This window comes from Christensenella sp. KGMB01412 (genome assembly GCF_055522415.1).
Map to the genome: position 1 here is coordinate 1 of NZ_JBVFVW010000003.1, position 438,977 is coordinate 438,977.

Sequence of the window (438,977 nt, forward strand, 5' to 3'; positions counted from 1 at the left end):
AACCGGATAGTAAGAAACAGCAGAGTAAGAGCACAAAGAATCGTACGCAACAAAGCGTACGATTCTTTTCTGTTAAAAATGCTGATAAAGGAATGAAAAATGAAAAAGATTGCCAGTATATGTATGGCTGTAATGGTTTGTACCGCAATACTCATGGGATGTGCGCAGCAAGAGCAGCCGCAGACCGGGCCGTCGGCAAGCATCACGCCTGCTGAAAGCGTTGCCATGGCTGAAAGCACGCCGCCTGCGGAAACCGTGCAGCCCACGCCGGCTCCTACGCCAAGCCCCGCACCGACGGTTAATTACCTCGTTTGGACAGGGGAGCAGTGGAACAATGCGCCGCAGGAGGAAAAACGCGCTGCGGCAGCGGCGGTGCTTGCGGAGATCAGCGGTAAAGACGGCGTAGATAGTACGGAAAACGAAGGAATCGACAGTATGATTGCGTCAATCGACACGTACATGCAGACAAAGCCTGAAGACACGCTGCAGCAAATTGCAGATCAGTCTAAGGAAAAAATAGAAAACCAGGCGGAATAAACAAAAACCGGCCTGCGGGATAGGAAAAGCCATTTGGGCTGCCGCATCCTGCCTGCCGGTTTTTCGTTTTGTATTGTGTTACCCAAGCGCTACGTCCAAAATCATCATGACGATAAAGCCTACCATCACGCCCGCGGTGCCGGAATGCGAGTGTTCGCCCAGATGTGCCTCGGGAATCAGTTCCTCTACCACTACGTAAATCATTGCGCCCGCTGCGAAAGAGAGCAGCCACGGCATCATTCCGGTAATAGAGCCGATGAGCAGCACGCCGATCACTGCGGCAATCGGTTCCACCGCGCCGGACAGCGCACCCCATAAAAACGCTTTACCGTTAGAAAGGCCTTCCTTTTTGAGCGGAAGGGAGATTGCCGCGCCTTCCGGTATGTTTTGCAGCGCCATGCCGATTGCAAGGGCAATCGCAGATGCTAGCGTAACCGCGTCGCCGCCCGTGTCTGCGGCAACGGCGAACGCGAGGCCAACCGCAAGCCCTTCAGGGATGTTGTGCAGCGTTACGGCAAAAACAAGCATTGTGCTTTTACCAAGATGAGCGCGAATCCCTTCCGGTTTATCGCTGCCAATATGCTGGTGGGGCAACAGGTGATCGAGCGCAAATAAAAACAGGCCGCCGAGCGCAAACCCGCCCGCAGCAGGAATCCAGCCAATAACGCCCTGCTCTTCTGCCATTTCGATGCCCGGAATAAGCAATGACCATACGGATGCCGCAATCATAATGCCTGCCGCAAAGCCAAGGAATACCCGTTGTATTTTTGGATTGATCTCCCCGCGGAAAAAGAAAACCACCGCAGAGCCAATTACGGTTGCTGCAAAAGTGACGCCTGTGCCTGCAAGTGCAAGCAACATAGGGTTCAATTCCGTCATGCCACAAATTCCCCCTTGAAATAATATTACCTTTCATAGATAAGCAAAAACAGTATAAGCAAAACAATTTTCATTAAAATTTGGGATGGGGCTGCTTTCCGGCAGATGCCCATGTGCCTATTGTGGATTTGAAATAGCTGTTACAGGCATTGCCTTTGCGTGGTCGCGGCGTACAATCAAAAAATTCAACATGGTACGCCGCTCTGCTTACGGGCGCGAGGCAATGAGTAACAGGGAAAAGCGCCCTCCAGAAACCACCTGCAGGCAATGTCCGGAAACAGCCTTGGCAAGCATGGTTAAGATTTAGGCGCGCGCTGTACGAACCAATAATGCAAGGATTTTTCGTACGCTCGCCGGCAGGTGTGCAAAATGCCGCAACGAGGAGCTTGAGAAGCCGTTTCTCGTTGTGATTTATTTGTTTTAACAGGCGGATGCAGAGCGCTGTATATGGTTTTGGTTTTCAAACTGTACGGCGCGCCTCCGAAGGACGGCGTTTTGTATGCCTGCCCTCGATTTATTGAATGACGTTATTTTTCGATTGGAAGGTCGAGCGCGGTATTGACGATGTTGCGGGACTTTTTGTCTGCGCTTCTGAAAGCAGAAATCAAGTCCTTGTATGGCAGAAGCGCCATTGCCTGACGGGTTTTTTCTGAAACATCGTCCACGCCGCGAATAAGGTAATCACAAGTCACCCCAAAATAGTCGGCAATTTTAACAATAGCTTCAATACTGATTCCTGATGTAGGCTGCTTTTTCCACTTGCTAAAAGTACTTTCAGATAATTCTAAATTTTTGGCTACCTCGTAAGCAGTAATCTTATTTTCTTCTAGCAAAAGTAATATTCTCTCGGATATTTCCATTGATACTGCTCCTAATAAAATACTTTCGTGCAAGAAAGTAAAATAATTGTTGACTACTTGATAAATATAAAGTATACTATGCTTAATGAAAAGCAACCGCCAGACTTTTGGGTAGGGTATGGGTATGGCGGAACGCTTTCGCACAGGCAGACGGATTGAGGACTGTCACATCTATCATCCGTCTGCTTGTATTCTCTTACTCTAACATACTACTTCTATTTTTTCAATATTCCAATACCGGTGGGAGCAAAGTGCTATGTTTAGAAAACATTGCGAAAATTGTGAAGATAACAAAAATAAAAAATACTGTTTCCTGTGCTCTGTCATCCATAACGCGCACGACAGGGTGCGTCCGCTTTTGGAGTCCTACCACTTAAATGAATTTGATATCATGGTCAGCAGCTTTGAGCAGCTTTTAAAACTCCAAAAAGAAACAGCCTACAGGAAAGGATATGTATCCGCACACCTTGAGCAAATAGGATGTTTCATGGACCTCAATAAAAAGCTCGCCGGTAAAGAGCGTCAATAACCGGAAGATAAACGCCACACAAAAAAAGAGCGGTTCACATGGAGCCGCTCTTTTCTGTTTATGCGCCGTAGCGCATGGTGTGAAAATTGAATACCTTTGAAATATACGCGGGTATCTCAAGTTCGTTCAGTATGTTGATAAACCGCTCGCATACATCCGTATCCGTATGGCGCTGTGCGACGTTAATCACAAGCTCGTCATTGTACGACACCACAGCCAGCGTGAACGGATTGAGCGCGGTAGGCAGGCAGGGATAAATTTCTTCAATATATGGTTCCATAGAGGGCGGAAAGGAAATTTTGCCTAAATTTGTGATGATATAGGTCGTCTGGCCGGAGGTCTGCTCGATTGACTCGGCCATAATCCTGCACTTTTCCTCAACGCTCAGGTCGGAATCAAGTAACTCGAGAATTTCGACAGCGTTTTTCTTTGCGTCGTAGGCCAGCTCATGCGCCTGCGTCTGGAAATCAAGCAGGCCCTTTTCGATATTCAAAATGGCCTCAAATGAAAGCCCGCTCATCTTTTTGTCGTAAGGAATCCCCGCACAGGAAATAAAGTTGCGCGTTGTTTTGCTGGGGTAATAGGGCCGCATATTTACAGGGATCGCCGCAATGATGGGCGTTTCGTATTCGCCGTCAGCGCAATGCTTTTCATAAATCGCCGCTGAAAACAGCGGACAGATGAATGTGACGGGGCTTGCCTTGTATTCCTTTACAATGCCGCGCAGCTTCTGGAAGGGAAGGCGTATCTGTACCACAGTATCCTCAGGATCTCCTGAGGTGGAAACGTCCGGCACACGGTAAGCGGGAAACCTTGGATATGCGTCTCGTCCATTTTCCGGCAACTTGTTTAAAACCGCATCCTCGGCCTCTTCCTCTTCAAAGGACGTGCTTTCATCGCGGATGCTTCCGTCGTTTTCAACGGGCAATCCTGTTTCCTTCATATAATAATATAGTATGCTTTTCAAAAATACGATAAAACCAAGACCGTCGGCGAGCGCATGGAACCAGTCGGCATGGACGGTGTTTCCTTCGTAGGAAATGCAGAACAGGTAAGCGTTGGTATCCTCCGTACCCATGCGGCGCACAACGCTTCCGTTGCCTTCAAATACGGGCGCAGGCAGGTCGATCGGAATGAAAAAGTAATTGCTCTTATCCTGTGCAACGCCAACCGCCATCTGGGGATAGCGCTCCAACGCGTGATCCGCTGCCCTTTGCAGCGCACTGCCGTCCACCGGCCCGGATAACCTTACTGTAAAACGTGGCACGCAGCCGCATGAAAGATGGCTTCCATATAAATATGACTTTCCATTGGCATCGAGCGTGAGCGCCGGATTATTTTGTTTCGACATGAATATCTCCTTATTGTTTTATCAAAAATATTTCGAGACTTACCACTATTTTAACATTGCATTTTACGGGAAACAACGAAAATGCGTGAAATGACAGGATTTTAATGTAAAAAAGACGCCGGGCACACATCCTTTGGATGTATCGTCCGGCGATCTGTACAAGGTTGGAAGGGAAGGGTTACTTTTCGTGGCATTCGTGCGCATGTTCATGCCTGCAGCACACCGAGTCGTCTGAGACGAGCGAACCGTCAAGGAAAGCCTGCGCCGCATCCTTTGCAACGCCCTGTGCTCCCGTTACGATCTCAATGCCCTTTGCATCAAATTTTTCGCGCGCGCCCGCGCCCATACCACCGGAAATGATGACGTTTACTCCGCGGTCTGCCAAAAATTCGATCAGGTTGTGGTCGTGCCCCGGGCTTACTACATTTTCGCTGCTGGTGATTGACTTGCCCTCCGTGGTAAAGATGTTAAAATTTGAGCAATGCCCAAAATGTCCGGATACGTTTTTTTCTTCACTGGCTACTGCAATTTTCATGGTGTTTCTCCTTTATATATAATAGTATGTTTTTTCGGCCTGTAAAAAGGCCTGCCTTTTCGTTGGGGCGGTTATGCGCCATGACGCGGGCAGCCGCTGTGACGCGGACAACCGCGCGCTCCGCACGGGCGTTCCGTTTCGCTGCACAGCTTGTAATCCCCGCCTTCAATACGGAGCGCGCGTCCCTCAACCAGGAAGGCTGCGAGCTTTTTGCGCGCGCCGTCATAAATCCTCTGGACCGTAGGACGGGCCACAGACATCCGCTGCGCGCATTCCTCCTGTGTCAGGTTCTCAAAATCGATCAGGCGCACCGTTTCAAATTCCTCCACAGTCATCACAAGCGGCTCCGCGCCGGAAGGGGAAACGTCGCCGATGGGGGAGAAGCGGTTTTGAACGGGCATACTGCATACGCGTCTGCATTTTCTTGGTCTTGCCATAACTGTCCCTCGTTTTATGAGCATATGCTCTTTATGAAACCAGTATAGCACATTATGAACATATGTCAATAATAAAGCGAAAAATACCATTTACCATATCTTGTGCCGTAATATTTCATAAAACCACTATTTTTCCCGTTTTTGAAAAAAGCGGAAAAAAGTTGAAAAAAAGCCTTGAAATCGCGGGTTTGGTGTTGTATAATTTAGTACGTTGCGCTATATGCGTATTTTTTGGGATGAAGCGAGAGGTTACCGGAAGCCACCGGATAGTTCCCGCCGACAATCGCCCGGACGTTGATCCGGACGCTCCAAAAGAGGACAGGAATGCGAAAGGAACACGCGCCCTGTCCAAAAAAAGCGAAACGACACACACGGCTATGTGTGTCAGCGAACGCGGCTCAGGCCGTGAATCAGAAGGAGGAGTAAACAAATGGCAAGCCAAAGAATTAGAATCAAGCTCAAAGCTTACGACCACAACCTGATCGATCAGAGCGCTCAGAGAATTGTGGATACGGCAAAACGTACAGGCGCTAAGATTTCAGGCCCTGTGCCGCTTCCCACGCAGAAGGAGATCATCACGATCCTGCGTGCGACGCACAAATATAAGGATTCCAGAGAACAATTTGAGATCAAAACACATAAACGCTTGATCGACATACTCGAAGCAAACGCTAAGACAACAGACGCGCTCATGCGCCTCGATCTGCCTGCTGGCGTGGACATCGAAATCAAACTGTAAAACAAGCGATAAGACGGAGGAAAAGATATGAAAGCTATACTGGGTGAAAAAATCGGTATGACTCAGATCTTCACAGAAGACGGCAGAGTCGTTCCCGTAACAGTAGTAAAAGCCGGCCCTTGCGTTATCGTTCAGAAGAAAACGGTAGAGTCAGACGGTTACAATGCAGTGCAGGTGGGATTTGGAGACATCAAAGAGAAAAACGTCAACAAACCCTTAAAAGGTCATTTTGGCAAAGTAAAGGCAACGCCTACACGTTACCTGCGCGAGTTCCGCGGCGACGACGCGGAAGGCCTCGAAGCGGGAGCGGAAATCAAGGCGGATATCTTTGAAGCAGGAGAGAAGATCGACGTTTCCGGTATTTCAAAGGGAAAAGGCTTCCTCGGGGTAATCGCCCGCTGGGGCCAGCACAGAGGACCTATGAGCCACGGTTCCAGATACCACAGACGCCCCGGTTCCATGGGCGCGTGCGCATCCCCGGGTAAAGTTATGAAGGGCAAACGCCTTCCCGGACGCGGCGGCTTCGATAAGGTAACAATCCAGAACCTGGAAGTCGTAAAGGTAGATATGGACAAAAACCTGATATTAATCAAGGGCGCGGTTCCCGGTGCCAAGGGCGGCCTTGTAACAATCAAAAAAAGCGTTAAGTCGCTTTAAGACCGCTTTGAAAAGGAGGAAGTAATTATGCCAAATGTATCAGTATATAAGACCGACGGCAAAGAGGCTGGCACGATCCAGCTCAAAGACGAAGTCTTCGGCGTAGAGATAAATAAAGCAGTGATGCACGACGCAGTGGTTGCACACCTGGCCAACAGGAGACAGGGCACACAGTCTGCGCTCACACGCAGCGAAGTGCGCGGCGGCGGCATCAAGCCTTTCAGGCAGAAGGGCACAGGCCGGGCGCGCCAGGGTACGATTCGCGCACCCCAAATGGCGGGCGGCGGCGTTGTATTCGCTCCCAAGCCGAGGGATTATTCCACGAAGCTCAACAAGAAAGTACGCGCGCTTGCAATCTGCTCCGCGCTGTCACAGAAAGTTGCAGATAAGGATATCATCGTGATGGAAGACCTCAAAATGAAGGCGCCCAAAACGAAGGAAATGGTAACGATCCTGAAAAGCCTGAAGGCTGGAAAAGCGCTGATCGTCACAAACGGCAAGGATGAAGACGTTGTACGCGCTGCTGCAAACCTTCAGGGCGTAAAAACAACGATGGCTTCCACGCTGAGCGTGTACGACATCCTGAATTTTGACAAGTTCATCGTAACAAAGGACGCGATCCAGGCAATCGAGGAGGTGTACGCATAATGAAAGATATCCATGATATTATCATTAAACCCATTCTTTCAGAGAAAAGCTACGACCTTATCCCCAAGAAAACCTACACGTTTTTAGTGGAAAAAGGAGCGAACAAAACGCAGATCAAGGCTGCGGTAGAAGAAATCTTTGAGGTGAAGGTAAAAGCGGTTACCACTTCACGCAAGGAAGGCAAGCTGAAAAGACAGGGACGCACGGAGGGCAGAAGGCCCGAAACAAAAAAAGCTTATGTGACGCTCACCGAAGAATCCAAGACAATCGAATTCTTCGAAAGCATGGCACAGTAAGCGCGGCAGGGAGGTTACTTATTTATGGCTATTAAGAAATACAACCCGACTTCTCCGGGCAGAAGATTCATGTCGGTTTCGGCTTTTGAGGAAATTACATCAACGACTCCGGAAAAATCACTGCTCGTTTCGCTCAAGAAATCAGGCGGGAGAAATGTGCACGGCAGGATCACGGTAAGACACGTGGGCGGCGGTGCCAAGAGAAAATACAGGATCATCGATTTCAAACGCGACAAAGACGGCGTGCCGGCTAAGGTTGCAACCATCGAATACGATCCAAACAGAAGCGCAAACATCGCGCTGCTCCATTACGTTGACGGAGAGAAGAGATACATCATCGCTCCTGTCGGCCTCAAAGTGGGAGACACGATTGTTTCCGGCGCAGAGGCGGACATCAAGCCCGGCAACGCATTGCCGCTCTCGGCAATCCCGGTCGGCACGATGATCCACAATGTGGAAGTAAAACCCGGCAAAGGCGCGCAGCTCGTAAGAAGCGCAGGCAATGCCGCACAGCTGATGGCAAAAGAGGGCAGATACGCTCAGGTGAGACTCCCCTCCGGCGAAGTCAGAATGATCCTCATCGGCGCGAAAGCGACGATCGGCCAGGTTGGCAATGTGGATCAGGAAAACATCAACATCGGTAAAGCAGGCAGAAAGCGCCATATGGGTGTTCGTCCCACAGTTCGCGGTAGCGTTATGAACCCGAACGACCATCCGCACGGCGGTGGTGAAGGTAAATCACCTGTCGGACGTCCGGGCCCTGTGACACCTTGGGGTAAACCGGCTCTCGGGTATAAGACTCGCAAGAAGAAAAACCCGTCAGACAAGTTTATCGTAAGACGCAGAAACGCTAAATAATTGAAGGAGTGAATTTGCAGATATGAGTAGGTCAGTAAAAAAGGGACCATTTATAAATGAAAAGCTTCTGGCGCGCGTTCAGGAGATGAATGAAAAGAACGAAAAGAAAGTGCTGAAAACATGGTCGCGTCCCTCCACGATCTTCCCGGATATGGTAGGACACACAATCGGCGTTCATGACGGCAGAAAATTCGTTCCGGTCTATGTTACAGAAGACATGGTCGGACATAAACTCGGCGAGTTCGCACCCACACGTTCGTTCCGTGGGCACGCGGGCGAAAAATCGTCCAGATAACCAAGAAGGAGGTAACAATTCATGGCTACGAGACAAAGAGAAAAAGCCGCGAAACGGCAAGAAGAAAAAGACAGAAGACCAAAAGCCGTTGCGAAATATGTTCGCATTTCCTCCCGAAAGGTGAAGGCGGTTATTGACCTCATCAGAGGTATGCAGGTGGCAGACGCAAAGGCGGTTTTGATGAATACGCCAAACGGCGCAACAGAGCCTGTCGGCAAGGTTCTGAATTCCGCGATCGCCAATGCGGAGAACAACATGAACCTCTCGGCAGATACGCTGTTCGTCGCGGAAGTTTTCGCAGACCAGGGTCCTACGCTCAAGCGGTTCAGACCCCGTGCTCAGGGCAGGGCGTCGCGCATCCGTAAGAGAACGAGCCACATCACAATAATCTTGGATCAGGTCAAATAAGGAGGTATACGATGGGTCAGAAAGTACATCCCCATGGTTTTCGGGTTGGTATTATTAAAGACTGGGATGCCAGATGGACAGCAAAAAAGTCTAAATTTGCCGATTACATCGTGGAAGACGATAAAATCAGAAAATTTTTAAAGAAAAAACTGTATGCCGCGGGTATCTCGAAAATCGAGATCGAGCGTGCAGCTCAGAAAATTTCGGTCAATATCTTTACGGGTAAGCCCGGTATCGTTATTGGCAAGGGCGGCACAGGCGTTGAGATTTTGAAGAAAGACCTTGTGAAGCTCACAGGCACAAACGTTGCCGTCAATATTATCGAGGTAAAAAGAGTGGACGTTGACGCGCAGCTCGTTGCAGAAAACGTTGCGCAGCAGCTCGAAAAGCGTATTTCTTTCCGCCGTGCGATGAAACAGTCCATCGGCAGGACGATGAAGGCGGGCGCAAAGGGAATTAAGATCATGTGCTCCGGACGCCTGGGCGGTGCTGAAATCGCCAGGGTTGAGCAGTATCATGAAGGTTCCATTCCGCTGCAGACCATCAGGGCGGACATCGACTACGGTTTTGCGGAAGCAAACACTACCTACGGCAAGATTGGCGTAAAGGTGTGGATTTATAAAGGCGAGATTTTAGGGAATCCTTTAAAGGATAGAGCAAAACCTTCGACAGTGGAAGGAGGTAGAAAAAATGTTAATGCCAAAAAGGGTTAAGCGCAGAAGACAGTTCAGGGGACGTATGAAGGGCAAGGCATTGCGCGGAAATACGATCAACTATGGTGATTACGGCCTTGTGGCTATGGAGCCGGGCTGGATTAAGAGCAACCAGATTGAGGCGGCGCGTGTCGCCATGACAAGATATATCAAGAGGGGCGGACAGGTTTGGATCAAAATCTTCCCTCATAAGCCGGTCACGGAAAAGCCCGCTGAAACACGTATGGGCAGCGGTAAAGGTTCTCCGGAGTACTGGGTGGCAGTTGTAAAGCCGGGCAGGGTTATGTTCGAGCTGGCGGGCGTTTCGGAAGAGACGGCGCGTGCGGCACTCACCCGTGCGGCGCATAAGCTTCCAATCAAGTGCAAGTTTGCTATCAAGCAGCTAAATAACGAGGCAGGTGGTGAGCAGGATGAAAGCTAACGAAATGCGTGAAATGACAAAAGATGAGCTGATCGCAAAATTAAGCGATCTGAAAACTGAGTTTTTTAACCTGCGGTTCCAGCTCGCAACTGGCCAGCTGAACAATCCTTCCAGCATCCAGTTTGTGAAGAAGGACATCGCCAGGGTGAAGACGGTTTTAAAGGAAATGGAGCTAAACAGCCAGAAAGTGGCGGAGTAAGTTAAGGAGGACGTCTTCAGATGAGTGAAGAAGCAAGAGGTTACCGCAAAGAGAGAATCGGCACGGTAGTGAGCGATAAAATGGACAAGACGATTGTCGTTGCAATAAAGAGCAGGAAAACGCATCCCTTGTACGGTAAAACCATCAATTATACAAATAAGCTTAAGGCGCATGACGAGAACAACGAAGCAGGCGTGGGCGATACGGTTAAGCTGATGGAAACAAGACCGCTTTCAAAAGACAAGAGATGGCGACTGGTTCAGATTGTAGAAAAAGCGAAATAAAGACGAATGATGCGTCCCCTCGGCGAGGAGGCGCGCAAAGGAGGAGTCAGGATGATACAGCCAGAGACACGCCTAAAGGTTGCAGACAATTCAGGCGCTAAAATAATCCAGTGCATCCGCGTGATGGGCGGCAGTGTTAAAAAGACAGCCAACATCGGCGATGTGATTATTGCATCTGTGAAAACTGCGACGCCCGGCGGCGTAGTTAAGAAAAAAGACGTGGTGAAAGCCGTTGTCGTACGCTCCGTTTCAGGAGTGAGAAGGCAGGACGGTTCTCATATCAGATTTGATGAAAATGCAGCGGTCATTATCGACGCGAACAAACAGCCCAAGGGTACGCGTATTTTCGGGCCTGTTGCAAGGGAGCTCAGGGACAGGGATTATATGAAAATCGTGTCGCTTGCTCCGGAAGTTCTTTAAGGAGGTCACGGGAGATATGGCAATGAAAATCAAAAAAGGCGATACCGCAGTTGTGATTTCCGGAAAAGAAAAAGGAAAGCAGGCTAAGGTTTTGAAGGTTGAGCCCAAGGCGGGTAAGGTTGTCCTCGAGGGCACGAATATGCTGACAAAGCATAAAAAACCGAAAAATCAGACGACGCCCGGCGGGATCATCAAGCAGGAAGGTGCGTTTGACGCATCCAATGTAATGGTAGTATGCCCAAAGTGCTCAAAGGCAACGAGAGTAGGGCATGAAGTTAAAGATGGCGAAAAGATCCGCGTATGCAAAAAATGCGGCGCATCGCTGTGAGTGAAGGGAGGTAATTATCTGATATGCCAAGATTAAAAGATACATACAAGGCGGAACTCGTTCCGGCCATGATGCAGAAGTTTGAATACAAAAACGTTAATCAGGTACCCAAGCTCGAAAAAGTTGTAATCAATATGGGGCTTGGTGAAGCAAAAGATAACCCGAAGGCCCTTGACTCCGCAGTGGAGGATTTAACGGTTATCGCAGGCCAAAAGCCGGTGGTTACATATGCAAAGAAATCCGTCGCGAACTTTAAGCTGCGCGAGGGAATGAAGATTGGCGCTAAGGTAACACTGCGCGGCGACAGGATGTATGAGTTTATTGATAAGCTCATCAGCATTGCAATCCCGCGTGTGCGTGACTTCAGAGGACTTTCCGCAAAATCCTTTGACGGCAGGGGCAATTTTGCTATGGGTTTCAAGGAGCAGCTTGTGTTCCCTGAAATCGAGTACGATAAGGTAGACGCGATCCGCGGTATGGATATCATCGTTGTAACGACGGCGGAAACCGATGAAGAAGCAAGAGAGCTCTTAACCCAGATGGGTATGCCATTTGCGCACTAAGGGAGGAAAAAGGTTATCATGGCTAAAAAAAGTATGATTTTAAAGCAGCAGAGAGGCTCGAAATTCTCTACACGTAATTACACGAGATGCCGTATTTGCGGCAGGCCTCACTCCGTGCTGAGAAAATACGGCATTTGCCGCGTTTGCTTCAGGGAGCTTGCATACCGCGGTCAGATTCCGGGTGTGAAAAAAGCGAGCTGGTAATGTAATAATTGCTCTTGCGGGCGCTGCGAATTGCGGCGGCGGCAGGGCGGGCTGCGGAAAGCAGGGAAACCTGAACCCCGTTAGCCTTAACCACGAGGACAAAACAAGGAGGAAACAATATGCCGGTAACAGATTCTGTCGCAGATATGCTGACACGCATTCGTAACGGTCTTACTGCAAAACACGATGTTGTAGAAGTACCTGCGTCCAATATGAAAAAGGCAATTGGTCAGATATTGCTCCAGGAGGGCTATATCAAAGGCTGCGAATTTATAGATGACGGCGTACAGGGTACGCTGAGAATTAAACTCAAGTACGGACCGGGCGGCGAAAAAGTCATCTCGGGCCTGAAGAAAATTTCCAAGCCGGGCCTTCGGGTGTATGCGCGGCACGACAAGCTGCCCCGTGTTTTAAACGGTCTTGGAATCGCTATTATCTCTACGTCAAAGGGCATCATCACAGACGCGCAGGCGCGCCGTGAAGCGGTTGGCGGAGAAGTAATCGCCTATATTTGGTAGTTGGAGGTTAAGAAAATGTCGAGAATAGGAAAATTGCCTATCGATTTACCCTCCGGCGTGACCGTGACCACTGCGGGAAACGAAGTGACTGTCAAGGGTAAAAATGGCGAATTGAAAGCAAAATTCAGTGATAAGATCACGATCAAGCAGGAAGGCGAGCAGATCGTGCTGACGCGCGATTCCGATCAAAAGGAAAGCAAAGCGCTGCACGGACTTACGCGTGCGCTTCTTGCGAACATGGTAAAGGGCGTTTCCGAAGGCTTCCAGAAAAATCTGGAGATCGTCGGAGTCGGCTACAGGGTACAGCTTCAGGGCAAAAAACTTGTGTTTGGCCTTGGGTACTCTCATCCGGTAGAAGTGGAAGCTCCGGAAGGCATCACGTTTGAGGTACCAAACCCCAACAGCGTAATCATCAAAGGAATTGATAAACAGGCAGTTGGCCAATGCGCAGCGAATATTCGCTCGCTTCGTCCGCCGGAACCCTATAAGGGCAAGGGCATTAAGTACGAAGGCGAATATATCCGCCGCAAAGTTGGTAAAACGGGTATGTAATGGAGGCGTAAGAGCAGTATGATTAATAAAAAAGACAGAAATGAAATTAGAAAAAAGCGCCATCAGAGAATTCGCAACAAGATTTCCGGAACGGCAAGCCGTCCGCGGATGAATGTTTACAGAAGCCTGAACAATATTTATGTTCAGTTTATCGACGATGTCGCTGGCAATACGCTTTGCAGCGCTTCCTCTATGGATTCTGAAATCAAGGAGAAGTGCCAGCAGGCGACAAAGACCGACGCCGCAAAAATGGTGGGAGAGCTTGCAGGACGCCGTGCTTCGGCAGCGGGGATCAGCGAAGTTGTTTTTGACCGCGGAGGTTATCTCTATACAGGCAGAGTAGCTCAGGTTGCGCAGGGCGCAAGGGCTGCCGGCCTCAAGTTTTGATAGGAGGTACGGACATTGCAGAAAGATAGAGCGATTGATGCAGGTACTCTTGACTTAAAAGAAAAATTAGTGGCGATCAACCGTGTTGCAAAGACGGTTAAGGGTGGTCGTAATATGCGCTTTTCCGCTTTGGTCGTTGTTGGTGACGAAAACGGCCATGTGGGAGTTGGCATGGGAAAAGCGACGGAAATTCCGGAAGCAATCAGGAAAGCTGTTCAGGCTGCAAAGCATGACATGGTTACTGTTTCGCTTAAGGGAACGTCGATTCCTCATGAGGTAATCGGAAAATTCGGACGTGGAAGAGTTCTGCTCCTCCCCGCTGCCGAAGGTACCGGCGTTATTGCGGGCGGTCCCGCGCGTGCGGTGCTGGAGCTTGCCGGTATCAAAGATATCAGGACAAAATCACAGGGCTCAAACAATCCGATCAACTGTGTAAAAGCGACGCTTGAAGGTCTCAGAGAGCTGAGAAGCGCGGAGCAGGTTGCACGCCTGCGCGGCATCAGCGTAGACCAGCTGCAATAAGGAGGCTTATTATGAACTTAAAGATCAAACTTGTAAAAAGCCCCATTGGCTATGCGCAAAACCAGAAGGACACGGTAAAAGCCCTCGGTTTGCGTAAGATCGGTCAGGAAGTTGTGCGGCCGGACAACGCGCCCATCAGGGGTATGGTGTTCAAGGTTAAGCATCTTGTATCGGTTGAAGAGACAAAATAAGGAGGAAGCCTATGAAACTACATGAACTTGGCCCTGTGGAGGGTGCGAAAAAGTCACCCAAAAGAGTAGGCAGAGGATGTGGATCAGGGATTGGTAAAACTTCCGCAAGAGGTCAGAAAGGCCAGAAATCCCGTAGTGGCGGCGGTGTCCGTCCGGGATTCGAAGGTGGTCAGATGCCGCTTGCAAGGCGTTTGCCGAAGAGAGGATTCACAAATATATTTGCAAAAGAGTATGCGACCGTTAATGTCTCCGACTTGGAAAAACTGGATGACGGTGCGATTGTGGACGTAAATACGCTTCTTGAAAACGGTATGATCAAAAAAGCGTGTGACGGACTCAAGGTGCTTGGAAACGGCGAACTGAAAAAGAAGCTGACCGTAAAGGCTGTAAAGTTCACCAAAACGGCTGAGCAGAAAATTACGGCTGCAGGCGGCAGTATCGAGGTGTTATAATGTTTAAAACCATTGCAAACGCCTGGAAGATGCCGGATATCAGAAAAAAGATTCTGTTCACGCTTCTGATGCTGCTCATCTATCGCATCGGTGTGTTCATTCCGGTTCCTGGCGTAAATGTAGATTTCATTGCAACCCAGGTAGAAAGCTATGACGTGCTTGGATTCCTGAACTTGTTTTCAGGCGGTGCGCTTGGTAATATGACGATTTTTGCGCTTGGTATCGTTCCGTATATCAACGCATCCATCATCATGAATCTTCTGACGGTTGCAATTCCAAGACTGGAACGTCTCGCCAAGGAAGGCGACGATGGAAGGAAAAAGATTGCTGCAATTACAAGATACCTCGGCGTTATCCTTGGTCTTGTTCAGGCGATTGGTATTCTCCTTGGCCTTGGCACACAAGCAGTTGAAGCGAATGCAACTTGGTTTACGTATGTGACAATCATCGCCTGCCTCACAGCGGGTACGGCGCTCATCATGTGGATCGGCGAGCGGATCACAGAGCATGGTATTGGAAACGGTATCTCCCTGCTGATCTTTATCAGCATTATCTCCCGCGTACCGAATATGCTGCAAAATATTGGCGGCGCAGTGGTATCCGGGGAGACGAGCTTCTGGTCGGTGGTGATCGTTGCGGGCCTTGCGTTTGTCATTATCCTTGGTATCACGTTTGTGGACCTTGGGGAACGCAGGATTCCGGTGCAGTACGCAAAGCGTGTTGTCGGCAGGAAGATGTACGGCGGACAGTCCACCCACATCCCGATGAAGGTCAACCAAAGCGGCGTTATGCCTTTGATTTTCGCGGTAACGATCCTGATGCTTCCGGGCATGATCGGTCAGTTCTGGCCGGAAAGCGGATTCTATCAGTGGTATCAGCTGTACGCAGGACCGGGAACGATCGTTTATGGTGTGATTTACGCACTGCTGATTCTGTTCTTCTCGTATTTCTATTCACAGATTGCGTTCAATCCTGTGGATGTGAGTAAGAACCTGCAGCAAAACGGCGGATTTATTCCGGGTATCAGGCCGGGCAAGCCCACGTCTGATTACCTGGCAAAGATACTTTCCAGAATTACTCTGTTTGGCGCAATTTTCCTTGCGGTTGTTGCGGCGGTTCCGTCACTGTTTACATTTACGACGGGCGTTACCAGTATCTTCGGTGCAACCAGTTTGCTGATCATGGTAAATGTTGCGCTTGAGACAACCAAACAGCTGGAATCGCAGATGATGATGAGGCACTACAAAGGCTTCCTGAACTAGGGAGCAGCGTCCGAACCTTGGGTTCGGCCAACGTTGCCCCGGCAAGGGATGTCCGTGATGCCTGACGCTCTGAATGCGGAGCATTCAGCAAGCGGAAGGTATGCAGAGCGCGCGAGCCGCAGGCGAAGCGGAAACGGGAACATCCTACTGCCTGCATCTCATTTGCTCTATGCAAATACGACATAATGCTCTCAAAAGAGCAGAGAGGGAATTACCATGAACGTGATTTTCTTGGGCCCTCCCGGATCGGGAAAAGGCACAATGGCTGAAATAGTCGGCAAAGAAATGAAGCTCGCCCACATCTCCACCGGCGATATGCTGCGTGCTGAGATGAAAGCGGGAAGCGAGCTTGGAACGCTGGCAAAGTCCTATATCGATAAAGGCGCTCTGGTGCCGGATCAGGTGATCATTGATATGATGGGCCAGCGTATGAAGCAGGATGATGCAAAGGAAGGCGTGCTGCTGGATGGATTTCCAAGAACGGTCGCTCAGGCGGAAGCGCTTGACCAAATCGCTTCGATTGATGCGGTTGTAAACCTTGAGGTTGACGTTCAGGTAATCGTAAACCGTGTGCTTGCACGAAGGGTATGCCCGGACTGCGGCGCGGTATACAGCACAAAAAGCCACGCATCTGAAAAGTGCGATAAATGCAATGGCACGCTCATAACGCGTGCAGACGATAACGAAGAGACGGTTCGTGAGCGTTTCAGAGTTTATGAGGGGCAGACAGCGCCGCTCATTGATTTTTACGCAAAACGCGGAAAAGTCAGCAACGTAGACGGGACAATGCCCATCGACGAAGAAGCGGCTTATATCTGTGAGATACTGAAAAAAATATGATCAATATCAAATCGCCGCAGGAGATCGCGCTGATGCGCGAGTCCGGGCGGCTGTTATACAACTGTATGCAGGAACTGCTTGCGCAGGTTCGCCCGGGCGTATCGACCGGACAGCTTGACAGGATCGTAGCGCAGTATCTGGAGGATGCGGGAGCAATTCCCTCCTTCAAAGGATACCAGGGCTTCCCGGGGAACATCTGTACCTCGGTCAACGATGGCGTGGTGCACGGCATCCCGTCGGACAAGGAGATTCTGAAGGACGGCGATATCCTCAGTGTCGATATGGGCGCAATACTCTCCGGCTGGCAGTCGGATATGGCGCGCACCGTGGCGGTGGGAGATATTACGCCGACCGAGCAAAAGCTGATCGACGTAACGCGCGAAAGCTTCTTTGCAGGAGCAAAGCAGGCGCGCGAAGGAAACCGCCTCAAAGACATCAGCAGGGCGGTTGAAGAAGTAATTCTTGCAAACGATATGGGAATTGTAAGGGAGCTTGTGGGCCATGGGATCGGGCGTGAAATGCACGAATCGCCGGAAATCCCGAATTATACGTTCCGCGGGCCGAATCCACGGCTTGAGGTGGGCATGGTGCTCGCCATAGAGCCAATGGTGACTTTGGGATCGGACCGGATCAAGTGGACGGATGACGGATGGCTGGTGAAGACCGCGGACGGCAGTATGGCCGCCCACTATGAAAACACCGTAGCGATCACAGAAAACGGGCCTGAAATCCTTACAGCGCCGTAAATAAGAAAAGCGTGGGATATATATGTCAAATAACAACCCCGTGGAAATAGGCAGAGTCGTGCTCAGCAGATCAGGCAGGGACAAAGGACGTGCGTTCCTGATCGTGGGAGTGATAGACAGCCCGTATGTGCTCATTGCCGACGGCGGCCTGAGACGGCTTGCAAAGCCAAAGAAAAAGAAGCTTAAGCACCTGGATTTACAGCCAATGGTTCTTGAAAACATTCAGGAAAAGCTCACACAAGGGAAAAAGGTGTTCGACGCGGAGCTGAGAAGCGCGCTTAAGAACGCAATGGAATCACAGAAGGAGGAGTGAATTTGTCTAAAAGCGACGTAATCGAAGTGGAAGGAACCGTAACAGATACCTATCCAAACGCTTCATTTGAAGTAGAGCTTGAAAACGGACACAAAGTACTGGCGCATATCTCCGGGAAACTGCGTATGCACTATATCCGCATATTGCCCGGCGACAAAGTGACAGTGGAACTCTCACCCTACGACCTCACAAGAGGCAGGATCACATGGCGTGGAAAGGCGTAAGCCAAAAGGCCGTGTGCGTTATATAATTGCAAGAAAAAGAGGAGGCTTTTAAGATGAAAGTAAGACCATCGGTAAAACCCATTTGCGAAAAATGCAAAATCATCAAGAGAAAAGGGAAAGTAATGGTAATCTGCCCGAACGTAAAGCATAAGCAGAAACAGGGCTAAGGAAAATAACGTTTATACGAGCGGCTGATTTGCAACGCGAAAAGTGTGTGCGAATATTACGTATAAGCTTTATATAACACAGATAATGTGGTATAATTAACCAGTTATCATCATTTTTGGAAAAACAAAAAAGTAGCAGCGGCGAACCCGCTTATAATTCACGGAGGTGTTTAAAAAAGTATGGCACGTATTGCTGGCGTAGACTTGCCCAGAGACAAACGCGTAGAGATTGGCCTCACATACATTTATGGGATCGGCCTGAGAACCTCTCAGCGGATTTTATCTGAGACAAATGTAAATCCTGACATCAGAGTGAAAGACCTCGATGAGAACGATCTTTCCAAAATCAGGGAATATATCGACAAAAACATTAAAGTAGAAGGCGACCTGAGAAGAGAAGTATCTCTTAACATCAAGCGCCTGATGGAAATCGGTTGCTATCGCGGCATCCGTCATAGAAAAGGCCTGCCTGTTCGCGGTCAGAGCACGAAGCAGAATGCTCGTACCCGCAAGGGACCGAAGAGAACAGTTGCCGGTAAGAAAAAGTAAGGAGGAATTCGTAAATGGCTGCACCTAAGAAAAAAGTGTCCAGAAGACGCAGAGAAAAGAAGAACATTGAAAAAGGCCAGGCGCATATTCGTTCTTCCTTTAACAATACGATTGTTACAATGACAGATATGCAGGGAAATGCTCTTTCGCAGGCGAGCTCCGGGGCAATGGGCTTCCGTGGTTCCAAAAAGAGCACACCTTTTGCTGCACAGGTTGCTTCCGAAACGGCTGCAAGGGCCGCAATGGAGCATGGTCTTAAGTTTGTAGAAGTTTTTGTAAAAGGCCCGGGCAGCGGCAGGGAAGCCGCGATCCGCGCACTGCAGACAGCAGGACTTGAAGTAACGCTGATCAAAGACGTGACGCCCATTCCGCACAACGGATGCCGTCCGCCAAAACGCAGAAGGGTATAAGGAGGTAACGAATTATGGCTAGATATACAGGACCGGTTTGCCGCCTATGCCGCAGGGAAGGAGCAAAGCTCTTCCTGAAGGGAGATAAATGCTACTCCCAGAAGTGCGCTTACACACTGCGCCCCAACGCTCCGGGACAGCATGGAGCAGGAAGACATGGAAAGATGTCTGAATATGGTACGCAGCTTCGTGAAAAACAGAAGGTAAAACGCGCATACGGTATTTTGGAAAGCCAGTTTAGAAAATATTTTGATATTGCTGCAAAAATGAAGGGTAAAGCGGGCGAGAACCTGCTGCAATTACTGGAACGCCGTCTTGATAACGTGTGCTTCCGCCTTGGCATCGGCGACAGCCGTGCACAGGCGCGCCAGCTCGTTATGCACGGTCATATCCTGGTAAATGGGCACAAGGTTGATATTCCGTCCTACTTGGTGGAAGCCGGGGATGTGATTACGGTAGCTCAGAAATCCGCTTCGCAGGAGTACTTCAAAACGCTCAAGGAAGAGGGCGGTAAAGGTCTTCCGAAATGGTTGGAATTTGACGTCGCTACGCTTACCGGCAAGGTAGTTGCCCTGCCTGAAAGAGACGACATCGACCTCACGATCGAGGAGCATCTCATCGTCGAGTTGTATTCCAAATAATGAGATCCCGGTATACACCTTGTGTATCCCAGACTGCTTATTACGCAGTATCAGGTTACCTGCACGCGTTATGGGCGCGTGCGCGTAGCTCATTCTTAAGGGAGGTTACAATATGCTTGAGATAGAAAGACCAAACATAGAATGCGTCAGCATGAGTGAAGACAAGAAGTATGCCAAGTTTGTCATGGAGCCGCTCGAAAGAGGCTTTGGAACGACGCTCGGCAATTCTTTGAGACGTATCCTTATGTCTAGTCTGCCCGGCGTTGCAGTAACAAGCGTAAAGATAGACGGCGTATTGCACGAATTCTCCACCATTGAGGGCGTACATGAAGATGTAACGAATATCGTGCTGAATTTAAAGGGCCTGTGTGCGAAAATGTATACGGATGAGCCCAAGAAGCTGATTATCAATGCAAAAGGCCCCAAGGATGTCACTGCCGCAGATATCGAAACGGATTCCGAAGTGGAAATTATCAATCCAGACCTCCACATCGCGACGATCGATAAGTCGGCAAATCTCTATATGGAGATTATGCTGGAAAAAGGCAGAGGCTATGTCCTTGCGGATAAGAATAAAGACGCGAATACGCCGATCGGCGAGGTTCCGATGGATTCGCTGTTCACTCCTGTAACAAAGGTAAATTTTGCAGTAGAGAATACGCGTGTCGGACAGATCACCGATTTTGACAAATTGACACTTGAAGTCTGGACAAACGGCAGCATCAATGCCGATGAAGCAACTTCTTTGGCTGCGAAAATCATGAGCGAATATTTATCGCAGTTCATCAACCTGACAGATCACGTAAGCGACGTGGAAATCATGGTGGAAAAAGAAGAAGACAAAAAAGAAAAAATACTGGAAATCACGATCGAGGAACTGGATCTTTCGGTACGCTCCTACAACTGCTTGAAGCGTGCGGGGATCAACACAGTGGAAGAGCTTATTATGCGCGACGAAGAGGAAATGATGAAAGTGCGTAACCTGGGCAAAAAATCACTGGAAGAAGTTCAGCAGAAGCTGGAGGCCCTGGGGCTTTCGCTGCGCAAGGAAGACTGATTTTCTGTAACAAAATGTACGGAGGTATAAAAACGCTATGAGAAAATTAGGCAGACCTTCCGACCAGAGAAAAGCGATGCTTCGCGGCCTTGTGACTTCGCTGCTTTGGAACGGCAAGATAGAAACGACAATGATGCGTGCGAAAGAAACGCAGAGAATTGCGGAAAAGCTGATTACAAAAGCAATCAGGCAATATGACAATACGGTAGAGGTAGAAAAGACGATCGACGGCACGAAAACAAAGGTTGTCAACGACTCGCCGGAAAAGCTGGCTGTACGCCGTGCGATTATTTCATATTTGTATAACGTTCCTGAGAAAAAGCAGGAAAAGGAAAGCAAATACGATTACAGGAAACGTACAGGTGACGTAAATATGCCGGTTGTGGAGAAATTGTTCCGCGATATCGCTCCCAAGTACGCACAGCGTGCAAAGGACAAAGGGCAGGGCGGCGGTTATTCACGCATCATCAAAAAGGGACCGAGACGCGGAGACGCGGCGGAGGTTGTCATTTTGGAGTTGGTGTAATAACGCACACCGCAAAGTAAGAATTTGGGAGGGGGAACTTAAAGAGGTGTCTTAAGTTCCTTCTTTTGGTTTCCCGGGAGTACAAAAGGATTGGTAGTATGTCGAACATCATCGATGCGAAAAACTTAAAATATTCCTACCCCGTTATGGAAGGCGAAAAGCCAAAAGATGCGCTCAGGGGCGTTTCGGTCACTGTGGAAAAGGGCCAGTTTGTGGCGGTGCTTGGGCATAACGGAAGCGGGAAATCAACGTTTGCAAAACATATCAATGTGCTTTTGAAGGCGCAGGAAGGCACGCTTTTTGTAGTGGGGCTCGACGCGTCCGATGAGAAAAATGTGTGGGACATCCGCAGGAATGCGGGTATGGTGTTCCAGAATCCGGATAACCAGATTGTTTCCACCATTGTGGAGGAGGACGTCGCATTTGGCCCGGAGAACCTCGGCGTGCCGCAGGAAGAAATCCAGGAACGCGTACAGGAGGCGCTCGGGGCGGTTGGCATGACAGGCTTTGAAAAACGTGCGCCACATATGCTTTCCGGCGGACAGAAGCAGCGGGTTGCGATTGCAGGCGTACTTGCAATGCACCCGGACATCGTCGTGTTTGACGAACCTACGGCGATGCTCGATCCACAGGGACGCAAAGAAGTCATGGATACGATCAAGTATCTCAACAAAGAAGAGGGAAAGACGATCATCCTGATCACACATTATATGGAAGAGGCCTCGGAAGCAGACAAGGTATTTGTAATGACCGACGGCATTATTACTGACGAGGGTATACCGCGCGAGGTGTTTTCACACCAGGAAAAACTCGATGAGGCGGGCCTGATGCCGCCGCTGGCAACACAGGTGTATCAGGATCTGAAAAAGAATGGGATTGACCTTGGCGTATGCCCGGTCACGCTGCATGAATTGGTGGATGAATTATGCCGCTTGTAATCAAAGATTTAAACTATTATTATATGACAGGAACGCCCTTTGAGGTCCATGCGCTGAAGGGTATCAACCTGCGTGTGGAAGATGGGGAGTTTGTGGGGATAATCGGACACACAGGCTGCGGAAAGTCCACGCTTACCCAGCAGATTGCCGGGCTGTTGAAACCGACGAGCGGGACAGTCGAGATCAATGGTGAGGATATCAATGCCTCCGGCTATGACCGCAAAAAGCTGCGCCGGACGGTAGGAGTGGTATTCCAGTATCCGGAATACCAGCTTTTCGAAGAAAACGTCGGCAAAGACGTTGCGTTTGGGCCGACAAAGGTAGGCATGAGCGAGGATGAAGTAAACCAGTCGGTAGACGATGCGTTGCGCCTTGTTGGCTTTGAGCCGGAGCAAATCAAAGAGTCGTCTCCCTTCGATCTCTCCGGGGGACAAAAGCGCAAGGTTGCAATCGCTGGCGTATTGGCCATGAAACCGGGCATACTGATCCTCGATGAGCCGATTGCAGGGCTTGATCCTGTGGGGCGTGAGCAGTTTATGGAGCTGATCAAAAGGCTCAACAACGAGGGAACCACGATTCTGATGATATCGCATAATATGGACGGACTGTGCGATTACGCTTCGCGTATCATCGCTATGGAGCATGGCGAGATTTATGCGGACGGCACGCCAAAGGAGGTCTTCTCAGACCTTGATAGGCTCCGTGAAATAGGGTTGGGGGCAAGCGAGGCGCGTACGGCGGCGTACCTGCTAAAACAGCGCGGCTGGAATGCGCCGGATGACATTATCAAAAAAGACGAATTGGTTTCGTATATCATGAACCATTATAAAGAGGGCGGCAAATGCTGAAAAACATTACATTGGGCCAGTACTTTCCGGGCGATACGGTCGTCCACAGACTGGACCCGCGCACAAAAATTTTAATTGCCATTCTATTCCTGGTAGCCGTATTTGTGGTACGTACCTACTATGGATTTCTGGCGCTGGCGATCCTGTTTGGAATCATCATTGCACTTTCCAGGGTTGGCGTCCGAACGATCCTGCGAAGCATCAAACCGCTATTATTTATTATTATATTTACGTTTTTACTCAATATTTTCTTTTACACAGGCGAAACAATTCTTTGGGAATGGGGAATCCTGCATATTTCCGTGCAGGGGATCGAGAAAGCCATCTTTATTGCAATCAGGCTGCTGCTGCTTATTATCGCAACCAGCCTTTTAACGCTTACAACGTCGCCAATGCAGCTGACAGACGGGATGGAGAGCCTGCTGAAGCCACTGAAAAAGATTAAATTCCCAGTCCATGAAATGGCGATGATGATGAGCATCGCCATGCGCTTTATCCCTACGCTCGTAGAGGAAACAGACCGTATTATGAAAGCGCAGACAGCGCGTGGAGCTGAGTTTGACAGCGGTAATCTCCTGAAAAAAGCCAAAAACATGATCCCGCTTCTTGTGCCGCTTTTTGTGGGAGCATTCAAGCGTGCGGATGAGCTTGCGCTTGCCATGGAAAGCCGTTGTTACCGCGGCGATATTGGCAGGACAAAAATGAAAACCCTCAGGCTTGGACGTATCGACCTGTGGTCGCTCGTTATCTGCACGGCGTCGTGCGTATTGATGATGGTTTTTTTATAGGAGAGAAAAGCTTGAGAGTCGTTCTGCACATTGAATATGACGGGACAAATTACTGCGGCTGGCAGATACAAAAGAACGGCGTCAGCATTCAGCAGAAAATAGAGGAGGCGCTGGAAAAAACGCTTGGAACCCAAACAGCCGTCCACGCTTCAGGAAGGACGGACGCGGGCGTACATGCGCTTTGCCAGGTCGCGCATTTCGATGCGGAGACGGATATTCCCGCAGATAAGTTTTCTTATGTGTTAAATGTGCTGCTGCCGGAAGATATCCGCATCAAAAGGTCTTTTGAGGCGGATGGGGATTTTCATGCGCGTTTTTGCGCCAAGGGCAAGCATTACCGTTATATCATCCATAATGTCAGGCAGAAGAGCGCCTTAAGCAGGCTTTATTGCATGAATGTGCCGGTGCCGCTCGAGCTCCGGAGCATGCAGAAGGCTGCAAAATATATCGAAGGCACGCATGATTTTTCGGCCTTCTGCGCGGCGGGTACGGACATCAAGGGAACGGTGCGTACTGTGGAGCGTGTGCAGGTGGAAAAGCATGGCGAGTATATCCATATCGATGTTTATGGAAGCGGATTTTTGTATAATATGGTGCGGATCATTGCAGGGACGCTTATTGCCGTTGGCAAGGGAAAGATGGAACCACAGCAGGTAGGGGCGGCAATCGAACGAAAGGACAGGACGCTCGCGGGAGCGACAGCGCAGGCACAGGGACTGTTTTTGGTAGAAGTTTTTTATTGAGCGCTATGTTGGGGAAAGAAAATGGAAGTTACAGTTCGTAAATACAGGCGGCAGGACCTGACAGAAATGACAGAAATATGGAATCGTGTGGTTGAGGCAGCAAACGCATTCCCCCAGATGGAGCCCATGGGCGAAGCGGAAGCGGAGCAGTTTTTTGCCGCACAGTCTTACACCGGTGTGGCGGAGCGTTTTGGAGAGATCGTGGGGCTGTATATCCTCCATCCCAATAACGTCGGACGCTGCGGGCACATCGCCAATGCTTCCTACGCTGTAAAGGATGGCTGCCGCGGCCTGCACATCGGTGAACAGCTGGTCAGGGACTGTCTGCTTCAAGGCAGAGAACTGGGCTTTCGAATCCTGCAGTTCAATGCTGTGGTCGCATCCAATACGGCTGCAATCAGGCTGTATAAAAAGCTTGGCTTCGATGTGATCGGCACAGTAAAAGGCGGCTTTCTGATGAAGGACGGAAGCTATGAGGATATCGTTCTGTTTTATATTGAGCTGTAATATAAAACAGGACCTTATTCAAGGCCCTTTACGTATTCGACCAACGGCTGAATATTGCCGATATCAGTGAAATCATTTTTTTCATAAAAATGCGCAAGCAGCCCGTTTTCCCAATCGGCCTTTTCGGTAGCTTTGCGCTTTTCAAGCATTTTTTTCAGCATATTCATGAGCAATTTATCCCTGGCAGTCATGGAATCATAATCAAGCGCGCCGCGCAGGTAAAAAAGAGGGATGTTTTGCATGGTTGTTGTCAGGTTATGCTTTTTGACTTCGTTTACCACTTCGTCCGACGCGGGAGAAGAACCGACGGCAAACAAAACCAGGTTTTTTCCGGTGAAGCCCGGAAAATGCTTTTTTATCTTTGGGAAACCGGCGATACCGCCTGCGTAAAGGCCGCCGCCATAAATGATTACATCATATTGCAGAAGGCTTTTTAAAGACGCTTCCTTCTGGGTACAAAGCGTTGCACCCAGCTCCCGGGCGATCCATTCCGCATATTTTTTCGTACTGCCGTATTTCGAGCGATATACAACGACGATTTGTTTCATTTGTTTTCTCCTTGCATTTGCAGTAAATTTTCATAAAGTGAAGCCAATCCGTCCTGCAATTTTTTTAGTTCGGTACTCGAAAAGCCTTCAAACAGGGTTTTCAGGAAGATTTCGTTTTTTGCGTGATGTAGCTTTTCATATTCCTGCGCTTTTTCCAGAGGCACGATGCGCAGGACGCGGCGGTCGGACGTATCCTTCCTGATATCGATAAAGCCTTTTTCCTCCAGGCGCAACGCGAGCTGTTTTACATTTTGATGTGAATTACCCATTTGCGCTGCGAGCTGGCCTACAGTCGGCGGCTCTTTGAAGAACGTTGTCAATACAGCAAGAAAAAACCATTGCTTTACTGTCAGCTCATCCAGAAAATCATTCCCGATTGCCTCAAGCTTAGTGGAAAGTAAAAACAGGCTGCCAAAAACTGCATGCCTGCTGTCTATGGTGGAAGGGATTGTCATTGCGGCGGTTCTCCAATCTCCAAGTAGGTAATGTATTACCTTTATAAGGTAGTATATTACCTGAATATGTTTTTGTCAACGGCAGGGAAAATAAATGCCTGCATGGGAAGAAATTCATGAAAAAGCTTGACATTATGCGGAATTTTGCGTAAAATATTTCATGCGCCTATATGCACAATTAGCCCTGTGCTGGCGCAAAGCAATGTTTTTTGTTTTGAAAATTGGGACCTTTCAAAAGAGGAAGCAATGCGCCAATTACATTACAATACCATGGGAGGAAAGCCTAATGAACACATATATGGCGAAACCCGGTGAAGTTGAGCAAAAGTGGTATGTTGTCGATGCTGAGGGACAGGTATTCGGCAGACTTGCAAGTAAGGTTGCAGACATTCTCCACGGCAAAAACAAACCGGAATATACCCCGCACGTTGATACAGGCGATTTTGTAATCGTGATCAATGCGGAAAAGCTCGTATTAACGGGTAAGAAGCTGGACCAGAAAATTTATTACAAGCACTCAGGATATGTGGGTGGCTTGAAAGAAACAAAGTACAGGGACCTGATGCAGGAAAAGCCTGAATTTGCTTTCTATGAAGCTGTAAGAAGAATGCTTCCTAAAAACAAGCTGGGTAGCAAAATGCTCAAGAAGTTGCGCGTATACAGAGGCGCAGAGCACGATCACGCGGCCCAGAAGCCCGAAGCAATAGAGCTATAAAAGGGAGGGAAGTAGTAAATGGCAAAGAAAGAACAGTTCCTGGGAACAGGCAGAAGAAAAAAATCGATTGCCAGAGTCCGCATCATGCCGGGCAAAGGCGAGATTACGATCAACAAAAGAGATATCGAAGAATTTTTTGGATATGAGACTCTGAAGATGCTGGTTCGTTCACCGTTTGTCGTAACAGGCACAATGGGCAAATACGACGTATTTGTATCGGTGAAGGGCGGCGGCTATACCGGTCAGGCCGGTGCTGTCCGTCACGGCATTGCTAGGGCGCTGATCAAAGCGGAGCCGGAACTTCGCGGCGCGCTTAAGTCGGCAGGGTTCCTGACGCGCGATCCGAGAATGAAGGAGAGAAAGAAATACGGCCTGAAGGCTGCAAGAAGAGCTCCACAGTTCTCCAAGCGTTAATCAGGCGAACAAACATTATTGTATCAAAAAACCCGCCGTCCAGTTGGACGGCGGGTTTTTTGTAAGGAAATACGCCGGGATAAGACTACGATATCCATAGCTCAGGCGGAAAAGATGATGCCGGCTTGCCTGCGCATCTGTGCGGTTACTTCAGATACTGCAATGCACAATTCGCGGATATAGGTATATTCATGGTACGTTTCCTCCGGCTTTTCAATATATCGTATCAGGTCGCGGATTTCATTTGCCATAAGCGTAAGTCTTGGAACATCGTCCGCAATCCGCTCTGTCGTCCCATTGTTATAATGAATCGTAATATCCGTAAAATTGGAAACGAGGCCGAAGGTCATGGTGCCCAGAGTTCCCATGATTTCAGAGCCAAGATAGCTTTGGCCGGCTTTGCTGCTTGTAAGCGTTACGAGTTTGTCCGGATAACGGTAGATGCTGCAGAAGCTGATATCCGCGCCGCTGTCCAGGAGCTGCGCCTGGGTAAAAAGTTCATCCGGCCGCCCGAAAAGGCCGAGTGCAGTATAAATGATATAAACTCCCAGATTCATCATGCAACCTGATGCAAATTTTGGGTTGAAAACATTTGGATTTTCTCCTTCCAGATACTTCTGGTATTTTGCTGAATACTGGGAATAATCCAGCCGCGCACTCAGGATGGGGCCTATTTTTTTTAAGGACGTTTTAACAGTATGAAATTGCGGCTGATGTAACATAATGATCGCTTCCAAAAAAATAACGTGATTTTTGTCCGCGATATGATAAAGCTCGCGCGCCTCATCAGGGTAAACAACTGCCGGCTTTTCGCATATGACATGCTTGCCGTTTTCAAGAAAAAGCCTGCATTGTTTATAATGCAGCGAATTCGGGCTCGCGATGTAGACGAGGTCGATGTCGCTCGTTGCAAGCCTTTCAAGGTCGTCATAAGCGACGGCGCAGTTGTTTTTCGCGGCGAATTTGCGCGCGCGTAAAATATCGCGCGAATATACGCCCGCAAGTTCAAAGTTATTCATCGTATTTGCGCTGTCGATGAAGGCCTGTGTGATCCATCCGGTTCCTATGGTTCCATATTTCATATTGATACCTCCTTTTCCACTACAAAAGATTATATAACAAGAGTAAACGTTTAACAATGCTATATAAAAGAAAAATAAGACATTTTACATGGAATTTTAAAGAATAAATAAATGAATTGACAATCAATGGAGATGATTATATAATGAGAACAAAAGAAACAAGCTCATTTAAAAAACAAAAAAACAAATTTTCAGGTGAAAAGTATGAAATATAGGATTGGAATCGATATTGGCGGCACAAAAATCGCCTACGGAATTTTTGATAACAATAGAGTAATCGTTTACCGTAATCAAACAAAAACAAACGCACTCGCGACGCCAAAGGAATTTGAAGAACAAATTGTCGGGGACGTGATCCATATTTTGGACGGTCAACGGCTTAAAATAAGCGATCTCAGTGGAATCGCAATGGGATTTCCATCGTATGTAAACTTTGACAAAGGCGAAGTGGTATTTACCAGCAATATGCCAAACTTGCATCATTTTCGGGCAAGGAAAGCGTTTGAAAAGCGTTTCCCGGGAGTCAGGATCGTTGTGGATAACGATACCAATATCGCGGCTATCGCAGAACACAAATACGGTGCGGGACGCGGCTACGACCATATGCTGTATACAGCGGTCAGCACGGGAATCGGCAGCGGTTTTATACTGAATGGAAAGATCTACAGGGGCGCTTATGGGGGCGCGGGCGAATCAGGGCATATGCTGATCACACTGGATGCGGGAGTGATGTGCGGTTGTGAAAACAGGGGTTGCTTTATGAGTAACGCCTCTGGATCGATGATCGTGAAGCACGCAAAGGACGCGATTTTAAACGGACGGGAATCGGTACTTCCCGGCATGGTGGACGGGGACCTCGATCAGTTGACTGCTGTTCATATCAATGAAGCGTTTGCCATGGGCGACGCGCTGGCAACAGAAATGATAGATCAAATCGGATACTATATGGGAGTGTATACCTACAATTTTTTTATCGGGCTCAACCTGAACTGCTATGTTTACGGAGGAGGCATGATGAATATTGGCCAGCCGCTCATTGAACGGATACACCGTACCTTTGAACGGTATAACCACCAGAAGGACCAGAAAGTATTTTTGAAGATAGCGGAACTGAAACAGGACGTTGGAATTATTGGAGCGGCAGAGCTCCTGTACTGATCGGTTGCTTGATACGATAAATGGAGGTGCAGAATGGAATATTTTGGAAAACCAAACGGAAGAATCACACGGATGCGCGAGGATATCATGGATACACAGCCAACCGTATGCGCAGAGCGAGCGGTGCTTACGACACAGGCTTACCAGGCAAACAAGGAAAAAAGGCCGGTCCTGAAACGTGCGCTTGCGCTCGACCATGTGCTCAGGAATATGACGATCTATATTGAGAAGGAGGGGCTTATTGTCGGGAATCAGGCAAGTGCGAATCGGGCGGCGCCGATCTTCCCGGAATACGCAATGGACTGGGTCGTGGAAGAACTGGACCTATGGGAAAAACGGAACGGGGACCGGTTCACTATTACGGAAGCAAACAAGAAAAAAATACGGGAGATCGCTCCTTTTTGGGAAGGAATTACAGTAAAAGATAAAGGGCTTGCCCTGATGCCCCCGCTCGCAAGGAAATATTATGACATTGGTATTATCAAGGTGGAGGGAAACCTCACTGCGGGGGACGCGCATCTGGCGGTGGATTATGAAAAGCTCCTGCGGTGCGGGCTGCAGGGAATCCGGGAAGAGGCGCTTGCCGCGAAGAAAAAAGTGGACATGAGCGATTTTTCCCAAATGAAAAAAGAATATTTTTATGAAGCGGTCATTATCACGATCGATGCGTGCATTGCCTTTGCAAACAGGTATGCGCAGCTTGCCGAAGAAATGGCGGGACAGGAACGGGATACGGTGCGCAAACAGGAATTGCTGGAAATTGCGGAGGTCTGCAGGCGGGTGCCGCAATATCCTGCGCGGACATTCCGCGAAGCAGTACAGTCCCTGTGGTTCGCGCACTTGATCCTGCAGATCGAGTCGAGCGGGCATTCCCTTTCTTTCGGCAGGTTTGACCAGTTCATGTATCCTTATTTTCAACGGGAAATGGAAGAAGGAACGTTGACGGAGGAGGGAGCGCTGGAGCTGCTGGAAAATCTTTGGCTGAAAACTTTTACGATCAATAAGATCAGGAGCGACGCGCATACCAAGTTTTCGGCAGGAAGCCCGCTTTACCAGAATGTGTGTATCGGCGGACAGACGCAGGATGGAAAGGACGCGGTTAACCAGTTATCTTTCCTTGTTTTAAAGAGCGTCGCGCAGCTACACCTGACGCAGCCCAATTTATCCGTCAGGTATCACAAAGGGATATCCGACAAATTCATGTACGATTGTGTGCAGATGATCAAAATGGGTTTTGGCATGCCCTCTTTCAATAATGATGAAATCATTATCGATTCGTATATCAAACGGGGCGTGGCAAAAGAGGACGCATATAATTACTGCTCGATCGGCTGTATCGAGGTATCCATTCCCGGAAAATTCGGGTACCGGACGTCTGGGATGAACTTTATGAACTTCCCTAAAATATTGATGATCACCCTTAACAATGGCGTGGATGTCACTACGGGGGAAAAGGTGTATGACGGCGGCGGATATTTCCCGGACATGAAAAGCTTTGACGAGGTCTGGGAGGCATGGAGAAAAGCGGTAAAGTATTATACCAGGTATAGCGTGATCCTTGATAACTGTGCAGATCTTGCGCTGGAAGAAGAGGTGCCGGACCTGCTTTGCTCTTCGCTGGTACAGGATTGCATCAAAAGGGGACTGACGCTCAAAGAGGGCGGCGCGGTTTACGATTTCATCGGGCCGTTGCAGGTTGGGATCGCAAATATTGGCGATTCGCTGGCGGCAATCAAAAAACTGGTATTTGAAGAGAAAAAGATAACGCCTCAGGAGCTTTGGATGGCCCTGCTCAGCGATTTTGCCGGGGAAGAAGGAGAACGGATCCGGAAGATGCTCCTTTATGACGCGCCAAAATTTGGAAATGACGACGATTATGTTGACCAGCTGACGGCGGATGCTTATGAGGTATATATTGACGAGATAGCAAAGTATAAAAATACCCGCTATGGAAGGGGGCCGATCGGCGGCGGATACTACGCGGGGACGTCTTCCATTTCCGCCAATGTTCCGCAAGGCAAAATCGTGTGCGCTACGCCGGATGGAAGGAAAGCGGGGGAACCCCTTGCGGAAGGATGCTCTCCTACGCATTCGACGGATGTAAACGGCCCGACGGCGGTGTTTAAATCCATCTCCAAGCTTCCGACGATTAAGCTTACGGGCGGAGTACTGCTGAATCAAAAGTTAAATCCGAAATCCCTGGAAGAGGAGCGCGATATCAAAAAGCTGATCCTGATGCTCCGCACCTTTTTTGATACGCTGAAAGGATTCCATGTACAATATAATGTCGTATCGAAGGATACCCTGCTCGATGCGCAGGAGCATCCGGAGAAACACAGGGACCTTATTGTACGCGTGGCCGGGTACAGCGCGTTTTTCAACGTGCTCTCAAGGGAGACGCAGGATGATATTATTGAAAGAACGGAGCATACGCTTTAGGTGGAACAGGAAAAAAAGGGGCTGGTTTACAATATTCAACGATACAGCATTCATGACGGCCCCGGAATCAGGACTACCGTTTTCCTGAAGGGATGCCCGCTGCGCTGCAAATGGTGCGCAAATCCAGAGTCGCAGGAGCGGGCGGTGGAGCTTGCATACGATGGGACTAAATGTATTTTGTGCGGCAGGTGTATTGCGGCCTGCGGAAGCGGCGCGTTATCAATAGGAACTGAGAAGGTGCGGATCGACCGGCAATTATGCACGCGGTGTATGGACTGCGTGCAGGTATGCCCTGCGCACGCGCTGTTCGTGGAGGGCCGGGAATATACGGTGGAAGAAGTGATGCGGGAAGTCCGCAAGGATAAGCCGTTTTACGACAAATCAGGCGGAGGCGTGACGCTATCGGGCGGGGAACCACTGATGCAGCGGGAGTTTGTAATGGCCCTGCTCGGGGAACTCAAAAAGGAAGGAATCCACGTTGTGGTGGAAACCTCTGGGTATAGCGCGTTTTTCAGGGAAGCGCTGCCGTATATCGACCTGCTGTATTTTGATGTAAAGCATCCCGACCCTCAAAAGCATCTCACCATGACAGGGAAGGATAACATCCTGATTTTGGAGAACCTGCAGTATGCGCTCCGGCAGGGGAAGGATGTGGTAGCGCGCATCCCTGTGATCCCCGGGCTTAACGATACAAAAGAGGATTGGGCTGCATATGGAAGGCTTTTCCGGGAGCTTGGCGTCAAAAAGGCGCACTTGCTGCCTTTCCACCAGTTCGGTTTGGGAAAATACCGGGATATGGGCAGGGAATATGCGTATGAAGGGTATCCTTCCATGGATAAAAACGAGCTTTGGGAGATGAAAAAATTTTTTGACGACATGGGCCTCAGTACGCAGCTGGGGGGGTGAAAACGCCTTGTGTCGTTGACAAAGGAAGTAAAAAAAATTAAAATGTCATTATGGCTGAAAATTCAGAAAGCGGGAAAAAAATGGGCGAGAATGGCGAGAAAATCTCCATAAAAAAGCTGTCCGAAATCACAGGTTATTCTGTTGCGACCGTTTCACGCGTCATCAACAATGTGGGACGATACTCCAAGGAAACCGAAAATAAGATCAAGCGGGCGATCCGGCAGTATAATTATGTGCCGAATATGATTGCCAAGGGGCTGCGTACAAACCAGATACCGACGATCGGTATTATCGTGCCGGATATTACCAACGAGTTTTTTTCGCGTATTACGCTGGCGGCGCAGACAGCATTGTTTAAGCAGTCTTATTCCGCTTTTATCTGTAATACAAATGAAAAAAAGGCGTTGGAGGAGCGGCATTTGGAACTGATGCGTGCAAACCACATCAGCGGGGTCATTTTTGTCTGCTCTGAGCACGTGTACGAAGGTGATTTATACAGGCAGATTCCGAGGGTTTATGTGGACAGGATGCCGGCGGCGCTCGAGGAAGACACAAGCGACCAGTTTTACCTGATACAGTCGGATAACTATGAAGGCGGCAGGATGGCAATCAGGGAGCTTGTGAACAGCGGATGTAAACGGATCATCTCTATTTTCGAGAAGCGGGAAATTTCGCCTAAAAAAGAGCGCCTGCGCGGGGTAAAAGACGAGCTTTCCGCTCATGGAATGCAGAGCGATGAAAACATTTACTATGCTCAAAACCTTACGTTCAAGGACTCTTACGATATCGTTAACCAGATACTCGACGAGGGGAAAAGCTTTGACGGGATTTTTTGTTATACTGATATCAGTGCGCTTGGTGCGATACGGGCGCTTTCCAACAGGGGGATCAGCGCGCCGCGCGGCGTAAGGGTAGTCGGATTTGACGATGTAACGGCCGCCGGGCATAATACCCCTTCCATTACCACGATCCACCAGCCTATGGAAGAAATGGGCGAAATGGCGGCAAATGTGATGCTGCGCCTTTTGCAGGCAGACGATAAGGTGGAGAAACGTTACAGGCTTCCCGTAAAGCTTGTTCGCAGGGAAACTACGAAATGTTAAAATAAAATTGTTGACAAGCAAAATGAAAAGTAGTATATTTATAGCATCGATGAGTAATCGTTTACCTAATAAATTTAAAGTTTAATCATTTCAATCATCAATAAGCAATACCAAAAGTAAACAGGCCAGTTTCAAAATGTAAAAAACAGTTGAATTTTACAGAAAAAAAACAGAAACCAATAAATTTAAAAAAAAATAATGTGACAGTTCAAAAATAGTGAAACAATTTTTAAAAATGAGTAATCGTTTACCTAACGCATCGATATATAGTTAGGAGGGAGAAAGTTTTGATGATAGGAATTGGAAGCGACCATACGGCCTTGGAATTAAAAGGAATCATAAAGGAACATTTGGAAAAGTGTGGATTTTTGGTGAAGGATTATGGGACGCATACCCCCGAACGTACTGATTATCCAATCTACGCAGAAAAGGTTGCCCTGGCAGTAAAAAACGGGGAATGTGAACGTGGGATCTTGATCTGCGGTTCCGGCGTCGGGATGGGAATCGCGGCAAACAAAATAAGAGGAATACGTTGCGTTATATGCAGCGAAGCATATTCCGCGAGGATGAGCAGGAAGCACAATGATACCAATATGCTGGCGTTGGGCGCGCGCGTGGTAGGGCCTGACGCGGCAAAAATGATTGTGGATGAATGGCTCGGTACGGAATATGAAGGAGGTCGGCACCAGCGGCGGGTGGATATGATCTGTTCGTTGGAGCAGGAAATATGAATTTGGTTTTCCCAAGGGAAAAAATATATTAGTTATTAGGAGGAAACAAATGAAAAAAGTAAAAACGATGGTTGCATTGACGGTGGTGATCATACTGTGCGCTACGATGCTTATGGCTTGTGGGCAGCCGGCGCAGCAGGAGACAAACACGGAACCAACGCAGACGATTGAAGCATCAGCTGGCGCAAGTGAATCTGCGGCGCAGGGCACAGGAACGGCGGACGGCAACGCAGAGGACGTCAGTCTCTATTTTATACTGAAAACCTTTTCGAATCCCTTCCATGTAGCGATTGCGGATGCGATTAAGGCGGAAGCGGAAGCGCAGGGCGTAACCGTTTTTGTTGACGCGATGAATTCTGAGGATGAAGCCACGCCGCAGCTTGATAAGCTGATGACGGCTGTTAACAGCGATTACGACGGCGTAGGCGTAGGACCGATTTCCGCGACGAACCTGGTGGAAGGGATTGCGGCAGCATCGGAAAAGGGAATCCCGGTTGTAGACCTTGACGAGCCGATCGACGAAGCAGGCCTTGAAGCGTCTGGCGGTTATCTGGCGGCTTTTATTACAACGGATAATAAGGATGTAGGGAAGAAAGGCGCACAATACATCATTGACCAAATCGGCGCGGACGGTGGAAAGGTTGCGATTATTGAAGGAAAAGCAGGTTCGGCAGCTGGTGAAGACCGCAAAGCGGGAGCGACGGAGGCATTTGAATCGGCGGAAGGAATCGAGCTTGTGGACAGCCAGCCGGCGGATTGGGACAGGAACAGGGCGCTTGACGTCGCGACCAATATCCTCAGCCAGAATCCGGACCTGAAAGGCTTCTACTGCTGTAACGATACCATGGCGCTTGGCGTACAGGAAGCGGTTGAAAATTCCGGCCTGGAAGGAAAATGTATCGTAGTCGGCACGGACGGCCTGGATGAGGCGTACGATTCGATCAGGGCGGGCAAAATGGCCGCCACGGTAGCGCAGGACCCGGCGATGATCGGAAAGACGGCTTTTGAAAAATTGCTGCAGTCAGTCAGGGACGGAAATGCGGGAACAAAAGGACAGGCTCCGGAACCGACCTATATTGATTCCATTTTATACACGAAAGACAATCTGAAATAAAGTAACCGGAGAATGATGCGCCCCCTTTTACAGGACTCTGGAAGGGGGCCAATTCTCAGGACAGACGGGAGGCAAAAATGGAAAAACTGGTAGAAATGGAACATATTACCAAGAAATTTCCGGGAGTCGTCGCCCTGGACAATATGAGCCTTGATCTTTATCCGGGCGAGGTACACGTCCTGATGGGGGAAAACGGCGCGGGCAAATCGACGCTGATGAAAATACTCAGCGGGATCTATACGCCCACAAGCGGACAGATTAGGTTGCATGGCAAAACATACCAGCATCTTACGCCCGGAATTTCACAGGAAAGCGGGATCAGCATCATTTATCAGGAGCTGAGCGTGATCGATGAATTGTCTATCGCGGAAAACCTGTTTGTAGGCAGGCTGCCGCAGCGCAGGCTTCTGGGGTTGCCGGTGGTCGATTTTAAGTATATCAACAAAAAAGCAAAAGAAATGATGGAGCTCGTTGGGCTTAGGCGCTCTCCGGGAACGATGGTGGAAGATCTGCCGATTTCTGAGAAACAGCTGGTAGAGATCGCAAAAGCGCTGGTACTCAACACAAAAATACTGATTATGGACGAACCGACCTCATCGCTGACGATCGACGAAACACAAAACTTGTTCAAGATCATACGTTCCCTTCAGGAGAAGGGAGTCGGAATTATTTACATTTCACATAAAATTGATGAAGTAAAACAAATCGGTAACCGAATCACGGTTCTCAAAGACGGAAAATATGTGGGAACGAAGAATGTTGCGGATATCACCAGCAAAGAAGAAATCGTTACGATGATGGTGGGGCGCGAACTCAAGGACAAGTATTTAAGCGGACAAAAAAAGACGGACGCGCACGGACAGGTCATCTTCCAGGCGGAACACATCTCGCGGCAGGATAAAAAAGTAAACGATGTGAGTTTTCATCTGCGCAAATATGAAATACTTGGATTTGCGGGGCTGGTGGGATCTGGCCGCACGGAGCTTATGAATGTGCTGTTTGGCGTTGAAAAAAAGGAAACGGGAGACGTTTCCCTCAATGGGAAAAAGCTTGAGATCAGGCGCACGTACGACGCGGTGAAGGAAGGAATTGCGTATCTAACCGAAAACAGGCGTGAAACGGGATTTTTTGATAATTTTGAAATATGGAAAAACATTGCGATGGAGCAGTCGCTCAAAAGTTCGAAATGGGGCGGGATTTATGGCCTTTCGAATGCAAGGCGGGAGCAGGAGGAGGCGCGCGCGGCGGCGGAAAAGCTCAATGTAAAGTGCACGTCGGTCTATCAGAATATTACCGAGCTGTCTGGCGGCAACCAGCAAAAGGTTATCGTTGCAAAGTGGCTTGCGGCGAATGCGGAGTTGTTGATTTTTGACGAACCGACCCGCGGGATCGACGTAGGGGCAAAGAGCGAAATTTACAAGATCATGCGCCAGCTTGCCGACGAAGGAAAAGGAGTACTTATGGTGTCTTCCGAGCTTCCTGAGCTTTTGGCTGTGTGCGACAGGATCCTCGTTTTTAACGAGGGGGAGATCAAGGCGGAATTCAGCAGCGAAGAGGCGACCGAAGAAAAAATAATACTTGCTGCTACCTAAGGAGGAGATTACAATGAATAGTTTCAGTCGAAAAGCGGAGAGCCTTACGGCAAAAAAGGATTTTGCATATTATTGGGCGCGCTTTGGGACGTTGATCATATTTTTTATGCTTATGGTGGTAATTGCCATCATCGCGCCAAAGGGAAGCAACTTCCTGTCGCCGGCGAACCTGATCAACATTGTCTATCAAAGCACGGATAAAATACTAATTGGCCTGGGCGTGTTTTTTGCGATATTGATCGCGGGGATCGATCTTTCGATCGGTTCGGTAATGGCATTGTGCGGGATATGGATGGGCCTTATGATGAAGGCAGGTATGCCGGTGTGGTCGGCGATCCTGATTGGCGCGGTGCTCGGCGGAGCGTTGCTTGGCGCGATCAATGGAAGCCTTGTAAACCTTACGGGCGTACATCCGTTTATTATTACGCTTGGCACACAATGGATTTTCCGTGGGATTATTATGGTTATATCCGGCGCGCGGTCTGTGTCCGGGTTCCCGGAAAGCTTTAAAGAGGTAGTAAATTACCGCGTGGGAGGGCAGATTCCCATGGCAATTTTTATTGCTATAGGAGTAGCCGCGATCCTGTGGTTTATTGCGGCGCATACGAAGATGGGCAGGAACATCTATGCCTTTGGCGGAAATAAAGAGGCGGCATGGTATTCGGGGATCAATATCAAGTTGCACACGCTGATCGTGTTTATGATTTCCGGCATCTGCGCGGGGCTCGCGGGCCTGATTATAACGGCGAAGACGGGAGCGGCAGAACCGCTTGCGGGCAGCGGATACGAAACTTTTGCCATTGCTGCGGCTGTAATCGGCGGCACAAGCTTTTTCGGCGGGAAAGGAAATGTCTGGAGCGTCGTGGTTGGCGGCTTGATTATAGGCCTGATTAACAACGGCCTGAATATGATGCGCGTGGATTCGTTCTACCAGCAGGTGGTAATGGGAATCCTGATCATTGCAGCCGTAACGCTTGATACCCTGTTGCTCAGAAAGAGGAAATAAACATGAAAGTAAAAATCTCTCCTTCATTGATGTGTATGGATATGATGAATGTGCAGGAGCAAATGAAGGTTTTAAACCGGGCGGATTACCTGCACATCGATATTCTGGACTGGCATTACGTGAAGAACCTATGTCTGGCTCCCTGCTTTATGGAGCAGTTGAAAGAGATCACGGATGTCCCGATGGACGCGCACCTGATGGTGGATAATACGGACGTAGACCTCGTGGATCTCTGCATTGATTCGGGCGCGGGGATAGTCACGCTCGCCCCGGACGTCGTGGAACGCAAGGCGTTTCGCCTGATCGACCATATCAAATCAAAGGGCGCGCGGGCGGGCGCTTATATCAATCCGGGTATGGCGCTCGAAGTGGTATTCCCTTACATCCATTTGTTGGACGTGATTACGTTTATGACAGTAGACCCCGGCTTTGCAGGGCAGAGGTTTATAGGGGAATCACTTGAAAAAATGAGGCAGACAAAACGCCTGAAGCAGGAAAAAAGCTATGCTTATGAAATTCAGGTGGACGGATCGTGCAATAAAACGACATACAAAAAAATGTATGACGCGGGCGCCGAGATATTCGTAGTGGGTTCGTCCGGACTGTTTGGAAACGACCCTGATCTTGTAAAAGCATGGGAGATTATGGAACGCGATATTGCGGAAGCGATCGGATAGCGTATGGAAGAGGAAAGATGGATTGTCGGGATCGACATCGGCGGGACAAATTTCAGGATAGGCTGCGTTTCTACAAGCGGAAGAGTGGCAAACGTAAAAATTACGCCAAGCAGCTTTTTGACAAGGGGTGAATGCGTCCAGAAAACGCTTGCCGGGTACATCACGAAGTATAGAAAGGAAACCGGCGTTACGCCGGTGTGCATATCGGTTGGAATCCCGGGTTCGGTCAGCAAGGACAGGCGCAGTACAATTTCTGTACCAAACCTGCAGGATGCGAAAGGGACCCATTTGCTGGACGGCCTGAACCTTGCGGACGATTTGGAAAAGCTGACGGGAACACGGGTGATCCTGAATAAGGATGTGGATAACCTTTTGGCGTTTGACATCCTGATGAACGGGCTCGTAGATGAGGAAATCGTGATCGGTTGCTATATTGGCACCGGCTTTGGCGGGGCGATCCGCATTATGGGCCGATATCTCTCAGGAAAAAACGGCGCCGCAAATGAGATCGGACATATCCCATTCTATAAGAAAGACCTTATTTGCGGTTGCGGAAAAAGAGGTTGTGCGGAGTGCTATGCTTCGGGAACCGCGCTTGAAAGGATACAGGAAAAATACTACCCGGAAACCTTTATTGGCGATATTTTTGTAGAGCATGGGACACAGCAGCGACTCATAGAATTTGTAGAGGCGTGCGCGCTTCCCATTGCCACGGAAATAAATATTTTTGACCCGGCCTGCGTGGTCATTGGTGGCGGCGTTGTGGATATGCCGGGGTTTCCAAAAGATATGCTGAAGCAGTTTATATGGGACAACACCAGGAAGCCGCTTCCGGCAGGGAATCTGAAATTGATTTTTTCCAATCAGGACAAGGACATGGGCGTTATCGGCGCGGCGTTGCTGGCGGCAGAAGGGTTGAAGCTCGATCGCGAGAAAATGACGCGCGGCCTGTTGGAGCATTTTGGCAAACACTGATCCTTGTAGGAGGATAGGAGGTGACCTTATGAAAATAGGCGCGTATTTTGCATATTGGGAACAGGAATGGGATGTAGCATTCCTGCCTTATGTGGAGAAATATAAAAGGTTGGGATTGGATGTGCTCGAAATTTCCGGCGGGGGACTCATGAATATGGAAGACGACGGGATTACCGCGCTCAGGGAAAAGGCGGAAGAAAACGATATCGTCATTACCTGCGGGATCGGCCTTCCGCAGGAATTCAGTACTTCTTCACCGGATAAAAGGGTACGCACAGCTGGAATGGATTATATGAAGCGGTTATTTGACGCGATGGGAAAACTGGGCGCAAAATTAATCGGAGGAACGGTTCATTCCTATTGGCCGGCGGACTATTCAAAACCTGTGGAAAAGCGGAAGGAGTGGGAAATATCCATCCGAAGCGTGAAGGAACTCGCAGACTATGCTGTGCAATACGGTATTGTAATCGCCGTGGAAGCTTTGAACCGCTTTGAACAATATCTGGTAAACGATACAAACGAGGCGGTACGGTACGTGGAAGAGGTAAATAGGCACAACGTAAAGCTTTTGCTGGATACGTTCCATATGAATATCGAGGAAGATAATCTTCCGGACGCGATCAGGAAGGCGGGAAAGCATTTGGCGCATTTCCATGCTGGTGAAGCGAACCGGAAGGTGCCGGGGAAGGGCAGTATGCCGTGGAAGGAAATTGGCCGCGCGTTACATGATATCGGCTACCAGGGCTATATCGTTATGGAACCTTTTGTGATGCCGGGAGGCACGGTCGGCTCGGATATTAAGCTGTGGAGGGATCTTTCCGGCCACGCCGATAACGATAAGCTGGACCGGGATATTAAGGCGGCGGCCGTTTTTCTAAAAAATGTGTTAAAATCGGATTTGGGGAAGTAAAAGCCCTGGAAGGATGCAGGATATGAAAATATTATTTGTTGGGGAATCATGGACCGTCCAAGAAACGCATATCAAAGGCTTTGACAGCGTTGACCTGGGAAGGCTGGAGCAAACCACTGCCGGGCTGGTACTGGACGCGCTTGACGAAGCTGGAATTGAAGTGGAATATATGCCCAGCCACATTGCGCAGTACAGTTTTCCGGAAACGGCAGAACAGTTAGGCGAATATGATGCGATCGCCCTGAGCGACATTGGAAGCAACACCCTGATGCTCGATCCGGTTATGCAGCTTCAGGGAAAACGGAAAGGAAACCGTCTGCTGGCCTGCAAAGAATACGTAATGAATGGCGGAGGACTCGTTATGATAGGCGGTTACCTGAGCTTTGCGGGAATCGGGAACAAAGCCCGCTATGCGATGACGCCGTTGGCGGAAGTATTACCGGTGGAAATACTTCATTATGACGACAGAATGGAACACCCGGAGGGAGTAAGGCCGGAAATTACCTTGCCCGGCCATCCGGTGCTGGAAGGGATAGACGATAAAAAATGGCCTTATTTTTTGGGGTATAATAAGGTAAGGGCAAAAGAAACTGCGGATGAAATTGCGACGATCAACGGGGATACGTTTATGGCGGCAATGGAATTTGGAAAAGGCAGGAGCTTTGCATTTGCGTCAGACTGTACGTTCCATTGGGGGTCGGAGGAGTTTTTAAGCTGGCCTTACTACAGGAAATTATTTGGGAATATCTTTTTATGGCTGGATAAAGAATAGTGAAAATAAAACTGATTTGAGAGACAACAAGACACACATGATATAACAAAAACACCTTGCCCCGGGGCAAGGTGTTTTTTTAGCGCAATTTTTTATTCACCAATAATCTGAACGTCCACGGTTCTCTTACGGGCGCGTACCTGATCCCAGTCAATGAAATAGACATAACCGAAATCGCCCAAATCAAGCTCGCCGTCGCAGGCGACGATGGTTTCTGAACGTCCAAAGAATACGGAACGAAGATGCGCCTCCGTATTGAGGCTCGTCCATTCGCCTTCCTCTGTTCCAAGGCTCATTGCAAATTCAATGTGCTTGGGGCCCGGGTGCATATATTGTCCTTCATAGCGGCAGGTAGGGATCAGTTTTTCCATAATGTTGCACAAATCCTGCTGCAGGAATTCATGGCCAAAATAGGTTTTGTCGTGCGAGCATTCCTGCGTCATGACAGAACAGGTTGTGTGGTGGGAATAGACAACGCAAATCCCGTTTTGAATGCCGGAGTTTTCGAATATCTTTTTCACCTCGGCCGTAATGTCGTGGAATGTGGGGTTCAGGCCGTTCGATTGTACGTCGATTGTTTCGCGATAAGTTTTCATTTTGTTACTCTCCTTTGTTCTTGTTATTTGTGGGCTGCGCGTCGCGCAGCTGAATATCTGGCTGTTTTCAGAATGCTTTGTGCCGCGCATCCCATGCGTCGCGCAGGGCATGGATCATTTCATCCACCATACCGATTGGATCATCCGCCTTCACAATGCCGCTTGTGCAGCCGGTGGCCTCTGCCCCTGCGTAAATTACATCATATACATCCTGCGGCGTACTGATGCCTGCGCCCTGCAGGACGTGGATATCAGGGTTAACGTCTTTGATTGCTTTCGTGGTAGAAAGGACGTAGTCCAGTCCGCTTGTCTTGCCTGTGCCAATCAGCTCCGTCGGCTCTGCGACAATGATATTTGGCGCAAAATGAGCGATAGCGCTTGCGTCTTCAAGGGAATCGGCGCATACGATAGTGGCAAGCCCAATCTCATCGGCACGTTTGATGGTCTGGTTCAACACAGAAAGGCCAAGGGGATGTTCCGCATGGTTTAACATAACGCCTTTTGCACCGGCTGCTTTTACAGCCTCCGGAAGTACGGAGCCAAGGCCGCGTCCAACACATAGCGCATCCATATGCTGGGCAAAAACCAGCAGTCTTTTGGTTTCATTCGAAAGCAAAGGAATATCGGTGTATTGCGGTGTGAATATGATTTGGACGTCATATTTTTCGGAGGCTCGCTCGGCTGCGAGCGCAAGCTCCAAAACATCCCTGCCATATAGATACGCTTTCGGGCCAATTTCAAAAAACGGCGGTTTAATAGAGAAATCCTTATACATACTGAGACCTCCATTTTGTTTTAGTGAGATAATTTACAAAAGTGTATTCAATGCATCGAATGTTTTCCTGTATAGTTGCAGCATAACATACACTTTCGAAAACGTCAATAAAAATATTTCGAAAAACTTATGATTGATTTTATAAAAACAATATATTAAACTAAAAAAGAAAGAAAAACAAAAGGAGTAAAATTGGAATGAAGGACAAAAGTTTGGAATTTGCACTGAAATCTGTAGAGATCGAAGCCGCAGAAGTGGCGCGTGTTGCTGAAATCGTAAGAATGGCGGAGTTTGGGCAGGCGGTGGATATCCTCAGCAAGGCAAATAAAATCGTAACGTCGGGCAGCGGCGGCACGGGAGTTGCTGCGAAGAAGTTCGCGCATTCGCTTTCGTGTATCGAGCGCAACGGCGTGTTCCTCTCGCCCGCGGAAGGGATGCACGGCGGCATGGGAGTGGTGCAGGAGGGAGACGCAATGGTAGTGGTCTCCAAGGGAGGAAAAACGGCGGAGCTGCTGCCGCTGATCGACGTATGCAAAAAGAAGGGGGCAAAGCTCATTGGAGTGACGCAAAACCCGGATTCGCCGCTTGCAAAGCAGGCGGATGTATTTTTGAAGATGGACGTGCATCACGAAAGCGACCGTTACGACATTATGGCAACGTCGAGCGTAATCGCGCTGGTGGCACTGTTCGACGCGCTGCAGGTGGCGATCATGGAGGAGACGGACTACAAACTGGAACAGTTTGCGCTTATCCATCCGGGCGGCGCCGTGGGCCAGATGCTGAATGCGTAAAAAACACAAGGAAAAAGGGCTCTGGAAATAATTCCAAAGCCCTTTTCATTCGAATGAAGTCCGTTTCTATTGGTGCGCGCGGTTTTATATTACACAGTCACCACGTTCACGCCCTTTTTGACAATTTTCTCCAGATGAGCGGGCAGCGCATTCGTATCTGTGATCAGGTAATCGATGCTGTCAATGTCCGCAACCTGGGAAAAGGCCTCCTGGCCTATTTTTGAGAAATCCGTAACGGCAATCGAATACTTGGAGCGTTCGATCATCAGCCTGCTTACTTCCGTCTCTTCAAAATCGCGGATAGAGATTCCGGCCGTTGCGCTTACGCCGTCTATGGAAAGGATGGCGACGTCAGCCTTATATTTCCGCAACGCGACGAGCGTGTCGTCCCCGTAGGTGAAGGAATGCGGAAACTTGATATTACCGCCAAGCAATATAATTTGGTTGTAGGGCGAGTCGCTCATTTCAGTCGCGATATTGACGGAGTTTGTAACTACCTTTAGGTGCTTTTTTGACTTTAACTCACGTGCGATAAAAAAAGAAGTGGTGCCGGAGCTGAGCATTACGGTATCCCGGTCGTGTATCATATCAGCGGCAGCCGCAGCAATACGGTGCTTTTCTTCGGCATGCTTTGTTTTCCGTTCGTAAAAATTCATGCTGTAATAGGTACGCATAGAAGGAATCGCGCCTCCGTGCACACGCTCCAGCGCATTTTCCCTTTCAAGGTCCGCAAGGTCATTGCGGATCGTTACTTCCGAAATCGAAAATATCTGGCTTAATTCGCTGACCTTCACCTTGCCTTCCTCATTCAGGATATCCAATATTTTTTTTCGCCGCTTGTCGGCATTCAAGTTGCTGAAATCAGACATCATTGTCTACTCCTTCACCATTTTATTATGGAAAAATAAACTTCTACTTAAAATATAGCATAGAATGAACAAGAATGCCACGGAATAGAATGAAAGCAGAGCGAAAACAGATCGCTTTGATATAGAAAGCCATTATATCTTTTTTCGAAACTCTGAAGGGGAACAGCCCGTATATTTTTTGAAAATAAGACTGAAGTAGTAAGGATCGTTGATTCCGACCTTCTCGCTGATCTCAAAAATTTTCAGGCTCGGATCCTTCAGCAAATTTTGCGCCTCTGAAACCCGCACCTTATTGACAAATTCAGAAAAAGAAATTCCTTCATTCTTTTTAAAGAGCTGGCCAAGGTAGTTTCGGCTTACGCCCAGCCGCTCTGCTACGCCCGCAATGGATATATTGTCGGAATATTCGGCAAATGCTATTCTTTTTGCCTGTTCGAGCAATTTTTTTCCCGAGCCGGACGACGTGTTTTTGGTATACTCAAGCACCTGGTCAATCATATGGAATATCTGGACGCGGCATTCCTCCTTATCGGTTACCTTTAAATCATAATTGAGCATTTCCTCATAATCGTTGATGTATTTGTTGTTGACTTCGACATTAATTTCTCCAAATACGCTGATACAGGCGAAAGCAACGCCCATGATGAGCGCCTGCAGGCTTTCCGGTTTACAGCTTTGAGGATCGTCCCCCACCGCAAGAAGCTGTTCTTCGAGAAGCGCATGGACGCGCTTTTTGTTGCCAAGCTTTAAATTCACGTGCAGGTCGATGATCTGGTTCAAATTCAGGTTTGCGCTGGCATACCTGCGCACATCGGATATCTTTTTCATGGACGGCTGGCTGCCACGGTCAAACGAGCTGTAGCGCAAGGCAAAGCATGCCTCCAGATAGGAAGTCCGCAGTTCTGTGATGCAGTCTGCTTCCATTCCGATCCCTGATATCAGAAGCAGGTCGTGTTCCGTCCTGCAATACGAAGTCAGTTTGCCAAGAAGCTCGGTTGCAATGCTGTCGGGGGCAAAAAACGCGAACGCCATCTTTTTGTCCTGGACAGGGAAAGCAAAGTAATCCGCCTGCCCGGGGAAAAGAAAGGCCAGCGCGTCCTTTACCTTTTGGACGGGCATATGCTTTAAAAGCTCTTCACGGGAAAGGCGCGCTGAAAGATTTGTCGTTGGAGATATTTTGGATATGGTAAGCACTGCCGCCTGGAATATACGCCCGTCAAAGGGGAGGGAAAGCTCTTTGCATTTGGTACGAATCTCCTGGGTACTGAGCCGCCCGGAAAAAACGTCCTGAAAAAATACGCTCAGGATATCGGGCAGGTGCAGGTCCAGCGTGCGCTGCATATTCGAGATCGTCTCGATGTTTTTTTTGTGCCGGGAGGCCTTTGTAAAAAGATCGGAGGCTATTTCCGGTATCTGCGCCGGGGCGAGCGGTTTCAGGATAAATTCCGCAACGCCGTACTTTATCGTTTCCTGAGCGAATGAAAAATCGTCGTATCCGGATAAAACAATTTTGACAGACTGCGAAAAATTTCCATTGGGATTCTCATCCTGCAAGGCCTTCAAAAACTCCATGCCATTCATTTTAGGCATCATCAGGTCAATAATCATGGCCGAAAAGGAATGCTCCCGGCACAGCTCCAGGGCTTCAAGTCCATTTTTTGCGCACAGGATCGAATCAAACAGGCCAAGCTCTCCAATGCTTTCCGCCAAACCATTGCGAATAATCGTTTCATCGTCAATAACCAGTAAACTAATCATCATTAATTCCCCCTCACGATTGGTATCCTGATCCTGATGACGGTCCAGGATTCCTCGATTTCATAATGAAGGCCATATTCATCACCGTACGCGCATTTAATACGGTCGTTTACATTCACGATGCCCAGGCCAAGCCGCGCATCCTGTACGGAAGGATGCGAGAGGCGGTGATTGATTTCCTTCATTTTTTCCGGTGCCAGATTGCCGCCGTTGTCAGACACCTCCAGCAAAATATGGTCGCCCATAAGCCGTCCGCGGATTGCGATGACGCCGTTGTCGTTTCCGCGCACGCCATGGTAAATCGCATTTTCCACAAGCGGCTGCAGTATCATTTTGATTACAAGGCAGTCGTTAATTTGCTCTTCGACGTCAAACTGATAGACAAAGTCGCCCTCATAGCGTATCATCTGAATATCGAGGTAATATTTGATATGCTCCATTTCCTTTGAAATAGGGATCACTTCATTTCCGCGGCTGGTGCTGATTCGGAACATCTGCGAAAGCGCATGTGTCATAACGGCGGCTTTTTCGTTTTGCCCGCGGTCAATCAGCCAGATGATTGTGGATAGGGTATTATACAAAAAGTGCGGCTTGATCTGTGCCTCAAATGCCTTTAGCTCCAGCTCGCGCTGCTTTTTCCTGCCCTGGTCAAGCAAATAGTTCTGATGGTTGAGCTCTTCCGCCATATTGTTATAGCAACGCATGATGTAACCCATTTCATCATAATATTTGGGAGTAAGCGTCTGTATTTTACCCAGCTTTGCTTTTTGCATCAGCTGCGCGAGCTTTTGGATTGGGTTCACAAAGGAGTTTGACAAAATGATTGCCAGCAGGAAGACAATAAAAATAATGGTGAGCACAAGCATAAAGGTGAGGCTGATAATGCCGCTGTTTGTCTGCGTCGCTTCAGAGACAGGTAAAATACTCAGATAGCGTCCATAATTGGAATTTGTATCCGGGTTGGAATTAACGAGATATTTGATTCCTGAAAAATCTATGATCCTGCCGGAAACAGGACTATCTGCGGGAATCGAAGAAATCAGCGAGCCAAGGGCAAGCGTGGAGCCCGGCTGCGTGCTGGAAAAGACGGAATTATCCTGATCGATCAGTACAATCGTTCCAATCGCAGAGGAATCATTTTCATTGACCAAACGCTTTACCGATTTTTCATTGACGCCTGAGAAAACATAGCCGGTCACTTTTTGGTTTGTATTGTCAAATACCTTCTGTGCAAAGGTCTTGTAGCGCGCTTGGCCAATGTGTATGACAGGGCCGTAATAGGTCAGCGCCGGGCTTTGTTCAAATTCAGAAAAAGAGGGGCTGGCGGCGATATCGGATATCGCAGAATCGATGCCCTCCGTACGGGAAAAATGCAGGCCGTTCTTTCCATAAAGGTATAAAAAATTTGTATATGGATTCGACGTGCCTGTAATGAGAAGCTTTTGTATCTGCGGATAGGAATGCGAGTCTGCCGGAACGCTGCGTTCCATGAAGCTTACGATATTTTCATCCCGCGCAATTTCAATCGACTGGTAGATCAGGTCGTCGTAAATCTGGCTCCGCACTATGCTGTGTATGTTTTTAAGCAGGTTTTGCGATTCTGCGCTCTTTGCCTTCAAAACGCTGTCCTGCGAGAGGGAATAGGAATAGATACCGATAATTGTGATGGGAATTACGGAAACGCAGATCATCATAATAAACAGCTTTTTTTTAAGGCTAAGATTGCCAAAAAAGTGAACAGCTGCTTTTTTGCCCCTTTTTAACCAATGCTTCATTGATTCACCATAAATAAAGATAAAACTGTAAAATACACTGTTGCGGTCCGGTAAGGCCGGTACAAAAATAGTAATAGTGCCATAAAAAGCTGCGTTGGTACAAATATTGATAAATTAATAATAACAATAACTGTCGGTTTTGTAAATAAAATATTATGAAATATTATATAATTGATTTTGTTTTAGCTTCGTTTAATGAAAAATCGTTGTTTTTTAATATTAATATTACATTATTCAATTCTAATCCTTTTTCATGCCCACTATAATAAAAGTAACAATTCAAAGGTGCGGAAAAGAGGTGAGAACTGTTTGGCAAAAGAAGTAATGACCAGAAGGAGTGCGGACAACGAATATTTCCACAAGGATTTTCATATCTCCTGCGACCTTGGAATATCCTATGTAGGCGAACATTATGGCGACGACGGTGTGCGGGAATATATCAGGAACTATACGGCAAACTACCTTGCGCCCCTTTCAAATCAAATCCGCGAGGAAGGCTTCCAGGCGCTGGAGCAGTATTTAAAACAACTGTACGAAACAGAAAAAGCGCCCGGGGTGCTGAAAATACGGCGCAGCGACGATGAAATCGAAGTTACGATCACTGCCTGCCCCGCCATTGCCTTTATGAGAGAAAGCGGGCATACCCCATCAAAATGGTATATCGATACGACGACGGTGTTGTATGAAACGATTGCACAGAACGCAGGCGTCCAATTTGAGCTGATCCAATATGACGAGCAAAGCGGCGCTGCACAATTCAGGATGTTTTCAGAAACAAAATAATCCATATCGCGAAAATGCGGTAACAGATTCTTAATAAAAATGAATAAAGAGCCAGTGGGCTAAACGGAAAGGAAGTGATTTCCTGTGATTTCATGTACGCAATTTATCCCTGCCTACAGCGAGCTGTTCCGCTTTCTTGAAGAGCGGGAAGGATATGCAGGCGTTCAAAAATACTGGGAATATGTATCAGACAATTATGTGGAGCCGCGGCTTGGCAAGGCGATCCAAAAGAACGGTTTAAGAGGATGCTTTGAATATTGGGCCCATTCGCTCAATGAAGAATCCGCTGATTTTACAATGACGCTGGATGAGGACGAAGGCGTTTTTCAGATCGATATGCACGACTGCCCGTCCAAGGGCAGGCTCAATCAGATCAGCCATATAACGCCGTACGAAAATTATTGCAGGCACTGCGATATCCTGTATCGCCGGGTAGTGGAACGCTACGGCTTTCGATACGAATTTCAATGCCCTGAAGGCAGCGAAACGCATTGCGTTCTGAGGGTGCTACAGCGATATAACTGAATGCGGGTTATGCAAAACTTACGATAATCGTTTGCATATGTAATTGATACCAAGGGCTTGTAACCAGCCTTTTGACAAATTGCTATCAAAACAAAAGACCAATAAACACATTAAGGACGGGAGAGAAGAAGGATGAATAAAACAGTAGGAACGATGGAGGCGGGCCTGGGTTCCCGGGTACTGGGTAAGATCAAAGGATTTTTCAGGGAGTATGCTATTATCTATGCGGTGTTGGCGCTGATTGTCATTTTGTCATTTGCATCGCCGAATTTCTTTCAGGTTTCAAATTTTGTAAATGTGCTGAGACAGATTTCGATGATCGCAATTTTGGCGGTTGGAATTTTCTTCGTTATGGTTGGCGCGGGAATCGACATCTCAATCGGCGCTATCGTAGGATTGACTGGCGTACTGTTTGCGATGTTTATGGTAAATTACGGCATACCGCCGGTTCTGGCGTTTGTTTTTACAGCGCTTGTAGGCCTTGGGATTGGAATCGTCAACGGCCTGATGGTGGCAAAGCTGAGTATCCCTGCAATGATCGCGACGCTGGCGACTCAATCCGTGTGCCGCGGCATGACCTACGTTATCACAGGGGCCTATCCGATTTCCGGATTGCCGGAGGAGGTCTCCTTCCTTGGCAGGGGCTATGTCGGCGGACTTGAATGGCTTCCCTGGCCTGTATTTATTATGGTAATCGTAGCCATTTTGGCTCATATCGTATCAGAGCGCACGAAGTTTGGACGGTCGATTTATGCAATCGGCGGAAATCCGGAGGCGGCGCACCTTTCCGGAATCAAGCACAAAAAAGTAGAGATTACTACCTATGTTATCTGCGGCGGGCTTGCAGCGTTAGCCGGTATGATCCTGACATCCAGGATGGATTCCGGCCAGCCAAACGGCGGCCTTACCTGGGAATTCGAGGCGATCACCGCAGCGGTTATCGGCGGCGTATCGATCACCGGCGGACGGGGAAAGGTTTTGGGAGCGTTATTGGGGGCGATTTTGGTAGGCCTGCTCACAAACGGCATGACATTGCTTAACGTAAACTCATACTATCAGCAGGTAGTAAAGGGCGTCGTAATGGTTGTGGCAATCGCCTTTGACGTATATTCCGTCAAAAGAAAGCAGAAGAGATAAGGAGGTCGCACCATGAACGAAAATGATTATGTATTGCGCGTGCAGAACATATCAAAGGCATTTCCGGGCGTAAAGGCACTGGACGACGTAAGCTTTGATATCAGACGCGGAAGCTTTCATGCTCTGGTCGGTGAAAACGGCGCGGGAAAGTCGACGCTGATCAAAATACTCTCAGGGGTTTATATCGCCGATTCCGGCTCTGTCACCTTCAATGGGAAACCGATGGAGGTCAAAAGCCCGCTGGAGGCGCAGCAGCTTGGCATCAGTGTTGTGCATCAGGAGCTAAAGCTCGTTGAATCGCTCACTGTAAAAGAAAATATTTTCCTCGGGCGGCCGATTATGGGAAAGTTTGGCGTGAGCATGCAAAAAATGCGCGAAGAGGCCCGAAAGTTCCTCGATCGGCTCAAAATGCCGCTCGATCCGGATGAGTTGGTGTCCAACCTTTCCGTGGCGCAGAAGCAAATCGTCGAAATCTGTAAAGCGCTGTCGTTCAACTCAGACCTGATCATTATGGACGAACCGTCGGCGACGTTGACTGAAAAGGAATTGGAGCTGTTGTTCGATATCCTGAGGGATCTCAAAAAAGCGGGCATCACCATCATCTATATTTCCCATCGCCTGGAAGAAATATTTGAACTGGCGGACGAAGTATCCGTAATCCGCGATGGCAAACATATCAAAACCATGCCGGTTGAAGGCGTGACGCGCGAAGAGCTGATACGGCTGATGGTGGGCCGGACGCTGGGAATGGAATATCCCAAGAAAAAGGTAAATATCGGCGAAACCATCATGAAGGTGGAACACCTCTCCAGCAAGGACGTACTGCACGATATCAATTTTGAATTGCGCAGCGGTGAGATATTAGGCTTTGCAGGACTTGTAGGCGCAGGCCGTACAGAGGTGGCGAGGGCGCTGTTCGGAGCGGATAAAAACGCAACAGGCAATGTGACGGTCAAAGGGAAAGCATACCACATTAAAAATGTACCCAATGCCATTGAACACAAAATAGGCCTTGTACCGGAGGATCGTAAGCTTCAGGGGCTGATCCTCGAGATGAAAATCAGGGAAAACGTATCGATGGCAAATATGGACGCCATCACACGTTCACGGATGCTCTCGTTCCATAAGGAAGAAAAGCTGGCATGGGATTATGTGGATAAGCTTCATATCGCAACGCCGGACGTAGTCCGCAAGGTGGCGGATTTATCAGGCGGGAACCAGCAAAAGGTGGTCATTGCAAAATGGCTCAACGCAGACAGCGACATCCTGATCATCGACGAACCGACACGGGGAATCGACGTTGGCGCGAAGGCTGAAATTTATAACCTGATTTGCGATATGGCGGCGCAGGGCAAAGCGATCATCATGATATCGTCGGATATGCCGGAGCTTCTTGGCGTGTGCGACAGAATCATCGTGATGCACGACGGACGTATTACAGGGGAACTTAACATCGAAGAAGCCACACAGGAAAGAATACTGGAATACGCGATTCAATAAAGATCAATTTTGGGGAAGCATTCCCAAACAAATACAAGGAGGAAGAAAAATGAGAATGAAAAAACAAATTGCGGTAATCCTTGGGATTTTACTGCTGGCAACCTGCCTTCTGGCGGGATGCTCGTCCCAGGAAGCGCCCGCGCCGTCTGCGGATGGCACGGAGGAGGCAAAGACAAGCGAAAGTGCCGCGGCAGTGCAAAGCGCGGATGGTGAGAAGAGCGGAAAGCCGGTTCTGGGCGTATCGCTGTTCTATCGCAGGGATGAATACTACAAGGACCTTGACGCTTCATTCGTAAAAGAAGCGGCGGATGCGGGCCTTGACATTATCATCCAGGATGCAGACAGCGACGCTTCCAAGCAGACGCAGCAGCTTGAGGACTTTGTACAGCAGGGTGTGGACGCAATCGCGCTCGCTCCATGCGATCCGGCAGGGCTGGTGCCGGCCATCGAAGCGGCTGTGGACGCAGGTATCCCGGTTGTTGTGTTCGATAACCAGGCAGAGACGGATAAGGTTTCAACGTCGGTAAACTTCGATTACGAAGAAGACGGCGGCATGGTGGGCGATTGGACGGCAAACTACATCAATGAAAAGCTGGACGGCAAAGCCAAGGTAGCTGTCATCGATTTTCCGCAGTCCCCCATCGTATGCGGCGGACGCGTGAACGGCTTTGTCAATAAAGTAAAAGAGCTGCCCGGCGTAGAAATCGTTTCCCAGCAGGACGGCAAGGCGAGCAGGTCGGATTCCATGAACGTAATGGAAAACATCCTGACCTCAAACCCTGACGTACAGATCGTATTTGGCGTAAACTTTGACACCTGCGCGGGCGCAAAAGCGGCTATCGAAGCGGCAGGACGCGACGATATCATCGTGGTTGGCTCTGCGTACGGCGAAGAGGAATTCCAAGCGCTTGCGAATGACGACGCGATACTCAAGGCATTTTCAACAAGCTCGCCGCAGCAGCAGGCAAAAGACACGGTAGCAGCGGTTGTAAAAATACTGAACGGCGAATCCGTTGAAAAGGACACGCTTTCGCACTCTCAGCTTTTGGATGCACAAACCATCAAGGACTATGACTGGGAGTCGATTATTGCAGCAAGGGAAAGCTAACCGCTTATACTCTTTGGAAACCGGGAAAGGAACGGATTGTCCGTTCCTCCGGGTTCCAGCAAAGAATCCTGATTGGGGCAGGTACCATGAAAAATACGATGGGAAAAATCGGAATCGTCAATTTATGCCATAAGGATTATCTGGACGAAACGGTTGAAATTTTATTTCAAAATGCGGTGGATACCGTAAGGCAAACGGGCGTGGAGCTTGTCCTTGCGCCGGAGTATGTCTGGGATTTTAAAGACGGGATCAAAGCGGGAGTCGCCCTTTGCGGGCAGGATCTTGACGGAGTGATCCTGTTTCTGGGTTCGTGGATCGAATGCAGCGCCGCGATGGCGGTTTTGCGGGAGGTAGAGCATCTGCCGCTGCTTTTGTGGGGCGTGCCCATGTTTGAAGCAAAGGGGCAGATGTGCAGCACAGGCTCGTATGTGTCGTTTGCGATGTTTAAAGGTTCTATGACAAGGGCCGGATATGTATCTGAGGACGTTTTGGGGCTTCCGGAAGACAGTCAGGCGCAGGAAAAAATAACTGATTTTTGTTGCGCGGCGCGGGCAAAAAAATTACTGAAAAGACAAAAAATAGGGCTGATTGGTTACAGCTCTATGAATATATATCCCGGTACCTTCGACCACCTCTTCCTGAGGACAAAAATTGGCCCTGAGGTAGAGCAGATGGACGCGTATACCGTCATTGGCAGGGCACAGGACTATGGCAGGGAAGCGCTTTTGAATGGCGCGGCGAAGATAGGTAAAGCGGGGGAAATTTGCACCGGTGTAAGTGAGAAGGCGCTTTTGAAAACAGCGGGAATCTATCTTGCGCTCAGGGAGCTTTGTTATGAGCGGCAATGGGATGCGTTCAATATCAAATGCCAATACGAATTTTCAAAGGAATACCGGGCGGTTCCATGCGTGCCGGTTGGAATGCTTGCGGATGAAGGCGTCGTTGCGTCCTGCGAGGGAGATATGCTGTGCACGGTTTCCATGATGATGCTTTCGCTGCTGTCCGGGCAGGTGGTAACATATGGGGACGCCATCAACCATACAGGAAATGTGCTGAAAATTTCCTCCTGTGGAATGCTGCCTTTTTCCATGGGCTTTGGGCAGCGTCATATCAGGAAATTTATGCCGCACGACGGCTTTCATGGAATCCAGGCAAGCTTTGTAATGAGGCCGGAAAAAGTTACGTTGCTGCGGCTCGTGGAAGACTGCGGCAGTTACCATCTGTTGTATGGAACCGGAATGGGGCAGTTAACGCAGCTTCGACAGGGATATATGCCGGCCCTCGATATCCTTCTTGACGGAAGTATGGAAAACCTGATCCGGCATTATGCCGGGCAGCATTTCGCGGTGTGCTATGGAGATTATGCAGGCAAGCTGGAAACACTCGCGGCCATGATGGGAATTGGCACGGTCAAAATATGATAAGAAGAAAGAGGAAAAAAGATGGAAAAAAATTTTTTGTTTGAACCGGCGGCGTTTGTACCGTTTCGCGACAGGGAAGTATTGGAGCGGGTACGCAACCTGACAAGGGAAGAAATCACGCAGCATTCCAACCCGGATTTTAAAATCAAAATCGTTCCGGACGCTACGAGCATTTGGGTAGGGGATATGGTAATGCGTATGAAGGAATCCGACGAGCAGGATAAAAAATGCGTCATGATTGTTCCGAATCCGTGTCCCGCAGTCTATATCCAGGTTGCGGAGCTTGTGAACCGCTTCAGGATCGATTGCCGCAACGTACATTTGTTCGCCATGGACGAGTGGGCGGATCAGGATGGCAATATTGCGCCGCTCTCTTACCAGGCGGGTTTTGGGCATTCCATGATGAAGTATTTCGTGGGAAATATCGACGAAGAGCTGCGTATGCCCGCTCAAAACGTACATTACCACAGTAACGAAACCATCAAGGATTATACGAAAATCCTTGAGGATGTCGGCGAAGGCGGAGCGGATGTTTGTTACAGCGGGCCCGGATGGGCGGGGCATATTGCCTTTGTCGATCCTGACGTGCCTGAGCTTGCGGCAGATTCGCTGGAAGAATATCTGGATTATGGCGCGCGCGTTGTGACGCTGCATCCCCTCACGGTAGCACAGAATTCGCTCCACGGGTGCTTTGGATGGTCCGGAGACCTTGCAAATGTTCCGCCGAGGGCTGCGACAATCGGGCCACGCGATGTCAAAAATGCGAGAAACCGTCTTGAAATCCATTCGCTTACCACGATGGGAACCTTTTCTTCCTGGCAGCGAATGGTTTCGCGGCTGATACTCCACGGGCCTGTTACGCCAAAGGTGCCGAGCTCTATTCTGCAATTATGGCCGACGACCGTTTATGTCAGCGAACAGATTGCCGCGCCGATTGTGTGCGACGAATTGGGCGGCTACTGATCAGGAGATGCAAATGCAGGAATATAAAGCGATTGTAAACGCAAAGGTCGTTACCGAACAGGAAATCATAAACGACGGGTTTATTTTGTACGGAGATGGAAAAATTGTCGAAGCGGGGAAAAACTGCGGGAGGCTTCCGCAGGGCAATACGGAAATCATCGATGCGCGCGGGTGCTATGTTGGCCCGGGATTCGTAGATATCCACTGCCATGCAGGCGGGGAACACTGGTGCCATGAAGAGCCGGAAAAAATGGCGCTCCATCACCTTCACGGCGGTACGACCTCGCTTGTATGCACGCTGTACCACAATATTGGGATTGACGGTATTCTGTCCGGAGGCAAAAAGATCAAACGGGCGATGCTGGAAGGCCGTCCGGGAAATATCGCCGGAATCCACATAGAAGGCCCCTACCTTTCAAAGAAATACGGCGCAACGGCAAGCAATGCGCGAACACCTGAAACAAAGGAACACGAGCTGTACCTGAAAGAGTTTGGCGACGCGATCCGCCAGTGGACGGTGTCGCCCGAGGTGGAGGGAATCGAGCCGTTTGTCAAATCGGCGCTCGATGCGGGTATTGTGATATCGCTTGGACATTCAGAAGCGTCGCCGGAGCGGGTTTATGAAATGGCAGAAATGGGCGCGGGAATCTGCACCCATATTACGAATGCGACGGGCTGCGCTATCTCGCCCACAAGGTATGGCGGAACGCTCGAGGTATCCTTTGATCATGCGGCAATGCTGTGCGACAGCCTGCTTTGTGAAATGATCAACGACGAAAAGGGCGTGCATATGCGGCCGGATATGACAAGGCTTGTACTCAAAACGATTGGCATAAGCCGTGCAGTGGGCGTTACGGACGCTTGCGCGGGCAGGGATGACGGCGAGCAGGTGAACATCGTGGACGGTGAGATTTTTGGATCAAAGCTCAAAATGAATCAGGTCGCTAAAAATTTCAGGAACAATACCGGCCTTGGCGTATCTGATATTTTCCGCGTTTGTTCTTCAAACCCTGCGCGCGCGATAAAACTTACGCAGGTGGGAAGCATTTCGCCGGGCAAGGATGCGGATTTTGTTTTTCTGGATGAAAATCTGGAGCTTTTGAAGGTGATTCTCAAAGGAAAAGAGGTGCCATATGATTGATCATAAAGAATGCAGGCTGGGAGTTTGCCCGATTGGTAAATTTGCATTCTCGCATGAAGACGCAAAGGTACAAAAAAATGCGGTTATGGATAAGCTGCGCGAACTGGGCGTGGATTATGTAGATATTGAGGAAGCCGTGCCGGATGGACTCGTACGCTCCAAAGACCAGGCTGCGGCAGTCGTGGCGTATTTAAAGGAAAAACAGGTTGACGCGCTTTTTATGCCGCACTGTAATTTTGGAACGGAGGATGCGACAGGGATTACCGCAAGGGAGCTGGATGTGCCGGTGCTTTTGTGGGCGCCGCGGGACGGGGCTCCGCTTGCGGATGGTTCGCGCCTGCGGGATTCGTTATGCGGGAGCTTTGCGGCAAGCAAGGTTTTGCATACAATGGGCGTGAAATTCGACTATATCGAAAATTGCCGTGTGGAAGACGGGGCGTTCCGGCGTGGAATGGAATTGTTTTTGGGCGCGGTGCGCGTGGTAAAGGCTGTAAAAACAGCACGGATCGGGCAGATTGGGATCCGGATTCCGTTTTTCTGGTGTACGGTCATTGACGAAGCAAGGCTGCTAAACCAGCTTGGCGTACAGGTATATCCGTTTGATATGGTGGAATTTATCGAACGTTACCGCACACGGCTTAAAAAAGACGGGAAGAAATACGAGGAAGAGCTGCGGGAAATACGCAAATGGCTTGATCCGGGAAATATTGCGGAGCAGGGAATGCTTACAAGCCTCGCCATGAAGGACGAGCTTTTTGAGATGGCGGAGCAAAATGGGATTGACGCTTATGCAATCCAGAATTTTGATTCGCTTACGGTAGATATGGGCGAGGGCTCCGGCCTTGGCGGCGCGCTTGCGGAGGAGCGTATCCCGGTTGCGGCCGAAACAGATATTCATGGGGCATTGAGCTCAATTATCATCGAAGCCGCGGCGAATGGCAGGGAACCGTCGTTTTTTCCGGAGTTCACAATCCGTCATCCACAAAACGATAATGCCGTTTTGATGTGGCATGCGTCGGCGCCGCCGTCCCTGCGCGATCCGCAAAAGGGAAAGGTAAGCATCAGGGAGCCATGGATTTTAAAATCGCTTCCGGCTACAAGCCTTCAATTTCCGCTTAAAAACGGGGAATTAACGGTATGCCGCTTTGACGGGAATAACGGCGAATACCGGATCGGCACGGGAGAAGGCAAGGCAATCGACGGGCCGCAGACGCGGGAGGTATACACCTGGTATGAGGTGGACGACTGGCCCAAATGGGAACGCAGGCTGATCGAAGGGCCTTACGTACACCACGTATCGTGCCTGTATGGGAATTATTCCGATATCCTCGAAAAGGCGTGCAGGTTTTTGCCGGGCGTTGTATGCGAAAGGTTTGACAGGTAATAAAATGGCATGGATAGCGATTGATCTTGGAACAACAGGGTGCAGGAGCCTGATATTTGACGAACGGCTTCAAATCGTTGGGGAATCGTACTATGAGTATCCGCTCATCACACTCTCAGACCTCGCCATCGAGCAGGACGCAAATCTGTGGTGGGAGCTTACAAAGAAAACGATTCTCGAGGCGCTGCGGCGTTCAGGGATTCCAGCGGAAACGATAAAAGGGATTGGCATCAGCACGCAGGGTATTTCCGTTGTGCCGGTGGATCAAAACGGAAATGCGCTCCGCAATGCGTTTAGCTGGCTGGACCGGCGTGCGCAGGAGGAAGCGGAAAAAATCGAGGCGGATTTTGGCGCGGAAGGGATTTTTGACCTTGCGGGCAAGCCTGCGGCGGCGGCCTATACGCTCCCCAAGCTTATGTGGATGAAAAAGCACGAGAGAAAGCTTTACGACAGTACCTACCGCTTTTTACTTCCGCACGATTACCTGGTGATGAAGCTGACCGGCGAATTTTTGACCGACCATACGATGGCGGGCGGAACGCTCCTGTATGATATCAAAAAACAGGGCTGGTCGGACGAAATCCTCGAAAAGGAAGGGATAGACAGGTCAAAGCTTCCGAATATCCGCTGGAGCGGCGAGGGTGCGGGCACGCTTCGAAGCGAGGTCGCACGGGAGCTGGGGCTTGCGGAATCGGTGGTTGTGGCAATCGGCGGACAGGATCAGAAATGCGCCGCGTTTGGGGCCGGGATTGCCGGCGATGTGATCACATTGTCGCTTGGTACGGCAGGAGCCATCGAAAAAATTTACGATTATCCCTTTGTTGATCCGGCGCGGAAAACGCCTTCATTTTCTTTCCTTTCGCCTCGAATGTGGATTGCGGAAGGCGTAGTCGATACGGCGGCGGGCGCAATGCGCTGGCTCAAGGACACCCTGTTTCCGGATTGCGGTTACGGGCAGATGAGCGCTTTAGCGCAGCAGGCACTTTGCAGCCCGTTGTTTTTCCATCCGCATTTGTGCGGGGACAGCTCAGTGGGAAATAAGAAAAATGCCTGCGGGAATTATTATAATATCAGCCTGCATACAAAGCGCGGTGAGTTTGTCAGCGCGCTGATGGAAGGGGTTGCATTCGAAATAAAACGAATCGTTTCGCAGATGGAGACGCAGGAAAAACCAACGGCAGAGATCAGGATTTTCGGCGGCGGGGCCAAGAGTGATGTTTGGTGCCATATCATTGCGGATATTACGAAAAAAACGGTGCGAAAGGTTTCTACAGAAGAAGCGGCAAGCGCGGGCGCGGCAATGCTCGCAGGGATCGCGCAGGGTAGCTACGGCAGGGATTCGGCCGGGGAACTCGTCGGCGTCTCGCACGCCTTTGAACCGGAGGAGATTCTTATGAGGCGCTACGAAAAAAAATATGACGATTATATGGAGCTTTACGACAGGCTGTGGGAGTAAGCCGCAAACCGAAAAACAGTTTTTTATCATATAACTAAAATTACAGGAGGAAAAAAGATGTCGTTTTACTTTGGAGAAAAAACATGGGAAGAAATTGATGAATACCGCAAAAAAAATGCGCTTGTGATCCTTCCGGTGGGTACGACCGAGGAACATGGAAGCCACCTGCCCGTAGAAACGGATGCGATCATCGCAACGGAATTTGGAAGGGTGCTTGGCGAGGTTTGCGAAGAAAAAGGAATACCCGCGCTTGTGATGCGTACAATTTATTATGGATTTTCCATGGGGATCGTACGCAAATGGCCGGGATGTCCGAATGTGGATCCGGACACCTTTACAGATTATATTTACAATATCGTAAAATCGACGGTGGAAATGGGATTCAAAAAAATTGTATTGCTCGATTGCCACGGAAACCACGATTGCCTGCTACGTACGGTAATGCGGAAAATTGCGGACGAATATAATATTTTTATTATGGTGCTCAACCCGTTTGCGCTTGCAGGCAAAAAGTACAACGAAATCAAAAAGGATCCGGCCGGGGACATTCACGGCGGGGAATATGAGACGTCCTGTGTGCTGCACGTGCGTCCCGAGCTCGTAAAGACTGATAAATACACCAACGTAGACGCGATTCGCTGCAACAGCAAGCTTCGCGGCCCGGTATCCACATGGGGGCTGCAGGAAACGAAAACCGGGCTGTTCGGCGATCCGACCTATTCCGAGGCGGAAACCGGGAAGGCCATTTTTGACGCATTGCGCGAGGAAGGCTATTCTTATCTTGAAGCCTTTTATCAGCATCAGGAACAAAGCGAATAATCTCTGAAAACATGTGGCAAATATATCAAACGCAAGAAAAAACCCGCCGGAAGTTCTTCCGGCGGGTTTGGTTTTTTCCGCGTCAGTGATGGCTTCAGCAAATGACAGATTTTACCAAAAATATCCATGGAACATAAAATAATGAAAAACCTCTTGACTTGGAGCGGACTCCAGGGTGTAGAGTAACTGTAGGAAAAGCAATCGATCAAAAAATAATGGAGACAATATGGATGGTATATCAGATGCACTTGTCGACAGGGGAATTGGTTGAGGTTGGTCTGTTTGGAAGAAGGCCTCGTTAAATTGATGATAACAGGAAAGGAAAAATTGAAATGTCAAAAAAAAGTCTGGTTGTTTATTATACCCACTCCGGAAACACGAAAAAAATCGCAGAGCTGATCGCAGAAAAAACGGGAAGCACATTACTTGCGATAGAGCCTGAAAAGGCTTATCCAACGGCCTATCAAGCGGTGGTAGAGCAGGCAAAACAGGAAATACGGGCAGGCTACAGGCCCGCGTTAAGCAGCACGATTGATGTGGGGGATTACGACATGGTATTTGTGGGCTCGCCTAATTGGTGGAGCACGATCGCCCCGCCGGTTGCGTCTTTCCTGGATGAAGCGGACCTTGCGGGAAAGACGGTTGTTCCTTTTTGTACGCATGGCGGCGGAGGGATGGCAAATGTCGCCCGGGATATCGCGCAGCTATGTCCTGATTCCGAGGTTTTAAACGGGTTCGAAATTTATGGAAACGGAAGCGCACGGGCACGCGGGGAAGTGGACACGTGGCTGGAAAGAATTGGAATAAAGCTGTAAAAAATTGGAGGTAGTGCTATGCCACATATTGCGATTACGATGTTCCCCGGACGCAGCCGGGAGGTAAAGGCGGAGCTGGCCGTTAAGGTACAGGATTTTGTTGCGGCGGAGCTGCAGCTCGAAAAGGAATTTGTCTCAGTCTCGGTTGAAGATATTCCAAAAGAGCAATGGGAGGAATCGATCAAAAAATACCCGGAAGACGTTATGTATGTAAAACCGGGCGTATAAGGAAAAAGAAGCGCTATTCATGTGAGCCTGCGTGGCAAAGACGATTCTGAGCGGAAGACGTATCCCTTGGGGCGCCTTTGTTTAAAAGCCTTTGCACCGGCCTGTGGCGTAGCTTTTGGTAGACATGATGCAGAAGGATCAGTAAAAGCACAATGCCGATTCCAGACAACAGGCAAAGGAAACGATTCTCGATTGCGTCAGGGGTGTTGAGCAGGAGAAGGGAGGCATTGAGCGCGCAGATCGCGTTTACGATTTGTTTGTATTTGTACTCGGGTGTGTAAAAACTCAGGTAGCAAAACAACATGATCAGCAGCATGGAGAATTCCGCGGGGACAAGGATCTGGAACAATATCACGAATACGGCGGAACCGATCAAAGTGGCGACCACGCGGTATTTGATACGCAGGAAGGTCTCGCTGAATTCAAGCTGCGTGAGGGACATGACGACGATGCTGATCCACAAAGGCTTTTTCAGATGGAAGGCCATGCCGATCAGCATTGCAAGCGCAAGGCCGACAGACATCCGCAGGATCAGGCTTTTTCGTTTGCTGCTGAGCAAAACCTGTTCTTTCAGGCTGCGTGCATTTTTGCCGTAGCCTTTTTTGCGCCACCAGATGACAGTTGCGGCACAAACAATAACAGAGCCGATCAGCAGGCTTTCCATACGGAGTGGGAATTCGCTCCAGGGTACGGGCGTTGCCTGCGAAAAGATAAAGCAAAGCAGAAAACAGATAAAGGGCTTTAATTGATAAGGCTCGCTTGTCAGCAGCATGATCAGCATAACAAAGACGAAGTTGATTGGAAGCGCAATTAAGGGTGAAGCAAGCGCGAGCTGCGCCGTAAGCCCGGAACCAAGGAACAATAAAAACGTAATAAAAACCATGGTCAGCGGCCTGATACCAAAATCTGTGATTGGGAACATCGTAGCCGCAACGCATACGGCAACGCCGGGCAGGATGTTAGCCGGCCCAAAAATCATCTGGTATACCCAGACAAAGGCGATATTGAATAAAAAAAGAAGCGTGTTTTTACAAATCAGCTTCGCAGTGGAATGCTTTTTAAGCAGTTTTTTGGTTTCCGACATCGTTCATTCCCCCTGTCCGCATAGACGCCGGTATGATCATTCCTTTTTATGATAGCAATTTGTAAAACCGGCTACAAGAACGTCGGTTTGTGAATTTTTTATGAACAAATTTATTTTCGGGAGCGGTTTATCCAATCTGCTGTAAAATCGCGCTGCAAAAATAAGTGGGAAAACATCGCAGCGCGATAGATTTTCATACGTTTTTGATGTAAAATGAAAAAAGAATCGGAGGGTGCAAATGGAAGAGATCAAATTTACAACAAAAACGGATTTTCAGGTGTTCAGGGATTATTGGATGTTTACACTGTTTGAAAAGAAGGGCGTAAAAGGAAAAATGAACGCTTTTTCCAAATATATGCTGGTGCTTTGCATTGTACTTGGAGCAGCGGTGGTTCTTGCGGTGTGTAACTATGCGCTGCTCGATAATATGATGGGTATTGTACCGTTGATTTTGCTTTTGGCGGTGATCGCGGCGTTTGCGTCCTGTTTTATCACTGTGACACAGACGCAGCCCAAAAGGCAGTATAAGCTTGTGCAGGCCGCGGTAGAAAGCCCGCAGAAATATACGTTTACCCCGCTTCAGATGGAAGTGCGCGAGGACGACGAGGAAGAGGGGCGCGAAACGCTCGCTGAGTTCCCCTATGACAGGCTGTCGGAAGTCTACGAGACAGGAAAAGCCTTTTATCTGTTTATCAGCGATACGGAAGCGTTCCTGATTCCAAGGGAGCAGATTACAGGGATATCGCCGGAGGCGTTCGCCGCATTTTTGCAGGAGAAAGCGCCGGGAAAATATCACAAAAGCAAAAAGAAAAACAAAGGGTGACACGTCCTGTTTTTTTGTGTTTATATATGAATTATGATATGATATGGAAAGGTTATTTCGAGGAGGTTTTTCGATGACATATGATGTGATTATTGCAGGCGCGGGGCCGGCGGGGCTTACTGCTGCCATATATGCGTGCAGGGGCGGGCTCAAAACGCTTGTTTTGGAACGCGCGTTTGCGGGCGGGCAGATGGCGATCAGCCATGTAATCGATAATTATCCGGGATTTGAAATGGAAGTAACCGGAGCAAAGCTCGCGCACAGCATGAAACTGCAGGCACAAAACCTGGGCGCGGAGATCATCACGGAAGAGATCACAAAATTTGAGCTGAAGCAGCCGGTCAAGAAGATTACGACGCTCAAAAACACCTATGAAGCAAAAGCGGTCATCCTCGCAATGGGCGCGACTCCCAAAAAGCTTGGGATGAAGGGCGAGGACGAATTTATCGGCGCGGGGGTTTCTTATTGTGCGACATGCGACGGGGCGTTTTTCCGGGAACGCGACGTAGCGGTAATCGGCGGCGGAAATACTGCGGTTGAGGATGCTTTGTATCTCGCAAAATTTTGTAAAAAGGTTTATATCGTACACCGGCGCGATGAGTTCCGTGCGCTCAAAGGAATGGTAGACGCTGCTGCGGAAATCGACAACATAGAATTTGTATTGAGCCACGTGCCGGAATCGATTAATGGAGAGAATACGGTGCAGAGCCTTACGGTAAAGGACGTGAATACCGGACAGGAAAAGGACCTTTTTGTGTCGGGTATTTTTATTGCGGTGGGCCAAACGCCAAAAACCGATCTTGTGAAGGATCAGGTCGAGCTTGGCGAAGGCGGATTTATCAAGGCGGATGAATCTTGTAAAACAAACCTGCCGGGCGTCTCCTGCGCGGGCGATATCCGCACCAAGCGGATGCGCCAGATCGTAACGGCAGTTGCCGACGGAGCTGTCGCGGCGGATAACAGCCTCGGTATTGATTGCGTGCTGCAGGCAAGCAGGGCAAACCAGTAAAATAAAAGTATTGTTTTGGATAAGGAGAATTGAATGGCAAGGCTATTTGGGACGGACGGCGTTCGAGGAATCGCCAATGAAAAATTGACCTCTAAGCTCGCTTATGATTTGGGGCGGGCGGGCGCGTATTGCCTTACGAATGAAATACACAGCGCAAAAATACTGATTGGCAAGGATACCCGCGGTTCGGGAGATATGCTTGAATCCGCATTGGTGGCAGGAATTTGTTCGGCAGGCGCGGAAGCGGTGGTCGCGTGTACGCTGCCAACCTCGGCGATTGCTTATTTGACGCGGCATTCCGGCTATGACGCGGGAGTTGTGATTTCCGCCTCCCACAACACGGTGGAATATAATGGAATCAAATTTTTCAATTCGAACGGCTATAAACTGGCCGATGAAATTGAAGACCGTATCGAGAACATTATCATGAACCACTCGGAAGAGGTGCCCCAGCCAACCGGCAAAAAGATCGGGCGAAGGGTGCGACTCAAAAAAGCCGCGCAGGATTACATTGATTTCGTGGTAGAGAGTACGGATGTGAGCCTTGACGGGCTCAAGGTTGTGCTCGACTGCGCAAATGGCGCGTCCAGCGAAGTCGCTCCATGGATTTTCAAGCTGCTTGGCGCTGAGGTGATTCCCTATTACAATATGCCGGATGGCAATAATATCAATGAAAATTGCGGTTCAACGCATCCGGAGCAGCTTTCACGCCTGGTTTCCGAGCTTGGCGCGGATGTGGGGCTTGCGTTTGACGGGGACGCCGACCGCCTCATAGCGGTGGATGAGCATGGCGGTATCGTGGACGGGGATAAGGTTATGGCGATTTGTGCGATGGACCTTAAGAAGCGCGGGATGCTGAAAAAGGATACGCTCGTCGCAACGGTGATGAGCAATATGGGCGTAGAGTCTACGCTCAAAGAAAACGGGATCCATCTGAAGCGCACAGGCGTGGGTGACCGCTATGTGCTGGAGGAGATGCTTGCAAACGGCTATAATTTCGGCGGCGAGCAGTCGGGGCATATCATATTTCTTGACCACAATACGACAGGCGACGGAATCCTGTCGGGTGTGCAGCTGATGTCGGTCATGAAGCGGGAGGATAAGCCGCTTGCGCGCCTTGCGCGCCCGGTAAGCATTTATCCCCAGGTACTGGTAAACGCGCTGGTAAACGAAGAAAAGAAGCATGATTACGACAAGGACGAAGAAATCCTGTCCGCAATCGCAAAGCTTGAAAAGGAATTCAATGGCGAGGGACGCGTGCTCATAAGGACGTCGGGTACGGAGCCGCTTGTGCGGGTGATGATCGAAGGCAAGGATAAGGATGCGATTACAAAGCAGGCGGTTGCCGTGGCAAGGCTGATCGAGCAAAGGCTGAAATAATAACAGAAATAAAGGGAGACGCAGAAATGCGTTTCTTTTTCTATTTTCTTTTTGTATGAAATCAGATATAATAGAAAATGATTTTATTTTTTACAAAAACAGGACAGGAGAAAATTCATGTGCGGAATTGTTGGTTATATTGGTGACAGAAATGTAATCCCCGTTTTGATTGGCGGGTTGCAGAAGCTGGAATACCGTGGTTATGACAGCGCGGGAATTGCATATCTGGATCAGGGGAAACTGACGGTATATAAAGAAAAAGGAAAACTTGCGGAGCTTGAAAAGCTGGTAAACGGAAAGGTGTCCGAGCATACGCTCGGTATTGGACATACGCGCTGGGCGACGCATGGCGAGCCGAGCAGGATCAATGCGCATCCGCATACAAACAGCGCGGGAGACCTCGCAATCGTGCACAATGGGATCATTGAAAACTATATGCACCTGCGCGAGTGGCTTTCCAAAAAAGGAGTACAGTTTGTTTCGGATACGGATACTGAGGTAATCGTCCACCTGATCGATTACTATTTAAAGGATGATTTGAAGGATGCTGTGGCGCAGGCGATTTCCAAGCTGAAGGGAAGCTATGCGCTGGGCGTTGTAAGCGAACGCTTTCCGCAGGAAATTGTCGCGGTTCGCAAAGACAGCCCGCTTGTTGTGGGCGTGGGAGAAAACGAAAACCTGATCGCATCGGATATCCCGGCGCTTCTTGAATACACACGCGATGTGTATTTCCTGAATAATGGAGAGATTGCCGTCGTGAAAAAGGACGGTGTGCAGCTTTACGACGAAGTACTCAATCCCATTGAACGCGAGTTGTTTACGGTGGAGTGGGACGTATCCCAGGCGGAAAAAGCAGGCTATCCGCATTTCATGCTCAAGGAGATTGAAGAACAGCCGCGCGTGCTTGCTGAGACAATCAATCCGCGTGTGAAAGACGGGGAAATTTGTTTTGATGAAATAAACCTGACGGATGAAACGCTCAGGGATATCGATAAAATCACGATCATTGCCTGCGGAACGGCTTACCATGCGTCCTGCGTTGGGAAATATGTGATGGAGCGCTTTGCGCGCGTGCCGGTCGAGGTGGAGATCGCGTCGGAGTTCCGTTACAAAGAGCCGATTATGGACGAAAACAGTTTTGTGATTATCGTGAGCCAGTCCGGCGAGACGGCGGATACGATTGCCGCAATGCGCGAGGCGAAAAAACGCGGTGCGTATGTTCTTGCGATTGCAAACGTGGTGGGTTCCACCATTGCGCGCGAGGCGGACAGCGTACTCTATACGCGCGCAGGGCTGGAGATTGCGGTTGCGTCCACCAAGGCGTACACAACCCAGCTGATGTCCATGTATATGTTCTCTTTGAAGCTTGCGTATGCAAAAGGCCGGATTTCAAAAGAGGATTACCTGAAATATGTAAAGGAGCTGCAGGCCGTGCCGGATAAGGCCGCGCAGGTGATTGCAAACAAAGAGCTCTTACAGAAGTTTGCTTATGAACATTTTACGGAGCACAGCGTTTTTTATATCGGCAGGGGGCTTGATTACGCGCTTGCCATGGAAGGCTCGCTCAAACTCAAGGAGATCAGCTATATCCATTCCGAAGCATATGCGGCGGGAGAGTTGAAGCATGGAACCATTGCGCTCATCGAACAGGGAACGTTGGTTGTCGCGGCGCTCACACAGGGAGACCTGCTTGAGAAATGCGTCAGCAACGTCAAAGAGGTGAAATCCCGCGGCGCGGTGGTTATGGTGATCACGCAGGAGCGTTATCAGGATCTTGTGAAGGATATTGCGGATAAATTGGTGATCATACCGGATACTGTAGATTTTGAAGCGACGATCACATCCATTATTCCAATGCAGATTTTTGCGTATTATATGTCTGTGCAAAAGGGCTGCGATGTGGATAAGCCGAGGAACCTTGCAAAAAGCGTTACGGTGGAATAAACGGAATCAATCAGCATCGGATGATCAAAACGCCGCAATTTGCGGCGTTTTTCATCATTTGTTTACATTCATGACAAAATTGTGTGATATAATCATATAGTATCACGAAATAAAAGATAAGCAGGCATAAGTGAATGGGGAGAATGAAGAGCAGGACTCAAAGGACAAAAGCGCGGACGGAAAAGAAGAAAGCGGTTTGGGGCTGGGTGATCGCAATCGGTGTGGCAGTGGCCGTCGCATTTCTGGTCAGGGCGTTTTTATTTGAAATTATAATGGTGGATGGGCCGTCTATGCAGCCGACGCTGCACACGGACGAACGCCTCGCGGTGGAAAAGGTGTCGCGTTATGCGGGGATGCCCCAGCGCGGGGACATTATCATCGTCCATTATTCGGATGGAACAAACAACAATTATGTTAAGCGCGCAATCGGACTTCCGGGCGATACGGTGGAGATCAAAGACAGCGTTGTTTACATCAATGGGGAAGCGCTCAGCGAGGATTATGTGAGCCCTGCGCCGTATGCGGACATGGAGGCGGTGGTCGTGCCGGAGGATGAGGTGTTTGTCATGGGAGATAACCGCGCCAATTCGATGGACAGCCGTATGGTGGGGCCGATTAAACATGAACAAATCGTCGGGCACGCAATGGCGGTTATTTTTCCTTTCAATGAAATACGTGGATTGAATTAAGTAAGTCAAAGCATAAAAAAGCCGCGGCAGTGCCGCGGCTTTTGTTTTGTTTCCGGTTTACCGGACGTCGATTTTGTGGGACTTTTTTTCTTCCTCTGTACTTTTGGGAAGATTGATTTTTAAAACGCCATCCTTATATTCCGCGGTGATTTCATCATCCTTCACATCGGGAACGGAGAAAGAACGCGATACGCGCCCCGTCCTGCGTTCGTTGATGACATAATCATTCTTTTCCGTTTTGGATTCTTCATCCATATCAGCGCTGATTGTGAGCATTCCGTCGTTGATTGTGACGTCAATCATTTCACGGTGCAGACCGGGAAGGTCTGCGTCGATTTCATAATGATCGCCTTTGTCCCTTACATCCACGCGAAAGTTGCTGAAGCCTTCCGAGCCGTTAAAAAAGTTTCGCAGAAAGCTTTTGTCCCAAAAATCCAGGTCGTCAAAAGTATTCATTCTCGAGAGTCCGTGACGACGCGAACCAAATGGTGTCAGTTCTGCCATATGAAACATCTCCTTTATTGGTATTCTTATTTCTATCATACCAACAAATCAGGACTTTAAACAAAACCCGGCGAATTTTAATCAATCAAAAAGAATCGCGGGACATCAGGCTTGCTTTACACAAAAATTCATAAATTGGCTTCAAAAGAGCAAAATCAGAAGTAAGCTTATCGGCAAGGCCGTCGGAGAATAAAACGTCCGCGTCCGTACTATTGCACATAAAATCGATGTTGCGGCGGTCCAGCCAGTTGCGAAGCGCCTTTGATGCCTCGGGGGCCTTGCTGCGTTTGTAGAAATCGCCTTCCATCTGAAAGACGTCCTGTCTGGATGCGGCCCTTTTGGCTCTGCGGAAAGAGGGATCGTCCTGCAAAATCAGTTGGCGCATGGCTTCCATCGTTTTTGGAGGAGCGTCGTAATATCCGCAGCCGTAACGAAAACCCTGCGGTGAAAATTCAAATACAAAACCAGGCAGGTCTCCGTGCTCTTTCTTGCTTCGTACAAAACATACCCACATCACCTCGCGATACAGCGATTTATCATGCGAAAACCGCGTATCCCTGTAAATACGGGAAATGGTTCGATCCACCTTTGGCTCCGTCACAAACTGAGGATCGATTTCCAGCATTTTAGGAGCCATACGAATAGAAAGCTCCTTTAACGGTTCAAGCACATAACGCTGATATTCCGGTTTGTGTTCCAAATACCATTGCCTGCTGTTGTGGAATCTGTTTTCTGCCAGAAAACGTAGCGTCTCATTTGTGATTGGCATAATATTCCTCCCGATCGTATCATTTTTCTATTTGTATTGTAGCATGAAGGGCGGAAAAAGTCGATTACAGCAACGTCTGTAAATAAATTTCAAAAAATGAAAAAAGGTGCGAATTTTATTCCTGATATTGAAATAAATTTCCTGATTGACAATATCTTTCAAAACAGATTGACTTTAAAGGCTATTTGAATTATTGTAAATGGCAGATGCAAATAAAATAGAGACCATCAAATAACGACTCAGCACCTGCTGAATGAATCTGATTGAAATCATGTAAAAAAGTGAATGTTGCAAACCGGTATGCGTTTTGGGCGATTACTTTTGTTTCGTATTGCCTGAAATGGAATGATGAGGAATATTTGGACATTTTTGTATGTACAAAAATGTACGACAACCAAAAAACATGAAGCAAGGGGCTATGATATGAAAAAGAAAAAAATTGTTATGTTTGGAAGCTATGTTGCTGACCTGACCGGTATTGCGGAGCATTTGCCAAAAGCGGCGGAAACCGTGTTTGGCGACGAGTTTAAAATTGGACCGGGCGGAAAGGGAAGTAACCAGGCGGTTGCGGCGCATCGCGCAGGTGCGGATATTACGATTGTAACAAAAATAGGCCGTGACGTATTTGGCCAGCTCGCTACGGATTTTTACAGGAAGGAAAACATCAATACGGAATATGTTTTGGTGGATGAGGAAAAGGGAACCGGGGTTGCTCTCATCTGCGTGGACCAGCAGACAGGACAGAACCAGATATTGGTCATTCCAGGAGCCTGCACCAATTTTACACAGTCTGATATCGATAAGATACGCGTGGTTTTGCAGGATGCGGATATCCTGCTCGCACAATTCGAGGTCAATATGGAGGCGCTTGCACAGGTGATTGGGATTGCAGAAAGCGCAGGCGTGATGGTAGTCTTAAATCCGGCTCCCGCACGGGAAATATCGCTGGAAACGCTTCAGAAGGTAGATATTATAACGCCAAACGAGGTAGAGGCGGAGGCGCTCACGGGCGTAGCAGTACCGGATGAAGCGGGAGCGAAAGCTGCTGCGGATGTATTCCATTCCTGGGGAATTCCCTCTGTTATTATTACAATGGGAAAGCAGGGCGTATTTGTAAGCACGGTGGAAGGAACGCGTATGGTTCCGGCACGGCTTGTGGAGGCGGTAGATACGACGGGCGCAGGCGATGCCTTTAACGGCGGCTTCGTGACGGGGATTTCGGAGGGCATGGATTTATTTGCCGCGGCGGAATTTGGAAACATGGTTGCGTCGCTGTCTGTCCAGAAATTTGGAACCGCGCCATCCATGCCTCTGCGCGAGGAGATCGATAAGCTCGTATAGGAAAAGCTTTTTACAGCGAACGGATGAAACGTTGCAAAGAGCGCAGGTATAATAACCTGCGCTGCATAGCGGTTGTGGTAAATGTAAGTGAAACCATTTGATAAGCTGCAATAGGAAATGAGGGGACATATGAAACGATTTACATTGATTCTGGTAACAATGATTTTTGCGTGCGCGTTACTTGCGGGATGCGGGGCGTCCTGGGACGGCGTGGCGGACGACGCGGTGGTTGCGCAGGTTGGAGATATATCAATCACTTACCGCCTCTTGAAGTATTACAGCGCGCAACAGGAGATCGGATCTGAGATTGCGAACGAACTGCTCAAAGAGCAGGGCCAGCAGGTCAAAGCAGAAAAGCTGTCCGAACAGGATTACCTTGATGAGCTGATAGAAAACGCAGCGCTTGCCCAGGTTGCGCTATCCCGTGATGACGCGCTTTCACGCGACGATGCCCTTTCGCGGGCAAAGGAAGAGTTTACGCAGGTAAACTATGACTACCTGGAGGACTACAACAACAAGTTGAAAGAAAAGATGGGATTCAATGACGATGAGCTGCTTGCGGTTGCCGCGGAAGACCGGTATATTTCCCTTAACGCGGATCTCGTACTGGCCGACGTAGCCGAGAGCCTTGGGGACAGCGTGGCGCAGGATAAGCTTGGAGACGAGATTGCAAAAAAGCTTGCAGAGCTTACAAATGGCCTGGAAATAAAACAGCTTATCCCAACCGAGAAAACAGTGAAGCCTGATTTCAAAAAACTCGGGGGACAGGCGGCGATCCTGTATTAGCCCTTGAACCGATATTCCGCACAACCATGCGGAATATCGGGTGAATACATGATTTTTTGTAACCGGTTACTTTTTTTCTGAAATCTATTGACAGGCCAAAAGAATAGTGATACTATAATTACTGTAACCGGTTACATTATTACAAATGCAAATTCATTTTTTACATGATTTCAAACAAGTATTGATGATTTCAATCAACAGGATATCGACTGCCCGTGAAAAGCTGCAGGCAATGCGGACAAAGATATAAAGAAGATTTCCACAAGGAGATAATTTTATTATGGCACAGGGGAGACTCATTAATTCCAAAAATGTAAAGCCTTTTATATGTGATGAAACCTATTCGTCAAAGCTTTTGATTGGCGACGAGGTTGCCGGTTGCGAAGTAATCAACGTCAACGAAGGAACGCTGGAAGCCAGGCAGAGAACTGCCGGCGGCGTGCATGAGCAGACGGAAATTTATTATATTGTAAGCGGGACGGGAGATGTGTGGCTCGACGAAACCTGCTATCATGTAGTGCCGGGCGATTTTATTATCATCCCGCCGGGAACGTTCCATTATATAGACAACACAATGAACGATGAGAAATTTGTGCTGATGACCTTCTGGTCGCGGCAGGAATATAACGAAGTATATTTTGCAAGGAAAGAAGCTTGGGGGAAATCCTTCAAGACAATCGACGAAGAATAACAGTCTCGCTTTTACAAAACAAAATTTATGATATCCATAAAAAGTACGGGAAGCTTAGAAGGCGGCAACATATTATGGATATTTGCAGCAGTGTATTCATCAGGTCTGGCAAACTCCAATAAAAATTAAGGTTTAAACAGGTAATGCGAAAAAGAGAAAATCGCATTGTCATGTTTAATGCACCAAAAAATACTAGGAGGGAATTGAAATGAAAAAAAAGACCAAACTGCTCTGCATGGTAATGGCAATTTTACTGTGCGCATCTGTATTCGTTGCCTGCGCGGCTGAGCCCGCAGCATCCGAATCGCCTTCACAGGCTGCTTCCGAGTCTGCATCGGCTGAGGCGTCCGCGCCCGCGGAATCGGCTGAGGCTTCGCAGGCGGCAAGCGGCGGAGATGACATCAATCCGGCTGAATATCCGGTTGCTGTTGCAATGATGCTGAAAAACCATCCTGTTCACAGAATGGTACAGCTCGGCTTCCTGAAAGCTGCAAAAGAGCTCGGCTACACAGACGCGCAGGTTATCGGAACAGAGAGCGCGGATGTAAACGAACAATATACGGCATGCGACACCTTCGCGGCACAGGGCGGAAAAGGCCTGCTGCTGTGGTCAGGCGACGACACCTGCTTCCCGACGCTTAAGAAAATGAAAGCAGCGGGCGTAAGGGTTGGTATCCCGCACTTTAAACTGATCGAGGAAGATGGCGAAATGCCGGAAGGACTCGATTTCAACATGGCGTGCGATCCGGTTGCATACGGCAAGCTGGTAGCAGACTTTATGGCGGAAAAACTGGAAGGCAAGACCGGTAAAGTAGCCGTCACACAGAACACGAAAAACAACACGGAAAATGCAGCTGCCGAATCGTTTGCGGCACGCATGGCGGAACTGAACCTGGACGGCATTACGGTTCTTGAACCGGAGCTGGAAGGTGGAGAAGCGACACAGGCTGCAAATGTAAACGCGGCGATCATCCAGAAGAATCCTGACCTCGTAGGCGCGTTCTCTACAACGGGCGGCGGCAGCGCTTCCTGGTCTACGGCAGCTCAGAAGGCTGGAAAAGAGAATGGCGAAATCGTAATCGTTGCGATGGATATCACGGAAGAAAACCTGAAGTATCTGGAAGACGGACAGGTTGCGGCTCTCGTATATCAGCCGCTTTATGAGGAAGCTTTCAAAACAATGGAATATCTTGACACACTGTTCCGCGGCGGCGAAGTGCCGGCATGGACAGACCTCGACGCACCTCTCGTATATGTTGGTGGCAGCGGAGCATCCGATCCGGCTACTTACAAGAGCTACATCGACGAAGTAAAGACATGGTTCGAGCAATAAATGGCATGGAACCACAACACTATCTGTAGAATGATTGAGGGGAAACGGCCAACCGTTTCCCCTCAAAAAAAGATATGGGGAAAAGACATCAAAGTGAAGAGGCGCGCCGGTAAGATCGCATGGGATAACCGGGGCCTCAATCAGCAATGATGAGCGTCAAACAGGCGGTGCAAAAAAATTCAGTTGCATTGTCATGTTATATATAACAACTTAGGAGGGAATTTGTAAATGAAGAAAATGACCAAAATGCTCTGCGTAGTAATCGCAATTATGCTGTGTGTATCCGTATTCGCAGCGTGCTCCGCCCAGCCGGCGGCATCAGAATCGCCTTCACAGGCAGCTTCTGAATCTCCGTCAGCGGAAGCATCAGCATCGGCTGAAGCATCCCAGGCATCGAGCGGCGGCAACGACATCAATCCGGCTGAATATCCGGTAGCGATTGCGATGGATTCCAAGAACCATCCTGTTCACAGAATGGTACAGCTTGGATTTTTGAAAGCTGCAAAAGAGCTGGGCTACACTGACGCACAGGTTATCGGTACGGAGGGCGCGGATGCGAACGAAGTATATACGGCCTGCGATACCTTCGCTGCCCAGGGCGGCAAGGGCCTGATGCTGTGGCGTGGTGACGACACCTGTTTCCCTACGCTCAAAAAGATGAAGGCTGCTGGCGTTAAGGTTGGCATAGCTCACTTCAAGTTTGTGCAGGATGACGGAACATTACCAGATGGCCTTGATTTTAACATGGCTTGCGATCCCGCGAAATACGGCGCTGATGTGGCGGATTTCATGGCGGAAAGACTGGAAGGAAAGACGGGAAAAATTGCTGTAACACAGAACACAAAGAACGCGACGGAAAATGCTGCTGCAGAAGCATTCACAGCACGCATGAAGGAACTGAACCTGGATGGGATCACGGTTCTCGACGCTGAGCTCGAGGGCTCTGACGCAACGCAGGCTGCAAATGTAAACGCGGCGATCATCCAGAAGAATCCCGACCTCGTAGGCGCGTTCTCCACAACGGGCGGCGGTGCTGCTTCCTGGTCCACAGCGGCCCAGAAAGCTGGAAAATCCGACGACGACCTGGTGTTGGTTGCAATGGACATCACAGAAGAGAACCTTGGCTACCTCAACGACGGCAAAATCGACGGAATCGTATATCAGCCGCTCTATGAAGAAGCTTTCCAGACGATGGAAAACCTCGACAAGCTGTTCCGCGGTGAAGAAGTACCTGTATGGACAGACCTTGAAGCTCCAATCGTGTATGTTGGCGGCAGTGGTGCATCCGATCCGGCAACCTATCAGAGCTATATCGACGAAGTAAAAACATGGTTTGAACAGTAATACGGCCGCGAACGGGAAAAAGAGGAAAATAAACGCTTATGGCAATTTGTCAAAAGACCAGTTACAAACTTTTGATATAAATTGCAGATGCAAGCGATTTATCGTAAGTATTGCATAAACTGCATTCAGTAAAATCGCTGCAGGATCAAAAAAGAGGGGGGACGGCATGTCCCCCCCAAAAATAAAAGATATACCAGGGGATACCGCTTCCCGCCGCAGGGAGGGTGCGGCAGGAAGCAAAATCAGAAATCATTATACATAGTAACCCTGCATTGTCGAGCAAGTTTTTGTGGCTTTATGAGTAACTATAAGGAAGTGAGAATGATCATGGGAGAATACATACTCGAAGCGATTAATATAACCAAAAAATTTCCGGGCGTAATCGCAAACGATAATGTGTGTTTAAATACAAAAAAAGGTGAAATTCTTGGACTGATCGGTGAGAACGGTGCGGGAAAATCAACCATTTTAAAAATATTAAACGGCATTTACCCAAGCGGTAGCTACACGGGCACGCTTAAGATAAACGGCGAAGTGGTGGAGCCGAAAAGCCCGCAGGACGCGATTGACCTGGGAATCGGTTTTGTACCGCAGGAAATCAATGTGCTCAATAATTTCAGCGTTGCTGAAAATATCTATATGAGTGATCTTGGGCTTGGGAACAAGAACGCGAAAACGGTTAATTTCAAGGAACTCTTCAACAGGGCAAGCGAATTACTCAGCAGCAATAAAATTAACCTTGATCCCCGGGCAGACGTAAGAAAACTTTCTATCGGCCAGCAGCAGATGCTGATGATCGCAAGAGCACTTTCCAGCCAGCCCAAAATACTGATTCTGGACGAGCCGACCACCTCTCTTTCCGCAGCGGACGTGGAAAGCCTGTTTGAAGTGGTAAGGCACCTGAAAGAAAAGGGAACGAGCGTTATTTTCGTAACGCACAAGCTTGCGGAAATTCTGGAGCTTACAGACCGCGTCACAATCCTGCGCGACGGCAAGAATATCAGCAGCTTTGAAAAGGCGGAATACCAGACCGAAAAAATTATCGCGGATATGATCGGACGTAAAATGGACAACATGTATCCGGCAAGAAACGCAAAGATAGGGGATGTCGTGCTGGAGGTAAACGGCCTTACAGTGCCACATCCGCATATTTTGGGCAGGAACCTCATTGAAGACATATCCTTTAAAGTCCGTGCGGGCCAGGTTGTCGGCCTTGCAGGACTTGTCGGCGCCGGGCGCACAGAAGTTGTTTCCGCAATTTACGGCATGTTCCAGCCGAGCGCCGGTACGATTACGATGAACGGCAAGCCCGTCAAAATACGCAATACAACGGACGCAGTAAATCAGGGAATTGCCCTTGCAAGCGAGGACCGCAAAAAATACGGCCTCAATTTTGTGTGGGATATCAAAAAGAATATCGCAGTTTCCAACCTGGATGCAATTTCTACCGCAGGGATATTTATATCCGGGCAAAAGGAAGATAAGCGTTCGCGGCGCTACTTTGACGAAATGCACATCAAAGCACCGTCGCTGAAAACAAAGGTCGGTACGCTTTCCGGCGGTAACCAGCAGAAGGTCGTAATTGCCCGCTGCCTCAACGCAGAGCCAAAGCTGATCATTCTGGACGAGCCTACAAAAGGAATCGACGTTGGTTCTAAAAATGAAATCTACCAGCTCATCAACCAGCTTGCCGAAGAGGGCAACGCGGTGTTGATGATTTCGTCGGAGCTGCCCGAGCTGATGGCTATGAGCGACCACTTCATTGTTATGGCGGAAGGAAGGGTTGTCGGAGAGCTTAAGAAGGGTGAAGCCACAGACTCCAGGATTATGGAAATGGCTGTATCGACGTTTAAGGAATTTTAGCTCAGGTAAGGAGTCATACTATGGAAAAAGGATTAAATACCCGCAAATCGGGAAAAGCGTCAAAAATATTTTTAAGCCCGGCGTTTAGCATTGCGATACCGATTATCATTATTTGTATTGTAACCGGTATTTCTAAACCAAGCTTTGCATCGCTGGGAAATGTTCAGGCAATACTCACCACCTGTATCTTCATCGGTACGGCGGCCCTTGGGCAAAGCGTCGTCATGATGAGCGGTGAAATCGACCTTTCCGTCGGTTGCGCCGCGGGCTTCAATGGCATTATGTTTGGTGCAGCGGCAGTCTGGTGGGGCCTGAATCCGTTCTTATGCGTTCTGATCGGCCTTGCAGCCGGCGCGTTCGTCGGGTTCATCAATGGACTTTTGGTTGCAAAGCTTGGCATGGTGAACTTTATCGCAACGCTCGCAACCATGTTTATTACGCAGGGCGTCGGACTGACGATCTCGCAGGGAACGCCTATCGGTCCGCTGCCGGATTTCTGGATCGACGTTGCGATTGCAAAACCGCTTGGGCTTTCCATTATGTTCTTCATCTTTATCGCAATCTATATCGGCTTGTTCATATTGATGCGTTGCACGAAAACAGGAACAAAAATACTCGCCGTGGGCGGTAATAAAAACGCGGCCCTGATGGCGGGCATCAACGTCACAAAAGTAAAATGGGGCGTGTATATCCTTTCAGGCGTACTTGCAGCGGTATCCGGTATTTTCTCGGCGATCACAATGAGCGCGGCTTCGGCTGAGACCGGCATCGGAATGGAATTCAGGACGATTACGGCATGCGCGATCGGCGGAATCAGCTTTGCAGGCGGCAAAGGATCGATGGTCGGCCTTCTGATCGGTATTTTATTTATCAATGTGCTCAACAATGCGCTTCAGGCTCTTGCCGTTGAGTCGAATGTCCAGATGGTTATTATCGGTATCATTCTGATCGCAGCGGTGCTTGTTGAAATCGTACGCGACAAAATGGAAGCAAAAAGTGTTGCGGAATAAGCGCTACTGGGGATAGGAGTGAATGATATGGAAAAACAATTAACAATCAAGAAAGAATCACTGTGGTCAAGAATCGTTCACACGGACGAGTTCGGCGTTGTAATTCCGCTGGTGGCCCTGATTATTATAACAGGAATTATCAATCCGGATTTTATGACGGTGAGCAATTTCACCACAATACTGAAAAACGCACCGTTCCAGGGGATTTGCGCGCTGGGTATTATGTTCGTGCTGATCACCGGAAAGGTGGATATCTCGGTTGGACGTGTCGCGGGCTTTGCGGGAATGATTTTCCCCTTCTGCATGATGCGCCTTGGGATGCACTGGGCTCCGGCTCTGATTATCGCTCTTGCGATAGGCGCGGGCTTCGGGCTTCTGAACGGACTTTTGATCGTAAAGGTCGGCATGCCGGACTTCGTTGCGACGATCGGTACGCTCTACATTGCCGGGGGGCTTCGTTTCCTGCTTACGGCGGGGTATCCGCTGACAGACCTGCCTTATGACCTTGGCGCGTGGGGAGACCAGGTGGTGCTTGGCGTCTCATGGCCATTCTGGATTATGATAGGACTCTTTATAGTAGCGGCCTTTGTGTTGAAAAAGACGCTTTGGGGCCGGCACCTGCTGGCAACGGGCGACAGCCAGGAGGTTGCGGCGCTGGCAGGTATCAAGACGGTAAAGGTACGCATGACGGCGCATGTTATTTGTAGCGTGCTCGCAGCGGTTGCAGGCGTTTTGCTTACGATCGACGCGAACAACGGGCTACCGCAAAGTGGCGATGGCTGGGAATTCCGTGCGATTGCGGCATGTGCGGTTGGCGGCGTCAGCCTTGCCGGCGGCAAGGGCTCCGCGATCGGCGCGCTCATCGGCGTGGTGCTGTTGTACGTCCTGGAAAATGCGCTCGTAATGATCGGCATTCCGTCTACCATGCAAAAGGCGGTAAACGGCGCGGTTCTGGCAGGCGCGGTATTATTCGATATGTATAAACAAAACAGGAAAATCAAAGCTTAACGTTGAAAAATCAATCGCTATGATTTGTTAACAGCATATTAACAAATCATAGCGCACGATGTGCGTATAAAAAATGTTTGCTGCATGGCAGTTTCCTGCAAAGATTGCTTGCACAATCATTTGAGAAACAGCAATAAGAGATCGAAAAATCCTGCTGAGTATATTGAAAGGGCATGGATTTATGGTATGATGAATAATATCACCATACCTACATTTTGGAAGAAATGAAAGCGGGTGGTGAAAGACGTAAGAAGCAAATGCGAAGGGCGGGGACGATTCATGATGTTGCAGACAAAGGTTACGATTTACGATGTGGCCAAGGAATTGGGTATATCCACGGCAACGGTAAACAGGGCGCTTGGTGGAAAAGCAAATGTGAGCGACAAGACAAGAAAGCTCGTGGTTGAAACTGCTGAGAAGATGGGATATCGGCCCAGCAAAACAGCGTCGTCCCTGAAGAGGAATCCGAAAAAAATAGCGGTATTGCTGCCTGTAACGGTACACGGCTTTGTAGCCGAGGTGGCGCGGGGCGCGAGGAAAGCCTTTGAAGACCTGTTCGACTACGGAGTTTATGGCGAAATTATTGAAATGGTAGGCGAAGAAACAGATGCCTTTCTCGAACGCCTTTACGAAATAGGGCAGAGCGATTACGATGGAGTCGTGATCCTGCCGAACTCTGACGAGGCGGCGGTGACACGGGTTGTGAAGGAGCTTTCGGTAAATCCAAAGCAAATTTACGCGACCGTAACGTCGGATCTTACAGGCTCAGGCAGGATATTGTCGGTGCAGAACAACGGTAAAGTCGCCGGTAAGATGGCGGCGGAGCTGATAGGGTATATGATGCCGGATAAAACGCGTCCGGTAGCCCTCGTGACAGGGCAGGTAAGCTCGCTCGTCCACAGGAAAACGGTGGAGGGCTTCGTATCGGACATCGATAAGTACGGCCTGGGGTTTGCCGGGGTATACGAGCATCACGACGTGTTGCAGAATGCGTACGATTTGGTGGAAGTAATCCTGAAAGCCCATCCGGACCTGGGAGCGATTTATTTCAGCTCGGCGAACTCGGTAACGTTCTGTAACCGTCTTAAGGAGCTGGGACACGGACACGACATGACAATCGTGGCTTCCGACGTCTTTCCGGATATCGTAAACCTGATGGACGAAGGCGTTATCAATGCCACCATCTTCCAGAACCCGTTTTTACAGGGGAGGCTGGCTGTGCGCTATTTGTACGAATATATGGTAGAAGGCAGACGGTTTGAAGAAGACATCGTGCTGCTCGATCCGCAAATCGTACTCAGAAGCAACCTGTCGCTGTTTTCCGAAATTCTGGAACAGATGAAAGACGACATTATCCTCTAGTACTTCCTTAAAAGCATTTGCAGCATTACAATTATCATTCAAACAAATCATTCGATTTCAATGGAAAAACTGAACAGGCCCTGTTGCACGTACTGCTTGTGTAAAAGGGCCTTATCTGCAAAAGGGCTGTGTCCGTCCGCCGTACAGGTGTGAACAGGAATCATGGCTTAATAAACGCAGGCGTCTTTCGCGATGCCTGGAAGGAGTATGTATGAATATTGATTTAACAGGAAAGACTGCGGTCGTAACGGGTGGTTCCGGAGCGATCGGCGGCGCAATGTGCGAATATTATATAAAGTCCGGCGCCCAGGTGGCGGTTGTGGATGTAAACGCCGAACGCGGCGAAGAATTTGTACAAACGCTCAGGGATATGGGCGGCGACGCAAAATTTTTCCAGGGAGATGTTTCTGATAAGGAGAGCATGGAAAAAATGTGCGCGGACGTGCTTGGCACATTTGGCAAAATAGATATCCTGGTAAATAACGCAGGCGTGAACGTCGGACCGGAGGGACGCGTGCCGATTCAGGAATTTGCCGAAAAGGACTGGAACCGGATCATTAATATCGATCTTTCAGGCGTGTATTATTGCTCCGGGCCAATTATCCGGCATATGGCGGAACGTAAATACGGAAGGATTATCAATGTTGCATCTATTGTTGGATTGGTGCCGCTCCGCTACCAGTGCGCATTTGCTGCGGCAAAGGCGGGCGTTGTAAACCTGACGAAGGCAATGGCAATCGAGCTTGCGCCCGATGGGATCCTTGTGAATGGGATATGCCCGGGTTCTGTTATGTTTGAAGGGACAAGGGCGCTCTTCTATGCCGATAAGGAAAAGGCGGACCGCATGATGTCGCATATTCCTCTTGGAAGGCCGGGCGAACCGCATGAGATCGCAGGTTCCACGATTTTCCTTTCTTCAGATGAAATGACATATATGACGGGAAATATTCTCACGGTTGACGGTGGTTGGACTTGCGGCTTCGCAAGAGATTTTTAAGAAAGACATTTGCATACAACAGATTGAGAGGTAACTTGAATGAAGGCATTTATAGCAAAAGAACCTGGTGTAACGGAATTTGTGGAAGTTGACAAGCCGAAACTGGGACCAAAAGACATCCTGGCAAAGGTCGCTTATGCGGGAATATGCGCCACGGACATAGCCCTGATCACAGGAGATACAACATTTGTGAGAGAGGGTATGGCAAAATATCCTATCAGGATAGGGCATGAATGGTCAGGAGAAATCGTGGAGGTGGGCAGCGAGGTAAAAACGCTTAAGCCCGGCGACCATGTGATCGCAGAGAACGGGGTTCCGTGTTTTGACTGCCCTACCTGCTGGAGCGGCGATTTTGCGCATTGCCCGAATGGAAAGAGCGTTGGAACGATTAACACCTACGACGGATGCTTTGCGGAATACATGAAAATGCCTGAACGAAGCACCTATAAGCTTGACGATTCCATAGATCTTGAGGAGGCGGCGCTCATAGAGCCCGCATCCATCGCAATGGCGGGAATCATCAAAAGCGGCGTAGGCTTTGGCGATATCGTTATGATGATTGGAACAGGGCCGATTGGGCTTACGGGCGTAGGGCTTTTAAAAGCAATCGGATGCACGGTAATCCTGGTTGGCAGACGGGATTCCAAGCTTGAGATCGGCAGGCAGATGGGTGCGGATTACCTTTTGAATTCCGCAACGCAGAACATCGCCGAAGAGCTTAAGAAAATCACGCCGACAGGACGTGTGTGCGCGGTGTTTGAATCCTCCGGAAATATCCAGATGTTCAAAGACACAGCCAATTTTGTCAAAAGCGGCGGCAACGTGATCATCCTGGGATTTTTCGAGCAGAATTTGAATGATTTCAACATCGATAAATTTGTCGTAAACGACGTAAACCTGTTGGGTGTTGCGGGAACCGGCGGAAGTATGCAGGGCATCATACAGCTGTTGAGGAACAAGCAGGTTTCATTCAGGCCTCTTATTTCGGCGGTTTATGATTTTGACGATGCGCAGGAAGCAGTTGAACGCGTCATTAAAAATGATGGCGACAGGATTAAAGTTCTGCTGAAGTTTTAACCGAACGACAAGGGAAATTCCTCCAGGCAGGGCGTAACCGTCCTGCTTTTTCCCTGCATAAAGGGAAGCCTTTTGCAGGGGGTAACGATAAGGCGGGTGTGACAATGAGATTTTCAGAGAAAATAAAAAATTTGAAGGTAGAACCGGGCAGCGTGTGCGTCGTATGGATCGGACAGGCGGGGTTCCTCCTCAAAACGGCAGGCGGAAAAACGATATTGATCGATCCGTACCTTACGGATTATGTGTATAAGCTGTTCCGTGAAGAGGAAGGGCTTGCGTTTAAGAGGTTGTCCGCGCCGCTTTTTGAACCGGATGAAATTGAGCCGGATTACCTGCTGATTTCCCATGAGCATGGAGACCACCTTGATATGGAAGCGCTGCCGTTTTTTCTTGGAAACGGAAAAACGCAATGCTATGCAAACCGCGTATGTATTGAAGAAGCGGAAAAAGCGGGGATCAAAACGGACGGTATCCATTGCATTGAAAAAAACAAGAGCTACGACCTGGGTGAATTTAAACTGAAAACGCTGGACTGCGATCATGGCGAGCTATCGCCGGAGGCGCTCGGTCTTTTGCTGGATTTTGGTTTTACGAAGGTATATTATTCGGGCGACACTTCCTACAGCCTTGCACGGCTACAGGGTGCGGTTGCCCTGCGCCCGGAGGTAGCGCTTTTGCCAATCAACGGTGCGTTTGGGAACCTTGACGCGAAAGAGGCGGCTCAGTTTGCAGCCGACCTTCATGCGCGCGTATGTATTCCCCACCATTTCTGGACGTTTCCCAAGCACCTTGGAAATCCGATTGAAGCGCTCGATACCTTCCCGGAATATGCGCCGGATTGCAGGCTTGATATGGTTACGCCCGGGGATATCTGCATTTACTGAGGAACGTGACCGGAAAGGATGAAACGCTATGCCCTGTTATGAAGGAAGCTATAAAGACCAGCGTGCGGTTGTTTTAAAAAATGGAATGCTGGAAGTGCGTTTTTTGCCGGACACAGGGGCAAACCTCGCTTACCTTTCGGACGGACGGCGCCAGTTTATGGTTCAGCGCCCGGAGGAAAGCTACCGCAGGGTGCCTTTCGACGGCAGCTACGTAGACGGCGAATGCTGCGGGATGGACGATATGTTTCCAACCATCGACGTTTGCTACTGCGAAAATTTTCCGTGGCAGGGAACGAAGCTTGCGGATCACGGCGAGGTGTGGAACCTTGCCTGCGATACAAAAATAGAAGGAGAAAGCGCTACGTTCAAAATGCACGGCGTACGTTTGCCGTACCTGTTTGAAAAACGCGTAAGCCTGGTTCGCGAAAACTGCCTGCGGATCGATTACAAGGCGACGAACCTGAGCGCGTTTGATATGGATTTTTTGTGGGCGGGCCACACAATGCTTGTCAGCGAGCCGGGACTCCGGCTTTTTGTGCCTGAGGATTGCACTACTGGAATCGCCGTGTTTTCGAGCAAAGGGGAAATCGGCGTGTATGGAGACGAGTTTTCTTACCCTGTTTTTACAACGAAAGATGGAAAGCAAAGGGATATGAGCGTTATGGGCGAACCGGAAAACGAGTCGGAAAAGTTTTATTTTAAAAACAAACTAAAGGACGGCTGGTGTGCAATTAAGTATCCTGACGGGACAAAGCTCACGATGAGATTCCCGGCAGACCGGATTCCTTATCTGGGAATTTTGCAGAACAGGGGAGGGTTCCGTGACATTTACAACATATTTCTGGAGCCGTGCAGCGCGCCCTTTGACAGGCCGGATGTTGCGCGGATACGGGGACAGCAAAGCGTGCTATATGCAAATACGTCCCTTACATGGTATGTAGAAATGGAAATCGAATCATAATAAGGAGGACAGACAAATGAAGGAAATGCTGCCGGTAGGCGTTAGACGCGACGGCTCTTATTATACGAAGGTGGTATGGGCGAGCCACACAGAAAAGGATCCGACCTTTTGGGTGTGCAACGCCATCAGCGACGACAACGAAAGGAATGGAGGTACGTGGGCCACAAATACCATGGGCCCCGCGAACCTGGTGATTGATTTCTGGGGGGAGACGCAGAAAATATCAACGATCAGGCTGTTCCGTAATGTTGGGGTTACAATCAGCATTCTAAAGGAGCTGGCGAAGGATATCAATATCTATGTTTCAAACGACGACGTGGATAAAAAGCTGCGCCGCGAAGGGGATGATATCGAATCTGTAGACTGGAAGCTGATTGCACAGGTGGAAACGGAAGAGGCGGAAGGCTGGCAGACGGTGGAGCTCGCAGAGCCCGTGGAAGCAAAGTTTGTACGCGTGGAGCTTGTGCGTAACCATGGAACCACGCCGGACATCCCGTGGACGGAAATTAATCAAATCAAACTCTATCCATGACAGGCGGAACCGGAATGAAGAAAAATATTGGAATCGACATCGGCGGGACAAAGGTACTGATGGGTGTGGTAGACGGGCAGGGAACGGTTCACGCAGAAAAAAAGATAGCGATGGAACCGGCAAAACCGCCCAAAGAAATGATTGGTGAAATCGCCCGGGCGCTAAAAAAGATGCTTGGGGACGCCGGGATCGGGCTCGGGGAAATCGGCTTTATCGGCGCGGGAGTTCCGGGCACGACCAACACAAAAACAGGGATTGTGGAATACTGCCCCAACATCAGCTGGGTGGACGTACCCGCGGGAGAATATTTCAGGCAGGAGCTGGGGCGCGAGGTGCTTTTGTCACAGGATTCATGGCTGGCTGCCCTGGGGGAATCGTTGTTCGGAGCGGGAAAAGATTATGACAGCATCGCCTGCATTACGCTTGGAACGGGTATTGGCTGCGGGCTCATCTATGACCGCAAGATTTTTGGCGGAGGCCTTGGAACGGCAGGAGAGCTTGGACATACCGTTTTTGTGCCGGGCGGAAGGGACTGCCCGTGCGGACGGCAGGGGTGTCTGGAACGCTACAGCTCCGGAACGGGAATCCTGCTTGAAGCAAAGGAGCGTTATCCGGATGCGTTTTCCGGTGTAGAGCGTACAGAAGACGTATTTGAGCTTGCTTACGGGGGAAACGAACCGGCAAAGGAAGTAATTGCGGACTGCGTAGACAAGCTGGCGTTTGGCATCGCCGCGCTTGTGAATCTCGTTGCGCCGCAGGCAGTCGTTATCAGCGGGGGATTGTGCGTTCACGAAGAGCTTGTGGTAGCTCCGCTCGAGCGCGAGGTATACCGGCAGGGATATGTGGCCTGGACGCGGAAAAAACAATTCAGGATACTGCCGGCAGAGCTTGGAAGCAGGGCGCCGATGATCGGCGCATCGGCATTATACCGCGGAATCTGAAACCACTGGAGTTTGGGAGCGTCGGGTTTGAAAGAAACGAATACAGCAAAGAACGAGGATATCCTGACAGGGGGGCGAAGAAGCTTTCGCCGCTTTGAAAAGATATCCTTTTTTTACAAAAATGAAATAAGTTTGTTAGGATTTTCGCAAGCTGTGAAATAAATTTCATGAGGAAAAGAGAAATAAAATGTCGTTTTGAAATAAATTTCATAATTTGAATTTTTGTGCAAAACCGGTTGACTTTCAATCTCCAATGACTTATTTTGGTAGTAGACAACAAAGGGTTTGACAGAAAAAATCAAGGAAGTAAACATTCAAACTCTTATGCAAAGATAACGATCCTGAAAAGCAAACAGATATGAAAAGAAGAGCGCCGGAAGATAGAATTGACGTGCAGGCTTGTTTCGTATTGCCTTTTTCAGGAAAAGAGGCGGGGGAAACCACTTGAACCAGCAGGAATTGGGACAAAAGATACGCACAGAGGTACTGGAAGCGGTAAAGGAAAAAACGGGAAAACGCTATGTCCCGGCCGCCGCGTCAAACAGGCATGTGCATCTTTGCCAAAAAGATATCGATACCCTTTTTGGGGAAGGTTACCAGCTTACGCCGGTAAAGCCGCTTTCCCAGCCAAACCAGTTTGCGGGCAAAGAGACGCTTACGCTTGTGGGGCCGAAGGGCAAAATTGAAAAAATACGTGTTTTGGGGCCGGCAAGAAAGGAAACACAGGTGGAAATCTCCATTACGGATTCCTTCAAGCTTGGTATAAAGCCGGTGATCCGCATGTCAGGAGACACCGCGGGAACGCCGGGAGGCACGCTCGTAAGCGAGCGTGCGAGCGTAGAGCTCGCGCAGGGCGTAATGGTGTCTGCAAGGCACCTGCATTTGTCCGGGCAGCAGGCGGCTGCGTTTGGCCTTCGCGACGGGCAGACCGTTTCGCTGCGGTCTCAGGGGCAGCGTGCGGTTGTTTTTGAAAACGTACTGGTACGCAGCGGCGACGCGCATGAAATGGAGGTTCACCTCGATGTGGACGAAGCAAATGCCGCAGGGTTGAAAAATGGGGACATTCTGGAAATTATAGAATGAGCAGAGAAGAGCTAAACGCACTGATCAATCGAATAACGCAAGAGGTATTATACCGGTTAAAGGAATTGGAACCGGCTGACGAGAACGTATCGGGGACGGTTGTGATTGTTTCCTCCTTTATCCCGTCCCCGAAAACAGCGCTTGAAACCATCCATACGCGTTATGGAAAGGACGCGCAGTTTATTACGTTTGGAACGTCGTTCACACCCATTGGGAGCCGCGTTCTAAACGCGGAAGAGCAGGAGAAGGACAGCATCCTTGAAAGGGTTGCCGGCAGTGCGAATGTAGTGCTGATGACGCCGAAGGTGGGGCTGCTATCCAATATCGCGCTGGGCAATGACGACGGGTTTATCGAGCATCTCGTCATGAGGTCGCTGCTGTGGGGCAGGAAGGTCAGCGTGCTTCTGGATTTCAAGCCGCCGCGGTTCAAACGCAACACCTTCTTTGAAAAGATCGTTACAGTGATTGAAACGCTTGGCGATATGGGCGTGGAGGTGCTGAGTTATCAATGCTCTGTGGCAAAGGATGGCGAGCGCCTGACGCTGGTAACGGAAAACGAAGTGGTAGCGGCATACAAAACAAAGGAAAAGCAGGTGCTGTGCGCCGCTGATGCGATCATCACGCCATCGGCAAAGGACAAGGCAAAGGAACTGGGCGTAGACTTAAATTATTAGGAGCTAAACAATGCAGATTGCAAGAGTAAAAGGAACGGTGGTCAGCACCAATAAATCAGATAAGCTTACGGGGCTGAAGCTGCTGATCGTAAAACCGATCGATATTGAAACCTTTGAGGAAAAGGGAAGCCTGATGGTGGCGATTGACGCCGTAGGCGCAGGCGAAGGGGAAATCGTGATGTGCGTGGGCGGCAGCTCGTCGCGGCAGACGGCGATTACTGACGGCAAGCCGGTAGACCAGTCCATCGTGGCGATCATCGATTCTGTGGATGTGGACGGTAAAAGGGTGTTTGAGAAGTTTGCAGCCCTTTGAATGAAAGATCAGGACAGCAATGCAGGCTGCATGCTGCGTCAGCAAAAGAATTTCAACAAATATTTTGTCTCATTCTTTTGTGACTACGCTATAACGAAAATAAATAAACAGTTTGAACAAAGAAACCGAGGGATGAAAAATGGGGCTCAGTGAACAGCAAATCAAACAAATCGTAGAAGAAACAGTAAGGAATATCGGCACGGGAACAGCCGGGGCCGCCTGCAGCGGAAGCTGGATGTGCGACGATGCGAACGATGCTGTGGAAAACGCAAAACGCGCGCAAAAGCAGCTTATGACCATGACGCTCGAGCAGCGTGGAAGGCTTGTTTCGGCAATGCGCGAGGCGGCGCTTGCAAATTCCGTAAAGCTTGCGGAAATGGCGCATGAAGAAACCGGGTACGGCAGCGTAGAGCATAAAATTATGAAAAACGAGCTTGCGGCGAAAAAAACGCCGGGCATCGAAGACCTGCACACGCAGGCGTTCAGCGGAGACGACGGGCTTACAATCGTGGAACAGGCGCCGTTTGGGGTAATCGGCTCCATCACGCCCTCCACCAATCCGACCTCAACGGTCATCAATAATTCAATCAGCATGGTAGCGGCGGGAAACGCCGTTGTATATAACCCGCATCCGGCGGCAAAACGGGCATCACAGGAAGCGATGCGGATTCTGAACGAGGCGATCGTATCGGCCGGAGGCCCTGCGACGCTCATTACAACGGTGAAGGAGCCTACCCTCGAAAGCGGGCAGGTTATCATGAACCACAGGGATATCAAAATGCTTTCGATCACAGGCGGCGAGGCTGTTGTGGCAGTGGCGATGAAGACCGGTAAAAAGGTCGTTGCCGCAGGCCCGGGGAATCCTCCGGTCATCGTGGACGATACGGCGGTGATTCCCAAGGCGGCTAAGGATATCGTAGACGGCGCGAGCTTTGACAATAACGTGCTGTGCGTCGCCGAAAAAGAGGTGTTCGCGTTTGATAACATCACGGACCAGCTGATGAGCGAAATGGAGAAAAACGGCGCATACCGCGTAAGCGGCGAGGACATTAACAAGATTGTGAACACAGTGCTTGTTTTGAAGGACGGGCATTATGTAATCAACCGGAAATTTGTAGGAAGGGACGCAACCTACATCATGCAGGAGTCTGGCGTATCCTATACCGGCAATCCGCGGCTCGTGATTGCCGAGGTGAGCGCAAACCATCCGTTTGTCACGGTGGAGATGCTGATGCCGGTGCTGGGCGTGGTACGGGTAAGGAATATTGACGAGGCTGTGGACGAGGCGTTCCGTGCGGAGCGCGGATGCCAGCATTCGGCGCTCATCCATTCAACCAATATCCGCAATATGTCCAAGGCCGCATCGACAATGAATACGACAATCTTTGTAAAAAATGCGCCCTCCTATTCGGGACTTGGATTCGGCGGAGAGGGTTATGCGACGCTTACGATTGCGACGCCGACGGGCGAAGGGCTGACAAGCGCAAAGACCTTTACCCGCGCAAGAAGATGTGTGTTAAAAGGCGATCTGCGGATCATTTGAGGATAACAGGAAATGGATATTGCAGGTAAAATCCGCGAAGCCGGCATCGTAGGTGCGGGCGGGGCGGGATTTCCGACTCATGTAAAAGTAAATTGTAAGGCGGAATATGTGATCGCAAACGGCGCGGAGTGCGAGCCGCTTTTGCGGGTAGACCAGCAGGTGATGCAGTATTATGCGGACGGCGTGGTCGAAGGGTTGCTTGCCGTAATGGAGCAGACCGGCGCAAAGAAGGGCGTGATCGCCCTCAAGGATCACTATAAGGATGCAATCGCGGCGCTTGAAAAAGCGATACAGGGCGCGGACGACGTGGAGCTGCACATCATGAACAGCTATTATCCCGCAGGAGACGAACAGCAGATCGTCTACGAAGTGACGGGGCGCGTGGTTCCGACCGGCGGACTGCCGCTGGATGTGGGAGCTGTGGTGTGCAATGTGAGCACATTGACAGAGATCGCGCGGGCGCTGGAAGGCAAAACCGTCACAGATAAGTTTGTAACCGTGGGCGGAGCGGTAAAAAATCCGCGCACGCTGAAGGTTCCAATCGGTATTTCAGGACTGGAGCTGATTGAAGCGGCAGGCGGCACGACAGATGACTGCGTATACGTTATTGGCGGGCCGTGTATGGGCAGGATGAGCGATACAGCGGATGTTCCGGTCACAAAGACGACCGGCGGGCTGCTTGCAATTCCCAAAAACCATCCGCTGGTACAGAAAAAGGACGACTGCATGAATGTGCAGGTGATACAGGCAGTTTGCTGCCAGTGCTCCATGTGCACGCAGATGTGTCCGAGGAATGCGTTGGGGCTCAACGTAGCGCCGCATAAGGCGATGCGTGCGGTGGCCAACGGGGTAGACCTCATCGGGAACAGCATGAATGGAATCTTTTCCTGCTGCGACTGCGGGATATGCACCTATTACGCGTGCAACTTCGGCCTGAAGCCCTCCAAAATAATGCAGCGCTTCAAGGCGCAGCTGATGAATGCGGGGGTAAAACCCAAAAAAGAAGTATTCACCACGGTTGATACGTGCTTTGATACCAAAAAGCTTCCGGTGTCGCGCATTATATCGCGGCTGGGCATCGAGGAGTTCGACGTGCCGGCCCCGATGCAGCAATCGAGGCTTAGGACGGATGTGGTGAGGATTCCGCTCAAAATGCACGTAGGCGCGCCGGCAGTTTCGGTGGTAAGCGAAGGGCAGCAGGTAAAGCGGGGAACGATGATCGCGGATATCAGGGAAAAGGCCCTGGGGGCAAAAATACATGCGAGCATCACAGGAACGGTTACGAAGGTCACGGACGACTGGATCGAGATAAGGGGAACCAAAGCATGAACTCACTGGGAATGGTAGAAATCGTAAGCGTACCGGCAGGAATCGAGGCCGGGGATACCATGCTCAAAGCGGCTTCCGTAGAGCTGGTAACGGCACAGCCGGTCTGTGCGGGAAAATATATTGTGATCGTGACGGGAGACGTTGCGGCGGTGAAGGCAAGCGTGAAGGCGGGCGCAAAGTCCGCAGGGGCAATGCTTATCGACAGCGTCATCATCTCCGGCATACACGAGCAGGTACCGCGGGCAATCAACGCCTGCAGCGAAATCGGCAAAGTAAGCGCGGTGGGCGTGATGGAAACATTTTCATTGTGCGCGGCGGTCATCACGGCAGACGCGGCGGTGAAGGCAGCGGACATCGACCTCATCGAAATAAGGCTTGGGCGCGGGCTTGGCGGGAAATCGTTTATTACGATGACAGGCGAAGTGGCGGCGGTGAAAGCCGCTGTAGACGCGGCGAAAGCCATTAAACAGGCTCAGGGACTGATGTCGGGGAGCGTAGTAATACCCTCGCCGCATCCTGATATAATCAAATCGCTAATATAAAATCTGGGAGGATAAATAGCAATGTCAAAAGAAGCACTCGGAATGGTAGAAACAAAAGGACTCATCGGTGCAATCGAGGCGGCTGACGCAATGGTAAAGGCTGCAAACGTAACGCTCATCGGAAAACAGCAGATCGGATCGGGACTCGTAACGGTTATGGTTCGCGGCGACGTAGGAGCGGTGAAGGCATCCGTAGACGCGGGGGCTGCAGCTGCAAAGCGCGTAGGCGACCTCTATGGAGTACATGTCATTCCAAGCCCGCACGGCGATGTGGAATCGATCCTGCCTACAGTTGCAAAAACAACGGTTACACCGGGAAAGTAAGCAAAACGAATGTATACGGGCGAAGTGGTTGGCTGCGTCGTAGCGACGGTCAAGGAAGAAAATCTGAATAATATCCCGCTTCTGGTGGTAAGGCTCATAGAGAACGGGAAAAAGACGAAGATGATCGTGGCGGCGGATGCAACCAGGCAGGCCGGCCGGGGAGACTTTGTATATCTGATCGGATCCAAGGAGGCCGCGCGTATGTTCCGCAAGCAATATACGCCCGCGGACGCGGCAATCGTGGGATTCATTGATCAATATAGGGAACAACTATAAATCACTAAAAAATGCGAGGTTAAACAAAATGGAAAAACAGGCTTTAGGAATGGTAGAAACAAAGGGATTGATCGGCTCTATCGAAGCGGCTGACGCAATGGTAAAAGCGGCTGACGTAATGCTGATCGGCAAGGAGCAGATCGGATCCGGACTCGTTACGGTCATGGTTCGCGGCGACGTTGGCGCAGTGAAGGCTGCTGTGGATGCAGGCGCTGCGGCTGCAAAGCGCGTGGGCGACCTGTATGGCGTACACGTAATTCCGAGCCCGCATAACGACGTGGAAATGATCCTGCCGAAAAAATAAGGGGACCCGCATGAGAATTGCAAGGGTTGTAGGGAATGTTGTTTCCACCATCAAGGATGAGTCGTATTACGGCTACAAATTGATGATTATCGAATATCTGGATGAAAACGGGGAGCCGGACGGCAACCGCCTGATTGCGTTTGACGCGGGGCAGGCGGGCGTTGGGGACACCGTTCTGGTTAATGTTGACGGCGGCGCGGCAAATATGCTGCTCGACAAAGATATTATCGCTGATGTTACGATATGCGGGGTTCTGGACAGCTTCACCTACGATGGCAAGACGACAAGGCTCAACTGATAAGGGTAAAGGGCATGGATATAGACAAAATTATAAAAGAGGTCATGGAACAGGTTCATGCGCAAAGCACGGTGAGCACCGTGATTACGGATATGTGCTGCGATGCGTTTGAGGTTCCTTCGAAGCTTGAGCATTCCCTGCTGAACCCCGACGTGTGCGTGGACAAGATACGCGAGGAATGCGCCAATGCGCGCAGATACTGCGTGGCGGCGGTTTGCGTCGCGCCGTATTATGTATCGGAGGCCGCAGACTCTTTGCGGGGTTCGAGCGTAAAGGTATGCGCGGCGATTGGTTTTCCGCATGGGGCGATGTCTGCTGCCGCAAAGGCGGCTGAAGCGCGCGAGTGCATCAAAAACGGCGCGCAGGAGCTTGACGTTGCGATGAATATCCTGGCGGTAAAGTCCGGCAGGATGTCGGATGCGCGCAGGGATTTGGAAGAGATCGTTTCGGTCGCGCAGGGCAAGGCGCAGGTAAAAGCTGTTTTTGAACACTGCGTGTATACGGACGATGAAAAGGTTTCGGTGCTTAACATGGCACGGTCGTGCGGCGTGGATTTTGTGAAAATACAAAATGTGCTGAGCGGCAAGGGCGCGGATGTGGAAGACATCCGGTTCGCGAAGGAAATACTTGGGAACAACGTAAAAATCAAAATAGACGGCGGTGTAAAAACGCTGGAAAAGGCACAGGAACTGATCTGTGCCGGAGCAGACAGAATCGGTCTCACAGCTACGGTCAAAATAGCACAGGAAGCATTGGGCGCAAAATAGGAGCGAAAGCAGTGGCAAAAGATATCGAGAACAACGAGCTGAACCTGATGATCAGCGTGGTCAAAAAGTATTACGAGCTGGGAATGAACCAGGAGCAGATCGCCAAAGAGGAATTTATTTCAAAATCGTCCGTATGCCGCCTGATCAAAAAAGCGGTGGACAACGGTTATGTGAAATTCCAGATCAATTATCCGGTCGAATCCGTCAAAACGCTGGAAAATGAATTCCACAGGATGTTCGACCTGGATAAGGTATTCATTACGCCTACCTATACGGAAGACGCGGATATCAGGCTTAAGGATACCTGTAAATCCGTAGCGGGCGATATCTGTAAAATCGTAAAGCCTGACGATATTATCGGCGTTACATGGGGAACCACGATGGAGCAGCTCGCAAATACGATCATGACCATACCGAACACCAAAAAATGTTCCAAGGTTGTTCTGATAAACGGTTCTGTGGCGGGCGATATCAGCTCCACAAAATCAAGCCAGATCGTAGAGCAGTTCTCGCAGTTTTTTTCGGCGCAGGGGTTTTTGCTCCCGGTTCCGCTGGTAGTGGACAACAAACGTATCGCTCAGGCAATCCAGATGGATTCCCATGTGAAGTACGTAATGGATTTGGCGCATGAATCGCAGCTGGCGATTGTAAGCGTGGGCGCGGTTTCCTATGAATCGGTGCTGCGGACGAGAAGCGCATATTCCAAAGAGGATTTTGACGAAATTATGGCGCTTGGCGCGGTGGGCGATATTGCCGGAAGATGTTTTGATATCAATGGCAAACAGGTCAGCAAACCGGTGATAGACCGGACGATTGGCCTGAAAACAGAGGACATCAAAAGTAAAAAAGTCCGCATTGGCGTAGCGGTGGGCGAAAAAAAGGTAAAGGCCATCATCGGCGCGCTGCGCGGAGGTATTATCAACAGATTTTATACGGATGAGATTACAGCGCAGGAAGTCATCAAGGTCTTTAAAAACATACAAAGAGAGGAAAAGCAATGAAAGCGGTTAGAATGTATAAACCCGGCGACCTGAGGGTGGAAGACGTACCAAAGCCGGTACCTACGGACGACGAGGTTTTATTAAAAGTTATGGCGTGCGGCGTGTGCGGTTCGGATATCCCGCGCGTACTGACCTATGGGGCACATATCGCGCCTCTCACGATCGGACATGAATTTTCCGCGGAAGTGGAAGAAGTAGGAAAAAATATCAAAAATTTCAAGGTGGGCGACAGAGTAACGGTTCCGCCGCTGATGCCCTGCCATAAGTGCGAATGGTGCGAAAAGGGAATTTATTCCCTGTGTGAAGATTACGATTATTTCGGTTCCAGAAGGGACGGCGCAATGGCTGAATACGTGTGCTCTCCTGAAGAGAACCTGATGAAGCTGCCGGATAACGTGGATTATCTGGACGCAGCGACGACAGATCCGTGCGCAAATGCGATTCATGGACTGACGCGCGGCAATATCCAGGAAGGCGATACCGTATGTATTTACGGTGCGGGGCCGATCGGATTATTTGCCATCCAGTGCGCGAAGGTGTTTGGCGCTGATAAGGTGATCGCCGTAGACCTCGGTGCGGAAAAGCTTGCGGTTGCAAAAGAATGCGGCGCGGATTATATCATCGACTCCAAAGAGCAGGATGCGGTGGAAGAGATCAAAAAGATTACGGACGGCGAGATGGCGGACGTGGTTGTAGATTTTACAGGCGCTCCGCCGGCACAGCTTAACGCGATCAATTCAGCTGGAAAAATGGGCCGGGTTGTATTCGTGGGAATTTCCCATAAGGGCCTCAACCTTGGGGATAAGGAAGTGGACAACATCATGAGGGGGCAGATTTCCCTGATTGGTTCGTGGAACTCCTTTACAGATCCGTTCCCGGGCTACGACTGGACAGAATCCTTAAAGCTGTTTGAAGAAGGCAAAATTACGGCAAAACCGATGCTCAGCCATAAGCTTCCGCTTGACGACGCACCGGCGATTTTCCAGAAAATCAAAGAAGGCGGGTTCTTCTTCAATAAGATTTTGTTCCTGCCACACGGCGAAAATTTTGACAAATAAATAATAAAACCGGATCAGATAAAGAAAGAACGAAGCGCCGGCGCGCCGCGCCGGCCCAAGGAGGTAGGTTCCACAATGGATATCAATGAAATCATAAAACAGGTTACCGAACAGGTTTGTGCAAAATACTATAGCCAGCCTTCCGGCGCAGAGCAGGGCGATTACTCCCCGGCATCGCTGGCAAAATATATCGATCATACACTTTTGAAGCAGCAGGCTTCTTTGGACGACATCCGTAAGGTGTGCGACGAAGCGAAGAAATACCACTTTGCAAGCGTGTGCGTCAATCCGTCCTATATTAAGTTCGTAGCGGATTATCTTGAAGGCAGCGGCGTAACGCCGTGCTGTGTTATTGCCTTCCCACTGGGGGCAAGCACGCCGGAGGCCAAGGCAAACGAGGCGCTTGACGCGGCAAACAACGGCGCGAAGGAAGTAGATATGGTGATCAACGTCGGCGCAATCAAATCCGGCGACTGGATGCTCGTAAAACGCGACATCGAGGGCGTTGTTATGGCGACGCGGGGCCGTGCAATCGTAAAGGTAATCATTGAGACATGCCTGCTTACAGATGAAGAAAAGGTAAAGGCGTGTGCGGTGAGCAAGCTTGCGGGGGCGCATTTTGTAAAAACGTCCACGGGCTTCTCTACAGGCGGCGCGACAGCTGAGGATGTGAAGCTGATGAGGGAAACGGTTGGCCCGGAAATCGGCGTAAAGGCCTCTGGCGGCGTGAAAACGTACGACGACGCAGTGAAGATGATCAAAGCGGGAGCAAGCAGGCTTGGAACGAGCTCGGGCGCGGCGATTGTGAGCGGCGGCGGTACGGGACATGAATGCGTAAACTGCGGCGCGTGCAAAAAGACCTGCCCGACAGGAAACGCAACGATTGTAAAGAACTGCTATTGAGCCATTTGTTGAACAAAGAAGAATTATAATTGTTCCAGATAATATGAAACGGTAAATGGCTTTTGGGGAAAAGCCATTTACCGGACAGCAAGGTGGGGAAAATGTCAAAGTCATATTTTATGGGCCTTGATTTTGGTACGCAGGGAGTCAGATGCGGCGTTACCGACGAGCAGGGCAACATTCTGAATTACAGTGAAAAAAAGTATCAAACAACATATCCGAAACCTGGCTGGGCAGAGCAATCTCCGGCTGATTGGGTGGAGAAGATGGAGCAAAGCATCGGCGAATGCTACGACAAGCTTGGAGCGGAAATTTTTTCCGGCATCAAGGCAATGGCGGTTTGCACAACCTCTTCCACAGTCATTCCAATGAGCGATGAGGACGAATACCTTTCAGATGCGATTTTGTGGATGGATAACCGTTCCGTAGAGCAGGCAAGGCGGATCAACGCCTCAGGGCACGCGCTTTTGAAGCACTGCGGCAAGGAAGTGTCTGTGGAATGGATCGTTCCCAAGATGATGTGGCTCAAGGAAAACAGGCCTGACGTCTACGAAAAAGCCGAGAGGATTGTAGAGCAGCAGGATTATATCAACCATCATTTTACCGGGCGGTGGTGCGCGTCGGTCAGCCAGGCTACCTGCAAATCGAATTTTGTGGAGGAAGCGGGCGGCTACGATAAAAGCTTCTTTGAGGCGATCGGTTTTCCGGATTTTTTTGAAAAAGCGGATACGGACGTTTTGAGGCAGGCGCAGCCGGTCGGTGCGATAAAGGATGAGATCGCGGACAAATACCACCTGAGCCGCGGAATAATTGTCTATCAGGGCGGCGTGGACGCACATGTCAACATGATTGGCCTTGGGGTTGTGAATCCCGGCGAAACGGGCGTGGTGATGGGCAGCAGTTTTGTACATCTTTCGCTGACAGACCAGGAAATTTTTAAGGACGGTATCTGGGGGCCTTATAAGGATGCGATTATACCGGACATGTATTGCATGGAGGGTGGACAGGTGTCCGCAGGTTCGATCACAAAGTGGTTTTTGAACGAATTTGGCGTCGGCGGGGAAAATCCCTACGGAACCATGGCGGAAGAAGCCGCGAAGATTCCGGCAGGAAGCGAAGGCGTGGTCGCGCTGGACTTTTTCCAGGGGAACCGCACGCCGTACAAGGATCCGGTGGCAAAAGGTATTTTCTATGGGATTACGCTGAGCCACACGCGCGCGCACCTCTATCGCGCGATTCTTGAAAGCGTTGCCTATGGCACGCGTAACATTGTGGAATCGATGGAATCAGAGGAAAACAAAATCAATCGTTTGCGCGGATGCGGCGGCGTGGTGTTCAATCCGCTGTGGCTGCAAATCATTGCAGACGTAACAGGAAAGCCGATTGTACTCACCGAGCAGTCGGGAAACGCGGGCGTACTGGGATGCGCTGTGATCGCGGCGGTTGGAAGCGGAGAATATGAAAGCTTCCCGCAGGCGTGCGAGCATATGGTTCACGTGACAAAGGTCGTGGAACCGGATGAGCAGGCTCACGAGGCTTACAGCGGGAATTACCGGAAATATCTTGATTTATACAAATGCACAAAACATTTAAACGAAATTTGAGGGCAGGCATGATCGCAATTTGTCAAAAGGCTGGTAACAGGCTTTTGGTATAAATTGCATATGCAAGCGATTTATCGTAAGTTTTGCATAACCTGCATTCAGTTAAATTGCTGCAGAGGGAGAAATTTTACAATGAGAAGACCGATTATAGCGGGAAACTGGAAAATGAATAAAACGCCGTCGGAGACGATCAAACTGATCAGCGAGCTGAAGCCGCTCGTAGCAGGCGCGAATGCCCAGGTAGTGGTTTGTCCGACGTCCGTATGCCTGTTTGCCGCAAAGGGTGCGGCGGAAGGCTCTAATATAGCGATTGGCGCGCAAAATGTGTTTTTTGAGGATGCAGGGGCCTATACGGGTGAAATCAGCTGCGATTCCCTGCTCGAGCTGGGCGTGGAATTTGTGATTATCGGGCACTCCGAACGCCGCCAGTATTTTGCGGAGACAGATGAAACGGTCAATAAGAAGGTGCTCAAAGCGTTACAAAAAGGTCTGAAACCCATCATATGTGTGGGAGAGCACCTGAAAGAGAAGGAGCACGGGATCACAAACGAGATCGTTCGGATGCAGACGAAGCTCGCGCTTGAGGGCGTACTTGCAAACGATATCGAAAACATTGTGATCGCGTACGAGCCTGTTTGGGCAATCGGCACGGGGCTGACGGCTACAAGCCAGGAAGCAAACAACACGATTCGTGAAATACGCAAAGCCGTGGGTGAGTTGTATGGAGAAAAAGCCGAGGATATCCGTATCCAGTATGGCGGCAGCATGAACGCGGGCAACGCGTCGGAGCTGATGGGAATGAGCGATATAGACGGCGGCCTCATTGGCGGCGCAAGCCTGAAGGCCGCAGATTTTGCAAAAGTAGTCAATTATTGAAAAAAGACCGAAATCGTAGACTTTTTTGGTCGGCAAAAAAGGCATAATAAAAACGCCTTTTCAGGCGTTTCAGGTTGAAAATCAGCTCGACCAAAAAAGTCTACATTATTCTGGCAGCAAGCTGTGCTGTGTAGGTACTGTATGGCAGGTAAAAACGGATTTGTATTGTGGAACGATTGCGGTTTATCAAATGTTTGCGCAAGCAACATTTGCCAAAAACTGCTATGCAGCGTACATTATGATATTTGCGCTATGCGCTGTATTTTATTGATTAGCTGTAAGACAAGTAGAAATTAGGAGGTGGCACGAATGTCTGAACCGATCCTTGAGATGAAACAGATCAATAAAGGATTTCCGGGTGTGCAGGCTTTGAGCGATGTTGACTTTACGGTAGACAGAGGTGAAGTCCATTGCCTGATTGGGGCAAACGGTGCAGGAAAATCGACGCTGATGAAAATCCTTGCCGGAGCATATCCAAAAGACAGCGGAACTGTAACGTTCGACGGAGTCGAACTCAAAAACGGAAATACGCTGGATGCGAAGAAGAACGGTATATCGGTTATTTACCAGGAGCTTTCTCTGGTAAATGAACTTTCAGTAACGGAAAACATACTGATCAACAATATGCCGCGTAAATTCGGGAAAATAGACTGGAAGGAATCCAACCGGATTGCACAGCGGCTCGTGGACCAGTTAAACCTCAATATTGACGTCCACGCAAAAGCGGGAGACCTCAGTATTGGTTCCCGCCAACTGGTGGAGCTGATGAAGTGCCTTGCGTGTGATTCCAAGCTGATTGTTATGGACGAACCGTCGGCGACGCTTTCCCAAAGCGAGTTCGACACGCTCATGAAGACCATTGCGGACCTCAAAGAAAAGGGAATGACGATTGTTTATATTTCCCACAGGTTGGAGGAGTTGTTTATCGTGGGAGACCGCGTGACAATCCTCAAGGATGGAAAAAATGTTGCGGTATGCGAGCTTGCGGGTATCAACCAGGACCAGCTCGTGGAATATATGATCGGGCATAAGATAGAAGCGCGCAGGTATGAAAGCACTACGGAAAACGACAACGAAGTCGTTCTGGAAACAAAGAATTTCAATAACAAGAACCTGGATAATGTATCCCTGAAGCTCCACAAAGGGGAAATTATCGGAATGTACGGATTGGTTGGCGCCGGACGGACCGAATTTCTGCGGGCGATCTATGGCGCGGATAAAATTGATTCCGGCGAGCTGTTTATCCATGGCGAATCCCATAAACCAAAGGATCCGCGCACTTCAATCAAAAACGGCATCGGGATGTTGCCGGAAAACCGGAAAATGCAGGGCCTGGTGCTCGATCTCCCCGTATGGGAAAACATGATTATGGTTGCAGCAAAAGATTTCGTAGGCAAGGGCATACTGAATTATAAGAAGGTCACAAAGGAATGCCAGGCCTACATCGACAGCCTTTCGATCAAAACGCCCAGCGAAAAGACGCCTACAGTATCCCTTTCAGGCGGGAACCAGCAAAAGGTAATCCTCGCAAAGTGGCTGCTGCAGAATTCGGACATCCTTCTGGTGGACGAGCCTACACAGGGCATTGACGTAGGGGTGAAGGACGAGATTTATAAGATATTAAGGCAAGCCGCAGAAGACGGACATTCCATCATTATCGCATCGAGCGAGCTTGAGGAGCTGGTCGGCGTGTGCGACCGCATCATAGCGATGCACCATGGTAAAATAGTCGCCGACTTTGGAAAAGATGATTTAGATGAAGTAGCTATTCTGCAGTATGCAGTGGCGGGGAGGTAGTTTTATGGAATCAGTACAGAAACAAGGTATGACGTTTAAACAATTTTTGAAAAGGTACAGTACGCTGCTGCTGCTGATCGTTTTCATTATTCTGGCTACGTGCCTTTCACAGAACTTCTTTACGCTGGGGAATCTTTCGAACATTCTGCTGTCCTATGCGGCTCCGGGCATCATAGCAATCGGCATGACGTTCGTCATATTGACAGGAGGCGTAGACCTTTCAGTTGGCTCGGTTGCGGCCCTTTCCGCTATGGTCTCGGCAATGTGCCTCGTACAGGGCGTTCCTGTATTTGTGGCAGTGCTGGTCGGCGTGTTTGTTGGTGCGGTGCTTGGTACGGTAACGGGGCTCATCGTTACCTTTGCCCGGCTTGAGCCGTTTATCTGCTCGCTTGCCACAATGGTTTCTGCCCGTGGACTGGCAATGCTGGCTACGGACGGTAAGGTTATTTCAGGCCTGAAAAGCCTCGCGGGTGGCGAAGCGTTTTGCTACCTTGGGGGCGGCTCGATTGATCTTGGATTTATGAGGCTTCCGATTGCGGGGCTTACGTGGATCGCGATCACAATTATTGCGGCGCTGATCCTCAAATACACAATTTTCGGAAGAGGCGTATACGCAATCGGCGGCAATCGTGAAGCGGCAATCCTTTCAGGCGTTCGCGTAAAATTATTTGGTACGCTCGTGTGGACGATCTCTGGCGCGCTTGCCGGTTATGCGGGTATCATGACAATTTCGTGGCTCACAACGGCCCAGCCGACAATCATGGACGGCGCAGAGCTTGACGCAATCGCAGCGGCGGTTATCGGCGGAACGTCGATGACAGGCGGTAAAGGAGGTATGATCGGCACCTTTGCCGGTGTAATCCTGCTGGCAATTATTACGAACATTTTCAACCTGCTGGGGCTGCAGTCTTACTGGCAACAGATATTCAAAGGCATCATCATAGTGGCGGCGCTGCTGCTGAACCTGTTTGTATCAAAGCAGGAAGATTAACGACGAATCAAAGCTTGCCGTGCGAAGTGTACGGCGCGATATAAAAAAGACATAGGAGGAATTAAAAATGTCGAAAAAAATTTTGGTAGTGTTTGCTGTTATCCTGACAGTCGCTATGCTGGCAGTCGGATGTAGTGGCCAGCCTGCGGCATCCACATCCCCGTCCGCTGAGGCATCAGCTTCTGTAGAGGCATCTGCGGCGGCATCGGAAAGCGCAGAGGCGAGCACACCCGCTTCCGGCGACAAAATCAAGATCGGTTTCTCTCAGGCTACAATGGCAGGCCCGTTCTATGTATCGGAAGTAGACGCTGCAAAAGCGGCTGCTGAAGCTGCAGGCGTAGAACTCGTTGTTGCCGATGCAAACGAAGATGTTGCAAAGCAGAACCAGGACGTGCTCGACATGATCCAGTCCGGCATCCAGGTATTGATCCTCAACGCGGTTGATCCGGATGGCGTGGCTCCTTCCCTCGAAGCGTGCAAGAATGCAGGAATCCCGATCGTAACGGAAGACCGTTTCGTAAATGGCGATGTTGACTGCGTCGTAGGACGTGACAACCAGGAAATGGGTAAACTCGTCGGCGAGCAGATCGTTGAAGCACTGGGCGGAAAAGGCCAGGCAAAAGGTAAAGTCCTTGAAGTAATGGGCAGCGGCGGAGACCGCGTGCAGGAAGCACGCAGCGCTGGTTTCCACGAAGCTGTAGACGCTGAACCGGGTATCACGGTTGTTCAGACTCCTTACTGCGACTATGACCGTTCCAAAGCTGCAACGGCTACACAGGACATGATCCAGTCCAATCCTGACATCGACGTAGTTTATGGCCATAACGACGACATGGGCCTGGGCGCGCTGGGCGTATGCCTCGACAACGGTATGGATAACGTTCTTGGCAGCGGCGTTGACGGACTGATGGAAGCAGTACAGTCTATCATCGATGGAAAATACATTGCAACAGCTGCAAACGATCCGCAGAAGATGGGCCAGGTTGCTCTTGAGCAGGCTCTGAAAATTGCTAAGGGCGAAACAGTGGAAGCAAACGTTGACTGCGGTACGGTTCTCGTAAACAAAGACAATGCAAACGATTACTATGACGACAGCATTATGTTCGTTCATCAGGCAGACTAATCAAACTTTGGCAGTTGGCAACCGCCTACTTTGGTAGGTTACAATACCAATAAGGAAAAGGCCCGGCGCATATGCGCCGGGCCTTTTTCCTTTGCTCAATATCAGTCCTCTACAATCGCGATCACACTGACAGGACAGCTTTGTTCCGCTTCAAACGCCGCGTCTTTGTTTTCATCAGTCACCTCGGCATAAGCTTCGGCTTTTCCGTCGTCATCCATTCGAAAAACCTCGGGACATACGCTCTCGCACAACGCGCAGCCGATGCAACCGTCTTTATCTACTGTGGCTGTCATAACGCATCCCCTTCTTTCACTGGAAATACAACGACCAGAAACATTTTGAACTGCTCGGGAGCAAAAACAGCGTGCGGGTGCTTTGCCGGCATTACAATCGCTTCGCCTGCCTGTAAAGAGTGCTTCTGCCCGTCGATCGTAACTTCGCCAGTTCCTTCGAGTGCGATTACAAGCGCGTCGCCCTGTGATTCATGTGTACTGATTTCCTCCCCCTTGTCAAAAGCAAACAGGGTAAGGCTCACATAAGGGTTTTGCGCGAGCGTTTTGCTTGTGACCTGCCCGGGAAGATAACCGACCTGGTCTGCAAATGACAGCGCCGCCTCAAATTCAATATTTTTCAAAAGCTGTTTCATAGTGTCGTTTCCTTTCTTTACTCTCTTTTTATTTTATAATCTTCCTGCGGGGAATGAAACATAAATTTCTCAATAAGCAGCAGAAAAGCTGCGAGAATTTTGTTTGAAATCAGTGCCATTCTGTTATATATTAATAAGTGAATTTACCAAAGGGGGGTAATTTGTATGGCCACGGAAAATAAAATAATTTGTAATTGTAAACAGGTGTCTCTCGCTGATATTGAGTACGCCCTGCGCCATTCCAAAAACATGAGCGACGTGGAGTCCGCGTTTGCAGACGTACAGGAACAGACGCATTGCTCAACCGGATGCGGAAAATGCCATGATAACATCATGGACGTGATATCCGATATGATCTACGAGATCATCTGAATTATGAAAAATGATTTTCAGCAGGAGCCTTTGGCTCCTGCTTTTTTATACTGGTTTGCCATTTTTGGCATATGCAATCTTTTTATTTTTTATGCTTCCCAAGATACCTGTCTTCTTCGCTGAAAATACAACCGCAGTATTTCTGCATATAAATACCAAGTTCGCGCGCGGTTTGCTGGCCCTGCCTGAAATATGGGCGGAAGTCACGGTAAATAAAACGAATCCCGTTTTGCCCGGCCGCCTTTTCACCGGTTTCACAAATCAGTTCATGGTTTTGGTATGGGCTGATGAGCAGGGTGGTAGAAAATCCGTCATATCCGTTTTCTGCGGCATAACGGGCCGTGGCTCCAAGACGGGTATCGTAGCAATAATTGCAGCGATGGTCTATGTCGGAGGAAACGGCCTCAACAAAAGGGCGAAGCCCGTAGTGATCCTGTAAAAGCAGCCCGGCGCCAATCTCTTCTGCATAACCGATCATGGCGTCCCTGCGGGAACGGTACTCCGTAACGGGATGAATATTGGGATTATACCAAAAAAGCGTTGGCTCCAATCCCTCTTCGCGGAGGGCTTCAATACATTTGATCGAACAGGGAGCACAACAAACATGAAGCAATAATTTCATACAATTCCCCTTTCACAAGTCATCTAATATAATATTCAGTATAAAGAAAAGCAAAGCATGTGGCAAGTGAAATCGTCTGTGGCTGCCGCTGGTTTACCCGCTGTAGCGGGACTGTTTGACAATTCTTTTGACACGTATATTTTGTCCGTTGGTAGTACGCTTGCACTATGATAGTATTTCGTGCCTTTGCGGGCAAAATCATCTGGCAGGAGGTTATTATAAGTTAAGACTCGTTGCAATCGAAGTCAAATAATTTGTTGACAGGAAAAAGAAAAAGGTTTATATTGTTAGCATAGCAACTATTTGCGTGCTAACTTATTGGGGAGGGTTGAAAATGAATGACACAAGACCGAAAACGGTTGGGATGGAAATCAAGAAGCTTTCGCATCTTATTATGCGGGAAATTTCAAAAATGTCAAAGGATATGCCAATTCCGAGTCCCCCAACAGAGATGCAGGTGCGCGTGGTTGATTACCTGTTAAGGGCCGGCGGACAGGAAGTTGTGCAAAAGGATCTGGAGGAAGCATTTACCATCCGTAAATCCACAGTATCCCGCCTGCTTGATTCGCTGGAACAAAAGGGAATTGTCAAACGGCTCCCAGTATCCGGCGATGCGCGGCTCAAACGGCTTGTCATAGCAGATGAGGCGCTTGAGAATCATACCAGAATGATGAAAAAAGCGGCTGAAATGGAAAACAGGATGCTTGAAGGCGTAACGGAAGAGGAAAGGGAAACATTCTTCCGCGTGATTGACAAAATTAAAGATAATCTAAAATAAAGCCGTCTCTTTACAGGGTGGCTTTAAAAATAATCATATAGTTAGCGTGCTTACAGTAAGCATCGTAACGAATGAAAGGACAAATTATGCTAAAGATACTGAGATATTTGAAAAAGGAAGAATGGGCGATGATTGGCGTCAGCCTTGCGTTCATCGTGCTGCAGGTATATTTGGATCTGTTGCTGCCCGACTTCATGAATAACATCACCACGCTCATTCAGTCCGGTACGGCAACAGTGAATGCGTTGCTGACCGAGGGCGCCCGAATGCTGCTCTGTGCGTTGGGAAGCGTAGGAACATCCTTTGTCGTCGGATTTTTTGCGGCTAAGGTGGCAGCAGGTCTTTCGAGGACACTTCGTGAGTTGCAGTTTGATAAGACGCTTTCGTTTTCTATGGAAGAAATCAACAAGTTCTCCACAGCCAGCCTGATCACCCGCTCCACCAATGATATCACGCAGATACAGACACTGGTGGCGATGGGATTGCAGGCAATCATTAAGGCTCCTATCCTTGCCGTATGGGCGATCATCAAGATTGCAGGCAAAAGCTGGCAATGGACGGCTGCCACGGGCCTCGCTGTTATCGCGCTTATGATTGTGATTGCAGTTGTCATCATCTTTGCCGTGCCAAAGTTCAAAAAAGTACAGAAGCAGACGGATAAAATCAATCAGGTGACGCGTGAAAACCTGACCGGCCTGCGCGTAGTGCGGGCATATAATGCTGAAGGTTATCAGGAAGAAAAATTTGAACAGGCAAACGAGGAACTCACAAAAACAAACCTGTTCACCAACCGGATCATGGCTTTGTTGTCGCCGACCATGACGCTCGTTATGTCAGGATTAACCCTTGCAGTTTACTGGATTGGAGCCTATCTGATCGGTGGCGCGGGGGGCTCGCAACAAATGGTATTGTTTTCAGATATGGTAGTATTCTCATCTTATGCGATGCAGGTCGTGATGGCGTTTATGTTGCTGACAATGATCTTTATCCTGCTGCCGCGCGCCAGCGTTGCCGCCGGACGCATCTGCGACGTATTGGAGACAGGTCTTTCCATACAGGACGGGAGGCTGACAGACGGGCTCGACGGCATTACAGGCACTGTGGAATTTAAAAACGTCAGCTTTCGCTATCCGGACGCCAAGGGCACAGTTTTGGAGAAAATCAGCTTCACTGCCAAAAAGGGCGAGACAGTAGCCTTTATCGGCGCGACGGGAAGCGGTAAATCCACTCTGGTACAAATGATTCCACGTTTTTACGACGCAACATCCGGTGAGGTGCTTGTGGATGGACGCAACGTAAAAGAGTACAACCAGGAAGCGCTGCACAATAAGATCGGTTATGTTTCGCAACAGGCTACAATGTTCAGCGGCACAATACGCTCCAATGTAGCTTATGGAGATAACGGAAAACCGCCGGCTTCGGACCAGGCGGTTAAGGAAGCGGTGCGCGAAGCACAGGCAACAGAATTTGTGGAAAAAGCAGACGGCGGATACAATGCTGCTGTTTCGCAGGGGGGTACAAACCTTTCCGGTGGTCAAAAACAGCGGCTATCTATTGCACGTGCGCTGTGCAAAAATCCGGAAATCCTCATTTTCGACGACAGTTTTTCCGCACTGGACTACAAGACCGATAAAAAGCTGCGCAAAACGTTGAATCAAAAAACGGCCGACACGACCAAGATTATCGTGGCCCAACGCATTGGCACGATCAAAGATGCCGACACCATCATTGTGCTTGATGAGGGAAAGATCGTGGGGATGGGCAAACATAAGGAATTACTGAAAAATTGTCCCGTTTATCAGGAGATCGCCCATTCACAGCTTAGCGAGGAGGAACTTACATATGCCTAATAACGAATATAAGATTGGCAGCCAACATAAGACTGAACACAAAGGGCCGGGGATCGGCGGGGGACCGGGGATGTCGGTAGGCTCCGGCGAAAAAGCCAAAAATTTTGGGAAAACATGGGGCAAGCTTATTGCATATTGCAAGCCTTACCTGCCTGCCATCATCGTCGCGCTGTTGCTGGCGTGCGTCGGCTCCGTTTTCAATATTATCGGGCCGAGCAAGCTGAGCGAGATCACAGATCTCATCACGGCGGGTATGGGGGGCGGAGCCATAGACCTTGGCGCAATCACCGGTGTGGGGCTTACACTTGTCGCATTGTACCTAATGGGCTACGCATTCAATTACATTCAGGGCTTTATCATGGCGACTATGACGCAAAAGGTTTCCAAGAGACTGCGGACGGATATCTCGAAAAAGATCAACCGCGTACCTTTAAGTTATTTTGATAAGACGAGCTATGGCGATGTGCTCTCCCGCGTGACCAACGATGTGGATACCATTGGCCAGACGCTCAATCAAAGCATCGGTATGCTGGTGACATCCATCACGATGTTCGTCGGCTCTTTTATCATGATGCTTACGATCAACGTACTTATGACGGTAGCGGCGGTTGTCGCCGTGGTGATTGGGTTTGTTCTGATGCTTGTGATCATTTCGCACTCTCAGAAGCACTTCAACCGCCAGCAAAAAGCGCTTGGTAAAATGAACGGACATGTCGAGGAGGTTTACGCCGGGCATTCGGTTGTAAAAGCATACAATGGAGAAAAGGATGAGAAAAAAACATTTGATCAAATCAACAAAGATTTGTATCAAAGCGCGTGGAAATCCCAGTTTATGTCCGGTATGATGATGCCCATCATGACGTTTATTGGAAATCTTGGCTATGTTGCGGTGTGCGTTGTGGGCGCGATCCTTGCCATTAATGGCTCCATTACATTTGGTGTGATCGTAGCGTTTATGGTGTATATACGCCTGTTTACACAGCCGCTTTCGCAGATTGCGCAAGCAGCTACAACCCTGCAATCCACAGCTGCTGCAGGCGAGCGCGTGTTCGAATTTCTGGAAGAAAGGGAACTCGAGGATGAAAGCGGAAAAACACAGGTTTTAAAAAATATAGAAGGGAACGTTACATTTAAAAACGTTCAGTTTGGCTATACCAAAAACAAGACGATCATAAAAAATTTCTCCGTAGATGTAAAGGCCGGACAGAAGGTGGCAATCGTGGGGCCTACCGGCGCCGGAAAGACTACCATGGTAAACCTGCTCATGCGTTTTTATGAGATTGGGGATGGACAGATCAAGGTTGACGGCGTACCCATTGATTCGCTGACGCGCGAAAATGTGCACGATATGTTTTGCATGGTGCTTCAGGACACATGGTTGTTTGAGGGGACGATAAAAGAAAATATCATCTATAATAAAGAAGGCGTAACAGACGAGCAGGTTGTAAATGCCTGCAAAGCTGCGGGAGTTCACAAATTTATTACCTCGCTGCCACATGGTTATGATACGATCCTGAACGACAAGGCCAATCTTTCCGCGGGGCAAAAACAACTGATTACCATTGCGCGCGCCATGGTGGATGACGCTCCCATGCTCATCTTGGACGAGGCGACAAGCTCAGTCGATACGCGTACTGAGATCATGATCCAGCGGGCTATGGATAAACTGATGGACGGACGCACTACCTTTGTGATCGCGCACAGGCTGTCTACCATCAAGAATTCCAATTTGATCCTGACGATGTGCGACGGCGATATTGTCGAAGCAGGTACGCATGAGGAATTGCTTGCCTTAGACGGCGTTTACGCAGAGCTTTACAACAGCCAATTTGAAAATAACGCTGCGTAAATAGAGAAAAGACGTAAACACGGTTACCATAAAATAAAACAGCCTGTATCATTTGATACAGGCTGTTTTTGTTGACAAAAACAATTCAGTTTAAAGCTATTTATGATCAGAAAAAGAAAGAATGTTGATGTCAGATCAGTGTCAGGATATGGCGTGTAGACGGCAGGAAAATAACAATCTGCCGCTCTACTTGGTGTGTAACTACATTATCAAGTACAAAAGACTATACAAAAATAGGAATCAGATGGCGCAAGCCACCTTTTTGTTTATATAGAGGGGCTAAAAGATGGGTATATTTGGCGTGTGTTTAATAAAATAAAAAAGCCTCGTTCCCACAACGCATTAGTATCTTCCGCATCTCTTAATGACAGAAAATCAGCACTTTTGAATCGATTCAAATAACGCTGAAACTTTTCATGATTTGTATTGAGAATCATACCTGCCCTGAAATCCTTTACACAGAACCAGATGCCGACGATTTATGAAGTAATTTCCACTTTAATTGCATGTCGAAAAGGATGCTTTTTAAAACGTTTAAAGAGAGTTTGTATTCTTTTAAAATATCAAGAAGTTCCGCATTACCTAAAAGATCAATTGCTATGCTGCGCTCAATCCCCGCTAACTTAGACAAATAATCGGACACCATAATTTCTAAATCCCAATCGTAGTTAGGGGCTTGGATTATATCTACGAATTCATAAACGAATCCTAACGGCCTGTTCAATGAGAAATAAGTTATTTCAGATGCATTTCGCTTTTTTTGTAAAGCTAATGCTTTGCTCACTGAATCGTAGATGTGAGTCTTAAAATCCATTTCATCATCGCATGTAATATCTGCATAAAACAAACCAATCATCGCCGCTGATTCGATTTCTTCACGCCGCATTTTCTTTAGATAGGGTGAGCATGCATCAAAAATAGTTTTGCAATATCTATCCAACAAAAAATCAAACCTAACATTATAATCAACCATTTTTTACCACATCAATTCTTTCAGCCCTTGGATTTTTTTTTTGAAGGCTTTGACGAATTTGGTATTTTTGTTTGATCCTTTTCTCCAACCCACATTTCAATTTCCTTCACGTACTCCATATTATAGGTGACAGGAAGCATGACGTGCATAGCTTTTAATTCGTTAGCGAATTCTCTTGCCGTTATTGCGGATTTTCGAGGTACATTGTATGCTGCAGGATCATCATCCCCGCAGCGCCTTATCAATATAGTACTGGCTTTATCCCTTGGATCATCGCTTACCTGAAACATTATTTTCGTCCAATTAAACAAAGCTCTAAAACGCGAACTAAGACAAACAGAGCCTTTACTATTTACTTTAATCGAAACTGTGTTCAATCTGTTTGGTTTTCGTGGCACATCGCGGAATTTAGTAATATCGATTTTAGTGATATCCAAAGTTTCATCACCCCACAAAGATAAAATTCAGTATAAAAATATGGTGTTTATGATAAAAATATAGTATCATTTTTTTATCAGATAAACAATATTTTTAAGTGTTTTCGGAGAATTTGATGAAAAATGGCGCAAGTTTTGAAAGTTTTGTAGCATATGTCTACCAGTCGCTTCTGGATTTAAGTAGTTTTGATAGCATTGTCTCAAAAAATGTTTCCATTAAAGGGCTTTCCGGCCTGGTGAGTGAGTTTGATGTATATTATGAGTTTAATCATCTGAATATGCGTTTTCGGGTCGCCATAGAATGCAAAGACTGGTCGAAAGCTGTGGATGTGAGCCAAGTAAGGGATTTTGGTTCTAAAATAAGCGATTTGAATAATATTGCAGGGGTGTTTATAGCTCGCAGTGGATACCAAACAGGTGCTAAGCAGTATGCAGAGAAAAAGGGGATTTTACTCTTGACAATCGATGATTTACCTACCATTCCCCAGTTGCTTGGCGCCAAAATTTCAAAATTGCTTTTACCTGATGAACATGTTATGGGGGAGCCATTTTGGGCCCTATTAGGTACAAACGACACAAAGCCGGACGGAACTTATTATTCTCTTCCCGACGAGCCGGAGGTTGTGATACCACTTTTTTTCTCTAAAAATGTTGCAAAACAATTCCATATGGCTCAAAGCGACCCAAGTGAATGGTGTGTCAGGGGAATTTCCCAAAACCATTTGAGTTTTCTGATTGATATGCCACAACCTGCTTTTGCCGTATGCATATTGCCCACTGTTCGGAGCGAAATACAATTCATTTATTTAAGCAAGCAGGATGTAAAAGCGAATTACTTGTTTCGTTGATATCGCCATATGATCAAACGTATATAAAGGTGAACAATGCGACACAATTGGCACATCATTTCATCATTTTCATAAAGCGTGTGTAAGAAACGTGTATAGAAAAAAGAAAACCCGCTATATAAGCGGGTTATTCTTGCATATGTAATGTGTTGCCGAAATAGATGTCGCCTGGAAAAGGCTTGGTTATAATATTTTAGAACAATACTGTTCAAGGTTTTCCACATTATCTTTATTCAATTACTGTGGCTATTGCCAACCGTTTTTCATTGAACTCTACTAGGAGGATACATTTTTAAATTCCATTAGTGAAGAATACTAACTCTATTCCGACAAATATGCTATAATTGTAACAAAATGTGAAAGGCGATACGATAGATGGGTGAGCGGATTTTTCTTGATGGGGTATTCATTCCGGCAATCAATTTCTCTATGCAACAAAATGCCGTTCCTGTTCTACGGCAATTTACAATAAAAAATCAAACAGCTGAACCAATCGAAAATATTGAAATCAATATAGTTTCGTCGCCGGAATTCGTCATTCCTTGGCACAAGCATATTGATATGTTGCCTTCGGATGGGAACCTGAGTCTCGGGGCAGTAAACCTTGCTTTCTACTCAGAGTACCTTTTCTCTCACGGAGAAACTGTCGGGAACACTTCATATTACTGTCGCGTCTGGAACTGAAACACTGGAGGAAATGATACAACCTATTGATTTACTAGCATATGATCAATGGGCTGGAACTGCTGTTATGCCTGAAATGCTGGCCGCGTTTGTCACACCCAATCATACATATATTACACGCATTCTGGCAGCAGCTGGTGTGTTTTTGGAAAAGTGGGATAACGATCCTTCATTCACTGCTTACCAGAGCAAAGATCCAAATCGGGTGCGAAAACAGATTGCTGCTATTTATGGCGCCATTCAGCAAGAAAATATAATGTATATCCAGGCACCACCAAGTTTTGAAATCATGGGGCAACGTATTCGGTTAAGCGATAGTATCAATACGGATAAAATGGCAAACTGCCTGGATCTGACCCTTCTGTTTGCGTCTTGTCTTGAAGCCGCCGGGCTGAATGCTTTGTTAGTATGTGTGGAAGGGCATGCCTTTGTAGGTTGCTGGCTGGAAGACGAGTGCTTTCCTGAATGCGTGCAGGATGACGCTTCTTTGCTGGGCAAACGCATTGCCGAGGGGATTCATGAAATTTGTCTTGTAGAGTGCACCACAATGACAGCGGGAAGCGGAGCCGATTTTGACGCTGCCGAGCGAGCCGCCGCCAAAAAGTTGGAAACTGCCTGTTTTGATATGGTGGTAGATGTCAAGCGTGCCAGAGGAAGTGGCATTCGGCCAATTCCGCTTCGCATTACAGGGCAGGATGGTTCGGTGTCCTATGAGAAAACAGAACTTCGGCAAAACACAACAGATGGTATTACCTCGGCACCCAGAGAAGTGGCAGTCTACGATAAACTCCCATACGCAAACGGGATTCAAACAACAAAACAACAGGTATGGGAGCGCAAACTGCTGGATCTCAGCCTGCGCAATACACTGCTGAATTTCAGGGTGACCAGAAATTCCATTCAGTTGCTCACCAACCACCTTGGCCGGCTGGAGGACGCCATTTCGGATGGGCAGGAATTTCAAATTATGCATATGCCCCAGGATTTGGTCAGCAATATGCGAGACTCGAAGATATTCGAGATTGAAACAGGAAAAGATATCCTGGATGTGATGATGGATACCGAATTTGACAATCACCGCCTGCGCACATTTTTGAGCGAGGGGGAACTTGCGGCCAGAATTGTTCACTTGTATCGGCAGGCCAAGGTAGGTCTTGAGGAAAACGGCGCAAACACACTATTTCTTGCTCTGGGATTCCTGCGCTGGTACGAAAATGACATAACAGAAAAAGCCCGGTATGCGCCATTAGTTTTATTGCCAGTGGATATCGTACGAAAATCTGCACTCAAAGGATATGTTGTACGCATCCGGGATGAAGAACCACAGATGAATATCACCTTGCTTGAAATGCTGCGACAGGATTTTGGCCTTACTATCAGCGGGCTGGATCCGTTACCTACAGACGATAAGGGCGTAGACCTGAGCCTGATATTCAACATCATTCGGCAGGCGGTTATGGACAAATCCCGCTGGGACGTTGAGTCATTGGCATTTTTGGGCATTTTTTCATTCGGGCAATTCATTATGTGGAACGATATACGCAATCGTTCGGAAGAGTTGCGCCAAAACAAAATTGTTGCCAGCCTGATGACTGGCAACTTAGAATGGGAGCAAAAGGATAGTTTTCCAAAAGCGGACAATCTGGATGCTATCTTCTCGCCGGCGGATCTTGCCATCCCAACAAGCACCGACTCCTCGCAGTTAACTGCCATTTGTGCCGCCAGTGAGGGAAACAGTTTTGTTTTACACGGCCCTCCTGGTACAGGGAAATCACAAACGATTACCAACATTATTGCAAACATGCTGTTTCAAGGGAAAACGGTCTTGTTCATTGCAGAAAAAATGGCTGCGCTTTCCGTGGTGGAAAAAAGACTGTCCAACATTGGGCTTGGGCCGTTCAGTTTGGAGTTGCACTCCAACAAAGCGCGAAAAAAGGATGTACTAAACCAACTGGAGGAAACGCTTGGCATTGGCCAGCTCAAAAGACCGCAGGAGTATGAGCAGGAAGCTGAGCGCCTGTATGAATTGCGCAAGGGCTTAAATGCCACGATGCAGGCAATCCACAAAAAGCAGGCCTGCGGCCTTTCTTTATATGAAATCATCTCTGTTTATGAGAATTACATTAAGGCGCCTGGGTCTATTGCCATAAACGAAGCGGTGGTTGAAAGTTATACTCAGCAAAAACACGCGCAATGGATAGATACATTAGACAAGGTCGCCACAACCTCGCAGGCGTGTGGTGGCGCGCATAAAAACCCTTTGTGCGCTTTGCGTACTTCAACCTACTCCTCACAGCTGCGGGATGCTATAGGAAACAGTGGAACGTCGTATAAAAATACCCTTACTGAACTAAAAGACACGGTAACACAACTGGCGGCGCTTTTTACGTTGCCATTTTCCGAGCAAAAGGAACAATGCTTTGTCATTGCCCGGCTTTGTACCCTTCTGTTTGAAGGAGAATATATTCCACAAAAGCTATATGAATGCGCGGATCTTTCTCAAATGGAAGAGCTTGTCATGTCTGTATGTCAGCATGGAAAACAGCGCGATGCACTTGCTGGTCAATTGCTCAATGACTTTACCGAAGATGTGCTGTCTTTTGACGAGGAAGGTGCCCGAATTGCGTGGAATGCGGCCTCGGGAAAGTGGTTCCTGCCCAAGGCGCTGGGCCAAAACCGGGTTATCAAATCATTAAGACCTCTTTGTAAAAACCCTGCTGTACTGCAGAAACAGAGCATATCGAATATTCTTGACACTATCACTGCATATAAACTAAATGCGAAAATTGTGGGGGACAATAGCCAAGCATTTGGAGATCGGTTTGGGTTTGTCTGGAACAATGGCTATGCTAATTTTGACCAAATCAATGCCATTTACACACAAACGGTCTCCTTGCGTCAAACACTGGTGACGGCAAGTGCTTCTGTCGAAGGGAAAGCAAAGGCGGATGCCATTTTGGCCAAGGGATATTTTGCTGACACAGTTGCTTTCCGCCAATTGAACGAAGGGATGAATGTTCGCCTGCAAACATTGATGGGGCAGCTAACTGCGGGTGAGCACGCTCTTACAGAAGTGGGAATTTGTGATACCAGTGTATTTGCCCCACGTGAGAACTGGATTTCCCATATGTGCCAAATGGTTGATGGCTGGCTGGCCAATCTCAACGAATTGAGAGATTGGTGCATCTATCTCTCCGCCAAACAGGAAGCGGATGCAATGGGGCTGCAAAGTGCTGTTGAGGCTTTGGAAAGCGGACTGGTATCAGAGAGTGATTTGGTTGCTGCGTTTGAGAGGGCGTTGCACCTTTCCACCGCTGAAAGGATTATTGCCGCAGATGCTTCATTGCAAAATTTTAGTGGCACCGGGATGGAAACGAATATCCGGCATTATCGCGAGGCCTCTTCTTGTTTTGAACAGCTTACGCGCGAAGAACTTTTAGCGCAACTCTCCTCCAAAGTCCCAAACACAAATGCAAATGTGGCAGATTCCTCCGAAATCGGAATTTTGAAACGGGCAATCCGTAGCGGAGGGCGCGGCCTCTCTATACGGAGGTTGTTTGACATGATCCCGAACCTTTTGCCAAGGCTGTGCCCCTGCCTTTTGATGAGTCCGATTTCTGTGGCGCAATATATTGATCCTTCCTATCCACAGTTTGATTTAGTAATATTTGATGAGGCGTCACAATTACCTACAAGTGAAGCCGTGGGCGCCGTTGCGCGAGGTAAGAACCTGATTGTGGTTGGCGACCCAAAACAGTTGCCGCCGACCAGCTTTTTTGAGAGCAACCGGACAGACGAAGATAATTTTGAGCAGGAAGACCTCGAAAGCATTCTGGATGATTGCCTGGCGCTCTCCATTCCAGAAACCTATTTGTTGTGGCACTATCGTTCCCGGCATGAAAGCCTAATTGCGTTTTCCAATCGCGAGTATTACAACAATGAGCTTTTGACATTCCCTTCACCCAACGCGCTTGTTTCTGAGGTGATTTTTGTCCCTGTGAAGGGTTTTTATGACCGCAGCAAGACACGGCAAAATGAAGCGGAAGCAACCGAAGTAGTGAAAGAAATTGTGCGTCGTCTGTCTGATGAGACACTCCGTAATCAAAGCATTGGAGTTGTCACCTTCAGCTCGGTGCAGCAAAATCTTATTGATGACAAGTTGCAAGAGGAGTTCGCGAGATATCCTGACCTCGATGAATGGAACAGCAATGCAAATGAACCGGTATTTATTAAGAATCTGGAAAACGTGCAGGGCGACGAGAGAGATGTGATTCTGTTCTCAGTGGGCTATGGCCCCGATGCCGAAGGTAAAGTCACCCTGAATTTCGGGCCTTTGAATCGCGCTGGTGGCTGGCGTCGGTTGAATGTGGCTGTGTCCCGCGCCCGCCAGAAGATGATCGTTTATTCAACGCTTTCACCGGAACAAATTGATCTGTCCAAAACACGTGCGGAAGGCGTTGCCGGACTGCGCGCCTTTTTGGAGTTTGCCAAAAACGGAAAGCAGGCACTGCATACGCAGGAAGCAAGAAGTGCAGACGGCGCCGACACAAATGCGATTATTAACAACATCGCGGACGCTTTACATGATATAGGTTATCAGGTCAGTACAAATATTGGATATTCACGGTACCGCCTTGATATCGGCATTGTACACCCTGATGAGCCGGATGAATACCTGCTTGGCATTCTATTGGATGGCGAACGCTACCGTGATGCAGGAACGGCGCGTGACCGCAACATACTACAGGATAACGTATTGGGCTCCCTTGGCTGGAGTATTCATCATGTGTATACGCTCGACTGGCTGCAAAGCCCGGAAAAGGAGATTCGAAAAATTGTAACGGCAGCTAAAAGAGCCTTGGAACAGCCCAGGACCCCAGTGGAACTTATCGCTGCCGTACCCTCGCCGATAAAGCCACTTGAGCAATATGAGCGGATTGAGGTTGTATCAGCCCAACCGTCAGAACAACCCAACTACACCGTTTGTGCGCTTATGCCGGTATCCCGGCCTGCAGAGACGTTTTATTTGCCAGAAAATGCGCGCATTGTTATGAATCAAATCACGGAGGTCATTCAGCAAGAGGCGCCCATCAGCAGTACCTTGCTCACAAAGCGCATCATCAACGCATGGGGCATGACACGGGCAGGGAACAGGATCAATAGTTACATGGATGACTTATACCGACGCATGCAATTGCCGCGCACCAAAACATTGGAAACAGTGTTTTACTGGAATGTTGGACAGGATCCCAAGATGTATGACCTGTACAGACCGCCGGCAAACGAAGAAACCCGGCGCAATATGGATTACATCTGCAAGGAGGAGACTGCACAAGCCATCAAGTTTGTGCTTGAGAATCAGGTGAGCCTCACGCGAGAAGATCTAAAAAGGGAAACATACAAGTTATTTGGCTTTTCGCGAATGGGTCAGAGCATGGATGATTATATCAACGCAGGGATTGACTATTCCATATTGATCGGAATCGCATTTGAAGATAGTGACCGTATTGTTCTTAAGTGAACACTTGAACCCTTGTAAAATCCATGCAATTGAATCCCTTCGGGGTAAATACATTTTCGATCGGGCAAGCCACACGATCATGGATATCGGAATCTTTCTGTTCTTCTTTGTCCGTGCTGACTCTTTCATAGGCTGCTACCAAAAGGAGAGACTTTTTATAGCTGCCCCTTTCTTTAGCTGCAGCCCTTTCCATGTTTTCTTCCCTATGGATGAGAGAATTTTCTTCATTTCTAATTCACTTGTTACTCTATGTTTTATTAAAAAACTCGATACTATACCTACAAATAAAATATTGGAGGTTTTTGTATGAACTCAAAATTGGGTGAAGCAGAAAAGCAATCGATTGTGGAACAGTATCAGCGGGGTACGTCTGTCGCAGTATTATGCTTAAAGGCAGGTATCCCACAGAGCACCATCTATTTCTGGATCAATCTTTACTGTAAAACGGTTACCGATACCGGCAGAACATTCACACCAAGAGATTTTGACGCACAGAAGAAGCGTATCGAAAAGCTGGAAGGTATCATTACTGTTCTAAAATCAGTAGATTGCACCATCTCCTCGCCATTAAAAGAGAAGTTGGATGCTTTGGAATCCCTGCGTGGGAATTTCAGTGTGTACACTCTATGTCAAGCTCTGGAGGTCCCCCGCGGCACTTTCTATAATCATATCTTCCGTAATAAGCGCAATAACACTGTTCAGAGGAAAAAGCAGGAAGAGTCACGTGTGCTGATTCGGGAAGTCTACGATGAATATGATCAACTATTTGGCGCAAAGAAAATACAGGTTATACTTGCTGAGCGGGGACATACAGGCAGCGAAAAAATCGTGGCAAAACTTATGCGCGAAATGGGGCTTTATAGCATCAGAGATATGGCAAAAAAGGAGTATAAGAAGCAGCTACGGCAGGAGAAAAAACGGAATGTGCTGGATCGACAATTCAACACAGATCAGCCTAACCAGGTTTGGGTAAGCGATGTTACCTATTTTAACTGGAATAATAAAACCTATTACATATGTGTCATTATTGATCTGTATTCTCGTAAAATTGTTACGCATCGGATTTCATTACGTAATAGCACTCAGCTTATTACAGCTACGTTCAAAGAAGCTTACACTTTGCGAAATCCAACTGGTTCCCTGACCTTTCACAGCGATCGTGGTGTGGCATACATATCATATTCTTTTCGTGGGCTGCTAAAAAGTCTGGGCGTAACACAATCGTTTTCGAATTCCGGTCAACCTCATGACAATGTTGTCTCGGAATCGTTTTTTGCTTCCATGAAAAAGGAGAAACTGTACAGGACAGATTATCGGTCTGAAATAGACTTCAAGCGGAAAGTGAGTGAATATATTGATTTTTACAATGAGAAGCGACCACATGCCACCCTGCGCTACAAAAGGCCAAATCAGGTGGAAGAAGCCTTCTTTAATAATCGTAATTGAGGCTATAAAAACTGGACAAGGGGGTTCAGATTAGGTTTTTTCAGAGTTTTGCCATGCGAAATTTGAGTTTTTGCTACTTTCAAACTGGACTTGAAAATATTTGCATCCCTCATAAACCCTCTTAACATCAGCTTTTGCGCAAAGAAAAGGTAGCTAGTCCGTTCGGATTAGCTACCTAGCTTCATATGGTGGAGACAGCTGGGCTCGAACCAGTGACCCCTTGCGTGTGGAGCAAGTGCTCTACCAACTGAGCTATGCCTCCGATGTGTTTTATTATAGCATAGATGTTAGCGCTTGAAAATGGATTTTTTTTGAAATACGCTACTTTTTTATGGGCAACGGGTTACAAATATATGCAAAGAGAATGGCAATAGGATTGGAAAACAGCATCTGTATATTAAGAAAATATAAAGATAAATGAAAAATTTGGAGTAATTTTATTAGGATTTTATGAATTTTGGTTTCGGTTCATATCCAGGCAATAAAATATGCTATAATAAAAGATATTATTAGGGCGTTGAAAGGACTGACATGGGGGAGAAAGAGCGTTTTCAGACTGACTGTAAAATGGGGCTTACGGACGAGCAGGTCAAGAGCCGGATTGACGCGGAGCTGACGAATAATTTTAACACCAACACAACAAAATCATATCGCCAGATTTTTAAAGATAATTTGTTCACTTTTTTCAATGTGCTGAATTTGGTGTTTACCGTTTTGATCATTATGACGGGCTACATCAAAGAGCTTGTCTTTTTGCTTGTAGTCGTGGGGAATCTTATCATAGGTATCGCGCAGGAGATCGTGACCAAAAAGACACTGGATAAGCTTTCCGTAATTGTCGCCGCTAAGGTGGATGTCGTGCGCAACGGCAAAGAATACAGGATTAACGTTGCAGACCTTGTACTGGACGACATTATGCAAATGAAGCCCGGCGATCAGGTATGTGCCGACGGGATTATCCTCGAAGGTACTGTGGAGGTAAACGAATCGCTGATTACGGGCGAAGCGGACGTGGTTGTAAAATCCGCAGGGGATTTTCTGTATTCCGGCAGCTTTATTGTCTCCGGTAATGCCTATACACGCGTAGAGCGGGTGGGTATGGAGAATTATGCCAACAAAATTTCATACGACGCGAAAGCGTCCAAAAAACGGACTTCCGAGCTTCGCACGGCGTTGAATAAAATATTGAAGGTTATCAGTATTATTATTGTGCCAATCGGGATATTGTTGTTCCTGAAGCAAGGGCTTATCGTGGGGCTGCCGATTGCGGATAATACGGTTAAAACAGTTGGGGCCCTCATAGGGATGATTCCGGAAGGGCTTATTTTACTGACGAGTATTTCCCTTGCGACGAGCGCGGTGATCCTCGCCACAAGGCGGACGCTTGTGCAGGACCTTTACTGTATTGAGACGCTCGCAAGGGTTGACGTGCTCTGCCTCGATAAAACAGGGACGATCACTGAGGGCAAAATGCACGTGGAAAAGGTCGTCAATCTGGATCAAACGGAATATATCGACGAGATATTGGCAAATATGGCGGGAGCCCTGCAGGACGACAACGCCACCTTCCACGCGGTTGTGGAAAAATTCGGGAAGCGGTTCGACTATCAGGTCAGGTCAATCGTACCCTTTTCCTCCGCTCGTAAATACAGCGGAGTCAGCTTTGAGCAGGAAGGAACCTACTTTCTGGGAGCGTTTGAATTTATTTTTCCTGAGGGATACGGGGATATCGATACGGAGCAGTACGCAAAAGAGGGATGCCGCGTTCTTGTTCTGGCGCACAGCGATACAATGGACGTAATCGATAATAAAGTGCCAGTGGGGATGAAGCCTTTGGCGCTGCTATTGATTACGGACCGCATCCGCGACGATGCTGCGGCGACGCTGGAATATTTCGAAAAGCAAAAGGTACAGCTTAAAATTATCTCGGGCGACAGCCCGGTCACAGTCAGCGCGGTTGCAAGGCGTGCTGGAATGAAGGAATATGACGCAGTGGATGCGACCACGCTTAAAACGCCGGAAGATATCGAAGCGGCGGCAAAGAAATACAATGTATTTGGGAGGGTTACGCCCTCGCAGAAAAAGGAACTGATTACAGCGCTGAAAAAGCAGGGGCATACGGTCGCCATGACAGGCGATGGTGTAAACGATGTTTTGGCGCTTAAGGAATCGGACTGCAGCATTGCAATGGCGTCCGGCAGCGACGCAGCCAAAAATATTGCAAACCTGGTGCTGCTTGATTCCAATTTTGCGACAATGCCGGGCATTGTAAATGAAGGCCGCAAGGTGATTAATAATATCGAGCGTGTGGCTACATTGTTTATCACCAAGACAGTATATGCCGTGTTGCTGGCGCTTGCAACTGTCATCTTCCTTGATAACAGCTATCCGTTTACGCCGCTGCAGCTTACGCTGATCAGTTTCGTAACGATTGGATTTCCTGCATTCTTTCTTGCGCTGGAACCGAATTTTGCTCCAATCAAAAAGCGGTTTTTGCTTAACATCCTGAAGAAATCGCTTCCAGGCGGATTATCTGTCATCATAGGGATTCTGGTGGTCAATATCCTCGCCGGGATTTTCAACTATACGCCCGCGGCAGTTTCCACAATGTGCATGCTGCTTGCGGTAGCAGCGGGCATGTGGGTGGTTGCAAAGGTCAGCGTACCATTTACCACTGCGCGGAAGGTTATTTTTGGAAGCGCAATCGGCCTGTTTTTCCTGTGCCTGATCTTCCTGAGTTCTTTCTTTGATATTGCACCCATCAGTCTGCCGCAGGCGGTTGTCGTGCTTGCGATTACGGCGGTGATGCCGTTCATGATGAAGCTCGTGGAAAAGGGCGTTGGAAAATGGGCGGATAAAATACTGTCAAAAAAGCTGATTAAAAAAGGCCTGAGCAAAATCAAATAGGAATGAGATAGTATTTGCCAAAAGGGGATGTTTTGAGTGTTGCTGAATGGGGCTCAGGTTCCCCTTTTGTTATCCTGTAGACCGCAGGAGGGCAAGAATAAAAAAATAGTATTGACACATCCATAGGATTCATGTTATAAATTATGTAAAAGATGTAAACGTTATCATTTTCAATGACCAGCTTTATAATACAGTACCCGGAGATACTTTATGGCAGTTACAATCAAGGATATCGCATCAAAAGCAAATGTATCCATCGCGACGGTTTCCAGATACCTGAACAACCCTGAAGTCGTCTCGGTAAAAACGGGGAAGGCCATTCAGGAAGCAATCGAAGAGCTGGACTATACGCCCAACGACATTGCGCGCAGCCTGATCACAAACAACAGTTATACGATCGGGCTGATATTACCGGATATTAATAACGTTTTTTATCCTCCTATTTTAAGAGGGATAGAGGATATCGCAGAGCAATATGATTATATTTTTTTCTTATGTAATACAGACCAGAATATACGGCGCGAAAAAAAATATATCGACGTTTTGCTCAGCAAACGGGCCGCCGGAATGATTTTTATCGGCACACGGCCAACGGACGACGAAAAAAACAGGCATATCTTTACGCTGAGTAAAAAGCTCCCCGTATTGCTCCTGTATGAGCATTTCGAGGGAATCAGCAGCATAACGACAGACGATATGCTCGGATCATACAAGGCGGTCAATTACCTGCTCGATCTTGGGCACAGGGACATAGCCTTTGTGAGCGCCCCGCCAAATTTTTCGACCTACGTGCGAAAGCGCCGCGGATATGAAAAGGCGATGCGCGAAGCCGGGATTCCATTCAGGGACGAATATGTCGTATACCAGGATGCTTATGAGTCGGGCGGTTATCAGGCGATGTGCCAGCTGCTCAAACTCAAAAACCGCCCTACCGCTGTGCACGCGGTCAACGACCAGATGGCGATCGGCGTGATGCGCGCGGCGCTTGAAAACGGGCTTAAAATACCGGAAGACCTTTCCGTAGTGGGCTTCTCCAATTCATCGATCTCTTCACAGATATATCCAAGGCTCACAACGGTAAACCAGTTTGGTTATGATGTTGGCAAAATGGCGGCAAAAAAAATAATCAATATGATCAATAAAAAAGACGTGGACAAAACCATGGAATTGATCGAGCCTGAGCTTGTTGTCAGGAACTCCTGCGCAAGAATAGGGCAGTAACCGCTTTTTATAAATACATTTTATTACAGTTATCAAATAGTTACGTAAGCAATATTGCTGTACGGCGTTCACGATTGTATCCGTGTCGTTCGCTGCGGCTCATGAATTAACTGTAAATTTTCACAGGAAACACAACTGAATGAAAGCAAATGCTTAACTCTGGTAAAAAAGGATGATGGCAATATTATTTAAACAAAAATGAAAACGTTTACATTTCGAGACATGACAATACGAAAAGGAGAAAATGAGATGAAAGCAGTCGTTTATGAAAAACCAAGGGAGTTTGGCGTTACGGAAATCGGCAAACCAAAAATCGAGGACAATCAGGTACTTTTAAAAGTGGAGCTGTGCGGGATTTGCCGTACGGATATGCACATCCATAACGGTGAATTTATTTCACGCTTTCCGCTTACGCCTGGGCATGAATTTACGGGATATGTCAGCGAAGTCGGCAAAAATGTAGAAGGGTTTGCGGTTGGGGACAGGGTGGTTGCAGATAACACGGTACTGTGCGGGGAATGCGAATATTGCCGTCGCGATATGCCGCTTTTCTGCGAACGTTTTTATTCCCTTGGTGTAAATGGACCGGGTGGATTCGCGGAATATGTCGCAGTCAATTATGACAAGGTGTTCCACATCAGCGACAGCCTTACGTTTGAGCAGGCCGCGTTTGCGGAGCCGGTTGCTTGCGCGGTGCATGGAATGGATGTGATCGACGTTTCGTGCGGGGATGACATTCTGGTTTTCGGCGCGGGGCCGACCGGTATTATTTTGACGCAGCTTTTGAAGCAGGGCGGGGCGGGCCGTGTAGTAGTATGTGCTTCCTCCCGCAAAAAACTGGAGCTGATCGAAAAAAACGGATATGCGCAAACAGTCCTGATGGACAGGGGCGATTACTCTTTGCACACGGGCGAACTGATCGATATGGCTCCGAAGGGCTTTGATATCGTAGTCGACGCCACAGGCTCGCCAAAGGTTCTCGAGCAATGCTTCAATTTTGTCCGGCCAACCGGAAAGATCGTGATTTATGGAGTTTGCGGAAATGACGAACGTATCACGATCAGCCCATACCGCATTTTTGAAAATGAGCTGAAGATACTCGGTTCCTTTGCACAGACGCATTGTTTTCCCCGTGCGGTGAAGTTTCTGGAGGAAGGAATCGTCAAGGTGGACGACCTTGTTTCCAGCACGTATCCTTTGAGCGAATTTTCCGATGCGCTGGAGTTGATGGAAAAGGGAAAAGACATTTTGAAAATTATGATAAAGCCATAACAGGCGGCTTCAAAAGCACTTGAATGAAAGGGGGAAAAACATGAACGGTGAGAACGAATTTATTCTGGAGATGAAGAACTGCCGAAAGGAATTTCCGGGCGTTGTGGCGCTCGACGATGTTTCCCTGTATGTAAAGCGCGGGGAAGTACATGCGCTGATGGGGGAAAATGGCGCGGGGAAATCCACCATCATGAAAATACTTGCGGGGATTTATACCCTGGACGGCGGAGAAATCCTTATGAATGGGGAACCCTTTGTTGCAAAAAGTCCTGCGGACGCACTGCAAAAGGGCATATCCATGATCCATCAGGAGCTAGAAATGCTTCCGGATATGACTGTGGAACAAAACATCTTCGCCGGAAGGGAAAAAGCGGGGCCCTGCGGGGTAATCAACAGGAAAAAGCTGGTCAGGCAGGCGCAAAAAATACTGGATGATATGAATCTTGATATTGACGCGAATACCCGTGTACGGGATCTCAGCGTTGCCCAGATGCAGATGGTGGAGATTGCCAAGGCAACCTCTGTCAATGCGGAGATCATCATTATGGACGAGCCGACCTCGGCAATCCCGGATAAAGAAGTGGAACAGCTTTTCGAAATTATCGGACGTCTTAAAAAACAAAATAAAGCAATTATCTATATTTCCCACAGGCTGGATGAGATTTTCCAGATTACAGACATGATCACTGTGATGCGCGACGGCTGTCTTGTGGGCACAAAGCCCACAAAGGATATCACGCGTGAAGAGCTTGTGCATATGATGGTAGGCCGGGAGCTTAAGGATATGTTTGTCAAAGAGAGCGGCCGGGAATTTGGGAAGAACAGCGACGTGGTACTGAAGGTGGAAGGGCTCACCCGGGAAGGTGAATTTGAGGACGTAAGCTTTGAAGTGCACCGCGGAGAAATTTTTGGCATTTCAGGCCTCATGGGCGCAGGGCGAACAGAGGTAATGGAAACTGTGTTTGGCATGCGCAGCGCGGATGCGGGAGAAATATACCTGAACGGAAACAAGGTAAAGATCAAAACGCCAAAGGATGCTATTCGGCAGGGAATCGCGTTTATCACTGAGGACAGGAAGCTGTACGGACTGAATCTCTTAGGCTCGATCAAAACAAACATAACGCAGGCATATATGGATCAAATCACCAAAATGAGCTGCATTATGGATTTGAAAAAGGAAAAGGGGACAGTCGATTCCCTGATGAAAACACTTCGCGTAAAAGCGCCGGACAGGGAAACAATCGTCAATAATTTATCCGGCGGGAACCAGCAAAAGGTTGTCATTGCCAAATGGCTGATGGGGAAACCGGACGTACTCATTATGGACGAGCCGACGCGGGGAATTGACGTGGGCGCAAAGGCGGAGATTTACCAGATCATGGACTCCCTTGCAAAAGAGGGAAAGACGATTATTATGATCTCTTCGGAAATGCCTGAGCTTCTTGGAATGAGCGACCGCGTGGTGGTGTTGTGCAACGGGAGGATAACAGGAGAATTTCTGCGGGATGAATGCAGTCAGGAAAAGCTGATGGCATGTGCGATTGGCGAGGGAGGTATGAACTAATGGAAAAGAGTTTGAAACAATTTGGTGTAAAAAAGTTACTTGGAAAATATGCGGTATACCTGGCGTTTTTGATACTGTTTATCGCGTGCGCGCTCGCGTCGCCGGTGTTCCTCACCGCAAATAACCTGATCAATGTGCTGCGGCAGATCGCCGTCATCGGAATCATCAGCGTGGGCATGACGTTCGTTATTATTACAGGCGGAATCGACCTCTCGGTAGGCGCGATCGTAGCAATGAGCGCGGTCGTCGCCACAAGCTTTGCCAGGGAAGGCTCGCAGTTCCCCGTAGGATTTGCGGTGCTCCTTGGCATTCTGGTCGGCCTTGCAATGGGCGCGTTTACAGGCTTCTTTGTTGCAAAAATGAAAGTCGCCCCGTTTATCGCCACGCTTGCCACAATGACCATAGGCAGGGGGTTTGCTTATATCTATACGGATGGTAGGCCGATCACGGGCCTTTCCGACGCATATACGTTTATTGGAAAAGGAACGGTCGGCGTGGTTCCGGTTCCGGTCATCATTTTTGCGGTGGTGGTGGTAATCGGCGTGTTCCTGCTGCATTACACTAAATTCGGACGGCAGGTATTCGCGGTCGGCGGAAACGAGCATTCGGCGGTCGTATCCGGCATCAACGCCACAAAAATCAAATTTTTCGTTTACCTGCTTTCAGGCCTGCTTTCAGCAGTTGCGGCAATCGTGCTTTCCTCGCGGATACAGACAGGGCAACCAAACGCGGGAGACGGATACGAGCTTGACGCGATTACCGCGGTCGTGATCGGCGGTACCAGTCTTTCCGGGGGAACGGGAACAATCGTCGGCTCTATGATCGGTATGCTGATTATCGGCGTGATGACCAATGGGCTTGACCTTTTGAGCGTATCGTCATATTACCAGCAGGTAATCAAAGGCGTAATCATACTCGTCGCGGTCACGATGGACCGCAAAAAATTAGCATAGGAATTAAATTTGCCGAAAGGCAGAAAAAAAGGCTCACAAGCCAAATAACAGGAGGAAAACATGAAAAAAATAGTGGTTTTGGTTTTGGCGGTATTCCTGGCGTTTTCGCTGGTCGCTTGTTCTGCGGGAGGGGAAACCCCAAGCGCGGCGGCAACGGAAAGTGCCGCAGGATCGGCAGAACAGACAGAATCGGCTCAGCCGGCTGCACAGTCAGGGGAAAAGGACGAATATGTAATCGGCGTAACCATCCCCAATATGCAGAATGAATCGAATGCGGTATACGCCGAGGCAATGCAGAAGTACGCAGACGAGCTTGGCAATGTAAAGCTGCTCGTGACGGATGGCGCTGGTTCGGCGGAAAACCAGGTATCCCAGTGCGAAACCTTTGCAACACAGGGAGTGGACGCCGTCATCCTTTGCCCATACGACGCGCAGGGCTGCGTACCTGCGGCACAGGCGTGCGTGGATGCGGGCATCCCGGTGCTGACCTCTAAGGTTGAAATTGCCGACCAGAGCCTTGTATCCTGCTATGTTGGGGCGGACGATTTCAACGGCGGCCAGATCGAAATGCAGTATATTGCGGATAAGCTTGGCGGTAAGGGAAATATCGTAGTACTGGAAGGCCCGACGGGGATTTCTGCGGCGACGCTCCGCATGGACGGCATCAACGACGTACTGGCAAAATACCCGGACATCAAGGTTTTGCATACGCAGCCTGCGGACTGGGACCGTAACCTTGCAATGCAAACCATGGAAAACTGGCTGCAGCTTGGAGAACAAATCGACGCGGTTGTCGCGCACAACGATGAAATGGCGCTCGGCGCATATGACGCGCTCAAAGACGCAGGAAAAGAAAAAGAGGTTCCGGTGATTGGCATTGACGCGATTGACGCTGCGCTCGAGTCTGTAAAAGCGGGAGGCCTCACGGCGACAGTATTCCAGGATGTAGAGGGAATCGCGCGCAAGGCTGTTGATGTTGCACTGGAGATTGCACAGGGCAAAACGGTTGACGAGAACTATTATATTGACTATGTGCTGATCGATTCCAGTAATATTGACGAATACGCGAAGTAATAGTGTGTGTGCAGGTACCGTTTTTTGAAGCGGTACCTGCCAATAATCCGAAGGCCCGCGGGGCACGGAAGAGGATAATCGAGTCCGCAGGGCCAAAAACAAGGAGTAAGCAGTATGAAAAACCAGACGGCTTTTTTAGACGAAGCGTTTAAAATTAATATCAGGAATACGAAAATGCCGCAGATTGGCGACGAGGATGTTCTGGTAAAAATATCGCATGTCACAATTTGCGGATCGGATGCGTATTTTTTCAGGGATCCTACGTTTGCGGGTACGATTGTGCCCCCCATTCTTCCAATCGTTCTGGGACATGAATGCGGGGGCGTGATCGAAGAGGTCGGATCGAACGTAAAGCACCTCAAAAAGGGAGACCGGGTGGCGATTGAGCCCGGGGCAGGCTGCGGCGAATGCGATGATTGCCTGAGCGGACGGTATAACCTGTGCCGCGATATGGATTTTATGGCCGCTCCGCCTTTTACAAGGGGAGCGCTCTCAAGATATGTTTCGCATCCGGCGAAAATGGTATTCAAACTACCGGACAATATGGATACCATAGAAGGAGCCCTTATTGAGCCTCTTTCCGTTGGGATGCACGCCGCAAACAGGGGTGGTGCAAAGCTGGGGAAAACGGCTGTCGTGCTTGGCACGGGCTGCATTGGCCTGATGACCATAGCGTCCCTGAAAGCAATGGGAGTAAGCACGGTTATTGCCTCAGACCTGTATCAAAACAGGCTTGAGAATGCGAAAAAAATGGGCGCAGGCAATACAGTGAATGCAAAAGAGGAAGACGTCAAAAAAAGGGTGATGGAGCTTACCGGCGGACGAGGGGCGGACCTTGTGTTCGAAACTGCGGGAAACCCAAAAACAGCGGCGCAGACGATAGACCTTGTAAGGCCGGGCGGCAAGATTGTTATGGTGGGAAATGTGCATGGAGAAACCCCGTTCCGGTTTATGGAAGCGAACAACAAGGAAGCGGATGTGATTTCCGTATTCCGCTATGTTAACATCTATCCTATGGCAATCAGCGCGGTGGCAAGCGGACAGATCAACGTAAAGGATATGATCAGCAAAACCTTCCCGTTCGAAAAAACGCAGGAAGCGTTTGAATGCGCGGTAAACGAGCAGGATACCGTAATGAAGGTATTGATCGAATTCTGAAAAGAAGGAAACGAAAAGGCATGAAGAAAACGGGAATTATCAATAAGAAGCTGTGCGAGCAGCTTGCAGGGCTTGGGCATACGGATTGCTTTTTGGTGTGCGACGCAGGATTTCCAGTCCCGCGGGATGCAATATGTATCGATCTTGCCATACGGTTTGGGGAACCGGGACTCACGGATTGCGTGGACGCCATCCTTTCCGAGGTGATTGTGGAAGAAGTGGCGATTGCAGAAGAGAGCCTCGAAAACAACCGGATATTACCGGACTATGTGGAAAAAAGATTCCGAAACCAAAGGATAAGTACGCTGCCGCAAAAAGAACTTGCAGAATGTGGAAAAAATGCAAAGTTTATTGTGCGGAGCGGCGATGTGGAGCCATATTCGAATATTCTGCTTACGGCGGCTTCAGGCGTGGAAAAGTACAGGCGCGGCCTGGTGATAGAGCCGGATTGACAGGAGCCTGCCAAAGCGGCTGATAGCATGTGGATGAGCGGATAAAAAAATATTTTTCAAAAGGGCGGCATATATTTTCAAAGCCGCCTTTTTGTATACAACTTTGAAACAAATGCCATATAAAATAATTTAAGGACTTTGTGGAATGATAGCCAATATCAACGGGTGTTATGCTATAATGAAAACGTAGGCTGTGGGTGTGATATTGAAAGGGTTCATTTTGCCCCCATGGATCGCCATGGGGATTTTTTATGCAACGGAGGATACGGTGTGGAGCCAATCATTGCCGCCAGGAATTTAAAAAAAATATACCGGATGGGAAGCGCGAAGATACACGCTCTGGACGGCGTTGATATCGACGTGATGCCGGGTGAGATATGCGCGATTCTGGGAACCTCAGGCAGCGGAAAATCAACGCTGCTGAGCCTGCTTGCAGGCCTTGAGCATCCGAGTGCCGGTAAAATTTTCATCAAGAAAAAACCAACCTATAAGATGACGGAAAAAGAGCTGGTGGATTTCCGGCTGGAGCACATTGGATTCGTATTCCAGTCCTTTAACCTGATGCCCACGATGACCGCGGCTGAAAATGTGGCTCTGCCGCTGATGTTCCGCGGCGTTCCGCGCGCAAAGCGTCTCAAGGCTGCAAAAAAGCTTCTGATCAAAATGGGCATGAAGCAGCAGCTTGGTAACCATCCAAACCAGCTTTCCGGAGGGCAGCAGCAGCGCGTATCCATCGCGCGTGCAATCATCGCAAAGCCTGAAATTATTTTTGCGGACGAGCCGACCGGAAACCTTGATTCTGCAACAGCAATACAAATCATGGATATTATGTGCGGCGCCGCGAGGGAACGGGGCGCTACGCTGCTTTTTGTAACGCACGATCCAAGCAAGGCGGAATATGCGGATCAGGTTATACATATTATTGACGGAAAGGTTGCAAAGCGGGAGACGCGCAGCCGTGAAATCGATGCAGAAACCATCGTACAGGCAGAATTAGGAACACAAGGAGAAGAATGAAATGAAAAAACGGATTTTAGTATTTGTGCTCGTGCTGCTACTGGCATTTGGCTGTATGGTCCCGGTTGCGGGAGCTACGGTGCCCGAGTCAAACCGCGGAACGGCATTGCGTATCGATGCGACCTACCTCTATCCTGGTATGGATAATACCTATCAGGGCGGTTACAGTCCCACGGTATCGGACGGACAGGCGCAAATCGTGCTGCCGCTGATCGATGGGGCCGGCTCGCAGCAGGTAAAAGCCGGCGCGGAGGTCAACATTTCAGTAAACCTTGGGGATCCGTCAAAAGCCCCGTTTGTGTTCAATAATTATGATACGGTGGTAAAAAAGCAAAGCAATTCGCTTGCAGACGGCAGTACAAGGGATTCTTATCTGGTAAATCTCGACCTGCCGCTTGCGGAAAACCGGACAAACGGCAATTATCCTGTGGTAATCACCGCAAAATATCCAATCGCGGACGGGACGGTCAAGATGCAGGAATTTACCGTTTTTGTCAAAATTACAGATGGAAGCGGCCCGGCAGATCCGGGCGGCGAGCCTTCTTCAGAACCAACGCCCGATGAGCCGGCAGTAGATCCGGGAACGGGCGGCGGCAGTGGCGGCGGTGGCGGCGGTGGAGGTACCGCTTCGCAGCCAAAGGTGATTATCAGCAATTATACAATCTCGCCGGATCCGGTCAATGCGGGCGAGCGTTTTACGGTGGATGTGACGCTTACCAATACGAGCAAATCTACAAGCGTAAAAAATATCACGGTTACGTTCAAAAGCCAGACAACGGATCTGATGCCCGGCGATAACACCAACACGGCTTACATCGAAAAAATCAGTCCGCAGAAAACGGCGGATTTCAGTTTTTCCATGATTGCGCGTGCCGACGCAAAGGCAGGGCCGCAGAAAATAGATATTGCGATTGCTTACGAGGACAGTCAGGCGGCCCAGCTTACCGCTGCGGATGAAATCAGCGTTGAGGTGCACCAGAAAATCCGTCTGGAATACGATCCGCCGAAATTTCCCACACAGGTATATATGGGGGATTCCACCTCGGCGAGCCTGAATCTTTATAACAAGGGTAAAAATACGCTGTATAACGTGACGGTAACGCTTGACGTTCCGGGCCTTACGCCTGAATCGAGCGCGTTCCTTGGGAATATGGAATCCGGAACGGCAAAAACAGCGGACATTTATGCGGCTGTCGCGCCCGATCCAACCGCAGGCATGGAGCCGGCAGGGGAAGACGGAATGGCGGACGGCGGCGGTATGGCAATGGCAGGTATGGAAGCCGGAGTCGATATGTCTGTAATCGGCGGTGCGGATGGCCCGGCAGGTATGGCTGTGAATAACGAAGGGGACGTCAAGGATGGCGCAGCTGCTTCAGGCGAAGCGGGCGCAGATATGGCGGAGATGGTGCAGCCCGGGCCGGTGGAAGGAAATTTCGTCGTTACGTATGAGGATGAGTATGGCGAAGAATATGAGATCAAAGTACCGGTATCGACAGAGCTCGTGCCCATGCCCGATTATAACGGCGGCATGGAGCCGGGAGAAGATATTCCGCCGGAGGAGTCCGGTTTCCCATGGTGGGGATGGGTTCTGATTGCAGCAGGCGCTGCTGCCGTGGTAATCGTAGTCGTGCTCAAAAAGAAAAAGAAGAAACGCGCGCAGGAGCTTGAGGAGGATATGGACGACGATGACATTCTTTGATATAGTCGCGCTTGCGGCGTCTAATCTGTGGCGGCGCAAAATGCGTACCATTCTAACGGTTTTGGGCGTTATCATCGGCACGGCATGTATTGTCATCATGGTTGCACTGGGGCTTGGAAACCTGGAGCAGTTCAAGCAAAACATTTTGCAGAGTACAGACCTGACGCAGATCGAGATATCTCCGATGGGCTCCGGCGAAAACGCAAAACTGACGGATGCGAAGTTGAACCAGATCAGGGGGATTAAGGGCGTGAAAAGCGCAACGGGCGTGATGCAGATACCCTCCTATATTGTGATGGGAAAGTACAAAGCGGATACGTCCGTCATGGCGGTTGATCCCAAAACCATGGATTTTAAGTTTATGGATGGCAGCGTTTTTTCGGACAACACGAACGTTGAGCTTGTGGTTGGAGCAAACGCGCGCCAGTTTTTTAGCGATCCAAACGATACCTCCGGCATGGGCGGAATGATGTACATGGGGGGCGGGATGGCCATGGCGACCTCCGTAGACGGGGAATACCAGGAGCCCACAGGCCCTGACGTAGACTGGGTTGGCATGAATGTGAAGTATTATCCGGGCAGCGGATACCTGATCGAAAATCCGGATCCCACCACGCCGGACCAGCCAAAGCCCAAGGAATACAGGGGAAAGATCACAGGCATACTGGAACAGTCCGACAGCCAGGAAAGCTACAATATTTATATGAGCATCCCCGCGGCAAACCAGCTGATACGGGATAACCGCAAATTGATGGATCAGGCGGGCGTAAAAGAGGGACAGTATTCCCAGGGGTATGTCAACGCGGTGGATGTGGATTCTGTGACGGATGTGCTCGCGGCGGTCAAGGATATGGGATTCCAGGCCTATAGCCCCACCGAATGGATTACGCAGATGCAGGAAGAGCAGTCGCGGCAGCAGTCGCAGCTGATTGCGATTGGCCTTATTTCGCTGCTCGTATCGGCGATTGGCATTGCAAATACCATGCTTGCAAGCATTCTGGAACGCAGCCGCGAGATCGGCGTAATGAAGGTCATTGGGCTTTCCATCCCCAAAATCAACCTGATGTTTTTGGTGGAGGCTGCAATGATCGGGCTTCTGGGGGGATTGATTGGCCTTGGTATCAGCTATATTCTGGGGGCGATCGTAAACTTTGGCGGCGGGGAGGTCAGCTTCCTTGGAATGTATTTCCAAAACGGCGTGCAGCTTTCGATCCCGTGGTGGCTTGCGCTTGGCGCGGTTGCAATCGCCGTAGGCGTGGGAATTGTGTCTGGTATCTATCCGGCGCGCAAAGCAACGAAGATGAGCCCGCTGGAGGCAATCAGGAGTTCCAACTAGGATAAATAAAAAGGCGGCTATTCATAAGAAAGTGAACCTGAAGGAATAGCTGTCAAACAGGATTAAAGTGAAAAGATCAATGAGCAGAATTTACTTATTGGTCTTTTTTTGTAGAAATGATTCCAAAAAACAAAATAGTAATTACTCGTGCGGCTTAATCCCTCTGAAAAATTCCGCAAAATCCACATTACAAACCTGGTGGAGCGCAACCAAATCCGTCACCTTTATATTGCGTTTTCCAAGTTCTATTTTGAATAAGCACTTCTTTCAAGGAGACTCCCAAGCAAATTAATTTTAGCAGTAAGCGCCTCTTGCGATAACCCCGATTCTTTCCGTAAGCGTTTTAAATTTGTAGATAAGCTAACGTTTTGGACAAGCATATTTCTCATAACAATACCTCTCTAAAAAATGTGGCGTATTAAGCACAAATTTTAAACGAAGAGCATCGCAGCTTTGAAGTAAGGCGAAAACGTCTTGAGGAATTAGACCGGCAAAATAAATTGTAACTATTTCTGAAAAAGGTTCTTTTTCCGGTATTTCAGATTAAAAGAATCCAAGCTGTTTGCCGACGGGCGGATTTTTGGGATTGGCCTTGCCTTCCTCAAGAGCGATATTTGGGATGCCGCTTAAAAACGGGGAACGTTCCTGCGGATCGGTCAAAAGCAAAAGCTCGTCCTGCGCGCGTGTCATTCCCACATAAAAAAGCCGCCGTTCCTCGCTCAGGTCGCATGTGTGTTTTTCGTTTTGCAGGGGAATCGTGCCGTCCGTTACACCACAAAGGAACACCACCGGATATTCGAGTCCCTTGGAAGCGTGCAGCGTCATCAGCGTAACAGCGTCAGGGGAATAGACCTTCGCGCCGCTGCGCGTAATATCGCCCTCGCTGCCAAGCGAAAGGTTTTGCAGGAACGCGGGCATCCTGTCATAAAAAAGTGCGGTATTTTGCAGGCGTTCCATGCAGTTTAAATGCTCGCCCAAACCGTTATCCTCCATCCATTGCCCAATCAGCTCGTCCGGCTTTGTGTTGCGGACAAGCGGCGCATATTTTTCAAGCAGGCCGGCGAGACCTTCCATATTGCCAAGGCCGCGTATGAGGTCAATCGCGGAAGCAATATTCTGCTTCCCCGCAGTATACTGCAAAAGCAGCTCCTGCGCCGCTACGGGCGGGACGCTTGCCGCTTTGAGGCAGGTGGTGAGCGATACGCTGTCCCTGGGATCGCACAGAAAGCGGAAAAAGGAAAGCGCACTACGCACCCTGCGGTCAGACAGGGAATCATCCCTGCCCGTTACCACATAAGGAATGCCTTCCTTTTTCAGGCAATCCTCGATGATTTCAGACTGGCGGTGCGTGCGGTACAGGACGGCGATCTCAGAAAAGCCGCGCACCCTTTCCCCACGTTTTTTGGAAGAGGAGTGTGCGTCCAGCATGTCCACGCCGCCGACCATACGGTTGATCTCTTTGGCGATAAAAAGCGCTTCGGAAAACGGGGATTCAGCTGTCAAAAGGCGTACCTTTGCGCTGTCCGCACGGTTTGCCTGCAGGAAGGCTTCGTCGTGGCCCAGCACAGGCAAAGCCGCTCTCAGGATTTGAGGAGTGGAGCGGTAATTCTGCGTCAGGCGTATTTCGCGCACTGATGAAAAATCGCGGCGCAGCCTGTCAAAGCAATGCGCATCCGAGCCGCGGAAGCCATAAATGGCCTGGTCCGGATCGCCGATCACAAAGATAGCGTCGCTCTTTTTCCCCCATTGCCTGATCAGGCGGTACTGAACCGCGTTGATATCCTGGAATTCATCCACCAGAAGCTGGGAAAAACGCGGCAGCAGGGCCTCGCATTTTTGATCGCCGCTTTCAAATTTTTCGAGCGCCTGAAGCAGGATATCGTCATAATCAACTGTGTGGTATTTTTCAAGCTGGGCTTGGTATGCTTCAAAAACCACTTGTGGAATCACTGCGCTTTCGAGTGAAACCTGTCCGTTTTTGATCCTCGAAATCTCCTGCATGGCGTCGCGCACAGCAACGGTACAGTTGCACGCGCGCAGTACATCCGCGAGGATGGAAAGCGCCTCGTGGGGATCTATGATTGTGACGTTTTTATTCCATTCCGAAAGCTGTTTCAGGCAGATGGAATGAAAGGTTCCGATATTCATGGCTTTCACAAGGCGTTTGTCATTAAAATGTTCCTGCAGGCGTTCGCGCATCTCGCCGGCAGCCTTATTGGTAAATGTAACTGCGGTGATGGCGGACGGATCTACGCCGCGTTCTTCCACAAGGTAAGCGACGCGGTACACCAGCGTGCGCGTTTTACCGGTGCCGGGGCCTGCGAGCACTGCTGTTACGGTATCCGTGGCGCTTACGCCCTGCCACTGCCCGTCGTTAAGCCCATAAAGCGTCTTCGCGTCACAGGCGGGATGGGAAGGAACACTTTGCACAGGGCTTGAAGGTGTAACCGGTTTTGGAAGCCCGGCAAAAGAAGCGTCCTTGCGTTTGGCTTTTTCTTCTTTTTCAAACAGGCTTATCTGTCCTGCAAAACGGCTTACGTCGTCCTTGTTCATGACAAGGATTTTGCCATATTCGCCGTCATAACCAGGATGGATTTCCACTTCGTGGCAGCGCAGGCGGCGGATGCCCTCCGCAATACCCGGGCCCGCCTTGCGGCTGATCTCCTCAAGCGGCGCATCCCGTAAAATAAAAAGCTCCGGTCCCAGCTCTTTGATGATATCTTCATAGGCTGCCTTTACTTTTTTGCTGGCAGTGGTCATCCCCATGGACGAGGCGACGACCTCGGGCAATGGAACGATGCTTTCAAAGTGCTTGTGCCGTTCCGGGATGTAGCCGGGCTCGCGGTCGGCAAGCTCCACTACGCGGTGCAGCACGCCAACGGTGATCCTGCGCCCGCAAACCGGGCATTTCCCCCCGGCGGCAATCGTTTCCTCCGGCGTCAGGCAAATTTTGCAGTTCCGGTGTCCGTCGTTATGGTATTTACCCTCTTCAGGGAAAAATTCAAGCGTGCCGTAAAATTCGTCGGTATCGTGATTTTGAAGCGCCGCTGCGATTGCGGGATAGGAAAGCTCCGTATTGAAAAGGTTTGCTTCGCGCGCAAGGTTGGCGGGCGAATGCGCGTCTGAATTCGATACCATTGTATAAGAATCGAGCGCGGACAGCCGCCAGTTCATTGGCGGATCAGAGGACAGCCCGGTTTCGAGCGCGTGAATATGCGGCGTCAGATCCGAAAAACAGTCTTCAATGCGGTCAAAACCCGAGTAAGCGCCAAACAGTGAAAAGTGCGGCGTCCAGATATGCGCGGGAATAAAAATGGCGTCAGGGCAGATTTCAAGCGTGATCTCCAGAAGGTCATGGCTGGAAAGGCCCAATATCGGCCTGCCGTCAGAGTGCAGGTTTCCCACCAGTTCGAGCCGGTGTGCAAGCGCTTCCGATGCCTCGATAGAAGGGAGAAGAATCACATTATGCACTTTGCGGACTTTACCGTCCTGCTTGTAGATAGAGCTGATTTCACCTGAAATAATAAAGCGCGGTTTTGCATCTCCGCCTACAGTCTCTTTCAGCCTGTGCTCATCCTTTAAAACATACAGACCTTCCTCCTGTGGAGTTAGCTTTTCTTTCAGCTCGTCCCGCCAGGCGGGGTGTGTAAAATCGCCGGTGCCAATCAGGTCAAGCCCCTTGCGCCGCGCCCATAAATCCAGATATTCAGGCACGCATTCTTTACTCGTAGCCCTGGAATATTTGGAATGAGTATGCAAATCAGCGATAAACATGGTTTTTCTCCGTTTCATTTGGATATTCTTTTCTTTATGATAGCACAAAAAGGCGGCGGCATACAAAAAAGGAGTTCAATTTTTTGCAGGTTGGACGCAAAAGGAACAGCCGCCGGCATTGGCAGATGCCGACGGCTGTACACACGGAGTATCAAACAAGAAAAAGACACGCGCTGCGCGCCGATTCCGTCCGAACGAAATAATAGATTACCGAATAGGTATGCTTTATGCCTTCAAAAAACGATCTAGTCAGCCTCGTTTTCCTTAACGGCAAAGTGCTCGCAATGGCGCCTTTCCCCTGTCAGCAGTTCGGGGGCAATATCCCCATAAATCTGGCAGGAACGAAGCTCCGGCATTCCCGGAGCAAAGGAAAGCACTCCATAATGCACGCAGGTATAACACAGCACATTTTCCTCGTTGACATAATTTTGCTTGATCTGTATTCCCATTGTGCGTTATTCTCCTTTCGGTCAATCTTTATTATATCTTGTTTATGGACAGAATTACAAGCTCTGGTCACAAATTTTAAAGAATTTTTATTGTTTGTTGACAAAAACAAATCTGTCGTATATACTAAAGACAAATAATTCTTCTGATTTAACGACAGATTTGAAAAACGTGTGAACACACGGTAATAACGCCGGTTGGCGTATAAAAGAAACAAAACGGTTATATAACAGGCTTGAATCAGATTACAGGAAAGAAGGTGGAAACAATGAAGCGGCTGACAGACTCGGAATGGATCATTTTAAACGCACTTTGGGATAGGAAGCCCCAGTCCATGAAGCAGATTGTTGCAGCGGTGAAAGAGCAGGGAAGCGTAACGTGGGGATATAAGACCTATCACACTTATTTGCGCAACATGTGCGAGAAGGGCCTGATTACCTCGGAGGAGCGGAACCTGAAGGATAAGCTGTATTCTGCCGCGGTATCGAGGGAAGAGGCTATGAAGGCGGAATCGGACAGCATCGTTACACGCAGCAACTATTTTGGATCGGTTGGGCGGCTGGTGCTCACCATGGCGGAAAATAACCAGTTGACACAGGAGGACAGGGAAGAGCTTGTAAAGCTTGCCAAAATGCTGGAAGGCGGAGGAAAGTAATATGGATGCGAAAGTGGTAGAAATACTCGTTGAATCCTCGATACTTTTTTCTCTCCTGTTTTTGGGAATTATGCTCATCCGCAGACTGTTTCAAAAGAAAATGTCTGTCTTTTTCCAGTATGCGCTTTGGGCGGTCGTCCTGCTGAAGCTGATGATACCGGTTGGCATACCGGCACAGGCAAGCCCGTGGAACGCTCTTAACGATACGCTGCCGCAGGCAGTACTTCAGGATGACGGGATTACGGTGCAGCCATTGGAGAAACCGGATCCGGCGGTTCAAAACGATGCGCCTGCAGCACCGGAAGCGCTGGCAGCAGATGGTTTACAGGACGTGTGGGAGGCGCAGCCGCCTGCGCCTGCAGCACCGGAAGAAGGAACGGAGCGCCAGCTTATTTCTACCCCAAGGCTGCTTGTGGTGATCTGGATTGCAGGAATAGCGGCGGTTGGGCTGTGGCTTATGCTTGGCGTGGTCAACCTCAAACGCAATATCAAAAGAAGCGCTGCGCCTGTACCAAATTGGGTGCGGGAGGAATTTGTCGACTGCAAAAAGCGGCTTGGCATCAAGCGGAAGGTCAGGCTTGTAATGCAGGATGCAATCAGCGTCCCCTGCCTGATCGGCATAGCCGCGCCGTGTCTGGTATTGCCCGCTGGCCTGATGCGGGACAAAGAGAAGGTGCGTGGGATATTGACGCACGAGCTGACACATTTCAGGCATTTTGACAATATCATCAATTTGCTGCTTAATATTCTGAATACAATTTACTGGTTCCATCCGCTTGTGTGGCTTGCATTTGGAAAAATACGCAGGGACATGGAATATTGTTGTGACAAAAGCGTCCTGCGCGTATTGGGCGAGGGAGTACGGCCTTCCTATATCGATACGGTGCTTACCTATGCGGGGAGCAAAGGCCAGCCGGCCTACCAAATTACAATGGGCCTTGCAAGTCCTGTAAAAACGATGCGGGAACGCATCGAGGCAATGTTCCGGACGGAGAAAAAGACAAAAAAGGGAGCGGCGGCAGTTGCGCTGTTACTGATTGCAGTCCTTGGTTTTGCCTGCTTTACAACGGCGTGCGCGCCAATTACGGAATCGATCGCGCAGGCTGTGGATACAGCTGATGAAAGCCGTATGGCAGATGCTTCGCAACAGGTCGGCGTTGACGGAAAAATTTATACGCCAAAGGCGGATACGCTCAGCGTGTTGCTGCTTGGTGTGGATTCGGACGGCAGCGAGGCAAAGCAAGCGCAGGGAGAGCGCAGCGACATGATGCTGCTTTTGACGGCGGATATGGCTGCAAATACCATCAGCCTGACCTCGCTTCCGCGGGATACGCGTACGAACGTGCACGAAGTAGACCTTGAAACGGGGGAGATCAAAGAAAAGTCATGGATGACAAAGCTGAACCATGCCTATAACCGTGGGGGAGGTCAGGAAAAGTTTGGCGCGAAAAACGCAATGCGCGCCACGCAGGACCTCCTTTCGTGCGAAGGCAGGCTCAGCATTCCGATTGACTATTATGTCTCGATCGACCTTGGACATTTGGCGGAGCTTACGGATGCGCTGGGCGGGGTAGAGGTGACGCTCGACCAGGATTTTTCCGGTCTTGGAAGCAAGGGAGATACCCTGACGCTGAACGGAGACCAGGCGAGGGTTTATCTGCAAAACCGTAAACAGATGGACGACGGAGAGATGGACAGGCAACGCCACGAGCGGAGCTTTATGACGGCTATACTCGGTCGAATCAGGGAAATGGGGGCAGCGCAGTCAGTGGCAAGGCTGTTTACGCAGCTTGGCGATACGGTAAAAACGAACCTTACGCTGGAACAGGCAGTTGCGCTTGCAGGCGTTGCAGACCGGGCCGCGCAGGTCGACCAGTATGGGATGACCGAAACAAGCGCAAGCTGGCAAATGCAGCATGACGAGCTTATGGGCATGGGCCTCGATTTCTTTGTGATGGACGAACAGGAATTGCTGCATAGGATGCTGGGACTGTATTATACGGAGACTGGAAATGAGGAAAGCCCGGTTCCGGCGTTGTCTGCGGAGGAACAACCGCTTTCTGATTTGGAGAAAGAAAATGTCGATTATGTTTTGAAATATAAACCGAAGGAAAGCGTTGCATACGGAATGGCGCAAATTATTTCCGAACGCGGGATGAAAGCGCCCGCCTCCTTCACCGCTTTATTTGACGCGGTCGCCGCAAAAGAAGAATCGGTTGCTTCCGAATGGGGTGCGAACGATATTCCGCATTACTTTGAATATTTTACAGAGGAAAGCTTTGACGGAATAGCGGCGCTAACTGAGGAATACGGGCGACAAAAAGAGGAATCGATCCTTAACAGGCTGTATGGAATTTCGATTGCCGGGGTAAATAATTGTTTGCCCGGGGAATTGACGCAGGCGCAGGCAAAGGAGAGGATCATACAACTGGCATGGGATCTCTTTGGATGGGATATCAGTAAGGAAAATCTTGCCGTATCCTATACGCCCGGCCCGCAGGGCGAGGATGATAACCCTGATACGTGGGAAACGACGGCGCTTTCCGACGGAACAAATTTATCCATGCGTATTACGGCAGACAAAGGAAGTCTTGTTGCGTACAGCAGCGATGCGGGATATGAAAACTGGGAATTGACGGGAAGCGCGAACCCATACAGCGAGAAGGAAGACGTACGGGCAGCGGTTCAAGAGGAATATGGGGAAAAAGCAAAGGATTTTATAGAAAAAAATGGTCTGATGAAGGAAACGGCGATTACGGAATATAAACCGAATGTGTTTTTTTCAAAGGGCCGTACGGCTGGTATGGTAGAGGTCTGGATCGGAACGGAAGACGACAAGGAAGGGACATACCAGTATCGCCTGGATTATTCGATCGGGCAGGAATTGCCCTACTATATAAGAATATGCGCTTAGGTGGGATATCAAACGGCCGTGGGATTTCCCACGGCCGTTTGTTTATCAAAGCAGTTCGCCATATCTTCGCACAAATTTGTTTTTGAGCAGGGTTACAAGCAGCATATACAACACGAGCGTGATAAGCAGCAGCGGGAAATAGACTGCCGGCATGGGCAGCAGGCCGATTGCCCCGCCGATGGGCGTATAGGGGATAATCGTTCCGATTGCGATACCGATGGTGGTCAGCAGGGTAAGCTGCCAGGATGCGCGGCTCTTGACAAACGGGATGTGCGGCGTGCGGATCATGTGGATAACAAGCGTCTGCGACCACAGCGATTCCACAAACCAGCCCGCGTGGAACAATGCGGTAAAGCCCTCCTGACCGGCCTCTCCAAGTGTGTGGTATGCTCCGCCGAATACCATTGGGCAAATCAGGAAATACATCGCAAGATAGGTCGTAATATCAAAAACCGAGCTTGACGGGCCGATCCATACCATAAATTTGCTGATGGAGGACGCGTCCCATTGCCGTGGAACCCTGAGGTAATCCTCATCCACATTATCCCATGGGATGGCAAGGCAGGAAACGTCGTAAATCAGGTTCAGCAGCAAAATCTGCACCGGAGTCATGGGGAGGAAGGGCAGGAACGCGCTTGCAGCCAGAACCGAAAACATATTTCCAAAATTGGAGCTTGCCGTCATTTTAATATATTTGATGATATTGGCATATGTTTTGCGCCCTTCGATCACGCCTTCCTCCAGCACCATCAGGTCTTTTTCGAGCAAAATGATGTTGGCGGATTCCTTGGCAATATCCACAGCCGTATCCACGGAAATACCCACATCCGCTTCGCGCATGGCTGCCGCGTCGTTGATGCCGTCGCCCATAAAGCCTACGGTGTGGCCCTTTGCACGCAACGCCGCGACGATACGTGCCTTTTGCTGCGGGGACAGCTTTGCAAATACGTGTACGCCTTCCACGATGGACTCCAGTTCGCCGTCGTCCATCCTTTCCACATCCGCGCCTGACAGGATGTGCTTTGCGGGTATGCCGACCTTGCTGCAAATGTATTTCGTGACCGCGTCGTTATCTCCGGTTAGAACCTTTACATCCACCCCGTATTCATGGAGCGCCCGCAGCGCGCGCTTTGTGCTTTCCTTGGGTGGATCGAGAAACGCGAGAAAACCGATGAGCACCATGTCCGATTCGTCGGCAACGGAAAACGCTCCGGCAGGCGCGGGATTGGTCTTATGTGCAATACCAAGGACGCGCATTCCGTCCGCATTGTATTTTTCCACGGTTTTCAGGATTTCCGTACGGATTTCATCCGTCATCGGCTCCACCCTGCCGTCAAATTCGGCATAAGCGCACACGCTGAGCATTTCCTCAATCGCGCCTTTGGTGATGAGCTGCGTTTTCTGGTTTTTGTCTTCCACCACAACGCTCATACGGCGGCGCGCAAAGTCAAAAGGAATTTCGTCTACCTTGTGATAGTTGCGGATAAGCCCTTCCATGCCCTGTTCCTCCGCATGGCTTACAATCGCCGCGTCCATCAGGTTGCGAAGGCCGGTCTGGTGATAGCTGTTGAGAAAGCCGTGGCGCAGTACGCGGGGATCTTCGTTGCCGTGAATATCGAGCGAATACTCCAGTACCACCTTATCCTGCGTAAGCGTGCCTGTTTTATCCGTACAGAGCACGTCCATCGCGCCGAAGTTCTGGATCGCGTGCAGGTCTTTTACGATCACCTTCTTTTTGGACATTGCAACCGCGCCTTTCGCAAGGTTGGCGGAAACGATCATGGGCAGCATTTCGGGAGTGAGGCCCACCGCAACAGAGATTGCGAACAGGAACGCCTGCATCCAGTCGCCCTTGGTAAAACCATTCAAAAAAAGTACGACGGGAACCATCACCAGCATAAAGCGGATGAGGATCCACGAGACAGAGTTAACGCCTTTTTCAAAGCTGGTTTTAGGTTTTTTTTCAGTGAGCTGATGGGCGAGCGAACCAAACAGCGTATCGTCGCCCACGGCGACCACAATGGCGCTTGCGCTGCCGCTTACGACGTTGCTCCCCATAAACGCAAGGTTATCCGCCCCAAGGACGTCCGTAACCTCTCCCTTAAGCGCCCGGCCAAATTTTTCTACCGGTTCGCTTTCGCCGGTCAGCGAGGACTGGCTTACAAACAGGTCTTTTGCCTGTAATATACGTACGTCGGCGGGTATCATGTCTCCTGCCGCAAGACGCACCACGTCGCCCACCACGATTTCATCGAGAGGGATTTCGGTTTCAACTCCCCCGCGTATGGCGGCTGTCGTCGTCTCTACCAGTTCGCTCAGTTTCTCTGCTGATTTTTCAGAGCGGGTTTCCTGCACAAACTGCAGCGTCCCGCTGATCAGCACCATTGCCAGCACGATAATCACGGAAACAGCGTCCTTATCGCCGGGGGCGGCCATTACAACGTCCGTCACAAACGAAATGACGGCGAGCACAAGCAGCACCACGGTAAACGGATTGATGAACGCTTTAAACAGACGCTTTAAGAGCGAATCGCCGTTTTGATAGGTGATACGGTTTTCACCGTATTTGCCGCGCATTTTTTCCACGCGCTCCGGTGAAAAGCCTTCATAGGTATTGGAATATTTTTTGAGTACGCTGTCCTGGCTTTGCACCGCGGCTGCAAGCAGCCGTTTTTTTGCCTGCTGCACGCCGGGGCTTTCCTGGATCAGGTTCTTTTTGATCATGTTCATTGGCCGAAACCTCCTTTTCCGGTTTCTGCCCGGCGTTGCTGATAAACAGACACACCGGGCAAAGGTTCGTTTCAAGAAAAGGGCGTATGGCCGGAGAGGTTATAAAATGCGCTTCTCCCGGGCGCGAAAAGCGGAGATGAGCCGCAGCCGCGCCGCAGGAAATAACACTGGTATCATTCGCCCCCCGGGGCCCTTGCCGTTGTTACTTCGTTCAATATCCACTTTTCTCACCCCCTGACGCTTCAAAAATGCGGGATGGAAACTGTGTCCATCCGTATGAATCGATCCTTCCGGCAGGCCAACCAAAAAATCCCTGCCCAAGCAAGAACGCTTTTGGCAGGGATTTCTCCACAATCAAAACAACACTGTATGCACTACCGTTCAAGCTTCAGCTTCGCAGGGCGATGTAATTGCGTTAGTCTATGCCTTGGTTTCGACATAAACTGCTGGCCCTCTCATAGTGTCTCCACTACTCCGCGGCAGCAATCCGTATCCCTGCGGTAACCTCACCTACCGAAATATTCAATTCCGAAACCCAGTATAGCGATCATTTGCTTTTTTGTCAAATTTCCATCCGTACCGGCCCGGCGCAAAGGATTTTTGCCTTCCTTGTTGTAAACAAAATCTATTTGCGGTAAGATATCTAATGTAATAATAAACACAATAAGCGGAGGCGGAACATGAAATTTGCGGATAAAATGCAAGTGTTCGACATGAACATTTTTTCCAAACTGGAGGATAAAAAAGCGGAGATCGCAAAAAGCGGCAGGGAGGTCATTAATCTCTCGGTGGGCACGCCGGATTTTAAGCCGGACGGTCATGTGATCGCAGCGCTTAAGGAAGCTGCGGGCGTTGCGGATAATTTTAAATATTCGCTTGCGGACCTGCCGGAGTTGATCGACGCAGTGATCGCGTGGTATGCAAGGCGCTATGGCGTTACGCTCGAAAGAGATCAGGTGATGTCTGTGTACGGCACGCAGGAAGGGATGGCGCATGTGGCGCTGCCCATCTGCAATCCGGGTGACCTTGTGATCGCCCCGGATCCATGTTACCCTGTTTTTATGTTCGGGCCGCGTATGGCGGAGGCGGAAATCTATTATACGCCGCTCAAAAAGGAGAACGGATTCCTCATCGATTTTGACAGTATCCCGCAGGACGTGGCACAGCGGACGAAAATGATCGTGGTGTCTTATCCAAACAACCCTGTTACCGCGCTTGCTACCTTTGAATTTTATGAAAAACTCGTGGCATGGGCCAAAAAATACGATGTGGTCGTCGTGCATGACAACGCTTATTCCGAGCTTGTGATGGACGAGGAGCCGGGGATGTCCTTTTTGAAGGTTCCGGGTGCAATGGATGTGGGTATCGAGTTTAATTCGCTGTCCAAATCGTATAACCTGACGGGCCTTCGGATTTCGTTTGCCATGGGAAATACGGAAATCATACGGAATTTCCGCTGCCTGCGTTCGCAGATCGATTATGGCATTTCCTTTCCGGTGCAAAAGGCCGCGATTGCGGCACTTAACGGTCCGCAGGATATTTTGGAGCGAAACAGGAAGGGATACCGCGAGCGCCGCGACGCGCTGTGCGGAGGGCTCAGGAGCATTGGCTGGGACGTGCCCGATTCGCCGGGAACGATGTTTGTATGGGCGCCGCTGCCCAGTGGCTATGATAAATCATTCGATTTTGTGTTGGAATTGATGGAAAAAACGGGCGTGATCTGCGTGCCGGGCGAAAGCTTTGGGCCTGCGGGCGAGGGATTCGTACGGTTTGCGCTTGTGGCGGGCGTGCCTACAATAGAAAAAGCGGTCAGGCTGATTGCGGAAAGCGGAATCGTTCGATAATTTGTAATAAAGTTGGAGTTGGTTGGAATTGAAGGAGCAGATAGAGTATATCTGTTCTTTTTTTGTAAAAATTGCAATAAAACACAAGTTTTAATGTTGCAATACAATGCAAATGTGGTATAATAACAATAGAAAAGGTTGGAGTTGATTGGAATTATGAAAAAATTAACGCAGGAAAGAAGAAATGAAATCGCCCAAAAGCTGCTTCTTGACGGGAAGGTAAGCGCTTCCGCGCTCGCAGAAGAATATGGCGTTTCGGCGGAGACAATCCGCAAGGATATGATTTACCTCGAGGAAAACGGCATTGCCAAAAAGGGCTACGGCGGCGCTGTGGTTGCAACAGAGCTGATGGAACCGAGCTTTCTTGAGAAGTCCGTTAAGCATCAGGATAAAAAGGCTGCGATCGCGGGAAAGGCCGCGGAGCTTGTGGCGGACGGCAGCACAGTGCTGCTTGATAACGGCAGTACAGTGCTTGCGATTGCAAAGCAGCTCATTTTGAAAAAGGATATTACGGTGTTCACCAACTCGATCAAGGTTGCACAGGTGCTCATCGATTCAGGCGTGAAGGTCTATCTGCTGGGAGGCGAGATGCGTCATACGAGCAACGCCGTCGTGGGCAGCTGGACGCTGAGGGCGCTCGCAGAGATCAGGGCGGATATTGCATTTTTAGGGACGAGCGGATTTATGGGCCGCAAAGGGCCGTGTATCGAAAATTTCCAGGAAAGCGACGTAAAACAGGCGATGATGAAAAGCGCAAACCGTGTGATTGTCGTTGCGGACAGCAGCAAAGCGTCGAGCGATTCCATGATACAGTTCGGAACGTGGGAGGAAATGGACGCTCTTGTCACAGACAGCGATATCGATCCGGCGGTCATAAAAGAACTGGAAAAAAAGACGGAAATCATACTGGCATAAGGAGAAGCATTTGGAACAGAAGGGAATTGTTTTCGGGATACAGCATTTTTCGATTCATGACGGCCCGGGAATCCGTACGACGGTTTTCCTGAAAGGCTGCAATATGAATTGCGCGTGGTGCCATAACCCGGAGAGTATCGCAAAAAAACCGACGCTTGCCTATACGGACAGCAAATGTATCCGGTGCGGGGACTGCGTGCGGGTTTGCCCGCAGGTGCACAGTATCAGGGATGGAATCCATAAGATAGACAGAAGTAAGTGCACTTGCTGCGGAAGATGCGTGCAGGCCTGCTGCAAGGGGGCCCTTTCCATAATGGGCGAAGAAATGGATGCAGGCGAGGTGATCGGGGAGGCCTTAAGGGATAAACGTTACTTTGAAAAAAGCGGGGGCGGGATCACGATCTCCGGCGGAGAGCCGATGTGTCAGGCGGCGTTCACAAAAGCCCTGTGCAAAAAGGCAAAGGAAGAGGGCGTCAGTACTGCAATCGAGACAAATGGGTACGCGGATTTTTCGGAATATGAAAAGCTGCTTCCTTACGCAGACCTGTTCCTGATCGATTATAAGCTGACGGACGACGCAAAGCACAAGAAATTTACGGGCGTATCGGGGAAAAGGATACTGGAAAACCTGAAACACTTTTGCATGGCGGGAAAGCCGGTGATCCTGAGGTGCCCGGTCATACCGGGCGTCAACGATACGGATGGTCATTTCAAGGCAATCGCGTTGCTTACGAGGCAGTATCATAACATATTGGGCTTTGAACTGATGCCCTACCATAAGCTGGGAATGTCAAAGGCAAAGCGTATCGGCGAGGAAGGCTACGAGGAATTTGAGGTTCCTGACGCCAGTACGGTGGAAAGCTGGACGGAACGGGTTTGTTCCTTCGGCGGGAGAATTTATGAAGCAGATGGTCTGGAGGTTAAAAAACATGAGCGACAGAATTGAACAAATGAGAAAAAACATAGACGCATTAAATGACGCGGGGGTTAGAAGCACTTATTTTTATCCAATGGTTTACGAATCGCTTCAGCAGACGAAGGGCGAGCCGACGCAGATCAGGAGGGCGAAGGCAATCGCGCACCTGATGGATGAATCGCCCATCGAGGTGTTGCCATACGAGCTTCTTGCGGGAACGATGGCAGCCTTTTGCCCGGTTGCGAAAAACGTTCCGCCTTATGAGGAAACCAGGAAGGAAGCGGTACAGATTATAGAGGATTACCTGCGGCAAAAGAAACAGGGAACCGCGCAGGAAACGGTGAAAACAGGGGAGATCAAAACCTTCGAAGCGGACTTCACAACAAAGAAAAGCCGTTGGGCATTGATGAGCCGCGTACACCACGACGCAAATATAGATTACAGCGACCTGCAGAAGCTGATTGCGGAAATGCAGGAGCAGTTTAAAGACGAGGACATCGAAAAATATGAGATCGGCAGGGAGCTGGAGCGCAGCTTTAAGATCGATTACGGCAAGGGCGTGCGCGAGGAAATAGACGCGCTGCCATGGTTTGCCGCCAATCATCTGAGCCTGAACTATGGAAGGATTGTGGAGCAGGGGCTTGGCGCGACGAAAAAGAGAATCGTGGAAAAGCTGGGCGAAGCCAAAGACGAAGAGAAAAAAGAATATTATAACGCGGCGCTGATTACGGTAGAAAGCGTTATACGCTACATCATGCGCTATGCGGACGAGCTCAAAAAGCAGAGCAAAAATGAAATGCACAGCAAAGAGCGCAGGCAGGAGCTTGCAGCAATGGCGGAAATCTGTGCAAAGGTTTCGACAGAAAAAGCGGATACCTTTTATGAGGGCGTACAGCTTGTATGGCTGCTGCACATGGTGCAGAGCATATGCTGGGGCTCGGCGCTTTCCTTTGGGCGGTTTGACCAGTATCTGGCGGGGCTTTATGAAAACGATATCAAAAACGGCACGATTACAAAGGATCAGGCAAAGGAAATCCTGTGCTGTATGTGGCTTAAGGTAAATGAACCGCGCATGAGAACCGTGCAGAGCCTGACAGTCGGCGGAATTACGCCGGACGGAAAGGATGCGGCAAACAGCCTGACACGCCTGTGCCTTGAGGTCGTCAGGGAAATGAAGCTTCCGTATCCAAATGTGGGCGCGCGTATCAATAAGCTCAATCCGGAATGGCTGTACGATGAAATCGTGGATTCCATCCGCGCTGGCGGCGGACAGCCGATGATTATGAACGACGACGTTTGGATTGCGGCGCTCCGGCGTCTTGGCTATGAGGACAAATACGCCAACGATTATTACAACATGGGATGTGTGGAAATCATGATTCCCGGCAAGCAGCCAAACTGGGGCGTGACAGATCCGATCGCATTCCCGATGCTGATAGAAGATATCTTTACAAAATACAGGCAGGGAAGCCTGAAACTCGATACGTTTGAGGATTTTTATGCAGCTTATGTGGACGAACTCAAAGCTGCTGTCGTCGCGGACAGGAAGGAAGCGCAGGGCAAGATCGAAAACATGGCGGGCAGGTGCTTTGATCCGTTTGCGTCGCTTCTCATCGACGGCTGCATCGAGAACGGAAAGGATATGTTCCAGGGCGGCAGCGAGATCGGCACGCACTGGTCGGTATACGCGTACGGGCTGGGCACTGCGGCGGACGCAATGGCAGCCGTGAAAAAGTTTGTATACGACGACAAAACGGTTTCAATCGCGCAAATGTCGCAAGCGCTTGAGCATAATTTTGAAGGATACGAAAAGCTGCAGGCCTTCCTCGACACCAAAACGCCGAGCTATGGAAACGACAAGGACGACGTAGACCTGCTTGCAAAGGATATGCTGCTGAAATTTACGGACATCGTCTTTGACCAGAACGAGCCTGGAAGCAGGGACAAATACGTTTCGACGTTGTTTGGATATTTTTTCCACATCTATCACGGAGAGATCACAGGCGCAACGCCCAACGGCAGGAGAAGAGGGGAAACCTTCAGCGACAGCATGGGGCCATCGCAGGGTAAGGACGTAAGCGGGCCGACAAGGATGCTCAATTCCGTTCTCAAGCTTAACCACGACGAGGTGACGGGCGGTTATGCTTTGAACCTCAAGATCAATCCGGAGCTTGTGCGCGACGGCGTGGGTATCAATGCGTTAAAGACGCTTGTAAAATCATACATTGAGGGTGGCGGCCCGCAGCTGCAGGTGAATTTTGTGGATGTGGAATCGCTTAAAAAAGCGAAGACCGAGCCGGAGAAATACAGGAACCTTATCGTGAGAATCGGCGGTTACTGCGAATATTTTGTAAATCTTGACGGATCTCTGCAGGATGAGATCATTACAAGGACAATACACGGACTGTAATAAGGAAGGAAACGGGAATGAAAGTAAAAGCGGTTAGATTATATGGGAAAAAGGATTTACGGTTTGAGGAATTCGACCTGCGGGACATCGGCCCGGATGAAATCCTTGCTAAGGTACTCACAGACAGCCTTTGCATGTCAAGCTACAAAGCAATGTTGCAGGCAAGCGATCACAGGTGCATTCCGGACGATATCGACAAAAACCCTGTCATCATGGGACACGAGCTTTCAGGCGTAATCGTAGAGGTTGGCGATCATCTCAAAGGGGCCTACAGCGTGGGAGATACCTTTGCGGTGCAGGCGAAGATGTATTTTGGAGAGCGAATCACATCGCCGGGATATTCCTATACGGAATACGGCGGAAATGCAACCCATATTATTGTCCCTGCGGAAGTCATAGAAGGCGGATACATCCTGAAATACGACGGGGACGCACACTTTAAAGCATCCGTGGCAGAACCGATTTCCTGCCTGATTTCAGCGCTCACCTCGGCTTATCACCTTGCGGAAAACAATAAGGATCACATTATGGGACTGAAGCAGGGCGGAAACATGGCGATCCTTGCAGGCTGCGGCCCGATGGGGCTTGGCGCGGCGGAGCTTGCGATGAATATGAAGCAAAAGCCGAAGCGCCTTGTAATTACAGACATTGACGAGAATCGCGTCCAGCGGGCTAAGAAGGTATTGAAGCCACAGAACGGCGTGGAGCTTATTTTTGCGAATACCGCAGGAAAGGAAAATGAAGCGGAGTTCTTAAAGGGGCTTACAGGCGGCGAAGGGTTTGACGATGTGCTGATCATGGCGCCTGTGCCGGCGGTAATCGAAACAGCGGATAAAATCGCAGGGCTCGATAGCTGCCTTAACTTCTTTGCAGGTCCCACAAAGAAAGATTTTTACGCGAATATCAACTTCTATGACGTGCATTACAACTATAAGCACATCATCGGGACATCCGGAGGGGATCTCACCGATATGAAAGAGGCTGTGCGTATGATCGAAACGAATACGATTGATCCTTCGATCCTGATCACACATATTGGAGGACTCAACAGCGCGGCTGAGGCGACGCTCAACCTGCCGCAGATTCCGGGCGGCAAAAAGCTGATTTACTGCAACATTGACCTTCCTTTGACAGCGATTGACGAATTTGAGGAAAAAGGAAAAAGTGATCCGCTGTTTCAGGCGCTGCACGAAATCTGCAGCCGGAATTCCATGCTGTGGAATAAGGAAGCGGAGGACTATCTTCTCGCACACGGAAAAGATATTATGCAATGAGACGCCCGGACGGCGATTAAATTAAAAAAACGGCAGCGGTTCTCTCCAACCGGACAAGTATGTTGAAAAGCAAAGGAGAAACAGAGCATAAAAAAGACAGGCGGAAAGCCACCTGTCTTTTTTTGGTTGTTATTTTTATGAATAAGTTTAACGGAAGGAAAGCGGACAGTGCATGGCAGAGAACAACGGTTTATAACCCGTCTTGCCATCTGATGAAAGCTTCTGGCTTTTCGACCGTCAGCGACAGAGACAGCCTTGCCTGTTTTATAGCCGTTTGCCGGTTTCTTTATCGGTAAATACTGCCTCATAGTCATAATTCAAAATATCGGCTATTTGTTTCAGGTCTTTTTCCGAAAAATTATCACGGGCCATTTTTCCACTCATTGTTGACAAACTTTTATTTAACAGTTTGGATAAATCTGTAAGTGTCATTTCGCGCTCAACTAAAAGCATTTTTATTTTTTTTGCAGCAGCCAATTAAATCACCTCGTTTCTTTTAATGATACGATTATTGCCGAAGAACATCAATTAAAAAACGAACAAAATTTGGGTAATATTGAATTTGCCGTCGCCTTTATTTGGCATATACCGTAATAATAATCTGTACGAGTGGGAGAACAGAAAGCCAGCGCCTATTTTAACAAAATTAGCGCGACAGGGGGCATATCTGAAGATATGCCCCCTGTCGTAAATCTGCTGTCAGTTCTATCGCACCGGAGTACAGTTTCCAGAACCTACTTACGTTTGCGCGACAGGTTCAGGATGGAAAGCGTATAAAAAATTGCGGCAGTTGCGAACAGCACGATGATACAGGTTGTGATCGTCGTAGTGAAATCGCCAAACTGGAAGTTTACGCCCATCTCGTGCGTGAATTCTTCCACCGCGCTTGCGGGCGCGCCGTCAAACGAGACGGCCATCGGCTGCTCGAGCATGGACGTGCGGAACAGGGAGGCGGAATAAGAAACGGGAAATGCCTTGATGATTCCCTGTACAGCGTCAGGAAGGCTGCCAATGGGAATATATACGCCGGTCAAAAAGCCGATCAGCGTCCCGATGATCGTGCTTGCGGTGCCAAACGCGTTCTGGCTTTTGAAAAAAGAGACGATGAAAAGCACGATCGAGCTGCTCGAGAATACGGAAAGGAAAATTCCACCGATCACCTGTAACATATTTTCCATGGGAAGCAGCTCCCCGCCGGCTGCCACGATGTAGAGCTCTCCGATCACAAGCGCCACAAGGCTCATGATAATACCCACGCATACGGAGCACAGGATGTAGCCGCCCGCGATATCCCCGCGCCTTAAAGGCGATACTGAGAAATCCCTGGATATCTTTTTGGCGCGATCCTCCACCATAACGCCAAACGCACCCAACGTGGAGGTCATAGAGATGACTGCGAGGATTCCTGCGATCACCCAGCTGTTGACCAGATTATCGATTCCCGGAACGTTTTCATTGCCGCTTGTGATGGTATCGCCCAGAAAAACAGCGTACAGTGCAATGATGATGAAGACTGCAAGGAGCGAGAAAAATACCGAGCTCCTGTCCCTGAAAAAAACCTTTATATTTCTTTTTGCCATATTGAGCATCAGTTTCTTACCTCCGAGCCAGTAATGTTTAAAAATACGTCGTCCATAGAGCCGCGGCGGACTTCCATTCCCGCGATGTTTTCTTTGTTTTGTTCGATGATGCCAATCGCGTCGGCTGTGTGTTTTAGCCGGACGACATATTCGCCGCCTGTTTTCTGAAATGAAATACTGCTTTTTTCAAGGCTTGCTTCAAGCGCTGACGCATCCTTGGGGGTTATCTTGAGGCTATCCTTGGTATACTCTTCTTTGAGCTGCGCGGGCGTGCCTTTGGCAAGGATTTTGCCGTGGTCCATGATGGTAATGTAATCCGCCTGCGCGGCTTCTTCCATGTAATGCGTGGTCAGGAAAATCGTCATATTGCGTTCCTTTTGCAGGAGCCGGATGGTTTCCCATACCTTTTTACGCGTCTGCGGATCAAGGCCGGTCGTCGGCTCGTCCAAAAACAGGATTTCCGGCGTATTGATAAGGGCGCGCGCAATATCCGCCCGCCTTCTCTGGCCTCCGGAAAGCTTGCCATAACGCTGGTTGAGAAAATCGCCGACATCCGCAGTGCGTACCGCGCTTTCTACGGCGTTTTTGAGCTGCGCCCGGCTGAGGCCGTAAAAGCTGCCGCGCAGGAAAAGATTTTCCCTGACGGTAAGAAGCGCGTCGAGTACGCTGTCCTGGAACACGATACCAATCTCCGCGCGGATTTTTCCGTCGCCCTTCCCAAGCTGGTTCCCATCTACGATAACCCTGCCGCTATCCGGTTTCAGCTGTGTGGAGATCATATCGATCGTTGTGGATTTTCCCGCGCCGTTTGGCCCTAAAAATGCAAACAACGAGCCCTTTTCCACATAAAAATCAATTCCTTTCACAGCTTCTATGGTTCCAAAGGATTTTTTAAGTCCTGAAACTTCAATGATTTTTTGCATATTATTCCCTTTCCTGTTTCATTTTTTTGATCTGCCGGTTGATGTTTTCCGCATCGGCCCTGTTTTTGATTGCAAGCACGCCGAACGTTCCGAAATAGACCGCTGCGATCATGCCAAGCACGATTCCGACATAAGGGGCCTCAAACGGGATGAAGCCTGTAAAGCCGCCGATGATAAATACCACGGCCACAATGTCTGCAAGGTTTAGCGCCATAGAAAGGGGCGTTGAATTCACAGGTATCTTATCCGTCAGGAAGATCAGTACGGCGATGCAGGTCGTCATCAGGAACAGGATAAATATTGCCTCAACTGCTACAGTCGCAAAACCGAACGCAGACAGGAGGCTGTAAAGAAGTGCCAAAAGCGTAAACGAGACGCAGTCCATTGTAAAATAATATTTAAACTTTGCCATGATGCTCCTCCTTCTATATCTTCATTTTTTTCTTGAGCGCGTCTACATAATGGCGGTTGATGACCACCTTTTCGCCATTGCTGAGTTCCGCCTCCATTTTGCCGTGCAGCAGCGCCCGGACGCTCTCAAGCACCATGATATTCAGGATGCTCGATTTGCTGATGCGGACAAAATTGGTTTTGGTAAGTTGCTCTTCCAGCTCGTAGAGCTTGAGGTCGCATTGGTACACCTCGTCTCGGGTGTACACAAAGGTCCTGTTGTCCACAGATTCGAAATAATAAATATCGGAAAGGCTTATGTTGTATTGCTTGCCGTCGCGTCGCGCTGATACCGAAAACGAATAAAGCCTTATCTGGGCAATCAGTTTTTCAAGCTCCGTATCTATAAGGCCGCATTTGATGATGATTTCAACTTCCTCGTTGTCTGGAGACTGGTCGATTAGAAGCTTCAATAGATTTCACACTCCCGTTTTTTGATATATGGCACCGTATCACAGTTACTAAGGTAACAGACGGGCAGCGCCGTTTCAACCGGTTTTATGTAAGATGCACAAATAAAATGGTGAAATACATTTTCAGGCAGCGTGCACACAGACTTCACTTTACTGTGGATAATAAAATATAAGATCAAACAGGAAAGGAGCACGATCATGAAAAAATTATGGATGATTGTACTGGGAATAACGCTTTTTGCGTTCATATTTACCGCTTGTTCTTCGCCTGCTGCGACGAGCTCTGCACAGCAGACAGGGGAAACGGCGAAAGAAGTGTACGGGCAGGTGACAGCGGTTGACGGAGATGAGATAACGATTTCGCTGGGAACCGTACAGGAACCGGAAATGGACGGCGCGCCGGATATGGAAAACGGTGGAACGCCGCCATCCGGTGCACCGTCAGGGGAAATACCTGAGGCGGGGAGCGGCGGCGGACAGGGTGAAATGCCATCGGGAGAACCGCCGCAGGGCAGCGGCGCACCAGACAGCTCAGGTGAAGGCGGCGCACCCCCTGAATTGCCTTCCACAGAAACCGGAACGGGGAATGCTGAAGGCGGCACGCCTCCGGAGATGCCGCAGGGCGGCGGAATGGGAGGCTTTACCGCAGACGGCACCACGATCAAAATTACGCTTTCGGACGACGTGGCCGTAACGAGGCAAAACGGGGAGGAAACGCAGGAGGCATCCCTTTCAGACCTTGCGGTAAACGACATCCTGAAAATGACGGGGAGCGGCGAAGGGGTTGGATTTGTTCCCGCAGAAATCGTCATACAATCCATGGGGACAGGCGGCCCCGGTGGAAATATGGAGGGCTCCGATACGGGGAGCATTGAGCTGACAGGCGTTTATACTGTGGACGGCACAGAAGAAACGTCGGATGGCACCGATTACGCATCCAGCTCCGCTGACCAGAATACGGTGCTGGTAACAAACGGCGGCGACCTGGTGCTCAGCGGCGGTACGCTCTCTAAAACGGGAGACAGCTCCAGCGCGGACGAAAGCAACTTTTACGCACTGAATGCAGTATTTGCAGCGGCGGCAGGCAGCACTGCGCAAATTTCCGATGCGCAGGTCACGTCGGACGCCGAAGGTGCGAACGCAATTTTTGCAACAGGGGAAGGCTCTGACGTTCTTGTGAAAAACGTTACCATACAGACGGCAGGCGATTCCTCGCGCGGACTGGATGCAACCTATGGCGGAAGTATTACCGCACAGGATGTGAATATTACAACGCAGGGCGCGCACTCTGCGCCGATCGCAACAGACCGCGGGGAAGGGACGATCAATGTGACCACGGCAACCGTATCTGCGGCGGGGGACGGCAGCCCCTGTATTTACTCTACGGGAACGATTACAGTAAACGATGTAACAGGGACGGCGACCGGCAGCCAGGCGGCTGTTGTGGAGGGTAAGAATTCGATCACGATGACGGATACGGATCTCACCGGTGCGGGCCCGAACGGCGTTATGCTCTACCAGAGCACATCGGGCGACGCTGCGGAGGGAACGGCGATGTTTACAGCCGTGGATTCCCGGCTGTCCACCACTACGGACGGGCCAATGTTTTACGTAACCAATACCGAGGCCGAGGCAGACCTTTCCAATACGGAATTGTCTTTTGCGAGCGGTATACTGGCAAACGTTGCGGGCAACGATACAAATAACTGGGGAACGCCCGGCTCAAACGGCGGGGATTTCACACTCAAAGGAACGGGCCAGACGCTTGCGGGCGACGTGACCTGCGACAGCATCAGTACGTTTTCATTGATACTCAATGAAGGCTCCGCATATACGGGAGCGGTTAACAGCGAAAATACTGCAAAAGAGGTGAGCGTATCGCTTGATGCTTCCAGCACATGGACGCTGACAGGCGACAGCTACGTAACAGTGTTTGCAAACGACGATACAAGTTGCGCCAATATTGCCTCCAATGGGTTTCATATTTATTATGATTCGGAAAACGAGGCGAACCAATGGCTCAACGCAAGGACGATTACGCTTGCGGGGGGCGGAAGTCTGACGCCTGCCTGAACTTACATGAAAAAGAGCCGGGGATTGGTTGTCCCCGGCTCTTTTGACATTTATTTTATTCTGCTTCCCGTTTGTTAACGTAGTCCACCACATCCTGCACCGTATCGAACAGGCGCAGGTCGCGGTCCGGTATTGAGATACTGAATTCCTTTTCGAAGACGGAAACAGTGTCAAGGAGACTGAAAGAATCAAGCTCCAGGTCTTTCACAAGATGCTTTTCCGGAGTGATCTCATCCTCCGTAACGGGCGACGCCTCGGCGAGTAAATGCCTGATTGTTGCAAGCTCTGCCATAAATATGATACCTCCTTCATCAAAACGAGCGGTTCATATTTAAATTACCCTAAATGCACCGCATTCAAACCGCGAAAGCTCTGGCGTTTGAATTCGCTTTTGTCATATTCTTTTTCGATCTCCGGATCAACCATCGGGATCACGGAAAAGCATTTATCGTAACATTTTGCGGGCGTATCCCTTCCGCAGCATTCCTGCCATGAAAGGGAACCTTTTTTTGCGAATTCGGCAAAGTCCCTCTGCACCTCTGCGGAAATACGTTTTGACGTTTTGGCGGAGGACAGCAAAAACATCCATTTAAAGATACCCGCATGGAAGTTGCCGAATACGAACGGGATATCGCTTGAATGGCACGCACGCAGCGCGCAGGCTTTCATTGCAGTCGTTTCATAATCAAAACGGTACATCCATGTGTTGGCGTATTGGCTGTATACCTCCGCATACCATACGCTCGCCATGCGAAATACACGGTCCGTAAGCATCATGGATTCCGCGCGCTTACCATAACGCAGGTAGGCTTTTTCAAGACGCATCCGGGTTTCTTCCTTTTCAAGCGCGATATTGCGTTTCAATATTTTTTTGATATCGAGTACGTTGGAGAGAACCTTGATGCACAGAAAAGACATTTCTTCCTTGGTTGTACCAATCAAAATAGGAATATCCTTTGCAGCACCCTGCGCCGCTGCGGGAATGGGGTATTCCGGAACCAAGCCGCCGTCTACCTCGATCATAAACGTGCCGTCTCCAAGTCCGCAATGGGACGCAAATTTCTTTTGACTTCCCACGAGCCTGGCAGCAGGAATGCTAAGAAGTTCCTGCGCGCTTGAAATCCCCATGAATTTCATAAACTGCTTTGCGACATTCTGGTACTCTTCCCTGGTATAAAGCAGCGTTGGGCCGCCGCTCATCATGATTACCCTGGAAACATATTTTTTTGCCGCCGGCATAACAGGCAGCACAGAGGCTGCAATCGCCCCGGCAGACTGGCCGAGCACCGTAATGCTTTCCGGATCGCCGCCGAATGCGCTGATATTTTCGTAAACCCAGCGCAGCGCCTGCACGATATCAGAGAGGCCGCAGTTGGGCGAAAATTCCTCTCCCAGAAAAGAAAAATCAAGGAAACCGAGCGCTCCGAGGCGGTAGTTGATGGTCACAACCACCACATCCGCAGCCTTGGCAAGGTTTGCGCCGTTGTATTCAGGATCGCTTCCCGCACCCGAGCAAAAGGAACCGCCATGGATGTAAAAAAATACGGCGCGTTTCCGGTCGTCCGCCCCGGGAGACCAGATGTTCAGCGTCAGGCAATCTTCGCTTGCGATTTGCCTGGAACGCCTGTTTTGCGGACAGATTGCGCTATGCGCCGAGGCGTCCAAAATACCCTTCCAGTTTTCCGGCGGCTGGGCCGGACGAAAGCGCAGGTTGCCTACGGGCGGTGCCGCGTAAGGGATTCCTTTCCATGTGGCGACGTCCTTTTCATAGGCGCCGCTTACTCTGCCGCTTTTTGTTTCGACTATGTTATCCTGTTTATTATCCTGCATATTTTAACCTTTATTACCTTGTCAGTTTTCCTTATTATACTACTTCAAAAAACAATGTAAACAAAACAAAGGTTTCTTTTCAAAAATTTAACATTTTAAGCCGTTGTGTAAAGTGGTTTGCCTGTATGAAATTTATTTCTGCGCGCGAAAGTGCTATCATATAAATAACCGGTATTGGTTTTTACAGGAGACGGGCAGGGTATTAATGGAACAGGTGGGTATGCCTTTAGAATCAAAGGGGGTAATCGTGTGGAGAAGGCAAAAATAATATTGACGGCGATTGTTTCCTCCGTGCTTATCGTAGGCGGCATTTTCCTTGCGGCAAACCCTATCATGATTATCGGCGTATTTGCGCGTGTTCTGGGCATCCTGCTCACAATCTTTGGAAGCGTCAGGATATTATTCTTTCTGTTTGTGCGCGATAATGCGCCTCATATTACTGCGTCGACGATCGTAATTGGGCTGATCACACTTGGCTGCGGTATTTTTTTGTTGGCATATCCGGGAGTGATCGACCAGGTCGTACGGATTACATTAGCGGTATGGCTCTTTTTCTCCGGTGGAGTGAGCCTGCTGACTGCCTATTCCTATCACGCAAACGACGAGAAAAAGTGGGTGCCCGCGCTGATATGGGGAATCCTCCTTATGGCGGCGTTCCTGGCGCTGCTTACCGCGCAGGAGCTGTGGGTATTTGTGCTTTCCACGTTTGTCGCAGCCTATTGCATCATGCTGGGGTTTACGGCCCTGCTGCGGCTTTTTATGATTGTGAATCAAAAAAATAAAAAACGGAAAAATATACCATTGCCATTTTTTGTGGAGGCGGCCCTTCCCAAGGCGACATTGGAATGGGTTAAATCCACATTCGAAGGGGACGCGGACGAATCGGACGGCGAAGTGGTGACAAGCGGAAATATCCCCAAAGGGCCAACGGATATCGAAATACTCGTGCATTTATCGGATATTGGGACAAACGCCCTTGGCCACGTGGACCTTGTGGTGGATGGACAGGTGTTTTCGTACGGCAATTACGATCATGATCCAAAGCAGACAAGGTTGTTCGGACTTTTCTGGGACGGCGTCTTTGCCGTCTGCGGGCGCGAAAAGTATATCAAATTTTCGCTTGACAGCGCGCGCAAAACGATCATTGGTTATGAGCTGCAGCTTTCCGGGGAAGATGAAGAGCGCGTGAAAGCCAATATAGCCGATTTTCTGAAGGACTGCGAGCCATGGGAGCCGCAGGAACCGCAGAAAAACGGATACGCCCGGGCGCTTGCCCGCCAGGGGGCAAAGCTGTTTAAAGTAAAGCAGGGAAAATATAAAACATATTTTATGCTCAATACCAACTGCGCGCTGCTCCTTGAAGATTTCCTTGCGGGAACGAGCATCCCAAAGGCACGCGTATTTGGAGGCGTTATGACGCCGGGGGCGCTGCTTTCCATGTATGAAAACGAACTGAAGAGGCCGGGGAGCCCGGTTGTGGGAAGGACGCTGTATGTAAGCGAGCGTATGGCGTCGGCGCAAAAGAAAAAGACGCACGAGGGGCTTTTGGATTTGAAAGATTTTATCCAGCATGAACTGGAAGAACGGAAAATAAAAAAACACCCCGACTGAGCGCAGCCGGGGTGAGATACTTTTTTCAATTTGAGGAGTAGGCCTCGTCCACGATTGTGAAGATTTCATCGATCCACAGTCCGGACTGCCTTGCTTCGCGCGTGGCCTTTACAAACATCTCGCGTATTTCCTCCTTACGCATTTCCTTGATGCGCATGGCGTTATCGGCTACGAAATCGCCCTTGCCCGCCACGGAATAGAGGATGCCCTCCTTTTCGAGCAGTGCATAGGATTTCTGGATGGTATTGGGATTTACGCCAAGCTCCCGGGCCATTTTACGCACCGAAGGAATCTGCTCGTGCGGATGGAGTTTACCCATCATTACAAGGGATTTCAGACCGTCGACAATCTGGCGGTAAATTGGTTGTTTTAATGAGTGGTCAAGCTGGATCAGCGCCATGGATGTTGCTCCTTTATTTGAAAATCTGTATTATGTGTATTAGTACAATTAAGATTATATAAGGAGGAAAAGCTGATGTCAACCGATAATTTCGCAAGTTTTTTTACCTAAATAACTAAATTGGTATTTCCATACTACCAATTTAGTATTATAATGAAAATAATACTTTAGGTAATGGCTTTGAGAACCGTTTCTATTATCCGTATGAAATAATTCAATAATAGGAGGGATCGAAGGAATGAACATTATGTATCTGGCTCTGATCGGAGCCCTCATTGCACTTGTTTTTGCGGCAGTCACCGCATCGGGTGTCATGAAGAAAAGCGAAGGCAGCGAGAAAATCAAGAAAATTGCCGGAGCAATCAAGAAGGGCGCAAACGCATATCTTAAGCGCCAGTATAAAAGCGTTGCAATCTTTTTTATCATTGTTACAATTCTACTGTTTATCATGGTGGCGTTCGGCTTTATGTCGTTCTTTGTACCGATCGCATTTTTTGTGGGCGGCGTTTTCAGCGCAATGGCGGGCTTCATCGGCATGAAGATAGCGACTGCGGCAAACTCGCGTACGGTAAACGGCGCTACAAAGAGCCTCAATTCGGCGCTTCGCGTGTCTTTTTCAAGCGGCGCGGTCATGGGAATGACGGTTGTGGGCCTTGGGCTTTTGTATCTCACAATCTGGTATTTTATCCTCAACGCGTATTATGCGGGGGATTCTGCCCAGATTGCAAGTAATATGCTGATGTTTGGCATGGGCGCATCCTGTATGGCGCTGTTCGCGCGTGTGGGCGGCGGTATCTTCACCAAAGCTGCCGACGTGGGTGCAGACCTTGTCGGCAAGGTGGAAGCGGGCATCCCGGAGGACGATCCGAGGAACCCGGCTACCATTGCGGATAATGTTGGCGATAATGTCGGCGACGTTGCGGGCATGGGCGCAGACCTTTATGAATCGTATGTAGGTTCTATTATTTCGTCGGGCGCGCTTGCCATTGCGGCAGGCCTTGGCGCAAACGGGCTTGCGCTGCCGATGATTCTGGCGGCGCTCGGAATCGTTGCGAGCGTAATCGGAACATTCTTTGTAAGGACAAAAGAAAACGCTTCCCAGAAGAGCCTTCTTTCAGCACTGCATAAAGGAGTTTATATCGCAGCGGCGATTGTTGCCGTCGTAAGTTTCTTTGTCGTGACCGGAATGCTCGGAATGGAAAACATCGGCGTGTATTTTGCGATCATCTCCGGCCTCGTGGCAGGCATTGTGATCGGCTACTACACAGAATATGTTACGAGCGACCACTTCAAACCAACGCAGACGCTTGCAGATTCCGCAGTAACAGGCCCGGCGACAACGATTATCAACGGCTTTGCGCTTGGTATGAAATCGACGGCCATCCCGGTCATCGTAGTGGTGGCAAGCGTGCTGATCAGCTATTTCGCATCCGGCGGGGCAAATGGTTTTGACGTCGGCCTTTACGGCGTTGCAATCTCGGCGGTAGGCATGCTTTCCACACTTGGAATCACGCTGGCGACAGATGCTTACGGCCCGGTTGCGGATAACGCAGGGGGCCTCGCGGAAATGAGCGGGCAGGAAGAGATCGTAAGGGAGCGTACAGACGCGCTCGATTCGCTTGGAAATACAACGGCGGCTACGGGTAAGGGCTTTGCAATCGGCAGTGCGGCGCTGACTGCGCTGGCGCTGATTGCGGCGTTTGCAGATCAGGTTAAGCTTGACGTTTCCAACCTCAGTCTTTTGAATCCAACGCTTTTGATGGGAATCTTTATCGGCGCGATGCTGCCATTCCTGTTCTCAGCGCTCACGATGAGCGCGGTGGGTACGGCGGCGCAGAAAATCGTTGTGGAGGTGCGCAGGCAGTTCAAGCACATCAAAGGTATTATGACGGGGGAGGCAGAGCCTGATTATGAATCGTGCGTGGATATCTGCACAAAGAGCGCGCTGCACCTGATGCTGGCGCCTGCTATCCTTGGCTTTGTGTCGCCTATTATCGTTGGAGTTGTGCTGGGGGCCAGCGGTGTGATCGGTATGCTTGCAGGAGCGACGGCCAGCGGCTTTGTGCTTGCGGTCATGATGGCAAATTCCGGTGGCGCATGGGATAACGCCAAGAAATACATCGAAGGCGGAAAACACGGCGGCAAAGGCTCTGAGGCGCATAAAGCGGCTGTTGTGGGCGATACGGTTGGCGATCCGTTCAAGGATACTTCCGGGCCGTCCATCAATATCCTCATCAAGTTGATGTCCATGGTTGCGGTGGTTTTCGCATCGTTTATCATGAGCGTCTCAATACTGTAACCGAAAGTAAAACAGCGCCGCAAAAACGGCGCTGTTTTTTTGTCTGATGAAATACCCTTACCCCCACGCTATACCCGGCGTATTCTTTAGACAAAAAAAGGCCGCACAATGGTAGCTATCCATAAGACAGGGGATAGCTGCCAAACAGGATAAATGAGAAAAGGCCAATGAGCAAAATTTAACTCATTGGCCTTTTTGCTGCGTCGACATTTAGACAAGAGTTTCCAATATTGGTATGATGCCTCAATTACATTTCGAGAAGATGTTTCTGAATATGTAAAATCTATTGAACTCTTGTTTTTGGGTTCCAAAGATGTTCTAAAAGACTATTTTGGTGTCATATTTAATTAATAATTAATTACTCGTGCGGCTTAATTCCTTTAAAGAACTCCGCAAAATCCACATTGTAAACTTGCTGGAGCGCAACCAAATCCGTCACCTTTATGTTGCGCGTTCCAAGTTCTATTTTCGTATAAGTGTTTCGATCAATCGTACTGCCCAGTAGATTCATTTTCGATGTTAATTCCCTTTGAGATAATCCTGCGGCAGCCCGTAGTCTCCTCAAATTTGTTTGTAAACTTGCATTCTGTAATATTAAACCTTTCATAGAATTCTCCCTTATAAAAAAGTGACTCATTAGCACATATTTATCTTGATTATATTCCTAAAAGGAGATACAATAGGTGCTAACAAGTAACCTATCTATTTTTAGTTAAGGAGCACAACTATGTCAAATAAAAAAGTATTGGAAAGTTTGGAGCAGAATATAGAGGGCGTGGAGCAGCTGGTATATTTCATACAATACAACGAAGAATTGACGGCTGATGAATTGATGATAGATATTGAAATCGACCGCTTCAAGGGCTATGAACACTGTTTGGCAATCATGCTGCTTGCGGCTGATGATCCTGTTATCAATCGCACAAGAAAAAGACTATTCTTACAATGGTTCGGAGCAGAAATGAAAAAGGCTGGCGAGGAACAAACCATAAACAGGATTGCACAAATTTTAAACGAAGAACATCACAGCTTTGAAGCAAGACGAAAGCGTCTTGAGGAATTAGACCAGTAAAATAAATTGTAAGAAATAATCTACTATAAAATAAGGTCTATTTCTTGAAACTCGCGTCGCTCGTTATAAAATTTCTGGAAAAGGTTCCTTTTTGGGCGCTTCGGATTGTGTTAGTAGTGAGGGGACATATAAGGGATATTAGTCTACCAGCAAGCATAGGAAGTGTATTAACACTTCCACATTTTGAATCATGACCGCTTGCGCGTCCATGAATCAAAATTGCTTGTTGGGGATTCTCCCCAAATCCCTTTAGTCTATCACGAAACGGAGAGGAACCCATGAGCAAAATACGAATCGTAAATAACAGTATCGTTGTAAAGAACCCGACCACATTCACCCAAAACGAAAAAACGGCATAGCGGAAAACCGCTATACCGTTTCAAATACTCATACTGTCTTATGCAGCCGCCGCAAAAACGGCCCTGCCTGTTTGCTATTTTTTCAGCGCAACCGGTGAAAAATCATTTCCGCCGAGGCTGAATTCTTTTGCGTTTGTCCAGTCCAGAGGAACTTCATATACGAGGACTGTTTGTACGCGGCTGCCGTCTGACTGAAAGGCAATCGCTTTGCACGGATACTGCGTAGTGCCGTCCGTTACGTAGGAAGGCGTTCCCCCGGCAGGGAGAAACGATGCCTGCGCGTCGTCAAGACTGTTTTCAGCCGTACCGAGCTTTACCACGAGAAACGTATTCCCACTGCCCGGAGCCATTCCTGAAACCTCGTTTGAGGAGGTGATTTCCGCTACGTCATACGAAGCGCCGGAAGTCTGGAATGTAACAGGCGAGCTGCAGGCAGTCAGTACCATGCAGCAAAGAAGCGCGACACACAGGACAGTTATGATCTTTTTCATGGGCCCTCCGATAAAATATATCAAAATGAATGGAATCTCTTATATCTAAATATCATAGTACGATAATTGATTTCAAAAGTCAATGAGCAACGCCGTATATCGTGGATATGACGCGGTAAAATATGAGCCTGCGAATGGGATGCGCGGGTATACTTTGCGCATGGCACAACGGAAATTCTGAAAAGAAGTTGACGGAAGGCCTTGTAATTTGTTAGAATAAGACAGGGTATCGCAATGGAGTGCAATGTTCCATCGCGATATTTTTTTGCGGCAAGCCGTTTCATGAATGGCTGTGCGGCTTCCCAAATAATGTAATTGTTAGGAGTGAACGAAATGTCCGGTATTGTTGTGTTCGGCGCTCAGTGGGGCGACGAAGGAAAGGGCAGATTTGTAGATTATCTCGCTTCCAAGGCCGATATGGTGGTTCGTTACCAGGGAGGCAACAACGCGGGCCATACCGTTGTTGCAGACGGCGTAACCTATAAGCTGCACCTGATCCCGTCTGGAATTCTTTCGAAAAAGGCGTGCGTAATCGCAAACGGCGTGGTGATAGATCCTAAGGCGCTGAAAAAGGAGATCGATTATCTTGCGGAGCGCGGCGTTTCCGTGGATCAGCTTTATATCAGCGACAGGGCCCATATGATTATGCCATATCACAGGGAGCTTGACGTTCTCAACGAAAAAAAGCTGGGCGATTTCAAGATTGGCACGACCTGCAACGGCATCGGGCCATGCTATACGGATAAAGTGGCGCGCACAGGGCTTCGTATGTGCGACCTCATCGATGAAAACACCTTCCCCGCAAAGCTCAAAAAGTGCGTGGAAGACAAAAACGAAGTCATTACAAAGGTATATGGCGGCGAGCCTCTCGATTATGAAGAAATGCTCGAGGAATACCGCCAGCACGCAAAATATTTTAAACCGTTCATCTGTGATACGGTTTCCATGCTGCAGGAATACCATGCCGCGGGAAAAAATCTGCTTTTCGAGGGCGCTCAGGGAATGCTGCTCGATATCGATTTCGGTACCTATCCTTATGTAACCTCCTCGCATCCGAATACGGGCGGGGTTTGCTCGGGGGCGGGCGTTGGGCCGCAGACCATTACCGATGTGATCGGCGTGGTAAAGGCGTATACGACGCGCGTGGGAGAGGGCCCGTTTGTAACGGAGCTTCTTGATGCGACAGGAGACGAGATTCGCGAAAAAGGCCACGAATACGGTACGACGACAGGCCGTCCGCGCCGCTGCGGGTGGCTGGATCTGGTAATCGTTGATTTTGCGGCAAAAACAAGCGGTATTACGGGCTTTGCCGTGTCACGCATGGATACGCTCGGCGGCCTTGATAAAGTTTTTGTTTGCATTGGCTATGACATTGATGGTAAAATAGTAAATACGTATCCGGCGTCGCTTGAAACGCTTGCGAAGGCAAAGCCGGTTTACAAGGAATTCGAGGGCTGGAGCAGCGACCTTTCGCACATCCGCAAATACGAAGATTTGCCGGCAGCGGCGAAGACCTACATTGAGTTCATCGAAGAGCAGACCGGAGTACCGGTTGTGATGATCGGCGTGGGCGCGGGCCGTGAGGAATGTATTTTCCGCGGGCTGTAAGCACCTCGTAATAAAATATTGTTTTCAAGTTTGCCGTACTAGACGGGGAGTTAGCGGTGTCCTGTAACCCGCAAGCCGCTATAGCGGGGTTGAATCCCATGCGGAGGGTTTTCTTTGTAGGGTATGGAGTACATTACTTGGCGTTGAGGGATGGGTCCTGTGCAATGTTGCGTTGTGAACCCTGTCAGGTCCTGACGGAAGCAGCAGTAAGCAAATTGCAGCGTGTGCCGCAGGTTCGCCTGTTCTGAGTCAATGATGTAAATTCCTCTTATGAGGCCAAAATTCGATGTATGGTGTACGGCTTCTAATTTAAAAAATGCCGGTCAGAAATGACCGGCATTTTTGATGCGTTTTTATCTTTTTCTCGCTGATACGAGCAGCATCATGGGCCGCCGCAGCTCGTCCGTCATACCGGGCACGGTATGCAGCATTTCTTCGCTTGGCTCCGGCTCGATCAAGCCGGTGATTTCAAAGCCTGTCCGAATCAGGCCGTTTACATACGTTGTGAGCGTTTTGTGGTATTTTTGCACGGTCTCTCCAAGGAAGATGGTGCTGCGCCTGCCCTCGTTAAAATACCGGTCTACCGGCCAATGCAGGATATTGCCCCTGTCATCGTAATACCAATCCTCGGTGCCGTAGGCCGTAAAGACAGGATGTTCTACAGAGAAAACAAAATTACCGCCCGGCGAAAGGCTGTCGTACACTTTTTTACAGATATCCTCAAAAGACTGGATATAATGGAAGGCCAGCGAGCTGATCACAACATCAAAGGATGAAGGCGGGAAGGCGATGTCTTCGATGGGCAGGCAAATATATGAAATCGCGTCCGAGCTCCTTTTGGCGTGCGCCTCGGCCAGCATTTTTTCTGAAATATCGATGCCGACAGCGCTCGCCGCACCGTTTTTTATTGCGTACTCACAGTGCCAGCCAAAGCCGCAGCCAAGATCCAGAATGCGTTTGCCCCTGAAATCAGGCAGCATTTGTTTGAGTACATGCCACTCGCCTGCGCCGTCCAGTCCTTTTTTGGAACGATCCATCTGGCTGTATTTTTCAAAAAAAACATTGTCGTCATATTTATTTTCCTTCATGTTTCAATTCTCCTGTTATCCTTGATTTTCCTGTTCATCCGCATGGTCCGGTTCTTTGGGATTCAGGATAAAGCGGTTGATGGGAAGCGCTACGAATACGCCTGCCAGCGTTTCGAGCGTCCGGTTTATGACATATGGCACCGTATCAAGCGCGCTGCCTGTGTGGAAGAATACGATGACTGCAAAGATAACGCAGCTTGGGGCAACCGAGTCCTTCAGGTTTAATACGTTGCACACAAAAATGAGCGCAAGCATCATCAGTGGAAATATGATGATATATAGAAATTCGTTATAGTATGGAATAATCCCTGCAAGCTCCAGCGTAAGAAGGCTGAAGCCGGAGCCAATCAGCGTTCCGATTACACGGTGAAAACCGGTGTGCTTTGACTTATCATAGGTTGGCTGGATACAGAGAATTGCCGCGACTACTGCAAATACGGCGGTAGAGCGGCCGAAAATATAACTTAAAAACAGGCAGACTGCAACTGCGATTGCCGTTTTGATTGCACGATATCCTAGCCTGTAAGAAAAATCCATTTTTGATTCACATTCCTTCCGTCGTTCCTGCGCGCAGCATCCGGGCCGGAGGAAAACGGCAGGTTATTCCGTAATCAATCCGCGCTTGAAGTGTTTGTTGAAAAATACCAATACACCGACGACCGCGCCGCAAATACCGGTAATCACCATGAGCGTCTCGATGCGTATGGTATCGGCAATCGGCCCGAAAAAGACCATGCCAATGGGCACCATGGCAGTCATAACGATCTGCGTCAGGCTAAATACGCGTCCCTGCATATTGGGATCCACCTGTTCCTGTAATAACACCATGGAAGGGGTTGTAAACAGGGGGACCGTACTTCCCGTAAGAAACATCAGGATCAAAAAGGCGACAAACCCGGGCACGATTCCGACAAGCATTGTAAGGGTACCAAACAGGATACAGCAGAGCGCAATCGTGTGCATGCGGTTTTTGAAACCGCCCCATGCGGAAATCACGATACCACCCAAAACGCCGCCCGCCGAAAAGGTAATTTCCATTGTGGAAAGCCGCCAGTATTCGTCGCCGAAGGTACGCGAGACCATCAGCGGCGTAAGCTGCGACGCAGGTACGATCAGGAAGAAGAACAGCGCGTAAAACAGGAAATAAGACCGGAAGAAACCGCTGCCCGCCACGTATTTGATCCCTGCCGTAAGATCGTCGAAGTAGCCGCCTTTTTGTCTGAGCTTTGCTTTTTCATGCAGCGGAATTTTCAGGCAGACCATGATTACAATCGCGACAGCCGCTGTACTCACGTCGATAAAAAAGGTCGATTCCAGCGATGCGATGGAAAGCAGCATTCCTGCCGCCGCGGGTGAAAGAATAAACATCACTGATTGGAGACTCCCGTTGATCCCGCCAATCCGGATCAGCTTTTCAGGAGGCACAATCTGCGGGAGCACAGCGTTCACTGCGGGCGTTTGGATACCCGAGCCGACGGATCGGATCGCCGATACCAGGAATACCATCCACAGGTCGTCGTGGCCGGATAAAAAGAAGAGGGCCAATACAAAGGTGGCGGAAGCGACCATTGCATCCGCGCCGATGATCAACAGCTTACGGTTGTAGCGGTCCGCCCACACGCCGGAAAAAAGGGATATCGCAACCTGCGGCGCGAAGCCGCATACAGAGGCAATGGTCATCATAGCTCCGGACTGCGTGGAAAGGGTAATATACCATATGATTGCAAACTGCACCAGCGAAGAGCCAAACAGGGATACGGTCTGGCCGGATAAAAATAGTGCTGTTTTTTGTTTCCAGTGTGAAAAATCGCCGGAAGGCTTTATCGGTTCTGATTTCATAGCTTCTGTTTCCATCGTTTAAGAGCCTCCTTTCCAGACGATATATTTCCCTGATTCAAAAGGGTTCTCTTAATATAACATACCTCCTTGGGGCAAAGTCAAGTAATTTATTTATCTTTTGTAAATATATACATTGACAGGCGAGGTATATGAATATATAATGTAAATTGAAAACGGACATATTTTATTGAGAGGAGGGAACTGAATGTCATTAACTTCGGATCTGATCCGCGGGCATACTGAAACGATTATTCTGGCGCAGCTGCTCAAAAAAGACAGCTATGGCTACGAGATCAATAAATCGATCCAACAGACGACGCACGGGGAATACGAACTGAAAGAAGCGACGCTCTATTCCGCCTTCCGGCGGCTTGAAAACGCCGAGATGATTGAATCCTACTGGGGAGACGAAACAACAGGCGCGCGCAGGCGCTACTACCGCATCACCAGGCTGGGGCGGGCAATGTATGAACAGAATAAAGAAGAGTGGGAAAGAACCAAACAGTTGATTGATCACCTGATCTAACCACTGCGGGAGGAAGAAAATGGAAGAAAAATTACGTCAGTATGTGGAAAATCTTTTTGCAGATGCTCCAAAATCCAGAAAAATGCTGGAGCTGCGGGAGGAAATTTTTACAAATCTCAAAGAGAAGTACTACGACCTGAGGGAAACGGGCGCGTCTGAGGAAGAAGCGTACGACATCGTCAAAAGCAGCATCGGCGATGTGGACGAGTTGATCAGCAGCGCGAACGATCCTGTGGCAAATAAAGCCCAAACCGAAGCGGAACGCAGGCGCAGCGCGCGCCTGGTGGCGATTGCAATCATGCTCTATATCCTGTCGCCGGTGGCAATTATTATTCTAGGAAGCATGAACCAGCCAATTATTGGCCTCACCATTATGTTTGCGCTGATTGCGGTAGCCACAGGCCTGCTTGTTTACAACAGCTCGCTGCGCCCAAAGTACGAAAAAATGGACGACACTATGGTAGAGGAATTCAAGCAGTGGCAGGACGAAAGCAAGCACAAAAACGAAAAACGCTCCGCGTACCTTGGCGCGTTCTGGTCGCTCATCGTGGCGCTTTACTTCATCATCAGCTTTGCGACGATGGCCTGGTATATCACCTGGATCATCTTCCTGATCGGCGCGGCGGTAGAGCAGATCATCAAGGCGTCGACTAAATAAGGAGAAACGGGAATGGACGAACAACAACACAAAAAGATGGAACAGATCAAAGCGTATCAAAGTGCGATGTGGCTGATTATCGTGGCATTGTACTTTGTCATCAGCTTCACCACACATGCGTGGTATATCACATGGCTGATTTTCCTTGTTGGGGCGGCGTTGCAGCAGCTTTTGAAGGCTGCGCTGACAGACGAAAGCATTGCGTCTCAGCCGCCGACACGGGAGGAACGGCAGCACGCGTATACCTCGGCATTGTGGCTGATTATTGTGATTTTGTATTTTGTAATCAGCTTTACGACGCGCGCCTGGTATATCACGTGGATTATCTTCCTGATCGGTGGGGCGGTTAGCTCGATCGTCAAGGTCAACATAAAGTGAGGTAATATAATGAGTAAAACGGGAAAAATCGTATTATGGGCCATTGTGGCGGTTATACTGGCTGCGGTCATGTTTTGGGGAATTATAGGCGGCTCGGCCATCAGGGGATTCTTTGGCAATATTGCAAACACCATAACGGGAATCAGCGCTGAGGACTTTGTGGACAACCTTCCGGACGACGCACAGAAAAATGTGGAATTTGAGAAGCCGGTTGCAGACATCAAAGAAATTTCCATGCGTTTTGTTGACGAGAACATCGAAATCGTTCCTACGGATGAGAATGTGATCCGTGTGGAGGAAACCAGCAGCCATAAGATCGAGGAAGAAGACGTTATGCGTTACGGCGTGAAAAATGGAGAGCTTGTAATACAGAGCGGGCGCAACGGGAAGACGTTCCTTAATTGGGGCAGGAGCTACAGGATAGACGTAAAGGTAATGGTGCCCAAAAGCTTTGCAGGCGTACTCGATATCCAGACGATTTCAGGCGAGCTTTCTGCAGAAACAATCAATGCGACAAGAGCGCTATTCTCTACGACGTCGGGCAATATTTCCGTTGCAGGCGGAATGTGCGACAACCTGAGCCTTGACAGCACATCCGGCAGGATAGACGCAACGGACATACAAGCGGAAAAGGCCTCTGCAGACACAATGTCGGGAGAGATCACGCTCAAGGGAACCTTCGGATATATAGAGGGAGACAGCACGTCCGGCAGCGTCAAAATCGAAGCCGCAAACGTGCAGGAGGTCAGCACGGACACCACCAGCGGATCGATTGAAGTCGTATGTGTCGACTCGGACCTGCTCGAAAAAATCGACGCAAATTCTGTTTCCGGCAGCGTGCGGATCGTTTTACCTGATGAGACGGGCTTCAAATTGAGCTATGACACGGTCTCAGGCTCGACGGACAACGATTTTGCAATGAAGAACGACCAGTACAGCGACGGACGTGTTTCCATCAACGTGGATACAGTTTCGGGCTCGCTTAAAATTCTTCAAAAATAATTCATTAACAATTAAGAATTGTGAGGAAAAAAACCTGATATAATAAAGGTGGGAAAAATAAGGGGAATGGCAAAAAAACCTTGTTCTTCCTGCCTTTTTCTTTGGGAAACAGGAGCTGGGCGGGGATGCGATCGGAGGCTTATGGAAACAAAATACCCATTGGATACTGCGGCGAAGCTTTTCCCGGCGGTAACCAGAAGGACGAATACGTCTGTTTACAGGATATCGGCGATATTAAAGGAAGAGGTGTGTGTGGAGACGTTACAGCAAGCCGTGCGGGATACGCTCAAACGGTATCCGGCTTTTGCGGTCAAGCTGACAAGCACTTCGTTTGACCAGTATTTCGAACCAAACGACGCTCCTTTTTTTGTAAAGCATGAAGTGGAATATCCCTGCGCGCTGATGAAGCCGGAGGAAAACAACGGCTATTTGTTCCTGATCCTGTATTATGGGAACCGCATTTCGCTCGAGGCGTTCCATGCGCTTGCGGATGGCGCGGGCGCGGTGGAATTTTTAAAAACGCTGCTATACAGGTATTTCACCCTGCGCGGAGAGAAAATCGATCCGGAAGGGAAAATTTTACTGCCGGAGGATACGCCGGGCGCGGAAGAGTCGGAAGACGCTTTACTGAAGTATTATGACGCAGACAGGAGCAAGGTAAGCAAACTGCCGCCTGCTTTTAAAATCAAGGGAACGCCATACGAGCCATATGGTAATAACGTGCTGCAGGGCGTGGTCAGCGTAAGTGCGCTCAAAGCTGCTGCCAAAAGAAGCGACGCGACAATCACGGAATATCTTACGGCGCTTTTGATCCTTGCGATCTACAGGGAAGCGGTGCGCGAGGAGCTTGACGACGAGCCTATCGTGATATCGGTTCCGGTGAACCTGCGTAGTTTGTTCCCATCGAAAACAGTCCGGAATTTTTTCTGTATCCTGAATCTGTCGGTACCGATCCGTACGGGAATGAATTTTGAATCGATCCTTGCGGAGGTGCAGCGGCAGATCAGGGAAAAGACGAGCGAGGAGAACCTCCTTGGCGCGATTGCAGAAAGCTGCGGTGTGATGGAGCATCCTGTGGTCAAAGCGGTTCCGCGGTTTATGCGGGAGGCGGGCACAAAATTTGTATTTGCGTTTTTTGGCGAGGACATCAAGACGATGACGCTTTCCAATGTAGGATTGATCGATTTGCCTGCGGACCTGGCAAAGCATGTGGAGCGGGCGGAATCAATCATATATCCTACGGAACGCAGCCCAATTAACTGCTGTATGTGTTCGGTAAATGGGAAGCTGACGATTTCTTTTATTAAAACGATCAAAGAGACTGCGATCATCCGTTATTTCTTTGGTTTCCTGGCAAGGGAAACAGGGACGGATGTAGAGATTTATACAAATAACTGGGGGATCTGTGATGAACAGGTGTGAATATTGTAATGTTTCTGTGGATGGGGCGCTGACGACCTGTCCGCTGTGTGGCAGGACGGTCGCACGCGGCGAAAAAGAAAGAAAGCAGGCGCAGAGCTATCCGGCTTACAGTATGGAAAGCCGGGAAGAGGAGCCAAAAAAGCGTCCTGTGTATAAAGCGGCTGCGGTAACCGCGGGCGTGGTGGGCATATGCGCGTGGATCAACCTTGCCACGCGCGGTGTGAACGGCGGTTTTTGGTGCCTTGATATCGCGGTGATTTTTGGATACATCTGGCTGCTTGTGCTCAATACCGTGCGCTCCAAAATACGGGGCAGTGTAAAACTGATGCTGCAGGCGGGGATTATCAGCCTGATGCTGTGCGTGTTTGACTGGAATGCCGGACGAGGCCTTTGGTCTGTGAATTACGCAATTCCAATCGCTTGTATCGCGCTCAATTTTTTGGTAACATATATAGTGTTCACAAGGAAGCTTTCGTGGCGCGAATATATTGGATACATGATTGCCGTTCTCATCTTTGGGCAGACGCCTTTTATCGGTGTGTTGACAGGCGTGACGCTTGTCGTATGGCCAAGCTTTACGGCGGGAGCTTACGCGGTAGTAACCTTTGTGATGATGCTGGTTTGCGCGGACGGGAAATATAAGGAAAGCCGTGCAAAGAGATTTCGTTTTTAAGGGAGAATGCGGGGATGGCAATCAATACAGGCGCGCTGGTTGAAGAAATGATGAAGTATGAGCGGGGGATTCCGCATCGGGTGAATCACTTTTTGAAGGTATATTCTTTTGCAAAGGTGATTGGAGAGCTCGAACAGCTGGACAGGGATATGCAGGACACGCTGGAAACGGCGGCGATCGTGCACGACATCGGAATCCGCCCAAGCGTGGAAAAGTACCAGTCTGACGGTGGGAATTTCCAGGAAATAGAGGGACCGCCGATTGCGCGTGAAATGCTTGGCCGCCTTGGGTATCCGGAAGAAATGACAGAGCGTGTGTGCTGGCTTGTGGGGCATCACCATACCTATGGAAATATAGAAGAAAAAGATCATCAAATATTGGTGGAAGCGGATTTTCTGGTGAACCTGTACGAACAGAAATCGAACAAACAGGCGATCCTTTCCGCACGCAAAAATATTTTCCGCACAGCCGCGGGGATCAGGCTGATCAATCATCTGTTCAGCCTGCCGGAAGTATGATTACATTTAAGAAAATAGAAGCTGATAAAAAACAATATATGGATTTATTGTGGGAGGCCGATCCGTCTGAAAAGATGATAGACCGTTATCTTGAGGACGGGGATCTTTATGTGGCCGAGGATGACGGCAGCGCGGTCTGCGTGGCTGTTGTGCTGCCTGTTTCGAAACGGGAATGCGAGCTGAAAAACCTTGCCGTTGCGCCGATGCTTCATGCAAAGGGCTACGGAAGGCAGATGGTTCAGTATCTTTTCCGGGTTTACAGGGGAAGGTTTGCGGTAATGAGCGTAGGCACTGCGGATATAGAAACCGGATGCAAGGGATTTTATGAAAAGCAGGGCTTCTCGTATACCCACACGCTCAAAGGTTTTTTTACGGATAACTATGAAGAGCCGATTTATGAAAATGGAACGCTCATTGAGGATATGGCGTATTTTGAGAAGGTGCTTTAGCAATGGACTTATTCGACCTGAAGGAAAAACGCGCGATTGTGACCGGCGGCAGCAGGGGTATTGGCCTTGCGCTTGCAAGGTTTCTTGCGCAGGCGGGCGCGCAGGTCGTTGTTTTTTACCACCATACAAAATTTGAAGCGGAAGACCGCATACAGGGGGTAAGCTGCGACCTGCTTGACCGGCAGGATATGCAGCGTGCATTTTGCGAGGCCGTTTCACTGCTCGGCGGCGTTGATATTCTGGTAAACGCGGCCGGTTTGCACAAAAAAGAGGATGCGGAGCATTTCCCGCTGGAAGAATGGGAGAATATCCAGAAGGTAAACGTATTTGCAGCGTTTCGGATGTGCCAGTTGGCAGGAAATGAAATGATCAGGCAGGGCGGCGGTAAGATCGTCAATATCTGCTCGGTGCGCAGCGTGCTTGCAGGGGAACGCAGCTCGGCTTACTCCACAAGCAAGGCGGCGCTTCTGCAAATGACAAAAGCGCTGGCAAAGGAATGGGGAAAATACAGTATTAATGTAAATGCGCTTGCTCCCGGGTATATCCTGACGGATATGACGGCGGAATCGTTAACGGATCCGCAGACAAAAGAAGCGCTTTTGGAACATACGCCAATCCGGCGGTTCGGCACAATGGAAGACCTGCGCGGCGCGCTTTATTTCCTGTGCAGCGCCGCATCCGATTACGCTACAGGAATATTACTGCCGGTGGACGGCGGATTTTTGTGCTGAAAATAAAAAATAAATCAAAATTTGTTCAGTGCTTTTACTAATTTTTTGTAATTGACCGTTTTGGAACTGTCAAGACCGACTGCTTTGGCTATATCCTGGCAAAGGGCTGACGACTCATTTCGATAGGCTTCCAATTTCTTATATTCACTACCATTTAAAGTTTCTTTGTTTGCTTTGAGATATTTCGCCAACAGATTTGTTCTTGCAACGACATCAATTGCGAGCTCCCAATCTGTTTTTTTTCTTATTTCTGTAGGAATGGAAAGAAATGTAATCGTATTGCGTTGTATTTTCGAAAAGTATTTTTGAAAGAAATCCATCACGGGCATGCCCAAAATATTTTTGTCCAGATATTTTTTTGCCTCTTCTTCAGAAATAGCCAATGTGCGGATATCTGTAAGCAGTGTGTGTAATAGATTTTGTTTGTTGATAAAACTAACGCAAAAACCCAGAAAATTAATACATATCAATATTGCTATAAAAGAGGCGGTTGCAGTCATCTGATTTAAAGTAATGGAAAACGTAGTAAATTTAGCTTTGTGATATGTAACTAGCAAAAAAGAGAAAATAAGCAAACAAATTGATAAAGCAATCAACAATTTTGTACGATGATAGCGGATAAAAAAATAAATTGAATGTTTATGAAATGATGGAGATGGATGGTCATTGAATTGTGCAATGATAACAACAACGAATAAAAACATACCAATAAAGAAAAGGATTAAATAAAGAATTGAATCAGGGATAAGCATAAGTGGCATTACAAATATGAAAAGACAAAACATAAGAAGCCAGACAGTATTTGCAATTTGAAACCCGGAAACAAATCTGGTTACGATTGGATGGTTTATTTTATTGTTGGATACACAAAAAATAATGACAAATAAAAACGCAACCCAAAGTGCGGAAATGAATAATAATGTAATCAAGGTCGAAAATTCTTCTGATCCAAATGGAACCGCAGTTGTGTGTTCAATAAATTTGAACATTAAGGTGACGATTAGTCCCAACAATAGCCAGAGTGATATTCCATAAAAAGTCCTTTTTTGCTGATTTTGATCCAATAACGAAATAACGGTTTGTTCAATTTTTTCCATGATAGATTCTCCTTATGGATACATCTCATTCCGCCGCACACAATACACATCATGCGGCATATCGATACCATAATAATGCTTTAGCAGCGTGCCGGTTTTGTGCATGCCATTTTTTCGCGCAACCTTTTTGGACGCTTCGTTGGAATCGCGGATGATGGAGTAGACCGCTTCGAATCCCAGGACATGGAAAGCGTATTCCCGGCAGGCAATGGCTGCCTCTGTGGCGTAACCGCAGTGCCAGAATGCCTTGCGGAAAAGATATCCAATCTCAGGGACTTCCGTTCCGTTACAGTCCTGCATTGTGATTCCGCATTGACCGATAAATTCGCTCGTTTCTTTCAGGATGACAGCCCACAGGCCGAAACCGTCCTTTTCATAGCGACTGAGCTGGCGGCATAACCATTCGCTGACTTCATCGTCGCTGAATGCGTGCTCGTAAGCATACATCACCTGCGCGTCCTGCAAGATACTGCACAGATTGCTGAAATCGTCTTTATTTAATTTGCGCAGGTATAAACGTTCTGTTTCCAGGATCAAGGAACTCCTCCAATCGAAAATATGTGTATTGCTAAAGATATCATAAAATGAATTTCGACCAATGTAAAGATACAACAAAAAGAAAACCCCGGCGGCATAAGCTGGGGTTTCCTTCAGACTTATATATTAATTGTAGGTTCTGTTTGGGTGGGTTATGTTTCTCAGGTCATTTTTTTACCATAGGCACGAACCTCCTTGCTTCCTTTGTTAAACTTATGTTAACGCTCCTGTGTGAATTCTATATGAAAAAGATATGAACTTTTTAAGAATTCGTTGGAACGGATTCTGTCAGCGTAACGTTCGTGGAAGCAGTCCTGCCTGAACGTTCAATCGTGATTTCCACTGTGTCTCCGGGCGAATGGCTTTTCAGGACGTTATTCAGGTCTGTCGCACCGGTAATTTCCGTGCCGTCAAGCGATACGATGCGGTCTCCCGCCTTGATTCCAAGGTTTGCAGCCTCGGAGCCGTCCTCTACCTGCAGGACATATACGCCCGTCGAGGACAGCCTGTAGGACATTGCTGCCTGCTGTGAATTCACATCGATTACACTCATACCAAGGCTTGCGCGTCCCTGTACGTAGCCGTTTTCAATCAGTTCGTCAAGAATCGTCTTCGCTTCGTTGCCGGGGATTGCAAATCCAAGGCCTTCGATGTTGGTTCCGCCGGATTTTGCAACCACTACGCCGATAAGCTCACCCTGCCCGTTAAAGAGGCCGCCGCCCGAGTTGCCGGGGTTGATTGCGGCATTTGTCTGGATCAGGCTCATTGTGCCGTCGCCAAGGTCTATTTCACGGTTAAGCGCACTGATGATGCCGTTGGTTACTGTGCCGCCCAGCGTTCCAAGGGGATTGCCGATCGCAACTGCCGTGTCGCCCACTTCAAGCGCGCTCGAATCGCCGAATGTGACTGGCGTAAGGCCTTCCGCCTCAATTTTCAGCACTGCAAGGTCCATTGTGGGATCCCTGCCGATGAGTGTAGCATCGTAGCTTTCACCATTCTTCAGGCGGACGGTAAAGCTGGTTCCATCTTCTACAACATGGTTATTGGTCGCGATGTAGCCATCCGCGGAAATGATGATGCCGCTTCCAGCCGCTTCACCGGAAACCTCCTGCATAAACTGGTTTGTCTGGACGACCTCCGTTGTGATTTCCACAATCGAATTTTGTGTTTTATTAACAATATCTGAAACAGAAAGATCGCTGCCGGTGCTGGTGGCCTCTGCCGAGGTCTGGATGACGCCTGTGTCGCTGCCGGCGCTGCCCGTGCTGCTGCCCTGACCGCTCATCACGCCTGCGCTGAATCCAAAAACAGCGGATGCGCCAACGCACAGCGCCAATACAACGGCTGCCGCCTTTTTGGTCAGGAAGGGCGTTTTTTCCTTTTTGGGCTTTTTGCCGCCTGGGCTTGGGCCGTCCTGGTAAAACTGCTCGCTGCCCATCCGGCGCGGATAGGAAGAACTATTCTGGCTCAAAATTTCGTTCTCCTGCCGGGGCGCGATTCCCTCCTGGGGCGCATTGCCATTGTTCACATAGGATGGCGCGCCTTGCAGGCCATCGTTTTCATGATTGCTGTTATCATTATAAAAAAATCTATTATCATTCATTTGTTGTAAGCCTCCTCATACGTTTTTCGTATATTTCAAAACTTTGTTTGTGTTTTTGTTTTACAATTTAATGATAAAGCACAAAAGTGACCAATTCTTGAACTGCATTTGAATAATATTTGAAGGAAAAGTAACAAATTTGTGAAGATAAAAAGGGCGCGGCATTTTTGCCGCGCCCTTTTTATGGAGAGCTATAAATGGAGATTCAGATTAAGAATGGGGGGACGGTTGCTGCGCCGCCTTTGCTTTTTTGTCCTGAAACAACCTGATAACCGTCAAGATAACGCTTACGCACAAAATAGCCGTGCCAATCGCGTATACGGTCTGCATTCCGTAGACAAATACATCCGGCCTTCCGTTGATATAGCCCTTGACCTGATACCCGACCTTTGAGCTCATCAAAGAGTAAAGCAGGGTGGTAAGGAGCGAAATCCCCGTTACACTGCCAAAGTTGCGGGTAAAAGCGTTGATACTGCCCACGATTCCAAGCTTTTCCCTGGGAGCTGTGGACATGATCAGCGAAGTATTCGGCGCGGAGAATATACCTGCGCCAAGACCTACGATGCACAGGAATACAATCAGCTTAATCACAGGCTCCGTTGCGGTCATGGTTGCGAGCAGGCCAAGGCCTAATGTCATGATCACAAGGCCTACAAGCGTAATTTTTGCAGCGCCGACCTTGTCTGAGATATATCCTGAAAGCGGCGACATAATCCCCATTACGATTGGAAAGCTCATCATGATCAGGCCCGTAGAACCGGGATCGATTTTCAGGACGTCCTCGATATAGAAGGGCTGTATAATACTGATACCGCTCATCGCAAAGAACTGGATCAATACGCAAATGACACTGAGTGTAAACAAAGAATTTTTGAACAGGGAAAGATCAATGATAGGCTGCTGGCTTCTTTTTTCAAAGTACAGGAAAAGGGCAACCAGAATCACCGCCCCTGCAAAGGACATTATGATGTAGTATTTATCATAGCCCTTGCTCTGTCCGGTTAAAAGTCCAAAGAAAAACAGGATGACAGCCGCTGCAAGCAAAGCGGTGCCCCGGTAATCGACCTGCTGGTCTGTCTTTTTGCCGCGCGGCAGCAGCTTGAGCGCCAATATAAAAGCGACGATGCCAACCGGCACATTAATCAGGAAGATGTAATTCCAACTGAGATAGGTAACGATCAGCCCGCCGATGGGGGGCCCCAGCATGGTGCCAAGTGCGACGGAGATGCCGGAGATGCCCAGTGCGCGTCCCCGTTCATTCGCGGGGAAGACCTCGGTGATAATACCCTGGTTGTTGGCAAGCGCCGCGGCGCCGCCTATTCCTTCGATCACGCGCGATACGATCAGAAATTCGAGCGTGTGCGAAAGACCGGCCATAAGCGAACCGGCGGTAAAAACAACGGTGCCAAACATAAAGAGGCGTCCTTTGCCCTTGATGTCGCCAAGCCGTCCAAACAGCAGGATAGACGCAACCACGGCAACAAGATAAACGATCACCACCATTTGGATCGATTCCATATCCGTATTGAGGTCCTTCACCATGACGGGGAGCGCGACGTTTACGACAGTTCCGTCAAGGGTTACCATAAAAGGCATAAAAATAAGGACTGCCAGAATCGACCATTTATGTTTCGCGTAATAATCCAATGAAGTTCTGTCTGCCATAATTCTTCCTCTTTCCGTGTGATTTGTAATAAAAACGATAAAAAATTTACAATAAAACGGTAAATAACATTAATTATATAAACAGGAAGCTGGCAGATAATCATTGAAAGCGTCAAAAGCAGTAGCGGAAAAATTAAAATGAACAATAAAAAAATGGTTTGACACCAATCAAAAAGACAAGCTTATTTCCAGATGAAAAGGCCGGCCGGTTCCGACAAACGTCAGGAATCAGCCGGCAGAAGGCGGACCAGCACGATTTCCGGCTGTGCGAAAAGGCGCACAGGCACGACGCTTGAACCAAGGCCCTTGCTTAAAATCATGGTGGTGCTGCCGCTGGTGTAAAGGCCGTCCGAATATTCAGGAAGCCATTCGCCTGAGGGGGAAAACAACGCCTTGACTCCGGGAAGGCGCAACTGGCCGCCATGCGTATGGCCGGAAAGGACAAGATCGGCTTTTTTCTGGTCGTAGGTTCCGCGGAACGGATCCGGCGTATGTGCGAGCAGCACATTGAAATGCCGGGAGTCCGGGAACCGGAGCTTTTCTATGCTGCCCGGATCAACGGTGGCGTCGTCAGTTCCGCCAATGTTAAGGGAAGTTGTCCCGACGATAAGGGGAATCACATTTCCATGGAGCACGGCAACCCCGTTTTTGGAAAACAGTTTTTTCACCTCGTCCGCCCAGAAGCGTTCGTGGTTTCCGGTCACAAAAAACGACGGGGCGATACCGGAGCAACGCCTTGCGACGTTTTCGATGTAAGCGGTATTCAGGCTGTCCGTATAGGAATGATAGATCATATCTCCCGTGATGCAGATGAGGTCAGGGTTAAGACTTTCGACCGTATCAAACAGGCGGGAGTTGTCTTTTCCAAAGGATTTCTCGTGCAGGTCGGAAATCTGTACAAGGGTAACCGGGCTTTCAATTTTACTGCTTTTTATTTCATATTCTGTTATTTCAACGATATTGTTTTGTCCGATGTAAGCCATGGGAATATTCACCGCAAAAAATGCGATCAGCAGGAAAAAAAGGATGCTTCGTTTTTGTTTTTTCATAAAAAAGTAAAATCCCTTCCTGTGTTTTTTTAAGAGTATATAAAAAAGCCCATGCAATGTAAATAAAAAAAACATGAACAATCTGTAAAAACATTGGAAAAAATCATTGCTTTTTGCTGCGCTTATGCTATAATAAATAATGCTACTTTTGGAAGAAAGAGGTGAAGGGTAATGAAAGAAGGAATTCATCCGAAGTATGGCGAATGCACCGTTACGTGTGCGTGCGGCGAAACTTTTAAGACCGGCTCTGTAAAACCAGAGATGAGAGTTGATATTTGTTCAAAATGCCATCCGTTCTTCACGGGAAAACAGAAGCTTGTTGATACAGGCGGTCGTGTAGACAGATTTAAGAAAAGATACGGCATTAAATAATACAATACTGTTTATTTTGACGTGTTTTAAAAGACTGCAGACCGTGACGTTTTTAAGGTTCACGGTCTGTTTTTTTGCAGTATGCAAAAGCCGCGTTTTTGCGGCATAAGGAGCAAAGCATGAAAAGAACAAGCATCGGAGGACAGGGGGTTCTTGAGGGCGTTATGATGCGCTCGCCGGAAAAAACGGCGATTGCAGTGCGCAGGGAATCCGGCGAGATCGTAACACAAAAGCAGGACTCGCAGTCGCTTTCCACCCGCTATAAAATATTAGGAGTGCCGATTATCCGCGGCGTGGTCAATTTTATAGAAATGATGGTTTCCGGCGTCAAGACGATTACAGATGCAGCGCGGATGTATGATCCGGAGGATGAAGAGCTCGAACCGAGCAAAACAGAAGAGTATATCGCGGAAAAGACTGGCAAAAACCCAATGGACGTGGCAATCGTTTTTGCGGTTGTGATCGCCCTTGTGATTGCAGTCGGCCTGTTTTTTATCCTGCCCAACCTGATTACAGGCTGGATTACGCCTTACGTACACACAGCGTTTGGCAAAAATCTGATCGACGGGCTGATCCGCGTGGGAATGTTTTTGATTTACCTCGTGGCGATCAGCAATATGAAGGATATTAAACGCCTGTTTGGTTACCATGGCGCAGAGCATAAGGTGATCAACTGCTTTGAGCATGATATGCCGATGGACGTGGAGCACGCGCGCCAGAATACGCGGTTACACCCGCGTTGCGGAACAAGCTTCCTTTTGATCGTCATGATTATTTCCATCCTGCTCTTTACGCTGCTTGGCTGGAGCGACAACTGGGCGGTCCGCATTGGCCTTCGCCTTGCGATGCTCCCAATCGTCGCAGGCGTATCCTACGAAGTGCTGAAGCTTCTTGCAAAGTACGAGAATAAGTTTACGGAGGCGCTCAGAAAGCCGGGTATGGCCTTGCAATACCTTACGACGCGCGAACCGGACGATGGAATGCTGGAGGTGGCGCTTGTGTCGTTCCTTGCGGCAGAGGACAAAAAGACGGACGAGGAAATCGATAAAATGGCGAGGGATTACAGCCACAAGATCGACGGATCGCCGGCTGATTTTGCGGACGCAGCAGATGCGGCGCAGGCTGAGGCGGCGCCTGAAAGACTTACTGCGTCGGCGCTCGAGATACATGAGTAATTGGGGAGAGGTTTACCATAATACTTTAAGAACGCTTGAGCAGGCGGGCTTTGAGGAGGCTGCCACAGAGGCGAAGATGATATTAGCGCACGTGTACGGCGGCGATTTTTCGCAGCTGTACCTGCGCTTTTTCGATGCCTGCAATCAGGAGCCCGAGGTACAGGGGCTGACGCTTGCGCGGCTTTCCGGCAGGCCACTTGCGTATGTGTTGGGTGAAAAGTATTTCTACGGGCGGCGGTTTTATGTGGATGAGCGCGTGCTGATTCCGCGTTACGATACGGAGCCCGTTGTGGAAAGGGCGCTTAGCCTTGCGCGGGAGCGCGGGTACATCAAGGCGCTTGATCTTTGCTGTGGCAGCGGTATCATTGGGGTGACGCTTGCAGCCGAGGGACGATTTGGCAAAATTTGCTTTGCAGATTTATCGGCGGGAGCGCTTGAGGTGGCAAAAGAGAACGCCCGCGCGCTTGTGCCGGATCAGTGCTGCAGCTTTGTCCAGGGGGATTTTCTGGAAAACATCTGCGAAACCTTCGATCTTGTAGTGTGCAATCCGCCTTACATCAGTGCGCGGGATTACAAAGGGCTGGAACCGCAGGTAAGGGATTACGAACCGCAAAGCGCGCTTTTTGCGGCAAACGAAGGATACCTGTTTTACGAGAGGGCGGCAAAGGAGCTGGCGCCTGTTTTGAACCCGGGCGGCGCGGTCGTTTTTGAGATCGGCGACACACAGGAAGCGCGCGTGTGCGCCTTGCTTGAAGAGGCAGGATTTGATAAGATAGAAAGCGGATGCGATATGGCCGGCAGGCCACGGTTTGTGTGCGCTGTCATGGCATAACAGGGGCAGGATTGTCTCAATGAAACAATAAAAAATTTAGATTTTGCGGAGAATCATATATGCTTGATAAACTCAAAACAATCAAAGAACGTTACGACGCTATTTCAAAGGAGCTTTCCAACCCGGAGGTGATCGGAAACCAGGACAGGTTTCGCTCGCTCGCTCAGGAACAGGCCTCGATTGCAGAGATCGTCGAAGCATACGACAGGTATGCCATGATCCTTGACCATATTGCCCAGAACAGGGAGATTATGGAAACAGAGAAGGACGATGAATTCCTTGCACTGGCAAAGGAAGAGCTCGCGCCGCTTGAGAAAGAAAAAGAGGAAATGGAAGCAGAGCTTAAGGTATTGCTGATTCCCAAGGATAAAAATGACGAAAAGAACGTTATTCTGGAAATCCGTGCGGGAACGGGCGGCGACGAAGCCGCGCTTTTTGGAGGAGACCTGCTGCGGATGTACCTGCGTTACGCGGAACGGCATGGCTTTACGGTGGAAACGCTCTCGTCCAATGTGACGGAGCTTGGCGGCGTGAAAGAAATGGTCGTTTCCATCGCCGGAAAGGGAGCTTATGCGCGCCTGAAGTACGAAAGCGGCGTGCACCGTGTGCAGCGCGTGCCGGATACGGAATCCTCAGGAAGAATCCATACGTCTGCCGCAACGGTGGCGGTGCTGCCGGAAGCAGAAGAGGTGGAGGTGGACCTGAATCCAAACGACCTTCGCGTAGATGTGTTCCGCAGCGGCGGGCATGGAGGGCAGAGTGTCAATACAACGGACAGCGCGGTGCGTATTACGCATTTACCGTCAGGGCTTGTCGTCACATGCCAGGATGAAAAATCACAGATCAAAAATAAGGCAAAAGCGATGAAGGTACTCGCTTCGCGTTTATATGACTTGTATAAGGATGCGGCGGACAGCGAGCTTTCGGAAAACCGCCGCAGCCAGGTAGGCTCCGGAGACCGCAGCGAACGTATCCGTACATACAACTTTCCGCAGGGCCGTGTAACGGATCACCGCATCGGCATGACGCTTTATAAGCTGGAGGCGTTTCTTGACGGGGATATGGATGAAATGATCGACGCGCTCATTCTGGACGAACGCCAGAGAAAACTGCAGGAAGCATAACGTATGTGATAACGTTCGAGTGAAGCATGCTCATACTGTACCGACTTATTTCACGCCGGGGCAGCCTGTTGCATTCAAAGCCTGCTTACTGCGTGCGCAAAGGCATTTTCATGCAACAGGCTGCCCCGGCGCTGGCAAACGCTTAGCTTAGATCGCAATGTGTAAGAATTTTGCTGACGCTTGCCGGCGGGCACATAAGATGCTGCAATGAGGAGCTTCAGGAGCCGTGACCATGTTGTCCCGCTTATGCCTTAATAGGCGGATGCAGCGCGCCGTACACAATTTTAATTTTTGAACTGTACGGCGCGTCTCCGAAGAACAGCGTCTTATGCGCCCAACTTCGGATTCCACTCGAACGTTATTATATGATTGATTGGGAATGGTATGGGGATACCGACTGAAAAGGAATGAATGCAATGGATGGAATACTATACGCAACGCTTATAGGCGCTGTTGTGGGTGCGTTTGGCACAGGAATCGGTGCAATCCTCACTTATTTTATCAAGGTAAACGGAAAACGTATCCCGGCTGTCCTCATGGGACTTTCCGGCGGGATCATGCTGGCCATTGTACTGTTTGATATGCTGCCGGAGGCAGTGGAGTCGGCGGACTGGCTGCTCACGGTTATATGGTTTGCGGTGGGCGCGTTTGCAGTGTTTCTGGTCAATAAGATATTGCCGCATCACGACGTGCAGACCTCGGACGATACAGAGCTGATACACGAGCTAAACGAGAAACGCATGGTGCGTTCCGGGCTGTTGCTTGCCGTGGGGATTGCGGTGCACAACCTGCCGGAGGGCCTGGCGCTGGGGAGCGGCGTTGTCTCTGAATGGAGCTTTGGCATAGGGCTTGCGGCGCTGCTGTTTGTCCACAACATTCCGGAAGGAATGGGACTTGCTATTCCCCTCAAGCTTGGCGGGGTAAAATATGGGAAAATATTCCTGATTGCGCTGCTTGCGGCGTTGCCAATGGCCGTGGGCGCACTTCTGGGAGCGCTCATCGGCACAATATCCCCTGTTTTCCTTGGAGGCAGCATCGCCTTTGGCGGAGGCGCAATGCTTTACCTCACGTTCAGCGAATTGCTGCCGCAGGCCGCGGGACTCAGCAAGAGCTGGCATACGTGGGCGGCGGTCGCGGCGGGAATCGTAATTGGGGGCGTTTTGGTGGTTTTGATATGATTGCAACAAAAACGATATTCGCAGCGCGGGATTTTGACGGCGCGGTGAGGGAAGCGGCAGAGGAATTAGGACGCGGCGGGCTGGTTGTGTTTCCGACGGAAACAGTGTATGGCCTTGGCGCAAATGCCCTTGACGCATATGCGGTCGCGCAGATTTTCAAGGCGAAGGGAAGGCCGCAGGATAACCCGCTTATCGTACATATTGCCGATTACAGCCAGCTTGACGGCGTTGCGGCGGAGGTGAACGATATTGCGCGCTCTCTGATGGACGCGTTTTGGCCGGGGCCGCTTTCCATTATATTAAAAAAATCACCGCAGATACCGTATGAGGTCAGCGCAGGCCTTGAAACGGTTGCGGTGCGTATGCCAAAAAACGATATTGCGAGGGCAATCATTGCGCTTGCAGGAGTACCGGTTGCCGCGCCGAGCGCGAATACGTCGGGGAAACCGAGCCCCACGCTTGCCATGCACGCTTACGAGGATTTGTGCGGGCGCGTACCGCTTGTGATTGACGGAGGGCCGTGCGAGGTCGGCGTGGAATCGACCGTGGTGGATGTGACGGGCGAAATTCCCGTTGTCCTGAGGCCGGGCGACATCACGCCGGAAATGATCCGGGCAGTCACGGGGCGGGTAAAAATACATTCCAGCGTGACGGGCGAGCTGAAGGAAGACGAAGTATGCGCGTCTCCGGGTATGAAATATAAGCATTATTCGCCCAGGGCTAATGTTGTTGTCTTTACGGGCGATAAAAAAGAGGTTGCGAAAAAGATCAATTTTAGGTATCATATTGATTGTACGCAAGGTAAAAAAGCGGTGGTGATGTGTCTTGACGATTGCGAACCGTTTTATCAGGACTGTGAAACAGTCCTTCTGGGCCGGGATGCGCAGGACGCGGAAGCGGCATTGTTCCGCACGTTGCGGGAAATAGACGAACGAAATTTCGACGCGGTATATTTCCATGCGCAGGAGCAAAAGATGGGCCTTGCGGTCATGAACAGAATAATAAGGGCGGCGGGACACGAGATTGTATCCGTCATGGAGGAAAAAGTTTAAAGCTATGAATGTATTGTTTGTTTGCACAGGAAATACGTGCAGAAGCCCCATCGCAGAAACGCTGATGGACGATGCAGTAGACCGAAGTAGCAGTCTTCACGGAGAGGTGAAGACAAAATCAGCGGGCACGTTTGCCTGCGAGGATGCGGAGCCTACGCAGGAGGCTGTCCGCACGATGGAAGAATATGGACTCGAGATCGACAGCCGCGGCGCACGGCAGTTTACGCCGGAGCTTGCGCAGTGGGCTGACATCATCCTTGCAATGAGCAAGGAGCAGATTGAACATATGGAGGTAATCGCACCGGAGGATACGCAGAAAATGCACACAGTCCTCGGATACGCGCAGGGCGTGGAGGGCGAGCCGGTCGATAATTCGTACGACATCATGGATCCCTTTGACGAGGGTATGGATGAGTATCGCGAATGTGCGAGGCAGCTGTCAGAAGCGATCGCACTCCTTGTAAAACGCCTTGAAGGCGAAATTTAAAAGGAACGGCAGCGCAGGCATGCGCTGTCTTTTTTTACCTTGAATTCACAGGATAATTGTGGAAATACGTTAAAAAGTATTGTATAATTTAAAAGACAAAGACATAACGCTTAGGCAAAACAAAATCTGAGGGAGAGTAACAAAATGAAAATTGCATTTGGATGCGATCACGGTGGGATTGTTCTTCGGCCGGAGGTCATGGAATATTTGTTGAAAAATGGTTATGAAGTCATTGACTTTGGCATCAAGGAAGAGGAATCGGTGGATTATCCGGATTATGGGCAGATGGTGGCAGAGTGCGTTGCTGCAGGGGACGCGGATTTTGGAATCGTTATCTGCGGAACGGGAATCGGTATTTCCATCGCTGCCAATAAGGTGCCGGGAATCCGCGCGGCGGTTGTTTCGGATACGTTTACAGCGCACGCCACGCGTGAACACAACAATGCAAACGTGCTTGCAATGGGCGGGAGGACAATCGGCCCCGGGCTTGCTGTGGACATTGTGGACCTGTTCCTGAAAACGCCGTTCTCGAATGGAGAACGCCACCAAAGAAGGATCGACAAGATCACGGCGGTAGAGAAAAAGTATTCAAAATAAGAAAAGATAAGATACGGAGGAAGAGAACAAATGGCTACAGCACACATACTCGATCACCCATTATTGCAGCATAAGGTTTCAATGATTCGCGATAAAACGACGGGCGTAAAGGAATTTCGGGAACTGGTAAAGGAAATCGCGATGCTTATGGTGTATGAAGTAACGCGGGATTTGCCGCTGCGCGAGGTGGAGGTGGAAACGCCGATCACGAAGGCGCGCACAAAGGTGATCGCCGGTAAAACGCTGGGTATCATACCCATCCTGCGCGCAGGCCTTGGTATGGTGGAAGGTGTGCTGAATCTTGTTCCGGGCGCGAAGGTGGGGCATATCGGCCTGTATCGCGATCCTGATACTTTCCAGCCGGTTGAATATTACTGCAAGCTTCCCGTAGACGCGCAGGAGCGCGAACTTATTATCCTCGATCCTATGCTTGCCACGGGCGGCAGCGCATCCGACGCAATCACGCTGATCAAAAAGCGCGGCTGCAACAACATCAAGCTGGTGTGCATCATTGCATCGCCGGAGGGCGTGGAAGCGGTCCGCAAGGCACACCCGGACGTGGATGTTTATGTCGCGGCTGTGGATGAAGGCCTCAACGACCACGCATATATTGTTCCGGGGCTGGGAGACGCAGGAGACCGCCTGTTCGGTACCAAATAAAGCACTGCCGCATAGCAGGCAAGGCTTGCAAAGGCAAATTTTAATGGTAATTCATTGAGCGTTCTTGATTTCATTTGTGGGCGCGCGTATACTATTGGATAAAAGAGGGCGGCATTTTATGCCGCCCTTTGCAAAAATCAGCAAAAAGGAGTCCTTATGGCCGATCAAAACTGGTACCGGCTCGATACCGCGGCAAAAATATATCCATCCATCTCCCAAACGCACAACAATACGACCTTCCGGCTTGGGCTTGAGCTTACGGAGCCGGTTCAAAAGGAAATTCTGCAGGAGGCGCTCGTGCGGATTATGCCGCGTTTTCCGAGCTTTGCGGTAACGCTGCGGCGCGGTCTTTTCTGGTATTATTTCGAGCCGAATCCCGCGCTCCCTATTGTGAAAGAGGAGAGCGGCTTTCCATGCAAACGCCTGAAGGATTTTATCAACAATGGTTTTTTATTCAACATTATGTACTACAAAAATAACGTGGTCATGGAGTGCTTTCATGGACTTGCGGACGGCTCCGGTGCGATTGAGTTTTTTAAAACGCTGATGTACGAATATTTTAAGCTGTGCGGCTACGATGTGGACGCGCAGGGCATGGTGCTCGATCCGGAGGGAAAGGTGCGCGCGGACGAGCTGGAAAACAGCTTTAATGTGTACTATGACGCGAAAGGCGCGGCAAACAAGCTTCGTACGCCGCGCGCGTTCCATATCATGGGGACGCCCAATCATGACGGGGGAATATTCCTTACGCATGGCATCCTTGACCTGAAGGAGCTTTTGAAGCACGTAAAAGCAAAAGGCGTGACGGTTTCGGCTTATGTGGCGGCTCTTTTGATTACATGTATCGCAAAAGACCAGGGGCTGGAATATAAAAACGATAAACGGCCTATCATTATTTCCGTGCCGATGGACCTGCGGGGGATGTTCCCCTCGCATACGCTGCGTAATTTCATCTCTTTTGCCAATGTGGGCGTTGCCGTGGGCGGCGAAATTGACTTTGACAGTATATTACAGACTGTGTCAGAGCAGCTCAAGGCAGGGCTTTCCAAGGAAAGCATCTCCGCCAACATCAATAAAAACGTAGGCTTCGAAAAGAATCCTTTTATCCGTATGACGCCGCTTTTTGTGAAAAATCTTGTGGTGTCAAGCAGTTACAAAAACTATGGTGAGGGCAGCTATACCATGGTGCTCTCGAACCTTCGCACGGCGCAATTTCCGGAGACCATGAGCAGGCATATCAAAGAGGTCTATTATGCGCTTGGCGTAAGCGATATGAATCCCATGAACTGCGTTGTGGTATCCTACAAGGATAAAATGGTTATTACATTTGCGCGCGGAATTATGGAAACGGGCATTGCACGCCGGTTTTTTGAGCATTTTTCAAAGGAGCTTGGGATGCGCGTGGAGATCAAAGGGAACGAATGGAGCGGGCAATGAATTATTGCGACGATTGTAACGTATATGTGGACGACTGCCTTGAATACTGTCCGTTATGTGGTAAGCGCCTCACGGAGCATCCGGCGGAAAATGAGCTTTATCCGCATGTAAACAAAAAAACATATGTGGACAGCCGCAGCCTTACGACGGAATATTTGTCGCTGGCGACCTTTTTAATTATTGCAATTTGCGTTGTGATCAATTTGCTTACATGGGATGGCACGCCGTGGTTTTTGGCGGTTGCGGCGCCCGTACTTTATGCGTGGGTTTTGATTCGTGTAACGATTATTTCGGATGTGTCGGCAGGGCTGAAAACGCTCCTGCAAATGGTGTCGGTTATCGGTATGTTTATGGCGTTTGACTTTGTGGTTGGACGGCTGGGATGGTCGTATGAGGTGATGATGCCGCTGATTCTTGGGCTGGGGATCGCATATATCGATTTTTATTCGTATTTTCATAAATCCTATTGGCGCGAGAATTTGCTTTACGCGGTCTTGTTTTTGCTGATGGGGTTTATTCCGCTCATCCTGTATTTGGTTGGAATTAAAATCGCAATCGTACCGCTCGTGCTGTGCACCTTCGCAAGCGGTATCACGATCCTGGGAATACTGCGGTTTGCGCTGCGCCAGGTGAAATCGGAAATGCAAAAGAAATTTCATATGTAAAGGGGAAAATGGCATGGTAAGGCATATTATCTTGTGGAATATCAAAGAAGAGCTTACGGGCGGAGAACGTGAAGAGGCGAAAGCGGCGATCAAACGCGAGCTGGAAGCTCTCAAAGGAATCATCCCGGGCATCGTGAAGATGGATGTCATTATCGCGCCGCTTGCGTCGTGCAATGCAGAGGTCATGGTGGACAGCGCCTTTGAAAGCGAACAGGCGCTTGCGGATTATCTTGTGCATCCGGAGCATAAACGCGTGGGGAGCACATATGTAAGGCCAGTGGTCGTAAACCGCATGTGCATGGATTACGTGGCGGACTAAAACGCCATGCCCGGGCGGCGCTTGCGCGTGTGCAGTTAGATGGAAAGCGGTGCGCCGTCCAGCCTTCTTCATAAATAGGTAACGTCCGGGCCTTCGCGCTGGGCGGAACGCTGATAGTTCACTTTCGGGTACCCCAGCACCATTGTTGTGGCTGCTTTTTTTGTTTTTGGAATGCCGAGTTCTTTTTTTATTTTACGGGAAGCGTTGGCGGCAGTTGTAAAATAGCCGCTCAACAGCACGCCCAAGCCGTTTGCTTCAGCGACAAATTCCATATTTTGCGCTGCCAGTATGCCGTCGACGCTGTTTTTGGCAAGGATGACGATGACAAGGGGCGCGTGGAAGAAGAAAAAGTGGTCGCCGATCTCATTTCTTTTTGCAAGGGGACTGAACAGGTTCGCAAGGGGTTTCATCTTCCGGAATAAGCGTACTGCCAGTTGCTCTATCTTTGATTTTTCCCGATCCAATACCACAAAGGAAACATCCTGCATATTTTTTGCCGTATGCGTCAGCCTGCCTGCCTCGAGGATCTGTTCCAATACTTCTTTTGGGATCTCCCGGTCATGAAATTGCCTGATCGTCCGGCGAAAGCGGATAACATTCAATACATCGCCAGGATTCAGCCTGGTTTTTTCTGTATTTGCGAATGGTTCGTCCGGGTAACCGCTGATCGATACCGCATTTTTGGGGCAGATTGCAACGCAGTGCCCGCACATAATACAGTTGTTTGAAAAAACGCCTGCTTTGTCATTTTTCAGCTCAATATTGTGGGCGACGCAATCCTTTACGCACATCCCGCAGCCGATACATTTATCATGGTCTATTTGAATACGGTGCTCTGTCATAAAGCATACCTTCTTTCGTTCCTGTTTTTATTGATTGCGGCAGGTCTGATTTGTACTGGGCATCGGGAAGAAGCATATGCGTTGCCTCAGCCGATCATAATGCGGTCTTCCGGATAACGGATGTTGCTTTCGCGGTTCTCAAGACGCGCCGCAAGCGCCATTGTGAAAGTAAAAATACCAACCCTGCCTCCATACATCAGTATCATGAATACAGCACGGCTCGCGTCCGTAAAGTTGGCGGTGACGGCGGAGGTCATGCCTACCGTGCCAAAACTGGATACGACCTCGTATACCGTATCGGAAAGAGAGATCGGCCGTTCATATTCGATCAGCGAAACGATGATGATCGCGATAAAAACAAACAGGATTCCCAGCGCTACAATTACAACCGAGCGTAATACGATCGCTTTGTTGATACGCCGCCCAAAGACGACAACGTCCTCGCGCCCGCGGATAATGGACACGATAAACAAAAACATCAGCGCGACGGTAGTGGTTTTGATTCCGCCGCCCGTTCCGGAAGGGGAAGCGCCGATAAACATATAGATCACAGTCAGAATTTTGGAGGCGGGAGTGAGGTCGCTTTGCGGAACCGCCGCAAAGCCGGCGGTGCGTGAAGAGACCGAATGAAATAAAGCCCACGACGCTTTGTCCTGTACGGGGACATCCCCACGCCCGAGCGTTTGGGGATTGTTGTGCTCAAAGAGGAGAAACAAAATAAAGCCGGCGGCAACAAGAAACAGGCTAACGCATAAAACCATTTTCGTATGCAGCTGGAAACGGTGGCGTTTGTCGCAAAGCTTCCTGTACAGGTCCAGAAGCACGTAGAAACCAATTCCGCCCAGCGACATCGCGCTTATGGTTGCAATATAAATAACCGGATCGCCCAGAAAAGGCTGCATGCCGGTTCCCATACCAAAGACGTCGAAGCCGGAATTGCAAAATGACGATATTGCCTGGAAAATGCTGTAATAGAAGCCGCGGGATACGCCAAACATTGGAACGAACCGGCTGGAGTAAGCAAGAAAAATACATAGCTCGATTACTGCGGTCATAATGATGATGTCGCGCGTCATTTTGACAACGCCCTGCAGGCGTGAATTATCGGCGGCGTTTTGAGTCATGGAATTCTGGATCACAAGGCGGTCCCGCAGCGTAAAGCGTTTGCCAATCGCCATATACAACAGTGAAGTCATCGTCATAAAACCGATCCCGCCCAGTTGTATCAGCACAAGGAGCGTTACCTGTCCAAAAAGGGACAGCGTCGCGCCGACAGGAAAAACGCTCAGGCCTGTTACGCAAACGGCGGAGGTTGCCGTAAAGAGCGCATCAAAAAAACGAAGGGGTTGCCCATCTGCCGTTGCAATGGGAAGGGACAGCAAAAGCGCTCCAAAAAGGATCATTCCACCAAAGCCAAACACGAGTATTTGCGCCGGGCTAATGCCGCGCCTTTTCAATATGTGAGCCATAAAGCAGATTCTCCTAAAGCTGTAATCGTATCCATTATATCAGAATATAAAAAGATTTGTAGCTCAGGTACGCATTTCCTGTGAACGCACTGCCACAATCGATTCAGGGATGCTGTCCGTATGAAGCCATTTGACCGACAGGACTGCAAAAGAACAACAGTTATATGTAACATCAAAATCTTTTCATGAAACGGATTTATCCGGGCGGATATTGACAAAAGAAAAAATAGCAGGTATGATTAGTGTGAAAAGTATAACTAGTATGAAATGTGGGAAAGCGAGGAGAAGCGTTATGTCACATACGGATGTAGAAACGCCGGACGGAAAATACATCGGCACGGTAAAGGTAGGAGAAAAAGGGCAGATCGTCATCCCAAAACAGGTGCGTGATATGTTTGATATCAAGCCGGGAGATACGATGCTGGTGCTTGCAGACGTCAAACAGGGAATTGCACTCGTTGGGAACGATATCTTCAGGGACTTTGCAGACGAAATACTGGGAGCGCAAAAGATGCCGTTTAAACAGGACACGCCGCAGGATGAGTAACCGGCGGATCAGAAAGGAAAGCATGTATGGACTTGTTATCGGTTCGCGGTTTAGGGAAACAGTATCCGGGTTTTGAGCTTAAGGACGTTTCATTTGAGTTGCGGGAAGGCACGATTATGGGATTCATCGGACGAAACGGCGCGGGCAAAACAACGACGCTTAAATCGCTGATCCACTTTGTCCATCCTGCGGAGGGCGAAATCCTGTTTTTTGGAAAGTGGTTTTCGGAACATGAATACGAGATCAAACAAAGAATCGGATTTGTACTGGGGGGAATCAACTACTATCCAAAAAAGCGGTTAAGGACGATTACGGACGTCACCAAACGGTTTTACGATAAATGGGACGATGCAGCGTATCGCCGGTATATGGAGCTTTTCGGCCTCGATGAAGCAAAACGGCCGGATGAGCTTTCAGAGGGGATGAAGGTAAAGTACGCGCTTGTGCTTGCGCTCTCACACCATGCGGAAATTTTACTGCTGGACGAGCCGACGAGCGGACTTGATCCGGTATCCCGGGATGAGCTGCTTGATATTTTCCTTGAGCTTGTGGAGACAGAGAAGGTAAGTATCCTTTTTTCCACGCACATCACGACCGACCTGGAAAAGTGTGCCGACGATGTGACTTATATCAAAAAAGGCCAAATCGTCGCCAGTATGGAGATGGAGACATTTTTGAAGCAGTACAGGGTAGCGGAGTTTACAAGCCAAGCGCAGGACGTTGACAGGGATCGGCTCATCGGCTATAAACGCATCAAAAACGGCTTCAGCGCCCTTGTAAAAGCCGAAGACCTGCCAATAAAAGACGCGCAGCTGCGCGAAGCGGGCCTTGAGGATATCATGGTTCATATGGAGAGGGAGTGAAGGATATGAAAAACCTGATTATGAAAGAATTGCGTTTGGCCATGCAGCCTCCCGCGCTCCTTTTCCTGGCTCTTTCCGCATTGATCCTGATTCCTTCCTATCCGGGCTATATTGTGTTTTTTTATACCTGCCTTGGTATTTTCTTTATTTGTATGCTGGGCAGGGAAAACAAGGACATCTACTATACCATGCTGCTGCCCGTTCCCAAGCGGAGCGTTGTGGGGGCAAGGTTTTTTACAGTAGTGCTGTTAGAGCTTGCTCAGCTGGCGATTGCGGCGCCGTTTGCAGCCATACGCGGGGAGGTCGCCGGGGAAATACCGCTTATGGGCATGGATGCGAATGCAGCCTTTTTTGGTTTTTCATTTGTGATGTTTGGGATATTTAACCTGGTTTTTCTCACTGGCTATTATAAGGATACCAATAAGGTGGGGGTGCCGTTTTTGTGGGGGTGCGTCGCAACCGGAGTGTTTATCGTGGTCGCGGAGGCAGCGGCGTATGCCGTCCCATTCGTGCGGGATACGCTTAACGTGAATACGCCGGAAAATCTTGCGGCACAGTTTGCGACGCTTGCGGTTGGCGTTGCGGTGTATGCGCTGCTTACGCTGGCGGCTTACAAAAAATCTGTAAAGTCGTTTGAGTTGCTCGATCTGTAATTTCAGGAATGCCGGAAAACGCCCGCGCGTAAAAGACGTGGGCGTTTTTTTGACAGAAGAAACGTGGTATTGCAGAAGGAAAGATCAGAAAACGGTATATAATTAAATCATTTAAAAAAGTTTTGCCAAATCTATGGACAAGCCATATTATTTATAGTAGGATAAAGCTATCCACAGAAATACTGATTCGGGTTATCAAAGTTCCCCGGATGGTTGCGCAAGTAACATTTGCAGGGAACTGGTATGCAGCAAATATTTTTATGCGCATAGCGTGCGCTATCATTTATATAATATGCTGAAAAAAACATATTTTGAAACAGCATACAGAAGAGAGAAAAAATGGCGTCGAAAAACATCAACAGTGCAAAAATGAAGGAAAATAATATACAGCTTGTCTTTGATGCGATCCGCGAGAATGAAAAAATATCGAGGAAGGATCTTGCCAGAAAGCTGGGGTTGACTTCCGCGACGATTACCAATATTGTGAATCACCTGTTGCGGGAGAATTATCTCGTGGAAAGCGGCCTGGAGGAATCGAGCGGAGGAAGGAAGCCGATATTGCTTTCTCTGAATAAAGCGGCGCATTACCTGATTGGAATAGAGCTTAGCTCTGTGCGTATCAACTGTGTACTCACGGATTTCAGGGCAAATATTATTGGAGAAATCCATTTGGATATTGACGCAGCTGCAGGCAAAGATGTGATTATCGAACAAATAATCCATGTACTGGAATCGATTATTGCTGAAAATGGTCTTCATCGGGAGCAGGTAATCGGCATTGGGCTCATAACGCCGGGGCCATGTGACTTTGAAAAGAACCTGATTATCAATCCGCCTAACCTTCCGGGCTGGCACAATGTGCCCATCAAGCAGATCGTCGAAGAGCGTATTGGCATTCCGGTTGAGTTTGAAAAGGAAACGGCTGCCGCGGCAATGTGCGAGTATTGGTTTGGGCAGGCAAAGGATTCAAAATGTCTGTTTTTGTGCAGCGTCATGCAAAGCGGCATTGGCAGCAGCGTGCTGATCGACGGGAAAATATTTCATGGATTTTGCAGTGGCTCAGGCGAAATCGGGCATATGATGGTTGATATGAACGGGCCGCAGTGCGCCTGCGGAAATTATGGCTGCCTGGAAGCGCTTGCCGATGGAAAAGCGCTTGTGCGTTCCGTAAGGCAAAAGCTGAAAACGGACGCGGCGTTTTGCCGCGAATACGGCGTCGAAGAGATCGACGCACTGGAGCTGGAAGACGTATGCGCGCGCGCGGAGGACGGCGAGCGCCTCTTTGCGGAGGAAGTTGCTGCCTGTGCGAAATATGTGGGAATCGCATTGTGCAACATTATCGTTGCCCTGAGCCCGGATACAATTATATTGACAGGCGCGCTTGCAGATCATTCCCCGTTTTTCATGAGAGAGCTGAAACGGTTTATCAAGGGGAGGACCTATCCGCAGCACACAGAAAAAATCAATATTTACCATTCGTCCTTTGGGCGGAATATTGATGCGCTGGGTGGCGTGGCATTGGTGTTTGAACGTATTTTTAAAAGCTGATTTATTTTATACGCACTAACTTAATTTATTAAATTAAGTTAGTGCGTATAAAACACTGTCAAGGATAGAAACCAGCACAACGGGGATTTGCCAGAAGGGCAGGAGAGCTGCCCGGGGAAGGCAGTATTGGTAAATGTTGCTTTTGCAACTATTTCGCAGGATGCAATCAATTTAATAATGGGTTAATAAAAGGAGGAGAAAATGGAAAAAATGAACTCGTGGCAAAGATGTATGGCGGCTATGAATTTTGAAATGCCGGACAGGATCCCGGTTGTACCGCAGGCGTTTTTGGTGGCATGCCGTACGGCAGGCTATCAAATCGGACAAATCAACAAGGATGGAAAACTGATCGCGCAGACACATCTTGTGAGCCAGGAAAAATTTGGTTATGATGGGATCGTTGTTGATGTGGACGATGCGACGCTCGCTGAAGCATGCGGCGCAAAGGTGCAGTTCCGTGAGGATGATGTAGCTGTTGTGGATGAGTCGGAGCCTCTTCTGAAAAGCCTGAAGGATGTGGAGAACCTTGAATTGCCCGATCCGCTAAAGGATGGAAGACTGCCCGTATGGCTGGAGGCAACGCAGATTTTGCGGCAGAAGCTTGGCGGTGAGGTCTTTATTATGGGCCGGGCAGACCAGGGGCCCTTCGACCTTGCGTGCCTTCTTCGCGGGGCGCAAAATTTTTTGATGGATCTTTTGACCGAGGATCCGAAGGATGTCTACAAGGTGCTGGAATATTGCCGGAATGCGGCGATCAGGTTTGCTAAAGCGCAGAAGGATGCAGGCGCTGATGCGACCTCTATTGGCGAGGCATATGCGGGCCCGAATCTTATTTCACCGGATATGTACCATGATTTTGCATTTGAGCATGAGAAGATTATGGCGCAGGAGGTTCAGGATTATGGAATCCCGCTGTCCCTGCATATTTGCGGGGACGCGTCCAACATCATTGACGAGATGGCGAATACCGGCTCGCAAATCATTGAGGTGGACTGGAAGGTGGATATGGGCAGGGCAAAAAAGATCGTTGGAAACCGTGCTGTCCTTATGGGCAACGTAGATCCGTCCGATCCCCTCGTATGGGGGACGCCGGAACAGGTGCGTGAAAAGGCAAAGAATATTATTGAACAGACGGGCGGCATGGGGGTATTTTTGAGCTCCGGCTGCGCGATGGGGTACAACACGCCGGATGAGAATATGATGGCGCTTATTCAGTCGGCCGCCGATTATGGCACGGCGGAGCAGCTTGCAGAATATCAGAGGAGGCTGGATTAGCAGAGAATACAATTTCCGGGCCTTTGCAAGGACACAGACACGGCAGGTACGGACAATATAAAAAACTCCCTGTGTGAAAAACGCAGGGAGTTTTTGCTACGATTGAATACGTACCGAATTGGCCTTTGTCCGCTTTGGTTTTTCTTTGATGCGGATAAACTGGTGCGTTACATGGGGATTTGACGTGGGCCGCGGCTCTACGTCAAACTGCCGCAACGATTTTACAAGCTGGGTGAGCTTTGCAAACCCATAGTTACGCGAGTCAAAATCCGGATACCGTTTATTCAGCAAATTTCCGACTGCGCCAAGGAAGGCCCAGCCGTCGTCGTCAGAAATGTCGTTGACGATCGCCTTGATTGCACGTGTGAGCTGCGTTTTACTCGCCATGGAAGACTTTGTCCCAACCTTTTCGTTTTCCGCCGTCGCTTCGGCTTCTGCGGCAGCTTCTGCGGCTTCGCCGTTTGTACTGGAGGCAAGCACCTCCAGGTATTTAAATATTTCACATGCCGCAATGAAGGGCGCGGGCGTTTTCCGTTCGCCCATACCCATCACAAACATTCCCGCCTCGCGCAGGCGTGCGGCGAGCCTTGTAAAGTCGCTGTCGCTTGATACGATGCAAAAACCGTCCACATTTCCGGAATACAGGATGTCCATCGCATCGATGATAAGCGCCGAATCAGTCGCGTTTTTCCCCTTGGTATAGCTGTATTGCTGGATTGGCGCAATCGAATAGTTCAAAAGCACCTTTTTCCAGGCGGTGTTGTGCGTGGTCGTCCAATCCCCATAGATGCGTTTGTAGGTCGGCGTTCCATAATTGGATATCTCGTCAAAAATAAACGGGATATATTTATCGGATACATTATCCGCGTCGATCAATATCGCAATCCTTTTATCATTTTCCATAAAAATCTTCTTTCTACCTTTATTGATTTCATTATAACATAAATAGTGCAGATTAAAAAACAGACTTCACAGGCCGCTTGAATCCACGGCCTGCTCCCTGTTTTCAAATTCGTGAATCATATCTTCTATTGTCGTTTGCTCCAAAAGCCGCATGATCGTATCGTCGATTTTGTTCCATACGTTTTCCGTGAGAAAGGCGCGCAGCGCAGTATCGTTTCCCGCGTCGCCGTCTGTGAGGGACATACTTCCTTCGAGCGCCGTGAGGATCATTTTCATGGTGATTTTATCTGCGGGCAGCGCGGGCTTATAGCCGCCCTGTGAGCCTGCGATGCTCGATACCAGCCCCGCCTTTTTAAGTGAGGAGAAGATGCCCTCCAGATATCGGAGGGAAAGCGCCTGCCGCTGTGCGATGCTTGAGAGGGAAATATAATCGTCTGCGGCGTTCATCGAAAGATCGATCATAGCGCGCAGGCCGTATCTTCCCTTTGTCGATATCTTCATGCCGTGCCTCCTCCTTTTACGAATGCCGTACCAAGATCATACAATGTGAGACTGTCAAGGATTGCGTTTATCTCATCAGACATCGTAACCCACAGCCAGCGTGTCACGCATTGGTCGCGTACGGGGCTTTCACATGCGGAAAGGTCGCTGACGCACGCAACCGGCACAAGACAACCCTCTATAGCCCGTACAACCATGCCCGCAGTAATGTCCTGCGCGTCGCTGCCAAGCAGGAAGCCTCCGCTTTTCCCGCGAATGGTTTTCAGAAGGCCCTTTTTGCGAAGGGCAAAAAAAATCTGTTCCAGATATCCTTCTGAAATCCCCGTTTTTTCTGAAATCTGTTTGATGCTGATGGGCGTTCCTTCCGGGGAAACAGACATATATACCAGCGCCTCGAGCGCATACCTGCTTTTGGTGGAAAGCTTCATTGCCAATCCTTCCCGCCGCTTTTTAAAAGAGCGGCAACTCATCCTGTCAAATAGTAGTTAATTTTATTGTAAGAGTATTTTGCAAAAAAATCAATAATAATATTATAATTACTATTGACTTAGTAATCTTTTGATGATATACTTGCAAACAAGTTAAAAGATTACAAAAATGATAGGAATTATATTTTATCAATAAAGGAGAACACGGAAATGGCAAGAGAATTCAAATTCGAAACAAAGCAGCTCCATGCAGGGCAGCAGGTGGATCCGACCACAAAGGCGCGCGCAGTGCCGATCTACCAAACGACCTCCTATGTGTTTGACGATACGCAGGAAGGCGAGGATCTTTTCGCACTCAGGAAACCGGGGAATATCTATACGCGCCTGATGAACCCGACCAACGATGTGTTTGAGCAACGGATCGCAGCCCTTGAAGGCGGAGTTGCAGCTCTTGCCACAGCCTCCGGTTCTGCTGCGATTACGTATGCAATCCTCAACATTGCCGGCGCCGGAGATCATATTGTAGCGGCGTCCACATTGTACGGAGGAACCTACAACCTGTTTGCCACAACGCTTCCACGGTATGGAATCACAACGACGTTTGTCGATCCGGACGATCCGGCGAACTTTGAAAGCGCGATCAGGGAGAACACAAAAGCGCTTTATATAGAGACGCTTGGAAACCCGGGCATCAATGTAATCGATATTGAGAAGGTGGCGGATATTGCGCACAAAAACAAAATCCCGCTGATTGTGGATAATACCTTTGGAACGCCTTACCTTATTCGGCCATTTGAATTTGGCGCGGATGTAGTGGTACATTCGGCAACGAAATTTATTGGCGGGCATGGAACGTCGATTGGCGGCGTGATTATAGATGGCGGAACCTTTGACTGGACGAGCGGTAAATTTCCTTATTTCACAGAGCCGGACCAAAGCTATCACGGCGTTCGTTTTGGATATGACACAGCGCCCGCGGCATTTGTAACAAGGATTCGCGTGCAGCTCATGAGGGATACGGGCGCGTGCCTGTCGCCGTTTAATTCCTTCCTGTTCATTCAGGGGCTGGAAACGCTTTCTCTGCGGGTAGAACGCCATGTGCAGAATGCCAGGAAGGTTGCGGAGTATTTGAGCGGGCATGACAAGGTTGCGTGGGTTCATTATCCGTCGCTCAAAGGTGATAAATATTACGGGCTTGCACAAAAATATTTTCCAAAGGGCGCGGGATCGATCTTTACTTTTGGCGTGAAAGGCGGCGGGGCGGCTGCCAGAAAGTTCATCGATCATCTGGAGCTTTTCTCGAACCTTGCCAATGTGGCGGACGCAAAATCCCTGGTGGTGCATCCCGCTTCATCAACACACCAGCAGCTGTCGCCGGAAGAGCAGGAAAAGGCGGGCGTTACGGAGGATCAGGTAAGATTGTCGATTGGACTTGAAAATATTGACGATATCATTGAGGACCTTGAAATTGCGTTTTCAAAGATTTGAAAAGGAGTGAACGAAAGTGCCTATTGCAAATAGTTTAATTGAATTGATTGGAAATACGCCCCTATTGGAGCTTAGAAATTATGAAAGGGAGGAAGGCGCGGCGGCAAAAATTGTCGCGAAGCTCGAATACTTTAACCCGCTTTCCTCAGTAAAGGACCGCATCGGCGCGGCGCTCATCGAAGATGCTGAGGCAAAGGGCCTTATCGACCGGGATTCGGTGATCATAGAGCCGACCAGTGGAAATACAGGCGTCGCGCTTGCGTTTGTATGCGCGGCGAAGGGGTACCGGCTGATATTGACCATGCCGGAAACCATGAGCGTCGAGCGAAGGAAGCTGCTCGCGGCGCTTGGCGCTGAGCTTGTGCTGACGGAAGGCGCAAAGGGGATGAAAGGAGCAATCGCAAAGGCGGAAGAGCTCAAACAGCAGATACCGAATTCATTCATTCCGGGCCAGTTTGTGAACCCGGCGAATCCGGATATCCACAGGCGCACAACGGCAAAGGAAATCCTGCGCGACACAAACGGCAAAGTTGATTTTTTTGTAGCGGGAATCGGAACAGGCGGTACGATTACAGGCGTTGGAGATGTGCTTAAGCGCTCTAACCCGGACGTTAAGGTGATCGCCGTAGAGCCTGCGGATTCTCCGGTGCTTTCGCAAGGCAAGGCAGGCCCGCACAAGATACAGGGAATCGGCGCGGGTTTTGTGCCGGAGATACTGGATACAAAGGTGATTGACGAAATCATCACTGTGGAAAACGAACAGGCCTTTGCGGCGTCGCGGCTTGCCGCAAAAAAGGAGGGGCTTTTGGTGGGCATATCCTCCGGCGCGGCTCTTTATGCGGCGGCACAAATCGCCAGGCGTCCTGAGAACAAAGGAAAAACGGTTGTGGCTCTTTGCCCGGATACGGGAGAGCGGTACCTTTCAACTGCATTATATGAATAATGGTATAGGCTTCATTTGCCTATCCTCCCCTATAGGAGAGCCCATTCGCTCTCCTTTTTTAATGAACAAAAGTGGAAATGCTATTGTAATCATTTTTTTCTGTGCTACACTATCAGGTAATGGTAAGGAATAAAAAATAATTCGATTATTTAAAGGAGAAAAACAATGGCAAAAACGGCAGTAATTCTGGTAGATATGCTCAATGATTTTGTGACAGGGGCGCTTACCTGCGAGCGTGCTGTGGCAATCGTGCCGCAGCTTGAAAAGCTTGTGGCGGAGGCAAGGAAAAAAGACGTGACCGTCATTTATTCCAACGATTCCCATTTAAAAGGGATTGACAGGGAACTGGAATTGTGGGGGGATCATGCAATCGCAGGCACGCCGGGCGCAGAGGTGATCCCTGAGCTTACGCCGCAGGAAGGCGATTTTGTGATTCCTAAAAGACGGTACAGCGGATTTTTCCAGACAGATTTGCAGCTCCTGCTGGACGAGCTTGGCATTGAGCGTCTTGTGATTACGGGCCTGCACGCGCATATGTGCGTGCGCCATACGACGGCGGACGCTTATTATTGGGGCTATGAGATCGTAGTGCCAAAGGATGCGACAGATTCCTTTACGGAGGAAGATTACATTTACGGCATCAATTACCTGAAGGATGTGTATGGCGCGCAAATTACGACGGTTGACGAAGTAGCCAAAACATTTTAACGGCCTGAAAGCGCGCGGTAAAGCACGGAAAAAATAAGCAAGCGTGTTATAAAGGCCGAACGAGAACGGGCAGGAAGAAAGCAGGGGGGAACATGTTCCTCCCTGCTTTTGTAAATCTCAGTATGAATGGAAAATGGAACATTTCTTCAGTACGGCACGTTCCATCGGCTCGTTGCAAAACACTTCAAATATTTTTTATTCTGCAGCTAAGCTCTGAAACGTAAGGGGCTGGCTGATTTTTCCCATAGAAACCGGACCTGTCATATCCCCCTTCGGAAGTTTCGCCGTAATAATTTGATTGTTATCGTATGTTTTGAAAAAATATTCGCATGTCTGCGTATTCATAAAGGAGACGTAGCGTGTGAAATCCACAGTGTCGTTATTTGTGATCACAATGCCTTTGGGTATCATGACGTTTTCAATCAGGTGGAAACACATGGTAACAGCTTCTTCCCTGCTTTTTGGAATTTGTGCGTGAGCCCTTTGGAAAGCAGTACGGACAAACCTTGCCGGCGGGGTATAACCTCCGGGAAGTACGTCTGTGCCTGAAGCGTTACCAAAGGGAGTCAATGTAGCATCTGCCCACTGGACGTGCGCGTCCTGCTGCGTAGACGCGTTCATGTAATTGCGAAGATTGGTCAGATGCCAGTTGAAATCAGGGCTGTTGGTTAAAACGCCAACGGGGTTATCCCACACATCCAGTCCTTTTTTCGTCTGTTCGATCACGATGCACTTGCCGCTTTTGTCTGTCGCAATCCAGTGCAGCGGCGTATCCATTTTTGTAACGGAGTTTTCGACGCTGATAATCTCGACCGAACGGATCGCATCTTCTACTTCGTCTACGGAAGAACACTGCCCCAGAAGATAATGTACGACCTCCAGGGCGGCAAGCGCAGGCTTTCCCACGTTTTCCTCCGCGGAGCTGTAATGCGCGTATCCCGGGAAATACAAGGTTGCTGCCGCAAAGCCCTCTTGGTTTACGCCGTCTACAAAGACAAGTTTTTTTTCTGCCCCCTGGCCAAGGTCCAGTTCCTGCCCGATGCCAATAAAGCGGTATTTATTCTGGAATTTTGCATTTCCCAAAATGTCGCTCCATTCAAAAGCCTCCGGGACAGCAAAAACGCCTGGCTCTATGGCGTATGAAAAGTCCATGCTTCTACCAAAGAAAACTTCTTTTTGATCAGTCATGAGTGTCAATGCAGTACACATATCGAACAACCTCTTTCTAAATAAATTACTTTTGCGTTTGGCAAATATATTTCAGCTATTATAACCACGGGCTAAGAAATCCAAACAAAATAAAAGCATCTCAGGACAAACGCGCCCCGGCCGGAAACAAAATATTTGGGGCTATGCGGAAGGCTTCCCGTTTATTAAAATCACGTGTTTTACGCTACAAATGGCGCGGGTGTTTTTTAACGCATAAGTCTCTTGTGGAAATGTTTACGGGACGGTGCGCCGCGTCAAAAACAATGATTACAAACCGAACCGGAGTTTATTATAGTGTAAATATTCATTCTGCCATGCAACGATAGAGGAGAATCAAAATGAAAAAAGAAAATAACGTTGCTCCACAGGGAAAACATTTAAGTTTATTCGCGTTTTTTGCATTGACAGCGTCAATGTCGGTCGCAATTTACGAATATCCAACCTTTGCATCTTCCGGCTTCTCCCTTGTGTTCTACTTATTATTGGCTGCAATTTTATGGTTTATCCCAGTCGCGTTATCCTCTGCCGAAATGGCGACTGTCAAGGGGTGGGATAAAGGCGGCGTTTATACCTGGTCGGGAAATATGCTGGGAGAAAAATGGGGCTTTGCCAATGTGTTTTTCCAATGGTTCCAGTGTACGGTCAGCGCTGTAACCATGATTTATTTTCTTCTGGGAGCGCTCTCCTATGTCCTGAAATGGGACGCACTGAACACAACGCCGTGGATCAAATATGTCTTTGTGCTTATCGTTTACTGGGGGCTGACATTTCTGCAATTCAGAGGAACGCGCCTGACGTCCTTGGTTACAAGGGTAGGCTTTACATCGGGAGCTATCGTTCCGGCGATCATCTTAATCGCCATGCTGGTCGCCTATTTTTCAACCGGAGGGAAAAGCCTGATCAAGCTTGACGCACAAAGCCTGGTCCCCAGTTTTTCCCAGATTAGTACCTTGGTTGTTTTTGTTTCCTTTGTTTTATCGTATGCGGGCAGCGAAGCATCCGCGCCTCACGCAATCGAAATGAAAAATGTGAAAAAGAATTATCCGCTTGCAATCATTATGCTCATTATTATGGCCATTATTCTGAATACAGTGAACGGAATGTCGATTGCTTCGGTTGTACCGGAAAAGGAAATCAGCCTTTCGTTGGGCGTTATCCAGGGATTTGAAGCCCTTTCCGGTCATTTTGGCGCAGCTTTGAGCTGGATGCCAGGTTTGATTGGGATACTGATCATCATAGGTATTTGCGCGGAGGTATCCTCCTGGATCGTCGGCCCTTCCTGGGGTATGCAATATGCCGGTAAGTTTGGATTGCTCGCAAAGCCGCTGACTGAAACAAATAAGCACGGCGTTCCCACCAAATTTCTGATGATGCAGGCCGCAATCGTAAGCGGCTGGGCTGCGTTGCTCACCTTTGGCGGCGGAGGCGGTAATAACATTTCATTTTTTACCGCCATTTCATTGACGGCTGTGATTTATCTCGCGGGATATGTTATCATGCTGGTTTCTTATATTAAGCTTGTCAGGAAGCATGATGACCTGGAACGCGGATTCCGAATATCCAAAGGAAAACCGGTCAGGTTGATTCTGGCTTTTGCCGGCCTTGCCGTATCTGTTTTTGCACTGGCGATCTCTTTTGTGCCTCCTTCGCAATTAGCCGGCTCCGTCAAACCGGAGGGATATATCGCAATGTTGGCCGGAAGCTTTGTTCTTGTGATGATCGCGCCGTTTATTTTATATCGCATTGCCCGTAAAAAAAGGCCGTTGCCGAAAGGGAAAAAAATGCCGGGAGCAGAAAACCAATACTCGTATGACGATGCTCCGGAAAGCCCGGGAAAACCGGTTGGCTGACCGGCAGAATAACGATTTGAATTTTTATTTCAATGAAATGATATTGTTACCTCAGCGCAGTGGATGCGTCTCCTGGCGGGGCAGCTTCTCATTCTTTTATGAATCCGATACCAAAACCGGGCTGTTTTTTAAGCGCGAATCAGAGTAAAATAAAGAAAAAAGTAATTGGGGGGAACGTTATGGCATTTCAAAAACAGGAATTATCTTTTCCGTCGGCGGATGGGAGAAGCAGCGTATTCGCGCGTATTTGGCAGGATGACGGGGCCCGGCCCAAATTCATTTTGCAAATTTGCCATGGAATGTGCGAATACATAGACCGGTATGAGGAATTTGCGGAATTTATCTGCGCGCATGGGGGAATCGTATGCGGTAACGACCATCTTGGGCATGGGAATACAAAGCAGGCAAACGAAGGGAGCTATTATGGCTATTTTTCAGATAAAAACGGGGAAAAGCTTGTTGTAGAGGATGTACATTCCCTTACGAAACAAATAAAGGAACAGTATCCCGGGATTCCGCTTGTGCTGATCGGCCACAGCATGGGGAGCATGGTCGCCCGCAGTTATATGACGAAATACGGCGATGAAGCAAAATGCGCTATTTTTATGGGGACGTCCGGCGCGAATAACCTGACAGGGCTGATTCGTTTCCTTGCAAATGTCGGAATGCTTTTTGGACGTGCGAAAAAACCGGCAAAGCTGCTTTCGCACCTGGCGTTTTCCAAGTACAACGACAGGTATGAGGAAGTCCGGACGAAAAACGACTGGATCACACGCGACAGGGAGCGCGTCGACCGTTATAATGCCGATCCGCAGTGCACCTTCCTTTTCACAGACCGCGCGGCGTATGATTTTGCAAATCTTGTGGACGAGGTTTCAGGAATGCAGTGGGCACGGAGAATGCCGGTGGAAAAACCATACCTTCTGATTTCCGGGGGCATGGATCCGGTAGGCAATTATGGAGAAGGCGTAAAGGAAGTCTTTGAATGGATGCGGGAGGCGGGGCTTGAAACAGAGCTCAAGCTTTACGAGGGCGCGCGCCACGAACTTTTAAATGAGATAAACCGGCAGGAGGTAGCGCGGGATATCCTGAATTGGATCGGGAAGAACCTGTGAACCCGGAGGAGACGAAAATGGAAGAAAAAGAATTGAAAACGGTAGATAACAAAGCAGATGGCGATTCCGGGAAGCTGGATAAAATAGAAACGCTACTCCGGGAGCAACAGGAACACAACAGGAAAATGCTGCGTTCTTCCCATACGCATACGGTCATACTCATCATTTTTGTGGTCGTGTTTGCGATTGGACTATTTGCGCTGAATGCCACGTTTTCCACTGCGACGCAGGAGCTGCCGGCCATGATGCGTTCCGCAACAGAGCTTGCGGATACTGCTACAAGGGAAATCGGAAAATTGGAAGAGCTCGATATTGAAGCGCTTAACGAGACGATCAAGGGAATATCCTCCATTCGTTTCGACGTTCTCAGCCAAAGCATTGAGGAGCTTCAAAAGATTATCAGCCCGTTCGCCAGCTTTATGGGGAATTTTGACTGAATCCGGAGCAGATTCAATCCATCGCGTTTGTCAGCCCCGCTTTCGTGTGATAATATAGAGTATAAGGTGAAGTGAGGGAGCTATGGATTATTCGCGCAAAAGATTCTGGGCATTTTTGCCACGAAAAAAAGACGCGCCGAAGCCGGTCGACGTTTTTTTTGTATATCCGACTATTTATGCACACCCGTTCCAAAAGAAAAATCATAATATGGGAATGTATAATCCGATTTATCGCGGGATTGCAAAAGGAATCAGCGCATGGCAGGGGCAGCTGTTTGCGCGCCAGTGTAATTTTTATGCGCCCTATTACCGCCAGGTAGGACTGGAAAGCTTTAAAATGCCTCTGGCTGATTTTTTGGAGGCGAGCAGGAAACCCTATCAGGATGTGAAGGATGCTTTTTATTATTATCTGGAGCATTATAATGAGGGAAGGCCCTTCATTCTCGCGGGACACAGCCAGGGCAGCGCAATGCTTCTTGAGCTGATGCGCCGTGAATTTGGCGACAGTACACTGCAAAAGAAACTGGTGGCCGCATACCTCATTGGCTTTTCGCTGGTACGTGATGATTTTATCATTCATCCGCATTTAAAGCTTGCAAAAGCGGCTGACGACCTTGGCGTGATCATAAGCTATAATACGACTGCAATGGATTTGCCGCTGATGCGCTTTATCCGTCCGGATTCCGTATGCGTCAACCCGTTAAGCTGGAAGCTCGATTATGCCTATGCGGATAAACGCATGAATGAAGGCGCGGTTCTTTTTGATTTTGGTAAAAAATTCCGTTTTATCGCGCCGCACTATACAGGCGCCCGCGTGGACAAAAAGCGCGGTGTGCTTGTAATCGACGACGAAGCCGCTTACAATTTATATAAGGCGCGCTGGTTCTTCAAAAAGTTCCTGATGAACCGTGGATCCCTGCACATGCTGGACATCGCGCTGTTTTATAAAAACCTTGAAACCAATGTGCGCACGCGCATTGACCGCTATTTTAAAACCTGCACGACTTAACAGGTGCATGTTTCATAACGCCTGTAAAGGCTAGCCCGGCTCTTAAACTTAAAGTTTTTATTTTCATTCAGAATATCTAATATAACATCCATGATATAAAAAGAGGAATTATCCGGCTAAGGATAGATTAACGTTAAACTAAAATCAGCTATGCAAGGCGCTTATTTGTTGTGCAGATACTAAGCGGCAAAAATAAATACGGAAATAAGAAAGATTAAAAACAGGCAGTATAAAAAGAAGTTTTGTTAACAAAATAAAATTGAAGCAAAAAAAAGTATAAAAAAATTGAAATTGAGTATTGACAAAGTTTAAATTTAACGTTAAACTAAAAATACACACAGACAGTCAAAACAGTAACAAATTTCTGGATGCCGTGAGGCGTCGGTTTTATCCAAACGACAGTATAAAAAATAGTAAACAAAATTTTATCCAAAGGAAAAGGTTAGCCGCTTAATCGTGGTTTTATTTACCTAAAATTAAAAATCATACATTGGTTGGTTGAAAGGATGTGTTTGCAGGCTGCAAAGAGACTAAAAATGTGTGTACACAGGTAACATAAGGACTAAATAGTTTAACGATAAAGTAATGATGAAAGGGCAGAGCAATAGTGCAGTAGTGGAGGAAAAGATGAGTGTTTTAGAGTTTAAAAACGTATCAAAATCATTTCCTGGCGTAAAAGCGTTGAGCGGTATCAGCTTTTCGGTCGAAAAAGGGGACGTGCACGTGCTTATTGGGGAAAATGGCGCGGGAAAGTCGACCTTGATCAAAATTCTGACAGGCGTGAACAAGCCCGACGAGGGAAGCGAGATATGGATCGACGACAAAAAAGTGGATATCACTTCGCCGGTGGATGCGCTTAATCAGGGTATTGTAGCGATTTATCAGGATTTTTCGCTGTTTGATAACCTGACGGTTGTGGAAAATATTGCGTTGGGACTTCAAATCGCCAATGGGAAAAAAATCGTGGACTGGAAGCACATGAAAAAGCGTGCGGCAGAGGCAATGAAAAAAGTCCGTCTTGAGGCCAACCCTGAGGAGCTTGTCGCAAACATCTCGGTTGCAAAAAAGCAGCTTGTGGCTATCGCGCGCGCCCTCGTTTACGATGTGAAGGTGCTCATCATGGACGAGCCGACATCATGCCTTTCACAGGGCGAGGTAGAGCAGCTTTTTGAGATCATACGCGAATTGAAAGCGGACGGTATTACGATTATATTTGTCAGCCACAAAATGGAAGAAATATTTGAGGTCGGGGATATGATCTCCGTTCTGCGCGACGGACAGTATAAAGGAACCTTCCGTAAGGAGGATATCACGGTGGAACAGCTCATCGAGCTGATGGTGGGCAGGAAGATCACCTACGAAAACTATGAAAAACGTAAATTTCACGAACCAATCCTGAAGGTTGAGAACCTTTGCAAAAAATCAAATTTCAAGGACATCAGTTTTGAACTTAACAAGGGAGAAATACTTGGCTTCACAGGGCTTGTAGGCGCAGGGCGCACGGAGGTCATTCAGGCGTTGTTTGGCCTTAATAAGCCGGACAGCGGGCAGATTTACCTGCACGGTAAAAAAGTCAGCATCGATTCCCCGGTGGACGCGATCAAAAACAAGCTTGGTTATGTTCCGGAAAACCGGCTGACAGAAGGGCTCATCCAGACGCAAAGTATCAAGAGGAACCTGAACGTTGCGATCCTTAAAGAGCTCAAGCAGGGCATATTCCTGAGCAATACTGCAAAGAATAAATCGGCGGAAAAGTGGATGGAAAAACTGGCGATCAAGCCGGTGATACCGGATATGCTGGTCGGCAAGCTTTCTGGCGGAAACCAGCAGCGCGTTGTTATCGCGAAATGGCTGGCGACACATCCGGAAATACTGATTGTTGACGAACCGACAAATGGCATTGACGTCGGCGCAAAAGAGGAAATACACAGGCTGCTGCGCCAGCTTGCAGGGGATGGCATGAGCATTATTGTCGTAAGCTCCGAGCTGCCTGAGGTCATATCGATCTGCGACCGTATCCTTGTTATGAAAAACGGTAAAATCGTAGCGGAAATGGGCGAGGGCGCAACACAGGAAATGATCCTGAACAAAGCGGTTCTATAGCGGGGGAAAAACAGATGGAAAAGGTAAGACAACTATTCAAAAAGAAAGAGATGGGCATTCTGTTCATCCTGATCATCACAATGATCATCATTACGATTGGGAACACCGTCTTTATCCGCCCCGACAACATTATGGATATCCTGACGTCCAATATTGTAATGGGTATCTCGGCGCTTGGCATGCTCCTGATCATTATTACCGGCGGTATCGACGTATCAGTCGGCGCGGTTATTACGGCCGTTACCGTAGTGATTGGGGAGTTTTCCACGAAGGTCGGCGGAAATCTATTTATACTGGTGCTGATTGCCTGCGCTTCAGGCGCGGTGCTGGGACTGATGAACGGATTGCTGGTGGCAAGGCTCAAGCTTCCGGCCATTGTTGCCACGCTTGGCACGATGAGCATTATCAACGGGCTTGTGCTCCTGGTGACAAACGGAAAGTATATCAGGAACCTTCCGGACTATATTTCCGGCCTGGGCCAGCAATACCTCTTTAAAATGGACCTTCCGGACGGCGGGTTCTGGGGGGTTCCGGCAATTTGGCTTTTTTGGGCAGGAGCAATCATACTCACATGGTTTATCCTGCGTCATACGGTAATCGGCAGGGGAATTTATGCGGTAGGCGGCAATGAAGAATCCGCACAGCGTGTGGGCTACCGGCCAAAACGCGTATTGACATTTGCCTATACGTACGGAGGAATCATGGCGGGCCTTGCGGCAGTGGTGCATACGGGAATCATGAGACAGGTAGATCCGCTGGCATTCAAGGGCTTTGAAATGCAGGTAATCGCTGCGGTGGTCGTAGGCGGCGCGAATATCCTCGGTGGATATGGGACCGTTCTTGGCACGACGATCGGCGTATTATTTATGGCGGTGATCAACAACGGAATGGTTTTGATGCACATTCCTACGTTCTATCAAAAAATTGCGATAGGCCTTGTAATCCTGATTGCGATCTCAATCGACGTCGTCCAGCAAACGATGAAGGAACGCAGGATGGTCAAAGTGGATATCAAGGAGTAATAGGAGGACGTTATGAAAAAAACCAACGAAGTATACATCCTGCTGGGCGTTTTGGGCCTGATCATCGCAGTATTTGCAATTTTATCGGGCGGCGCATTATTTGACGGCGGGGTGATCCAGACATTTGCGTTCCAGTTTCCGGAATTTGGACTTCTGACGCTGGGCATGATGATTGCGATCCTGACAGGAGGCATCAATATGTCGCTGGTCTCAACGGCGGCTCTTTCAGGGATATTGGGAGCGATGGTGCTGTCAAATCCCGCTTTGGAACCAGCGCAGGCAATTACGCTTGGCATCGTGGTGTGCATGGTCAGCGCGGCTGCCATGGGCGCGCTTAACGGGGCGATCATTTCCTTTTTGAACGTACCGCCTATGCTCGTTACGATTGGAACCATGACGCTGTTTGAAGGAATCAGCCTGAACCTCACAGAGGGCGGCGCAATCTCCGGGTTTCCGGAGGAGTTCTTTACAATCGGCACGGGAAGCGTTCTGGGGATTCCGGTCCCGCTGCTCTTCTTTGTGATCGTTGCGGTAGCGCTGTTCTTCCTGCTTGAAAAAACGGTGTGGGGCGAGAAGGTTTACATGGTGGGCAGCAACCCCAAGGTGACAAGGTATTCCGGCATCAACAACAAAGCGGTTTTGTTTGGCGTCTATATTCTGTCCGGCCTGCTGTGCGGGCTTGCGGCGATCATCATGATCTCAAGGTACAATTCGGCAAAGGTGGATTACGGCGCCTCTTACCTGCTCCAGACGGTTGCGGCAGTCGTACTCGGCGGCACAAGCATTTCCGGCGGGTATGGTAAGGTGGCTGGCACGGTCGTTGCGGTACTCATCATCCAGCTTATCACCACCGGCTTTAACATACTGGGCGTAAACAAGCTTTATACAGATATTTGCGTTGGAGTGGTTTTGATCGCGGTGCTTGCGGCAAACACACTGAAAGGCGCATCCAAAAAGAAAATAAGTTTCTCTAAAAAGGGAAATCCGGCTTAACAAAACTCTGGAAATAAAAAAAGGGAGGAAAAAAATGAAAAAGAAATTGTTGGTAGTGGCAGCGGTCATTCTGGTAGCGGCGCTTGTATTTGCAAGCTGCGCACCGGCGCAGACACCGGCTGCGGAAAGTTCCGCGGCAGGAGAGGCAACGCAAAGCCAGGAGGCGGCTTCCGCAGCTCCGGCGGCGGAAAATTCGTCTGACAAGTCCGGGGACGACTTCACGGTGCTCGTTCTTCCAAAGATGATTGGTATTCCGATTTTTGACGCGTTTGAAGCAGGCGCGGTCAAGGCGGGCGAAGACTTTGGAATCAACGTGATCTATACCGGCCCGACGGCGGCAGACGCGGTAGAGCAGGTCAAAATCCTTGAGGATTACATCAATAAAGGAATTGACTGCGTTGCGGTAGCGCCGAACGATCCGGCGGCATTCTCGCCGGTACTCAAAAAAGCGCGCGAAGCGGGCGTAACAATCGTCGATTGGGACAGCTACGCAGAGGCGGGGCTTGCAGACCTTTCGTGCAGGCAGCTTGACGACGAAGAATTTGGGAAAGCAATCTGGGACGGCCTTGCAGAAGCAATGGGGACGGAAGGCGACTATGCGATCATCACGGGCGGCCTTTCCGCAGAGAACCTCAACAGCTGGATCAACGCAGGCATGGACTATGCAAAAGAAAAATATCCCAACCTGAATCTCGTTACGGATATCATCCCGTGCGACGAAAAACAGCAGACGGCTTATACAAAGGCGCTTGAACTGATCAAATCCTATCCAGACCTCAAAGGTATCGTAGGAATCAGTACGCCGGCTCCGATCGGCGCCGCGCAGGCAGTACAGGAAAAAGGACTGCAGGATAAGATCGCGGTTGTAGGTACGGTCGTTCCTAACGACGCGAAGCCGTTCCTGGAGGACGGATCGCTGGACAGCGGTTATCTGTACGATCCGACGGGCTTTATGTATGCGACGACATATCTCGCATGGCAGAAGAGCCTGGGCAACGAGATCACAGATCAGATGGAGATTCCCAACATCGGACAGAAGGTGACGGTATCTGAAGATGGAAAGAGCATTACTTATGCTCCGCCGCTTAAATTCACAAAAGAGAACGTAAACGACTACGATTTCTAAAAAAGGTAAGGTTCCGCCCCGGAGAAATCTCCGGGGCGGGGCAATCTACCGAACTCAGGAGCAAGAGGAGTAAGAAATATGAAATTTAACCTGGATTGTCATTTGTTCTGCTTTGGCACGTTCAGCGAACGGTATGTCCCGGAGGGGTATTTTGACAGCGTAGATGTAAAAAAGGCATTTGAAACGATTGCATCCACATCGGTTAAGGGCTTTATGAATACATGGAAGCCCGGGCTTTTGCCGGATGATCCGGAAACAAACAAAAAATTTCTCGCGGAATACGGCCTGGTGCCCTCGTTGGTGCTGATTGATAATTTCGGAGACAGGAAATATCGCCATGGAGCGTTTTCAACTTCTCAAAAAGATGTACAGAAGGAAAACATGAAGCTTTGCAAGGAAGGGATCGATTTTGCAAAAGCGCTTGGCGTACACAGCGTTTTATTATGGCCCGCGCACGACGGCATGGATTATCCGTTTTCGGTGGATTACCGGGCGACATGGGGACGTATGGTGGATAACTTCATTGAGATCGCGGAATACGCGGGAGACATGAAGCTTGCAATCGAACCAAAGCCGCAGGATCCCCGTCAGAAAATGCTTGTAAACAGCACAGGCAAGGCGATGATGCTGGTGCAGGATATCGCAAAGGATAACGTAGGGCTTGCGCTTGACGTAGGGCATTCGTTTGCGGCGGCAGAAAATCCCGCGGAATCGTGCGTTGTTATGGACAGGCATAAAAAACTGTTCCAGGTGCATCTTAACGATAACTATAAAAATGCAGATCCGGATATGATTTTCGGAACGGTCAATTTCTGGGAAAACCTGGAATTTATGTATTACCTCATCCAGACGGATTTTGACGGTTGGTGCTCTGTGGATATCATTGCAAACCGTGAAAACAGGGAGGATTCTTTCCGGGCCTGTGTGCGCCTGATTGAGAAGTACTATGAAATGGCAGGCAGGCTGGTGGAAAACAAGGACGTTCTCCAGGCAAATATGGAGGATTACCGTTTCAGCAAAAATATAGACCTGATCAGCAGCATCATTTTCCGGTAAGCGGAAAAAGAGGAGTGGATTGTTATGGCATTAAAACTGGAAAATAAAGTCGCGTGGGTTAGCGGCGCAAACAAAGGGATCGGCGCCGGCATTGCCCGCCTGTTTGCGGCGGAAGGCGCAAAGGTGGCGATGATCGGCAGGACGCCCGCCGAGGGCGAAGCGATTGCGCAGGAAATCAGGCAGGCGGGAGGCGAAGCTTTTTTCTTCCGTTGCGACGTGTCTGAGGAAGCGGATATCAAAGCGTCCATCGAGGAGACCACAAAACGTTATGGCACCATTGATATTCTGATCAACAATGCGGGAATGATCGACGTAAAGATGCTTCACGAATATACGTCGGAGGACTGGGATTTTGTAATGGATGTCAACGTGAAGTCCATGTTCCTGTCCTTTAAATACGCGTTTCCGTATTTAAAGGAGCATGAGCACAGCTATGTGGTAAACGTCGGCTCTATTTCGAGCTTTGTGGGGCAGGACAGCACGCCTGTTTATACGACATCGAAGGGTGCGGCGCTCAACCTTTCAAAGTCAATCGGGCTTGATTACGCAAGATATGGGATTCGCTGCAACTGCGTTTGCCCGGGCATTACGGATACGCCGATGCTGCATACGCATATGGACGCAGAGGCAGATCCGCAGGCACATTACAAAAAGCGCCTGACACGCGTGCCGATTAACAAGCCGCTTTTTCCGGAAGATGTGGCAAAAACATGCCTGTTTTTCTCGTGTGAGGATTCCTCCGGCGTGACGGCTACGTCTCTCATCATTGATGGCGGTTACCTTGGCTGCGCGGAATGGGACGCATCCAAGTATGAATAAGACTCGACAAAGAAGAACCTTCGGCGGCCTCCATGGCCGCCGGTAAAGGAGAAAGCAATGGATTTTACAGGAAAAACGGCAATCGTCACGGGCGGCGCGAAAGGAATAGGCAGGGGCTGTGTTGAGCTTTTCGCTGAAAACGGGGCAAATGTCGTACTCGCCGATATGAACTGTAATATGGCAACTGAGGTAGAACAGGAGCTAAAGGGGCGCGGACTTCAGGTCAAAGCGGTGAAAGTCAATGTAAAGCAAGTAAGCGATATCGAAAAGATGGTGAATACAGCCGTGGAATCCTTTGGAACGGTCGATATCCTTGTGAACAATGCGGGGATTTTCCATTCCACGCCGGTTGAGGACGTCACGGAGGAGGAATGGGATAATATAATGGCAATCAACCTGAAAAGCGTTTTTTTTGCTACACAAAAGGTATTGCCTTATATGAAGAAAAAGCACTGCGGGAAAATACTCAACCTCTCGTCACTGGCAGGCAGGAATGGCGGGATTGTAAACGGACTTGGTTATTCTGCGGCCAAAGCGGGGATTATTGGCCTGACGCGGGGGTTTGCGGCGCGGTTTGCACAGCATGGCATCAATGTCAATGCGATTGCCCCGGGCTCTACGGATACCGGTATTCTTGGCGGGCTCAGCGCGCAGGAAACAGCGGAGCTTGTTGCGAAAATACCATTGGGAAGGTATGGCACGGTGCATGAGGTTGCATCTGCAGTCGCCTTTCTGTGCTCGGACGACGCCTCCTTTATCACAGGGGCAGTACTCGATGTGAACGGTGGGATGTATTTCGGATGAAATAATGATCTGAAAGGTGAACTTTTTCGTTCGCATAGTTTTTTGCCGGCGCCCTGGATGGCGCCTTTTTTTTACCGGTAGCAGGATGAAAGGCAGCCGGCAGGCTGTGAGGGTATCCCAGGCCATATGTAAAAAAAGCGCTGGATTTGATTGGGCAGGCAACCGTTGCCAATAGTAAGGCGATGGTTTTGATCAAGTTGTGTGGGAAAAGGCTTTTGAGGTATAATACGCCTAAAGCAAAACGTACAAAAGGAGTTTTGATATGGAATCGAAAAAGAAAAACGAACTGTGCGGAGAAAAGCTGCCGGGAAGGATTATCACAAAAGTGGTCGGCAAGGATTCGCCGGTTGCAAGCGAAAAAATGACGGTCGGCTTTGGAAAATACTGCGACGAGGCCGGCCCGATGCAGCCTCATAACCATGCGGAAGAAACGGTGTATATTGTAGACGCTAAAAACGGCTGGGTGCGCTACGGTGGAGAACCGGGCGGCCTTCTGCATAAAATGGAACTGGAAAAGGGGATGACGCTTCACTTTGATGAGCTGGAGTGGCATGTTTTCGAATATGGAGAAGGCGGGTTCGTTGAAATTATCTTCATTTATGGACAAACGGAAAATATCCGTCCGGAAGAGATTGAACAAAAGGAACGCATAAAGTAATCCAACTCTTTATAAAGGGCGATAAATGCGATAACAGAAACTAGTTTTACGTTTAAGTAAATTTTGCTTGTTTTGTTGACTTGCCCTCGATTCAATGATATGATTCAAGTAAGAAAAAGCAGAAAAAAGACATGGAGGAAGGAAACTTGGCAGGAAAGAAGCCGGTTACGCTCAAAACAATAGGCGAGAAACTGAATATATCCGCGACTGCAGTGTCTAAAGCCCTGCGGGGAGACCGCAGCATCAGCGAGGAAACGACGCGGAAGGTGAAGAAGCTCGTTGAAGAGCTTAACTACAGGCCGAATTCCATCGCGAAAAGCCTGCGTACCAACGAGACAAAGACACTTGGCCTCGTCATTTCAGATTCTACGCTGTCATTGTTCGCGCCGGTGATCGAGGGCGTCGAAAAAGTGGCGTCTGAAAAGGGCTATAGCATTATCCTCGCCGACGCGCATTCCAACGTAGAGAAGGAAAAAGAAGCGGTGCGTACGCTTGTGAGCCACCGGATTGACGGCTTTATGCTTGCAACCTCCATGCTGACAGGAGAAGAACACAAAAGTTTTCTCGATTCCTTTGGCATCCCTTATCTGTTTTTGCTCAGAAAATGCGAATACGAATCGGGCAATTACGTAATCAACGATAATGTTTACGGCACCTGCCAGATGATCAATCATCTGATCAAAACCAACAGCAAACGGATCCACTTCATCAATATCGCAAAAAGCATCACCACCGCCGCAGAACGTGAGCGCGGCTACCGCGAGGCGCTTGAGGCGAACGGCATTGCGTTTGACAAGAGCATTGTTTATAACGTAAACCCAAGCTTTGACGAGGGCTACCACCAGATGTCGCATATCCTTGACGCAGGCGAGCCTGTGGAAACCGTATTCTGTGGTTGCGATATGATCGCGGTCGGCGCTATGAACAGCATTATTGAAAAAGGCTACAGAATCCCTGAGGATATCCGCCTTGCTTCATACGACGATATTGAGTTTGCCAAATACCTGCGCGTACCGCTTACCACGGTGCGCCAGCCAAAGTACAGGATTGGCGAGCTTGGAGCGCAGATGCTGATCGAAATGATCACAAAGGATAAAGACCTTCATATCGATGTTGTTTTGAAGCCCGAACTGGTGCTTCGCGAGTCTACCTGATATTTTTTTTCAATAAAAATCGTAAATTGTATTGACTTTGTTTTCGTTTGGTATTAAAATTGATTTATCGATAAACTAAATTGATTCCGTTAAAGAAAATTAAAACTCCTGATTAAACTCCTGTAAGCCACATTTTAATGTAAAATTGTGAAAAAAGAGAAATTAATTTTTTTTTAAACATTTAGTTTAACGATAAATTAAACAAGTCTATAAAAAGGAGCAGCGTATGAACAAATTTCAGTTTTTTGGATTTTCCACATTTTTGATCACAGCGTCGGATGGCACTACGATTTTGATCGATCCGTACATCGACGATAACAGTACGGCGCCAATGAAAACAAAGGACCTGCCGAAGATAGACCTTATCCTCGCCAGCCACGGTGCGTTCGACCATATGAAGGATACGGAAAAGATCGCCAAACGGGATGGCAGCAAAATTATTTGCGGCGGCGAAACCATGAATCTGCTCATCGACCAGGGAGTGGATCCAAAACAGATCACAAACAGCGTTTGGGGGCTTACCGTGCAGCAGTGCGGGATTAAGGTGCGTCCGGTGGTGAGCATGCACCGTTCCTCCGTACGGCTATCCGACGGTACGGCAATGGACGGATTTGCGCTTGGCTTTATCATCTATCTGCCGGATGGCACAAAGGTTTATAACGCGAGCGATACGGCGCTGTTTTCGGACATGAAACTGATTGGAGAGCTTCACCAGCCGCACGTTGGCCTGATGAATGTAACGATTGAAAACTGTTTTGATTTCCTGCCGGAGTTCCTCACGGGCGAAATGACGCCATACGAGGCGGCGCTGGCAAGCCAATGGCTGGGACTGGAATACGCGGTGGCCTGCCACTATACCAATAAGGACAACAGGGATGTAAAAGAATTTGAAGAACTTCTGAACCTGATGAAGGACAGGAATGGAAGTGGATCGCCTACACCGGTGATTATGGATCCGGGTGAAACCTTCACCTATTCGGCAAAGAAATAAACGGAAAAGGAGCGGAATTATGACACAGATAGGTTTTATCGGACTTGGAATTATGGGAAAACCAATGGCAAAAAATCTCCTCAAAGCGGGCTATGGGCTTGCGGTGTACGACGTGGCGGAAAGCGCGGTGCAAGAGGTTGCAAAGTGCGGCGCCCGTGCAGCGGACTCCATCGCAGACGCGGTGAAGGATGCGCAGGTCGTGATTACGATGCTGCCCAATTCGCCACATGTCAAAACGGTCATGCTTTCGGAGGAAGGCGTGCTCGCGCATGCAAAGGAAGGAACGATTGTCGTAGATATGAGCTCCATTTCGCCGATTGCTTCCAAAGAGGTTGCGCAGGAATGCACAAAGAAGAAGATCGCATTTCTGGACGCGCCGGTGTCCGGCGGAGAACCGAAAGCAGTTGAAGGAACGCTTGCCATCATGGTGGGCGGCGATGCGGACGCGTTTGAAAAAGTCCATGATATCCTGCTTAAGATGGGAAGCTCAGCCGTGCTCGTAGGAGAGGTCGGAAGCGGAAACGTTACAAAGCTTGCAAACCAGATTATCGTTGCGCTCAATATCGCTGCGATGAGCGAGGCTATGGTGCTTGCGAAAAAAAGCGGCGTAGATCCGGAAAAGGTCTATCACGCAATCCGCGGCGGACTTGCCGGTTCCACGGTACTCGATGCAAAAATGCCCATGGTGCTTGACGGAAATTTCAATCCGGGGTTCCGTATCGAGCTGCACATCAAAGACCTGCAGAACGCGCTTGACTGTGCACATTCGGTCAATTCTCCCATTCCGCTGACAGCGGAGGTTATGGAGATCATGCAGGGGCTCAGGGCAGCAGGAATGCAGGCAAACGACCACGATGCAATCATCCGCCATTACGAAACGCTTGCGGGCGTGCAGGTAAGGCGGGAAGACTAAATCAGAACAGAAGAGGTATGAGATGATGGATAAGAAGACAAAAGACTTTGTAAAGAAGGCGCTTCCTGCTTTAACAGATTTGAAGGCGCCTGAAGGACTTTCACTGGAAGAACAGAAAAAGATGTTCCGTACCATGTGCCTGATTCGCGAATTTGATACGCAGGTACGCACTTTATGGATGAAAAATGAGATTTACGGGCTGGCGCATTCTTATGTAGGAGCGGAAGCGATTGCAGTGGGTGCGTGCGCGAACCTCAGCAAGGAAGATTTTATTACGTCCACGCACAGGGGGCATGGGCATACCATCGCAAAAGGCGGGGATGTACGCGCCATGATGGCGGAACTCCACGGGAAATACGAGGGGCTGAACCGCGGGAAAGGCGGCTCGATGCACATCGCGGACGTTGATATCGGAATGCTTGGCGCAACGGGAATCGTCGGGAGCGGAATGCCCATTGCACTGGGCAGCGCGATTTCAGCCAACGTGCTTAAAAACGGACGCGTTACGATCTGCTTCCACGGGGATGGCGGAACCAACCAGGGCGTTTGGCATGAATCTCTCAATATGGCGGCGGCATGGAACCTGCCGGCAATTTTCCTGATCGAGAACAACCAGTATGCGATTGCAACAGAAATCGGCTGGGTTGCAAAGGAAACGGATCTTTACAAACGCGCGGTCGGATATGGTATCGAAGGCGTCCAGATTGACGGATTTAACGTATTTGAGGTATATAAGGCGGTCAAAAAAGCTGTTGAAAAAGCAAAGAACGGCGGCGGCCCAACACTGATCGAAGCGCGTTTCATCCGCCTGCTGGGACATTTTGTGGCAGATGACCAGTGGTACCGCGACCTTGATGCGGCGCAGGTGTTCTGGGAATACGAGCCGGTAAAACGCATGAGGGAATACTTTATTGCGGAAGGCCTCCTTACGGAAAAACAGGTGGATGAGATACAGCAGTCTGCTATCGATGAAATTGCGGACGCAATCAATTACGCACAGAACGAATGCACCGAGCCGCCTGCGGATACGTTATATGACGATATCTATGCGGATGGCGAGATCATCTACTAAAGAGAGTTTGGAGGAAATAGAAATGGCTGTTATAACTGTAAGACAGGCGCTCAACGAGGCCTTTAAGGAAGAAATGAAAATAGATCCCACGATCATCATGATGGGATGCGATATCGGCGTTCGCGGCGGCCCGTTTGGCATTACGCTGGACCTGATGAACTTATATGGAAAAGATCGTGTGATCGATACGCCGATCAGCGAACCTGCGTTTGTAGGCGCAGGCGTGGGAGCTGCGGCAACGGGCCTGCGCCCGGTGATCGAGGTGCTGTATTCCGACTGGATTACGCTCGGGATGGATCAGCTTGTGAATATGGCGGCAAAGATGCGTTATATGTTTGGCGGCAAAGTACATATGCCGCTCGTGATACGCGCACCGTTTGGCGCGGGCGGCGGTATCGCCGCACAGCATTCCCAGTCCTTTGAGGCATGGTTTAACCATGTGCCGGGCTTTAAAGTAGTGGCCCCCATCGAGCCCTATGACGTTAAGGGAATTATGAAAACTGCGCTGCGCGACGATAATCCTGTCATATTCTTTGAACATAAGAGAAGCTATCAAATCAAGGGCGAGGTGCCTGAAGGCGACGAGGGCGAAACCTTTACGGTTCCGTTTGGCAAGGCAGCTATCAGGCGCGAGGGCAGCGACGTTACGATCGTTGCATATTCCATGATGGCGCGCAAGGCCAAAAAAGCGGCTGAGGAACTGGAAAAAGAGGGAATCTCCTGCGAGGTGATCGACCTTATTTCCCTGCTTCCGCTTGACTATGAAACAGTAATGAACTCCATTGCCAAAACAAACCGCGTGGTGGTTTGCCAGGAGGCAAACCTGCGCGGCGGACTTGCCGGGGATATTGTCTCTGAGATCATAGACCGCGGATTCGACCTTTTGGATGCACCGCCGGTGCGCGTAGGCGCGCTTAATGTTCCCATGCCTTACAATAAAGGGCTTGAGGACCTGTGTATTCCAAATGAACAGAAAATTAAAGACGCCGTTTATACGGTTTTAAGCGACAAATAGTGAGAGGGTAGGATTATGGCTAGAAAAATGGCTTTGCCTAAAATAGGCGTAAACATGACCGAAGCCGTGATTGCGAAATGGCTGGTGAAGGTCGGCGACAAGGTAGCCGACGGAGATGCGATCATCGAGGCGGAGACAGATAAATCAACGCAGGAAATCTATGCGACGGAATCCGGAATTGTCGCGCAGCTGCTCGTTTCCGAAGGGGAAACAGTGGAATGCAACAGCGACATCATGGTTCTGGTAGATGAAGGGGAAGAATACGATCCACAAAAAGAAGAAACACCGGTATTAAAGGAAGAGCCGGCGCAGGAAGAGGCGGAAAAGGAAGCCCACACGCCGGTGGCTCCCGCACCCGCAAGGATTGGAAGCAGCGGCGCGCGCGTGCGCGTATCCCCGCTCGCAAAAAAAATCGCGCAGGAAAACGGAATCGATTTTCATATAATCCCTCCGTCGGTTCCGGGCGGGCGCATCGTGAAAAACGATGTGCTGCGGTTTTTAGAAAGCGGAGCGGCGTGCGCGCCTGCTGCGGGTGGAAACCTTGAAGTGATTCCAATGAGCCCAATCCGCAGGACGATTGCCGCGAGAATGACGCAGAGCACGCTTGAAAAGCCTTGCGTCGGGCTTAATACTACGGCGGATGCAACCGCCCTTCTCCGCCTGCGGACAAAATACAAAGAAAAGGGCATTAAGATCAGCATGGATGCAATCCTTGCAAAAATTGCTGCAAAAGCCCTCCAAAAGCACCGCAATATCAATACGATATTGGAAGGGGATAACTTCCTTGTAAAACGCGATATTAACGTCGGTGTGGCAGTGGATACGGAAAAGGGCCTTATGGTTCCGGTCATTAAAAACGCGGACAAAAAAAGCCTGCTGGAGGTATCGGAAAACCTCGCGGGCATGGTGGAAGACGCGCAGCAGTCAAGGCTTGCCGCAGACGCAATGACGGGCGGAACATTTACGATTACAAACCTTGGGATGTTTGGCGTCGAGGAATTTGCGCCCATCATCAATCCGCCGGAATGCTGCATTATGGGGATCGGCGCGCTTAAGAAAGTATTTGTGCCGGACGAAAACGGGCAGCCAAAGCTCACGACGACGTTCCAGATGACGCTGGTGTTCGACCATCGGATAGTGGACGGCGCGCCCGCGGCAAAATTTCTGAGGGATTTCAGGGAATTTGTGGAAATGCCTGAATTGCTGATATAATGGAGTGGGAAAAATGACGAATTATGATGTAATTGTGATTGGCGGCGGCCCGGGCGGGTATGTGGCGGCAATTAAAGCCGCTCTCGCAGGGAAAAAGACGGCAGTCGTAGAAAAGGATAACCTTGGAGGAGTATGCCTCAACTGGGGCTGTATTCCCACAAAATCCCTCCTGCGAAACGCGGAGCTTGTGCGAGATCTTGGCAAGGGGGAAAGATTCGGTTTTTCGGTTAAGGACGTCAGGGCGGATTACGGGAAGGCATACGAACGCAGCAGGCAGGTAAGCGCAAGGCTTGTGAAGGGCATCGAATACCTGATGAAAAAAAATAAGATCACTGTTTATAAAGATACCGCGTCCTTTGCAGGGAAAAAAGAGCTTTTGCTTGAAAAGTCAAAGGAAAGGCTGACAGCAAAAAATATCATCATTGCGACGGGCAGCAAACCGTTTGCGCTGCCAATCCTCGACTATGGAAAACCAAACGTGCTTGATTCCAAAAAGGCGCTGCAGCTTGAAAAAGCTCCGGAGAGCATTATTATTATTGGGGCGGGCGCCATCGGCATGGAGTTTGCGACCGTGTTCCGCTCCTACGGAGCCCGGGTACACATCGTAGAAATGCTGCCGCGCGTCCTGCCAAACGAGGATGCGGAGGTTTCCGCGCTGGTGGAAAAGGAATTTTGTAAACGGGGCTTTGACGTACACACGGGCACAAAGCTTGTAAGCGTCCAAAACGACGGAAAAACCGTGAAAGCGGAATTTGAAAAGGACGGAAAAACGTTCCATATCGAGAGCGAAATGATACTTGCAGCGACCGGCGTGCGTCCGAATACAGAAGGCTTGAATCTCGAGAAGGCTGGTTTCAGGCTGGACAGACGCGGTTATCTCGAAATTGACGATGCAATGCGTACGAACGTTCCGGGCGTATACGCGATTGGAGACGTAACGGGTAAGCTTGCGCTCGCGCATACTGCCAGCGCGCAGGGAATGCGCGCGGTGGAGGATATTTGCGGTAAGCATTCGGCTCCGCTCGATTACGACAGCATTCCCAAATGCACCTATGCGCTTCCTGAAGCGGCAAGCGCGGGGCTTACGGAAGAAAAAGCAAAGGAAAAAGGCTATGACGTAAAAACGGCGGTATTTCCACTGTCGGCCAACGGAAAAGCGATTTCCTATGGGGACGATACGGGCTTTGTAAAGCTTGTGTACGATCAAAAATACGGGCAGCTCCTGGGCGTGCATATGACGGGCATCCATGTGACGGAAATGGTTTGGGGAGCCGCCGCATACCTTCAAATGGAGATGACTGTAGAGGAGATGGCGCGCGTGGTGCATCCTCATCCAACGGTAAGCGAGGCCATTATGGAGGCCGCGCACATCGCGGATGGACAGCCGATCCACATCTGATAAAAGAAACCTGATGATTGTGCCGCTGTCCGGATTAGGACAGCGGCATCACGCTATCTGAATACAAAAAGGAGATTTGAAATGCTGAAAAGGAAACCGGAATGCAGCGACGTTTGCCCCATCTGCGGGCTCAAGCTGGCATTCGAGGAGGGCGTATGCTATTGTCCGGCGGAATACTGTGGATATAAATGCGATCAATGTAAAAAGGAACAAGAGGATCAATAAGGGAGGAAAACGTATGGGTTACAGATATGCGTGTGCGGATTTCACATTTCCTTTACTTCCGCATCAAAATGCTTTAGAATTAATTCATCTGATGGGCTTTGACGGAGTGGATATCGGCTTGTTTGAGGACAGGTCGCACCTGCAGCCTTCGGATGTTTTTAAAAATCCACAAAGGGGCGGAGAGGCGCTTGCTGAAAGCGTCAGCCGCGCACAAATCGCGGTTGCGGACGTCTTCCTGCAAAGCGATCTTGATTTTTCTGTAAAAGCGGTCAATCATCCGGATGCGCATATACGCAGCGGGGAACGCGGGCAGTTTGAAAAGCTGGTTGAGTATGCCCTTGCGGCGGGCAGCAGACACATTACATGCCTGCCGGGTGTGCATTTTGAAGGAGAAGCTTACGAACGCTCCTATGAGCGGGCGGTGGAAGAACTGCTTTGGAGAGTAAGCCGCGCTAAGGACGCGGGCCTCGTGTTCAGCGTGGAGGCGCACCTCGGTTCGATTGCCGAGACGCCGGAGCAGGCGGCGCAGCTGGTGCGCGATACGGACGGCCTGACGCTTACGCTCGATTATACGCATTTCACCAAGGTAGGCATTCCGGACGAACGGGTACGGCCGCTCATTGCGTATGCGTCGCACTTCCACGCACGCTCTGCGGCAAAAGGTAAGCTTCAGACCGTACTCGAGGAAAATACGATCGATTATGACGCGGTCATAAGGGAGATGCAAAGAACGCAGTACAAAGGTTTTATTGGCGTGGAGTATACATGGACTCAGTGGGAAAACTGCAACCGGACGGATAATGTATCGGAGAGCGTTTCCCTGATGAAGCTCCTCAAACAGGCGGAGCAAAAAAGCGAAAAGTAAAAATAAGGGGATTTTTGATATGAAGATTGTCATCGCGCCTGATTCCTTCAAAGGAACGATCAGCTCTATGGAGTTCTGTGCAATCGTGGAGCAGAGTATTCTGAAAAGCCTGCCGGATACGCAGGTCGTGAGGATACCCATTGCCGACGGCGGCGAGGGCATGGTGGACGCATACCTGCAAAGCAATGGCGGCGATAAGGTAAGCCTTGAGGTTACCGGGCCTAATTTTGCAAAGGTTTGCGCTTCTTACGGAATTCTTCCGGATCAAACCACTGCGGTCATCGAAATGGCGGAAGCGAGCGGGTTGATGCTCGCAAGCCAGCCAATGGATCCGATGAACGCAACCTCTTACGGCACGGGCGAGCTCATTATGGACGCTGTAAATCGAGGCTGCCGGAAGGTTATCCTTGGGATTGGGGGAAGCGCCACGATGGATGGCGGCGCCGGCATGGCGGGAGCGATGGGCATAAGGTTTATGGACAAGGACGGAAAAGAGGTGCCCCTTACCCCGCGGGGCCTTGAAAGCCTGAGCTCGATCGATGCAAACGGTATTCCAAACGAACTTGGAGAAACAGAATTCCTGATCGCAAGCGACGTGCAGAACGTCTTGTGCGGGGAGCATGGCGCTGCAAATGTATTTGGAAAGCAAAAGGGCGCGGACGGCGGGCAGATCGTGCAGATAGACCACGTGCTTGGAAAGCTCGCGCATATCATATGTGAAAAGACGGGAAACGATTTGGCGCAGGTGCTGGGAACAGGCGCGGCGGGAGGGTTAGCCCTGCCCCTGCTTGCTTTTTTTGGCGCGCAGCTGGAGTCGGGCATAGACCTGATGCTGGACACCGCCGGATTCGAGCAAAAGCTTGAAGGCGCGGATATGGTTATTACGGGCGAAGGAATGCTGGACGGGCAAAGCCTGAAAGGCAAAGCGGTAATAGGCATCGCGCGCAGGGCGAAAAAGTGCGGCGTGCCCGTGGTGGCGTTTGTCGGGGATATTGGCAAGAGCTACGAAAGGGCATATGGGGAAGGCGTGACGGCCATTTTTTCGACGAATAAGGCCGCGGTTCCCTTTGAGGTTGCCAGGCTGAGCAGCAGGGAGGATTTGCGGTTGCTGGCAGAATCGCTCTTTGCGTTCTATAAGATAGGGAGAAACTGAAGGGAGCAACGGGATGAGAGTTGGAAGGGTAGAAACAAAAGAAGGAATATTTTATGCGGAATTTTCAGACGATACGGCGCGCCTGCTGGAAAAGGAACCGTTTGAAGAGATCGCAAGAACAGGGAAAAGCGTTCCATTAAGCGAATGCAGGCTTCTTGCGCCAAGCACGCCCCGGGATATCATCGCGGTGGGCCTCAACTACAGAAAGCATGCGGAGGAGATCGATATGGGCCTCAAACAGGAACCGCTTTTGTTTTCCAAGCTCTTAAGCTCGGTTTTGAATCCGGGTGAAACAATCGTAAAGCCAAAGATGTCGCAGCGGCTGGATTATGAGGCGGAGCTTGCGTTTGTGATTGGGAAAAAGTGCAGGAATATCAAAAAAGAGGATGCGGCAGACTATATTTTCGGGTATACCTGCCTGAACGACGTGACGGCGCGCGACCTGCAGGAAACAGGCGGGCAATGGGAGCGCTGCAAGGGCTTTGATACATTCTGCCCCTTTGGTCCGTGGGTAGAGACAGAGCTCGATCCGTCTGCCGTGCGCGTGCGCGCTGTACTCAACGGCAAAACCGTGCAGGATGGCAATACGAAGGATTTTATATTTGATGTTCCAACGCTCCTTGAATATATCAGCGCTTTTAAAACGCTTTATCCGGGCGATGTAATCACAACGGGCACGCCGGGCGGCATCGGGCCGATGCAGCCGGGCGATGAGATTAAGATTGTGGTGGACGGCGTGGGAGAACTGGTAAACGCCATAGGCGCGGAGGCGTAACAGGCGATTTCCACAGGCATTTTCAGCGGCGGTTTGCAGACGCATTATTGAAAACAGCGAACCAAAAACAGGCGTTTTTTGAAACGGCGCCTGTTTTTTTATGCAAATGTTTAAGTTCATGAAAAGCTGCTGATAAATAAGGCGGTTAATTTTCATGAAACAGGGGGAAAAGCTGTGATTTCCATTCAAAACGTATCCAAAAAATTTGGAAATGTATACGCGCTTAAAAATGTCAACCTGCAGATCGAGACAGGAGAAAAAATTGTGATTATCGGCCCGTCCGGCTCGGGGAAGAGTACGCTCATCCGGTCTATCAATGGCCTTGAGCATCCCACGGAAGGCACGATTGTTGTTGACGGAATCGACGTGACCGCCAAAAAAGTGGATACGCGCAAGCTCTATGCCGACGTTGCGATGGTATTTCAGGATTTCAACCTGTATCCGCATAAAACCGTGCTTGAAAACGTGACGATCGCGCCCATCCACATCCAGCACGTACCAAAGAAAGAGGCGGAACGTACAGGCGCGGAATATCTCGAAAGGGTGGGATTGTGCGACAAAGTCGACCAGTACCCGACCAAGCTTTCAGGAGGGCAGAAGCAGCGTGTGGCGATTGCGCGCGCACTGAATATGCACCCGCAGATCATACTATTTGACGAGCCGACCTCCGCGCTTGATCCGGAGATGATCCAGGAAGTGCTTGAGGTAATAAAAGACCTTGCAAAGAGTAAAATCACAATGGTGATCGTAACGCATGAAATGGGCCTTGCCAGGGAAGCGGCAGACAGAGTCGTTTTTATGGAGGCAGGGGAGATCGTAGATACCGGCACGCCCAGGGAGCTGTTTGATGAAACGAAAAATCCGCGTATCCAGGCTTTTTTGAGTAAGATACTGTAACGGGGCGAAGCTATTATGAAGAAAATCATTGCCGTTTTATTGGGAATCATGTGCCTGTTTGCGTTTACTGCGTGTTCGCAGGAGAGCGATGTTTTTCGCGTGGGCGTTAAGATAGACGTACCGCGCTTTGGCTACCAAAGCCCGGAAACAGGGCAGATAGAAGGCTTTGAGGTGGATGTGGCAAAGGAGCTTGCAAAGGAAATTACCGGCTCTGAGGATAACCTGCGCCTTACGGGCGTAAACGTTACGACGCGCGGGGCAATGCTTGATAACGGTTCGCTTGACGCGGCGCTTTCCACCTTTACCATTACGGATTCACGGAAAAAGAGCTATCATTTCAGCCAGCCATATTATACAGATCATATCGGTGTATTGGTGAAAAAGGATTCAGGAATCAAAAGTTTCAAGGACCTTGACGGGAAGACCATTGGAGTTGCACAAAGCGCGACTACCAAGGAAAAGCTGCAGGCCGCGGCAGACGAAGAGGGGATTACGCTCAAATTCAACGAATATGCGACGTATCCGGAAATCAAGATTGCCCTTGTGGCGGGCAGGATAGACGCGTTTTCTGTGGACGAGTCTATATTGGCGGGATATGTGGACAGCACCACAGAGCTTTTGGACGAACAGTTCTCGCCGCAGGAATACGGCGTGGCGAGCGCTCTTGGCAACGACGAGCTCGCAGCCGAAATAGACCGCGTGATCGGCGAGATGAATGCCGACGGGCGCATGGCCGCCCTGCAACAGAAGTGGGGACTATAGGATGATAAACCGGCTGGAAATTATTTTGCGAAGCACGGGCGTGTGCAGGCAAAACAGTCATTACAAAGGCAAAGCGCGGGGGAAACGAAGGGCCCGCCCGCGAAGCATCGAAGCCGCGTTGCGTAAAAAAATTTACGACTGGGGGTTATAGCATGAACGACGTTTTTGCACCATTCAAATGGGAAGCGCTTTTTGAGCAGCGGGACGCGCTGCTGCAGGCTTTTTTGAATACGATCATTATTTCTGCGCTGGCCCTGGTAATCGCGCTTGCGCTTGGTTTTTTATTTGGGATGATGTCTTATGCAAAGCATAAGGTACCGCGTGGCGTCAACCGCGTATATGTTGAAATTGTACAGAACATTCCCTTGCTGTTGCAGATATTCGTGCTGTATGCAGTGTTGCCCCTTTTTGGCCTTATGCTGGGGACATTCCTTATCGGCGTCGTGGGCATTGGGATTTATCATGGGGCATATATGTCGGAGGTTGTGAATTCAGGGCTTGCATCCGTACCGAAAGGACAGTTTGAGGCGGCAAAATCACAGGGGTTTACCTACTGGGAAACCATGCGTAATATTATATTGCCTCAGGCAATCCGTACGATGCTGCCACCGCTTGCCGTGCAGGCGGCAAATCTCATTAAAAACACATCTGTGCTCGCACTGATCGCGGGCGGGGAACTGATGTATTTTTCCAATTCATTTGCCTACAGCACGAGCTTTTACGGACCGGCCTACGTTGTGGCGGGCATATTGTATTTTATCCTGTGCTTCCCGATTTCACGGCTCGCCAAACGGCTGGAAGAAAAGAAACGCAAAGACGTTAAACTGGAAGAGGAGGAACGTACATGTCAGTATTATTTACATGGATAAATATCCGTTTCCTTCTTCAGGGGCTGCTTACCACCCTGGTCATTTCCGCTATTTCAATCGCGCTCGCCATTGTACTTGGTATGGTGATTGCGATTGGGAGGAATTCGAAAAACAAAGTGCTGAAAAACATTGCGGGCGTTTATATCGAAATTTTTAAAAATACTCCGCTGCTACTTTGGATTATGCTGATTTTTTTTGTGGCGCGCATCCCGCCGATGGGTTCTGCGATCCTGGCCTTCACGCTGTTTACTGCCGCCGGACTTGCAGAAATACTGCGCGGGGGAATCAATGCAATTCCAAACGGGCAGTGGGAGGCCGCGCAATCCCAGGGGTTTTCCAAGGCAGGCGCGTATTTTTACATCATCATCCCCCAGGCGGTGCGCAGCATGATTCCCGCACTGCTGTCCCAGATGGTGACCACCATCAAGGATACGTCCTACCTGTGGGGAGCTATGGCCATTCAGGAGCTGATGGGGCGCGGAATGATACTGATGAACCAGTATAATTCCACTACGCAGATTTTTGCGATATTCGGTGTGATGGCGCTCTTATATTTTGCGGTCTGCTTCACGCTGTCGCAAATTGTGCGGAAATACCAGAAAAGATACAGGACAACCTCCATATTGTACGATTGAGGCAATGGAACAAAAATTAAAATCTTTCTTTAATCTTCATCTTCCATTCATAATACGTTCACATATGTGGTTTATACTAAAAACAATCAAACGAAGGGAGGCGCTGCGATGCTTGCATAGAACAAACTGCCAGATAAACAAAATTGATAAACTATTAAATCAAAAAATAAAATTTACATATGATCTTGGTGATTAATTACTGTCATTCCGCCGAAGCTTTGCCTAACGTAAGGGAGCCTTCGCCTAACACCATGATTTTACATACGGGGGCTTTTTTCAAAAAGCAAATGCCTATCGGCGGAAACGACAGACAAGCAATTATTTATAATTGACAAAAGAAAACCGTTGCACTGCTGCAACGGTTTTTTATTATTCGTAAAATCGTACGATTTCGTCCAAGGGTTTAAAGGAACGGGGGGCGGGCTCTTCAGCAGCCTTACCAAACGGCATCTGCGCGATCATAAGCCATTCGTCCGGTATGTCCCAGCGTTTTGCAACGGCGTCGTCTACCAGGGGATTATAATGCTGGAGCGATGCGGCAATATCGTTTGCATACAGCTCAAGCCATACGGCATATTGGAAAATTGCATTGTTTTGCTGCGCCCAGTGGTCGAACTTATCCGCATACAATGGGAAATTTTCCTTCATTTGCTCCACAAGGTCCATATCCTCGTAAAAAAGGAGGGTGCCGTTGCCGCTGCGAAAGCCGTCGAGCTTTTTCTCCGTCCGCGCAAAACCGTCCGGCGGCGTTACCTTGCGTAATTCATCCCGCGTGATATCCCAAAATTGATCGCTTTCGCCATCAAACAATACGACGACTCTGCTGCCCTGCATGTTGTAGGAATTGGGGGCATGGCGGGCTACCTTCAAAATCTCTTCAATCTTTTTCCTGCCGATATGCTCGCCCTTTTCGAGCGTGCGAATCGACCGGCGCCCTTCAATCGCTTCTTCCAGTTTCATTTTCATATGATTACTCCTCGTATACTGCGTCCTCGCCAATTTCCTTCCAGGCACGGCACTGCCCGATCCTCAGGCCGCCGTCGCCATAGTCTTTATCCTTGGCAAATTTCACCAGTTTTTTGCAGGGAAAACCGTTGCACAAACCGCAGTGCGCGAGTTTTTTGTCCTCGCAGCAGCTTTTGATGGGGCAGCGGCTTGCCCATACGGGCTTTTCACGGCTTACGCAGCCGCCGCATTTTTCAAAATAACCGCAGTTTGAACATAGTCTTCCACATCTGGCTTCTATCATATTTATAACCTCACTGTTTCCTTTTTAAATCAATTCTTTTTGGCCTTTTTCATATAACACCGCTGCCGGCGGTAAATCGTAGCGCGCAAGCGTACGGAGCGTGCTTTCTTTATAACCGTGCGTGTCCTTTTCCGCATAAGGGAGATGGTATACGATCATTCGCTTTGGCATCACGACCTCATGGATTATTTTCCTGCCGCGCGCAAGCGTTACATAAGGAAAATTGAAAAATGCAAGATCGATTGTGCCCGCGCCGGTTAGCGCGCAGATTGCGTCCGCGTCAAAGCCGCTGTCGCCAAGTACGGACATGCGCGTGCCGTCAATGGTAAAAACATACCCGTAATTGGTCACGTCTTCGTATTCAAGCCCGTCATGTATCAGCTGGCGCGCCCGGATGCCGATACCGTGAAGGGAAAACTCCTCACATTCGTCCCTGAGAATACAGACGTTTTCCATGCCCTCAAAATCAGAGATGGGGGAGACCATTTGCGCATCCGGGTGGTTTCGCAGGAACTCCTGCGTCCATTCGCGGCTGTAGTGGTCAGGATGGTCGTGTGTGTACACCAGCAGGTCGATCTGTGCAAACTCATCTTTGCCATGCGCAATGTCGAACAGCAGATCGTCCGGCACGCTGGAAAAGTATTGCGTATAACGGTTGTGCATTGCATCCACCAATATTTTTTTGCCATGGTATTGTATCAAGACACCCGCGTTTGCGGTCAGTATTACAAAATCTTTATTGCTGTCCATTCAAAACCTCGCTTAATATTATAGTATAGTGCAAACAGGCTGTATTTTCAAATCCGTTTTTTACGAAAGAGGATTATCAGCGCAAGTATACCGCCGCCGTAAATCACAATCCATAGCTCTCCCCATATTGTGTATGGAGTCAGCGCGGAACGAAATTCAATTTCGCCTGTCAAAACGCCTTCTTCATCTGCAGGCAGCCCGGCAGACGCCTGCCCATAAGGATCAACAAGCGCGGTAATGCCATTGTTACCGGCCTGTATAAGCCATCTGCGCGTTTCCTGTGCGCGCAGCGTGGACGCGGCAAAATGCCTGCGCAAAGGGATCTGCGAGGTAAACCAGGAATCGTTGGTTGCAACGAAAAGAAGACCAGCTCCCTCCCGTACCGTTTCTGCGGTAATCGATGGAAAAAGGCTTTCAAAGCAAATCACTGCCCCCACGGTTCCATACGCCGTATCAAAAAGCCCGCGCTGCGAACCGGTCTCAAATGTAAATTCGTTTTCAAAGCCGTTCTCAAAAAAAGGAACAAGGTGCTGTTTGTTATAAACGCCGCCGATTTGCCCGGAGGGATCGACCATAAAAACGGAGTTGCGCAGCTTATAGCCGTGCAATCCGTATACTCCTGTGAAAAGGTAGCCGCCGCTTTCCCTCGTGACTGCGGCAAAACGCTCCTGCAGCTGTTCGTCCTCAGCAAGGGAACCGTAGACCGTGTTTTCAGGCAGGAAGATGAGCTGCGGCTTTTCCTGGGCCGCGGTAAGCGCCATCGTAACAGCTTTTTCAAAACGCCCCTCTCCCTCGTTTTGCGTGAAAGGGACGTTGAATTGTACCGCGGCGACGCTTACCGGCTGCTCCGGATTTTTCCCGCCGGAGAGCATAATCATGCCCAGCGTTGCGTTCAAAAAGAAAACAAGCGCAGCCGCGCCTGCAAACCGGGCCGTTTTGCCTGCCTTTTTTTTGAGCAGTACGCTTTGCGCGAGCAATACGTTCATAAGAACGATGAGCATACCGATGAAGATCACGCCAAAAACGGACGAAGACTGCGTTACAGGTAAAAGCTGCCATTGCGTGAGGCCGAGGCGGATGCAGGGCAAACCGAATACGCCTGCTCCAAGCAGCCATTCCGCACCTGCCCAAAGCACCGAAACAAGCGGGGCACGCAGGAAATCAGGGCATCGCACGCGTACGCCAATGGTGAGGACAGCGGTAAAGACCGCACCGTGAAGAAACGACAGCGCAATCCATCCCAAAAAGAGTATGGGGCCGGAAGACGCGCCTGTACGCGACGTGATGTCCAGCGAAAAAATCTGTACATAATACAGAAGGCACAGCGCAAACGAAAATGCAGAGGTTCTTAATATCGTTTGACGCAAGGTTTTTTCCCCGCGCAGGAATACAAAAAATGCCGGCGCAAGCGCAACCCAAATAAAAGGCGCAACCGCCGTAATGTCAAAACACAGCGCGCAGAAAACTCCGCACGCTGCGCATATTAAAATCCATTTTAACTGTTTCATGCTTTCATGAGGCCGTTTTTTATTCCGGCACAATCTCTCCAACGCCGTTCAGTACATAATTGGGACGGTAAGGGAACTCTTCAAGCGTACTCATAGTGCTCACGCCGGACAATACCAGAACCGTATCGAGCCCGGATTCAATACCCGCTACCATATCCGTATCCATACGGTCGCCAATGATTGCCGATTCCTGCGCGTGCAGCCCGAGCATCTTTAGCCCTGTGCGCATCATCAACGGATTTGGCTTGCCGATAAAGTACGCCTTTTTTCCCGTGGCAACTTCGATTGGGGAAATCATTGCGCCGCAAGCCGGAAAAATACCGTTCTCGCCCGGGCCTGTAAGATCCGGATTGGTACCGATCAGCTTTGCGCCGCGCAGCACAAGCTGCACTGCACGCGAGATGTTATTGAAATTGTAGTTATGCGTTTCACCCACCACAACATATTCCGGATCAACGTCGTTGATCGTCATTCCCGCCTCATAAAGCGCGTTGGTAAGGCCTGCATCTCCAATTACGTATACACTGTTTTTCTTGGATTGTTTTTTCAGAAATTTGGCTGTTGCAAGCGCGCTGGTATAAAAATGGCTTTCGTCGATTTCAAGCCCCATGCGCTCGAGCTTCTGCTGCAGCTCGCGGGGAGAACGCTCGCTCGAATTGGTTAAAAACAAAAATGGTTTTTTTTCAGCGTACAGCCAGTTCACAAATTCCTTCACACCGGGAAGAAGCTTGTTACCGTGGTAGATTACACCGTCCATATCGCATATAAATCCTTTTTTTGCACGTAATTCCGTTAATGTAGCCATCATTTTCTCCTTTTATTCCATAAGCATCCGCCGGCTGTATGGAAAACACAGCCTGAGGGTTTGCCGATACTCTTATTATAAAGGCTCCGCGCCGCAAAGAAAAGCCTTGATTTGCTTATTCTATAAACCGTCCGCCGTGCCGATTGACGGTTTACTTATTTTCAAATTGTATTATAATAAGATTAAAAGATAAAGGAGGCATTTGATATGTCTAATATTATTGAAGATGGAATCAACTTCGGCATGGGTTTATTTGCTTATTCCCGTGAAAAAATCGAAGAAATGGTAGAGAAAATGGTCGCAAAGGGCGAGGTGCAGCGCAAAGATGCACAGAGCTTTGCAAACGACCTGATCAAGAAGGGCGAGGCGCAGCGCGAGGAGCTGAGCAGGATGGTGAAGGGTGAAGTGCGAGAAACGCTTCAGGATATCGGCCTTACCGCAGATACGCGCGTCACAAAGGACGACATCCGCGAGATTATCCGTGAAGAGATCGCAGCAGCAAAGGTGCAGGATAAATAATACGGGTTTATATCCTGGGGGTGAACTGTCATCGCGTCAAAAAATCTGCAACGTTATCGGGAAATCCTGTCCGCTTTCAACAGGAATAATTTGGGTTTCCTTTTTGTAAAATCCACTCTGAGCAAAAATCCGCAGAAGATTTTTGAGCAGGAGCAAAAGCATAATTTGCCCTCAGTGGGCGAGCGAATCCGCAAAATGTGCGAGGAGCTTGGCCCAACCTTTGTAAAGCTGGGGCAGATTCTTTCAACGCGCACAGATATCGTCACGGAAAACGTGGCGAAGCAGCTTCAAAAGCTGCAGGATTCTGTTGCGCCTTTTTCCTATGAGGAGGCGCTCGGCGTAATTGAGACAGAGCTTGGAGATACGGTGGATAAGCTGTTTGCTCAGTTTGATCCGGTGCCGCTTGCATCGGCTTCCGTTTCGCAGGTGTACCGTGCGAAACTGTATTCCGGCGCGGACGTGGTGGTAAAGGTGCAACGCCCGAACATCAGGGAATCGATTGACGTAGACCTTGGCATTCTGGAAAAGCTTGCGCGTCTGGTGGATAAATATTCCAAGTACGGACAATTATATGATTTCTCAGGAATGGTCGCCGAATTCCGGCGCGTGATGGAGCAGGAGACAGATTTCACCAAAGAGGGCGAAAACACGGATTATTTCCGGGAGAGCGTCGCTAACCAGAAGGACATACGCGTGCCCAGAATCAAGTGGGTATATACCACGCCAAAGGTTCTTACGATGGATTATGTGAACGGCGTAAAGATCAACGACATTGCGGCGCTTACCGCCGAGAACGCGGATACGTCGCAGATCGCCTACACGTTTACAGATTCGCTGATTACGCAAATATTGGAAAACGGTGTTTTTCATGCAGATCCGCATCCGGGCAATGTACTGATTGTGGACGGCAAAATTGTAGAGTTTATCGATCTTGGCATGGTGGGCTCGATTAACAGCCGTTTCCGGCGGCAGCTTAACGACCTCGTTTTGGGAATTGCATCGCGCAACACCCTTAAAATTGCGCAGAGCATTTCTGAAATGGATACGGCGGATTCGGACGTCAATATGGATGCGTTTGAACGTTCGCTCGATGAGCTGCTGGATGAATATTTGTATGTGCCGCTTGGCGAAGTAAAGATTGCAAAGGTTTTTACAAGCGTGTTTACGCTTGCGGCAAAATATAAAATGAAAATTCCACGTGAGTTTACATTGGTAGCAAAATGCCTTGGAACCGCGCAGGGCGTGGTGGAAGAGCTCGATCCGTCGATCAACATTTTGGAAATCGCGGAAAAAACGGTCAGGAATTTGCTGAAAAACCGTTACAAGACGGAGGAATTTAAAAACGAGGTCCAGACATATGCGCTCGACTGGATCGATTTTATGAAGGGAATTCCTTCTTCGCTCGTGACGTTTATGCACAAGCTGAAAAAGAACGATTATTCCTTAGAGCTAAAGGTAAAGGATATGGAGCGCATGGAGAAAAACATTGAGAGGATGTTTAACAGGATATCCTTCGCTGTTGTGTTGCTTGCAGTCTGCATTGTCATGGCAGGCGTTATTATCAGCGCAGGTTACTCCAACATGGGCAAAAATGATCCTACGATTTACAGCCTGAGCACCTTTGCAATCGTTGTGGGCCTGCTGATTTCCATTGTGATCGTTTTGGGGCTTGTCATATCGATGGTGAAATCCGGCAAAAAGCGAAAATAAAATGATATGCAAAAGACGGTATCCTGCCATGCGGAATACCGTCTTTTTTGATGTCAAAAACCGTTTGCCCTTTTGATAGTAATTTGCCAAAAGACCAGTTACAGGCTTTCGGAATAAATTGCAGATGCAGGCAATTTATCGTAAGTTTTGCACCGCCTGCATTCAATTAATCGCTGTAGAAGCGAAACGGAGAGCTGCTCTTGCTTTTTGCATTTTGTTGATGTTGTAAAAAAACATGACAAAGAAAGGAATATATCGTAAAATAGTAAGGGCAGGTCTTTGGCGTTACACCACCACAATAAAAGGAATCAGCTACGTGACAGAAAATTTGGATCAAAAGAGAATGTTCAGGCAAAAAAAGATTTACATCGCCGCACTTGTGATTTGTGCTGCTTTTTTGTTGCTGAGCATTGTTTTTATGAACTATGCAGTGAAGGGAAACCAGGGTGAAGTACGCGAATATATGAGCGAGGTTGCCGAGCAAAGCAAGCTCGCTATCGTAAAGCAGATAGAAGGCGATTTTCAGACTTTGGACGGCGTTGCAGAGATGATAGGCGCAATGGATGATCCTGATTTTGACGCATTATTACCTGTATTTGAAAAAATTAACAACAAAAATGTTTTTATCCGTATGGGTTTCACGGACCGTGACGGAAATACCACAGGCGTCGACCTGAGCGGCGAATATTTTTATGACGTGGATTTATCAGATAAGGAATTTGTGGAAAGCGCATTCGCCGGGGAAAATGTGATCAGCAGTACGCAAAAGGCGGAAGTAGGGGATTTTTACGTCAATTATTATTCTGTTCCCATCTGGCACAACGGCGAGGTAATTAAGGTTCTTACTGCCGTGAACAGCGCAGAGGTGCTTGGAAATATTATTGATACTTCGATTTTTGGAGGAAAGGGATTTGCGAGTATTCTCGATAGCGACGGGAATTACGTGATACGCTCCAATCATCCTACGATCAGTAAGGATGCGTTCAATATTTTTGACTATTATCCTTTTTCCGAAGAGGATCGTACCCAGCTTGAAAAAGACCTGAAAAGCGGAACGAGCGGATTTGTGGAATACCCTTTTGAGGGTGAAACCAGACAGGCGGCATATACGCCGCTTGGCATCAATGACTGGTATGTGTTCAACGTCGTGCCGGAATCGGAAATTAACACAAGCTTTTCCATGATGTCAAAGGGCATCATTGCGATCATTGCAGGAGCGATCCTCGTATTTATATTCTTGATGCTGCTGATCAAGCGGACCAATGATCGCGGCGTTTTGGCACTTCAAAAAATTGCGTATTCAGACCAGCTTACGGGCTACCGGAATTACAGGAAATTTTTGGAAGACGCAAAAGAACTTCTTGAGGAGAGGGGCGGGATGAAATATTCCCTGTGGTACTGCGACCTCAAAGGCTTTAAATATGTCAATGATTTTTTTGGATATGAAGTGGGAGACCGCGTCCTGAAATATTGGGCGGATATCGTGCAGGGGGATGTGCGCGCGGGCGAGGTTTTTTGCCGGGTATCGGGAGATAATTTTGTAAGCCTGCGGCAGTTTGTGTCCCAGGAGGAATCACGCGAGAGATTTTATAATGTGGCAAAGCTGTTGGAGCAATACAACGAAACGGCGGAGCATGGCTATAAAATAGAATTGTGTTCCGGTATTTATGTGATCGACGAGCGTGACGGCAGCCTTTCCGTAAATGATATGCTTGACAGGGCGAACGTAGCGCAAAAATCAGTGAAAGAGCTGAACGGAAGCAGGTGCGCGTTTTATACCAATGAAATGCGCGACAAAATTGTGCGCGAGGCGGATATGGAAGCCAGAATGGAGGCAGCGCTCGAAAAAAAGGAATTCAAGGTTTATTTGCAGCCTAAAATCAATATCCAGAACGGCAATACGATTGCCGGGGCAGAAGCGCTCGTCCGGTGGGACGTTCCCGGCAAGGGAATGGTGCCGCCGACAGATTTTATTCCGCTTTTTGAGCGTAACGGTTTTATTATAAAATTGGATCGGTATATGTTTGAGGCGGTTTGCAGGTATTACAGGGAGCGGATGGACACATGGCAAACGCATATGGTAATATCTGTCAATGTATCCAGGCTGTGCATGGTGCAGCCGGATTTTGTACGTACCTATCTGGAAATAAAAAACAAATATGCGATACCGGACGGCTGTATTGAGCTTGAATTTACGGAAAGCATGGTTTTCCATAATTACGATCTGTTTCGCAGGGTGGTGATAGAATTCCAGAAAAATGGATTCCTGTGTTCGATTGATGACTTTGGGGCAGGCCATTCGTCGCTTAATATCATCAAAAATCTTCCGATGGATGTACTTAAGCTGGATATGCTGTTTTTCCGTGAAGGAGAAAACACGCGCAGGGATCATGAGCTGGTGCGCGCGATTATTAATATGGCTAAAGCGCTTTCCATGAAGATTGTCGCCGAAGGCGTAGAATCCGTGTATCAGGTGGATTTTCTTCGTATGGCGGGCTGCGATCTTGTGCAGGGTTACGTATATGCAAAACCCATGCCTATCGATGAATTTGATCGATACGTTAAAAACTACAAGAATTATATAGACTGAAGCAGGTAATAAAAACTGCCGTTAAGATAACGGCAGTTTTTTATTGCGGTCAGGCCATAAAATCCGTCCGGCTTTTTTAATATGTATTTGCCATTTGAAAAGAATTTTTGCGATAACTGATTTTTGTATCGAAATCTTGACAGTTTTGAAAGAAAAATGATATAGTGTGATTGAATAGTATACCTTTTCGTTCGTCTTATTTTTACGCTCACAGCGCCCGTTGGGGCGTTTTTTTGTGCTTTTTTTCTATGAGCGAAAAAGTATAAGTTTTTTTATATCAATGATCGTGCTATGTTAATTGCTCAGAAATACAATAAAATATAATACTTTATTAATCAGGTATTATAATGTGGAAAATATAATTTGCAATGAAATTGTAAGAGATGAAAAATGAATCAGCCAAGATGCGTGAATAAGTAAGAAACGGCAAATGGAAGAATGGCACTGTGCTTGCAAAGCGGTAAATGAAATAAAGACCACTACAATTTATGCGGCTGGTATATTGGGATATTTCATGAAAAAAAATAATGCACTGACAACTGCCATTGTAATCGTAGATCAATTTGAATCTACAGATAATTCAAATAAAAAACGTTTGAAAGAAACGGGGCAATGAAAGGAGTATTATAATGAACAGGCACAAGCATCTTAAAAAATGGTTTTGCATTGTTTTGTGTGTTGCGTTTGGGCTGACGGTAGCTGGCGGCGTCGCATTTGCACAGGAAACGGCAGAACCGGTGCAGAACGTATGCAACGAGGGATGTGTGTTGGAAACGGGCCATAGGGGGGACTGCGTGGCCGGGGCAGAAGAGGACGTTGGTACGGAAGGGAAAACCCCGGAGCCGACTGCGCAGGCTTCCACGGGACTGGTGACGGAACCTTTACCCAGCCAATCGCAGCAGCCCGCAGGCGCGTCGCAGCAACCTGCGGTGGAAAGCGCGGCAACCCAGGAGGCAACTGCTTTTGGGCTTGCCGAAGGAGCGCAAGTTCCTGTGCCGGCGAATGAAAATACCATTACGACCGTCGAGGACCTGAAGGCCGCGCTGCAAGCTGGCGGCGAGATTGTTTTGGGCGGGGATATCGCTATTGCGGACAGCACCAAATTCACGATTACCAAAGATACCGTTTTAGACCTCAATGGGTACACGCTCGAGTCTGCTTACAGCGGAGCCAATTTCAGCCTGATCGACGTGAAAGACGCTTCGTTCACTCTCAGGGATTCAGGGGAAAATGGCGTGCTCAAAGCGGGCAATTACGGAATTAAGCTATTTAACAATTCGTCGCTCACTGTGGCATCCGGAACGCTGGAGGCAGTGAAAAACGCGGCGATCGATACCGACTCGTATCAAAAGAATACAGATGTTAAGCTGAACATCGAGGGCGGAACGGTTCGTTCCGGCAGTTCAAATGGAGCGATCATCCTCCGCATGGAAGACAGCAGCGCCGTGAATATGACAGGAGGGCGCGTAGAAAGTACCGGAGGCGGAGCGGGATTCCTTTTGATGCCTTCATCCTACAGTGCCACAACGTTTATGACGTTTGATATGACCGGCGGGGAAATCGTGTCGCAGGGCAACGGCATAACCGGCAGAGCCTATGAAGGCACGATTGGCGGAAACGCAAAGATAGAAGCCCAGCGCCAGGCGATATCTGGCGGAGATTCTACGCTCAAGCCGCAGGGCGCTTCCGTGAAAGTACAGGATAACGTGAAGCTGGTCGGCGGTATCAGCATGCTTGGAGACGCCCATCTTGAAATATCGGGCGGTAATATAACATACAGCGGTTACCCTGCCGTTTCGTTGAAGGGCAACTCGACTGCCCTTATTTCGGGAGGCGAAATCATCTGTACCTATAACAGCAGTGGGAACAGGGGATCGGCTGTCAAAGTTGACCAGAAAGCAAACTGCACAGTCACCGGGGGGACGCTCACGGCGACGGGAGCAAGTAATGCCGTAGCGCTTTGGGTAGAAGGAACGGATGCGGCTGCAAACGTCAGCGGCGGTACGCTGACGGGGCACAGCAGGAGCGAAGCGATTTTTGCTCCCGCCAACGCGAATGTCGAGGTCACGGGCGGCACTTTCAGCAGCGACGTAAGCGATTATGTCGATGAAAGCGCGGGCGGTTTGGTGCCGAATCCGGACGGGGACGGTTTTATTGTAGCGGAATATGCTGCGGAAGCGGGCGGACAGAAGTATGTATCGGTGCAGGATGCGGTGAACGCCGCAAACGGCGGAACCGTTATCCTGCTCAAAAATACGACGGAAAGCATTACGGTTCCCGAAGGAACGACGGTAACGCTAGACCTCGCGACTTTTACGCTGACCAACGAAGCAAATCAACATACGATTACAAACAAGGGTACGCTGACGATTAGCGGCAGTGGCACCGTGGATAACGTATCGCACGCCAGAGGCGCGCTGGTAAATAACGGCACGCTTATCATGGAAAGCGGCAAGCTTACCCGTTCAAAAGAAGCGGGCGTGCAGGGAAGCAACGGCGGAAATTCATGGTATGTCGTAGACAACAACGGCGGTACGATGACCATGAAGGGCGGCTCGGTCGTGAACACCTCCGGATACAGTTCGCTGATCCGCAACATAAACAATGCAACGTTCAATATGGCGGGCGGTGAACTTGAAAATACCTTTATCGCCCTCAAGAACGACGATAACGGGATTATGAATGTGACGGGCGGCAGTGTCTCCACCACAGCGGCGGGCGGCAGCGCGATCCAGAACTGGGGCGACCTTACGGTGTCGGGCGGCGTATTGAACGCGGTGGACGGCGCGCGGGCGATTTACGCTTCGGCATGGGATGAACGCTACCAATCCAACACGGTCATTCTGGATGGCGCGCAGATAAACGGCGGTATCTTAATCAAAGCGGACGAAGATTATCCGGCGTCAACCGAACAGCCTTTTGTAACGATTCAGGGCGGAAACATAAGCGGAGACGTCCTTGTTGGGGATAAAGGAGACCTGACCGTTGAAAATGGTATCTTTAACGGAACGATCGGCACGGAAGATACGGGCAGGATCGGAATCAGCGCCGGAACGTTTGCAGTGAAGCCGGATGACTCGTATATCAGCCCGGACGCGGTATTCGTGAAATATATGGCGCAAGGCGCGGACGGCGTCTATTATGTCGGCACGGAAGAAGAAGTCAAAGAAAAACTGGCAGGGGCGAAAGCGGGCGATGTGATCGACATATTGCAGTGGGACGGTCTCGCGCTGGACGTACCTGAGGGCGTTACCGTCATCAATGATACCGACGGAGCGATTACGATAAACGGGCAGACAGTGGAACCAGGCAAGGAATATGTCGGCCCTGCCGAGCCTGGAACAAAGAAGATTACCTATACGGATCCTGCGACCGGAGTGACGCTGTATGCAGAGCCTGGAACTGTGCCGGAGGGAGCTTACCTGGGCGTCAAGCCGATTGCGGAAACAGACACGGCCTATGCAAACGCGAAAGAACTGCTGAAGGATAAGGCGGCAAGATTTGTCCTGTACGACATCACTCTGCTGGATGCGGATGGGAATGCCATCCAGCCGGAAGGCACAGTGATCATCGGGATACCGGTGCCGGAAGAGTACGATACGGAAAATCTGGCGGGGCACCGGATCAACGACGACAAGACGACCTCGGAATACGGCGTTGCGGTACAGGAGGGCATGGCATATCTACAGACAGAACACTTCAGCCTGTACGCGCTGGCCGAGAAGGGAACAACGGGCAGCGGGGCCGGGGCAGGAACAACAGGCGATACGACGCAGTCGAACACCACGACAGGAGGAACAGCGCCAAAGACGGGAGATGCGGCAGATATGACGCCGTATATCCTGCTGGTGCTGGCAGCTGGAATCACTGTGGCTGTATTGTCAGTTGTCCTTTACCGCCAGAAAAAACGTTACGAAAAATAAGCCTGTAAAACAATAAAAAACTGCCGTCCCCCAAACGGCAGTTTTTTTATCGGTTGATTATTTGCTTGCCTGTTCTACAACCACGGATGCACAAGCCATCAGACAATCCTTATCTGAATCGCGATCTCAATGAACATAACTTCTCGTTGACAAGTGGGAAAGAATAGGGTATTCTATATATAGATGAATATCTATGTGAGGTTAATATGGAGAAGACATATACGGACTATGCAAAAGTCTTGAAGGCATTGGCGGAGCCTACGCGCCTGCAAATCATGGATATGGTTTCGTGTGGTGAGCTATGCGCCTGTGTGATTCAGGAAAAGTTTAATATTACACAGCCGACACTCTCCCACCATATGAAGGTATTATGCGATTCAGGGCTTGTTCATGGCAGGAAAGATGGGAAATGGATGTACTATTCCGTTAATCAAAATGCAGTCAAAGAATTGGCAGGATTTCTGGAACTGTTTTCAGTGACTGATAAGAAGTGCATATGCAGCGAGTAATTTTTTTGGGATATACATAGATAAATTTCAATGTATCTATGCTTGAAAATGGGCAATAGATCAGTAAATAATACTGAATAAACGGTATCTGAAAAGGAGAATAAAAAATGTCTGACAAAATGAAAGAAGAAGTAAAAAAATTTTACGGCGGGAAAGCAACGCAGGTAGCGGAAGGAAAGCAAACGTCTTGCTGTTGTACACCAAAAAAGAGCCAGGTGCTGTATACAGAGGAATATTTGAAAGATTTACCGGAGGATGCGCTCAAAGCATCGCTGGGATGTGCCAATCCTGTTTTTCTTGCGAATATCCAAAAAGGTGAAATTGTACTTGATCTGGGCAGTGGCGGCGGTATTGATGTTTTCATTTCTGCAAAGTATGCTGGAGAAACAGGCAAAGTTTACGGCCTTGATATGACGGATGAAATGCTGGAACTGGCAAATGCCAACAAGGAAAAAAGCGGCTTTGGGAATGTTGAATTTATCAAGGGGTATATAGAGGATATCCCTCTGGATGATAACACGGTTGATGTTGTCACCTCTAATTGCGTGATAAACCTGAGTGACAATAAGGGCGCAGTGCTAAAAGAAGCATACCGCATATTAAAGGATGGCGGCCGTGTGGCAATCGCTGATGTGATCGAACTAAAACCTGTACGCGCAGATTTGAGGAGCAACGCACAATTATGGGTGGGCTGTATTTCCGGCGCCTTATCCATAGGCAAATATAAACAAATCCTATTGGATGCCGGATTCAAAGATATTGATATTTCTGTTGTCGATACATACAGTACTGATTTTTTAAAAGGTTTTGCCGCAGATAAGGGATTAGAATTTAACCTGTCCGATGCGGATATGCAAGAGATTGACGGGGCGTTCGCGAGTGCATACGTTAAGGCTCATAAATAGACGGACGTTCCTTGATTATAATTCTGTATTCTGTTTTATAGAAAATGTATCAGGAAGAAGCTCGTAAAAAAATGTAATTCTGGCAACAGGTAAGATAATTCAGGCAGATAGGATCTGTGTGTCTGCCAAAAAAGAAGGCTCCCGATACCGTTTGTATCAAGGAGCCTTTATTTTGATAAATTTTTGTTTATATGTGTCTATGCCTGCGCCTGTTCCACCGCAACAGCCACCGCAACAGAAGCGCCGACCATCGGGTTGTTACCCATACCGATGAGGCCCATCATTTCTACGTGTGCCGGAACGGAAGAGCTGCCCGCGAACTGTGCGTCGCCGTGCATACGGCCCATTGTATCGGTCATACCGTACGATGCCGGACCGGCAGCCATGTTGTCAGGATGCAGCGTTCTGCCCGTGCCGCCGCCCGAAGCAACTGAGAAGTATTTTTTGCCGTTTTCGATTGCCCATTTTTTGTACGTGCCTGCAACCGGATGCTGGAAACGCGTTGGGTTTGTGGAGTTGCCGGTGATGGAAACGTCAACGTTTTCATGACGCATAACGGCAACGCCCTCGTTTACATCGTCGCAGCCGTAGCAGCGGACTTTTGAACGGTCGCCGTCCGAATATTTCGTTTCGGAAACGATGTTGAGCTTCCCTGTCGCATAGTCATAATCCGTCTCAACATAGGTAAAGCCGTTGATACGCGAGATAATCTGCGCGGCGTCTTTGCCGAGGCCGTTCAGGATAACCTGCAGGTTTTCCTTGCGGACTTTGTTCGCTGTTTTTGCGATGCCGATTGCGCCCTCCGCAGCCGCAAACGATTCGTGGCCGGCGAGGAAACAGAAGCATCTGGTCTGCTCTTCGAGGAGCATAGCGGCGAGGTTGCCATGGCCAAGGCCAACAAGGCGCTGCTCTGCAACGGAGCCCGGAATGCAGAATGCCTGCAGGCCGATGCCGATTGCCTCAGCGGCTTCAGACGCCTTTTTGCATTCTTTTTTGAGCGCAACAGCTGCGCCAAGCGTGTAAGCCCAGATTGCGTTTTCAAAAGCAATCGGCTGAATACCGCGAACGATGCTATCCACGTCAAGGCCTTTATCGACCGTATATTGTTTTACTTCCTCGAGAGAAGAGAAGCCGTACTCTTTCATGCACTTTTCAATTTGGGCAATTCTTCTTTCATAACCTTCAAATGTAACCATGTTTATCGCCCTCCTTTATTCTTTGCGCGGATCGATATACTTGACCGCGTCTTCATATCTGCCATAAGTGCCGATGTTGTTCTGATACGCCTCCTTGGGATCTACGCCGTTCCTGATGTCTTCCATCATCTTGCCCATGCGTACGAACTTATAGCCGATCACCTCATCGTTTTTATCAAGCGCCATTTCGAGGATATATCCTTCCGCAAGCTCCAGATAACGGACGCCCTTTGCATTGGTGGAAAAAATTGTTCCAACCTGTGAACGAAGTCCTTTTCCAAGGTCTTCAAGGCCTGCGCCAATGGGGAGGCCGCCTTCGGAGAAGGCCGTCTGCGTCCTGCCGTAAGCGATCTGCAAAAACAGTTCGCGCATCGCGGTGTTGATAGCGTCGCATACAAGGTCTGTATTAAGCGCCTCAAGCAGTGTTTTGCCGACGATTGCCTCGCCTGCCATTGCAGCGGAGTGCGTCATACCCGAGCAGCCGCTCGTTTCAATGAGGGCTTCTTCGATAATGCCGTCTTTTACGTTCAGCGTCAGCTTGCACATGCCCTGCTGGGGTGCGCACCAGCCTACGCCGTGCGTAAGACCGGAGATGTCGGTGATTTGTTTGGATTTTACCCATTTGCCTTCTTCGGGTATCGGAGCGGGACCGTGATGCGGGCCCTTTTTCACGCATACCATTTCTTCTACTTCTTTTGAGTATTGCATGGGATTTTTGACCTCCTTAAAAATTGATTGTCTTAATAATGAAATACTAAGCTATACGAAAGCTATTATAGCATATTTCAGGGACGATAGTCATTATATTTTTATGATTTGGCGCTATGCGGTATGAACAACGCCGGCTACAGCTTTTTTCGCATAATCCTGCAAAGGACCTCCTGCGAATCGAGCATGGTTTTGTTAACATAAGGAGTATCCTCGAAGCCATGGGCGCGGTAGAAACCAATCGCGCGGTCGTTGCCTTCGAGTACATCCAGTACGCAGTGTGTTTTCCCTTTGCGCCTGAATACCTCTTCTGCGGCGCGCAGCAAAAGCCGTCCGGTGCCCATGCCTATTTCGCCGGGCAGGAGGTAAAGGGCGGTTAGCTCCCCGTCTTCCGGGAACTGGATGATACGTGAAGGACGTACAATCGCAGCGCCCGCAAGCCCGGGCCGGTGTGCCATAAGACACAGTAGTTCGCCGGTTAAAAAACCGTTTTGCAAAAAGGGAACCCAATGGTCGTCCGGCAGGCGGCTCAGGTAATCCTCCGCGACAATTCCCTGATAGGCAAAGCGCCAGCTTGTGGCAAACAATTTACTGATGTCGCCGATGTGCTGGTAATATGCTTGTGAGATGAACGCTTTTTCCTGCAAAATATAATCTCTTTTCCTGTGTATTTATCCTTATTATAGCATTGAACAAACGTTGTGAAAATGCTATCCTAACATATTGAAGAAACTTGAGAAATATGATAAGCAGAGGGGCGGAATGGTTATAGTTACAGCGATTAACTGAATGCAGGTTATGCAAAACTTACGGTAAATCGCTTGCATCTGCAATTTATACAAAAGCTTGTAACCAACCTTTTGATAAATTGCTATAAGCTGGATGACAAAGAGCTGGAAACGGAGGACAGGGCAAAATGCTGTGGTTGTGGATCGTTATTATTGCGGTAATTATTATCTTTGCGGTGGTTGTGCTTGTGGCGGCAAATAAAATATTCGACGTTGCGGTGAACGCGAAAAAGACAAAGGAAAAGGTCTTAAAAACCAACGCGAACACATCGGAAAAATCGATTGAAAAAACCAAAAAAGAAATCGATAATGAATGGTTGAGGGCGCAGAAATTCCGCATGCATGAGCAGGAATCGTATGACGGGCTCAGGCTTGTGGCGCGTGAACTGCCCGCCAAAAATCCTTCCAAGGTTTGGGTGGTCTGTATCCACGGATTCTCCGGCTGCGGGTTGAATCTTGGAATTGCCGCAAGACGGTGGCATGAAAAGGGCTATAATGTGTTCCTGCCGGACTTGCGGGGCAGCGGGGACAGCGAAGGGGATTATTACGGGATGGGATGGCTCGACCGGTTTGATATCATTTCCTGGATCAGGGATACAATCCTTGAAGAGCAGCCGGATGCAGACATTATTCTGCATGGGGTTTCCATGGGGGCGGCGACCGTGATGATGACGACCGGCGAAGCGCTTCCCCCAAATGTGCGTGTGGCGGTTGAGGACTGTGGATATACGTCGGTATGGGAGGAATTCACCATTCAGCTCAAAAAAGTGTACGGCCTTCCGCAGTTTCCGATCATGCACATTGCGAACGGCATGGCAAAACGCAGGGCGGGGTATTCCTTCAAGGAAGCTTCGTCTGTGGAGCAGGTGAAGAAATCGAAAACCCCTACGCTTTTTATCCACGGGGACGTGGATACGTTCGTGCCGTTTTTTATGCTGGACGAGGTGTATAATCCGGCAGCATGCGAAAAGGAAAAACTTGTTGTGCATGGCGCGCAGCATGGGGAAGCAGTCACGGTGGATCCGAAAGCCTATTGGGATACGATTGACGAATTTGCGGAAAAGCACCTGAGACGTTCGTGAGGCGGGGAGAAGCCGAAGCGCGAAGACACGAACCGCATAAAATATTGCATCAAAAAAAGACAGGCCGCAGCCTGTCTTTTTCATATATTTATTGTCATTCGAAAATATCCGCGTCCATTTCCTTCAGATTTTCTGAAATAAGGGGGCGGAATTCCATATTGGCAATGATGTCCTTTTCCACATCAATTCCGGGAGCAACCTCTGTCAGCATAAGCCCGCCGTCCGTCACTTCAAGTACGCAGCGCTCCGTGATAAACATGACCTTCTGGCCAAGCTCGCGTGCGCGTTTGGCGGAGAAGGTCAACTGCTCGATGTCCTTTTTGAACTTTTTGATGCTGCCTTCCTTTATAATATGGAGTTTGCCGTCCTTCACCTCCACATCCAGGCCCTTAGCGGTAAAGGTACCGATGAAATAGAGAAGGGGCGTTGCCTGCGTGATGCAGATAAAGCCTCCGCAGCCCGCGATACGGGGACCGAATTTGCTGACGTTAATGTTACCCTGCGGATCAGATTCCGCAAGGCCAAGAAACGCCTGGTTAAGCCCGCCGCCATGATAAAAATCAAACAGCTGATGCTGATAGATAATCGCATGCGGGTTGAGCGTAGAACCAAATTCCACACCGGAAAGCGGTGTTCCGCCAATACCGCCGGCTTCTACTGTAAGCGTAAAATCGCTGATTCCTTTTTCCGCAGCTACTGCCGCAATTCCTTCCGGCATACCGATGCCAAGATTAATTACGCCGCCTTCCTGCAGCTCCTTTAAGGAGCGCAGTGCAATAATACGGCGCGGCCCGGGCGGGAGTATGGGCATTGCGCCTTCGGGCGCCCGCGTCTGCCCTGAATAAGCGGGATTGTAATCGCAGGCAGCTGTCTGCGGGTGATACTGCATATCCTGTGTAACGATCACGTAATCCACGAGTATTCCCGGCACGAATACCTCATGCGGCGGGATATCGTCCACAATCTCTTCCACCTGAACCAAAACCTTTCCGCCAAGCGCGTGACAGGCCTGCGCCATTGCAAGCGCGTCCACGATAGCAGCTTCCTTTTCCATGCTGATGTTTCCGTTGCGGTCTGCCCGTGTGCCACGCAGGAATGCGAAATCCATTTTTTCGATCGGCTTATAGCGGATATAGTCCTTTCCGTCAATATTGACGATCTCATTGAGCTCGTCTGTGGAGCGGCTGTTGAGCCGTCCGCCGGAAAGGCGGGGATCCACAAAGGTATCAAGGCCGATATGCGTAACAAGCCCCGGACGTTTTGCCGCCGTATCCCTCAAAAGCTGTGCGATCACGCCCTGGGGAAGGTTGTAAGCCTCGATGTCCTCGGAAAAAATCATCTGCTGTAATTTTGGCATCAGGTTGATGTGCCCTGCCACAAGCCGTTTCACAAGTCCTTTATGCGCAAGGCGGTTAAGCCCCCTGTCCGCGCCGTCACCCACAGAGGTTACGCTCAAAAGGGAAAGGTCTTTGGGCGCGCCTGTTTCCAGAAAACGTTGCTCTAATGCGTAGTAAAGCTCGTCCGCTACCGCTGCCATAACAAATCCGTTGGCTGCGATTGCCGCACCGTCCGGAATGAGGTTTGCGGCTTCCTTTGCCGTGATAATCTGATGCTTCATAATATACCTACACCGTCCATTTCTTAAAAATCAAATATACCGTTAATATTATCCGATATACGGATGCCATTTTCAAGATGAAAGTTGAGACTGGACACTTATGAAGCTAAAAAACAACATTTATTTTTCGTGATATCCACCCGGACGGCGATCCCTGCGGGCAGGCTTGCGTTCCATCAGGATTGCAGAGGCGCAGATGGCCCCGATGACAGATACGGCGAGAAGCAGGGCGCTTAAAAATTCTTTTGTCAAAATGATATCAAACATAATAAAATACCTCCTGTGGTAAGCGTTTCGTTGCATTGCCTGCATTTTGGCAATGCGTTTCTTTCTATGAACCTATTGTAAAACAGGGGATGTACATCTACGGTCACAAGATATGAAAAAAGTATGAACAATGTTTAAGAATGGCTACAGAAGTGATACAAAAACTATACAAAATCGTCTGTTTGGTATATAATGGGAAACGTTATAGATATGATTTCAGTGAGGATAGTAATTTGAAAAAGATATTTGTGTTGATTATTGCGCTTGTAATAATCCTGACAATACCTGTGGTTGCGTTCGCGGAAAATGATAATGACGCGGCAGCTACGACAATACCAGAAGAAACGGCAGCGCCGGTTGAGGATGCCCCGGCAGATGCGGCGCAGCCGGAGGCAGAGGCAACGCCCACGCCTGTTCCAACCCCGGAGCCTACTCCAACGCCCGAGCAAACGACGCAGGGCTACGCCGGTGCGCCTGAAGTTGATTTGTCTCGAATTGAAGCGGAATCCGCGATGCTGGTGGATGCGGATACAGGAGAGGTTTTGTTTTCCAAGAATGCGGATTGGCGCATTTTTCCTGCGAGCACGACTAAGCTGATGACGGCGATCCTTACAGAGGAAAACTGCGAGCTTACGGATACGGTGACGCTTACTGCGGATATGCTCACAGAGATCGGAAAGCTTGGCGAAAAGGGCAGCCTGATGGGGCTTTATACAAGCACAAAACCGGGCACGGAAATATCCGTTAAGGATTTATTTTATGGAATGATGATGTGCTCAGGAAACGACGCTGCGCTTGCGCTTGGCCTGCACATTGCCGGAAGCGAGGAAGCCTTTGTAGCGATGATGAATGCCAAAGCGCAGGAGCTTGGCATGACAGGAACAAATTTCATTAATACCAACGGCGTTTATATTGCAAATATTGGCCACGACCATTATTCTACAGCGTCAGATATGGCAAAGCTTGCCGTAGCTGCGAGCAAATATCCGGAGCTGATGGAGATTGTAAAATCGCCAACCTATACGTATGAAACAGTACCGCAGCTCAATAACGAGACGGTTGGCGGAGTACAGAATTCCAACTACCTGCTGCATACGCCCGTTGAAAAACCGGAGTATGCCCAGTATTTGTACGACAAAGCGACCGGTATGAAAACGGGAACGGTCAACAATATTATCCCGCCGGGTGCGGAAAGACCGATCAAGTCTTACGGTTGTCTCGTAGCGTCCGCCTCTTCTGATGGATTAAACCTGATTGCCGTGATTTTCGGCGATACCACCAAGAGCGAGGATACGAGCACACAGCCGGATTCCCATGCGCGTTGGGATATTGCAAAATATCTTTTTGACTATGGATTCGAGAATTTCGCTAAGGTGGACCTTGCGAAATATGCTTCGCCGGTAGCGCTCACTGAGCAGATTGAAAACGCCTCCGGAAACGATCCGCAGGAAGGGACGCTGGAAGTATCAGCGGACCTGAGCAAGATTGCTTCCGATACGCAGCTTATTGATGCGGCGACGGCAAAGGGGCTTGAAGACGGCAGCGTAAAACTGGAGGAGACAACAAACATCAGCGAACCGTTGAAAGCGCCGATCAAGGAAGGCGATGAGGTAGGTACGGTTTCCTATTCTCTCAACGGGAAGGAGCTTTACAGCGCGCCCCTTGTGGCGGGCAGGGAAGTTTTTGAAAAGGGCGAGGAAAGCCTCGCAAGCGAAGAATACGGTGTTCCGTATTTTGAATTTCAGACATGGTATCTTTGGATCATCATACCGGTTGCGTTTATTCTGACGCTCTTGATCATACGCGCGGTGAATAAATCACGCAGGAAAAAGCGTTATGCTACGGGGCGGGGCAGGAATTACGATACTCCCGTACGGCAGCCACAGCGTAAGCAGCCCCCGAATGGCGGAATGTCAAGAAGCGCCACACCGCCGCAAAAAAGGCAGGGCGCGGCGCGGGCGCGTACCGGTGGAAAACCAGGCAGCTCCAAAGGGCGCGGACATAAGATGTAGGATCGATCAATAAAACAAATAAGACGGTTTCGTTTGCAGCGAAGCCGTTTTTTACAATTATTGTCAAAGGGTGGCGGAAAGGAAAATTTTATGGACAGGGAGATGATAGCGCCCTGCGGTATGAACTGCACGCTGTGTATGGCGCGCCAAAGGGATAAAAAGAAATGCGGCGGCTGTAACGGAGACGATAGCACAAAGCCGCATCATTGCAGAAAATGCAGCATCAAAAACTGCGGGACGCTTCGGCTGAGCGCCTCCGGGCTTTGCGACGAGTGTGGCAAAAAGTGCTGCCGGCTCAGGGACCTGGACAAAAGATACCGCGCAAATTACGGCATGAGTATGATTGAAAATCTCGACAATATCAAAAAAAATGGAATGAAGTCTTTTCTTGAAAGCGAAGAAAAGAAATGGAACTGTAAAAGTTGCGGGGCGTTGCTGTGTGTGCACAATCCAGTTTGTACACGCTGCGGAGCAGAATGGAGATAATGAAAACAGAGAAATATTGCAGTTTGCCAAATGGCTGCGCAGCAGGCATTTGTTAGAAACTGCTGTGGGCAAACCTTTCCGGCAGCGAGCCATGCGACGCTGTAAGCTAATAGGTTGCAAAAGCAGCGCCCACCATTTATGGACGCTGCTTTATTTCGTACCAGAGTTTTTGGTCAGCTAAGCTGCGCGAGGATCAGGTCGCTCATTTCCGTAGTTGAAACGTACTCCCCGCCGGCAGCAATGTCCGCTGTGCGCGCGCCTGCCGCAAGTACTTTTTTTACTGAGGCTTCGATTGCCTGCGCTTCCTTTTCGAGATCGAAGGAATAGCGAAGCATCAACGCACAGGAAAGTATCATTGCGATTGGGTTGGCTTTTCCCTGACCGGCAATATCCGGCGCGCTGCCGTGTATCGGCTCGTACATACCAAGCTTGGTGGAGCCAAGGCTTGCCGAGGGCAGCATTCCAATCGAGCCTGTAATCATGCTGGCCTCGTCCGTCAGGATATCGCCAAACAGGTTGCCCGTAACCACTACGTCAAACTGGCGCGGATTGCGTACCAGCTGCATTGCGGCGTTGTCCACATACATGTGGGTAAGCTCCACGTCGGGATAATCCTTTGCGACACGCGTGACGGTATTGCGCCACAGCCGCGAGGTGGAAAGGACATTTGCCTTATCAACGCTTGTAAGGCGCTTATCCCGCTTGCGTGCGGATTCGAAGGCAAGGCGTGCGATGCGCTCCACCTCATAATCGTGGTAATTCATGATGTCCTGGGAATATGTGATGTCGTCGCCGCTCTTCTCGCCAAAGTAAACGTCGCCGGTCAGCTCGCGCAGGATAAGAATGTCGAGGTTATCGCCAACGATCTCGTCCTTTAAAGGGCATGCGGCCTTGAGCTCGTTATAAATGATGGCAGGCCGCAGGTTTGCGAACAGGCCAAGCTCCCCGCGCAGACGCAGGAGGCCTTTTTCAGGGCGTTTATCCACGGGAAGGTTATCCCATTTCTCTCCGCCCACCGCGGCAAGGAGCACTGCGTCGCACTGCCTGCAGATTTCAAGCTGCGAATCCGGAAGGGGATTTCCGTGCTTATCGATTGCGATTCCGCCCGCGTCCACGTCGCGGAAGTGAAATGTATGACCATAGAGCTCTCCGATGCGGTTCAGAACACGTACCGCTTCCACGGAAATCTCCGGGCCGATTCCGTCGCCGGAAATTTTTGCGATTGTAAATTCCATAGCTATCACCTTTCTTCTGTAAAAATTCAGATACCATCTTATTATATAACAAAAATAAGTTGGACAAAAGAGGGGGAAAGAAATAAAATGAAGTAGGACAGAATTGAAAAACAGCTGGATTGGGAAGTGATTTACTTATGAAAACAGGAATGTCTACGGCTTGTTTCTTTTGCAGGCTGTATAATGAGGACGCCGTGCGGGAGATGGCCGCTTTGGGCGTCAAGGATATTGAAATTTTTTTCTCGGCGAATATGGAGTACCAAAAGCCGTTTACAGATGAGTTGAGAAGGATATGCGACGGGGAGGGGATGCGGGTGCGCTCCGTGCATTCGCTGTGCACGCAATTTGAACCGCAGCTTTTTTCAGAGCATCCGAGGCAGTACGACGAAGCAATGAATGTATTCCATCAGGTGGTGGACGCTGCCGCAGAGCTCTCGGCGGGCGTTTATGTGTTCCACGGCGCGATGAACATCAAGCGTGCCAGGACGTTCCGTGTGGATTATGAGTGGGCTGGAGAAAAGGTTTCGGTGCTTGCGGAAGAAGCAAAAAAGAAGAACGTAAAGCTTGCTTACGAAAATGTGCACTGGTGCTGGTATGGAAAACCGGGCTTTGCCCGTGAGCTTGCAGCGCATACGGACAGCGATAATCTGTTCTTTACACTGGATATCAAGCAGGCCGCCCAGTCTGGCTATGATGTTTTCGATTACATTGAGGATATGGATGGAAAGCTCGCGCATATCCATGTTTGCGATTATAAAAAAGATCCGGAAAAAGGAACCATCCCCTGCCTTCCTTTCGATGGGGAAATGGATTGGCAGAGGATGAAAGAATGTCTCGACAGGCTGCATTATGACGGTCTGATGATGCTCGAAGTATATCCAAGCGATTACGCATCCTACGACCAGCTTCTCGAGAATTATAAGAAAGTACAGGCTTTTTTTGCGTAGCTTTATGCCTGCGCAAACGCTTTCCGCTGTGAAATCGTCTGGGCCTTCAGCCGGTTGAACAGCTTGTAAAGCGCGGGGATTGCAGAAATCGCGATACAGATAGCGCATTCCACGCCTACGACAGCGCCGTTGTAGCCGAGCGAATACAGCCACGCAGGCATACCCTCAGGCGCGTACATTCCAAAAAATATCCAGCCTGAAAGGAACTGGCAGATAAACCGCGCACCGCAGCCGTAAAGGATGCCCGGGATGATGCTTTTTTTCGCAAGCCCTGCGAGCGCGAGCAGCGAAAAGGACAGCAGATAATCGAGTGCAAACTGTGGAAATGCCAGGAAAAAAGGTTCCTGAACAAATTGCAGGAGGCCGTAGCACAGGCCTGCCAGAAATCCCTTTTTGAATCCGTAAATATACGAAAACGCCAGCATTGGCAGCATACTTGCAGGGGTGATCGATCCGCCGTTCGGCATGGAAAAAATCTTGATAAAGCTTAACAGGAAAGAAGCGCCAATGCACAGCGCCGCAGTCGTAAGCTCTTTTGTGGTCCACTGCGATTTTTTTGTAATCTCTTTGCCGCCCGCAGTTTTCTTGCGGTACAGGAAATACCCGATGAGGCCTGCGGCGATAATCACACATACAATGATGATTGCCGGCAGTGTAAGGCCTGAAAAATCGTCAAACATAATTTTCTCCTTTGAAGCGTTCGTTTTACAGCAGGTAAATATATGATATCGTTTGAGGCAGACTCATACATTATCGTTTCTTTTGCACCGCATCAACGCATCAATCTATAGCGTTCGCCGGGCGGCCGGGGACAGCCTGCGGCTCAGGGATGCGCGCATATTGTAAAGTCAGTGCAAACACTGCATAAATGGAAAACTCCCGCACAGCTGCGGGAGTTAAAATTCGAATTGGTTCAATTTCCGCTTTCCTGCGCACGAATTACCGTGACCGGTTCAGAGGGTTTCAATTTCTCAGCCGTAGCTCCCCTAGCAGTGTATGTACTTTTATGGTATGATAGTAGCACTAAGCGAAAAGAAAAGTCAAGGTGTTTGTATGAAAAAGAGTTTTTATGCTTATATGTCGCGCCTGAAGCACATCAAACGGTGGGGGCTCATGCGTAATAATATGGAGGAAAACGTTGCGGAGCATACCTTTACGGTGGCGCTGATTGCACACGCGCTGTGCGTGATCAGGAATGCGTATTTCAACGGAAACGTGAGCGAGAAGGATGTGCTTGCCGCTGCGGTTTATCATGAGGCCGGAGAGGTAATTACAGGCGACCTGCCCACTCCCATCAAATATTTTGATGAAAACATCATGCAGTCCTACAAGAAAATCGAGCGCCATGCGGAAGAAACGCTTGTTTCCATGCTGCCAGAGGAAATGCGCCCTTCTATCGCTCCTTATGTATTACAGGAGGAAGATGAAGAGGTAAGGCAGCTTGTGAAGGCTGCCGACAGGCTGAGTGCATATATTAAGTGTATGGAAGAGCTGAAAAGCGGAAACAAAGAGTTTGAAAAGGCGTGTGCGCGCACAGAGGAAGCTGTGGTTCGAATGGAGCTTCCTGAGGTGGAATATTTTATGGAGCACTTTTTACCGGGCTATTCATTGTCGCTCGACGAGCTTAATTAGGGCAACAAACTGTTGACAGAGGACAGGATACATGGTATAGTAATTCTTGCGTAAAAATGAATGATGCACAAAAGCCATAGACTCAGGAGCGTTTCGCTTAATCGTATGAAATCCTGACGAGGTTGATTTTTTAGGAACTTTGTTGCTCTTATTAGGTCTTCATGGCTTGGATAAGGGCATTTTTTATTTCAATCAGGACGCAGCGACGGAGGTGAAATGATTTGAAAGAAGCAAAGCTACAGTTAAAACAGGCGGCGGTTGCAGACGTTGTGGATAAAATGAAGCGTGCGCAGAGCGTCGTTGTACTGGATTACAGAGGACTTACGGTTGCTGAGGTTTCCGATCTGCGGAGCAAATTTCGCGAAGTGGGCGTAGAGTATAAGGTCATCAAAAACAATATGCTCAAGCGCGCTGCGGAAGAGCTTAACATCGAAGGCGTGGACGATTACTTCAAAGGGCCGACGGCAGTGGCGTTTGGCTACGAAGATCCGGTTGCTCCGGCAAAGATCCTTTGCAAGTTTGTAAAGGACGCTAAAAAGACGGAGATCAAAGGCGGAATCCTGGATGGCAAGGCAATGGGCGCTGACGAGATTCAGAACCTTTCAAAGCTCCCTTCCAAGGACGAGCTTATTGCAAAGATGCTGGGCAGCCTGAATGCGCCGATCACAAACTTTGCTATGGCGCTTTCGGCAATCCCGAGAGGTCTTGCATGTGCGCTCAAAGCGGTTGTAGATCAAAAACAGGGCTGAAACAGCCTGAGGCAGGAATAATGAATAGCGCGGCATAGAGCCGCAGAATAATGAGTAAAAATTCGGAGGATTATAATAATGGATAACAAACAGATTCTTGATGCAATCAAAGAAATGAACGTTCTTGAGCTTTCTGAGCTCGTTAAGGAAATCGAAGAAACATTTGGCGTAAGCGCTGCCGCTCCGGTTGCAGTTGCTGCTGCCGCTCCGGCTGGCGAAGCTGCCGCTGCAGAAGAGAAAACAGAATTCGACGTAGTTCTGAAGGCTGCAGGCGCAGAGAAGATCAAAGTAATCAAAGCTGTAAGAGAAGCTACGGGCCTTGGCCTCAAGGAAGCAAAAGAGCTGGTTGACGGCGCTCCTTCCACAATCAAGGAAGCTATGGGCAAAGATGATGCAGAGAAGCTTGTTGCTTCCCTCAAAGAAGCTGGCGCAGAAGTAGAAATGAAATAGTTTTACAGAATATGCAATCAAAAAACGCAGCCGTAAGCGCTGCGTTTTTTTGATTGTGGCATAGGCCTACTGCAAATCGCGTGAATCACATGAGTCAACAAGCGTTTTTGCTTTGCAGACCTGCGCTGGAAATGGTAGCGTGATCGCGCTGAATACGGTTTATTTTTTTGTTTCCGGTGTATATTAAAAGCATGATGATCTCATAGATAAGCGAGAGAATGGGTATGGATGATTTTTTGGAGCAGGCCCGTGAAAAAAGTAAGGAATTTTACTTGAAAAGGGCGCAGGCCGCCGCGCTTTCCGCACAATCAAGCGCACAGCAGGCACAGCAGGCTGTGAATGAAATTGCAAAGAGGCTCATGGAATACGAGGCGGATAAAAATGAAGAAAACAGAAACGCTGTCGTTTTGGCGGCGCGGGGGGCGGCAAAGGTTGCGAGGGAAGTTGCGCAATTAGCAAACGAAGCATCTGAAGCGGCATTGTTGATCGTTTCCACGGATTTAAAGCGTTCCATGTGCGGCGGGGCAGATCAAAATGAAAAGAGAGGGATGTAAAAATGGCTACGAAAACGGTAAAAGATACAACGGCTGCAAAAACCGTAAAGGAAGCAGGCGAGAAAGCGGCTAAAACTGCAAAAGCTGCAAGCGAGAAGGCCGCAAAGGCGACCAAGGACGCAGGGCAGGCAGTGGGCGAAGCGGCTGTAAAAGCTGCGTCAAAGGCAAAGGAAGGCCTGATGGCGTTTGGCAGCACGGTTGCAAGCAAATCCAGGGAATTTATGGAGGTTGCAAAGCTCAACAACCAAAAGACGGCAAAACAAAAAGAGCTGGAGGACGCATATAAAAAGCTCGGGGAGATGGCCTATACAAAAGGCCGGCTCAGGGGAGACATGGCTGAGGTCGGCAAGGAAATCAAGCAGATTTATACCGAACTCCAGCAGATTGAGGTGGCAATCAACTGCGCCCAGTCTACAAAAGAGTGCAAAGGCTGCGGCCAGAAAAACCACGTTGGCGATAATTATTGCTCAAACTGCGGCGAGAAGCAGTGAGGAAAGCAGATGGAAGAGCCTCATAAGGACAGGTGGTCCAACACCAGGAAGGCCGCGCCCGGGGAATATTTGACGCCGGAAGATTTCCTGAAGGTGAAGGCCGGTCTGCGCAGCGCATGGCGTAAGCTTGGATGGATTCACCTGCGAATGACAAACGATTTGGAAACAAAAAACCCATCTCCCTTGACGCGTATCGAGATTCACCGCAGGATGGAAGAGATCAAAAATGAGCTGAATGAATTGAATCAATCTTATTTGGAAGAAGACCTGTAAGGTCTTCTTTTTTGTACGGATTATCAGGAATGCAGGCCAAAGCCCTCCGATATGCTTTTCAGGGATTTGCCGTCCGCATTTTTTGGATAGATACAAACTTTATTATGAACCATGACGGCAACAATGATGCAAATATGATACAATAAAGATGTAATGTAAAAATATATTGCAGGTTGCCAAATGGTTGCGCAGCAAGCATTTGTTAGAAACTGCTATGCAGCGAACATACGGCGGCGCAGCCATGCGACGCCATAAATTAATACGCTGTAAATTCGGAGAAAAGGCTTTCTTTTGCAATACATGAAAGCGCGTGACAAGGTGGGTATCGTATGATTAATATATTGATTGTGGAAGACGAACTTCCGATTTCTAATTTGATTTCTGTAAATCTGACGGAAAGCGGCTATCATTGCCATGTCGCAAATGACGGGATGACAGCGGCGGATATGATCGAACAAAACCGTTACGACCTGATACTGCTCGATATCATGCTCCCAAAGGTAAGCGGATATGAGCTGATGGAATACGTGCGTCCGACGGGAACGCCGGTTATTTTTATTACAGCCAAAAACGACGTTGCGGATAGGGTAAAAGGTCTGCATCTTGGCGCGGATGATTACATTGTAAAGCCCTTTGAAATCGTGGAGCTTCTGGCGAGGGTAGAGGCGGTACTACGGCGGTATCATAAAAGCGATAACAATATTGAAGCAGGCGACGTGAAGATCGATACGCGTTCGCGCTGTGTGATGAAAAACGGCAGGCAGGTCGATTTGACGATGAAGGAATACGAGCTGCTTCTTTTGTTTGTGCGGAATAAGAACATTGCGCTTTTCCGCGAGACGATTTTTGAGCGGGTATGGCAGAGCGAATACCTTGGCGATACGCGCACGGTGGATTTACATGTCCAGCGGCTGCGTAAAAAGCTTGGCTGGGAAAAGACCATCGTTGCAGTCTATAAGGTAGGATACAGGTTGGAACTATAGGATGAAATTTGCGTGGAAGGTGTTTTTGTCGACGATCATTATGATTGCTGCCGCATTTGCGGTTGGCGGTTATATTTTGATTACGTCTTCATTTGAAACATCACTGGAACGTGAAACAGACCGCGCGCTTGAGGAGAACCTGCTGATGAAGCTCGCTTACGAAAGCGCGAGCACGAGTTATGTGAGCGGCGGCTCGCGGCTTACGGACGAGGCGGTAACCAATATTGCCGCGCAGCTTGGCGACGGAGACCGGCGGGGCCTTGCGCTTGTAAGCGAAGAAGGGAACATTATCTTTAGCAATGCGGGCCGGAAGCCGGATCAGGAGCTCATTACAGATACGGACGGGGCGCGAGCCTACCGCATCAGCGAATCAGGCGGAAATTACCGCATCACGGTCAGCTGCCGCACAGACGCGGGGGGGCGTACCGTATACATCGAAACGACAAGAAACATTTCAAAAATTTTTACCGAACGCGAAAAACAATTTGAAATCTATACGAGACTTAATATCATCATCCTTGTAGTGAGCTCGCTTGTGATGCTCGTGGTTTCCATGCTGCTCACACGCCCGCTGCGCAGGCTTTCAGCCACGACGCGCAGGATTGCGGAGGGAAATTATAACGAGCGCATGAAGGTTACAGGCAACGATGAAATCGGTGAATTTACGCGGGATTTCAACTTGATGACAGACGCGCTTGAGGACAAAATTTATGCGCTGGAAAATACGGCGCGGCAGCGTGAGGATTTTGTCGCCAGTTTTGCACACGAACTGAAAACGCCGCTTACATCGATTATCGGATACGCGGATATGCTGCGTTCAAAGCAAATGGAACCTGAGGAAATGTTTGTTTCTGCCAATTACATTTTTAACGAAGGAAAACGCCTGGAGGCGTTATCCTTAAAACTGTTGGAGCTTATGGTTTTAAACCGGCAGGATTTTGAGCGCCGCAGGGTAAACCCGCGGCTGCTGATCGAGGAAATAGCGGGGCTGATGCAGCCTGTTATGGAGAAAAACCAAATGACGCTGCGGGCGGCGGCGCAAAACAGCATCGTGCTGATTGAGCCGGATCTTTTTAAAACGCTGCTTGTAAACCTGATCGACAACGCCCGCAAGGCTTCGCAGGAGGGGGGAGTAATCGAACTTCTGGGAAAGATAGACGGAAGGGATTACGTTTTTTGCGTCAAGGATCACGGCAGGGGAATCCCGCCGGAGGAAATCAGGAAGATTACGGAAGCGTTTTATATGGTGGATAAAAGCCGCGCGCGCGCCCAGAACGGCGCGGGGCTGGGGCTTGCGCTTGGAGATAAGATTGCAAGGATGCACGGCTCGCGCCTGGAATTTCGCAGCATTGTTGGAACAGGAACGATCGTGTGCGTACGCGTCAGAAGGGCGAGGAGGCAAAAACGGGTATGAAAACCATCGTTAAGTATATCCTGACAGTGATCATTGCTGTTAGCGTCGTGGTTGCAAGCGCGGTCGTCCCGCCGGTGCTGGCAAAAAACAGCGATAAATCCTTTTTGGGTATCGTGAAAAAGGATACGCATACGGCGGAGACCTATGAATACAAGGCGACCAAATACCAGAAGGTGCGGGTGCTGTATACAGCGATGCTTCAGGCCGGGGTTTTTCAACCGCAAATAGATACGTTGTATGGCAAGGAGAGCGCTGAAAGCGCAGGCTATGGCGATTACGGATATCAAAATGTAAAGGTGGAGAATCCGGGCTATGCACCTGCGGACAGTAAAATGAACCAGGAAGAAGCCAAAAAAGCGGCGCGCCGGGCGATCGATAACCTGGGTGATAAGGGGGCGTTCCCGGGTTTCCCTAAAAATGCGAAAGACCTCGCGATTGAAAGCGTCAATTTTGAGACGATGCTCGATCCAACCGTATCAGGCACGACATTTTACTTTTGGGCAATATATGCGAGCGACAGGGCGTCAGGAGATTGGTATTATTTTGTGATGGACGATGAAGAGGGCTTGATTTACATGGCGGAGATACGTTGTGAGGGAAGCAGCGCCGATAAGGAATTGTCCAAATGGGACAACAAAAAGACGGCGAAAGAAAAAACAGGCGTTTTTGCGGAAGCGCACGGACTGGAGGTAACAGATGTTGCCGGGGGCAGCAGCCTTGGCGGGAACGAGGATTTGATTTTTGCGACCAATGAAGCGGATTATCAGGTGATACTGGAAATGTCTACCAATTCAGGACTTTTATATACCGTTATGCTGAAACCTTCAGATTTATAGAAAAGATTACAAAAATGATGCAAAACCGATGAGAAAAGTATGCTTTGACCTTGTAAGATCATTACAAGGTCAATTTTTATTGCGGATTCTCAAATGGCAGCATAAGGAGATTGGGTTATGAGACAGATTGTAGCAGCACGCAGGAGAAGCAGGCGGCTGACAAAACGGTTTGCAAAATTTATTGTAGTGATTCTGATTGTCGTCATTGGCATATGCGCGGGCGCAAAGCTGATTCCCGCGGCGGTCACGAAAGCCGTGGACGCCGGTGCGGCAGCAGAGCAAACGGCGCCTGCCGGGCAGGCGCAGGGGAATGTAACGGCCCTTGACGACGGGCGTACAAAGGTAATCGTAGATGCAGGACACGGCGGCGACGACTTTGGGACGTTCGGCGTACTGACACGAAGGATGGAAAAAGAGGTAAACCTTGAAATCGCGAAGAAATTGCAAAAAGAGCTGGAAGCAAAAGGGATCAACGTAATCATGACGCGTACGGACGACGGAATGATCGCTCCCACCAAGGCGGAGGACATGAAAAAGCGCGAAGATATCATCAGCGAATCCAATGCAGATATGTTCATCAGCATTCATCAGAATTTTTATGATAAGGGGCAAAGCGTTAAAGGGCCGCAGGTTTTTTACAGGGAGCCAAACGCACGGGGCAAAAAGCTTGCACAATGTATCCAGCAGGAAATGAATACGCAGCTTGACGTGGAAGAGCCGCGGGAGATTGGCGAAGGTGATTATCAACTTCTCAGGCCGGGTAATCAACCCAGTGTTATTGTAGAGTGTGGATTTTTCTCTAATCCGGAGGAGGAACAAATGCTGCAGCAGGACAGCTATCAGAATAAAATTGTTGCGGCGATCATTTCAGGGATAGACGATTTTGAGGAGAATAATGCGGCGTGACCGCTTTCAAATAGATTTGCACGACACAACCAGTAAAAATCCGTTCAGCTTATGATAAGCTGAACGGATTTTTACCATTTCAGGACAATTTTTTTGAAGCAAAAAATTAGAAAAAACTTTCTTTATTATATACTAATACTAAACTTTTGGCTCTGTTTTACTAAGAAATTGCAATAGTAATACTGCGAAAACAGTGGGGAATGTTTTAGCAGGAAAGGATTTTTGTTGACAGTGCCGGTTGGTTATGGTTAAATATTATTTGCGAATATTGGTTTAATAATAATAAACAAAATGTTTATTTAACTGTTATTCCGGAAAAGGAAACGTATATGAATATAGGAGAAAAAATAAAAGCGCGCAGGCAAAGGCTGGGGCTTACGCAAAGCGAGCTTGCGGACAGGGCAGAGCTTTCCAAAGGATTTATATCGCAGTTGGAACGGGATCTTACCTCGCCATCCATCGCGACGCTGACCGATATTCTGGAATGCCTTGGAACAGACCTTCCGGAGTTTTTCAATGAACGTGAGGAGGAAAAGGTCGCTTTTGCACAGGCAGACCTGTTTGAGAAAACAGACGACGACAAGAGCATTTTGTGGCTGGTGCCCAACGCGCAGAAAAATATGATGGAGCCGATTCTGCTGCGCCTGAAGGCGGGCTGCTCTACGGAGGAAGACCATCCGCACGAGGGCGAGGAATTTGGTTATGTGCTTTGCGGCGCGGTTACGCTCGTCCTTGGAATGAAGAAACATAAAATCAGGAAGGGCGGCAGCTTTTATTTTAAAACGAATGTGCCGCACCGGATCGAAAACAACGGGAAAAAAGACGCGGAGATATTGTGGGTATCCACGCCGCCAAATTTTTAAATAAGTAACGGGAAGGAAAAATTGCCATGTCGGAACACATCATTGATTTTTTGGGCGTATTTAAGGAATTTGACGGAGTGGAAGTGCTCTCGAATATCAATTTGTATATCAAGCAAAACGAATTCCTGACGCTGTTGGGACCGTCCGGCTGCGGGAAAACGACGCTGCTTCGGATGATCGCGGGTTTTGAGGAGCCTACGCGCGGAGACATCCATTTGTTCGGCGAGAGCATCAAGGGACTTCCGCCATATAAGCGGCGCGTGAATACGGTATTCCAGAAATACGCTTTGTTCCCGCATTTGAATGTATTTGACAATATCGCGTTCGGACTCAAAATTAAAAAAATGGATAAAAATACAATCAAAAGCAAGGTAAGCGATATGCTGCGCCTTGTAGGTCTTTCAGGCTACGGGGACAGGGATATTGCGAAGCTTTCAGGCGGGCAGCAGCAGCGTGTGGCGATTGCCCGGGCGCTTGTGAACGAACCGGAGGTACTGCTTCTCGACGAACCGCTTGGTGCGCTCGACCTGAAGTTCCGGCAGGAGATGCAGTTGGAGCTCAAGCGGATGCAAAAATCACTTGGCATCACCTTTGTTTACGTGACGCACGACCAGGAAGAGGCGCTTACGATGAGTGACGCCATTGCGGTCATGAATGACGGCGTCATCCAGCAGCTTGGCACGCCGGAGCAGATTTACAACGAACCGAAAAATTCGTTTGTCGCGGATTTCATTGGTGAATCCAATATCATCAGCGGCATCATGATCAGGGACTATTACGTACACTTTGCTGATAATGATTTTGTATGTCTGGATCGCGGCTTTAACGAAAACGAACCGGTTCAGGTGGTGGTACGTCCGGAGGATATCAATATTACGAAAAATATTACGGATGACATGATCACAGGGACGGTTTCGTCTATCATCTTTATGGGCGTTCATTATGAAATCCGTATCAACGGTGATAACGGCTTTGAGTGGCTGGTGCATTCCACTGATTATTTTGGAACGGATGAACGAGTGGGCTTTACGCTCGAGCCGGATGATATCCATGTGATGGAAGTAAGCCAGTACGACAAGATGCGCATTGACGATGTTGTGGAGGCCGCAAGATGAGGCGGGGAAGGGCGCATGAGCTCGTGGGCACACGCAGGGTATTTGCGTTGCCGTACGTAGCGTGGATCGCCATTTTTACGATTGCCCCTCTGATTTTGATATTGCTTTACGCCTTTACCGCAACAGGATCGGGCGGCGTTATGGTGCTGACTCTGGAAAATTTGGAACGGGCGTTTTCGCCGCTTTATATGACGGTTTTCTGGCGCAGCGTATGGATGGCATTTTTGGCGACGGCGGTTTGCCTGCTGATCGGTTATCCGGCGGCGTACCTGATGGCCAAAATGAAATCGAATATCGCGGCGCTGGTTTCAGTGCTGTTTATCCTGCCGATGTGGATGAACTTCCTGCTGCGAACCTATGCGTGGCGGGCGCTGCTGGACAACGCGGGAATCATCAACCAGGGGCTCATGGCGCTTGGATTCGAGCCGGTGCAGTTTTTGTATACGGAAGGCGCGATCATTTTCGGGCTTGTGTATAATTTCCTGCCGTTTATGATCCTGCCGATCTATTCCATTTTCCAGAAAATGGATACGTCCTGCATCCAGGCAGCTCAGGATTTGGGGGCAAATAAGTGGCAAACCTTTTGGCGGGTTACGCTGCCCCTTTCCAAGGGCGGGATTATTTCCGGTGTCACTATGGTATTTATGCCCGCAATGACGACCTTTGTGATCACACGGCTTCTTGGAGGGAGCCATTTCATGATGTATGGCGACCTGATAGAAATGCAGTTTTTATTGCTGTCGGAATGGAATTTCGGTTCGGCGCTTGCCGTAGTTATGATGATCCTTACAATCATCTTCATGTGGCTGCTGCGCCGCTACGACAAAGAAGGGGAAGGAGGGGCGCTGATGTGACCTGCCATTTGGCACATTTGCGCGGAGGTGGCTTATGCTGAAATTTTTAAAACGGTTTTACCTGGCGATTATTCTGGTCTTTATGTACCTGCCAATCGCGGCCCTCATCATCTTTTCCTTCAACGGTTCAAAATCCATGGCAAAGTGGACGGGCTTTTCCCTTCATTGGTACGAACAGCTTTTCTCGGATCCGACGATTGCCGAGGCGATATGGGTAACCGTGTCCATTGCGATTATTGCGGCAGTCGCGGCGACGCTGATTGGTACGCTTGCGGCGATCGGCATGGATAATTTTCGGAAAAAGAGCAGGAATGTAATGGTGAATATTACTTATATCCCCATGGTCAACGCAGAGATCGTGACGGGTATCTCGCTGCTGCTGCTGTTTATTTTCCTCAATATCCCCCGTGGATATTGGACAATGCTGCTGGCGCATATCACCTTTGATATCCCGTACGTTATTTTTTCTGTGCTTCCCAAGCTGCGGCAAATGGACCAGGGGACCTACGAGGCCGCGCTTGATATGGGCGCGAAGCCGGCATACGCGGTCAGGAAGGTGATATTGCCGCAGATTATGCCGGGAATCGTAACCGGCTTCTTGCTTGCGTTCACGATGTCCTTCGACGACTTTATGATCAGCTTCTTTACGTCGCAGGGCGCAATACAAAACCTCTCCACGTATATTTACAGTATGGCGCGCGTGGGCATCAACCCCATGATCAACGCGTTGTCCGCCATTATGTTTGTAGTGGTGATCGTACTGTTGCTTGTTATTAATCTGAGGTCGATCAAAAAGACAAAAAGGACTCCGCAGCTGGAGGAATTTCGCTGATAGAATGGATAGAAAATGATGAAAAAAATTGTACTTGTTATATTGGCAGCGCTGCTGCTTATCATTCCGCTTGCGGGCTGTACGGAAAACGAGGGAGGTGCGGACGGACGAAAGGTCGTGCATTTCCTGAACTGGGGGGACTATATCGATCCGCAGGTCATTCCGATGTTTGAAGAAGAAAACCCTGATATCAAGATCAATATGACCACGGTTCCGTCCAACGAAGAAATGTATGTGATCGCTACTACCGAAGGGACGCAGATTGACGTGGTCGTTCCGTCGGAATATATGATCCAGCGGCTGATGCTCGAGGACCGGCTTGCAAAGCTCGATCATTCCAAAATGGAAAATTATCAATACATAGAGGATTTTGCAAGCACATGCACCTATGATCCAAATGGAGATTATTCCCTTCCGTATACGTGGGGAACGTTCGGCATCCTGTATAACAGTAAAATGGTGGATGGGGAGCCGGACAGCTGGGATGTGTTGTTTGATCCCAAATACGAAAAACAGATTTTGATGTACGACAGCATCCGCGACAGCGTTGGAGTAGCGCTGATTAAGCTTGGATACAGTATCAATACCCAAAATCAGCAGGAGCTTGACGAGGCTGCGGAGCTGCTGGTAGAGCAAAAACCCCTTGTGCTTGCTTATGGAACGGACGATTTGCGTATGACCATGGTGAGCGGCAGCGCTGCGCTCGCGCCAATGTATGCGGGCGACGCGGCATATTCCATGATCGATAATCCGGACCTTGAGTATGTGATTCCCAAGGAAGGGGCGAACATCTTTGTGGACGGGCTGTGTATCCTGAATACCACGGATGTGTACGACGAGTCTTTGCGCTTTATCGATTTTATGATGCGCCCGGATATCGCGGCGATCAATGCGGAATATACCGGTTATTCGACGCCGGAGGATGCGGCCCTTGAACTTGTGGATCCGGAAATGCTGGATAATTATGCGTTTAATCCGCCAAAAGAGGATCTTGAAAAGTGCGAGTATTATGAATATCTCGACAAAAGCATCCTGCGGATGTATGAAGATGCGTGGATGAAAGTGAAGATTGCATGAGGACAGGCAAATGAAAAGCCGGCAGGATTATCCTGCCGGCTTTTTTTGCCTGTCTGTGTAAAGCTCAAAATATGGACTAACGTTCTAAAAAATTGGTTCGTTACATAAGAAGTTACACGATATTTTGCGTCAAACATTTTTAATTTTGGCTTGACAATAAGTATTAAGATAATGTATGATAACGTTGTTATCATGATAACAACGTTATCGGGAGGAAGCTATATTGATTTCAGAATATGATAAAACACATGAAAACATCCTCAAAAGCGCCAAAAAGGAATTTTCAGAACATGGTTTTACCGGAGCATCCTTACGCCAGATCGCGGCTGGGGCTGGCCTTACAACAGGTGCGCTTTATCGGCATTTCAAAGATAAGGATGATTTGTTTGCGGCACTTGTTTCCCCAGTGTGCAAGGCCTTTTTAGAGCAGTACGATTTAGTTGGCGACGGATATCTTGAACAACTCGATCAATCTGGAGTAGAGGCCATGTGGGAATCCTCTTCTGATTCGATTAGGGGAATGATAGAATACGCATATCAATACTTTGATATTTTCCGTATTTTGATTATGGCTTCAGAGCAAACGCCATTTGAAGATTTTACCAATCAATTAGTAGAAAAAAATGTAGATTTAACTCAACGATATCTGGAGGCGGCACAAAAGAAGGGATATCGTGTCAATATGGTAACGAGGGATGATTTACATATCTTAATCAACGCGCAAATGTCATGCGTATTTGAAATGCTGATACATAATGTCCCGCATGACAAAGCGGTTGAACAGGCTGGCAGGATATCTAAGTTTTTTACAGGCGGTTGGCAAAAGCTGATAATGGAATAGCTCAATAAATACTCCGCTAAATAGCGGAGTAAAAAATACAATGAAGTTAGCGCGTGCTAATTCACGTTTGGTTAAGGAGGCAGAATGAAACAGATAAACGATAAGCGTGGTGCAAAATATATCTTTGCACTTGCGGGAAAAAATACAAGACCGCTTTATGGCAGTATGATATTCAGCATACTTTCTGGACTGTGTTCATTTATCCCATTCATTATGGCATATCAAATTATCATGTTTTTGGTAACTGATAATGGGAGTATTGAGATTGCAATACACTACGCAGTTATCGCTGCGCTTGCACTTGCAGGTAAGTTTATTTTTATGGTTATTGCATTAAGCCTTTCCCATATTGGTGCGTTTAACACATTATATTCCGTTCGCTCCAGATTAAGCAAACATATCTCTAAAATCAATTTAGGCTTTTTTGATAGTCATACAACTGGAGAAATTAAAAAGGTTGTCATTGAAGATGTGGAACGAATTGAGAAATTTATGGCACATCAAATTCCTGATCTTATTGGAGCGATTGTAGCGCCTGTCATTATGTTTATTTATCTGCTTTCCCTCAATATCCCAATGGCATTTTGTATGCTTACACCCGTTATTATTGGAGCGGTCATTCAATTTGCTGCTGTAAAAATAACCGGGAGGCGGATGACGCAATATCATCATTTACTTGGAAAATTAAACTCTGCGATTATGCAATTTATAAACGGGATGCCGATTATGAAAATTTTTAATATGACAACTAAATCATATAAGGAATATTCTGATGCAGTAACGGACTATTGCTCTTTCTGGAAACAATGCAGTAAAGACCAGGGTTATACCTACGGATTATTTGTCGCACTGGTGGAAAGCGGTATTGTATTTGTATTGCCTATTGGTGGATTGCTGTATGCACAAGGTACGCTTCCGTTAGCAACTTACATTTTCTTTATGATTATGAGCATGGTCTTTTTGTCCAGTTTATTAAATTTGCTTAGTTTTGCACAAACATTCAATCAAGTAATGTCGGGCACCGCCCGGATAAAGCAGATTATGGATATCCCCTGTGAAAGTGAGGGAACAAAAAAACTGGCTCAGGCAAAGGCGCAGACACTTACTTTTAATGATGTTTCGTTCTCCTATGGAGCGGCAGAGGTACTACATCATATTGATATTGATATGCCGGCCGGGAGTCTAACTGCATTTGTAGGAGCTTCCGGAGCTGGGAAAACGACCGCAGCGCAGCTTATTCCAAAATTCTGGGAAGTAACGAATGGCAGTATTTCTATCAGTGACACCAATATCAAGGAATTGAAAAATGAGAATTTAATGCAGCTTGTTTCATTCGTATTTCAAGAAACGTTTATGCTTGATGATACGATTTATGAAAATATAGCGATTGGAAAGCCAAATGCTTCAAAAGATGATATTGAAGAAGCTGCAAAGGCAGCGCAGATACATGATTTTATATTGTCGTTACCCAATGGCTATCAAACAAGAATTGGAGAAGAAGGAGTAAAAATGAGCGGCGGTGAGAAACAAAGAATTTGTATAGCCCGTGCGATCCTGAAAAATGCTCCAATTATTGTATTCGATGAAGCTACAAGTTATACGGATATTGAAAACGAATACAAAATACAACTTGCACTCGCGGAATTACTTCGAGGCAAAACGACGATTATGATAGCGCATCGTCTGCATACAATCATTCAAGCCGATCAAATTTGTGTCTTTGAAAAAGGGCATATCATAGAAAAGGGAACACATTTTGAATTGTTAAAACAAGGAGGGCAATATAGCAAGATGTGGCAAGCCTATACACAGGACAAACAGGAGGTAGTTTCATGAACCAGCTAATACAGGCAATCAAAAAAATTGCAGGAAACCGGGCAAAAACTTTAGTACCTGTTATTATCATGTCTTGTGTCGACTCCATTTTGCACATGGGGATGTTCGGAATCATGATCGGTACAATGATTGAACTGATTACCGGAACATTTACATTAGATCATTTAATGCTTTACAGCATAATACTCATTGCTTTATTTGCTGCCCGCGCCATCATTTCGGCAATCAGCTATACGCAAACACAATACAAAGGCGCAGAGATTACAGCCGATCTGCGGCTAAGGCTTGGTAACCATATCCGCAAAGTAAATTTAGGTTATTTTAACCAAAATAGTATAGGAAAACTAACAAGCATCCTTACTACGGATATTTCTGATTTTGAACAGGTGCTGACAAAATCACTTTCCAGCTTTTTCAAAATTATATTCTTTACAGGATTGGCATTCGTATTCGCCTTTTTTATTGACTGGCGTTTTGCGTTCATTGTGGCAGCCGTTATATTGATTTCTTTGCCCATTATAGACAGAGGCGGAAAAGTAGCAAAAAATAAAAGCGATAATTACCGCAAAGCGGTCAATGGCGTTATTTCGCGCATTGTAGAATATATTTCCGGCATGAGAACTTTTCGGCTATATAATATGACAGGTGATAAATTTGAACGTCTGGACGACAGTTATATCAAGCTGAAAAAAGAATCCATAAAAATGGAATTGGCAATTATGCCGTTCTCAACAGTGTTTTCGCTCTTAACATCACTGATTATTCCGATTGCTCTTGTAATTGGGACAGTCTTTTGGAAAGGCGGAATGGAATCCGTCAATATTGTGGCGCTGATCATGGTTGCGATATCCATAGCAAATATGATGATAACGTTAGGAACTTTATATCCGGAGATGAAATTTTTGAATAAATCTGCTGATAATATTATTTCCGTTATGGATGAACAACCATTGCCATTTCAAAACGAAAATACCGCTTTAGAAAATTATGATATTGAATTTGAGAACGTGTCCTTTTCTTACACGGGGAACACGGATGTTATAAAGAATATTAGTTTTTTGGCGCGGCAAGGAACGACAACTGCACTGATCGGCCCGTCCGGAAGCGGTAAAACGACGATTGCCAGTCTCGTTTCACGTTTTTGGGATGTTACGGAAGGTCAAATCAGGATTGGAGGCACAGATATTAGGAAAATATCACCGGATGGTCTTACAGAACACATGGCGGTTGTATTCCAGGATGTCTATTTACTAAACGATACGATTGCAAATAATATTCGGGTTGGAAAGCCGGATGCCACGGACGAACAGGTAATTGAGGCCGCGAAAGCAGCGCAATGCCATTCATTCATTATGGAATTACCAAGCGGCTACCAAACGATGGTCGGAGAAGGCGGCAGCACTCTTTCCGGGGGAGAAAAACAGCGTATCTCCATTGCACGGGCGTTTATCAAGGATGCTTCAATCGTACTGCTGGATGAAACTACTTCAAACCTGGACGCGGATAATGAAATCGCGATCGGGAAGGCTCTTGACCGCCTTATGAACGGAAAAACAGTTATTGTGATAGCGCATAGATTAAATACAATTATGAGCGCAGACAACATATTGGTACTGGATAAAGGAAGAATTTCAGAACAAGGGACGCATCATGAATTGATGGCAAATGATGGACGCTATGCCTATATGGTGAAAGAACAACGCAAAGCGAATCATTGGGTTGTTTCAAAATAATAAAGTTATTGGAGGAAAAAATAATGACGGAAACACAGAAAAAGAAGTTAACAGTACGCGATGTTGTTACGGTAGCGGCAATGATGGTAATTTATTACTTTCTTTGTATGATACCGGCCCAGCTTACGTTGGCTGTTCCTGTTTTGAACATTTATTTTTGCGCAGGGATACAGGGATTTATTTGCGCGTCTTTTTACCTGATTGCTGCGAATCGTGTAAATAAGCACGGTTTGCTGCTTATTTGGGCGACGGTAATGGGGGCGATTAACGCTTTAATGGGATTCGTATTCCTGCTTCCTTATTTTATAGCAGTAGGAGCCGTTGCAGAACTGACGATGATTGGAAAAGATACTTACCGCAAACCGTTGAGAAATGGGATCGGGTGGATGGTATATGGCATTGGCATGGTAATCGGAAATGCGATTCCAATTTGGCTTGCATGGGAATCGTATACCTCTGCCGCATCGGCAAGCGGGTTTCAGCAAGACTTAATTGCGATGCAAATTGATTTTGTGAGCAATCCGCTTTTGATTCTTCTTGCGTGCGCTATTACAGCCGGTCTTTCCATGTTGGGGATATTATTCGGACAACGTTTGCTTCGTAGACATTTCCAAAAAGCGGGTGTGATATAAGATGGATTCCGCAACAACAGCGAAAAAAATAGATAGGCTTGATGCACGCACATTACTGCTGGCAGTAGTGTGTGCGTGCATTACTTCATATTTGTGCAATGAATGGTATTTGCATTTGTTTTTTACATCAGTTATGGTTTTGCTTATGGCTTTGGCAGGATTTCCCAAACAAGCCGGAATCATGCTCCTTTTATACATAGGAATCTATATTTTACTTGTTGTGACAACAACGTACGGAATCGTTTTCCCCCCGCCGCTTATGCTGAGCCTGATTTATAGATTGATACCGCCGCTTATTCCCGCATACCTTCTGTTTAAGATGTCTACCGGAAAAATAATATTGGCATTTCGCAGTATGCACACACCTAATAGCATCATGCTTACACTAACGGTTATGCTGCGGCTTATGCCGACCGTCAGGCACGAAGCAGCGGATATAAAAGATGCGATGAGGACGCGGGGATTTTTAGGTTCATTCACAGACGTAATAAAAAACCCTCTGAGGACTTTAGAATACGCCATTGTGCCCTTAACATTCCGGTTGTTGAAAGTGGCGGATGAATTATCGGCGTCTGCTATTGCAAGAGGAATCGAATGTCCATGTAAAAAAGAAAGTTATTATGCAGGCAGGATAACAAAAATAGATATTGGGATTATCTGTGTGGTTATAACAATTTCTATTGTTTTGATTATGTTATAAGTGGAGGACGGTATGAGTAAACACATAATCATGAAAAATATATGTTTCTCGTATAAAGGAAATGGCGGAAATTTGACCGATATTAACCTGGATATTCAAGCTGGTGAGGCCGTTGTAATAACCGGGCCTTCCGGCAGCGGAAAAAGCACCCTGATCCGTATTATCAATGGGCTGATTCCGCATTTTTATGAGGGGGGTTTAACAGGCGGGGGACAGGTTGGAAAAGAACGTATAGGAAATGCACTTTCGTGGGAAAGGGGAAAATATGTAGGGAGTGTATTTCAAGATCCACGCAGCCAGTTTTTTGCAAATGAAGTGGCAGGCGAAATCGCTTTTGGATGCGAGAATTATGGATTTAGCCATGAACAAATTATAGAACAAGTCAATAAAGCAGCACAAAATTTTGAAATTTCAGATATTCTGTCAAAAAATCTACATCAGCTATCCTATGGAATGAGGCAAAAAGTGGCGCTTGCTTCCGCATATGCGATTGATCCGGATATTTTTGTATTGGATGAACCAAGCGCCAACCTCGATATTAAATCAACAGAAAATCTTGAAAAAATATTACTGGAGCTGAAAACGCTCAAAAAGACTGTCATTATTGCCGAACATAGGCTGTATTACCTTATGAATGTTGTAGATCGGATAATCTGTATGCAAAATGGAAAAATAGTAGCGGAATATACACCACGGCAGATCATGAAACTCAAACAGGATTCAATAGAAAAAATGGGGTTACGCAGTCCGAATTTAATCAATAGCAGCAATCCTGATGAAAAAAGGCAGTGTATCAGAAAGAGCGGAGCAGGACAGGTATGTTTAGAAACAAAAAATATAAATCTTACGTTTCAGGATGTTGTAGCGGCGGAAAATATTTCGTTATCATTTGAAGTGGGCGAGGTAGTTGCAATCGTTGGCCCAAACGGAGCAGGGAAAAGTACATTTGGCAAAATACTTGCAGGACTTCAAAAGGAGGAAGCCGGTACCGTTGCCCTTTTGGGAAAATGTATGAAAAAGGCCGGGCGGCGTAAGAAAATATGGTTTATTATGCAGGATTTAGACAGCCAGCTTTTTGGAGAGAGCGTTTTAGACGAATTATTGACTGGGAAGGAACAAAATAGCCATGAAATAGAAAAAGCAAAAAAAATACTGGAAAGATTGGATTTAAGTGAATTAACAGAGCGGCATCCTTCTACTCTTTCAGGAGGACAAAAACAAAGGTTAGCGCTTGCGATTGCGCTTATGTACGATGCAAAAGTCATCATTATGGACGAGCCTACGAGTGGGCTCGATGGTGGAAATATGCGGCGTGTCAGCAAAATTGTTCAAGAATTAGCAAAACAGGGACATACAATTTTAATTATTACTCACGATGCGGAATTTGCATATAGTTGCTGTCAGCGTGTAATCCGATTACAGACAGGAAAAGTAACAGATGACATTCACATAGAAAATTTTAGTGATTTATGTGAATTGATGGATATGAACGTTAAAAATAATATTTTGGGATTGTAAATAGTATATCCGGATTGTGGATAAGATTTGGATGTTATAGATTTGACGATGTGAAGTTGCCCCGCCCGGCGGGAAAGAAAAAAAACGCTGTTGAGACGATTGGGGGATTGTACTGAAGGTTGAGTATACCACCCAAATACAGTATGTTAAGTTTTGCAGGATACTTAAAAGGGAAGAGTGCAATGATGCTGCCTGACAGGTACGCAAACCTAAAATATAAATTTGGGAACAGGCACTTTTTGGTTAATCGAATATTATGCAAGCACAGTGGGCTGAATGAAGCAACCCGTTTTACGGGTAGTCATGACTTTGGGCCCATGGCCTTTCGTTTGCGCTTCATGTCATACATCGCTGCGTCCGCGCGTTTGAGCGTATCGCCAAGCGTTTGATCCTGATCCGCAGAGAAAAGTGCATATCCAAAGGAAAAACTGAGCTTCGTATTGTTTTCGAGCGCGTATTTTTCAACCGCATCCTTCATAGCGGAAACCAATACGCGAACCTGATCCGGATTTTTTCCGCGCAGGATAACTGCAAATTCATCCCCGCCGATTCGGTATAGTACGTCCGGATAGGCGACCAGATTTTGCAGGATATTACTTCCTGTACGAATATACAGGTCGCCGGCGGCATGCCCCAGTAAATCGTTGATATTTTTCAAGCCGTCGAGATCGGCGACAATAAAACCGATCGTTTGTTTTCCCGCCAAAGCCTCAAGGTTATTCACAATAACGTCAAAGGAGTTCCTGTTGTTGAGCCCGGTCAGGATATCCGTATTTGCCAGATCGCGGTATGCAGGATTGGAAATATGCTTAAACAGGATCGCGGCTACAATGCCAGAAATAATACAGCACAGGATGATTACGATTGGCGTAACTATTTTCAGAAGCCGAAAGGTGACATATTGATGCGCGGCGTCAAACTCGATACCGACGACGCCCACAACCTCGCCTTCATGATGGATGGGAAAATATGTGACGAACACATACCCCCAGGAGGTGTCCTTGATTTCCTCAGGCATCACGACCTGGTTTTGGTAAGCGCGTTCGATGTCGGGAATGATTTCCGGTTCGAGAAGGTCCCCGGCATTGCGGAAGTCGCCGCTGTTTGAGGGAAGGCCGTCCACCAGATAGATGTATTCGCCGTCCGCCGTTCGTTTCGCCGTATATAGATAACGCACGCCCGCTGTGTTTTTCGCGGATTCCAGCATTGATTTGGTTGAGGTATATTCTTCCTTTTGCATATCTTCAGCAGAATTAAGGTACAAAAAACTGTCCTTATCCAAATACTGCTCCAGATAATCATAAATTCCCTGGGAGCGTTCGCGCAGGGTGTCGATCATATCGTTGTAAGAAAGACTGTAGTTCAGGAAAAAGATCAGCCCGCAGGACGCAACGACAGCAATGGCGGTCATGATCCATACCTGGACATCAACCCGGCTCAGTTTTTTACGTTTTTTCATGGCTGCCGCTCCTCTCTTTTCTTCAAATTTTTTTGAAGAAAAGCGGTATCTGGCGCCGCAGAAACCGGTTGTTTCGCGTTTTTTCGGTTGGTCAAATGGCACATATCCATTGGAAAATCCTTTTCATCGATTGTATAAAGCACAAATTTCAACTTTGCGCAGAGTGTTCGATAATTCGATAAGATGATTACGACACGATCCACCCGATTAAAACGCCTTCAAAAGCTGGTGGCGAACAAAATATGACTTGTCAGGTAATGAATATGCGTAAAGCAGCCAGTGGCTGCGCCTGGCTTGATTCGAGATTGAAAACAGAAATAAAAACGGGGGAATCTGCCCCCGTTCTCCGCACAATAATCTGTGGGCCTAATCCTTGATCATCTCGATATAATCCTTAAGCAGTTCAACAGAATGATCGATCCCAATGCTGTCGCTGTTGAGCATCAGGTGATAGTTTTCCTTTTGCCCCCACTTCATGTCCGAATAATAATTGTAATAGGTCGCACGTTTTTTGTCCGATTTCAAAATAGCTTCCTTTAAGTTCGGCGCCTTCAGGTGGTAATCATTTTTCGCCCGCTCGATCCGATGGTTGATATCGGAATAAATGAAGATATTGACACAGTCCGGATGATTTGCCAGCACATAATCGGCACAGCGTCCGATGATGATGCAAGAACCCTTTGCCGCAACCTTGCGGATTACGTCCGCCTGAATCAGGAATAGTTTATCGTCAAGCGCCATGTCCGTTCCCCAGGAGGAAACGTTGCCAAGGCCGGAGGAAAGGTAGTACATAAATTTACTGTTAGACTTCTCCTCGGCATTTTCAAAAAATTCTTCGTTATAACCGCTTTCGCGCGCAGCCATTGTGATAAGTTCTTTATCGTAATAAGGAATTCCCAATATTTCTGCAAGCTTTTTGCCAATCGAGCGGCCGCCGCTTGCAAACTGTCTGGAGATTGTAATGATCGTATCGCTTTTCATAAGTAGATGCCTCCTTATTTTAGCCTTGTTTACATTATGCTTCCAATGTGCTAAAATGTCAATTCGTAAGCGGTAAAAAAGTAGGAAAGAAGTGATTGGGATGGAAGCTATCAAAGAAAACAAGATGGGTGTAATGCCTGTCAAGAAATTATTGGTGTCGATGTCGCTGCCGATTATGATATCGATGTTGGTGCAGGCACTATATAATGTAGTCGACAGTATTTTTGTAGGACAGTACAGTGAGAATGCTTTTGCGGCGGTTTCGCTCGCTTTTCCGGTGCAGATGCTGATTATCGCGGTTGCGGTCGGCACTGGCGTGGGCATGAACTCGCTCGTTTCAAGGCGGCTGGGCGAAAAAAAGTACGACGACGCAAACGCCGGCGTTTCAACAGGTATTTTTTTGGGAATATTGAGCTGGATCGTATTCGCGATTTTCGGTATCTTTTTTTCGCGGATGTTTTTTGAAGCGTTTACGGTCGGGATTGAGGGAGGACCGGAAATTGCGGACATGGGTACGCAGTATATTTCGATCTGTACAATATTCTCGTTTGGCGTATTTATCCAGATTACCTGCGAACGTATCATGCAGTCAACCGGTATCACCATCTATAACATGATCACCCAGATTACAGGCGCGGTGATCAACATTATACTTGATCCGATTCTGATCTTCGGTATCGGGCCGTTCCCGGAAATGGGCGCTGCAGGTGCGGCAATCGCAACGGTGATCGGACAGATCGGGGCAATGCTCCTTTGCCTTTATTTTACAAACACAAAGGTAAAAGAAGTGAAAATACGGTTGAAGGGCTTCCGGCCCAAAAAACGGATTGTGGGAGAAATATACAAGGTGGGCGTGCCATCCATCATTATGCAGGCCATCACCTCCGTCATGATCGTTGGTTTTAACTTCATTCTGGTTGGCTTTTCCGCAGCGGCGGTTTCGGTTCTTGGCGCGTATTTTAAGCTGCAATCGTTTATATTTCTTCCGGTGCTTGGGCTTACAAACGGCCTGATACCGATTGTCGCGTACAATTACGGCGCGCGGCACAAAAAAAGGATTTTGGATTCAATCAAATTTGCAGTCGTTTTGGCAGTCTGTATTATGCTGGTGGGGATGCTTGTATTCCAGCTGTTCCCAACGGCGCTTTTGGAAATGTTTAATGCAACTCCCGCAATGCTTGATATCGGTGTGAATGCTCTGAGGATTATCAGCCTGTGTTTTGCATTTGCAGGAGTGGGAATCGTTTTTTCGTCGGTGTTCCAGGCGGTTGGCAACGGCGTGCTCAGCATGGTGGTTTCCCTTTGCCGCCAGATGGTCGTTATCTTGCCCGCAGCGTACCTGTTGGCGCAGTTTGGCGGACTCGACGCAGTCTGGTATTCTTTCCCGCTTGCGGAATGCGTATCCCTGCTGCTTAGCATCGTATTTTTCCGCTATGTGCATAAGCGGTATTTGAAGAACCTTGATAATCCGTTAGCCAACGTGCCGGGGATGTAAGGCGTATGTTTTCTTTGGCTTTGGTTGTGGTATAATAATAAGGTAAGAAAAATCACAACAGAAGAAACAGGGGTGAATAGAAAAATGGTAGATGAAAGAATCAAAAAGTTATGTCATACATTGGTCAATTATTCCTGCGGCGTAAAAAAAGGGGATAAGGTGTTGATCGACGTTTCCGGCTGCGACGACGCGCTTACCGAGCAGCTTGTGAAGGAAGTATACGCAGCGGGCGGGTATCCCTATTACGATACGCCGCACACGCACGTGCAAAGGCAGTGGCTGATGCAGGCGACAAAGGAGCAGATCGAGGATATTACAAAATGGGCCAGCGCACGCATGAAGGAAATGCAGGCGTATATCGCATTCCGCGGAGGAGATAATGCTACGGAGCTTGCGGACGTACCGGCAGATAAAATGGAATTGTATCAGTCGATCTATTCTAAGCAGGTGCATCATGAATTGCGCGTGAAAAATACAAACTGGGTTATTTTGCGGTATCCGACGCCTTCCATGGCGCAGCAGGCAGGCATGAGCACGGAGGGTTTCGAACAGTTTTACTTTGACGTGTGCAACCTCGATTACCAGAAAATGTCAAACGCAATGGATCCGCTTTTGAACCTGATGAAAAAAACAGACAGGGTACATATCAAAGGACCGGGCACAGACCTGTCCTTCTCGATCAAGGATATTGGCGCTGTGAAATGCGACGGGCATATGAACGTGCCGGACGGGGAAGTGTATTCTGCGCCGGTGAAGGATAGTGTAAACGGCAGGATCACCTATAATACGCCGTCTTTTAACCAGGGTTTTAAGTATGAGAACGTAAGCCTGCTGTTTAAGGATGGTAAGATCATCGAGGCGACGTCCAACGATACCAAGAGAATCAATCAGATTTTCGACACGGATGAAGGAGCGCGCTATGTAGGAGAATTCTCACTGGGTGTGAATCCTTATATCAACCATTCCATGGGGGATATCCTGTTTGATGAAAAGATTGCGGGATCAATGCACTTTACGCCGGGCAGCTGCTACGATGACGCATACAACGGAAATGAAAGCGCTGTCCATTGGGACCTCGTATTGGTGCAGACGCCTGAAATGGGCGGCGGCGAGATATGGTTTGACGACGTGTTGATCCGCAAGGATGGTATGTTTGTTGTAGATGAGCTGAAAGGGCTCAATCCGGAAAACCTGAAATAGTAAGAAGAGATCAGTTCACGGGAGATGGCAATTTTCTGCAAACGCTGCAAGCGTAGAAATCTGAGGAACTGCAATAAAAAAGCTCTTTGCAAAATGCAAAGAGCTTTTTGTATGTCACGATTTGGGTTATCTGATTCACGCCTTGTTATCGCAGCCGAGAACATCAACGATCTTGTGGGCAACCATTTGCTTGATCGCTTCACGTGCCGGTTTCAGGTACTGGCGCGGATCAAAATCTGCAGGATGCTCTGCAAAATATTTGCGGATCGTACCCGTCATTGCAAGACGCAGGTCAGAGTCGATGTTGATTTTGCATACAGCGCTTTCCGCAGCCTTGCGGAGCAGGTCTTCCGGAACGCCCTGTGCGCCGGGCATATCCCCGCCGTATTTATTGATCATTTCTACAAATTCAGGAATAACAGAGGATGCGCCATGCAGAACAATCGGGAACCCGGGAAGGATTTCCGTTACCTTTTCAAGGATGTCGAATCTCAGCTTCGGTTCGCCTTTGAATTTGAAAGCGCCGTGGCTTGTGCCGATTGCGATCGCAAGGCTGTCAACGCCTGTTTTGCTTGCGAATTCATAAACCTCTTCCGGTCTTGTGTAAGAGGAATCCTCAGCGGAGACCTGAACTTCGTCCTCAACGCCCGCAAGTCTTCCAAGCTCGCCTTCAACCACTACGCCGCGGTCGTGAGCATACTCAACAACGCGCTTTGTAACAGCGATGTTTTCCTCGAAAGGAAGGTGGGAGCCGTCGATCATGACGGATGTAAATCCGCCGTCGATGCAGGATTTGCAGGTCTCAAAGCTGTCGCCGTGATCAAGGTGAAGGCAGATTGGCAGACCTGTCTCTTCCAGTGCGGCCTCAACGAGTTTTGTGAGATAAATCGGGTTCGCGTAGTTGCGCGCACCCTTGGAAACCTGAAGGATCAGCGGTGCGTTCAAATCTTTTGCAGCTTCCGTGATTCCCTGGATGATCTCCATGTTGTTCACATTGAAAGCGCCGATCGCATAACCGCCCTTATAGGCTTTTTCAAACATTTCTTTGGTAGTAACTAATGGCATATACAAACTCCTCCTTAAATTATATTCCATTGACGTATTTCATTATACTATCCGCCGCAAAAAATAACAATAGCGCGGGGAGCAAAACATTTTGGAAAAGAGGCCCTTTATATATGAAAATGTTACGACCGGGAATCAGCGAACATGATATGGCGTTGGAAGTGTGAAAAAACACTCAAAAGCTGTTGCAAAACGGGACATAATCACATATAATGAAATATGTACGCAAAATAAAGCACAATTTATTTTAATATTTTTAGGAGGGTTTCACAATTATGGCTATTAAAGTTGGCATTAACGGCTTTGGCAGAATCGGCAGACTGGTTTTCCGTGCTTCGACGAAAAACCCGAACATCCAGGTAGTGGGGATCAACGATCCTTTCATCGATCCTGAGTATATGGAATATATGCTCAAATACGATACGGTTCACGGCAGATTTGACGGTGAAGTATCCCATAAAGATGATGCAATCATTGTAAATGGAAATGAAATCAAAGTATTTGACAAAATGAACCCGGTTGAAATTCCGTGGGGAGAAATCGGTGCGGATTACGTTGTGGAATCCACAGGCGTATTCACAACGACAGATAAAGCAAAGGCTCATCTTGAAGCCGGTGCAAAACAGGTTGTTATCTCCGCTCCGTCTGCGGATGCTCCGATGTTCGTAATGGGCGTTAACAACAAAACATATGATCCGTCCATGACGATCGTTTCCAACGCATCGTGCACGACGAACTGCTTGGCTCCGCTTGCTAAGGTTATCAACGACAACTTTGGCATCAAAGAAGGCCTTATGACGACAGTTCACGCAACGACGGCAACACAGAAGACGGTTGACGGTCCTTCCAAGAAGGATTGGAGAGGCGGCAGAGGCGCTGCGTTCAACATCATTCCTTCTTCCACAGGCGCTGCAAAAGCGGTTGGCAAGGTTATTCCGGAACTGAACGGTAAGCTCACTGGTATGGCGTTCCGCGTACCGACGGCTGACGTTTCGGTTGTAGACCTCACCTGCGTGCTCGAGAAGGGCGCTTCTTATGACGAAATCAAGGCTGCAATGAAGAAAGCTTCCGAGTCGGAAGAATTCAAAGGTATTATCGGCTACACCGAAGACGCTGTTGTATCCTCCGACTTCATCACAGACGCAAGAACATCCATCTTCGACGCCGCTGCTGGTATCAGCCTCAACGACAATTTTGTGAAGCTGGTTGCTTGGTATGACAACGAGTGGGGTTATTCGAACAAAGTGCTGGATTTGATTTCTTATATCGATTCTGTGAAATAACTTCGCTGCGCTTCGTTGAAACGCGCTTCGAAGAAGGGCGTGAAGCACTTGTTATAAGTGACAATCATGTGCGCTTGAGCGGTATGGCATCTTTGGGAAAAGACACTAAAATCTTTTGGCATGACAGGAAAAACCGCTTCAAGTACGATAACTGTTGGTAAAGGCACATCGGCAAGTGCGTGTTACCAAACCGTTATCATAACAGACAAAATAAGCACCTTTCTTAACGGGTTTGTATTCGGAAAGAAAGGTGCTTTTTATGCCTGATACTTTGAAAATCGGTTAAAAAAGTTTATAAAAAGTTAAATAAATAGAACAAATTATGTAGTATAATAATACTTAATATAATGTCGGAAAAGGATATGTTATGAATAAGAAAAAACTAATTTGGATTATTGTTATAGTGGCAGCTGCTGTTATTTGCATTGCTTTGGTGCTATCAAACTCTCAGCAAAAGAACGCGAAGCCATCTGAGATTTCCGCTAGAGAATCTGAAGTGCCAGTGCAGGAGTCTAAAGCCGCAGCAAATAGTCAATTACCATCTGCAGACCCATCTGCTTCTGCCGCTCCTTTAACAGAAAATAGTGAAGTACAATACAATGGCAACAAGATTGATTACCAATACCATGACGAAATTTCAGATACAGATAAGAGTGTGGTTGTCGATGTTGATGGAAAAAGCGATCTGAAGTATGGACTTAGTGTCGTAGCGGAGCAGATGTTTGGAGAAGCTTTGGAGAATAGTTCGATTAACCCAAATTCGATAAAACTTGAAAGCGGAAATCTTTATATTGATTTTAAGTTAGATATTTATGATCTGAATATGGGCAGTACAGGAGAAAACTCATTGCTTGAGGGGGTGGCGAACGTTTATCTGGATAACATGAAAGAGGTCAAGGCAGTATTTTTTAGTGTGGATGGGAACGATTATTCTTCCGGTCATATTGAAATTGATAAGAACGAGCCATTTAAGAGCAAATAATTTTTTAATGTTTTTTACTTCTTTGGGTGCGCAAACGCTCGAGACGTTGGGTCATAGTTTCGTTGTTTTCAGGCATGACGATTTCCTTGTCAGCCACGGATTTACAAACATTTGTACCCATACCAACTGTGACGTTTTTCCCGATAGAAATGCCATTCATAATATTGCTGTTGATTCCGATCCAACTGTTTTCTTCTAATTTAGTACTGCCACCAATAACAGCTCCAGCAGTAATAACTGTATTTTTACAAATTATATCATTATGACCAATGTGGCAATGATCATCAATTTTTACGAAGTCACCAATATATGTTGGGTCAATGGTTCCTGACGCTACAGTTGTGACGGCACCGATTTCGACATTGTTTTCAATCAAGACACCACCAAGATGAGGAATGCGAATATTATTTCCTTCGGGGTCTTTTTCTATTCCAAAGCCATACCCGCCTATTACGGCATTTTCCCGTATGATACAATAATCTCCAATTTTCACTTTGGGATTGATTATGGCGCCAGGCATTATAATACTATGATTGCCGATGGACACATCGTTATAAATTACAGCACCTGGCCCTAAAACTGTGTTTTTCCCAATAGATGCTTTTTGACTCACATATGCCCCGCCAATATTTTGAAATTCAGGATTGGGCGCAGGATTGTTTTTTAATATAAAGTGAAGTATACGCGCATATTCATAACGGGGATTGTCGCAAAAAATGATAGCACTTGCCGGAGAAATAACATAATTTTTATAATTTGTATTTACAAGCATTAAACAGTTTTTTATAGTTTGTATTTTGCAGACATAATCTTCTTTAAAAGAGTTAAAAAAAAGCAAAGAATAATCTATCGGTTTCTGGGCAGTTGAAATACCAGCGATATGTTCAATCATATGCGCAGGGTATAAAATATCATAATCACTAAATTTATTAAGAAGTATTTGTATGTCAACATTAAAATCGAAATCCATATTTCCCCCTCGGTCAGAAGTTATATTTTGATTATAGGCAGGATTCTCTAAAAATGCAAGAGTTGAAAACAGGTTGTTATTTTGCATGGATTAGGATATAATAATTTAAGTATGGAAAAGAAAATAGAATTTACGTATCAAGCGTATCAGGCGTTGCTGAACTTAATAAAAGAAAATGGATATCAATATAGCAACTATAATGATTATTCAACAAAAAAAAAGGTTGTTATATTACGTCACGATATAGATTATTATTTGGAATATGCTTTGCGTTTTGCTGAAATTGAGAATGAAAATGGGGCGCAGGCTGTTTACTTTGTGGAAATATCATCTGAATTTTATAATGTTTTTTCAAAAAGAAACACAAAGATAGCACAAGATATACTTGATCTGGGTCACGTTATTGGCTTGCATTTTGATAGAACGAAATATGGAACCAATTTTGATGTAACGAATCCAGAATATAGAAAACGTATATGTGAACAACTAGATATTTTAGAGCAAGCGATTGGTAAAAAGATAAGATGCCTTTCGATGCACGAACCTTCCAAAGATGAATTGATTTATGATTTACAGTTGAAGAATGTAAAGAATGCATATTCAAAAGAGTTTTTTGAAGGGTTTAAATATTACTCAGATTCTGTTATGAACTGGAGGGAAGATGTTGTTGGGGGGATATGCAGTGGAGCATATGATAGAATACAGATTTTGACACATCCTTTTTGGTATGCGCAAGAAGAGGGAGATATCAAAACAATGCTGAAACGCTTTATCAATTCAGGTAATGTACAAAGGTATACTGTCCTTGAAGAAATCTGTTGTTATTTTGATCAATATATTACGGAAAAAGATCTGATTACAGAAAGGTAAATAAATGCGAATGGATTTGTCTATTGTTATTCCGGTGTATAATGAACAAGATAATGTTGAACTTTTGCGTAGTAAGATGGATGCATATCTAGGGACCGTGTCGATAAAAACGGAATTAGTTTTTGTAGATGATGGATCTGTAGATGCTTCCGTAGAGCGATTGTGCCAAAAGCCTTTTCAAAATGCGAGCGTAAAAATCATTAAGTTGTCAAGAAATTATGGGGCACATGCTGCAATTAGGGCTGGTCTGCAGAGAGCGACAGCAGATATTTGTATGATCTATTTCATGGATATGCAAGATCCACTTGAGATGATTGGCGATTTTTACAAAAAAATATGTGAAGATTATGATATCGTCTACGAAGATCGGGTGAATTATCACCAGAAAGCTAGTATAGCAAGCAAGATTTATGGAAAATTAATTAAAAAGTGGATTATTCCTGATTATCCAGAAAATGGAGTTGGGTGTTTTATGATTAATAAAAAAGTGAAAGATCAGCTAAACCAGAATGTGGAATCAAACTCCTCGCTTTATTTTCAGTTGTTTACATTGGGCTTCAAAAAAATTGGGCTTCCATATGAACCGAGAGAAAGAAAAGGTGGAAAATCACGATGGACATTTTCTAAGAAACTCAAGCTATTTGTAGATTCCTTTGTTGCATTTTCAAATGTTCCGTCACGTTTCGTAACGATTATGGGGGCAGTTTTAGCACTTGTAGGCATTATTTGGGGGCTTGCTATTATTGTAATCAAAGTTTTCAATATTATACCACTGAATGCAGGGTGGCCAACTTTGTTGGCATTATTGTTGTTTGGATTTGGGGTAACGAATCTTTCGGTTGGAATAATTGCAGAGTATTTATGGCGAACGTTGGATGTAGCTCGGAAACGTCCTGTCTTTATTATTGATGAGGAATTTTACATAAATAATTTAAAGAATGAGAAGGAGATTAAAGCGTGATTACAATAGCAAAGCCTCAAATCGGGCAGGAAGAAAAAGATGCAGTCATGGAGGTAATGGAGTCCGGGATGATTGCGTGTGGATCGGTTGTCGCTGAATTCGAACAAAAATTTACTAACTATATAGGAATGCGTTATGGAATTGCAACCACATCCGGCACGACGGCACTAGAGGTCGCTTTGCGGGCTCTTGGAATTGGTGTGGGCGACAAGGTTGTTACGACGGCTTATTCTTTCATAGCCTCTACTAATAGCATTGTATATACTGGTGCTACGCCTGTTTTTGCAGATGTTGATGAAAAAACATTCAATATTGATTTAAACTCTGCAGAAGAATGCCTGAAACAAAATCCAGATGCAAAGGCGCTTTTGGTAGTACACTTGTTTGGACAGGCATGTAATATGGATGCCGTAATGGCTTTGGCAAAAAAGTATGGTATAAAAGTAATAGAAGATTGCGCCCAGGCCCACGGCGCGATATGGAATGGGAAAAAGGTAGGCAGCTTTGGCGATGCTTCTACTTTTAGTTTTTACCCCACAAAAAACATGACAACCGGCGAAGGCGGAATGGTTCTCACTAATGATGAGGAAGTGGCGGAAAGGGCAAAGTTGCTGATTAATCATGGGATGAAAATACGCTATACGCATGATATTGTCGGTTACAATTATCGTATGACCAATATTGCAGCGGCTATCGGCTTAGAACAGTTGAAAAAATTAGATTCCTTCAATGAAACGCGCAGGGAACACGCATTATGCTACAATGAAAAAATTGCCAATTCAAATGTCGTAGCACCTTACGTAGATGAAAATGCAAAACACGTATATCATCAATATACAGTACGGGTTTTAGGTGGAAAACGTGATGATTTGATCAGGCTGTTTGAAGAAAATCAAATCGGGTATGGTATCTTCTATCCGTTCAGTATTCCGGAACAGCCTTGCTATAATCAATATAAGTTTGAGACGAATTATGCAGTAACCGATAAAATTAAAAAAGAGGTATTGTCCATCCCTGTGCATCCCGGCCTTTCGATAGGGGAAATAGAAACTGTGGCAGGTGTAATCAATCAATTATAGGGAAGGTTTTTTATGGAAGATTGTTTTGTGCATGAAACTGCACATATTGCAAACAATGCAAAAATAGGCGCGCGCACGAAAATCTGGATCAATGTTCAGGTGAGAGAAGATGTTGAGATCGGAACGGATTGCATCATCAGTAAAGATGCTTATATTGATCATGCTGTTAAGATAGGTAACAAGGTTAAAATACAAAACGGTGTTTCAGTATATAATGGAGTGACGATTGAAGATGAAGTGTTTGTTGGACCTAATGTAGCATTTACAAATGACTACTATCCACGCGCGCAAAATCCGGACTGGGAAGTGACGCCGACCCTGATTAGGAAAGGGGCGTCTCTAGGTGCAAATTGCACGATTGTATGTGGACATACGGTCGGGGAATATGCGCTTGTGGGGGCAGGAAGCGTTGTTGTACGCAACGTACCGCCTTATGCTCTTGTAGTCGGAAACCCTGCAAGGGTTGTAGGCAGAGTTTGCAAATGCGGAATGAAGGTTGATAGCGCTGGAGTTTGTCCCAAATGTGGATTTAGCATACCCGAATGTGAGGAGTGAGAGGTTTGACATTAAACGAGACGCGCAAGCCGTCAGTGGGCAATTTTGTATTTATGCACCTTTCATTTATTGTGTATTCATTTGTAGGGGTGTTATCCAAGACAGCCTCGAGTCAAGGGTTGTTTACTCCAGCGTTTTTCCTTTACGCTTGTTTTGTGCTCGTTGTACTCATGGTATATGCGCTTCTGTGGCAGCAGGTTTTAAAACACTTTACTCTGGTGAAGGCATATTCCAACAAAGGTGTGGTTGTGATCTGGAATCTGCTCTGGGCAGTGGTTTTTTTTCAGGAAGTGATCACAGTAGAGAATTTGATTGGAAGCGCTGTTATTGTAGCGGGAATTGTGGTGGTGTCATCCGATGCTAGCTAGTTATCTATTAATGATGGCAGGAGGTGTGTTTATCTCTTCGATATCACAAATACTGCTGAAAAAAAGTGCAGAAAAAAATATTGATGCGACAGGGTTTAAAGAACAGTATCTTAATAAGCTTGTGATAATTGGTTATTTTTTACTTTTTATTGCAATGCTGATTCCGCTCTATACTTATCAATTTGTACCACTTAAGTATGGAGCTGTAATCGAATCATTGGGATATGTTTTTATTATGGTATTAAGTGCTATATTCCTGAAGGAAAAGATTACCAAAAAGAAATTATTAGGAAATCTGATTATTGTTGCGGGAGTAATTATATTTAACCTGAGAATAATTTGAGAAGGTGAGAGAAGCAGAAATGTTGAATGCGGTTTTAATTGGATTTGGCTATTGGGGACCCAATATAGCGAGAAATTTAAAAGCAAGCAAAGATTTTGAACTGTGTGGTATTTGTGACGTGGATCAAAAGAAGCTGGAAAAGGCAAGGAATATTTACGGGGATAGTATTTGTTATTATTCTGATTACAAGGAAGCTATCAATGATGATTCCGTCGATATGTGTGCCGTTGCATTAAGAAATGAGATAGGGCAAATCGTTGCCCGGGAAGTGTTAAAAGCAAAAAAACATCTTTTTATGGAAAAACCGATGGCGACGAAGATGGAAGATGCTTTATTGTTGAAAGAGTTGGCGGATGAAAATCATGTTTTAATTCATGTGGACCATATATTAGTGTATCATCCGATCATTCGCAAAGTAAAGGAGATTATAGACAGCGGAGAGCTTGGAGATTTGATTTTCTTCGAGTCCAACCGGGCAAATTTGGGCCCGCATATCAAAAATGATATGAATGCTATGTGGGATCTTGCGGTACATGATCTTGCGATTCTTGATTATTTGTGCAGTGGGAAAAAGGCAAATAATGTCGAATGTATGGGGATTAAGAAGTTTGGAGAGCAGGAAGTCTTAACTTATCTCACGGTTCACTATGATGATTTTGTTGCAATGCTGAAATCTAGTTGGATTTCACCTCTGAAAGAACGGGTGATGATAATTGGTGGAACCAACAAAATGATTGTATTCAACGATTTGAAAGAATCTGAAAAGTTAATGATCTATGACAAGGGAATTGAACTCAAGGAAGAAATATTTAACGATTACGGAAAATATGAAGCGAAAGTAAGGATGGGAGATCTTTATGTGCCGAATGTGGAACAGGAAGATTCACTACTTAATAGCCTGACACATTTCGCAGACTGCATTAAAGAGAAAAAACAGTCTTCCTCAGGACCCGAGCAGGGAATGCGTGTTTTGGAAATATTGGAAAGAGCAAATAAATCCTTAAAGAGGAGTGAATAATGAGATCAAAAATAAAAAATTCCTATGTATTAGTAACTGGGGGAGCCGGTTTTATTGGGAGTCATCTTGTGGATCAATTGCTGAATGAAGGAGCGAAAAAGGTTGTTATTGTGGACAACCTTTTTGTTGGGCATAAAAGCAACATTAAGGATGCGATTAAAAAGGGCGCGATATTTATAAAGGATGATGTAGAAATTGAAGGAACCCTTGATTATATCCTACAAGATTATGAAATAGATATCGTCTTCAACTGTGCTACAAAGGCACTTAATTATTCCTTTATTAATCCACAGAATGCTTATATGACGAATGTAAACATCATGAAGAATTTATTGGAGCTTCAAAGACGGGGAGCTTTTCATACATTATGTCATTTTTCATCTTCGGAGGTCTATGGGTCAGCTGTTTACGAACCGATGGATGAGAATCATCCGTATAAAGCAACTACCACTTATGCCGCGGGGAAAGCAGCGGCTGATATAATGTTGTTTTCATATGTTAACCAGTACAAGCTGGATGCGTTCATTGTACGTCCATTCAATAATTATGGGCCGAGGCAGAACTATGAGGGCCCATTGGCAGGCATTATTCCAATTACAGCCAAACGGATTATGAACGGGGAGGCTCCAGAGATTCATGGAACAGGGATGCAATCAAGAGATTTTATTTATGTGGAGGACACTGTTGCGGCAATCCTGAAGCTATATCCAAAGATGCCGATCGGAGAGGCTGTAAACATTTCCACGAATGGCCAAATTAAAATTAAAGAGTTGATAGAAAAAATTTGTGATTATATGGATTTTAATGGGGAAATTGTATATAAAGAGCGCAGGAATGCGGATGTTGATTGCCATAACGCAAGCAATACTAAATTACATACATTGATTGATTTTGAACCGATGAGCTTTGATCGGGGATTGGCTCTGACGCTCGATTGGTACAAAAAGAATATAAATTGTAAGGAGCAAGTTGAAAAATAGAATGATCAAACTAATAAAACCATATATTTCATTTGGAGAAGTGGAAGGGGAGTTTAAGGAGATATTTGAGAGTGGTATGCTCACAAAAGGGAAATACTCATTGGAATTCCCACAAAAGATGTGCGAATATACTGGCGCAAAGTTTAGCTTTAATGCGACTTCGGCGACGACTGCGCTTGCAGTGTGTCTTGAAATTTTAGAAATTGGAGCAGGGGATGAAGTCATCGTTTCAGATTTCTCATTTCCGGCGACTGTAAATGTAGTTGAGGCGTGCGGCGCAACTCCGGTGTTTGCAGATGTGAGTCTTGATACCTACAATATGTTATCTGAAGAACTGGAACGGAAAATCACGCCCAAAACAAAAGCAGTTATTTTTGTGTGTGCGTTGGGCAATCCATCCGGATTGGATAGGATATCTGAAATATGTAAAGCATATCATATTCCACTGATAGATGACGCAGCGTGTGCCATTGGCAGTTCAGTTGGTGACATAAAAGTCGGAAATTTGACGGATATGGAATGTTTCAGTTTCCATCCGAGAAAGCTTTTAACTGCCGGCGAAGGTGGGGCAATTACGACAAACAACGAAGTGTATGCGGAAAAACTGAATGTAAAACTCGCACACGGAGCTGTGATTGAGAAAGGGAAAATGGATTTTGTATCTTATGGTTATAATTATCGTTTGCCGGAATTACAATGTTTGATGCTGCTAAAACAGTTGGAAAAGCTCGACCGGATTGTTGAAGAGCGAAAAAGTATCCAAAGAGAAATGATGGAGCAGTTGGAACCACTGGGATATAAAGTGCAGAGGTGTTCGGAAAACGCAATACATAATATTCAGAGTTTAGTTTTTTCTGTTCCCAAAGAAGTAGACCGAGATAATTTGATTTCATATTTGAAGGAAAATGAAGTCGAAAGTACGATTGGGACTTATTGCCTGTCTAACTGTACTTACTATAAAAATAAATATAGAAATGTGCAGCCTAATGCTCTATATCTTGAGCAAAATACAATTACGCTTCCGTGCTATGAAGGAGTGGATACGGAAAAAATCAGTAAAATAATTAGGAGTTATCCATGCGGGTGAATTTTGCAGAATGTGAAAAAAGAAATCTCAATGTTAATGCCTATGAAATAGTAGCTGATGAAAATGACAGTTTTGAAGAACTGAAAAATGCTATTGGTGAATTACACGAATGTGAATACTTGGTAGTAAAGACACCTGTCAATCACAAGGATTTTTTGTGGGGAATGAGCACTTTAGGATGCACATTTATGGAAAATCAGATCATTCTTGAAGTGCGGAAGAAAGGATATCGTAAAAATTTATTTTTGGAGCGTTTCAGAAAAGATATTACTCTAAAGAAGGCAGAAAGTGAACGGGAAATACAGTTTGTAACCGATGAGATTCAAAAAGAGATTTTTGATACGGATAGAATTGCGTTGGATTGTTTATTTACAATAAAAGATTCTGCAAAAAGATATGTCAACTGGACGTTGGATCATTTGGAAAAAGGCTCTTATATTATGCAGCTGGTTTATCGTCAAGAGCCGATCGGTTTTTTTATTGTTGCTCCTTCGGAGTCAGCCAGAGGATATGCAGGCCTCGCGGGTATGTATCAAAAATTTAAAAATAAAGGAATGGGGGCTTTGGTGATCCAGATGATGACGGAACATATTTTTGAAAAGGGATGTACATCAGTTTTCACAGGAGTATCTTCAAACAATAAAAGTATACTGAATATACATTTAATGCTTGGCTATGAGGTGAAAAATATGTATTATGTATATGTAAAACATCAAAAATAATATATAATAAATATATGTAATTTGTAAAAACAGGAGGGAAAAGATATGGATAATGAACTAAAATATAAAAAGGCGTTTGCGGAAGGACTTTCTATTCCAGAAGATACTGCAAAGAATGGATTGCAGTACAATACGATACCGGAATGGGATTCTGTTGGTCATATGCAGCTTATCGTGGCGCTTGAAGATGCGTTTGATATCATGATTGACACGGAAGATGTAATTGATCTAAGTTCTTACGAAAAAGGTAAGGAGATTTTAAAAAAGTATGATATCGAATTCTAAGCGTTTATTGGAAGGAAAAGTAGCGCTGATCACTGGGGCTGGAAGGGGAATAGGTGCGGCAACTGCAGAAGAATGCGCAAAACATGGAGCTATTGTATATGCGGGAGATCTTGTGGAAGGTAGCGTAGATACTATAGCGGAAGAACTTGAAAAGAAGTACGATACCCGTGTGATACCGGTCTGTTTTGATGTAACGAAAGAAGAAGAAGCAAAACGGGTAATTATGCAGATCAATAAGGAACAGCATCAACTTGACATACTGGTTAATAATGCGGGAGTTATGAAGGATGCAATTATTGGGATGATTACCAAGGAGAACATGCGCCAGATTTTTGAGGTCAATGTATTTGGAGTTATTACCATGCTTCAACTTGCCGCCAAAATAATGATGCGTAAAGGGACGGGGAGTATCATCAATCTTGCATCAATTATTGGTACAAACGGTAATGCGGGGCAGGTTGTTTATGGCGCCTCAAAAGGTGCTGTCGTAGCCCTGACCAAAAGCGCGGCAAAGGAACTCGCGCCTAAGGGTATTCGCGTGAATGCAGTTGCTCCGGGAGTAATTGAAACAGCAATGTTGCGTTCTGTAGATGATAGTTTTGTCGACGAATATTTAAAGAATGTAAAGATGGGACGTGTCGGTACCCCAGAAGATGTTGCAAAAGTAATAGCGTTTCTTGCGTCTGATATGGCGGGATATGTTACCGGACAAATCGTTGGAATTGACGGAGGGCAAGTCATTTGAGCTTCTATTCGGAGTTAGAGAGATTTGGGAATCAAGTTGCACTGATTGATCATAAAAATCAGAAGATTACATATGCTGAATTGGCGAAAAAGGCTGATAAGGTTGCCAAAAAACTCAATGGATCGAGGAATCTTGTTTTTATTTTTTGTTCAAATTCTATTGCATCTGTAGTTGCATATTTAGCATGTCTGCGTAATGGTCACGTTCCACTTTTGGTTGATCAGAAAATTAATCAGGAATTGGTGGAGCATTTGATTGAAATTTACCGACCTAATTATTTGATTATGCCTTGCTTGAAATCCACAAAAAAACCGATTTGTGAGTTTGATGAATACTGTGTTATCAAAGAAAAGGATGAACAATTGCTTCTTCATAAAGACTTAGCTTTGCTGCTTACTACCTCAGGAAGCACAGGCAGCCCTAAATTGGTTCGGCAAAGTGGAAAAAACATTGATTCAAATGCAGAATCTATTTGCAAATATTTGAAAATAGATCCTACAGAGCGTCCTATTACAACGTTGCCTATGAATTATACATACGGCCTTTCGATTATCAATAGCCATCTGAAAGCTGGAGCAACGATTTTAATGACTGACGACACTCTTATGGAGAAAAGCTTTTGGTCGTTTTTAAAAGATCAGGCTGCCACTTCTTTTGGGGGGGTGCCATATACTTACGAGATGTTGAAACGTTTGCGCTTCTTTCGTATGGAACTTCCCTCCCTGCGATATTTAACTCAAGCAGGCGGAAAACTCAATTATGAGCTGACTAAGGAATTTGTGGAAGGGTGTGCCGAAAAAAGTATTAAATTTATTGTTATGTATGGTCAAACAGAGGCAACGGCCAGAATGAGTTATCTTCCGGAGGATAAAGCACTTGAAAAATGTGGGAGTATAGGAATTGCAATTCCGGGAGGGGATTTCTCATTACAGGATGATGATGGGAAGCTAATTGAAGGGCCGGATATACCAGGTGAGCTTATATACCGTGGCTCAAATGTAACATTAGGGTATGCGGAATGTGCTGAAGACCTTGCAAAAGGCGACGAAAGAGATGGTATTCTCATCACCGGAGATATTGCAAAACGAGATATTGACGGCTATTACTATATTGTGGGGAGAAAAAAAAGATTTATTAAAATTTTCGGCAATAGGGTAAATCTGGATGAAGTTGAACAGATTCTTAAGAACAAAGGTTTTTTATGCGCGTGTACAGGACAGGATGACAAAATGATGGTCGCTGTTGCCGATGAAAAAAGCATTGGCGAAATCGCACAACTTCTTTTTGAAATGACAGGGCTTAACAGAAATGCATTCTTGATAAAGTACATTCCAGAAATACCAAAAAACGAGGCAGGCAAAGTAATTTATGCGAAATTGCTGGAGGAATTCTAATATATGTTTGACATAGAAGAATTATACGGTATTGAACCATTTTCATTAAGCAAAGACGAAAAGGAGCGTGAAATGTTTAACGCTCTTTCTTTCCTAACAAAAAGACACTATAAGTATTGCCCGGAATATAAACTAATGCTTGATGCAATGGGTTTTCAACTTGAAAGCATGGAGAAAGTATCTGATGTTCCCTTTCTACCAGTGCGACTTTTTAAAGAATATTCGTTAAGAAGCGTTGAAAAAGAAAATATACAGAAAACAATGACATCTTCGGGCACAACGGGGCAACGTGTTTCAAAAATATTTTTGGATAAATATACTTCTACGAATCAAACAAAAACCTTATCCAAAATTATGACATCATATTTGGGAAAAAAACGCCTTCCAATGCTGATTATTGATTCAAGTGCAGTGCTTAAGGACAGGAATATGTTTTCTGCGCGTGGCGCTGGAATTTTGGGCTTCTCTATGTACGGATATGACCAAACTTATGCACTTGACGAGAATATGCAGCTTCGAACAGATGAAATCAAGAAATTTCTTAATAAGCATAAAGATGAACAGATTCTTATGTTTGGATTTACCTTTATGATTTGGCAGCATTTTTGCCAAAAAATGATCGAAGAACACTTGGAATTTGACTTTTCGAAAGGGATATTAATTCATGGTGGGGGATGGAAAAAACTGGCGGAACAGGCGGTTTCAAATAATGTATTTAAAAAAACTTTAGCGACCTCCTGTGGGGTGAAAAAGGTATATAATTATTATGGAATGGTAGAACAGACTGGTTCTATTTATATGGAATGCGAACAAGGGCATCTTCATTCATCTATATATTCCGATATTATTATCCGCCGTTCAAAGGATTTTTCGGTTGCCGATATTGGTGAAGATGGAATTGTACAGGTAGTTTCTGTTTTGCCCTATAGCTATCCCGGACATTCACTCCTAACAGAAGATGATGGGGTGCTTTTAGGAGAAGACGACTGTCCCTGCGGAAGAAAAGGGAAATATTTTAATATTCACGGCAGACTAAAAAATGCGGAGATCAGGGGGTGCAGTGATACTTATGCAGCAAAAATTAAGTGATATAGCGATATATCCAAAACAATTCAGTGAAAGTAAAATACTTGGTGCAAAGGTCAGGGTGCCTTTTGCAGATAGTACTGTTAATTTTTTAAATGAAATATCAAAGAAATTAATGCGCGATAAGCGTTCGCGTGAATTTTCAGATATTATTACATTAGCTTTTTGGATTAGAAAATCAAATATTGAAAAATTAAAAATGGATTTTTTTCAAAACCATCCTAAAAAGACGATGTTGGGACGGGGAATCGTTTTTCATATTGCTCCTGGCAACGTGGCTGTGAACTTTGCATATTCTTTTTTTACGGGTTTGCTTGCAGGGAATAATAATATTGTCAAACTGGCGCCCAAAGAGTTTGAACAGACAGGTATCGTTTTGGATGCGATTAAAACGGTATGCGAAATGCCGGAATATACAGAGATCGCGAACGGTACGGCGATTGTAAAATACGCGATAGATGATGAAATAACCACTTATTTTTCGAGCATTTGTGACGCAAGGATAATGTGGGGGGGAGATGTAACTGTTAATGCGATTAGGTCTTATCCCTTACCTCCCCGCAGCACTGAAATCATGTTTGCGGACCGCTATTCCTTTAGTGCAATTAAAGCAGATGAAGTTTTGAAAGCAGACGATATTTCAGAAATCGCGCTTGGGTTTTATAACGATACTTATCTGATGGATCAAAACGCTTGCAGTTCGCCGCGAATGGTCGTCTGGCAAGGAGCAGATCAACAAGTGGAACAAGCGAAGTCAAAATTCTGGAATGCGGTTCACAGAGTAGTTGAGAGAGAATATCAGATGGAGCCTACTTTAGTCATTGATAAATATACAAGGATTTTTCAGGATGCAATCGAGCGAAAAAAGATCAAGAAGGAAAATGATGGGGATAATTTAATAACACGTATCCAAATTGAAAAATTACCATCTGATGTGGAAAATATACGTTGTGCAGGAGGATATTTTGTAGAAACAACTGTAAAAAATTTAAATGAGATTGCACATATTGTAAATAAAAAGTATCAGACTATGACATATTATGGATTCAGACAAGATGAACTTAGGAATTTTGTGATGGAAAACTCCCTGAGGGGAATAGATCGAATCGTTCCAATGGGACAGGCACTTGCATTTGGGTTGATTTGGGATGGATATGACTTGGTTTCCAACCTTTCCAGAATATGCGATGTGCTTTGATAAGTTCACAGATAAATAAGAGTAGGTAAATGAGGGATATATGGAAAAGACAATTCAGATAAATCAAAAAACAGAAACATTTAAAAATATATTGACATACGTTTTGGCGGCATCAATTTCCCTTGCCGCTGTTTGTTTTTCTGCCAAGGTGTGGATGATTGACCTGAATATTCCGATTGTGAGTGGCGGGGATTCGTTGTGGATTAGTACAACAGTAAAAAATTTTGTAGATGGGGGAGATTTTTACCATTATGTAAACCTTGGAATGCCCTTCGATGGAGCAGACCGGTTCATATTTCCTGTAACGTCTTATGTCTCGCTGGGGATACTCAAACTGATGTCTTTTTTTTCATCAAATTATGGATTGGTTTTGAATCTTTATGCAATAGGGACTTTCCCTCTTACTGCAGTAATTGCGCTTTTCGCCTTGAGACGTTTGAAAATATCACGCATTATTGGCTGTATGGCGGCAGTTTTATATGCGACGCTGTATTATCACTATGTAAGATTTGAAGGGCATTTACATGTAGCTAGTTATTTTATGATTCCGCTTATTTGCGTGGCAGCTTTCTGGGTTATGCGGGGAGAATTAATAAAGCCTGTAATGGAAGATGGAATGCAAAGCAAACTAAATAAACTATTCGGAAAATACGATGCTGGAAAATTGTGTTTTTGTGTTATTGCCTGTATCGGAGTTGGATTTAGCGAAGCCTATTATCAAATGTTTTCTTTGATGATAGTATTTTTCGTAGGCCTTTATGCATGGATTTCACAAAAAAATTATAGACACTTTATCGTAGCGTTGATAATGATTTTTGTAATCATTTGTTCTATGTTGCCGTGGATGTTTTTCTCGTTTTGGGGATCTGGAAGCGATTATTCAGGGTTTATGAGTGCGACCAGAAATGCTGGAGATGTTGAAATTTATGGTTTGAAATTTACTCATCTTATCCTGCCGAACGGCCAAAGCCGAATTCCGGCTTTGGCGGCATTTACAAACAATTATATTAGTGAGACTCCACTCAACAACGAGAACGGTACAGCTTCTCTTGGAATTGTTGCAAGTATTGGTTTTCTCTATTCGCTATTTGTGGTGATGTTCCAAAAACTCAGGAAAAATGATAAGGATATCGAATATTGTGGAAAAATAAATTTATATATGTTTTTGCTTGCTACAATTGGTGGTATTGGTTCTTTGATCGCTTTTATCTTCCCTGTGACGTCAGCGGCCCGTTGCTACAACCGAATGAGTATCTTTATTGCGTTTTTTTCTTTGCTTGCTATCTGTTACCTGTTACAGCGAGTACAAAAAAAAATCAAAAAGAAGAGTGCCATGGCTATCTTCTTGGCAGGAGTTGTTGCGCTTATGATGTTTGGGGTGTATGATCAGAATCCGGGAAAGCCACTTTCATCACAGCAAAAGAATCAAGAATTTATGCAAAAAGCGCAATATTTTGAAAATATTCAGCAGGAGCTTCCTCAAAATGCAAAAATGCTTCAGCTTCCGGTTGTTTCAAGTGGTATTTATTCAGACTATAATGAAATTGGAGCTTATGAATCCTTGTGGCCGTATATATTATCAAAAGATTTAAAATTTTCTTATGGTGCTGATGAGGGGAGCTACGAGGAAGCATGGCTTTATAGTTTGGAAAGACAGCCGACGGACAAAATGGTTCGAGATGCTGTGATCGTAGGGTTTGATGGCATCTTAATTGACCGATATGGGTATCTGAATAGGGATACTGGTCTGCTGGAGAAAAAAATTGCCTCAATAACAGGGGATGAACCTTTGGTCAGCCAAGAAGGAAGATATGCTTTCTTTAATCTTGCCGATTATGCGCAGATTATGAGAATGCAGTATACAGAGGGAGAATTAAACGCAATGAAGGATGAATTGCTACATTCAGTTGTTATAAGTTATAATAGCGGCTTTTATCCGGTGGAACCTCAAGAAAATGGAGAAACAAGTCGATGGGCAATGGAGGAAGCATCGCTTAAAATTGAAAATAGGACGGGTGAAGCTCAAAATGTCCGCGTCAGTATGAGTGTAAGCACGATATATGACCAACCGTACACGCTGACTGTTCGAAATGATGGTTGTGACATCGAAAGGTTTGAAACGACGAGTGAAATGAAAGAGTGCCTATTTGATATTACAGTTGAACCTGGCACTACAATAATAGAGCTTTCATCGGATATTCCAAGGCCAGATCCTGGTTTGGATCCGCGAGATTTACATTTTATGATTAGGAATCTCAACTTGGAAATAGTTGGAATTTAAATATGAGATTGAAAACACTTTCAAATATTAACAAAAAATGAATTGAAGTTTACAAATGCGTAATATATAATATATATTATTTATACTTATGGAGAGTATTTGTGAAACGAACGTTTGGACTGTTCTTTGAGAGGGGATAAGATGGAAACAAGAAAAATATGGGCGCCTATTGCATTTGTAATGGCGGTTATGTTGTTGGTTACGGTGCTGATACCAGCTACGCCACTTGGCAGTATTGCAAAGGCGGCGAGTAATAGCGATTTTGTTATTGTGATTGATCCGGGGCATGGCTACAAAGATGGAAAAACCGATTCGGGCGCTGTCGCGCCGGACGGAACGAAGGAATCAACATTGAGTCTTTCTTTGGCATATAAAATTGCTACTCAGCTAAAAAATAAGGGGTATACGGTTTATTCAACACTTCCGGTAGGAGGGGATATTCCCAACCTGATGACAGGGCCTAATATTAGCCTGAAGGGAAGGGCGGAAGCCGCCAATTCTGTTCGTGCGAATCTTTTTATTTCCGTGCATCACAACTCAACTGGCAATGGGAGTTTTAACTCAGCATGTGGCACTATGGTTCTATATGATGGGTTGCAAAATGCAAGCGGGATGCGTGCGGCGTCAGAGAATCTCGCACGGAAAGTGTACAATTCTGTAGCATCGTTAGGATATACGAAAGGAAACAGAAGTCAACCTGTCGTCAATCAGGGGGCTGATGTATTGAGGTATAATAATGCACCTTCAATTACGCTGGAAGCGGGGTTCCTTACCAACCAGGATGAACTGACCCGACTAAAAGATGGTAACTATCAACAGGCAATGGCTGTTAAAGTGGCGGACGGGGTTGATAGTTATATTGCTTCGTATAATGATAACGAAGCTCCGACTGGCGGTCCTGTACTGAACAGCGGAACACCAACAAATGTGAATACGTTTGCAGTAGAAGTATTCAATGTGATTGATAAAAGTCCAATTGCCAGTGTCCGGTTTGCAGTTTGGAATAGGAATAAACCGCAGGCAGAAACCTTGCAATGGTTTGAAGCGAGCGATTGTGGCAACAACAAATGGGGAGCAAATATAAGTCTTGCAAGTTTTGGAAATATTGAAGGTACTTATGATGTCGAAGTTTATGCGTCTGATATTATGGGGAACAGGGAGTGTATTGGCAAAACCGCAGTTACTTATAGTAATGACCAGGTGCCACCAACAGGAGGGCCAGTATTAAACAGTGGGTCACCAACTGCAATAAATACATTTGCTGTAGAAGCGTATAATGTGGTAGATGATAGAAGTGGTATTTCCAGAGTGCAATTTGCAGTTTGGTTTAGAGACAAACCGCAGGCGGAAACCTTGCAATGGTTTGAAGCGGGTGACTGCGGCAACAACAAATGGGGAGCTAACATAAGTCTTGACAGTTTCGGAAATATTGAAGGAATATATGACGTAGAGGTATACGCAACCGATGGAGTGGGGAATAGAGGTTATATAGGGCGTACTGCGGTAGAATACCAGAGTACAAAAGATACGCAAGGGCCGACAGGCGGGCCGGTGCTCAACAGCGGAACGCCGACAACTGTAAATACGTTTGCAGTGGAGGCGTATAATGTAACAGATCCATCAGGCGTATCGAAGGTCGAGTTTGCGGTGTGGGATAGGTACAAGCCACAGGCACAAACGTTGCAGTGGGTTCAGGCAGGCAACCTTGGGAACAACAAATGGGGCGCGAATATCAGCCTTAATAGTTTTGGGAATGTGCCAAGCGTTTATGACGTAGAGGTGTATGCGTACGATGGAGTAGGCAACAAGGAATGTATTGGCAAGACGGCGGTGGAATACCAAAAAGATACGCAAGGGCCGACAGGCGGGCCGGTGCTCAACAGCGGAACGCCGACAACTGCAAATACGTTTGCAGTGGAGGCATATAATGTAACAGATCCATCAGGCGTATCGAAGGTCGAGTTTGCGGTGTGGTATCGCAATCTGCCACAGGCACAAACGTTGCAGTGGGTTCAGGCAAGCAACCTTGGAAACAATAAGTGGGGTGCGAACATTGATGTGAGAAAGTTTGGAAGCTATCTTGGTGTTTATGATGTTGAAGTATATGCGTACGATGGAGTAGGCAACAAGGAATGTGTCGGCAAAACAGCGGTAGATGTACAATATCATGATCCTTCTCAGTATGATATTAAGGGGGTGTCCTCCGTGACGGCCCAGCAGCTCTATAACTACTATGTGAAGAAAGTAGGAGCGGCAAGCTATCCTTACGATTATACAGGCATTAATTTGCTCCAGTTCTGTGAACTTTATGTTCAGGATGCGCAACGATATGGAATAAAGCCTGAGGTGGCGTTCGCGCAAATGGTCCACGAAACGAATTTCCTGAAGTTTACGGGAGATGTAAAGGTTGGACAGTTTAATTTTGCAGGACTTGGAGCTACAGGTGGAGGAAATCCCGGAAATAGCTTTGCGACGGTTCAAGAGGGGATCAGGGCCCATATCCAGCATCTGTATTGTTACGCATGCAAAGATGCTGTTCCATACGGCGATCAGATTGTTGATCCACGGTGGAATTACGTCACCAGAGGAAGCGCACCGACAGTCGAGCTATTGAGTTTAAGATGGGCGACAAGCGTAGCGTATGGGGAAAAAGTAATGGGCCATGTGAATGGCATTCTGGCTTGCCCGACTACGATGACGGCAACTTTTGGCATGGATATTCTGGATGCACCGGCCATAAATGAACTTCCCACTCAGGAGCCGATGCCTGAGTCAAGCGTCATACCGGAATCCGGTGTTGAACCAACACCTGAACCAAGCGCCGAGCCGACGCCTGAGCCGAGTCCAACCTCAACTGTTTCGCCTGAAGTGGAAACAGGACGAAGTATAATAAAAGAAGCTTCGGCCGCAGACAAACAGAAGATGCTTGAAGTTTATTGTGACGAGATTTCATTGAGAAATCGAAGCGAGGAAGGCGGGAAATATGATATAGACGGTTTTCCGACCAAGTATGGAATTACTTTGGAGCAACTTGTAAATCTTTACTATGATGAGGCATCCATTGAAGGTGTAGATCCCAAGGTTGCTTTTGCACAGGCGATGATCGAGACAGACTTCTTTGAAAAAGACACTTATAATGTAGGCGGCTTTGCAGAAGACGGTTTCAGTAATATTGAAACTGCAGTCCGGGCACAGGTGCAGCATCTGAAATGTTATGCTTCGGATAATCAATGTATCAACAGCGTTGTTGATCCTGAGTGGTCGGATGATATCAGGAAAAAAGCTGATACTGTGGAAAAACTGCAGGGAACATGGTCAAGCACAAAAGGATATGCTCAGAATATCTTAAAGATTTTGGAAAAAATGAACTAAATATAGAAGTTAAAAAAGTGCTCTTGTCTCTGCTGGCAAGAGCACTTTTCATTAGAAACGATTGAAATAAAGAGGAAAGAATAGTATAATAATATGCAAATATGCTGAAAGCAATAAAACAGCAGAATAGATTGCTATGGAGGATAGAATGAAGAAAGCTCTGATTACGGGGATCACGGGACAAGACGGCTCTTATTTGGCAGAATTGCTGATTGGAAAAGGATATGAAGTATACGGAATCATGCGCCGCAAGAGTATTGTGGATTATGGAAACGTTGATCATTTGAAAGAAAAAATACATTTTATCTATGCAGATATGACAGACTGTGTATCGCTTATTAATGCGATGAAGATTGCAATGCCGGATGAGGTATATAATCTTGCTGCTCAGTCGTTTGTTGCAACTTCATGGGAACAGCCTTTGGCAACAGCTGAAATTGATGGTGTAGGAGTGACAAATATACTGGAAGCAATGCGCATTATAAAACCGGAGGCTAGGTTTTATCAGGCGTCTACCTCTGAAATGTTTGGGCTCGTGCAGGAAATACCACAAAGTGAACAAACTCCATTTTATCCAAGAAGTCCTTATGGTGTTGCAAAGTTATATGGCCATTGGATTACCAAGAATTATCGGGAAAGCTTTGATCTTTTTGCGTGTTCCGGAATCCTCTTTAATCATGAAAGCGAGAGACGTGGACTTGAATTTGTAACACGTAAAATTACAAATGCTGTTGCAAATATTTACGAGGGGAATCAGGAGTGTCTTGAACTTGGTAATATGCAGGCAAAAAGAGACTGGGGGCACTCAAAAGATTATGTGAGAGCGATGTGGCTTATGTTGCAGCAGGAGAAGCCGGATGATTATGTGATTGCAACGGGAGAAACTCGGACAGTACATGAATTTGTTGACGCTGCCTTTGATGTGGTAGGAATTTCACTCGAATGGCATGGAGAGGGAGCTGGAGAATATGCGGTCAACAAGTCAAATGGGAAGACGGTCGTGAAAGTGAATCCGGCATTTTTTAGACCAGCTGAAGTAGAACTGCTCTTAGGAAATCCTGAAAAAGCAGAAGAAGAACTTGGTTGGAAGCGAGAAATAGAGTTTCGGGAGCTTGTGAGACGCATGGTTGAAAATGATCTTAGAATTGTTAGGGAATCGAAATAATGAGTCAGCGAGCATTGATAACCGGAGTGAACGGTTTTGTTGGGACTTATCTGGAACAGGAGTTGTATCAAGCGGGCTATGAAGTAATTGGAACAGATTTACAGGGAAGAGCAGTAACTGCTGATTTGCTGAATAAGGAAACAACAAAGAATCTGGTGAATGATATTGCGCCGGATTATATTTTTCATTTGGCGGGGCAGGCATCCGTTGCGCTTTCATGGCAGAATCCGCAGATGACGGTTGATGTTAACGTAATAGGCACATTGAATTTACTTGATGGAGTAAAAATTGCAGATAAACCAATACGGATTGTTGTTATAGGCTCATCGGATGAATATGGAAAAGTGAAAAAAGAAGATTGCCCGATTTCCGAACGATTTGAGCCACATCCGGAATCTCCATATGCTGTCTCAAAATATATGCAGGAAAAAATGGCTTTGCTCTATCAAACGGCTTATGGAATGGATGTCGTATTAACACGTTCTTTTAATCATACGGGACCTGGGCAGAAAAAAGGCTTTGTAATACCAGATTTTGCTTCGCAAATTGCACGAATCGAAAAGGGCGCAGAGCCTGTTTTGCGTGTCGGGAATCTGAATGCACGGAGGGATTTTTCTGACGTAAGAGATATTGTCCGGGGATATCGGTTATTGGCGGAAACCGGGAAGTGCGGAGAGATTTATAATATTGGTGCCGGAAAATCGTATCAGATTGCGGAGATATTGAGAATACTTGTTTCGTTGGCAAAAATTAAAATTGATGTAATTGAGGAACCGGAAAAGATGAGACCGATTGATACGCCGTTGATTTTGGCGGATATTGAGAAAATTAGAAGAGATACGGGATATGTGCCAAAGTTTAGAATTGAAGATACATTGAAAGATACTCTTGATTATTGGAGAAATAATTAGTCATTTAAGATATAGAAAGCTGAGCAATATATGGGAATATGGAGCAAATTAAAAAATTCAAAAGAAAACCGTAGAATCTTGAAACAAAAATTGGCAGATCCTTTTAAAGAAAGTGTCGATTTATCAACATTGATGCAACTTAAAGATGAATGCTTTTTGGAGGCAGCGATCCCCATGCTTTTTCACAGGGAGGTTGGTGATGGAGAAAAAGCGCTTTTGGAAATGCTGAAGAAGGGAGTCGCCAGAGGGGCTATACTTTATATCCTTTTTAGCTCCGCTGAGATGGATGTGTCAAGAAGTATAAAGGATTTCGAACAATATGAAAAGGCATATTTGCAGTATCGAAGGAATAAACGGATTACTGGTTTGCCTGTTATCAACTATATTACGGCCCTTGCAACTGCTCCGATAAGGTTGAAGAAGGTCGAAAGCCTTGCAGCAGAAAGAGCAGCGGATTCTTTTTATATTGGGAAAGAGCTTAAGAAGCTTGAAAAACTCGAGATTTTAGATAGCCGATTAGAGTCCCAGAAAAGTCAACTGGAATCAATTGAGGCGATCAATCGACAAGGGCTTGGTAAACTTGATTATGTACAAGCATGGCAGGAAGAACGCCATATCTATAATCAGCAGTGGCAGGAAGAGAAGCTGGACTATATGCAGGAATGGCAAGTTAACTCCACTCGGGATAAAACTACGTTCACATCTTTGCCTGGCGGTGTAATTGTTGTGAAAACTGATGAAATGATATTAGGGGTTCCATCGGATGATTGGCGGCTTGCTGCATGCCTTTCTTTTGGAAATCATTTGGAGCCGGGGACGGAAGCGTGGCTGAAATCTTTCCTGAAAAAGGGGATGACGGTAGTGGATGTGGGAGCTAATATTGGCATATTGTCTATTCTTATGGCAAGACAAATTGGTGATTCAGGAAAATTGTATGCATTTGAACCGACAAAAAAAACCTATGAAATTTTGCGTCACAATCTTGCGCTGAATGGATTTGAAGGAGCAAAAAATATTACTGTTTTTCATAAAGCGTTAGCAGACAAAGACGGTGAGACTGAATTTGTGGAATATCAGGTATGCGGGCATAATTCTATGTACCACATGGACGAAGAAGCGGTTAATATCACAAAAGTATCGATGAGCAGTATGGACTCGCTGTTAGGAAATGAAAAAATTGATCTCGTGAAAATCGATGTTGAGGGTGCAGAACCTCTGGTCTTGGAAGGCATGAAAGATATTATTGAAAAGAATCCTGAATTGCGGATTATATTAGAATTTACCCCTGATAATTTATTGCATGCAGGGATCCAACCAATAGAATTTTTACAGAAATTAATGGAAAGCGGATTCCGAATTCAATGTATTAATGAAGAAACAGGATCTCTGGAAGAAATTTTTACAGATAAATTGATTAACAAAGTGTCTTCAAATTTACTGTTGCATCAATATGATTTTAGGATTCATTGAAGAAGAGACATAATTAGGAGAAAAAATGAAACAAATTAAAGAACTATGGGCATATAGAGGAATGATATGGAGTCTTGTAAAAAAAGACCTCCGAACAAGATATAAAGGATCGGTACTGGGATTTTTGTGGACATTTATAAATCCGCTGTTTCAGCTGCTCATTTACACATTTTTATTCTCGATCGTAATGCGTAATCCAAATATTGATAATTATGCGATGTTTTTGTTTGTTGCGTTGGTGCCTTGGCTTTTTTGTTCTACGGCGATCACGGAGGGCTCGCGCTCGATTATTGCGTCTTCAGGATTGGTTCAAAAAATATATTTTCCAAGGATGGTTTTGCCAATTGTTACCGTGTGTAGCAATTTTATGAATATGCTTTTTTCGTTTGTGATCGTAATTTTAGCTCTGCTTATTACTGGGATAGGAATATCCTCTACAATATGGGTGCTTCCAATTATTATGGTAATTGAATTTTTCTTTGTTCTGGGATTGGTTCTGATTTTTTCTGCAATCACGGTTTATTTTAGGGATTTGGAACATATACTGGGTATCGTTACAATGGCATGGATGTACCTGACGCCTATTCTGTACTCAATTGATATGGTACCCGCCGCAATCGTTCCGATCATGTATATCAATCCAATGACGGGAATTATTCTATCATATCGTGATATCTTATATAATAAAGTAATGCCGGATTTCAGCAATCTTTTTTTAGCAGTAATATTTGCCGTCATATTTGTAATAGTTGGTTATTTTGTATTCCAAAAATTGCAAAAGAAATTTGCGGAAGAGCTGTGAGGAGTTTTTAATGGAAATTATTACACTGAAAAATGTTACTAAAAAATTCAAGGTATATGCTGATCGCGCTTTTACACTTAAGGAAAAGGCTTTATTCAGGAAACGCAGAGCTTATAAAGAGCGTACGGTTCTTGATGATATCAGCCTTTCTATTAACGAAGGGGAAGTAGTTGGGCTAATTGGAGAAAATGGTTGTGGGAAGAGCACACTTTTAAAACTTATGACAGGTATCCTTTATCCTGAAAGCGGGAGCATTGAAGTTAAGGGCCGAGTGTCCAGCCTTTTGGAACTGGGGGCAGGATTTCATCCGGATCTTTCAGGCCGGGATAATATCTATACAAATGCCGCTATTTTTGGCTTGTCTAAAAAAGAAACAGATCGAAGGTTACAAGATATTATTGACTTTTCTGAATTGCATGAATTTATTGATAATCCGGTCAGGACGTATTCGTCGGGCATGTATATGCGTCTTGCATTTTCTGTGGCGATTAATGTGGATGCCGATGTGCTGCTGATTGATGAGATTCTGGCTGTTGGTGACAGCAATTTCCAAGCCAAATGTTTTAAGAAGTTAAGACAATTAAAAGAAAAGGGAACAACAATTGTTCTTGTAACACATGATATTAATACAATAGAAAATTTTTGTAACAGAGCAATTTGGTTGAATGATGGACGCATTGCCAAAGATGGGGATAAATACGTAATTGCCAGTGCCTATAAAAAGTACATGAGTGATAAAAAGCAACGTCTTTTTAGCAATGGAAAAGATTTTGATATGGATGATGTTGGTTATGTTTATCAGTTTTATCTTGGAAGGGCACCCGAAAATGAAAAAATTGTAAACAGTTACTACAATATGTGTAAAGATTTAAAGACGGTAATTGAGCAGGTGAAAAAGTCAGAAGAATTCAGAATGATCGCTGAACAAAAAGAATGGATCAATATTCCGGCAGAAGAGCTTGACGATCAATTTTACGAATACAGGCAGCAGATGAGGAGAAAAAAAGACAGCAAGTCAAATATCAGTCAGGAAACAGACGCAGGACTTACGCAATCAAAGGATCGTTTTGGCAATAAAAAGACGATCATCCTAGATGCAAATTTTTTAGACAGGAATGGTAATTATACAGAAACCTTGAGGACAGGAGAGCCTGTGACACTGAGAATTTGTTATAAAGTGAATGAACTGGAAGACGGCTATGTTTTTGGGCTGGAGATATTTACAATCGATAACATTTATTGTTACGAAGCGAACACAAGGATTGATCGATATGAGCTATTGAATCTGTCAGGTGAGGGAGAGATTTTATGCAAGATCGATAACCTGCAATTGGTGGGAGGAGAGTACAAGCTTGGAGTGTTTGTGGAAGATTATAGCAGGACTCCAATGGATTATTTGAGAAACTATATGAGGTTTAATGTGATATCGGATACAAAATCGGCGGGCATTTTTACAATGCAGCATCATTGGGAAAAAATGTAAAAGGATGAGGTGATACCGACATGAGTGCAAAAGGGTATGAGCAAAAAATTATATATGAAAAGATTCTTGAGCATAATTACGATTATCTGGAAGAAGATCGAGGAATAAACAACCGTTTTGCCAGGATTGATAGGCAGATTGGAGAAGCGGAGGAAGAAATTGGCTTTAACTTTTACGCTCCGGTTGTTTCCGATAAAAAATTTTTTAAACGGCTGGCAATCAACTTTAAACGTGCGATTAGAAAATCAGTTGCGTGGATATTGATTCCAATGTTTTATGAGCAGACCAGAAAGAATTCTCGATTCACAGCGATTTTGCTTGAAATGTCTGATTTGTTGAAAGAATTGAATCGTAATCAGAAACAGACAAATCAGGAACTATCAGAGCGCCTCAATAAAAGCTATGAGAAGTTTGCGGCAGAATTAAGGGAGCTTAATAAGTAAAGTTATTTTGGCAAGGAGATTATGATATGAATATAGCAGTTGATGTACAGCCCGTAGTTTCCGAATCCCGATTTCGCGGAATGGGAGTCTATAGCATCGGACTGCTCAACGCATTGTTTGAGCAAGACAGGCAAAATCGTTATTTTTTATATAATATGTATGCCCCGGTGGATATCAAACAAATACTTACCTATGGAACTAATGTTTCTTATGATTATTTTCATATGGGAAAGGATGCGTTTTTACTTAGTAAAAAAACGTTGAATATGAATAAAAACGAAGAAAAATATGAAGACGTTATCTGTGCGCTTTATCAAAGATATATCCGTGAAAACCAGATTGACGTTTTTTTCGTTATGGCGACGCTTGATACATGGTGTACCTATAAAAAGGAATGGTTTGAAGGGACAAAAACGGTAGTAGTAGTATACGATTTGATTCCTTTGCTTTTTTCCAAAGAATATCTTACGGGCAAAGGGGGAAAGCAACATTTTGAACAGACAATAGAATTCTGGAGAAATGCGGATAAGTTACTGGCTATTTCGCAAAGCGTAAAAGATGACTTCATAAAATATCTGGATTTCGATCCGGAGAAAATAGAAGTAATATATTCTGGAGTTAACGAACGTTTTGCCGTGAGGGATGAAAGTGAAAAAGCGCAAAATGATTTAAAAAAGAAATTTGGTATTTCAAAAGAATATCTTTTGTTTCCGGCCGCTCCTGACTATCGAAAAAATTTGATGCCAACCATCGACGCATATGCAGATCTTCCGGAAGAATTACGCAATAAATATCAACTCGTTATTACAGGAAGTATGTATGCGCAATTTTTAAGGGAAATCAGGGATTTAATTACAGCGCAAAATCTTGCGGATTCGGTAATTATAACTGATTATGTATCTAACGAAGAGTTAATCATGCTTTATCATGGGGCAAAGATACTTGTTTTTCCGTCCCTATATGAAGGATTTGGTTTGCCAGTGGTAGAAGCATTTATAAGCGGTTTGCCAGTTGTGACCTCAAACAATTCGAGCTTAAAAGAAGTTGCGCAAGACGCCGCAGTGCTTGTCGATCCATTTGACAAAAGCGATATCACCGCAGGGATTGAAAAGGCTTTATGCAGTACGGATTTTAGTGCGTTTGAAACAAATATTAAAAAAAGAGTTGGACAGTATACATGGAAGCAAACCGCAAACAGAACGCTGAATAGCATAAAAGCAGTTGGTTGCTTGGACTCGGAAACGAAAGAAAAAGAGCGTAAAAAGAAGAAGGTTGCATATTTTGCACCAATAGATACAGAAAACGAGATGTTGCGCGTCTGCTATCGCAATGTATTAAAGGAACTTTGTGAAAACTATTCTGTAGATTTATTTGTAGAAGATGCTGAAAAAGTGACTAACCTTGATTTTTATGGTGTCACTGCAATATCGGTTGGGGAATATCCTGCATATTTGAACAAGTATTCTTACCATGTATATCAAATGGCAAATAGACCGGAAAATATGTATATGCATGAAGTGATTCGCCAAGACGGAGGCGTTGTTTACTTACATGATTACAATTTACATGCCGGCGCATATGAGTATTTTATTCTGCAAAAACAAGATTGGAAGAGCTATGAAAAGCTTCTTGCGGAAGAAGTTGCAAATGCTAGAGATTTATGCTTGAAAATGAAGAACGACCAGGCTTTGGCAAATAAGATATCCAATGAACTGGCACTGAATCGTTTTGTGTGTAAAAAAGCTCGGCTTGTTGCAGTAAGCAACGATTTGTTCCGCAGAAATCTTTTGGAGAAAGATATTGGATTTCCTGTGAAGAAAAGATTATCTTATGATTCATACAGAGAAAATGCAGGGCAAAATGAATTTTCAGAAATGATTCCGTTGGAGCGACGCACAAAAACGGTGGCGTTAATTGGGACGATCTGTAAAAAGGGCGGTTTATCTCTTGTGCGAAAGGCGGTAAAGAATTTAGAAAAGAACGGTATATCTATTCAGCTTTTGATTCCTGGTATGTCTAGTGAAGAAATGAAAAGCCTTGGTTTGGACAATGATGAGATTGAGCTTGTAGAACCCTCCAAAGATTTTCATCAGGTCGTGGCTCAAGCGGATGCCTGCATTCATATGGCACATCCGTCGTTTATAGAAAACTCAGTGGCATTTTTCGATTTGCTTAATACAGCACAGGCAGTAATTACTTTAGATTCTAAAGTACCAGATGAATACGCAGGTAAATGTGTTGAACGAGTAACGTATAATGACCAGGTTTATCATTTAGAGCAAAAATTGAAAGATGTGCTATTTGATGAAATGTACCGCAAAAGATTAAAAGACGGTGCACAAAAAATAAAAAAAGATGCTTATACAACCAGAGAATTGATTGAGGATGGATACTATAATAAAGCAAATGGCGTTGTTACGGAAAAATTGTTGAAAAAAGTTTTTTATGAAGAATTGGCTTTTCGCGAATTAGTAAATCACGATGAAATCAAATTGTTGTCTGAAACGTTTGGGTATCTTTTGGAAGAAGAAAGGGAAAATGTGATATCTGTCAGCGAAAATGGTGAAAATAATGAAGCGATTGATGTGAATGTGGATTCTGAAAAGATTATGTCGGATATATATCAGCAGCTGAAGACAGAAGGTATCGATGTTCTCAAGAATATAGGGTAAGGGTAGCTATGAAAAAAATTTGTTTTGTTGTACAACGATATGGAATAGAAGTAAATGGAGGCGCAGAATATCTGTGCAGGCTGTATGCGGAAAGAATGACGCAGTACTATGATGTTACAGTTCTAACAAGTTGTGCAATAGACCATGTTACTTGGAAAAATGAATATAATGAGGGTATGGAAGAAATTAATGGGGTGCATGTTTATAGGTTCCATGTTGATGAGGAGCGGGATCTTGAACAATTTTGTATCGAAATGGGCGCTTATTTTGGAAATCCATTAAGAGATGGAAAAGATGATCTGGAGTGGATGAAATCAAACGGACCACAGTGTAACGATATGTATCAATATTTGCTTGAAAACAGGGACAATTTTGAAGTGTATTTGTTTATGGGATACTTGTATTATTCTACGACTTTTTGTATGCAGACCGTTGCTGACAGAGCGATACTAATTTCTACAGCACATGACGAACTACCGTTGAATGAATGTGCTATGTTTAATGCACAATTCAATCTACCGGCCGCTTTTATGTTCCTTACGGATGAAGAAAGGGATTTTGTGCACCACAAATTTGGAAATTCACATATTCCCTGTGTTGTTACGGGCTCGGGCATTACTTTGCCGGACAAAACAAACCTTGATGATCAAAAAGACTTGTTCGTAAATAATAATATTACAGGAGATTATGTGGTATATGTGGGAAGGATTGAAGAGGGGAAAGCCTGTGATTTTCTTTTCAGATGCTTTGAAAGATATAAAGAAATCTATGGCGGAGAACTAAAATTGGTATTGGCGGGAAAGTCTATTATGAAAATACCGGATAGAGAGGATATTGTATGGCTTGGGTTTGTTAGCGAGGAAGAAAAATTTGCGGCAATTAAAAACTCCCGCGCTTTGGTATTAGCTTCTCACCAGGAAAGCTTGAGTTTGGTTGTCTTGGAAGCGATGGCGCTTGGCGTTCCGGTTTTAGTTAATGCAAATTGCGATGTACTGAAAGGACATATTGATAAAAGTAACGCAGGGCTTTATTTTTATGAAGAGGAAGACTTTCTGCTTGCCCTTAAATATTTAATAGAAAATCGCGAGGAAAATCGAAGGATGGGAGAAAATGGAGTCAGGCATATTACGAATCACTACACGTGGGATGTAATTGACCAAAAAATGATTGATATCATTGAAAGGATACGTGTCAATGTATCATAATAGAAAAAAAATATGTTTTGTCGTACAACGATATGGAGAAGAGATCATTGGAGGCGCAGAAATGCTCTGCGCAAATTACGTTCGTAAATTATTGGACAGCTATGATATTGAAGTTCTAACAAGTTGTGCAAAAGACTATAATACATGGAAAAATGTATATCCAGAAGGTGTTTTTTTTAGTGATGGGGTTTTAATACGCCGTTTTAAAGTGGCACATCCGCGACAGACAGAGCGCTTAACTGAATTAACGCAGGATGTATATGACAATGAATACAACGATATGCTTACAGGGGCGACATGGCTTCGTGAAGTGGGGCCCTATTGTCCGGAATTGATACGGTATATTCGGGAAAACAGTGAAAAGTATGATGTGTTCTTGTTTATGGGCTATCATTATTATCCCACTGTGTTTGGGCTCCCGCTTGTGCCTTATAAAGCGATTTTTATACCGACGGCCCATGATGAAGAACCGCTTAGAAAGTGCAATTATTTTCAGTATTTATTTCAAATACCACGTGTAATTGCTTTTTTGACTGAGCAGGAGAAAAGCTTTGTGCAGGACTTTTTTCGTAACAAAAGAGTAAACAGTATTGTATTGGGTGCAGGGATAGATACACCGGATATGCAAATGCCTCAAATGTTGATACAAGAGAAGTTTGCTCTGGATAGTCCCTACATTGTTTATACGGGGCGTATTGATAAAACAAAAAATTGTGACCGCCTGATAGAAGACTTTATATACTATAAGGAAAAAACAGGGGGAAATCTTAAGCTTATTCTTGTAGGTGAGTGCTTTATTGAGGTCCCTGTAAATAAAGATATTTCATGGATTGGAACGGTTACTGAAGAAGAAAAATTTGCAATTTTAGAAGGAGCAAGCGCATTTGTAATGCCATCTGAAAATGAAAGCCTGAGTATTTCTACATTGGAGGCAATGTGTGTTGGGACTCCTGTGCTAGTGAATGGAAAATCAAATGTGCTGCATAATCACATTGAAAAAAGCAATGCTGGTTTGTATTTTTATCAAAAAGAAGACTTTTCAGCAGCACTTAATTTTATGATAACGAATCATAAAACAGCTATTGCGATGGGTGAAAATGGGATACAATATGTGATGCGGAATTATTCCTGGGACGGTATTATAGACACACTCCAAAGAGCCATCGAAGAAATAGCAGAAGGGTGTTTAGAGATTGGAATAAAAAGATAAAAAGTTGAGGGAATCAATATGGTAAATGCAATTATTTTGGCAGGAGGAAGCGGGACACGACTTTGGCCATTGAGCAGTTCAGCAAAGCCAAAACAATTTTTGAGGCTGCTTTCCGATAAAAGTATGCTTATGGAAACGAGCGAACGTATATTGGATATCGTTCCAATGAAGCAGCAATATATTCTAACCGGAAAAAAATTTACGCCTCTCGTTATGGAAGAATTTGGCGATACCGTTAATATTATGGCTGAGCCGCAAGCTAAAAATACAGCTCCATGTATTCTTTGGGCGGCATTTTTGATTAAAAAGAAGTCTGGAAATGGGGTTGCGGTCGTTATGCCTTCAGACCATACGATAAGAGATGGTGAAGAGTTCCATAGAGCCTTGACAACAGCGGTAGATAAAGCCAGACGTGGCTATATTGTTACATTTGGAATTAAGCCGACGAGACCTGAAACAGGATATGGCTACATTGAAATAGCAGGCAATCGTTTTAGATTGAATGAAACGGTGGAACAGTTGATATCATTTCACGAAAAACCCAATCAGGAGTTGGCTGAGAAGTATCTTAATGCGGGTAATTTCATGTGGAATAGCGGGCTTTTTGTATTCGACATTGATACGATGATTGAGGAGTTTAGGACCTATCAACCAGGACTTTACGATTTGTTTTCAAAAATAGATCCTGAGGACGAAAAGCAAGTAGAACAGGCGTTTGAACAGGCTGAAAGTATTTCGATTGATTATGCGGTCATGGAAAAGACAAATAAAGCTTTCTGTGTCCCATCCGATTTTGGCTGGAGCGATGTGGGAGGGTACGAAAGCCTGCATGAAGAGAATGAAAAAGACGAGAATGGTAATGTAATAGATGGCAATGTGATCATGGAACAATCCAGAAATTGTTATGTGAACTGTGAAAAACAGGTTGTGTGTGTCGGGATTGAGGATTTAGTTGTGGTGGAGACAGAAAATTCCATTTTAGTTGCGAGAAAAGGGATGTCCGAACAAATTGGAAAGATTGCGAAACAACTCAATCGATAACAAAAGAGGTAAAAGATGTTATATCCGTTAAAGCTAGAACCTGTATTTAAAGAGTACTTGTGGGGAGGTACGAAGCTTAAAAGTAATTACCACAAAGAATGCAGTTGTAAAACAGTTGCCGAAAGTTGGGAATTATCGATTCATCCTGATGGAGAAAATATTATCCAAAATGGCGAATACAAAGGAATGCTTTTAAGTAAATATTTGAGGGAGAATCCGCAGGCGCTTGGAATTGATGCGGAGGAGGGGCTTCCGCTTTTAATTAAGCTAATCGATGCGGCAGATAACCTCTCCATTCAGGTACATCCGGATGATGCGTATGCACATCAACATGAAAACCAGACGGGAAAAACAGAACTTTGGTATGTCATGGATTGTGCCAGGGGTGCTGCACTTTATTATGGTTTTAAAGAAAAAATAAACAGAGATGAATTTGTCAGGCGTGCAAAAGACGGGAGTATATTAGAAGTCCTCAATTATGTGCCTGTAAAAAAAGGTGACGCTTTTTTGGTGAAGCCTGGAACAGTGCATGCAATCGGGAAAAATATTACGGTAGCAGAGATTGGCACAAATTGCAATATCACTTATCGTATTTATGATTATAATAGAAGAGATGCTTGGGGAAATTTGCGACCGCTCCATATTGATCAGGCGGCAGATGTAATAAAATTTTCAACGGGAAACAAGATTACCCTAACAAAGACTCTGGATTGCGGCCCGTTTCAAGTGGAATTATTGCATGTAGATAATGACTCGATAGCCCAAGAAGCAGATACCAAATCGTTCGCCCACTTTATATGTATGGAGGGCGGTTGCAAATTGAACGGCCATTTTGATACAATAGAGCTTGAAAAAGGAGAAAGCGTTTTTGTTCCGGCAAACTTAGGTGAATATTATTTGAGTGGGAATGCGGAAATGATCAAAACGACTGTATAGGAGAACAATGCAAAAGAAGGACTGTAAACAAGAAAATCGTTTCTTAAAAGCAAAATTGTTTCTCGAAAAAGAGAAAACAAAGCATTTACAGAAAGAACTGGAAAACGCACTGGCTTCATTTCAGCGAATTAATAATGAGTTGGTTGGAGTTTATAAATCCAAAAGATGGAAAATAACTGCTCCACTAGCTAAAATTAGAGGTCTGCGGGGTGGACCTGCTATGTCGTTAAAAACGGAAGTGAATGAGGAACAGTTACCGGATTTTGATGATACAGTTTTCCATAATGGGAAAAAGACAATTTTTGTAATTGATCAATATGTTCCAAACTATGATAAGGACGCAGGATCGCGGTGCACTTATGGCTACATTCAAATGTTTTTGGATATGGGATATAATGTCATTTTTATGGGAAATGATTTTGATGCACCTCAGCCTTATACGCAAAAAATGCAGGACAAAGGAGTTGTTGTCCTCGCGGGGACGTTTTACGCCAAACATTGGCAGGAATGGGTAAAGCGTTATGGGAAATATATAGATGTTTTACTGCTTAATCGGCCCCATGTTGCACAGCATTTTCTCGGCACTTGGAGACAAGAGAGCGACGCAAAAATTGTATATATGGGCCATGATTTGCATTTTTTGCGCCAGAAACGTGAATATGAGATAAGCGGGAATAGCGAAACATTTGACGCTTCAAATGTATTTAAAGCGATGGAATTTGTTGTAATGTATGAGTCGGACGTCGTAATGATGTTTAACGAAGATGAAAAACGAATTATCAAAGAAGAATTTGGAATCGATGCGATGACGATACCGCTTTATTATTTCAAAGATTTGCAAAAACCAGAACGGGAGATAGAAAAAACGCGCGACTTGATATTTGTAGGTGGATTTTTGCATCAACCGAATGTGGATGCAGTAAAATGGTTTGTTGAAGAAATATGGCCGACTGTTAAAAAACACCTTCCGGGTATTAAGTTTTATATTGTAGGATCAAATCCTCCACAAGAGATTAAAAATCTTGCGTCAAACGATATCATAGTCACTGGATTTGTGACAGATGAACAGCTCGAGAATTATTATCATAGTTGCAGAATATGTGTCCTTCCATTGCGGTTTGGCGCTGGGGTAAAAGGTAAAACGCTCGAAGCAATGAAGACGGGGATTCCAATCGTTTCGACCTCGATCGGAATAGAGGGGATGCAGGCCGTAGAAACGGTGATTTCCCCATATGATCAGGCAGGAGAGTTTGCACAACAGATTATAGAAATTTATCAGGATGATAAGATGATAAGTGAGTGTCCGGAAAAATATACAGAGTACTTGAGAAAGTATTTTTCTTATGAAAAAACGAAAGAAATATTCAGACACGTTTTTGAAAGCTGAGGAGATTTATGAGTTTTAAAGAAGAATATAAACGCTGGCTTGCATATGAAATATGCGATAATGAAATCAAGGAAGAATTACAGAGTATTCAAGGTAATGAGGCGGCAATTAGCGACCGTTTTTATCGGGATCTTGCGTTTGGTACAGGCGGACTTCGGGGGATAATCGGTGCAGGCACGAATCGTATGAATATCTATACGGTCCGCAAAGCAACGCAGGGGATTTCGGAATATTTGAACGAAAGGTTCGATGACGTTTCCGTTGCGATTGCATATGACAGCCGTAAGAATTCGAAAAGATTTGCATATACGGCGGCTGAAGTGTTTGCGGGAAATGGAATCAAAGTCTATTTGTTTGATACGTTAATGCCTACGCCTATGCTTTCCTTTGCCGTACGGCAGCTTGGCTGCAGCGCAGGGGTTGTGATAACTGCGAGCCATAATCCGGCAAAATACAACGGATATAAGCTTTATGGGAATGACGGATGCCAGATTACGCTAGAAGTGGCGGAAAAGATCACAGGATATATTACCAGAATAGATATATTTGAAGATATCAGGAAAGCCAATTTTAAGGAACAGATATCCAATGGAATGATTTGTTATATTGGACAGGATACGATCGACGCATATTTTAAAGCGGTAAAAGAATATAGCGTTTTTGATAGGAACGAATGTCTAAAAGTCGTTTATACTCCGCTCAATGGTGCGGGACTAAAGCCGGTATTGAGAATTTTGAATGAAATTGGTGTCCATGATATTACGGTTGTGCCAGAACAGGAGAATCCGGATGAGAATTTCACTACCTGCCCATATCCAAACCCGGAAGAAAAGGAAGCGCTTGAATTAGGCGTGGCATTATGTAAAAAAACGGGAGCGGATTTATTGCTCGGAACCGATCCGGATTGCGACCGTGTGGGGACGGCAGTAAGGCATAATGGAGAATATATCCTGATTAACGGCAACCAAATGGGTGTGTTGCTGTTTGATTTCGTGTGTATGATGCGTAGCAATACGGATGGCTTGCCAAGGCAGCCGTTGGCGGTCAAGACGATCGTAACGACGGAAATGGCACAAAGTGTTGCAAACGAGTATGGGGTAGAGCTCGTAAATGTATTGACAGGGTTCAAATTTATCGGAGAACAGATCGGGGTTTTAGAAAAAAAAGGAGAAGTTGAACGGTACGTGTTTGGCTTTGAAGAAAGTTATGGTTATCTTTCCGGAACGCACGTCAGGGATAAAGATGCGGTAAATGCGTCTATGCTGATTTGCGAAATGGCTGCATATTATAAAACAAAAGGGATGACACTGATAGACCGATTAGATGAATTATACCAGAAACATGGTTATTATTTTGATCATCTTGAGAGTAAAATTTACGAAGGAGCACAAGGAAACGAACGGATGAATCAAATCATGAGAAAGCTGCGGATGAATTTTCCTGAAGAAATAGCCGGGATAAGAGTGAATCGCACTTATGATTACTTAAATAGGATATGTTATAAAAATAGCATTCAAACACCGATAAATTTGCCGTCGTCTGATGTTCTTGGTTTTGAGCTGGAAGGAGGATCAAAAATAACAATCAGACCTTCCGGGACAGAACCAAAGTTGAAAATCTATTATTCGTTACGGACGCCGGATCGTGATACTGCCAGTGATATTTATCGTGAAGTTGAAAAAGCGGTCAATAAAACGTTGGAAGGATGACACTTTTCGATACACATTTATATTGACAGAGAAGATATACTTTTTCGTTCGTCGAAAAAAACGAAAAAAAAACGCCTTTTAGGGCGTTTTATGTTAAAACTAGTCTGAACGAAAAAGTATAAATTTGTTGCAGATACAAAAGAGGTATGTATGGAAAAAGCAATTATTTTTGGCGCAAGTCTTACAGGACAAAAACTTTATGAACAATTAAAAGAAAAGTATGAATGTATCTGTTTTGTAGACAATGACAGTTCAAAACAAGGAACACTTTGTAAAGGATTGCGAGTGATTCCTCCTGAGCAGATCATGAAAATGGATTATGATATTATCGTAATTGCATCTCTTCCGGGATTTTTTGAAATCAAAACACAACTTAAAGGGCTCGGGGTGCAGGAAAAGACAATTCAGGATCAATATGTCAAGCAGAGTGCAGAGGCACGTATTCGTTTTTTGAAGCAGTATTCCAAAATAGCACAGGATAAAAATCTGGACGGCGCTGTAGCAGAATTAGGGGTATATCGTGGAGAATTTGCCAAAGAGATAAATAAAGTCTTTCCGGATAAAAAAATGTACATGTTTGATACGTTTGAGGGATTTGAAACGGATGATATTCTATATGAAAAACAGATGAATTTATCGTCACATAGTGAAGGACATTTTGGTAATACAAGTATAGAACTTGTTATGGAAAAGATGCAAACGCCGGAAAATTGTGTTATAAGAAAAGGATATTTTCCAGATTCTCTTGATGAGCAGGATTTTAGCGAAACATTTTGTTTTGTCAGTATTGATTGTGATCTTTATTTGCCAGCGATAAAGGGGCTGGAATTTTTTTATCCGCGTCTCGAAAAAGGCGGATTGATTTGCATCCATGATTATTTTGCTGATACTTTTCTGGGAATTAAAAAAGCCGTAGACGAGTTCTGCGATAATAATAATGTTTCTATCATGCCGGTAGGCGACAATATTAGCGTATCTATTCTAAAGTAGAAAGAGGAAGTCGAATGAAGATAGTAGCAGTGGTGCCAATCAAGTTAAATAACCAGAGATGCCCAGGGAAGAATATAAGGAAATTTGATGATGGGACGCCATTGGTCCATCTTATATTGGATACTTTGCTTAAGGTACCAGAATTGGACGAAATTTATGTGTATTGTAGTGATAAGGTAATAAAGGAATATCTTCCTACTGGGGTTAAATTTTTGGAAAGAACTGCATCGTTGGATAGAGATGAAACGAAAGGAAACGAAATACTACAGTGTTTTCTTGAAGACGTCGATGCAGATATTTATGTGCTGACACATACGACAGCACCTTTTACAACAGCGCATAGCATCAGTGATTGTATTGATAAAGTCAAAGCGGGAAACTATGATTCTGCATTTTTAGCAAAGAAAGAAACGGTATTTTTATGGGAAGATGGGAAACCCCTTAATTATAATTCGTTTGATATTCCCAGGACACAGGATTTGCGCCCTATCTATGCTGAAGGCTCGGGAGCGTATGTTTTTTCGAGAAATACATTTCTGGAATATCACAGTAGAATCGGTGCAACCCCATATATTCACGAAATTGGAGAAATTGAGAGCATAGATATCGATTATGAGGAAGATTTTGTGATTGCAAATGCAGTATATATGGACCTGAAAAGAAAGGGACTAAAATGAAGAATGTCAAACTATTAGACTGTACGTTGCGCGATGGGGGAAGAATAATTGATTGTGCTTTTCCTGACAACCATATTAAGGGGATAACTGAAGGGCTTACGGAAGCAGGAGTTGATATTATTGAACTCGGGTTTTTACATGGAAAGTATGAATACCAGAAAAATAGTACATTTTTCACTGAGATTGAACAAATAAAGCAATTCATACCTCAGAACAAAAAGAATTCAATGTATGTAGCATTTGCAGATTATGGGAAAGAATTTGGCATGTGGGATTTTAGTAAACTTCCTGAATGTGACGGCTCTTCCATTACAGGTATACGCATTGGATTTCGAAAAAAGGACCTATACGATGCAATTGATACATTTCATATTGTAAAAAACAAAGGGTACGCGCTGTTTATACAGGGGGTAGAATCTTTAAATTATACAGATAAAGAGATGCTTGAGGTTATTGAGGTTGTAAATAAAATAAAACCTTATTCTTTTGGAATTGTAGATACTTATGGAGCGATGTATAAAGATGATGTGCTTCGTCTCTATCATCTGGTGGATCATAATTTGCATGAGGATATTGCCATTGATTTCCATTCACACAATAATTTGCAGCTGTCTTTTGCATTCGCTCAGGAAATAGTGGAATGTAGTGGGAAACGTAACGTCATTTTGGATGCGACGCTTGAAGGGCTTGGAAAAGGTACGGGGAATCTGAACACTGAACTTATTATGGACTATATGATCCGCAAACATAACTATAGTTATGATATTGATGCATTGCTTGATACGATTGATGAGTATATTTACTTACTCAAAAAAGAGTATAATTGGACATATTCGATACCATATTTTATGGCGGGTGTATACAGTTCTCATGCCAACAACATTATCTATTTGACTGAAAAACATCGTTTGAGCACGAAAGACATCAAACATATTATCTCTATGATTGAACCGGAAAAGCGTAAGAGATACGATTACGACAATATTGAAAAGCTCTATATCGATTATTCCAGCGCAAAAGTAGATGATAAATTAAGTTTGGAGAAATTGCAAAAGGAGATTGAAGGAAGAAAAGTATTAATTCTGGTGCCTGGATATTCGCTTAAAGAGTATGAAAATCAAATACAAAAAACGATTGATGCAGAGAATCCGGTTGTGATTAGTGTGAACTTTGTTGACGATACGCGAGAAGGGTCCTATAGTTTTTTTGGAAATAAGAGAAGATATAAAAGCTGCAAAAATAGTAGAAAAAGTGGATATACGATTGTCACTTCTAATATAAATCCGGATAATTGTGATGATTTGCTAATTAACTACAATCGGCTTATTAAAAGAGAGTATGAACTTTTTGATAACTCTACAATCATGCTATTGAACTTATTACATTATCTCAACAATGATGAGATTATGATTGCAGGGTTTGATGGATTGGATGCAAATGTAAATAAAGCTTATGCAGCTCCTTTCTACGAAAATTACAATAATGAGGAAGATTACGAACAGATAAACGAGAAACTTGAATTATTGCTAAAAGATTATTCGAAATTTCTGGTAGATAAGAGGAGCGTACGGTTTATAACGCCCAGCAGGTTCGAATCTATCTTTAAATGAGGGGATGAAAAACATGAAATATTGTAAAATATGTGGAAGTAATAATGTCACAGTGACATATGAGGGCCCGATTAGAATAGGACAAAGTTCTAAACGTACAGAAAAAGAATATGAATTGTTCGAATGTAAAAATTGTGGAACTATATGGCATAAAAACGATATGTATGATGCGAAAGAGTATTATGAAAGCACTCAGTATCGTTTGGAGCTTGAAGGTGCGGCGGGTATAGAAGATTACTATATAAATCATGACAGAGAATGTAAGGACAAATTTCTTTATACAGGAACAAGTATTTTTAGAAACAAAATTGTTGCGGACATTGGTTGCGGTGGCGGAAGCTGGCTTGATTTTTTGAAAGGTGTGGCAGAAATTACGATTGCTGTAGAACCCTCAGCAGCATATCGGAAATATTTGATAGAAAAAGGACATAAGGCATACGCTTATGTAGAACAAGCGGTTACAGACCTTGGGGAAATGGTTGATGTAATTACGACATTTGACGTCATTGAACATGTAGATGATCCACAAAAATTTACCAATGGGATTTACTCTCTTCTTAAGAATGGTGGAGATGCGATCATTGGAACGCCGACAGACTTGAAACACCTGAGGGAATTATTGGGAACGGAATTTGATGGATTTGTATTTAGCGTACAGCATCCTTGGGTTTTGGGAGAAAAGGCGATAAAACTTTTATGTGAAAAAGCAGGATTTCGCGAGATAGAAGTTAAGCAGTTCACAAGATATGGTTTGGGAAATGTATTTGCATGGCTGAAAGATAAAGCGCCTAAAGGACATATTACATATCCTTGCATTTCAGAAACAATGGAAGAAGCATGGAAGTATGCTTCTTCAGAACACGGATATGGTGACTATCTGGTTGCATATGCTAAGAAATAGAGGAATGGATAACAATAGATGAATACTCATGAAATCAAACTGTTTGCTATGGATGTAGATGGGACACTCACCGATGGCAAATTATATGTTGGCCATAATGGAGAGGCTATGAAAGCGTTCCATGTGAAAGATGGATACGGCATCGTGCAGCTGATAGAGTATAATGTAATTCCGGCTATAATAACCGCCAAAGAATCCGAAATTGTAACGAGACGTGCCCAAGAGCTTGGGGTACGGGAGGTGTGGCAGGGGATTTCTGACAAAGCGGAAGTTTTAAAAATGCTATCAAAAAAGTATCAAGTTTCAATGGGGCAGATTGCCTTTATTGGTGATGACGATCCGGATTGTGCCGCAATGGAACTGGCAGGATATTCTTTTGCGCCTGCAGATGCAAGTGAGAATACAAAAAAAACAGCAAAAATAATTCTGACAAAAAAGGGTGGAGAAGGTGCCGTGCGTGAAGCAATTGATATTCTGCTCTCACAATAATGATTGTTCGTTATATCTTTTTACGTAATAATCGTAGTGCTTCATATAGATATCTGTCTCAGAAGGTCTTGAAAGGCGATAACGGATATATTCACTGTCTGAAATAAATTCCCACGGGACAAGATAAGCAAATGTTGCAAAATTTACAAATTCAAGAGGCACAAGCTTATCGTTTGGATCGCCAATTCCGTGATTGCTCATAAAAGAGAACGGAGAATTCCCATAAGCGTATGGAATACGACCAATCAACATAGCTTCAAACAATAAACTGCTCATAACAGCAGCGATTCTTTTGCATTTACATATGAAATGAAAAGAAGAAGGGGAGTCGTCATTAATATTTAAAGCTGTGTATGGATGTCCTGGATGTACGCGACGCAATATGCGGTCGACCGGGAAATTTTTTCTGGCAAGCCAGTCCAACTCAACATCAGTCATGTGTGTATGGCGTAAAATGAGCCCCATATTAAACGTATTAATAGATAATCCAATATCAAAAGAGGGCTCCGTGTCGACTAATGGAATTTCTTTTGCATATTCATCAGTCATAAAAATCCTGAGGATTTCTTTTCTACTCAGTATAGGAACCTTTTTTTGTTGGGTATCTCTCAAAAAAGCTTGATAACGTTCTTCGCTTTCGCCACAATCATATACATCGCAAAAATCAAAATAGCCAACTTTTTGCCGATATACAGGAAGACGAAAAGGGCCTGACTCGTTATGTATAATCGGAATCCCTTTCTTAGCGGCAATATACTTTAGACTGGCATTGGAGCAATAACAAATAAAGGCTTCAATTGGTTCGTTAAAATCCGCAACAATCTGGTTAATCATTTGTTCTAAATATATTTCGAGCGGCTCGAAGCGATTTTGCAAAAGGTAAATCCACGCATCTAATTTAGAAGGGAAATGATTAATAATACTCTGTTCAAACTCTTCTGAAATAATATATTTTGGAATATCATCCAAATCATCCTGAGTTGGACGTTCAAAACCAAATTTGTCGCACATGGTATCAAACCACGCCTGATTTACTCCAATTTTTTCAAAAAAAGCCAGGCTGTTGAAATAACGTTCATGAGCAATAATTGGCCAGCCATATTTTTTAGTCATATTAAGATACTTATACATTACGACAAGATGGTCATATTCTCCGGCGGTTTCAAGTTCAAACAAAAAAGGCACGATCATAGGTAAATATTCTCCTGCAATTATATTAGTAAATACAGTATAACATAGTGGGCGAATGAATAGTATCATAAAGTGTGCATAAAACGCTTGCTTTTTTTGAATATTCATGTATAATTATACATTATAAGTTTTAAAACAATTTTGGAGGAAAGATATGAAGAAGATTTTAGCAGTGGTACTTGTAGTATTGATGTCAGCGGCAATGCTTGCGGCGTGTTCCGCCCCGGCAGCCTCGTCTGAGAGTCCGGCAGCGTCTGAATCTGCGGCAGCGTCTGAATCTGCGGCGGCATCTGAGTCCGCAAGCGCGAGCGAATCCGCAGCGGCAGGAGATTCCGATGCAGTCGCAAAGATCAAAGATGCGGGAAAACTCGTTATGCTTACCAATTCGCAGTTTGCACCCTATGAGTATATTGGCGCCGATGGCGCGGTAAGCGGTGTTGACGTGGATATCTGCCAGGCAATCGCGGATGAACTCGGCGTGAAGCTTGAAGTAGTGGATATGGATTTTGATGGATTGATCGCTGCACTGTCCGGAGGAAAAGGCGATCTTGTCGCGGCGGGCATGACGGTTGATCCGGAGCGCGCGGAAAGCGTTGATTTCTCTGACACATATGCAGATGCAAAGCAGCTGATTGTTGTAAATAAAGAGGATCCAAAGGTTGCAAGCGCAGATGATCTGGCGGGAAAAACGATTGGCGTTCAGCTCGGAACGACGGGCGATATGTACGTATCTAATCCGGAGAATGTTGCGGATGCGACTGTAAAGCAGTATAAAGGCGCTCCGGAAGCAGCTCTTGATCTTAAAAACAGAAAGCTTGACGCGGTTGTTATCGACAAATTGACGGCGGAAAATATTGTGGCCTCCAATGACGATCTTGCTATCGTAGATATGCCTTCCACGGACGAACAGTACGCGATTGCTGTTGCAAAGGGAAATACCGGACTTACGGAAGTGGTAAATAAGGTAATCAAGCAGCTTCAGGACGATGGGAAAATTGCGGAATTCACAGAGACGCATGTAGCGGCTTCTAAAGTTCAATAATTATATTTATACAGGATAAAGCGCAAAGGGAATTTTCTCTTTGCGCTTTTTTCGCTTCTTTGCTATAATAATAAAGTATTTACTGTATTTTGAGATTGCGTGGGAGTATTGTAGTTATCATGTTTGACAATTTACCGGAACAAATCTATAAAACATTGGTTGTAGACAACCGATGGACTTTATTCGTGGACGGGCTTTTGGTTACGCTCATGATAGCAGGAATTGCGGTACTGCTGGGGGTTGCGATCGGCTCGCTTGTGGCAATCGCAAAAGTAAATGCTTTGCGGAATAAAAAACTGAAATGGCTGAGCGTAATCTGCGAAGTTTATACAACCGTGATTCGCGGAACTCCTATGCTGGTACAGCTGTTGATTATGTATTATATTATCTTCGCTGCTGCCCCAACGGAAATGGCTCCTTATGTTGCGGCTTTGGCATTTGGCATCAATAGCGGCGCTTATGTGTCCGAGATCGTACGCGCAGGCATTATGGCTGTGCCAAGGGGCCAAATGGAGGCAGGGCGCTCGCTGGGCCTCACAAACGGCATGACAATGCGTACGATTATCCTGCCGCAGGCAATCAAGAATATCCTGCCTGCGCTTGGCAATGAATTCATTGTTTTGTTTAAGGAAACGTCCATCGTTGGCTATGTGGCGCTTACAGATTTAACGCGCGCCGCAGATTTAGTGCGGTCAAGGACGTATTTGCCCTTTGTGCCGTTGATTTTCATTGCGCTTATTTATCTTGGCATTGTAATGCTCATTACATGGGCACTGAAAAAGTTGGAAAAAAAGCTCGCGCAAAGCGATGTGCGATAGGAGCAGCTTATGCTGGTAGTCAAGAATTTATATAAACAATTTAATGATAACATGGTGCTGCAGGGAATTGACGAGCACATTGAACGCGGTGAAAAGGTCGTTATTGTAGGACCTTCGGGAAGCGGAAAATCTACTTTTTTAAGATGCCTTAATTTACTGGAAGAACCCACCAGCGGTGAGATTTGGTTTGAAGGAAATCTTCTTACCGGCAAAAATATCGATATTGATAAGGTGCGCCAAAAAATGGGAATGGTGTTCCAGCAGTTTAACCTGTTTCCACATAAAACGGTTGGACAGAATATTATGCTTGCGCCTTTAAAGCTTGGACTTATGACAGAGGATGAAGCGCAGGAGCGTGCGGAAACGCTATTGAAACGGATTGGACTCTCTGATAAAATAGACTCTTATCCGCTACAGCTTTCGGGCGGGCAGCAGCAGCGTGTTGCGATTGTGCGTGCGCTCGCTATGAACCCTGATGTGATGCTGTTTGACGAGCCTACATCCGCGCTTGATCCGGAAATGGTAGGAGAGGTTCTCGACTTCATGCACACGCTTGCGGATGAAGGGATGACAATGGTGGTCGTTACGCATGAGATGGGTTTTGCAAAGGAAGTTGCAACACGTTGCCTTTTTATGGATGAGGGAAAGATTTTGGAGCAGGCGCCGCCGCAGGAGTTCTTCAGCAATCCGAAAAATCCAAGACTGAAGGATTTTCTTTCCAAAGTGCTGTAAATGTATTATAATAATAACTGCGTTTTGCAGTTATATATGTGCTCGTAGCTCAGCTGGATAGAGCGCAGGACTCCGACTCCTGAGGCCAGAGGTTCGAATCCTCCCGGGCACACCACGTCGCGGCAAGTTCCGCGATTCCAAAGCCCTCGCTTTTGCGAGGGCTTTTTCATGCTCTACTGCCGCTCCTTTTCCCCACGCGACCCGCTTCGCTGGGCTCGCGCGGGGGCCCGTTTTTAGCTGCATCTATTTTGTATGAACGACACAAGATACTTCAAATCTGAACCCCCATAGAAGGGTTCGGATTTTGTTCATTCCGGCACATTAAAAAAGCAGTCTATGCAGAAAGCATAGACTGCTTTTTTGGTATGGCAGATTCGAATCAAAGCGGTTTATCAGAGCATCTTGCAGGAACGGTAACGATATCCGAGACTGAAGAGCGAATACATCTAACTACTTCATGCTGGCTCACCCCAGGCGGCGCCTGCAAAAAGTACAAGGACGGAAGGAGCACGCAAGTGCATTATCGAATCCATTGTATCTTGGCTGCGTTTTTTTGCATGTTGGTTACGGGAGTATTGGCATATCTCTGAATCCCTGTATACTCACAAGTAAGAGAAACGGGAGGCAGGGAAAATGGAAAAGAACAGGAAGCCATTTCTTGTAATGATGGCTGTGTACTTAATATGCTATGCAATTCGAATGGTTGAGCTCATGGTTTGGCGAACAGACCAGACATTGGGGGAGGCGTTTATACAGAAGTTAGCAGGAATTGTAATATTGATCCTGGCAATGCGCTATATGGGGTATAAAGCAAAAGATATTGGCTTTATCCGCCGTGGCTCGCTGAAAGGAACCATCATCGGCCTCGCAATCGGTTTCGGTGTATTCTTTGTAGCCTATCTCGTGGAATATCTCATGCTTTCATCGCAGGGACGTACGCCAACGCTGCTTTTTTATGTGTCAGCTTATGCTTTGGACGGCAATATAATGGGAATTACAACCTTTGCAACGGTTGCGGTGTGTATTGTGCTCAATATTGTGAATGTCGTGATGGAGGAAGGTCTGTTCAGAGGGCTATTTACCAAGCTTGCGGAAAAACGGGTGTCCTTTGTTGCGGCCAACGTCATTGCTTCATTGCTCTTTGGATTATGGCATATTGCGCTGCCCGTCCGTAGCTATGTGGATGGAACAATGTCCGGGGGCGGTGCGTTAGCGGCCGGTGCGTTTTATGCCCTTACCTCGTTTTTAATGGGATTCCAGCTTGGGTTGCTTGCCAAAATGACAAACGGATTATGGGCGCCAATGGCGTTCCATTTTGTCAATAACACTGTTGTAAACCTGCTGCACCTTACAACTGCGCAAGGCGCAGATCAACTCCAATTCATCAGGCTCACGATTACTCAGGTGATTTCTTTTGCCGGCGTATTGATTGCCTATATCAGATGGACAAAAAGACATAAAACAGTACGTAGGGCATAAAACGAAGCATATTACTCCTGTGATATAATGGAGAAAACAAAAACAATGCAGGAGGAAACTTATGCGGCTCAAATTGGAGCAGGACACGACGCTTGACGACATTCATATATTGATTCAATATGCGGAAAAGAATGAAGTGCTGAAACGCCTGATTCGTGCGGTAAAATCATGTGAAGAAAAAATGGAAGCGTTTGACCGGGAACGAAAGCTTATGCTGAACGTTACCGACATTTATTATTTTGAAAGCGTAGACAAAAAGACGTTTGCCTGTTGCAGGGAAAAGGTGTACTATGTGGCAGACCGCCTGTACCAGCTGAAAAATAATTTAGCCGGATACGGGTTTGTGCAAATCAATAAGGCATGTTTGCTTAATATCAATGTGCTTTCAAGTATGAGGTCTACGCTGAACAGCAAAATGGAAGCGACCTTGGCAAATGGAGAACGCGTCAATGTGTCAAGAAAGTATATCCACGAAATCAAAGAAGCGCTGAAAGGAGGATATCCGAATGGTTCAGGAGTGGTTCAAAAACTTTTTTAGTACGACGGCGGTCACGATTTTTCTTATTATACTGGCAGGAATCATCACTGGGGATGACAGCGTGAAAATGATTTCCCTCATATCCGCTATTGTCGCTAATCTGATTATCCACTTAGGGCTAATCGGTATACGGAAAATTTCAAGTGTGTATTACCTCCTTGAGATGCTTTTAGAGTTTGCGTATGTTTTAGGCGTGGTTCTGCTGACGGGCTTTTTAAGCGGCTGGTTCCTTACTACGCCTGTATGGGTGACTCTGATAATTACGGTTGTTGTATTCGTAGCTGCTTGCCTGATTGACATTGTTCATATCAATAAGGACATTGAGGATATCAATAAACAGATCGCGCAAAGAAACGGATAAAGCATGATTAGGTCTGGCATCTTTTTGAAACTATTTTTTCATGAGCGGATAAGCCGCAGCAAAAATGATATGAATACAAGCGGGCCTATTTGGCTGCGCCATTCATTGCTTTGCGGTTCCTCCCAACGCCGATAAAAGCGATGGCGAATAATGCCAATAGAATCAAACAGCCCCAGTTTTTGACCGTGTGGATGATGGGCGTCAGGACCTGCGGATGAGCGACGTTTTCCGTAAATGTGAAGAAGGTCCCCGTCGACACCTGATAGTATTGAAAGGCAATTAAAATAAGCACAACGACAATAAACTGGTAGGTAATGCTGCCGGCATTCTGCATGGAAAATTTGCTGATCAGCCGCCTGTCAGAAGGAATGCTCCTGATCTGATAATATTCTTTGTTAAGCCATGAGCTTGTCCCGGTATAGAAAAAGCTGATCAGGAAGACGCTGACAGGAAAATAAAAAGGCGTTATGAGCAATACAAGGCTCAGGCATATACCGGATAGCTGTACGGTAATGGGTGAGAGATTTTTGAATAGCTTTTGCACTTTTGTAGCAAATACCATTGCTAAAATCATTCCCAGTACAAAAGGAACATACAGGTGAGTGGTAGCCTGCAAATTGCCATATATAATACCAACGTAAAAAGAACCGAATATAAAGATAAAGTTCCCGCACATCCCGTTTGCAAGCGATAGCATATTCAGCCACAGGGGCAGCTTGATATGCTTCCTGCGAAGCCCGATGACTGTCACTGCAATGAGGAATGCAATCGTAAATCCAATGGCGGCAATATCAAGCGTTTTTGCGTCAAAAGCGAGTCTTGCGGTGCGAAGCAATATCAGCAGTAGAAAGAACACGATAAAAATTGCGGATTGACGTAAGGAAACGGTCGCATCCTTTAAATGGATCAATTTGAATTGGTAATCCGGATCGCGTGTGGTGGTGTAAATTGCAAGCGCAAACAAAATCAGGTAAAACAACATGACAAGGCTGATCTGTTTGGTGCCGGGAAGGGCTGTTAAAACGAGCAGCACGATCAGAGAAAAAAGAATGGGAGCATATTTTTTAGGCGCTTTCGCCGAGGAAGGCTCTTCGTGCTTATGAAAGGTTATCGTGGTATAGATCGGCTTGATAAATCCGGTGCTGAGGCCCAAAAAAACTCCTGACAAGATAAAAAGAGGAGAATATAGATTCCCGAGCACGCCAAACAACGCTCCGGCAAAGCCGAGTATAAAGGTAAACACCAACACGGAATAGCTTCCTACTCCGATTTTGATGCTGCGAAGCAAAAAGACTCCCGTCATGCGAAACGTATAGAATATAACAAGCGGTAATATCGTTGACAGGTTTTTTCCATCCACAAGCCGCAGGAACAGTAAATAGGGAATTGCGATCAAAGTACTGTTCAAAACAAAGCCGGACGTTTGTGCAACAGATGAAAAAAACATTTTTATCTTTTCGATCGGAACCACCCCTTACTATTTTTGTTGCGAATGGAGATATTGTTGTATCTCTGTTTGCGGTCTCGATAAGTTAATAAACACATTTCAATCAGCCTAGTCAACGTAGGGCAAAGAAAAAGAAGGCTATTCATACGGCATGCAAAACCTGATAAAAAGAAATTGACTGTAAGGTTTCTACTTGCCTGAGTGGATTAAATTGCATAAAATAGAAATGGTAAACACAAAAGGGAGAGATTTCAGAATGAACTATACATTCCGGACACACGGAACCTGCTCCACGCAAATTACCTTTGACGTGGAAAACGATACGATCAAAAATATTCAATTCACAGGTGGATGCGATGGGAACCTCAAAGCCATTCCGCGGCTCGTTGACGGCTGGCCTGCACAGGAAATTGCGGACAGGCTCAAAGGGATCAGCTGCGACGGAAAGCCTACGTCCTGTGCAGACCAGCTTGCACAGGCGGTGCTTGAGGCGACTGGAAAAAAGGGCTGACAGAATTTTCTGCTCAATCTTTTTTGGCGTGTAAAAAGAGATTGGATTTTTCGACAAGATTTCCAAGTTCGTTCAGGTTGGATTCGTATTGCAGCATCAGGTGATTGAGATACGGCGATTCGATTGGATATGCCTCATCCTGCGGATTCTCTTTGCCGGCAGGCGGAATCGCCTGTATTTTTTGCAGCCGGCATTTCATTTGCCGGGAAAAGTGATCGACCGCTTCGCGCTGTTGGGGAGGAAGCTTTCCGGCCTGAACAAAAAATATCATCTGTTCGGACTCTGCAATCATTTTCCACATTGGGGAAAGCATTGCAGTATAAAAGGCGGCCTCCGCTTTATCTTCAAGGCGGGGCAGGTGTTTTCGGACTTCGTCGTACAGGAGATGGAAAGAAATAAGCGCGTCGCTGACTACGCCATAGTCGATTACACGCCGCGTACTGATGCTCAGCATGGTTAAGTAAGAGCTTTGAATGTGGAATAACTCGCGGACATTATAACGAAATTGCCCTTTTTGGCTCGTTGGAAAAAAGAAACGGTTTATGACCAGTACCAGAACCACCGCAAGAACAAGATATAATATCCGCAGCTCGATTGCCGTAGAGCTTTCTATGGTGAGCGACGCAAGCGTGAGCGCAAAGCCGGTCGAAAAGATCGGCTGCACCCATGTGCCGGGCGTACAGCAATACATGAGCGAAATCATGACCGTCGCAAAAATAAGATGCCCTGTTACGCCGCCGGGTAGTATTGGAAGCACAAAAAAGGCGAGCAGGCAGCCAATCGACGTTCCGATAAGGCGTGTTTTCATACGGTAGGCGCTCTCCTCATACATAGGCTGCAGGAGTAAAAACGCATTGAGAGGCAGCCAATAGGAGTGCTCGCTGTTTGTAACGCGGCATACCACAAAGCTGATGGTAGATACGAGGGAAAGACGAAGCGCAAACCGGACCTCAAAGGTATCGAGCTTTAGGCGCGTGCGAAGGCCGCCCAGCGGGCGGGCGTGCTTTGGCAACTTCCATTCGGGACGCGCCGAATGCTGGCTTACCTCTGTCATCCCCGTAAGCGTCAGGGAAAGCAGGCGAAGGAAGTTGCGCAGGAATACCTGGAAATGCTTGTCAAGGGCTTCTGTTTGTTCGCATAGCGCATCCGATTCGGCAATGAGGTCAGAATTATCCTGGAGATTCATCTGCTTTTCGACCTTTGCTAAAAACACAGATAGTTTTTCAAGCATCTTAACATCATGGATAGAACAACCGCTGTGATCCCCCTGTCCAAAATCAGAAATAAAATATGCCGCCCGCTGAAAAAGCAATGCAAACATATAATGGATTTTTCCTTCCCCCCGCACGACATAGGAAAAATCGCGGCTTCCGTAAGCCATCCGGTGTAATGACGTTTGCAGGGAAAGCATATCCTTTTGCGCGGCGGGATCGCACTGCTCGCCCTTTGCCATCAGCAAAAATTCTTTGGAAAGCAGGGAAAGGCCTTTACGGGCGTGCGGGTAGCCCTGCGGCTTGCGGTGGAAAAGATAGTAAATCACAAGCGCGACGCACAATACTGCCGAAGCGTACAGCATTACGCCCATCAGGGGAAGAAAGCCTTCCCAGCCTACAGGGCGCAGCTGCAGGAAAATAAACTCCATCGCGTTGGTAAAATAACCTTTTTGGTTAAATTGCGTCGTTTGCAGATAGATCAGCATAAAAGGAACGGCAATGTTCAAAAGAATACATAATGCAAGGTTCAGCGTCGCAAAAAAGGCCAGAACACAAAGGCCCATCTGTACTACAAAAAGATTGAACAGGGAACGTACAGTGCATTTTTTTTGAAAACGGACTTTAAATGTGGCGGTTATGAAGGAAACGACGAGCGCATATGCTGTTCCAAATAACAGGACAATCGAATAAAACAGCAGCAGGAAAAACAGGATGACCGGTATGGCCGCAATAAATTTTTTTTTGAATTCCGAAAGAGAACCCTTGATATCAAAAGAAATAGAGACCACTCCTGCTCACAAAACTTATTTATGTGAGCAATTATATCACTTTTTTCAGGTAAAGTCTAAAACGCCATTGTACAGGAGCGCAGCTTCCCGGACTTGCGTCCATAAATATTTTTGGAACATACGCTTATTCCGGGGGCCTTTTGATACAGCCTTCCACCTGCATAAAACAATCGATCAGGTCCGGACTAAAGCATCCGCATTCGCCTCCGCGGATCATAGTGACAGCTTCTTCGTGTGAATACGCCGGTTTATACACGCGTTCATTTGTCAGCGCATCATAAACATCCGCAAGGCCCACCACCTGGGAGCATAAGGGGATATCATCTCCTGCAATGCCGTCCGGATATCCGCGCCCGTTCCAGCGTTCGTGATGATGACGGCATATTTCATAACAATAGTCAAAATATTCCTCATTTTGCACATAATCCAGTGTCTGCAAGATTTCACAGCCCATTACGGTATGCTGCTTCATAGTATCAAATTCTTCTTCCGTGAGCTTCCCGGGCTTTTTCAGAACGGAATCCGGTATGGCGATTTTGCCAATGTCGTGGAGCGTCGCCGCAGCGCTGATCATTTCAATCTGGTCTGCCGTCAGGCCGTATTCAGGATGACGCGCAGAGAGTTTCTTCAGTAAAACATCTGTAATCCCACGCATCCGTTTGATGTGCTGGCCTGATTCGCCGCTGCGAAATTCAACTACAGTACTCAGTGTATCGATTAAAAAATTGCTGGAGCGCTTTAGCCGGTCGGACTGTTCTTTAAGGATAGACGTTTGCTGGCTTACCAGTGATTCCAGATGATGCCTGTGCAGGAAAAGCTGGATCAGGTTTTCTACGCGCTGCGTCACAATTTTGGGATTGAACGGTTTGTTGATGATATCGGACGCTCCGAAATCGTAGCCTTTGAGCGTCGTTTCCTCAGAGCTTTCCACTGTGATCAGCACTACTGGAATTTGCTCGAGCAATCCGCTTTCCCTCATGGAAGCAAGGACGCCAAAGCCGTCTAAAACAGGCATAACAATATCGAGCAGAACGATGGCAATTTTGTCGGTTTCGCGAGCGAGTATTTCAAGCGCCTCAGTGCCGGTTGCCGCCTCCAGGATATGGTAGCGGCTGCCAAGCATGCCCGACAGAATGGCCCGGTTGAGTTCCTCGTCGTCAACGATCAGTACGGAATTTTTTTTCGGATTCATATGATTTGCTCCTGATAAGCGTTTTCAATAATAGCCTTGATCCGCATGAATTCTTTCCATACGGGGATAAATAATTTACCGGCCTCGCCGCTGCGTCCTTCGCGTATGGCAATTACCAGTCTGCCGCACAATTCCGCCAGATGCTCTAAGCCGAGGTTGAGGGCGTTGCCCTTGGCTGTATGGGCAGCCGTTTCTATACCGGCACTGTCTTTTTGCTCCACAGCTTCCTTTAGCTGCGGAAGAACAGCGTTTGAGGGGTAGGTTTTGATGAAGTGCTCGAGCAGCTGCGTATTGCCGCAAAAGCGTTCCAGTATTGTCTTTGAGTTTATGCCAAGCTTTTCAAGTACGGCATACAGCGGATCAGAGCAGGTATTTCCCGCTTCGTCATTCACATCAGGAATCAGCCTTTGCTGCGGCGCATGCTGTAATTCCTGCAAGGTGCGCAGCAGCACGGGAATGTTGACCGGCTTGGAAATATGGGCGTTCATTCCCGCTTCCAGCGACTTTTCCACGTCGTCGTCAAAGGCATTGGCAGACATTGCGATAATGGGTATGTCTTTTGCGTTTGGAATATGTAGCGAACGGATACGGCGCGTTGCCTCCAGTCCATCCATCACGGGCATTTGGATGTCCATGAGGATGGCAAGGTAATGTCCCTGCGGTGCGGCGGAAAATTTTTCCAACGCCTCCTGCCCGTTGAATGCCATATCTACAATCAGGTTGCGCGAGGTAAGAAGACGGCATGCGATCTCCATGTTCATCTGGTTATCCTCCACAAGCAGGATCCGTTCGTTATCAAAATGGTAATCCTCTTTTTGGATCTCTGACGCCATTGGTTTACCAAGTGTAGCAGACACCAGCAGGTCATATACGCTGGACGGGAACAGGGGCTTTGGCAGGAAGTAGTTGACGCCTGCATCCTCTGCCTGCTTTTTGATACTGTTCCAGTCGTAAGCGGAAATGGCGACGATCAGGATATTGTCTTTAAATTCGTTGCGGACTGATTTCACGAGCTCGATTCCGTCCATTTCCGGCATCTTCCAGTCGGTGATCAATACGTTATATGGATTATTTGCCTTTTGGTTGGCCCTAATATATTCTAAGGCAAAGGGGGCTGAATATGCGCTGTTTGCTTCTACGCCGAATTTTTCCAGCAGGCTGCATACGTATTCGCATACTGCGGGTTCGTCGTCCACCACAAGCGCCTTCATTTCACAAAAATGCCCCCTGATATCGGAGGGCATCATTTTATCCCCCGTTTCCTCCAGCCAAACGGAAACGGCGAAGGTGCTTCCCGCACCGGGAGAGCTCTGCACATCGATCCCGCCGTTCATCATACGCGCATAGCTGTTAGCGATCGCCAGGCCGAGCCCGGAACCACCGCTTGATTGACGCAGGCTGCTATCCTGCTCAAAGGGAATGAACATTTTATCAATAAACCTTTCATCCATCCCGATTCCGTCGTCCTGAACCGTAAAAATAAGCTCCGTATATTTTCCGCTCTGATTCCCCCGCGCCACGGAAAAATCGATCCGGCCCCCGGGATTTGTGAACTTGACCGCGTTGCTGAGCAGGTTGATTATGATTTGATTAAGCTTCAGTTCATCGCCAACATAAGCTTCGGCAATTCCGTTCTTGAGAAGAACATTAAATTTGACGCCTTTTTTCTCAGCCTGCGGATAAAACATGGTTGTGACGCTGTGCACAAATGAGGCAAAATCAAACTTTTTTTTTGTTGAGCGCCATTTTACCACTCTCGATCTTGGACATATCGAGAATGTCATTGATCAGTGATAAGAGAAATTTAGCGGAGGTCTCGACCTTATCGAGGCAATCCTTTGTGGCTTCGATATCTCCGAGCGATTCTCTGGCGATTTCCGTCATACCCATGATTGCGTTCATGGGCGTACGAATATCATGTGACATCCGGGAAAGGAAATCGGATTTCGCGTTATTTGCGTGCTCTGCCATTTCAAGGGCATTTTTCAACAGCTCCGTACGTTCCTCCAGTTTTACCTGCATTTCGCGCATCTCGGTGATATCCGTAATGTCGATATAGATCACAAGATAGACAGGATCGCCGTCCTGCCAGTCCACACAGTCCGCGCTTAACTGTAACCATGCTTCGTTGCCCGCCTTACCCTTAACCTGAAGGACAAAACGCACAGGCTTTCCCTCACGTATGGCTGGAATATTTTCAATGATTGCTTCGCGGTTTTTGACCAGCTTCATATTTTCAAGGGAATAGGATTTGATTTCGTTTCCAAAAAATTCGATATAGCGGTCGTTCGCGTAAATCAGGTCAAAAGAATTTGGACGCATCCTGAATTTCGCAACGAAACCGGGAAGGCTGTCGTAAGTGATAGACTGTTCCATTTGCGTCCGGATCATATCGGTCACATCGGTGAACACAGAGTAAATGATCGGAATCCCGTCAACAAGCTCATCCGTAAAGGTGCCGACCACCTTGATCCAGATGTAGCCCCCGCCCTTTTGGGGCATATGGCTCAATACTTCATAGCCGGGGCGGTGATGCTCAAATGCGTCTATAAGCTTTTCGCCGATCTTGGCGTATTCATCCATATCGTTTTTGTAATATTCCATGACACTGTTATGGAATGTCGCCTCATACTCCCTTCTGGAATATCCTGTCATTTCATAAAAATAGTCGTTTGCCCAGATGACGGTGAAATCGTCGTTAAGCATATGTTTTCCAACGCTGACGTGCAGGGAGCTCATCAGCATATTGTATTCATTATTATATTCATGATCGGACGTTGTATACTCTTCCTTAAAGGTATTGATTATGTCCTTGTTCTGGCTCATTTATTAAAGGCCTCCTGATTTGCGGCGTATATGGTGCAAGTGCGATTTCATGCAAAACCTTGTTCATGTTGGTATATGTTATATTATAAAGAAGAAAAACTGATAATACAAGAATCGCATGGATTAAAAACAGAAAAACTGATAAAATAAGAACGATATTTGATTCCCGGCATGTCCAGGAGGGAGCGGGCGTTATGAAGCAGGATAAAAAATTATATTGGATGATTGCGGAATTTTTTATTTCACGGATCAATCTTGGCTTTTATGAGAAGGGCGATAAGCTGCCTTCCGTACGGCAGATATGCGTGCAGTTTTGCGTATCCGCCAATACAGCGCGCAGCGCGCTGAAAGAAATGGAAGCGCGGGGGATTGTTTCCATGGGGAAAGGGAGACCTGCGGTCGTGCAAAAATGCCCCCAAAAAAGCAACAGGGATTTACGCGACCTTTTTTTCTCACGTAAAGCAGCGCTGATTGATTTTGAAGCAAGCATGAAGCTGATTTTTGCCCCGATGCAGCTGCAGGGTTTTTTGGTATGCGAAAAAGAGGACATGGAAGCGTTGCGTGTAATGACGGTAAAAGCCGATCCGGATAAAAACAGGCAATATTTTGTCGACTATTTCCAATATCTGTTCCAAAAAACCGGAAATACTCTGATGCAGGATCTTTATACGGATGTGATCATGTTTATCCATTTCGCGTATACGGATAATATGCTTCAGGAGAACAAAATAGACGGCAGGTATTATCGCGGTATGAAAGCGGTACTCGAAAAAACGCTGCTTTACAGGGAACAAAATGACTGGAAACGGTTGTGGGATGAAATTAACGATATCTACCGGCGCTATGGGGAGCGTATCCGTGTGTATGCGGATTTGGCCTGTGAGGATGAAGGCCGGATAGAGCAGGTACCATTCCGCTGGAGATTGCATACGGGAAGGCCGGAGAGCTATTTTTCCATTGCCACAAATATCGTCTGGAAAATCAATTTCGGAGTATTTCCCCTAGGAGGTTATTTGCCGTCGACAGCCAAACTCGCGCAGGAGTATGACACCTCCGTTATGACGATGCGCAGGGCGCTAAGCCTGCTTTGCAGCATTGGAGCGGTTGAAACGGTAAATGGAAAAGGAACGCGCAGCCTGCCGGCCTTTGAAGGGGAGGATAAAATAGACTGGGAATCTCAGGCAATCAGGAGAAACCTGCTTTTATACCTGCAGAGTATGCAGATTTTCGCAGTCACCTGTGCCGCGGTGGTAAAGGATACGTTTCCCCGCGTTGGGGCAGAGACCTTCCGGACGGTCATACAAAAACTGCGGGAAGAAATTGCCATGGAGGATTTTTCCGCGCTGCCCGGCCTTCTCCTGGCGCTGGTCACCAAATACAACAGTCATGCAACATTGCGGGAAATCTATAAAAAACTTTTGACACTCCTGATCTGGGGCTATCCGCTGAGGTATTCTGGAAGGAATAAGGAAAAACGGTTCGTGCCATTCGCCGCGGCGCTTCTTGAAAGCCTCGAACAAAGGGATGGAAACCGTTTTGCGTGTGAGATGGAAAAACTGATGATTTTTGTTTTTGAAACATCGAAGAAGACAATGCTGAAAATGGGGATCACCCAGGCGGCCGGGATCATTTCACCCCGGCCCACCATTTACCAGGAATAAGACCTTTCAGGTATCTGTTTGTCAGACATTCACCGGGTTTTGGGCAGGGCAGGGAAGGTTGCTTTCATAAAGGGAAATCGCCTTTCTAAAAACTTTGAAAAATTAAGGAGTTCTTAAAGACTTATAAGACATTTTCAGGTATAATAAAAAACATAACTGGGAATGGGATAAAATACTTTGGGGGGACGTAGGGGCTATGGAGATTGGATTTGAAATCTGTAAATGGATTACCATTGTTTTAACGATTATTACCGCGCCGATCACTCTATGGACGGTAGTCACTACCCTCATGGGATTGCGCAAACCAAAAGAGCTCAAAAAGCTGGAAGAAAAGCAACACCGTTTTGCCATACTGATTTGTGCACGCAATGAAGAAAATGTGATCGGGAACCTGATCGGCAGCCTTGAAAAGCAGAAATATCCGCGTGATAAATACCAGGTGTTCGTTATCGCAGATAACTGTACTGATTCTACGGCGCAGGTCGCAAGGGATAACGGGGCGATTGTATACGAACGTTTTAACGCGGAGCAGCGGGGAAAAGGCTTTGCGCTTCATTTTGGGATCGATAAACTGCAGGAAAACCATTCGCAGGATATCGATGCAATATGCGTCTTTGACGCAGATAACCTTGCTGCGCCGGATTTCCTGGTTGAGATGAACCACGCGCTTTGCTCGGGGGCGGATGTAGCCCTAGGCTACCGCGACAGCAAAAATGTGCACGATTCATGGATCAGCGAGGTATATTCCATATATTGGCTGATGCTGATGCGTTTTTATTATACCTCGCGCCATACGATGAATCTTTCGAGTATGGTGGGCGGAACCGGCTTTGCTTTTAAGCTGGCGGCGCTTGGGGAAGAAGGCTGGAACACAAAATCACTTACCGAAGACGTTGAGTTTTCAATCCAGCAGATTTGCAAAGGAAACAAGATATTGCCGGCGCGCAAGGCTGTTTTTTATGATGAACAGCCCTCGACGCTCGATGTATCGCTCAAGCAGCGCTTTCGTTGGATGATCGGCGGGTTGCAGTGTATTCCCCTGTATTTTTCCACAATTATGAAAAGCGTGTTTGGCGGCAATAAAAAGGCGCTGGACCTCGCGTGGTATATCCTGTTTATTCCGGCGACAGGCCTTGCGATTCCGCTCAATGTAGTAGCGGTAGTCGGCATGATGCTCAATCCTGTACTTTCAGCGTGGGCGCTGCCTGTTATGGGGATAACAATGGCCTTTGGTTATTTGCTTGCCGTTATTGTAGCGTTTTTGACATTAAGGCTCGAGAACAAGGATGCGCGCAGCATGAAGCGTGGAATATGGCTGTATCCTATCTTCATGTTTACAATGATGTGCGTTGCGCTTGCGGCGCTGATCCATCCGCGGACGGAATGGGTGCCGATCGTGCACAACAGCAAATATACGATTGACGATGTTAATATTGCAGGGTAACATAAAAATACAGAAGACATTTTCAAAAGAGGATGTGCGCTAAAGGAGGAAATCAACATGGGTCAGGATTTTTATAAATTGGCATGCTCGCGCAGGAGCATTCGTAAATTTGAAGATACCCCGGTGCCGGACGAGGATATTAAGGCGTTTATAGAAGCAGCCCGTACCGCGCCCAGCGGTTGCAACAGCCAGTGCTGGCATTTTGTTGCGGTAACGAATCAAGAGCTGATTGGGAAAGTTGCGGACGCGACTGGAAAAGCAATCGAGGAGTTTTACCAGGATGGTAAGTCGGATGAAAAATTTATTACGAGCAGGGTAAAATCAACAACGTTTTTTCGCAAAGCGCCGCTTGTGATGTTCGTCTATATGGATCATCTTGATTATTTTGATCCGCGCGTTACGGAATTTTTTATGAGGAACGGATATACGCACCGCCAGATGATGGATACGATCGCTTATCCTGATGTGCTTACCATTGGCGCTGCGGTGGAAAATATGATGCTTCAGATGCAGGATATGGGCTATGGCTGCTGCTGGATGATCGATCCGGTCATCGCGCACAAGGAGATATCGGAGCTTTTGGGCGTGAAGGAAGAAAACAGGCAACTCATCAGCGTGATACCCATGGGAAGGCCAAAATATACGCCTATGGAAAAAACGTTAAAGCCACTTGACGAAATATTGGAAATCAAAAAATAGGAAATTGTAAAACAGCGTTCAAAAGTCAGGCGGGAACGCTGTTTTTTCGTTGACAAGATTAAAAGAATGTGATAACATAAAAAAAGTAGTTGATGTATTAATTGATTTTCACATATTTTGTAAGTCATTTATTACGTAGATGCCTTGCAAAATATGTGTTTTTCATTTATAGATCGGTTACAATTTTTATTTTTATTTGGAGGTACTGGTTCATGAATAACGGTACAGTAAAATGGTTCAATGCAGAAAAAGGGTTTGGTTTTATTTCGGATGATAACGGCGGGGATGATGTATTCGTACATTTTTCTGCGATTCAGACAGATGGATATAAAACACTTGCTGAAGGACAGAAAGTAACATATGACACAGAGCAGGATTCGCGTGACAGCAACAAAATCAGAGCGGTCAATGTTTGCATCGACTAAAGCAAAAGCATGAACAAAAAAGCTTTTCACTAAAGTGGAAAGCTTTTTATTTACAGAAGATTTACGCAAATAAAAAACGGTGTTCATAGAACGCCGTTTTTTATGATTGGGGGTATAGGATAACGCAGATCACTCCGCGTTTGGTAACCGGCTTTTAAGCGTTTTCGATAAAATCAATAATTTCTTCCTTCGATTTCACGCCTACAAATTTGCTCATTTTCGAACCTGCGTCAAACAGGTATACGGTCGGGATAGACATAACCCCATATTGCTGCGCGATACTCTGAGCCTCGTCCACATTGACTTTTACAATTTTAATCTTATCGCCAAGCGCGTCGGAAACCTCTTCCATAATCGGGCCGAGCATTTGGCATGGACCGCACCAGTCCGCATAAAAATCAACAAGAACCAAACCCTTATCCTGCAATACTTCCGCATCAAATTGTGCTTCATTGATATGTTTAATACTCATTTTATCCACTCCTCTAAAAATCATTAATTAAGGTACAATTTATATCTAAACAACAAGGGAGGGCATAAAACATTTTTATTAAAATAAATGATATTGTTTTTTATCTCTGAAATATACCTTTGCAGAGATAAAAAAAACCTGCGCGCAATGCTGCGAACAGGCGTTTGATTTGTTTTTTATACCGTTACTTTAAAAGGCCCTTGGATTCTTTAAATACCCAGTCGCGCTGGATTGTGAAACTTGCCATAAAGATCACGAGGTCCACGACGACCTTGAGAATGGTATTGACCTCGTCCCCTCCGCCAAGCAACGAGCCAATGCCCCATACGAGCAGCCACGAAGCGACAAGCTGGATCGCCGCAAGGATCACAAACCGTACGGCAGTTCCTGCGGATTTAGCCTGGGACTGGAAGACCGCGCTCCTGTTAAGGATATAGGTTGCAATCGAACAAAGAATCCTTGAAAGCACTGTAGCGGTCAAAATTTTGAATTCGTCATCCAGGAAAGAAAATACCTTTTGGAATACGTAAAAGGTACCAATATCCACAAGATATGAAATAAATGCGGAAATGCTGAACTTAATGAACACCAGATATAATTTTGCGGTTTTGAGTATATTGAAACCAGGTTCTGTTTTGAGCGCGACGCCTGTTTCCACATCTTTTACGGCAATGCCCTTTGCGCGGGCTTCCAGAATAACGTTCTGTAAAAACAGCTTGTCGTTGCCCTTCATTGCAAGCATCGTTTCAAGATTTTCGCGTGACATTCCAATCAGGGAAGAGGTGATATCCTTTGTTTCGACGCCCGCCAGAAAGCAGTAAATTGTATGTGCGAGCGACTTTTTCTCAGGGGTTTTCCGCTCGCCGACGATAATGTCGGAGGGATGGGCAGAAGCATCCCCGGCAACCTTAAGTATGTCAGCCGAAGAAAAGCCATCGGCAGGATCAACTGTCACAAAGATGGAATACGTTGTATCAGAAGCTAATTCGCGCAAACTGCTTCGAACGCTTTTTCCGGAATATACCGATACGAAAGCGCCTGCGTCAAGCAGCTCATTTTGTAGTTTTTCGTCCGGCCCAAGCAGCAGGACCGCTGTCGTTTCATGATTCATAATGTTATTATTTTACCACCGAAACGCCTGAAACGCAATGTACGCCATATGGAATTTGCAGGATCGAAAGAAAAAGTTGAGTTTTGATTTTTAACAGGCGCCGCTATATAATTTTTACAGCGGTTTTGCGGAAAGCCGGCTATGTAAAACTTACGATAAATTGCTTGCATTTGCAATTTATACCAAAAGCCTGTTTCCAATCTTTTGACAAATTGCTATAATTGACTGGGAAAGGAATGACGCATATGAAGGCGATCCGGAACGTTATTATTATTTTGCTTTTGTTTATTATTTTTGTTTTTGTATTTGCAGGACAGGGGACGTTTGACAAATATCTTCCGCTTAGCGAGATCAAGGGTGCAATGATCACAGGCGTCACGGGAAGCGTATACGACCTGCAGGATGGGGATTATATAATAAGGGAAAAAGATAAAGGAAGATTTCAGGACATGATGCTGAAAAATGGCTGGCAGATGCAGGAGCTGGGGGACGGACGGTACCAGTTTGAACGGGACGGGCAAAGCGTTACCTATCAGGAAAAGGGTTTTCTGGGATTTTTTACGTTGTACCAGCTTACCCCATAAGCACAGGCTGAATAGTAAAGCAGGAATTTTCAAAAAGAAAAGCCCCGTTCATTTCGGAAGAACGGGGCTTTTGTATCTGGAGGGGAATGCCAAAAATCAGCCTTCTATTGCAATCGTATAACTGTTTTTATACGTTTCGCCCGCTTCGAGACGGAGCATATCGCGCTTTGTCTCGAGGTCGTCAACCTCGCTGTCATAGGCCGGAACGCTCGTCCAGGGTTCGATGCAAAGGTAGGGCGCCTCGGTCTTGGGCGCATGCCACAAGCCGAGATAATTCATATCCGGATATTCTACGCGGATATATTTTTTCCCTGTCCTGGATTTTAACGTCACAGCTTTGCACATATCCTGCAGGACGATTGCATCGTTATCAAACAGGTTATGGCGCAGAGGCAGCGTGGTACCGCCTTCCAGCGGGAAGTCTTCGGTGTCCCTTGTGGTATAGCAGGTGGGGCTCATGACGATCGCCTTAGCGGGTTTTTCGCAGTCGAATTCAAGGTAGTAGTCCGTAAAGGGAACGTCTTCATTCATGGGCACGTTGAAGCCCGGATGCCCGCCGACCGCGAATATCATGCTTTGCGTGTCGTCATTTTTTACAGTGATGGTTGTTTTGAGGCTCGCGCCCTTGATCGTATAGGTGATCAGCAGGTCGAAGCGGAACGGATACTGCGCCAGCGTCGTCTCATTTGCCTTCAAACGGAAGGTAATGGAGTCGAGCGTCTGTTCCTTTACTGCAAATTCGGATTTGCGTGCAAACCCATGCAGGTTCATTTCATAGGTCTTGCCCTGATAGGTATATTTTCCGTCCGTCAGGCGTCCGCAGATCGGGAACAGGTTATACGCCCTCCCGCTCCAGTACTGCGCGTCTCCCTGCCACAGGTATTCCGTATTGTCTTTTTTGCCGACAATGGATTGCAGCTCCGCGCCGACGTCTGAGATTTGAACGCGGATTGAATCGTTTTCGATCGTGTAAATCATGGTTTTTATCTCCTTTTTTATTTTTTACCCTCAATAGTTTTTTGTCAATCAACAGGATCAGTCGACATGTTTGATTTTTTCCACATTGATCGAATAATCCTCCAGTTCATTGGTCAGGTTCCTGTTATAGAATGGATCGTAAGGATACTTTTTATCCCATTTTGCGAGCCATTTTTCCTGCTCGCCCTCAAAACGCTTGATTTTTTCAGGAGTCTCTTCATAACCGCGTGTTTTGGATTCGTAATGATAAAGCTCCGCAAACGGTGTCCACACAATGTAATAGCCCTGATCGCGCACCTTAAGTGAAAGGTCAACATCATTGAAAGCGACTACGAATTGTTCGTCAAAGCCGCCGACCTCACGGAATACCGCTGCGCGCATCATCATACAGGCGGCGGTTACTGCGGATACGTTGTGCGTGAGGATCATCCGGGCAAAGGAACCTACTTCGTAACGGCTGAGGTGTTTATGTGAGTGCCCGGCAACCCTGCCGATTTTGAGTACAACGCCGCCGTGCTGTATTGTGTCGTCCGGGTAATACAGCTTCGCTCCAACCTGCCCGATCTCCGGGCGCAGGGCGTGCATCGCCATTTGTTCCATCCAGTCCCCGGAAATCACGGACATATCATTGTTCATAAAGAGCAAAAGCTCTCCTTTTGCCTGCGCTGCGGCGTAATTATTGAGCGCTGCATAATTGAATGGATGCTTCCACTCCACGATCCGTATTTTCGGATTTTTTTTGAGCGTCTCATAATAACTGAAAATCTCTTTGCCGGTACTGTTGTTCTCCACAATAATAATCTCAAAGTTATCGTAGGTCGATTTTCTGAGAATGGAATCAATACACTTTTTGAGCGTCTTTTTTTCATCCTTGTTGGGAATAATGATGGAGATCAACGGGTGTGGCTGAGGAATATCGTAGCTTGTGATGTAGTAATTATCAAGCGTATTATTCGCCACATGCGCGCCCAGCAGGCCGCGCCGTAAAAAAGCCGCCTCGAGGGCTGAGCGCCCGGCTTCTATAGTATAGCTCTTTGCATCCGAGGAATAAGCGGTGGAACCCAGGGACAAACGCCAGTGGTAAAGGATATCTGAAATATGTCCAACCTTTTTTGCCTTTTCAGTCAGGCGCAAAAAAAGGTCGTAATCCTGTGCTCCGTTAAATTCTTTGCGGAAGTAACCAACCTCGTCCAAAAGTGATTTTTTGATGACCACAAAATGCGTGATATAATTAAAGGCAAGAAGCATATCCGGTGAAAAATCGGGCTTAAAGAAGGGATCGAAACGGCGCTCGCCGTCTTCTGTAAGCTTATCCTCGTCGGAATAGATGAATTCGTAATCCCTGTCCTTGTTGAGCAGCTCCACATTCGCATAAAGGGCCTGCGGCATCAGAAGATCGTCATGGTCGAGCAGCGCAATATATTCGCCTGTCGCCATTTTGATGGCTTCGTTGGAATTGCCGGAAATCCCTTCGTTTTTTTCAAGCCGCCTGTATACGATGCGCTCGTCGCGGTAAGAGGAGATAATTTCCTCAAGCCCGTCCTGCGTGCTGCCGTCCGCAAGGCAAAGCTCCCAGTTTGCATATGTTTGTGCGATCACAGATTCTATCATATCCCGCAAGTAACGCTCGGGCGTATTATAGAGGGGCACAAGGACGCTGATTTTGGGTGAGAACGCAAAAACGTGCGCGCGCTGGGCTTGGAGTTTTTCCGGGGTTGGATCGTTGTTTTTCATCCAGTAAAGATACTGCGCATCCTTTTGCATATATATTTTACAGGCGACGCAGCCGCCGCCCTCCACGGAAAAACCGTGCCGCTTCTTTTTACGGTTTACAAGCACCCCGCAACCCTCACGGTCTGAGGTAAACGTAAAATAGTGCGGAACCTGTATGGCTTTCAGGATTGGTAAAAAGGTAAAAACCGTGTAGCCGTTATGCTTAACGTCCGCCGCTGTCATTTCGCGCAGAATTTCTCCCTTTGCATTTTTGATCGTCATCGTAAGGGTACCGTTTCCATCCGGGTTTTGTGTCAGGATATCGACGCGTCCGATGTTGTGGGAAAGCGGCCTGGTCATAAAGCTGACGCTTTTTTCAGGATGGTACCCTGCCGGGTTTTGCACGTCCTTGATAAAGGACTCGTTGGTAATGAGCCCAACATGCTGGTAAATATCGGTGATTTCGTCGCCAAATTGCATTTTTTGCTTTACCTTGCGCAGAAATTCCGACAGACCGTAATCCCTGATGATCGCCGTCATCCTTTTGAGCTTTTGTCCTTTTAGCTTTTTGGTCACCTTGCGTAAGTTAGCCAGTTTAGACATCCGTTTCCTCCATCGTTTTAACGCCTCGGCGTTTTTGATTGCAAACAATATTATAACATAAAAAAACAGGAATATGACAGCAATGTCATGATTCCTGTTTGCAATCAAAAGCTGTTACATAAACTGCGAATAGACGAGCTTATATAACAGGATAAAACCGCCGATAAACGCAAAGGTCGCAAGGAGGGCGATCCAAAAAGATTTGGGAACAGGCTTTTTTTCTTCCTGTTCCACCTGTTTCAAATCCTCGAGTTGCGCCTTGCAGTGCGGGCAGAACTCCGCGGAATCTTCGAATTTTGTTTTACAGAGAGGACAGATCTTCATTTTTCCACCTCATTTTTTTCAGCTGCGGTTTTTGCGCGCCGCCGCACCTCGCGCCGGTAAAACTTCAGCAGTATGCCAAAAAGCACTGTAAGCCCGGCGATTGCAACGATACACAGCCAGATATCGCTGGAAAGAAGGATGCTGCTCAGCACAAAGCAGCCGTAAGAAAAAATACTGATCTTGCTCAGGCCATTGCGGAAAAGCTCGATCAGCAATAGTACAACTCCCGCCAGAAAGGCGATTGTACCGATCGTCTGATTAATTGTCAAGTGCGTTAAATCCATAGCTTCATCCTTTGACGATATTATACCACGCGATGAGGTATAAGGACATAAAAAATTTACTTAATTCTTGTTAACAAAGGATGACGTTTATGTTAGTATTATAATATAAAGGATATATATTTATGAGTGATATTATTGATCGGACGCTCATTTTTGCGAAGCGGGAAGATAAACCGGTTATTATTGTATATGATGGAAAAAAGGGAATTTCGCAGCGGCGGGTATATATACGTAATATCGCGGAAGAAAAGATAACCGTATATTGTACTCAAAAAAAAGCAATTCGTGTTTTTGACAGAAAAGGAATCCTATCAGCGGTAATTGCAGACGAGTGAGGAACTGTCATGAAGGAAAATAATAACGGCGAAGCCGAGCGTGAAATGCTACGCGAGCTGGATGAAAAAATGCGCCTCTTTGCAAAAGAACGTGAAAAATTGAACCAGATGAGCAGCAGCAGGATTGCTCTTGGTAAGCCCCTTACGGACGGCGAGCTGTTAAAGCAAAATGAAATGTGCGGCGGTATCGGCATCGATATTATGAAATTACAGGAACTGCTCAATGAAGATGAGGGAGAACAATTTGAAGAATAGCACCTATAATACGGAATATATTTCGTCTATCATCAATGCAATGAGCGATATGGTTCGTGTCATTGCCAAGGATGGCACGGTTCTTATGACAAACGAGGCCTTTGTGAAGCGGTTTGGGGAATCGGTTGGACGGGAATGTTATGAGCCGTTTCACCAGAAAATACGATGTGAAAATTGCTTGTCGCGCGATGTAATGCGTACCGGAGATCCGCGGCGCCTGACGCGCAAGGTCAAAGGGCGCGTTTATTCGGTGACGGTTTCGCCGCTGGCCACCTCAGGGGATGAAGTCAATGCGGCGGTTGAGGTGTTTCGCGATATTACGCTTGACTACAACATCAAACAAAACCTGTTGATGCAAAATGCGAAAATGCAAAAGGATTTGCAGCTCGCGCGTAAATTGCAGGAGGCCCTTGTGAAGGGAGCGCTCCCCAAGGTGGATGAGTACGAGCTTACAGCAGGATTTTTTCCATGCGAAGCGGTAGGAGGCGACATCTACGACTGCACGGTGTATGATGACAAGCTTGTTATTTACGTGGCGGACGTTTCCGGACATGGCGTTATGCCGGCGATGCTGGCAGTATTCTTCTCAAGGGTGGTTCGCGCAGCGTGCCTGATGGGCAACTTCCTTCCGTCGGAGATACTTTCCTACGCGGAAAAGGAATATGTGGATCTCAATCTTTCGGATTCGATTTATATCACGGCATTTATCACGGTTATAGACCTTAAAACGAATCAGGCTGCGTATTCCAATGCCGGCTTTTCCGTGATGCCGGTCGTTTACCACGAAGGAAAATTTGAAGAGCTTTATATGCCGTCGCATCCATTATGCGACTGGTTTGGGGACGAATCCTACCAGGACGGCTTTTTTACGTTTCAGGAAGGCATGCGGATGCTGATTTACACGGATGGCGTAGATAATATCCACAGCGATCCAAAAGTAAAAGACCGGCTTTTTGAACTGCTTGGAAGAGAGGATTTCCGCAGCGAAGATTTTATTGATGAAGTGAGGGAAGAATTGCACAGCAACCCTGAGGACGACCTTACGATGCTGCTGTGTATGAAAAACGGATAAGGAGTATACGGTTGACCGGAATATTTGAAGCGATCGGGAATGCGTTGATAGCGTTTTCCTGGCGTGACGTAGTAGACATCATTATAGTAACAGTCATACTGTATTGGCTGATTAAGCTGCTTGCGAGGACGCGGGCGGTGAGGGTGCTCATCGGAGTGGGAATCATCCTTATTTTATCAAGGGTTTTTGTCGCACTCAATCTGCAAACGGCTTCGTGGCTGATGAATACCATGCTCAGCGCGGGGGCTGTCATTATCGTGATTTTATTCCAGCCGGAAATCAGGCGCGCGCTTGAAGCGCTCGGACGCGGCAAAATTTTCACCTTCGCCACCAAATCCCAGATGGAAGTGAAAAATGCCGAGCATATCATCGAAGAAATTTCACGCGCAATGCTTAGTATGTCCAAACAAAAAGTGGGCGCGATTCTTGTGTTTGAGAGAAAAACAGGGCTTGGGGACGTGATGGATTCAGGCACAATGCTTGACGCTGATATTTCCAGTGAACTGATCGAGAATATATTTTATCCCAATACGCCCCTGCACGACGGGGCGATGATCCTGCGTAACGACCGCATTGTCGCCGCAGGCTGCTTTCTGCCGTTATCTGATAATAAACAGGTAGCGCAGGAGCTTGGAACGCGGCACAGGGCATCCCTGGGGGTTTCCGAGGTATCAGATGCGTATGTGCTGGTGGTATCGGAGGAAAAGGGAATTATTTCCTTTGCGTATGACGGCGTGCTGCGGCGCTACATCGATGCGAAAGCGTTAAAGGAGATATTGTCCGAGCTCTATCTTCCGGAAACGGAGGAAAAGGGAAGTAAAAAACTCACCGGATCAAAATTCAAACGTAAGGTGGGTGACGATAATTGAGTAAAGTTGTGGATATCATCAAACGGATATTTGTCAATAATTGGAAAATGAAGCTGATTGCGCTTATTTTTGCACTCGTTTTGTGGAGCTTCATGATCGCCGAGACCAATCCGCCCAAATCAAAAGTGTTCAAAGATATTCCCGTCACCTTTACAGCGGCGGACGAGCTCAAGCAAAAGGGCCTTACATCCACGGTACCTCTTTCCGAGCTCTTAAAATCGGTAACGGTGGAGGCGGAAACAAATGCGGACGCTTTGCAGTATTTGAATGAGAATATGATCAGGGCTACCGTAGACCTTTCCTCGATCAATGACGTAGGTGAATACACGCTGCCTGTGAAGGCAACGAGCACATTCAGTCAAAGTACGATTGTCAGCAAGGATCCGGAAACGGTCACCATTACAATAGAAGAAATTGCATCGCGTGAGGTGCCGGTGGAAGTGAAACTCACGGGAGACCAGAAGGACTGGCTCTATTATGGGCAGCCTGTGCTTGATGAGGCGAATGTCAGCGTCAGCGGTTCCAAATCAAATGTAGAAAAGGTATCCAAGGCAATTTGCTATATCAATATAGACTCCATGGAAACTTCTACCAAAGAGAGCTATAAGGTAACGCTTGTCGACAGCAACGGAAACGAGCTCTCAGGCGACCTGTTTACAGGGGTTCCGTCGGTTATTGTGGAAATGCCCGTCTATCCCAAAAAGGATGTGCCGATTGATACGGAGGCTGTGAAAAGCAGCATCACGGGGCTTGCGTCGGGCTTTGAAATCAGTAAATTGACTGTGGATCCGGAAACGGTCAGCATCGCGGGGACGCTGGAAAATATCGATCCGGTTACTTCGGTATCGCTTGAGCCAATCGATTTGGAGGGCGCCCAGGGCGATATGATCATCGAGGCAAAGGTCAAGCTGCCTGAGGGCGTGATTGCGGCAACGCCGTCCACTGTAAAGCTGCAACTGAGTATTTCCCAGCCGGAGATCATGCGGACCTATTCCGCCAAGGAAATCAGGGCAAGGAACCTGGAGGACGGGCTTACGGCGAGCATCAGTCCGACGGCAATCGACATCAATGTCTACGGCACGCAGGAAGTGTATGACACAAATGATATCACCTCCTCAAAAATCAAGCCGTTTGTAGACCTGACTGGCCTTTCAAAGGGTGTTCACGAAAATGTGCCGGTTAAGTTTGAAAATGAACCGGACCTCGGCGTGCGGTTGGAGCCGTCGCAGGCTACGGTGACTGTAACGATCACCTGAAAACGGGCTGAACAATAAAAGACATGGCTGCAAAGACACCAGAAAGGTGTCTTTGTTCTTGGAGGAAACTATGAAAAAATTCAATATATTTGCAGGAAATTACGGGAGCGGGAAGACGGAATTATCACTCAATACTTCCATTGCGCTCGCCAAAAAGGCAAAGACAGCGCTTGTGGATATCGATGTCGTAAACCCGTATTTCCGGAGCGCGGAAAGCGCGGAGCTCCTTGAAAAAAACGGCGTCTACCTGATTGCGCCGCCGTATGCGAATACCAATGTGGATGTCCCGGTGCTTTCTGCCGAGGTGAACGCGGCATTTGAATACGAAGCGGCGGTGTTCGACGCGGGCGGAGATCCGGTCGGAGCGGCGGCGCTCGGCGGGCTGCTCCAGAAGTTCCAAGCCGTGAGGGAGGATACCATGCTCTATTATGTGGTAAACGCGCGCAGGCCCCTGCAACGCAGCGCAGACGAGATCATCGAAATGATGGAGCAAATCAGCGCGCGAATCCGGCTTTCCATAGATGGAATTATCAACAATACGAACCTTGGACGGGAAAGCAGCGCTGTAGATTTACTGGATGGGCAGGTTGTCTGCGAGCAGGTTTCGAAGCGTACGGGCGTGCCGATCTCCTATGTTTCCGGGAAACCGGAAATACTGGTGGAGTTTAAAGAAGCAGGGTATCATATCCCGCAGATACCACTTACGATCTATACTTTTCCGGACTGGCTTGTTGACGATGAACATGAAAAGTGCTAATCTATAAATAAGCGCCATTCGGCGCTTTTTAGAACAAAATCTAAAATATTTACATATAAAGGTGAGAAAAAAATGGCTAATTTAACGATCTATGAAGATACCTGCAAGGGCTGCGGCCTGTGTATCGGGGCTTGCCCCAAAGACCTTCTCGCGATTGATAAATCGCATCTTAACGCTAAGGGCTATCATCCCATTGGGATCGAGAAGCCGGAGGAGTGCATCGGCTGTGCCTCCTGTGCGCGTATGTGCCCGGATTGCGCTCTTGAGGTAGATAAATAAACGTAAAGTGAGATCAAATAAATTTAGATAAAGGTGAATGGAATTTATGGATAAGGTATTAATGAAGGGGAACGAGGCCATTGCGGAAGCGGCTATCAAAGCAGGCTGTACGCATTTTTTCGGATATCCGATCACGCCTCAGAATCAGGTTCCTGAATATATGTCCAAACGGATGCCACAAATCGGCGGGACGTTTATTCAGGCGGAAAGCGAAGTTTCTGCAATCAACATGGTGTACGGAGCGGCAGGCGCGGGTGCGCGCGTCATGACGTCCTCGTCCTCGCCGGGAATCAGCTTAAAGCAGGAGGGGATCAGCTATATCGCTTGTGCGCAGCTGCCCTGCCTGATTGTAAACATCATCCGCAGCGGGCCTGGCCTTGGCGGTATCCTTCCGTCGCAGGGAGACTATTTCCAGGCGACAAAGGGCGGCGGCCACGGCGACTATCATCTTGTGGTACTTGCTCCGTCAAGCGTACAGGAAGCGGCGGACCTTGTTGCGGAAGGCTTTGACATTGCAGATCAGTACCGCATCCCGGTTATGATTCTGGGAGACGGAATGATTGGGCAGATGATGGAGCCGGTTGCGTTCAAGGAAACAAAGGGACGCGACCTGCCGGAGAAAACATGGGCGGCAAACGGCTGGAAGGATAAATCCCGCCAGCGTAATATCATCAATTCCCTTTATATCGAAGCGGAATCGATGAAAGAGGTAAATGACCAGCTCCAGGCGAAATATGCTGAGATTACCAAAAATGAGACGCGTGTGCAGGAGTTTATGACAGAGGATGCGGATTATGTGATCGCGGCCTTCGGAACGACGGCGCGTATCGCGAAAAACGCTGCCCTCAAAGCGCGTGAAATGGGCATTAAGGTCGGCGTAATTCGTCCGATTACCCTGTGGCCCTTCCCTTCGGATGCGTTTGCACAAGCTGCGGAGCATGTTAAGGGGATACTTTGTGTGGAAATGAATACAGGACAGATGATCGAGGACGTAAGGCTTGCGGTAAACGGCAAGGTTCCGGTCGAGTTCTATGGAACGGTTGGCGGGTTCATCCCGACTCCTGATGCGGTTGTAGATGCCGTTAAAAAGCTGAAGGAGGGCAAATAATCATGGCAAAAGTATTTCAAAAGACAAAAATGCTCACAGACGTGCCCTTCCATTACTGCCCTGGTTGCACGCATGGCATTATCCACAGGCTGGTTGCCGAGTGTATTGAGGAGATGGGCATGGAAGATAAGGCGGTCGGCATCGCGCCGGTCGGATGTGCGGTATTTGCATATAATTATTTTAACTGCGACATGATGGAAGCGGCGCACGGAAGGGCTCCGGCGGTTGCTACAGGAATCAAGCGCACTTGCCCGGAGGATCTCGTGTTTACTTATCAGGGCGACGGCGACCTTGCTTCGATCGGCACAGCGGAAATCGTCCATGCCGCTGCAAGGGGAGAGAAAATTACAGCGATATTCGTAAACAATGCGATTTATGGTATGACAGGCGGACAGATGGCGCCCACAACGCTCGTTGGGCAGGTGACCACGACGTCTCCTTATGGCAGGAATGCGGAAACGCAGGGGATGCCGGTTAGAATGGCAGAAATGCTTGCGACGCTGGACGGTGCGTATTACATTGAGCGTACCTCTGTGCACAATGTCCCAAGCATTATAAAGACGAAAAAGGCGATTAAAAAAGCATTCCAGTACCAAATGGAGGGCAAGGGCTTTTCTATGGTGGAAATCCTTTCCACATGCCCGACAAACTGGGGGCTGAACCCGGTGGAAGCCCTGAAATGGCTGGAAGATAACATGGTGCCGCAGTATCCGCTGGGCGTAACAAAGGAGGGCAAATAATCATGACGGAAGAGATTATTTTAGCCGGTTTCGGCGGACAGGGCGTGCTTCTCGCAGGGCAGATCATTGCGTATGCGGGAATGAACGAGGGAAAAAACGTTTCGTGGCTGCCGTCCTATGGCCCGGAAATGCGTGGCGGAACCGCCAACTGTAACGTTGTGGTATCTGATGGCGAGGTCGGCTCCCCGGTTGTCGTGGATGCGGACTGCGTACTCGTAATGAACAGGCCTTCCTTGGAAAAATACGAAAAGGACCTGAAGCCGGGCGGGCTGCTGCTCATCAACTCGGATTTGATCGAGATAGAGCCTACGCGTACGGATGTGAGGGTAATCAAGGTTCCTGCAAATTCACTTGCGGAGCAGGTTGGCAGCATTAAGGCCGCGAATATGGTTATGCTTGGCGCGTACAACGAATGTGCGCATGTGGTCGAAAATAAGACGATCATCGAATGCCTTGCAAAGATTATGGGAGAAAAGAAGGCGCATTTGATTCCTATGAATGAAAAAGCGCTGGAAGCGGGCGCACAAGCTGCGAGATAACCAGTTAAGACAATGAAAAGCTGTTGCCATTGACAACAGCTTTTTTGTTGTCTTTTTAAATCGGCGGCGCGACGAAGAATGGGGCGTGTAAACCATAGAATATCCATGTCATTCCATACAAAAAAGGCCCTGCCTGCAAGAAGCGGGGCCTTTAAAAAACTGCTTTAGCCTTCCGGAGCTACCGATGGACTGGGATCGGGAGTATGGGTAGGTGCCGTACTTGGAGTTGGCGTTGGGATAGGGTTAAAGGTCGGCGTGGGGATCGCACTTGGCACTTCCGAAGGAGTAGGCGTTGGCACCGCGATATGCGCGCCGTCACAGTCCGTGGTCGGATCGCCGCCGCTTACATAATATCCGCCCTCGCCTATTACGGGCTCCGACGCAGTCAACCCTGCCGATCCTCCGCCAAGCCATTGCGCGTAAGGCGAATTCTCAGGGAATATGCGTCCGCCGCCGACGGTGTAGGCATATTCCTCAGGGCACAGGCCTTCTACAAAGCGTTTGCCGGAAAGGCCGCACATTTTTACGCTGACTGACGAGCACTGGTTGCAAACCTCGGTCGGTTCGTCACCTTTTGCCATCCAGTCGGTAAAGGTTTCGCAGCCGCTGCCGGGTTTGAGCCCTGAATACCGGCAGACTGTAACGCTGGTATTGATATTGAAATCCTCAGGCGTTCCATCAATAATTTCTTTATCCGTCAGCCCTTCGTGGATTTTCTGCATATATTCCTTCCAGAGCGGCGCGGCAATTCCTCCGCCGTATGCTTTGCTGCCAATGGTTTTTGCCAGGTCGTGCCCCACCCATACCATTGATGTATAATATGGCGTGTAGCCGGCAAAGGTTACGCCCTTGTTGTCGCCGACCGTACCGGTTTTGCCTGCAGTTGTCATACCGTCAAGGCGGGCCTGGCTACCGGTGCCTTCCTGCACTGCATCTTCGAGGATATCCGTCAGCATATAAGCGGTAGAGGGTTTGAAAGCCTCGTGCACGTCGCGGTCTGTTTCCGTATCGATGACAACGTTGTTGTCCGCGTCGAGCACCTTCGTGAAGGATACGGGCTGCCGGTATTCACCCTCGTTGGCAATCGCAGCATATGCGCCTGTCATCTGGATAGGCGTAACGGTAGAACCGCCGAGCGCAAGTCCAACGCCTGTCGGCGTGATATTCTCGTCAGGGATACCAAGCTTATGCAGGTATTCAACGGATGTATCGATGGTAACATAATCCATTAATGTGCGCGCGGCAGCGACATTTAAGGATTTTACAATCGCAGTGCGCATCGTGACAGGCCCTTGCGTACCCGTAATAGTAGGAGAGCTGTCTTCTCCATCTACGATCCAGCCGCTGATCGGAACAGGTATATTCGCAACCGGCGAAGCGGCGCCGTAGCCGGTATCAAACGCGGGGCCATAGACGGCAAGCGGCTTGATCGACGAACCGACCTGCAAACCTGTATTTGCGCGGTTGAGACTGCGTTTGACCTCAGGATCGTCACGCGAACCCACGATTGCCACAAGATAGCCGGTGGAATTATCGATGACTACAGCGGAGGATTGCGGTTGTTCGGTCACATTTCCTGCACTGTCGGTAAGCTCGGTTTCCACACCGCTCGGTAACTTGGTGGGATAACCGTCATATTCGGAAAGGGTATTCTGTACGGTTTCCTGTATCTTCGGATCGACAGTCGCATAAATTTTGTAGCCGCCCACGCGCAGCTCGTTATCCACTTTCTGACGGTTGGCTTTCGTATCCTCAAGGCCTTCCTTTTCAAGCATAAAGGTTTGCACGTCATACATCATGTATTCGATAAAATGAGGATATGGATACAGCTCGTTCGTAGGAGAGGTTTCCTGTACGTTCATTTCAGCCTTCCAGATGTCGAGGTAACCCTCTTTTAAAACCTTATTATCCGAAGTCGATTCATCTGCAAGGTATTCGGAAGCGGGAACCATTACTTCATTGTATTGTTCCTCTGTGATCATTCCATCCCAGTACATACGCTCTGCAACGATGTTCATGCGGTTGATGAGGTCGGGCAGGTATTCCGGATGCGTATAGGTCGCCGTGCGCGGGTTATACCGCGTAGGATTTTGTGTGATTGCCGCAATGCAGATCATTTCACGCAGGTTAAGCTCGGAAAGCTCTTTATTAAAGTAATCGTGCGCCGCCGTCTTCACGCCGTATATCGTTCCGCCCAGCGGGATCGCGTTAAGATAGGCTTGCAGAATTTCATCCTTGGTATACTTTTTTTCAAGCTCGGTTGCAAGATATGCCTCCTGCAATTTACGCTTATAGGATCTTTCGTTCGTGAGCAGCGTATTTTTGACTAGCTGCTGCGTGATGGTACTGCCGCCTTCCGTTTTACTGGAAGACAGGTTTGATACGAAAGCGCCCAAAAGACGGCGGAAATCAACGCCGTTGTGTTCATAAAAACGGATGTCCTCCACGGCGATTACCGCATTTTTGAGGTCATCCGGTATTTCGTCGAGGGAAGCGACATCCCTGTTTTCAAGGCCTGTGTAGGTTGTGATATAGCTTCCGTCAATCGCGCTGTATATTTTCGTGTTCTGGTTCTGGTCGCTTATTTTGGATACGTCAAGCTCGGGCGTGGTTCCAAGATATGCGTTTGCAACGCCCATCACCGAGCCAATACCAATCGCCACTACGAGGATAATCGCAACAAAAGAGAGCTTGATTGTTGTCAGCATGACGCCAAGAACAAAATTGGGCTTTTTCTCTCTTGGTTTGAATATTGACTGGTGTTTTACAGCGGGGATGAGCTGTGTTTCATCCTTCTGCGCCTGTGTCAGCTTTTGAACAGGCTTTTTAAGCGGGGCTTTTTTAGGAGCGGTCGGCGAAAACTGCTTGGTCATGTCGTCAGAAAAAACAACCGTCTCCTCGCTCACCTTTTCTTCAGGCTTTTTTGCTTTTGGCTCCGCCTTCAGGGGAGCCTGCTTTGGAAGAGGTTTTTGCGGCGCCAACGGCTGTTTTGCCTGAGAAGGCGAAGCCTTTGGCTTTGATTGTATGGGCCGTGCCTTTGGTTTTACCTGGGCCGGTTTTTGGTTTACAATCTTTTTCTGTTTTGGTTTTTCGGGCTTTGCGGAATCGGTTTGCAGCCCGCGAAAGGTTTCTTTGATCTTTTGTCCTGCCTGCACAAAAAAACGCTTGGCCTTTGCGCCCAGCTCATTTATTTTATTTCCAACAGTTCCGGTCTTTTTATCCGGATCTGTTATATTATCCCGTTTGTCCTTTTGGGGAGCCATATTACCAGTACCTCCATTGCATGGCGAGCCATGCGTATATATATGACAATCTTACCATAAATCAGCCTGCAAATAAATGTTTTTCACAAATTATTCATATATGCGGAGGATAAGAAACAAACGGAATTTTCTTATTTCATAGCGTCCCAAAAAGTCATGATAGAATTGGCGGGAAGGATTTTTGAAAAGAAGAGGTGCAGAATATTTGTAATACCATAGATGGAAATATCTTTTCCTTTTTGGGCGTCCTTCAGGGCATGGGCTACAACCTTGCCGGGGGAGGAAGGGAACAGAAAATTTTTCACCGCGCCGGAATCGGCATTTTCACGCGCTACGCTGAAAAACTCCGTTTTGGTCCAACCGGGGCATACTGCGGTAACGCTTACGCCCTTTCTTCCCAGCTCACGGTTTAACGCGCGGGAATAGCTCAGGACAAACGCCTTTGTCGCCGCATAAACGTTCATATCGGGCAGTGGCTGGAACGCTGCGGTAGAAGCAATCTCAATAATATGCCCGCCGGAAACCATATAGGGAATGCAGGCCGAGGTGACGCTGAAAAGCGCACGTATGTTCAGGTCGATCATTCTGAGCGCGTCGCTTTCCCGCACAGATTCGAAATCGCCGAATTTGGCCAGGCCGGCGCAATTTGCAAGCAGCCGAATCTGTGGTTTTTCGGTATTTAAGACCGATTTCAGGTCTTCAATATGCGAGCTGTCCGTTAAATCATATGCAAAAATCCGCATGGGCAGACGGGTATTGTTTTGCAATTCTTCCAGCCGCTCCCTCCTGCGCGCAATAGCCCAGATTTCATCAATCTTTTGCTGACGGTCTATTTGCAGTGCAAATTCCCGTCCCATACCGGAAGACGCGCCGGTCACGATTGTGATTTCCATAGATTCCACCTCCAAAATCGGTCGCTTTCTATTCAAAAGATAAACGCGACGATTATTCCAAAACTTCGAACAGTAAATTCAAGATGCTTCTATCATAGTTCAAAGTTTACAAGAAAGCCATCTTATGATACTATCTTACAGTAGAAATTAATTATTTTTTGAGGTGAGTAAGATGTCTGGACATTCGAAATGGTCAACGATTAAAAATAAAAAAGGGAAAGCGGACGCGGCCCGGGGCAAGGTTTTTACAAAAATCGGCAGGGAGCTTGCGGTAGCTGTGAAGCTTGGCGGCTCTGATCCGGCTTCCAATTCGCGCCTGAGGGACTGTATTGCCAAAGCGAAAGCAAACAATATGCCAAACGATAACATCACCCGTTCCATCAAAAAAGCGGCGGGCGAGCTTGGAAACATCAACTATGAGGAACTGACCTATGAAGGCTACGGCATCGGCGGCGTCGCTGTTATCGTAGAAACCATGACGGATAACAAAAACCGTACGGTTGGCGAGGTGCGTCATGCGTTCGATAAATTTGGGGGCAGCATGGGTACCACGGGCAGCGTGTCCTTCCTGTTTGATAAAAAAGGAATCATAGTCATCGATTCGGAAGCGGGCGATGAGGATACGGTAATGGAAGCGGCGCTTGAGGCGGGTGCGGAAGATTTTACGGCAGAAGACGGCGCATATGAGATTACGACAGCTCCTGAGGACTTCTCGGCAGTGCGTGAAGCACTGGAAGGACAGGGTTACGAATTTTTATCCGCAGAGCTCGATATGGTGCCGCAGACGACAACGAACCTTGACGCGGAGCAGCAGGTGAAATTCGAAAAAATGCTCGATATGCTCGAAGATAACGACGATGTGCAGAACGTCTATCATAATGCGGAACTTCCGGACGAAGAATGAACAAGCCGCTTATATAGCGGGATTTGTGCTGTAATATATATGATAGTACAGATGAAAAACATGTTTTTTGGACAGTCCCGGGGCGTTTGAAAAGGGATTGAAGCAAAAAGCCGGAATCGTATCAACTGATAAATCAAAAGACCTTGCCGATCCTTCCAAAAAAGGAAAGCAAGGTCTTTTCATATCATGGAAAAGTTGGCAGATTTGCCATGATTATGACGGCGGGCTGCATCTGGAGCAGGGAGAATAACCGTCTGCTTTTGCTTCGCTGAGAGAAATTGCAATTTTGCTTTTTTTCAAATAACTGCAGCCGCCTGTATGATATTTTTCTCCTGTTTTGGTAATATAAACTGTTGCGCCACCGCCGCTTTTTTGGTCGGGGGAAGCGTCGCTGTTATCGCTGCTGGTACTATTCTTAGAAGAAGAGGTCGATTTTTCAGAAGACAGCTGCTCTGCTTCGGCAGTTTTTTGACTCAGTTGATTTTCGAGGTCGGTTATTTTTGATGATAAATCCTGAATGGTTTGATTGGCTGTCGTCAAATCACCGGAAAGCTTTTGGTTTTCGGCTTCCAGTTCCTCCAATTTCTGCGAAAGCGCATCCAGTTCAGCGGATGTTTTTTCTAACTGGTTTTCCAGTTCGATTTGCCCTGCGGCAAGCTCGTCGCGTTCGCCGACCACTTTTGTATATTCTTCCTGTGGTACGCCGCAACCAATGAGCCCGATACAGAAAAGTGCAACCAATAGGGTTGCTAATAGTTTTTTCATAGCTGATACATCTCCTCACCCTTTATTGTATGGTTCGATTATATCCAAAAAAGCAGGCGGTTTCTGCATTTCGTTAAAAGCATGACAAATCAGTTAAAATAAGTGATAATACATTACGATTCTGCCGTAAGGCAACCAACCGGATCAACCAATATATTTTGCAGAATGTTCGTGAGAAGCCCTTTTGGCACAGGCTGTATGCGGTTGCGAAATGCAGGCAATTATGGTATATTTAACTGGAAACTTCTATTGGATTGATCCGGCAAAAGCTGGTCGGCAGGACAGGTTAACTTTTTATTATTTTCAAATACATTTTTTATATTATTCATCGAAAGGAGAAGTCATGTATATTAATTTAAAGGATGGGATGTTTACAGACAAGGAAAGCCTGTTTGTAGACGATGGCTCGCTCAAAGCGTATTTATACCGTTTCGAGAGCGGTATTTGCGCGGTAAAGCTCCAAAACAGCGAGGGCTTTATCACGGTTCTGCCGTTCAATGGGCAGATGGTGTGGGATGCGGAGTTCCACGGACGTTCCCTTAAAATGGAAACGAGCTTTGCAATGCCAAAGAAAAGGGAACTGTTCCGTGATACTTACGGCTGCTATATCATGCACTGTGGAATCCTTGCAATGGGCTGCCCCTCGCCGGAGGATGACCACGGGCATCATGGAGAAATTCCCTATGTCACTTATGACAGCGCCGGTATTGTAACCGGTAGCGACGAAAAAGGCAGGTATATTGCAGTTACGGGCGAATACGAATACAATCGTGCATTCGGCAGCCACTATATTGCCCGGCCAATGGCAAAGCTTTATGAAGGCAGCACACTCATTGACGTGAGCATGGAGGTGCAGAACAAATCGCGCGAAGCGATGGACCTGATGTATATGTGCCATATCAATAACAAAACAGAAGCGGGAGCGGAAGTGTTCCAGACATTGCCGTGGACGCCCGAGCATATGGTGGTGCGCGTCAGCATTCCGCAGTACAATACGCCTGATCCTGCATTTATGGAGCTTTTGGGACGTGTGCAGGAGGACGTAAAGGTGACAAAAATCATAAAAGAGGGCGATGTGTATGATCCGGAGATCGTCCTTTTCCTGCGCGATCCCAAAACAGATGAAAACGGTAAAGTTCATTTCCTGTACGTCCATAAGGACGGCAGCGCGGACTATACCTCATATGATCCCAGGGTTTTAAACAGGGGCGTGAGATGGATGGTTTACCATAAGGACTGGCAGTCCATGGGAATGGTTCTCCCGTCAACGGCGGAACCGGAAGGCTATCTGGCTGAAAAAGCAAAAGGCAACGTCCGCAGTTTGCCGCCGCAGGGGATTTTTAAGTCTGAGATCACCACCGGTTATATGGCGCCTGGGCAGGCGGAGAAAATGAAAGAAACAATCGAGCAGATCATGGAGGGATGACAGAAACATGGAACAGCGTTTGAGCAAAATATTTAAGCACGAAAAACCAATAATCGGCATGGTGCATTTGCGCCCGTTACCGGGCTCGCCAATGTATGATAAAAAGAAAATGGGTATGGAACAGATCATCGATATTGCGGTGAAGGAAGCACAGCTGCTTGAGAAGGGCGGCGTGGATGGCCTGCAAATCGAAAACATCTGGGATTATCCTTACATCAAGGGATGCGAGATCGGCCCGGAGACCGTTGCTGCAATGACAGCCGCGGCAACTTATGTGCGGCAGGCGGTTAAAATTCCAATCGGTGTGAACTGCCATCTCAACGGCGGCGAGCAGGCGCTTGCGATTGCGGTCGCTACAGGCGCAAAGTGGATGCGCGTATTTGAGTGGGTAAACGCCTATGTTTCCCACGCGGGTATTCTGGAAGGGATTGGCGGAAAGCTGGCAAGGTACCGCGCTGCGCTTGACGCGCGTGAGGACGTACTGTTTTTATGCGATGTGAACGTAAAGCACGGCAGCCATTTTATCATCTCAGACCGCAGCTTTGCCGAGCAGGCAAACGATGCGGTGACGGAAGGGGCGGAAGCGCTGATCGTGACCGGTTTTGAAACGGGGATTGCGCCCACGCCGGAAAAGGTCAAAGAGTTTTCGGACAGCGTGGACGTCCCGGTGCTCCTTGGCAGCGGCACGACCAGTGAAAATGTAAAGGAGCTTCTGGAGCATTCCGACGGCGCGATTGTGGGAAGCTATTTCAAGGAAAACAACGACTGGAAACAGCCGGTTAGCCTGGAACGTACGAAGCAGTTTATGGATGCTGTATGGAGTATTCGAAATGGGAAATAACGGGAAACGTATTTTATGCGTGGGCAGCATTAATATGGATCTAACGATGTTTATGGAACGGATGCCCGCGCCTGCGGAAACGGTGATAACCGATAACTTCGCAACCTATCCCGGGGGCAAAGGAGGGAATCAGGCGGTTGCCGCGGCACGTATGGGCGGAAACGTTGGGTTCCTTGGAAAGCTTGGCACAGACAGCTTTAGCAACCAGCTTCTGGAAGAACTCCGCAGGGACGGGATCGACACCTCGCATATCCTGATCGAGCCCGACGAAACGGCGGGAATCGCTATGATACGCATTGACAGGGAAGGAATTAACTCGATCTCCTTTTCACCGGGGGCGAACGCGCTCCTTACGCCGCGGGACATTGAAGAAAACGAGGCGTTATTTGAAGAGTATGATTTTTTGCTTGCGGTTTTGGAGATTCCGTGTGAAACAGTGTACGCGGCGATCCGTATGGCAAAAAAGCATGGTATGACCGTGGTGTTCGATCCGTCGCCTATTCCAAAGGAACCGTTTCCTCAGGATATTATCCGCATGATTGATTTTACAAAACCGAATGAAATCGAGGCGGCACAGCTTGCCGGCATTAAGATTACGGATATCGCTACGGCGGAGGCGTGCCTTGAAAGCCTTCTCACAGCAGGATTTCCCTGCCCAATCGTTTCCCTTGGCAAGGAGGGCTGCATTGCGCCTGTTGGCGGGAAAAATACGCGGTTCACGCCGCCAAAGGTACAGGCGGTTGACAGTACGGCTGCGGGCGATGTGTTTTTAGGCTCGTTTACAGCGGCGCTGTCCAGGGATTATCCCCTTTATGAGGCGATTCGCTTTGCTTCGGTTGCGTCTGCGCTCAGCACCACGGTGAAGGGGGCGCAAACCTCCATACCAAGGCTCGCCGAGGTGGAAAAAGTATGGAAAGAGCTTTCAGAATAACAACGATCAAAAAAGCCGGCAGCGCCGGCTTTTTTTATTGCTTTTTATTTTGCAGGTTGTAAGCCGTTTTGGCCAGAAGGGAATCCGGAAGCAGCTTGGAAAAGAACCGTGCGAACTTCATCGTTGCCCCGGGAACGATGACCGTTTTTTTGGCAAACATTTTCTTAACCGCATAATCTGCTACAGAAGGAGAAGAAAGCCCGCCAAAACCGAACTGCACACCCGCGGTTTTGTTAAACTCCGTATCCACCGGGCCGGGGCAGAGCGCGCTGACAGATACGTTTTTTCCTGCACGGCGAAGCTCCTCACTCACAGCCTGCGTCAGGCGCAGCACATAAGCCTTGGACGCATAATAGGACGAGAAGAGCGGCCCGGGCAAAAAGGCCGCCGACGAGGCGACGTTGAGGATATACCCGCGGTTCTCCGCAATAAAATCCTTCAGGAACAGCTTCATCAGGATATGGGCCGAAATGATGTTGACGTCCAGCATATCGATTTCTTCCGGGAGCCCGGTTTTGTCAAACGCGCCAAATACGCCGTACCCGGCGTTGTTAATAAGCACACTGATATCTTCGTTTTTCGTTTGCCCGTACAGGCGCAGGCATTCTTCCTTTTGGGAAAGGTCTGCCGGAATGACAATAACGTCTGTGGCAAGCTCGCTTTTCAGCTCCAAAAGACGCTCCTCCCGCCGGGCGGTAATAACCAGGTCATACCCCCGTTTGCTCAGGTTTTTAGCGATATCCCTTCCGATCCCGGAGCTTGCGCCCGTAATGAGTGCCTTCATTTGCCATGCCCAACCTTTTTAAAATGATATTTTATTATACCATGTTTTGGGAGTGGGAAAAAAGTCTTTCATTTGTGCAATCAGGCATTGGAGTTTATAATGGAAGGGAATCAAACAGGTAAAGGACAATAAAACGTTATGGCAAAACAAATAACCGCAGCAATACTTTGTATTTTAATGGGAATTGGAATCGCGGGCTGTGCGCCTCAAAGCGAACCCGTACAAACGGCGCAGGCGCAGGACTCTGCCGCGATAAGCACTCCAACGGCAACGCCTACGCCCGCGCCTGCCGCCACCCCTACGCCGGAGCCTGCTCCAACTCCGACGCCGGAACCGACACCAGAACCTACGCCGGAAAAACCGCTTTCCGGAATCGTGATTGGAATCGATCCGGGGCACCAGGCAAAGGGTAATTCGGAAAAAGAGGCCTCCGCGCCGGGGGACGGCGAGATGAAGGCAAAGGTATCTTCGGGTGCGGACGGAAGAAATACAGGAACGCCGGAATACAAGATCACGCTGGCAGTGGGGCTCAGGCTGCGGGATATTCTCGAGGAAAACGGCGCGCAGGTTGTTATGACGCGTGAATCGTCCGACGTGGATATTTCGAACAAAGAACGTGCGACTATGATGAATGACGCGGGCGCAGATCTCGTGGTACGCCTGCATTGTGACGGAGTGGACGACGAATCCGTACACGGCGCGCTGATGCTGGTGCCTGTGGGAAGCCATGCACAGGGTTTTGAGGAAGAAAGTCTTGCGGCGGGAAAAGCCATCCTGAATGCGTTCGTGGAAGAAACGGGCGCAAAAAACAGGGGGATTATGGAGCGCGACGACCAGACCGGATTCAACTGGAGTACGGTTCCGGTGTGCAACATGGAAATGGGCTGCCTTTCCAATGCAAAAGAGGAAGAGCTGCTTATTTCAACGGATTACCAGAATGAATGTGCGCAGGGAATTTCAAACGGTATTTTGAATTATTTCGGATGAAGACGGGAGAGCAATATGGATATCAGCCTCGATTCTTATAAAACATTTTACTATGTTGCAAAGCTTTCCAGTATCACGGCCGCAGCGGAAAAGCTGTATATTTCGCAGCCGGCTGTGAGCCAGTCGGTGAAGCAGTTGGAGAAGCTTCTCGGTTGCAGCCTTTTTTTCCGGACAAAAAAAGGCGTGACGCTGACGAAGGAGGGCGAAGCGCTTTATTTCCATGTCGCCAGGGGGTACGAGCAGATTTTGCTCGGCGAGAGGCGGCTTGAGGAAATGCTTGATTTTGAGACGGGCGAGGTGCGAATCGGCGCGAACGATATGACGCTGCAATATTACCTGCTGCCTTTTCTGGAGGCGTTCCACAACAAATATCCCAAGGTGCGTATGGGAATCATGAACCTCACAACTCCCGCGACGATCGGAAGCCTGCGGGAAGGCAAGATAGATCTTGGCGTGGTCGGCTCGCCGGTCGAAAACTACAAAGGGCTTTCCGTGCAGGACGTAGCGCAGATACAGGATGTTTTCCTTGCGGGCGAACGTTTCAGGCATTTGCAGGGAAAGCGTCTGTCGCTCGGGCAAATTATGCAGTATCCGATCGTCTGTCATGCAAAGGGAACGAGTACGCGCCAGTATCTGGACGAATTTTTTGCAGGGAAAGGAATCGAACTCCGGCCAGACTTTGAGGTCGCTACGTCGGACCTCATTGCACCGTTCGCAGAACGCAATATGGGGATTGGTATTGTGGTCGACTTTTTTGCGAAGGAAAGTATCCGCAGGAAAAAGGCGTTCGTGCTGGAAACGGAGGAGCAGCTGCCGCCGCGTAAAATATGTGTGGTGACCGGGAATAAGGGACAGGTATCCCATGCGGCTAAGGAGTTTATCCGATCATTGAAATAAGTTGTGCTTATAGTATATATAAATAATATAGATTTTACTTATGTGACTTCTGAGGGTATCATAACAGTGAAAGCATCGTTGTGAAGGAAAGGAAGTCTTTTTTGTGAAAAAAAGTTGGATTTATATTATTTCTGCAATTATATTGTTCAGTACGATGGAGATCGCGCTTAAGCAGATCGCGGGGGATTTTAATCCCATGCAGCTGACGCTGACGCGTTTTCTCATCGGGGGGATATTCCTGATTCCGTTCGCGGTGAACAGGATGAAGAAAAGAGGCGTACGGCTCAAGAGAACGGATCTGCGCGTATTTGCTTTGCTTGGCCTCATTGGCGTTGCCGTCAGCATGACGTTCTACCAGCTCGCGATCCTTGAAACCAACGCGTCTGTGGTAGCAGTGCTGTTCAGCAGTAATCCGGCGTTCATCATGTTGCTTTCGGCGCTGCTGCTTCGCGAGGTCATCCACAGACGGAATGTGATCGCGATCGTGGCTGAAATTGTGGGAATCATTATACTGATAGGTCCGCTGGGCGCGCAGGTTAGTGCGGGCGGTATCATCCTGACACTTCTGTCTGTCCTGACATTTTCGCTTTATGGCGTTATGGGCAAAAAGAAATGTATGCAGTACGGCGGCGTCACAGTAACCTGCCTGAGTTTTTTATTTGGTGCGGCAGAGCTGTTCGTGGTGGTTCTTTTAAGCCATATCGGTGGCGTAGCGGACTATATGACGGCGCACGGCATGGAAACGTATGCGAATATTCCGCTGTTGACCGGTTACAGTATGGAAAACATCTGGATCGTACTGTATATCTGCATCGGCATTACCGGCGCGGGCTTTGCGTCCTATTTTACGGCAATGGAACGGACGTCGGCAAACACGGCATCCCTTGTGTTTTTCTTCAAACCGGTGCTGGCAACGATACTTGCCGCGGCGATCCTGCATGAAGCAGTACCCTCCAATATGATCGCTGGAATTGTACTGATATTGGTTGGTTCGGTGGCAATGCTGGTTCCGGGGCTGCGCCCGCGGGGAAAAAACTTGCGTACAGCCTGCGCCATACGGGAAAAGTTAGCGGAAAAGTAAAGAAAAGAAAGCTGGAAAGCGGCGCCGAAATACGGGCGCCGCTCTTGTTTTCAGGAAGGGGGGATGTTATACTGAAAAAAACGAAAGAAACGGGGTTTTACCATGGGAAAAGTAGTTGCAACCGCCAACTCTGCCAAAGCGGCAAAAGCGGGAATGAACAATTTAAGTACGCTTGCGAAAAATAAAATTCTGGAAGCGATGGCAAACGGGCTGCTTTCCAATACGGAAGAGATCATGAAGCAGAATGCGCTCGATGTGGATGCAGCGCGGGAGAAAGGGCGTACCCCTGCCCTCATCGACCGTCTTGCGCTGGATAAAAAAAGGATCGCAGATATGGCACAGGGCCTGCGCGACGTTGCTGCGTTGCCGGATCCGGTGGGCGAGGTGATTCATGCGGTGCGCCGTCCGAACGGGCTGCGCGTGGCCAAAAGGCGTGTGCCGATGGGCGTGATCGGTATCATCTATGAGGCGCGTCCGAATGTAACGGCGGATGCGGTTGCGCTGTGCATCAAAACATCAAACGCAGTTGTCCTGAAGGGCGGCAGCGAAGCAATCCATTCCAATACCGCGATTGCAGATATCCTTATTCGCGCAGGGGAGGCTGCTGGAATGCCGCACGGAGCAGTGGGGCTCGTTACCGATACATCACGCGAGGCCGTAACGGAAATGATGAAGCTGAACGGCGTGATAGACGTGTTGATTCCGCGCGGAGGCAGCGGGCTGATACAGTCTGTCGTACAAAACGCTACCATTCCCGTCATTGAGACAGGTGTGGGAAATTGTCACATTTATGTTGATAAGACGGCTGATCTTGATATGGCGACGGCAATCACGGTTAATGCTAAAACGACGCGTCCGGCAGTGTGCAACGCAGCGGAGAGCCTTTTGGTGCACGAAGATATTGCGGGAGATTTCCTGCCGAAGGCCTTTGCGGCGCTCCGGGAGAAGGGCGTAGAAATCAGGGGCTGCAAAACCTGCCAGAAATATGGCGCAAAGCCTGCCACGGAAGAGGATTACGATACTGAATTTTTAGACCTGATTATCTCGGTTAAGGTTGTGGACGATGTGGATGAGGCAATCGCACATATCAATACGCATGGAACCGGACATTCGGAGGCAATCATAACAAACGATTACCGCAATGCGGAAAAATTCAAGGACGAGGTAGACAGCGCTGCGGTATATGTAAATGCAAGCACCCGGTTTACGGATGGTTTTGAATTTGGCTTTGGGGCGGAGATTGGTATTTCCACACAAAAGCTGCATGCGCGCGGGCCGATGGGGCTTATGGAGCTTACAACGACCAAATACGTGATCGATGGAGATGGACAGATTCGTTAACTGACGGGAACAGGTGGCATGAAAAAAACTTCGGCGGCCCTGTGGAATGATTTTTGCGGCTTTCTAAAACAAAACAGGTATGCGGTGATAGCTGCGTTTGTGTTTGCATATGTTTGCTATGGTTTTATGCTCACGCACTATACCCTCGGGATTGACGAGGAAACGTGGCTTATGAACGCAGATCCTGAGCTGATCAAAAATGTCTGGATCCAGCAGGGACGGTTCGGGCTTTACCTGTTTGACAGCGTTGTTACCCCAATGGGAAATTATATTCCATTTTTTTCAGATTTCATGGGCGTAACGCTGTGGACGGCAGCGGGGGTTTTACTCGCATACTGCATCACGATTTTTTTCAAGGAACCAAGCCGGTTTTCTGTCTTTGTTTTTTGCGCAATGTTTTCTTCCATACCGCTTGTGGCCGGGGAAATACTGTCCTTTTCGATGTTCAGCATGCAGCAGGGGCTCGCGATGCTCCTTGCGGCGTTTGGCGTGCTGTGTATTTACAGATATTTTCAATACAAAAAGCCGGCGGCGCTGCTGCTGAGCGTGGTATTTATTTTCTTTGCGACGTCGTTTTACCAGGCCTTTGCGGGAGTTTTCCTGACGGCGCTTGTGGCGTACGCCCTTGTGCGCGTTATACGGGACCAAACATACGGGTATGCGAAAATCGCAAAGGAGGTTTTGTGGGGCCTTTGCGCTGTTGCGGCCGGAGTGGGCGCATATGCGTTGATTAACGCATACCTGACCACATATGTCGCTCCCGGGGGCCAGGCGTATTTAAGCGAAGGCCTGATTGGCTGGGGGAAGGCGGACAATGCGCTTTCGGCGCTTTTCCTGCCGGTTCGTAACGCGGGGGCGGTGCTGCTTGGCGTAAAGACCTATGGAGGCGCTGTGATTATGGTACTCACGGTGCTTTTTCTGATTTTTACAGTGGTTTGCGCAGCACGCAAAGCAGGTGCAAAAAACAGGATTATGGTTTTTTTAACGTGTATCCTGCTGCTTATTTCCCCATTTTTTATGGCGGTGCTGCTCGCGCAGCCAACCGTTATTGGGCGTACGCTGCTTGCGTTGCCGTTCGCGATGGGTGTGGAAGCTTTTCTGATCATTAATATGCTGCCAAAAACAGGCGCCCTTCGCGCGTGTGTCAATCTCGTTTTTTGCGCGCTGCTGCTTATGAACGCGGCGTATATGAACCTGATGTTTTTCCATGGCTATGTAGCGTATGAACAGGACAAGGCGACAGGCGTACAAATCGTCGAACGCCTGAATGAAGCCGGACATGATGAGAATACCCCGGTGATCTTTATTGGTAAGCTCGAGCAGCCCTATGAGCTTATTCCACAGGGAGCGGTAACCGGATCGTTTTTCAGCTGGGATGGCGGTAACAATGCGCGGATACGTGATTTTTTGTATGCGGAGGGCTACACGGTATGCGCTTATACCCCGGAGCAGTTTGCGAAGGGAGTGGAACGCTCGCAGGATATGCCTTGCTGGCCGCAGGAGGGGTGTATCCAAAGGAGCGGGGAATGTATTGTCGTCAAACTCAGCGAGCCGGACGACGCATGGTATGGGCTTAATATCATGGTATAAAAAAGGCTCAATGTGTTTAATAATATAAAAAGGCAAACGAGGTGATAGCTATGGATAATGAGAACCTGATACCAAAATTTGAACTGGAACCAGAGGAACTGACCGAACGTAAAATCAGGCAGCATAAGATCGCAGGCTGTATTGTGGCTGCGTGCATGATCATCCTTGGGATCATGATGGTAGTCATTCCACAAGGAGGAAGCTTTGCCGTCAATTACGGATTATCAATCGGCGTGTTGATTATGGGACTTTATGAGATGATCGCCTTTTTCAGGACGGCGCCCCCTTACCGCAACGATATGGCTCTTGCAAGCGGAATTATTATGATACTGATGGGGGCTGTAATCCTGGTGCTTTCCGTTGGAAACATGGCAAGCCAGGATATGATGCTGGGGCTCTTTACGGTGGCGCTTGGTTTTATCACGATCTACAGGGGTATTATGCAGCTTTTTTCGTGCAGCAGGTTTAAACGGCTGGATGAAAAGGACACCGCATGGCTGCAGCTTAGCGGCATCCTGAATATTGTGCTGGGCGTGCTCGTGGTGATTCTGCCCTTTACCGGCCTGCTGCTTACAAGCGTCGTGCTGGGGATTTACCTTGCGGTTGCAGGCGTCGCACTGCTCACGGAGGCAGTCTCGGGAAAGGTTGCGCGCAAGAGATAGACAATCATAAAAGACAGGGGGGATTTGAAAACATGAAAACAGCTTATATGAAAGCGCCGTACAAATTTGAAATAAGGGACGTTGCCCTGAAGGAGCCGCAGGAGGGGGAGGTTTTGATCAAAATCAAAGCGTGCGGGTTTTGCGGGTACGACAATATTCTGGCGAGCTATGCCGCCGAAGAATGGCAGCCGTTCGGACACGAATTTTCCGGAGTGGTAGAAAAGGTTGGCAAGGGTGTAACCCGCTTACAGGCAGGCGACCATGTCGCGTTGGAAACGTCCATATTCGATCCGACGGCGGACTGCTCGCTGGACGGGCGCGTGGATTTCAGTATGAATGGGCCAAGCTTCATGACGGGCGGCAGGGAAAGCATGGGCTTTTCCGAATACGTAATCGCACCGGAAATACTTTGCGTGCCGTTTACGGGTATTTCATTTGAGGAAGGCGCGTTTTTGGAGCCGCTCGGTGTGGCGATTGATTTTATACTGACGGCGGATATCAAAATGAACGACGACGTTCTTGTCCTTGGCCTTGGGCCGATTGGGCTGATGGCGCTGCAAATGGCAAAACGGTGCGGCGCGCGCAAGGTCTACGCGGCACAGCGGTCTGGTGCGGATAAGCGGTGTGAGCTTGCAAAACAGTTTGGTGCGGATGAGATTATTTTTACCGACAAGGTAGACCTCACGCAGTATGCGTTTGAAAAAGGCGGCGTCGATAAAGTGCTTGTATCTTCACCGCCTGCGACGATTGACGCGGCTACAAGGGTATGTAATGTGGGAGGAATCGTTTCCTTCCTTGGGATCAGCTATGGCGAGGGTGCGGCAATGACGCTCGACTCTAACGTGATCCACGGAAAGAAGCTGCAGGTCAGGGCTTCTAATGCGATTCCCGCACTCTACTTCCCCAAAGGAATCGACCTTATCAAGGCGGGGATCGTGGATGTAAAATCCCTGATTACCCACCGCTTTACGCTGGATGGGCTGGACGGTGCGCTCAACGCCTACCACAAGGACCGGGCAAACGGCGTTAAGGCAATGATGATAGAAAAATAAAGAAAATCAATAAAGCCCCGCAGAGAACCCTGCGGGGCTTTTTGTGTATGGAATCAGTTTGCTTTTGTCCGGTTTTTATAGCGGTTTATCGTATGCCTCACATAACCCGTATTCAGTGAAATCGCTTAAAAGCTTTGTAAATCTCGATGCCAAACAGTGGTACGAGCGACAAAAGAATCATAATCAGCCAATGTAACGGTGAAAGGGGAATCAGATAAAAAACCGTAGCAAGCGGCGGAATCAGCGCGAACAGCGTAACGATTGCAAAGGAAAGGCTTGCGCTGATAAACAGAGGCTTATTTGACAAAAAACCGATTTTGAAAATCGATTTTGTGCTGCGCACGTTGAAAATATGGACGACGGAGGAATAGCCGAGGATTACAAAGGCCATCGTCTGCCCTGCTTCATACGAAGGAGCCATACCGCCGATCGGAACAAATCGGCCGATGTAAAAGCCGATCAGTGCCGTGATCGTGAAAATAACAGACATCACTGCAATCTTGAGGCCAAGCCCATTTGCGAAAATACTGGCTTTTTTGCTGACCGGAGGACGGAGCATGATGTCATCGTCCGCTTTTTCACGGCTCAGGGAGAAGCCGGGAATACCGTCGGCGACGATATTGATCAGCAAAAGCTGGATCGCTACGACGGGAGCGCCCCAGCCGAGCGCTACGGCAACGATCATAATCAGGATTTCTGAAATGTTACAGCTTAACAGGAAATAGATCGTCTTCTTGATATTGTCATAAACGCGCCGCCCTTCAGAAACAGCGTCAACGATGGTAGCAAAGTTGTCGTCTGTGATGACCATGTCCGCGGCATTTTTCGCAACGTCCGTTCCGGTGATGCCCATTGCAACGCCCACGTCCGCAGCTTTGAGCGCAGGCGCGTCGTTTACGCCGTCTCCTGTCATCGCGACCACCTTTCCGTTTGCCTGCCATGCTTTTACAATACGTATTTTATCCTCCGGGCTTACACGCGCGTATACGGAATATTCCTGCACATGGGCAATCAGGTACTCCTGAGACATCTCGTCCAGGTCCTCGCCGGTGATCGCCTTGTCGTTTTCTCCCAAAATGCCGATTTCCCGCGCAATCGCAGAAGCTGTCACCACATGGTCGCCGGTGATCATAACGGTGCGGATACCGGCCTTTTTCGCTTCTTCCACTGCAATTTTGCTTTCTTCGCGGGGCGGATCGATCATGCCGATGAGTCCCGCGAATTTCAGGTTACACTCGAGCTCTGCCGCGCTCATATCCTCCGGGAGCTTATCATAATATTTATAGGCTGCCGCCATAACGCGAAGCGCTTTCCTGGCAAATTCGTCATGCACAGCCTGCGCGGAATCGCAGTCTGTGAAGCTGTCTACGGGGATTGTGTCAAAAGCGCCCTTTGTAATGACTACATACCTGCCGTCCGGCATTTTGTTTACGGTTGTCATCAGCTTGCGCTCCGAATCAAACGGAAGCTCATATACGCGCGGATATTTTTCCTCAAGATCGTCGGTTGTGATACCTTTATCCTGCAACAGGCGGATGATGGAGGACTCGGTAGGATCACCGATTATTTTTTCGCCGTCCTCGGTCTGCTCGATTACCGCGTTATTTGCAAGGCTGAACAACCGCAAAAGCTTCATTTCCTCGTCTGAAAACTCGTCTTGTGCATCTACGGGAACGCCATCTGCCGTCCAAAGCTTTTTAACGGTCATTTGATTCTGCGTGAGCGTGCCTGTTTTATCCGAGCAAATAACAGAAGCGCTGCCCAGCGTCTCCACAGCGGGAATCCTGCGGATAATTGCGTGCTTTTTGACCATTTGCTGGACGCCGAATGCAAGGGTAATTGTAACGATTACGGGAAGGGTTTCGGGTACGGCTGCCACTGCAAGTGATACTCCCGTAAGCAGCATTTCCATAATGGAATCGCCGTGCAGCAAAATTCCTGTCAGGAATACGAATATGCCTGCTGCGATTGCAATGAGGCTCATATTTTTTCCAAGCTTGTTGAGCCTTAGCTGAAGAGGCGTGCGCTGCTGCTTGGTATCGTTTAGCAGGGCGGCAATCTTGCCCATTTCAGTTTGCATTCCGGTTGCAACCACAACAGCCGTAGCGCGCCCGTTTGTCACAAGGCAACCGGAAAAGACCATATTGGTACGGTCGCCAATCTGCGCGTTATCCTTTACCTGTGCGTTTTCATCCTTTTCAACGGGCGTGCTTTCTCCTGTCAGTACGGATTCATCCGTTTTCAGTCCGCTGCTTTCAATGATACGCGCGTCGGCGGATATCATATCGCCGGCTTCCAGCACAATAATGTCGCCGGGCACAAGGCCCCGAGCATCAATGGGCTGCTTTACACCGCCGCGAATCACGATACAGGTTTGCGTGTTCATGCTTTTGAGGGCTTCAAGCGCACGTTCCGCGCTTGATTCCTGCCTGATCCCAATGACAATATTGATGATGATGATCGCAATAATAACGATCGGTTCCGCAAAATCGCCGCTTGCCTCCGTGAAGGCAAGAAACATGGATACGCCGGCGGCAATCAAAAGGATAAGCGTGGTTACGTCGCGCATCTGCCGCCAGATTTTCGACCATATGGATTCTTTTTTCTTTTCTTCGAACTCGTTTGGGCCAAAGGCCGTAAGCTGCGCGCTGGCCTGGCTTTCGGTGAGCCCGTCCTGCGCGTTGGTATGGAATTCGTTTATTATTTCCCGGATAGGTGGTTTTGTCCAATTCGCCATAATCGTTTCCTTTTCTGTAATAATGATGTTTTATAGCAATTTGTCAAAAGGTTGGTTACAAGCTTTTGGAATAAATTGCAAATACAAGCGATTTATCGTAGGGCCTGTATAACCTGCATTCAGTGAAATCGCTGTAAATATTGTAAACATCCCTTAACCAAAGGAAACAGAGAAGCGGGCAAATGGGGCGATAGTTTATTTTTATTTTAGAAACAGGCAAAACCGTGCAATGACAGGAGGTCAGAACCACTTTTGCTTTTTAAAGAAAACAATACAGAAAACGGCGACAAAAACACTGAAAAGGATGACAAGCGGATAGGCGATCAGCGAATTGTATTCAGGCATCCGAAGGTTCATGCCGTACCAGCCGACGATCAGTGTCAGCGGCATGAAAATCATTGTGACGATGGTGAGTATTTTCATAATGTTGTTCATACGGATATCGACCTCCGCCTGGTAGGCCTCCCTGATTTCAGACACATACTCGCGCAAACCCTTGACCTTGTCGTAAAGCCGGTCTGTTTTACCGTGAAGGATTGTTACGTAATGGACGCTTCGGCTTCCAAGGGCGTGCTTTTGGTTCATACCGACGTATTCGAGGATATCCAAAAGCTGCTCGTAATAATTCATGATGCCCATCAGGTGCTTGCGCTGCCCGATGATTTCCTTGGTAAAGTTTTCCTGCTTATCGGTCAGTACGCGGTCCTCGAGACCGGAAATACGAAGCTCGATTCCGTCGAGCTCCGAAAGGTCGTCCTTGAGTATAAATTCAAAAAATGCACAAATCAGCTTGCCGATGGTGATGTCATTTTGATTTGTTTTGATAAAATCCTCGATCAGGCGTTCGACATTTCCTGTTTTTTCGCATACAAAGCAAAGATTGTTTTTTTGAAGGAAGATGGTCACATAGGGACTGTTTTTGAGCTGATGCGAAAAATGAAAAAAAGGAACGCATAACAGGTCAAAGTCCTCATAGCTTTCATAGCGCATGGACGTATTTTCGAAAATGCGCGTAAGTGTGCCGGCAGAAATATATTTCGATAAAACGCCCGGCGCTTCTTCAAGGCTCAGCACCGATACCACGGAACCGGCGTCTTCGGGATCGATTGTTTCCACAGGCTTCATTTCGCCTTTTTTCAACTGATACAGCATCGCGATTTCCCTCGTTTCGCGTATCATTATAGCACCACGTAAAATGAAATGCAAAATCATACGCCGCTATGCTATAATAAAAGAAAAAACCACCGGTTAGGAGTAACACAGGATGTCGAAATTATGGGGCGGAAGATTTGAAGGGAATACGGACGAGTTTGCAGAGGGGTTTCAGTCCTCGATCAGCTTTGACAGCCGTATGTATCGTGAAGATATATTGGGCAGCATCGCGCATGCGCATATGCTTGGCGAACAGCGGATTATTCCCAAAGAAGACGCAGAAAAGATCGTCGAGGGGCTGAAATCGATCCTTACGGATATCGAGGAGGGAAATGTGGAATTTTCCGTGCATGACGAGGATATCCATATGAATATTGAGCGCCTTCTCACAGAGCGTATTGGCGATACGGGCAAACGCCTGCATACGGGAAGGAGCAGGAATGACCAGGTCGCGACCGATTTTCGCCTGTATATGAAACGGGCGGGGCAGGAGACGATCGAAAACATCACTGCGCTGTGCACAGTACTCATAGACATCGCGGAGGAGAATACGGACACCATTATGACGGCCTATACGCATCTTCAAAAAGCGCAGCCTACGACGCTTGCACACTATATGATGGCGTATTTTGAAATGTTCTACAGGGATATCGAGAGGATGAAGGATTGCATCAGGCATACCGACGTACTGCCGCTTGGCGCGGGCGCGCTGTGCGCCACAACCTACCCAATCGACAGGGAAATGGTTGCAAAAGAGCTTGGTATGTCGGGTATTACGCGTAATAGCCTTGATTCCGTATCGGACAGGGATTTTGCCCTGGAATATCTTTCAGCAGCTTCAATCTGCATGATGCACCTTTCGCGGCTGTGCGAGGAAATCATCCTTTTTTCCACCAACGAATTTGGAACGCTGAGGCTTTCTGATGCGTATTCCACAGGCTCGAGCATTATGCCGCAAAAGAAGAATCCTGATATGGCGGAGCTGATCCGCGGGAAAACAGGGCGCGTATATGGCGATCTCCAGACTTTGCTTGTGGTAATGAAAGGGCTTCCGCTTGCTTATAATAAAGATATGCAGGAGGACAAGGAGTGTACCTTTGACGCGGTGGATACGCTCAACGCATGCCTGCGTGTGATGGGTGGTATGCTCAAAACGGCGGAATGGAAAAAGGACAAGCTTCTGAAAAGCGCAGGCCTTGGCTTCACAAACGCCACGGACGCAGCGGATTATTTTGTAAAGCAGGGAATCCCGTTCCGCGACGCGCACGCGATCATTGGGCATCTGGTGCTTTACTGTGAGCAGAACGGCAAGGCGCTTGACGAGATGACGCTCGATGAAATCAGGAAGTTTGCACCGGATGCGAAAGAAGATATTTTTGATGCAATCCGTCTTGAAACGTGCGTCAATACACGCAACGTACCGGGCGGTCCGGCGCCGGATATGGTAGAAAACCACATCAGGCAGGCAAAGCTGCTGCTTGGGGAGCTGTAAGCGCTAAGGGGATTAAGGGGATATTGAAAATGAAATTATGCTGGAAAAGGCTTGCGGCGTTTACATTGACGCTTTTGTTGTGCGCTGCAGTGGCGGCAGGCTGCTCCCGGGATGCAAAGGAGGCGGAGGCCACAGCGTCGCCGTCTGAATCCGCATCCGCCACTCCATCCAAAATGCCGGAGCCTACGGCGTCTGTCACGCCCACCGCAACGCCTCCTGCGGAGCTGCATGAGGGAATGCAGGGCGTAGAGGTGACGGCGCTGCAGCAGCGTTTGATAGAGCTTGGATATCTTACGGGAGAAGCGACAGATTATTTTGGATCGGAGACAAAATCCGCCCTTGCGGCGTTCCAGAACCAAAATGGGTTGCAGGGAGACGGAATTGCGGGAGAAAAAACGCTTGTACTTCTGAATTCGGGCAAGGCGAAAAAGTGCGATCCTTTTTCGCTGCTTGCACCCACGGTGAATATGAGCTTTGAAGAGCTTGTGATGAGCGACGACGGCACGAGGGACGAATACCCGAAGGGTTACCCGGCGCTTGGTACTTACAAGATCGTCGTAGACCTCGAGCATCAGGTCACAATGGTGTACACAAAGGACGATAATGGCGACTATACAGTCCCGGTGCGTTACATGCTGTGTTCTACGGGCAAGGACGACTGCACGCCGAAGGGAACGTTCCGGATGGATAAATACCATGTGCGTTTCAGCCAGTTTGTGCGAGATAAAACCTATGGCCAATACTGGACGCAGATCGAAGGGGCGATTTACTTCCATACGATATTATATTCTGAATTTGACACGTCCACTTATATTGAAGAGGTGTGGGATAAACTTGGAACGGCGGATTCGCATGGGTGTATCCGGTTGACGGTTCCGGATGCAAAATGGATGTGGTTCCATATTGCGCCGGGCACGACCTGTATAATACGCGATGGAGACAGCGACGACGAGCAGACGGCTGCCATCAGGGAGCAGCTTGTTCTTGCTCCCGCGCCGCAGGAACGCCTGGACACTGAGCCTTCGGCGATCCCGAATACGGATAACTGGCGGATAGGCGATGTGCCGTGCGACGTGCCGTTTGAACAGGGCTCGCAGAATTAAACGCTATTTAACGGCTGTAAAGAAAAAACGGGGAAAACGGTAAATGATTTTACCGTTTTTTTGTTTGGGGTAAGCCGCTTCGTATTGTGCGAGGATGTCCGCTTCAAATGAAGGGATATCCTTTGCATCGAGCTGGCTGAGGTAAGGCCGCAGGCCCGTGCCGCGATACCAGTCCAAAAGATCAAGGGCAGAATCCATCATATAGTAGTATACGACCTGCCACATCGTAAAGCCGGACGATATGCCGGAAAGCAGCTCCTGATATTCTTCAGGACGCAAAGTATAAAAAACGCGGGGATGCGGAAAATAAGAATTCCATTTTTCGCTGCGCACCGTTTTTTCAATGATTTGCTGCACCGGTTCGTTGAGGTTCATAGGCATCTGCACGGCCAGCGTCCCGCCCGGCACGAGAAGCTTGAGCAACGCGGGGATGAGAGTAGCGTGGTCTGGAATCCACTGGATACAGGCATTGGAAAAAACCAGATCAAAATTGTGGGGCAGGGCGTCAAGCCCGTCAGGCGCAAGGCATACCTGCCAGTTAAGCTGCGGATATTCGCTGCGCGCGCAATCGATCATGTTTTCGGAGCCGTCCACACCGAGGATATCGGCCCTGGGATAGACCTCTGCCAAAACAGCCGTGCTGTTTCCGGGCCCGCATCCAAGGTCAAGGATACGGTTGATCCCATTGCGCGGAAGCCTTGCCGCAAGATCGTAGGACGGTTGCGTCCGTTCGGTTTTATATTTTAAGTATAACGCGGAATCCCAGTCAGACATCTTTGCCTCCAAATCGGTCTTTTTATTTATCATACCACAGCTTTGGGATGTTGCTTTATTTTTTTGAAAAAGACGAGCACGCAGGCAATTCCAACCAGGAAGGTGAGGGCTTCCGTAAACGGCCCGGAAAGCCATACGCCGTTTAGTCCAAGCGCCTGCGGCAATAAAAGCACGAGCGGGACAATCAGGATAAAACCGCGCAGCGCAGAAATCACGAATGACGGTTTGGGGCGGGCAATCGAAGCAAAAAATGAGGTTGTCACAATGTTAATGCCCGCAAAGAGGAAGCCGAGGAAATAAAGGCGCAATCCGCCCTGCGTCAGCTCGGAAAGCTCGGCGTTTCCCTCGCTGTTAAAGATAGAGGCAATTTGCTCCGGGATGAGCAATGCGATCAGATAGAAGGCAACGCCGAGGGCAAGGGCAAGGAAAGCTCCCATCAAAAAGGTTTTCCTGACATTTTGAATGTTGCCTGCACCGTAATTCACGCTGATCACAGGCTGAACGCCCTGCCCGACGCCTGTAAAGATAGCGATACACACAAGCGAAAGGTTTGCGACGATCCCGTACGCCGCAACCCCCAGGTCGCCGGCGATGCGCATGATCACCATATTAAAAACAAAGATAATGATACCGGAAGAAAATTCCATAATAAAAGAGGGAAGCCCGGTAAAAACGGAGGAGCGCAGCTCATGCCCGTTCAGCTTCGTTTTTTCCAGCTGAAAGCTGTTTTTGCGGCGGATAAAGTGAGTAGACAGGATCGCCATACTGAGCACCGGAGCGATACCCGTTGCAAGCGCCGCGCCAAATAGCCCGAGCTGCATCGGAAAGACAAAGATATAATCGAACACGATATTAAACAGGCAGCCCGCCAGCATGCCTATCATCGCAAGACGTGGATTCTTGTCGTTACGCACAAAAGCAACAAGCAGGTTGTTTAAAATAAAAGCGCAGGAAAAGCTCATCAGTATTTTCAGGTAGGTGGCTGTCATTTCAATGATGTGTTCGCCTTTCGCGCCGAGCATGACGGCGATGGGACGATTAAAAATAAGCCCTACGCACATCAGGATTGTTCCGCACACAAGGCAAAGTATAAAAGCCTGTGTAAAAATGCGGTTCCCGGATTTACGGTCTCCCTTGCCGGTGGCAATGGAAAAAAGCGTCGCCGCGCCAATGCCGATCATCAGTCCTGCGCCGTTTACGAGACTGTAAGTGGGGATTGCAAGGTTCAATGCCACAAGGCCGTCAGGCCCCACGCCGTTCGCCACAAAAAAGGTATCGGCAAGGACATACAAAGAAAGACCGAACATACTTAGCACGTTCAGCGACACATAACGAAAAAAGGTCCGGTAGATGCTTTTTGAAGCAAGGGTTTCCATAGTATCCTCCTATGACGCAGCTGCTTTTGGCAGCTGGATTTCAAGTATAAAACCGGATGCGATTGCAAAAAAAAAGGTCTGTGCGTATCCACAGGCCTGACAATACGAGATAAATTCTGCATCCATGCTTTGCATCGGCCCGGCGGCCCCGCAAAGCTGCTTTTTCAATTCGCTTGCATTATAGCAAATGGGGAAGTGATTGTCAAGCAAAGCGAAAAACCGGATGCCAGCATCCGGTTTTCCAAAAGGTATGGTATGTATTAAGAATGGGGGGAGTGTTAACTAGTTTGATTTGTGGCAGTCATGCGAACAAGAATCGCATCCGCCGCAGCATCCGCCCTTTTTATGCCGGCGGACTATCGCAAATATCGAAAGCGCGAGCAGCGCTCCCACAATGGCAATTACTAAAATCGTACCGGGTGTCATAAAAAACGCCTCTTTCCTGTTTGATTTTCTCACAATTTGTGCCGCCGTCCAACGGTTTTATGGAGGTCGCCCATTGGCGGCGGCAAAGCTTGTGAATGGATGCGTACCGATCTGTATTTCCGGTTGTCAGGCCCGGGAAACAAAACATTTTTTGAATGATGCACGACAGTTACCGGCCCGGCACTTATAGGCTTTCACTGTTGCCTCTCATCAAAGGAGTACGCTTTCGATTAGCATTCGCTAACCTGCTGCTAAACCAACATGTGTTTGCAAGGAAGTTTCCTTCTGTAAGATGGAAAGCTCACACGATGTAAGTTAGCAATAACTAACTACAAGCTTATTCTATCATTCCACATGCACTGTGTCAAGGGTTTTGTTAAAACTTATTGAGAAGATTTTTCAGGTATGTTACAATGTAACGAAAAGTATGAGGAATTTCATTCTATTCTCATTTTAACGACAGCCTGGCTGGTTATATATATAAAATAAAAGGAATTTAGAAACGGGAGAATTTTACCATGCGTGAATCTGGAGAAAATTATCTGGAAACAATTTTGATGCTGCAAAAGAGACTGGGAAGCGTGCGTTCCATTGACATTGCAAACGAGCTGGAATATTCCAAGCCCAGCATCAGCAGGGCAATGGGTATATTAAAAGACGATGGATATATTGCGATTGATAAGGGCGGCTATATCGAGCTTACGGACAAAGGCCACGAAAAAGCGGAGGAAGTATATGAACGCCATGTGCTGATTCAGAAGTTCCTGATGGAAACGCTGCAGGTTGAGGCGGACGTTGCAGAGCAGGACGCCTGCCGGATCGAGCATATCATCAGCCAGCACACGTTCGACCGCATCAAGGCTTACGTAGAGGATGAACGGTAAGCCCCTGTATTAATTGAGGCCTGCCTTGTGCGAAAAAGGCACTTTCAGTGCAAATAAAACCGCTGTGCGTTCAGAGCGCAGCGGTTTTTCTGTACAGAATAACGCAAGAACGGTTTCCTGAAAGATACCGATACGGAAATGGGCAGCCCGGCTAAGGCTGCCCATTTCAATATTAAGTATAAGGTGAGAATTTTACCGTAATGGTTAAATCAATAGTTGGCTTCCACAGCAGAAAGTGTACGGCCTTTTTTCGCAGGATCGTAGCCTTTGCGCGCCATCAGCCATACGATTAAGGCTATGAGCACTATGGCTATGACCGCACCCACTCCAAATGGTGCTCCGAGAACAAGTACGTTTCCAAGCTGGAAAATGATGAAGGCGACTACATATGCAAGCAATGTCTGATAGCCGATTGCCGCCCATGTCCATTTCGCGCTGCCCATTTCACGTTTGATTGCGCCGATTGCTGCAAAGCAGGGTGCGCACAGCAGGTTGAACGCCATGAAGGAGAATGCGCTGACCACCGTGAAGGAAGCTGCAACGCTCGAGAGCAGCGCCACGCTTTCCTCTGTTGCGTCTGCGATACCATGTAAAACGCCCATCGTTGCAACAACATTCTCCTTGGCTACAAGTCCGGTGATGGTTGCGACGGAGGACTGCCAGTCCCCAAAGCCAAGCGGTGCGAATACCGGGGCGATAAAGCTGCCGATTGCCGCAAGCATACTGTCTTCAATGTCCACCATCTGGAACTGTGCGTTGAAGTTGCTCAGCAGCCAGATCACAACTGTGGAGGCAAAGATGATCGTACCGGCTTTGATGATAAAGGATTTTCCACGTTCCCACATATGGATCAGTACGCCCTTTGCGCCGGGCACACGGTATTGCGGAAGCTCCATAACAAACGGGGCAGGTTCGCCTGCGAAGGGTTTCATCTTCTTTAGGATAATACCGGAAATGATGATCATGCCGATTCCAAGGAAGTACGCGCAGGGCGCAAGCCACCAGGAGTTCTCCGGGAACATCGCACCCGCGATCAGCGCGATGATCGGCAGCTTTGCGCCGCAGGGCACAAAGGTGGTCGTCATGATTGTCATACGCCGGTCGGGTTCATTCTCAATCGTACGGCTTGCCATGATGCCAGGAACGCCGCAGCCGGATGCAACCATCATAGGAATGAAGGATTTTCCGGAAAGCCCGAATTTGCGGAAGATACGGTCCATGATGAACGCAACACGCGCCATATAACCGCAATCCTCAAGCAGCGCCAGCAGTACAAACAGGATGAGCATCTGTGGTACGAAGCCGATAATCGCTCCCACACCGCCTATAATTCCGTCAACCACAAGGCTTTGCGTCCAGTCCGCAGCTCCGATTGCCGCGAGGCCGTCGGAGGCCCAGCCGGAGATATATTCGCCGAACAGCACGTCGTTGGTCCAGTCTGTTACGATTGTTCCAAGCCAACTGACGGAGATGAAGTACACCAGAAACATAACGCCGATGAAGATCGGAATCGCTGCCGCACGGTTTGTTACCACACGGTCAATCTTATCTGAGATTGTCATTTGCTGGCTGCGTTTTTTTACTGTTTTGTGCATCAGGTGCTGGATGAAAGTATAACGTTCGTTGGTGATAATGCTTTCGCTGTCGTCGTCATACTGGTTTTCACACTGCCGCGTGAGCGCCTCGATTTTTTCCCTGGTGTCTGCTTTGAATTTGAATTGCTCCCACACCTTCTCGTCGCGCTCAAACAGCTTGATCGCGTACCAGCGAAGGTTCGCTGGCTCTACGACGCCGCTAATGAGGGCTTCGATTCCTTCGAGGGTTTGCTCCACATCGCCGGAAAATTTGTGGACGATAGGCTGGACCTTAACCGTTTGGGTAACGTTGCTTGCCGTCCTGATCACTTCGTCAAGGCCGGTGCCTTTGAGGGCCGAGGTCTCGATAATCGGGCATCCCAGCTCTTCGCTTAACTTCTTAACGTCGATTTTGTCGCCGCTCTTTTTCACAACGTCCATCATATTGAGCGCTATTACAACCGGGATTCCGGTTTCCAGAAGCTGCGTTGTGAGGTAAAGGTTCCGTTCGATATTGGTGCCGTCTACGATATCGATAATGACGTCCGGGTGCTCTTTGAGTAAATAATTGCGCGCTACCACTTCTTCAAGCGTATACGGAGATAATGAATAAATACCCGGAAGGTCGGTCACGGTGATGTCCTTGATACTTTTTAATTTACCCTCTTTTTTTTCAACCGTTACGCCCGGCCAGTTGCCCACATATTGAGATGCGCCAGTCAGGTCGTTGAACATGGTTGTTTTGCCGCAGTTTGGGTTTCCTGCGAGTGCAAATTTCATTGACATGATATCCTCCTTCGTACAAAAATCGTTAGCTTGAGCTAACCAATTTGCTGAAAAAATGCAGAGAAAAACTCTGCCAAATAAAGTAAAGAGCGCGTTATAGCAATTTGTCAAAAGGTTGGTTACAAGCTTTTGGTATAAATTGCAAATCCAGGCGGTTTACCGTGCGTCCTGCACAACCTGCATTCAGTTAAACCGCTGTAAAATTCCGCTCAGCCCACTTGTATGATTTCCGCATCCGCCTTGCGGATCGAAAGCTCATAACCTCTTACGGTCACCTCGACAGGATCGCCCAGGGGCGCAACCTTGCGCACATAGACCGGCGTTCCCTTTGTGATGCCCATATCCATAATCCTGCGCTTCACAGGCCCTGAACCGCAAAGCTTGGTGACGGTAACCGTCTCGCCACATTTTACGCCGCGGAGCGTTTTACCGCCGGATACATCGTGTTGATTCTTCATGTAATCTTCTCCTTTCCGTTTGATCTCACTAAATTTATAATGCAGGCGCAAAAGGGCCGCATTGTCCAAAAAATCAGGAGTCTGCAACCATGATGCGGTTTGCCATGCTCTTGCTGATTGCGATACGTGAATCCTTGACGTTGACAATCATATTGCCACCCATTTCAGTAATCACAGTTACGTTTTCACCTTCCACAAAGCCAAGGCTTCCCAGAAAGTGACGAACGTCGTCCTTCCCGTTGATCTTGCAGATAAAAGCTTTTCTGCCTGCCGGCGCCATCGTAAGAGGCATAATAGAGATCACTCCTTCCAAAATTAGCGATTGCTAACATAAAAACCAAAGATTGGGGTTAGCTCTTACTAACCCTCTTCTAAAATAAAGTTTACCATTGCTAACCAAAATAGTCAATCAGAAACCAAAAATTTTTTGAAACATTTTTCAAAAAAGCGGCTGAAATAAAAAACGGCACGGATCATCCGTACCGTTCGTGTGACAGTAATCAGATTTTATCCTTCAGTGCAAGGGCGCGCACCTTCAGCGGCAGGCCGAACAGGTTGATAAATCCTTCGGCATCCTTGTGGTTGTAAACTTCATCTTCGCCAAAGGTTGCGAATTCTTCGCTGTACAGCGAGTAAGGCGACTTCAGGCCAACGTGTTTACAGTTGCCCTTATAAAGCTTCATGCGAACGGTGCCCGTAACGGTCTTCTGTGTTTCCGCAACGAATGCGCTGAGCGCCTCGCGCAGCGGGCAGAACCATTTTCCATCATAGACGAGCTCCGCAAATTTTGTGGCAACGCCTTCCTTATAGTGCATGGTATCTTTATCGAGCGTCAGCGTTTCAAGCGCCGCATGCGCCGTGTAAAGGATGCGTCCGCCCGGATTTTCGTAAACGCCGCGGCTCTTCATACCCACAAGACGGTTTTCTACGAGGTCGTCAATGCCCACGCCGTTTTCAGCGCCAAGCTCGTTTAGCTTTGTAACAAGCTCAACAGGGGAATACTTCTGTCCGTCGATTGATACGGGGATTCCCTGCTCAAATTCAATCGTAAAGTAGCACGGCTTGTCCGGAGCCTCTTCCGGCGTTTTGCAGATCATATACAGGTCGTCCTTCGGCTCGTTCCACGGATCCTCAAGATCCGCGCCCTCGTGGGAGAGGTGCCATATGTTGGCGTCCATGCTGTAGTTGTGCTCCTTATCCACCGGCACGGGGATGTTCCTTGCCTGTGCATATTCAATTTCTTCCTCACGGGATTTGATATCCCAGATGCGCCACGGGGCAATGATATCGAGCTCGGGAGCAAGCGCTTTCACAGTCAGCTCAAAACGAACCTGGTCGTTTCCCTTTCCGGTAGCGCCGTGGCAGATCGCATCCGCGCCGACTTCCTTTGCAATCTCCACAAGGCGTTTTGCGATGATCGGGCGCGCAAACGACGTACCCAGAAGGTATTTGCCCTCGTACATCGCATCTGCCTGCATCGTCGGATATACATAATCGGTAATGAATTCTTCTGTCAGATCCTCGATATACGCGTCGGACGCGCCGGTACCCAATGCTTTTTCGTAAAGGCCGTCAAGCTCTTTGCCCTGGCCTACGTCTCCGCATACCGCGATTACGTCCTTTACGCCGTAGGTTTCCTTCAGCCACGGAATGATGATCGATGTATCAAGACCGCCCGAATATGCCAGAACTACTTTGTTGTACTGTTTTTTAGTTTCCATTTTTAAACCCCTTTTTCGCGCCGGGGGCGCGTAATATTCATTTGATGTTTATAATTATACATAAAAATGAATAATTATGCAATAGTAAATTTGAAAATAATAAAACTATTTTAACGAAGCCGCAAATTGCACAAAAATAGAAAATCAGGTATACTGGGGTTAGCAATCAAATCAGGAAACAGGAGAAAAGTATTTGATCGTTTTGGGAATTGATCCGGGGCTTGCCACCGTCGGCTACGGCGTGGTAAGCTGCGATGAAAAAACAAGGCTGCAGCTCATCGATTATGGCACCATACTGACGGAAGCGAGGGAACAATTTCCCATTCGCCTCAAGCAGATATCGCATGGCATCACGCAGCTTATTGAGATGTATTCGCCGGATTGCGTGGCCTTTGAAGAGCTGTTTTTCAATAAAAATGTAAAGACGGCGATCAATGTGGCGCAGGCAAGGGGGGCGGCGCTTGTTGCAGCTTCCGAAAAAACAGAGGAACTTTATGAATATACGCCCCTGCAAATCAAACAGGCTGTGGTAGGCTATGGACGTGCGGACAAAAACCAGGTGCAGATCATGGTTAAGACGCTCCTGTCCTTAAAAGAGATACCAAAGCCGGACGATGCGGCAGACGCGGTCGCTGTGGCAATCTGTCATGCGCACAGCGCCCATACGGCGGGAATACTCAATACAAAGATCAAATAAGGAGAAACGAATGTACGCATATATCTCGGGCGAGGTGGCTCAAAAGGCGGCGAATTACGCGGTGATTGATGTAAACGGCGTGGGGTACCGGATTTTTACGGATACGTTTTCGCTTAATATGCTCAAAACAGGAGAGAAAGGCAAGCTGTATACCTATTTAAAGGTTGCCGAGGACGATATGACACTTTACGGCTTTGCTACGGTAGAGCAGAAGGCAATGTTTGAAAAGCTTCTTTCAATCAGCGGGGTTGGCCCCAAGGCTGCGGCTTCTGTGCTTTCCACCATGCGTGTCAACGATATCGCCGCGGCGGTGATTTCCAGTGACGACAAGGCGTTCACCGGCGTACCGGGTATCGGCAAAAAAACAGCGCAGCGCCTTGTGCTGGAGCTGAAGGAAAAGGTGGACTTTGAAGACGCGATAGGGGATGGCGGCGTCGATATGAGCGTAATCACGCAGGATGCGGGGCAGGAAGCGGTCGCCGCACTGGTGGGCCTTGGTTACAACAGGCAGGAAGCTGTCCAGGCAATTTCAGCGGTAAAAAGTTTGGGAGACAGCGCGGAAGAGCTCGTTTCCCTGGCGTTAAAAAGAATGGGAAGATAAAAGGAGTATCATAAAATGAAACGGATATTGATCGTAATCATGACGGCGCTGCTCATAACGGTTTTTGCCGCGTGCGCCAAACAGGAAACGCCTTCGGCGCAAACGGAGTCGCCGCAGGCTTCGCAGGGGGCACAGATCGCAAACCCATGGAAGGATGCAAAGGACGCGGCAGAGGTCAAAGAAATGACCGGGCTTGAAATGGGTTCTTTGCCGGAAGGAGCGACAGACGTTACTTATTCTGTGCTCGAAAGCCAGAAGCTCGCGCAGGCTGTGTTCACATGGAAGGGCGATACCTATACGCTTCGTATGGTGAAGGGCTCGCCTGAAGAGGATCTCTCGGGCATGTTTGTTGAATTTGATGAGACGCAGGAACTGAGGTTTGAGGATTACCCGTATACCATCCGCTATAATGAAGGAGCGGAAGGTGTGGCCGAGTGGCATGACGAGCTTACGGATGTGGAATATTCCGTTACAATGCAGACAGGCGCCACAAAGGATAAGCTTTCCGATGTTTCGGTGGCTCTTATCCCCGCAGGTTGATTGGAAGCAAATGTCAAAGCCCTGGGAAATCTGCTGATTTTCCCGGGGCTTTCCATATTTCGCCGAAAAACAACGTATTTCTTTCGGCAGGAGGATAGTGTATAATAGGAAGCAATCAGGAATTTGACAGGAGAAGGCAATGGAAGAAGAATCTCGAATCGTTTCGGGAATGAAAATGAACGAAGATGTGACTGCGGATGCGTCCCTGCGCCCGCAGTCTCTTGGCGAATATATCGGGCAGGAAAAGGTCAAGGAGAAGATGGCGATCTTTATTGAGGCGGCAAAGCTGCGGGGTGAAGCGCTCGACCATGTTTTGCTCTATGGCCCGCCCGGCCTTGGAAAAACGACGCTCGCGCATATTATCGCCCAGGAGCTGAACGTCAATATCCGTATCACTTCCGGCCCGGCGATCGAGCGTCCGGGAGACCTTGCAGCGCTGCTGACAAACCTTTCGGATAAGGACGTTTTATTTATCGATGAAATACACCGCCTCAATACGAGCGTAGAGGAGGTGCTTTATCCTGCCATGGAAGATTATGCGCTGGATATTATTCTCGGCAAAGGGCCGTCCGCACGCTCGATGCGTATCGATCTGCCAAGGTTCACGCTTGTTGGGGCCACGACGCGCGCCGGGATGCTGACTTCACCGCTGAGGGACCGTTTCGGCGTGATCAACCGCCTGCAAATGTATGACGCGGATCAGTTGAAAACGATTGTTAAGCGCTCCGCAAAGATACTCGATATCCACGTGGATGAAGAGGGGGCGGCAGAGATCGCGCGCCGCTCGCGTGGGACTCCGCGTATCGCCAACAGGCTTTTGCGCCGCGTAAGGGATTTTGCCGATGTGCGCGCGGAGGGGATCATTACGAGGGAAGCTGCGGATGAAGGCCTAAAGCTGCTCGAGGTGGACGGGCTTGGGCTCGATCATTCAGACCGGCTGGTGCTCGATGCGATCATTACAAAGTTTGGAGGCGGGCCGGTAGGGCTTGATACGCTGGCGGCGACGACAGGCGAGGAATCCGGCACAATCGAGGACGTTATTGAACCATTTTTGCTGCAGCTTGGGTTCCTGCAACGTACGCCGAGAGGACGCTGCGCGACAGAGCACGCATACCGGCACATGGGGATTCCACTCCCGCAAAAGACTGATAATAAGGGGCAAACCAGACTGTTCTAGTCTGTATAATACACGATGAAAACATCAGATTTTGACTATGAATTACCTGAAGAGCTGATCGCGCAGACTCCGGTCAGTCCAAGGGATCATTCCCGCCTGCTTGTTTACGACAGGCAGACAAAAGAAACATTTGACAGGCACTTTTACGACGTAACGGATTACTTGAAAAAGGGCGATGTACTTGTTGTAAACGAAACAAAGGTCATTCCGGCCCGTTTGTATGGCAAAAAGCGAGGCACGGAAACGGACTTTGAATTTTTGCTGCTCAAAAGGCTGCAGCTCGACATATGGGAAGTGATTATGCGTCCGGGAAAAAAATTAAAACCGGGCGGTTTTGTTGATTTTGGCGACGACCTGTGCGCCGAGCTTTTGTGTAAAAAAGAAGACGGCGTATGCGAGGTACGGTTTCATTACGACGGCGTTTTTGAGGAGCTTTTGGACCGGTACGGAAATATGCCGCTGCCACCCTATATCACGGAAAAACTGGAGGAAAAGGAACGGTACCAGACGGTTTACGCAAAAGAGGACGGCAGCGCCGCAGCGCCAACGGCCGGCCTGCATTTTACGCCTGAGCTGATGCGGAAAATCGAAGAGATGGGAGTTACCATCGTAAAAATTCTCCTGCATGTAGGGCTTGGAACATTCCGCCCGATGAAGGAAGATACGGTAGAAGAGCACATTATGCACTCCGAGTATTACAGCGTGAGCGAGCAGGCCGCGCGCATGATCAACGATGCGAAAAAAGAGGGCAGACGCGTGATCGCTGTGGGCACAACAAGCGTGCGTACGCTTGAAAGCGCAGCGTGCGGCGGACGTGTGCAGGCGGGAAGCGCGGATACGGATATTTTTATTTATCCGGGCTATGACTACCAGATCGTTGACGCGCTCATTACGAATTTCCATTTGCCTAAATCCACGCTGATCATGCTTGTGAGCGCTTTTTGCGGCAGGGAGGAAACGCTTCGTATTTATCGCAGGGCAGTGGAAGAGCGGTACCGTTTTTTCAGCTTTGGCGACGCGATGCTGATCATATAAAAGGGATATGTGGATATGGAGATAAAGGCTGTATGCGCGGCGTTTTTCAGCGCGACGGGAACGACGAAAAAAATCGTATGGGAAATTGCAAAGGAAATTGCGGTTGAGCTGAAAATAAGCCTGCGGGAATTTGACTTTACCCTTCCTCAGGCACGTAGAAATCCGCCGGTTTTTTCAGAAAACGAAATCGTGGTATTTGGCACGCCCGTATACGCAGGGCGTGTGCCCAATGTTTTGCTCCCATACCTTGCTGCGATAGAGGGAAACGGCGCGGTTGCCGTGCCTGTCGTTGTTTATGGGAACCGTGATTTTGACGACGCGCTGATCGAACTGCGGGATATCCTGCTAAAAGGCGGCCTTAAGCCCCTTGCTGCGGCAGCATTTGTGGGGGAGCATTCTTTTTCCGACCGTCTTGCAAAAGGCAGGCCGGACGCGGAAGACCTGCGTTTTGCTCGTGGGTTTGCAGAGCAGGCTGTGCAGAAGTTACGTCACGGCCGGCAGGCAGAGGAGCTTTTTGTCAAAGGCGTGCCGCAGCCATACAGGGGTTATTACCAGCCGCGGGACAGGAAAGGAAGCCCTGTCGATATCAGGAAGGTGAAACCATTGACGGGCAAGGAGTGCGACGCGTGCGGGTTGTGTGTTAAGCTTTGCCCGATGGGCTCGATCAGCAGTGGGGATGTGAGCGGCTTTACCGGTATTTGTATCAAGTGCGGGGCATGTATCAAAGGATGTCCGCGGCACGCGAAGTATTACGATGACGAAGGCTATCTTTACCACCGCCATGAACTGGAAGAAGGGCTGAAAAGGCGGGCGCAGCCGGAACTGTTTTTATAGGGGAAAATTATGCCGATTATTGACGCAAATGATATCAGCGATTTATTGCAACGCACCTTAAACAGTGTGGATGAAAGGATTGTGGGGCACGGAAAACGCGTATCTTTTATTGTGTCGCGTATGCTTGAGGCGCAGGGCGTATACACGCAAAAGGAAAAGCAGGAAATATGTTTTTTGGCATTGCTGCATGATGTGGGGGCATATAAAACAGAAGAGATCGATCAAATGCTGCGGTTTGAAACGGAAAATATCTGGGAACATTCCATTTATGGATATTTATTCCTTTTGTACCTTTCGCCGCTTACGAAATTTGCCCAGGCAGTGTTGTTTCATCATTTAAGCTACGACAAACTCAGGGAGACCAAAACGGACTGTAAAGATATCGCTCAGATATTGCATTTGGCAGACAGGGTGGATATTTTTAACGAGCATGAGCCAAAGAGAAAAGAACTTTTAAAGGAACACCTGGAACGTTCAAGCGGGAGCAGGTTTTCTCCGGAAGTACTCAGTTTATTTTGGAAAGCGGATGAAAAATACCATATTTGGGATGGCCTGGAAGACGATATCGATTTCCACAGCATGATCGGTGAAGTGGCGTTTTCACAAAAAACGATCAGGATGTATCTTAATATGATCGTGTTTACGATAGACTTCCGCAGCCACCACACGGTTACGCATACGGTAACAACAACACAGATCGCCTTTCGTACGGCGCAGCTGATGGGGGTTGACCAGGACACCTTAAGGAAGATTTATTATGGCGCGATGCTGCACGATCTTGGGAAAGTTGGCGTTCCGGTCGAGATACTCGAATTTCCCGGAAAACTGAGCGCACAGGCGATGCGTGTTATGCGTACCCATGTGGATATCACTGGGGCGATTCTTGCGGACAGCTTTGATCCGGTGATTACACAGATCGCGCTGCGCCACCACGAGAAACTGGACGGCTCTGGGTACCAGCGCGGACTTATGGCGAGGGACCTGACAATACCGGAACGGATTGTCGCGGTATCGGATATTGTAAGCGCTCTTTACGGTACGCGCAGCTATAAGGAATCCTTTCCAAAAGAAAAGACGCTTCACATAATCCAAAAGCAAAGCGGCGAAGGCCTGATCGATAAGACCGTTGTCGCAGTAATCTCTGATAATTTTGATTCCATCATGGAGACGGTAAAAGAACGGTGCAAGCCGGTATGGGAGCTCTATCATAAAATGCAGGACGAGTACAGGCGCCTTATGGAGCAATATGCAGGCACAGCCCTGTCCACAAGCGCCGGAAAAACGGATTTTGCTTGACGCACAGTTGCGGCAATGTTATGATAGCGGTAACCAAAAATAAAGGAGACAGGCGGATGCGTAATATTTCTTGCTAAATCATGAATATGAATAGGGTGATCCAAAAACGAAGGAAACCGTTTGTTGTGATGCCCATGCAAGAAAGTTACGAAAATCTGTAAAACTGTTCTGGCTCCGGGGAAAAGCTGCCCGGAGCAAATCGCGGCATTTTTTAAAGCCTGCGGGAAAGTTAACTTTCTTGCAGGTTTTTTTATACTCTTTTACAAACAGGAGGAATATTTTATGTCGTTAATTCATATATCAAACCTTACATTTTCCTACGACGGAAGTTACGATACAATTTTTGACGATGTATCCTTTCAAATGGATACAAACTGGAAGCTGGGCTTTACGGGGAGAAACGGATGCGGAAAAACCACATTTCTCAGGCTGCTTTCAGGAAAGCTGGAATACCGCGGGAGCATATCGGCGCCGGTGTCGTTTGATTACTTTCCGTTTCCCATAGCAGATAAAACGCTGACTACGCTTGAAGTAGCGCAGGGTATTGCAGAATTTGAACCGTGGCAGCTGGAACGTGAACTATCACTTTTGCAGGTGGCGGAGGATGTGCTTTCAAGGCCTTTTGAAACGCTGAGCAACGGCGAGCAGACAAAGGTTCTGCTTGCAGTGCTGTTTTTGCAGCAAGATCATTTTTTGCTGATTGACGAGCCAACAAACCATCTCGATCAGGCGGCGCGCGAAATCGTAGGCAATTATCTGCGGAGCAAACGGGGATTCATACTGGTGTCGCATGACAGGGCATTTTTGGATTCCTGTATCGATCATATTCTATCGATCAATAAAACAAATATCGAAATACAAAACGGGAATTTTTCTTCATGGATGGAAAACAAAGAGCGGCAGGACAGCTATGAGTTAAACCAGAATGAACGGCTCAAAAAAGAAATCAAGCGCCTTACGGAGACTGCCCATCAAAAGGCAAACTGGGCGGACAAAGTGGAAAAAACAAAAAAAGGAACAAGGATTGCCGGCCTCAGGCCGGACAGGGGCGCAATCGGGCATAAGGCCGCTAAGATGATGAAACGCGCCAAAAGCACGGAAGACCGGTCACAACGGGCGGTAGAGGAAAAATCAAAGTTACTTAAAAATTTGGAGCGGGCAGACGATTTAAAACTGATCCCGCTGGCGCATCACACGCAAAGGCTTGCAGAGCTTAAAGATGTTTCGGTTTCTTATGGTGATAAAACAGTATGCAAAAATGTGAGCTTCACGTTAAATCAGGGAGACCGTATTGCGCTTTCCGGAAAAAACGGGTGTGGAAAAACAAGCATACTGAAGCTTTTTTGCGGGCAGCCGGCCCTGCATGGCGGTACATTTTTCCTTGCATCAAACCTTGTGATTTCTTATGTCCCGCAGGATGCTGCGTTTTTATCGGGAAGCCTCGAAGCATTTGCACGGGAGACAGAGAACGAAACGCTGTTTATGACGATGCTGCGTAAAATGGGTTTTCCGAGGGTACAGTTCGACAAAAATATGGAAGAACTGAGCGAGGGGCAGCGAAAGAAAGTACTTCTTGCAAAAAGCCTGTGTGAGAGGGCGCATCTTTATGTGTGGGATGAACCATTAAATTTTATCGATGCGATCTCAAGAATACAGATCGAACAAATGATCAAAAAGTCCGGAGCAACAATGCTTTTTGTAGAACACGACCGCAGTTTTGAAGAAACGGTCGCAACGAAAACAATAAAATTATAATGTATACTTTTGACAGGGAGTTTGATAAAATAATATGGTACTAAAAAAGTAATATATCATAGACTGGTCTGGTTCCACAACGGGCCGAGGGATTGTAATATGTATGGCATAAAACCAAATTGCGCTATCCCTGCAAAAGGAGAAATGGTGTGAATGCGTTGGAACAAAGAGCAGTCGATTTTATGAATCGCCTGCAAAAGGCTTATTATGAAGAGCGGGACCTTGCTGCGACCATAGGCATGCTGGACAGGGATGTCCAGTGGATAGGTACGGGCGAAGGAGAAGAATGCAACGGGATTGAAGAAGCAAGGCTCTTTTTGGAAAATGAATGGAAGGAATTCAAAGGCTCGTTTACAATATTAAACAGCAGGTATTGGGCGTCGGCCCTCGGGGAAGGGCTTTGTGCCTTGCAGGGACTCGTATGCGTCAAAGAAAATGCCAGCGACTGCGACATCATGGAGCTGCCTGTACGTATATCGGCGGTGTGCATAGAGCGTAACGGCGAGATAAAGCTGCGCCAGCTTCATATTTCGCTTGCCAGCAGCGACCAGGCGGCGGAGGAATTTTTTCCCCGTATCTTTACGAAAGAGCAGACGGAATTTCTCAAAAATATGCTGGACGAGCAGACAACGAAGCTCAAGGAACGAAGCCTTGACCTCGAGGCGCTTACCAACAACATTCCGGGCGGCGTAATTTGTTGTGACTATACGCCGGAGCTGGATCTTTTGCAATTCAGCGAAGGGTTTCTTTCGATGTTTGGGTATACGAGGGAAGAGATCATGGATCGCTTCCACGGCAGGTTCGCGCCCATGATTTATGAAAAGGACCTCAAAAAGGCATGGGCAGATGCAAAAGAACAACTCGAACGGCAAAATACCAAAGAAATTGAATACAGGGTAGTATGTAAGGATGGCAGCCTTATGTGGGTGCTTGACCGGGGGCAGCTTGTGGAACGTAACAACGGGAAACGGGTGTTTTATTGTATTCTGATGGATATTACCGAAAATAAGAAGGCACGGGAAGAACGCAGGCTTTCTGTTGAACGCCACCAGATCATCCTGGACCAGTCCACTGATATTATCTTTGAGTGGGATATCAAAAACGACGACCTTTTTTATTCTTCAAACTGGGAGAAGAAGTTTGGCTACAAACCGATTAAGGAACGGGTAAGCGAGGACTTGCTGCTGCGTTCCCACGTGCATCCCAAGGACGTCGTTTTACTGGATAAGATCATCAGGGAAATGAAACAAGGCGTCGTATATTCGAAAACGGAAATCCGCATCGCGAAGCAGGACGGAAATTATCTGTGGTGCCGCGTGCGGGCGACGCTGCAAACTGATGAAAATGGCGCGCCGGCAAAAGTAGTAGGCGTAATCATTGATATCGATCAGGAAAAACGGTATGCAAAGATGATGCAGGAGCGTGCGGAACGCGACGTGCTCACCGGGCTTTATAACAAAGGTGCGGTGCAGGCAATGGTTGAAAAAAAACTGGAGGAACTCGGCAAGAATGCGCGCGCCGCCTTTATGATTATCGATGTGGATAATTTCAAGATGATCAATGACGTCTACGGACACCTGAGCGGCGATGCAATGCTTGCTGATGTTGCCGGTATCCTCCAGAACATGTTTCGCGAGGGAGACGTTGTTGGACGCGTCGGCGGGGATGAGTTTACTGTTTTCCTAGGGAATATACAGGAACGCGAAAATGCAGGACAGCGGGCGAGAGACATTTTGAGCGCATTTGAAGGATTGCTTGGCGCAGGGAGCGGGCGGCATCATCTCTCGTGCAGTATTGGTATAGCAATGGCGCCTGAGGACGGCACTGATTTTTATACATTGTATAAAAATGCGGATGTCGCGCTGTACAATGCCAAAACAGAGGGGAAATGCACCTTCTCGTTTTATTCTCCAATACTTCCTGATTTTGATGAGAAGGAACAGGTCGGACGAGCAAGCTATCTTGGGGCGGCCATTGATTCCAATCACAGCGGCAGGGGAATGAACCAGGAACTTGCGGAATATGTATTCCATACTTTGTACCAGACGGAGGATATAGAAAAGGCCATTCCGCTTATTTTGGAGATTGTCGGCAAGAAGTTTGACGTTAGCAGGGCTTATATTTTTGAGAATTCAGAGGACGGCGCCACCTGTAGCAATACCTTTGAATGGTGCGACGATGGTATCCTGCCGCAAATAGATGTGCTGCAAAATATAGATTATGTTCAGCTCGATTATTTTGAAGAAAATTTCAACGAGGATGGGATTTTCTATTGTAAAGATGTGGATAAGCTGTCCCCAAAACAACAGGAATTATTAAAAAGCCAGGGCATCAAATCCATGCTGCAGTGCGCGATCAGGGACGACGGGAAGATAAAAGGCTTCGTCGGCTTTGACGAATGCAGTGAAAACCGGTTTTGGACGAAGGAGCAGGTGAATACGCTTTCGCTTGTGGCTGCGGTTCTAAGCGTGTTCCTGCTCAAGGAACGGGCGCATGTCCGCACGGAAGAAGTGCTCAGGGCGTTGGAAACGATACTCGATTATCAGGATTCATGGATTTATGTGGTAGAAAAAGATACGCATAAAATTTTATATGCAAACAAGCGCACCAAGGAAAACGTACCGGGTATCGGGGTGGGGGAAAAATGCTGCAAGGTGTTTTTCCAGACGGACAAGCACTGTGATAACTGCCCGGGCGGAAAGCTTACGCAAGACGATAAAAAAGCGGAAGCGGAAATATTCAGTGAAATACTGGATAGAAAGGTTATGGCGAAGGCAAGGAGTATTCCGTGGGTTGGCGGCAAGGAAGTGTTTTTGATGATTTGCGACGACGTCAGCCAAGAATCGTGATTGACGATACAGTCCTTTTTCCATTACAATAGGACGTATGGGATACAATAGAAATTTTGATTTTAAAGTAGAAGCAGTGGACGGCTTTTCAAGGGCAAGGACAGGCGTATTGAAAACGCCGCACGGCGAGATCAAGACACCGGTTTTTATGCCTGTCGGTACGCAGGCAACGGTCAAGGCCATGACAAACGACCAGGTGCTCGAATGCGGCGCGCAGATCATTCTTGGCAATACCTATCATCTGTACATGCGCCCGGGGCACGAACTGATACGCGAGGCAGGGGGCCTGCACCAGTTTATGAACTGGAAAAAGCCGATCCTGACGGACAGCGGCGGATTCCAGGTGTTCAGTCTTGGAGACCTGCGTAAACTGACGGAGGAGGGGGCTGCGTTTCAGTCCCACCTTGACGGTTCGCGCCATATGTTTACGCCGGAAAAGGTAGTGGCCATACAGGAAGCGCTTGGTTCCGACATCATGATGGTGCTTGACGAATGTACGCCGTATCCTGCGGATTTTGCATATACAAAGCATTCTATGGAGCGTACGCACCGCTGGGCAAAGCGTTGCAGGGACGCGCAGCAAAACGATAAGCAGGCGTTATTTGGCATCGTGCAGGGCGGGATGTATCCGGAACTGCGCAAAATCAGCGCTGAGGAAATCGCGCGGCTTGATTTTATCGGTAATGCGATAGGCGGGCTTTCCGTGGGAGAGCCTAAGCCGATGATGTACGAAATGCTGGATGCGGTGACTGAAATCCTTCCTGAGGATAAGCCCCGTTACCTCATGGGTGTTGGCAGTGCGGATTGCCTTGTGGAGGGTGTTGCACGCGGGGTAGATATGTTCGACTGTGTTTTGCAAACGCGCATAGCGCGCAATGGCACTGCGCTTGTGCGCAATGGCAAGCTTGTGATACGCAACGCGGAATATGCAAAGGACTTTCGTCCGATTGATGAATCGTGCGATTGTTATGCGTGCAGGAACCATACGCGGGCGTATATCAGGCATCTTGTCAAGACAAACGAAATATTGGGAGCCATTCTCCTGTCCATCCATAATACGCGTTTCACCATCAGGCTGATGGAGGAAATACGAGGACATATCCAAACAGGGACGTTTGAAGAGTTCAGGCGCGAATTTATGGCTGATTTCCAGATATAATGGGAAAAAATTATTGACTATTAGGCGCGCAAACGATATTATAGTCTATAGTACTTTTTTGAAAAATGAAAGGCGGTAATTAAGGTATGCCAACAGGATGTGTAAGTGGAACGGCGGATGCTGCAGGAACGGCGGCAAGCGGCGGAAACAGTATGCTGATGATGCTCTTCCCGATCTTGCTGATCGTGGTGTTCATCGTTTTGATCATTGTTCCGAACAAAAGGAAAGAAAAACAGTTTAAGAATATGCTCGGCAACTTGCGTATCGGCGACATGATTAAGACAATCGGCGGTTTTTACGGCAAGGTTGTTGCGATTAAGGAAGACCTCATTACGATTGAATGCGGTCCGGATAAAACAAAGCTGGTTCTCGCAAAAGGCGCAATCGCTTCTGTAGAAAGTTTTGAAGAGGGTAAAGAAATCCCGGACAAAACGGACGAAAAGAAAGATAAATCAGACGATAGCGATAAAAAGGACGATAAAGCGGACGAAAAGAAAGAAAATTCCAAGAGCGCGAAAAAGGGAAAATAAGCCGGATCAAGCAAAACTTGAAATTTTTGTAAACTTATGGTAAAATACAAAAGTCGAAAATTTCCAAGGAGGAATTTCTTAGATGAAGCATATTAAGACGATTACAAAGAGTAATCTGAAGGATACTTTACGCACAGGCGGTTGCGGCGAATGCCAGACATCCTGCCAGTCTGCTTGCAAAACGTCCTGTACGCTTGCAAACCAGAAATGCGAGAAGAAAGACTGAGTTATTTGTATCAAAGTGGTGGCGGCATTGTAAAATATGCCGTCATTTTTTTCGCCAAACGAAGGGCACACGGGTAAGCAGTATGTTCCGCCCGTGAAGCGACGAAGGAGCGCTGGTAAGGTATGGTTCACTTAATCGAATTTTGCGGGCATTATGTGGCGCTGGATGTGGAATCCGGCTCGGTGCACGCAATCGATCGCACCGCAATGAGTGTATTGACATTCAAGAATGCGGGGAAAACAAACGAGCAAATAGTAAATGATCTTGGCGAGGAAGCGCGCGAGGTGCTTGAAGAAATCGACGAGCTGACCAGGCAGGGATTATTATATTCACAATGCGAAATAGACGCAAAGAATGCAAAGTTTAACACGCCCGTCGTTAAGGCGCTGTGTCTGTTGGTGGCGCAGGATTGTAACCTGCGTTGCTCCTATTGCTTTGCAGATACAGGGGAATATCACGGTAAACGGGCGCTGATGGATATTGAGACCGCAAAGGCTTCCATTGATTTTCTGATCAGCCACAGTGAAAACAGGAAGAACCTGGAGGTGGACTTTTTCGGCGGGGAGCCGCTGATGAATTTTGACGTGGTGAAAAAGACGGTGGAATACGGCAGGGAGCAGGAAAAGCTGCATGGCAAAAATATCCGCTTCACACTTACGACAAACGCCTACCATGTGACGGACGAAATGGCGGAGTTTATCAACCGTGAGATGAAAAATGTTGTGATCAGTATGGACGGCAGGAAAGAAGTTCACGACAAAATGCGTAAAAACGTGGCCGGCGAAGGCAGCTACGATAGAGTGCTCAAAAACGCCCACAAAATCATTGACGGGCGCGGCGGCAGGGAATATTATGTGCGGGGAACCTATACGGCTGAAAATATGGACTTTTCAAACGACGTATGCGCAATCGCGGACGCCGGATTTGACCAGATTTCCGTCGAGCCTGTAGTGACGGGGGAAAGCTATGCAATCCGTGCGGAGGATATCCCGCAGTTAAAGCATGAATATGAAATACTTGCACGTGAATACATCAAACGTGATAAGGCGGGGAACGGATTCAACTTCTTCCATTTTATGATCGACCTCAACAGCGGGCCGTGCCTTAATAAGAGGCTGCGAGGCTGTGGGGCGGGCAGCGAATATCTTGCCGTTGCGGCGGATGGAAAGCTGTATCCGTGCCATCAGTTTGCCGGAATGGAAGATTTTTATATGGGAAGCGTTTTTGACGATGAAGTAAATCAGGATATCAAAAAAGAATTTATCGATACGCATGTTTTTACAAAAGAGGGCTGCAGCGAATGCTGGGCAAAGTATTATTGCTCGGGCGGCTGCGCGGCAAACTCCTACCATGCGACAGGGGATATCCGCAAACCGTATAAAATCGGCTGCGAGACCGAGAAAAAACGAATCGAGACGGCAATCGCGATCAAAACATTTGAGGAGGACCTATTATGATCTGTAAGGTAAAGGGACATACGCCCAAGATTGATCAAACAGCGTTTGTACATAAGAGCGCCGTAGTAACAGGCGATGTGGTACTGGGAGAAAACGTCGGAGTCTGGCCCTGCGCAGTGCTGAGAGGGGATATGGACCGCATTACGATCGGCAACTGCAGCAACGTTCAGGATAACAGCGTGCTGCATACGGATACCGGCCTGCCGCTTGTGATTGGCGAAAGCGTGGTGATCGGGCATAACGTGAACCTGCATTCGTGCACGATTGGCGACCACAGCCTGATAGGGATCGGCGCAGTGGTTCTCAACGGCGCAAAGATCGGCAAAGGCTGCCTTGTGGGCGCGGGTTCGCTTGTGACGCCGAATAAGGAATTTCCGGATGGAAGCGTAATCATGGGCTCGCCCGCAAAGGTAGTCCGTCAGGTAAACGAGGATGACATAGACCACCAGCAGGAGCTTGTGGACTATTACATGGCTGAAGCAAAGGAATACAAAGAGACGGAAGAAGAATTATAAAGGCAATCGGTAAGGGCGGATATCCCACGGGATATCCGTTTTTTTATGCAAACTTGTCTTTGAGCGATTTTTTCGATATAATAATAACGTTAATTGTTTGGGAATCATCATAAAAAAGGGGAGTATGTATGGAGTTTAGTTGGGGAGTTGTTTTTTCTTTTATTGGCTATTTTATTTTTGTTTTACTAATTGGTTTTTATTTCTACAAAAAGTCGTCCAACCTGTCCGATTATATGCTTGGAGGCAGGGGACTCAATCCTGCGGTGGCGGCGCTTTCCGCACAGGCGTCAGACATGAGCGGATGGCTGCTGATGGGCCTGCCGGGCGCGCTCTACCTGTCCGGCATGAGCGAAGTTTGGCTGGGAATCGGCCTTGCAATCGGCTCGTATTGTTCGTGGCTTGTGGTGGCAAAACGCCTGCGCCAGTATTCGTTTGTGGCAGGGGATTCCATCACGGTCCCGCAGTTTTTCGAAAACCGCTTCAAGGACGATAAGGGCGTGCTTCGCTTCATCAGCTCCGCGGTTATTTTGGTGTTTTTTACATTTTATGTCGTATCCGGCTTTGTTTCAGGCGGAACGGTGTTTACCGCTGTTTTCCCGGGTATGGATTATACGGTTGCAATGGTGATTTGCGCGGCGGTCATTATCGCGTATACGTTTATGGGCGGTTTTAAGGCGGTCTGCTGGACAGACTTTTTCCAGGGAATGCTGATGCTCGTGGCGATTTTTGTGGTGCCGCTGGCTGCAATGGGCAAGCTTGGCGGCCCGCAGGAAGCGATCAATGCAGCAAACAACATCGCTCCCGGGTTCCTGGATCCGTTCACCAATACGGACGGAACGCCGCTTAATCCCATGTCGCTCATTTCAAACCTTGCATGGGGGCTTGGCTATTTCGGTATGCCGCATATCATTATCCGCTATATGGCAATCAAGGAACCGCGCATGATCAAAACGTCAAGAAGGATCGCGACAAGCTGGAATGTACTTGCGCTTGCGGGGGCAATCATGGTTGGTATTGTCGGCAGGCTGTACCTTGGAGATATGTTTACGGACGCCGCGGGCGCGCAAACCGTGTTCCTCGTGATGGCGGGCAACCTTTTTGTACCGGTCATTGCCGGAATCCTGCTTTCCGCGATCCTTGCGGCGGTAATGAGCACGGCGGATTCGCAGCTATTGGTTGCGTCGTCGGCGATTACAGCGGATATTTATGAAAAGGTGGCAAAGAAAAAGCCAACCGAGAAAAAGCTGATGTGGATCGGAAGGATCGGCGTAATCGTAATCGCGGTTATCGCGGCGGTTCTGGCGCGGGATCCGCAGACCTCCATTATGTCGGTTGTGTCCTTTGCATGGGCAGGCTTTGGCAGCGCCTTCGGGCCGGTTGTCCTGCTCGCGTTGTTCTGGAAGCGCACTACGAAAAATGGAGCGCTGGCAGGTATGGCGACAGGGTTTGCAATCGCAATCATATGGAATAATTTCCTCGCGGGCCCAACCGGGCTGTATGAGCTCGTTCCAGGCTTCTTCTTAGGGCTGCTTGCCTGCGTGATCGTAAGCCTGCTCGATAAAAAGCCTTCGGCAGAAATCGAACGGGAATTTGAAGCTGCAAAGGTGAGCCAGAGTTAAAGTAAAGGCAGGAAGGGGGCGGAGTAATCTGCTCCTTTTTTTGAAGAGAATTTTTCATGATGAATCGATGTACGGTATGGTATACTAAACACAGGTGATTGAATTTGGATAAAACAGAGTTTTCCATCGAAAAAAGCAGACAGCTCATTGAGAATGCCCTTGGAATCGATTGCTTCATAGTGGATACGAAGACAGAGTGGACTCCGGATAATGGACTGTGCAGCGAATGCCTTGAATTGCAAAAGAAATACGGCATTGAGAAGGAATGCGCGGGACTTCATGCGGCAAGCGCCTTCCAGTCTGAAAAGTGGGGCGGAAAGTACGAGTATCTCTGCCCGCTTGGATTGTGCTTCATTGCGAGCGGCGTACCGGTTGAAATCGAACTGCGCTATGCTATTATGGTCGGCCCTTTTTTGATGGTAAATATGGAAGAATTTAAAGGGGAAGACCTTCCCAATATGTACCATGACAAGGACGCTTCAAGTTTGGTAAAGCTGGCGCGTCAGGTGCCATATATTCCCTGCCACCGGGTGGCGTATCTGGCGGACATGATCAACATTGTCGCAAAAAGCACAGCATCGTCTATCCGTTCGGGAAACCAGATCAGGATGGAAACAGAGGATACCGAGTTCATGATGCACAGCCTGATATACGAGCACAAGGATTTGAAGGGGATCATGGAGACTCAAATGGAGCTCGAAAAAAAGCTCCTGAACCAGATCAAGCTCAAAAACCGCGAGAAATCGCAAAAGCTTTTGAACGAGATACTGGGCAGCATCTATTTTCACTCGTTTGGGAATCTTACGATTATCAAAGCGCGCGTCACAGAGCTTGTCGTTGGGCTTTTGCGCGAGGCGATTTCGACCGGAATCGGCATTGAGAACGTATTTGCGCTTTCGGGCGATTATATTGGCGAGATACAGAAATTTGACAATATCAGGGAGCTGAACGAGTGGCTTACCAAGGTATTGAACAGTATCATGTTCTCCGTTTTTCCAACGGGGCATGTACGCCTTGCAGGGATTGTGGAAAAGGTAAAAGCGTATATCGGCGAAAACTACATGAAGAAAATATCACTGAATGAGCTTGCGGCACTGGCTGGTTTTTCCGTCTCTTATCTCAGTAAAATATTCAAAGAGGAAACGCAGAAAAGCATCAGTGCCTACATCAATTATGTGCGGATTGAGAATGCGAAGAAGCTTCTTACCACCACGGATATTTCCCTTGTAGACCTTGCGTATATCGTCGGGTTTGAGGAACAGAGTTATTTTACCAAGGTATTTAAAAAATTGGAAGGCATTGCGCCCGGAAAGTACCGGGACAGCACGGCAAGGCTTATCCCGTAAAAGAGAAAAACGCGGCGCAGGAATGCGCCGCGTTTTTTGATGGAATGGTTAACTTTGCTTGATAAAAGTTCCCTCATTGAGTTCGTCAAAGGCCGCGTCAAGTTCCTCCGGCGTATTCATGACGATTGGGCCGCCCCATGCCACAGGCTCTTGCAGCGGTTTTCCGGCAAAGAACGCAAAGCGCACGCCCGTTTCTCCCGCGCGCACTGAAAAACCGGAATCGTGTGAGAACAGCGCTGCGGTTTTGGCGGGTATAAGCGTATCCTTGTTGCCTCCAAAACAGGCGCTGCCTTCAAACAGGTAGACAAACACATTTTTTTCAATATCGGTTTCAAATGAAAGCGTTTGCCCGGCGTCAACGGAAATATCGAGCACATCCGCCTTTACATATTCTCCCTGTGCCTGACCGTGCGTACCCTCAAAATCGCCGCCGATGATGCGGATGGTGGCGTGTTCCTTTTCAATCGTTGTAGTGATATCGCTGGTGATATCGAAATATTTGGGAGTAGTCATTTTATGCGCTCTGGGAAGATTGATCCACAGCTGGAAGCCCAGCATACGCTCGCATGCCTGGGGCATTTCCTGATGCAAAACGCCGCTGCCTGCCGTCATCCACTGGCAGCCTCCGTCACAGATACTGCCCTTGTTTCCCATACTGTCGCTGTGTTCAATATCTCCTTCGATCAGATAGGTGAGCGTTTCGATCCCGCGGTGGGGATGCCACGGAAACCCTTTGATGTAATCTGCCGGGTTATCGGAATCGAACGCGTCCAGCATGAGAAAAGGATCAAAATCCTCCACGTCCCGGTTACTGATTACACGAACAAGATTCACACCCGCGCCGTCCTGCGTATGAATGCCTTTCACTGTTTTGATTATATTTCTGTTTGCCATAGCGAATACTCCTTTTCTTATTACTATATTGATAAACAGGATGCAGGCAATTTATCGAATTAATGATCAAAATATGGATATCCTTGCGCCGTGGGGTATAATAAAGAAAATGAGATGTGGAGGGAACAGGATGAAAAAGATCATTATCGACTGCGATCCCGGACACGACGACGCGGTTGCGCTTCTTTTGGCAACGCGCTTAAGGGAACTGGATATCCTTGGCGTAAGCGTTGTGGCTGGCAACAGCAGCCTGAGGAATACGCTTCAAAATGCGCGGGACATTCTGGCGTTTGCAGACGCGTCGGATATTCCCGTCTATGCGGGATGCGGGCGCCCGTTAAAACGTGACCTTATGAACCAGTCGGGCCGGAAAATTCACGGGGAAAACGGCCTTGGCGGGAAACTGCTTGAGGTGGACGCGCCTGCGGCGCAGGAAAAACATGCGGTGGACTTTCTGGTGGATACTTTATGTGCGGCGCACGAAAAGATAACGCTCGTGTGCCTTGGCCCGCTCACCAATATTGCGCAGGCGTTCCTTCGTGAGCCGCGTTGCATGGCTGGAATCGACAGGCTTGTTATTATGGGAGGCGCGGTACGCGCGCCGGGAAATATTAATTCCGCGGCGGAATTCAACTTTTATATCGATCCTGAAGCTGCAAAAATCGTGGTTGAAAGCGGCTGCAGGATTACGCTTGTTCCGCTTGACGTAACGATGAAGGCAATGTTTTTTGAAGAGGAGATCAACGAACTGAAAACAAGCGCGAACAAGCTTGCCGCGCTTGTGGGCGAGCTGCTTGGATTTTATGCGGGGACTTACGAGGAAGAATTGGGATTTTATGCCTGTCCTGTCCACGACGCGCTGTGCATAGCCGTGTTTGCTGATCCGTCGCTGGTTGCATACGAGCAGGCTGCGGTGAAGGTCAGCATCGAAGGGATTACGGCAGGAGAAAGTGTGGCGGACTTGTACCGGACATGGCCGGAAAAGCCTGGCGTGGAGTTTGGAACGGAGATTGACAGGGAGCGCTTTGTAGAACTGGTCAAGGAGTCTCTCGTTTTGCCGCGGGGTTGTAAAAAGCACGAATAGGATTCAGAAAGCTTACGAAAAATCATGTTTGGGGCATGGAAATCGTATTATATATATAGCATCAAGCAAATGAAAGGATGGTCCGAAACATGACGGAGAAATATTATTTGGGATATAAGGAAGTGCCTTATGACGATTTCCAGAGGGCACGGAACGCAGCGGAGCAGGAGGGTAACACGATTGCAAAGAAGCTGCAAACAGGAGAATATGAACTAAGCAATGGAATTATTGTTAAGGGAAACAAAAATGGGGGATTCAACCGCATCGAAGACGGCGAAGCCCGCGAAGCATGGCAGGTTGGAACCATCAACGATTTCGTCGAGGGAGAGCCTACAGGCAATGGCGAAGGTTTGTTTTTCTTCAAGGAATAGCAACAAAAAGCGTGGGGAACTCCGGCGGAATCGCCGGAGTTTTTTGTATTGCCGTGTCAAAAAGATTCGTAAGGATTGGTGCAGCCGGTAATATCAAAAAAATAAATTGTATGATATAATATTAAAGTTATGAATATACCACAGGCATTGGAATTCAACTCCATATTGGAACGGCTTGCCGGGAAGGCGGTATCGCCTGCGGGAGCGCAGGCTGCAAGGCAGTTGCAGCCGGAAGGCACACTGCAGGCTGCCCAGTTTTTGATGAAAAAAACGATGGAGGCGGAGACGCTGCTGATCAAGCGGCCGAATTATCCATTGTGTTCGTTCAGCAATATCGAAGCGGAGCTGAAACGTATGAGAACGGGCGCGAGTCTTTCGTGCGCCGAAATATTACGAGTCACGAGCGTTTTTCGTGCGGCGAAAATGGCAGCCCCGCTTGCTAAGGACGAGGGGGCGGAGATCATACCCGGCATAGCGCGCGGACTCTATTATGACGACGCGATTATAAAGCGTGTGGACGATTGTATTTTATCTGAAGAGGAACTTGCTGACGGGGCCTCCCCGGAGCTTGGGCGTATCCGCCGGGCAATCCGCAGGGAAAATGAGACGATCAAAGAAAAACTGCAGTCCATGATCCGTTCACAGGGTGAATCGAAGTATTTACAGGACGCAATCATTACGCAGCGCAACGGCAGGTATGTCGTGCCGGTCAAAGCGGAATATAAAGGCAATGTATCTGGTATTGTGCATGAAAAAAGCGCGTCAGGCGCCACGCTATTTATCGAGCCTGCGGGCGTGGTGGAGGCGAACAACCGTATCCGTGAGCTGGAGGCGGAGGAAATGCGTGAAACAGCGCGTATCCTGGCGGAGCTCACGGCAATGGTCAGTGCGTTTTCCGAAGAGTTAGAAACAGATGTGGAGCTTCTGACAGAGCTTGACGTTATCTTTGCAAAAGCATCGCTTGGGCTTGAGATGGATGCGGTTCCGGTGACCTTTAACGACCAGAAACGGCTTGAGATTAATGCGGGAAGACATCCGCTGATCGATCCGAAAGTTGTCGTTCCGGTAACGCTGCATATGAAGGACGGGGTGCGCGCTCTCATTGTAACAGGCCCGAATACGGGTGGAAAAACGGTTACGCTCAAGCTTGTGGGACTGTTTGCGGTTATGGCGCAGTCAGGGCTGTTTCTGCCTGCAAAGTCGCCTGTAAAAATGCCGGTGTTTGACGGAGTATTTGCGGATATCGGAGATGAACAAAGTATAGAGCAGTCGCTGTCCACCTTTTCCGCACATATGAAAAATATTATTTATGCGCTGCACCATGCGCATGGAGATTCCCTTGTGCTGCTCGACGAGCTCGGTGCGGGTACAGATCCGCAGGAGGGCAGCGCAATCGCTCAGGCAGTGCTTGCAGAGCTTGATGATAAGGGCTGCCAGGTGATTGCAACGACGCATATTGGAGAGCTCAAAGCGTTCGCGGGAGAGCGCGAGGGCTTTGAAAACGCAAGTATGGAGTTTAACGCAGCCACCCTCACACCGACCTATCATTTGCTCATGGGCGTTGCGGGGCGCTCAAATGCAATCATGATCTCACAGAAGCTGGGGCTTCCAACGCACGTGATCGAACGTGCAAGGGGATATATGGACAGGGAGCATGTCGAATACAGCAGGCTGATCGAGAATGCGGAGAAAGCACAGTCGCGTGCGGATCGGATGATGAGCGAGGCGCGTGAAGCCCTTGCACAGGCAAAGGAGCAGCGCCGGCGCGCGGACGAGGAAGCGAAGAAAGCCGCGGAAAGACGTAAAAAGGTTCTTGAAAAAGCGAATGAAAAGGCAATCGAGATACTCAACGACGCAAAGGAAACTGCTGAGGATGTGATCGAGGAAACCAAAAAGCTCAAAAAGCAAAATGAAGCGGATCGCACGAAGACAGTGAAAAAGGTCAGGGACCGGATCACAGACAAAAAACAGTCGATTGAAAAACATAAAAAAGTACAGAAAAGGGTAAAAACAGTGCGCCCGGAGGATATCCACACGGGCGATACGGTAACGATCCTTTCCATGGACGCGCCGGCAACCGTATTGGAGCCGCCCAATGCAAAAGGCATGGTCCGGTTGCAGGCGGGCATCATGAAGGTGGAGCTGCACTATTCGGAGCTTGCGCCCTCACAGCAGGAAAAAGGCGGCAAAAACGCTGTAAAAACATCGCATATCAGTCTGAATGCAAACAGGAGCGTACCAATGGAGCTCGACCTGCACGGACAGGCGGTGGATAATGCGCTCATTGTGCTTGATAAATATCTGGACGATGCGTTTTTGGCAGGCTACCATGAGGTAACGATTATTCATGGGCGCGGTACGGGAACGCTCAGGAACGGCGTGCAGGATTACCTGAGAACGCATCCGCATGTTGCAAGGCATCGCCTTGGAGAGTACGGGGAAGGCGGGATCGGCGTTACGATTGTTACGCTTAAATAGCGGAGGATAGGATGAAGAAAATTCTGGTCAGCGCCTGTCTTGCAGGAAAATGCTGCCGTTATGACGGCACTGCGAAGCCGGACGAACAAGTAATGCGCATGGTGCAGGAAAAAAGAGCGGTGTGTGCGTGCCCGGAAACCATGGCGGGCCTGCGCATTCCACGCCCTCCGGCTGAAATACGCGGCGGCGACGGGGATGACGTTTTACAAAAACGGGCTTGTGTTTATAATAAAGAAGGTAAGAATATTACAAAAGAATTTTTGGACGGAGCCGAAAAATTTCTGGACTTTACGCTTCGCGGAGGCTTTGAAGAGGTATGGCTGAAAGCGAAAAGCCCAAGCTGCGGCGTGACGAAAATCTATGACGGAAGCTTCAGCGGAAGGCTCAGGGATGGTTGCGGCGTGACGTGCGCAATGCTCAGAAAAAACGGCGTAAGGGTGGTCGAAGTTCCATAAAGGAGAAAAATAATGAAACAGAATATCTTGGTCATTGATGATGACAAAAACATCAGGGAGGTCGTAAAGCTCTACCTTCGCAAGGAGGGCTATGAGATTACGGAAGCTGCGGACGGCAAGCTGGGAGCGGATTTGTTTTTTGGAAAGCAATACGATCTTGTGCTGCTTGATATCATGATGCCGGTGCAGGACGGAATCGAGACGATGAAGCAGATCAGGGCAAAATCCAATGTTCCCGTCATTATGCTGACGGCAAAGGGCGAAACGTTCGACAAGGTGCTTGCGCTTGAGCTTGGCGCGGACGACTATATTGTAAAGCCGTTTGATCCCAAGGAGCTTGTGGCGCGTGTCAAGGCGGTCATACGCCGCAGCACGCAGGAGGATAAGTCGGACATCCTGGAATATCCAAATCTTAAGATCGACATGCAAAATTACCAGGTGATTTACGAAGGCAAGGAAGTACAGATGCCTCCCAAGGAGATCGAGCTGCTTTATTTCCTCGCGTCAAGGCCCAACAAGGTGTTTACGCGGGATCAGCTTTTGGAGCAGGTATGGGGATTTGAATATTTTGGGGATTCCCGTACGGTGGACGTACATATCAAACGTTTACGCGAGAAATTCAAAGACGACGAACCGTGGCAGATCAAAACGGTATGGGGCGTCGGATATAAATTCGAGGTATAAGGATATTACCGCCCGCCGAAACAGCGGCGGGCGTAAGTGTATATGATACCGTTCGAGAGACTCGAAGGCGGGCACATAAAACGCCGCGCTTCGGAGACGCGCCGTACAGTTCAAAAACCAAAACGATGTACGGCGCTCTGCATCCGCCTGTTAAAGCACAAACGTTACAACGTAGTCACGGCTGCTGAAGCTCCTCAGTGCGGTATTTTATGCGCTTGCCGAAAGCGTCTGCAAAATTTATACACATTATTGGCAAAAGCGTATGCCTGCGCCGGGTCAGTCTGTTGCATGAAAATGCCTTTGTGCACGTAAGTAAACAGGCTTTGAATGCAAGGACTGATGCGGCGTGAAATTAAGCGGCACAGCTTAAACATATCCCGAACGGTATCATGTGATAGTATAAGACGCACGGCGCTTATGTAAAAGTGGGGAATTATTTTAAAGGTTTATTTACACTTTGGTCATAAAAGGACTTTATAATCAAAAGCAGAAGAGAAAAACGCAAAACCGGGGGAACGGATGATTAAAAGCATTTTTGGTAAGATTATGCTGCTGTTTATGGTAATCATCATGGTTGCGCTTGTGATCTCAGGACTCATGATGAGCCAGGTGATCAGGAGCGCGTATCTTGACGACAGCGAGCAGCAAATGCTTGCCACGGCGGAGGATGTGCAGTCGTGGGTTTCTTTTTATGTCAATAATTCCCTTTCCATGGATCAGATTACAGGACAGATATTTGTTAAGGCAAGCACCAACCAGTATGCGATCTGGATTGTAAACAGCGATGGTACGCCATGGCTCACCATCGATATGAGCGGCGGAAAAGCAACGATAGAGCAGGAAGAAATTCAAAAATATTACGACAACATGATTGCTGAGCTCAATAAGGGAAATTCGGTCAAAATGGTGACCGAGGAAGCTAATGTTTTCAATACGCCCGTCATTACGGTAGCCTCGCCCGTCATTACAAACGACAGGGTGATTGGCTACGTTTTTGTGCATAAGCAGATCTATGGCATGGAACAATCGCTGATGGCTTTGTACCGCCAGATTATTTTGGCCGCGTGCCTGTCTGCGGCGCTTGGAATTGTGCTGACCTATATTTTCTCGCGCAGTATGCTTCGGCCGCTTGGGGTGGTGACGGTTGGAGCCCGCCAGCTGGCCAAGGGGGATTTCGATATACGCCTGAGAGTCAGCTCCAGGGATGAGATCGGACAGCTTGCCGATACGTTTAACAGCGTGGCAAAGGACCTCAAAAAATATGAAATGACGCGCGAAAGCCTTGTGGCAAACGTATCGCATGAGTTGCGAAGCCCTCTTACGTCGATCCAGGGGCTCGTACAGGGCGTTACAGACGGAACAATCCCACAGGAGGACGCAAAGCATTACCTTGACGTCGTGCTGGATGAAACGCGAAGGCTCAGCCTGCTGATCAACGAAATGCTCGATCTGTCCAAAATTGAGTCGGGCCAGTTCCCCATGGAAATGGAGAGGCTGGACCTCAATGAACAAATTTTACGCACACTGCTTTCCTTTGAGAGCAAGATTACGGCAAAAAATGTAGACGTGCAGCTCGGGCTTACGCAGGACAGGGTGTACGTGCTTGCCGACGAGAACAGGCTGATTCAGGTGTTGCACAATATCATTGAGAATGCGATCAAATTTGTAAATGAAGGCGGAGTACTGGGAATATCAACGGAAATAGAAGGGGATAATGTGCTTGTGCATATTATGAATTCAGGGGATGTGATACCAAGCGAGGATATCCCGTATCTGTTTGACCGTTTTTATAAGATCGATAAATCGCATTCCCGCGAAAAAGAAGGGACAGGGCTTGGCCTTTCTATTGTGAAAAACATATTGAAAGCGCACGGGCAAAAGATATGGGTAACATCGGATGAGAAGAATGGCACGGTCTTTACGTTTACACTGAAGAAAGTATAAAATTCTTTTAAAATTTATTCACAATTTCTTCACATTGCACAGGTAAGATGAAAGATATGAAATAATTGATACGGTATTGTATAAAAGCAACCCGAGGAGGAGAAGACAAGATGAACGAAAACGATTTTAATAACGGCATGAACGGGCAGAACCAGCCGCCCATCCAGCCGAATGTGCCACCGGTTCAGGACGCAGGAACCGCCCAAAACAGCGTCCCGCCGGTGCAGGGCAACGCCCAGGCCGCGGAGAACGCAAATCCATACGGCACCCAGCCGGTGACGAATGCACCGGGGCAGCAAAATATTCCGCCGCAGCAGGATGTTCCTCCGGGAATGGGTGGACAAAAGCCGCCGAAACAAAAGAAAAAAAGAGGAATTGGCGTAATAATAACTGCAGTCGCGGTGGCTGCGGCGCTGGTGGGCAGCCTTTTTACGGCTTTTGTGGTTATGCCGCTTGTATATGGCGGTTCGCTTGCGCCCAAGCTTCCGACCAAGCAGGAGGCAGCCCAGCAACAGGAGACGACAGGAGAGAGCCCGGAGCTCGGCGGCGACGCGAAGGCAATCGAAAATTCGCAGAATCCGGCGGTTGAGATCGCAGAGAATATTTCAGGCAGCGTTGTGGGCATTACAGCATACACAAAGCAGCTCGTTTCAGGACAGGAACCGGTTGAGCAGGCGCTTGACGCGGGTACGGGTTTTGTGATTTCGGACGACGGATATATCCTGACCAATAACCACGTAGTTGCGGACGGAAACCTCATTAAGGTTACGACGCCGGATGGACAGGAGCACGTTGCGGAAAAGGTCGGTGGCGATTCCAACACGGATATCGCGGTACTTAAAGTGGATAACCTTGGGCTCAGCGCGGTTCCGATTGGCGACAGCGATTCCGTTAAGGCGGGAGAGCTTGCAGTGGCAATCGGCAATATCCGCGGCGAAAAGTTCAATAATTCCGTTACGGTTGGGCACGTAAGCATCGTGGATAAGGAGGTCTCGCTTGACGGGATCACAATGAATATGATCCAGACGGACGCTGCGATCAACCCAGGAAACTCAGGTGGGCCGCTCGTTGGCGAGGACGGCAAGGTGGTCGGAGTAACGACAGCGAAGAAATTTTACTCCGGCATTGACGGCGACGGAAACCTTTTGAATTCCGAAGGCGTTGGATATGCGATACCGATTAATAAGGCAATCGATATCGCGCAGCAGCTTATCCAGAACGGAAGCATCCCGCGCGCGGGTATCGGTATCAGCTACAGCCCGATTTCCGAGGTGGATGCAAAGCTGTGGGGAACGCCACGCGGCGCGTTGATTGTAGATATAACGGCAGGAGGCCCTGCGGATAAGGCGGGCCTGCAGCCGAACGATGTCGTTGTGGAAATGGATGGCGTAGACCTTACGACCGGTGCAGACATGCCCGTACTTTCTGAAAAGGCGGTGGGAGATACCGTGACGGCAAAGGTGTGGCGAGAAGGAAAAGAATACGAAGTTAATTTTGTCCTGGAGGACATGAACAATCTGGGATAACCAGTATCAAAAACGCCCGCACGTTTTGTGCAGGCGTTTTGATATACAGCGCCGGAGCCTTTATGGGAGCAGGCGCAAGCCGCATATGGCAAAAAAAGCTGCAAGAGAATATGCAAACAAAAAACGCGCAAGCCGCGTTTTTTGTTTTTGAATGTGATATAATAAAAAACGGTCCATCATTGCCCGGCAGGGGTTGTTTGGTAAAATGCGGGATTTGGAAGGTTATTTGGAATGCAGGAGATTTACCTTGATAATGCGGCGACGACACAGCCGCTTGCAGAGTGTAATAAAATATATGCGGAATACGCGCAGGACGCATGGCAGAACCCTTCGGCGCTCTATGCGGGTGCGACGCGCGTGCAAAATAAAATAAACGAGGCAAAAGAAATATTGCTGCGCGCATTCGGCGGCGCGGGGCATAAATGCGTCTTTACAAGCTGTGGAACAGAAAGCGCAAACACGGTGATTCTGCGCGGAGCGCGCAAAAAAAAGGAAATGAACTACGTATGCGGCGGCGCGGAGCATCCATGCGTGGAGGAAAGCTTTAAATTCCTGCAGGAGCAGGGATTCGAAGTACGTTTTGTAAAGCCGGACAAAAGCGGCCTGATCGCTCCTGATGACGTTGCAGGGGCTGTGGATGAAAATACTGCGCTGGTAAGCGTGATGCACGTGAACAATGAAACAGGCGCGAAAAATGATGTGGAAAAAATTGCCGCGCTCATCAAGGCAAAAAACGCACAAACTTTGTTCCATGTGGACGGTGTGCAGGCGTACTGCAAGGAAAAGCTGAAAAACACAGCAAATATCGATTATTATACGGTGAGCGCCCATAAGCTTCACGCCCACAAAGGGACGGGCGCAATATTTTACCGCGAGGGGGCGCCGCTCAAGGCGTATCTGCTTGGCGGCGGACAGGAGGCGGGGCTGCGTTCCGGTACGCAGAATACGCTTGGGATATTATCCTTCGCCGCCGCTGTGGAGTATTTTGAAAAAAACGTAGAACACAGGCACTTTGAATCGCTGAGGGAAACTTTTCTGAACGCCTGTTCAAATATACCGGACCTTGTAGTGCTTTCTCCCCGGGATAAGGAGAGGGCATGCGGGCATATTGTCAATCTGGCGGTGCTGGGCGTAAATGGAGAAACGTTGTTGCACACGCTGGAGGCAGCGGGGATTTATATTTCCACTGGCTCGGCGTGCTCGTCAAAAAAAGGGAAAAACAGGATCAGGTCAGCGCTTTCGCTGACGGAAGAGGAAGCCGCGGGAGCCGTACGAATCAGCTTCTCGCCCTTTACGACAGGGGAAGAGGTTTGCCGCGCCGCGCAGGAAATTGAAAGAAATGCCGGTATACTGCGCCGGTTTACAAGAAAGTAAAGATGTTTTTGGATTGGGAGAAAACGATATGATATTGCTGGTTAGATACGGAGAAATTCATTTAAAGGGCCTCAACAGGCCGCACTTTGAATCGTTGCAGCGGCAGGCGATCAAGCGCGCGTTGGCAGAGTTTCCAGACGCAAAGGTAGAAAAAGGCTACGGACGGTTTTATGTGACCGGAATTTCTGACGGGGAATTGCCGCGTGCGGTGGAGGCGATCACAAAGGTATTTGGGCTGCATTCGCTTTCGCCCGCTGAAGAGACAGAAAAGGATATGGATTCCATCAATGAAATGCTGATCCGTATGGTGAAGGACTACATGGCGGGAAAAGGCATTGCAAAGGCGACCTTCAAGGTGCAGGCAAAGCGTGCGGACAAGCGTTTCCCTCTTTCCTCCATGCAGCTTGCCGCGACTTTGGGCGGGAATATTCTGGAGGCTGTAGAAGGGCTTAGCGTGGATGTGCATCATCCAGATTTTACGGTTTATGTGGAAGTGCGGGAAAAATGCTATGGTTATATCGATGTGATTCCGTGCGCGGGCGGAATGCCGCAGCGTTCCAATGGACGCGCGATGCTGCTTTTATCCGGAGGGATCGACAGCCCGGTTGCGGGATACATGATCGCCAAACGTGGCGTTGAACTCAACGCGGTGCATTACCACAGTTTTCCATACACCAGCGAGGCGGCGAAACAGAAGGTAATCGACCTTGCTAAAATCGTATCGGAATACTCCGGAAGGATCAGGCTGAATGTTGTAAGCTTTACGGATATCCAGATGCAGATTTACGAAAAATGTCCGCACGAGATGCTTGTGATCATCATGCGCAGGTTTATGATGCGTATCGCGCAAAGGCTCGCTGAAAATTGCGGGGCGCAGGCGATTGTGACGGGCGAAAGCATCGGGCAGGTGGCGAGCCAGACGATGGAGAGCATCTATGTGACGAACAGCGTGGTTTCCATGCCCGTATTCCGTCCCCTGATCGGAATGGACAAAATCGATATTATCGATATCGCAAATAAAATCAATACATATGAAACATCGATTCTTCCATACGAGGACTGTTGTACGGTATTTGTGCCCAAGCATCCCACCACAAGGCCAAAGCTTGAGCGCATTGTTGAAGCGGAAAGCGTTCTTGATATTGAGGCGCTGGTTGCGCAGGCGGTCGAAACGGCGGAATACATACGGATCGACTGAAAAAGGTATAAAAAGGGAGGGATGCGGTTATGAAGTATTTTGAGAACAGGTTTTTAGGCAAGGTCATCATCATTACAGGTGCGGCACGCGGGATTGGCGCAGCCACGGCAAGGCGGGCCGCTAAGGAAGGCGCAAAGGTCGTATTGGTGGATAAACGCGCCAAAGAAGGAGAGAAAGTTCTAAAAGAGATCAGAGATGCAGGCGGGGACGCGATTTTTCTGCCCTTCGATATTTCCATTGAGGAAAATGCAGCCAAAATGATTGAAGAAACGGTCAAGACATTTGGAAAACTCGATATTTCTATTAACAATGCAGGCGTGATGGGGAATCCAAGTCCTGTCCATGAAATTGGGAAGGAAGCGATGGATTTTACGTTTGCCAATAATTTCTATAGCGTATTATTCTGTGCCAAGCATGAGATCCTGCAATTTTTGAAGCAGGGAAACGGTGGTGTGATTGTCAACAACGCTTCTATTGCAGGTATGACGGGGCTCCCGGGTAATCCGGCTTATGTGGCCTCCAAGCATGCCGTGAACGGGCTGACAAAAAACCTGGCCCTCGATTACGCGCGTTACAATATCCGCGTGAATTCGGTCAATCCGGCGGGAACGGCTACGCCGATGGTTGAGGAGGCTTATGCTTTTGTCATGGAAAAGCAAAAGGAAGCGATGAAACAGGGGCTGGATGCCGCGCAAGCGCAGTCCATGGCAGGGCAGAAAACAAAAACGATGCAGGAACGCGAAGCTACGGCGGAGGAGCAGGCAGCGTCTATATTATTCCTCGCATCGGACGATGCAACACATATGACAGGCGCTACGCTGCAAACGGACGGCGGCTGGACTTCGTTTTAAAAGTAATCCGCAAAAAAAGGGCGGCTCCCAAAAGGGAACCGCTCTTTTTGCATTAAAGTACCTAATTCATCAGCTCAAGCTTGAGGTCCTGTGGACGAATCCAGCCGGCCTTTCGCATGATTGCGGCAAAGATCAGCGTGATTACAGCCGGCAGGATAAAATGCACGATCGCAATCTCAAAGATCAGCATAGGAGCCGGCGTAGTCGCGCTCATAGCCGCCCATGCGCCGAATTGCCCCACAAGGCCGGACGTACCCATGCCCGCACCGGTTGCGGTATTGGACATCTGGAAAACCATTGTGGAGATTGGCCCCACAACAGCCGAAGCTATAATAGGGGGCAACCATATTTGCGGTCTCCGCAGAATGTTTGGAACCTGCAGCATCGAAGTGCCAAGGCCCTGCGCCAGAAAACCGCCCCAGCCGTTTTCCTTGAAGCTCATCACTGCGAAGCCAATCATGTTGGCGCAGCAGCCGGCAACTGCGGCGCCCGCCGCAAGCCCGCTGATACCCATCATAATGCACAACGCAGCAGAGCTGATCGGCAGGGTGAGCACCATGCCTACGATGACAGATACGATAATTCCCATTGGGAGCGGTGCGAGTACCGTCGCGGAATTTACGAAATCTCCCAGCCATGTCATGAAATTATTAAGAGGCGGTCCTACGAGCAGGCCGATAAAGCCGCCTGCGAGAATCGTTACGATAGGCGATACAATGATGTCCACCGGTGTTTTTCCTGCAACAAGCCTGCCGATTTCCGCGCCGACGAGCGCCGCTACATAAGCGCCTACAGGTCCGCCCATCGCATAGCCGAACGCACCTGTCGCGGCTGACGAAAAAATAACGAGAGGTTTGTTTTTAAGGCCAAAGGCAATGGCAACGCCGATTGCCGCACCCACCACAGGAGATTTTGCACTCAACACCTCCGTGAACTGGCTGAGCACGGAAAGCCCCGGAATTGTAGCGAGCTGCGAGATGATCAGCCCAATAATCAGGCTGGAGAAAAGTCCAAGCGCCATTGCGCCCATGCCGTCGATGAACCACCGCTTGGCATATTTTTTGATTGTTGCTTTTGCATTTTTTTGCATAAAAAAACGACCTCCTAAAAAGTAAAGATTTGTTGCTGTAACAGCAATAACTGGTTACTTCTTAAGCGGTACGTATACCGGGAAACAAATGTTTCACAACTTAGAAACCATGTGGCTTTAAGTACACATGACACCATATGATAGTTTTTATTATACAAAAAAGAAAACATGATTTCAATGAAAAATCATGTTTTTGTGAAAAAATATTCAAATTAGATTCTATGGCAGATCAATCGGGCAGCGTTACGATGAAGGTTGTGCCTATGCCTTCCTCGCTTGTGAATGTGATATCGCCGCCGCAGCTTTCCAAAATCTGCTTCACGATAGCAAGCCCAAGCCCGTTGCCCTGCCGGGCACGGGAAGGATCGCCCTGATAGAACTTTTCAAAGATACGCGGCTGCGCTGCCGCCGGAATACCTACTCCATTGTCTGTGATTTCAGCACGGACGCATGCGTCTTCTTTTTTGAGGCGGATGGTAAGGATTCCGTCGTCATGGGAAAACTTGATGGCGTTGGAAAGCAGGTTGATCCACACTTGCTGGAGCATCTCTTCATTTCCCGTATATTTTACGGATTCCATATCGATATCAAGTTCAAGGTTTTTTGCAGTCCACTCGTTTTCAAGGAGCAAAAGGGTGTTCCTGATTTGCTCGTCGAGCGAAAATTCGGTGCTTGCCTCGGGGATTGTCTGGTTCTCAAGCCGCGAGAGACGGAGCATATTCGAGGAAAGGCGCTCAAGCCGCATACTCTCGTTGATGATTACATCCGTATATTCGTCAAATTCCTCGGGCGTCAGGTTCTTGGTTTTGAGCAGGCGGGCAAAGCCCTGGATGGAGGCGATTGGAGTTTTGAATTCATGTGAAACGCTGCTGATAAAATCCTTGCGAAGATATTCCATGCCCTTGAGCTCGCGCGCCATTGCGTTAAAACTCTGCGTGAGCTGACCGATCTCGTCTGGCGAATCGTATTCAATGCTGATGTCAAAGTTGCCTTTTCCGATTTCCTTTGCCGCGCGCGTCAGGCGTTTTACAGGCTTGGTAATTTGCGTGATGCCTACGAGCATCAGCATTGCTCCGATTACAGCGCAAAACAACAACGCAATCAGGGCGCTGTTTTGGAAACTGACAAGCTCGTTGCGGTCCGTATGCGAGGTAATCATGATATAAGAGGATCTCGTCTTTAAAACAGCCACGGGGACAGTGGCGTTGTCCTGCGGCGCAAGATAAATCTGGTTTGTTTTCAAAGAAGAAAGATCGACGCCTTCCAGGGCTTCAGGCGTCTGCCCGGAGTCCGGATCGAAAACCGTGATCGAATAGAAGGGGTTATTGACCGCCTCGATAATTTCCTCCACATCCATATCTGTCGAGGTGGAGAGGTTGGCTACGCTTTCCGCGGTGAGCCGCAGTTGTCCCTCCATGTCTTCGAGGATGGAATTGCGCATAAAACCGGAAGCAAGCAAAAGGGAACTGATGCAGGAAATTAATAAAATTCCCACAAACACCAAAATAAATTTGATTTGGATGGAATGACCATGCCTCATACATATTTCTCCGCTTTATAGCCAAGACCGCGAATTGTGACGATCTTGAATTCGGAAAGGTCGTCAAATTTTTCGCGCAGGCGCTTGATATGCACGTCAACCGTGCGTTCGTCTGTCTCCGCGTCCATGCCCCAGATTTCATCCATCAGCTGTTGACGCGTGAATATTTTTTTGGGATAGGACAGCAGCTTGAAAAGCAAATAAAATTCCTTCTTCGGAAGCTCGTAAATTTTATCATGCGCGTTTACAGTCAGGGTGTCGTAATCGAGGGTAACGTCCCCCAAAACAAGCTTGTGCTCGTTGGCGATATTTGCGCGCCGCAAAAGCGCGGCAACACGCAGCAGCATTTCTTCCATATCGATGGGCTTTACCATGTAATCATCCGTGCCCACCAGAAAACCCTTTCGTTTATCCTCAAAGGTTTCCTTGGCGGTCACCATCAAAATCGGCAGGGTATAACCCGCCGCGCGGAGCTCTTCCGTAAGCTCGTAACCATCCATATTCGGCATCATAATGTCGCTGATAATCAGATCGATATGTGTAGAATCAAGAATAGAGAGCGCGGCCTCGCCATCGTCCGCATGATAGACTTCATAGCCTTCCTGCATGAGGTATGTTGCCATCAGCCTTCTTAAATTTTTATCGTCTTCCACGACCAATATATGAAACATTTGCATACTCCTGCGGCAAAACGAATTGTTATTCGCGCCGTATAAAAATTTTTTTCTTCTATAGTATATCATTTTTGTGAACCGAAAATGAAGTAGCCAAAAGGAAAAAGCCGATTACAAAGCGAAAACTCGAGACCAAGAGGATAAAAAAGGAACATTAAAATTGACAATGTATTGTTTAGCTCTTAGAAACCAGAGTTAAACATAGCATAGTTGTTCATGAGCAGTTCACAATTCGAAAAAAGTCTTGGAAAATGTAAGGAGTGAAGAAAATGTTACACGTAAACACACCGTTAAAGAAAGAAAAGATAGTATCTCCCAATCTCGCTGTTTTTGAGGCAGATGAAGGAATGCCGAAAAATTCGCTCAATCAGAAGTCGGTACCGGCTGATGTGGCATACCGCCTGATCAAAGACGAGTTGATCGACGAGGGCAACGCCCGCCAGAACCTCGCAACGTTCTGCCAGACCTACATGGAGCCCCAGGCTACAAAGCTGATGGCTGAAACCCTTGCGGTAAATGCGATTGATAAATCCGAATATCCGCAGATGACAGAGGTTGAAAACCGTTGCGTCAATATTATCGCAAATATCTGGAACGCGCCGGAAGGCGAGGCAATGGGGACTTCCACAGTTGGTTCCTCGGAAGCCTGCATGCTGGGCGGCATGGCAATGAAATTCCGTTGGCGCGACCTTGCTGAAAAAGCGGGCATCGACATCAAAGCCAAAAAACCGAATCTGGTTATTTCATCAGGATATCAGGTATGCTGGGAAAAATTCTGCGTATACTGGGATATCGAAATGCGCCTTGTGCCGCTCGACGAACAGCACATGAGCATGAATATGGATACGGTAATGGATTATGTTGACGATTATACAATCGGTATTGTCGGGATCCTCGGTATCACATATACAGGTAAATTTGACGACATCAAAAAACTCGACCAGCTCGTAGAAGAACATAATAAAACGGCAAAAGTGCCGATCGGTATCCACGTGGACGGCGCTTCAGGCGGATTATTCGTACCGTTCGTACATCCGAACCTCGAATGGGATTTCAGACTCAAAAACGTACATTCCATCAATACATCCGGTCATAAATACGGCCTTGTATATCCGGGTATCGGCTGGGTTCTGTGGAAAAACAAGGAATACCTGCCGGAAAGGCTGATTTTCTACGTAAATTACCTGGGCGGCGAACAACCCACGATGGCAATCAACTTCTCGCGTTCAGGAAGCCAGATCATTGGACAGTATTACATCTTCCTGCGTTACGGCCTTGAAGGACTTAAGCTTGTCCAGGGCCACACAAGAGAGGTTGGCCTGCACCTCACACAGGCAATCAAAGATTTTGGCATCTTTGAAATCTATAACGACGGAAGTAACATTCCGGTTATCTGCTATAAGCTTTCAGATCCGAGCAAGCACAAATGGACGCTTTACGAACTGGCGGACAGGCTTGCGATGAAGGGCTGGCAGGTGCCTGCATACACGCTGCCTGAAAACATGACGAATGTGCTAATCCAGCGTTATGTAGTCCGTGCGGACCTTTCCTATAACATGGCTGATTCCCTCATACAGGATATGAAGATGGCAATCGAATATCTGGAGAAGAACACCAAGGAAGAAGCGCCCGGCAAGCAGAAGACAGGCGCTCAGGGCTTTACGCACTAACACCTGAAAAACAGGAACGGCAACTAAAAAAACTCTTGTTTATTCTTAAATTAATTTTGATGGCGCGGCGGGCGCACTGATCCCGCCGCGTGGTCAATCTCTTGCAGAAAGAGGAGGTAATGAAATGAAAACAGTTGCGAATGCTGCTTCAAATAATAAGCATTTGACATTGTTCGGATTCTTTGCGATCACAGCCTCGATGGTTATGACCGTATATGAATATCCAACATTTGCATCCTCCGGTTTTTCACTTGTATTCTTCCTGATCCTGGGCGGCGTCCTATGGTTCCTGCCAGTCGCGCTTTCGGCAGCGGAAATGGCGACGGTAAAGGGTTGGGATACCGGCGGCGTTTATACATGGTCGGGTAATATGCTGGGTGAAAAATGGGGCTTTGCAAACATCTTTTTCCAATGGTTCCAGATTACGGTTGGATTTGTCACGATGATCTACTTCATCCTGGGCGCGCTGTCTTACGTATTACACTGGGATGCGCTCAACAATAATCCGGCGATTAAATTTATCGGTGTTCTGGTCATTTTCTGGGCGCTGACATTCTCGCAGTTCAAAGGCACTAAGTTTACGGCAAAGATTTCAAAGATCGGTTTTGTATTTGGTATTATGATCCCTGCCATTGTGCTGTTTGCCCTTGCGATCGGCTTCTTTACAACAGGCGGCAAGAGTCTTGTGCCGCTCGATGCAAAGGCGCTGATACCGGACTTCACCAAGCTCGATACGCTGGTTGTGTTCGTATCCTTTATTCTTGCGTACGCGGGCATCGAGGCTTCTGCTACGCATGCCAACGAGATGAAAAATGTAAAGAAGGATTATCCGCTGGCGATCATTATTCTGGTTATTTTGGCTATCGTGCTGAATACGATTGGCGGCACGTCAATCGCAGCGGTGGTACCGGAAAGCCAGCTTGGCCTTTCGACAGGCGTTATCCAGGGATTTGAAGGCCTGGTGCACCACTTCGGAAGCGGTATGGACTGGATTGTAAGCGTAATCGCAATACTGATTGCGGTCGGCGTAATCGCAGAAGTATCCGCCTGGGTGGTCGGCCCCTCCTGGGGTATGCTCGAAGCCGGTAAAAACGGGCTTCTGCCAAAGAAGCTGTCTGAGACGAACAAACACGGCGTTCCGACAAAGTTCCTGTTGCTGCAGGGCGTGATCGTAACGATCTGGGCGGCAGTGCTGACCTTTGGCGGCGGCGGAAGCAATGTTTCGTTCTTTACCGCAATATCGCTGACGGTTATCATTTACATTGTGGGTTATATCATCTTCTTCCTTGCCTATATCAAGCTGGTGAGGAAGCATGGAGACCTGCCGAGGGCGTTTGAGATATCCAAGAAAAAAGGTATCAAAATGGTTATGGCTATCGTTGGCCTGATCGTTTCGATCTTCGCACTTGTGATCTCGTTTGTCCCGCCGTCTCAGCTCACAGGCCCGGGTGCGTCGACACAGTACCTGACGATCCTGATCATCAGCTTTGTGGTGGTGGTGTTCGTACCGTTTATTATCTACCACTTTATGAGGAAAAAGAATCCTCTCCCGCCAGGCGTTAAAATGCCTCCGGTGACGGATGACGCTACGGCGGCAGGAACCGCTGCGGCTGGCGCGGCTGCACAAACAACCGCAGGAACTTCGGCTCCGACCGGTAGTGCAGGCCAAAGCGCAAATGCGACGGCAGATGCGGCACGGTCCGCAAAAGGGCCGCAGAATCCACAAAATAAATAGAGTCATTCAGGAAAACCTGAAATAAAACAACCGTGGAAATTTCCACGGTTGTTTTTTCAGTTGCAGCACGTACATTGCACGTAATTTTACTGAATTTGTAATACTACGCCATACAAACGTTGCAAGCTCTCATTTTGTTGCTTCTTGCGTCGTGTTCCATGTCAAACGTTACCTTTTGGCCTTCGTCAAGAGATTTGTAACCCTCTGCCGCAATACCTGAGAAATGTACGAATACGTCCTCGCCGCTTTCGTCGTTTGTGATAAAGCCAAAGCCTTTTTCTGCGTTAAACCATTTTACTGTACCATTATTCATAATTGGTACCTCCTAAAAATTATTTGATATCCGATGTAACAAAAAAACCTCATATTTCTATAAATCATCAAGAACAACGATTTACACAAATACGAGGTCTATCAATACATAAAATACTTTTTTAGTATAACATGGTCGCGTAGAAAAGTCAAATAAATATTAAAACTGGTTTTATTTTTCGAAATAGGGAGTTATTGGACAGAATATGTGCTAAAATGAAGAAAACGGACAGTTAGGGGAAAAAATGGAATATAATCAAAAAACAGACAGAAAAGAAAAAAATTTGAGGGATATGCTCCATCACGCAGGGGATGTTTATAAGGGCAGGGATATGCTGCGGATCAGGACTGAGGGCAGGCAAATTCGCGGAATCGGGCATCAAACATTCATGGATGATATGAACGCTCTTGGAAACGCTTTGTTGGGTTTGGGGCTGGCAGATAAAAATATTGCGATTATTGGACCAACCAGCTATGAATGGCTGGTTTCTTATTTCGCAGTGCTTTGCGGCGTGGGAGCCGCGGTGCCGATCGATAAGGAGCTACAGGATGATGAGATTGCCAATATTATCGCGGACAGTGAGGCCGCCTGCGTCATTTTTGCAGGCGAATACCAGGACACGATGCAAAGCATAGCCGCAAGCCTGCCGGAAGCGATTTGTTATATCGATATGGATCTGCCGGAAGCGGAGGACGATTATTTGGGGCTTTACGGACTGATCGAACAGGGAAAGCAGGAAAGCCGTGGCTATGAGCAGCGGGAAATCGACGAAACCAGGATGGCGTCGCTTTTGTATACGTCTGGAACGACCGGGAAAAGCAAGGGGGTTATGCTTTCCCAAAAAAGCATTCTGGCGGCTTCTGAAGGCGGATTAAGCCTGCTTGAGATCGGAAAGGTATGCTTGTCTGTGCTGCCGGTGCATCATTCGTTTGAATGCACACATGGCATTGTGATGATGATTCAAAATGGTACAACGATTTGTATTAACAACAGTTTGCGCTATTTTGCAGATAATCTCAAATTGTTTCAGCCTGATGCTGTATTCCTTGTTCCGTTGTTTATCGAACGTCTCGAATACATGATCTGGAAAGACGCAAGGGAAAAGAACGGAGAAGAAGAGCTTAGAACACTGATTGCAAAGAGCAACGATGAAATGAAACGTGGAATTGACAACAGGGATGAATATTTCAGGGATATCAAAGAATTGTTTGGCGGAAACCTGAAACTTTTGCTCTGCGGGGGAGCGCCGCTTCCGGCAAGACTGATGCGCTCGTTCCGTGAGATGGGAATTATGCTTGTGGTCGGCTATGGGATCACGGAATGCTCCCCCTTGGTGTCTGTAAACGGAAACCGCTGTTATCGGGATGGTTCGGCAGGAGTACCCATTCCATGCTGCGAAGTGAAGATTGTGGATGCCGACGGGAATGGAGAAGGCGAAATTTGGGTAAAAGGCGATAATGTGATGCTTGGTTATTATAAAAACGAACAGGCGACACGGCAGGCGATGAAAGATGGATGGTTCGATACCGGTGATATCGGACATTTTGACGAAGAGGGTTTTTTGTTTGTAACCGGGCGAAAAAAGAACCTGATCGTTTTATCGAACGGAAAGAACGTTTATCCGGAGGAGATTGAAGATTTTATTAAGCAGCGGATTCCTTACATCAGTGAAATCGTTGTCTATGCGCCGCTTGTGAATGGTATGAATGAAAAGAGGCTGTGCGCCGAGGTGTATCTCCAGGAGGAATATACGGCGGGAAAGGAGGCTGAAGAAATCAGGGCAAAGCTTGAACAGGATATTCAGAAGGTAAACCGCCAGCTGCCTGCGTTTAAAAGCATACAACAGCTTAAGATCCGTGACAGTGAATTTGCGAAAACAACAAAGAAATCAATCAAACGGTTTTCAATCTGAGAAAAATAGCAGGCAACGGAAATGGTTCCCGTTGCCTTTTTTGTATACTTTTTCTGCTTGACATATATCACAATATGATATATGATTATATCATAGCGTGATATATCGCAATGAGATATAAGGGGGGGTGATTGCTTTGGATTTCAAAAAAGCGGAAAAACGGTATATTCCGATGAGCGAGACGATGTTTTACATCCTGTTGTCCCTGCGGGAGGAACGGCATGGATATGGCATTATGCAGCATGTGGAAGAGATTACAAATGGCAGGATCAGGCTTGGCGCGGGCACGATTTACCAGAGCATATCAAAGCTGCTTGGCGACGGTTTGATTTGCGCGACCGGCGAGGACGATCGCCGGAAGAGTTACGTGATTACAGAGCTTGGAATGCGGATTTTGACCGGCGAAGCGCGCCGGATCAGGGAGCTTTATGAGGCGGTGGAGGGGTTGTTATGAAAAGCAAGGATACAAAGGCGGTATGGTGGTCGACATATAAATATGCCGCGCCCGCAGACTGGGAACGCTTTATGGAGAACATGGCGGCGGAGGGCTGGAATATAGACAGGATCAGGCAATCGGATTCTTTCCGGATGGTGTTTCACAAAACACAGCCAAAAAAATATCGATATGTGATGGATCTCAACGCTTTTCCCAAAAAGGGTTATCGAGAGCTTTACGAGGATTTTGGCTGGAAGTTTATGGGCAGGATGGCGAGCATTTACGTATGGCGCAGGGAATATACGGGCGAACGCCCGGAAGCGTTTACGGACAAAGCAAGCCTGGAAAAAAGAAATGCAAACGTTATGAATGTGCTGCGTGCGCTTATCATACTGATGCTTGCGGGGATTGCCGTAACGACGATTGCATACGCGGCGTTTCCGCAAAGCTTTACTGACTGGATCGATTATGTGGCGCCGGTTGCGATCTTTGCTGTGATGGCGGTTGTGCTGGGGGTATTCCTGCGAAAAATATATAAAAAGAGGGACGAATAAGAAATACCGGCGGACATCCGCCGGTATTTCTTATTACGGTCAGGGATTCTGTTTCAGCCATTTTTTAAACTTGCGGTCCTCAAGAGCAAGGTAACCGCTCTTCAAAAATGGAAGGAAGTTCCACAGCCAGTTGAAAAAACCATAGCTTGCGAAGGGATAGATATACCGCTTTTCTTTACGCACCCCTTTGATGACGGATACCGCCACCTGCTCCGGCGTTTGCGTCGGAAAGGGAAGGGGTGCGGCGTTTGCCGCGCGCTTGAAAAAATTGGTTTTGGTCGATACGGGATAGACGGTGGAAAGGATTACGTTATCCGGTTTTTCAAACGCATAAGCGTTCACAAAGCCGTCAATCGCGTATTTGGTTGCGGAATAGAAGGCAAACCCGGGAATTGCGACCTTTGCAAGCGCGGAATCCGTAATCACGTAATGCAAGCGTTTTGAGCCTTGCAGCTCCAACAGCTTTTGGAGCGTATAAACGGGCGCAAAAGTATTTGTCGCGTAAATCGCTTCCATTTTTGCCCAGTCTGCCGGACCGATTTTTCCATAATAGGCATAGCCCGCATTCGCAAAAAAAACGTCGATCCCGCCGAGCCGTTCCATACAGTCCGTTAGCATGGAGTCAATCGCTTCGGGCTTTGACATATCGTAGGAAAGGGCCGTTACATTCGCAAGGCCAAGCGCGGTAATACTGTCCGTATGCCGCGCCACGCCGATAATCTGCGCCCCCGGAACCGCCGCAAGATGCTCAAGGAGCGTAAGGCCAATGCCGGAGGAAGCGCCTGTGATCACGATTTTTTTATTGTTAAATTCCATTCAGAACAACCTTCTTTCAAAAAAAACGTTCGATGTCCACACCGTTTTCGCTGAGCCGCAGGAGAAATTCCTCACGGTAAATAATGTTTGCGTTAAAACGATAATTCTTGATTGTCGTCTCCATAAAAAAAGTGTTTTTTGTGACGACAACCCGTTTGATATCTTTATAATAAACCTGTTTTTTGACACCAAACATGGAGGCAGTAATGATAAATTCGTCGTAGACCTTGATGCGCCAGACAAGCGCCAAAAGCAGGACGGGTACGCCGCATGCGGCAAGCACCGACAACAGGACGATTTTCAGCGCGTCAAATGCCTGCCAGACCAAAAATAGCAGGAGCAGGCAGCCGAGCACTGAAAAAAAGACGACGCCAAGCCAAAGAAAGATGCGCGGATAACGCACGGTAAAATCCTTATGCGGATCAATCACGCGCACAAGGGGATGCTTGTTTGCATAAATGATGAAGTTGATTCCGAGCGCGACGAGTACAATCAGGAGCGCGCCCTGCCAAATCTGCATCATGAGGCAAGTTCACCCGTTCCTTTCTTTTTGCGGGAAGTGAGTTTTGGAATGATGAGCGCAAGCACAAAGGTGCCGACAACGAGAGCCCATCCGCCGATCATAATATATTGCAGGTCATAGCCGCCGTAAGGCGTCATGATGTTGGACACAAGGAAGCTTGACGCAAGGAAAATAAACACAATCGGACACAGGTATTTCAAAAATACGTTCCACCATTTTCCAATTTTGATTTTAGTGGAGCTGTTGATGTACTCGCGCACCTTGTTGATCCCAAAAATCCATGCTACGGCTATCGTCTCAAAGATACCCATAAACAGCAGGTTGCCCTCGTTTACAAAGTGGTCGATGATATCAAGCCAATACATACCCGCGTTGGTCGCGAACAGCAGCGCAAGGATAAAGCACGCAAGACAGGTTCCATAGAGCGCCTTGCGGGGCTTGATTTTAAATTTATCGGAGACCGCTGTAGAAACCGCCTGAACAATCGAAAACAGGGAATCGATTGCAAGGGCAAACAGCATGATAAAGAACAGGAGCGAGAAAATGACACCGACCACATGCCCGCCCGGGAATACGGAAAGCGCCTGCGGATAGGTCACAAACGCAAGCATCACGCCCTGGTAGTTCATATCCGCGATGGGCGTACCGCTCTGGAAGGAAAGGTATCCAAGCGTGGAAAACACCACAAAACCAGCAAGCAGGCTGATTCCCATGTCGGCAAGGCCTATGACAATGCTGTCTTTGGGGATGTCGCTGTCCTTTTGTAAAAAGCTGCCGTAGGTGATCATCAGCGCGAATAAAATACTCATACTGTAGGCGACCTGCCCAAATGCAGCGCGCCATACGTCAAGGTTGCCAAGCGCAGACCAGTCCGGCGTAATGTAATACCTGATTCCTTCGGAAGCGCCCGGCATACTCACTGCCTGCACACACATGATAATCAGGATCACAACAGGAATAATGACGATCCATTTTACAATTTTTGCCATCTTTTCCACACCCTTGCGCATGGCGACGATGACAACGATCCATGTAATCAAAAGGCCGATCAGCACCGGAAGGGAAAAGCCCTGCAACTGTCCCGGATTCTGTGAAATCTGCAATACGGTGTCGTTGAAAAAGCCTGCGGGATCGCCGCCCCATGCCATTGTGAAGGAAGCAAAGATATAGTTTACAACCCATGCAACCAACGCGGAATAATATGCCGCAACCACAAAGGCGATGATAATTCCCGCCCAGCCGATCCACTCAAAATTTTTGTTCATCTTGGCGAACGCGGACGGCGCGCCCAGCTGGTACTTTTTACCGATTGCCAGCTCCATCATCAAAACTGGAATGCCGATTGCAAAGATAGCGATGATATAAGGCAGCAAAAATGCGCCGCCGCCGTTTTGGTAAACCTGCCCTGCAAAGCGCCATGCGTTTCCAAGACCAACGGCAGAACCGATTGCCGCAAAAATAAAATTCGAGCGAGAACCCCAGGTTTCACGTTTCATAAATAGTACTCCCCATTGAATAATATATAAGTGCAAATATGATTCATTATAGCATAAATACAAGTGGGAAATAAAGATCATACTGCTTGTCAATTCCAACGCGTTATAACAGCACAAAGCGATTGAATGGAAAAGCTTTACGAATACAGCGTTTGCGCTTCTTCTGTTTCAGGAGGCGGACGCACGGCCGGCGCTGAAAAAACAGGAATATCGATTTGGCCTGGATAGTAAAATCATCCGGCGAATGGTATAATTTTCCCATGGAAGAGTATTTGAAACATTGCCGTCTGTGCCCGCGGGAATGCGGGGCGGACAGGGCGAACGGGGAAAAAGGAATGTGCGGGGCAGGAGGAGGCGTGAAGGTCGCGCGGGCGGCGCTGCATTTTTGGGAGGAACCGTGTATCTCCGGCGAAAAAGGTTCGGGAACGGTGTTTTTTTCCTGTTGCCCGCTGCATTGTGTATACTGCCAAAACGCGCAGATCAGCAGCGGCGCAGCGGGCAAGGAGATTACAACCGAACGCCTCGCGGAAATTTTTCTTGAGCTGCAGGAACAGGGCGCGCACAATGTCAACCTGGTAACGCCTACGCAATACGCGTTGCAGATCATAAGCGCGGCAAAGCTCGCGCGGCGCGCAGGACTGCGGGTTCCGTTCGTTTACAACTGCGGGGGATATGAAAGCGTATGGGCGCTGAAAATGCTCAAGGAAACCGTGGACGTTTACCTCACGGATTTCAAATATATGGACAGTGAGCCTGCAAAGAAATATTCCCATGCGCAGGATTATGCAGGATATGCCAAAACCGCGCTCGCGGAAATGGTAAGGCAGGCAGGCCGCGCTGTTTTTGGCGCAAACGGCATCCTGCAAAAAGGCGTGATCGTGAGGCACCTTATGCTCCCGGGGCAGCTGCGGGATTCCAAAGCGATTGTAGAATATTTATACCGTACCTACGGGGACGACATTTATATCAGCCTGATGAACCAGTACACGCCCATGCCCGGCGTGCCGGAAGAGCTGCGGCATAAGGTAAAGAATGAAGAATACGAAGAACTGATTGATTTTGCGGTTGATTTGGGTATCGAAAACGGATTTGTGCAGGAAGGAAATACGGCTGAAGAGAGCTTTATCCCTCCGTTTGACCTCACAGGCGTCGAACTCCACAACTAAAAGGGAAAATCAAAAAAACCGCTTAATAAAGCGGATTTTTTGATATGTACTACTCGTGGTGATACAGCTGTTTTTTGTTGCTGTAGTCTCGATTCATACGCTTTTTCAAACGCCAATCGATTGCACCTGTTCTAAAAATTGCTTGGCGACGCGCGGGGAACGCCCGCCGCGTTCGAGGGCATAGATTTCCGCCTGGCGGTATAGCTCCTGTTCGTCCATATCAATACCGTAAAGCTCTGCCAGATAGGAGACGATGGAAAGATACTGCGCCTTATCCGGACGGGAAAACGTAATGGTAAGCCCAAAGCGGTCTGAAAGCGAAACGAGCTGCTGTACGGTATCGTTTGCGTGAACCTCGTCTCCCTCGCGGTCAGAAAACGTCTCGCGCACAAGATGCCTGCGGTTGCTGGTGGCATAGACCGCAAGATTGCTGGTGCGGGCGGAGACGGAACCCTCCAATATGGCCTTCAGCGCGCCAAAATCATCATCGTCCTTTGTAAAGGAAAGATCGTCAATAAACAAAATAAATTTCAATGGATTTTTTCCAAGGCTTTCGATCAGCGCGGGAATTTCACGCAGCTGTTTTTTTTTGATTTCGATCAGCCGCAGCCCACGCGGTGCAAATTCATTTGCAACGGCTTTTACGGTAGAGGATTTCCCCGTGCCGCTGTCCCCGTACAACAGTACGTTTGCCGCAGGTTTGCCTTCAAGCAGTGCAAGCGTGTTGTCGATCACGCATTTGCGCTCCCAGGAATATCCGGACAGGTCCGAAAGCCTCGTTTCGTCCGGATATCTGACCGGCACGATGCGGCTGCCGGAAACGGTGAACATATGGTATTTGGCAAAAATACCATAGCCATGGGTGCGTATTTTATCCATGCGTTCCATGTATACGGCGGTAAAGTCCTTCGCGCTGTTATCCCAGTCCGGTAAAAAGCCTTCATAAGGAATCACGCGCCGTACGTCAGCGCTTTTGATGCTGCCAAGCTCCTGTAATATGGCAAGCTCAGCCTGCAGGCAAGCTTTGAGCGGTGCTTCTATCGTCTTTTCCTGCGCGCATTTGAGCATATATAAATTTTCATCCTGCAACGCGTAGTCCAGAATATATGCGCCAAAATCAGTCCCGTGGGCAAACAGGGCGGAGCAGAAATCTGCATAGAGGCCCACGCTTACGGCTGCATCGCCTTTTTCAAGCGAATCCGTAAGCATAAGGAATCGTTTTGTTACGCCGTCTCCGAGGATGCTGCGGAACAGAACGAGCGAACGGAGCTTCAATGCGATTTCGTTAAAATTTGTCATTTTTTGCACCTTCTTATTTTTCTCGATCATTAAATCCGTTACTATTATACAATCCGGGCTCAAAAAAATCAAAAGAAACCGGATGTGTCTCATATATTGGCATCAAGCATAGGAGGGATAAAAACATGGCAGTATATGGATATATGAGAGTATCCACAAGGGAACAAAATGAAGGCCGTCAAAGGGACGCGCTGGAAAAGTATGGAGTGCCGCAGAAAAATGTGTATCTTGATAAGCAGTCGGGTAAGGATTTTGTACGCCCGGCATACCTGCGGATGCTTTCGCGTCTGAAAAAAGGAGACCTGCTGGTCGTAAAAAGCATTGACCGGCTGGGCAGGAATTATACGGATGTGATGAAGCAGTGGCGCACGATTACGCAGAAAAAAAGGGCTGATATCAAGGTGCTGGATATGCCGCTTCTGGATACGACGCGTGAGAAAGACCTTTTGGGAACGCTGATTGCAGATATCGTTTTACAGCTTTTGTCATTCGTAGCGGAAAACGAACGCTCCAACATCCGCCAGCGTCAGGCAGAGGGAATTGCCGCCGCAAAGGCGCGGGGGGTAAAGTTTGGAAGGCCGCGCGCGTGCCTTCCGCAAAATTTCCGCGATATCTGTGCGAAGTGGGAAGCCGGAAGTATTTCCGCAGCGGAAGCGGTGCGCGCGGCGGGCATTCCGCAAAGCACCTTCTACCGGAAGGCGCAGGAATATAAAAAAAGCGACGCATAACAACGCCGCAAAAAAACCTATCATTGAGTCTCAAATCATTGTATTTGGCCGGTCTCGAAAACATTGATTGACCAGTCTCGAATGTTTCTAAAAACGTATACTTTTTTGTAACCAGTGAGAATCGCATGAAATTCTCATCTGTCTTTTATTTTAGCAAAATATATAGAAAAATCAAGCCTTTTTTTCCGAAAAACACGATTCCCAAAAAGTATAACTTTTGAGAAATGAAGGAGGAGACAATGAAACAGTTTCGGAAAAAAATGGCGGTCATCGTAGTGATTGCGCTGGTGATTACCGCTTTGATCCCGGTGGGGGCGTTTGCGGCAACCACCGTACCGACGATCCAGACGCAGCCGAGCGCGGCAAGCGCGGCCATTGGATCGCCGGCTACGTTTACAGTAGCGCTTGACGAGTCGGGCGGCCCGGCAGCGGCTGCCTGCACGTTCCAGTGGCAGGTGCAGAAGGCCGCAGACGGCGCGTGGGAGGATATCGATACGGTAGGCTCGGGCGCGAAGACAGCGTCCTACACAACGCCCGCGGCGACTGAGGAGATGAACGGCTGGAATTACCGGTGCGTGATCATAAACACGGCAACCGGGCAGCAGACCACGTCCGACGCGGCGGCGCTTACCGTAACAGGTATCCCGTCTGAACCAACCAACCAGATTCCGCAGGTCACAGTAGCGGCTGAGCCGGCTGACGCAATCACGGGTACGGGCGTAGTGGAAGGCACGAAAACCGCGCTTACGGCAAATGTGGTCGTAAAGCCGGGCAGCCAGCTTTCCTACCAGTGGAAGGTAAACAAGAACGACGCGGGCGCAGTAGCCTCTCCTGTAAACTGGCAGGACGTTGCGGGCGCGACGGACAAAACGCTTACGCTCACGGCTCCGGCAGTGGACGACACCAACGACCAGTACAAGTGCGTGGTGACAAACGAGAGCTATCAGGGCGTGCAGGGCGAATCCGCTGCGGTGACACTGAAGGTAACGGCTGCCCCGGCGGTAAGCGACGTCCCGGTGATATCCGCGAACGGTGAGCCGAAGGATATTACAGTCCTCGAAGGAGAGGGAGCCACCTTCAGCGTACAGGCCGAGGTCGCGACGGGCGACGCGCTTAACTACCAGTGGCAGATCAGCACGGACGGCAGCAACTATGGAAATATCGCGGGCGCGACGAAAGCAACCTATACGGTTGACAAGACGACAACCGCGATGAACGATTACAAATACAAGTGTGTCGTTACCAACAGTAAGGACACATCCAAAACAGTCACTTCCGCAGTGGCGACGCTGACGGTGGTGGCGCTCAGCCCAATACCGGTGATCGACGCGCAGCCGGAAGCACTGACCGTAGTGGCGGGCGAAAACGCAAGCTTCACCGTAGAGGCGAGCGTGAACACAGGCGACGCGCTTTCGTACCAGTGGTTTGTACAGGTAAACTCCAGTGGCGCCTTCGCATCCATGAAGGGCGCAACGCAGCCGACGCTGGACCTTGGCGCAGCGACACTGGGGCTGGACAACAACTCTTATAAGTGCGAAGTAACGAACAGTGCGGAACCGTCAAACAAGGTGACTTCCAATGCGGTAGCGCTTACCGTTTGGGATGTGGATAACGTTCCGGTAATCATAACGCAGCCCGTTGGCGCTGAGATCAAAGCGGGCGAAAACATTGAGCTTTCTGTGGAAGCAGAGATCGCGGCAGCAGGCGCGACGCTCGATTACCAGTGGGAAAAATCCATAGACGGCGGCAGGACGTTCAGCAACGTCAGCGATGGCGGCGTATACAGCGGAGCGACTACCGATACGCTGGCAATCACAGCGGCTGCCGGTGTGGAAACAGGACTTTACCAGTGCAAGGTAACGAGAAATTCAGGAACGGAAACAGTGACCTCGGACGCTGCAAGGCTTACTGTGGTTGTCCCGAATGTTCCGGTTATCAGGACACAGCCTGTGGATGTAACGGCAGCGGCAGGCGAGACGGCTACCTTCTCTGTGCTTGCTACGGTGGAACCGGCTTCCGGCCTGACCTATGAGTGGAAGGTGAAAAAGGGCAGTGGTGGATTCGTTACCATAGACGATGAGACGGACGCAACGGCTGCAACCTATGTTACGGTTCCTGTCACAACGGATATGAACGGCTGGAAATACCAGTGCACGGTCACAAACAACAATTATGCCACAAGCGCAACAACCTTTGAGGCTACGCTGACTGTAACCGACGCGAAGCCCTCGATTGACGTAAATCCGGACAGTGGGCTCACGATCGATAAGGACGCAGGCTATGTATCAGGCTTCATGGCGGGCACATCGGCAGCAAGCGCGCTCAGGGCCGGCGATATCGCGGCAATGTTTACAGTGCCTGTAGAGGCAAGGAACGCGGCGGGTGAAACGCTTGCAGACGGCGATACGGTCGGAACGGGCTGCACGGTAAACCTCGTGGCAGCGGACGGCACGATCATTGATACGCTTACCATCGTCATCAAGGGCGACGTGGAAGGAAAAGGCTTCGTCAGCATCGGTTCGCTCGTAGTGATGTCGAACGACATGACGGGCAGCGCTCCTTTGAGCGGCGCATACTTTGCGGCAGGCGATATGAACGGCGACGGCAGCATCACGATTGGTGATATCGTTACCGCTTCGAACATCATGCTGTAAGAAACTGCAAAAATAAATTTGGAGGATGAACAGAAATGAATAAAAAGAAAAAGATTGTTTTATCGATCGTGCTGGCGGCTGTGCTGGTAATGGCGATGAGCGTTACCGCGTTCGCTGCGGCTCCATCGGTGAGCGTCAGCAATCCTTCGCCAAACGTTGGCGATACGGTTACCTTTACAGTGAGCTGCCCGTCGGATGTGGCGGGAATCTCCGCGGATATCGCAACAAGCGGGCTGCAGTATGTCAGCAAGTCGTCCAATATGGGTAACGAAAGTATGCTGATCACGCTTGGCAACTCCGCTTCCTACACCTATAAGGTAACGGCA

Annotated in this window: 435 protein-coding genes, 2 tRNA genes, 1 other RNA gene, 2 pseudogenes, 1 riboswitch and 1 other annotated feature; of the genes and pseudogenes, 340 read left to right on the forward strand and 100 right to left on the reverse strand. The window is 47.9% G+C overall.

The genetic code is table 11. The features are described 5' to 3' along the window. Positions 1–99 precede the first annotated feature (99 nt). Positions 100–537: a hypothetical protein gene (locus ACS5WU_RS05390; protein ID WP_046443506.1), complete on the forward strand. Its 438-nt coding sequence runs from the start codon at positions 100–102 to the stop codon at positions 535–537. Positions 538–615: 78 nt separating this feature from the next. Here the strand turns inward: ACS5WU_RS05390 and ACS5WU_RS05395 are convergent, their stop codons facing one another. Both ACS5WU_RS05395 and ACS5WU_RS05400 read right to left on the reverse strand, forming a co-directional pair. Then, complete coding sequence (locus ACS5WU_RS05395) at positions 616–1,416, reverse strand: ZIP family metal transporter (protein ID WP_046443505.1); 801 nt, start codon at positions 1,414–1,416, stop codon at positions 616–618. 527 nt (positions 1,417–1,943) lie between these two features. Next, a complete protein-coding gene (locus ACS5WU_RS05400) occupies positions 1,944–2,276 on the reverse strand; it encodes a helix-turn-helix domain-containing protein (protein WP_052740448.1) in 333 nt (110 codons plus the stop codon). A 256-nt stretch (positions 2,277–2,532) separates the two neighbouring features. On the opposite strand from ACS5WU_RS05400, the gene ACS5WU_RS05405 reads away from it, so the two are divergent. After that, a complete protein-coding gene (locus ACS5WU_RS05405) occupies positions 2,533–2,805 on the forward strand; it encodes a hypothetical protein (RefSeq protein ID WP_046443504.1) in 273 nt (90 codons plus the stop codon). 58 nt (positions 2,806–2,863) lie between these two features. On the opposite strand, the gene ACS5WU_RS05410 is transcribed toward ACS5WU_RS05405, so the two are convergent. From ACS5WU_RS05410 to ACS5WU_RS05420, 3 genes are all read right to left on the reverse strand, one after another. Continuing rightward, positions 2,864–4,156, reverse strand: coding sequence for a hypothetical protein (locus ACS5WU_RS05410; RefSeq protein ID WP_302760536.1), 1,293 nt, complete (start codon positions 4,154–4,156; stop codon positions 2,864–2,866). A gap of 178 nt (positions 4,157–4,334) precedes the next feature. Next, positions 4,335–4,691, reverse strand: coding sequence for a NifB/NifX family molybdenum-iron cluster-binding protein (locus ACS5WU_RS05415; protein ID WP_046443502.1), 357 nt, complete (start codon positions 4,689–4,691; stop codon positions 4,335–4,337). 71 nt (positions 4,692–4,762) lie between these two features. Further along, entirely contained in the window at positions 4,763–5,128 is a 366-nt protein-coding gene (locus ACS5WU_RS05420; RefSeq protein ID WP_302760535.1) for a DUF134 domain-containing protein, read from the reverse strand. Between the two features lie 236 nt (positions 5,129–5,364). Here ACS5WU_RS05420 and ACS5WU_RS05425 point away from each other — a divergent pair, with 236 nt between their 5' ends. The 38 genes from ACS5WU_RS05425 (at position 5,365) to ACS5WU_RS05610 (ending at position 25,342) form a co-directional block, all read left to right on the forward strand. Then, complete coding sequence (locus tag ACS5WU_RS05425; protein ID WP_160295613.1) at positions 5,365–5,610, forward strand: hypothetical protein; 246 nt, start codon at positions 5,365–5,367, stop codon at positions 5,608–5,610. Then, positions 5,559–5,867 carry a 30S ribosomal protein S10 gene (gene rpsJ, locus ACS5WU_RS05430; RefSeq protein WP_046443500.1) on the forward strand — a complete coding sequence of 103 codons (309 nt, stop codon included), beginning with the start codon at positions 5,559–5,561 and terminating at the stop codon, positions 5,865–5,867. The genes ACS5WU_RS05425 and rpsJ overlap by 52 nt, the downstream gene beginning before the upstream one ends. Positions 5,868–5,894: 27 nt before the next feature. Continuing rightward, complete coding sequence (gene rplC / locus ACS5WU_RS05435; protein WP_046443499.1) at positions 5,895–6,524, forward strand: 50S ribosomal protein L3; 630 nt, start codon at positions 5,895–5,897, stop codon at positions 6,522–6,524. Positions 6,525–6,551: 27 nt separating this feature from the next. Further along, entirely contained in the window at positions 6,552–7,172 is a 621-nt protein-coding gene (gene rplD / locus ACS5WU_RS05440; RefSeq protein ID WP_046443498.1) for a 50S ribosomal protein L4, read from the forward strand. Next, complete coding sequence (gene rplW, locus ACS5WU_RS05445) at positions 7,172–7,468, forward strand: 50S ribosomal protein L23 (RefSeq protein WP_046443497.1); 297 nt, start codon at positions 7,172–7,174, stop codon at positions 7,466–7,468. The genes rplD and rplW overlap by 1 nt, the downstream gene beginning before the upstream one ends. A gap of 24 nt (positions 7,469–7,492) precedes the next feature. Further along, positions 7,493–8,326 carry a 50S ribosomal protein L2 gene (gene rplB, locus ACS5WU_RS05450; RefSeq protein ID WP_046443496.1) on the forward strand — a complete coding sequence of 278 codons (834 nt, stop codon included), beginning with the start codon at positions 7,493–7,495 and terminating at the stop codon, positions 8,324–8,326. 22 nt (positions 8,327–8,348) lie between these two features. Then, complete coding sequence (gene rpsS / locus ACS5WU_RS05455) at positions 8,349–8,621, forward strand: 30S ribosomal protein S19 (RefSeq protein WP_046443495.1); 273 nt, start codon at positions 8,349–8,351, stop codon at positions 8,619–8,621. Positions 8,622–8,642: 21 nt separating this feature from the next. Then, positions 8,643–9,029, forward strand: a complete 387-nt coding sequence (gene rplV, locus ACS5WU_RS05460; RefSeq protein ID WP_046443494.1) for a 50S ribosomal protein L22 — start codon at positions 8,643–8,645, stop codon at positions 9,027–9,029. Positions 9,030–9,040: 11 nt separating this feature from the next. After that, positions 9,041–9,742 (forward strand): 30S ribosomal protein S3, encoded by a 702-nt coding sequence (rpsC, locus tag ACS5WU_RS05465; protein ID WP_046443493.1) that lies wholly within the window; start codon positions 9,041–9,043, stop codon positions 9,740–9,742. Continuing rightward, positions 9,720–10,163 carry a 50S ribosomal protein L16 gene (rplP, locus tag ACS5WU_RS05470; RefSeq protein WP_046443492.1) on the forward strand — a complete coding sequence of 148 codons (444 nt, stop codon included), beginning with the start codon at positions 9,720–9,722 and terminating at the stop codon, positions 10,161–10,163. Before rpsC ends, rplP begins: the two co-directional genes overlap by 23 nt. Further along, complete coding sequence (gene rpmC, locus ACS5WU_RS05475; protein WP_046443491.1) at positions 10,153–10,362, forward strand: 50S ribosomal protein L29; 210 nt, start codon at positions 10,153–10,155, stop codon at positions 10,360–10,362. Before rplP ends, rpmC begins: the two co-directional genes overlap by 11 nt. Before the next feature lie 20 nt (positions 10,363–10,382). Next, positions 10,383–10,646 carry a 30S ribosomal protein S17 gene (rpsQ, locus tag ACS5WU_RS05480; RefSeq protein ID WP_046443490.1) on the forward strand — a complete coding sequence of 88 codons (264 nt, stop codon included), beginning with the start codon at positions 10,383–10,385 and terminating at the stop codon, positions 10,644–10,646. A 51-nt stretch (positions 10,647–10,697) separates the two neighbouring features. Continuing rightward, on the forward strand, positions 10,698–11,066 hold the full coding sequence (rplN, locus tag ACS5WU_RS05485; protein WP_046443489.1) for a 50S ribosomal protein L14: 369 nt from the start codon (positions 10,698–10,700) through the stop codon (positions 11,064–11,066). Between the two features lie 22 nt (positions 11,067–11,088). Continuing rightward, positions 11,089–11,394 (forward strand): 50S ribosomal protein L24, encoded by a 306-nt coding sequence (gene rplX / locus ACS5WU_RS05490; RefSeq protein WP_330379211.1) that lies wholly within the window; start codon positions 11,089–11,091, stop codon positions 11,392–11,394. Between the two features lie 23 nt (positions 11,395–11,417). After that, entirely contained in the window at positions 11,418–11,957 is a 540-nt protein-coding gene (gene rplE / locus ACS5WU_RS05495) for a 50S ribosomal protein L5 (protein WP_046443487.1), read from the forward strand. 18 nt (positions 11,958–11,975) lie between these two features. Beyond that, entirely contained in the window at positions 11,976–12,161 is a 186-nt protein-coding gene (locus ACS5WU_RS05500) for a type Z 30S ribosomal protein S14 (protein ID WP_082103459.1), read from the forward strand. Between the two features lie 119 nt (positions 12,162–12,280). Continuing rightward, positions 12,281–12,679, forward strand: a complete 399-nt coding sequence (gene rpsH / locus ACS5WU_RS05505; RefSeq protein WP_046443486.1) for a 30S ribosomal protein S8 — start codon at positions 12,281–12,283, stop codon at positions 12,677–12,679. Between the two features lie 15 nt (positions 12,680–12,694). Beyond that, entirely contained in the window at positions 12,695–13,231 is a 537-nt protein-coding gene (gene rplF, locus ACS5WU_RS05510; protein ID WP_046443485.1) for a 50S ribosomal protein L6, read from the forward strand. 18 nt (positions 13,232–13,249) lie between these two features. Next, positions 13,250–13,618: a 50S ribosomal protein L18 gene (rplR, locus tag ACS5WU_RS05515; RefSeq protein WP_046443484.1), complete on the forward strand. Its 369-nt coding sequence runs from the start codon at positions 13,250–13,252 to the stop codon at positions 13,616–13,618. Positions 13,619–13,633: 15 nt separating this feature from the next. Continuing rightward, positions 13,634–14,140: a 30S ribosomal protein S5 gene (gene rpsE / locus ACS5WU_RS05520; RefSeq protein ID WP_046443483.1), complete on the forward strand. Its 507-nt coding sequence runs from the start codon at positions 13,634–13,636 to the stop codon at positions 14,138–14,140. Positions 14,141–14,151: 11 nt separating this feature from the next. Next, complete coding sequence (gene rpmD / locus ACS5WU_RS05525) at positions 14,152–14,331, forward strand: 50S ribosomal protein L30 (RefSeq protein WP_046443482.1); 180 nt, start codon at positions 14,152–14,154, stop codon at positions 14,329–14,331. An 11-nt stretch (positions 14,332–14,342) separates the two neighbouring features. Continuing rightward, positions 14,343–14,783 (forward strand): 50S ribosomal protein L15, encoded by a 441-nt coding sequence (gene rplO / locus ACS5WU_RS05530; protein ID WP_046443481.1) that lies wholly within the window; start codon positions 14,343–14,345, stop codon positions 14,781–14,783. Further along, on the forward strand, positions 14,783–16,045 hold the full coding sequence (gene secY / locus ACS5WU_RS05535; protein ID WP_059109075.1) for a preprotein translocase subunit SecY: 1,263 nt from the start codon (positions 14,783–14,785) through the stop codon (positions 16,043–16,045). Before rplO ends, secY begins: the two co-directional genes overlap by 1 nt. A 216-nt stretch (positions 16,046–16,261) precedes the next feature. Further along, a complete protein-coding gene (locus ACS5WU_RS05540) occupies positions 16,262–16,885 on the forward strand; it encodes an adenylate kinase (protein WP_330697079.1) in 624 nt (207 codons plus the stop codon). Further along, entirely contained in the window at positions 16,882–17,631 is a 750-nt protein-coding gene (gene map, locus ACS5WU_RS05545) for a type I methionyl aminopeptidase (protein WP_046444727.1), read from the forward strand. Before ACS5WU_RS05540 ends, map begins: the two co-directional genes overlap by 4 nt. Positions 17,632–17,653: 22 nt before the next feature. Next, positions 17,654–17,944 carry a KOW domain-containing RNA-binding protein gene (locus tag ACS5WU_RS05550; RefSeq protein WP_046444728.1) on the forward strand — a complete coding sequence of 97 codons (291 nt, stop codon included), beginning with the start codon at positions 17,654–17,656 and terminating at the stop codon, positions 17,942–17,944. Positions 17,945–17,946: 2 nt separating this feature from the next. After that, a complete protein-coding gene (gene infA, locus ACS5WU_RS05555; RefSeq protein WP_046444729.1) occupies positions 17,947–18,168 on the forward strand; it encodes a translation initiation factor IF-1 in 222 nt (73 codons plus the stop codon). 53 nt (positions 18,169–18,221) lie between these two features. Further along, entirely contained in the window at positions 18,222–18,335 is a 114-nt protein-coding gene (gene rpmJ, locus ACS5WU_RS05560) for a 50S ribosomal protein L36 (RefSeq protein WP_046444730.1), read from the forward strand. Between the two features lie 180 nt (positions 18,336–18,515). Continuing rightward, positions 18,516–18,884: a 30S ribosomal protein S13 gene (gene rpsM, locus ACS5WU_RS05565; protein ID WP_046444731.1), complete on the forward strand. Its 369-nt coding sequence runs from the start codon at positions 18,516–18,518 to the stop codon at positions 18,882–18,884. Positions 18,885–18,898: 14 nt separating this feature from the next. Next, positions 18,899–19,294, forward strand: coding sequence for a 30S ribosomal protein S11 (gene rpsK / locus ACS5WU_RS05570; RefSeq protein ID WP_046444732.1), 396 nt, complete (start codon positions 18,899–18,901; stop codon positions 19,292–19,294). A gap of 14 nt (positions 19,295–19,308) precedes the next feature. Further along, positions 19,309–19,935: a 30S ribosomal protein S4 gene (gene rpsD / locus ACS5WU_RS05575; RefSeq protein ID WP_046444733.1), complete on the forward strand. Its 627-nt coding sequence runs from the start codon at positions 19,309–19,311 to the stop codon at positions 19,933–19,935. 112 nt (positions 19,936–20,047) lie between these two features. Then, entirely contained in the window at positions 20,048–20,992 is a 945-nt protein-coding gene (locus ACS5WU_RS05580) for a DNA-directed RNA polymerase subunit alpha (protein ID WP_046444734.1), read from the forward strand. A 37-nt stretch (positions 20,993–21,029) separates the two neighbouring features. Next, on the forward strand, positions 21,030–21,518 hold the full coding sequence (rplQ, locus tag ACS5WU_RS05585; RefSeq protein WP_046444735.1) for a 50S ribosomal protein L17: 489 nt from the start codon (positions 21,030–21,032) through the stop codon (positions 21,516–21,518). A gap of 98 nt (positions 21,519–21,616) precedes the next feature. Further along, complete coding sequence (locus ACS5WU_RS05590) at positions 21,617–22,456, forward strand: energy-coupling factor transporter ATPase (RefSeq protein WP_046444736.1); 840 nt, start codon at positions 21,617–21,619, stop codon at positions 22,454–22,456. Continuing rightward, positions 22,444–23,304 carry an energy-coupling factor transporter ATPase gene (locus tag ACS5WU_RS05595; RefSeq protein WP_046444737.1) on the forward strand — a complete coding sequence of 287 codons (861 nt, stop codon included), beginning with the start codon at positions 22,444–22,446 and terminating at the stop codon, positions 23,302–23,304. The genes ACS5WU_RS05590 and ACS5WU_RS05595 overlap by 13 nt, the downstream gene beginning before the upstream one ends. Further along, positions 23,298–24,092, forward strand: coding sequence for an energy-coupling factor transporter transmembrane component T family protein (locus ACS5WU_RS05600; RefSeq protein WP_046444738.1), 795 nt, complete (start codon positions 23,298–23,300; stop codon positions 24,090–24,092). Before ACS5WU_RS05595 ends, ACS5WU_RS05600 begins: the two co-directional genes overlap by 7 nt. A gap of 11 nt (positions 24,093–24,103) precedes the next feature. Next, positions 24,104–24,835 carry a tRNA pseudouridine(38-40) synthase TruA gene (gene truA / locus ACS5WU_RS05605; protein ID WP_302760651.1) on the forward strand — a complete coding sequence of 244 codons (732 nt, stop codon included), beginning with the start codon at positions 24,104–24,106 and terminating at the stop codon, positions 24,833–24,835. Between the two features lie 21 nt (positions 24,836–24,856). After that, positions 24,857–25,342 carry a GNAT family N-acetyltransferase gene (locus tag ACS5WU_RS05610; protein WP_046444740.1) on the forward strand — a complete coding sequence of 162 codons (486 nt, stop codon included), beginning with the start codon at positions 24,857–24,859 and terminating at the stop codon, positions 25,340–25,342. 14 nt (positions 25,343–25,356) lie between these two features. On the opposite strand, the gene ACS5WU_RS05615 is transcribed toward ACS5WU_RS05610, so the two are convergent. Together ACS5WU_RS05615 and ACS5WU_RS05620 are read right to left on the reverse strand one after the other, a co-directional pair. Beyond that, positions 25,357–25,890: a flavodoxin domain-containing protein gene (locus ACS5WU_RS05615; RefSeq protein WP_046444741.1), complete on the reverse strand. Its 534-nt coding sequence runs from the start codon at positions 25,888–25,890 to the stop codon at positions 25,357–25,359. Further along, entirely contained in the window at positions 25,887–26,345 is a 459-nt protein-coding gene (locus ACS5WU_RS05620) for a MarR family winged helix-turn-helix transcriptional regulator (RefSeq protein WP_046444742.1), read from the reverse strand. Before ACS5WU_RS05620 ends, ACS5WU_RS05615 begins: the two co-directional genes overlap by 4 nt. A gap of 286 nt (positions 26,346–26,631) precedes the next feature. On the opposite strand from ACS5WU_RS05620, the gene rplM reads away from it, so the two are divergent. Both rplM and rpsI read left to right on the forward strand, forming a co-directional pair. Beyond that, positions 26,632–27,060 (forward strand): 50S ribosomal protein L13, encoded by a 429-nt coding sequence (gene rplM, locus ACS5WU_RS05625; protein ID WP_059109078.1) that lies wholly within the window; start codon positions 26,632–26,634, stop codon positions 27,058–27,060. A gap of 18 nt (positions 27,061–27,078) precedes the next feature. Then, positions 27,079–27,474 carry a 30S ribosomal protein S9 gene (gene rpsI / locus ACS5WU_RS05630; RefSeq protein ID WP_465089003.1) on the forward strand — a complete coding sequence of 132 codons (396 nt, stop codon included), beginning with the start codon at positions 27,079–27,081 and terminating at the stop codon, positions 27,472–27,474. Between the two features lie 101 nt (positions 27,475–27,575). Here rpsI and ACS5WU_RS05635 read toward each other — a convergent pair whose 3' ends face one another. Continuing rightward, a complete protein-coding gene (locus tag ACS5WU_RS05635) occupies positions 27,576–28,556 on the reverse strand; it encodes a Gfo/Idh/MocA family protein (RefSeq protein ID WP_052740623.1) in 981 nt (326 codons plus the stop codon). Positions 28,557–28,760: 204 nt separating this feature from the next. Here ACS5WU_RS05635 and ACS5WU_RS05640 point away from each other — a divergent pair, with 204 nt between their 5' ends. From ACS5WU_RS05640 to ACS5WU_RS05695, 12 genes are all read left to right on the forward strand, one after another. Continuing rightward, on the forward strand, positions 28,761–29,714 hold the full coding sequence (locus ACS5WU_RS05640; RefSeq protein ID WP_302760643.1) for an ROK family protein: 954 nt from the start codon (positions 28,761–28,763) through the stop codon (positions 29,712–29,714). Positions 29,715–29,747: 33 nt separating this feature from the next. Further along, entirely contained in the window at positions 29,748–32,153 is a 2,406-nt protein-coding gene (locus tag ACS5WU_RS05645; RefSeq protein WP_302760641.1) for a glycyl radical protein, read from the forward strand. Then, entirely contained in the window at positions 32,154–33,059 is a 906-nt protein-coding gene (locus tag ACS5WU_RS05650) for a glycyl-radical enzyme activating protein (RefSeq protein WP_302760639.1), read from the forward strand. 50 nt (positions 33,060–33,109) lie between these two features. Then, positions 33,110–34,162 carry a LacI family DNA-binding transcriptional regulator gene (locus ACS5WU_RS05655; RefSeq protein ID WP_052740624.1) on the forward strand — a complete coding sequence of 351 codons (1,053 nt, stop codon included), beginning with the start codon at positions 33,110–33,112 and terminating at the stop codon, positions 34,160–34,162. Between the two features lie 287 nt (positions 34,163–34,449). Further along, positions 34,450–34,893, forward strand: coding sequence for a ribose 5-phosphate isomerase B (gene rpiB / locus ACS5WU_RS05660; RefSeq protein ID WP_046444748.1), 444 nt, complete (start codon positions 34,450–34,452; stop codon positions 34,891–34,893). A gap of 49 nt (positions 34,894–34,942) precedes the next feature. Then, entirely contained in the window at positions 34,943–36,007 is a 1,065-nt protein-coding gene (gene alsB / locus ACS5WU_RS05665) for a D-allose transporter substrate-binding protein (RefSeq protein WP_302760636.1), read from the forward strand. A gap of 77 nt (positions 36,008–36,084) precedes the next feature. Continuing rightward, a complete protein-coding gene (locus tag ACS5WU_RS05670) occupies positions 36,085–37,599 on the forward strand; it encodes a sugar ABC transporter ATP-binding protein (RefSeq protein ID WP_465089004.1) in 1,515 nt (504 codons plus the stop codon). Between the two features lie 13 nt (positions 37,600–37,612). After that, entirely contained in the window at positions 37,613–38,605 is a 993-nt protein-coding gene (alsC, locus tag ACS5WU_RS05675) for a D-allose ABC transporter permease (RefSeq protein WP_046444750.1), read from the forward strand. Between the two features lie 2 nt (positions 38,606–38,607). Continuing rightward, entirely contained in the window at positions 38,608–39,282 is a 675-nt protein-coding gene (gene alsE / locus ACS5WU_RS05680) for a D-allulose 6-phosphate 3-epimerase (protein ID WP_302760865.1), read from the forward strand. Between the two features lie 3 nt (positions 39,283–39,285). Then, a complete protein-coding gene (gene alsK / locus ACS5WU_RS05685; RefSeq protein ID WP_302760863.1) occupies positions 39,286–40,257 on the forward strand; it encodes an allose kinase in 972 nt (323 codons plus the stop codon). 28 nt (positions 40,258–40,285) lie between these two features. Next, positions 40,286–41,167, forward strand: coding sequence for a D-psicose 3-epimerase (locus ACS5WU_RS05690; protein WP_302760861.1), 882 nt, complete (start codon positions 40,286–40,288; stop codon positions 41,165–41,167). A 22-nt stretch (positions 41,168–41,189) separates the two neighbouring features. After that, on the forward strand, positions 41,190–41,939 hold the full coding sequence (locus ACS5WU_RS05695; protein WP_302760859.1) for a glutamine amidotransferase: 750 nt from the start codon (positions 41,190–41,192) through the stop codon (positions 41,937–41,939). A 92-nt stretch (positions 41,940–42,031) separates the two neighbouring features. Here the strand turns inward: ACS5WU_RS05695 and ACS5WU_RS05700 are convergent, their stop codons facing one another. Then, positions 42,032–42,535: a YjbQ family protein gene (locus ACS5WU_RS05700; RefSeq protein WP_059109080.1), complete on the reverse strand. Its 504-nt coding sequence runs from the start codon at positions 42,533–42,535 to the stop codon at positions 42,032–42,034. A gap of 67 nt (positions 42,536–42,602) precedes the next feature. Further along, positions 42,603–43,310: a triose-phosphate isomerase gene (locus ACS5WU_RS05705; protein ID WP_059109081.1), complete on the reverse strand. Its 708-nt coding sequence runs from the start codon at positions 43,308–43,310 to the stop codon at positions 42,603–42,605. Positions 43,311–43,507: 197 nt separating this feature from the next. On the opposite strand from ACS5WU_RS05705, the gene ACS5WU_RS05710 reads away from it, so the two are divergent. Beyond that, positions 43,508–44,101 carry a KpsF/GutQ family sugar-phosphate isomerase gene (locus tag ACS5WU_RS05710; protein WP_302760854.1) on the forward strand — a complete coding sequence of 198 codons (594 nt, stop codon included), beginning with the start codon at positions 43,508–43,510 and terminating at the stop codon, positions 44,099–44,101. Positions 44,102–44,190: 89 nt separating this feature from the next. Here ACS5WU_RS05710 and ACS5WU_RS05715 read toward each other — a convergent pair whose 3' ends face one another. The 3 genes from ACS5WU_RS05715 to ACS5WU_RS05725 form a co-directional block, all read right to left on the reverse strand. Continuing rightward, positions 44,191–44,973, reverse strand: a complete 783-nt coding sequence (locus tag ACS5WU_RS05715) for a DeoR/GlpR family DNA-binding transcription regulator (protein WP_082674907.1) — start codon at positions 44,971–44,973, stop codon at positions 44,191–44,193. A 129-nt stretch (positions 44,974–45,102) separates the two neighbouring features. Then, the gene (locus ACS5WU_RS05720; protein ID WP_465089005.1) at positions 45,103–46,728 is read right to left on the reverse strand and encodes a response regulator; all 1,626 of its coding nucleotides are present in this window, start codon (positions 46,726–46,728) and stop codon (positions 45,103–45,105) included. Between the two features lie 2 nt (positions 46,729–46,730). Next, on the reverse strand, positions 46,731–48,503 hold the full coding sequence (locus ACS5WU_RS05725) for a cache domain-containing sensor histidine kinase (RefSeq protein ID WP_302760847.1): 1,773 nt from the start codon (positions 48,501–48,503) through the stop codon (positions 46,731–46,733). Between the two features lie 309 nt (positions 48,504–48,812). Here ACS5WU_RS05725 and ACS5WU_RS05730 point away from each other — a divergent pair, with 309 nt between their 5' ends. The 13 genes from ACS5WU_RS05730 to ACS5WU_RS05790 all read left to right on the forward strand — a co-directional run bounded on the left by ACS5WU_RS05730 (position 48,813) and on the right by ACS5WU_RS05790 (position 61,783). After that, the gene (locus ACS5WU_RS05730; RefSeq protein ID WP_302760845.1) at positions 48,813–49,286 is read left to right on the forward strand and encodes a hypothetical protein; all 474 of its coding nucleotides are present in this window, start codon (positions 48,813–48,815) and stop codon (positions 49,284–49,286) included. 84 nt (positions 49,287–49,370) lie between these two features. Continuing rightward, positions 49,371–49,811 carry a hypothetical protein gene (locus tag ACS5WU_RS05735; RefSeq protein WP_302760843.1) on the forward strand — a complete coding sequence of 147 codons (441 nt, stop codon included), beginning with the start codon at positions 49,371–49,373 and terminating at the stop codon, positions 49,809–49,811. A gap of 132 nt (positions 49,812–49,943) precedes the next feature. Further along, complete coding sequence (locus ACS5WU_RS05740) at positions 49,944–50,948, forward strand: ABC transporter permease (RefSeq protein WP_059108885.1); 1,005 nt, start codon at positions 49,944–49,946, stop codon at positions 50,946–50,948. 12 nt (positions 50,949–50,960) lie between these two features. After that, on the forward strand, positions 50,961–52,448 hold the full coding sequence (locus ACS5WU_RS05745; RefSeq protein ID WP_046444763.1) for a sugar ABC transporter ATP-binding protein: 1,488 nt from the start codon (positions 50,961–50,963) through the stop codon (positions 52,446–52,448). Positions 52,449–52,497: 49 nt separating this feature from the next. Continuing rightward, the gene (locus ACS5WU_RS05750) at positions 52,498–53,556 is read left to right on the forward strand and encodes a substrate-binding domain-containing protein (RefSeq protein ID WP_059108884.1); all 1,059 of its coding nucleotides are present in this window, start codon (positions 52,498–52,500) and stop codon (positions 53,554–53,556) included. An 86-nt stretch (positions 53,557–53,642) separates the two neighbouring features. Beyond that, positions 53,643–54,977: a hypothetical protein gene (locus ACS5WU_RS05755; protein WP_302760516.1), complete on the forward strand. Its 1,335-nt coding sequence runs from the start codon at positions 53,643–53,645 to the stop codon at positions 54,975–54,977. 21 nt (positions 54,978–54,998) lie between these two features. Further along, positions 54,999–55,940 carry a sugar phosphate isomerase family gene (locus tag ACS5WU_RS05760; RefSeq protein WP_302760515.1) on the forward strand — a complete coding sequence of 314 codons (942 nt, stop codon included), beginning with the start codon at positions 54,999–55,001 and terminating at the stop codon, positions 55,938–55,940. A gap of 13 nt (positions 55,941–55,953) precedes the next feature. Beyond that, on the forward strand, positions 55,954–57,081 hold the full coding sequence (locus ACS5WU_RS05765; RefSeq protein WP_302760514.1) for an N-acetylglucosamine-6-phosphate deacetylase: 1,128 nt from the start codon (positions 55,954–55,956) through the stop codon (positions 57,079–57,081). Beyond that, a complete protein-coding gene (locus tag ACS5WU_RS05770) occupies positions 57,074–58,465 on the forward strand; it encodes an L-fucose/L-arabinose isomerase family protein (protein ID WP_465089006.1) in 1,392 nt (463 codons plus the stop codon). The genes ACS5WU_RS05765 and ACS5WU_RS05770 overlap by 8 nt, the downstream gene beginning before the upstream one ends. Before the next feature lie 4 nt (positions 58,466–58,469). Continuing rightward, entirely contained in the window at positions 58,470–59,921 is a 1,452-nt protein-coding gene (locus tag ACS5WU_RS05775; RefSeq protein WP_302760512.1) for a xylulokinase, read from the forward strand. 57 nt (positions 59,922–59,978) lie between these two features. Then, positions 59,979–60,740 (forward strand): creatininase family protein, encoded by a 762-nt coding sequence (locus ACS5WU_RS05780; protein ID WP_059108879.1) that lies wholly within the window; start codon positions 59,979–59,981, stop codon positions 60,738–60,740. A 332-nt stretch (positions 60,741–61,072) separates the two neighbouring features. Further along, positions 61,073–61,555, forward strand: coding sequence for a flavodoxin (locus ACS5WU_RS05785; protein ID WP_059108878.1), 483 nt, complete (start codon positions 61,073–61,075; stop codon positions 61,553–61,555). An 18-nt stretch (positions 61,556–61,573) separates the two neighbouring features. Next, positions 61,574–61,783 carry a tautomerase family protein gene (locus ACS5WU_RS05790; RefSeq protein WP_059108877.1) on the forward strand — a complete coding sequence of 70 codons (210 nt, stop codon included), beginning with the start codon at positions 61,574–61,576 and terminating at the stop codon, positions 61,781–61,783. Between the two features lie 13 nt (positions 61,784–61,796). Here the strand turns inward: ACS5WU_RS05790 and ACS5WU_RS05795 are convergent, their stop codons facing one another. Continuing rightward, positions 61,797–62,867, reverse strand: a complete 1,071-nt coding sequence (locus ACS5WU_RS05795) for an FUSC family protein (RefSeq protein WP_302760511.1) — start codon at positions 62,865–62,867, stop codon at positions 61,797–61,799. Positions 62,868–63,105: 238 nt separating this feature from the next. Here ACS5WU_RS05795 and ACS5WU_RS05800 point away from each other — a divergent pair, with 238 nt between their 5' ends. The 5 genes from ACS5WU_RS05800 (at position 63,106) to lepB (ending at position 68,712) form a co-directional block, all read left to right on the forward strand. Continuing rightward, positions 63,106–63,690 carry a YcxB family protein gene (locus ACS5WU_RS05800; protein WP_302760510.1) on the forward strand — a complete coding sequence of 195 codons (585 nt, stop codon included), beginning with the start codon at positions 63,106–63,108 and terminating at the stop codon, positions 63,688–63,690. Positions 63,691–63,763: 73 nt separating this feature from the next. After that, a complete protein-coding gene (trxB, locus tag ACS5WU_RS05805; protein ID WP_046444773.1) occupies positions 63,764–64,699 on the forward strand; it encodes a thioredoxin-disulfide reductase in 936 nt (311 codons plus the stop codon). A gap of 33 nt (positions 64,700–64,732) precedes the next feature. Beyond that, positions 64,733–66,079, forward strand: a complete 1,347-nt coding sequence (glmM, locus tag ACS5WU_RS05810) for a phosphoglucosamine mutase (protein WP_046444774.1) — start codon at positions 64,733–64,735, stop codon at positions 66,077–66,079. Positions 66,080–66,196: 117 nt separating this feature from the next. After that, positions 66,197–68,023 carry a glutamine--fructose-6-phosphate transaminase (isomerizing) gene (gene glmS, locus ACS5WU_RS05815; protein ID WP_059108874.1) on the forward strand — a complete coding sequence of 609 codons (1,827 nt, stop codon included), beginning with the start codon at positions 66,197–66,199 and terminating at the stop codon, positions 68,021–68,023. 134 nt (positions 68,024–68,157) lie between these two features. Then, entirely contained in the window at positions 68,158–68,712 is a 555-nt protein-coding gene (gene lepB, locus ACS5WU_RS05820; RefSeq protein ID WP_197408891.1) for a signal peptidase I, read from the forward strand. 57 nt (positions 68,713–68,769) lie between these two features. Here lepB and ACS5WU_RS05825 read toward each other — a convergent pair whose 3' ends face one another. Together ACS5WU_RS05825 and ACS5WU_RS05830 are read right to left on the reverse strand one after the other, a co-directional pair. Continuing rightward, complete coding sequence (locus ACS5WU_RS05825; protein WP_302760508.1) at positions 68,770–69,216, reverse strand: Hsp20/alpha crystallin family protein; 447 nt, start codon at positions 69,214–69,216, stop codon at positions 68,770–68,772. Between the two features lie 85 nt (positions 69,217–69,301). Beyond that, positions 69,302–69,985 (reverse strand): DUF2461 domain-containing protein, encoded by a 684-nt coding sequence (locus ACS5WU_RS05830; protein WP_302760507.1) that lies wholly within the window; start codon positions 69,983–69,985, stop codon positions 69,302–69,304. 423 nt (positions 69,986–70,408) lie between these two features. Between ACS5WU_RS05830 and rbsK the strand changes: the two genes are divergently transcribed. The 35 genes from rbsK (at position 70,409) to ACS5WU_RS06005 (ending at position 102,921) form a co-directional block, all read left to right on the forward strand. After that, positions 70,409–71,326, forward strand: coding sequence for a ribokinase (gene rbsK / locus ACS5WU_RS05835; RefSeq protein WP_046444913.1), 918 nt, complete (start codon positions 70,409–70,411; stop codon positions 71,324–71,326). A 129-nt stretch (positions 71,327–71,455) separates the two neighbouring features. Then, positions 71,456–72,112, forward strand: coding sequence for a hypothetical protein (locus ACS5WU_RS05840; RefSeq protein ID WP_465089007.1), 657 nt, complete (start codon positions 71,456–71,458; stop codon positions 72,110–72,112). A 280-nt stretch (positions 72,113–72,392) separates the two neighbouring features. Next, the gene (locus tag ACS5WU_RS05845) at positions 72,393–72,803 is read left to right on the forward strand and encodes a cupin domain-containing protein (RefSeq protein ID WP_046444779.1); all 411 of its coding nucleotides are present in this window, start codon (positions 72,393–72,395) and stop codon (positions 72,801–72,803) included. A gap of 208 nt (positions 72,804–73,011) precedes the next feature. Next, positions 73,012–74,136: a sugar ABC transporter substrate-binding protein gene (locus ACS5WU_RS05850; protein WP_302760979.1), complete on the forward strand. Its 1,125-nt coding sequence runs from the start codon at positions 73,012–73,014 to the stop codon at positions 74,134–74,136. A gap of 228 nt (positions 74,137–74,364) precedes the next feature. Then, on the forward strand, positions 74,365–75,480 hold the full coding sequence (locus tag ACS5WU_RS05855; RefSeq protein ID WP_046444781.1) for a sugar ABC transporter substrate-binding protein: 1,116 nt from the start codon (positions 74,365–74,367) through the stop codon (positions 75,478–75,480). 297 nt (positions 75,481–75,777) lie between these two features. Then, on the forward strand, positions 75,778–77,343 hold the full coding sequence (locus ACS5WU_RS05860; RefSeq protein ID WP_082103598.1) for a sugar ABC transporter ATP-binding protein: 1,566 nt from the start codon (positions 75,778–75,780) through the stop codon (positions 77,341–77,343). A gap of 20 nt (positions 77,344–77,363) precedes the next feature. Further along, the gene (locus ACS5WU_RS05865) at positions 77,364–78,353 is read left to right on the forward strand and encodes an ABC transporter permease (protein ID WP_046444782.1); all 990 of its coding nucleotides are present in this window, start codon (positions 77,364–77,366) and stop codon (positions 78,351–78,353) included. 27 nt (positions 78,354–78,380) lie between these two features. Beyond that, positions 78,381–79,361, forward strand: a complete 981-nt coding sequence (locus ACS5WU_RS05870; protein WP_302760984.1) for an ABC transporter permease — start codon at positions 78,381–78,383, stop codon at positions 79,359–79,361. 279 nt (positions 79,362–79,640) lie between these two features. After that, positions 79,641–80,723 (forward strand): LacI family DNA-binding transcriptional regulator, encoded by a 1,083-nt coding sequence (locus tag ACS5WU_RS05875; protein WP_046444784.1) that lies wholly within the window; start codon positions 79,641–79,643, stop codon positions 80,721–80,723. Positions 80,724–80,934: 211 nt separating this feature from the next. Beyond that, positions 80,935–81,720, forward strand: coding sequence for an SDR family NAD(P)-dependent oxidoreductase (locus tag ACS5WU_RS05880; RefSeq protein ID WP_302760987.1), 786 nt, complete (start codon positions 80,935–80,937; stop codon positions 81,718–81,720). 39 nt (positions 81,721–81,759) lie between these two features. Next, positions 81,760–82,797 (forward strand): zinc-dependent alcohol dehydrogenase, encoded by a 1,038-nt coding sequence (locus tag ACS5WU_RS05885; protein ID WP_302760989.1) that lies wholly within the window; start codon positions 81,760–81,762, stop codon positions 82,795–82,797. A gap of 104 nt (positions 82,798–82,901) precedes the next feature. After that, positions 82,902–83,681 carry an MBL fold metallo-hydrolase gene (locus ACS5WU_RS05890; protein WP_059108869.1) on the forward strand — a complete coding sequence of 260 codons (780 nt, stop codon included), beginning with the start codon at positions 82,902–82,904 and terminating at the stop codon, positions 83,679–83,681. A 28-nt stretch (positions 83,682–83,709) separates the two neighbouring features. Then, a complete protein-coding gene (locus ACS5WU_RS05895; RefSeq protein WP_302760993.1) occupies positions 83,710–84,642 on the forward strand; it encodes a hypothetical protein in 933 nt (310 codons plus the stop codon). 16 nt (positions 84,643–84,658) lie between these two features. Beyond that, a complete protein-coding gene (locus ACS5WU_RS05900) occupies positions 84,659–85,174 on the forward strand; it encodes a discoidin domain-containing protein (RefSeq protein WP_302760995.1) in 516 nt (171 codons plus the stop codon). Positions 85,175–85,188: 14 nt separating this feature from the next. After that, on the forward strand, positions 85,189–86,115 hold the full coding sequence (locus ACS5WU_RS05905) for an ROK family protein (RefSeq protein WP_059108866.1): 927 nt from the start codon (positions 85,189–85,191) through the stop codon (positions 86,113–86,115). A 486-nt stretch (positions 86,116–86,601) separates the two neighbouring features. Continuing rightward, the gene (gene pduL, locus ACS5WU_RS05910; RefSeq protein ID WP_059108888.1) at positions 86,602–87,198 is read left to right on the forward strand and encodes a phosphate propanoyltransferase; all 597 of its coding nucleotides are present in this window, start codon (positions 86,602–86,604) and stop codon (positions 87,196–87,198) included. After that, positions 87,195–87,872 (forward strand): hypothetical protein, encoded by a 678-nt coding sequence (locus tag ACS5WU_RS05915; RefSeq protein WP_059108865.1) that lies wholly within the window; start codon positions 87,195–87,197, stop codon positions 87,870–87,872. Before pduL ends, ACS5WU_RS05915 begins: the two co-directional genes overlap by 4 nt. A gap of 10 nt (positions 87,873–87,882) precedes the next feature. Then, positions 87,883–88,185 (forward strand): EutN/CcmL family microcompartment protein, encoded by a 303-nt coding sequence (locus ACS5WU_RS05920; protein WP_059108864.1) that lies wholly within the window; start codon positions 87,883–87,885, stop codon positions 88,183–88,185. After that, positions 88,186–88,338 carry a hypothetical protein gene (locus ACS5WU_RS05925; RefSeq protein WP_307756845.1) on the forward strand — a complete coding sequence of 51 codons (153 nt, stop codon included), beginning with the start codon at positions 88,186–88,188 and terminating at the stop codon, positions 88,336–88,338. After that, positions 88,325–89,728 carry an aldehyde dehydrogenase family protein gene (locus ACS5WU_RS05930; protein ID WP_046444791.1) on the forward strand — a complete coding sequence of 468 codons (1,404 nt, stop codon included), beginning with the start codon at positions 88,325–88,327 and terminating at the stop codon, positions 89,726–89,728. The genes ACS5WU_RS05925 and ACS5WU_RS05930 overlap by 14 nt, the downstream gene beginning before the upstream one ends. A 12-nt stretch (positions 89,729–89,740) precedes the next feature. Further along, positions 89,741–91,057 carry a 4Fe-4S dicluster domain-containing protein gene (locus ACS5WU_RS05935; RefSeq protein ID WP_302760386.1) on the forward strand — a complete coding sequence of 439 codons (1,317 nt, stop codon included), beginning with the start codon at positions 89,741–89,743 and terminating at the stop codon, positions 91,055–91,057. Further along, complete coding sequence (locus ACS5WU_RS05940) at positions 91,054–91,599, forward strand: BMC domain-containing protein (RefSeq protein ID WP_046444793.1); 546 nt, start codon at positions 91,054–91,056, stop codon at positions 91,597–91,599. The genes ACS5WU_RS05935 and ACS5WU_RS05940 overlap by 4 nt, the downstream gene beginning before the upstream one ends. 21 nt (positions 91,600–91,620) lie before the next feature. Beyond that, the gene (locus tag ACS5WU_RS05945; RefSeq protein WP_046444794.1) at positions 91,621–91,923 is read left to right on the forward strand and encodes a BMC domain-containing protein; all 303 of its coding nucleotides are present in this window, start codon (positions 91,621–91,623) and stop codon (positions 91,921–91,923) included. Between the two features lie 9 nt (positions 91,924–91,932). Continuing rightward, entirely contained in the window at positions 91,933–92,199 is a 267-nt protein-coding gene (locus tag ACS5WU_RS05950; RefSeq protein ID WP_046444795.1) for a EutN/CcmL family microcompartment protein, read from the forward strand. A gap of 28 nt (positions 92,200–92,227) precedes the next feature. Further along, positions 92,228–92,503 (forward strand): BMC domain-containing protein, encoded by a 276-nt coding sequence (locus ACS5WU_RS05955; protein WP_046444796.1) that lies wholly within the window; start codon positions 92,228–92,230, stop codon positions 92,501–92,503. A 10-nt stretch (positions 92,504–92,513) separates the two neighbouring features. Then, entirely contained in the window at positions 92,514–92,801 is a 288-nt protein-coding gene (locus tag ACS5WU_RS05960; protein WP_046444797.1) for a EutN/CcmL family microcompartment protein, read from the forward strand. A gap of 14 nt (positions 92,802–92,815) precedes the next feature. Next, positions 92,816–93,568 (forward strand): deoxyribose-phosphate aldolase, encoded by a 753-nt coding sequence (deoC, locus tag ACS5WU_RS05965; RefSeq protein ID WP_059108862.1) that lies wholly within the window; start codon positions 92,816–92,818, stop codon positions 93,566–93,568. Positions 93,569–93,579: 11 nt separating this feature from the next. Beyond that, entirely contained in the window at positions 93,580–94,569 is a 990-nt protein-coding gene (locus ACS5WU_RS05970) for a sugar-binding transcriptional regulator (RefSeq protein ID WP_046444798.1), read from the forward strand. Then, positions 94,566–95,627 (forward strand): galactitol-1-phosphate 5-dehydrogenase, encoded by a 1,062-nt coding sequence (locus ACS5WU_RS05975; protein ID WP_046444799.1) that lies wholly within the window; start codon positions 94,566–94,568, stop codon positions 95,625–95,627. Before ACS5WU_RS05970 ends, ACS5WU_RS05975 begins: the two co-directional genes overlap by 4 nt. Positions 95,628–95,702: 75 nt before the next feature. Next, entirely contained in the window at positions 95,703–96,530 is an 828-nt protein-coding gene (gene deoC / locus ACS5WU_RS05980; RefSeq protein ID WP_082103602.1) for a deoxyribose-phosphate aldolase, read from the forward strand. A gap of 101 nt (positions 96,531–96,631) precedes the next feature. Next, complete coding sequence (locus ACS5WU_RS05985; RefSeq protein ID WP_302760385.1) at positions 96,632–98,134, forward strand: FGGY-family carbohydrate kinase; 1,503 nt, start codon at positions 96,632–96,634, stop codon at positions 98,132–98,134. A 132-nt stretch (positions 98,135–98,266) separates the two neighbouring features. Continuing rightward, positions 98,267–99,010 (forward strand): triose-phosphate isomerase, encoded by a 744-nt coding sequence (gene tpiA, locus ACS5WU_RS05990; RefSeq protein ID WP_059108969.1) that lies wholly within the window; start codon positions 98,267–98,269, stop codon positions 99,008–99,010. A 309-nt stretch (positions 99,011–99,319) separates the two neighbouring features. Then, positions 99,320–100,807 (forward strand): sugar ABC transporter ATP-binding protein, encoded by a 1,488-nt coding sequence (locus tag ACS5WU_RS05995; protein WP_302760384.1) that lies wholly within the window; start codon positions 99,320–99,322, stop codon positions 100,805–100,807. 4 nt (positions 100,808–100,811) lie between these two features. Next, positions 100,812–101,798: an ABC transporter permease gene (locus ACS5WU_RS06000; protein WP_046444803.1), complete on the forward strand. Its 987-nt coding sequence runs from the start codon at positions 100,812–100,814 to the stop codon at positions 101,796–101,798. 67 nt (positions 101,799–101,865) lie between these two features. Continuing rightward, positions 101,866–102,921, forward strand: coding sequence for a substrate-binding domain-containing protein (locus tag ACS5WU_RS06005; RefSeq protein WP_082674811.1), 1,056 nt, complete (start codon positions 101,866–101,868; stop codon positions 102,919–102,921). Positions 102,922–103,022: 101 nt separating this feature from the next. On the opposite strand, the gene ACS5WU_RS06010 is transcribed toward ACS5WU_RS06005, so the two are convergent. Both ACS5WU_RS06010 and ACS5WU_RS06015 read right to left on the reverse strand, forming a co-directional pair. Further along, the gene (locus ACS5WU_RS06010; RefSeq protein ID WP_059108972.1) at positions 103,023–103,214 is read right to left on the reverse strand and encodes a ferredoxin; all 192 of its coding nucleotides are present in this window, start codon (positions 103,212–103,214) and stop codon (positions 103,023–103,025) included. Then, positions 103,211–103,567, reverse strand: a complete 357-nt coding sequence (locus tag ACS5WU_RS06015; RefSeq protein ID WP_302760383.1) for a cupin domain-containing protein — start codon at positions 103,565–103,567, stop codon at positions 103,211–103,213. The genes ACS5WU_RS06010 and ACS5WU_RS06015 overlap by 4 nt, the downstream gene beginning before the upstream one ends. 165 nt (positions 103,568–103,732) lie before the next feature. On the opposite strand from ACS5WU_RS06015, the gene ACS5WU_RS06020 reads away from it, so the two are divergent. After that, the gene (locus tag ACS5WU_RS06020) at positions 103,733–103,939 is read left to right on the forward strand and encodes a (2Fe-2S)-binding protein (protein WP_046444812.1); all 207 of its coding nucleotides are present in this window, start codon (positions 103,733–103,735) and stop codon (positions 103,937–103,939) included. A gap of 82 nt (positions 103,940–104,021) precedes the next feature. Here the strand turns inward: ACS5WU_RS06020 and ACS5WU_RS06025 are convergent, their stop codons facing one another. Further along, a complete protein-coding gene (locus ACS5WU_RS06025) occupies positions 104,022–104,561 on the reverse strand; it encodes an epoxyqueuosine reductase QueH (RefSeq protein WP_046444813.1) in 540 nt (179 codons plus the stop codon). 334 nt (positions 104,562–104,895) lie between these two features. Here ACS5WU_RS06025 and ACS5WU_RS06030 point away from each other — a divergent pair, with 334 nt between their 5' ends. From ACS5WU_RS06030 to ACS5WU_RS06040, 3 genes are all read left to right on the forward strand, one after another. Then, a complete protein-coding gene (locus ACS5WU_RS06030) occupies positions 104,896–105,339 on the forward strand; it encodes a MarR family winged helix-turn-helix transcriptional regulator (protein WP_046444814.1) in 444 nt (147 codons plus the stop codon). Positions 105,340–105,425: 86 nt separating this feature from the next. Beyond that, positions 105,426–107,189, forward strand: a complete 1,764-nt coding sequence (locus tag ACS5WU_RS06035) for an ABC transporter ATP-binding protein (RefSeq protein ID WP_302760382.1) — start codon at positions 105,426–105,428, stop codon at positions 107,187–107,189. Continuing rightward, positions 107,182–109,038, forward strand: coding sequence for an ABC transporter ATP-binding protein (locus ACS5WU_RS06040; protein ID WP_302760381.1), 1,857 nt, complete (start codon positions 107,182–107,184; stop codon positions 109,036–109,038). The genes ACS5WU_RS06035 and ACS5WU_RS06040 overlap by 8 nt, the downstream gene beginning before the upstream one ends. Positions 109,039–109,492: 454 nt before the next feature. Here ACS5WU_RS06040 and ACS5WU_RS06045 read toward each other — a convergent pair whose 3' ends face one another. Together ACS5WU_RS06045 and ACS5WU_RS06050 are read right to left on the reverse strand one after the other, a co-directional pair. Then, the gene (locus ACS5WU_RS06045; protein WP_302760380.1) at positions 109,493–110,011 is read right to left on the reverse strand and encodes a hypothetical protein; all 519 of its coding nucleotides are present in this window, start codon (positions 110,009–110,011) and stop codon (positions 109,493–109,495) included. Between the two features lie 20 nt (positions 110,012–110,031). After that, entirely contained in the window at positions 110,032–110,448 is a 417-nt protein-coding gene (locus tag ACS5WU_RS06050; RefSeq protein WP_320607160.1) for a hypothetical protein, read from the reverse strand. Between the two features lie 116 nt (positions 110,449–110,564). Here ACS5WU_RS06050 and ACS5WU_RS06055 point away from each other — a divergent pair, with 116 nt between their 5' ends. The 4 genes from ACS5WU_RS06055 to ACS5WU_RS06070 all read left to right on the forward strand — a co-directional run bounded on the left by ACS5WU_RS06055 (position 110,565) and on the right by ACS5WU_RS06070 (position 118,947). After that, a complete protein-coding gene (locus ACS5WU_RS06055; RefSeq protein ID WP_320607159.1) occupies positions 110,565–111,296 on the forward strand; it encodes a restriction endonuclease in 732 nt (243 codons plus the stop codon). A gap of 375 nt (positions 111,297–111,671) precedes the next feature. Continuing rightward, a complete protein-coding gene (locus ACS5WU_RS06060; RefSeq protein WP_465089008.1) occupies positions 111,672–111,980 on the forward strand; it encodes a hypothetical protein in 309 nt (102 codons plus the stop codon). A 13-nt stretch (positions 111,981–111,993) separates the two neighbouring features. After that, positions 111,994–117,501 carry a DUF3320 domain-containing protein gene (locus ACS5WU_RS06065; RefSeq protein WP_465089009.1) on the forward strand — a complete coding sequence of 1,836 codons (5,508 nt, stop codon included), beginning with the start codon at positions 111,994–111,996 and terminating at the stop codon, positions 117,499–117,501. 306 nt (positions 117,502–117,807) lie between these two features. After that, positions 117,808–118,947: an IS3 family transposase gene (locus ACS5WU_RS06070; RefSeq protein ID WP_465089010.1), complete on the forward strand. Its 1,140-nt coding sequence runs from the start codon at positions 117,808–117,810 to the stop codon at positions 118,945–118,947. A gap of 186 nt (positions 118,948–119,133) precedes the next feature. Here the strand turns inward: ACS5WU_RS06070 and ACS5WU_RS06075 are convergent. Then, positions 119,134–119,209, reverse strand: a tRNA-Val gene (locus ACS5WU_RS06075). Positions 119,210–119,478: 269 nt separating this feature from the next. Between ACS5WU_RS06075 and ACS5WU_RS06080 the strand changes: the two genes are divergently transcribed. The 11 genes from ACS5WU_RS06080 to ACS5WU_RS06130 all read left to right on the forward strand — a co-directional run bounded on the left by ACS5WU_RS06080 (position 119,479) and on the right by ACS5WU_RS06130 (position 133,600). Further along, the gene (locus ACS5WU_RS06080) at positions 119,479–121,854 is read left to right on the forward strand and encodes a cation-translocating P-type ATPase (RefSeq protein ID WP_302760450.1); all 2,376 of its coding nucleotides are present in this window, start codon (positions 119,479–119,481) and stop codon (positions 121,852–121,854) included. A gap of 210 nt (positions 121,855–122,064) precedes the next feature. Then, the gene (locus ACS5WU_RS06085) at positions 122,065–123,075 is read left to right on the forward strand and encodes a LacI family DNA-binding transcriptional regulator (RefSeq protein ID WP_059108977.1); all 1,011 of its coding nucleotides are present in this window, start codon (positions 122,065–122,067) and stop codon (positions 123,073–123,075) included. A 249-nt stretch (positions 123,076–123,324) separates the two neighbouring features. Then, complete coding sequence (locus ACS5WU_RS06090; RefSeq protein WP_046444819.1) at positions 123,325–124,347, forward strand: zinc-dependent alcohol dehydrogenase family protein; 1,023 nt, start codon at positions 123,325–123,327, stop codon at positions 124,345–124,347. Between the two features lie 40 nt (positions 124,348–124,387). Further along, complete coding sequence (locus ACS5WU_RS06095) at positions 124,388–125,911, forward strand: sugar ABC transporter ATP-binding protein (RefSeq protein WP_046444820.1); 1,524 nt, start codon at positions 124,388–124,390, stop codon at positions 125,909–125,911. Continuing rightward, entirely contained in the window at positions 125,911–126,864 is a 954-nt protein-coding gene (locus tag ACS5WU_RS06100) for an ABC transporter permease (RefSeq protein ID WP_046444821.1), read from the forward strand. The genes ACS5WU_RS06095 and ACS5WU_RS06100 overlap by 1 nt, the downstream gene beginning before the upstream one ends. Positions 126,865–126,924: 60 nt before the next feature. Then, positions 126,925–127,938: a substrate-binding domain-containing protein gene (locus ACS5WU_RS06105; RefSeq protein ID WP_302760452.1), complete on the forward strand. Its 1,014-nt coding sequence runs from the start codon at positions 126,925–126,927 to the stop codon at positions 127,936–127,938. A 114-nt stretch (positions 127,939–128,052) separates the two neighbouring features. Next, positions 128,053–129,096 (forward strand): NAD(P)-dependent alcohol dehydrogenase, encoded by a 1,044-nt coding sequence (locus tag ACS5WU_RS06110; RefSeq protein WP_302760453.1) that lies wholly within the window; start codon positions 128,053–128,055, stop codon positions 129,094–129,096. 20 nt (positions 129,097–129,116) lie between these two features. Beyond that, on the forward strand, positions 129,117–129,548 hold the full coding sequence (rbsD, locus tag ACS5WU_RS06115; RefSeq protein ID WP_046444824.1) for a D-ribose pyranase: 432 nt from the start codon (positions 129,117–129,119) through the stop codon (positions 129,546–129,548). Positions 129,549–129,818: 270 nt separating this feature from the next. Next, a complete protein-coding gene (locus ACS5WU_RS06120) occupies positions 129,819–130,565 on the forward strand; it encodes an ABC transporter ATP-binding protein (RefSeq protein WP_052740634.1) in 747 nt (248 codons plus the stop codon). A gap of 1 nt (position 130,566) precedes the next feature. Next, positions 130,567–132,264 carry a COG1361 S-layer family protein gene (locus ACS5WU_RS06125; protein WP_302760455.1) on the forward strand — a complete coding sequence of 566 codons (1,698 nt, stop codon included), beginning with the start codon at positions 130,567–130,569 and terminating at the stop codon, positions 132,262–132,264. Further along, positions 132,251–133,600, forward strand: a complete 1,350-nt coding sequence (locus ACS5WU_RS06130; RefSeq protein ID WP_046444826.1) for an ABC transporter permease — start codon at positions 132,251–132,253, stop codon at positions 133,598–133,600. Before ACS5WU_RS06125 ends, ACS5WU_RS06130 begins: the two co-directional genes overlap by 14 nt. Positions 133,601–134,143: 543 nt before the next feature. Here ACS5WU_RS06130 and ACS5WU_RS06135 read toward each other — a convergent pair. After that, positions 134,144–137,374 (reverse strand): UvrD-helicase domain-containing protein, encoded by a 3,231-nt coding sequence (locus ACS5WU_RS06135; RefSeq protein ID WP_413815487.1) that lies wholly within the window; start codon positions 137,372–137,374, stop codon positions 134,144–134,146. Between the two features lie 245 nt (positions 137,375–137,619). Further along, positions 137,620–137,823: a hypothetical protein gene (locus ACS5WU_RS06140; protein ID WP_046444829.1), complete on the reverse strand. Its 204-nt coding sequence runs from the start codon at positions 137,821–137,823 to the stop codon at positions 137,620–137,622. Between the two features lie 233 nt (positions 137,824–138,056). Between ACS5WU_RS06140 and ACS5WU_RS06145 the strand changes: the two genes are divergently transcribed. Continuing rightward, positions 138,057–138,476, forward strand: a complete 420-nt coding sequence (locus tag ACS5WU_RS06145; RefSeq protein WP_307756864.1) for a BlaI/MecI/CopY family transcriptional regulator — start codon at positions 138,057–138,059, stop codon at positions 138,474–138,476. Position 138,477: 1 nt separating this feature from the next. Further along, positions 138,478–141,390 carry a M56 family metallopeptidase gene (locus tag ACS5WU_RS06150; protein ID WP_465089011.1) on the forward strand — a complete coding sequence of 971 codons (2,913 nt, stop codon included), beginning with the start codon at positions 138,478–138,480 and terminating at the stop codon, positions 141,388–141,390. A gap of 45 nt (positions 141,391–141,435) precedes the next feature. Here the strand turns inward: ACS5WU_RS06150 and mgtA are convergent, their stop codons facing one another. Next, entirely contained in the window at positions 141,436–144,120 is a 2,685-nt protein-coding gene (gene mgtA / locus ACS5WU_RS06155) for a magnesium-translocating P-type ATPase (protein ID WP_302760159.1), read from the reverse strand. Between the two features lie 368 nt (positions 144,121–144,488). After that, positions 144,489–144,645: riboswitch (M-box (ykoK) riboswitch) on the reverse strand. A gap of 155 nt (positions 144,646–144,800) precedes the next feature. Here mgtA and ACS5WU_RS06160 point away from each other — a divergent pair. The 5 genes from ACS5WU_RS06160 (at position 144,801) to ACS5WU_RS06180 (ending at position 151,479) form a co-directional block, all read left to right on the forward strand. Continuing rightward, on the forward strand, positions 144,801–145,964 hold the full coding sequence (locus ACS5WU_RS06160) for an aminotransferase class I/II-fold pyridoxal phosphate-dependent enzyme (RefSeq protein ID WP_465089012.1): 1,164 nt from the start codon (positions 144,801–144,803) through the stop codon (positions 145,962–145,964). A gap of 156 nt (positions 145,965–146,120) precedes the next feature. Next, the gene (locus ACS5WU_RS06165; RefSeq protein WP_046444833.1) at positions 146,121–146,879 is read left to right on the forward strand and encodes a DeoR/GlpR family DNA-binding transcription regulator; all 759 of its coding nucleotides are present in this window, start codon (positions 146,121–146,123) and stop codon (positions 146,877–146,879) included. A gap of 10 nt (positions 146,880–146,889) precedes the next feature. After that, positions 146,890–147,825 (forward strand): glycyl-radical enzyme activating protein, encoded by a 936-nt coding sequence (locus tag ACS5WU_RS06170; RefSeq protein WP_059108986.1) that lies wholly within the window; start codon positions 146,890–146,892, stop codon positions 147,823–147,825. Further along, complete coding sequence (locus tag ACS5WU_RS06175) at positions 147,809–150,205, forward strand: pyruvate formate lyase family protein (protein ID WP_302760161.1); 2,397 nt, start codon at positions 147,809–147,811, stop codon at positions 150,203–150,205. The genes ACS5WU_RS06170 and ACS5WU_RS06175 overlap by 17 nt, the downstream gene beginning before the upstream one ends. A 17-nt stretch (positions 150,206–150,222) precedes the next feature. Next, positions 150,223–151,479 carry a zinc-binding dehydrogenase gene (locus tag ACS5WU_RS06180; RefSeq protein ID WP_059108988.1) on the forward strand — a complete coding sequence of 419 codons (1,257 nt, stop codon included), beginning with the start codon at positions 150,223–150,225 and terminating at the stop codon, positions 151,477–151,479. Between the two features lie 264 nt (positions 151,480–151,743). Here the strand turns inward: ACS5WU_RS06180 and ACS5WU_RS06185 are convergent, their stop codons facing one another. The 5 genes from ACS5WU_RS06185 to ACS5WU_RS06205 all read right to left on the reverse strand — a co-directional run bounded on the left by ACS5WU_RS06185 (position 151,744) and on the right by ACS5WU_RS06205 (position 154,845). Then, on the reverse strand, positions 151,744–151,956 hold the full coding sequence (locus ACS5WU_RS06185; RefSeq protein ID WP_302760162.1) for a helix-turn-helix domain-containing protein: 213 nt from the start codon (positions 151,954–151,956) through the stop codon (positions 151,744–151,746). 257 nt (positions 151,957–152,213) lie between these two features. Beyond that, entirely contained in the window at positions 152,214–153,059 is an 846-nt protein-coding gene (locus ACS5WU_RS06190) for an ABC transporter permease (RefSeq protein ID WP_465089013.1), read from the reverse strand. A gap of 8 nt (positions 153,060–153,067) precedes the next feature. Beyond that, positions 153,068–153,982 carry an ABC transporter ATP-binding protein gene (locus tag ACS5WU_RS06195; RefSeq protein ID WP_046444839.1) on the reverse strand — a complete coding sequence of 305 codons (915 nt, stop codon included), beginning with the start codon at positions 153,980–153,982 and terminating at the stop codon, positions 153,068–153,070. 1 nt (position 153,983) lies between these two features. After that, a complete protein-coding gene (locus ACS5WU_RS06200; protein WP_046444840.1) occupies positions 153,984–154,394 on the reverse strand; it encodes a DUF3021 family protein in 411 nt (136 codons plus the stop codon). A gap of 13 nt (positions 154,395–154,407) precedes the next feature. Next, positions 154,408–154,845, reverse strand: a complete 438-nt coding sequence (locus ACS5WU_RS06205) for a LytTR family DNA-binding domain-containing protein (protein ID WP_046444841.1) — start codon at positions 154,843–154,845, stop codon at positions 154,408–154,410. Between the two features lie 198 nt (positions 154,846–155,043). Here ACS5WU_RS06205 and ACS5WU_RS06210 point away from each other — a divergent pair, with 198 nt between their 5' ends. Beyond that, on the forward strand, positions 155,044–156,918 hold the full coding sequence (locus ACS5WU_RS06210) for an ICP22 family protein (RefSeq protein WP_302760164.1): 1,875 nt from the start codon (positions 155,044–155,046) through the stop codon (positions 156,916–156,918). A 55-nt stretch (positions 156,919–156,973) separates the two neighbouring features. Here ACS5WU_RS06210 and ACS5WU_RS06215 read toward each other — a convergent pair whose 3' ends face one another. Both ACS5WU_RS06215 and ACS5WU_RS06220 read right to left on the reverse strand, forming a co-directional pair. After that, the gene (locus tag ACS5WU_RS06215) at positions 156,974–157,210 is read right to left on the reverse strand and encodes an acyl carrier protein (protein WP_046444844.1); all 237 of its coding nucleotides are present in this window, start codon (positions 157,208–157,210) and stop codon (positions 156,974–156,976) included. Positions 157,211–157,254: 44 nt separating this feature from the next. Beyond that, positions 157,255–158,748 (reverse strand): carboxylesterase/lipase family protein, encoded by a 1,494-nt coding sequence (locus tag ACS5WU_RS06220; RefSeq protein ID WP_052740636.1) that lies wholly within the window; start codon positions 158,746–158,748, stop codon positions 157,255–157,257. Between the two features lie 249 nt (positions 158,749–158,997). Here ACS5WU_RS06220 and ACS5WU_RS06225 point away from each other — a divergent pair, with 249 nt between their 5' ends. Further along, a complete protein-coding gene (locus tag ACS5WU_RS06225) occupies positions 158,998–160,359 on the forward strand; it encodes an HdeD family acid-resistance protein (RefSeq protein WP_052740637.1) in 1,362 nt (453 codons plus the stop codon). 25 nt (positions 160,360–160,384) lie between these two features. On the opposite strand, the gene ACS5WU_RS06230 is transcribed toward ACS5WU_RS06225, so the two are convergent. Next, positions 160,385–160,759 (reverse strand): GntR family transcriptional regulator, encoded by a 375-nt coding sequence (locus ACS5WU_RS06230; protein WP_046444845.1) that lies wholly within the window; start codon positions 160,757–160,759, stop codon positions 160,385–160,387. A gap of 238 nt (positions 160,760–160,997) precedes the next feature. Here ACS5WU_RS06230 and ACS5WU_RS06235 point away from each other — a divergent pair, with 238 nt between their 5' ends. Continuing rightward, the gene (locus ACS5WU_RS06235) at positions 160,998–163,058 is read left to right on the forward strand and encodes a sodium-translocating pyrophosphatase (protein WP_046444846.1); all 2,061 of its coding nucleotides are present in this window, start codon (positions 160,998–161,000) and stop codon (positions 163,056–163,058) included. A 358-nt stretch (positions 163,059–163,416) separates the two neighbouring features. Here ACS5WU_RS06235 and ACS5WU_RS06240 read toward each other — a convergent pair whose 3' ends face one another. Beyond that, positions 163,417–163,695 carry a helix-turn-helix domain-containing protein gene (locus tag ACS5WU_RS06240; RefSeq protein WP_082103609.1) on the reverse strand — a complete coding sequence of 93 codons (279 nt, stop codon included), beginning with the start codon at positions 163,693–163,695 and terminating at the stop codon, positions 163,417–163,419. Between the two features lie 90 nt (positions 163,696–163,785). Between ACS5WU_RS06240 and ACS5WU_RS06245 the strand changes: the two genes are divergently transcribed. Further along, a complete protein-coding gene (locus ACS5WU_RS06245; RefSeq protein ID WP_059108992.1) occupies positions 163,786–164,130 on the forward strand; it encodes a hypothetical protein in 345 nt (114 codons plus the stop codon). Positions 164,131–164,563: 433 nt separating this feature from the next. Here the strand turns inward: ACS5WU_RS06245 and ACS5WU_RS06250 are convergent, their stop codons facing one another. Further along, positions 164,564–164,980 (reverse strand): hypothetical protein, encoded by a 417-nt coding sequence (locus ACS5WU_RS06250; protein ID WP_302760166.1) that lies wholly within the window; start codon positions 164,978–164,980, stop codon positions 164,564–164,566. 333 nt (positions 164,981–165,313) lie between these two features. Here ACS5WU_RS06250 and ACS5WU_RS06255 point away from each other — a divergent pair, with 333 nt between their 5' ends. Further along, a complete protein-coding gene (locus ACS5WU_RS06255) occupies positions 165,314–166,588 on the forward strand; it encodes an adenylosuccinate synthase (RefSeq protein WP_046444850.1) in 1,275 nt (424 codons plus the stop codon). A 33-nt stretch (positions 166,589–166,621) separates the two neighbouring features. Continuing rightward, positions 166,622–166,889, forward strand: an RNA gene (ffs, locus tag ACS5WU_RS06260) — signal recognition particle sRNA large type. 52 nt (positions 166,890–166,941) lie between these two features. Here the strand turns inward: ffs and ACS5WU_RS06265 are convergent. The 3 genes from ACS5WU_RS06265 to ACS5WU_RS06275 form a co-directional block, all read right to left on the reverse strand. Next, positions 166,942–167,676, reverse strand: a complete 735-nt coding sequence (locus ACS5WU_RS06265; RefSeq protein WP_059108993.1) for a class I SAM-dependent methyltransferase — start codon at positions 167,674–167,676, stop codon at positions 166,942–166,944. A gap of 15 nt (positions 167,677–167,691) precedes the next feature. Next, positions 167,692–168,213, reverse strand: coding sequence for an FUSC family protein (locus ACS5WU_RS06270; protein ID WP_302760406.1), 522 nt, complete (start codon positions 168,211–168,213; stop codon positions 167,692–167,694). A 63-nt stretch (positions 168,214–168,276) separates the two neighbouring features. Then, positions 168,277–169,530 (reverse strand): MFS transporter, encoded by a 1,254-nt coding sequence (locus ACS5WU_RS06275; protein ID WP_302760407.1) that lies wholly within the window; start codon positions 169,528–169,530, stop codon positions 168,277–168,279. A 190-nt stretch (positions 169,531–169,720) separates the two neighbouring features. Between ACS5WU_RS06275 and ACS5WU_RS06280 the strand changes: the two genes are divergently transcribed. From ACS5WU_RS06280 to ACS5WU_RS06320, 9 genes are all read left to right on the forward strand, one after another. Next, positions 169,721–170,041 carry a PadR family transcriptional regulator gene (locus ACS5WU_RS06280; protein ID WP_046444854.1) on the forward strand — a complete coding sequence of 107 codons (321 nt, stop codon included), beginning with the start codon at positions 169,721–169,723 and terminating at the stop codon, positions 170,039–170,041. A gap of 19 nt (positions 170,042–170,060) precedes the next feature. After that, positions 170,061–170,699: a permease prefix domain 1-containing protein gene (locus ACS5WU_RS06285; protein WP_302760408.1), complete on the forward strand. Its 639-nt coding sequence runs from the start codon at positions 170,061–170,063 to the stop codon at positions 170,697–170,699. Positions 170,700–170,711: 12 nt separating this feature from the next. Beyond that, the gene (locus ACS5WU_RS06290; protein WP_046444856.1) at positions 170,712–171,077 is read left to right on the forward strand and encodes a hypothetical protein; all 366 of its coding nucleotides are present in this window, start codon (positions 170,712–170,714) and stop codon (positions 171,075–171,077) included. A 9-nt stretch (positions 171,078–171,086) separates the two neighbouring features. Next, positions 171,087–172,079: a DUF4097 family beta strand repeat-containing protein gene (locus ACS5WU_RS06295; RefSeq protein WP_046444857.1), complete on the forward strand. Its 993-nt coding sequence runs from the start codon at positions 171,087–171,089 to the stop codon at positions 172,077–172,079. 141 nt (positions 172,080–172,220) lie between these two features. Beyond that, complete coding sequence (locus ACS5WU_RS06300) at positions 172,221–173,501, forward strand: alcohol acetyltransferase (RefSeq protein ID WP_302760410.1); 1,281 nt, start codon at positions 172,221–172,223, stop codon at positions 173,499–173,501. After that, positions 173,488–174,174, forward strand: a complete 687-nt coding sequence (locus ACS5WU_RS06305; RefSeq protein ID WP_046444859.1) for a DUF6320 domain-containing protein — start codon at positions 173,488–173,490, stop codon at positions 174,172–174,174. Before ACS5WU_RS06300 ends, ACS5WU_RS06305 begins: the two co-directional genes overlap by 14 nt. Before the next feature lie 14 nt (positions 174,175–174,188). Further along, the gene (locus tag ACS5WU_RS06310) at positions 174,189–174,692 is read left to right on the forward strand and encodes an HD domain-containing protein (RefSeq protein WP_046444860.1); all 504 of its coding nucleotides are present in this window, start codon (positions 174,189–174,191) and stop codon (positions 174,690–174,692) included. Continuing rightward, complete coding sequence (locus ACS5WU_RS06315) at positions 174,689–175,141, forward strand: GNAT family N-acetyltransferase (protein ID WP_046444861.1); 453 nt, start codon at positions 174,689–174,691, stop codon at positions 175,139–175,141. The genes ACS5WU_RS06310 and ACS5WU_RS06315 overlap by 4 nt, the downstream gene beginning before the upstream one ends. A 2-nt stretch (positions 175,142–175,143) precedes the next feature. Continuing rightward, complete coding sequence (locus tag ACS5WU_RS06320) at positions 175,144–175,872, forward strand: SDR family NAD(P)-dependent oxidoreductase (protein WP_059108999.1); 729 nt, start codon at positions 175,144–175,146, stop codon at positions 175,870–175,872. 14 nt (positions 175,873–175,886) lie between these two features. Here ACS5WU_RS06320 and ACS5WU_RS06325 read toward each other — a convergent pair whose 3' ends face one another. The 5 genes from ACS5WU_RS06325 to ACS5WU_RS06345 all read right to left on the reverse strand — a co-directional run bounded on the left by ACS5WU_RS06325 (position 175,887) and on the right by ACS5WU_RS06345 (position 181,823). After that, positions 175,887–176,969: a hypothetical protein gene (locus ACS5WU_RS06325; RefSeq protein WP_046444863.1), complete on the reverse strand. Its 1,083-nt coding sequence runs from the start codon at positions 176,967–176,969 to the stop codon at positions 175,887–175,889. A 12-nt stretch (positions 176,970–176,981) separates the two neighbouring features. Next, positions 176,982–177,506, reverse strand: a complete 525-nt coding sequence (locus ACS5WU_RS06330) for a GNAT family N-acetyltransferase (protein ID WP_302760411.1) — start codon at positions 177,504–177,506, stop codon at positions 176,982–176,984. Positions 177,507–177,768: 262 nt separating this feature from the next. Continuing rightward, positions 177,769–179,109 (reverse strand): S1C family serine protease, encoded by a 1,341-nt coding sequence (locus tag ACS5WU_RS06335; protein ID WP_302760412.1) that lies wholly within the window; start codon positions 179,107–179,109, stop codon positions 177,769–177,771. A 210-nt stretch (positions 179,110–179,319) separates the two neighbouring features. Beyond that, entirely contained in the window at positions 179,320–180,774 is a 1,455-nt protein-coding gene (locus ACS5WU_RS06340) for an MFS transporter (protein ID WP_302760413.1), read from the reverse strand. A 221-nt stretch (positions 180,775–180,995) separates the two neighbouring features. Then, positions 180,996–181,823 (reverse strand): metallophosphoesterase, encoded by an 828-nt coding sequence (locus tag ACS5WU_RS06345; RefSeq protein WP_302760414.1) that lies wholly within the window; start codon positions 181,821–181,823, stop codon positions 180,996–180,998. A gap of 171 nt (positions 181,824–181,994) precedes the next feature. Between ACS5WU_RS06345 and rpmE the strand changes: the two genes are divergently transcribed. The 12 genes from rpmE (at position 181,995) to ACS5WU_RS06405 (ending at position 191,721) form a co-directional block, all read left to right on the forward strand. Continuing rightward, the gene (gene rpmE / locus ACS5WU_RS06350; protein ID WP_046444865.1) at positions 181,995–182,195 is read left to right on the forward strand and encodes a 50S ribosomal protein L31; all 201 of its coding nucleotides are present in this window, start codon (positions 181,995–181,997) and stop codon (positions 182,193–182,195) included. 119 nt (positions 182,196–182,314) lie between these two features. After that, positions 182,315–183,370: a DUF1385 domain-containing protein gene (locus ACS5WU_RS06355; RefSeq protein WP_302760415.1), complete on the forward strand. Its 1,056-nt coding sequence runs from the start codon at positions 182,315–182,317 to the stop codon at positions 183,368–183,370. After that, complete coding sequence (gene prmC, locus ACS5WU_RS06360) at positions 183,363–184,202, forward strand: peptide chain release factor N(5)-glutamine methyltransferase (RefSeq protein ID WP_302760416.1); 840 nt, start codon at positions 183,363–183,365, stop codon at positions 184,200–184,202. The genes ACS5WU_RS06355 and prmC overlap by 8 nt, the downstream gene beginning before the upstream one ends. Positions 184,203–184,261: 59 nt before the next feature. Then, positions 184,262–185,326, forward strand: a complete 1,065-nt coding sequence (gene prfA / locus ACS5WU_RS06365; RefSeq protein ID WP_302760417.1) for a peptide chain release factor 1 — start codon at positions 184,262–184,264, stop codon at positions 185,324–185,326. A 416-nt stretch (positions 185,327–185,742) separates the two neighbouring features. After that, the gene (locus ACS5WU_RS06370) at positions 185,743–186,504 is read left to right on the forward strand and encodes a ZIP family metal transporter (RefSeq protein WP_046444143.1); all 762 of its coding nucleotides are present in this window, start codon (positions 185,743–185,745) and stop codon (positions 186,502–186,504) included. Then, entirely contained in the window at positions 186,501–187,556 is a 1,056-nt protein-coding gene (locus tag ACS5WU_RS06375; protein ID WP_302760418.1) for an L-threonylcarbamoyladenylate synthase, read from the forward strand. Before ACS5WU_RS06370 ends, ACS5WU_RS06375 begins: the two co-directional genes overlap by 4 nt. Positions 187,557–187,560: 4 nt before the next feature. Further along, complete coding sequence (locus ACS5WU_RS06380; RefSeq protein WP_046444145.1) at positions 187,561–188,043, forward strand: arsenate reductase/protein-tyrosine-phosphatase family protein; 483 nt, start codon at positions 187,561–187,563, stop codon at positions 188,041–188,043. A gap of 144 nt (positions 188,044–188,187) precedes the next feature. Then, positions 188,188–188,640: a ribose 5-phosphate isomerase B gene (gene rpiB / locus ACS5WU_RS06385; RefSeq protein WP_046444146.1), complete on the forward strand. Its 453-nt coding sequence runs from the start codon at positions 188,188–188,190 to the stop codon at positions 188,638–188,640. 30 nt (positions 188,641–188,670) lie between these two features. Continuing rightward, positions 188,671–189,300, forward strand: a complete 630-nt coding sequence (gene upp / locus ACS5WU_RS06390; RefSeq protein WP_046444147.1) for a uracil phosphoribosyltransferase — start codon at positions 188,671–188,673, stop codon at positions 189,298–189,300. 156 nt (positions 189,301–189,456) lie between these two features. Next, positions 189,457–190,737: a hypothetical protein gene (locus ACS5WU_RS06395; protein WP_302762241.1), complete on the forward strand. Its 1,281-nt coding sequence runs from the start codon at positions 189,457–189,459 to the stop codon at positions 190,735–190,737. Further along, positions 190,734–191,402, forward strand: coding sequence for a DUF6320 domain-containing protein (locus ACS5WU_RS06400; protein WP_131924672.1), 669 nt, complete (start codon positions 190,734–190,736; stop codon positions 191,400–191,402). Before ACS5WU_RS06395 ends, ACS5WU_RS06400 begins: the two co-directional genes overlap by 4 nt. Positions 191,403–191,415: 13 nt before the next feature. After that, positions 191,416–191,721 (forward strand): Dabb family protein, encoded by a 306-nt coding sequence (locus ACS5WU_RS06405; protein WP_046444150.1) that lies wholly within the window; start codon positions 191,416–191,418, stop codon positions 191,719–191,721. A gap of 68 nt (positions 191,722–191,789) precedes the next feature. Here the strand turns inward: ACS5WU_RS06405 and ACS5WU_RS06410 are convergent, their stop codons facing one another. Then, positions 191,790–192,563 (reverse strand): nitroreductase family protein, encoded by a 774-nt coding sequence (locus tag ACS5WU_RS06410; RefSeq protein ID WP_302762245.1) that lies wholly within the window; start codon positions 192,561–192,563, stop codon positions 191,790–191,792. A gap of 86 nt (positions 192,564–192,649) precedes the next feature. Continuing rightward, complete coding sequence (locus ACS5WU_RS06415) at positions 192,650–194,032, reverse strand: TrkH family potassium uptake protein (protein WP_059109443.1); 1,383 nt, start codon at positions 194,030–194,032, stop codon at positions 192,650–192,652. A gap of 292 nt (positions 194,033–194,324) precedes the next feature. Between ACS5WU_RS06415 and ACS5WU_RS06420 the strand changes: the two genes are divergently transcribed. From ACS5WU_RS06420 to ACS5WU_RS06440, 5 genes are all read left to right on the forward strand, one after another. Beyond that, a complete protein-coding gene (locus ACS5WU_RS06420) occupies positions 194,325–194,579 on the forward strand; it encodes an AbrB/MazE/SpoVT family DNA-binding domain-containing protein (protein WP_046444152.1) in 255 nt (84 codons plus the stop codon). 26 nt (positions 194,580–194,605) lie between these two features. Further along, positions 194,606–195,442 (forward strand): ABC transporter ATP-binding protein, encoded by an 837-nt coding sequence (locus ACS5WU_RS06425; RefSeq protein WP_302759955.1) that lies wholly within the window; start codon positions 194,606–194,608, stop codon positions 195,440–195,442. 5 nt (positions 195,443–195,447) lie between these two features. Beyond that, entirely contained in the window at positions 195,448–196,095 is a 648-nt protein-coding gene (locus ACS5WU_RS06430; RefSeq protein ID WP_046444310.1) for an ABC-2 transporter permease, read from the forward strand. 339 nt (positions 196,096–196,434) lie between these two features. After that, on the forward strand, positions 196,435–197,643 hold the full coding sequence (locus tag ACS5WU_RS06435) for an ROK family transcriptional regulator (protein WP_302759956.1): 1,209 nt from the start codon (positions 196,435–196,437) through the stop codon (positions 197,641–197,643). Between the two features lie 201 nt (positions 197,644–197,844). Continuing rightward, positions 197,845–198,918, forward strand: coding sequence for a uroporphyrinogen decarboxylase family protein (locus tag ACS5WU_RS06440; RefSeq protein WP_046444155.1), 1,074 nt, complete (start codon positions 197,845–197,847; stop codon positions 198,916–198,918). A gap of 96 nt (positions 198,919–199,014) precedes the next feature. Here ACS5WU_RS06440 and ACS5WU_RS06445 read toward each other — a convergent pair whose 3' ends face one another. From ACS5WU_RS06445 to ACS5WU_RS06455, 3 genes are all read right to left on the reverse strand, one after another. Further along, entirely contained in the window at positions 199,015–199,821 is an 807-nt protein-coding gene (locus ACS5WU_RS06445) for an NYN domain-containing protein (RefSeq protein ID WP_046444156.1), read from the reverse strand. 66 nt (positions 199,822–199,887) lie between these two features. Further along, positions 199,888–200,322: an RrF2 family transcriptional regulator gene (locus ACS5WU_RS06450; protein WP_046444157.1), complete on the reverse strand. Its 435-nt coding sequence runs from the start codon at positions 200,320–200,322 to the stop codon at positions 199,888–199,890. After that, positions 200,319–200,750, reverse strand: a complete 432-nt coding sequence (locus ACS5WU_RS06455; RefSeq protein ID WP_046444158.1) for an RrF2 family transcriptional regulator — start codon at positions 200,748–200,750, stop codon at positions 200,319–200,321. The genes ACS5WU_RS06450 and ACS5WU_RS06455 overlap by 4 nt, the downstream gene beginning before the upstream one ends. Before the next feature lie 210 nt (positions 200,751–200,960). Here ACS5WU_RS06455 and ACS5WU_RS06460 point away from each other — a divergent pair, with 210 nt between their 5' ends. From ACS5WU_RS06460 to ACS5WU_RS06470, 3 genes are all read left to right on the forward strand, one after another. After that, positions 200,961–202,238, forward strand: coding sequence for an O-acetylhomoserine aminocarboxypropyltransferase/cysteine synthase family protein (locus ACS5WU_RS06460; protein ID WP_302759957.1), 1,278 nt, complete (start codon positions 200,961–200,963; stop codon positions 202,236–202,238). Between the two features lie 16 nt (positions 202,239–202,254). Further along, the gene (gene cysK, locus ACS5WU_RS06465; protein WP_302759958.1) at positions 202,255–203,181 is read left to right on the forward strand and encodes a cysteine synthase A; all 927 of its coding nucleotides are present in this window, start codon (positions 202,255–202,257) and stop codon (positions 203,179–203,181) included. A gap of 165 nt (positions 203,182–203,346) precedes the next feature. Beyond that, entirely contained in the window at positions 203,347–203,889 is a 543-nt protein-coding gene (locus tag ACS5WU_RS06470) for a cysteine hydrolase family protein (RefSeq protein WP_302759959.1), read from the forward strand. Between the two features lie 195 nt (positions 203,890–204,084). On the opposite strand, the gene ACS5WU_RS06475 is transcribed toward ACS5WU_RS06470, so the two are convergent. Continuing rightward, entirely contained in the window at positions 204,085–205,098 is a 1,014-nt protein-coding gene (locus ACS5WU_RS06475) for a choloylglycine hydrolase family protein (protein ID WP_320607275.1), read from the reverse strand. A 338-nt stretch (positions 205,099–205,436) separates the two neighbouring features. Here ACS5WU_RS06475 and ACS5WU_RS06480 point away from each other — a divergent pair, with 338 nt between their 5' ends. The 27 genes from ACS5WU_RS06480 to ACS5WU_RS06610 all read left to right on the forward strand — a co-directional run bounded on the left by ACS5WU_RS06480 (position 205,437) and on the right by ACS5WU_RS06610 (position 232,027). Continuing rightward, a complete protein-coding gene (locus ACS5WU_RS06480; protein ID WP_320607276.1) occupies positions 205,437–206,948 on the forward strand; it encodes an amino acid permease in 1,512 nt (503 codons plus the stop codon). Between the two features lie 179 nt (positions 206,949–207,127). Beyond that, positions 207,128–208,063: an alpha/beta fold hydrolase gene (locus tag ACS5WU_RS06485; protein ID WP_302759962.1), complete on the forward strand. Its 936-nt coding sequence runs from the start codon at positions 207,128–207,130 to the stop codon at positions 208,061–208,063. Positions 208,064–208,080: 17 nt separating this feature from the next. Beyond that, complete coding sequence (locus ACS5WU_RS06490) at positions 208,081–208,500, forward strand: AI-2E family transporter (protein ID WP_046444165.1); 420 nt, start codon at positions 208,081–208,083, stop codon at positions 208,498–208,500. An 82-nt stretch (positions 208,501–208,582) separates the two neighbouring features. Next, the gene (locus ACS5WU_RS06495) at positions 208,583–209,509 is read left to right on the forward strand and encodes a DUF3089 domain-containing protein (protein ID WP_052740543.1); all 927 of its coding nucleotides are present in this window, start codon (positions 208,583–208,585) and stop codon (positions 209,507–209,509) included. A gap of 627 nt (positions 209,510–210,136) precedes the next feature. Then, entirely contained in the window at positions 210,137–211,612 is a 1,476-nt protein-coding gene (locus ACS5WU_RS06500; RefSeq protein WP_046444166.1) for a sugar ABC transporter ATP-binding protein, read from the forward strand. A 14-nt stretch (positions 211,613–211,626) separates the two neighbouring features. Beyond that, entirely contained in the window at positions 211,627–212,634 is a 1,008-nt protein-coding gene (locus tag ACS5WU_RS06505; protein WP_046444167.1) for an ABC transporter permease, read from the forward strand. A 12-nt stretch (positions 212,635–212,646) separates the two neighbouring features. Next, the gene (locus ACS5WU_RS06510; protein ID WP_046444168.1) at positions 212,647–213,627 is read left to right on the forward strand and encodes an ABC transporter permease; all 981 of its coding nucleotides are present in this window, start codon (positions 212,647–212,649) and stop codon (positions 213,625–213,627) included. Between the two features lie 34 nt (positions 213,628–213,661). Further along, positions 213,662–214,753 carry an autoinducer 2 ABC transporter substrate-binding protein gene (locus tag ACS5WU_RS06515; RefSeq protein WP_052740544.1) on the forward strand — a complete coding sequence of 364 codons (1,092 nt, stop codon included), beginning with the start codon at positions 213,662–213,664 and terminating at the stop codon, positions 214,751–214,753. Between the two features lie 78 nt (positions 214,754–214,831). Then, positions 214,832–215,809, forward strand: coding sequence for a sugar phosphate isomerase/epimerase family protein (locus ACS5WU_RS06520; protein ID WP_302759963.1), 978 nt, complete (start codon positions 214,832–214,834; stop codon positions 215,807–215,809). Positions 215,810–215,833: 24 nt separating this feature from the next. Continuing rightward, entirely contained in the window at positions 215,834–216,628 is a 795-nt protein-coding gene (locus ACS5WU_RS06525) for an SDR family NAD(P)-dependent oxidoreductase (protein WP_059109678.1), read from the forward strand. Positions 216,629–216,685: 57 nt separating this feature from the next. Beyond that, on the forward strand, positions 216,686–217,432 hold the full coding sequence (locus ACS5WU_RS06530; protein WP_302759964.1) for an SDR family NAD(P)-dependent oxidoreductase: 747 nt from the start codon (positions 216,686–216,688) through the stop codon (positions 217,430–217,432). A 262-nt stretch (positions 217,433–217,694) separates the two neighbouring features. Beyond that, positions 217,695–218,090: a hypothetical protein gene (locus ACS5WU_RS06535; RefSeq protein WP_302759965.1), complete on the forward strand. Its 396-nt coding sequence runs from the start codon at positions 217,695–217,697 to the stop codon at positions 218,088–218,090. A gap of 146 nt (positions 218,091–218,236) precedes the next feature. Further along, positions 218,237–219,244 carry a LacI family DNA-binding transcriptional regulator gene (locus tag ACS5WU_RS06540; RefSeq protein WP_160295647.1) on the forward strand — a complete coding sequence of 336 codons (1,008 nt, stop codon included), beginning with the start codon at positions 218,237–218,239 and terminating at the stop codon, positions 219,242–219,244. 226 nt (positions 219,245–219,470) lie between these two features. Then, entirely contained in the window at positions 219,471–220,235 is a 765-nt protein-coding gene (locus ACS5WU_RS06545; RefSeq protein WP_052740545.1) for an MBL fold metallo-hydrolase, read from the forward strand. Positions 220,236–220,254: 19 nt separating this feature from the next. Continuing rightward, positions 220,255–221,148, forward strand: a complete 894-nt coding sequence (gene garR, locus ACS5WU_RS06550; RefSeq protein ID WP_046444174.1) for a 2-hydroxy-3-oxopropionate reductase — start codon at positions 220,255–220,257, stop codon at positions 221,146–221,148. A 25-nt stretch (positions 221,149–221,173) separates the two neighbouring features. Beyond that, positions 221,174–222,220 (forward strand): thiamine pyrophosphate-dependent dehydrogenase E1 component subunit alpha, encoded by a 1,047-nt coding sequence (locus ACS5WU_RS06555; protein ID WP_465089014.1) that lies wholly within the window; start codon positions 221,174–221,176, stop codon positions 222,218–222,220. Between the two features lie 22 nt (positions 222,221–222,242). Next, a complete protein-coding gene (locus ACS5WU_RS06560) occupies positions 222,243–223,235 on the forward strand; it encodes an alpha-ketoacid dehydrogenase subunit beta (RefSeq protein ID WP_046444175.1) in 993 nt (330 codons plus the stop codon). Positions 223,236–223,250: 15 nt separating this feature from the next. After that, a complete protein-coding gene (locus ACS5WU_RS06565; RefSeq protein ID WP_302759966.1) occupies positions 223,251–224,447 on the forward strand; it encodes a dihydrolipoamide acetyltransferase family protein in 1,197 nt (398 codons plus the stop codon). 13 nt (positions 224,448–224,460) lie between these two features. Beyond that, complete coding sequence (gene lpdA / locus ACS5WU_RS06570) at positions 224,461–225,846, forward strand: dihydrolipoyl dehydrogenase (RefSeq protein ID WP_302759967.1); 1,386 nt, start codon at positions 224,461–224,463, stop codon at positions 225,844–225,846. Between the two features lie 81 nt (positions 225,847–225,927). Further along, positions 225,928–226,071 (forward strand): hypothetical protein, encoded by a 144-nt coding sequence (locus tag ACS5WU_RS06575; RefSeq protein WP_156415075.1) that lies wholly within the window; start codon positions 225,928–225,930, stop codon positions 226,069–226,071. 13 nt (positions 226,072–226,084) lie between these two features. Beyond that, the gene (locus ACS5WU_RS06580) at positions 226,085–226,936 is read left to right on the forward strand and encodes a sugar phosphate isomerase/epimerase family protein (RefSeq protein ID WP_046444178.1); all 852 of its coding nucleotides are present in this window, start codon (positions 226,085–226,087) and stop codon (positions 226,934–226,936) included. A 19-nt stretch (positions 226,937–226,955) separates the two neighbouring features. Beyond that, positions 226,956–228,089 carry a glycerate kinase gene (locus ACS5WU_RS06585; protein WP_059108793.1) on the forward strand — a complete coding sequence of 378 codons (1,134 nt, stop codon included), beginning with the start codon at positions 226,956–226,958 and terminating at the stop codon, positions 228,087–228,089. A 13-nt stretch (positions 228,090–228,102) separates the two neighbouring features. Continuing rightward, complete coding sequence (locus ACS5WU_RS06590; RefSeq protein ID WP_059108794.1) at positions 228,103–228,864, forward strand: fumarylacetoacetate hydrolase family protein; 762 nt, start codon at positions 228,103–228,105, stop codon at positions 228,862–228,864. A gap of 174 nt (positions 228,865–229,038) precedes the next feature. After that, positions 229,039–229,761, forward strand: a complete 723-nt coding sequence (locus tag ACS5WU_RS06595) for an amino acid ABC transporter ATP-binding protein (protein ID WP_046444181.1) — start codon at positions 229,039–229,041, stop codon at positions 229,759–229,761. Positions 229,762–229,776: 15 nt separating this feature from the next. After that, the gene (locus tag ACS5WU_RS06600) at positions 229,777–230,523 is read left to right on the forward strand and encodes a transporter substrate-binding domain-containing protein (RefSeq protein WP_046444182.1); all 747 of its coding nucleotides are present in this window, start codon (positions 229,777–229,779) and stop codon (positions 230,521–230,523) included. Positions 230,524–230,675: 152 nt separating this feature from the next. Further along, positions 230,676–231,392, forward strand: coding sequence for an amino acid ABC transporter permease (locus tag ACS5WU_RS06605; protein ID WP_046444183.1), 717 nt, complete (start codon positions 230,676–230,678; stop codon positions 231,390–231,392). Further along, the gene (locus tag ACS5WU_RS06610) at positions 231,368–232,027 is read left to right on the forward strand and encodes an amino acid ABC transporter permease (RefSeq protein WP_046444184.1); all 660 of its coding nucleotides are present in this window, start codon (positions 231,368–231,370) and stop codon (positions 232,025–232,027) included. Before ACS5WU_RS06605 ends, ACS5WU_RS06610 begins: the two co-directional genes overlap by 25 nt. 369 nt (positions 232,028–232,396) lie before the next feature. Here the strand turns inward: ACS5WU_RS06610 and ACS5WU_RS06615 are convergent, their stop codons facing one another. From ACS5WU_RS06615 to ACS5WU_RS06635, 5 genes are read right to left on the reverse strand one after another with little or no spacing between them, the layout of a single operon-like run. After that, positions 232,397–232,993, reverse strand: coding sequence for a nitroreductase family protein (locus ACS5WU_RS06615; RefSeq protein WP_046444185.1), 597 nt, complete (start codon positions 232,991–232,993; stop codon positions 232,397–232,399). 4 nt (positions 232,994–232,997) lie between these two features. Next, the gene (locus ACS5WU_RS06620; RefSeq protein WP_046444186.1) at positions 232,998–233,276 is read right to left on the reverse strand and encodes a DUF3795 domain-containing protein; all 279 of its coding nucleotides are present in this window, start codon (positions 233,274–233,276) and stop codon (positions 232,998–233,000) included. A 24-nt stretch (positions 233,277–233,300) separates the two neighbouring features. After that, positions 233,301–234,026 carry an MBL fold metallo-hydrolase gene (locus tag ACS5WU_RS06625; protein ID WP_302759968.1) on the reverse strand — a complete coding sequence of 242 codons (726 nt, stop codon included), beginning with the start codon at positions 234,024–234,026 and terminating at the stop codon, positions 233,301–233,303. 47 nt (positions 234,027–234,073) lie between these two features. Then, positions 234,074–235,534 carry an apolipoprotein N-acyltransferase gene (gene lnt / locus ACS5WU_RS06630; protein WP_302759969.1) on the reverse strand — a complete coding sequence of 487 codons (1,461 nt, stop codon included), beginning with the start codon at positions 235,532–235,534 and terminating at the stop codon, positions 234,074–234,076. A gap of 19 nt (positions 235,535–235,553) precedes the next feature. Continuing rightward, entirely contained in the window at positions 235,554–236,339 is a 786-nt protein-coding gene (locus ACS5WU_RS06635) for an HAD-IIA family hydrolase (protein ID WP_330379265.1), read from the reverse strand. A gap of 207 nt (positions 236,340–236,546) precedes the next feature. On the opposite strand from ACS5WU_RS06635, the gene ACS5WU_RS06640 reads away from it, so the two are divergent. From ACS5WU_RS06640 to arsM, 7 genes are all read left to right on the forward strand, one after another. Next, positions 236,547–236,858, forward strand: coding sequence for a phasin family protein (locus ACS5WU_RS06640; protein ID WP_046444190.1), 312 nt, complete (start codon positions 236,547–236,549; stop codon positions 236,856–236,858). Positions 236,859–237,032: 174 nt separating this feature from the next. Further along, entirely contained in the window at positions 237,033–238,568 is a 1,536-nt protein-coding gene (locus ACS5WU_RS06645) for an ABC1 kinase family protein (protein ID WP_160295649.1), read from the forward strand. Between the two features lie 418 nt (positions 238,569–238,986). Beyond that, a complete protein-coding gene (locus ACS5WU_RS06650; protein WP_465089015.1) occupies positions 238,987–241,158 on the forward strand; it encodes a bifunctional diguanylate cyclase/phosphodiesterase in 2,172 nt (723 codons plus the stop codon). Positions 241,159–241,588: 430 nt separating this feature from the next. After that, positions 241,589–241,774, forward strand: a complete 186-nt coding sequence (locus ACS5WU_RS06655) for a hypothetical protein (RefSeq protein WP_046444192.1) — start codon at positions 241,589–241,591, stop codon at positions 241,772–241,774. Between the two features lie 13 nt (positions 241,775–241,787). Beyond that, positions 241,788–245,081, forward strand: a complete 3,294-nt coding sequence (locus ACS5WU_RS06660) for an autotransporter outer membrane beta-barrel domain-containing protein (protein WP_302760134.1) — start codon at positions 241,788–241,790, stop codon at positions 245,079–245,081. A 206-nt stretch (positions 245,082–245,287) separates the two neighbouring features. Continuing rightward, positions 245,288–245,590 (forward strand): ArsR/SmtB family transcription factor, encoded by a 303-nt coding sequence (locus tag ACS5WU_RS06665; protein ID WP_059108800.1) that lies wholly within the window; start codon positions 245,288–245,290, stop codon positions 245,588–245,590. 119 nt (positions 245,591–245,709) lie between these two features. Continuing rightward, positions 245,710–246,495 (forward strand): arsenite methyltransferase, encoded by a 786-nt coding sequence (gene arsM, locus ACS5WU_RS06670; protein ID WP_307757286.1) that lies wholly within the window; start codon positions 245,710–245,712, stop codon positions 246,493–246,495. Between the two features lie 197 nt (positions 246,496–246,692). On the opposite strand, the gene ACS5WU_RS06675 is transcribed toward arsM, so the two are convergent. The 3 genes from ACS5WU_RS06675 to ACS5WU_RS06685 all read right to left on the reverse strand — a co-directional run bounded on the left by ACS5WU_RS06675 (position 246,693) and on the right by ACS5WU_RS06685 (position 249,046). After that, complete coding sequence (locus ACS5WU_RS06675; RefSeq protein WP_046444196.1) at positions 246,693–247,691, reverse strand: GGGtGRT protein; 999 nt, start codon at positions 247,689–247,691, stop codon at positions 246,693–246,695. Between the two features lie 15 nt (positions 247,692–247,706). Next, a complete protein-coding gene (locus tag ACS5WU_RS06680) occupies positions 247,707–248,399 on the reverse strand; it encodes an iron-sulfur cluster assembly scaffold protein (protein ID WP_046444197.1) in 693 nt (230 codons plus the stop codon). Between the two features lie 137 nt (positions 248,400–248,536). Then, complete coding sequence (locus ACS5WU_RS06685) at positions 248,537–249,046, reverse strand: GNAT family N-acetyltransferase (protein WP_046444198.1); 510 nt, start codon at positions 249,044–249,046, stop codon at positions 248,537–248,539. 269 nt (positions 249,047–249,315) lie between these two features. Here ACS5WU_RS06685 and ACS5WU_RS06690 point away from each other — a divergent pair, with 269 nt between their 5' ends. After that, positions 249,316–250,269, forward strand: coding sequence for an alpha/beta hydrolase (locus ACS5WU_RS06690; protein ID WP_302760135.1), 954 nt, complete (start codon positions 249,316–249,318; stop codon positions 250,267–250,269). A gap of 94 nt (positions 250,270–250,363) precedes the next feature. Here the strand turns inward: ACS5WU_RS06690 and ACS5WU_RS06695 are convergent, their stop codons facing one another. Together ACS5WU_RS06695 and ACS5WU_RS06700 are read right to left on the reverse strand one after the other, a co-directional pair. Further along, positions 250,364–251,887 carry an acyl CoA:acetate/3-ketoacid CoA transferase gene (locus ACS5WU_RS06695; protein ID WP_046444200.1) on the reverse strand — a complete coding sequence of 508 codons (1,524 nt, stop codon included), beginning with the start codon at positions 251,885–251,887 and terminating at the stop codon, positions 250,364–250,366. A gap of 120 nt (positions 251,888–252,007) precedes the next feature. Then, entirely contained in the window at positions 252,008–252,154 is a 147-nt protein-coding gene (locus ACS5WU_RS06700) for a hypothetical protein (protein WP_156415079.1), read from the reverse strand. A 233-nt stretch (positions 252,155–252,387) separates the two neighbouring features. Here ACS5WU_RS06700 and ACS5WU_RS06705 point away from each other — a divergent pair, with 233 nt between their 5' ends. Then, complete coding sequence (locus ACS5WU_RS06705; protein WP_302760137.1) at positions 252,388–254,166, forward strand: D-alanyl-D-alanine carboxypeptidase family protein; 1,779 nt, start codon at positions 252,388–252,390, stop codon at positions 254,164–254,166. 63 nt (positions 254,167–254,229) lie between these two features. On the opposite strand, the gene ACS5WU_RS06710 is transcribed toward ACS5WU_RS06705, so the two are convergent. Beyond that, positions 254,230–254,724 (reverse strand): hypothetical protein, encoded by a 495-nt coding sequence (locus ACS5WU_RS06710; RefSeq protein ID WP_465089016.1) that lies wholly within the window; start codon positions 254,722–254,724, stop codon positions 254,230–254,232. A 101-nt stretch (positions 254,725–254,825) separates the two neighbouring features. Next, positions 254,826–255,887, reverse strand: a complete 1,062-nt coding sequence (leuB, locus tag ACS5WU_RS06715) for a 3-isopropylmalate dehydrogenase (protein ID WP_059108807.1) — start codon at positions 255,885–255,887, stop codon at positions 254,826–254,828. Positions 255,888–256,024: 137 nt separating this feature from the next. Here leuB and ACS5WU_RS06720 point away from each other — a divergent pair, with 137 nt between their 5' ends. Next, on the forward strand, positions 256,025–256,834 hold the full coding sequence (locus ACS5WU_RS06720) for a sugar phosphate isomerase/epimerase family protein (RefSeq protein WP_059108808.1): 810 nt from the start codon (positions 256,025–256,027) through the stop codon (positions 256,832–256,834). Between the two features lie 2 nt (positions 256,835–256,836). Here ACS5WU_RS06720 and thiT read toward each other — a convergent pair whose 3' ends face one another. After that, on the reverse strand, positions 256,837–257,514 hold the full coding sequence (gene thiT / locus ACS5WU_RS06725; protein WP_046444205.1) for an energy-coupled thiamine transporter ThiT: 678 nt from the start codon (positions 257,512–257,514) through the stop codon (positions 256,837–256,839). A 373-nt stretch (positions 257,515–257,887) separates the two neighbouring features. Between thiT and yfbR the strand changes: the two genes are divergently transcribed. The 22 genes and pseudogenes from yfbR to ACS5WU_RS06835 form a co-directional block, all read left to right on the forward strand. Then, positions 257,888–258,466 (forward strand): 5'-deoxynucleotidase, encoded by a 579-nt coding sequence (yfbR, locus tag ACS5WU_RS06730; protein ID WP_046444206.1) that lies wholly within the window; start codon positions 257,888–257,890, stop codon positions 258,464–258,466. A gap of 56 nt (positions 258,467–258,522) precedes the next feature. Next, positions 258,523–258,659, forward strand: a sequence feature (ribosomal protein L10 leader region). 28 nt (positions 258,660–258,687) lie between these two features. Next, entirely contained in the window at positions 258,688–259,215 is a 528-nt protein-coding gene (gene rplJ / locus ACS5WU_RS06735; protein ID WP_046444207.1) for a 50S ribosomal protein L10, read from the forward strand. A 78-nt stretch (positions 259,216–259,293) separates the two neighbouring features. Beyond that, the gene (rplL, locus tag ACS5WU_RS06740; protein ID WP_046444208.1) at positions 259,294–259,665 is read left to right on the forward strand and encodes a 50S ribosomal protein L7/L12; all 372 of its coding nucleotides are present in this window, start codon (positions 259,294–259,296) and stop codon (positions 259,663–259,665) included. A gap of 224 nt (positions 259,666–259,889) precedes the next feature. After that, complete coding sequence (locus ACS5WU_RS06745; RefSeq protein WP_046444209.1) at positions 259,890–260,219, forward strand: hypothetical protein; 330 nt, start codon at positions 259,890–259,892, stop codon at positions 260,217–260,219. Positions 260,220–260,221: 2 nt separating this feature from the next. Then, complete coding sequence (locus ACS5WU_RS06750) at positions 260,222–260,710, forward strand: hypothetical protein (RefSeq protein WP_046444210.1); 489 nt, start codon at positions 260,222–260,224, stop codon at positions 260,708–260,710. 9 nt (positions 260,711–260,719) lie between these two features. Further along, on the forward strand, positions 260,720–260,983 hold the full coding sequence (locus ACS5WU_RS06755; protein WP_046444211.1) for a hypothetical protein: 264 nt from the start codon (positions 260,720–260,722) through the stop codon (positions 260,981–260,983). Positions 260,984–261,312: 329 nt separating this feature from the next. Beyond that, the gene (locus ACS5WU_RS06760; protein ID WP_046444212.1) at positions 261,313–261,966 is read left to right on the forward strand and encodes a response regulator transcription factor; all 654 of its coding nucleotides are present in this window, start codon (positions 261,313–261,315) and stop codon (positions 261,964–261,966) included. Position 261,967: 1 nt separating this feature from the next. Continuing rightward, on the forward strand, positions 261,968–263,380 hold the full coding sequence (locus ACS5WU_RS06765; RefSeq protein ID WP_059108811.1) for a sensor histidine kinase: 1,413 nt from the start codon (positions 261,968–261,970) through the stop codon (positions 263,378–263,380). After that, positions 263,377–264,216 (forward strand): hypothetical protein, encoded by an 840-nt coding sequence (locus tag ACS5WU_RS06770; RefSeq protein WP_046444214.1) that lies wholly within the window; start codon positions 263,377–263,379, stop codon positions 264,214–264,216. Before ACS5WU_RS06765 ends, ACS5WU_RS06770 begins: the two co-directional genes overlap by 4 nt. A gap of 117 nt (positions 264,217–264,333) precedes the next feature. Further along, positions 264,334–265,122, forward strand: coding sequence for an N-acetylmuramoyl-L-alanine amidase (locus ACS5WU_RS06775; RefSeq protein ID WP_059108812.1), 789 nt, complete (start codon positions 264,334–264,336; stop codon positions 265,120–265,122). Between the two features lie 329 nt (positions 265,123–265,451). After that, positions 265,452–265,985: a cupin domain-containing protein gene (locus tag ACS5WU_RS06780; protein ID WP_046444215.1), complete on the forward strand. Its 534-nt coding sequence runs from the start codon at positions 265,452–265,454 to the stop codon at positions 265,983–265,985. Between the two features lie 26 nt (positions 265,986–266,011). Then, on the forward strand, positions 266,012–267,100 hold the full coding sequence (locus tag ACS5WU_RS06785; protein ID WP_046444216.1) for an ABC transporter ATP-binding protein: 1,089 nt from the start codon (positions 266,012–266,014) through the stop codon (positions 267,098–267,100). Continuing rightward, positions 267,097–267,954, forward strand: coding sequence for an ABC transporter permease (locus tag ACS5WU_RS06790; RefSeq protein ID WP_046444217.1), 858 nt, complete (start codon positions 267,097–267,099; stop codon positions 267,952–267,954). Before ACS5WU_RS06785 ends, ACS5WU_RS06790 begins: the two co-directional genes overlap by 4 nt. 34 nt (positions 267,955–267,988) lie before the next feature. Next, on the forward strand, positions 267,989–268,786 hold the full coding sequence (locus ACS5WU_RS06795; RefSeq protein WP_046444218.1) for an ABC transporter permease: 798 nt from the start codon (positions 267,989–267,991) through the stop codon (positions 268,784–268,786). Positions 268,787–268,801: 15 nt separating this feature from the next. Further along, positions 268,802–269,863 (forward strand): ABC transporter substrate-binding protein, encoded by a 1,062-nt coding sequence (locus ACS5WU_RS06800; protein WP_052740551.1) that lies wholly within the window; start codon positions 268,802–268,804, stop codon positions 269,861–269,863. 223 nt (positions 269,864–270,086) lie between these two features. Beyond that, entirely contained in the window at positions 270,087–270,704 is a 618-nt protein-coding gene (locus ACS5WU_RS06805; RefSeq protein WP_320607241.1) for a TetR/AcrR family transcriptional regulator, read from the forward strand. A gap of 84 nt (positions 270,705–270,788) precedes the next feature. Continuing rightward, complete coding sequence (locus tag ACS5WU_RS06810; protein ID WP_465089017.1) at positions 270,789–272,540, forward strand: ABC transporter ATP-binding protein; 1,752 nt, start codon at positions 270,789–270,791, stop codon at positions 272,538–272,540. After that, entirely contained in the window at positions 272,537–274,273 is a 1,737-nt protein-coding gene (locus tag ACS5WU_RS06815) for an ABC transporter ATP-binding protein (RefSeq protein ID WP_320607242.1), read from the forward strand. Before ACS5WU_RS06810 ends, ACS5WU_RS06815 begins: the two co-directional genes overlap by 4 nt. 23 nt (positions 274,274–274,296) lie before the next feature. Then, the gene (locus ACS5WU_RS06820; RefSeq protein ID WP_046444222.1) at positions 274,297–274,905 is read left to right on the forward strand and encodes an MptD family putative ECF transporter S component; all 609 of its coding nucleotides are present in this window, start codon (positions 274,297–274,299) and stop codon (positions 274,903–274,905) included. Position 274,906: 1 nt separating this feature from the next. Next, positions 274,907–275,605, forward strand: a complete 699-nt coding sequence (locus ACS5WU_RS06825; RefSeq protein ID WP_046444223.1) for an energy-coupling factor transporter transmembrane component T family protein — start codon at positions 274,907–274,909, stop codon at positions 275,603–275,605. A gap of 12 nt (positions 275,606–275,617) precedes the next feature. Next, positions 275,618–277,123: an ABC transporter ATP-binding protein gene (locus tag ACS5WU_RS06830; protein ID WP_465089018.1), complete on the forward strand. Its 1,506-nt coding sequence runs from the start codon at positions 275,618–275,620 to the stop codon at positions 277,121–277,123. Positions 277,124–277,242: 119 nt separating this feature from the next. After that, a pseudogene (locus ACS5WU_RS06835) lies at positions 277,243–277,396 on the forward strand (transposase); the annotation flags it as partial. Positions 277,397–277,424: 28 nt separating this feature from the next. On the opposite strand, the gene ACS5WU_RS06840 reads toward ACS5WU_RS06835, so the two are convergent. Both ACS5WU_RS06840 and ACS5WU_RS06845 read right to left on the reverse strand, forming a co-directional pair. Further along, positions 277,425–278,582, reverse strand: a complete 1,158-nt coding sequence (locus ACS5WU_RS06840; RefSeq protein WP_465089019.1) for a diguanylate cyclase domain-containing protein — start codon at positions 278,580–278,582, stop codon at positions 277,425–277,427. Positions 278,583–278,948: 366 nt separating this feature from the next. Next, positions 278,949–279,563 (reverse strand): cytidylate kinase-like family protein, encoded by a 615-nt coding sequence (locus ACS5WU_RS06845; RefSeq protein WP_059108960.1) that lies wholly within the window; start codon positions 279,561–279,563, stop codon positions 278,949–278,951. Positions 279,564–279,663: 100 nt separating this feature from the next. Between ACS5WU_RS06845 and ACS5WU_RS06850 the strand changes: the two genes are divergently transcribed. Together ACS5WU_RS06850 and ACS5WU_RS06855 are read left to right on the forward strand one after the other, a co-directional pair. Then, the gene (locus ACS5WU_RS06850) at positions 279,664–281,058 is read left to right on the forward strand and encodes an MATE family efflux transporter (RefSeq protein WP_046444228.1); all 1,395 of its coding nucleotides are present in this window, start codon (positions 279,664–279,666) and stop codon (positions 281,056–281,058) included. Between the two features lie 84 nt (positions 281,059–281,142). Continuing rightward, positions 281,143–282,258 carry an aminopeptidase gene (locus ACS5WU_RS06855; protein WP_046444229.1) on the forward strand — a complete coding sequence of 372 codons (1,116 nt, stop codon included), beginning with the start codon at positions 281,143–281,145 and terminating at the stop codon, positions 282,256–282,258. Positions 282,259–282,393: 135 nt separating this feature from the next. Here the strand turns inward: ACS5WU_RS06855 and fba are convergent, their stop codons facing one another. Continuing rightward, the gene (gene fba / locus ACS5WU_RS06860; RefSeq protein ID WP_046444230.1) at positions 282,394–283,323 is read right to left on the reverse strand and encodes a class II fructose-1,6-bisphosphate aldolase; all 930 of its coding nucleotides are present in this window, start codon (positions 283,321–283,323) and stop codon (positions 282,394–282,396) included. Positions 283,324–283,598: 275 nt separating this feature from the next. Between fba and gap the strand changes: the two genes are divergently transcribed. Further along, on the forward strand, positions 283,599–284,606 hold the full coding sequence (gap, locus tag ACS5WU_RS06865) for a type I glyceraldehyde-3-phosphate dehydrogenase (protein ID WP_046444232.1): 1,008 nt from the start codon (positions 283,599–283,601) through the stop codon (positions 284,604–284,606). 367 nt (positions 284,607–284,973) lie between these two features. Continuing rightward, on the forward strand, positions 284,974–285,588 hold the full coding sequence (locus ACS5WU_RS06870) for a hypothetical protein (RefSeq protein WP_465089020.1): 615 nt from the start codon (positions 284,974–284,976) through the stop codon (positions 285,586–285,588). A gap of 4 nt (positions 285,589–285,592) precedes the next feature. Here the strand turns inward: ACS5WU_RS06870 and ACS5WU_RS06875 are convergent, their stop codons facing one another. Further along, positions 285,593–286,558, reverse strand: coding sequence for a DapH/DapD/GlmU-related protein (locus ACS5WU_RS06875; protein WP_465089021.1), 966 nt, complete (start codon positions 286,556–286,558; stop codon positions 285,593–285,595). A 111-nt stretch (positions 286,559–286,669) separates the two neighbouring features. On the opposite strand from ACS5WU_RS06875, the gene ACS5WU_RS06880 reads away from it, so the two are divergent. The 35 genes from ACS5WU_RS06880 (at position 286,670) to ACS5WU_RS07050 (ending at position 326,003) form a co-directional block, all read left to right on the forward strand. After that, positions 286,670–287,428 (forward strand): hypothetical protein, encoded by a 759-nt coding sequence (locus ACS5WU_RS06880; RefSeq protein WP_465089022.1) that lies wholly within the window; start codon positions 286,670–286,672, stop codon positions 287,426–287,428. A 10-nt stretch (positions 287,429–287,438) separates the two neighbouring features. Next, a complete protein-coding gene (locus ACS5WU_RS06885) occupies positions 287,439–288,389 on the forward strand; it encodes a glycosyltransferase (protein ID WP_465089023.1) in 951 nt (316 codons plus the stop codon). Then, complete coding sequence (locus ACS5WU_RS06890; protein WP_465089024.1) at positions 288,386–289,468, forward strand: DegT/DnrJ/EryC1/StrS family aminotransferase; 1,083 nt, start codon at positions 288,386–288,388, stop codon at positions 289,466–289,468. The genes ACS5WU_RS06885 and ACS5WU_RS06890 overlap by 4 nt, the downstream gene beginning before the upstream one ends. A 12-nt stretch (positions 289,469–289,480) precedes the next feature. Beyond that, positions 289,481–290,023, forward strand: coding sequence for an acyltransferase (locus tag ACS5WU_RS06895; RefSeq protein WP_465089025.1), 543 nt, complete (start codon positions 289,481–289,483; stop codon positions 290,021–290,023). A 5-nt stretch (positions 290,024–290,028) separates the two neighbouring features. Continuing rightward, positions 290,029–290,391 carry a transporter gene (locus tag ACS5WU_RS06900; RefSeq protein WP_465089026.1) on the forward strand — a complete coding sequence of 121 codons (363 nt, stop codon included), beginning with the start codon at positions 290,029–290,031 and terminating at the stop codon, positions 290,389–290,391. Beyond that, positions 290,381–290,734, forward strand: coding sequence for an EamA family transporter (locus ACS5WU_RS06905; RefSeq protein ID WP_465089027.1), 354 nt, complete (start codon positions 290,381–290,383; stop codon positions 290,732–290,734). Before ACS5WU_RS06900 ends, ACS5WU_RS06905 begins: the two co-directional genes overlap by 11 nt. Positions 290,735–290,753: 19 nt before the next feature. Further along, positions 290,754–291,752, forward strand: a complete 999-nt coding sequence (locus ACS5WU_RS06910; protein ID WP_465089028.1) for a Gfo/Idh/MocA family protein — start codon at positions 290,754–290,756, stop codon at positions 291,750–291,752. Further along, positions 291,752–292,732 (forward strand): dTDP-glucose 4,6-dehydratase, encoded by a 981-nt coding sequence (locus tag ACS5WU_RS06915; RefSeq protein ID WP_465089029.1) that lies wholly within the window; start codon positions 291,752–291,754, stop codon positions 292,730–292,732. Before ACS5WU_RS06910 ends, ACS5WU_RS06915 begins: the two co-directional genes overlap by 1 nt. A gap of 1 nt (position 292,733) precedes the next feature. Beyond that, positions 292,734–293,819 carry a DegT/DnrJ/EryC1/StrS family aminotransferase gene (locus tag ACS5WU_RS06920; protein ID WP_465089030.1) on the forward strand — a complete coding sequence of 362 codons (1,086 nt, stop codon included), beginning with the start codon at positions 292,734–292,736 and terminating at the stop codon, positions 293,817–293,819. Then, positions 293,816–294,541 carry a GNAT family N-acetyltransferase gene (locus ACS5WU_RS06925; RefSeq protein WP_465089031.1) on the forward strand — a complete coding sequence of 242 codons (726 nt, stop codon included), beginning with the start codon at positions 293,816–293,818 and terminating at the stop codon, positions 294,539–294,541. The genes ACS5WU_RS06920 and ACS5WU_RS06925 overlap by 4 nt, the downstream gene beginning before the upstream one ends. 45 nt (positions 294,542–294,586) lie before the next feature. Next, a complete protein-coding gene (locus ACS5WU_RS06930) occupies positions 294,587–294,826 on the forward strand; it encodes an acyl carrier protein (RefSeq protein WP_465089032.1) in 240 nt (79 codons plus the stop codon). Next, positions 294,810–295,571, forward strand: a complete 762-nt coding sequence (locus tag ACS5WU_RS06935; RefSeq protein WP_465089033.1) for an SDR family NAD(P)-dependent oxidoreductase — start codon at positions 294,810–294,812, stop codon at positions 295,569–295,571. Before ACS5WU_RS06930 ends, ACS5WU_RS06935 begins: the two co-directional genes overlap by 17 nt. Then, positions 295,568–296,965: an AMP-binding protein gene (locus ACS5WU_RS06940; RefSeq protein ID WP_465089034.1), complete on the forward strand. Its 1,398-nt coding sequence runs from the start codon at positions 295,568–295,570 to the stop codon at positions 296,963–296,965. Before ACS5WU_RS06935 ends, ACS5WU_RS06940 begins: the two co-directional genes overlap by 4 nt. 3 nt (positions 296,966–296,968) lie before the next feature. After that, complete coding sequence (locus ACS5WU_RS06945) at positions 296,969–298,054, forward strand: LuxE/PaaK family acyltransferase (RefSeq protein ID WP_465089035.1); 1,086 nt, start codon at positions 296,969–296,971, stop codon at positions 298,052–298,054. Next, positions 298,035–299,249, forward strand: a complete 1,215-nt coding sequence (locus ACS5WU_RS06950) for an acyl-CoA reductase (protein WP_465089036.1) — start codon at positions 298,035–298,037, stop codon at positions 299,247–299,249. The genes ACS5WU_RS06945 and ACS5WU_RS06950 overlap by 20 nt, the downstream gene beginning before the upstream one ends. A gap of 40 nt (positions 299,250–299,289) precedes the next feature. Further along, a complete protein-coding gene (locus tag ACS5WU_RS06955; RefSeq protein ID WP_465089037.1) occupies positions 299,290–301,530 on the forward strand; it encodes a hypothetical protein in 2,241 nt (746 codons plus the stop codon). Positions 301,531–301,671: 141 nt separating this feature from the next. Then, positions 301,672–304,902, forward strand: a complete 3,231-nt coding sequence (locus ACS5WU_RS06960) for a GBS Bsp-like repeat-containing protein (RefSeq protein WP_465089038.1) — start codon at positions 301,672–301,674, stop codon at positions 304,900–304,902. 148 nt (positions 304,903–305,050) lie between these two features. After that, entirely contained in the window at positions 305,051–306,067 is a 1,017-nt protein-coding gene (gmd, locus tag ACS5WU_RS06965) for a GDP-mannose 4,6-dehydratase (protein ID WP_465089039.1), read from the forward strand. Further along, on the forward strand, positions 306,067–306,978 hold the full coding sequence (locus tag ACS5WU_RS06970) for a GDP-mannose 4,6-dehydratase (RefSeq protein ID WP_465089040.1): 912 nt from the start codon (positions 306,067–306,069) through the stop codon (positions 306,976–306,978). Before gmd ends, ACS5WU_RS06970 begins: the two co-directional genes overlap by 1 nt. A 78-nt stretch (positions 306,979–307,056) precedes the next feature. Beyond that, a complete protein-coding gene (locus ACS5WU_RS06975) occupies positions 307,057–308,448 on the forward strand; it encodes an FkbM family methyltransferase (protein WP_465089041.1) in 1,392 nt (463 codons plus the stop codon). 25 nt (positions 308,449–308,473) lie between these two features. Further along, entirely contained in the window at positions 308,474–309,250 is a 777-nt protein-coding gene (locus tag ACS5WU_RS06980) for an ABC transporter permease (protein WP_465089042.1), read from the forward strand. Between the two features lie 10 nt (positions 309,251–309,260). Further along, a complete protein-coding gene (locus ACS5WU_RS06985) occupies positions 309,261–310,733 on the forward strand; it encodes an ABC transporter ATP-binding protein (RefSeq protein WP_465089043.1) in 1,473 nt (490 codons plus the stop codon). 20 nt (positions 310,734–310,753) lie between these two features. Next, on the forward strand, positions 310,754–311,176 hold the full coding sequence (locus ACS5WU_RS06990; protein WP_465089044.1) for a hypothetical protein: 423 nt from the start codon (positions 310,754–310,756) through the stop codon (positions 311,174–311,176). Between the two features lie 26 nt (positions 311,177–311,202). Further along, positions 311,203–313,848: a glycosyltransferase family 4 protein gene (locus tag ACS5WU_RS06995; protein ID WP_465089045.1), complete on the forward strand. Its 2,646-nt coding sequence runs from the start codon at positions 311,203–311,205 to the stop codon at positions 313,846–313,848. A gap of 8 nt (positions 313,849–313,856) precedes the next feature. Continuing rightward, a complete protein-coding gene (locus tag ACS5WU_RS07000; protein WP_465089046.1) occupies positions 313,857–315,053 on the forward strand; it encodes a glycosyltransferase family 4 protein in 1,197 nt (398 codons plus the stop codon). Beyond that, the gene (locus tag ACS5WU_RS07005; protein WP_465089047.1) at positions 315,043–316,263 is read left to right on the forward strand and encodes a glycosyltransferase family 4 protein; all 1,221 of its coding nucleotides are present in this window, start codon (positions 315,043–315,045) and stop codon (positions 316,261–316,263) included. The genes ACS5WU_RS07000 and ACS5WU_RS07005 overlap by 11 nt, the downstream gene beginning before the upstream one ends. Positions 316,264–316,281: 18 nt before the next feature. Then, positions 316,282–317,304: a mannose-1-phosphate guanylyltransferase gene (locus ACS5WU_RS07010; RefSeq protein ID WP_465089048.1), complete on the forward strand. Its 1,023-nt coding sequence runs from the start codon at positions 316,282–316,284 to the stop codon at positions 317,302–317,304. Between the two features lie 15 nt (positions 317,305–317,319). Beyond that, complete coding sequence (locus tag ACS5WU_RS07015; protein ID WP_465089049.1) at positions 317,320–318,240, forward strand: type I phosphomannose isomerase catalytic subunit; 921 nt, start codon at positions 317,320–317,322, stop codon at positions 318,238–318,240. Between the two features lie 7 nt (positions 318,241–318,247). Continuing rightward, a complete protein-coding gene (locus tag ACS5WU_RS07020) occupies positions 318,248–319,627 on the forward strand; it encodes a glycosyltransferase (RefSeq protein WP_465089050.1) in 1,380 nt (459 codons plus the stop codon). A gap of 8 nt (positions 319,628–319,635) precedes the next feature. Continuing rightward, the gene (locus ACS5WU_RS07025) at positions 319,636–321,336 is read left to right on the forward strand and encodes a phospho-sugar mutase (RefSeq protein ID WP_465089051.1); all 1,701 of its coding nucleotides are present in this window, start codon (positions 319,636–319,638) and stop codon (positions 321,334–321,336) included. Positions 321,337–321,486: 150 nt separating this feature from the next. After that, entirely contained in the window at positions 321,487–322,326 is an 840-nt protein-coding gene (locus ACS5WU_RS07030) for a TylF/MycF/NovP-related O-methyltransferase (RefSeq protein WP_465089052.1), read from the forward strand. Positions 322,327–322,340: 14 nt separating this feature from the next. Beyond that, positions 322,341–323,003, forward strand: a complete 663-nt coding sequence (locus ACS5WU_RS07035) for an acylneuraminate cytidylyltransferase family protein (RefSeq protein WP_465089053.1) — start codon at positions 322,341–322,343, stop codon at positions 323,001–323,003. After that, positions 323,000–324,613 carry an aldolase catalytic domain-containing protein gene (locus ACS5WU_RS07040; protein WP_465089054.1) on the forward strand — a complete coding sequence of 538 codons (1,614 nt, stop codon included), beginning with the start codon at positions 323,000–323,002 and terminating at the stop codon, positions 324,611–324,613. The genes ACS5WU_RS07035 and ACS5WU_RS07040 overlap by 4 nt, the downstream gene beginning before the upstream one ends. 13 nt (positions 324,614–324,626) lie before the next feature. Next, entirely contained in the window at positions 324,627–325,514 is an 888-nt protein-coding gene (locus ACS5WU_RS07045) for a class I SAM-dependent methyltransferase (RefSeq protein WP_465089055.1), read from the forward strand. Positions 325,515–325,532: 18 nt separating this feature from the next. Next, positions 325,533–326,003: a KdsC family phosphatase gene (locus ACS5WU_RS07050; protein WP_465089056.1), complete on the forward strand. Its 471-nt coding sequence runs from the start codon at positions 325,533–325,535 to the stop codon at positions 326,001–326,003. Here the strand turns inward: ACS5WU_RS07050 and ACS5WU_RS07055 are convergent. Beyond that, a complete protein-coding gene (locus ACS5WU_RS07055) occupies positions 325,995–327,194 on the reverse strand; it encodes a GT99 family glycosyltransferase N-terminal domain-containing protein (RefSeq protein ID WP_465089057.1) in 1,200 nt (399 codons plus the stop codon). The genes ACS5WU_RS07050 and ACS5WU_RS07055 overlap by 9 nt on opposite strands. A gap of 154 nt (positions 327,195–327,348) precedes the next feature. Between ACS5WU_RS07055 and ACS5WU_RS07060 the strand changes: the two genes are divergently transcribed. The 7 genes from ACS5WU_RS07060 to ACS5WU_RS07090 all read left to right on the forward strand — a co-directional run bounded on the left by ACS5WU_RS07060 (position 327,349) and on the right by ACS5WU_RS07090 (position 332,164). Then, positions 327,349–328,236, forward strand: a complete 888-nt coding sequence (locus ACS5WU_RS07060; protein WP_320606952.1) for a basic amino acid ABC transporter substrate-binding protein — start codon at positions 327,349–327,351, stop codon at positions 328,234–328,236. Between the two features lie 119 nt (positions 328,237–328,355). After that, positions 328,356–329,054, forward strand: a complete 699-nt coding sequence (locus tag ACS5WU_RS07065) for an amino acid ABC transporter permease (protein ID WP_046444260.1) — start codon at positions 328,356–328,358, stop codon at positions 329,052–329,054. A gap of 9 nt (positions 329,055–329,063) precedes the next feature. Beyond that, a complete protein-coding gene (locus ACS5WU_RS07070) occupies positions 329,064–329,786 on the forward strand; it encodes an amino acid ABC transporter ATP-binding protein (protein WP_046444261.1) in 723 nt (240 codons plus the stop codon). Between the two features lie 38 nt (positions 329,787–329,824). Further along, positions 329,825–329,901, forward strand: a tRNA-Arg gene (locus tag ACS5WU_RS07075). 518 nt (positions 329,902–330,419) lie between these two features. Then, complete coding sequence (locus tag ACS5WU_RS07080) at positions 330,420–331,265, forward strand: CPBP family intramembrane glutamic endopeptidase (protein ID WP_302761120.1); 846 nt, start codon at positions 330,420–330,422, stop codon at positions 331,263–331,265. Between the two features lie 61 nt (positions 331,266–331,326). Further along, positions 331,327–331,803 carry a LytTR family DNA-binding domain-containing protein gene (locus tag ACS5WU_RS07085; protein WP_302761118.1) on the forward strand — a complete coding sequence of 159 codons (477 nt, stop codon included), beginning with the start codon at positions 331,327–331,329 and terminating at the stop codon, positions 331,801–331,803. Next, entirely contained in the window at positions 331,772–332,164 is a 393-nt protein-coding gene (locus ACS5WU_RS07090; protein ID WP_302761116.1) for a DUF3021 family protein, read from the forward strand. Before ACS5WU_RS07085 ends, ACS5WU_RS07090 begins: the two co-directional genes overlap by 32 nt. An 85-nt stretch (positions 332,165–332,249) precedes the next feature. On the opposite strand, the gene ACS5WU_RS07095 is transcribed toward ACS5WU_RS07090, so the two are convergent. Then, positions 332,250–333,572 carry a hypothetical protein gene (locus ACS5WU_RS07095; RefSeq protein ID WP_465089058.1) on the reverse strand — a complete coding sequence of 441 codons (1,323 nt, stop codon included), beginning with the start codon at positions 333,570–333,572 and terminating at the stop codon, positions 332,250–332,252. Positions 333,573–333,867: 295 nt separating this feature from the next. Here ACS5WU_RS07095 and ACS5WU_RS07100 point away from each other — a divergent pair, with 295 nt between their 5' ends. Then, positions 333,868–334,122 (forward strand): TIGR03905 family TSCPD domain-containing protein, encoded by a 255-nt coding sequence (locus ACS5WU_RS07100; RefSeq protein ID WP_302761112.1) that lies wholly within the window; start codon positions 333,868–333,870, stop codon positions 334,120–334,122. A gap of 13 nt (positions 334,123–334,135) precedes the next feature. Here the strand turns inward: ACS5WU_RS07100 and ACS5WU_RS07105 are convergent, their stop codons facing one another. From ACS5WU_RS07105 to ACS5WU_RS07120, 4 genes are all read right to left on the reverse strand, one after another. After that, the gene (locus tag ACS5WU_RS07105; protein ID WP_302761110.1) at positions 334,136–336,124 is read right to left on the reverse strand and encodes an FUSC family protein; all 1,989 of its coding nucleotides are present in this window, start codon (positions 336,122–336,124) and stop codon (positions 334,136–334,138) included. A gap of 124 nt (positions 336,125–336,248) precedes the next feature. After that, positions 336,249–337,316: an HD-GYP domain-containing protein gene (locus ACS5WU_RS07110; RefSeq protein WP_046443554.1), complete on the reverse strand. Its 1,068-nt coding sequence runs from the start codon at positions 337,314–337,316 to the stop codon at positions 336,249–336,251. Beyond that, the gene (locus ACS5WU_RS07115) at positions 337,313–339,004 is read right to left on the reverse strand and encodes a response regulator (RefSeq protein WP_465089059.1); all 1,692 of its coding nucleotides are present in this window, start codon (positions 339,002–339,004) and stop codon (positions 337,313–337,315) included. The genes ACS5WU_RS07110 and ACS5WU_RS07115 overlap by 4 nt, the downstream gene beginning before the upstream one ends. A gap of 31 nt (positions 339,005–339,035) precedes the next feature. Further along, positions 339,036–340,142 carry a PAS domain-containing sensor histidine kinase gene (locus ACS5WU_RS07120; protein WP_465089060.1) on the reverse strand — a complete coding sequence of 369 codons (1,107 nt, stop codon included), beginning with the start codon at positions 340,140–340,142 and terminating at the stop codon, positions 339,036–339,038. 194 nt (positions 340,143–340,336) lie between these two features. On the opposite strand from ACS5WU_RS07120, the gene ACS5WU_RS07125 reads away from it, so the two are divergent. From ACS5WU_RS07125 to ACS5WU_RS07140, 4 genes are all read left to right on the forward strand, one after another. Further along, positions 340,337–341,803 (forward strand): GntR family transcriptional regulator, encoded by a 1,467-nt coding sequence (locus ACS5WU_RS07125; RefSeq protein WP_046443555.1) that lies wholly within the window; start codon positions 340,337–340,339, stop codon positions 341,801–341,803. A 196-nt stretch (positions 341,804–341,999) separates the two neighbouring features. Continuing rightward, positions 342,000–343,247 carry a glycosyltransferase family 2 protein gene (locus tag ACS5WU_RS07130; RefSeq protein ID WP_052740456.1) on the forward strand — a complete coding sequence of 416 codons (1,248 nt, stop codon included), beginning with the start codon at positions 342,000–342,002 and terminating at the stop codon, positions 343,245–343,247. A gap of 57 nt (positions 343,248–343,304) precedes the next feature. Next, the gene (locus ACS5WU_RS07135; RefSeq protein WP_046443556.1) at positions 343,305–343,946 is read left to right on the forward strand and encodes a nitroreductase family protein; all 642 of its coding nucleotides are present in this window, start codon (positions 343,305–343,307) and stop codon (positions 343,944–343,946) included. Positions 343,947–344,158: 212 nt separating this feature from the next. Further along, positions 344,159–344,371, forward strand: a complete 213-nt coding sequence (locus tag ACS5WU_RS07140; protein WP_046443557.1) for a cold-shock protein — start codon at positions 344,159–344,161, stop codon at positions 344,369–344,371. Positions 344,372–344,525: 154 nt separating this feature from the next. Here the strand turns inward: ACS5WU_RS07140 and trxA are convergent, their stop codons facing one another. Continuing rightward, on the reverse strand, positions 344,526–344,843 hold the full coding sequence (gene trxA, locus ACS5WU_RS07145) for a thioredoxin (protein ID WP_046443558.1): 318 nt from the start codon (positions 344,841–344,843) through the stop codon (positions 344,526–344,528). A 184-nt stretch (positions 344,844–345,027) separates the two neighbouring features. Beyond that, positions 345,028–345,954 carry a GtrA family protein gene (locus tag ACS5WU_RS07150; protein ID WP_046443559.1) on the reverse strand — a complete coding sequence of 309 codons (927 nt, stop codon included), beginning with the start codon at positions 345,952–345,954 and terminating at the stop codon, positions 345,028–345,030. A 245-nt stretch (positions 345,955–346,199) separates the two neighbouring features. Between ACS5WU_RS07150 and ACS5WU_RS07155 the strand changes: the two genes are divergently transcribed. After that, positions 346,200–346,538 carry a hypothetical protein gene (locus ACS5WU_RS07155; RefSeq protein ID WP_046443560.1) on the forward strand — a complete coding sequence of 113 codons (339 nt, stop codon included), beginning with the start codon at positions 346,200–346,202 and terminating at the stop codon, positions 346,536–346,538. 96 nt (positions 346,539–346,634) lie between these two features. Here the strand turns inward: ACS5WU_RS07155 and ACS5WU_RS07160 are convergent, their stop codons facing one another. From ACS5WU_RS07160 to ACS5WU_RS07175, 4 genes are all read right to left on the reverse strand, one after another. Further along, entirely contained in the window at positions 346,635–347,516 is an 882-nt protein-coding gene (locus ACS5WU_RS07160) for an aldose 1-epimerase family protein (RefSeq protein ID WP_465089061.1), read from the reverse strand. 57 nt (positions 347,517–347,573) lie between these two features. Then, on the reverse strand, positions 347,574–349,832 hold the full coding sequence (locus ACS5WU_RS07165) for a glycosyltransferase family 2 protein (protein WP_465089062.1): 2,259 nt from the start codon (positions 349,830–349,832) through the stop codon (positions 347,574–347,576). Between the two features lie 114 nt (positions 349,833–349,946). Beyond that, entirely contained in the window at positions 349,947–350,156 is a 210-nt protein-coding gene (locus tag ACS5WU_RS07170) for a hypothetical protein (protein WP_046443562.1), read from the reverse strand. Beyond that, positions 350,153–350,440, reverse strand: coding sequence for a hypothetical protein (locus tag ACS5WU_RS07175; protein ID WP_046443563.1), 288 nt, complete (start codon positions 350,438–350,440; stop codon positions 350,153–350,155). The genes ACS5WU_RS07170 and ACS5WU_RS07175 overlap by 4 nt, the downstream gene beginning before the upstream one ends. A 122-nt stretch (positions 350,441–350,562) precedes the next feature. Here ACS5WU_RS07175 and ACS5WU_RS07180 point away from each other — a divergent pair, with 122 nt between their 5' ends. The 10 genes from ACS5WU_RS07180 (at position 350,563) to ACS5WU_RS07225 (ending at position 357,650) form a co-directional block, all read left to right on the forward strand. Continuing rightward, positions 350,563–350,775, forward strand: coding sequence for a hypothetical protein (locus ACS5WU_RS07180; protein WP_046443564.1), 213 nt, complete (start codon positions 350,563–350,565; stop codon positions 350,773–350,775). 9 nt (positions 350,776–350,784) lie between these two features. Further along, positions 350,785–351,030: a hypothetical protein gene (locus ACS5WU_RS07185; protein WP_046443565.1), complete on the forward strand. Its 246-nt coding sequence runs from the start codon at positions 350,785–350,787 to the stop codon at positions 351,028–351,030. Beyond that, positions 350,999–352,102: a SpoIIE family protein phosphatase gene (locus ACS5WU_RS07190; protein WP_465089063.1), complete on the forward strand. Its 1,104-nt coding sequence runs from the start codon at positions 350,999–351,001 to the stop codon at positions 352,100–352,102. Before ACS5WU_RS07185 ends, ACS5WU_RS07190 begins: the two co-directional genes overlap by 32 nt. A gap of 11 nt (positions 352,103–352,113) precedes the next feature. Then, positions 352,114–352,971 (forward strand): diadenylate cyclase CdaA, encoded by an 858-nt coding sequence (gene cdaA / locus ACS5WU_RS07195; protein WP_052740458.1) that lies wholly within the window; start codon positions 352,114–352,116, stop codon positions 352,969–352,971. Then, complete coding sequence (locus ACS5WU_RS07200; RefSeq protein ID WP_046443567.1) at positions 352,968–354,227, forward strand: CdaR family protein; 1,260 nt, start codon at positions 352,968–352,970, stop codon at positions 354,225–354,227. Before cdaA ends, ACS5WU_RS07200 begins: the two co-directional genes overlap by 4 nt. A gap of 70 nt (positions 354,228–354,297) precedes the next feature. Next, positions 354,298–354,984 (forward strand): hypothetical protein, encoded by a 687-nt coding sequence (locus ACS5WU_RS07205; RefSeq protein ID WP_046443568.1) that lies wholly within the window; start codon positions 354,298–354,300, stop codon positions 354,982–354,984. Positions 354,985–355,056: 72 nt separating this feature from the next. Continuing rightward, entirely contained in the window at positions 355,057–355,263 is a 207-nt protein-coding gene (locus ACS5WU_RS07210) for a 4Fe-4S dicluster domain-containing protein (protein WP_046443569.1), read from the forward strand. 46 nt (positions 355,264–355,309) lie between these two features. Next, on the forward strand, positions 355,310–356,371 hold the full coding sequence (locus tag ACS5WU_RS07215; RefSeq protein ID WP_046443570.1) for a 3-methyl-2-oxobutanoate dehydrogenase subunit VorB: 1,062 nt from the start codon (positions 355,310–355,312) through the stop codon (positions 356,369–356,371). Between the two features lie 2 nt (positions 356,372–356,373). Beyond that, positions 356,374–357,111 (forward strand): thiamine pyrophosphate-dependent enzyme, encoded by a 738-nt coding sequence (locus ACS5WU_RS07220; protein WP_046443571.1) that lies wholly within the window; start codon positions 356,374–356,376, stop codon positions 357,109–357,111. Between the two features lie 2 nt (positions 357,112–357,113). Continuing rightward, a complete protein-coding gene (locus tag ACS5WU_RS07225; RefSeq protein ID WP_046443572.1) occupies positions 357,114–357,650 on the forward strand; it encodes a 2-oxoacid:acceptor oxidoreductase family protein in 537 nt (178 codons plus the stop codon). A 164-nt stretch (positions 357,651–357,814) separates the two neighbouring features. Here ACS5WU_RS07225 and ACS5WU_RS07230 read toward each other — a convergent pair whose 3' ends face one another. Both ACS5WU_RS07230 and ACS5WU_RS07235 read right to left on the reverse strand, forming a co-directional pair. Continuing rightward, positions 357,815–360,913 carry a transglycosylase domain-containing protein gene (locus ACS5WU_RS07230; RefSeq protein WP_302760872.1) on the reverse strand — a complete coding sequence of 1,033 codons (3,099 nt, stop codon included), beginning with the start codon at positions 360,911–360,913 and terminating at the stop codon, positions 357,815–357,817. 131 nt (positions 360,914–361,044) lie between these two features. Beyond that, the gene (locus tag ACS5WU_RS07235; RefSeq protein ID WP_465089064.1) at positions 361,045–361,806 is read right to left on the reverse strand and encodes an SDR family NAD(P)-dependent oxidoreductase; all 762 of its coding nucleotides are present in this window, start codon (positions 361,804–361,806) and stop codon (positions 361,045–361,047) included. A 172-nt stretch (positions 361,807–361,978) separates the two neighbouring features. Here ACS5WU_RS07235 and ACS5WU_RS07240 point away from each other — a divergent pair, with 172 nt between their 5' ends. Continuing rightward, entirely contained in the window at positions 361,979–362,710 is a 732-nt protein-coding gene (locus tag ACS5WU_RS07240; RefSeq protein WP_046443575.1) for a YebC/PmpR family DNA-binding transcriptional regulator, read from the forward strand. 213 nt (positions 362,711–362,923) lie between these two features. Here the strand turns inward: ACS5WU_RS07240 and ACS5WU_RS07245 are convergent, their stop codons facing one another. Further along, complete coding sequence (locus ACS5WU_RS07245) at positions 362,924–363,475, reverse strand: hypothetical protein (RefSeq protein WP_046443576.1); 552 nt, start codon at positions 363,473–363,475, stop codon at positions 362,924–362,926. A 343-nt stretch (positions 363,476–363,818) separates the two neighbouring features. On the opposite strand from ACS5WU_RS07245, the gene ACS5WU_RS07250 reads away from it, so the two are divergent. From ACS5WU_RS07250 to ACS5WU_RS07260, 3 genes are read left to right on the forward strand one after another with little or no spacing between them, the layout of a single operon-like run. Further along, entirely contained in the window at positions 363,819–364,901 is a 1,083-nt protein-coding gene (locus ACS5WU_RS07250) for a DUF4432 family protein (protein WP_197408884.1), read from the forward strand. A gap of 7 nt (positions 364,902–364,908) precedes the next feature. Beyond that, positions 364,909–365,742: a BtpA/SgcQ family protein gene (locus tag ACS5WU_RS07255; RefSeq protein ID WP_046443577.1), complete on the forward strand. Its 834-nt coding sequence runs from the start codon at positions 364,909–364,911 to the stop codon at positions 365,740–365,742. Beyond that, the gene (locus tag ACS5WU_RS07260) at positions 365,732–366,673 is read left to right on the forward strand and encodes a ribokinase (RefSeq protein ID WP_046443578.1); all 942 of its coding nucleotides are present in this window, start codon (positions 365,732–365,734) and stop codon (positions 366,671–366,673) included. Before ACS5WU_RS07255 ends, ACS5WU_RS07260 begins: the two co-directional genes overlap by 11 nt. 34 nt (positions 366,674–366,707) lie before the next feature. Here ACS5WU_RS07260 and ACS5WU_RS07265 read toward each other — a convergent pair whose 3' ends face one another. Beyond that, positions 366,708–367,457, reverse strand: a complete 750-nt coding sequence (locus tag ACS5WU_RS07265) for an SDR family NAD(P)-dependent oxidoreductase (RefSeq protein WP_059108730.1) — start codon at positions 367,455–367,457, stop codon at positions 366,708–366,710. A 177-nt stretch (positions 367,458–367,634) separates the two neighbouring features. Here ACS5WU_RS07265 and ACS5WU_RS07270 point away from each other — a divergent pair, with 177 nt between their 5' ends. From ACS5WU_RS07270 to ACS5WU_RS07300, 7 genes are all read left to right on the forward strand, one after another. Continuing rightward, positions 367,635–368,444, forward strand: a complete 810-nt coding sequence (locus ACS5WU_RS07270; protein WP_465089065.1) for an N-acetylmuramoyl-L-alanine amidase family protein — start codon at positions 367,635–367,637, stop codon at positions 368,442–368,444. A 15-nt stretch (positions 368,445–368,459) separates the two neighbouring features. Beyond that, on the forward strand, positions 368,460–369,341 hold the full coding sequence (locus ACS5WU_RS07275; RefSeq protein ID WP_465089066.1) for a LysR family transcriptional regulator: 882 nt from the start codon (positions 368,460–368,462) through the stop codon (positions 369,339–369,341). 103 nt (positions 369,342–369,444) lie between these two features. Then, complete coding sequence (locus tag ACS5WU_RS07280) at positions 369,445–370,422, forward strand: DMT family transporter (protein WP_046443581.1); 978 nt, start codon at positions 369,445–369,447, stop codon at positions 370,420–370,422. A gap of 102 nt (positions 370,423–370,524) precedes the next feature. After that, a complete protein-coding gene (locus tag ACS5WU_RS07285; RefSeq protein WP_059108733.1) occupies positions 370,525–371,763 on the forward strand; it encodes a glutamate-5-semialdehyde dehydrogenase in 1,239 nt (412 codons plus the stop codon). A gap of 18 nt (positions 371,764–371,781) precedes the next feature. After that, the gene (locus ACS5WU_RS07290; protein ID WP_302760129.1) at positions 371,782–373,353 is read left to right on the forward strand and encodes a glucosyltransferase domain-containing protein; all 1,572 of its coding nucleotides are present in this window, start codon (positions 371,782–371,784) and stop codon (positions 373,351–373,353) included. Positions 373,354–373,403: 50 nt separating this feature from the next. Continuing rightward, positions 373,404–374,015, forward strand: coding sequence for an HdeD family acid-resistance protein (locus ACS5WU_RS07295; protein WP_046443584.1), 612 nt, complete (start codon positions 373,404–373,406; stop codon positions 374,013–374,015). 32 nt (positions 374,016–374,047) lie between these two features. Continuing rightward, the gene (locus tag ACS5WU_RS07300) at positions 374,048–375,067 is read left to right on the forward strand and encodes a zinc-dependent alcohol dehydrogenase (RefSeq protein ID WP_046443585.1); all 1,020 of its coding nucleotides are present in this window, start codon (positions 374,048–374,050) and stop codon (positions 375,065–375,067) included. A gap of 112 nt (positions 375,068–375,179) precedes the next feature. Here ACS5WU_RS07300 and ACS5WU_RS07305 read toward each other — a convergent pair whose 3' ends face one another. Together ACS5WU_RS07305 and ACS5WU_RS07310 are read right to left on the reverse strand one after the other, a co-directional pair. Continuing rightward, entirely contained in the window at positions 375,180–377,804 is a 2,625-nt protein-coding gene (locus ACS5WU_RS07305) for a cation-translocating P-type ATPase (protein WP_059108735.1), read from the reverse strand. A 240-nt stretch (positions 377,805–378,044) separates the two neighbouring features. Next, complete coding sequence (locus tag ACS5WU_RS07310; protein WP_052740461.1) at positions 378,045–378,983, reverse strand: magnesium transporter CorA family protein; 939 nt, start codon at positions 378,981–378,983, stop codon at positions 378,045–378,047. 85 nt (positions 378,984–379,068) lie between these two features. On the opposite strand from ACS5WU_RS07310, the gene argH reads away from it, so the two are divergent. Both argH and ACS5WU_RS07320 read left to right on the forward strand, forming a co-directional pair. Then, positions 379,069–380,448, forward strand: coding sequence for an argininosuccinate lyase (gene argH / locus ACS5WU_RS07315; RefSeq protein WP_302760128.1), 1,380 nt, complete (start codon positions 379,069–379,071; stop codon positions 380,446–380,448). A 29-nt stretch (positions 380,449–380,477) separates the two neighbouring features. Then, complete coding sequence (locus tag ACS5WU_RS07320) at positions 380,478–381,551, forward strand: L,D-transpeptidase family protein (RefSeq protein WP_302760127.1); 1,074 nt, start codon at positions 380,478–380,480, stop codon at positions 381,549–381,551. 3 nt (positions 381,552–381,554) lie between these two features. Here the strand turns inward: ACS5WU_RS07320 and ACS5WU_RS07325 are convergent, their stop codons facing one another. The 3 genes from ACS5WU_RS07325 to ACS5WU_RS07335 form a co-directional block, all read right to left on the reverse strand. After that, entirely contained in the window at positions 381,555–382,325 is a 771-nt protein-coding gene (locus tag ACS5WU_RS07325) for a methyltransferase domain-containing protein (protein ID WP_302760126.1), read from the reverse strand. Positions 382,326–382,354: 29 nt separating this feature from the next. After that, positions 382,355–383,701, reverse strand: coding sequence for an MATE family efflux transporter (locus ACS5WU_RS07330; protein WP_302760125.1), 1,347 nt, complete (start codon positions 383,699–383,701; stop codon positions 382,355–382,357). Between the two features lie 282 nt (positions 383,702–383,983). After that, positions 383,984–384,160, reverse strand: coding sequence for a FeoB-associated Cys-rich membrane protein (locus tag ACS5WU_RS07335; RefSeq protein WP_082674777.1), 177 nt, complete (start codon positions 384,158–384,160; stop codon positions 383,984–383,986). Positions 384,161–384,645: 485 nt separating this feature from the next. On the opposite strand from ACS5WU_RS07335, the gene ACS5WU_RS07340 reads away from it, so the two are divergent. Continuing rightward, the gene (locus ACS5WU_RS07340) at positions 384,646–385,011 is read left to right on the forward strand and encodes a metal-dependent transcriptional regulator (protein ID WP_046443591.1); all 366 of its coding nucleotides are present in this window, start codon (positions 384,646–384,648) and stop codon (positions 385,009–385,011) included. 209 nt (positions 385,012–385,220) lie between these two features. On the opposite strand, the gene feoB is transcribed toward ACS5WU_RS07340, so the two are convergent. The 4 genes from feoB to ACS5WU_RS07360 form a co-directional block, all read right to left on the reverse strand. Beyond that, the gene (feoB, locus tag ACS5WU_RS07345) at positions 385,221–387,371 is read right to left on the reverse strand and encodes a ferrous iron transport protein B (RefSeq protein WP_059108740.1); all 2,151 of its coding nucleotides are present in this window, start codon (positions 387,369–387,371) and stop codon (positions 385,221–385,223) included. A gap of 209 nt (positions 387,372–387,580) precedes the next feature. Further along, complete coding sequence (locus ACS5WU_RS07350; protein WP_046443593.1) at positions 387,581–387,829, reverse strand: FeoA family protein; 249 nt, start codon at positions 387,827–387,829, stop codon at positions 387,581–387,583. 73 nt (positions 387,830–387,902) lie between these two features. Continuing rightward, positions 387,903–388,121, reverse strand: a complete 219-nt coding sequence (locus ACS5WU_RS07355) for a FeoA family protein (protein ID WP_046443594.1) — start codon at positions 388,119–388,121, stop codon at positions 387,903–387,905. 208 nt (positions 388,122–388,329) lie between these two features. Further along, the gene (locus ACS5WU_RS07360; protein ID WP_046443595.1) at positions 388,330–389,550 is read right to left on the reverse strand and encodes an argininosuccinate synthase; all 1,221 of its coding nucleotides are present in this window, start codon (positions 389,548–389,550) and stop codon (positions 388,330–388,332) included. Between the two features lie 193 nt (positions 389,551–389,743). Between ACS5WU_RS07360 and ruvC the strand changes: the two genes are divergently transcribed. The 16 genes from ruvC (at position 389,744) to ACS5WU_RS07440 (ending at position 407,186) form a co-directional block, all read left to right on the forward strand. After that, the gene (ruvC, locus tag ACS5WU_RS07365) at positions 389,744–390,247 is read left to right on the forward strand and encodes a crossover junction endodeoxyribonuclease RuvC (protein ID WP_046443596.1); all 504 of its coding nucleotides are present in this window, start codon (positions 389,744–389,746) and stop codon (positions 390,245–390,247) included. A 10-nt stretch (positions 390,248–390,257) separates the two neighbouring features. Next, positions 390,258–390,848 (forward strand): Holliday junction branch migration protein RuvA, encoded by a 591-nt coding sequence (ruvA, locus tag ACS5WU_RS07370; protein ID WP_046443597.1) that lies wholly within the window; start codon positions 390,258–390,260, stop codon positions 390,846–390,848. A gap of 15 nt (positions 390,849–390,863) precedes the next feature. Continuing rightward, complete coding sequence (locus ACS5WU_RS07375) at positions 390,864–391,388, forward strand: hypothetical protein (RefSeq protein ID WP_302760123.1); 525 nt, start codon at positions 390,864–390,866, stop codon at positions 391,386–391,388. A 139-nt stretch (positions 391,389–391,527) separates the two neighbouring features. Beyond that, the gene (gene ruvB, locus ACS5WU_RS07380; protein ID WP_302760122.1) at positions 391,528–392,565 is read left to right on the forward strand and encodes a Holliday junction branch migration DNA helicase RuvB; all 1,038 of its coding nucleotides are present in this window, start codon (positions 391,528–391,530) and stop codon (positions 392,563–392,565) included. Between the two features lie 15 nt (positions 392,566–392,580). Beyond that, positions 392,581–393,600: a tRNA preQ1(34) S-adenosylmethionine ribosyltransferase-isomerase QueA gene (gene queA, locus ACS5WU_RS07385; RefSeq protein ID WP_046443600.1), complete on the forward strand. Its 1,020-nt coding sequence runs from the start codon at positions 392,581–392,583 to the stop codon at positions 393,598–393,600. 15 nt (positions 393,601–393,615) lie between these two features. Then, positions 393,616–394,434 carry an EFR1 family ferrodoxin gene (locus ACS5WU_RS07390; RefSeq protein WP_302760120.1) on the forward strand — a complete coding sequence of 273 codons (819 nt, stop codon included), beginning with the start codon at positions 393,616–393,618 and terminating at the stop codon, positions 394,432–394,434. Positions 394,435–394,443: 9 nt separating this feature from the next. After that, positions 394,444–395,730, forward strand: a complete 1,287-nt coding sequence (locus ACS5WU_RS07395; protein WP_046443602.1) for an HD-GYP domain-containing protein — start codon at positions 394,444–394,446, stop codon at positions 395,728–395,730. 282 nt (positions 395,731–396,012) lie between these two features. Beyond that, the gene (gene abc-f / locus ACS5WU_RS07400; protein WP_465089067.1) at positions 396,013–397,485 is read left to right on the forward strand and encodes a ribosomal protection-like ABC-F family protein; all 1,473 of its coding nucleotides are present in this window, start codon (positions 396,013–396,015) and stop codon (positions 397,483–397,485) included. Positions 397,486–397,634: 149 nt separating this feature from the next. After that, positions 397,635–400,334, forward strand: coding sequence for a diguanylate cyclase domain-containing protein (locus ACS5WU_RS07405; protein WP_302760504.1), 2,700 nt, complete (start codon positions 397,635–397,637; stop codon positions 400,332–400,334). Between the two features lie 37 nt (positions 400,335–400,371). Continuing rightward, positions 400,372–401,493, forward strand: coding sequence for a tRNA guanosine(34) transglycosylase Tgt (gene tgt / locus ACS5WU_RS07410; RefSeq protein ID WP_046443604.1), 1,122 nt, complete (start codon positions 400,372–400,374; stop codon positions 401,491–401,493). An 86-nt stretch (positions 401,494–401,579) separates the two neighbouring features. Beyond that, a complete protein-coding gene (gene yajC, locus ACS5WU_RS07415) occupies positions 401,580–402,023 on the forward strand; it encodes a preprotein translocase subunit YajC (RefSeq protein ID WP_235811556.1) in 444 nt (147 codons plus the stop codon). 82 nt (positions 402,024–402,105) lie between these two features. Then, entirely contained in the window at positions 402,106–402,249 is a 144-nt protein-coding gene (scfA, locus tag ACS5WU_RS07420) for a six-cysteine ranthipeptide SCIFF (RefSeq protein WP_059108746.1), read from the forward strand. Between the two features lie 122 nt (positions 402,250–402,371). Then, positions 402,372–403,706 (forward strand): thioether cross-link-forming SCIFF peptide maturase, encoded by a 1,335-nt coding sequence (gene scfB, locus ACS5WU_RS07425; RefSeq protein ID WP_302760502.1) that lies wholly within the window; start codon positions 402,372–402,374, stop codon positions 403,704–403,706. Beyond that, positions 403,703–404,221 carry a gamma carbonic anhydrase family protein gene (locus ACS5WU_RS07430; RefSeq protein ID WP_465089068.1) on the forward strand — a complete coding sequence of 173 codons (519 nt, stop codon included), beginning with the start codon at positions 403,703–403,705 and terminating at the stop codon, positions 404,219–404,221. Before scfB ends, ACS5WU_RS07430 begins: the two co-directional genes overlap by 4 nt. Positions 404,222–404,349: 128 nt before the next feature. Continuing rightward, positions 404,350–405,840 (forward strand): sodium/proline symporter PutP, encoded by a 1,491-nt coding sequence (putP, locus tag ACS5WU_RS07435; RefSeq protein WP_046443607.1) that lies wholly within the window; start codon positions 404,350–404,352, stop codon positions 405,838–405,840. Positions 405,841–405,944: 104 nt separating this feature from the next. After that, on the forward strand, positions 405,945–407,186 hold the full coding sequence (locus tag ACS5WU_RS07440) for a helix-turn-helix domain-containing protein (RefSeq protein ID WP_046443608.1): 1,242 nt from the start codon (positions 405,945–405,947) through the stop codon (positions 407,184–407,186). Positions 407,187–407,234: 48 nt separating this feature from the next. On the opposite strand, the gene ACS5WU_RS07445 is transcribed toward ACS5WU_RS07440, so the two are convergent. Further along, positions 407,235–408,080: a pirin family protein gene (locus ACS5WU_RS07445; protein WP_302760500.1), complete on the reverse strand. Its 846-nt coding sequence runs from the start codon at positions 408,078–408,080 to the stop codon at positions 407,235–407,237. A gap of 130 nt (positions 408,081–408,210) precedes the next feature. On the opposite strand from ACS5WU_RS07445, the gene ACS5WU_RS07450 reads away from it, so the two are divergent. From ACS5WU_RS07450 to ACS5WU_RS07500, 11 genes are all read left to right on the forward strand, one after another. Then, positions 408,211–409,164, forward strand: coding sequence for a nucleoside hydrolase (locus tag ACS5WU_RS07450; RefSeq protein ID WP_465089069.1), 954 nt, complete (start codon positions 408,211–408,213; stop codon positions 409,162–409,164). An 89-nt stretch (positions 409,165–409,253) separates the two neighbouring features. Next, positions 409,254–409,535, forward strand: coding sequence for a hypothetical protein (locus ACS5WU_RS07455; protein WP_059108750.1), 282 nt, complete (start codon positions 409,254–409,256; stop codon positions 409,533–409,535). Positions 409,536–409,664: 129 nt separating this feature from the next. Continuing rightward, a complete protein-coding gene (locus tag ACS5WU_RS07460) occupies positions 409,665–412,013 on the forward strand; it encodes an endonuclease MutS2 (protein WP_302760498.1) in 2,349 nt (782 codons plus the stop codon). 11 nt (positions 412,014–412,024) lie between these two features. Continuing rightward, positions 412,025–412,468, forward strand: coding sequence for a 2-thiouracil desulfurase family protein (locus ACS5WU_RS07465; protein WP_465089070.1), 444 nt, complete (start codon positions 412,025–412,027; stop codon positions 412,466–412,468). A 12-nt stretch (positions 412,469–412,480) separates the two neighbouring features. After that, positions 412,481–413,152 carry a response regulator transcription factor gene (locus tag ACS5WU_RS07470; protein ID WP_046443613.1) on the forward strand — a complete coding sequence of 224 codons (672 nt, stop codon included), beginning with the start codon at positions 412,481–412,483 and terminating at the stop codon, positions 413,150–413,152. A gap of 519 nt (positions 413,153–413,671) precedes the next feature. Continuing rightward, complete coding sequence (locus ACS5WU_RS07475; protein ID WP_465089071.1) at positions 413,672–415,096, forward strand: sensor histidine kinase; 1,425 nt, start codon at positions 413,672–413,674, stop codon at positions 415,094–415,096. 110 nt (positions 415,097–415,206) lie between these two features. Continuing rightward, complete coding sequence (locus ACS5WU_RS07480) at positions 415,207–416,622, forward strand: S1C family serine protease (protein WP_465089072.1); 1,416 nt, start codon at positions 415,207–415,209, stop codon at positions 416,620–416,622. A 62-nt stretch (positions 416,623–416,684) separates the two neighbouring features. Further along, a complete protein-coding gene (locus ACS5WU_RS07485; RefSeq protein ID WP_059108755.1) occupies positions 416,685–416,873 on the forward strand; it encodes a hypothetical protein in 189 nt (62 codons plus the stop codon). Continuing rightward, positions 416,854–417,996 (forward strand): cysteine desulfurase family protein, encoded by a 1,143-nt coding sequence (locus ACS5WU_RS07490; protein WP_302760368.1) that lies wholly within the window; start codon positions 416,854–416,856, stop codon positions 417,994–417,996. Before ACS5WU_RS07485 ends, ACS5WU_RS07490 begins: the two co-directional genes overlap by 20 nt. A gap of 28 nt (positions 417,997–418,024) precedes the next feature. Beyond that, a complete protein-coding gene (gene thiI, locus ACS5WU_RS07495) occupies positions 418,025–419,194 on the forward strand; it encodes a tRNA uracil 4-sulfurtransferase ThiI (protein ID WP_302760367.1) in 1,170 nt (389 codons plus the stop codon). 29 nt (positions 419,195–419,223) lie between these two features. Further along, positions 419,224–420,045, forward strand: a complete 822-nt coding sequence (locus ACS5WU_RS07500; RefSeq protein WP_059108757.1) for an SDR family NAD(P)-dependent oxidoreductase — start codon at positions 419,224–419,226, stop codon at positions 420,043–420,045. A gap of 61 nt (positions 420,046–420,106) precedes the next feature. On the opposite strand, the gene ACS5WU_RS07505 is transcribed toward ACS5WU_RS07500, so the two are convergent. The 3 genes from ACS5WU_RS07505 to ACS5WU_RS07515 form a co-directional block, all read right to left on the reverse strand. Beyond that, positions 420,107–421,135 (reverse strand): PTS sugar transporter subunit IIC, encoded by a 1,029-nt coding sequence (locus ACS5WU_RS07505; RefSeq protein ID WP_046443618.1) that lies wholly within the window; start codon positions 421,133–421,135, stop codon positions 420,107–420,109. Positions 421,136–421,364: 229 nt separating this feature from the next. Beyond that, positions 421,365–422,675 (reverse strand): sensor histidine kinase, encoded by a 1,311-nt coding sequence (locus ACS5WU_RS07510; protein ID WP_046443619.1) that lies wholly within the window; start codon positions 422,673–422,675, stop codon positions 421,365–421,367. Further along, positions 422,672–423,346, reverse strand: coding sequence for a response regulator transcription factor (locus ACS5WU_RS07515; protein ID WP_046443620.1), 675 nt, complete (start codon positions 423,344–423,346; stop codon positions 422,672–422,674). Before ACS5WU_RS07515 ends, ACS5WU_RS07510 begins: the two co-directional genes overlap by 4 nt. Before the next feature lie 272 nt (positions 423,347–423,618). Here ACS5WU_RS07515 and ACS5WU_RS07520 point away from each other — a divergent pair, with 272 nt between their 5' ends. Further along, positions 423,619–425,019 (forward strand): glutamate decarboxylase, encoded by a 1,401-nt coding sequence (locus tag ACS5WU_RS07520; RefSeq protein ID WP_052740467.1) that lies wholly within the window; start codon positions 423,619–423,621, stop codon positions 425,017–425,019. 124 nt (positions 425,020–425,143) lie between these two features. Next, positions 425,144–426,754, forward strand: a complete 1,611-nt coding sequence (gene gadC, locus ACS5WU_RS07525; protein WP_082103470.1) for a glutamate:gamma-aminobutyrate antiporter — start codon at positions 425,144–425,146, stop codon at positions 426,752–426,754. 103 nt (positions 426,755–426,857) lie between these two features. Here the strand turns inward: gadC and ACS5WU_RS07530 are convergent, their stop codons facing one another. Next, on the reverse strand, positions 426,858–427,067 hold the full coding sequence (locus tag ACS5WU_RS07530) for a cold-shock protein (protein WP_046443621.1): 210 nt from the start codon (positions 427,065–427,067) through the stop codon (positions 426,858–426,860). A 244-nt stretch (positions 427,068–427,311) separates the two neighbouring features. On the opposite strand from ACS5WU_RS07530, the gene ACS5WU_RS07535 reads away from it, so the two are divergent. The 3 genes from ACS5WU_RS07535 (at position 427,312) to ACS5WU_RS07545 (ending at position 429,969) form a co-directional block, all read left to right on the forward strand. Then, positions 427,312–428,979 (forward strand): AMP-binding protein, encoded by a 1,668-nt coding sequence (locus ACS5WU_RS07535; RefSeq protein ID WP_302760366.1) that lies wholly within the window; start codon positions 427,312–427,314, stop codon positions 428,977–428,979. 172 nt (positions 428,980–429,151) lie between these two features. Further along, on the forward strand, positions 429,152–429,433 hold the full coding sequence (locus ACS5WU_RS07540) for a PadR family transcriptional regulator (protein ID WP_200896524.1): 282 nt from the start codon (positions 429,152–429,154) through the stop codon (positions 429,431–429,433). Beyond that, positions 429,430–429,969, forward strand: coding sequence for a DUF2812 domain-containing protein (locus tag ACS5WU_RS07545; RefSeq protein ID WP_046443624.1), 540 nt, complete (start codon positions 429,430–429,432; stop codon positions 429,967–429,969). The genes ACS5WU_RS07540 and ACS5WU_RS07545 overlap by 4 nt, the downstream gene beginning before the upstream one ends. 39 nt (positions 429,970–430,008) lie before the next feature. Here the strand turns inward: ACS5WU_RS07545 and ACS5WU_RS07550 are convergent, their stop codons facing one another. The 3 genes from ACS5WU_RS07550 to ACS5WU_RS07560 are packed head-to-tail and all read right to left on the reverse strand — an operon-like array spanning position 430,009 to position 432,804. Next, positions 430,009–430,785 (reverse strand): SDR family NAD(P)-dependent oxidoreductase, encoded by a 777-nt coding sequence (locus tag ACS5WU_RS07550; protein WP_059108761.1) that lies wholly within the window; start codon positions 430,783–430,785, stop codon positions 430,009–430,011. Between the two features lie 16 nt (positions 430,786–430,801). Further along, on the reverse strand, positions 430,802–431,308 hold the full coding sequence (locus ACS5WU_RS07555; RefSeq protein WP_302760362.1) for a DUF6560 family protein: 507 nt from the start codon (positions 431,306–431,308) through the stop codon (positions 430,802–430,804). Continuing rightward, entirely contained in the window at positions 431,305–432,804 is a 1,500-nt protein-coding gene (locus ACS5WU_RS07560; RefSeq protein ID WP_046443627.1) for a sodium-dependent transporter, read from the reverse strand. Before ACS5WU_RS07560 ends, ACS5WU_RS07555 begins: the two co-directional genes overlap by 4 nt. A 260-nt stretch (positions 432,805–433,064) precedes the next feature. Here ACS5WU_RS07560 and ACS5WU_RS07565 point away from each other — a divergent pair, with 260 nt between their 5' ends. After that, complete coding sequence (locus ACS5WU_RS07565; RefSeq protein ID WP_302760370.1) at positions 433,065–433,970, forward strand: radical SAM protein; 906 nt, start codon at positions 433,065–433,067, stop codon at positions 433,968–433,970. A gap of 105 nt (positions 433,971–434,075) precedes the next feature. Here ACS5WU_RS07565 and ACS5WU_RS07570 read toward each other — a convergent pair whose 3' ends face one another. Then, positions 434,076–435,269: an ATP-binding protein gene (locus ACS5WU_RS07570; protein WP_046443650.1), complete on the reverse strand. Its 1,194-nt coding sequence runs from the start codon at positions 435,267–435,269 to the stop codon at positions 434,076–434,078. Positions 435,270–435,394: 125 nt separating this feature from the next. Here ACS5WU_RS07570 and ACS5WU_RS07575 point away from each other — a divergent pair, with 125 nt between their 5' ends. From ACS5WU_RS07575 to ACS5WU_RS07585, 3 genes and pseudogenes are all read left to right on the forward strand, one after another. Further along, the gene (locus tag ACS5WU_RS07575) at positions 435,395–435,997 is read left to right on the forward strand and encodes a recombinase family protein (RefSeq protein WP_046443628.1); all 603 of its coding nucleotides are present in this window, start codon (positions 435,395–435,397) and stop codon (positions 435,995–435,997) included. A gap of 239 nt (positions 435,998–436,236) precedes the next feature. Next, entirely contained in the window at positions 436,237–438,651 is a 2,415-nt protein-coding gene (locus tag ACS5WU_RS07580; RefSeq protein WP_302760361.1) for a hypothetical protein, read from the forward strand. Positions 438,652–438,686: 35 nt separating this feature from the next. After that, a pseudogene (locus tag ACS5WU_RS07585) lies at positions 438,687–438,977 on the forward strand (hypothetical protein); the annotation flags it as partial.

Coding starts and splice junctions, on each gene's coding strand:
- ACS5WU_RS06210 (WP_302760164.1), top strand. CDS start 155,044: ATGAAAAAATTATGGATGATTGTACTGGGAATAACGCTTTTTGCGTTC.
- ACS5WU_RS05995 (WP_302760384.1), top strand. CDS start 99,320: ATGTCTGAACCGATCCTTGAGATGAAACAGATCAATAAAGGATTTCCG.
- ACS5WU_RS07575 (WP_046443628.1), top strand. CDS start 435,395: ATGGCAGTATATGGATATATGAGAGTATCCACAAGGGAACAAAATGAA.
- rplB (WP_046443496.1), top strand. CDS start 7,493: ATGGCTATTAAGAAATACAACCCGACTTCTCCGGGCAGAAGATTCATG.
- ACS5WU_RS06245 (WP_059108992.1), top strand. CDS start 163,786: ATGTCAAATAAAAAAGTATTGGAAAGTTTGGAGCAGAATATAGAGGGC.
- alsE (WP_302760865.1), top strand. CDS start 38,608: ATGAAAGTAAAAATCTCTCCTTCATTGATGTGTATGGATATGATGAAT.
- ACS5WU_RS06025 (WP_046444813.1), bottom strand. CDS start 104,561: ATGAAATTATTGCTTCATGTTTGTTGTGCTCCCTGTTCGATCAAATGT.
- ACS5WU_RS06285 (WP_302760408.1), top strand. CDS start 170,061: ATGGAAGAAAAATTACGTCAGTATGTGGAAAATCTTTTTGCAGATGCT.
- ACS5WU_RS06110 (WP_302760453.1), top strand. CDS start 128,053: ATGAAAAACCAGACGGCTTTTTTAGACGAAGCGTTTAAAATTAATATC.
- ACS5WU_RS05825 (WP_302760508.1), bottom strand. CDS start 69,216: ATGGCAGAACTGACACCATTTGGTTCGCGTCGTCACGGACTCTCGAGA.
- ACS5WU_RS06675 (WP_046444196.1), bottom strand. CDS start 247,691: ATGGTTACATTTGAAGGTTATGAAAGAAGAATTGCCCAAATTGAAAAG.
- ACS5WU_RS06795 (WP_046444218.1), top strand. CDS start 267,989: ATGCTGAAATTTTTAAAACGGTTTTACCTGGCGATTATTCTGGTCTTT.
- ACS5WU_RS07025 (WP_465089051.1), top strand. CDS start 319,636: ATGAGTTTTAAAGAAGAATATAAACGCTGGCTTGCATATGAAATATGC.
- ACS5WU_RS06495 (WP_052740543.1), top strand. CDS start 208,583: ATGGATTATTCGCGCAAAAGATTCTGGGCATTTTTGCCACGAAAAAAA.
- gadC (WP_082103470.1), top strand. CDS start 425,144: ATGAAAACAGTTGCGAATGCTGCTTCAAATAATAAGCATTTGACATTG.
- ACS5WU_RS07480 (WP_465089072.1), top strand. CDS start 415,207: ATGAACGAAAACGATTTTAATAACGGCATGAACGGGCAGAACCAGCCG.
- ACS5WU_RS07160 (WP_465089061.1), bottom strand. CDS start 347,516: ATGATTTACACGATCGAAAACGATTCAATCCGCGTTCAAATCTCAGAC.
- ACS5WU_RS07325 (WP_302760126.1), bottom strand. CDS start 382,325: ATGTCTGACTGGGATTCCGCGTTATACTTAAAATATAAAACCGAACGG.
- ACS5WU_RS07305 (WP_059108735.1), bottom strand. CDS start 377,804: ATGGCGAATTGGACAAAACCACCTATCCGGGAAATAATAAACGAATTC.
- ACS5WU_RS06240 (WP_082103609.1), bottom strand. CDS start 163,695: ATGAGTCACTTTTTTATAAGGGAGAATTCTATGAAAGGTTTAATATTA.
- ACS5WU_RS06520 (WP_302759963.1), top strand. CDS start 214,832: ATGAAATTTAACCTGGATTGTCATTTGTTCTGCTTTGGCACGTTCAGC.
- ACS5WU_RS07225 (WP_046443572.1), top strand. CDS start 357,114: ATGACGGAAGAGATTATTTTAGCCGGTTTCGGCGGACAGGGCGTGCTT.
- ACS5WU_RS05395 (WP_046443505.1), bottom strand. CDS start 1,416: ATGACGGAATTGAACCCTATGTTGCTTGCACTTGCAGGCACAGGCGTC.
- ACS5WU_RS06150 (WP_465089011.1), top strand. CDS start 138,478: ATGGATGCGAAAGTGGTAGAAATACTCGTTGAATCCTCGATACTTTTT.
- rplQ (WP_046444735.1), top strand. CDS start 21,030: ATGAGAAAATTAGGCAGACCTTCCGACCAGAGAAAAGCGATGCTTCGC.
- ACS5WU_RS06230 (WP_046444845.1), bottom strand. CDS start 160,759: ATGGCGCTGATCCAGCTTGACCACTCATTAAAACAACCAATTTACCGC.
- ACS5WU_RS06820 (WP_046444222.1), top strand. CDS start 274,297: ATGACGGAAACACAGAAAAAGAAGTTAACAGTACGCGATGTTGTTACG.
- ACS5WU_RS06625 (WP_302759968.1), bottom strand. CDS start 234,026: ATGGACAGCAATAAAGATTTTGTAATACTGACCGCAAACGCGGGTGTC.
- ACS5WU_RS05885 (WP_302760989.1), top strand. CDS start 81,760: ATGAAGGCATTTATAGCAAAAGAACCTGGTGTAACGGAATTTGTGGAA.
- ACS5WU_RS06720 (WP_059108808.1), top strand. CDS start 256,025: ATGAAAACAGGAATGTCTACGGCTTGTTTCTTTTGCAGGCTGTATAAT.
- leuB (WP_059108807.1), bottom strand. CDS start 255,887: ATGGAATTTACAATCGCAAAAATTTCCGGCGACGGAATCGGCCCGGAG.
- ACS5WU_RS06430 (WP_046444310.1), top strand. CDS start 195,448: ATGAAAAACCTGATTATGAAAGAATTGCGTTTGGCCATGCAGCCTCCC.
- ACS5WU_RS07545 (WP_046443624.1), top strand. CDS start 429,430: ATGAAAAGCAAGGATACAAAGGCGGTATGGTGGTCGACATATAAATAT.
- ACS5WU_RS06070 (WP_465089010.1), top strand. CDS start 117,808: ATGAACTCAAAATTGGGTGAAGCAGAAAAGCAATCGATTGTGGAACAG.
- ACS5WU_RS05620 (WP_046444742.1), bottom strand. CDS start 26,345: ATGACAATCCCTTCCACCATAGACAGCAGGCATGCAGTTTTTGGCAGC.
- ACS5WU_RS06680 (WP_046444197.1), bottom strand. CDS start 248,399: ATGCAATACTCAAAAGAAGTAGAAGAAATGGTATGCGTGAAAAAGGGC.
- ACS5WU_RS05775 (WP_302760512.1), top strand. CDS start 58,470: ATGGCATGGATAGCGATTGATCTTGGAACAACAGGGTGCAGGAGCCTG.
- ACS5WU_RS06060 (WP_465089008.1), top strand. CDS start 111,672: ATGGGTGAGCGGATTTTTCTTGATGGGGTATTCATTCCGGCAATCAAT.
- ACS5WU_RS06000 (WP_046444803.1), top strand. CDS start 100,812: ATGGAATCAGTACAGAAACAAGGTATGACGTTTAAACAATTTTTGAAA.
- ACS5WU_RS05800 (WP_302760510.1), top strand. CDS start 63,106: ATGGAAGAGATCAAATTTACAACAAAAACGGATTTTCAGGTGTTCAGG.
- ACS5WU_RS06825 (WP_046444223.1), top strand. CDS start 274,907: ATGGATTCCGCAACAACAGCGAAAAAAATAGATAGGCTTGATGCACGC.
- ACS5WU_RS07190 (WP_465089063.1), top strand. CDS start 350,999: ATGAAGATGAGGGAGAACAATTTGAAGAATAGCACCTATAATACGGAA.
- ACS5WU_RS05915 (WP_059108865.1), top strand. CDS start 87,195: ATGAGCAGAGAAGAGCTAAACGCACTGATCAATCGAATAACGCAAGAG.
- ACS5WU_RS07070 (WP_046444261.1), top strand. CDS start 329,064: ATGCTGGTAGTCAAGAATTTATATAAACAATTTAATGATAACATGGTG.
- rplR (WP_046443484.1), top strand. CDS start 13,250: ATGATTAATAAAAAAGACAGAAATGAAATTAGAAAAAAGCGCCATCAG.
- ACS5WU_RS07255 (WP_046443577.1), top strand. CDS start 364,909: ATGGAACAGCGTTTGAGCAAAATATTTAAGCACGAAAAACCAATAATC.
- rpsI (WP_465089003.1), top strand. CDS start 27,079: ATGGCAAAGAAAGAACAGTTCCTGGGAACAGGCAGAAGAAAAAAATCG.
- ACS5WU_RS06480 (WP_320607276.1), top strand. CDS start 205,437: ATGAAAAAAGAAAATAACGTTGCTCCACAGGGAAAACATTTAAGTTTA.
- ACS5WU_RS06345 (WP_302760414.1), bottom strand. CDS start 181,823: ATGAAAAAACAAAAACGAAGCATCCTTTTTTTCCTGCTGATCGCATTT.
- ACS5WU_RS07285 (WP_059108733.1), top strand. CDS start 370,525: ATGGGAAAAGTAGTTGCAACCGCCAACTCTGCCAAAGCGGCAAAAGCG.
- ACS5WU_RS05615 (WP_046444741.1), bottom strand. CDS start 25,890: ATGAAACAAATCGTCGTTGTATATCGCTCGAAATACGGCAGTACGAAA.
- ACS5WU_RS05745 (WP_046444763.1), top strand. CDS start 50,961: ATGAACGAAAATGATTATGTATTGCGCGTGCAGAACATATCAAAGGCA.
- rplF (WP_046443485.1), top strand. CDS start 12,695: ATGTCGAGAATAGGAAAATTGCCTATCGATTTACCCTCCGGCGTGACC.
- rpsC (WP_046443493.1), top strand. CDS start 9,041: ATGGGTCAGAAAGTACATCCCCATGGTTTTCGGGTTGGTATTATTAAA.
- ACS5WU_RS07535 (WP_302760366.1), top strand. CDS start 427,312: ATGGAATATAATCAAAAAACAGACAGAAAAGAAAAAAATTTGAGGGAT.
- ACS5WU_RS06960 (WP_465089038.1), top strand. CDS start 301,672: ATGGAAACAAGAAAAATATGGGCGCCTATTGCATTTGTAATGGCGGTT.
- ACS5WU_RS06855 (WP_046444229.1), top strand. CDS start 281,143: ATGGTAGATGAAAGAATCAAAAAGTTATGTCATACATTGGTCAATTAT.
- ACS5WU_RS06395 (WP_302762241.1), top strand. CDS start 189,457: ATGGCCGATCAAAACTGGTACCGGCTCGATACCGCGGCAAAAATATAT.
- ACS5WU_RS05645 (WP_302760641.1), top strand. CDS start 29,748: ATGGAATATTTTGGAAAACCAAACGGAAGAATCACACGGATGCGCGAG.
- ACS5WU_RS06635 (WP_330379265.1), bottom strand. CDS start 236,339: ATGGCTACATTAACGGAATTACGTGCAAAAAAAGGATTTATATGCGAT.
- ACS5WU_RS06780 (WP_046444215.1), top strand. CDS start 265,452: ATGAATATAGGAGAAAAAATAAAAGCGCGCAGGCAAAGGCTGGGGCTT.
- ACS5WU_RS05740 (WP_059108885.1), top strand. CDS start 49,944: ATGAATAAAACAGTAGGAACGATGGAGGCGGGCCTGGGTTCCCGGGTA.
- ACS5WU_RS06790 (WP_046444217.1), top strand. CDS start 267,097: ATGAGGCGGGGAAGGGCGCATGAGCTCGTGGGCACACGCAGGGTATTT.
- ACS5WU_RS07135 (WP_046443556.1), top strand. CDS start 343,305: ATGGGTCAGGATTTTTATAAATTGGCATGCTCGCGCAGGAGCATTCGT.
- prfA (WP_302760417.1), top strand. CDS start 184,262: ATGCTTGATAAACTCAAAACAATCAAAGAACGTTACGACGCTATTTCA.
- ACS5WU_RS07140 (WP_046443557.1), top strand. CDS start 344,159: ATGAATAACGGTACAGTAAAATGGTTCAATGCAGAAAAAGGGTTTGGT.
- scfB (WP_302760502.1), top strand. CDS start 402,372: ATGGTTCACTTAATCGAATTTTGCGGGCATTATGTGGCGCTGGATGTG.
- ACS5WU_RS07240 (WP_046443575.1), top strand. CDS start 361,979: ATGTCTGGACATTCGAAATGGTCAACGATTAAAAATAAAAAAGGGAAA.
- rplL (WP_046444208.1), top strand. CDS start 259,294: ATGGATAACAAACAGATTCTTGATGCAATCAAAGAAATGAACGTTCTT.
- ACS5WU_RS06760 (WP_046444212.1), top strand. CDS start 261,313: ATGATTAATATATTGATTGTGGAAGACGAACTTCCGATTTCTAATTTG.
- ACS5WU_RS07210 (WP_046443569.1), top strand. CDS start 355,057: ATGGCTAATTTAACGATCTATGAAGATACCTGCAAGGGCTGCGGCCTG.
- ACS5WU_RS06510 (WP_046444168.1), top strand. CDS start 212,647: ATGAAAAAAACCAACGAAGTATACATCCTGCTGGGCGTTTTGGGCCTG.
- ACS5WU_RS07250 (WP_197408884.1), top strand. CDS start 363,819: ATGTATATTAATTTAAAGGATGGGATGTTTACAGACAAGGAAAGCCTG.
- ACS5WU_RS06420 (WP_046444152.1), top strand. CDS start 194,325: ATGTCACATACGGATGTAGAAACGCCGGACGGAAAATACATCGGCACG.
- ACS5WU_RS05425 (WP_160295613.1), top strand. CDS start 5,365: ATGAAGCGAGAGGTTACCGGAAGCCACCGGATAGTTCCCGCCGACAAT.
- ACS5WU_RS07340 (WP_046443591.1), top strand. CDS start 384,646: ATGCGTGAATCTGGAGAAAATTATCTGGAAACAATTTTGATGCTGCAA.
- ACS5WU_RS05935 (WP_302760386.1), top strand. CDS start 89,741: ATGGATATTGCAGGTAAAATCCGCGAAGCCGGCATCGTAGGTGCGGGC.
- ACS5WU_RS05850 (WP_302760979.1), top strand. CDS start 73,012: ATGAAAAAAAAGACCAAACTGCTCTGCATGGTAATGGCAATTTTACTG.
- scfA (WP_059108746.1), top strand. CDS start 402,106: ATGAAGCATATTAAGACGATTACAAAGAGTAATCTGAAGGATACTTTA.
- ACS5WU_RS06195 (WP_046444839.1), bottom strand. CDS start 153,982: ATGCAAAAAATCATTGAAGTTTCAGGACTTAAAAAATCCTTTGGAACC.
- ACS5WU_RS06750 (WP_046444210.1), top strand. CDS start 260,222: ATGGCTACGAAAACGGTAAAAGATACAACGGCTGCAAAAACCGTAAAG.
- rplE (WP_046443487.1), top strand. CDS start 11,418: ATGCCAAGATTAAAAGATACATACAAGGCGGAACTCGTTCCGGCCATG.
- rpmE (WP_046444865.1), top strand. CDS start 181,995: ATGAAAGAAGGAATTCATCCGAAGTATGGCGAATGCACCGTTACGTGT.
- ACS5WU_RS05890 (WP_059108869.1), top strand. CDS start 82,902: ATGAGATTTTCAGAGAAAATAAAAAATTTGAAGGTAGAACCGGGCAGC.
- ACS5WU_RS07530 (WP_046443621.1), bottom strand. CDS start 427,067: ATGAATAATGGTACAGTAAAATGGTTTAACGCAGAAAAAGGCTTTGGC.
- ruvA (WP_046443597.1), top strand. CDS start 390,258: ATGTACGCATATATCTCGGGCGAGGTGGCTCAAAAGGCGGCGAATTAC.
- rpmD (WP_046443482.1), top strand. CDS start 14,152: ATGAACTTAAAGATCAAACTTGTAAAAAGCCCCATTGGCTATGCGCAA.
- ACS5WU_RS05410 (WP_302760536.1), bottom strand. CDS start 4,156: ATGTCGAAACAAAATAATCCGGCGCTCACGCTCGATGCCAATGGAAAG.
- queA (WP_046443600.1), top strand. CDS start 392,581: ATGAAAACATCAGATTTTGACTATGAATTACCTGAAGAGCTGATCGCG.
- ACS5WU_RS06090 (WP_046444819.1), top strand. CDS start 123,325: ATGAAAGCAGTCGTTTATGAAAAACCAAGGGAGTTTGGCGTTACGGAA.
- ACS5WU_RS07030 (WP_465089052.1), top strand. CDS start 321,487: ATGGAAAAAGCAATTATTTTTGGCGCAAGTCTTACAGGACAAAAACTT.
- ACS5WU_RS07115 (WP_465089059.1), bottom strand. CDS start 339,004: ATGTTTTATCCGCAGGCTGAGAAAAAAGGCGTCAAATTTAATGTTCTT.
- ACS5WU_RS07180 (WP_046443564.1), top strand. CDS start 350,563: ATGAGTGATATTATTGATCGGACGCTCATTTTTGCGAAGCGGGAAGAT.
- alsB (WP_302760636.1), top strand. CDS start 34,943: ATGAAAAAAGTAAAAACGATGGTTGCATTGACGGTGGTGATCATACTG.
- ACS5WU_RS06175 (WP_302760161.1), top strand. CDS start 147,809: ATGAGCGACAGAATTGAACAAATGAGAAAAAACATAGACGCATTAAAT.
- ACS5WU_RS06475 (WP_320607275.1), bottom strand. CDS start 205,098: ATGTGTACTGCATTGACACTCATGACTGATCAAAAAGAAGTTTTCTTT.
- ACS5WU_RS07295 (WP_046443584.1), top strand. CDS start 373,404: ATGGATAATGAGAACCTGATACCAAAATTTGAACTGGAACCAGAGGAA.
- rplO (WP_046443481.1), top strand. CDS start 14,343: ATGAAACTACATGAACTTGGCCCTGTGGAGGGTGCGAAAAAGTCACCC.
- ACS5WU_RS06010 (WP_059108972.1), bottom strand. CDS start 103,214: ATGACAGCCACAGTAGATAAAGACGGTTGCATCGGCTGCGCGTTGTGC.
- ACS5WU_RS06655 (WP_046444192.1), top strand. CDS start 241,589: ATGGAAGAATGGCACTGTGCTTGCAAAGCGGTAAATGAAATAAAGACC.
- rpsS (WP_046443495.1), top strand. CDS start 8,349: ATGAGTAGGTCAGTAAAAAAGGGACCATTTATAAATGAAAAGCTTCTG.
- rplD (WP_046443498.1), top strand. CDS start 6,552: ATGCCAAATGTATCAGTATATAAGACCGACGGCAAAGAGGCTGGCACG.
- rplP (WP_046443492.1), top strand. CDS start 9,720: ATGTTAATGCCAAAAAGGGTTAAGCGCAGAAGACAGTTCAGGGGACGT.
- ACS5WU_RS05750 (WP_059108884.1), top strand. CDS start 52,498: ATGAGAATGAAAAAACAAATTGCGGTAATCCTTGGGATTTTACTGCTG.
- ACS5WU_RS07560 (WP_046443627.1), bottom strand. CDS start 432,804: ATGAAACGTGAAACCTGGGGTTCTCGCTCGAATTTTATTTTTGCGGCA.
- ACS5WU_RS05780 (WP_059108879.1), top strand. CDS start 59,979: ATGTCGTTTTACTTTGGAGAAAAAACATGGGAAGAAATTGATGAATAC.
- ACS5WU_RS06425 (WP_302759955.1), top strand. CDS start 194,606: ATGGACTTGTTATCGGTTCGCGGTTTAGGGAAACAGTATCCGGGTTTT.
- ACS5WU_RS07310 (WP_052740461.1), bottom strand. CDS start 378,983: ATGATACGCGAAACGAGGGAAATCGCGATGCTGTATCAGTTGAAAAAA.
- rbsK (WP_046444913.1), top strand. CDS start 70,409: ATGAAAAAGAAAAAAATTGTTATGTTTGGAAGCTATGTTGCTGACCTG.
- rpmJ (WP_046444730.1), top strand. CDS start 18,222: ATGAAAGTAAGACCATCGGTAAAACCCATTTGCGAAAAATGCAAAATC.
- ACS5WU_RS05925 (WP_307756845.1), top strand. CDS start 88,186: ATGAAAGATCAGGACAGCAATGCAGGCTGCATGCTGCGTCAGCAAAAG.
- ACS5WU_RS07520 (WP_052740467.1), top strand. CDS start 423,619: ATGTTACACGTAAACACACCGTTAAAGAAAGAAAAGATAGTATCTCCC.
- ACS5WU_RS06875 (WP_465089021.1), bottom strand. CDS start 286,558: ATGGATTTCGATTTTAATGTTGACATACAAATACTTCTTAATAAATTT.
- ACS5WU_RS06870 (WP_465089020.1), top strand. CDS start 284,974: ATGAATAAGAAAAAACTAATTTGGATTATTGTTATAGTGGCAGCTGCT.
- ACS5WU_RS07085 (WP_302761118.1), top strand. CDS start 331,327: ATGCGGCTCAAATTGGAGCAGGACACGACGCTTGACGACATTCATATA.
- ACS5WU_RS06215 (WP_046444844.1), bottom strand. CDS start 157,210: ATGGCAGAGCTTGCAACAATCAGGCATTTACTCGCCGAGGCGTCGCCC.
- ACS5WU_RS06295 (WP_046444857.1), top strand. CDS start 171,087: ATGAGTAAAACGGGAAAAATCGTATTATGGGCCATTGTGGCGGTTATA.
- ACS5WU_RS05785 (WP_059108878.1), top strand. CDS start 61,073: ATGTCAAAAAAAAGTCTGGTTGTTTATTATACCCACTCCGGAAACACG.
- ACS5WU_RS07120 (WP_465089060.1), bottom strand. CDS start 340,142: ATGAGCCAGAACAAGGACATAATCAATACCTTTAAGGAAGAGTATACA.
- ACS5WU_RS07510 (WP_046443619.1), bottom strand. CDS start 422,675: ATGAGGCATGGTCATTCCATCCAAATCAAATTTATTTTGGTGTTTGTG.
- rpsM (WP_046444731.1), top strand. CDS start 18,516: ATGGCACGTATTGCTGGCGTAGACTTGCCCAGAGACAAACGCGTAGAG.
- ACS5WU_RS07055 (WP_465089057.1), bottom strand. CDS start 327,194: ATGATCGTGCCTTTTTTGTTTGAACTTGAAACCGCCGGAGAATATGAC.
- lepB (WP_197408891.1), top strand. CDS start 68,158: ATGGGGAGAATGAAGAGCAGGACTCAAAGGACAAAAGCGCGGACGGAA.
- ACS5WU_RS05725 (WP_302760847.1), bottom strand. CDS start 48,503: ATGAAGCATTGGTTAAAAAGGGGCAAAAAAGCAGCTGTTCACTTTTTT.
- yajC (WP_235811556.1), top strand. CDS start 401,580: ATGCCAACAGGATGTGTAAGTGGAACGGCGGATGCTGCAGGAACGGCG.
- ACS5WU_RS06745 (WP_046444209.1), top strand. CDS start 259,890: ATGGATGATTTTTTGGAGCAGGCCCGTGAAAAAAGTAAGGAATTTTAC.
- ACS5WU_RS06410 (WP_302762245.1), bottom strand. CDS start 192,563: ATGACAGAGCACCGTATTCAAATAGACCATGATAAATGTATCGGCTGC.
- ACS5WU_RS06755 (WP_046444211.1), top strand. CDS start 260,720: ATGGAAGAGCCTCATAAGGACAGGTGGTCCAACACCAGGAAGGCCGCG.
- ACS5WU_RS06080 (WP_302760450.1), top strand. CDS start 119,479: ATGGGGGAGAAAGAGCGTTTTCAGACTGACTGTAAAATGGGGCTTACG.
- ACS5WU_RS07565 (WP_302760370.1), top strand. CDS start 433,065: ATGGAAGAGTATTTGAAACATTGCCGTCTGTGCCCGCGGGAATGCGGG.
- ACS5WU_RS05950 (WP_046444795.1), top strand. CDS start 91,933: ATGTATACGGGCGAAGTGGTTGGCTGCGTCGTAGCGACGGTCAAGGAA.
- ACS5WU_RS07455 (WP_059108750.1), top strand. CDS start 409,254: ATGACGGAGAAATATTATTTGGGATATAAGGAAGTGCCTTATGACGAT.
- ACS5WU_RS05400 (WP_052740448.1), bottom strand. CDS start 2,276: ATGGAAATATCCGAGAGAATATTACTTTTGCTAGAAGAAAATAAGATT.
- ACS5WU_RS05895 (WP_302760993.1), top strand. CDS start 83,710: ATGCCCTGTTATGAAGGAAGCTATAAAGACCAGCGTGCGGTTGTTTTA.
- ACS5WU_RS06315 (WP_046444861.1), top strand. CDS start 174,689: ATGATTACATTTAAGAAAATAGAAGCTGATAAAAAACAATATATGGAT.
- rplC (WP_046443499.1), top strand. CDS start 5,895: ATGAAAGCTATACTGGGTGAAAAAATCGGTATGACTCAGATCTTCACA.
- ACS5WU_RS07275 (WP_465089066.1), top strand. CDS start 368,460: ATGGATATCAGCCTCGATTCTTATAAAACATTTTACTATGTTGCAAAG.
- ACS5WU_RS06785 (WP_046444216.1), top strand. CDS start 266,012: ATGTCGGAACACATCATTGATTTTTTGGGCGTATTTAAGGAATTTGAC.
- feoB (WP_059108740.1), bottom strand. CDS start 387,371: ATGTCAATGAAATTTGCACTCGCAGGAAACCCAAACTGCGGCAAAACA.
- ACS5WU_RS06800 (WP_052740551.1), top strand. CDS start 268,802: ATGATGAAAAAAATTGTACTTGTTATATTGGCAGCGCTGCTGCTTATC.
- ACS5WU_RS05955 (WP_046444796.1), top strand. CDS start 92,228: ATGGAAAAACAGGCTTTAGGAATGGTAGAAACAAAGGGATTGATCGGC.
- rplM (WP_059109078.1), top strand. CDS start 26,632: ATGAACACATATATGGCGAAACCCGGTGAAGTTGAGCAAAAGTGGTAT.
- ACS5WU_RS06290 (WP_046444856.1), top strand. CDS start 170,712: ATGGACGAACAACAACACAAAAAGATGGAACAGATCAAAGCGTATCAA.
- ACS5WU_RS06325 (WP_046444863.1), bottom strand. CDS start 176,969: ATGGAAAAAATTGAACAAACCGTTATTTCGTTATTGGATCAAAATCAG.
- ACS5WU_RS05390 (WP_046443506.1), top strand. CDS start 100: ATGAAAAAGATTGCCAGTATATGTATGGCTGTAATGGTTTGTACCGCA.
- ACS5WU_RS06615 (WP_046444185.1), bottom strand. CDS start 232,993: ATGAAAATGAAACTGGAAGAAGCGATTGAAGGGCGCCGGTCGATTCGC.
- ACS5WU_RS05860 (WP_082103598.1), top strand. CDS start 75,778: ATGAGTAACTATAAGGAAGTGAGAATGATCATGGGAGAATACATACTC.
- rplW (WP_046443497.1), top strand. CDS start 7,172: ATGAAAGATATCCATGATATTATCATTAAACCCATTCTTTCAGAGAAA.
- ACS5WU_RS05705 (WP_059109081.1), bottom strand. CDS start 43,310: ATGTATAAGGATTTCTCTATTAAACCGCCGTTTTTTGAAATTGGCCCG.
- ACS5WU_RS06840 (WP_465089019.1), bottom strand. CDS start 278,582: ATGAAAAAACGTAAAAAACTGAGCCGGGTTGATGTCCAGGTATGGATC.
- thiT (WP_046444205.1), bottom strand. CDS start 257,514: ATGTTTGACGATTTTTCAGGCCTTACACTGCCGGCAATCATCATTGTA.
- ACS5WU_RS05790 (WP_059108877.1), top strand. CDS start 61,574: ATGCCACATATTGCGATTACGATGTTCCCCGGACGCAGCCGGGAGGTA.
- ACS5WU_RS05550 (WP_046444728.1), top strand. CDS start 17,654: ATGTCAAATAACAACCCCGTGGAAATAGGCAGAGTCGTGCTCAGCAGA.
- ACS5WU_RS06100 (WP_046444821.1), top strand. CDS start 125,911: ATGGAAAAGAGTTTGAAACAATTTGGTGTAAAAAAGTTACTTGGAAAA.
- ACS5WU_RS07235 (WP_465089064.1), bottom strand. CDS start 361,806: ATGGAAATCACAATCGTGACCGGCGCGTCTTCCGGTATGGGACGGGAA.
- ACS5WU_RS06275 (WP_302760407.1), bottom strand. CDS start 169,530: ATGGAAACAGAAGCTATGAAATCAGAACCGATAAAGCCTTCCGGCGAT.
- ACS5WU_RS06915 (WP_465089029.1), top strand. CDS start 291,752: ATGAGATCAAAAATAAAAAATTCCTATGTATTAGTAACTGGGGGAGCC.
- alsK (WP_302760863.1), top strand. CDS start 39,286: ATGGAAGAGGAAAGATGGATTGTCGGGATCGACATCGGCGGGACAAAT.
- ACS5WU_RS07260 (WP_046443578.1), top strand. CDS start 365,732: ATGGGAAATAACGGGAAACGTATTTTATGCGTGGGCAGCATTAATATG.
- ACS5WU_RS06380 (WP_046444145.1), top strand. CDS start 187,561: ATGAATGTATTGTTTGTTTGCACAGGAAATACGTGCAGAAGCCCCATC.
- ACS5WU_RS07450 (WP_465089069.1), top strand. CDS start 408,211: ATGAAAAAGATCATTATCGACTGCGATCCCGGACACGACGACGCGGTT.
- ACS5WU_RS06335 (WP_302760412.1), bottom strand. CDS start 179,109: ATGAATGATAATAGATTTTTTTATAATGATAACAGCAATCATGAAAAC.
- ACS5WU_RS07500 (WP_059108757.1), top strand. CDS start 419,224: ATGAAGTATTTTGAGAACAGGTTTTTAGGCAAGGTCATCATCATTACA.
- ACS5WU_RS06065 (WP_465089009.1), top strand. CDS start 111,994: ATGATACAACCTATTGATTTACTAGCATATGATCAATGGGCTGGAACT.
- ACS5WU_RS06845 (WP_059108960.1), bottom strand. CDS start 279,563: ATGAAAAGCGATACGATCATTACAATCTCCAGACAGTTTGCAAGCGGC.
- rbsD (WP_046444824.1), top strand. CDS start 129,117: ATGAAGAAAACGGGAATTATCAATAAGAAGCTGTGCGAGCAGCTTGCA.
- ACS5WU_RS07550 (WP_059108761.1), bottom strand. CDS start 430,785: ATGGAATTTAACAATAAAAAAATCGTGATCACAGGCGCTTCCTCCGGC.
- ACS5WU_RS05700 (WP_059109080.1), bottom strand. CDS start 42,535: ATGAAAACTTATCGCGAAACAATCGACGTACAATCGAACGGCCTGAAC.
- abc-f (WP_465089067.1), top strand. CDS start 396,013: ATGTCGTTAATTCATATATCAAACCTTACATTTTCCTACGACGGAAGT.
- ACS5WU_RS07230 (WP_302760872.1), bottom strand. CDS start 360,913: ATGGCTCCCCAAAAGGACAAACGGGATAATATAACAGATCCGGATAAA.
- ACS5WU_RS06525 (WP_059109678.1), top strand. CDS start 215,834: ATGGCATTAAAACTGGAAAATAAAGTCGCGTGGGTTAGCGGCGCAAAC.
- ACS5WU_RS06435 (WP_302759956.1), top strand. CDS start 196,435: ATGGCGTCGAAAAACATCAACAGTGCAAAAATGAAGGAAAATAATATA.
- ACS5WU_RS06885 (WP_465089023.1), top strand. CDS start 287,439: ATGGATTTGTCTATTGTTATTCCGGTGTATAATGAACAAGATAATGTT.
- ACS5WU_RS06620 (WP_046444186.1), bottom strand. CDS start 233,276: ATGATAGAAGCCAGATGTGGAAGACTATGTTCAAACTGCGGTTATTTT.
- ACS5WU_RS05635 (WP_052740623.1), bottom strand. CDS start 28,556: ATGAAATATGGAACCATAGGAACCGGATGGATCACACAGGCCTTCATC.
- prmC (WP_302760416.1), top strand. CDS start 183,363: ATGAGTAATTGGGGAGAGGTTTACCATAATACTTTAAGAACGCTTGAG.
- ACS5WU_RS05415 (WP_046443502.1), bottom strand. CDS start 4,691: ATGAAAATTGCAGTAGCCAGTGAAGAAAAAAACGTATCCGGACATTTT.
- ACS5WU_RS07155 (WP_046443560.1), top strand. CDS start 346,200: ATGAAGGCGATCCGGAACGTTATTATTATTTTGCTTTTGTTTATTATT.
- glmS (WP_059108874.1), top strand. CDS start 66,197: ATGTGCGGAATTGTTGGTTATATTGGTGACAGAAATGTAATCCCCGTT.
- ACS5WU_RS07065 (WP_046444260.1), top strand. CDS start 328,356: ATGTTTGACAATTTACCGGAACAAATCTATAAAACATTGGTTGTAGAC.
- ACS5WU_RS06970 (WP_465089040.1), top strand. CDS start 306,067: ATGAGTCAGCGAGCATTGATAACCGGAGTGAACGGTTTTGTTGGGACT.
- ACS5WU_RS07050 (WP_465089056.1), top strand. CDS start 325,533: ATGAATACTCATGAAATCAAACTGTTTGCTATGGATGTAGATGGGACA.
- ACS5WU_RS07430 (WP_465089068.1), top strand. CDS start 403,703: ATGATCTGTAAGGTAAAGGGACATACGCCCAAGATTGATCAAACAGCG.
- ACS5WU_RS06040 (WP_302760381.1), top strand. CDS start 107,182: ATGCCTAATAACGAATATAAGATTGGCAGCCAACATAAGACTGAACAC.
- ACS5WU_RS05580 (WP_046444734.1), top strand. CDS start 20,048: ATGCTTGAGATAGAAAGACCAAACATAGAATGCGTCAGCATGAGTGAA.
- ACS5WU_RS06470 (WP_302759959.1), top strand. CDS start 203,347: ATGGCAAAAACGGCAGTAATTCTGGTAGATATGCTCAATGATTTTGTG.
- ACS5WU_RS05590 (WP_046444736.1), top strand. CDS start 21,617: ATGTCGAACATCATCGATGCGAAAAACTTAAAATATTCCTACCCCGTT.
- ACS5WU_RS06815 (WP_320607242.1), top strand. CDS start 272,537: ATGAACCAGCTAATACAGGCAATCAAAAAAATTGCAGGAAACCGGGCA.
- ACS5WU_RS05930 (WP_046444791.1), top strand. CDS start 88,325: ATGGGGCTCAGTGAACAGCAAATCAAACAAATCGTAGAAGAAACAGTA.
- ACS5WU_RS07170 (WP_046443562.1), bottom strand. CDS start 350,156: ATGAAGATCTGTCCTCTCTGTAAAACAAAATTCGAAGATTCCGCGGAG.
- glmM (WP_046444774.1), top strand. CDS start 64,733: ATGGCAAGGCTATTTGGGACGGACGGCGTTCGAGGAATCGCCAATGAA.
- alsC (WP_046444750.1), top strand. CDS start 37,613: ATGAATAGTTTCAGTCGAAAAGCGGAGAGCCTTACGGCAAAAAAGGAT.
- ACS5WU_RS06105 (WP_302760452.1), top strand. CDS start 126,925: ATGAAAAAAATAGTGGTTTTGGTTTTGGCGGTATTCCTGGCGTTTTCG.
- ACS5WU_RS07185 (WP_046443565.1), top strand. CDS start 350,785: ATGAAGGAAAATAATAACGGCGAAGCCGAGCGTGAAATGCTACGCGAG.
- rpmC (WP_046443491.1), top strand. CDS start 10,153: ATGAAAGCTAACGAAATGCGTGAAATGACAAAAGATGAGCTGATCGCA.
- ACS5WU_RS05945 (WP_046444794.1), top strand. CDS start 91,621: ATGTCAAAAGAAGCACTCGGAATGGTAGAAACAAAAGGACTCATCGGT.
- ACS5WU_RS05985 (WP_302760385.1), top strand. CDS start 96,632: ATGTCAAAGTCATATTTTATGGGCCTTGATTTTGGTACGCAGGGAGTC.
- ACS5WU_RS06270 (WP_302760406.1), bottom strand. CDS start 168,213: ATGGATTTTTCTTACAGGCTAGGATATCGTGCAATCAAAACGGCAATC.
- ACS5WU_RS05500 (WP_082103459.1), top strand. CDS start 11,976: ATGGCTAAAAAAAGTATGATTTTAAAGCAGCAGAGAGGCTCGAAATTC.
- gap (WP_046444232.1), top strand. CDS start 283,599: ATGGCTATTAAAGTTGGCATTAACGGCTTTGGCAGAATCGGCAGACTG.
- ACS5WU_RS06850 (WP_046444228.1), top strand. CDS start 279,664: ATGGAAGCTATCAAAGAAAACAAGATGGGTGTAATGCCTGTCAAGAAA.
- ACS5WU_RS06640 (WP_046444190.1), top strand. CDS start 236,547: ATGTCTAATATTATTGAAGATGGAATCAACTTCGGCATGGGTTTATTT.
- ACS5WU_RS06045 (WP_302760380.1), bottom strand. CDS start 110,011: ATGGTTGATTATAATGTTAGGTTTGATTTTTTGTTGGATAGATATTGC.
- ACS5WU_RS06220 (WP_052740636.1), bottom strand. CDS start 158,748: ATGCAGGATAATAAACAGGATAACATAGTCGAAACAAAAAGCGGCAGA.
- ACS5WU_RS07150 (WP_046443559.1), bottom strand. CDS start 345,954: ATGAATCATGAAACGACAGCGGTCCTGCTGCTTGGGCCGGACGAAAAA.
- ACS5WU_RS05690 (WP_302760861.1), top strand. CDS start 40,286: ATGAAAATAGGCGCGTATTTTGCATATTGGGAACAGGAATGGGATGTA.
- ACS5WU_RS07300 (WP_046443585.1), top strand. CDS start 374,048: ATGAAAACAGCTTATATGAAAGCGCCGTACAAATTTGAAATAAGGGAC.
- ACS5WU_RS07045 (WP_465089055.1), top strand. CDS start 324,627: ATGAAATATTGTAAAATATGTGGAAGTAATAATGTCACAGTGACATAT.
- ACS5WU_RS07000 (WP_465089046.1), top strand. CDS start 313,857: ATGAAAAAAATTTGTTTTGTTGTACAACGATATGGAATAGAAGTAAAT.
- ACS5WU_RS06005 (WP_082674811.1), top strand. CDS start 101,866: ATGTCGAAAAAAATTTTGGTAGTGTTTGCTGTTATCCTGACAGTCGCT.
- ACS5WU_RS06255 (WP_046444850.1), top strand. CDS start 165,314: ATGTCCGGTATTGTTGTGTTCGGCGCTCAGTGGGGCGACGAAGGAAAG.
- ACS5WU_RS05405 (WP_046443504.1), top strand. CDS start 2,533: ATGTTTAGAAAACATTGCGAAAATTGTGAAGATAACAAAAATAAAAAA.
- ACS5WU_RS06405 (WP_046444150.1), top strand. CDS start 191,416: ATGGTAAGGCATATTATCTTGTGGAATATCAAAGAAGAGCTTACGGGC.
- map (WP_046444727.1), top strand. CDS start 16,882: ATGATCAATATCAAATCGCCGCAGGAGATCGCGCTGATGCGCGAGTCC.
- deoC (WP_059108862.1), top strand. CDS start 92,816: ATGGATATAGACAAAATTATAAAAGAGGTCATGGAACAGGTTCATGCG.
- ACS5WU_RS07505 (WP_046443618.1), bottom strand. CDS start 421,135: ATGCAAAAAAATGCAAAAGCAACAATCAAAAAATATGCCAAGCGGTGG.
- ACS5WU_RS07270 (WP_465089065.1), top strand. CDS start 367,635: ATGGGAATTGGAATCGCGGGCTGTGCGCCTCAAAGCGAACCCGTACAA.
- ACS5WU_RS06545 (WP_052740545.1), top strand. CDS start 219,471: ATGAACAAATTTCAGTTTTTTGGATTTTCCACATTTTTGATCACAGCG.
- rpsK (WP_046444732.1), top strand. CDS start 18,899: ATGGCTGCACCTAAGAAAAAAGTGTCCAGAAGACGCAGAGAAAAGAAG.
- ACS5WU_RS05715 (WP_082674907.1), bottom strand. CDS start 44,973: ATGATGTCTGATTTCAGCAACTTGAATGCCGACAAGCGGCGAAAAAAA.
- ACS5WU_RS06945 (WP_465089035.1), top strand. CDS start 296,969: ATGTTTGACATAGAAGAATTATACGGTATTGAACCATTTTCATTAAGC.
- ACS5WU_RS07445 (WP_302760500.1), bottom strand. CDS start 408,080: ATGGCAAACAGAAATATAATCAAAACAGTGAAAGGCATTCATACGCAG.
- ACS5WU_RS06665 (WP_059108800.1), top strand. CDS start 245,288: ATGGAGAAGACATATACGGACTATGCAAAAGTCTTGAAGGCATTGGCG.
- ACS5WU_RS05940 (WP_046444793.1), top strand. CDS start 91,054: ATGAACTCACTGGGAATGGTAGAAATCGTAAGCGTACCGGCAGGAATC.
- ACS5WU_RS06235 (WP_046444846.1), top strand. CDS start 160,998: ATGAACATTATGTATCTGGCTCTGATCGGAGCCCTCATTGCACTTGTT.
- ACS5WU_RS06690 (WP_302760135.1), top strand. CDS start 249,316: ATGCTGTGGTTGTGGATCGTTATTATTGCGGTAATTATTATCTTTGCG.
- ACS5WU_RS06370 (WP_046444143.1), top strand. CDS start 185,743: ATGGATGGAATACTATACGCAACGCTTATAGGCGCTGTTGTGGGTGCG.
- ACS5WU_RS06560 (WP_046444175.1), top strand. CDS start 222,243: ATGGCTGTTATAACTGTAAGACAGGCGCTCAACGAGGCCTTTAAGGAA.
- ACS5WU_RS07005 (WP_465089047.1), top strand. CDS start 315,043: ATGTATCATAATAGAAAAAAAATATGTTTTGTCGTACAACGATATGGA.
- ACS5WU_RS06035 (WP_302760382.1), top strand. CDS start 105,426: ATGCTAAAGATACTGAGATATTTGAAAAAGGAAGAATGGGCGATGATT.
- rplX (WP_330379211.1), top strand. CDS start 11,089: ATGAAAATCAAAAAAGGCGATACCGCAGTTGTGATTTCCGGAAAAGAA.
- ACS5WU_RS05600 (WP_046444738.1), top strand. CDS start 23,298: ATGCTGAAAAACATTACATTGGGCCAGTACTTTCCGGGCGATACGGTC.
- ACS5WU_RS07080 (WP_302761120.1), top strand. CDS start 330,420: ATGGAAAAGAACAGGAAGCCATTTCTTGTAATGATGGCTGTGTACTTA.
- ACS5WU_RS06030 (WP_046444814.1), top strand. CDS start 104,896: ATGAATGACACAAGACCGAAAACGGTTGGGATGGAAATCAAGAAGCTT.
- ACS5WU_RS06575 (WP_156415075.1), top strand. CDS start 225,928: ATGCTGAAAAGGAAACCGGAATGCAGCGACGTTTGCCCCATCTGCGGG.
- ACS5WU_RS06610 (WP_046444184.1), top strand. CDS start 231,368: ATGTCAGTATTATTTACATGGATAAATATCCGTTTCCTTCTTCAGGGG.
- ACS5WU_RS07390 (WP_302760120.1), top strand. CDS start 393,616: ATGGAGATAAAGGCTGTATGCGCGGCGTTTTTCAGCGCGACGGGAACG.
- rpiB (WP_046444146.1), top strand. CDS start 188,188: ATGAAAATTGCATTTGGATGCGATCACGGTGGGATTGTTCTTCGGCCG.
- ACS5WU_RS05765 (WP_302760514.1), top strand. CDS start 55,954: ATGCAGGAATATAAAGCGATTGTAAACGCAAAGGTCGTTACCGAACAG.
- ACS5WU_RS07205 (WP_046443568.1), top strand. CDS start 354,298: ATGAAAAAATTCAATATATTTGCAGGAAATTACGGGAGCGGGAAGACG.
- putP (WP_046443607.1), top strand. CDS start 404,350: ATGGAGTTTAGTTGGGGAGTTGTTTTTTCTTTTATTGGCTATTTTATT.
- arsM (WP_307757286.1), top strand. CDS start 245,710: ATGAAAGAAGAAGTAAAAAAATTTTACGGCGGGAAAGCAACGCAGGTA.
- ACS5WU_RS06160 (WP_465089012.1), top strand. CDS start 144,801: ATGAAATTTGCGGATAAAATGCAAGTGTTCGACATGAACATTTTTTCC.
- ACS5WU_RS07040 (WP_465089054.1), top strand. CDS start 323,000: ATGAAGAATGTCAAACTATTAGACTGTACGTTGCGCGATGGGGGAAGA.
- ACS5WU_RS05880 (WP_302760987.1), top strand. CDS start 80,935: ATGAATATTGATTTAACAGGAAAGACTGCGGTCGTAACGGGTGGTTCC.
- ACS5WU_RS07165 (WP_465089062.1), bottom strand. CDS start 349,832: ATGTCTAAACTGGCTAACTTACGCAAGGTGACCAAAAAGCTAAAAGGA.
- rpsH (WP_046443486.1), top strand. CDS start 12,281: ATGCCGGTAACAGATTCTGTCGCAGATATGCTGACACGCATTCGTAAC.
- ACS5WU_RS05920 (WP_059108864.1), top strand. CDS start 87,883: ATGCAGATTGCAAGAGTAAAAGGAACGGTGGTCAGCACCAATAAATCA.
- deoC (WP_082103602.1), top strand. CDS start 95,703: ATGGATATCAATGAAATCATAAAACAGGTTACCGAACAGGTTTGTGCA.
- ACS5WU_RS07490 (WP_302760368.1), top strand. CDS start 416,854: ATGCAGGAGATTTACCTTGATAATGCGGCGACGACACAGCCGCTTGCA.
- ACS5WU_RS07515 (WP_046443620.1), bottom strand. CDS start 423,346: ATGTTTCATATATTGGTCGTGGAAGACGATAAAAATTTAAGAAGGCTG.
- rpsQ (WP_046443490.1), top strand. CDS start 10,383: ATGAGTGAAGAAGCAAGAGGTTACCGCAAAGAGAGAATCGGCACGGTA.
- ACS5WU_RS07460 (WP_302760498.1), top strand. CDS start 409,665: ATGAATATACCACAGGCATTGGAATTCAACTCCATATTGGAACGGCTT.
- ACS5WU_RS06995 (WP_465089045.1), top strand. CDS start 311,203: ATGAATATAGCAGTTGATGTACAGCCCGTAGTTTCCGAATCCCGATTT.
- fba (WP_046444230.1), bottom strand. CDS start 283,323: ATGCCATTAGTTACTACCAAAGAAATGTTTGAAAAAGCCTATAAGGGC.
- ACS5WU_RS05875 (WP_046444784.1), top strand. CDS start 79,641: ATGATGTTGCAGACAAAGGTTACGATTTACGATGTGGCCAAGGAATTG.
- ACS5WU_RS07580 (WP_302760361.1), top strand. CDS start 436,237: ATGAAACAGTTTCGGAAAAAAATGGCGGTCATCGTAGTGATTGCGCTG.
- ACS5WU_RS06895 (WP_465089025.1), top strand. CDS start 289,481: ATGGAAGATTGTTTTGTGCATGAAACTGCACATATTGCAAACAATGCA.
- ACS5WU_RS07320 (WP_302760127.1), top strand. CDS start 380,478: ATGAAATTATGCTGGAAAAGGCTTGCGGCGTTTACATTGACGCTTTTG.
- ACS5WU_RS06300 (WP_302760410.1), top strand. CDS start 172,221: ATGGAAACAAAATACCCATTGGATACTGCGGCGAAGCTTTTCCCGGCG.
- secY (WP_059109075.1), top strand. CDS start 14,783: ATGTTTAAAACCATTGCAAACGCCTGGAAGATGCCGGATATCAGAAAA.
- mgtA (WP_302760159.1), bottom strand. CDS start 144,120: ATGAACATGATCAAAAAGAACCTGATCCAGGAAAGCCCCGGCGTGCAG.
- ACS5WU_RS06180 (WP_059108988.1), top strand. CDS start 150,223: ATGAAAGTAAAAGCGGTTAGATTATATGGGAAAAAGGATTTACGGTTT.
- ACS5WU_RS06505 (WP_046444167.1), top strand. CDS start 211,627: ATGGAAAAGGTAAGACAACTATTCAAAAAGAAAGAGATGGGCATTCTG.
- ACS5WU_RS06700 (WP_156415079.1), bottom strand. CDS start 252,154: ATGTTTGATATCATTTTGACAAAAGAATTTTTAAGCGCCCTGCTTCTC.
- ACS5WU_RS06930 (WP_465089032.1), top strand. CDS start 294,587: ATGGATAATGAACTAAAATATAAAAAGGCGTTTGCGGAAGGACTTTCT.
- lpdA (WP_302759967.1), top strand. CDS start 224,461: ATGACGAATTATGATGTAATTGTGATTGGCGGCGGCCCGGGCGGGTAT.
- ACS5WU_RS06130 (WP_046444826.1), top strand. CDS start 132,251: ATGACATTCTTTGATATAGTCGCGCTTGCGGCGTCTAATCTGTGGCGG.
- ACS5WU_RS05905 (WP_059108866.1), top strand. CDS start 85,189: ATGAAGAAAAATATTGGAATCGACATCGGCGGGACAAAGGTACTGATG.
- ACS5WU_RS06320 (WP_059108999.1), top strand. CDS start 175,144: ATGGACTTATTCGACCTGAAGGAAAAACGCGCGATTGTGACCGGCGGC.
- gmd (WP_465089039.1), top strand. CDS start 305,051: ATGAAGAAAGCTCTGATTACGGGGATCACGGGACAAGACGGCTCTTAT.
- ACS5WU_RS07110 (WP_046443554.1), bottom strand. CDS start 337,316: ATGAATCCGAAAAAAAATTCCGTACTGATCGTTGACGACGAGGAACTC.
- ACS5WU_RS05710 (WP_302760854.1), top strand. CDS start 43,508: ATGAAGGACAAAAGTTTGGAATTTGCACTGAAATCTGTAGAGATCGAA.
- ACS5WU_RS05795 (WP_302760511.1), bottom strand. CDS start 62,867: ATGTCGGAAACCAAAAAACTGCTTAAAAAGCATTCCACTGCGAAGCTG.
- ACS5WU_RS06985 (WP_465089043.1), top strand. CDS start 309,261: ATGGAAATTATTACACTGAAAAATGTTACTAAAAAATTCAAGGTATAT.
- ACS5WU_RS07035 (WP_465089053.1), top strand. CDS start 322,341: ATGAAGATAGTAGCAGTGGTGCCAATCAAGTTAAATAACCAGAGATGC.
- ACS5WU_RS07330 (WP_302760125.1), bottom strand. CDS start 383,701: ATGGAAACCCTTGCTTCAAAAAGCATCTACCGGACCTTTTTTCGTTAT.
- ACS5WU_RS06015 (WP_302760383.1), bottom strand. CDS start 103,567: ATGAAACAGCTTTTGAAAAATATTGAATTTGAGGCGGCGCTGTCATTT.
- ACS5WU_RS06445 (WP_046444156.1), bottom strand. CDS start 199,821: ATGGAAAATGATAAAAGGATTGCGATATTGATCGACGCGGATAATGTA.
- argH (WP_302760128.1), top strand. CDS start 379,069: ATGTCGAAATTATGGGGCGGAAGATTTGAAGGGAATACGGACGAGTTT.
- ACS5WU_RS07355 (WP_046443594.1), bottom strand. CDS start 388,121: ATGCCTCTTACGATGGCGCCGGCAGGCAGAAAAGCTTTTATCTGCAAG.
- ACS5WU_RS06455 (WP_046444158.1), bottom strand. CDS start 200,750: ATGAAGCTTTCCACCAAAAGCAGGTATGCGCTCGAGGCGCTGGTATAT.
- ACS5WU_RS05960 (WP_046444797.1), top strand. CDS start 92,514: ATGAGAATTGCAAGGGTTGTAGGGAATGTTGTTTCCACCATCAAGGAT.
- ACS5WU_RS05720 (WP_465089005.1), bottom strand. CDS start 46,728: ATGATTAGTTTACTGGTTATTGACGATGAAACGATTATTCGCAATGGT.
- ACS5WU_RS07010 (WP_465089048.1), top strand. CDS start 316,282: ATGGTAAATGCAATTATTTTGGCAGGAGGAAGCGGGACACGACTTTGG.
- ACS5WU_RS05595 (WP_046444737.1), top strand. CDS start 22,444: ATGCCGCTTGTAATCAAAGATTTAAACTATTATTATATGACAGGAACG.
- ACS5WU_RS07395 (WP_046443602.1), top strand. CDS start 394,444: ATGCCGATTATTGACGCAAATGATATCAGCGATTTATTGCAACGCACC.
- ACS5WU_RS06250 (WP_302760166.1), bottom strand. CDS start 164,980: ATGAAAAAGATCATAACTGTCCTGTGTGTCGCGCTTCTTTGCTGCATG.
- ACS5WU_RS06500 (WP_046444166.1), top strand. CDS start 210,137: ATGAGTGTTTTAGAGTTTAAAAACGTATCAAAATCATTTCCTGGCGTA.
- ACS5WU_RS06400 (WP_131924672.1), top strand. CDS start 190,734: ATGAATTATTGCGACGATTGTAACGTATATGTGGACGACTGCCTTGAA.
- ACS5WU_RS06950 (WP_465089036.1), top strand. CDS start 298,035: ATGCAGCAAAAATTAAGTGATATAGCGATATATCCAAAACAATTCAGT.
- rpsJ (WP_046443500.1), top strand. CDS start 5,559: ATGGCAAGCCAAAGAATTAGAATCAAGCTCAAAGCTTACGACCACAAC.
- ACS5WU_RS06605 (WP_046444183.1), top strand. CDS start 230,676: ATGAACGACGTTTTTGCACCATTCAAATGGGAAGCGCTTTTTGAGCAG.
- ACS5WU_RS06880 (WP_465089022.1), top strand. CDS start 286,670: ATGGAAAAGAAAATAGAATTTACGTATCAAGCGTATCAGGCGTTGCTG.
- ACS5WU_RS05760 (WP_302760515.1), top strand. CDS start 54,999: ATGGAAAAAAATTTTTTGTTTGAACCGGCGGCGTTTGTACCGTTTCGC.
- ACS5WU_RS06440 (WP_046444155.1), top strand. CDS start 197,845: ATGGAAAAAATGAACTCGTGGCAAAGATGTATGGCGGCTATGAATTTT.
- ACS5WU_RS07470 (WP_046443613.1), top strand. CDS start 412,481: ATGAAACAGAATATCTTGGTCATTGATGATGACAAAAACATCAGGGAG.
- ACS5WU_RS07570 (WP_046443650.1), bottom strand. CDS start 435,269: ATGACAAATTTTAACGAAATCGCATTGAAGCTCCGTTCGCTCGTTCTG.
- trxB (WP_046444773.1), top strand. CDS start 63,764: ATGACATATGATGTGATTATTGCAGGCGCGGGGCCGGCGGGGCTTACT.
- ACS5WU_RS06535 (WP_302759965.1), top strand. CDS start 217,695: ATGGAATCGAAAAAGAAAAACGAACTGTGCGGAGAAAAGCTGCCGGGA.
- ACS5WU_RS07475 (WP_465089071.1), top strand. CDS start 413,672: ATGATTAAAAGCATTTTTGGTAAGATTATGCTGCTGTTTATGGTAATC.
- ACS5WU_RS06340 (WP_302760413.1), bottom strand. CDS start 180,774: ATGGCAGACAGAACTTCATTGGATTATTACGCGAAACATAAATGGTCG.
- ACS5WU_RS06830 (WP_465089018.1), top strand. CDS start 275,618: ATGAGTAAACACATAATCATGAAAAATATATGTTTCTCGTATAAAGGA.
- ACS5WU_RS06415 (WP_059109443.1), bottom strand. CDS start 194,032: ATGGCTCACATATTGAAAAGGCGCGGCATTAGCCCGGCGCAAATACTC.
- ACS5WU_RS06375 (WP_302760418.1), top strand. CDS start 186,501: ATGATTGCAACAAAAACGATATTCGCAGCGCGGGATTTTGACGGCGCG.
- rpsD (WP_046444733.1), top strand. CDS start 19,309: ATGGCTAGATATACAGGACCGGTTTGCCGCCTATGCCGCAGGGAAGGA.
- ACS5WU_RS06920 (WP_465089030.1), top strand. CDS start 292,734: ATGATCAAACTAATAAAACCATATATTTCATTTGGAGAAGTGGAAGGG.
- ACS5WU_RS06905 (WP_465089027.1), top strand. CDS start 290,381: ATGCTAGCTAGTTATCTATTAATGATGGCAGGAGGTGTGTTTATCTCT.
- ACS5WU_RS05830 (WP_302760507.1), bottom strand. CDS start 69,985: ATGCCAATCACAAATGAGACGCTACGTTTTCTGGCAGAAAACAGATTC.
- ACS5WU_RS05655 (WP_052740624.1), top strand. CDS start 33,110: ATGGCTGAAAATTCAGAAAGCGGGAAAAAAATGGGCGAGAATGGCGAG.
- ACS5WU_RS06600 (WP_046444182.1), top strand. CDS start 229,777: ATGAAGAAAATCATTGCCGTTTTATTGGGAATCATGTGCCTGTTTGCG.
- ACS5WU_RS07290 (WP_302760129.1), top strand. CDS start 371,782: ATGAAAAAAACTTCGGCGGCCCTGTGGAATGATTTTTGCGGCTTTCTA.
- ACS5WU_RS07485 (WP_059108755.1), top strand. CDS start 416,685: ATGGGAGCAGGCGCAAGCCGCATATGGCAAAAAAAGCTGCAAGAGAAT.
- ACS5WU_RS06555 (WP_465089014.1), top strand. CDS start 221,174: ATGGATAAGAAGACAAAAGACTTTGTAAAGAAGGCGCTTCCTGCTTTA.
- ACS5WU_RS06660 (WP_302760134.1), top strand. CDS start 241,788: ATGAACAGGCACAAGCATCTTAAAAAATGGTTTTGCATTGTTTTGTGT.
- ACS5WU_RS06515 (WP_052740544.1), top strand. CDS start 213,662: ATGAAAAAGAAATTGTTGGTAGTGGCAGCGGTCATTCTGGTAGCGGCG.
- ACS5WU_RS05695 (WP_302760859.1), top strand. CDS start 41,190: ATGAAAATATTATTTGTTGGGGAATCATGGACCGTCCAAGAAACGCAT.
- ACS5WU_RS05855 (WP_046444781.1), top strand. CDS start 74,365: ATGAAGAAAATGACCAAAATGCTCTGCGTAGTAATCGCAATTATGCTG.
- ACS5WU_RS06775 (WP_059108812.1), top strand. CDS start 264,334: ATGAGACAGATTGTAGCAGCACGCAGGAGAAGCAGGCGGCTGACAAAA.
- ACS5WU_RS07265 (WP_059108730.1), bottom strand. CDS start 367,457: ATGAAGGCACTCATTACGGGCGCAAGCTCCGGGATCGGAAGGGATATC.
- ACS5WU_RS07125 (WP_046443555.1), top strand. CDS start 340,337: ATGAAGCAGGATAAAAAATTATATTGGATGATTGCGGAATTTTTTATT.
- ACS5WU_RS05900 (WP_302760995.1), top strand. CDS start 84,659: ATGAAGGAAATGCTGCCGGTAGGCGTTAGACGCGACGGCTCTTATTAT.
- rplV (WP_046443494.1), top strand. CDS start 8,643: ATGGCTACGAGACAAAGAGAAAAAGCCGCGAAACGGCAAGAAGAAAAA.
- ACS5WU_RS06020 (WP_046444812.1), top strand. CDS start 103,733: ATGGCCACGGAAAATAAAATAATTTGTAATTGTAAACAGGTGTCTCTC.
- ACS5WU_RS06990 (WP_465089044.1), top strand. CDS start 310,754: ATGAGTGCAAAAGGGTATGAGCAAAAAATTATATATGAAAAGATTCTT.
- ACS5WU_RS07350 (WP_046443593.1), bottom strand. CDS start 387,829: ATGAAGAATCAACACGATGTATCCGGCGGTAAAACGCTCCGCGGCGTA.
- ACS5WU_RS05670 (WP_465089004.1), top strand. CDS start 36,085: ATGGAAAAACTGGTAGAAATGGAACATATTACCAAGAAATTTCCGGGA.
- ACS5WU_RS05755 (WP_302760516.1), top strand. CDS start 53,643: ATGAAAAATACGATGGGAAAAATCGGAATCGTCAATTTATGCCATAAG.
- ACS5WU_RS06650 (WP_465089015.1), top strand. CDS start 238,987: ATGAACTATGCAGTGAAGGGAAACCAGGGTGAAGTACGCGAATATATG.
- ACS5WU_RS06590 (WP_059108794.1), top strand. CDS start 228,103: ATGAGAGTTGGAAGGGTAGAAACAAAAGAAGGAATATTTTATGCGGAA.
- ACS5WU_RS07175 (WP_046443563.1), bottom strand. CDS start 350,440: ATGGATTTAACGCACTTGACAATTAATCAGACGATCGGTACAATCGCC.
- ACS5WU_RS06935 (WP_465089033.1), top strand. CDS start 294,810: ATGATATCGAATTCTAAGCGTTTATTGGAAGGAAAAGTAGCGCTGATC.
- ACS5WU_RS05975 (WP_046444799.1), top strand. CDS start 94,566: ATGAAAGCGGTTAGAATGTATAAACCCGGCGACCTGAGGGTGGAAGAC.
- ACS5WU_RS07090 (WP_302761116.1), top strand. CDS start 331,772: ATGGTTCAGGAGTGGTTCAAAAACTTTTTTAGTACGACGGCGGTCACG.
- ACS5WU_RS06910 (WP_465089028.1), top strand. CDS start 290,754: ATGTTGAATGCGGTTTTAATTGGATTTGGCTATTGGGGACCCAATATA.
- ruvB (WP_302760122.1), top strand. CDS start 391,528: ATGGAAGAAGAATCTCGAATCGTTTCGGGAATGAAAATGAACGAAGAT.
- ACS5WU_RS06580 (WP_046444178.1), top strand. CDS start 226,085: ATGGGTTACAGATATGCGTGTGCGGATTTCACATTTCCTTTACTTCCG.
- ACS5WU_RS06980 (WP_465089042.1), top strand. CDS start 308,474: ATGAAACAAATTAAAGAACTATGGGCATATAGAGGAATGATATGGAGT.
- ACS5WU_RS05610 (WP_046444740.1), top strand. CDS start 24,857: ATGGAAGTTACAGTTCGTAAATACAGGCGGCAGGACCTGACAGAAATG.
- ACS5WU_RS05870 (WP_302760984.1), top strand. CDS start 78,381: ATGGAAAAACAATTAACAATCAAGAAAGAATCACTGTGGTCAAGAATC.
- ACS5WU_RS07020 (WP_465089050.1), top strand. CDS start 318,248: ATGCAAAAGAAGGACTGTAAACAAGAAAATCGTTTCTTAAAAGCAAAA.
- ACS5WU_RS05840 (WP_465089007.1), top strand. CDS start 71,456: ATGAAACGATTTACATTGATTCTGGTAACAATGATTTTTGCGTGCGCG.
- ACS5WU_RS06140 (WP_046444829.1), bottom strand. CDS start 137,823: ATGGGAATACAGATCAAGCAAAATTATGTCAACGAGGAAAATGTGCTG.
- ACS5WU_RS06810 (WP_465089017.1), top strand. CDS start 270,789: ATGAAACAGATAAACGATAAGCGTGGTGCAAAATATATCTTTGCACTT.
- ACS5WU_RS06095 (WP_046444820.1), top strand. CDS start 124,388: ATGAACGGTGAGAACGAATTTATTCTGGAGATGAAGAACTGCCGAAAG.
- ACS5WU_RS05845 (WP_046444779.1), top strand. CDS start 72,393: ATGGCACAGGGGAGACTCATTAATTCCAAAAATGTAAAGCCTTTTATA.
- ACS5WU_RS07130 (WP_052740456.1), top strand. CDS start 342,000: ATGGAGATTGGATTTGAAATCTGTAAATGGATTACCATTGTTTTAACG.
- ACS5WU_RS05420 (WP_302760535.1), bottom strand. CDS start 5,128: ATGGCAAGACCAAGAAAATGCAGACGCGTATGCAGTATGCCCGTTCAA.
- ACS5WU_RS07540 (WP_200896524.1), top strand. CDS start 429,152: ATGAGCGAGACGATGTTTTACATCCTGTTGTCCCTGCGGGAGGAACGG.
- ACS5WU_RS06200 (WP_046444840.1), bottom strand. CDS start 154,394: ATGGCAAAGTTTAAATATTATTTTACAATGGACTGCGTCTCGTTTACG.
- ACS5WU_RS06485 (WP_302759962.1), top strand. CDS start 207,128: ATGGCATTTCAAAAACAGGAATTATCTTTTCCGTCGGCGGATGGGAGA.
- ACS5WU_RS06770 (WP_046444214.1), top strand. CDS start 263,377: ATGAAAACCATCGTTAAGTATATCCTGACAGTGATCATTGCTGTTAGC.
- ACS5WU_RS06450 (WP_046444157.1), bottom strand. CDS start 200,322: ATGAAGATATCGACAAAGGGAAGATACGGCCTGCGCGCTATGATCGAT.
- ACS5WU_RS06585 (WP_059108793.1), top strand. CDS start 226,956: ATGAAGATTGTCATCGCGCCTGATTCCTTCAAAGGAACGATCAGCTCT.
- ACS5WU_RS07220 (WP_046443571.1), top strand. CDS start 356,374: ATGGCAAAAGTATTTCAAAAGACAAAAATGCTCACAGACGTGCCCTTC.
- ACS5WU_RS06765 (WP_059108811.1), top strand. CDS start 261,968: ATGAAATTTGCGTGGAAGGTGTTTTTGTCGACGATCATTATGATTGCT.
- ACS5WU_RS06695 (WP_046444200.1), bottom strand. CDS start 251,887: ATGAAGCATCAGATTATCACGGCAAAGGAAGCCGCAAACCTCATTCCG.
- ACS5WU_RS07360 (WP_046443595.1), bottom strand. CDS start 389,550: ATGGAAACTAAAAAACAGTACAACAAAGTAGTTCTGGCATATTCGGGC.
- ACS5WU_RS05770 (WP_465089006.1), top strand. CDS start 57,074: ATGATTGATCATAAAGAATGCAGGCTGGGAGTTTGCCCGATTGGTAAA.
- ACS5WU_RS06955 (WP_465089037.1), top strand. CDS start 299,290: ATGGAAAAGACAATTCAGATAAATCAAAAAACAGAAACATTTAAAAAT.
- upp (WP_046444147.1), top strand. CDS start 188,671: ATGGCTACAGCACACATACTCGATCACCCATTATTGCAGCATAAGGTT.
- ACS5WU_RS06190 (WP_465089013.1), bottom strand. CDS start 153,059: ATGGCAAAAAGAAATATAAAGGTTTTTTTCAGGGACAGGAGCTCGGTA.
- ACS5WU_RS07375 (WP_302760123.1), top strand. CDS start 390,864: ATGAAACGGATATTGATCGTAATCATGACGGCGCTGCTCATAACGGTT.
- ACS5WU_RS06530 (WP_302759964.1), top strand. CDS start 216,686: ATGGATTTTACAGGAAAAACGGCAATCGTCACGGGCGGCGCGAAAGGA.
- ACS5WU_RS06490 (WP_046444165.1), top strand. CDS start 208,081: ATGGAAGAAAAAGAATTGAAAACGGTAGATAACAAAGCAGATGGCGAT.
- ACS5WU_RS06085 (WP_059108977.1), top strand. CDS start 122,065: ATGGCAGTTACAATCAAGGATATCGCATCAAAAGCAAATGTATCCATC.
- ACS5WU_RS06125 (WP_302760455.1), top strand. CDS start 130,567: ATGAAAAAACGGATTTTAGTATTTGTGCTCGTGCTGCTACTGGCATTT.
- thiI (WP_302760367.1), top strand. CDS start 418,025: ATGATATTGCTGGTTAGATACGGAGAAATTCATTTAAAGGGCCTCAAC.
- ACS5WU_RS07555 (WP_302760362.1), bottom strand. CDS start 431,308: ATGATGCAGATTTGGCAGGGCGCGCTCCTGATTGTACTCGTCGCGCTC.
- ACS5WU_RS07245 (WP_046443576.1), bottom strand. CDS start 363,475: ATGAAAAAACTATTAGCAACCCTATTGGTTGCACTTTTCTGTATCGGG.
- ACS5WU_RS07060 (WP_320606952.1), top strand. CDS start 327,349: ATGAAGAAGATTTTAGCAGTGGTACTTGTAGTATTGATGTCAGCGGCA.
- ACS5WU_RS06280 (WP_046444854.1), top strand. CDS start 169,721: ATGTCATTAACTTCGGATCTGATCCGCGGGCATACTGAAACGATTATT.
- ACS5WU_RS06135 (WP_413815487.1), bottom strand. CDS start 137,374: ATGTTTATCGCTGATTTGCATACTCATTCCAAATATTCCAGGGCTACG.
- trxA (WP_046443558.1), bottom strand. CDS start 344,843: ATGAGTATTAAACATATCAATGAAGCACAATTTGATGCGGAAGTATTG.
- ACS5WU_RS06460 (WP_302759957.1), top strand. CDS start 200,961: ATGGCAAGAGAATTCAAATTCGAAACAAAGCAGCTCCATGCAGGGCAG.
- rplN (WP_046443489.1), top strand. CDS start 10,698: ATGATACAGCCAGAGACACGCCTAAAGGTTGCAGACAATTCAGGCGCT.
- ACS5WU_RS06310 (WP_046444860.1), top strand. CDS start 174,189: ATGGCAATCAATACAGGCGCGCTGGTTGAAGAAATGATGAAGTATGAG.
- tgt (WP_046443604.1), top strand. CDS start 400,372: ATGGGATACAATAGAAATTTTGATTTTAAAGTAGAAGCAGTGGACGGC.
- tpiA (WP_059108969.1), top strand. CDS start 98,267: ATGAGAAGACCGATTATAGCGGGAAACTGGAAAATGAATAAAACGCCG.
- ACS5WU_RS06355 (WP_302760415.1), top strand. CDS start 182,315: ATGAAAAGAACAAGCATCGGAGGACAGGGGGTTCTTGAGGGCGTTATG.
- yfbR (WP_046444206.1), top strand. CDS start 257,888: ATGAAAAAGAGTTTTTATGCTTATATGTCGCGCCTGAAGCACATCAAA.
- ACS5WU_RS05865 (WP_046444782.1), top strand. CDS start 77,364: ATGGAAAAAGGATTAAATACCCGCAAATCGGGAAAAGCGTCAAAAATA.
- ACS5WU_RS07215 (WP_046443570.1), top strand. CDS start 355,310: ATGGATAAGGTATTAATGAAGGGGAACGAGGCCATTGCGGAAGCGGCT.
- ACS5WU_RS05540 (WP_330697079.1), top strand. CDS start 16,262: ATGAACGTGATTTTCTTGGGCCCTCCCGGATCGGGAAAAGGCACAATG.
- ACS5WU_RS06055 (WP_320607159.1), top strand. CDS start 110,565: ATGAAAAATGGCGCAAGTTTTGAAAGTTTTGTAGCATATGTCTACCAG.
- ACS5WU_RS05640 (WP_302760643.1), top strand. CDS start 28,761: ATGAAATATAGGATTGGAATCGATATTGGCGGCACAAAAATCGCCTAC.
- ACS5WU_RS06265 (WP_059108993.1), bottom strand. CDS start 167,676: ATGAAGGAAAATAAATATGACGACAATGTTTTTTTTGAAAAATACAGC.
- ACS5WU_RS07465 (WP_465089070.1), top strand. CDS start 412,025: ATGAAGAAAATTCTGGTCAGCGCCTGTCTTGCAGGAAAATGCTGCCGT.
- ACS5WU_RS06165 (WP_046444833.1), top strand. CDS start 146,121: ATGAAAAAATTAACGCAGGAAAGAAGAAATGAAATCGCCCAAAAGCTG.
- ACS5WU_RS07015 (WP_465089049.1), top strand. CDS start 317,320: ATGTTATATCCGTTAAAGCTAGAACCTGTATTTAAAGAGTACTTGTGG.
- ACS5WU_RS07100 (WP_302761112.1), top strand. CDS start 333,868: ATGAACTATACATTCCGGACACACGGAACCTGCTCCACGCAAATTACC.
- garR (WP_046444174.1), top strand. CDS start 220,255: ATGACACAGATAGGTTTTATCGGACTTGGAATTATGGGAAAACCAATG.
- lnt (WP_302759969.1), bottom strand. CDS start 235,534: ATGAAACAGTTAAAATGGATTTTAATATGCGCAGCGTGCGGAGTTTTC.
- ACS5WU_RS06305 (WP_046444859.1), top strand. CDS start 173,488: ATGAACAGGTGTGAATATTGTAATGTTTCTGTGGATGGGGCGCTGACG.
- ACS5WU_RS06565 (WP_302759966.1), top strand. CDS start 223,251: ATGGCTAGAAAAATGGCTTTGCCTAAAATAGGCGTAAACATGACCGAA.